The 450,504-nt window shown below is 65.0% G+C and carries 435 protein-coding genes, 3 tRNA genes, 1 other RNA gene and 6 pseudogenes (2 of these 445 only partly in view); 243 read left to right on the forward strand and 202 right to left on the reverse strand.

Annotated features, from left to right (window positions below; all coding sequences use genetic code 11):
- From BSQ44_RS03615 to argH, 4 genes are all read right to left on the reverse strand, one after another.
- Positions 1 to 937 carry the 5' end (the start) of a TIGR02302 family protein gene (locus tag BSQ44_RS03615; protein ID WP_072601984.1) on the reverse strand. 1,652 nt of this gene lie to the left of the window's left edge, so only the first 937 of its 2,589 coding nucleotides appear in the window; its start codon is at positions 935 to 937; the stop codon falls past the left edge of the window.
- A 127-nt stretch (positions 938 to 1,064) separates the two neighbouring features.
- On the reverse strand, positions 1,065 to 2,333 hold the full coding sequence (lysA, locus tag BSQ44_RS03620; RefSeq protein WP_072601985.1) for a diaminopimelate decarboxylase: 1,269 nt from the start codon (positions 2,331 to 2,333) through the stop codon (positions 1,065 to 1,067).
- 38 nt (positions 2,334 to 2,371) lie between these two features.
- A complete protein-coding gene (locus BSQ44_RS03625; RefSeq protein WP_072607836.1) occupies positions 2,372 to 2,584 on the reverse strand; it encodes a hypothetical protein in 213 nt (70 codons plus the stop codon).
- A 72-nt stretch (positions 2,585 to 2,656) separates the two neighbouring features.
- Positions 2,657 to 4,057 (reverse strand): argininosuccinate lyase, encoded by a 1,401-nt coding sequence (gene argH / locus BSQ44_RS03630; RefSeq protein ID WP_072601986.1) that lies wholly within the window; start codon positions 4,055 to 4,057, stop codon positions 2,657 to 2,659.
- Positions 4,058 to 4,084: 27 nt separating this feature from the next.
- Here argH and tlpA point away from each other — a divergent pair, with 27 nt between their 5' ends.
- From tlpA to BSQ44_RS03660, 6 genes are all read left to right on the forward strand, one after another.
- Complete coding sequence (gene tlpA / locus BSQ44_RS03635; RefSeq protein ID WP_072601987.1) at positions 4,085 to 4,774, forward strand: thiol:disulfide interchange protein TlpA; 690 nt, start codon at positions 4,085 to 4,087, stop codon at positions 4,772 to 4,774.
- A 118-nt stretch (positions 4,775 to 4,892) separates the two neighbouring features.
- Positions 4,893 to 5,090, forward strand: coding sequence for a hypothetical protein (locus tag BSQ44_RS03640; RefSeq protein ID WP_072601988.1), 198 nt, complete (start codon positions 4,893 to 4,895; stop codon positions 5,088 to 5,090).
- Between the two features lie 231 nt (positions 5,091 to 5,321).
- Positions 5,322 to 5,981 carry a GNAT family N-acetyltransferase gene (locus BSQ44_RS03645; protein WP_072601989.1) on the forward strand — a complete coding sequence of 220 codons (660 nt, stop codon included), beginning with the start codon at positions 5,322 to 5,324 and terminating at the stop codon, positions 5,979 to 5,981.
- Positions 5,982 to 6,160: 179 nt separating this feature from the next.
- Positions 6,161 to 7,471: a DUF445 domain-containing protein gene (locus tag BSQ44_RS03650; RefSeq protein WP_072601990.1), complete on the forward strand. Its 1,311-nt coding sequence runs from the start codon at positions 6,161 to 6,163 to the stop codon at positions 7,469 to 7,471.
- A gap of 79 nt (positions 7,472 to 7,550) precedes the next feature.
- Positions 7,551 to 7,979: a phasin family protein gene (locus BSQ44_RS03655; RefSeq protein WP_072601991.1), complete on the forward strand. Its 429-nt coding sequence runs from the start codon at positions 7,551 to 7,553 to the stop codon at positions 7,977 to 7,979.
- 13 nt (positions 7,980 to 7,992) lie between these two features.
- On the forward strand, positions 7,993 to 9,261 hold the full coding sequence (locus tag BSQ44_RS03660; RefSeq protein ID WP_072601992.1) for an alpha-hydroxy-acid oxidizing protein: 1,269 nt from the start codon (positions 7,993 to 7,995) through the stop codon (positions 9,259 to 9,261).
- Positions 9,262 to 9,276: 15 nt separating this feature from the next.
- On the opposite strand, the gene BSQ44_RS03665 is transcribed toward BSQ44_RS03660, so the two are convergent.
- The 3 genes from BSQ44_RS03665 to BSQ44_RS03675 all read right to left on the reverse strand — a co-directional run bounded on the left by BSQ44_RS03665 (position 9,277) and on the right by BSQ44_RS03675 (position 12,948).
- Positions 9,277 to 9,894, reverse strand: coding sequence for a 2,3-bisphosphoglycerate-dependent phosphoglycerate mutase (locus BSQ44_RS03665; protein ID WP_072601993.1), 618 nt, complete (start codon positions 9,892 to 9,894; stop codon positions 9,277 to 9,279).
- Between the two features lie 101 nt (positions 9,895 to 9,995).
- On the reverse strand, positions 9,996 to 12,011 hold the full coding sequence (locus BSQ44_RS03670) for a hydantoinase/oxoprolinase N-terminal domain-containing protein (protein WP_072601994.1): 2,016 nt from the start codon (positions 12,009 to 12,011) through the stop codon (positions 9,996 to 9,998).
- A gap of 64 nt (positions 12,012 to 12,075) precedes the next feature.
- Positions 12,076 to 12,948: a C40 family peptidase gene (locus tag BSQ44_RS03675; RefSeq protein WP_083534434.1), complete on the reverse strand. Its 873-nt coding sequence runs from the start codon at positions 12,946 to 12,948 to the stop codon at positions 12,076 to 12,078.
- 172 nt (positions 12,949 to 13,120) lie between these two features.
- Here BSQ44_RS03675 and BSQ44_RS03680 point away from each other — a divergent pair, with 172 nt between their 5' ends.
- The 8 genes from BSQ44_RS03680 to BSQ44_RS03715 all read left to right on the forward strand — a co-directional run bounded on the left by BSQ44_RS03680 (position 13,121) and on the right by BSQ44_RS03715 (position 20,486).
- Positions 13,121 to 13,792, forward strand: coding sequence for a CerR family C-terminal domain-containing protein (locus BSQ44_RS03680; protein ID WP_072601995.1), 672 nt, complete (start codon positions 13,121 to 13,123; stop codon positions 13,790 to 13,792).
- Positions 13,789 to 14,733 (forward strand): HlyD family secretion protein, encoded by a 945-nt coding sequence (locus BSQ44_RS03685; protein WP_072601996.1) that lies wholly within the window; start codon positions 13,789 to 13,791, stop codon positions 14,731 to 14,733. Before BSQ44_RS03680 ends, BSQ44_RS03685 begins: the two co-directional genes overlap by 4 nt.
- Positions 14,734 to 14,991: 258 nt before the next feature.
- Positions 14,992 to 15,909 carry an ABC transporter ATP-binding protein gene (locus BSQ44_RS03690; RefSeq protein ID WP_072601997.1) on the forward strand — a complete coding sequence of 306 codons (918 nt, stop codon included), beginning with the start codon at positions 14,992 to 14,994 and terminating at the stop codon, positions 15,907 to 15,909.
- A complete protein-coding gene (locus tag BSQ44_RS03695; RefSeq protein ID WP_072601998.1) occupies positions 15,906 to 17,042 on the forward strand; it encodes an ABC transporter permease in 1,137 nt (378 codons plus the stop codon). The genes BSQ44_RS03690 and BSQ44_RS03695 overlap by 4 nt, the downstream gene beginning before the upstream one ends.
- Before the next feature lie 54 nt (positions 17,043 to 17,096).
- On the forward strand, positions 17,097 to 18,083 hold the full coding sequence (locus BSQ44_RS03700; RefSeq protein ID WP_072601999.1) for a Gfo/Idh/MocA family protein: 987 nt from the start codon (positions 17,097 to 17,099) through the stop codon (positions 18,081 to 18,083).
- A 119-nt stretch (positions 18,084 to 18,202) separates the two neighbouring features.
- Positions 18,203 to 19,171, forward strand: coding sequence for an NAD-dependent epimerase/dehydratase family protein (locus tag BSQ44_RS03705; protein ID WP_072602000.1), 969 nt, complete (start codon positions 18,203 to 18,205; stop codon positions 19,169 to 19,171).
- An 81-nt stretch (positions 19,172 to 19,252) separates the two neighbouring features.
- A complete protein-coding gene (locus BSQ44_RS03710) occupies positions 19,253 to 20,026 on the forward strand; it encodes an enoyl-CoA hydratase (RefSeq protein ID WP_072602001.1) in 774 nt (257 codons plus the stop codon).
- Between the two features lie 370 nt (positions 20,027 to 20,396).
- A tRNA-Ser gene (locus tag BSQ44_RS03715) sits at positions 20,397 to 20,486 on the forward strand.
- A 243-nt stretch (positions 20,487 to 20,729) separates the two neighbouring features.
- Here BSQ44_RS03715 and BSQ44_RS03720 read toward each other — a convergent pair.
- The 10 genes from BSQ44_RS03720 to BSQ44_RS03765 form a co-directional block, all read right to left on the reverse strand.
- Positions 20,730 to 21,644 carry a restriction endonuclease gene (locus BSQ44_RS03720; protein WP_072602002.1) on the reverse strand — a complete coding sequence of 305 codons (915 nt, stop codon included), beginning with the start codon at positions 21,642 to 21,644 and terminating at the stop codon, positions 20,730 to 20,732.
- Positions 21,644 to 24,700 (reverse strand): type I restriction endonuclease subunit R, encoded by a 3,057-nt coding sequence (locus BSQ44_RS03725; RefSeq protein WP_072602003.1) that lies wholly within the window; start codon positions 24,698 to 24,700, stop codon positions 21,644 to 21,646. Before BSQ44_RS03725 ends, BSQ44_RS03720 begins: the two co-directional genes overlap by 1 nt.
- Positions 24,697 to 25,395: a retron system putative HNH endonuclease gene (locus BSQ44_RS03730; RefSeq protein ID WP_072602004.1), complete on the reverse strand. Its 699-nt coding sequence runs from the start codon at positions 25,393 to 25,395 to the stop codon at positions 24,697 to 24,699. Before BSQ44_RS03730 ends, BSQ44_RS03725 begins: the two co-directional genes overlap by 4 nt.
- Entirely contained in the window at positions 25,379 to 26,656 is a 1,278-nt protein-coding gene (locus BSQ44_RS03735; RefSeq protein WP_072602005.1) for an AAA family ATPase, read from the reverse strand. The genes BSQ44_RS03730 and BSQ44_RS03735 overlap by 17 nt, the downstream gene beginning before the upstream one ends.
- Positions 26,653 to 27,951 (reverse strand): restriction endonuclease subunit S, encoded by a 1,299-nt coding sequence (locus tag BSQ44_RS03740; protein ID WP_072602006.1) that lies wholly within the window; start codon positions 27,949 to 27,951, stop codon positions 26,653 to 26,655. Before BSQ44_RS03740 ends, BSQ44_RS03735 begins: the two co-directional genes overlap by 4 nt.
- On the reverse strand, positions 27,948 to 29,960 hold the full coding sequence (locus BSQ44_RS03745) for a type I restriction-modification system subunit M (RefSeq protein WP_072602007.1): 2,013 nt from the start codon (positions 29,958 to 29,960) through the stop codon (positions 27,948 to 27,950). Before BSQ44_RS03745 ends, BSQ44_RS03740 begins: the two co-directional genes overlap by 4 nt.
- A gap of 1 nt (position 29,961) precedes the next feature.
- Entirely contained in the window at positions 29,962 to 30,213 is a 252-nt protein-coding gene (locus BSQ44_RS03750; RefSeq protein ID WP_072602008.1) for a type II toxin-antitoxin system Phd/YefM family antitoxin, read from the reverse strand.
- A 77-nt stretch (positions 30,214 to 30,290) separates the two neighbouring features.
- On the reverse strand, positions 30,291 to 30,698 hold the full coding sequence (locus BSQ44_RS03755; protein WP_072602009.1) for a hypothetical protein: 408 nt from the start codon (positions 30,696 to 30,698) through the stop codon (positions 30,291 to 30,293).
- Positions 30,695 to 32,026: a recombinase family protein gene (locus tag BSQ44_RS03760; protein ID WP_072602010.1), complete on the reverse strand. Its 1,332-nt coding sequence runs from the start codon at positions 32,024 to 32,026 to the stop codon at positions 30,695 to 30,697. Before BSQ44_RS03760 ends, BSQ44_RS03755 begins: the two co-directional genes overlap by 4 nt.
- Complete coding sequence (locus BSQ44_RS03765) at positions 32,023 to 32,469, reverse strand: DUF2924 domain-containing protein (protein WP_210187914.1); 447 nt, start codon at positions 32,467 to 32,469, stop codon at positions 32,023 to 32,025. Before BSQ44_RS03765 ends, BSQ44_RS03760 begins: the two co-directional genes overlap by 4 nt.
- A gap of 357 nt (positions 32,470 to 32,826) precedes the next feature.
- Between BSQ44_RS03765 and BSQ44_RS03775 the strand changes: the two genes are divergently transcribed.
- Positions 32,827 to 34,074 carry a hypothetical protein gene (locus BSQ44_RS03775; protein WP_072602013.1) on the forward strand — a complete coding sequence of 416 codons (1,248 nt, stop codon included), beginning with the start codon at positions 32,827 to 32,829 and terminating at the stop codon, positions 34,072 to 34,074.
- Complete coding sequence (locus BSQ44_RS03780) at positions 34,034 to 35,014, forward strand: winged helix-turn-helix domain-containing protein (protein WP_072602014.1); 981 nt, start codon at positions 34,034 to 34,036, stop codon at positions 35,012 to 35,014. The genes BSQ44_RS03775 and BSQ44_RS03780 overlap by 41 nt, the downstream gene beginning before the upstream one ends.
- Positions 35,015 to 35,046: 32 nt before the next feature.
- Here BSQ44_RS03780 and BSQ44_RS03785 read toward each other — a convergent pair whose 3' ends face one another.
- Positions 35,047 to 35,460, reverse strand: coding sequence for a MerR family transcriptional regulator (locus BSQ44_RS03785; RefSeq protein ID WP_072602015.1), 414 nt, complete (start codon positions 35,458 to 35,460; stop codon positions 35,047 to 35,049).
- Positions 35,461 to 35,537: 77 nt separating this feature from the next.
- Here BSQ44_RS03785 and BSQ44_RS03790 point away from each other — a divergent pair, with 77 nt between their 5' ends.
- The 24 genes and pseudogenes from BSQ44_RS03790 (at position 35,538) to BSQ44_RS03900 (ending at position 52,071) form a co-directional block, all read left to right on the forward strand.
- A complete protein-coding gene (locus BSQ44_RS03790; RefSeq protein WP_072602016.1) occupies positions 35,538 to 35,933 on the forward strand; it encodes a mercuric transporter MerT family protein in 396 nt (131 codons plus the stop codon).
- Positions 35,934 to 35,945: 12 nt separating this feature from the next.
- On the forward strand, positions 35,946 to 36,278 hold the full coding sequence (locus BSQ44_RS03795; protein ID WP_072602017.1) for a heavy-metal-associated domain-containing protein: 333 nt from the start codon (positions 35,946 to 35,948) through the stop codon (positions 36,276 to 36,278).
- Between the two features lie 4 nt (positions 36,279 to 36,282).
- Positions 36,283 to 36,531, forward strand: a complete 249-nt coding sequence (gene merF / locus BSQ44_RS03800; RefSeq protein WP_072602018.1) for a mercury resistance system transport protein MerF — start codon at positions 36,283 to 36,285, stop codon at positions 36,529 to 36,531.
- Between the two features lies 1 nt (position 36,532).
- On the forward strand, positions 36,533 to 37,960 hold the full coding sequence (gene merA, locus BSQ44_RS03805; RefSeq protein ID WP_072602019.1) for a mercury(II) reductase: 1,428 nt from the start codon (positions 36,533 to 36,535) through the stop codon (positions 37,958 to 37,960).
- A gap of 187 nt (positions 37,961 to 38,147) precedes the next feature.
- Positions 38,148 to 38,723 carry a sigma factor gene (locus BSQ44_RS03810; RefSeq protein WP_083534438.1) on the forward strand — a complete coding sequence of 192 codons (576 nt, stop codon included), beginning with the start codon at positions 38,148 to 38,150 and terminating at the stop codon, positions 38,721 to 38,723.
- Positions 38,724 to 38,757: 34 nt separating this feature from the next.
- Positions 38,758 to 39,099, forward strand: a complete 342-nt coding sequence (locus tag BSQ44_RS03815; RefSeq protein WP_072602021.1) for a hypothetical protein — start codon at positions 38,758 to 38,760, stop codon at positions 39,097 to 39,099.
- Positions 39,099 to 39,593 (forward strand): hypothetical protein, encoded by a 495-nt coding sequence (locus BSQ44_RS03820; RefSeq protein ID WP_072602022.1) that lies wholly within the window; start codon positions 39,099 to 39,101, stop codon positions 39,591 to 39,593. The genes BSQ44_RS03815 and BSQ44_RS03820 overlap by 1 nt, the downstream gene beginning before the upstream one ends.
- The gene (locus BSQ44_RS03825; protein ID WP_072602023.1) at positions 39,590 to 39,889 is read left to right on the forward strand and encodes a hypothetical protein; all 300 of its coding nucleotides are present in this window, start codon (positions 39,590 to 39,592) and stop codon (positions 39,887 to 39,889) included. Before BSQ44_RS03820 ends, BSQ44_RS03825 begins: the two co-directional genes overlap by 4 nt.
- Complete coding sequence (locus BSQ44_RS03830) at positions 39,889 to 40,722, forward strand: ATP-binding protein (RefSeq protein WP_072602024.1); 834 nt, start codon at positions 39,889 to 39,891, stop codon at positions 40,720 to 40,722. Before BSQ44_RS03825 ends, BSQ44_RS03830 begins: the two co-directional genes overlap by 1 nt.
- 6 nt (positions 40,723 to 40,728) lie before the next feature.
- The gene (locus BSQ44_RS27785) at positions 40,729 to 41,460 is read left to right on the forward strand and encodes a hypothetical protein (protein ID WP_072602025.1); all 732 of its coding nucleotides are present in this window, start codon (positions 40,729 to 40,731) and stop codon (positions 41,458 to 41,460) included.
- Between the two features lie 5 nt (positions 41,461 to 41,465).
- Positions 41,466 to 41,693, forward strand: coding sequence for a hypothetical protein (locus BSQ44_RS03840; protein ID WP_027444218.1), 228 nt, complete (start codon positions 41,466 to 41,468; stop codon positions 41,691 to 41,693).
- 140 nt (positions 41,694 to 41,833) lie between these two features.
- The gene (locus BSQ44_RS03845; protein ID WP_235633334.1) at positions 41,834 to 42,049 is read left to right on the forward strand and encodes a DUF6511 domain-containing protein; all 216 of its coding nucleotides are present in this window, start codon (positions 41,834 to 41,836) and stop codon (positions 42,047 to 42,049) included.
- 15 nt (positions 42,050 to 42,064) lie between these two features.
- The gene (locus BSQ44_RS03850) at positions 42,065 to 42,484 is read left to right on the forward strand and encodes an HNH endonuclease (protein WP_157894498.1); all 420 of its coding nucleotides are present in this window, start codon (positions 42,065 to 42,067) and stop codon (positions 42,482 to 42,484) included.
- A complete protein-coding gene (locus tag BSQ44_RS03855; protein WP_072602027.1) occupies positions 42,481 to 43,251 on the forward strand; it encodes a hypothetical protein in 771 nt (256 codons plus the stop codon). The genes BSQ44_RS03850 and BSQ44_RS03855 overlap by 4 nt, the downstream gene beginning before the upstream one ends.
- Positions 43,248 to 44,528, forward strand: coding sequence for an ATP-dependent DNA helicase (locus BSQ44_RS03860; RefSeq protein ID WP_072602028.1), 1,281 nt, complete (start codon positions 43,248 to 43,250; stop codon positions 44,526 to 44,528). The genes BSQ44_RS03855 and BSQ44_RS03860 overlap by 4 nt, the downstream gene beginning before the upstream one ends.
- Entirely contained in the window at positions 44,521 to 47,448 is a 2,928-nt protein-coding gene (locus BSQ44_RS03865; protein WP_072602029.1) for a DUF7146 domain-containing protein, read from the forward strand. The genes BSQ44_RS03860 and BSQ44_RS03865 overlap by 8 nt, the downstream gene beginning before the upstream one ends.
- 107 nt (positions 47,449 to 47,555) lie before the next feature.
- Complete coding sequence (locus BSQ44_RS03870; RefSeq protein ID WP_072607838.1) at positions 47,556 to 48,095, forward strand: hypothetical protein; 540 nt, start codon at positions 47,556 to 47,558, stop codon at positions 48,093 to 48,095.
- A complete protein-coding gene (locus BSQ44_RS03875; RefSeq protein WP_072602030.1) occupies positions 48,092 to 48,349 on the forward strand; it encodes a DUF6378 domain-containing protein in 258 nt (85 codons plus the stop codon). Before BSQ44_RS03870 ends, BSQ44_RS03875 begins: the two co-directional genes overlap by 4 nt.
- Positions 48,346 to 48,546 carry a hypothetical protein gene (locus tag BSQ44_RS03880; protein WP_072602031.1) on the forward strand — a complete coding sequence of 67 codons (201 nt, stop codon included), beginning with the start codon at positions 48,346 to 48,348 and terminating at the stop codon, positions 48,544 to 48,546. Before BSQ44_RS03875 ends, BSQ44_RS03880 begins: the two co-directional genes overlap by 4 nt.
- Entirely contained in the window at positions 48,539 to 48,979 is a 441-nt protein-coding gene (locus BSQ44_RS03885) for a DUF6362 family protein (RefSeq protein ID WP_072602032.1), read from the forward strand. Before BSQ44_RS03880 ends, BSQ44_RS03885 begins: the two co-directional genes overlap by 8 nt.
- 395 nt (positions 48,980 to 49,374) lie before the next feature.
- Entirely contained in the window at positions 49,375 to 50,748 is a 1,374-nt protein-coding gene (locus tag BSQ44_RS03890; protein ID WP_072602033.1) for a DNA modification methylase, read from the forward strand.
- 1 nt (position 50,749) lies between these two features.
- Positions 50,750 to 51,256 (forward strand): annotated as a pseudogene (locus BSQ44_RS27400) (DNA cytosine methyltransferase); the annotation flags it as partial.
- A 223-nt stretch (positions 51,257 to 51,479) separates the two neighbouring features.
- A complete protein-coding gene (locus tag BSQ44_RS27405; RefSeq protein ID WP_235633450.1) occupies positions 51,480 to 51,812 on the forward strand; it encodes a hypothetical protein in 333 nt (110 codons plus the stop codon).
- 31 nt (positions 51,813 to 51,843) lie between these two features.
- A complete protein-coding gene (locus BSQ44_RS03900; RefSeq protein ID WP_072602035.1) occupies positions 51,844 to 52,071 on the forward strand; it encodes a DUF7220 family protein in 228 nt (75 codons plus the stop codon).
- Between the two features lie 49 nt (positions 52,072 to 52,120).
- On the opposite strand, the gene BSQ44_RS03905 is transcribed toward BSQ44_RS03900, so the two are convergent.
- From BSQ44_RS03905 to BSQ44_RS03915, 3 genes are all read right to left on the reverse strand, one after another.
- Positions 52,121 to 52,663, reverse strand: a complete 543-nt coding sequence (locus BSQ44_RS03905) for a DUF3489 domain-containing protein (RefSeq protein ID WP_072602036.1) — start codon at positions 52,661 to 52,663, stop codon at positions 52,121 to 52,123.
- Positions 52,660 to 52,890 carry a hypothetical protein gene (locus tag BSQ44_RS03910; protein ID WP_072602037.1) on the reverse strand — a complete coding sequence of 77 codons (231 nt, stop codon included), beginning with the start codon at positions 52,888 to 52,890 and terminating at the stop codon, positions 52,660 to 52,662. Before BSQ44_RS03910 ends, BSQ44_RS03905 begins: the two co-directional genes overlap by 4 nt.
- A 102-nt stretch (positions 52,891 to 52,992) precedes the next feature.
- Positions 52,993 to 53,214, reverse strand: a complete 222-nt coding sequence (locus BSQ44_RS03915; RefSeq protein WP_072602038.1) for a hypothetical protein — start codon at positions 53,212 to 53,214, stop codon at positions 52,993 to 52,995.
- Between the two features lie 147 nt (positions 53,215 to 53,361).
- Between BSQ44_RS03915 and BSQ44_RS03920 the strand changes: the two genes are divergently transcribed.
- The 22 genes from BSQ44_RS03920 (at position 53,362) to BSQ44_RS04025 (ending at position 75,083) form a co-directional block, all read left to right on the forward strand.
- A complete protein-coding gene (locus BSQ44_RS03920; protein ID WP_072602039.1) occupies positions 53,362 to 53,931 on the forward strand; it encodes a terminase small subunit, Nu1 in 570 nt (189 codons plus the stop codon).
- Positions 53,846 to 55,822 (forward strand): phage terminase large subunit family protein, encoded by a 1,977-nt coding sequence (locus tag BSQ44_RS03925; protein ID WP_072602040.1) that lies wholly within the window; start codon positions 53,846 to 53,848, stop codon positions 55,820 to 55,822. Before BSQ44_RS03920 ends, BSQ44_RS03925 begins: the two co-directional genes overlap by 86 nt.
- 10 nt (positions 55,823 to 55,832) lie before the next feature.
- On the forward strand, positions 55,833 to 56,045 hold the full coding sequence (locus BSQ44_RS03930) for a phage head-tail joining protein (protein ID WP_041375667.1): 213 nt from the start codon (positions 55,833 to 55,835) through the stop codon (positions 56,043 to 56,045).
- 3 nt (positions 56,046 to 56,048) lie between these two features.
- Positions 56,049 to 57,527 carry a phage portal protein gene (locus tag BSQ44_RS03935; RefSeq protein WP_072602041.1) on the forward strand — a complete coding sequence of 493 codons (1,479 nt, stop codon included), beginning with the start codon at positions 56,049 to 56,051 and terminating at the stop codon, positions 57,525 to 57,527.
- A 7-nt stretch (positions 57,528 to 57,534) separates the two neighbouring features.
- Positions 57,535 to 58,851 carry a S49 family peptidase gene (locus BSQ44_RS03940; protein WP_072602042.1) on the forward strand — a complete coding sequence of 439 codons (1,317 nt, stop codon included), beginning with the start codon at positions 57,535 to 57,537 and terminating at the stop codon, positions 58,849 to 58,851.
- Between the two features lie 17 nt (positions 58,852 to 58,868).
- Entirely contained in the window at positions 58,869 to 59,258 is a 390-nt protein-coding gene (locus BSQ44_RS03945; RefSeq protein WP_072602043.1) for a head decoration protein, read from the forward strand.
- 94 nt (positions 59,259 to 59,352) lie between these two features.
- On the forward strand, positions 59,353 to 60,375 hold the full coding sequence (locus BSQ44_RS03950) for a major capsid protein (RefSeq protein WP_072602044.1): 1,023 nt from the start codon (positions 59,353 to 59,355) through the stop codon (positions 60,373 to 60,375).
- 2 nt (positions 60,376 to 60,377) lie between these two features.
- Positions 60,378 to 60,692, forward strand: a complete 315-nt coding sequence (locus tag BSQ44_RS03955) for a head-tail joining protein (RefSeq protein WP_072602045.1) — start codon at positions 60,378 to 60,380, stop codon at positions 60,690 to 60,692.
- Entirely contained in the window at positions 60,689 to 61,336 is a 648-nt protein-coding gene (locus tag BSQ44_RS03960; RefSeq protein WP_072602046.1) for a DUF6441 family protein, read from the forward strand. Before BSQ44_RS03955 ends, BSQ44_RS03960 begins: the two co-directional genes overlap by 4 nt.
- A gap of 94 nt (positions 61,337 to 61,430) precedes the next feature.
- Positions 61,431 to 61,865, forward strand: a complete 435-nt coding sequence (locus BSQ44_RS03965; protein WP_072602047.1) for a hypothetical protein — start codon at positions 61,431 to 61,433, stop codon at positions 61,863 to 61,865.
- 27 nt (positions 61,866 to 61,892) lie between these two features.
- Positions 61,893 to 63,164: a phage tail tube protein gene (locus BSQ44_RS03970; protein WP_072602048.1), complete on the forward strand. Its 1,272-nt coding sequence runs from the start codon at positions 61,893 to 61,895 to the stop codon at positions 63,162 to 63,164.
- A 10-nt stretch (positions 63,165 to 63,174) separates the two neighbouring features.
- Positions 63,175 to 63,624 carry a hypothetical protein gene (locus BSQ44_RS03975; protein WP_072602049.1) on the forward strand — a complete coding sequence of 150 codons (450 nt, stop codon included), beginning with the start codon at positions 63,175 to 63,177 and terminating at the stop codon, positions 63,622 to 63,624.
- Positions 63,625 to 63,668: 44 nt separating this feature from the next.
- Positions 63,669 to 63,854, forward strand: a complete 186-nt coding sequence (locus BSQ44_RS03980; protein WP_072602050.1) for a DUF7697 family protein — start codon at positions 63,669 to 63,671, stop codon at positions 63,852 to 63,854.
- Positions 63,855 to 63,867: 13 nt separating this feature from the next.
- Complete coding sequence (locus tag BSQ44_RS03985) at positions 63,868 to 66,342, forward strand: phage tail tape measure C-terminal domain-containing protein (protein ID WP_210187915.1); 2,475 nt, start codon at positions 63,868 to 63,870, stop codon at positions 66,340 to 66,342.
- A gap of 12 nt (positions 66,343 to 66,354) precedes the next feature.
- Complete coding sequence (locus BSQ44_RS03990; RefSeq protein WP_072602052.1) at positions 66,355 to 66,957, forward strand: DUF2460 domain-containing protein; 603 nt, start codon at positions 66,355 to 66,357, stop codon at positions 66,955 to 66,957.
- 41 nt (positions 66,958 to 66,998) lie between these two features.
- Positions 66,999 to 68,534, forward strand: a complete 1,536-nt coding sequence (locus tag BSQ44_RS03995) for a DUF2163 domain-containing protein (protein WP_235633336.1) — start codon at positions 66,999 to 67,001, stop codon at positions 68,532 to 68,534.
- Positions 68,524 to 68,973: a C40 family peptidase gene (locus BSQ44_RS04000; RefSeq protein WP_072602054.1), complete on the forward strand. Its 450-nt coding sequence runs from the start codon at positions 68,524 to 68,526 to the stop codon at positions 68,971 to 68,973. Before BSQ44_RS03995 ends, BSQ44_RS04000 begins: the two co-directional genes overlap by 11 nt.
- A gap of 6 nt (positions 68,974 to 68,979) precedes the next feature.
- On the forward strand, positions 68,980 to 72,492 hold the full coding sequence (locus BSQ44_RS04005) for a phage tail protein (protein WP_072602055.1): 3,513 nt from the start codon (positions 68,980 to 68,982) through the stop codon (positions 72,490 to 72,492).
- A complete protein-coding gene (locus BSQ44_RS04010; RefSeq protein ID WP_072602056.1) occupies positions 72,492 to 73,772 on the forward strand; it encodes a hypothetical protein in 1,281 nt (426 codons plus the stop codon). The genes BSQ44_RS04005 and BSQ44_RS04010 overlap by 1 nt, the downstream gene beginning before the upstream one ends.
- A gap of 23 nt (positions 73,773 to 73,795) precedes the next feature.
- A complete protein-coding gene (locus BSQ44_RS04015) occupies positions 73,796 to 74,086 on the forward strand; it encodes a DUF6127 family protein (RefSeq protein WP_013654759.1) in 291 nt (96 codons plus the stop codon).
- A 68-nt stretch (positions 74,087 to 74,154) separates the two neighbouring features.
- Positions 74,155 to 74,829: a YcbK family protein gene (locus tag BSQ44_RS04020; RefSeq protein WP_072602057.1), complete on the forward strand. Its 675-nt coding sequence runs from the start codon at positions 74,155 to 74,157 to the stop codon at positions 74,827 to 74,829.
- Complete coding sequence (locus BSQ44_RS04025) at positions 74,826 to 75,083, forward strand: hypothetical protein (RefSeq protein WP_072602058.1); 258 nt, start codon at positions 74,826 to 74,828, stop codon at positions 75,081 to 75,083. The genes BSQ44_RS04020 and BSQ44_RS04025 overlap by 4 nt, the downstream gene beginning before the upstream one ends.
- A gap of 175 nt (positions 75,084 to 75,258) precedes the next feature.
- Here the strand turns inward: BSQ44_RS04025 and BSQ44_RS04035 are convergent, their stop codons facing one another.
- The 14 genes from BSQ44_RS04035 to BSQ44_RS26765 form a co-directional block, all read right to left on the reverse strand.
- The gene (locus BSQ44_RS04035; RefSeq protein ID WP_072607839.1) at positions 75,259 to 75,717 is read right to left on the reverse strand and encodes a YqaA family protein; all 459 of its coding nucleotides are present in this window, start codon (positions 75,715 to 75,717) and stop codon (positions 75,259 to 75,261) included.
- A gap of 50 nt (positions 75,718 to 75,767) precedes the next feature.
- Positions 75,768 to 76,241: a c-type cytochrome gene (locus BSQ44_RS04040; RefSeq protein WP_072602060.1), complete on the reverse strand. Its 474-nt coding sequence runs from the start codon at positions 76,239 to 76,241 to the stop codon at positions 75,768 to 75,770.
- Positions 76,238 to 77,572, reverse strand: coding sequence for a WD40/YVTN/BNR-like repeat-containing protein (locus BSQ44_RS27320; protein WP_210187916.1), 1,335 nt, complete (start codon positions 77,570 to 77,572; stop codon positions 76,238 to 76,240). The genes BSQ44_RS04040 and BSQ44_RS27320 overlap by 4 nt, the downstream gene beginning before the upstream one ends.
- Complete coding sequence (locus BSQ44_RS04055; protein WP_072602061.1) at positions 77,572 to 79,104, reverse strand: thymidine phosphorylase family protein; 1,533 nt, start codon at positions 79,102 to 79,104, stop codon at positions 77,572 to 77,574. The genes BSQ44_RS27320 and BSQ44_RS04055 overlap by 1 nt, the downstream gene beginning before the upstream one ends.
- Positions 79,101 to 80,459, reverse strand: coding sequence for an MBL fold metallo-hydrolase RNA specificity domain-containing protein (locus BSQ44_RS04060; protein WP_072602062.1), 1,359 nt, complete (start codon positions 80,457 to 80,459; stop codon positions 79,101 to 79,103). The genes BSQ44_RS04055 and BSQ44_RS04060 overlap by 4 nt, the downstream gene beginning before the upstream one ends.
- Before the next feature lie 55 nt (positions 80,460 to 80,514).
- Positions 80,515 to 81,513 carry a ribose-phosphate pyrophosphokinase gene (locus tag BSQ44_RS04065; protein ID WP_072602063.1) on the reverse strand — a complete coding sequence of 333 codons (999 nt, stop codon included), beginning with the start codon at positions 81,511 to 81,513 and terminating at the stop codon, positions 80,515 to 80,517.
- Positions 81,514 to 81,571: 58 nt separating this feature from the next.
- Positions 81,572 to 83,932, reverse strand: a complete 2,361-nt coding sequence (locus tag BSQ44_RS04070; protein WP_072602064.1) for a phosphoketolase family protein — start codon at positions 83,930 to 83,932, stop codon at positions 81,572 to 81,574.
- Between the two features lie 4 nt (positions 83,933 to 83,936).
- On the reverse strand, positions 83,937 to 85,160 hold the full coding sequence (locus BSQ44_RS04075; RefSeq protein WP_114580043.1) for an acetate/propionate family kinase: 1,224 nt from the start codon (positions 85,158 to 85,160) through the stop codon (positions 83,937 to 83,939).
- Between the two features lie 64 nt (positions 85,161 to 85,224).
- Complete coding sequence (locus BSQ44_RS04080; RefSeq protein ID WP_235633337.1) at positions 85,225 to 86,583, reverse strand: APC family permease; 1,359 nt, start codon at positions 86,581 to 86,583, stop codon at positions 85,225 to 85,227.
- On the reverse strand, positions 86,580 to 88,859 hold the full coding sequence (locus BSQ44_RS04085; protein WP_083534439.1) for a heavy metal translocating P-type ATPase: 2,280 nt from the start codon (positions 88,857 to 88,859) through the stop codon (positions 86,580 to 86,582). The genes BSQ44_RS04080 and BSQ44_RS04085 overlap by 4 nt, the downstream gene beginning before the upstream one ends.
- A 49-nt stretch (positions 88,860 to 88,908) precedes the next feature.
- Complete coding sequence (locus BSQ44_RS04095) at positions 88,909 to 89,370, reverse strand: hypothetical protein (RefSeq protein WP_072602067.1); 462 nt, start codon at positions 89,368 to 89,370, stop codon at positions 88,909 to 88,911.
- 236 nt (positions 89,371 to 89,606) lie between these two features.
- Complete coding sequence (locus BSQ44_RS04100) at positions 89,607 to 90,263, reverse strand: methyltransferase family protein (RefSeq protein ID WP_072607842.1); 657 nt, start codon at positions 90,261 to 90,263, stop codon at positions 89,607 to 89,609.
- Positions 90,253 to 90,501 carry a DUF2933 domain-containing protein gene (locus tag BSQ44_RS04105; protein WP_072602068.1) on the reverse strand — a complete coding sequence of 83 codons (249 nt, stop codon included), beginning with the start codon at positions 90,499 to 90,501 and terminating at the stop codon, positions 90,253 to 90,255. Before BSQ44_RS04105 ends, BSQ44_RS04100 begins: the two co-directional genes overlap by 11 nt.
- Positions 90,498 to 91,067, reverse strand: coding sequence for a hypothetical protein (locus BSQ44_RS26765; protein ID WP_157894499.1), 570 nt, complete (start codon positions 91,065 to 91,067; stop codon positions 90,498 to 90,500). The genes BSQ44_RS04105 and BSQ44_RS26765 overlap by 4 nt, the downstream gene beginning before the upstream one ends.
- Positions 91,068 to 91,205: 138 nt before the next feature.
- Between BSQ44_RS26765 and BSQ44_RS04110 the strand changes: the two genes are divergently transcribed.
- The 3 genes from BSQ44_RS04110 (at position 91,206) to BSQ44_RS04120 (ending at position 94,676) form a co-directional block, all read left to right on the forward strand.
- Positions 91,206 to 92,084 (forward strand): DMT family transporter, encoded by an 879-nt coding sequence (locus BSQ44_RS04110; RefSeq protein WP_072602069.1) that lies wholly within the window; start codon positions 91,206 to 91,208, stop codon positions 92,082 to 92,084.
- A gap of 158 nt (positions 92,085 to 92,242) precedes the next feature.
- Positions 92,243 to 93,325, forward strand: a complete 1,083-nt coding sequence (locus BSQ44_RS04115; protein ID WP_235633338.1) for a type II glyceraldehyde-3-phosphate dehydrogenase — start codon at positions 92,243 to 92,245, stop codon at positions 93,323 to 93,325.
- A gap of 73 nt (positions 93,326 to 93,398) precedes the next feature.
- Positions 93,399 to 94,676, forward strand: coding sequence for an ATP-grasp domain-containing protein (locus BSQ44_RS04120; RefSeq protein WP_072602071.1), 1,278 nt, complete (start codon positions 93,399 to 93,401; stop codon positions 94,674 to 94,676).
- A 702-nt stretch (positions 94,677 to 95,378) separates the two neighbouring features.
- Here BSQ44_RS04120 and BSQ44_RS04125 read toward each other — a convergent pair.
- Entirely contained in the window at positions 95,379 to 96,593 is a 1,215-nt protein-coding gene (locus BSQ44_RS04125; protein WP_072602072.1) for an acyl-CoA dehydrogenase family protein, read from the reverse strand.
- 170 nt (positions 96,594 to 96,763) lie between these two features.
- Between BSQ44_RS04125 and BSQ44_RS04130 the strand changes: the two genes are divergently transcribed.
- A complete protein-coding gene (locus tag BSQ44_RS04130) occupies positions 96,764 to 97,507 on the forward strand; it encodes a TetR/AcrR family transcriptional regulator (RefSeq protein WP_083534441.1) in 744 nt (247 codons plus the stop codon).
- A 62-nt stretch (positions 97,508 to 97,569) separates the two neighbouring features.
- Here the strand turns inward: BSQ44_RS04130 and BSQ44_RS04135 are convergent, their stop codons facing one another.
- A complete protein-coding gene (locus BSQ44_RS04135) occupies positions 97,570 to 98,490 on the reverse strand; it encodes a LysR family transcriptional regulator (protein ID WP_072602073.1) in 921 nt (306 codons plus the stop codon).
- 119 nt (positions 98,491 to 98,609) lie between these two features.
- On the opposite strand from BSQ44_RS04135, the gene BSQ44_RS04140 reads away from it, so the two are divergent.
- Positions 98,610 to 99,200 (forward strand): carboxymuconolactone decarboxylase family protein, encoded by a 591-nt coding sequence (locus BSQ44_RS04140; protein ID WP_072602074.1) that lies wholly within the window; start codon positions 98,610 to 98,612, stop codon positions 99,198 to 99,200.
- 69 nt (positions 99,201 to 99,269) lie between these two features.
- Here BSQ44_RS04140 and BSQ44_RS04145 read toward each other — a convergent pair whose 3' ends face one another.
- From BSQ44_RS04145 to BSQ44_RS04190, 10 genes are all read right to left on the reverse strand, one after another.
- Positions 99,270 to 99,512 (reverse strand): lipoyl domain-containing protein, encoded by a 243-nt coding sequence (locus BSQ44_RS04145; RefSeq protein ID WP_072602075.1) that lies wholly within the window; start codon positions 99,510 to 99,512, stop codon positions 99,270 to 99,272.
- The gene (locus BSQ44_RS04150; protein WP_210187917.1) at positions 99,509 to 100,474 is read right to left on the reverse strand and encodes an alpha-ketoacid dehydrogenase subunit beta; all 966 of its coding nucleotides are present in this window, start codon (positions 100,472 to 100,474) and stop codon (positions 99,509 to 99,511) included. Before BSQ44_RS04150 ends, BSQ44_RS04145 begins: the two co-directional genes overlap by 4 nt.
- Positions 100,475 to 100,488: 14 nt before the next feature.
- Positions 100,489 to 101,427 (reverse strand): thiamine pyrophosphate-dependent dehydrogenase E1 component subunit alpha, encoded by a 939-nt coding sequence (locus BSQ44_RS04155; RefSeq protein WP_235633339.1) that lies wholly within the window; start codon positions 101,425 to 101,427, stop codon positions 100,489 to 100,491.
- A 99-nt stretch (positions 101,428 to 101,526) separates the two neighbouring features.
- Complete coding sequence (locus BSQ44_RS04160; protein WP_072602078.1) at positions 101,527 to 102,450, reverse strand: alpha/beta hydrolase; 924 nt, start codon at positions 102,448 to 102,450, stop codon at positions 101,527 to 101,529.
- A 182-nt stretch (positions 102,451 to 102,632) separates the two neighbouring features.
- Positions 102,633 to 103,889: a TetR/AcrR family transcriptional regulator gene (locus BSQ44_RS04165; protein WP_083534443.1), complete on the reverse strand. Its 1,257-nt coding sequence runs from the start codon at positions 103,887 to 103,889 to the stop codon at positions 102,633 to 102,635.
- Positions 103,852 to 105,525: an AMP-binding protein gene (locus tag BSQ44_RS04170; protein WP_072607844.1), complete on the reverse strand. Its 1,674-nt coding sequence runs from the start codon at positions 105,523 to 105,525 to the stop codon at positions 103,852 to 103,854. Before BSQ44_RS04170 ends, BSQ44_RS04165 begins: the two co-directional genes overlap by 38 nt.
- 230 nt (positions 105,526 to 105,755) lie before the next feature.
- Positions 105,756 to 107,150 carry a TRAP transporter large permease gene (locus BSQ44_RS04175; protein ID WP_335622617.1) on the reverse strand — a complete coding sequence of 465 codons (1,395 nt, stop codon included), beginning with the start codon at positions 107,148 to 107,150 and terminating at the stop codon, positions 105,756 to 105,758.
- On the reverse strand, positions 107,107 to 107,658 hold the full coding sequence (locus BSQ44_RS04180; protein ID WP_157894500.1) for a TRAP transporter small permease subunit: 552 nt from the start codon (positions 107,656 to 107,658) through the stop codon (positions 107,107 to 107,109). Before BSQ44_RS04180 ends, BSQ44_RS04175 begins: the two co-directional genes overlap by 44 nt.
- 4 nt (positions 107,659 to 107,662) lie before the next feature.
- Positions 107,663 to 108,742: a C4-dicarboxylate TRAP transporter substrate-binding protein gene (locus BSQ44_RS04185; RefSeq protein WP_083534449.1), complete on the reverse strand. Its 1,080-nt coding sequence runs from the start codon at positions 108,740 to 108,742 to the stop codon at positions 107,663 to 107,665.
- 315 nt (positions 108,743 to 109,057) lie between these two features.
- Positions 109,058 to 110,173, reverse strand: coding sequence for an alpha/beta hydrolase (locus BSQ44_RS04190; protein WP_235633340.1), 1,116 nt, complete (start codon positions 110,171 to 110,173; stop codon positions 109,058 to 109,060).
- A 20-nt stretch (positions 110,174 to 110,193) separates the two neighbouring features.
- Between BSQ44_RS04190 and BSQ44_RS04195 the strand changes: the two genes are divergently transcribed.
- Entirely contained in the window at positions 110,194 to 111,204 is a 1,011-nt protein-coding gene (locus BSQ44_RS04195; RefSeq protein WP_072602084.1) for a LacI family DNA-binding transcriptional regulator, read from the forward strand.
- Positions 111,205 to 111,206: 2 nt separating this feature from the next.
- Here BSQ44_RS04195 and BSQ44_RS04200 read toward each other — a convergent pair whose 3' ends face one another.
- From BSQ44_RS04200 to BSQ44_RS27875, 5 genes and pseudogenes are all read right to left on the reverse strand, one after another.
- Positions 111,207 to 112,367, reverse strand: a complete 1,161-nt coding sequence (locus tag BSQ44_RS04200; protein ID WP_072602085.1) for an acyl-CoA dehydrogenase family protein — start codon at positions 112,365 to 112,367, stop codon at positions 111,207 to 111,209.
- Between the two features lie 129 nt (positions 112,368 to 112,496).
- Complete coding sequence (locus BSQ44_RS04205) at positions 112,497 to 113,126, reverse strand: TetR/AcrR family transcriptional regulator (protein WP_072602086.1); 630 nt, start codon at positions 113,124 to 113,126, stop codon at positions 112,497 to 112,499.
- 140 nt (positions 113,127 to 113,266) lie between these two features.
- A complete protein-coding gene (locus tag BSQ44_RS04210; RefSeq protein WP_072602087.1) occupies positions 113,267 to 114,064 on the reverse strand; it encodes an enoyl-CoA hydratase/isomerase family protein in 798 nt (265 codons plus the stop codon).
- Positions 114,065 to 114,166: 102 nt separating this feature from the next.
- Positions 114,167 to 114,577, reverse strand: coding sequence for an NAD-binding protein (locus tag BSQ44_RS27410; protein ID WP_235633341.1), 411 nt, complete (start codon positions 114,575 to 114,577; stop codon positions 114,167 to 114,169).
- Positions 114,578 to 114,622: 45 nt separating this feature from the next.
- A pseudogene (locus tag BSQ44_RS27875) lies at positions 114,623 to 115,060 on the reverse strand (NAD(P)-dependent oxidoreductase); the annotation flags it as partial.
- Between the two features lie 81 nt (positions 115,061 to 115,141).
- Here BSQ44_RS27875 and BSQ44_RS27880 point away from each other — a divergent pair.
- Positions 115,142 to 115,426, forward strand: a complete 285-nt coding sequence (locus BSQ44_RS27880) for a YciI family protein (protein WP_072602088.1) — start codon at positions 115,142 to 115,144, stop codon at positions 115,424 to 115,426.
- Between the two features lie 16 nt (positions 115,427 to 115,442).
- Here BSQ44_RS27880 and BSQ44_RS04225 read toward each other — a convergent pair whose 3' ends face one another.
- On the reverse strand, positions 115,443 to 116,369 hold the full coding sequence (locus BSQ44_RS04225) for a DMT family transporter (protein WP_072602089.1): 927 nt from the start codon (positions 116,367 to 116,369) through the stop codon (positions 115,443 to 115,445).
- 173 nt (positions 116,370 to 116,542) lie between these two features.
- The gene (locus BSQ44_RS04230; RefSeq protein WP_072602090.1) at positions 116,543 to 117,025 is read right to left on the reverse strand and encodes an OsmC family protein; all 483 of its coding nucleotides are present in this window, start codon (positions 117,023 to 117,025) and stop codon (positions 116,543 to 116,545) included.
- 259 nt (positions 117,026 to 117,284) lie between these two features.
- Between BSQ44_RS04230 and BSQ44_RS04235 the strand changes: the two genes are divergently transcribed.
- Together BSQ44_RS04235 and BSQ44_RS04245 are read left to right on the forward strand one after the other, a co-directional pair.
- Positions 117,285 to 117,521: a hypothetical protein gene (locus BSQ44_RS04235; protein ID WP_072602091.1), complete on the forward strand. Its 237-nt coding sequence runs from the start codon at positions 117,285 to 117,287 to the stop codon at positions 117,519 to 117,521.
- A 246-nt stretch (positions 117,522 to 117,767) separates the two neighbouring features.
- The gene (locus BSQ44_RS04245) at positions 117,768 to 118,052 is read left to right on the forward strand and encodes a hypothetical protein (protein ID WP_157894501.1); all 285 of its coding nucleotides are present in this window, start codon (positions 117,768 to 117,770) and stop codon (positions 118,050 to 118,052) included.
- A 238-nt stretch (positions 118,053 to 118,290) separates the two neighbouring features.
- Here the strand turns inward: BSQ44_RS04245 and BSQ44_RS04250 are convergent, their stop codons facing one another.
- Positions 118,291 to 119,181, reverse strand: coding sequence for a LysR family transcriptional regulator (locus BSQ44_RS04250; protein ID WP_072602094.1), 891 nt, complete (start codon positions 119,179 to 119,181; stop codon positions 118,291 to 118,293).
- A gap of 104 nt (positions 119,182 to 119,285) precedes the next feature.
- Here BSQ44_RS04250 and BSQ44_RS04255 point away from each other — a divergent pair, with 104 nt between their 5' ends.
- The 13 genes from BSQ44_RS04255 to BSQ44_RS04315 all read left to right on the forward strand — a co-directional run bounded on the left by BSQ44_RS04255 (position 119,286) and on the right by BSQ44_RS04315 (position 132,229).
- A complete protein-coding gene (locus BSQ44_RS04255) occupies positions 119,286 to 120,467 on the forward strand; it encodes a lipid-transfer protein (protein WP_072602095.1) in 1,182 nt (393 codons plus the stop codon).
- Positions 120,468 to 120,474: 7 nt separating this feature from the next.
- Positions 120,475 to 120,975, forward strand: coding sequence for an FAS1-like dehydratase domain-containing protein (locus BSQ44_RS04260; RefSeq protein WP_083534457.1), 501 nt, complete (start codon positions 120,475 to 120,477; stop codon positions 120,973 to 120,975).
- Positions 120,976 to 120,986: 11 nt separating this feature from the next.
- Positions 120,987 to 121,403, forward strand: a complete 417-nt coding sequence (locus BSQ44_RS04265; RefSeq protein ID WP_072602096.1) for a MaoC/PaaZ C-terminal domain-containing protein — start codon at positions 120,987 to 120,989, stop codon at positions 121,401 to 121,403.
- An 83-nt stretch (positions 121,404 to 121,486) separates the two neighbouring features.
- Positions 121,487 to 122,635 carry an acyl-CoA dehydrogenase family protein gene (locus BSQ44_RS04270; protein ID WP_235633343.1) on the forward strand — a complete coding sequence of 383 codons (1,149 nt, stop codon included), beginning with the start codon at positions 121,487 to 121,489 and terminating at the stop codon, positions 122,633 to 122,635.
- Position 122,636: 1 nt separating this feature from the next.
- Positions 122,637 to 123,461 (forward strand): SDR family NAD(P)-dependent oxidoreductase, encoded by an 825-nt coding sequence (locus BSQ44_RS04275; protein WP_072602098.1) that lies wholly within the window; start codon positions 122,637 to 122,639, stop codon positions 123,459 to 123,461.
- 27 nt (positions 123,462 to 123,488) lie between these two features.
- Complete coding sequence (locus BSQ44_RS04280; RefSeq protein ID WP_072602099.1) at positions 123,489 to 124,361, forward strand: branched-chain amino acid ABC transporter permease; 873 nt, start codon at positions 123,489 to 123,491, stop codon at positions 124,359 to 124,361.
- Between the two features lie 4 nt (positions 124,362 to 124,365).
- The gene (locus BSQ44_RS04285; protein WP_072602100.1) at positions 124,366 to 125,442 is read left to right on the forward strand and encodes a branched-chain amino acid ABC transporter permease; all 1,077 of its coding nucleotides are present in this window, start codon (positions 124,366 to 124,368) and stop codon (positions 125,440 to 125,442) included.
- A 2-nt stretch (positions 125,443 to 125,444) separates the two neighbouring features.
- Positions 125,445 to 126,203 (forward strand): ABC transporter ATP-binding protein, encoded by a 759-nt coding sequence (locus BSQ44_RS04290; RefSeq protein ID WP_072602101.1) that lies wholly within the window; start codon positions 125,445 to 125,447, stop codon positions 126,201 to 126,203.
- The gene (locus tag BSQ44_RS04295; RefSeq protein WP_072602102.1) at positions 126,200 to 126,970 is read left to right on the forward strand and encodes an ABC transporter ATP-binding protein; all 771 of its coding nucleotides are present in this window, start codon (positions 126,200 to 126,202) and stop codon (positions 126,968 to 126,970) included. The genes BSQ44_RS04290 and BSQ44_RS04295 overlap by 4 nt, the downstream gene beginning before the upstream one ends.
- 5 nt (positions 126,971 to 126,975) lie before the next feature.
- Positions 126,976 to 128,823 carry an AMP-dependent synthetase/ligase gene (locus tag BSQ44_RS04300; RefSeq protein ID WP_210187918.1) on the forward strand — a complete coding sequence of 616 codons (1,848 nt, stop codon included), beginning with the start codon at positions 126,976 to 126,978 and terminating at the stop codon, positions 128,821 to 128,823.
- 38 nt (positions 128,824 to 128,861) lie between these two features.
- Positions 128,862 to 130,025: an ABC transporter substrate-binding protein gene (locus BSQ44_RS04305; protein ID WP_072602104.1), complete on the forward strand. Its 1,164-nt coding sequence runs from the start codon at positions 128,862 to 128,864 to the stop codon at positions 130,023 to 130,025.
- Between the two features lie 110 nt (positions 130,026 to 130,135).
- The gene (locus BSQ44_RS04310; RefSeq protein WP_072602105.1) at positions 130,136 to 130,939 is read left to right on the forward strand and encodes an enoyl-CoA hydratase/isomerase family protein; all 804 of its coding nucleotides are present in this window, start codon (positions 130,136 to 130,138) and stop codon (positions 130,937 to 130,939) included.
- Positions 130,940 to 131,215: 276 nt separating this feature from the next.
- A complete protein-coding gene (locus BSQ44_RS04315; protein ID WP_072607847.1) occupies positions 131,216 to 132,229 on the forward strand; it encodes an amidohydrolase family protein in 1,014 nt (337 codons plus the stop codon).
- A gap of 53 nt (positions 132,230 to 132,282) precedes the next feature.
- Here the strand turns inward: BSQ44_RS04315 and BSQ44_RS04320 are convergent, their stop codons facing one another.
- From BSQ44_RS04320 to BSQ44_RS04345, 6 genes are all read right to left on the reverse strand, one after another.
- On the reverse strand, positions 132,283 to 133,137 hold the full coding sequence (locus BSQ44_RS04320) for a fumarylacetoacetate hydrolase family protein (protein WP_072602106.1): 855 nt from the start codon (positions 133,135 to 133,137) through the stop codon (positions 132,283 to 132,285).
- Positions 133,138 to 133,166: 29 nt separating this feature from the next.
- Positions 133,167 to 134,216: a gentisate 1,2-dioxygenase gene (gtdA, locus tag BSQ44_RS04325; RefSeq protein ID WP_072607848.1), complete on the reverse strand. Its 1,050-nt coding sequence runs from the start codon at positions 134,214 to 134,216 to the stop codon at positions 133,167 to 133,169.
- Between the two features lie 34 nt (positions 134,217 to 134,250).
- Positions 134,251 to 136,209: a TRAP transporter permease gene (locus BSQ44_RS04330; RefSeq protein WP_072602107.1), complete on the reverse strand. Its 1,959-nt coding sequence runs from the start codon at positions 136,207 to 136,209 to the stop codon at positions 134,251 to 134,253.
- A gap of 54 nt (positions 136,210 to 136,263) precedes the next feature.
- Positions 136,264 to 137,229, reverse strand: a complete 966-nt coding sequence (locus BSQ44_RS04335; RefSeq protein WP_072602108.1) for a TAXI family TRAP transporter solute-binding subunit — start codon at positions 137,227 to 137,229, stop codon at positions 136,264 to 136,266.
- Positions 137,230 to 137,316: 87 nt separating this feature from the next.
- On the reverse strand, positions 137,317 to 137,982 hold the full coding sequence (locus BSQ44_RS04340) for an NADPH-dependent FMN reductase (RefSeq protein ID WP_072602109.1): 666 nt from the start codon (positions 137,980 to 137,982) through the stop codon (positions 137,317 to 137,319).
- A gap of 10 nt (positions 137,983 to 137,992) precedes the next feature.
- Positions 137,993 to 138,841, reverse strand: coding sequence for an SDR family NAD(P)-dependent oxidoreductase (locus BSQ44_RS04345; protein WP_072602110.1), 849 nt, complete (start codon positions 138,839 to 138,841; stop codon positions 137,993 to 137,995).
- 45 nt (positions 138,842 to 138,886) lie between these two features.
- On the opposite strand from BSQ44_RS04345, the gene BSQ44_RS04350 reads away from it, so the two are divergent.
- Positions 138,887 to 139,717 carry a GntR family transcriptional regulator gene (locus BSQ44_RS04350; protein ID WP_235633344.1) on the forward strand — a complete coding sequence of 277 codons (831 nt, stop codon included), beginning with the start codon at positions 138,887 to 138,889 and terminating at the stop codon, positions 139,715 to 139,717.
- A 42-nt stretch (positions 139,718 to 139,759) separates the two neighbouring features.
- On the opposite strand, the gene BSQ44_RS04355 is transcribed toward BSQ44_RS04350, so the two are convergent.
- Positions 139,760 to 140,932: an LLM class flavin-dependent oxidoreductase gene (locus tag BSQ44_RS04355; RefSeq protein WP_072602111.1), complete on the reverse strand. Its 1,173-nt coding sequence runs from the start codon at positions 140,930 to 140,932 to the stop codon at positions 139,760 to 139,762.
- Complete coding sequence (locus tag BSQ44_RS04360; protein ID WP_072602112.1) at positions 140,932 to 141,708, reverse strand: alpha/beta fold hydrolase; 777 nt, start codon at positions 141,706 to 141,708, stop codon at positions 140,932 to 140,934. Before BSQ44_RS04360 ends, BSQ44_RS04355 begins: the two co-directional genes overlap by 1 nt.
- A 230-nt stretch (positions 141,709 to 141,938) precedes the next feature.
- Here BSQ44_RS04360 and BSQ44_RS04365 point away from each other — a divergent pair, with 230 nt between their 5' ends.
- Entirely contained in the window at positions 141,939 to 142,730 is a 792-nt protein-coding gene (locus BSQ44_RS04365; protein WP_072602113.1) for an SDR family NAD(P)-dependent oxidoreductase, read from the forward strand.
- Between the two features lie 321 nt (positions 142,731 to 143,051).
- Positions 143,052 to 144,083, forward strand: a complete 1,032-nt coding sequence (locus BSQ44_RS04375; protein WP_072602115.1) for a sensor histidine kinase — start codon at positions 143,052 to 143,054, stop codon at positions 144,081 to 144,083.
- On the opposite strand, the gene BSQ44_RS26240 is transcribed toward BSQ44_RS04375, so the two are convergent.
- Positions 144,080 to 144,529, reverse strand: a complete 450-nt coding sequence (locus BSQ44_RS26240; RefSeq protein WP_235633404.1) for a response regulator — start codon at positions 144,527 to 144,529, stop codon at positions 144,080 to 144,082. The genes BSQ44_RS04375 and BSQ44_RS26240 overlap by 4 nt on opposite strands.
- 400 nt (positions 144,530 to 144,929) lie before the next feature.
- Here BSQ44_RS26240 and BSQ44_RS04385 point away from each other — a divergent pair, with 400 nt between their 5' ends.
- The 12 genes from BSQ44_RS04385 to BSQ44_RS04440 all read left to right on the forward strand — a co-directional run bounded on the left by BSQ44_RS04385 (position 144,930) and on the right by BSQ44_RS04440 (position 158,872).
- Positions 144,930 to 145,616: a helix-turn-helix domain-containing protein gene (locus BSQ44_RS04385; RefSeq protein WP_072602116.1), complete on the forward strand. Its 687-nt coding sequence runs from the start codon at positions 144,930 to 144,932 to the stop codon at positions 145,614 to 145,616.
- On the forward strand, positions 145,613 to 147,214 hold the full coding sequence (locus BSQ44_RS04390; protein ID WP_072602117.1) for an ABC transporter substrate-binding protein: 1,602 nt from the start codon (positions 145,613 to 145,615) through the stop codon (positions 147,212 to 147,214). The genes BSQ44_RS04385 and BSQ44_RS04390 overlap by 4 nt, the downstream gene beginning before the upstream one ends.
- Positions 147,215 to 147,273: 59 nt before the next feature.
- Positions 147,274 to 148,299: an ABC transporter permease gene (locus BSQ44_RS04395; RefSeq protein WP_072602118.1), complete on the forward strand. Its 1,026-nt coding sequence runs from the start codon at positions 147,274 to 147,276 to the stop codon at positions 148,297 to 148,299.
- Entirely contained in the window at positions 148,296 to 149,129 is an 834-nt protein-coding gene (locus tag BSQ44_RS04400) for an ABC transporter permease (protein WP_072602119.1), read from the forward strand. Before BSQ44_RS04395 ends, BSQ44_RS04400 begins: the two co-directional genes overlap by 4 nt.
- Complete coding sequence (locus BSQ44_RS04405) at positions 149,126 to 150,016, forward strand: ABC transporter ATP-binding protein (protein WP_072602120.1); 891 nt, start codon at positions 149,126 to 149,128, stop codon at positions 150,014 to 150,016. The genes BSQ44_RS04400 and BSQ44_RS04405 overlap by 4 nt, the downstream gene beginning before the upstream one ends.
- The gene (locus BSQ44_RS04410) at positions 150,013 to 150,825 is read left to right on the forward strand and encodes an ABC transporter ATP-binding protein (protein ID WP_072602121.1); all 813 of its coding nucleotides are present in this window, start codon (positions 150,013 to 150,015) and stop codon (positions 150,823 to 150,825) included. The genes BSQ44_RS04405 and BSQ44_RS04410 overlap by 4 nt, the downstream gene beginning before the upstream one ends.
- A complete protein-coding gene (locus tag BSQ44_RS04415) occupies positions 150,818 to 151,315 on the forward strand; it encodes a GAF domain-containing protein (protein WP_210187919.1) in 498 nt (165 codons plus the stop codon). Before BSQ44_RS04410 ends, BSQ44_RS04415 begins: the two co-directional genes overlap by 8 nt.
- 3 nt (positions 151,316 to 151,318) lie before the next feature.
- Positions 151,319 to 153,394, forward strand: coding sequence for a hydantoinase/oxoprolinase family protein (locus tag BSQ44_RS04420; protein ID WP_072602123.1), 2,076 nt, complete (start codon positions 151,319 to 151,321; stop codon positions 153,392 to 153,394).
- 11 nt (positions 153,395 to 153,405) lie between these two features.
- Positions 153,406 to 155,070 carry a hydantoinase B/oxoprolinase family protein gene (locus BSQ44_RS04425; protein WP_072602124.1) on the forward strand — a complete coding sequence of 555 codons (1,665 nt, stop codon included), beginning with the start codon at positions 153,406 to 153,408 and terminating at the stop codon, positions 155,068 to 155,070.
- 60 nt (positions 155,071 to 155,130) lie between these two features.
- Positions 155,131 to 155,967, forward strand: coding sequence for an aspartate/glutamate racemase family protein (locus BSQ44_RS04430; protein ID WP_072602125.1), 837 nt, complete (start codon positions 155,131 to 155,133; stop codon positions 155,965 to 155,967).
- Positions 155,968 to 156,121: 154 nt separating this feature from the next.
- Positions 156,122 to 157,222, forward strand: a complete 1,101-nt coding sequence (locus tag BSQ44_RS04435) for a M24 family metallopeptidase (protein WP_072602126.1) — start codon at positions 156,122 to 156,124, stop codon at positions 157,220 to 157,222.
- 51 nt (positions 157,223 to 157,273) lie between these two features.
- Entirely contained in the window at positions 157,274 to 158,872 is a 1,599-nt protein-coding gene (locus BSQ44_RS04440) for a hydantoinase B/oxoprolinase family protein (RefSeq protein ID WP_210187920.1), read from the forward strand.
- 51 nt (positions 158,873 to 158,923) lie between these two features.
- Here the strand turns inward: BSQ44_RS04440 and BSQ44_RS04445 are convergent, their stop codons facing one another.
- From BSQ44_RS04445 to BSQ44_RS04475, 7 genes are all read right to left on the reverse strand, one after another.
- Positions 158,924 to 160,042 carry a CaiB/BaiF CoA transferase family protein gene (locus BSQ44_RS04445; RefSeq protein ID WP_072602127.1) on the reverse strand — a complete coding sequence of 373 codons (1,119 nt, stop codon included), beginning with the start codon at positions 160,040 to 160,042 and terminating at the stop codon, positions 158,924 to 158,926.
- Between the two features lie 10 nt (positions 160,043 to 160,052).
- Positions 160,053 to 161,225, reverse strand: a complete 1,173-nt coding sequence (locus BSQ44_RS04450) for an acyl-CoA dehydrogenase family protein (protein WP_072602128.1) — start codon at positions 161,223 to 161,225, stop codon at positions 160,053 to 160,055.
- A 19-nt stretch (positions 161,226 to 161,244) separates the two neighbouring features.
- The gene (locus BSQ44_RS04455; protein WP_072602129.1) at positions 161,245 to 162,651 is read right to left on the reverse strand and encodes an MmgE/PrpD family protein; all 1,407 of its coding nucleotides are present in this window, start codon (positions 162,649 to 162,651) and stop codon (positions 161,245 to 161,247) included.
- Positions 162,652 to 162,867: 216 nt separating this feature from the next.
- A complete protein-coding gene (locus tag BSQ44_RS04460; RefSeq protein ID WP_072602130.1) occupies positions 162,868 to 163,881 on the reverse strand; it encodes a Gfo/Idh/MocA family protein in 1,014 nt (337 codons plus the stop codon).
- Entirely contained in the window at positions 163,878 to 164,903 is a 1,026-nt protein-coding gene (locus BSQ44_RS04465; RefSeq protein ID WP_072602131.1) for a Gfo/Idh/MocA family protein, read from the reverse strand. The genes BSQ44_RS04460 and BSQ44_RS04465 overlap by 4 nt, the downstream gene beginning before the upstream one ends.
- 22 nt (positions 164,904 to 164,925) lie before the next feature.
- Positions 164,926 to 166,782, reverse strand: coding sequence for a TRAP transporter large permease (locus BSQ44_RS04470; protein ID WP_235633345.1), 1,857 nt, complete (start codon positions 166,780 to 166,782; stop codon positions 164,926 to 164,928).
- A 27-nt stretch (positions 166,783 to 166,809) separates the two neighbouring features.
- Positions 166,810 to 167,844, reverse strand: coding sequence for a TRAP transporter substrate-binding protein (locus tag BSQ44_RS04475; RefSeq protein WP_072602133.1), 1,035 nt, complete (start codon positions 167,842 to 167,844; stop codon positions 166,810 to 166,812).
- Positions 167,845 to 167,938: 94 nt separating this feature from the next.
- Between BSQ44_RS04475 and BSQ44_RS04480 the strand changes: the two genes are divergently transcribed.
- The 3 genes from BSQ44_RS04480 to BSQ44_RS04490 are packed head-to-tail and all read left to right on the forward strand — an operon-like array spanning position 167,939 to position 170,374.
- A complete protein-coding gene (locus BSQ44_RS04480) occupies positions 167,939 to 168,664 on the forward strand; it encodes a GntR family transcriptional regulator (protein WP_072602134.1) in 726 nt (241 codons plus the stop codon).
- The gene (locus BSQ44_RS04485; protein ID WP_072602135.1) at positions 168,664 to 169,596 is read left to right on the forward strand and encodes a DUF6807 family protein; all 933 of its coding nucleotides are present in this window, start codon (positions 168,664 to 168,666) and stop codon (positions 169,594 to 169,596) included. The genes BSQ44_RS04480 and BSQ44_RS04485 overlap by 1 nt, the downstream gene beginning before the upstream one ends.
- Position 169,597: 1 nt before the next feature.
- Entirely contained in the window at positions 169,598 to 170,374 is a 777-nt protein-coding gene (locus BSQ44_RS04490) for a fumarylacetoacetate hydrolase family protein (protein ID WP_072602136.1), read from the forward strand.
- Between the two features lie 249 nt (positions 170,375 to 170,623).
- Here the strand turns inward: BSQ44_RS04490 and BSQ44_RS04500 are convergent, their stop codons facing one another.
- From BSQ44_RS04500 to BSQ44_RS04570, 15 genes are all read right to left on the reverse strand, one after another.
- On the reverse strand, positions 170,624 to 172,972 hold the full coding sequence (locus BSQ44_RS04500) for a TRAP transporter permease (RefSeq protein ID WP_072602138.1): 2,349 nt from the start codon (positions 172,970 to 172,972) through the stop codon (positions 170,624 to 170,626).
- Between the two features lie 68 nt (positions 172,973 to 173,040).
- Positions 173,041 to 174,105 (reverse strand): TAXI family TRAP transporter solute-binding subunit, encoded by a 1,065-nt coding sequence (locus tag BSQ44_RS04505; RefSeq protein WP_072602139.1) that lies wholly within the window; start codon positions 174,103 to 174,105, stop codon positions 173,041 to 173,043.
- A 58-nt stretch (positions 174,106 to 174,163) separates the two neighbouring features.
- A complete protein-coding gene (locus BSQ44_RS04510; RefSeq protein WP_072602140.1) occupies positions 174,164 to 175,843 on the reverse strand; it encodes a sulfatase-like hydrolase/transferase in 1,680 nt (559 codons plus the stop codon).
- Positions 175,844 to 175,971: 128 nt separating this feature from the next.
- Positions 175,972 to 176,916, reverse strand: coding sequence for a LysR substrate-binding domain-containing protein (locus tag BSQ44_RS04515; RefSeq protein WP_210187921.1), 945 nt, complete (start codon positions 176,914 to 176,916; stop codon positions 175,972 to 175,974).
- 136 nt (positions 176,917 to 177,052) lie between these two features.
- A complete protein-coding gene (locus tag BSQ44_RS04520) occupies positions 177,053 to 178,804 on the reverse strand; it encodes an ABC transporter permease (RefSeq protein ID WP_210187922.1) in 1,752 nt (583 codons plus the stop codon).
- A 28-nt stretch (positions 178,805 to 178,832) separates the two neighbouring features.
- Positions 178,833 to 179,819, reverse strand: coding sequence for an ABC transporter substrate-binding protein (locus tag BSQ44_RS04525; RefSeq protein WP_072602141.1), 987 nt, complete (start codon positions 179,817 to 179,819; stop codon positions 178,833 to 178,835).
- A gap of 95 nt (positions 179,820 to 179,914) precedes the next feature.
- Positions 179,915 to 180,610, reverse strand: coding sequence for an orotate phosphoribosyltransferase (locus tag BSQ44_RS04530; RefSeq protein WP_072602142.1), 696 nt, complete (start codon positions 180,608 to 180,610; stop codon positions 179,915 to 179,917).
- Between the two features lie 53 nt (positions 180,611 to 180,663).
- Positions 180,664 to 181,713 carry a dihydroorotase gene (gene pyrC / locus BSQ44_RS04535; protein WP_072607854.1) on the reverse strand — a complete coding sequence of 350 codons (1,050 nt, stop codon included), beginning with the start codon at positions 181,711 to 181,713 and terminating at the stop codon, positions 180,664 to 180,666.
- A 123-nt stretch (positions 181,714 to 181,836) separates the two neighbouring features.
- On the reverse strand, positions 181,837 to 182,778 hold the full coding sequence (locus BSQ44_RS04540; protein WP_072602143.1) for an ABC transporter permease: 942 nt from the start codon (positions 182,776 to 182,778) through the stop codon (positions 181,837 to 181,839).
- Between the two features lie 3 nt (positions 182,779 to 182,781).
- Positions 182,782 to 183,831 (reverse strand): ABC transporter permease, encoded by a 1,050-nt coding sequence (locus tag BSQ44_RS04545; RefSeq protein WP_072602144.1) that lies wholly within the window; start codon positions 183,829 to 183,831, stop codon positions 182,782 to 182,784.
- The gene (locus BSQ44_RS04550; RefSeq protein WP_072602145.1) at positions 183,821 to 185,377 is read right to left on the reverse strand and encodes an ABC transporter ATP-binding protein; all 1,557 of its coding nucleotides are present in this window, start codon (positions 185,375 to 185,377) and stop codon (positions 183,821 to 183,823) included. Before BSQ44_RS04550 ends, BSQ44_RS04545 begins: the two co-directional genes overlap by 11 nt.
- Positions 185,377 to 186,414, reverse strand: coding sequence for a BMP family protein (locus BSQ44_RS04555; RefSeq protein WP_072602146.1), 1,038 nt, complete (start codon positions 186,412 to 186,414; stop codon positions 185,377 to 185,379). The genes BSQ44_RS04550 and BSQ44_RS04555 overlap by 1 nt, the downstream gene beginning before the upstream one ends.
- Positions 186,415 to 186,487: 73 nt before the next feature.
- Entirely contained in the window at positions 186,488 to 186,931 is a 444-nt protein-coding gene (locus BSQ44_RS04560; protein ID WP_072602147.1) for a DMT family transporter, read from the reverse strand.
- A 115-nt stretch (positions 186,932 to 187,046) separates the two neighbouring features.
- Entirely contained in the window at positions 187,047 to 188,102 is a 1,056-nt protein-coding gene (locus tag BSQ44_RS04565) for an AI-2E family transporter (RefSeq protein ID WP_072602148.1), read from the reverse strand.
- A 110-nt stretch (positions 188,103 to 188,212) separates the two neighbouring features.
- Positions 188,213 to 189,469: a PRC-barrel domain-containing protein gene (locus tag BSQ44_RS04570; RefSeq protein WP_072602149.1), complete on the reverse strand. Its 1,257-nt coding sequence runs from the start codon at positions 189,467 to 189,469 to the stop codon at positions 188,213 to 188,215.
- 96 nt (positions 189,470 to 189,565) lie between these two features.
- Between BSQ44_RS04570 and BSQ44_RS04575 the strand changes: the two genes are divergently transcribed.
- Positions 189,566 to 190,309, forward strand: coding sequence for a phosphatase PAP2 family protein (locus tag BSQ44_RS04575; RefSeq protein ID WP_072602150.1), 744 nt, complete (start codon positions 189,566 to 189,568; stop codon positions 190,307 to 190,309).
- A gap of 19 nt (positions 190,310 to 190,328) precedes the next feature.
- On the opposite strand, the gene BSQ44_RS04580 is transcribed toward BSQ44_RS04575, so the two are convergent.
- The 6 genes from BSQ44_RS04580 to BSQ44_RS04605 all read right to left on the reverse strand — a co-directional run bounded on the left by BSQ44_RS04580 (position 190,329) and on the right by BSQ44_RS04605 (position 194,492).
- Positions 190,329 to 190,679, reverse strand: coding sequence for a hypothetical protein (locus BSQ44_RS04580; protein WP_072602151.1), 351 nt, complete (start codon positions 190,677 to 190,679; stop codon positions 190,329 to 190,331).
- A gap of 29 nt (positions 190,680 to 190,708) precedes the next feature.
- The gene (locus BSQ44_RS04585) at positions 190,709 to 191,104 is read right to left on the reverse strand and encodes a hypothetical protein (protein ID WP_072602152.1); all 396 of its coding nucleotides are present in this window, start codon (positions 191,102 to 191,104) and stop codon (positions 190,709 to 190,711) included.
- 233 nt (positions 191,105 to 191,337) lie between these two features.
- Positions 191,338 to 191,943, reverse strand: coding sequence for an iron transporter (locus tag BSQ44_RS04590; RefSeq protein WP_072602153.1), 606 nt, complete (start codon positions 191,941 to 191,943; stop codon positions 191,338 to 191,340).
- Between the two features lie 126 nt (positions 191,944 to 192,069).
- Entirely contained in the window at positions 192,070 to 193,326 is a 1,257-nt protein-coding gene (locus tag BSQ44_RS04595; protein WP_179948740.1) for a cation:proton antiporter, read from the reverse strand.
- 176 nt (positions 193,327 to 193,502) lie between these two features.
- Positions 193,503 to 193,697: a DUF3309 family protein gene (locus BSQ44_RS04600; protein WP_157894503.1), complete on the reverse strand. Its 195-nt coding sequence runs from the start codon at positions 193,695 to 193,697 to the stop codon at positions 193,503 to 193,505.
- A gap of 27 nt (positions 193,698 to 193,724) precedes the next feature.
- A complete protein-coding gene (locus BSQ44_RS04605; protein ID WP_157894504.1) occupies positions 193,725 to 194,492 on the reverse strand; it encodes a PRC-barrel domain-containing protein in 768 nt (255 codons plus the stop codon).
- Positions 194,493 to 194,637: 145 nt separating this feature from the next.
- On the opposite strand from BSQ44_RS04605, the gene BSQ44_RS04610 reads away from it, so the two are divergent.
- Positions 194,638 to 195,300, forward strand: a complete 663-nt coding sequence (locus BSQ44_RS04610; RefSeq protein WP_157894505.1) for a hypothetical protein — start codon at positions 194,638 to 194,640, stop codon at positions 195,298 to 195,300.
- 65 nt (positions 195,301 to 195,365) lie between these two features.
- Here BSQ44_RS04610 and BSQ44_RS04615 read toward each other — a convergent pair whose 3' ends face one another.
- The gene (locus BSQ44_RS04615; protein ID WP_157894506.1) at positions 195,366 to 196,031 is read right to left on the reverse strand and encodes a hypothetical protein; all 666 of its coding nucleotides are present in this window, start codon (positions 196,029 to 196,031) and stop codon (positions 195,366 to 195,368) included.
- A gap of 561 nt (positions 196,032 to 196,592) precedes the next feature.
- Here BSQ44_RS04615 and BSQ44_RS04620 point away from each other — a divergent pair.
- The 3 genes from BSQ44_RS04620 to BSQ44_RS04630 all read left to right on the forward strand — a co-directional run bounded on the left by BSQ44_RS04620 (position 196,593) and on the right by BSQ44_RS04630 (position 198,861).
- Positions 196,593 to 196,925 (forward strand): hypothetical protein, encoded by a 333-nt coding sequence (locus BSQ44_RS04620; protein ID WP_072607857.1) that lies wholly within the window; start codon positions 196,593 to 196,595, stop codon positions 196,923 to 196,925.
- A 75-nt stretch (positions 196,926 to 197,000) separates the two neighbouring features.
- The gene (locus BSQ44_RS04625; RefSeq protein ID WP_235633346.1) at positions 197,001 to 197,738 is read left to right on the forward strand and encodes an endonuclease/exonuclease/phosphatase family protein; all 738 of its coding nucleotides are present in this window, start codon (positions 197,001 to 197,003) and stop codon (positions 197,736 to 197,738) included.
- A 103-nt stretch (positions 197,739 to 197,841) separates the two neighbouring features.
- On the forward strand, positions 197,842 to 198,861 hold the full coding sequence (locus BSQ44_RS04630) for a lysylphosphatidylglycerol synthase domain-containing protein (RefSeq protein WP_235633347.1): 1,020 nt from the start codon (positions 197,842 to 197,844) through the stop codon (positions 198,859 to 198,861).
- Here the strand turns inward: BSQ44_RS04630 and BSQ44_RS04635 are convergent.
- Positions 198,850 to 200,403: a phospholipase D-like domain-containing protein gene (locus BSQ44_RS04635; protein ID WP_083534472.1), complete on the reverse strand. Its 1,554-nt coding sequence runs from the start codon at positions 200,401 to 200,403 to the stop codon at positions 198,850 to 198,852. The genes BSQ44_RS04630 and BSQ44_RS04635 overlap by 12 nt on opposite strands.
- 302 nt (positions 200,404 to 200,705) lie before the next feature.
- The gene (locus BSQ44_RS04640) at positions 200,706 to 201,230 is read right to left on the reverse strand and encodes a superoxide dismutase family protein (protein ID WP_072602158.1); all 525 of its coding nucleotides are present in this window, start codon (positions 201,228 to 201,230) and stop codon (positions 200,706 to 200,708) included.
- A 357-nt stretch (positions 201,231 to 201,587) separates the two neighbouring features.
- Between BSQ44_RS04640 and BSQ44_RS04645 the strand changes: the two genes are divergently transcribed.
- The gene (locus BSQ44_RS04645; RefSeq protein ID WP_072602159.1) at positions 201,588 to 201,857 is read left to right on the forward strand and encodes a DUF982 domain-containing protein; all 270 of its coding nucleotides are present in this window, start codon (positions 201,588 to 201,590) and stop codon (positions 201,855 to 201,857) included.
- Positions 201,857 to 202,093: a DUF982 domain-containing protein gene (locus BSQ44_RS04650; protein WP_072602160.1), complete on the forward strand. Its 237-nt coding sequence runs from the start codon at positions 201,857 to 201,859 to the stop codon at positions 202,091 to 202,093. The genes BSQ44_RS04645 and BSQ44_RS04650 overlap by 1 nt, the downstream gene beginning before the upstream one ends.
- Positions 202,094 to 202,197: 104 nt before the next feature.
- Here BSQ44_RS04650 and BSQ44_RS04655 read toward each other — a convergent pair whose 3' ends face one another.
- On the reverse strand, positions 202,198 to 202,698 hold the full coding sequence (locus tag BSQ44_RS04655) for a YciE/YciF ferroxidase family protein (RefSeq protein ID WP_072602161.1): 501 nt from the start codon (positions 202,696 to 202,698) through the stop codon (positions 202,198 to 202,200).
- An 85-nt stretch (positions 202,699 to 202,783) separates the two neighbouring features.
- Positions 202,784 to 202,894: pseudogene (locus BSQ44_RS27420) on the reverse strand (BA14K family protein); the annotation flags it as partial.
- Between the two features lie 653 nt (positions 202,895 to 203,547).
- Here BSQ44_RS27420 and BSQ44_RS04665 point away from each other — a divergent pair.
- Complete coding sequence (locus BSQ44_RS04665) at positions 203,548 to 204,354, forward strand: SH3 domain-containing protein (RefSeq protein WP_072602163.1); 807 nt, start codon at positions 203,548 to 203,550, stop codon at positions 204,352 to 204,354.
- Positions 204,355 to 204,461: 107 nt separating this feature from the next.
- Here the strand turns inward: BSQ44_RS04665 and BSQ44_RS04670 are convergent, their stop codons facing one another.
- The 7 genes from BSQ44_RS04670 to BSQ44_RS04700 form a co-directional block, all read right to left on the reverse strand.
- Positions 204,462 to 205,520: a proline racemase family protein gene (locus BSQ44_RS04670; protein ID WP_335622618.1), complete on the reverse strand. Its 1,059-nt coding sequence runs from the start codon at positions 205,518 to 205,520 to the stop codon at positions 204,462 to 204,464.
- Between the two features lie 131 nt (positions 205,521 to 205,651).
- The gene (locus BSQ44_RS04675; protein WP_072602164.1) at positions 205,652 to 206,854 is read right to left on the reverse strand and encodes a CaiB/BaiF CoA transferase family protein; all 1,203 of its coding nucleotides are present in this window, start codon (positions 206,852 to 206,854) and stop codon (positions 205,652 to 205,654) included.
- A 34-nt stretch (positions 206,855 to 206,888) separates the two neighbouring features.
- Entirely contained in the window at positions 206,889 to 207,845 is a 957-nt protein-coding gene (locus BSQ44_RS04680; RefSeq protein ID WP_072602165.1) for an alpha/beta hydrolase family protein, read from the reverse strand.
- On the reverse strand, positions 207,842 to 208,867 hold the full coding sequence (locus tag BSQ44_RS04685; RefSeq protein ID WP_072602166.1) for an ABC transporter ATP-binding protein: 1,026 nt from the start codon (positions 208,865 to 208,867) through the stop codon (positions 207,842 to 207,844). Before BSQ44_RS04685 ends, BSQ44_RS04680 begins: the two co-directional genes overlap by 4 nt.
- Complete coding sequence (locus BSQ44_RS04690) at positions 208,864 to 210,795, reverse strand: dipeptide/oligopeptide/nickel ABC transporter permease/ATP-binding protein (protein WP_083534474.1); 1,932 nt, start codon at positions 210,793 to 210,795, stop codon at positions 208,864 to 208,866. The genes BSQ44_RS04685 and BSQ44_RS04690 overlap by 4 nt, the downstream gene beginning before the upstream one ends.
- Positions 210,792 to 211,736, reverse strand: a complete 945-nt coding sequence (locus BSQ44_RS04695; protein ID WP_072602167.1) for an ABC transporter permease — start codon at positions 211,734 to 211,736, stop codon at positions 210,792 to 210,794. Before BSQ44_RS04695 ends, BSQ44_RS04690 begins: the two co-directional genes overlap by 4 nt.
- Positions 211,737 to 211,748: 12 nt before the next feature.
- Positions 211,749 to 213,266, reverse strand: coding sequence for an ABC transporter substrate-binding protein (locus BSQ44_RS04700; RefSeq protein ID WP_072602168.1), 1,518 nt, complete (start codon positions 213,264 to 213,266; stop codon positions 211,749 to 211,751).
- Positions 213,267 to 213,488: 222 nt separating this feature from the next.
- Between BSQ44_RS04700 and BSQ44_RS04705 the strand changes: the two genes are divergently transcribed.
- The 15 genes from BSQ44_RS04705 to BSQ44_RS04775 all read left to right on the forward strand — a co-directional run bounded on the left by BSQ44_RS04705 (position 213,489) and on the right by BSQ44_RS04775 (position 231,533).
- A complete protein-coding gene (locus BSQ44_RS04705) occupies positions 213,489 to 214,277 on the forward strand; it encodes a GntR family transcriptional regulator (protein WP_072602169.1) in 789 nt (262 codons plus the stop codon).
- A gap of 229 nt (positions 214,278 to 214,506) precedes the next feature.
- Positions 214,507 to 216,150 (forward strand): carboxylesterase/lipase family protein, encoded by a 1,644-nt coding sequence (locus tag BSQ44_RS04710; RefSeq protein ID WP_072607862.1) that lies wholly within the window; start codon positions 214,507 to 214,509, stop codon positions 216,148 to 216,150.
- 5 nt (positions 216,151 to 216,155) lie between these two features.
- On the forward strand, positions 216,156 to 217,736 hold the full coding sequence (locus tag BSQ44_RS04715) for an AMP-binding protein (protein ID WP_072602170.1): 1,581 nt from the start codon (positions 216,156 to 216,158) through the stop codon (positions 217,734 to 217,736).
- Positions 217,737 to 217,791: 55 nt separating this feature from the next.
- On the forward strand, positions 217,792 to 218,481 hold the full coding sequence (locus BSQ44_RS04720) for a TetR/AcrR family transcriptional regulator (RefSeq protein ID WP_072602171.1): 690 nt from the start codon (positions 217,792 to 217,794) through the stop codon (positions 218,479 to 218,481).
- Between the two features lie 106 nt (positions 218,482 to 218,587).
- Positions 218,588 to 219,508 carry an SDR family NAD(P)-dependent oxidoreductase gene (locus BSQ44_RS04725; protein ID WP_072602172.1) on the forward strand — a complete coding sequence of 307 codons (921 nt, stop codon included), beginning with the start codon at positions 218,588 to 218,590 and terminating at the stop codon, positions 219,506 to 219,508.
- A 168-nt stretch (positions 219,509 to 219,676) separates the two neighbouring features.
- Complete coding sequence (locus BSQ44_RS04730; protein ID WP_072602173.1) at positions 219,677 to 220,924, forward strand: branched-chain amino acid ABC transporter substrate-binding protein; 1,248 nt, start codon at positions 219,677 to 219,679, stop codon at positions 220,922 to 220,924.
- Positions 220,925 to 221,025: 101 nt separating this feature from the next.
- On the forward strand, positions 221,026 to 221,976 hold the full coding sequence (locus BSQ44_RS04735) for a branched-chain amino acid ABC transporter permease (protein ID WP_072602174.1): 951 nt from the start codon (positions 221,026 to 221,028) through the stop codon (positions 221,974 to 221,976).
- A gap of 23 nt (positions 221,977 to 221,999) precedes the next feature.
- Positions 222,000 to 223,268: a branched-chain amino acid ABC transporter permease gene (locus BSQ44_RS04740; protein WP_072602175.1), complete on the forward strand. Its 1,269-nt coding sequence runs from the start codon at positions 222,000 to 222,002 to the stop codon at positions 223,266 to 223,268.
- Positions 223,265 to 224,017: an ABC transporter ATP-binding protein gene (locus BSQ44_RS04745; protein ID WP_072602176.1), complete on the forward strand. Its 753-nt coding sequence runs from the start codon at positions 223,265 to 223,267 to the stop codon at positions 224,015 to 224,017. Before BSQ44_RS04740 ends, BSQ44_RS04745 begins: the two co-directional genes overlap by 4 nt.
- The gene (locus BSQ44_RS04750) at positions 224,017 to 224,712 is read left to right on the forward strand and encodes an ABC transporter ATP-binding protein (protein WP_072602177.1); all 696 of its coding nucleotides are present in this window, start codon (positions 224,017 to 224,019) and stop codon (positions 224,710 to 224,712) included. The genes BSQ44_RS04745 and BSQ44_RS04750 overlap by 1 nt, the downstream gene beginning before the upstream one ends.
- A 32-nt stretch (positions 224,713 to 224,744) precedes the next feature.
- A complete protein-coding gene (locus BSQ44_RS04755; protein ID WP_072607863.1) occupies positions 224,745 to 225,740 on the forward strand; it encodes an ABC transporter permease in 996 nt (331 codons plus the stop codon).
- Between the two features lie 27 nt (positions 225,741 to 225,767).
- A complete protein-coding gene (locus BSQ44_RS04760; protein ID WP_083534480.1) occupies positions 225,768 to 226,757 on the forward strand; it encodes a sugar ABC transporter substrate-binding protein in 990 nt (329 codons plus the stop codon).
- 101 nt (positions 226,758 to 226,858) lie between these two features.
- The gene (locus BSQ44_RS04765; protein WP_072602179.1) at positions 226,859 to 228,991 is read left to right on the forward strand and encodes an ABC transporter permease; all 2,133 of its coding nucleotides are present in this window, start codon (positions 226,859 to 226,861) and stop codon (positions 228,989 to 228,991) included.
- Positions 228,988 to 230,031, forward strand: a complete 1,044-nt coding sequence (locus BSQ44_RS04770; RefSeq protein WP_072602180.1) for an SMP-30/gluconolactonase/LRE family protein — start codon at positions 228,988 to 228,990, stop codon at positions 230,029 to 230,031. The genes BSQ44_RS04765 and BSQ44_RS04770 overlap by 4 nt, the downstream gene beginning before the upstream one ends.
- Positions 230,028 to 231,533 (forward strand): sugar ABC transporter ATP-binding protein, encoded by a 1,506-nt coding sequence (locus BSQ44_RS04775; RefSeq protein ID WP_072602181.1) that lies wholly within the window; start codon positions 230,028 to 230,030, stop codon positions 231,531 to 231,533. Before BSQ44_RS04770 ends, BSQ44_RS04775 begins: the two co-directional genes overlap by 4 nt.
- Before the next feature lie 31 nt (positions 231,534 to 231,564).
- Here BSQ44_RS04775 and BSQ44_RS04780 read toward each other — a convergent pair whose 3' ends face one another.
- Positions 231,565 to 232,053 carry a nucleoside deaminase gene (locus tag BSQ44_RS04780; RefSeq protein ID WP_072602182.1) on the reverse strand — a complete coding sequence of 163 codons (489 nt, stop codon included), beginning with the start codon at positions 232,051 to 232,053 and terminating at the stop codon, positions 231,565 to 231,567.
- A gap of 409 nt (positions 232,054 to 232,462) precedes the next feature.
- On the opposite strand from BSQ44_RS04780, the gene BSQ44_RS04785 reads away from it, so the two are divergent.
- The 5 genes from BSQ44_RS04785 (at position 232,463) to BSQ44_RS04805 (ending at position 237,548) form a co-directional block, all read left to right on the forward strand.
- The gene (locus BSQ44_RS04785) at positions 232,463 to 233,458 is read left to right on the forward strand and encodes an ABC transporter substrate-binding protein (protein ID WP_072602183.1); all 996 of its coding nucleotides are present in this window, start codon (positions 232,463 to 232,465) and stop codon (positions 233,456 to 233,458) included.
- A gap of 3 nt (positions 233,459 to 233,461) precedes the next feature.
- The gene (locus BSQ44_RS04790) at positions 233,462 to 234,238 is read left to right on the forward strand and encodes an ABC transporter ATP-binding protein (RefSeq protein WP_072602184.1); all 777 of its coding nucleotides are present in this window, start codon (positions 233,462 to 233,464) and stop codon (positions 234,236 to 234,238) included.
- Positions 234,239 to 234,245: 7 nt separating this feature from the next.
- Positions 234,246 to 235,034: an ABC transporter permease gene (locus BSQ44_RS04795; RefSeq protein WP_378215209.1), complete on the forward strand. Its 789-nt coding sequence runs from the start codon at positions 234,246 to 234,248 to the stop codon at positions 235,032 to 235,034.
- A complete protein-coding gene (locus tag BSQ44_RS04800) occupies positions 235,031 to 236,425 on the forward strand; it encodes an amidohydrolase family protein (protein WP_072602186.1) in 1,395 nt (464 codons plus the stop codon). Before BSQ44_RS04795 ends, BSQ44_RS04800 begins: the two co-directional genes overlap by 4 nt.
- A 121-nt stretch (positions 236,426 to 236,546) precedes the next feature.
- On the forward strand, positions 236,547 to 237,548 hold the full coding sequence (locus BSQ44_RS04805) for an isopenicillin N synthase family dioxygenase (protein WP_072602187.1): 1,002 nt from the start codon (positions 236,547 to 236,549) through the stop codon (positions 237,546 to 237,548).
- A gap of 37 nt (positions 237,549 to 237,585) precedes the next feature.
- Here the strand turns inward: BSQ44_RS04805 and BSQ44_RS04810 are convergent, their stop codons facing one another.
- Both BSQ44_RS04810 and BSQ44_RS04815 read right to left on the reverse strand, forming a co-directional pair.
- Positions 237,586 to 238,257 carry an alpha/beta fold hydrolase gene (locus BSQ44_RS04810; protein ID WP_235633348.1) on the reverse strand — a complete coding sequence of 224 codons (672 nt, stop codon included), beginning with the start codon at positions 238,255 to 238,257 and terminating at the stop codon, positions 237,586 to 237,588.
- 73 nt (positions 238,258 to 238,330) lie between these two features.
- Positions 238,331 to 239,308 (reverse strand): isopenicillin N synthase family dioxygenase, encoded by a 978-nt coding sequence (locus BSQ44_RS04815; RefSeq protein ID WP_072602189.1) that lies wholly within the window; start codon positions 239,306 to 239,308, stop codon positions 238,331 to 238,333.
- 438 nt (positions 239,309 to 239,746) lie between these two features.
- On the opposite strand from BSQ44_RS04815, the gene BSQ44_RS04820 reads away from it, so the two are divergent.
- The gene (locus tag BSQ44_RS04820) at positions 239,747 to 240,619 is read left to right on the forward strand and encodes an NAD(P)-dependent oxidoreductase (RefSeq protein WP_072602190.1); all 873 of its coding nucleotides are present in this window, start codon (positions 239,747 to 239,749) and stop codon (positions 240,617 to 240,619) included.
- A gap of 148 nt (positions 240,620 to 240,767) precedes the next feature.
- Here the strand turns inward: BSQ44_RS04820 and BSQ44_RS04825 are convergent, their stop codons facing one another.
- The 9 genes from BSQ44_RS04825 to BSQ44_RS04865 all read right to left on the reverse strand — a co-directional run bounded on the left by BSQ44_RS04825 (position 240,768) and on the right by BSQ44_RS04865 (position 249,635).
- Positions 240,768 to 241,595, reverse strand: a complete 828-nt coding sequence (locus tag BSQ44_RS04825; protein ID WP_072602191.1) for an arylamine N-acetyltransferase family protein — start codon at positions 241,593 to 241,595, stop codon at positions 240,768 to 240,770.
- An 88-nt stretch (positions 241,596 to 241,683) separates the two neighbouring features.
- The gene (locus BSQ44_RS04830) at positions 241,684 to 242,796 is read right to left on the reverse strand and encodes an AI-2E family transporter (protein WP_072602192.1); all 1,113 of its coding nucleotides are present in this window, start codon (positions 242,794 to 242,796) and stop codon (positions 241,684 to 241,686) included.
- 694 nt (positions 242,797 to 243,490) lie between these two features.
- On the reverse strand, positions 243,491 to 244,492 hold the full coding sequence (locus BSQ44_RS04840) for an LLM class flavin-dependent oxidoreductase (RefSeq protein WP_072602194.1): 1,002 nt from the start codon (positions 244,490 to 244,492) through the stop codon (positions 243,491 to 243,493).
- Positions 244,493 to 244,603: 111 nt separating this feature from the next.
- Positions 244,604 to 244,927 (reverse strand): YbaB/EbfC family nucleoid-associated protein, encoded by a 324-nt coding sequence (locus BSQ44_RS04845; RefSeq protein WP_072602195.1) that lies wholly within the window; start codon positions 244,925 to 244,927, stop codon positions 244,604 to 244,606.
- A gap of 15 nt (positions 244,928 to 244,942) precedes the next feature.
- On the reverse strand, positions 244,943 to 246,775 hold the full coding sequence (locus tag BSQ44_RS04850; protein ID WP_072607864.1) for a DNA polymerase III subunit gamma/tau: 1,833 nt from the start codon (positions 246,773 to 246,775) through the stop codon (positions 244,943 to 244,945).
- A gap of 121 nt (positions 246,776 to 246,896) precedes the next feature.
- Positions 246,897 to 246,994, reverse strand: an RNA gene (gene ffs, locus BSQ44_RS04855) — signal recognition particle sRNA small type.
- Positions 246,995 to 247,322: 328 nt separating this feature from the next.
- Positions 247,323 to 248,069, reverse strand: a complete 747-nt coding sequence (locus BSQ44_RS27715; protein ID WP_335623136.1) for an amidase family protein — start codon at positions 248,067 to 248,069, stop codon at positions 247,323 to 247,325.
- Positions 248,066 to 248,839 (reverse strand): amidase, encoded by a 774-nt coding sequence (locus BSQ44_RS27720; RefSeq protein ID WP_250637823.1) that lies wholly within the window; start codon positions 248,837 to 248,839, stop codon positions 248,066 to 248,068. The genes BSQ44_RS27715 and BSQ44_RS27720 overlap by 4 nt, the downstream gene beginning before the upstream one ends.
- Before the next feature lie 58 nt (positions 248,840 to 248,897).
- Positions 248,898 to 249,635 carry a ZIP family metal transporter gene (locus tag BSQ44_RS04865; protein WP_072602196.1) on the reverse strand — a complete coding sequence of 246 codons (738 nt, stop codon included), beginning with the start codon at positions 249,633 to 249,635 and terminating at the stop codon, positions 248,898 to 248,900.
- Positions 249,636 to 249,736: 101 nt separating this feature from the next.
- Between BSQ44_RS04865 and BSQ44_RS04870 the strand changes: the two genes are divergently transcribed.
- The 4 genes from BSQ44_RS04870 (at position 249,737) to msrB (ending at position 252,429) form a co-directional block, all read left to right on the forward strand.
- Positions 249,737 to 250,276 (forward strand): sigma-70 family RNA polymerase sigma factor, encoded by a 540-nt coding sequence (locus tag BSQ44_RS04870; RefSeq protein WP_072602197.1) that lies wholly within the window; start codon positions 249,737 to 249,739, stop codon positions 250,274 to 250,276.
- On the forward strand, positions 250,273 to 251,001 hold the full coding sequence (locus BSQ44_RS04875; protein WP_114579918.1) for an anti-sigma factor: 729 nt from the start codon (positions 250,273 to 250,275) through the stop codon (positions 250,999 to 251,001). The genes BSQ44_RS04870 and BSQ44_RS04875 overlap by 4 nt, the downstream gene beginning before the upstream one ends.
- 128 nt (positions 251,002 to 251,129) lie before the next feature.
- Positions 251,130 to 251,687 (forward strand): fasciclin domain-containing protein, encoded by a 558-nt coding sequence (locus tag BSQ44_RS04880; RefSeq protein ID WP_072602199.1) that lies wholly within the window; start codon positions 251,130 to 251,132, stop codon positions 251,685 to 251,687.
- Between the two features lie 229 nt (positions 251,688 to 251,916).
- Entirely contained in the window at positions 251,917 to 252,429 is a 513-nt protein-coding gene (gene msrB / locus BSQ44_RS04885) for a peptide-methionine (R)-S-oxide reductase MsrB (protein WP_072602200.1), read from the forward strand.
- A gap of 18 nt (positions 252,430 to 252,447) precedes the next feature.
- Here the strand turns inward: msrB and yihA are convergent, their stop codons facing one another.
- The 5 genes from yihA to rpmH all read right to left on the reverse strand — a co-directional run bounded on the left by yihA (position 252,448) and on the right by rpmH (position 256,259).
- Positions 252,448 to 253,101, reverse strand: a complete 654-nt coding sequence (gene yihA / locus BSQ44_RS04890; RefSeq protein ID WP_072602201.1) for a ribosome biogenesis GTP-binding protein YihA/YsxC — start codon at positions 253,099 to 253,101, stop codon at positions 252,448 to 252,450.
- A complete protein-coding gene (locus BSQ44_RS04895; protein ID WP_072602202.1) occupies positions 253,098 to 253,736 on the reverse strand; it encodes a CatB-related O-acetyltransferase in 639 nt (212 codons plus the stop codon). The genes yihA and BSQ44_RS04895 overlap by 4 nt, the downstream gene beginning before the upstream one ends.
- 207 nt (positions 253,737 to 253,943) lie before the next feature.
- Positions 253,944 to 255,755, reverse strand: coding sequence for a membrane protein insertase YidC (yidC, locus tag BSQ44_RS04900; RefSeq protein WP_072602203.1), 1,812 nt, complete (start codon positions 255,753 to 255,755; stop codon positions 253,944 to 253,946).
- Entirely contained in the window at positions 255,745 to 256,107 is a 363-nt protein-coding gene (rnpA, locus tag BSQ44_RS04905) for a ribonuclease P protein component (RefSeq protein WP_072602204.1), read from the reverse strand. Before rnpA ends, yidC begins: the two co-directional genes overlap by 11 nt.
- A 17-nt stretch (positions 256,108 to 256,124) precedes the next feature.
- Positions 256,125 to 256,259: a 50S ribosomal protein L34 gene (gene rpmH / locus BSQ44_RS04910; protein ID WP_072602205.1), complete on the reverse strand. Its 135-nt coding sequence runs from the start codon at positions 256,257 to 256,259 to the stop codon at positions 256,125 to 256,127.
- Between the two features lie 386 nt (positions 256,260 to 256,645).
- Here rpmH and BSQ44_RS04915 point away from each other — a divergent pair, with 386 nt between their 5' ends.
- The 4 genes from BSQ44_RS04915 (at position 256,646) to BSQ44_RS04930 (ending at position 260,727) form a co-directional block, all read left to right on the forward strand.
- Positions 256,646 to 257,416: a TVP38/TMEM64 family protein gene (locus tag BSQ44_RS04915; RefSeq protein WP_083534482.1), complete on the forward strand. Its 771-nt coding sequence runs from the start codon at positions 256,646 to 256,648 to the stop codon at positions 257,414 to 257,416.
- 44 nt (positions 257,417 to 257,460) lie between these two features.
- Complete coding sequence (locus BSQ44_RS04920; RefSeq protein WP_072602206.1) at positions 257,461 to 258,891, forward strand: dihydrolipoyl dehydrogenase family protein; 1,431 nt, start codon at positions 257,461 to 257,463, stop codon at positions 258,889 to 258,891.
- Between the two features lie 50 nt (positions 258,892 to 258,941).
- Positions 258,942 to 260,447 (forward strand): sensor histidine kinase, encoded by a 1,506-nt coding sequence (locus tag BSQ44_RS04925; RefSeq protein ID WP_072602207.1) that lies wholly within the window; start codon positions 258,942 to 258,944, stop codon positions 260,445 to 260,447.
- 203 nt (positions 260,448 to 260,650) lie between these two features.
- Positions 260,651 to 260,727 (forward strand) — tRNA-Arg (locus BSQ44_RS04930).
- A 139-nt stretch (positions 260,728 to 260,866) separates the two neighbouring features.
- On the opposite strand, the gene BSQ44_RS04935 is transcribed toward BSQ44_RS04930, so the two are convergent.
- A complete protein-coding gene (locus tag BSQ44_RS04935; RefSeq protein WP_072602208.1) occupies positions 260,867 to 261,193 on the reverse strand; it encodes a hypothetical protein in 327 nt (108 codons plus the stop codon).
- A 112-nt stretch (positions 261,194 to 261,305) separates the two neighbouring features.
- Between BSQ44_RS04935 and BSQ44_RS04940 the strand changes: the two genes are divergently transcribed.
- The 7 genes from BSQ44_RS04940 (at position 261,306) to BSQ44_RS04970 (ending at position 268,680) form a co-directional block, all read left to right on the forward strand.
- Positions 261,306 to 262,595, forward strand: coding sequence for an NAD(P)/FAD-dependent oxidoreductase (locus BSQ44_RS04940; protein WP_083534484.1), 1,290 nt, complete (start codon positions 261,306 to 261,308; stop codon positions 262,593 to 262,595).
- A gap of 77 nt (positions 262,596 to 262,672) precedes the next feature.
- The gene (locus tag BSQ44_RS04945) at positions 262,673 to 263,551 is read left to right on the forward strand and encodes an ABC transporter permease (protein ID WP_072602209.1); all 879 of its coding nucleotides are present in this window, start codon (positions 262,673 to 262,675) and stop codon (positions 263,549 to 263,551) included.
- Positions 263,548 to 264,363 carry an ABC transporter permease gene (locus BSQ44_RS04950; RefSeq protein WP_072602210.1) on the forward strand — a complete coding sequence of 272 codons (816 nt, stop codon included), beginning with the start codon at positions 263,548 to 263,550 and terminating at the stop codon, positions 264,361 to 264,363. Before BSQ44_RS04945 ends, BSQ44_RS04950 begins: the two co-directional genes overlap by 4 nt.
- Positions 264,364 to 264,466: 103 nt before the next feature.
- Positions 264,467 to 265,480 carry an ABC transporter substrate-binding protein gene (locus BSQ44_RS04955; protein ID WP_083534954.1) on the forward strand — a complete coding sequence of 338 codons (1,014 nt, stop codon included), beginning with the start codon at positions 264,467 to 264,469 and terminating at the stop codon, positions 265,478 to 265,480.
- Between the two features lie 60 nt (positions 265,481 to 265,540).
- Complete coding sequence (locus BSQ44_RS04960) at positions 265,541 to 266,161, forward strand: helix-turn-helix domain-containing protein (RefSeq protein ID WP_072607867.1); 621 nt, start codon at positions 265,541 to 265,543, stop codon at positions 266,159 to 266,161.
- Positions 266,151 to 267,224, forward strand: a complete 1,074-nt coding sequence (locus tag BSQ44_RS04965) for an ABC transporter ATP-binding protein (RefSeq protein ID WP_072602212.1) — start codon at positions 266,151 to 266,153, stop codon at positions 267,222 to 267,224. The genes BSQ44_RS04960 and BSQ44_RS04965 overlap by 11 nt, the downstream gene beginning before the upstream one ends.
- Positions 267,225 to 267,255: 31 nt before the next feature.
- Positions 267,256 to 268,680, forward strand: a complete 1,425-nt coding sequence (locus BSQ44_RS04970) for an aldehyde dehydrogenase family protein (protein ID WP_072602213.1) — start codon at positions 267,256 to 267,258, stop codon at positions 268,678 to 268,680.
- 186 nt (positions 268,681 to 268,866) lie between these two features.
- Here BSQ44_RS04970 and BSQ44_RS04975 read toward each other — a convergent pair whose 3' ends face one another.
- Positions 268,867 to 270,129: a lytic murein transglycosylase gene (locus BSQ44_RS04975; protein WP_072602214.1), complete on the reverse strand. Its 1,263-nt coding sequence runs from the start codon at positions 270,127 to 270,129 to the stop codon at positions 268,867 to 268,869.
- A gap of 37 nt (positions 270,130 to 270,166) precedes the next feature.
- Here BSQ44_RS04975 and BSQ44_RS04980 point away from each other — a divergent pair, with 37 nt between their 5' ends.
- Positions 270,167 to 270,499 (forward strand): immunity 53 family protein, encoded by a 333-nt coding sequence (locus BSQ44_RS04980; RefSeq protein ID WP_072607868.1) that lies wholly within the window; start codon positions 270,167 to 270,169, stop codon positions 270,497 to 270,499.
- Here BSQ44_RS04980 and recR read toward each other — a convergent pair.
- Both recR and BSQ44_RS04990 read right to left on the reverse strand, forming a co-directional pair.
- Positions 270,477 to 271,082 (reverse strand): recombination mediator RecR, encoded by a 606-nt coding sequence (recR, locus tag BSQ44_RS04985; RefSeq protein WP_072602215.1) that lies wholly within the window; start codon positions 271,080 to 271,082, stop codon positions 270,477 to 270,479. The two genes, BSQ44_RS04980 and recR, sit on opposite strands and share 23 nt — an antisense overlap.
- 150 nt (positions 271,083 to 271,232) lie before the next feature.
- Positions 271,233 to 272,288, reverse strand: coding sequence for an LLM class flavin-dependent oxidoreductase (locus tag BSQ44_RS04990; protein ID WP_072602216.1), 1,056 nt, complete (start codon positions 272,286 to 272,288; stop codon positions 271,233 to 271,235).
- 187 nt (positions 272,289 to 272,475) lie between these two features.
- Here BSQ44_RS04990 and BSQ44_RS04995 point away from each other — a divergent pair, with 187 nt between their 5' ends.
- Entirely contained in the window at positions 272,476 to 274,254 is a 1,779-nt protein-coding gene (locus BSQ44_RS04995) for a sensor domain-containing diguanylate cyclase (protein WP_083534489.1), read from the forward strand.
- Positions 274,255 to 274,258: 4 nt separating this feature from the next.
- On the opposite strand, the gene BSQ44_RS05000 is transcribed toward BSQ44_RS04995, so the two are convergent.
- Complete coding sequence (locus tag BSQ44_RS05000) at positions 274,259 to 275,524, reverse strand: DNA recombination protein RmuC (RefSeq protein ID WP_072602217.1); 1,266 nt, start codon at positions 275,522 to 275,524, stop codon at positions 274,259 to 274,261.
- Positions 275,525 to 275,626: 102 nt separating this feature from the next.
- Here BSQ44_RS05000 and def point away from each other — a divergent pair, with 102 nt between their 5' ends.
- The 6 genes from def to truA all read left to right on the forward strand — a co-directional run bounded on the left by def (position 275,627) and on the right by truA (position 279,185).
- Complete coding sequence (gene def, locus BSQ44_RS05005; RefSeq protein WP_072607870.1) at positions 275,627 to 276,157, forward strand: peptide deformylase; 531 nt, start codon at positions 275,627 to 275,629, stop codon at positions 276,155 to 276,157.
- Between the two features lie 112 nt (positions 276,158 to 276,269).
- A complete protein-coding gene (locus BSQ44_RS05010; protein WP_157894508.1) occupies positions 276,270 to 276,524 on the forward strand; it encodes a plasmid stabilization protein in 255 nt (84 codons plus the stop codon).
- Positions 276,521 to 276,943: a type II toxin-antitoxin system VapC family toxin gene (locus BSQ44_RS05015; RefSeq protein WP_072602218.1), complete on the forward strand. Its 423-nt coding sequence runs from the start codon at positions 276,521 to 276,523 to the stop codon at positions 276,941 to 276,943. The genes BSQ44_RS05010 and BSQ44_RS05015 overlap by 4 nt, the downstream gene beginning before the upstream one ends.
- A 54-nt stretch (positions 276,944 to 276,997) precedes the next feature.
- Complete coding sequence (gene fmt / locus BSQ44_RS05020) at positions 276,998 to 277,933, forward strand: methionyl-tRNA formyltransferase (RefSeq protein ID WP_072602219.1); 936 nt, start codon at positions 276,998 to 277,000, stop codon at positions 277,931 to 277,933.
- On the forward strand, positions 277,930 to 278,433 hold the full coding sequence (locus BSQ44_RS05025) for a GNAT family N-acetyltransferase (protein WP_072602220.1): 504 nt from the start codon (positions 277,930 to 277,932) through the stop codon (positions 278,431 to 278,433). Before fmt ends, BSQ44_RS05025 begins: the two co-directional genes overlap by 4 nt.
- A complete protein-coding gene (gene truA, locus BSQ44_RS05030) occupies positions 278,433 to 279,185 on the forward strand; it encodes a tRNA pseudouridine(38-40) synthase TruA (protein ID WP_072602221.1) in 753 nt (250 codons plus the stop codon). The genes BSQ44_RS05025 and truA overlap by 1 nt, the downstream gene beginning before the upstream one ends.
- Here the strand turns inward: truA and BSQ44_RS05035 are convergent, their stop codons facing one another.
- The 4 genes from BSQ44_RS05035 to dapD all read right to left on the reverse strand — a co-directional run bounded on the left by BSQ44_RS05035 (position 279,186) and on the right by dapD (position 282,349).
- Entirely contained in the window at positions 279,186 to 279,785 is a 600-nt protein-coding gene (locus BSQ44_RS05035) for a transporter (RefSeq protein WP_072602222.1), read from the reverse strand.
- An 11-nt stretch (positions 279,786 to 279,796) separates the two neighbouring features.
- A complete protein-coding gene (gene dapE / locus BSQ44_RS05040; RefSeq protein ID WP_072602223.1) occupies positions 279,797 to 280,990 on the reverse strand; it encodes a succinyl-diaminopimelate desuccinylase in 1,194 nt (397 codons plus the stop codon).
- Between the two features lie 72 nt (positions 280,991 to 281,062).
- Positions 281,063 to 281,425: a DUF805 domain-containing protein gene (locus tag BSQ44_RS05045; protein WP_072602224.1), complete on the reverse strand. Its 363-nt coding sequence runs from the start codon at positions 281,423 to 281,425 to the stop codon at positions 281,063 to 281,065.
- 69 nt (positions 281,426 to 281,494) lie between these two features.
- Positions 281,495 to 282,349, reverse strand: a complete 855-nt coding sequence (gene dapD / locus BSQ44_RS05050; protein WP_072602225.1) for a 2,3,4,5-tetrahydropyridine-2,6-dicarboxylate N-succinyltransferase — start codon at positions 282,347 to 282,349, stop codon at positions 281,495 to 281,497.
- A 141-nt stretch (positions 282,350 to 282,490) separates the two neighbouring features.
- On the opposite strand from dapD, the gene BSQ44_RS05055 reads away from it, so the two are divergent.
- Positions 282,491 to 283,333, forward strand: a complete 843-nt coding sequence (locus tag BSQ44_RS05055; protein ID WP_072602226.1) for an LOG family protein — start codon at positions 282,491 to 282,493, stop codon at positions 283,331 to 283,333.
- Positions 283,334 to 283,363: 30 nt separating this feature from the next.
- On the opposite strand, the gene BSQ44_RS05060 is transcribed toward BSQ44_RS05055, so the two are convergent.
- The gene (locus BSQ44_RS05060) at positions 283,364 to 284,071 is read right to left on the reverse strand and encodes a pyrimidine 5'-nucleotidase (RefSeq protein ID WP_072602227.1); all 708 of its coding nucleotides are present in this window, start codon (positions 284,069 to 284,071) and stop codon (positions 283,364 to 283,366) included.
- Between the two features lie 146 nt (positions 284,072 to 284,217).
- On the opposite strand from BSQ44_RS05060, the gene BSQ44_RS05065 reads away from it, so the two are divergent.
- The 6 genes from BSQ44_RS05065 to BSQ44_RS05085 all read left to right on the forward strand — a co-directional run bounded on the left by BSQ44_RS05065 (position 284,218) and on the right by BSQ44_RS05085 (position 290,009).
- Positions 284,218 to 285,003, forward strand: a complete 786-nt coding sequence (locus tag BSQ44_RS05065; protein ID WP_072602228.1) for a GGDEF domain-containing protein — start codon at positions 284,218 to 284,220, stop codon at positions 285,001 to 285,003.
- Positions 285,004 to 285,086: 83 nt separating this feature from the next.
- Entirely contained in the window at positions 285,087 to 285,680 is a 594-nt protein-coding gene (locus BSQ44_RS05070) for a TetR/AcrR family transcriptional regulator (protein ID WP_072602229.1), read from the forward strand.
- A 13-nt stretch (positions 285,681 to 285,693) separates the two neighbouring features.
- Positions 285,694 to 287,184 (forward strand): MFS transporter, encoded by a 1,491-nt coding sequence (locus tag BSQ44_RS05075; protein ID WP_072602230.1) that lies wholly within the window; start codon positions 285,694 to 285,696, stop codon positions 287,182 to 287,184.
- A 107-nt stretch (positions 287,185 to 287,291) separates the two neighbouring features.
- Complete coding sequence (locus BSQ44_RS05080; RefSeq protein WP_072602231.1) at positions 287,292 to 288,197, forward strand: DMT family transporter; 906 nt, start codon at positions 287,292 to 287,294, stop codon at positions 288,195 to 288,197.
- 181 nt (positions 288,198 to 288,378) lie between these two features.
- Entirely contained in the window at positions 288,379 to 288,552 is a 174-nt protein-coding gene (locus tag BSQ44_RS27185; RefSeq protein ID WP_169858321.1) for a hypothetical protein, read from the forward strand.
- Entirely contained in the window at positions 288,549 to 290,009 is a 1,461-nt protein-coding gene (locus BSQ44_RS05085; protein WP_072602232.1) for a GMC oxidoreductase, read from the forward strand. The genes BSQ44_RS27185 and BSQ44_RS05085 overlap by 4 nt, the downstream gene beginning before the upstream one ends.
- Before the next feature lie 70 nt (positions 290,010 to 290,079).
- Here the strand turns inward: BSQ44_RS05085 and argB are convergent, their stop codons facing one another.
- Entirely contained in the window at positions 290,080 to 290,976 is an 897-nt protein-coding gene (gene argB, locus BSQ44_RS05090; RefSeq protein WP_072602233.1) for an acetylglutamate kinase, read from the reverse strand.
- Between the two features lie 137 nt (positions 290,977 to 291,113).
- Here argB and BSQ44_RS26775 point away from each other — a divergent pair, with 137 nt between their 5' ends.
- Positions 291,114 to 291,275 carry a hypothetical protein gene (locus tag BSQ44_RS26775; RefSeq protein WP_157894509.1) on the forward strand — a complete coding sequence of 54 codons (162 nt, stop codon included), beginning with the start codon at positions 291,114 to 291,116 and terminating at the stop codon, positions 291,273 to 291,275.
- A gap of 28 nt (positions 291,276 to 291,303) precedes the next feature.
- On the opposite strand, the gene BSQ44_RS05095 is transcribed toward BSQ44_RS26775, so the two are convergent.
- Entirely contained in the window at positions 291,304 to 291,906 is a 603-nt protein-coding gene (locus BSQ44_RS05095; protein WP_072602234.1) for a response regulator, read from the reverse strand.
- A gap of 180 nt (positions 291,907 to 292,086) precedes the next feature.
- On the opposite strand from BSQ44_RS05095, the gene BSQ44_RS27750 reads away from it, so the two are divergent.
- Complete coding sequence (locus BSQ44_RS27750) at positions 292,087 to 292,221, forward strand: hypothetical protein (protein WP_256381708.1); 135 nt, start codon at positions 292,087 to 292,089, stop codon at positions 292,219 to 292,221.
- Between the two features lie 70 nt (positions 292,222 to 292,291).
- Here the strand turns inward: BSQ44_RS27750 and BSQ44_RS05105 are convergent, their stop codons facing one another.
- Positions 292,292 to 292,708: a DUF3421 domain-containing protein gene (locus BSQ44_RS05105; RefSeq protein WP_157894510.1), complete on the reverse strand. Its 417-nt coding sequence runs from the start codon at positions 292,706 to 292,708 to the stop codon at positions 292,292 to 292,294.
- 500 nt (positions 292,709 to 293,208) lie between these two features.
- Here BSQ44_RS05105 and BSQ44_RS05110 point away from each other — a divergent pair, with 500 nt between their 5' ends.
- From BSQ44_RS05110 to mbfA, 6 genes and pseudogenes are all read left to right on the forward strand, one after another.
- Positions 293,209 to 295,086: an autotransporter assembly complex protein TamA gene (locus BSQ44_RS05110; RefSeq protein ID WP_072607872.1), complete on the forward strand. Its 1,878-nt coding sequence runs from the start codon at positions 293,209 to 293,211 to the stop codon at positions 295,084 to 295,086.
- A complete protein-coding gene (locus tag BSQ44_RS05115; RefSeq protein ID WP_072602236.1) occupies positions 295,083 to 299,678 on the forward strand; it encodes a translocation/assembly module TamB domain-containing protein in 4,596 nt (1,531 codons plus the stop codon). The genes BSQ44_RS05110 and BSQ44_RS05115 overlap by 4 nt, the downstream gene beginning before the upstream one ends.
- A gap of 100 nt (positions 299,679 to 299,778) precedes the next feature.
- The gene (locus BSQ44_RS05120) at positions 299,779 to 299,997 is read left to right on the forward strand and encodes a DUF3072 domain-containing protein (RefSeq protein ID WP_072602237.1); all 219 of its coding nucleotides are present in this window, start codon (positions 299,779 to 299,781) and stop codon (positions 299,995 to 299,997) included.
- 2 nt (positions 299,998 to 299,999) lie between these two features.
- Positions 300,000 to 300,389, forward strand: a pseudogene (locus tag BSQ44_RS05125) (GFA family protein); the annotation flags it as partial.
- A 72-nt stretch (positions 300,390 to 300,461) separates the two neighbouring features.
- On the forward strand, positions 300,462 to 300,857 hold the full coding sequence (locus tag BSQ44_RS26245; protein ID WP_235633407.1) for an HD domain-containing protein: 396 nt from the start codon (positions 300,462 to 300,464) through the stop codon (positions 300,855 to 300,857).
- A 73-nt stretch (positions 300,858 to 300,930) separates the two neighbouring features.
- Positions 300,931 to 301,914, forward strand: a complete 984-nt coding sequence (mbfA, locus tag BSQ44_RS05135) for an iron exporter MbfA (protein WP_072602238.1) — start codon at positions 300,931 to 300,933, stop codon at positions 301,912 to 301,914.
- A gap of 93 nt (positions 301,915 to 302,007) precedes the next feature.
- Here the strand turns inward: mbfA and BSQ44_RS05140 are convergent, their stop codons facing one another.
- The 15 genes from BSQ44_RS05140 to uxaC all read right to left on the reverse strand — a co-directional run bounded on the left by BSQ44_RS05140 (position 302,008) and on the right by uxaC (position 316,877).
- Positions 302,008 to 302,514, reverse strand: coding sequence for a YciE/YciF ferroxidase family protein (locus BSQ44_RS05140; RefSeq protein ID WP_072602239.1), 507 nt, complete (start codon positions 302,512 to 302,514; stop codon positions 302,008 to 302,010).
- 171 nt (positions 302,515 to 302,685) lie between these two features.
- Positions 302,686 to 303,462: an ABC transporter ATP-binding protein gene (locus BSQ44_RS05145; protein WP_072602240.1), complete on the reverse strand. Its 777-nt coding sequence runs from the start codon at positions 303,460 to 303,462 to the stop codon at positions 302,686 to 302,688.
- The gene (locus BSQ44_RS05150) at positions 303,459 to 304,319 is read right to left on the reverse strand and encodes an ABC transporter permease (RefSeq protein ID WP_083534498.1); all 861 of its coding nucleotides are present in this window, start codon (positions 304,317 to 304,319) and stop codon (positions 303,459 to 303,461) included. The genes BSQ44_RS05145 and BSQ44_RS05150 overlap by 4 nt, the downstream gene beginning before the upstream one ends.
- A 97-nt stretch (positions 304,320 to 304,416) precedes the next feature.
- Positions 304,417 to 305,361: an ABC transporter substrate-binding protein gene (locus tag BSQ44_RS05155; protein ID WP_072602241.1), complete on the reverse strand. Its 945-nt coding sequence runs from the start codon at positions 305,359 to 305,361 to the stop codon at positions 304,417 to 304,419.
- A gap of 144 nt (positions 305,362 to 305,505) precedes the next feature.
- Positions 305,506 to 307,116 carry a glycoside hydrolase family 43 protein gene (locus BSQ44_RS05160; protein WP_072602242.1) on the reverse strand — a complete coding sequence of 537 codons (1,611 nt, stop codon included), beginning with the start codon at positions 307,114 to 307,116 and terminating at the stop codon, positions 305,506 to 305,508.
- A gap of 10 nt (positions 307,117 to 307,126) precedes the next feature.
- Positions 307,127 to 308,185 carry an L-glyceraldehyde 3-phosphate reductase gene (mgrA, locus tag BSQ44_RS05165; protein ID WP_072602243.1) on the reverse strand — a complete coding sequence of 353 codons (1,059 nt, stop codon included), beginning with the start codon at positions 308,183 to 308,185 and terminating at the stop codon, positions 307,127 to 307,129.
- A gap of 35 nt (positions 308,186 to 308,220) precedes the next feature.
- A complete protein-coding gene (gene gndA / locus BSQ44_RS05170) occupies positions 308,221 to 309,636 on the reverse strand; it encodes an NADP-dependent phosphogluconate dehydrogenase (protein ID WP_072602244.1) in 1,416 nt (471 codons plus the stop codon).
- A 116-nt stretch (positions 309,637 to 309,752) separates the two neighbouring features.
- Entirely contained in the window at positions 309,753 to 310,094 is a 342-nt protein-coding gene (locus BSQ44_RS05175) for a cupin domain-containing protein (protein ID WP_072602245.1), read from the reverse strand.
- 10 nt (positions 310,095 to 310,104) lie between these two features.
- Positions 310,105 to 310,827: a 2-dehydro-3-deoxy-D-gluconate 5-dehydrogenase KduD gene (kduD, locus tag BSQ44_RS05180; protein WP_235633408.1), complete on the reverse strand. Its 723-nt coding sequence runs from the start codon at positions 310,825 to 310,827 to the stop codon at positions 310,105 to 310,107.
- 32 nt (positions 310,828 to 310,859) lie between these two features.
- The gene (gene kduI, locus BSQ44_RS05185) at positions 310,860 to 311,717 is read right to left on the reverse strand and encodes a 5-dehydro-4-deoxy-D-glucuronate isomerase (protein WP_072602247.1); all 858 of its coding nucleotides are present in this window, start codon (positions 311,715 to 311,717) and stop codon (positions 310,860 to 310,862) included.
- A 37-nt stretch (positions 311,718 to 311,754) separates the two neighbouring features.
- Positions 311,755 to 312,525 carry a FadR/GntR family transcriptional regulator gene (locus BSQ44_RS05190; RefSeq protein ID WP_072602248.1) on the reverse strand — a complete coding sequence of 257 codons (771 nt, stop codon included), beginning with the start codon at positions 312,523 to 312,525 and terminating at the stop codon, positions 311,755 to 311,757.
- 7 nt (positions 312,526 to 312,532) lie between these two features.
- Positions 312,533 to 313,813 (reverse strand): TRAP transporter large permease, encoded by a 1,281-nt coding sequence (locus tag BSQ44_RS05195; protein WP_072602249.1) that lies wholly within the window; start codon positions 313,811 to 313,813, stop codon positions 312,533 to 312,535.
- A gap of 3 nt (positions 313,814 to 313,816) precedes the next feature.
- Positions 313,817 to 314,401 (reverse strand): TRAP transporter small permease, encoded by a 585-nt coding sequence (locus tag BSQ44_RS05200; protein ID WP_072602250.1) that lies wholly within the window; start codon positions 314,399 to 314,401, stop codon positions 313,817 to 313,819.
- Between the two features lie 60 nt (positions 314,402 to 314,461).
- Positions 314,462 to 315,439: a TRAP transporter substrate-binding protein gene (locus BSQ44_RS05205; RefSeq protein WP_072602251.1), complete on the reverse strand. Its 978-nt coding sequence runs from the start codon at positions 315,437 to 315,439 to the stop codon at positions 314,462 to 314,464.
- Positions 315,440 to 315,467: 28 nt separating this feature from the next.
- The gene (gene uxaC / locus BSQ44_RS05210; RefSeq protein WP_072602252.1) at positions 315,468 to 316,877 is read right to left on the reverse strand and encodes a glucuronate isomerase; all 1,410 of its coding nucleotides are present in this window, start codon (positions 316,875 to 316,877) and stop codon (positions 315,468 to 315,470) included.
- Between the two features lie 397 nt (positions 316,878 to 317,274).
- Here uxaC and BSQ44_RS05215 point away from each other — a divergent pair, with 397 nt between their 5' ends.
- Positions 317,275 to 317,628, forward strand: coding sequence for a septal ring lytic transglycosylase RlpA family protein (locus tag BSQ44_RS05215; protein ID WP_072602253.1), 354 nt, complete (start codon positions 317,275 to 317,277; stop codon positions 317,626 to 317,628).
- Here the strand turns inward: BSQ44_RS05215 and BSQ44_RS05220 are convergent.
- From BSQ44_RS05220 to BSQ44_RS05235, 4 genes are all read right to left on the reverse strand, one after another.
- Positions 317,595 to 318,689, reverse strand: a complete 1,095-nt coding sequence (locus BSQ44_RS05220; protein ID WP_072602254.1) for a D-alanine--D-alanine ligase family protein — start codon at positions 318,687 to 318,689, stop codon at positions 317,595 to 317,597. The two genes, BSQ44_RS05215 and BSQ44_RS05220, sit on opposite strands and share 34 nt — an antisense overlap.
- Before the next feature lie 133 nt (positions 318,690 to 318,822).
- On the reverse strand, positions 318,823 to 319,695 hold the full coding sequence (locus tag BSQ44_RS05225; protein ID WP_072607874.1) for an SMP-30/gluconolactonase/LRE family protein: 873 nt from the start codon (positions 319,693 to 319,695) through the stop codon (positions 318,823 to 318,825).
- A gap of 47 nt (positions 319,696 to 319,742) precedes the next feature.
- Complete coding sequence (locus tag BSQ44_RS05230; RefSeq protein ID WP_072602255.1) at positions 319,743 to 320,510, reverse strand: SDR family NAD(P)-dependent oxidoreductase; 768 nt, start codon at positions 320,508 to 320,510, stop codon at positions 319,743 to 319,745.
- A 99-nt stretch (positions 320,511 to 320,609) separates the two neighbouring features.
- Complete coding sequence (locus tag BSQ44_RS05235; protein ID WP_083534501.1) at positions 320,610 to 321,941, reverse strand: putative bifunctional diguanylate cyclase/phosphodiesterase; 1,332 nt, start codon at positions 321,939 to 321,941, stop codon at positions 320,610 to 320,612.
- Between the two features lie 242 nt (positions 321,942 to 322,183).
- Here BSQ44_RS05235 and gshB point away from each other — a divergent pair, with 242 nt between their 5' ends.
- The 3 genes from gshB to BSQ44_RS05250 all read left to right on the forward strand — a co-directional run bounded on the left by gshB (position 322,184) and on the right by BSQ44_RS05250 (position 326,622).
- The gene (gene gshB, locus BSQ44_RS05240; RefSeq protein ID WP_072602257.1) at positions 322,184 to 323,125 is read left to right on the forward strand and encodes a glutathione synthase; all 942 of its coding nucleotides are present in this window, start codon (positions 322,184 to 322,186) and stop codon (positions 323,123 to 323,125) included.
- Positions 323,126 to 323,242: 117 nt separating this feature from the next.
- Positions 323,243 to 324,928: a mechanosensitive ion channel family protein gene (locus BSQ44_RS05245; protein ID WP_072602258.1), complete on the forward strand. Its 1,686-nt coding sequence runs from the start codon at positions 323,243 to 323,245 to the stop codon at positions 324,926 to 324,928.
- 155 nt (positions 324,929 to 325,083) lie between these two features.
- On the forward strand, positions 325,084 to 326,622 hold the full coding sequence (locus tag BSQ44_RS05250; protein ID WP_072602259.1) for a YifB family Mg chelatase-like AAA ATPase: 1,539 nt from the start codon (positions 325,084 to 325,086) through the stop codon (positions 326,620 to 326,622).
- Positions 326,623 to 326,845: 223 nt separating this feature from the next.
- On the opposite strand, the gene BSQ44_RS05255 is transcribed toward BSQ44_RS05250, so the two are convergent.
- The 4 genes from BSQ44_RS05255 to BSQ44_RS05270 form a co-directional block, all read right to left on the reverse strand.
- Entirely contained in the window at positions 326,846 to 327,433 is a 588-nt protein-coding gene (locus BSQ44_RS05255; RefSeq protein WP_114580044.1) for a transglutaminase-like cysteine peptidase, read from the reverse strand.
- A 307-nt stretch (positions 327,434 to 327,740) separates the two neighbouring features.
- Positions 327,741 to 328,178 (reverse strand): alternative ribosome rescue aminoacyl-tRNA hydrolase ArfB, encoded by a 438-nt coding sequence (arfB, locus tag BSQ44_RS05260; protein ID WP_072602261.1) that lies wholly within the window; start codon positions 328,176 to 328,178, stop codon positions 327,741 to 327,743.
- Complete coding sequence (locus tag BSQ44_RS05265) at positions 328,175 to 328,843, reverse strand: nitroreductase family protein (RefSeq protein ID WP_072602262.1); 669 nt, start codon at positions 328,841 to 328,843, stop codon at positions 328,175 to 328,177. The genes arfB and BSQ44_RS05265 overlap by 4 nt, the downstream gene beginning before the upstream one ends.
- Positions 328,844 to 328,982: 139 nt before the next feature.
- Positions 328,983 to 330,593: a phosphoenolpyruvate carboxykinase gene (locus tag BSQ44_RS05270; RefSeq protein ID WP_072607875.1), complete on the reverse strand. Its 1,611-nt coding sequence runs from the start codon at positions 330,591 to 330,593 to the stop codon at positions 328,983 to 328,985.
- Positions 330,594 to 330,971: 378 nt separating this feature from the next.
- Between BSQ44_RS05270 and BSQ44_RS05275 the strand changes: the two genes are divergently transcribed.
- From BSQ44_RS05275 to trxA, 12 genes are all read left to right on the forward strand, one after another.
- Positions 330,972 to 331,673: a response regulator transcription factor gene (locus BSQ44_RS05275; protein ID WP_114579921.1), complete on the forward strand. Its 702-nt coding sequence runs from the start codon at positions 330,972 to 330,974 to the stop codon at positions 331,671 to 331,673.
- Between the two features lie 45 nt (positions 331,674 to 331,718).
- On the forward strand, positions 331,719 to 333,488 hold the full coding sequence (locus BSQ44_RS05280) for a sensor histidine kinase (protein ID WP_072602264.1): 1,770 nt from the start codon (positions 331,719 to 331,721) through the stop codon (positions 333,486 to 333,488).
- Between the two features lie 3 nt (positions 333,489 to 333,491).
- Positions 333,492 to 333,944, forward strand: coding sequence for an HPr kinase/phosphorylase (locus tag BSQ44_RS05285; RefSeq protein WP_072602265.1), 453 nt, complete (start codon positions 333,492 to 333,494; stop codon positions 333,942 to 333,944).
- Between the two features lie 162 nt (positions 333,945 to 334,106).
- Positions 334,107 to 334,508, forward strand: coding sequence for a PTS sugar transporter subunit IIA (locus BSQ44_RS05290; protein WP_072602266.1), 402 nt, complete (start codon positions 334,107 to 334,109; stop codon positions 334,506 to 334,508).
- Positions 334,505 to 334,807: an HPr family phosphocarrier protein gene (locus tag BSQ44_RS05295; RefSeq protein WP_072602267.1), complete on the forward strand. Its 303-nt coding sequence runs from the start codon at positions 334,505 to 334,507 to the stop codon at positions 334,805 to 334,807. The genes BSQ44_RS05290 and BSQ44_RS05295 overlap by 4 nt, the downstream gene beginning before the upstream one ends.
- Before the next feature lie 140 nt (positions 334,808 to 334,947).
- Positions 334,948 to 336,348 (forward strand): adenosylhomocysteinase, encoded by a 1,401-nt coding sequence (gene ahcY, locus BSQ44_RS05300; protein ID WP_072602268.1) that lies wholly within the window; start codon positions 334,948 to 334,950, stop codon positions 336,346 to 336,348.
- A 201-nt stretch (positions 336,349 to 336,549) separates the two neighbouring features.
- Positions 336,550 to 339,102 (forward strand): sensor histidine kinase, encoded by a 2,553-nt coding sequence (locus tag BSQ44_RS05305; protein WP_083534504.1) that lies wholly within the window; start codon positions 336,550 to 336,552, stop codon positions 339,100 to 339,102.
- Between the two features lie 7 nt (positions 339,103 to 339,109).
- Complete coding sequence (gene tsaE, locus BSQ44_RS05310) at positions 339,110 to 340,618, forward strand: tRNA (adenosine(37)-N6)-threonylcarbamoyltransferase complex ATPase subunit type 1 TsaE (protein ID WP_072602269.1); 1,509 nt, start codon at positions 339,110 to 339,112, stop codon at positions 340,616 to 340,618.
- A complete protein-coding gene (locus tag BSQ44_RS05315; RefSeq protein ID WP_072602270.1) occupies positions 340,615 to 341,346 on the forward strand; it encodes a nucleotidyltransferase family protein in 732 nt (243 codons plus the stop codon). The genes tsaE and BSQ44_RS05315 overlap by 4 nt, the downstream gene beginning before the upstream one ends.
- Complete coding sequence (gene addB, locus BSQ44_RS05320) at positions 341,343 to 344,471, forward strand: double-strand break repair protein AddB (RefSeq protein ID WP_072602271.1); 3,129 nt, start codon at positions 341,343 to 341,345, stop codon at positions 344,469 to 344,471. The genes BSQ44_RS05315 and addB overlap by 4 nt, the downstream gene beginning before the upstream one ends.
- A 38-nt stretch (positions 344,472 to 344,509) precedes the next feature.
- A complete protein-coding gene (gene addA / locus BSQ44_RS05325; protein ID WP_072602272.1) occupies positions 344,510 to 348,034 on the forward strand; it encodes a double-strand break repair helicase AddA in 3,525 nt (1,174 codons plus the stop codon).
- 74 nt (positions 348,035 to 348,108) lie between these two features.
- Positions 348,109 to 348,432, forward strand: coding sequence for a thioredoxin (gene trxA, locus BSQ44_RS05330; protein ID WP_072602273.1), 324 nt, complete (start codon positions 348,109 to 348,111; stop codon positions 348,430 to 348,432).
- Between the two features lie 72 nt (positions 348,433 to 348,504).
- Here trxA and BSQ44_RS05335 read toward each other — a convergent pair whose 3' ends face one another.
- From BSQ44_RS05335 to infC, 7 genes are all read right to left on the reverse strand, one after another.
- On the reverse strand, positions 348,505 to 348,963 hold the full coding sequence (locus BSQ44_RS05335) for a type II toxin-antitoxin system PemK/MazF family toxin (RefSeq protein WP_072602274.1): 459 nt from the start codon (positions 348,961 to 348,963) through the stop codon (positions 348,505 to 348,507).
- Entirely contained in the window at positions 348,960 to 349,247 is a 288-nt protein-coding gene (locus BSQ44_RS05340; protein ID WP_072602275.1) for a type II toxin-antitoxin system prevent-host-death family antitoxin, read from the reverse strand. Before BSQ44_RS05340 ends, BSQ44_RS05335 begins: the two co-directional genes overlap by 4 nt.
- Positions 349,248 to 349,402: 155 nt before the next feature.
- The gene (gene pheS, locus BSQ44_RS05345; protein WP_072602276.1) at positions 349,403 to 350,488 is read right to left on the reverse strand and encodes a phenylalanine--tRNA ligase subunit alpha; all 1,086 of its coding nucleotides are present in this window, start codon (positions 350,486 to 350,488) and stop codon (positions 349,403 to 349,405) included.
- 115 nt (positions 350,489 to 350,603) lie between these two features.
- Positions 350,604 to 351,005, reverse strand: coding sequence for a 50S ribosomal protein L20 (rplT, locus tag BSQ44_RS05350; protein ID WP_072602277.1), 402 nt, complete (start codon positions 351,003 to 351,005; stop codon positions 350,604 to 350,606).
- 43 nt (positions 351,006 to 351,048) lie between these two features.
- On the reverse strand, positions 351,049 to 351,258 hold the full coding sequence (rpmI, locus tag BSQ44_RS05355; protein WP_072602278.1) for a 50S ribosomal protein L35: 210 nt from the start codon (positions 351,256 to 351,258) through the stop codon (positions 351,049 to 351,051).
- A gap of 166 nt (positions 351,259 to 351,424) precedes the next feature.
- Positions 351,425 to 352,093, reverse strand: coding sequence for a methyltransferase family protein (locus tag BSQ44_RS05360; protein ID WP_083534506.1), 669 nt, complete (start codon positions 352,091 to 352,093; stop codon positions 351,425 to 351,427).
- A gap of 44 nt (positions 352,094 to 352,137) precedes the next feature.
- Positions 352,138 to 352,674: a translation initiation factor IF-3 gene (gene infC, locus BSQ44_RS05365; protein ID WP_072602279.1), complete on the reverse strand. Its 537-nt coding sequence runs from the start codon at positions 352,672 to 352,674 to the stop codon at positions 352,138 to 352,140.
- A 216-nt stretch (positions 352,675 to 352,890) separates the two neighbouring features.
- Between infC and BSQ44_RS05370 the strand changes: the two genes are divergently transcribed.
- Positions 352,891 to 353,664, forward strand: coding sequence for an alpha/beta hydrolase (locus tag BSQ44_RS05370; RefSeq protein WP_083534508.1), 774 nt, complete (start codon positions 352,891 to 352,893; stop codon positions 353,662 to 353,664).
- A 513-nt stretch (positions 353,665 to 354,177) separates the two neighbouring features.
- Positions 354,178 to 355,152, forward strand: coding sequence for a DUF3800 domain-containing protein (locus BSQ44_RS05380; protein ID WP_235633353.1), 975 nt, complete (start codon positions 354,178 to 354,180; stop codon positions 355,150 to 355,152).
- Positions 355,153 to 356,082: 930 nt separating this feature from the next.
- Here BSQ44_RS05380 and BSQ44_RS05385 read toward each other — a convergent pair.
- Positions 356,083 to 356,589 carry an Lrp/AsnC family transcriptional regulator gene (locus BSQ44_RS05385; RefSeq protein ID WP_072602281.1) on the reverse strand — a complete coding sequence of 169 codons (507 nt, stop codon included), beginning with the start codon at positions 356,587 to 356,589 and terminating at the stop codon, positions 356,083 to 356,085.
- A 115-nt stretch (positions 356,590 to 356,704) separates the two neighbouring features.
- On the opposite strand from BSQ44_RS05385, the gene BSQ44_RS05390 reads away from it, so the two are divergent.
- The 12 genes from BSQ44_RS05390 (at position 356,705) to BSQ44_RS05445 (ending at position 366,977) form a co-directional block, all read left to right on the forward strand.
- Positions 356,705 to 357,721, forward strand: coding sequence for a 1-aminocyclopropane-1-carboxylate deaminase (locus BSQ44_RS05390; protein ID WP_072602282.1), 1,017 nt, complete (start codon positions 356,705 to 356,707; stop codon positions 357,719 to 357,721).
- A gap of 132 nt (positions 357,722 to 357,853) precedes the next feature.
- Complete coding sequence (locus tag BSQ44_RS05395; protein ID WP_072602283.1) at positions 357,854 to 358,315, forward strand: DUF2852 domain-containing protein; 462 nt, start codon at positions 357,854 to 357,856, stop codon at positions 358,313 to 358,315.
- 103 nt (positions 358,316 to 358,418) lie between these two features.
- Positions 358,419 to 359,180, forward strand: coding sequence for a M48 family metallopeptidase (locus BSQ44_RS05400; RefSeq protein ID WP_072607879.1), 762 nt, complete (start codon positions 358,419 to 358,421; stop codon positions 359,178 to 359,180).
- Between the two features lie 5 nt (positions 359,181 to 359,185).
- Complete coding sequence (locus BSQ44_RS05405) at positions 359,186 to 359,818, forward strand: YdcF family protein (protein ID WP_072602284.1); 633 nt, start codon at positions 359,186 to 359,188, stop codon at positions 359,816 to 359,818.
- A gap of 39 nt (positions 359,819 to 359,857) precedes the next feature.
- Positions 359,858 to 360,538 (forward strand): phosphoribosylanthranilate isomerase, encoded by a 681-nt coding sequence (locus tag BSQ44_RS05410; protein WP_072602285.1) that lies wholly within the window; start codon positions 359,858 to 359,860, stop codon positions 360,536 to 360,538.
- A gap of 101 nt (positions 360,539 to 360,639) precedes the next feature.
- On the forward strand, positions 360,640 to 361,860 hold the full coding sequence (trpB, locus tag BSQ44_RS05415) for a tryptophan synthase subunit beta (protein WP_072602286.1): 1,221 nt from the start codon (positions 360,640 to 360,642) through the stop codon (positions 361,858 to 361,860).
- A 70-nt stretch (positions 361,861 to 361,930) separates the two neighbouring features.
- Complete coding sequence (locus tag BSQ44_RS05420; protein ID WP_072602287.1) at positions 361,931 to 362,218, forward strand: CopG family ribbon-helix-helix protein; 288 nt, start codon at positions 361,931 to 361,933, stop codon at positions 362,216 to 362,218.
- On the forward strand, positions 362,215 to 362,523 hold the full coding sequence (locus BSQ44_RS05425) for a type II toxin-antitoxin system RelE/ParE family toxin (protein WP_072602288.1): 309 nt from the start codon (positions 362,215 to 362,217) through the stop codon (positions 362,521 to 362,523). Before BSQ44_RS05420 ends, BSQ44_RS05425 begins: the two co-directional genes overlap by 4 nt.
- Positions 362,520 to 363,362 (forward strand): tryptophan synthase subunit alpha, encoded by an 843-nt coding sequence (gene trpA, locus BSQ44_RS05430; protein WP_072602289.1) that lies wholly within the window; start codon positions 362,520 to 362,522, stop codon positions 363,360 to 363,362. The genes BSQ44_RS05425 and trpA overlap by 4 nt, the downstream gene beginning before the upstream one ends.
- A 57-nt stretch (positions 363,363 to 363,419) precedes the next feature.
- Positions 363,420 to 364,346: an acetyl-CoA carboxylase, carboxyltransferase subunit beta gene (gene accD, locus BSQ44_RS05435; protein WP_072602290.1), complete on the forward strand. Its 927-nt coding sequence runs from the start codon at positions 363,420 to 363,422 to the stop codon at positions 364,344 to 364,346.
- A gap of 52 nt (positions 364,347 to 364,398) precedes the next feature.
- Positions 364,399 to 365,730 carry a bifunctional folylpolyglutamate synthase/dihydrofolate synthase gene (locus tag BSQ44_RS05440; RefSeq protein WP_072607880.1) on the forward strand — a complete coding sequence of 444 codons (1,332 nt, stop codon included), beginning with the start codon at positions 364,399 to 364,401 and terminating at the stop codon, positions 365,728 to 365,730.
- A 98-nt stretch (positions 365,731 to 365,828) separates the two neighbouring features.
- Positions 365,829 to 366,977 (forward strand): acyltransferase family protein, encoded by a 1,149-nt coding sequence (locus tag BSQ44_RS05445; RefSeq protein WP_083534510.1) that lies wholly within the window; start codon positions 365,829 to 365,831, stop codon positions 366,975 to 366,977.
- A gap of 74 nt (positions 366,978 to 367,051) precedes the next feature.
- Here the strand turns inward: BSQ44_RS05445 and BSQ44_RS05450 are convergent, their stop codons facing one another.
- On the reverse strand, positions 367,052 to 367,900 hold the full coding sequence (locus tag BSQ44_RS05450) for a hypothetical protein (RefSeq protein ID WP_072602291.1): 849 nt from the start codon (positions 367,898 to 367,900) through the stop codon (positions 367,052 to 367,054).
- Positions 367,901 to 368,154: 254 nt separating this feature from the next.
- Here BSQ44_RS05450 and BSQ44_RS05455 point away from each other — a divergent pair, with 254 nt between their 5' ends.
- Both BSQ44_RS05455 and BSQ44_RS27885 read left to right on the forward strand, forming a co-directional pair.
- Positions 368,155 to 369,555, forward strand: a complete 1,401-nt coding sequence (locus BSQ44_RS05455; RefSeq protein ID WP_072602292.1) for an AAA family ATPase — start codon at positions 368,155 to 368,157, stop codon at positions 369,553 to 369,555.
- Between the two features lie 95 nt (positions 369,556 to 369,650).
- The gene (locus BSQ44_RS27885) at positions 369,651 to 370,412 is read left to right on the forward strand and encodes a DUF4435 domain-containing protein (protein WP_418202144.1); all 762 of its coding nucleotides are present in this window, start codon (positions 369,651 to 369,653) and stop codon (positions 370,410 to 370,412) included.
- Positions 370,413 to 370,930: 518 nt separating this feature from the next.
- On the opposite strand, the gene BSQ44_RS05465 is transcribed toward BSQ44_RS27885, so the two are convergent.
- Positions 370,931 to 371,734 carry a lipid II flippase Amj family protein gene (locus BSQ44_RS05465; protein WP_072602294.1) on the reverse strand — a complete coding sequence of 268 codons (804 nt, stop codon included), beginning with the start codon at positions 371,732 to 371,734 and terminating at the stop codon, positions 370,931 to 370,933.
- Between the two features lie 126 nt (positions 371,735 to 371,860).
- Between BSQ44_RS05465 and BSQ44_RS05470 the strand changes: the two genes are divergently transcribed.
- The 5 genes from BSQ44_RS05470 (at position 371,861) to BSQ44_RS05490 (ending at position 376,537) form a co-directional block, all read left to right on the forward strand.
- The gene (locus BSQ44_RS05470) at positions 371,861 to 372,664 is read left to right on the forward strand and encodes a potassium channel family protein (RefSeq protein WP_072602295.1); all 804 of its coding nucleotides are present in this window, start codon (positions 371,861 to 371,863) and stop codon (positions 372,662 to 372,664) included.
- 78 nt (positions 372,665 to 372,742) lie between these two features.
- Positions 372,743 to 373,966 (forward strand): ROK family transcriptional regulator, encoded by a 1,224-nt coding sequence (locus BSQ44_RS05475; RefSeq protein ID WP_072602296.1) that lies wholly within the window; start codon positions 372,743 to 372,745, stop codon positions 373,964 to 373,966.
- Between the two features lie 52 nt (positions 373,967 to 374,018).
- Positions 374,019 to 374,357, forward strand: coding sequence for a hypothetical protein (locus tag BSQ44_RS05480; protein ID WP_072602297.1), 339 nt, complete (start codon positions 374,019 to 374,021; stop codon positions 374,355 to 374,357).
- An 86-nt stretch (positions 374,358 to 374,443) separates the two neighbouring features.
- Complete coding sequence (locus BSQ44_RS05485; protein WP_072602298.1) at positions 374,444 to 374,707, forward strand: helix-turn-helix domain-containing protein; 264 nt, start codon at positions 374,444 to 374,446, stop codon at positions 374,705 to 374,707.
- A gap of 159 nt (positions 374,708 to 374,866) precedes the next feature.
- Entirely contained in the window at positions 374,867 to 376,537 is a 1,671-nt protein-coding gene (locus BSQ44_RS05490; RefSeq protein WP_072607882.1) for a SulP family inorganic anion transporter, read from the forward strand.
- A gap of 230 nt (positions 376,538 to 376,767) precedes the next feature.
- Here BSQ44_RS05490 and BSQ44_RS05495 read toward each other — a convergent pair whose 3' ends face one another.
- The 5 genes from BSQ44_RS05495 to BSQ44_RS26780 all read right to left on the reverse strand — a co-directional run bounded on the left by BSQ44_RS05495 (position 376,768) and on the right by BSQ44_RS26780 (position 381,140).
- Positions 376,768 to 377,052, reverse strand: coding sequence for a copper-binding protein (locus BSQ44_RS05495; protein ID WP_072602299.1), 285 nt, complete (start codon positions 377,050 to 377,052; stop codon positions 376,768 to 376,770).
- A gap of 26 nt (positions 377,053 to 377,078) precedes the next feature.
- Positions 377,079 to 377,564, reverse strand: a complete 486-nt coding sequence (locus BSQ44_RS05500; protein ID WP_072602300.1) for a cupredoxin domain-containing protein — start codon at positions 377,562 to 377,564, stop codon at positions 377,079 to 377,081.
- 25 nt (positions 377,565 to 377,589) lie between these two features.
- A complete protein-coding gene (locus tag BSQ44_RS05505; protein ID WP_072602301.1) occupies positions 377,590 to 378,948 on the reverse strand; it encodes a multicopper oxidase family protein in 1,359 nt (452 codons plus the stop codon).
- Between the two features lie 16 nt (positions 378,949 to 378,964).
- Positions 378,965 to 380,416 carry a TolC family protein gene (locus BSQ44_RS05510; RefSeq protein WP_072602302.1) on the reverse strand — a complete coding sequence of 484 codons (1,452 nt, stop codon included), beginning with the start codon at positions 380,414 to 380,416 and terminating at the stop codon, positions 378,965 to 378,967.
- A gap of 316 nt (positions 380,417 to 380,732) precedes the next feature.
- Entirely contained in the window at positions 380,733 to 381,140 is a 408-nt protein-coding gene (locus BSQ44_RS26780; RefSeq protein WP_157894511.1) for a hypothetical protein, read from the reverse strand.
- Positions 381,141 to 381,405: 265 nt separating this feature from the next.
- Here BSQ44_RS26780 and BSQ44_RS05520 point away from each other — a divergent pair, with 265 nt between their 5' ends.
- The 4 genes from BSQ44_RS05520 to BSQ44_RS05535 all read left to right on the forward strand — a co-directional run bounded on the left by BSQ44_RS05520 (position 381,406) and on the right by BSQ44_RS05535 (position 386,664).
- Complete coding sequence (locus BSQ44_RS05520; protein WP_072602304.1) at positions 381,406 to 383,670, forward strand: transglycosylase domain-containing protein; 2,265 nt, start codon at positions 381,406 to 381,408, stop codon at positions 383,668 to 383,670.
- An 89-nt stretch (positions 383,671 to 383,759) separates the two neighbouring features.
- Positions 383,760 to 384,509: an SDR family NAD(P)-dependent oxidoreductase gene (locus BSQ44_RS05525; RefSeq protein ID WP_072602305.1), complete on the forward strand. Its 750-nt coding sequence runs from the start codon at positions 383,760 to 383,762 to the stop codon at positions 384,507 to 384,509.
- Positions 384,490 to 385,260, forward strand: coding sequence for a class I SAM-dependent methyltransferase (locus BSQ44_RS05530; RefSeq protein ID WP_072602306.1), 771 nt, complete (start codon positions 384,490 to 384,492; stop codon positions 385,258 to 385,260). Before BSQ44_RS05525 ends, BSQ44_RS05530 begins: the two co-directional genes overlap by 20 nt.
- Positions 385,261 to 386,238: 978 nt before the next feature.
- Positions 386,239 to 386,664, forward strand: coding sequence for a hypothetical protein (locus BSQ44_RS05535; protein WP_072602307.1), 426 nt, complete (start codon positions 386,239 to 386,241; stop codon positions 386,662 to 386,664).
- 120 nt (positions 386,665 to 386,784) lie between these two features.
- Here BSQ44_RS05535 and BSQ44_RS05540 read toward each other — a convergent pair whose 3' ends face one another.
- The 3 genes from BSQ44_RS05540 to BSQ44_RS05550 all read right to left on the reverse strand — a co-directional run bounded on the left by BSQ44_RS05540 (position 386,785) and on the right by BSQ44_RS05550 (position 388,609).
- Positions 386,785 to 387,696 (reverse strand): hypothetical protein, encoded by a 912-nt coding sequence (locus tag BSQ44_RS05540; RefSeq protein ID WP_157894512.1) that lies wholly within the window; start codon positions 387,694 to 387,696, stop codon positions 386,785 to 386,787.
- Between the two features lie 71 nt (positions 387,697 to 387,767).
- The gene (locus BSQ44_RS05545) at positions 387,768 to 388,007 is read right to left on the reverse strand and encodes a hypothetical protein (RefSeq protein ID WP_072602309.1); all 240 of its coding nucleotides are present in this window, start codon (positions 388,005 to 388,007) and stop codon (positions 387,768 to 387,770) included.
- A gap of 44 nt (positions 388,008 to 388,051) precedes the next feature.
- Entirely contained in the window at positions 388,052 to 388,609 is a 558-nt protein-coding gene (locus tag BSQ44_RS05550) for a PAS and helix-turn-helix domain-containing protein (RefSeq protein ID WP_072602310.1), read from the reverse strand.
- A gap of 113 nt (positions 388,610 to 388,722) precedes the next feature.
- Between BSQ44_RS05550 and BSQ44_RS05555 the strand changes: the two genes are divergently transcribed.
- From BSQ44_RS05555 to BSQ44_RS05585, 7 genes are all read left to right on the forward strand, one after another.
- A complete protein-coding gene (locus BSQ44_RS05555; RefSeq protein WP_072602311.1) occupies positions 388,723 to 390,267 on the forward strand; it encodes a class I adenylate-forming enzyme family protein in 1,545 nt (514 codons plus the stop codon).
- 85 nt (positions 390,268 to 390,352) lie between these two features.
- Positions 390,353 to 391,558, forward strand: a complete 1,206-nt coding sequence (locus tag BSQ44_RS05560) for a substrate-binding domain-containing protein (protein WP_072602312.1) — start codon at positions 390,353 to 390,355, stop codon at positions 391,556 to 391,558.
- 264 nt (positions 391,559 to 391,822) lie between these two features.
- Positions 391,823 to 392,593, forward strand: a complete 771-nt coding sequence (locus tag BSQ44_RS05565; protein WP_072602313.1) for an ABC transporter ATP-binding protein — start codon at positions 391,823 to 391,825, stop codon at positions 392,591 to 392,593.
- Entirely contained in the window at positions 392,590 to 393,312 is a 723-nt protein-coding gene (locus BSQ44_RS05570; RefSeq protein ID WP_072602314.1) for an ABC transporter ATP-binding protein, read from the forward strand. The genes BSQ44_RS05565 and BSQ44_RS05570 overlap by 4 nt, the downstream gene beginning before the upstream one ends.
- 240 nt (positions 393,313 to 393,552) lie before the next feature.
- Positions 393,553 to 394,539, forward strand: coding sequence for a branched-chain amino acid ABC transporter permease (locus tag BSQ44_RS05575; protein WP_072602315.1), 987 nt, complete (start codon positions 393,553 to 393,555; stop codon positions 394,537 to 394,539).
- 5 nt (positions 394,540 to 394,544) lie between these two features.
- Positions 394,545 to 395,648, forward strand: coding sequence for a branched-chain amino acid ABC transporter permease (locus BSQ44_RS05580; RefSeq protein ID WP_072602316.1), 1,104 nt, complete (start codon positions 394,545 to 394,547; stop codon positions 395,646 to 395,648).
- Positions 395,648 to 396,484: an alpha/beta fold hydrolase gene (locus BSQ44_RS05585; protein ID WP_072602317.1), complete on the forward strand. Its 837-nt coding sequence runs from the start codon at positions 395,648 to 395,650 to the stop codon at positions 396,482 to 396,484. The genes BSQ44_RS05580 and BSQ44_RS05585 overlap by 1 nt, the downstream gene beginning before the upstream one ends.
- A 62-nt stretch (positions 396,485 to 396,546) precedes the next feature.
- Here BSQ44_RS05585 and BSQ44_RS05590 read toward each other — a convergent pair whose 3' ends face one another.
- Positions 396,547 to 396,996: a baeRF12 domain-containing protein gene (locus BSQ44_RS05590; RefSeq protein WP_072607883.1), complete on the reverse strand. Its 450-nt coding sequence runs from the start codon at positions 396,994 to 396,996 to the stop codon at positions 396,547 to 396,549.
- Between the two features lie 282 nt (positions 396,997 to 397,278).
- On the opposite strand from BSQ44_RS05590, the gene cysG reads away from it, so the two are divergent.
- Genes cysG through BSQ44_RS05615 form a run of 5 tightly spaced genes read left to right on the forward strand, consistent with a single transcriptional unit; the run spans position 397,279 to position 402,024 of the window.
- Positions 397,279 to 398,706: a siroheme synthase CysG gene (gene cysG / locus BSQ44_RS05595; protein ID WP_072602318.1), complete on the forward strand. Its 1,428-nt coding sequence runs from the start codon at positions 397,279 to 397,281 to the stop codon at positions 398,704 to 398,706.
- A 19-nt stretch (positions 398,707 to 398,725) separates the two neighbouring features.
- Positions 398,726 to 399,034: a DUF2849 domain-containing protein gene (locus tag BSQ44_RS05600; protein WP_072602319.1), complete on the forward strand. Its 309-nt coding sequence runs from the start codon at positions 398,726 to 398,728 to the stop codon at positions 399,032 to 399,034.
- A gap of 37 nt (positions 399,035 to 399,071) precedes the next feature.
- On the forward strand, positions 399,072 to 400,742 hold the full coding sequence (locus BSQ44_RS05605) for a nitrite/sulfite reductase (RefSeq protein WP_072602320.1): 1,671 nt from the start codon (positions 399,072 to 399,074) through the stop codon (positions 400,740 to 400,742).
- The gene (locus BSQ44_RS05610; RefSeq protein ID WP_072607884.1) at positions 400,717 to 401,469 is read left to right on the forward strand and encodes a phosphoadenylyl-sulfate reductase; all 753 of its coding nucleotides are present in this window, start codon (positions 400,717 to 400,719) and stop codon (positions 401,467 to 401,469) included. The genes BSQ44_RS05605 and BSQ44_RS05610 overlap by 26 nt, the downstream gene beginning before the upstream one ends.
- An 18-nt stretch (positions 401,470 to 401,487) precedes the next feature.
- The gene (locus BSQ44_RS05615) at positions 401,488 to 402,024 is read left to right on the forward strand and encodes a DUF934 domain-containing protein (protein ID WP_072602321.1); all 537 of its coding nucleotides are present in this window, start codon (positions 401,488 to 401,490) and stop codon (positions 402,022 to 402,024) included.
- Between the two features lie 43 nt (positions 402,025 to 402,067).
- On the opposite strand, the gene BSQ44_RS05620 is transcribed toward BSQ44_RS05615, so the two are convergent.
- The 3 genes from BSQ44_RS05620 to BSQ44_RS05630 form a co-directional block, all read right to left on the reverse strand.
- Positions 402,068 to 402,427, reverse strand: a complete 360-nt coding sequence (locus BSQ44_RS05620; RefSeq protein WP_083534960.1) for a cupin domain-containing protein — start codon at positions 402,425 to 402,427, stop codon at positions 402,068 to 402,070.
- Between the two features lie 111 nt (positions 402,428 to 402,538).
- Positions 402,539 to 403,714, reverse strand: a complete 1,176-nt coding sequence (locus BSQ44_RS05625; protein WP_072602323.1) for a GAF domain-containing sensor histidine kinase — start codon at positions 403,712 to 403,714, stop codon at positions 402,539 to 402,541.
- A 94-nt stretch (positions 403,715 to 403,808) separates the two neighbouring features.
- The gene (locus BSQ44_RS05630; RefSeq protein ID WP_072602324.1) at positions 403,809 to 404,528 is read right to left on the reverse strand and encodes a sulfate transporter family protein; all 720 of its coding nucleotides are present in this window, start codon (positions 404,526 to 404,528) and stop codon (positions 403,809 to 403,811) included.
- A 64-nt stretch (positions 404,529 to 404,592) separates the two neighbouring features.
- Here BSQ44_RS05630 and BSQ44_RS05635 point away from each other — a divergent pair, with 64 nt between their 5' ends.
- A complete protein-coding gene (locus tag BSQ44_RS05635; protein ID WP_157894513.1) occupies positions 404,593 to 404,898 on the forward strand; it encodes a hypothetical protein in 306 nt (101 codons plus the stop codon).
- 118 nt (positions 404,899 to 405,016) lie between these two features.
- Complete coding sequence (locus tag BSQ44_RS05640; protein ID WP_072602326.1) at positions 405,017 to 406,018, forward strand: adenosine kinase; 1,002 nt, start codon at positions 405,017 to 405,019, stop codon at positions 406,016 to 406,018.
- Between the two features lie 23 nt (positions 406,019 to 406,041).
- Here BSQ44_RS05640 and BSQ44_RS05645 read toward each other — a convergent pair.
- Positions 406,042 to 406,390: pseudogene (locus tag BSQ44_RS05645) on the reverse strand (ADP-ribosylation/crystallin J1).
- Positions 406,391 to 406,465: 75 nt separating this feature from the next.
- Between BSQ44_RS05645 and BSQ44_RS05650 the strand changes: the two are divergent.
- Together BSQ44_RS05650 and BSQ44_RS26785 are read left to right on the forward strand one after the other, a co-directional pair.
- Positions 406,466 to 406,948, forward strand: a complete 483-nt coding sequence (locus tag BSQ44_RS05650) for a hypothetical protein (RefSeq protein WP_072602328.1) — start codon at positions 406,466 to 406,468, stop codon at positions 406,946 to 406,948.
- Between the two features lie 178 nt (positions 406,949 to 407,126).
- On the forward strand, positions 407,127 to 407,303 hold the full coding sequence (locus tag BSQ44_RS26785; RefSeq protein ID WP_157894514.1) for a hypothetical protein: 177 nt from the start codon (positions 407,127 to 407,129) through the stop codon (positions 407,301 to 407,303).
- Between the two features lie 73 nt (positions 407,304 to 407,376).
- On the opposite strand, the gene BSQ44_RS05655 is transcribed toward BSQ44_RS26785, so the two are convergent.
- From BSQ44_RS05655 to hrcA, 3 genes are all read right to left on the reverse strand, one after another.
- Complete coding sequence (locus tag BSQ44_RS05655) at positions 407,377 to 408,009, reverse strand: trimeric intracellular cation channel family protein (protein WP_072602329.1); 633 nt, start codon at positions 408,007 to 408,009, stop codon at positions 407,377 to 407,379.
- A 49-nt stretch (positions 408,010 to 408,058) separates the two neighbouring features.
- The gene (gene grpE / locus BSQ44_RS05660; RefSeq protein ID WP_072602330.1) at positions 408,059 to 408,727 is read right to left on the reverse strand and encodes a nucleotide exchange factor GrpE; all 669 of its coding nucleotides are present in this window, start codon (positions 408,725 to 408,727) and stop codon (positions 408,059 to 408,061) included.
- Between the two features lie 100 nt (positions 408,728 to 408,827).
- Complete coding sequence (gene hrcA / locus BSQ44_RS05665) at positions 408,828 to 409,901, reverse strand: heat-inducible transcriptional repressor HrcA (RefSeq protein ID WP_072602331.1); 1,074 nt, start codon at positions 409,899 to 409,901, stop codon at positions 408,828 to 408,830.
- Between the two features lie 134 nt (positions 409,902 to 410,035).
- On the opposite strand from hrcA, the gene rph reads away from it, so the two are divergent.
- Genes rph through hemW form a run of 4 tightly spaced genes read left to right on the forward strand, consistent with a single transcriptional unit; the run spans position 410,036 to position 412,985 of the window.
- Positions 410,036 to 410,752 carry a ribonuclease PH gene (rph, locus tag BSQ44_RS05670; protein ID WP_072602332.1) on the forward strand — a complete coding sequence of 239 codons (717 nt, stop codon included), beginning with the start codon at positions 410,036 to 410,038 and terminating at the stop codon, positions 410,750 to 410,752.
- A gap of 3 nt (positions 410,753 to 410,755) precedes the next feature.
- Positions 410,756 to 411,169 carry a VOC family protein gene (locus tag BSQ44_RS05675; protein WP_072602333.1) on the forward strand — a complete coding sequence of 138 codons (414 nt, stop codon included), beginning with the start codon at positions 410,756 to 410,758 and terminating at the stop codon, positions 411,167 to 411,169.
- Positions 411,166 to 411,813: an RdgB/HAM1 family non-canonical purine NTP pyrophosphatase gene (gene rdgB / locus BSQ44_RS05680; protein WP_072602334.1), complete on the forward strand. Its 648-nt coding sequence runs from the start codon at positions 411,166 to 411,168 to the stop codon at positions 411,811 to 411,813. Before BSQ44_RS05675 ends, rdgB begins: the two co-directional genes overlap by 4 nt.
- 2 nt (positions 411,814 to 411,815) lie before the next feature.
- Positions 411,816 to 412,985 (forward strand): radical SAM family heme chaperone HemW, encoded by a 1,170-nt coding sequence (gene hemW, locus BSQ44_RS05685; RefSeq protein WP_114580046.1) that lies wholly within the window; start codon positions 411,816 to 411,818, stop codon positions 412,983 to 412,985.
- 82 nt (positions 412,986 to 413,067) lie between these two features.
- Here hemW and BSQ44_RS05690 read toward each other — a convergent pair whose 3' ends face one another.
- The 3 genes from BSQ44_RS05690 to cmk all read right to left on the reverse strand — a co-directional run bounded on the left by BSQ44_RS05690 (position 413,068) and on the right by cmk (position 416,029).
- Positions 413,068 to 413,265 (reverse strand): CsbD family protein, encoded by a 198-nt coding sequence (locus tag BSQ44_RS05690; protein WP_072602336.1) that lies wholly within the window; start codon positions 413,263 to 413,265, stop codon positions 413,068 to 413,070.
- 180 nt (positions 413,266 to 413,445) lie between these two features.
- The gene (rpsA, locus tag BSQ44_RS05695) at positions 413,446 to 415,161 is read right to left on the reverse strand and encodes a 30S ribosomal protein S1 (protein ID WP_072602337.1); all 1,716 of its coding nucleotides are present in this window, start codon (positions 415,159 to 415,161) and stop codon (positions 413,446 to 413,448) included.
- Between the two features lie 223 nt (positions 415,162 to 415,384).
- The gene (cmk, locus tag BSQ44_RS05700; protein WP_072602338.1) at positions 415,385 to 416,029 is read right to left on the reverse strand and encodes a (d)CMP kinase; all 645 of its coding nucleotides are present in this window, start codon (positions 416,027 to 416,029) and stop codon (positions 415,385 to 415,387) included.
- Positions 416,030 to 416,263: 234 nt separating this feature from the next.
- Here cmk and BSQ44_RS05705 point away from each other — a divergent pair, with 234 nt between their 5' ends.
- Positions 416,264 to 417,307, forward strand: a complete 1,044-nt coding sequence (locus tag BSQ44_RS05705; RefSeq protein ID WP_157894515.1) for a hypothetical protein — start codon at positions 416,264 to 416,266, stop codon at positions 417,305 to 417,307.
- Positions 417,308 to 417,391: 84 nt separating this feature from the next.
- Here the strand turns inward: BSQ44_RS05705 and BSQ44_RS05710 are convergent, their stop codons facing one another.
- Entirely contained in the window at positions 417,392 to 418,090 is a 699-nt protein-coding gene (locus tag BSQ44_RS05710; RefSeq protein WP_072602340.1) for an SDR family oxidoreductase, read from the reverse strand.
- Positions 418,091 to 418,344: 254 nt separating this feature from the next.
- Here BSQ44_RS05710 and BSQ44_RS05715 point away from each other — a divergent pair, with 254 nt between their 5' ends.
- The 8 genes from BSQ44_RS05715 to BSQ44_RS27425 all read left to right on the forward strand — a co-directional run bounded on the left by BSQ44_RS05715 (position 418,345) and on the right by BSQ44_RS27425 (position 427,585).
- Positions 418,345 to 419,964: an amidohydrolase gene (locus BSQ44_RS05715; protein ID WP_072607885.1), complete on the forward strand. Its 1,620-nt coding sequence runs from the start codon at positions 418,345 to 418,347 to the stop codon at positions 419,962 to 419,964.
- A gap of 154 nt (positions 419,965 to 420,118) precedes the next feature.
- Entirely contained in the window at positions 420,119 to 421,216 is a 1,098-nt protein-coding gene (locus tag BSQ44_RS05720) for an ABC transporter ATP-binding protein (protein ID WP_072602341.1), read from the forward strand.
- Positions 421,217 to 421,219: 3 nt separating this feature from the next.
- Positions 421,220 to 422,140, forward strand: coding sequence for an ABC transporter permease (locus tag BSQ44_RS05725; RefSeq protein ID WP_072602342.1), 921 nt, complete (start codon positions 421,220 to 421,222; stop codon positions 422,138 to 422,140).
- Positions 422,133 to 422,936, forward strand: coding sequence for an ABC transporter permease (locus tag BSQ44_RS05730; RefSeq protein WP_072602343.1), 804 nt, complete (start codon positions 422,133 to 422,135; stop codon positions 422,934 to 422,936). Before BSQ44_RS05725 ends, BSQ44_RS05730 begins: the two co-directional genes overlap by 8 nt.
- A gap of 29 nt (positions 422,937 to 422,965) precedes the next feature.
- Positions 422,966 to 424,000: an extracellular solute-binding protein gene (locus tag BSQ44_RS05735; protein WP_072602344.1), complete on the forward strand. Its 1,035-nt coding sequence runs from the start codon at positions 422,966 to 422,968 to the stop codon at positions 423,998 to 424,000.
- Between the two features lie 61 nt (positions 424,001 to 424,061).
- On the forward strand, positions 424,062 to 425,261 hold the full coding sequence (locus BSQ44_RS05740; protein WP_083534514.1) for a serine hydrolase domain-containing protein: 1,200 nt from the start codon (positions 424,062 to 424,064) through the stop codon (positions 425,259 to 425,261).
- On the forward strand, positions 425,258 to 426,694 hold the full coding sequence (locus BSQ44_RS05745; RefSeq protein ID WP_072602345.1) for an amidase: 1,437 nt from the start codon (positions 425,258 to 425,260) through the stop codon (positions 426,692 to 426,694). The genes BSQ44_RS05740 and BSQ44_RS05745 overlap by 4 nt, the downstream gene beginning before the upstream one ends.
- 204 nt (positions 426,695 to 426,898) lie before the next feature.
- Complete coding sequence (locus BSQ44_RS27425; RefSeq protein ID WP_072602346.1) at positions 426,899 to 427,585, forward strand: BA14K family protein; 687 nt, start codon at positions 426,899 to 426,901, stop codon at positions 427,583 to 427,585.
- A 648-nt stretch (positions 427,586 to 428,233) separates the two neighbouring features.
- Here BSQ44_RS27425 and BSQ44_RS05755 read toward each other — a convergent pair.
- Positions 428,234 to 430,078, reverse strand: a complete 1,845-nt coding sequence (locus tag BSQ44_RS05755; protein ID WP_072602347.1) for a methyl-accepting chemotaxis protein — start codon at positions 430,076 to 430,078, stop codon at positions 428,234 to 428,236.
- Positions 430,079 to 430,410: 332 nt separating this feature from the next.
- On the reverse strand, positions 430,411 to 430,641 hold the full coding sequence (locus BSQ44_RS05760; protein ID WP_072607887.1) for a hypothetical protein: 231 nt from the start codon (positions 430,639 to 430,641) through the stop codon (positions 430,411 to 430,413).
- 1,117 nt (positions 430,642 to 431,758) lie between these two features.
- On the opposite strand from BSQ44_RS05760, the gene BSQ44_RS05770 reads away from it, so the two are divergent.
- Positions 431,759 to 432,948 (forward strand): IS3 family transposase gene (locus tag BSQ44_RS05770; protein ID WP_114579923.1). Its coding sequence is split into 2 segments (ribosomal slippage): positions 431,759 to 432,011 and positions 432,011 to 432,948, totalling 1,191 coding nucleotides; the frame shifts between segments, so codons are not numbered across the junction.
- Between the two features lie 227 nt (positions 432,949 to 433,175).
- Here BSQ44_RS05770 and BSQ44_RS27890 read toward each other — a convergent pair.
- From BSQ44_RS27890 to BSQ44_RS05825, 10 genes are all read right to left on the reverse strand, one after another.
- The gene (locus BSQ44_RS27890) at positions 433,176 to 433,418 is read right to left on the reverse strand and encodes a DUF982 domain-containing protein (protein ID WP_072602350.1); all 243 of its coding nucleotides are present in this window, start codon (positions 433,416 to 433,418) and stop codon (positions 433,176 to 433,178) included.
- A gap of 512 nt (positions 433,419 to 433,930) precedes the next feature.
- Positions 433,931 to 434,866: a hypothetical protein gene (locus BSQ44_RS05785; RefSeq protein ID WP_157894516.1), complete on the reverse strand. Its 936-nt coding sequence runs from the start codon at positions 434,864 to 434,866 to the stop codon at positions 433,931 to 433,933.
- Positions 434,815 to 435,366: a hypothetical protein gene (locus BSQ44_RS05790; RefSeq protein WP_072602353.1), complete on the reverse strand. Its 552-nt coding sequence runs from the start codon at positions 435,364 to 435,366 to the stop codon at positions 434,815 to 434,817. Before BSQ44_RS05790 ends, BSQ44_RS05785 begins: the two co-directional genes overlap by 52 nt.
- 289 nt (positions 435,367 to 435,655) lie before the next feature.
- On the reverse strand, positions 435,656 to 436,240 hold the full coding sequence (locus tag BSQ44_RS05795; RefSeq protein WP_072602354.1) for a recombinase family protein: 585 nt from the start codon (positions 436,238 to 436,240) through the stop codon (positions 435,656 to 435,658).
- Between the two features lie 326 nt (positions 436,241 to 436,566).
- Positions 436,567 to 438,390, reverse strand: a complete 1,824-nt coding sequence (locus BSQ44_RS05800) for an ATP-dependent nuclease (RefSeq protein ID WP_072602355.1) — start codon at positions 438,388 to 438,390, stop codon at positions 436,567 to 436,569.
- A gap of 218 nt (positions 438,391 to 438,608) precedes the next feature.
- Entirely contained in the window at positions 438,609 to 439,580 is a 972-nt protein-coding gene (locus BSQ44_RS05805) for a hypothetical protein (protein ID WP_072602356.1), read from the reverse strand.
- A 107-nt stretch (positions 439,581 to 439,687) separates the two neighbouring features.
- Entirely contained in the window at positions 439,688 to 441,067 is a 1,380-nt protein-coding gene (locus BSQ44_RS05810; protein WP_157894517.1) for a hypothetical protein, read from the reverse strand.
- Positions 441,068 to 441,494: 427 nt separating this feature from the next.
- The gene (locus BSQ44_RS26255) at positions 441,495 to 443,189 is read right to left on the reverse strand and encodes a DUF6538 domain-containing protein (RefSeq protein WP_083534518.1); all 1,695 of its coding nucleotides are present in this window, start codon (positions 443,187 to 443,189) and stop codon (positions 441,495 to 441,497) included.
- 75 nt (positions 443,190 to 443,264) lie between these two features.
- Positions 443,265 to 443,340 (reverse strand) — tRNA-Ala (locus BSQ44_RS05820).
- 141 nt (positions 443,341 to 443,481) lie between these two features.
- Positions 443,482 to 443,880 carry a TIGR02300 family protein gene (locus BSQ44_RS05825; RefSeq protein WP_072607889.1) on the reverse strand — a complete coding sequence of 133 codons (399 nt, stop codon included), beginning with the start codon at positions 443,878 to 443,880 and terminating at the stop codon, positions 443,482 to 443,484.
- A 290-nt stretch (positions 443,881 to 444,170) separates the two neighbouring features.
- Here BSQ44_RS05825 and aroA point away from each other — a divergent pair, with 290 nt between their 5' ends.
- Complete coding sequence (gene aroA / locus BSQ44_RS05830) at positions 444,171 to 445,526, forward strand: 3-phosphoshikimate 1-carboxyvinyltransferase (protein WP_072602358.1); 1,356 nt, start codon at positions 444,171 to 444,173, stop codon at positions 445,524 to 445,526.
- 223 nt (positions 445,527 to 445,749) lie between these two features.
- A complete protein-coding gene (locus BSQ44_RS05835; RefSeq protein WP_157894518.1) occupies positions 445,750 to 447,486 on the forward strand; it encodes an alpha/beta hydrolase in 1,737 nt (578 codons plus the stop codon).
- A 10-nt stretch (positions 447,487 to 447,496) separates the two neighbouring features.
- On the opposite strand, the pseudogene BSQ44_RS05840 reads toward BSQ44_RS05835, so the two are convergent.
- From BSQ44_RS05840 to BSQ44_RS05850, 3 genes and pseudogenes are all read right to left on the reverse strand, one after another.
- Positions 447,497 to 448,199: pseudogene (locus tag BSQ44_RS05840) on the reverse strand (glutathione S-transferase family protein).
- Between the two features lie 102 nt (positions 448,200 to 448,301).
- Positions 448,302 to 449,519 carry a beta-ketoacyl-[acyl-carrier-protein] synthase family protein gene (locus BSQ44_RS05845; protein ID WP_072602360.1) on the reverse strand — a complete coding sequence of 406 codons (1,218 nt, stop codon included), beginning with the start codon at positions 449,517 to 449,519 and terminating at the stop codon, positions 448,302 to 448,304.
- A 9-nt stretch (positions 449,520 to 449,528) separates the two neighbouring features.
- Positions 449,529 to 449,783: an acyl carrier protein gene (locus BSQ44_RS05850; protein ID WP_072602361.1), complete on the reverse strand. Its 255-nt coding sequence runs from the start codon at positions 449,781 to 449,783 to the stop codon at positions 449,529 to 449,531.
- Between the two features lie 171 nt (positions 449,784 to 449,954).
- Here BSQ44_RS05850 and BSQ44_RS05855 point away from each other — a divergent pair, with 171 nt between their 5' ends.
- Positions 449,955 to 450,504: the 5' portion of an urease accessory protein UreD gene (locus BSQ44_RS05855; RefSeq protein ID WP_072602362.1), read on the forward strand. 287 nt of this gene lie beyond the right edge of the window; only the first 550 of its 837 coding nucleotides appear in the window; its start codon is at positions 449,955 to 449,957; the stop codon falls past the right edge of the window.

Here is a 450,504-nt window from a genome sequence, read left to right on the forward strand (position 1 = left end):
CCGGCGGGGTGTCGGGAATGACGGAGAAGCTCCACGAGCGGATACTCTCCTCCCCCGCCTTCAGCGTGAGCGAACCGTCCTGGGTCAGCCTGAAGGCGAATTGCCGGGTTCCCGTGCTGCGCCGCGGCTCCGCCGCCGTGCTTGCCACGACAGGATCGGTCGGTTCGACGAGGCTTTCCCCGCCGGCTGCATCTCCGAAGGCAAGCGTTTCCGCTCCACTTCCCCCGGTCACCCGCAGGGAAATCTCGCTGTCCTGGGGCACGACGAAAAGCGGCTGGTCGCGATTGGCTTCGGCGGTCATGAAGACCGGCGGCTTGCCCGTGTAGGCCGGCGGCGTGACCCAGGCATCGATGCGCACCGGCAGGACATCGTCGGAGCCGTGGGCGCGGAAGGCATCACCGAGCCTTCCGCCCAGCGGTCCGCCGGAAAAGGCGAACGCGACGACGAGCAGCAGGCCGACGAGCGCCCGCAGGGCCCAGGGGTCGCGTTCGGGGATTCGCGGGCGCGGCATGTCGCCCGACAGCCGGTCCAGCTTCTCGGACATGCGGCGCTGATGCTCGCGCCACAGCGCGTCGGAAAAATCGTCGGACGGACCGACGAGGCGATCCGTTTGCGTCGAGACCGGAGCATGCTCCAGGCTGTTTGCCCGTTCTATGCGGCGGTCGATGGCTCGCGCGGCCGGCATGCGGAAATAGCGCAGCGGATAGAGCGCCGCCAAAGCGGCGATGGCAAAGAGTACCAGCAATCCGATGCGCACGGCTTCGGGGACGACCCGGAACAGTCCGAGCCACGAAACGGAGACGAAGAGGGCGCCGGTCAGGACCAGCGGCAGCAGCAGCGGCCACAGCCGCTCGAAGGCGATGGCAAAGCGCGTCGCAAACCGCGTCCGCGTCAGTCGTGCAATCCCTTGGCGGCCGACGGCTCCGGAATTCGACATGTCAGTCCCGATCCTCGTGAGCGGACGTTTCGTTGGTCGCGAGTCGGGAGAATAGCGGAAAACCAGGCGAAGACGAGGCGATCAAACAAAACGTGATAAGAGCGCCCACCGTGAGACATGGGGCTCGCTAGCCGAGCCAGTCAGGAACTGAATCCCGGCCGATCAGGTCTTCGTAGGTTGGACGCGGGCGGACGACGTGGAAGCGGTCGCCGTTGACGAGCACCTCCGGCACGAGCAGCCGCGTGTTGTAGGTGCCAGCCTGCACGGCGCCATAGGCGCCCGCGGTACCCACGTAGAGAAGGTCGCCGGACGAAAGCAACGGCAGTTCGCGGTCGTGGCCGAGATAGTCGCCCGTCTCGCAGACCGGACCCACGATGTCGGCGGTCATGCGCGGCCCGCGTTCGGCACCGATCCTGACCGGCTTGATCTCGTGGAAGGCGTCGTAGAGCGTCGGGCGGATCAGGTCGTTCATGGCCGCGTCGACGATGACGAAGTTCTTGGCGTCACCTTCCTTCAAGTAGATCACCGAGGTCACCAGGATCCCGGCATTCCCGACGAGCAGCCGGCCGGGTTCGACGATCACCTTCAGGCCGAGCTTCGAGACGTGCTTGCGGGCGATCTCCGCATAGGCTTCGGGCGAGGGGGGCGGGTTGTTGTCGGTCCGGTACGGAATGCCGAGCCCGCCGCCGAGATCGACATGTTCGATGGCGTGGCCATCCGCGCGCAGCGTCTCGGTCAGGTCGGTCAGCAGCAGGAAGGCGTCGTCGAAGGGCTGCAGATCGGTGATTTGGCTGCCGATGTGCATGTCGATGCCGATGGGCCGCAGCCCGGGCAGTTCCGCCGCGCGACGATAGACCGCCCGCGCGCGCTGCCAGGGAATGCCGAACTTGTTTTCCGCCTTTCCGGTCGAAATCTTCTTGTGGGTGCGCGCGTCCACGTCCGGGTTGATGCGCAGCGAGATGCCGGTCTCCCGGCCGGTCGCCGCGCAGCGCGCCGACAGCAGTTCGAGCTCCGGCTCGGACTCCACGTTGAAGCATTGGATTCCGGCGGAAAGACCGAAATCCATCTCGGAAGCGGTCTTTCCGACGCCCGAGAACACGATCTTCTGCGGTGGAATGCCCGCTGCGAGCGCCCGGCGAAGTTCTCCTTCCGAAACCACGTCCGCGCCTGCGCCCTCGGCCGCCAGCGTCCTCAGGATCGCCTGGTTGGAGTTGGCCTTCATCGCGTAGCAGACGAGGGCATCCATGTCCGAGAAGGCCGACGCGAAGACGCGATAGTGCCTGACGAGCGTGGCTGTGGAGTAGCAGTAGAACGGCGTCCCGACCGCCGCCGCGATGTCGGCGACCGGCACGTCCTCCGCGTGGAGGACGCCGTCACGGAATTCGAAGTGGTTCACGTCAGTTCACCGGCATGGAAGCGATCGTTGTCCGCCTGTCAGTCGATCAGCGGATCGAGCAGGAAGCGGCGGTCTTCCTTCGGCGGTGCGGGTTCGGGGGGAAGCGCCTCGCCGGCTTCCTGTGCCTCGCGCCGTTCCTGGAGCGCCGCCTCGTAGGGAGTGATCGGCGCATTGCGGCGGCCGCATCCGGCCAGCACAGAAAAGCCGACGGCGCACAGGATCAGCATCGACGCAATCTTGCGGAAAGACATGATCACCCTCATCGTTACCGGCACGTCTTTACCGGAGTTTTTGCGCCTGTGCACCCGTTTTGGACGAAGCCGTCAGGCTTTGGCCAGGCGCTTTCTCCAGTAGCGTGTCTGCCTGCGGACCTGCGACGGGGCGGTCCCGCCGAACGAGGTGCGGCTGCTCACGGAGTTGCGCACCGAGAGCACCGAATAGACGTCTTCGGTAATGCCGGAGTGAAGGGTCTGGAGATCCTCGAGCGAGAGTTTCTCCAACCCGGTCTTCTTCGCCTCGGCCATGGCCACTGCCCGACCGGTGACGTGATGCGCCTCGCGGAAGGGAAGGCCGAGCACTCGCACCAGCCAGTCCGCGAGGTCCGTGGCTGTCGAATAGCCGGAACCGGCGGCGCGCTTCATGGCATCCGCGTTGACGGTCATGTCGGAGACCATGCCCGTCATGGCGGCGATCATCAGGTCCAGCGCCTCGGCGGCGTCGAAGACCGCTTCCTTGTCCTCCTGCATGTCCTTCGAATAGGCGAGCGGCAGCCCCTTCATCACGGTGAGGAGCCCCACGAGATGACCGTTCACGCGGCCCGTCTTGGCGCGCACCAGTTCGGCGGCGTCGGGGTTCTTCTTCTGGGGCATGATCGACGAGCCGGTTGAAAAGGAATCCGACAGGCGCACGAAGCCGAACTGCGGCGTCGACCAGATGACGATCTCCTCGGCGAGCCGCGAAAGGTGGGTCGCGCAGATCGAGGCGACGGCGAGGAACTCCAGCGCGAAATCGCGATCCGAGACGCTGTCGATGGAGTTGCGCGTCGGTTCCCGGAAGCCGAGCGCCCTGGCGGTCGCCTGGCGGTCGATGGGGAACCCGGTTCCGGCGAGCGCCGCGGCGCCGAGCGGGCTCTCGTCGAGGCGCTCTACGGCGTCCCGCACTCGGGACAGGTCGCGCGCGAACATCTCGACATAGGCCATGCAGTGGTGGCCGAACGTCACCGGCTGGGCACTCTGCAGGTGGGTGAAGCCCGGCATCACCGTCGCCGCATGCTCTTCGGCGCGATCGAGGAACGCGGCGATCAGCCGCTTCAACCCCTCGGCTGTGCTCACGAGTTCTTCCTTGACCCACAGGCGGAAGTCCACCGCCACCTGGTCGTTTCGCGACCGCGCGGTGTGCAGCCTGCCCGCGGCGGGGCCGATCAGTTCCGCCAGCCTCGCCTCGACGTTCATGTGGATGTCCTCGAGCCGGGTGGAGAAGGTGAACGTCCCCTCCTCGATCTCTCGCAGGATCGTGTTCAGCCCGTGAGCGATGCGGCTTTGATCCTCTGCCGAAATTATGCCTTTCTCGGCAAGCATTTCGCTATGCGCGAGCGAGCCGCGAATATCCTGCGAGTAGAGCTTCCTGTCGAAGCCGATGGAAGCGTTGATCGCTTCCATCACCGCCGCCGGACCCGAGGCAAATCGTCCGCCCCACATCTGGTTGCTGGTCTTGTCGTCGCTCATGGTGATAACCGGGCCCTGGAGTTTCGAATGGCACTGAAGAACTTGCACCTGCCGGCATCACGCATGATCCTGATTGCCGCGGTCGCGGGCCTCGTTGCCGGCGCGACTGCGGTATACGTGACGAGCGCGGGGGATGGCAACAATTCCGCTTCGCCGCTCGTCGCGGCCGAGGAGGCGACCTGTGCGGCAAAGCAGGAATTCGCCGACACCGTGGCAGCTTCCGCGACGGGGGAGGTGGCCGCCATGCTCGCCGCCTCTCCGCCGCAGCCGGTCAGCGATCTTTCTTTCAACGCGCCGGACGGCGCTCCAACCAGCATCCGTGAATTCGCGGGCAAGACGGTCCTGATGAACCTCTGGGCCACCTGGTGCGCACCGTGCCGGGCCGAGATGCCGGCGCTGGACGCGTTGCAGAAGGAGCGGGGCGGCGCGGACTTCGAGGTGGTCGCCGTCAACGTGGACACCGGCGACGATACCAAGCCGAAGAAGTTTCTCGCCGAAACCGGCGTCGAATCGCTCGCCTACTACCGGGACAACACCCTGGCGCTCTTCAACGACCTCAAGAAGCGCTCGCTGGCGCTCGGGTTGCCCGTCACACTCCTGATCGACGACGAGGGGTGCCTACTCGCCCACATGAACGGCCCGGCCGAGTGGGCAAGCCCGGACGCTTTGCGGCTCGTCGATGCCGCACGGGGCGATACCGCGCCGCAAGCCAGGTAACAGGGAGACACCATTTGTGACGCCCGGCCCCGCCGAATTGATCTAGTCTCCGGGCTTGGGACAACGGCGATTCATCTCAGGGACATCGCCGAGAATAGTAAGGAGTTCGGAGGGGGTCATGCCTACGCTGAACAAACAGGCGTCGCGCCGCGAAGAGGCCGACGATCGAAAGACGGTCGTGCAGAAGACGGCCACTCAGAAGGCGAAGCAGGGCGACGCGAGCACGGCGCCGTTTCACGGCTCGCCTCACGCCGAACACCCTCGGGATCCCTTCCGCAACATGTTCGGCACTTCCCGGATGAAGTTCGAATTCTGACGCCGGCCATCCGGCCCGTCACAGCGTGGAAACTGTGACGGCATGAATCCGCGGATTGCGCTCGCTCCATCGTCGCGTCCGTGTGTTAGCGGTGAAAATTCCAGCTCCGGCCCATATGCATGGCTCCCCTGCGTCCGGCGCGGGCAAGAGCACGTCCAGACCGATTGAACAATTTGCTGCAGTGCACAATATGTGCAGCGCGAGAGTCGACGACTCGGGAGGAAACCGAGGATGATTGACGCCATGCTGAATGTTTCACCAAAAACAGAGACCGCCCCTGCCGGACATATTCGGGATCTCGCCACAGGGGACTTTGCGGATTTCCGTAATCACCTCCTGCGGCTGACGCCCGCGAGCAGGCGCGACCGCTTCAACGGATACACCGACGACGGCTTCGTCGAAGCCTATGCGGCCCGTTCGGTCAAATCCGGCGCCGTGGTTATCGGCTATGTCGAAGACGGCATCATGCGAGGCGCGGCGGAACTGCACGACATCGGTCGAGCCAGCCGCGAGGCGGCCGAGATAGCCTTCAGCGTCGAGGACGCATTCCAGCACCGCGGTATCGGAGCTCGCCTGTTCGAGCGACTGATCGTCCGTGCGCTCGAACTGGGGTATCGCTCGCTGCACGTCACGACCCATCCTCAGAACCGCGCGATGAAGGCGCTTGCCCGCAGATTCGGAGCAGTGCTGTGCTTCCAGTCTTACGAAGCCGTAGGCGTCATCGACATGGCCGCTTTCAGGCCGAAGGTCACTCTTGCCGCGGAGCCGATTTCCGAAGGACGCCCGGTGCCTCCGAGCCCGCTGATGGCTGCGGCGGGGCTGGCTGGAACCATTGCTGGCGTCGGGCGCGCGGTGCTCAGACCCTGGACGCCAGCCACGGCCACCAAATAGGCTCGTTGCGTGCAAGACGGCGACCCGTCTGACGCGGAGGGGTCGGGTGGGCGGCTACCGAACAAGAGGTCGGGACGGCACTTGCGAAACAACTCCGCCATGCCGACGTTGCGGGAACAGCGACCGCCGCGCGGCATCGCACCCGCATTTTCATCGACGCGGCAGGCAGGAGGCGAAGGATGGCTGACGACAGGACGAGGCCCGCCGCACCCGCACGCGGCGAAATCCTCGTCGCGGCCGACGAGCGTGCCAAGCTCGCCGCGCTCAATCGCGTAAAGGCCGCCGCCACTTTCTCGCTCGCGCTCTGCATCATCGTCTTCGCGGTCTCCACGCTCTACGAGGTGCGATGTCCCTGGCTCGGTTTCGTTGCCGCCTTTGCGGAGGCCGCCGCGATCGGCGGCATCGCCGACTGGTATGCAGTCGTCGCCCTTTTCAAGCGGCCGCTCGGCCTTCCGATACCCCACACCGCCATCATCCCCGCCAACCAGGACCGGATCGCCGACAATCTGGGACACTTCATCGAGGTGAACTTCCTTGCGCCCGGGCCGGTGCGTGAAAAGCTGCGCGAGGTGGATTTCGCCGCGCTGGTCGCCGACTGGCTCTCCGAGCCGCGCCGGGCGCAGGGTCTCTCGCATTTCGTCGCCCGGCTCGTGCCGCAAATGGTGAGGGCCATCGGCGATTCCGGCCTCAAGGACTTCGCGAGCCAGCGTCTCAACGAACAGTTGGAGAAGGTGAAGATCGCGCCGCTCGCCGCCGACCTGCTGTCGGCCTTCACCGAGGATCGACGGCACCAGCGACTGTTCGACGAGATCATCAAGGCGCTCGGAAAATTCCTGAACGACGAGCAGGCGCTGGCGATGATGCGCGACAAGATCCGCGACGAACTGCCCACGCTCGCCCGCTACTTCCGCGCCGACGCCTATCTCCTGAAGCGGATCGTCAACTCCGCCGGAGAGCTTCTGAGCGAGGTGCGCGATGATCGCGACCATCCGATGCGGCACGAGTTCGACCGTTTCGTCGAGGGCTTCATCGAGCGGCTGCGCGACTCACCCGAATATGCCGAGCGCGCCGAGAAGCTGAAGCGCGATCTCCTCGCCCGGCCCGAACTCGCCGGTCTGGTCGGAGAGATGTGGTCGAGCATCGGCAACTTCGCCGAACAGGATGCAAAATCCGCCAATTCGCTGATCCGCAAGCATCTCGCGCTGCTCTTCGTCGACATCGGACGACAGCTCGCCGAGGATCCGCAGGTGCGCGCCGACATGAACCAGGGCTTCGTGGTGGCGCTCGCCTCCTTCGTGGAAAGCCAGAAGAGCGGCGTCTCCGCCTTCATTGCCGACCAGGTGAAAGGCTGGGATCTCGGACAGCTGACGCATCTCATCGAGATCAACATCGGGCGCGACCTCCAGTACATCCGTTTCAACGGCATGATCATCGGCGGCATCGCGGGACTCCTGCTTCACACGGGCAGCATCCTGTTCCTCGGCGATTGACGCCGCCCGCCCGAAGCCTAATCTCACCATGAGCCGGACATAGGGAACATGAAGCCGGCCTTTTCAACGGGAGGATTGCATGGCGAAGAAACCGGATACCGACTCTTTCATCGAAATGTTCGCCAGTTTCGGGCGCGACCTGCACATGCCGACCATGGACGTCGACAAGATACTCGACCACCACCGCAAGAACCTCGAAGCGCTGGAGAAGGCCGCCAAATCCGCTTCGACCGGCGCGTCCGACGTCTTCTCCAAGCAGCGCGAGATCCTCCAGTCGACGCTGCAGGAGATAACCCAGATGGCCGAGCAGATGCGCGCGCCCGGCAATCCGCAGGAGATGGTGGGCAAGCAGGCGGAGTTCGCGCGCAAGTCCTTCGAGACGGCGGTGAAGAACGCCAGCGAGATCGGCGAGGTCATGCGGAAATCCTCCACCGAAACCATCGACATCCTGCGCGAGCGCATCCGCGAGGCCATGGAGGACATGCAGAAGGGCTACGGCCGCAAGTAGCGGGCCGCCTCCGATGACCGACAGACCCGAGCCGGTCGCGCCGGGCCGGCTGCGCCAGATGGAAATCTACGTTCCCGGCGCGGGCGGTGCGCGACCGCTGGTTCCTGTCGCGCCCGCGGCTCTCGAGGCGAAGGCGACGCGCGCCATGAAGGCCGAAGCCGCCGCCTATATCGTCGGCGGTGCCGGTACTGAGGCGACGATGGCGGCGAACCGGGCCGCCTTCGACCGCCATCGGCTTGCCCCGCGCGTGCTGCGGGACGTCTCGCGCCGCGATCTCTCGGTCGAACTGTTCGGGCGCAGGCACCGCGCGCCGTTTCTCCTGGCGCCGATCGGCGTGCTCGAACTGGTCCATCCTGAGGCCGATCTCGCCGTGGCGCGCGCCGCCGCTGTCGAAGGCATCGGCATGGTCTTCTCCAACCAGGCCTCGGTCGCCATGGAGACGTGCGCCGCCGCGATGGCGGATACGCCGCGCTGGTTCCAGCTCTACTGGTCGAGCGACGATGCCTTCGTGCGTTCGCTGCTCGAGAGGGCGGAAAAATCCGGCTGCGAGGCGATCGTGGTCACGCTCGACACGACGCTGCTCGGCTGGCGCCCGCGCGACCTCGATCTGGGATACCTCCCTTTCCTGCGCGGGATGGGACTGGCGCAGTACCTCTCAGATCCGGTCTTCCGCCGCCAGATACCGTCCGATCCGCCGGCCACCGCCACGCAGGTGCGCGGCTTCCAGATCGTTTCGACGGCTCTGAGCCTCCGCCGCAAGGGCCGCGAGTTCGGATTGTCCATGAACCGGATGCGCGCCGCCGTCGCCCACTTCGTGGCGACCTATTCCCGTCCCGATTTGACCTGGGAGGACATCGCCCGGCTGCGCGACATGACGAAACTGCCCATCATCCTCAAAGGGATCCGCCATGCCGACGACGCCCGCATGGCCAGGGAGCACGGGATCGACGGGATCGTCGTCTCCAACCATGGCGGGAGGCAGGTGGACGGCGAAGGCGCGACGCTCGACGCTCTGCCCGGAGTCGTCGAGTCGGCCGAGGGAGTAACTGTGCTGCTCGATTCCGGTATCCGCTCCGGCAGCGACGTCGCCAAGGCGCTGGCGCTCGGCGCCAGGGCCGTTCTTCTCGGTCGGCCCTACGTCTATGGCCTGGCAATCGCCGGCGAGGCCGGAGCGCGGGAAGTCATCCGCAACTTGATCGCGGAATTCGACCTGACGCTGGCGCTAAGCGGTCTGACGAGCGCTGCGGAGCTGAATCCGAGTTGCCTGACCGGGATGCCGTAGCTTCCGCCGAGACGATCAGTCGACGATTTCCTTGGATGCCACGGTGGAATCTGCGTTGAGCCTGTAGATCACCGGAATCCCGGTCGCCAGTTCCATCTTCACGACCTCGTCCTTCGTCAGCCCGTCGAGCGCCATGATGAGGGCGCGCAGCGAGTTGCCGTGCGCGGCGACCAGCACGGTTTCGCCGCGCAGCACGTGCGGCTGGATCTCGTGCATGTAGTACGGCCAGACGCGCGCACCGGTGTCGCGCAGGCTCTCGCCGCCCGGCGGCTGCACGTCGTAGGACCGGCGCCAGACATGGACCTGCTCCTCGCCCCACTTTGCGCGGGCATCGTCCTTGTTGAGGCCGGCGAGGTCGCCGTAGTCGCGCTCGTTGAGCGCCTCGTCGCGCATGGTCTTCAGATCGCTCTGGCCGACGGCGTCGAGGATATGCTGGCAGGTCTTCTGCGCGCGCATCAGCGACGATGTGTAGGCGACGTCGAACGTCAGGCCGCGTTCCTTCATGATGCGTCCGGCCGCCTTCGCCTCCTCATGCCCCTTTTCGGTCAGGTCGACGTCGCGCCAGCCGGTGAAGAGGTTCTTGAGATTCCATTCGCTCTGGCCGTGGCGGACGAGGACGAGTGTTCCGGACATGGGTGCTCCTGGTTGTCTTTCGCTGGCTGCGGGCGTTCGGAAAGGCCCGGCGATCGAACCGCTTCTATGTCAAACGGCCGGCCGTGGGAATATGCGGCGGGTCATTGCGCGATGCGCGGGCGGCCGCTCGCCGTCGCCACCAACCGCGCCTCGATGAAGCTGCGCTGCCCCTCGATCGTCGCAGTCCGCAATTCCCGCGCTACCGAGATCTCTGCGTCCTCCGTTCCCGCAGAGAGGGCGCGCGCGGCTGCGAGCGAGCGGATTTCGGCTTCGGCGGCGGCGAGCGCCTCTTCCTCGGAAAGAAAATCCCTGACGGTTTCGCCGGCGCTGATGCGAAACAGTCCTTCCTTGGGTTGGCCGACATTCGCTTCCGCCGTCACCCGAACCTGCCCGACCACCGCGCCGAGCGCATTGGCGACATCGGCGTCCTGCGGCAGCACGCAGGCGTTCCCGACCAGCGGTTCCAGCTTCGCATAGTGGAGGCCAGCCGAGGCGCCGAGACCCACCACCGGCCGGTCGAGCGACACCGACAGCCGTGCGATACCGCTCCTGCCATCGACGGCGCGTTGCACCAGCGCATGCGCCACCGTCGCCGCCCCGTCGAGCCCGTCCTCGGCAAAAGCCGTCTCCAGGATCACCTCGGCGGAGCGCCGCGTCAGTGCCTCCAGGACACGGGCGGAGATGTCCTCTGGCCCCGCGGCGATCGGCTTGCCGCGCCCGTCGCGCTTGCGGGAAAAGAGTTCCGCGCCCATTCGGGCGGTCTCCGGATTCCAGTTGGATTGCCGGCCGAGCACATGCGCCGCGTCCGACGGCGTGAATCCGCAGACGTGGACCAGCCCGCGCGCGACGAGGCGGCCCAGCGTCGCGTTCTGAGAGTTCGAGGTGAGGAGACGGTCGAGCGGCTCGGGTGTCGACCCGATCGTGGCGAAGAGCTTCACCTCCGGGGCGCCAAGCCCTGCCTCCAGCCTTTCGGGCACGCCCGTGCGCATGGCGAAACGGCCGTCGAGCCGGCCGGGGTTCGGCGCCCGAAGCTGGCGGTCCAGATGTTCGCGCACGGATGGCGACTGCGTTCCGGCAAGCGACAGCGGGACGACCCGCCTGGGCCCGAGCTTGAGGGCCGGTTCGAGGCCGCCTTCCTCCAGCGTCACCTCCGAATCGCCGCCCAGTCCGAAGGTCCGCATCGCGACCGCCTCGACCATGGTTCGGTAGCCACCGACGGTCGCGCCGTCCGGGTCGAGCCGCGGACGCCCGCCTTCGAGGACAGCGACGTCGGTCGTCGTGCCGCCGATGTCGGAGACGACGGCGTTCGCAAGCCCGGTCATGTGGCGCGCGCCCACGAGGCTTGCCGCCGGACCAGACAGGATGGTCTCGATCGGACGCGTGCGGGCGAAACTCGCCGTGACCAGCGCCCCGTCGCCCCGCACCACCATCAAGGGTGCGGCGATGCCACGCCTCGAAAGGAAACCTTCTGTCGCCGCGATCAGCCGGTCGATCATCGAGACCAGCCGCGCGTTGAGCAACGTCGTCAAAGCCCGGCGCGGTCCGCCAAGCTTGGAGGAAAGCTCGTGGCTGGCGGTAACGGGCAGGCTCGTGCGGGTGCGGATCAGGTCGCGCGCGGCGATCTCGTGCGCCGGATTACGCGTGGAGAAGTAAGCCGCCACGGCGAAAGCCGAAACTTCACGCGCAAGCGTCGGCAGCGAGGCTTCGAGTTCGGAGAGATCGAGACGGGCGGCATTGCCGTGGACGTCGTGGCCGCCGGCGCAATGGATCACGGGATCGCTGCCGAGCGCCTGGGCAAGGCCGTCACGCGCGAGGTCCTCGGGCTTGAAGCCGATCATGACCAGCCCCACGCGGCCGCCCTGTCCCTCCACGAGCGCATTCGTCGCCAGTGTGGTGGAGATGGAGACGAGTTTGATCTGCGACGGCGCGATGCCGGTGGCGGCGAGCACGTTGTCGACGGAGTTGCCGATGCCGACCGAGAGATCGTGCCGGGTGGTCAGCGCCTTGGCCTTGGCCACGATCCCGCGGCCTTCCGACCACAGGACGGCGTCCGTGTAGGTGCCGCCCGTATCCATCCCCAGGAAGAGCGGATCGGCATTCGGTTCGTGGTCGGTCATGAATTGCCCGCAGGATCGATCGGCGTCCTTTAGCGGAAAACGATGCGAGCACAAGCGATCCGCTTCATCGATCGTCGGCGTGGGACCTCCGCTGTTCAGGAACCTTAGCCTCAGGAGCATCGACCGCCGCATCCGGGACTGTTTCGACGTGAGCATCGGCGGTGCTCTCGCCCCACACCAGCCTCTTGTAGTCGAACCCGTATTCGAGCGTTGGCTTGACGATCTCGAAGTAGGGCGAAAGGTCGAAGTCGCGCGGGGTGTAGAGCGAGTGATGCCTGATGTGCAGGATCTCGCGCCGCGAGTAGGCCGATTGGGCCGAGGCGCGGCCTGGCGCCTGCGTCACCTCGGGAAGGATCGGATAGCGGATTTCCCCGAAAGCTTCGGCGATGAGCGAGGAGCAGATCGCCCGCGTCGGATCGCCCGAACCGAACGCGATCATCCGGCGGCGCCAGCGGACCGGAACCGGCGGCGTGGGGAAGAACCAGCGCAACATGTCGATGATGTTCTTGAGGTCGTATTTCAGTCCGATCTTCCCGGCCATGAACGCCACGACCCGCTTGCGGTCCTCCGGGTGCAGTCCGGATGCGCGGCAGATCCGGGTGTTGTAGGTCTGGTACTTCGACAGCGGCACGGCGACGCAGCTTTCCCCGAGATTGACTTCGATCAGGCGAGGCCGCTCCGAGCCGTCCTCCGGCTCTGGCAGCGCGTCGCCGACATAAAAGGCCGAATGCGACCATGTGGATTGCGTGAGATACTTGATCGCGTTGGAGATGCGCTGGTTGCCTTCGACCAGCAGGATGTCCCCTGGCTGCAGGGCACGTCGGAGCGTCTCTGGGTCCGACGGGGTGTAGGGCTGGTAGCCCGACGATTCCTCCCTGAGCCGCGCCGCGAGGTACTTTCCCAGCCGATCAAGCCATGTGTCTGCGTCGTCGCTCATGCAATGCTCCCGGCGCGGGAGTATGGACTCCCGTCGGGGCGGTTTGAAGTCGCCGGATGCCGATGAGGCGAGGGCGGAGCGCCGCACCTGGAGGCGTCCTAGGTGGCCGCAGGAAGATTCCAGCGGCTCGTTATATATTGACTTTGATCAATCGATTGATTAAGATTATGTCATGACCACCACCCAGCCTGTCTCGGCAGCCGAGCAGACGCGGGGCGCCCTCATCCAGGCCGCCCTCCGGCTCTTCGGCGAAAAGGGCTACGACGGCACGTCGACGCGCGAGATCGCCGGGGCCGCACGGGCCAACATCGGTTCCATCGCCTATCACTTCGGGGGCAAGGAAGGACTTCGCGCCGCTTGCGCGGAGTTTATCGTAGAGACCGTTCAGGCGGTCGCCGACCAGGCGCTCGGCCCGCAACCGTCCCTCCCGCAGGCGGCCGATCCAGAGACGGCACAAAGGATGCTCTCGGCAGGCATCGAGCGCATGGTGGATTTCATCGTGGCGCGGCCGGAATCGGGTGCCTTCGTGCAGTTCATCCTGCGCGAACTCGCGCATCCGACGGCAGCCCTCGACCGTGTCTACTCCGGCGTCTTCGAGCCGACCCACCGGCGGCTCTGCGAGCTGTGGGAGCGGGCGACCGGCGAGCCGGCCGAGGACGAGCGCACGAAGCTTACCGTCTTCACCATGATCGGACAGGTCGTCTACTTCCGCATCGGCCGCGAGGCGGTGATGCGGCGAATGGGCTGGAGCGCGATCGGACCGGTGGAGGCCGGCAAGATCGTCGAGACGGCGCGCTTCAATCTCGAAGCCGTGCTTGCCGCCCGCGGGAGGCAGAAGCAATGAGCGTGCTCTGCGGTCTGCCCTTCGCCGCCTACATCTGGAGCGCCTGCGCGGCGCCCCCGCCGCTCGCGGTCGGCTATGTCGAGGGTGACTACGTGATGCTGGCTCCCATCGAAGTGGCGCAGGTGACGCAGGTCGCCGTTCACCGCGGCCAGACGGTGGAAGCCGGGGCGGAAGTCGCCCGGCTGGAGGATACGGACGCCAGGATCGCGGTGTCCCAGTCGGAGGCGGCGCTGTCGCAGGCGAGGGCGCAACTCGCCGACCTCAAGCTCGGCAAGCGGCCGGAGGAGATCGCCGTGCTGGAGGCGGCGGTCCGGTCGGCCGAGGCGCAGCTCAGGGAAACGCAGCGCACGCTGGCGAGGGTCGAGGATCTCTCGAAGCGCGGCATCGCCACGCAGGCGCAGCTCGACCAGGCGACGACCTCCAACGAGATGGCCGAGGCGCAGCTGGGGCAGGCGAAGGCGAACCTCGCGGTCGCCGGCCTAGCCGCTCGTGAAGAAGCCATCAAAGCGGCCGAGAGCCAGGTGGAACAGGCGCAGGCGACGCTCGACAACGCGCGCTGGCGGCTGACGCAGCGGGTGATCGCCGCGCCGTCCGCAGGGCGGGTAAACGACGTCATCCGCAACGCGGGCGACATCGCGGGACCGTCCGCGCCGGTGGTCTCGCTGCTGCCCGATGGGGCGGTGAAGCTGAAGCTCTACGTGCCGGAAGAGGCCTTCTCGTCCGTCAAGGTCGGCGACGCGCTTCGCGTCCGCTGCGATGGCTGCCCGCCCGGCCTGTCGGCACGGGTCTCCTACGTCTCCCCGGAACCGGAGTTCACGCCGCCGGTGATCTATTCGATCGAGACGCGCCAGAAGCTCGTCTACCTCGTCGAGGCGCGGCCTGAGGAGGCGGACACGCGGCTGCAGCCCGGGCAGATCGTGGACGTGGAACTGGGGCAGTAGGGCAGCAGGGCAGTAGGGCAGTAGGGCAGTAGGGCAGTAGGGCAGTAGGGCAGTAGGGCAGTAGGGCAGTAGGAACCTTCGAGGCGAAGCGATGACTTGCCGAGACAGTATCCCCGAACATCGCGTTCTCACTGCACCGCCGGCTGATGCGCCGTCCGCGGGCGTCCGGGGCTACTGCCGCGTGCCTTCTCTGCTGGCCAACCTCCCTATTACCCTAATGCCCTACTCCCTTAATCCCCTACTCCCTTGTCAAACCTCATGAACGCCATCGAGGTCACGAATCTCGTCAAGCGCTTCGGCGACAAGACCGTCGTCGACCACGTCTCCATGAGCGTGGCGGAAGGCGAGATCGTCGGCTTCCTCGGACCGAACGGCTCCGGCAAGACCACGACGATCCGCATGATGTGCGGCCTGCTCACGCCCGACGAGGGGGAGGGGCGGGTGCTCGGCTACGACCTTCGCACGCAAGGCCTGATGATCAAGCGCGAAGTCGGCTACATGACCCAGAAGTTCTCGTTCTACGAGGACCTGACGATCGCGGAAAACCTCGCCTTCGTCGCGCGGCTCTATGGGCTGAAGCCAGTCGCCAGGAATGTCGGCGACACGCTCGAGGAGCTCGGCCTCGCATCGCGCCGCAACCAGCTGGCCGGCACCCTGTCGGGCGGGTGGAAGCAGCGGCTCGCGCTCGCTGCCTGCATCATGCACCACCCCAGACTGCTGCTTCTCGACGAACCGACGGCGGGCGTCGATCCCAAGGCGCGACGCGAGTTCTGGGACGAGATCCACCGATTGGCCCGGGGCGGGCTGACCGTGCTGGTCTCGACCCACTACATGGACGAGGCCGAGCGCTGCCATCGCATCGCCTACATCTCCTACGGCAGGATGCTGGCGACCGGGACGGTCGCCGACGTGGTGCGCGAGGCGGGGCTCACCACCTTCCTCGTTTCCGGGCCGAACCTGCACGAGGTGGCCGCCGCGCTCGAAGGTCAGGCGGGCGTCGAGCAGGTGGCGCCGTTCGGCTCGACGCTGCACGTAGTGGGCTCTGACGCGGCAAAGCTCGAAGAGACACTGACGGCGCTGGCCGCCGGCCGCGACATTCGCGTGGAGCCCGGAGAGACCAGCCTGGAGGACGTCTTCATCCAGTTCATGGCGAACTCGAAGGACAACATGCGATGAACCGGTTGTTTTCGCTAGGTCGGCTCGGTGCCATGCTGACGAAGGAATTCATCCAGATGCGACGCGACCGCATCACCTTCGCCATGATGCTCGGCGTGCCGCTGATGCAGCTGGTGCTCTTCGGCTACGCCATCAACAACGATCCCAAGAGCCTGCCGGCCGCGCTGGTCGCCACGAGCAACGACCACTACACGCGCGCCATCGTCTCGGCGCTCCAGACGACCGACTACTACCGCTTCGACCATGTCGCTGCGAGTTCCGCCGAAGCCGAGCAGCTGATGGCCAGCGGCAAGGTCTCGTTCGTGGTGACGATCCCAGCCGACTTCGCACGCCGAGTCGACCGCGGCGACAGCCCGCGCATCCTGGTGGAAGCGGACGCCACGGACCCGTCCGCCTCGTCCGGTGCGGTATCGACGCTCTCGACGCTCGCCTCCCGCGCCCTGCTTCGCGAGCAGGGGCTGGAGCACGAGGCGGCGGAGCGCGCCAGGGGCGCGCTCGAGGTGATCGTGCATCGGCGCTACAATCCGGAGGGCGTTTCGCAATACAACATCGTGCCTGGCCTGCTCGGCGTCATCCTGCAGATGACCATGGTGATGATGACCGCCATGGCGCTGACCCGCGAGACCGAACGCGGCACGATGGAGAACCTGCTCGCCATGCCGGCGAGCCCGGTGGAGATCATGCTCGGCAAGGTCCTGCCCTATCTGGCCGTCGGCTCGGTCCAGGTCACCGTGGTGCTCGTCGCGGCCAAGCTCCTGTTCGGGGTGCCCTTCATCGGCTCCCTGCCCATGCTGCTGTCGGTCATCCTGGTCTTCGTGCTGGCGCTGGTGCTTCTCGGCTATACGATCTCGACAGCCGCGCGCACGCAGATGCAGGCCATGCAACTGACCTTCTTCTTCTTCCTGCCCTCGATCCTTCTTTCCGGCTTCATGTTCCCCTACCGCGGCATGCCGGACTGGGCACAGGCCTTCGGCGAGATCCTGCCGCTGACGCATTTCCTGAGGGTGATCCGAGCCGTGATGCTGAAGGGCGCCGACTTCGCCGCCATCGCGCCGGAAGTGGTCTGGCTGTTCGGTTTCGTGATCTTCTTCTCGATCCTCGCCCTCGTGAGGTTCCGGCGCACGCTGGACTAGAGGAACCGATACCGGCTAAACCTCTCCAGCGAAAAAAGCCGAGAGGGAGAGAGCATGTTTCGCTGGGGTATCCTGTCCACCGCCAAGATCGCGCGCGAGCACGTCATTCCCGCGCTGATGGATGCCGAGAACGGCGTCGTGACGGCTGTCGCCAGCCGGGACGGCGCACGCGCTAAGGCGCTGGCGGAGCGGCTCGGCGCGCCGCATGCTTTCGGCTCCTACGAGGAGTTGCTCGCCTCGGACACGGTGGACGGCGTCTACATTCCCGTGCCGACCTCCGAGCACGTGGAATGGGCCGTCAAGGCGGCCGATGCCGGCAAGCATGTGCTCGTCGAGAAGCCGCTGGGCCTGAAGGCGGCCGACATCCAGGAGGTGATCGCGGCGCGCGACCGCAACAAGGTGCTCATTTGCGAGGCCTTCATGGTCTTCTACCATCCGCAATGGCGCAAAGTGCGAGACCTCATCGCCGAAGGCGCCATCGGTCGGCTGCAGCACGTGCAGGGCGCCTTCACCTACTACAACGTCGACCCCGACAACATGCGCAACCGCCCCGAACTCGGCGGCGGCGGCCTGCTCGACATCGGCGTCTATCCCACCGTGTCGGCGCGCCTCGCCACCGCTGCGGAGCCCCGGCGCATCACCGCCCGCGTCGAGCGCGGCGAGACCTTCGGCACGGACGTCTATTCTATGGTGACGGCCGATTTCGGCTCCTTCGACCTCTCCTTCTACATCTCTACCCAGATGGCGGCGCGCCAGATCATGGTTTTCCATGGCGACGAAGGCTGGATCGAGGTTGAGACACCCTTCAACGCGCGCATCTACGGCGACGACCGCATCACGCTGCACAATCAGAACCATACCAGCGCAACCGTCTTCCGCTTCCCCGACACGCGCCAGTACCGGCTGCAGGCGGAAGCCTTCGCCCGCGCCGCGCAGGGTGAGGACGTGCCGGTCTTCACGCTGGAGAATTCTTTACTGAACCAGAAGGTGATCGATGCGATCTTCCGGGCCGGCGAGAGCGGCGGCTGGGTGGGGGTCTGATCGAGGCCGCCTTTCGGCCTCTCACGTGTGAACCTCCGCAGCCCCGACGACTTATCCCGACGCGTTGACCGGATGCGTGCGGCGTCCTACCGAGGCGCTAGCAATCCGGGGAGGTATTCTTGCGCATCATCGTCACGGGAGCCGGCGGCTTCATCGGTTCGGGGCTCATCGAGCGGCTCGCGGGCATGTCCCGCCTGCCGGGCGCGGCCGAGGATATCTCGAGCATCGTCGCCGTGGACGCCCGCTTCGAGGCGGGCGCGCGGGCGGGCGTGCAGATGCTGCGAGGCGATATCGCCGATCCCGACTTTCGCGATGCCATGCTGGAGGAGCCAGTCGACGTGTTCCTTCACCTCGCCGCCATGCCGGGAGGGGCGACGGAGGCCGATCCGGAGCGCGGCTGGCGCATCAACGGCGAGGCCGTGTTCGGCCTCCTCGATCTCCTGGCGCGCCAGAAGGAGCCGGCACGGCTGGTCTTTGCCTCCTCCATCGCTGTCTTCGGCGTACCGCTGCCGCGCGACAAGGTCGACGACGAGACCTTGCCGCTGCCCACGCTCGCCTACGGCGCCCACAAGCTGGTCGCCGAGACGCTGCTTGCCGACCATGCGCGGCGCGGGCTGATCGACGGCATCGCGCTGCGCCTGCCGGGCATCGTGGCGCGTCCGCGCCGCCCGGGCGGTCACCACTCCGCCTACATGAGCGACATCTTCACCGCGCTCGCCGAGGGCGCGGATTTCATCTGCCCGGTCTCGCCCGGCTCGACGTCCTGGCTGATGTCGCGCGAACGCTGCATCTACAATCTTCTCCACGCCGCCACGCTGTCTTCGGAGCGGCTCAAGGGCAGGCGGGCGTTTACATTGCCGGCCTTGCGGCTGTCCATGGGAGAAATCGCCGATGCGCTCGCCGGGCGGTTCGGCGACGGTTTGCGTGATCGCCTGAGCTTCGCTTCCGACGCCGCGATCGAGGCGCAGTACGGCTCCTATCCGCCGCTCTTCACCCCGATCGCCGACGGGCTGGGTTTCCGGCACGACGGCGATGTGGAGTCGCTGGTTGCCCGGGCGCTTGGGCTACCGGTGCCGCAAACCGGCTGACGCTCGCAGCGACGACCTGCGCCGTTCCCTTCCTTCACGCGATCCTCTATTCCACTCGCAACCGAAACCCCGGAGGGATCCATGGCCTACGAAACGATCATCGTCGAGACCCGTGCGCGCGTCGGGCTGATCACGCTCAACCGCCCGCAGGCGCTGAACGCGCTGAACACGACCGTCATGAAGGAGATGGTCGAAGCGCTCCAGGATTTCGAGGCCGACGGCGCGGTCGGCGCGATCGTCGTGACGGGTTCGGAAAAGGCTTTCGCGGCGGGCGCCGACATCAAGCAGATGCAGCAGATGAGCTACATCGACGCGTACATGGAGGACTTCTTCGCCGGCTGGGAGGCGATGACCCGTATCCGCAAGCCGATCATCGCCGCGGTTGCGGGCTATGCACTCGGCGGCGGCTGCGAACTGGCCATGATGTGCGACTTCATCATCGCGGCCGAGAACGCCAAGTTTGGACAGCCGGAGATCACGCTCGGCGTCATGCCCGGCATGGGCGGCTCGCAGCGCCTGACCCGTTTCGTCGGCAAGTCGAAGGCCATGGACATGTGCCTGACCGGCCGCATGATGGACGCCGAGGAGGCGGAGCGCTGCGGCCTCGTCTCGCGCGTGGTGCCTGTTGGCGACCTGCACGAGGAGGCGCTGAAGGCCGCCGGCAAGATCGCCTCCTTCTCGCTGCCCGCCGTCATGATGGCCAAGGAGGCGGTGAACCGCTCGTACGAAACCACGCTGGCCGAAGGCCTGCGCTACGAGCGCCGCGTCTTCCATTCCATGTTCGCGCTCGACGACCAGAGCGAGGGCATGACCGCGTTCATCGAAAAGCGCACCCCGAACTTCCGTCACCGCTGAGCCCCGGCCGGTTGTCCGGGTCGGATACTGAAAGGATCACGGCACATCCTGCTCGACGGCGGATTTGCTCGGCGCCGGGCTCGGCTATCTCCCTGCGGCGGCGGCCTTCCGTCGCGGAGCCTCCCGCCTTGCGTTGGCAGCCGGCAGACAGAAGGCGCGTGGCGGGCGCGTGGATCGCGCAGGAAGCGGAACCGCGAGGTGCCCGCCAGGCGCCGATCGGCGACCGCGCTCGCTGCCCCCGCGGAGGACCCGGGAACGTTCGCGTCCGCTGCCTCGCATGACGGAAGTGTGAAAGACGGCTTGGCATCGGGGTCGAGATCGACTAGATGAGCCGCGTCGTCCTTCCCGCTCCGGCGGTCGCGGCGCATGTGGAGAGGTGGCCGAGTGGTTGAAGGCGCACGCCTGGAACGCGTGTATACGGGAAACCGTATCGAGGGTTCGAATCCCTCTCTCTCCGCCATTTCTAACCTGTCGAACGTTCTCTGCGCGCGGATGCGGGGCTGAAACGCCAAGGAACCGCGCGGTTCGGGCGCAGACCTGTGGACTGTGACGTCGGCATACTCGGCTCCGAGCGTTCTCTCTCCGCCCTTTTTCTCTCGACCTCTGGACTGAACCGGCGCCAGTACGGAACCCTAAGTATAAGAAATCAAATCAGAAACGGCCGCTGACCTACCACCCGAATTGATATCCCCGTTGCCGGGCGTCAGTCTTCCGAGAAGAAATCCTCGTCCAGGCGCTTGAACTCCAGCACACGGCTGGAACGCACCCCGACACCGTGTTCGACCATCAGCTCCGTCAGGCGGCGTCCGTCAATCAGGATCACACGCTGCGGAATGCGTGATGCGAACTCGACGGCCTGGGCGGAGAACGTCGAGGTCGTCACGAAGACGCCCTTTGACGCGCCGAGGCCGACCAGACTTCCGGTGAATGCCTGGATCTCGGGCCGCCCGACCGCGCTTCCCGGGGCGTATCGTTTCGCTTGGACGTAGACGCGATCGAGACCGAGAACATCCTCGTTGATCACGCCGTCAACGCCCCCGTCGCCCGATTTGCCAAGTTGCTCGGACGCATTGCGATGAGAGCCCCCGTAGCCCATCGCCACCAGAAGTTCGACGATGACCTGTTCGAAGAAGCTCGGGCTGTTTTGAAGGATGCGGTCCAGCAGGTCTGCCCGAAGTGCAGCGTGGACAGCTTTGTATGCGGCTTCGACCACCTCCTCAGGCGTCGCGGACGGAGGCTCCACTTCGGCAGCCGCGGTGACCGCCTCGGAATCGTCCCCACCCCGGTAGAAGTCGCGAAACGCCGGGATCGCAAGCAGATACTTGGTATCGAGGCTGGCGGGCGGATTGGCCAGCACCTGCTGCCCAGCCGGAGTTATCGCAAAGCGTCCGCGCTTGGGGCTTTCCAGCAGTCCAGCCTTCGTCAGGTAGAACTTTGCCCAATGGATGCGATTGTGGAGAACGCGCTGTTTGCCGCTCGGAAGCATCTGCTCACGCTCTTCATCTGAGAGATCGAATTTCGTCGCAATCTCAGCTTCGGCCAGCGGCACGGAAGTTTCGGCCTTGGCAGCTACCTCCAGAACCGGGAGCATGAGGGATTGATAGTCGGGGATGGCCATTATTCGATCCCCTCGTCGGCGGTGCTCTTAGCTCCCGCTGGAAGTCGAAGCTTGCGATAGGCCTCCGAGGAGAGCCAGCCTGTCACGACCTTCTGGAATGACTTATCGTTCATAAATCGGGCAAAGATCTCTTCATTCTGATCCATCCGCTCAACAAACAGAGCTTCCAGAAGATTCTTGAAGACCAACTCGAACTTGTCGCCGGGATTGACTGCTGCCGCTTGACGCAGCGCATTGTCGGATATTGCCGCCTCAACAATTTGATCGAAGAATAACTGATCTGCCTGATTGAAGTCCGTGCCAAACCGATCGTTGACGACATCAATCAAACGCGACAAGGGCACCGCTTCTTCGTGGAGAACGCCGCTTCCCACCTCGGATGGCCCGTCGAGACGATTGGCTTGGCCGTCGCTCAGGCTGATCGAGCCTTCGCTGATTTTCTGAAGACGATAGTATTCTAGCCGGACTTCGTCATCGAATTGGTAGGATGGGCCGCTATCGCGCCTGGGCAGCTTGGAAGCCAGGTGGCGAAGGAACACGTAGAGGCGTTCTAGATCGGAATCCTGATAGGGAATTATCTGGCTCAGGAATCCATAAAGGCTGCCAAACGCCAGCATCTTTCCGCGCCACAATTCCGCTTCGTCCGGAGCTGAGCTCTGCAGATCCTTGAAGCGAGCAACAGCTGGATCTAGAGCAGCGTTCATCAGTTGATGATCGGCTGAACTCTGGCGCTGTTTCGGCTTGAAATAGACTGAACAGAACTTTTCCACATCGACGGCTTCGTAGACGCCGTCTGCATCCAGCTCACTCTTGATTTGATACATCCGCGCGGGGTCGACCTCATCGCCGATCTCCGCGCCCTCGAAGTAGGTCTTGAATGCTTCCCGGATTTCGTCTCGATCGTTGACGAAATCCAGAACGAACGTGTCCTCCTTCAACGGGTGGATTCGATTGAGGCGCGAGAGTGTCTGGACTGCCTGAATGCCTGCCAGTCTTCGATCCACATACATTGTATGAAGGAGCGGCTGATCAAAGCCAGTCTGATACTTCTCGGCGACCAGAAGAACCTGATACTCCTGCGTGGCAAAAATTTCCGGGAGCTCCTTCTCACGCACCCCAAGGTTCATGCCCTCTTCGGTGTAAGTCACGTCTTCAAGCTTATCGTCCGTCACAACGCCAGAGAACGCGACCAATGACTTGATCGCGTATCCCTTTTCCTGAATGTAGCGGTCGAAACTCTGCTTATAGCGAACCGCCTCAAGGCGGGAGCCGGTTATCACCATGGCCTTCGCCCGGCCGCCAATCTTGTGCTGGGTGGCGGCATGAAAATGCTCGACCATTACCTCGGTCTTCTGCGCGATGTTGTGAGGATGAAGCTTCAGGAAACGTGCTAGCGCGCGCGCCGCCTTTTTCCGCTGCACGTTCGGATCGTCTTCGCTCGCCTTGAGTAGCCGGAAATAGGTGGCGTACGTGGTGTAGTGCTTAAGCACGTCGAGGATGAAGCCTTCCTCGATCGCCTGGCGCATCGTGTAGCGGTGCGCGGGCTTGCCGTCCTGGCCGCCGAACACCTTGAGCGTCTTGTGCTTGGGTGTGGCGGTGAACGCGAAGAAGCTGAGATTCGCCTGCCGGCCGCGTTTGGCCATCGAGCGATATAGCTCCTCCATGTCCGTCTCATCGTTCTCGGCCATGTACTTCGCGGCCTCTTCGCGCAGGCCCTGGCCACCGAGAACCTCCTTGAGATCGGTCGCCGTCTCGCCCCCTTGAGAGCTGTGGGCCTCATCGATAATGACCGCGCACCGCCTCGATTTCAGCGTGGCGCTTTCCGCATCGTTTCGCTCCTCCGCCATCTTCGCAAGCTGGCGGGAGACAAACGGGAACTTCTGCAGCGTTGTGATGATAATCGGAACGGCGCTCTGAAGGGCTTCGGCCAACTGGCGCGAGTCTTCATCGATCTTTTGCACGACCCCATGCTTGTGTTCAAACTGGTAGATCGTGTCCTGCAGCTGTTTGTCGAGCACCACGCGATCGGTGATCACGATGACGCTGTCGAATACCCTCTCGTTGTTCGCATCGTGGAGCGAGGCTAGTCGGTGCGTCAGCCAGCCTATCGTGTTGCTCTTTCCGCTGCCGGCCGAATGCTCGATCAGGTAGTTGTTGCCGACACCATCCCGCCGTGCCTGATCGACAAGAACGCGAACCGCCTCCAGCTGATGGAAACGCGGGAAAATCAAGGTCTCCTTCTTGACCTTTCTTCCCTGATCGTCCCGCTTCTCGTCGATCTGCATATGGATAAATCGCGCAAGCAGATCGAGCAGGCTGTCCCGCTGCAGCACCTCCTCCCAGAGATAAGCGGTGCGATAGCTCCGCCCCTTGGCGTCGGGTGGGTTGCCTGCGCCACCGTCGCACCCGCGATTGAAAGGCAGAAAATGGGTCGCCGACCCGGCGAGCCGCGTTGTCATGAACACGGATTCCGTATCGACGGCGAAATGGACGAGCATTCGCCGCTTGAACTCGAAGATGGGTTCGCGCGGATCGCGGTCATTGCGATACTGGCGCAAGGCAGCTTCCACCGTCTGCCGCGTCATCGGATTTTTGAGTTCCAGGGATGCCACTGGAATTCCATTGATGCTCAACACGACATCGAGCGACTTCTCGGAACCCTTGGAATAGTGCAGCTGCCTGGTGATCCCGACGCGGTTCGCCGCGTAACGCGCCTCAAGCTCGGGATTGAGCGCGTGGGCGGCCTTGAAGAAGGCTACTCGAAGGGTCTTGCCGTAGCATTTGAAGCCATGGCGCAGGGTGGCCAATGAGCCGTTCGCATCCATCCACTTGGTAAGATCTGTGATGATCTGTGCCCCGGTCTTTGGGCCGTGCAGCGCTTCTAGCGCCTTCCACTCCTTGGGCTGTGTCTCGCGAATAAACTCCAGAACCGTTTCCGGGAAGATCGCCCTCTCGCGATCAAATCGGGCATCTAGCTCGCCGACGTAGCCGTTGGACAGCAAATGCGCTTCGATGACGGTCTCGAACGCACCTTCCGAATGCCTCGCGTGGTTCACGCCCGCCTCCTTCCGTCTCGAATTTTCTCGATGCGCTGAATCTGCCGTTCCAGCGCCTGCACCAAGACAAAAGAGAAGGGTTCAAGCGGTCCGGCCTGCTCTTCGGCTTGCTCCAGGGCGCGGAGGCGACGTCGCGCATTTCCCACGTCGATTGAAGCTGGCCCCCTGCCACGGATCTGTAGCGTGGCATCGATTACTGCCTTGCGAAGTTGGACCAGTGAGGGGTCGTTGAGGCCCAACCGCTCTATGGTTTCACTTGCTGCTGCGTCGCCCGCCTGCGCCGGAGCGACCTGCCCCCGCAGGTTGAAGGTGAAACGGGCGCCGCATCCCCCCGATAGAGGCGATACGAACAAGTATTCGTCAGGTATCGGCGGCCAGCTATCCTTCTTGTGCGCACCATAGGGCAGGCGTGGCGTATTCGGCGCGGGAACCCCCGCTACGAGATTCCTGTAATCAACGTCCTCGCCTGGCCCGCAATGGCATTGGGGGCGAAGGTGCTCGATATGGCAGGTGCTGCTTTCGATCCGGCGCCCCGTGTAGGCACAAAGCCCGCGCTGCTCGGCAACAAGAGCAGTTCGAATCTCGTCGCGGTGCGCCGCAGACAAAGAGGCATAGCAGTAGTTTGGAAGGGCACGGTTTGCAGCCTTCCATGCCGTCATCACACCCGGCTCCGCGCCCTTATTGATCTGCCGCATCGCCAAGCGCCTCGAGATTGTTGATTGTCGCCTCGAGGGCTACGACGGTCGGGTCATCACCGTGGATCAGTTCTCTTAATCGCGCCAAACCAGCCCGGGCACTCTTCAGGTCGCCGTCATCGAGCGCGGTTTCGACATGGCTGATTGCCTCGCGCACTGACTTGGCGCGCGAGGGGGTTCCCATGATCTGTTCAAGAATAGCGTTGGTATCGAGCCCGAAGGCCTGTCCGCATCGATTTGCGACGATGCGTTCGCCATCGGACTGTAGCAGTAGAATCCGTTCCGGTTGCGTTTCCCCGATGATCTGCGGTGAATGCGTGGTGGCGATGAACTGACAGTTGGGAAATGTACTGGTCACCAAGCTGCCGATTTGGCGCTGCCACTGCGGATGCATGTGCATGTCGAGCTCATCGATCAGCACGATGGCCGCCCCGTCCTTTACAGGATCGTCCAGGTCGGGGTTCGCCTGCGACAGCCTTCGCGCCAGATCGAGCACCAGGGCTAGCAAACCGCGTTCGCCGTCCGACAACTGGCGAACATCAAGTGTCAGCCCTTGCTTCTCGATCAAGAGGGTTGGGCGCCCTTCAACTTCAGCCCGCAGCCCATCGCACTCCGGCAGGAAGCTCTTGGCAGCGGCTCGCAGGGCGCCGAGGTGATGACCGGCTCGTGGAAACTCCGCCGATATCGACTCCTGCGCGTGCATCCAGGACGCGAGTTCCGCCAGCCGGAGCGGACGTGCCACAAGGGCGTCGGCGAACGCCGCTGCCTGCCCACCGCTCGCTCTCCCGGACTTCGGCTGCTCGTCGGAAATCAGCGACCGACGCGTCGCAAAGTAAACCCCTATCGGTTGGCGCCGCGCGCTCTTCAGGGCCTTTGCGGCCTTTCCAGGGCCTGGGGTCAAGTTCTCGCGATCGGGTGTGGCCAGCGTCTGTTCCCGGACCACGCCCGGCTTGTGGCCAATGCTCTGTTCACGCTGCTTATGGATGAGGAGGTTCTGGGTCGTGCCATCGAACACCAGATGGAGGTCGACCGTGAGCGCAGAGCGGCCGACCCGAATATCGTCGGTCGTGAAGGGCTCTGGGCGGGCCCTGCTGGCTGTGAACTTGGGAAGCGCCCGCGACAGGCCAATGCGCAGCGCCTCAAGAATGGTGGTCTTGCCGACACCATTGACGCCGACGAGCAACGTCAAGGCCGGATCGAACTCGAGTGCCGCCTGCTCGAAGGCGCGAAGACCGGCGACATCAAGGCGCGTGATCTTCATGCCGCCTCCGGAATATCGATTTCGCCGGTGACGGCCGCAGCAATAAGCGCTCCCCGGCGCTCCTTCAGCAGCGTGATGGAATGCTCGGTGGCGGCGCGAAGGCGGTCGATCTTGGCGGTTTCCGTCGAGATGTGGCGAACGATCTGCAGTTGTTCAGAAAGAGGGGGGTAAGGGAACCAAAGGGCAAGAAAGTTTTGCGAGTAAAGGCGGAGAAACCCTTGTGAACCGGTGCCGAGACCTGTCGACTCTGATCGAAATACAGCCTGCAACAGAGGTGTCTTGAACATCTCCACGTAATAGTTGGCCGAGATTTCTGGCGCAGGGAGGAACACTGCGTAATCTGGGCTGACAAGCCCATCTTGGGTCGTGATTGCAATCAATCCACTAGCAGCACGCATACGATTAACAACCACCTGACCAACGGCGGTTTTTTTATAGCCCACTAACTCTTCCGGTCGGGTTAGCTTCTCGGACACTTCGTTATGTGGGACCAATCCTCGCTCCATTCGGAGCGATAGCAACACTTCAGACCCGTCTATGCTGCGCTCGTCGCGCTCTTCAAAGAGCCATTTGCCACGTTTCACCTCCCAATGCGCGGGGATGTCGCCCAGCCAATTGATGCCGGAGGCGCGTAGCGGGGTAGATGGATCCAGCCCGCGCATGACCGCCTCAGCTATGACGGCACGCCGCTTCTCCGCAAGCAGATCGAGCAGCCGCTGCTTGGCCGCGATCAGTGTGTCGATGCCCGCGGTTTCGCGGTCGAGAAAATGAGCGATCGCCTGCTGAATGGATGTCGGCGGGACGGGCAGAGCCATTGAACCGATAGCATTTTTCGGAATGCCAAAGCGCGTAATACCGTTTGCGGCAAGCTCCAGTTGGATCCGCAAGTTCTTGGATTGCAAACAGCGGAGGAGAAAGGCCCCGGTGAGTTTCTCACGATGCGGGCGGATCATAGCCAAGTGATAGCCGCACACCAGGTCGCCCGCCGCCTCGGTCACCAAAGCCGGAATGGCGATGTCGTCCCAGGCCTCTGAATCCTTGGTGATAACCACATCATCAGCAAACAGGCGAAACTTCTCGATCTCGGCCTCGGATGCTGTCCCCGCCATAAATTCCAGCCCGAGATGAATCGTCTCGTTGTTGTAGACGTCTGTGTAATTGCATAGGCGGACAGGAATTTCTTGATCAGACAAAATCTTGTCGACATTGCTGACGGCATAATCTGCGACGGAACGAAGCGGTTGCACCGTCCAGTTCTTAGGAACTTTGGTACGCCAGGCATCAAGACCGCTCATTCGGTCACCTCCCGCAGAAGCCGGAGGATTTCGTCTTCCGCCTTCTTCAGGTCCGCATCGATCTCGGCCAGCTTGCGAGGCGGAGTGAACTTGTAAAAGTGCCGGTTGAAGTTGATCTCGTAGCCTACCTTGTCCTTCATCCGGTCCATCCAGGCGTCGGGGATGTGCGGCAGCACCTCGCGGGCGAAGTAGGCGTCGACGTCCTCCTTGAGCGGCACGTTCTCGAAATCGCGAAGGTCGGGATCTGGCTCGAAGCCCTCGCTCCGTCCGCCCTTTTCGACCGGCTCGGCCGCAGAATCCTTCGCCGTGAACACCGCGCGGAACAGCTTTTCTTCCGACGCCTTCCAGCGCGACCCGCGCTTCTTGAGCAGCTTCCCGACGCTTGCTGAGACGGAATTCCAATCGAGCTCGGGCTCGCGACCAAGCGCCTTGTCGATGGCCTGAATATCGTCGAGCAGATGAGGCGCGGCATCGAGGAACCGCGCCTTGTCCTCCACCGACATCCGGTACCGCAATCTCAGCGGCCGTTCGATGGTGACGCGCGTGTAGCCGAAATCGGCGTTGTCGAAGATTTTCGACCGTTCGCCCCGGGCGAACCGGCCATAGAGCTTGACGATATCGCCGATCTGATCCGGCTCGTCTGCGCGATCCTCGCCCTCGCGCGCCGGTCCCTCGCCAATCTTGCGACGCTTGTCGCCCTGGCTGCGCCGCATGGGGATCCAGATATCTCTGGCGTCAACCAGCTGGATATTGCCCTTGCGCTCCTGCGCCTTCCGGTTCGTAACGATCCAGATGTAAGTGCCAATTCCGGTGTTGTAGAACATCTGCTCCGGCAGGGCGACGATCGCTTCCAGCCAGTCATTCTCGATGATCCACCGGCGGATTTCGCTTTCGCCGCCGCCGGCGCCGCCGGTGAACAATGGCGATCCGCTGAATACGATCGCGGCACGCGAGCCATGCTTGTGGTTTTTCGGGTCGACGTCCTCGAACTTCGAGATCATGTGCTGGAGAAACAGCAGCGAGCCATCGTTGACCCGGGGCAAGCCGGCTTTGAAACGGCTCTTCTCGCCGCCCTTTTCGTGCTCGCGGACAATCTCTTTCTGCTGCTTCTTCCAGTCCACGCCGAAGGGTGGGTTGGCGATCAGGTAGTCGAACCGCTGCCCCTCGAACCGATCCTCCGTGAAGGTGTCGCCGAATTGGATGTTCTCGCCGCCTCCATTGTGGTCGACCTCCTTCATGAGCATGTCTGACGCCGCCGTCGCGAATGCCCGCTTGTTGTAGTCCTGCCCATAGACGTAGAGCTTCGCGGCGGCGTGGTGCTCGCGCATGTATCGCTGTGCTTCCGCGAGCATCCCTCCCGTGCCGCAGGCGGGATCAAGCATGCGCATCACGGTGCCAGGCTTGCTGAGCAGATCGTCGGCATCCATGAAGAGGAGATCGACCATCAGGTGAATCACTTCTCTCGGCGTGAAGTGATCGCCCGCCGTTTCGTTCGCCAATTCATTGAAGCGCCGGATCAGGTTTTCGAACACGAGGCCCATGTCCCGGTTCGGCACCTTGCTTGGATGAAGATCGACGTCGCAGAATTCACTCACGACGAGATAAAGAATGTTGGCTTCGCGCATCCTTTCGATCTCGTTTCCGAATTCGAAGTAATCGAAGATGCGGCGGACGTTCGCCGAAAAGCCGTTAATATAGCTGGTCAGGTGTTTGTCGATGTTGTCCGGGTCGCCTTTGAGGCGCTGGAAGTCGAGGCCCGACCGGTTGTGGAACCGATGGCCCGACGCCTTGTTCAGAATGCGGTCCAGAGCATCGTCAGCCAGCTTGCCGGTCTTGCGACGCTCGTACTCCGCCAGGACCTTCGTCTTCGTGTCGGCGAGCACGCAATCGAACCGACGCAAGACGACAAGCGGCAGCATTACGCGCTCATACTGCGGCGGTCGGTAGGGACCGCGAAGCAGGTCCGCGATCTGCCAGATCAGATTGGCGAGATCAGAATGGCTCGCCATGTCAGACCACCTTTTTCGACGGCTTGCTGGACCGCTTCTGTTTCGACAGCAACTTCTTGTCCCCCTCAGGCTTTTTCAGCTTCGAAGCCGAAAGCTTCGTGCCCGTCTTGCCGGAGAGGCGCTCATACTCTTCGACAGCGATAACCACGACGACGGATCGCCCATACTTTTCGATGGCGACGGGCTCGGCTCTTGCCAGATCGATCAGCCGGCCGAATCCGTTCTTGGCGTCGCGCGCCGACATGCGATGCATGAATCACCCCCGACCAGTTGGAGCTACTTTAGCCAACAATCTGGCGGCTGGATAGGGTGGAAATCGAGCTCGGGAGGTCAGGAAAGGTCGAGATGGCGCCTCTGCTTGGCCCATTCGGACGGAAGCGGCCCCAGAAGCGCGCCGAGCTGCAATCCAGCTGGCTGCCTTCCGTCGAGAATTGCCTCAACGAGATCGGGGGCCAACAAGGTCAGGCGCAGGACCCGGCACAGATAGGACTGGTTGATCTTCTCCGCTTCGGCCAGCTCGGTCACCGAGGCGAATCGGCCGCTCTCCATGAGGCGCTTCCAGCGGTGGGCCCGGGCGATCGCCTTGACCATGGTGTTGTCGACGCGCGGGCGGGGCTGGCCCCAACACGCCCCGTCGGGCGTCACCACCTGCTTGCGCCCGCCGCGCTTCCGGACGGTCAGTGGCACGCGGACCGTCAGCGTGCGCCCGGCATCGGTGGTGGTGGTGCCGGCTCTCATGCTGCCCTCCGCGGATCGTCGGCCATGCCGCCAAGCTCATGAATCAGACGGGCCAGCCCATCGACGCGGAGGCGGATATCGACGCCTCCCTGTCCGACGTCGACGCGCTCGACCAGCAGCTGGACGATACGCGCCTGCTCGGCCGGGAACAGCTCGTCCCACAGCGGGTCAAGCCCTTCCAAGGCTTCCCTGACCTCAGCCTCAGACAGACCATCGATCTCGGGTCGCGCCGACCGCCATGTGCCGATGATCACCTCCGGGGCGCGAAGGAGGCCGCGCAGCTGGTCGACCACCGCGCCCTCGATCTCGGCGGCGGGCACGCGCCCGACCGGGCAGGCATCGGCGCCGCGTTTCAGAACGGACTGACTGACGTAGTAGCGGTAGAGCTTATCGCCGCGTCGCGTGTGCGTCGGCGTCATGGCGCAGCCGGCCGGCCCGAAGATGAGACCCTTCAAGAGAGCCGGCGTCGCAGCGCGCGTCCGGCCCGCGCGCACCCTCGGGCTCTCGCGCAGGATTCCATGCACCTTGTCCCACAAGGCGCGCGTGATGATGGCTTCGTGCTCGCCGGGATAGGCCGTGCCCTTGTGCACGGCGTCACCGATATAAACCCGGTTGTTGATCAGCTTGTAGAGGAAGCCCTTGTCGATGAGCCGGCCGCGCCGCGTCCGTACGCCTTCGGCGGCGAGTGCCCGGGCCAGCGCCGTCGCCGAGCCCACCTCGACGAAGCGCTCGAAGATCATCCGGACCGTCGCGGCCTCGGCATCATTGATCACCAGCTTGCGGTCCCTGACCTCGTAGCCGAGCGGCACGAAGCCGCCCATCCACATGCCGCGTTTGCGCGAGGCGGCGATCTTGTCCCGGATGCGCTCGCCGATCACCTCGCGCTCGAACTGGGCGAAGCTGAGCAGGATGTTGAGCGTAAGCCGCCCCATGGACGTCGTGGTGTTGAACGACTGGGTCACGCTGACGAAGGTGACCCCGCCGCGATCGAACACCTCGACCAGCTTCGCGAAATCCATCAGCGAGCGGCTGAGCCGGTCGATCTTGTAGACCACGACAACGTCGATCCGGCCGTCCTCGATGTCGGCGAGCAGGCGCTTCAGCGCCGGCCGGTCCAGAGTCCCGCCCGAGAAGCCACCGTCGTCATAGGGCTCGGGGATGAGCACCCAGCCTTCGGCCTTCTGGCTGGCGATATAGGCCTCACAGGCCTCGCGCTGGGCGTCGAGGCTGTTGAACTCCATCTCCAGCCCTTCTTCCGTCGACTTGCGCGTATAGACCGCGCAGCGCAGCTTTCGGATGGATTTGGCGGATGCGGGTGATTTCGTCATGCTTGGCCTCGCCGGTTCTTGAGGCCGAAGAAGATCCAGCCGTTCCAGCGGGTGCCGGTGATGGCGCGCGCGATGGCGGAGAGCGAGCGGTAAGGCCGCCCCTGCCATTCATAACCGTCGTTCAGCACCGTGACGGTGTGCTCGACGCCCTGCCATTCGCGGATCAGCCGCGTGCCGGCGATCGGCTTGTCGTCGGCGCGGATCCGGCGCAGCACGATGTTGCCACCGTCGAGCTGCTCGCCCAGGGCCTCGAGGCGCTCGACGGTCGCGGGCTTCAAACCGCCATAGGCCAATTCCTGGATCCGATAGGCGAGCCGGCTTTCGAGGAAACGCCGATTGTAAGGCGGCGCCTCCGTGTCGAAGAGTTCGCGCCACTGCTTCTTGAGGTCGGGCGTCGGCGTGGTCTTCAGCGCGGCCAGCCGAGCCAGGACGGTGTCTGTCATGGTCATGCGTCTCCTTTGCAAATTGGAGTTCCATGACCGCTCCGGTCGGGCGGGAAGTGAAGGCAACTTTCTCCGCGGTCGCCAGATACTTGCCTTGACTGGCGTGCCTTGAGCCGAACCAGCCCGCGCGCAAGAATCCTGCAGACCTCCCCGATTCGCTCGTCCGGCGTCATATGCCCGGGGTGGATCGGGTTCGGCATGTCCATCGCAGAGATCACCTAAGGGATTGGATTCCCTTGACCTCTACTCACGGTGCGGACGATCCGTCCCAAGGCGATGGCTTTTGAATCGACTCCGCTGGGCATTTGCGATAAGAACGTAAGATGAACAAATGCGAGGCAACTATGGGCGGCTGAGATGGCTAAGAACCTGAAGAAATTCGTCAATCCCAAGTTTACCCGAACCGTCGATCTCGGCCTGCTGGGCCGCCTGTTCGAGCGCCACAGCGATGCGCTGAACGGGCTGGACCTTGGGGTCTTCAGGGGCGAGGCCGCGCAGGACGAGGCACGCAGCGCCGTCCAGGATTTCTTCGCCGGCCCGGAGGAGAACTACCCGGAAGGACTCGTCGCCGACCTGCACCGGATCGCGGAGATCGGCAACGCGGCAGGCCTCGACATCATCCTTCAGCAGGCCGCGCGGCTCGGGATCCGCGTGACACCCGAAGCGAAGGATGACGAGCCGGAGGTTCACCAGGATCCCAAGCACGTCGCCCTGCGCGTCTTCCTCGACCATCCCGACGTCTTTGACGCCGCGTCGGACATGATGGCGCTCATGGCGCGCACGTCGCTCGCCGAGTTCGTGGGCCGCGACGAAGGCGTCGAGGCAATCATGGATGATCGCGCAAAGGCCGAATTCGAAACCGCCGCCGCCGCGATGTTCGAACAGGATCTCCGCAGCAACTATTGCCGCGCCGGCTGGTATGACGATGCCGACGAGCTCGTTCTGGTGATCGAGCATGGCTCGCCGATCACCACGACCGATGTCCTGCAAAAGGACCAGAAGCGCGTGATCAGCTTCCGTGCCGCCGAACACGCGGTGCTGTCCTACAACTCAACGACGGGCCTGTTGAAGATCGGCGGCATCGCCAAGGCGCGTCGCGGCGACCTCGCGGAACTGTTCGCCCACAAGGTCCTGGGCAAGCCCGAATTCTTCGCCGGCGACGACGCCCAGAACCTCTACACGCTCGACCCGGTGCAACGCGCGGGCTTCGGCTTCGCGTTCAACCATGACTTCGATCCGGGCATCCAGCGGGTCCAGATCACCGAGGTCCAGGTCGACCGCGTTGGCGCCGATCCGAAGACCGGCGAGACACGAACCTTCTACTCCTATGTTGCGCGCGACGGACGCGACAATGCACTGGCCAGGTTGGGCGAGATGATGCGGGGCGCTAGTCTCGGGTCGGATTGGCGCCTCAACCACATCGTCATCCGCGTCCATTTCGCGACCGGCGGCAAGTCGGCGAAGAAGGTGACCGTCAAGCTGAAGCCGCCGGCACACGCCATGTTCAAGCGTCAGCAGTTCGAGGGCCGGATCATGACGCTCCTTCGCCGCAACGGACTGCTCAATGACCGAGACGCTGCCCAGGCTGCTGTTGCGGCTGAGTGAGACGGGCGATCCCGCAATCCTTTGGGGCCGACAGGCTGCGCCTCATGCCGGGCGTGATTTCGAGCGGCTGCTCGATCATGGCGTCCTGGTCGAGCAGGCGCCAGCGACGGAATGGGATGTGTGCCCCGCCTGCGATTGCGGTCTCGACGCGCGGCCCATCCATCAGGTCAACGGACGACATATCGCGCTTTGCCCGACGGACCGGCGCAGCGACCTCGTTCTCGGCGATGACGATCTGCGGAGCTTTCGAATTCATCCTTCCGCGCTGGTCCGCGAAATCGCCATGGCGTCCGGGTTCGGAGGCGAGCCGGCGCCGGTCGCGGCGGGTATCTGGCATCTGGGGGAGACGTCGGCCCAGCGGGCGCTGTTCCTCGCACTGTCGCGGGATGCAGTGCCTCAACCGGGCATGATCGGCCTGATGCGTTCGGTCGCCCGGTCATCGCCCATCTCCGTGATCGCGCCGGCGATGGCTGCAGATGACTGGGCGCGCTTGGTCGACGCAGGGCTTCATGTTGTCGCTGGATCGCACTGCATTGCTTGCGATGGGACTGCACCTGGATTCTCGATCGATCAGTCCAAACTGGAACCACAACCGAGCTTGGCGCCCCGATTGGTGATTCAACGCGCCGCCAAGACGGTATCGCTCGACGGGACGCCCAAAACCCTTTCCGATCAGGAATTTCAGCTGCTGGTCCTTCTGGCGGAACATGCGTTGAAGTCGCCCGCCATCGTCGAGAATCGTGCGATCGAGGCGCACATCTGGGGAGCGAGCATCCATAGGATTTCGTCGCAGGTGCGCGAGCCCGTCCGCGCGCTTCGCAATGCACTGGCTCGCGGAAGCGCGGATGCCACGTCCGTACGCGCATTGATTGAGAACCGGCGAAATCCAAACGGCTATCGATTGGCCATCGAACCGAACGAGATTGCCATTACCGACTAACAAACAGGCGTTCCCATACATCTATCCGATGTTCAGCCCGATAGTGCCTCCAATACCGGACACTCAGGCACCTGTTCGCCGGAACACTGGGCCGCCGTCGTCGCCAGCACCTTCTCGATTCGCTTCAGGTCGGCAATCTTCGTGCGCACCTCGGCGAGATGTCGCTCGGTCCGTTCCTTCACCTCCGAACAGGTCTGAGTGCCGCCGTCGACGAGCGCGAGCAGGCCGCGCAGCTCCTCGATTGAGAAGCCGAGTTCCCGACCGCGCAGAATGAAGCGCAGGCGGGCGACGTGCCGCTCGTCGTAGACGCGGTAACCCGAGGCCGTGCGCGGCGGCGCCGGCATCATGCCGATCTTCTCGTAGTAGCGGATGGTCTCCAGGTTGCAGCCCGTACGCCGCGCCAGTTCCGCGCGCTGTAACCCCTTCCCGGAACCGTGATCGGCCATTTCGCAAAATACCTCTTGAGCCTGTAGTCACTACAGACCTTATCTTCAAATCAGAACGAAGGCGAGGACCACGACGCATGAACTCGACGCGAACGGAAACCGAGGCGCTGCAAGGCGACAGCGAGGCGAACAACCAGAGAGGCTGGTTCGCCGCTGGCGGCGTCATCGGCGCCGTCCTGGCCTCGACCTGCTGCATCGCGCCGCTGGTGCTGCTGACGCTGGGAATTTCTGGCGCCTGGATCGGCACGCTCACGGCGCTGGAGCCCTACAAGCCGTACTTCGCCGTTGTGGCGCTCATCTTCATTGGGCTTGGCTTCCGGCAAGTCTACTTCAAGGCGAAGCCTGTCTGCGTGGACGGCTCCTACTGCGCCAAACCCCAATCCGCTCTCTTCACCAAGACCGCTCTCTGGATCGCGACCGTGTTGGTCGTTCTAGCGCTGACGATCGACTGGTGGGCGCCGTTTTTCTACTAAGGAGAATCCGACATGAAACGACCACTTATCCTCGCCGCCACACTGCTTGCCGTGGGCTGGCTCGGCGCTCTGGGCCTGACGGCGATCCCATCCGTTTCCGCTCAAACCGCAGCCATTCAGATCGCCGCCGCACAATCGGCGACGTTCGCGGTGGAGAACATGACTTGCGCGCTCTGCCCGGTCACGGTGAAGAAGGCTATGGAGAAGGTGACCGGCGTGCAGTCGGTTCAGATCGATTTCGCCGCCAGAACGGCGACCGTCGTCTTCGACCCGGTCGTGACGTCCGTTGAAGCCATAGCCGCCGCTTCGGCCGACGCAGGCTATCCGGCGGAGGTCAGAGGCTGAACTGATGAAGGATGCGACCATCGTCAAAACTGGCATCGTCGGATCTGTCATCGCCGCCATCTGCGGCGCAACGCCGGTTCTAGTGATCGCGCTTGGCGCTGTCGGGCTGTCCGCCTGGCTCGGCTGGATCGATTATGTGCTGCTGCCAACGCTCGCAGTCTTTCTGGCCATGACGGTTTATGGACTCTGGCGGAGGCAACGTGCGGCAGCCTGTTTCGCAAACGAAACGCAAACCAACAAGGGAAGCGCCTAACATGGCCGATTGCTGCACGACTGACGGAAAGAAGAACACATACGACCTCGCCGTCATCGGTGCGGGCTCGGCAGGCTTTTCCGCCGCCATCACGGCGGCCGAGCAAGGGGCGAGCGTCGCCCTGATCGGCCACGGCACCATTGGCGGCACCTGCGTCAATGTCGGCTGCGTGCCGTCGAAGACCATGATCCGCGCCGCCGAGGCTCTCCATGGCGCGCGCGCGGCAAGCCGCTTTCCCGGCCTCTTGGGAGAGGCGCATGTCGGCGACTGGCAGCGTCTGATCGCCGCCAAGGACGACCTCATCTCGACCCTCCGGCAGAAGAAGTATGCCGACCTGCTGCCCGAGTACGACGGGATTACCTATTTGGAGGGCGCGGCGCGGTTGAACGGCGCCGGCGTGCTCGTCGAAGGCGGCCCTGTCGCCGCCGACAAGATCATCATCGCCACGGGCGGACGACCTGCCGTGCCGCCGATCCCCGGCATCGAGACCGTGGCCTACCTGACCAGCACGACACTGCTGGAACTGGAGAAGCTGCCCAGGAGCCTGATCGTCATCGGCGGCGGGTATATCGGCGCGGAGCTTGCCCAGATGATGGCGCGCATGGGCGTCGAGGTGACGGTGATCTGCCGGTCACGCCTGCTGCCGCAGGTGGAACCGGAAGTGTCGGACGCGCTGGCTGCGGCCTTCCGCGCCGAAGACATCACGCTTCATTGCGGCATCACCTACGATGCCTGCCGTGAAGATGAGACCGGCGTCACCGTCTGCGTCAGCGAAGGCGGCAAGCCGGTCGAGCTGAAGGCGGAGCGGCTGCTGGTCGCGACGGGACGCATCCCCAATACCGAAACCCTCGGCTTGGCGGAGGCCGGCGTCGCGCAAGACGGCCACGGTGCCATCATCGTCGATGACCGTATGCGTACCTCGAAACCCGGCGTCTATGCGGCGGGCGATGTGACCGACCGCGAACAGTTCGTCTACATGGCGGCCTATGGCGCCAAGCTCGCCGCGAAGAACGCGCTGAACGGCGACAACCTCACCTATGACAACAGCGCCATGCCGTGGGTGGTGTTCACCGACCCGCACGTAGCGGGCGTGGGCTTGAGCGAGGCGGCGGCCAAGGCCGTTGGCCATGAGGTCAAAACTTCCATCGTACCACTCGACCAGGTGCCGCGTGCGCTGGCCGCCCGCGACACGCGCGGTCTGATCAAACTGGTGGCGGATGCCAAGACCGACCGCCTGCTCGGCGGCCAGATCCTTGCGCCCGAAGGCGCGGACAGCATCCAGACGCTGGCCATGGCGCTCAAGTTCGGCGTGACCGCAAAGGCACTGGGCGAGACGATCTTCCCATACCTGACCACGGTCGAAGGGCTGAAGCTCGCTGCCCAGGCCTTCGATAAGGATGTAGCCAAGCTTTCCTGCTGTGCCGGGTGACTGCCGCAGCAGCAAAATGTTCAAGGCGCGAACATTATTGACGCGTCGAGTTGTCGAGATAGGCCGCACCTGACGCAGTCCCCGTCCCCACATTCTACCCACGTACTCCCCACGCCCCGCACACCTAACGGATCGGCGGCTTCGGCAGGCTGGAGGTCATCAACAGCGATGACCCGAGGCCATGCCAATGCATTCTTCCATTTCCCGAGACGACCTTCAGATCCTGCTTCATGAGGCGGACATTGCGGCGCGCCGTCTGGTCCGCCAGCTGCGGCTTCCCCGCGCCGATCTCGACGATGTCCGCCAGGACCTGCTCGTTGATCTGATAGCCCGGCTTCGCGCCTACGACTCAGATCGCGGCACGCTCGGCGCCTTTGCCGGCGCCATCCTCACCAACAGGGCGACGCGCATCGCCAACAAGGTGAAGCGGGAGCGCCGGATGTATGGCGCGACGCGGATCTCGCTCGATGAGGTCATTCCCGAGAGCGACGGGCTGACCCGCGGCGACCTCATCGCCGAAGCCGACGGGCTGTCAGCACTCTTCGGCCAGCCCGTCGATGCATTCGCCGCCGCCGAGGAACGTCTCGATGTTGAGCGCGGTCTTGGCTCGCTCGAACCCGCCGACGGCGCTCTCTGTGCAGCCCTTTCCCGCACCACTGTCGATCGCCTTGCGGCGAGCGGCCATGGCGCCCGCAGCAGCCTCTACCGCCGCGTCAAGGACATCCGCCTTGCCCTGACGGCGATCGGCGTCCGGGCCGCGTGAGACGGTTCGGCGAGCGCGTGAGTAGGAGCCCATCATGAACGTCATTGCATCCAGATTCCCCGCTGTCCGGAAGCCGCTCACCGAGATCGATCTCTGCGGCTGGGTCGGTCAGGCAGCACCCGGCGACATCCTCGAATATCACCGTGGGTTCCTCGCGCTCGACACCATGCCGCAGGGCACGCGCCTTGCCGAACGGGAGCGGGCGGAACTCGCCCGCGTCGCGCGCCGCGCCTGGTGGGCGGCCGAGCGCGGATTGATCCATCTCGTGCAGCGTCGCCACCGGTCGGACGATTACAGCTATCTCGCCATCGCCCGCCCGAAGCCGAAGCAGGCCTCGGTATCGCTGTCCACCCTCCTGCTGGCGGAGGTGGCGTGATGGCATCTGATCGCAACAACCGCCCCAGTCTCGACGACATCCGCACCATGCCGGTCGGCGAGATCGCCACGCTTCCGGCGGAGCATCTGGCGCTGCTCCAGGAGGATGCCGACGCCGCCCTGGATGCCGCCAAGCGGCTCAGGGAGTGGCTCGAAGGCGCGATCGCGCTTCGCTACGCCGACGCGGCAGCGACGATGCGCCGGGCCGAGGGCAAGGACACCGGCCTCGTTCGTTTCGAGGACGGCGCCGTCGTGGTCGCTGCCGATCTCCCGAAGAAGGTCGACTGGGACCAGTCGCTGCTCGCCGCGCTCGTCGAGCGCATCCGTGCGAGCGGGGAGAACCCGGCCGACTACGTCGACATCGGCTTCAAGGTCCCCGAGCGCAAATACACCGCCTGGCCCACCGCCGTCCGCGAGGCCTTCGCCGCCGCCCGCACGGTGCGGACCGCCAAGCCGACCTTCCGTCTCACCATCAAGTCCGAGGATACCCGATGACCAGCTCTGCTGCCCTGACCGAGATTCGCAAGCGCCACTACGCGCTCGAAGCGCTGCCCGACACCATCGTCATTCCGGTGCTCGGCGAGATCCGCCGCGAGCAGGTGGTCAAGCCGATCGAGGGCGCCACGCTCGATGATATCGCCTTCGCCTTGCTCGGGGTCGAAGCCGAGTTCAGCGCGGTCGGCGACCGCCTGCACGCCTTGCGCAAGCTCTATGGTCTCGCCCGGCAGGCCGGCGCGCGCGGGAGTGAGCGCGCGCTCGATGTCGCGTCGCGCAACACGGGAGGCCGCTGATGGCGCTGCGCATCGTCAGCGCCGACGAACGGCTGTCCGCGGCCGGCGCCAAGACCACCATGGCGATCTTCGGCCCGAGCGGCGTCGGCAAGACATCCTTGCTGAAATCGCTGCCGCCGGCCGAGACGCTCTGCATCGACCTCGAGGCGGGCATGAAGTCGGTCCAGGACTGGCCCGGCGACAGCATCCCGGTGCGCACCTTCGCCGACGCCCTCGACATCGGCTGTCTCGTCGGCGGGGTCAATCCGTCCGCCGACCCGAGCGGCTTCTTCTCCGAGGCGCATTACCAGCATCTCAGGGAAAGCTATCCCGATCTCGTTCAGATGATCGCGGGCAAGCGCATCGTCTTCGTCGACTCGATCACCGACCTCACGCGCCAGGCCATGGCCTGGGCGAAGACCCGGCCGGAGGCTTTCTCCGACAAGACCGGCAAACCCGACACCCGCGGCGCCTACGGGCTGCTCGCCCGCGAGGTCATCGGCCTGCTCAAGCACCTGCAGCACGCGCAGGCGAAGACCGTGATCTTCGTCGGCATCCTCGAACGCGTCACCGACGAGTTCAACCGCACGACCTGGCAGCCGCAGATGGAAGGCGGCAAGGCCGGCCGCGAGCTCCCTGGCATCGTCGATCAGGTCATCACCATGAGCCTGTTCGCGCGCGACGGGGACGGCTGGCGGCATGAGCCCGAGCGCGGCGAAGAACGCCGCCTCGTCTGCCGCGCCGGCAATCCCTTCGGCCTGCCGGCGAAGGATCGCAGCGGTCGTCTCGATGTCACCGAGCCGCCCGACCTCGGCGCGCTGCTCTCCAAGATCAACGCAACCCGGAAAGGATGACGAGCCATGAGCTTCGACATGAACGACGCCGAGCCGCAGAAGAGCGGCGAACTGATCCCCGACGGCACCTTCGCCAAGGTCACCATGACCATCCGGCCGGGCGGGACCGACGGCCAGAGCGAGATCGACCGGGGGCTGCTCAAGGCCTCGAACGCGCCCGGCAGCGACGTGCTGATGGTGGATGCCGAGTTCACCGTCGCCGAGGGCCCTCACGTCCGGCGCAAGTTCTGGCAGATGTTCACCGTCTCCGGCGGCAAGGTCGACGAGCAGGGTGTCTCGATAGGCTGGAAGATCTCCAAGGGGAGCTTCCGCGCGATGATCGACAGCGCGCTCGGACTCGATCCGCAGGACATGAGCGAAACGGCGAAGTCGAAGCGGATCTTGCGCGGCCTGGCCGACCTCAGCGGCATCACCTTCGTCGCCAAGATAAAGGTCGAGCCCAGCGACGACCCGCGCTACGGCGACAGCAACAAGCTCGACCGCGTGGTTCTGCCGAGCGAGCCGGAATGGCGGAAGGTGATGGACGGCGAGGTCCTGGCGCCGAGCCCCAGCACCCGCGCGCGGCCGAAGGCTGTATCGCCCGCATCGCCCGCAGCCCCGGCCTGGGGGCAGCCCGCCGCATCGCCGCCTGCGAGCGCTGCCCCGGCCTGGAGCCGGCCGGCACAGCGGGGCACGGCCCCGGCAGCCGCACCTGCCGCGACGCCGGCCCCGAGTGGCCCGGCCTGGCTCAACACCTGACCGTCATGACGGCCGATGAGTGGCAGGCGCACGTCACGCGCGAGGCAGCGAAGGCGATGGGACAATGGCTCGAAGGACGCGGAAGGCTTCACCAGCCCATCGCCGCTCTCACGCTCCCCGAACTGGAAGCCATGGCGGCGAACGCGATCGCGCGGTTCATCGTCCTGGCCTCACACCGGATCAAGGATCAGCCGGACGACGCCGAGGACCTGACCCGGCTCTTGCTCGGGTAGCCGTCTGCGCCGTCTGCGGACGTCAGGCGCGGGGCTTCGGCTACGTCCACCAGCTGCGCTGGGACCGCTTTCCCTACCACCGCTTCTGCTCGATGCGCTGCCTCGACGTCGGCGCGGCGCTCGCCAACAGGAACAACGGGATGATCGACAAGACCGACATGGAGACCCAAGCGATCAAGGAGGCGCGCCGGTTTTTCGCCGAGACGCTCACTGAGCTCGACCTGATGGCGCCGTTCTACGACCGGAAGCCGGAAGAGATCGATCGCATCATCGAAGCCTGCGTCGACGGGTTTCAGGAATCGATGCAGCGCCAGGCAGCCGCCCGCGACCCGCTCGACGATCCTTTGCCCTTTTAGAGACGACGAACAGCCATGCCCAATGGAGAAATCTGGAGAGATATTCCGTCCCTGCCCGGCGTTCTCGCCAGCAATGAGGGACGTATCATGCTGGTCCCATATCGTGGCGCGATGCCGCGTGGCGGGCAACGGCCCTATGGCGGAACGCCGACATTCGGCGTGTGGAACAAGGCCGATGGTCGTTTTATCGTCACGATTGGCGATCGCACCTACAAGGTCGCCCGGCTGGTAGCCGAGGCATTCCATGGCAGCCCGCCCTTTGAGGGCGCCGTGGTCATGCACCTCGATGAGAACGCAGCCAATAATCGCGCTGACAATCTTCGCTGGGGCACGCAACGGGAGAATCTCAACGCGCCGGGATTTCTCGACTACTGCCGTTCGCGCACCGGAGACCAGCACCCCGCCGCCAAGGCTCGGGCGAGGTCGCGCTCATGATCGTCGATCTCAACCACGGCTCCGGCTTCATCTATGGCCGCATCGGCCACGCGATCAGCGTGTCCGATCGGATCAATGCCCTGATCGATGCGGCGCTGGTGGCACGCAATCGTCGGCAGACGCCGCGCGACTATCTCGGGGGCAGCCGGATCGGCGAGCCCTGCGTGCGCAAGCTCGTCTACGAGGTGACCCATACGCCCAAGGATGAGGGACGGGATTTCGATGGCGCGATCCTGCGTATCTTCGACGCCGGCCACCAGTTCGAGACGCTCTCCATCCGCTGGCTGCGCAGCGCGGGCTTCGACCTTCGCACCGAACGCGCGGACGGCGGACAATTCGGGTTCGAGGCGGCGGGCGGCAAGCTGCGCGGCCACATCGACGGCGTGATCGTCGCCGGCCCCGATGTCGGCCTGCGCTGGCCCGTGCTCTGGGAGCACAAGGCGCTGAACGCCAAATCCTGGAACGACCTGGTCAAGCGTGGCTTGCGCGCCTCCAAGCCGGTCTACTTCGCGCAGGTCCAGCTCTACATGGGCTACCTGGAGCTGGAGACAGCCCTCGTCACGGCCCTCAACAAGGACACCGAGGCGCTCCACCACGAGGTGGTCGGGTTCGATCCGCCCTGCGCGCAGGCGCTGTCCGATAAGGCCGTCGATATCCTGCGCGCCGCGGCAGCCGGCGAACTTCCCCCGCGCATCGCCGCAGCCCGAGATTTCTATCTTTGCCGCATTTGCGCCTATGCGGAGCGCTGCTGGGAGGGCGAGCGATGAGCTTCATCCCGTCTCCGCAGCAGGCGGCGGCAATCGCCGCGATCGAGAACTGGTTTCGGCGACGCACGCGCGATCAGCAGGTGTTCCGCCTGTTCGGTTACGCAGGAACGGGCAAGACGACCATCACCCGGCATGCGATCGGCGAGCTCGGTCTCGAACCGATGGATCGCACGGGTGGCGCGGGCGGCGTGCTCTACGCCGCCTTCACCGGCAAGGCCGCCCTGGTGATGACCCGGAAGGGAACGCCAGCGTCGACGATCCACAGCCTCATCTACAAGGTCTCCGAGGCGACGCCAGAGGAAATCGAGCGCGTCACGCGCGAATTGGAGACGCTGCGCAAAGGTGTGCGCAGCATGGGACCGGCCGAGCGCTCCTTCGCCGAGACCCAGATCCGTCGCCTCGAGCTCCGGCTCGCCGACATCCATCAGCCCCGTTTCATTCTGAACGAGCAGTCGCTGGTCCGCGACGCCGACCTGATCGTGCTGGACGAGGTCTCCATGGTCGGCGCCGAAATGGCGAGCGATCTGCTTGCCTTCGGCAAGCCGATCCTGGTGCTCGGCGACCCCGGTCAGCTACCGCCGATCAAGGGCGACGGCGCCTTCACCGACGCTGATCCCGACGTGATGCTGACCGATATCCATCGCCAGGCGGAGACCAGCGCGATCATCCGTCTCGCCACGCTCGCGCGGCAGAGCGTGCCCATTTCCTACGGCGAGCACGACGACTTCGTCTGGAAGATGCGGCGCTCCGACATCGGCCCACATCAGTTCCTCAAGGGCGGCCAAGTGATCTGCGGCCGCAACGCGACGCGGCTGTTTCTGAACACCGCGATGAAACAGGCGGCCGGCTTTCCTGACGCTTATCCGCGCGGGCTCGGCGAGAAGATCATCTGCCTCAAGAACCGGCACGATCTCGGTCTCGTCAATGGCATGTTCCTCGACCTTTCGGACATTCGCGACGAAAGCCCTCTCGCGTTCAGCGCATCGGTGCGGACGGAGGACGGAGCGAGCGTTCCCGGCCGCCAGTGGTTCTACAAGGGGCATTTCGACGATCACGTCGCCTACGACGCCGAACGCCTGCGCCGCGATTGGCGTGACATGCGGGGACTTGTCGAGAGCGTTTGGGGCTACGCCATCACCTGCCACAAGGCCCAAGGGTCGCAGTGGGAGAACGTGATCGTCTACGACGACGGTCTCGGGCGGACCGCCGAGGACCGCGCCCGCTGGCTCTACACCGCCATCACGCGCGCGGAGCAAGGGCTGGTGATCCTTGATTGACTTCAACGATACCGCCCCCACCAGAACGCCCGCGGTCCATTACGACCTCGACGCCATCGTGGCTGGCCTGCGTGACAGGACCGACACCTGGGTGCCGCAGCACTTCCCGAACGGCCGTCGCAACGGCGACGAATGGCGTCTTGCCAATATCAATGGCGCGGCGCCGCGAAAGAACGGCTCCTGCGTGATCACGCTCAGAGGCGAGCACGCCGGCGACTGGATCGACTTCGACGGCGGCCAGGGCGGCGGGCCGCTGAGCACGCTTGAACAGGCGACCGGCTTCAAGGGCCGCGACCTCTTCGCCTATGCCGCCGATCTCGTCGGATGGTCGGCCGCCGCGCCAGCGCGTCGCGAACCCTCGGCGGCTTCCGCGAAGCCGGAGAAAGACTCTGCCCGAGAAATCGAGATCATCCTCTCGCGGGCCCTCCCGATCGCCGGCACACCGGGTGAGGCCTATCTGCGCGCGCGAGGTCTCACGGTCCCGCCACCGTCCGACCTACTGTTCCATCCGGATCTCGCGCATTGGGATACGAGGACCGGGTTCCCGGCCATCGTCGGCCTGGTTCGCGATCGCTCCGGCAGCGTGGTTGCCCTGCACCGCATCTACCTGCGCCCGGATGGAGCGACGAAGGCCGAGGTCGAAAAGCCGAAGAAGATGCTGGGCCGGGTCGGCGGCGGCGCGGTGCGGCTGGCGCCGATCGGCGACGACGCTGTCCTTGGTCTCAGCGAAGGCATCGAGACGGCGCTCGCCGTGATGACGGCCTGTCCGGGCATGGCGGTATGGGCAACGCTCTCGGCCACCAATCTCGAACAGGTCGTCCTGCCGCCGGAGGCCCGGCGTGTGGTTCTGCTCGCCGACCACGATGCGTCGGGAGCGGGCCTTCGTGCAGCCGAGGCGGCGGCGCGGCGTCTCGTCGCCGAAGGCCGCAGCGTCGCCATCGCCCTGCCGCGAGCGGAAGGCGATGACTTCAACGACCTCCTGATGCGTGACGGCGCGGAGGCTGTCCGTCAGATCATCGACGCGGCCGAGCCGTGTGCAGTGGCGGATGGCACGGATGCGCAGGATGGCGCCCGAAACCGCCCGATCGGCTTCGTCGAGCCCCAGGGGCGCTTGCCGCAACTGCGCGCCGATGAGGGCGATCTCGCCCGCGCCCATGCACGCAGCTGGGGTTTGCTGCTCGCCTCGAACAGGACGCCCTGGCTCTTTCGCAGCGGCGGCATGCCGACATGGGCCGTGCACGACGATGACGGCCTGCCCATGGCCCGGCCGGTCACGGAAGAGCGCCTGCGCCACATGCTGGCCAAGCTCGCCGATTGGCGGCGTCTGGCGCGAAACGGCGATCTCGTTCCCGCGCATCCGCCGACGCCGCTCATCAAGTCGCTGCTGGCGACGCCCGATCCCGGCCTGCCGGTCCTGGCGGGGATCGTCACCACGCCGGTCTTCGGCCGCAATGGCGCCCTCCTGACCGAGCCCGGCTACCACCCCGATGCGCGGCTGCTCTACCAGCCGACACCAGGCTTTGCCGTGCCGCAGGTGCCGGAGCGCCCGTCGCCGGCGGAGATCGCGACCGCGCGCAGTCTCATCGTCGACGACATGCTGGGCGAGTTCCCCTTCACCGGCCACGCGGAGCGGGCGCATGCCGTTGCTCTGATGCTGCTCGGCTTTCTTCGCGCCATGATCGACGCACCGACGCCGCTTCATCTGATCGAGAAGCCGACACCCGGCACCGGCGCGACCCTGATGGTCGACGCGATCGCGACCGTGCTGACCGGCGTCAGCGCCTCCGTGATGACCGAGGGCCGCGACGATGAAGAGTGGCGCAAGCGCCTGACCGCCAAGCTGCGCCAGATCCCCTCGATCGTGCTCATCGACAATCTGCGTCATCCGCTCGACTCCTCGGCGCTCGCGGCAGCGCTCACCGCACCCTTCTGGGAGGACCGGATTCTCGGGGCGTCCGAGATGACGCGATTGCCGATCCGCTGCGTCTGGATCGCGACCGGCAACAATCCCGAGTTCTCTAACGAAATGGCGCGCCGCATCGTGCGCATCCGCCTCGACGCCCGGGTCGATCAACCCTGGCGGCGCGATGGGTTCCGTCACCCCGATCTCATGAGCTGGGTGCGCGCCAACCGGCCCCGCCTCGTCGCGGCCTGCCTCACGCTCTGCCGCGCCTGGCTTGCCGCCGGCAGGCCACGGGGCGCGCGCATGATCGGGAGCTACGAGAGCTGGTCGCGCATCATGGGCGGCGTCCTCGAGGTCGCCGGGATTGAAGGGTTTCTCGCCAACCTCGACGAGATGCTCGCTGCCGCCGATGGCGAGGGCGCGATCTGGCGCAGTTTCATCGGCGCCTGGTGGGACCGCTTCGGGACGGCGGAGGTCGGCACCAGCGATCTCTATGAGGTGGCGTTGGCCTGCGAGCCGCCGCTGCCGCTGGGCGCCGGGGGCGACCGATCACAGCGCACACGGCTCGGCAAGGCGCTCGCCCGCATGCGCGACCGGGTCTTCGATATCGACGGCCGCAAGATGCGCGTGCGCACGCTGGGCGTCTCCCATCAGGCCAAGCGCTGGCAGCTCACGATCGAAGGGGAACGTGGGGAACGTTTTCCGCAAGGTGTCGCGGCATCGGGCGGGGAACGTTGTGGCGAAGAGGGGAACGTCGAAAACCAACGTTCCCCGGCCCAACCCCTTGAAACAAAAGGCTCAGGGGAACGTGGGGAACATGGGGAACCTATTTCGACACTAACGCATGTGCGCGGCTGCGCCCACGCGATGGAGGATGGGGAAAAACGTTCCCCACCTTCGTCACCTTCCCAAAGCGCTTGTTCCTCAACGACTTGCACCGGGGAACATGCGGGGGAACGTCCCTCACCACGTTCCCCAAACGGCGCTGCGCCGGACTGGCTCAAGGAGGTGCTCTGATGGGCATGCTCCGTCAACTCGGCCGTCTCCAAGCGGCAGCGACCGGTCCGCCGCGATGGGTCTTCGATCCGAAACCCGACCCTTGCTCGCGCGCCTTGGAGACAATCATGATCTCGACCATCGAAACCGGCCCCGCCGCAGCAGGGGCCATCGCATTCCGTCCGCATCCGGCTCATGCGCATCGCGCCATTCTCAGCCTCGATCTCGGCACCACGACCGGCTGGGCACTGCGCAGCCATGACGGCCTGATCACGAGCGGCACGGTCTCGTTCCGGCCGAGCCGCTATGACGGTGGCGGCATGCGCTACCTGCGCTTCCGAAGCTGGCTGGACCAGATCGCTGCCGACGCCGGCGGTCTCGCGGCGATCTATTTCGAGGAGGTTCGCCGCCATGTCGGTACCGACGCGGCCCATCTCTATGGCGGCTTTCTGGCGACGCTAAGCGCCTGGTGCGAGAGCCACGCGATCGCCTATCAGGGCGTTCCCGTCGGCACGATCAAGCGGCACGTCGCCGCCAAGGGCAACGCCGACAAGGCCGCCGTCATGGCCGCCGTTCGCGCCCGCGGCTTCTCACCCGCGGACGATAATGAAGCCGACGCCATCGCCATCCTGCTGTGGGCCATCGAGACCGATGGAGGTGTGCGATGAGCGGGGAGACGATGCTCAGGCATGCCGCGTCGGTCGTCGCCGAGCGCCGCAAGATCTACGGCGAACCCGCCGCCGCGATGGCCGTGGTCGCCAGACGCTGGTCGATCACGCTCGGCCGGCCCATCACGCCGGCGGAGGTCGTGCTCTGCCTCATCGATCTGAAGCTGGCGCGGCTCGGGCACGATCCGAAGCATCAGGATTCGATCCTCGACATCGCCGGCTATGCAGCGGTGCTGCAGGAGGTCGGACGATGAGATGGCTGCCGAAGGGTTATGGCGGCGAACGCCGGTCGGCCGAAGAGGTCAAGCGGGAGGGTTGGCGCGAGCAGGGCCTCCTCGTCGTCAGCCCCACCGATCCGCGCCTCACCTGGCCCGAGCGGGAACTCGTTCGCCAGCTCGGCGACAAGCTCTATGGCGGACGGCGCCAGCCGACGGAGCAACGGCATGGCTGATTGGACTCGCGAACAGGTCGAGGAACGGCTGATCGAAGCTGCCGACGTCATGAAGCGGCTGCCCGAGGTTCGGGTGCAGGGCTATTTCTCGGTGTGGCCGAAGATCGTGCATGAGTTCGCTGATCTCGTCGGTCAGGAGCCGCCGCGCATGAAGCGTCCGCCGCCCTTGCCCGACGCCATCAGCCGCATGGAGGTGACGCTGCCCTGGCTCAGATGGCTGGAGCCCGACGATGCCCGGCTTGTCTGGGCACGCGCGGAGGGCACGCCGTGGAAGCCGATCTGCTGGCGCTTCGGGATCTCCCGCGCCACCGCGTGCCGCCGCTGGGAGTACGGCCTCAGCGTCATCACCTGGAAGCTCAACGGTCAGAAAGTGCCGGCGAAGCGCTCGCGCGCTTTCCTCGTCGACCGCGTTCGCTCGTCAAGTTCATTTTGATGCGTGAGACAATTTTCGCTGAGACATTTCCCGGCGAGACACACATCGTCGATTTGGGCTAGTTCTCCGTTATGCTCAGGCGAGCCGCGTGCGGGGATGATCACCGACCGGCGAGATGCACGGTTCCTCCCTGGCCGAAATCGTATGCTGGCGGCAATGGCGCGACGCTTGCCCAGTGACGGCGCCGAAATAGGCCATTTCGTTTCGCCAGCATCCTCGCGCTCGTGAATCCAAACACTTTGGCGTCTGCGTGCCTTGGCGATGGCGAAGCCGCCGGTCGGGGGCGTTTCGTTTCGAGCGCACCGGCGAAGCGGGACCCGTTTCGCCGACACAGCACAACGGCGGGCTTTCGCGACCGCCGGATCAGATCCTTCACCCATCGCACCGGACCGACCATGGACGTCGTCGAAACGCCGATCGACAAGCTCGTGCCCTATGCGCGCAACCCGCGTCGCAACGAGGAGGCTATCGCCACGGTTGCCGCCTCGCTGGCCGAGTTCGGCTGGCGACAGCCGATCGTCGTCGACGAGGACATGGTGATCGTCGTCGGCCACACCCGCTACGAGGCGGCCAAGCGCCTCGGCATGACGAGCGTGCCGGTGCATGTCGCGCAGGGCCTGACGCCGGCGCAGCTGCGCGCCTACCGGCTGATGGACAACCGCTCGCATCAGAATGCGAGCTGGGACGACGAGCTGCTCAAGCTCGAACTGGCCGATCTGAAGCTCGACGAGTTCGACCTGGCGCTGACCGGTTTCGAGGACGACGAACTGGCCCGTCTCCTGGCCGAGGCGCCCGTCGAGGGGCTGGTGGACGAAGACGAGGTTCCGGAGCCGCCCGCCACGCCCGTCACCCGCCGCGGCGATCTCTGGATCCTCGGGGACCACCGCCTGCTCTGCGGAGACTCGACCTCGGCCGAGGACGTCACCCGCCTGATGAACGGCGAGCGCGCCGCGCTGTTCGCCACCGATCCGCCCTATCTCGTCGACTATGACGGCACCAACCATCCGACGAAGAAGAACGCGTCCGCCCGCGCCAAGAAGATCGCGAACAAGGACTGGTCCGAGGACTACATCGAGCAGAAGCACTGGGACGATTCATCTCAGGGGCCGCAGTTCTATGAAGCGTTCATGCAGGTCGCCATCGACTGCGCCATCAAGGAGGACGCGGCCTGGTATTGCTGGCACGCCTCGCGGCGCCAGGCGATGCTGGAAGCCTGCTGGTCCAAGTTCGACGTGCTGCATCACCAGCAGATCATCTGGGCCAAGAGCCGTCCGGTGCTCACGCGCTCGATCATGCTGTGGGCGCACGAGCCGTGCCTGTTCGGCTGGCGCTCGGGCAACAAGCCGCGCGTCAATCGCGAAGGCTTCGAGAACTGGCCGACGACGGTGTGGTCCATCCCGTCGAGCGAGATCGAGACGCGTGAGCACCCGACCTCGAAACCGGTGCGCGTGTTCACGTTGCCGATGGAGCTGCACACCGTGCCAGGCGAAATCTGCTACGAGCCGTTCTCGGGCTCGGGGTCACAGCACATCGCCGGTGAAAAGACCGGCCGCCGGGTTTATGGCCTGGAGCTGTCCGAGACCTTCTGCGACGTGGTCGTCAATCGCTGGCAGGCGTTTTCGGGAAAGACGGCCATCCTCGATGACGACGGCCGGACCTTCGCGCAGGTGAAGGCCGAGCGGCTGGACGGCGATGCCGAAGCCCTCGCCGATGCGAACGACACGGACGCCGACCGCGAACCCGCGCGAAAGCGCAAGACCGCCGCGTGACATGCATGACCTGGCTCTACTTTCCTCCGGACGCGCTTCCGGAGCCGGGAACGCATGTCTCTTTGGCCTCTCCCTCTGCTCCGGCGCAGGGGGGCTCGACCTCGGGCTCGCCATCGCTTGTCCCCAATATCGTGCTGTGGGCCATGTCGAACGGGAAACCTACGCCGCGGCCATCCTCGTGGCGCGGATGGAAGACGCGGCCCTGGATCCGGCGCCTGTCTGGGACGACGTTACCAGCTTCGACGGCCGCCCTTGGCGCGGCGCGGTGGACATCGTCACTGCGGGCTATCCGTGCCAGCCGTTCTCGGTCGCGGGCAAGCGCCGGGGCGCGGACGACCCGCGCCATCTCTGGCCGCATGTCGCGCGCATCATCGGCGAGGTCGAGCCGCCCTTCGTCTTCCTCGAAAATGTCGCCCATCATCTCCGCCTCGGCTTCCCCGAAGTCGCCGCAGGACTGGTCGGCATGGGCTACCGCCTTGCGGCGGGCCTCTTCACGGCGGCGGAAGTCGGCGCGCCCCACAAGCGCGAGCGGCTGTTCATCCTCGCGATCCGCGAGGGAGACGAACTGGCCGACCCCGCGCGCCTGCTCCGGGACCCGGTCGAGTGGCGGGAACCGGACGGAACTGCTGCGGCTCTGGCCGACGCCGCAGACCGACTGCTTCCGCAGTCGGGGCGGAGACCGGAAACACGAGAAGGGTCTGGGCTGCATGGCGCGGGACTGGCCGACGCCGATGGCGAACGACGGGTGCAAGCCGAGCGCGGGGAACCGCAGGACCGCCGATCTGACCCATGCAGCGGGGATGTGGATGACGCCGACGGCGCGCGATCACAAGGACGGGGCGACCAGCCTTGCCAACACACCGGTCAACGGCCTGCTTGGCCGCCAGGTCCTGCTGACGGCGATGGTTGGGAGCGATACCTCCGAGCCGCGCCGGACCTTGAACCCGCTGTTCGTCGAGGCGCTGATGGGCTGGCCCACCGGGTGGACCGGCTTCGCCTCTGTGGCAACGGAGTGGTCCCGCTGGTTGCAGCGCATGCGCTTCGAACTCTCGCGGCTGAACTGAACTGCTGGCCGATGTATGAAGCGGAATTGATATGAAGCAAACACGGCGGATGTCGCTGGTCGAGGCTCTGACCAATGTCGCGATCGGCTATGGCGTCGCCGTTGCGACCCAGTTGGCGATCTTCCCGCTGTTCGGACTGCACGTGACGTTGGCCCAGAACCTGATGATGGGCGCAATCTTCACAGTGGTGTCGATCGTTCGCAGCTATGCGCTCAGACGTGTGTTCGAGGAGATTCGCGTTCGCTGTACTTGGAGATGAAACCGCCGCCCACTCGGGGCGGCGGTCATGATGAGGCGATGCTCCGGCTTCAGGCTGCCGGCAACTTGTAGACCCGGCCGCGTCCGTCGACCTTCTCGGAGGTCACGTCGAGCCCGAGCTTCTTCTTGAGTGCCCCGGCGATGGCGCCGCGCACGGTGTGCGGCTGCCACCCGAATGCGGCAGCGATCTCGGCGACGGTTGCTCCGTCGGCGCCCTGCAGCATGGCAATCAGCTGGGCCTGCTTGCTGCCTTCGCGTGCCTTGGGCTCCCTTGGCGGCTTGCTGGCGACGGGAGCGCTGCGCTCGGGTTCGGCAGGGCCAGCCGGGGCTTCCGACTCGATACCGATGGCGGCAAGCCCGTGCTCGGTGATCGCGAGTGTGACGCCGTGGCCGTCGCCGGTCTCGCGCCAGACATGCTCGCCGATGCGCGTGTCGGCATCGATTTCTTCGAGCAGTCCCTGCTTGAGGAGCGAAGCGATCACTTTCTGCGCGGCGCCGCCCTTGAGGTTCTTCGGAAGCGGTAGCGCCAGCATGTTCGCGCGCTGCGCGGCGGCACTGAGGACGATCGTCTGGGTGTCGGTGAGACGGCTCATCGGCTGGCCTCCCACGCGCTGTACTCGTCGGCCATGCCCATGCTGTCCGCAATCCGGCGCAGATAGCCCGGTGACTGGTGTTCGCAGGCGGTGGCGATCTTCGCTTCCTCGGCGAATATCTCGCGCGGCAGATGATTGAGCGTTCCGTATTGCAGGCGCATCGAGGCCTCGACCCCGGCGGGGTTCAGCTCGGGCGCCAGTTCGTGAAGCAGGGTCTGATAACTCATGGTGTGCCCTTTCGGTGTATCCGGGTCCGCGGAATGCAGCCCCTTCTACTGCCCCGAGCCCCGAGGGCGAGCCCATCGGGGCGAAGGCGGGAAGCGGCGCGCCTAATCGGCGTGCTCGCCCTCCTTGAAGGCTGCGTCGGTGATGCGCTTCAGGAGTTCGGCGTAGTGGCTGAGCGTTCCGACGTGGCCCCAGTTGATCTCGTCGGGGCTGGTGTCGAAATGGTCGTCGCTCAGCACCTTGATGCGCTCCAGCATCGTGTCGATTTCCGCCTTCTTGGCGATGAATGCGTCGAGGGCGGAAGCGGTGTTTCGGGACTTGGTCATGGCGGTCTCCAGCGTTTGATGGTGACCCCATACAGGCTCTGATCGGCACCCTCATCAAGTCGATAAGTGCATCATTTCATTGCTTTTTCTGCAGTGATGGCGGGGCTCCCGACATGACCTGATCTTGCCCGGGAGCGGCCCCCGTTCATGGCGACCAATACCCAACCGATCGCGGTCATTGCCCGGCTCCTGGACCTGACCGAAAGGCGGGTCCAGCAGCTGGCGCGCGACGGGATCATCCCTGCGTCAGCCCGCACCGGCCCCGAGCGCGGGCGCTACGATCTCGTCGGCACGGTGCGCGGCTATGTGCGCTACCTGCGCGAGCTGGCGACGCGGTCGCAGACGGGCGCCGCCGATTTCGGTGTCGAGCGCGCCCGGCTGATCAAGGCCAAGGCCGATCTCGCCGAAATGGACGCAGCTGTCCGGCGCGGCGATCTCTTGCCGGCCGCTCAGGTCGAGGAGGCTTGGATCGCGGTGCTGGCCCGCCTGCGCGCGCGTCTGCTGGTCCTACCCGACAGGCTGGCGCCGCTCGTCCACGAGGAGACGACCATTGCCGGCACGCGCGCGCAGATCCGCGACGCGATCACCGAAGCGCTCGCGGAACTCGCCAGCCTCCCGGCCATCGCCATTGATGCTGAAGGGGCCGGCGCGGCTGGCGCAGGCGACGCGCAAGGCGCTGACGATCCTGGCGCCGCCGCCGACCCTGACGATCAGTGAGTGGGCCGACGCCAGGCGCCGCCTGAGTTCCGAAGCCAGCGCCGAGCCCGGCCGCTGGCGCACCGAGCGGGCCATCTACCAGCGCGGCATCATGGACGCGATCTCCGATCCGGCGGTCGAAAGCGTCGTCGTGATGTCGTCGAGCCAGACCGGCAAGACGGAGGTGCTGCTCAACACCGTTGCATTCCACATCGACCAGGACCCGGCGCCGGTGATGGTGGTGATGCCGACGGAACGCGATGCGGAGACCTGGTCGAAGGACCGTTTCTCGCCGATGGCGCGCGATACGCCCTGTCTGCATGGGCGAATCTCGGATCCGAAGTCGCGGGACGGTTCGAACAAGATCCTGCACAAGAAGTTTCCCGGCGGGCATCTGACCATCGTCGGCGCAAATGCGCCGTCGGGCCTGGCCAGCCGGCCGATCCGCATCCTCCTGTGCGACGAGGTCGACCGCTATCCGTTCAGCGCCGGCGCCGAGGGCGATCCGGTCAATCTGGCGAAGAAGCGCACCGTCACCTTCTGGAACCGCAAGATCGTCCTGGTCTCGACGCCGACCATCCGTGGCGCGAGCCGGATCGAGACCGCCTATGCCGAAAGCGACAGGCGCCGGTTCTTCGTGCCGTGCCCGGAATGCGGCGAGCATCAGACGCTGGTCTGGGAGCAGGTTCGCTGGGACCGCGAGGCGGACGGCGCCCACCGGCCGGAGACCGCGCGATACCAATGCCGCCATTGTGGCGCGCTTTGGAGCGACGCCGAACGCTGGGCCGCCGTGCGCCGGGGCGAATGGCGGGCCGAGGCCCCGTTCGACGGCATCGCCGGCTTTCACCTGAACGAGGTCTATTCCTCCTGGGTCCGCCTGGAAGCCATGGTGCGCACATTTCTGTCGGCGAAGGATCACGGCGACGAGGCGATGAAGACCTTCGTCAACACATCGCTGGGCGAGACATGGGTCGAAACCGGCGAAGCGCCGGACTGGCAGCGGCTCTACGACCGCAGGGAGAGCTGGCCAGCCGGCACGGTGCCGATGGGCGGCTTGTTTCTCACGGCCGGCGCCGACGTCCAGAAGGACCGGATCGAGGTCGACGTCTGGGCCTGGGGGCGCGGGCTGGAGAGCTGGCTCGTCGACCACATCGTCATCGAGGGCGGTCCCGAACACGCCGCCGCATGGTCCGCGGTGGACGGTCTCTTGGGCCGCAACTGGCCGCACGCCTCTGGGGTGGCGATGGGCCTGTCGCGCCTCGCGATCGACACCGGCTTCGAGGCGCCGTCGGTCTACGGCTGGGCCCGGCGCGCCGGCTTCGCGCAGGTGGCGCCGGTCAAGGGTGTCGAGGGTTTCAATCGGGCGAGCCCGGTCTCCGGGCCGACCTATGTCGATGCGACCGCCGGCGGCAAGCGACTGCGGCGCGGCGCGCGGCTGTGGTCGGTCGCGGTCTCGACTTTCAAGGCCGAGACCTATCGCTACCTCCGACTCGGACGGCCGACCGACGAGGAGCGTGCCGGAGGCGCGCGCTTTCCCGCAGGGACCATCCACCTGCCGGCTTGGGCCGACAGCGAGTGGTGCAAGCAGTTCGTCGCCGAGCAGCTGGTGACGGTGAAGACCAGGCGCGGGTTTCAGCGGCTCGAATGGCAGAAGCTGCGCGAACGCAACGAGGCGCTGGATTGCCGGGTCTACGCACGAGCCGCCGCCTGGATCGCCGGCGCCGACCGCTGGGGCGAGGAGAAATGGCGCGATCTCGAACGCCAGGTCGGCTCGTTCGATCCGAGCAACACAGCGGCGCCAGAGACCACGGCCTGTGACCCCGGCACGCCAGAGATCGCCTCCGCGGGTCTGGTGCGACGAGCGCCTGCCCGGCGCGGCCGACGGGTGTTCACGCCAAGCTATCTGAGTTGAGACCAAGACCATGACGCTTGAGGACATGATCGCGCGCCGCGATGCGCTGCTCGCCGCCCGATGGCGCGGCGTGCGCACCGTCGAGGTCGAGGGGCGCCGCATCACCTATGCGAGCGATGCCGAAATGGCGGCCGCCCTCGGCGACCTCGAACGGCGGATCGCCGAGGAGCAAACCGGCGCGCGCCGTCGCATCGTTCGCACGACGGCAAGCAAGGGGCTCTGACCCGTGCTGGAATCGATCACACGGTGGCGCCGCCGCATCGGCGCTCTGGTGGGCGGCTTTGAAGCGGGACAGGGAAGCCGAAGGCTGCGGCACTTCCAGCCGAGCCGTGCGCATCTCAACACGCTGATCGCGGCCGCCGGCGCCGACATCACCGCGCGTGCCCGCTGGCTCGTGCGCAACAACGGCTATGCGGCGAACGCCATCGAGAGCTGGGCCGGCAATGTGGTGGGCGACGGCATCAAGCCGTCGTCCCTGATCGCCGATGCCGATCTCAAGGCGCGCGTGCAGCGCCTCTGGCTCGACTGGACCGACGACAGCGACGCCGAAGGCTTTACCGATTTCTATGGTCAGCAGCGGCGCGCCGCGCGCGAGGTGTTCATCGCCGGCGAGGTGTTCTTCCGCTTCCGTCCGCGCCGGCCCGAGGACGGGCTCATGGTGCCGCTGCAGCTGCAGATGATCCCCTCCGAGATGCTGCCGCTCTCGCGCAATGAGCAGGTGGCGGGCGGCAATGTCATTCGCCAGGGCATCGAATTCGACCGTATCGGCAGGCGTGTGGCCTACCACTTCCTGCGCCGGCATCCGGGCGACGTGACCGATCCGGGCCTCTCCGGCGAGACGGTGCGGGTGCCGGCGTCCGAGGTCATCCACGTGATCGATCCGGTGGATGCGGGGCAGTTGCGCGGTATCTCGCGCTTCGCGCCGGGTATCGTGAAGCTGTTCCTGCTCGACCAGTACGACGATGCCGAGCTCGACCGGAAGAAGGTCGCGGCGATGCATGCGCTGTTCATCACCACACCGGCGCCGGCGGAGCCCTTCGACGTCGCGGAGAGCGACGAAGGCGGCGAAAGAACGATGGACCTGCAGCCCGGCCAGATCGTCATGCTGGAGCCGGGCGAGGAAGTGCAGACCTCTGCGCCTGCCGATGTCGGCCAGACCTACGAACCGTTCCAGTACCGCACGCTGCTGCAGGTCTCGGCGGCGCTCGGCATTCCGTATGCGTATCTGTCGAACGACATGCTGAAGGCGAACTACTCGAACTCGCGGCTCGCGCTCCTCGAGTTTCGCCGCCGCATCGAGGCGTATCAGCACTCGGTCATGGTCTGGCAGATCTGTCGACGGGTCTGGGCGCGCTGGCTCGATACGGCGGTCGTGTCAGGCGCGCTCGACTTGCCTGATTACGAACAGCAGCGGCGCACCTGGCTCGGTTGTTCCTGGCTGCCGCCCAAATGGGACTGGGTCGATCCGCTGAAGGACGCCCGCGCCGAGATCGAACAGATCGAGGCGGGGCTGAAGAGCCGGACGCAGGCGCTCGCCGAGCGCGGCTATGACGCCGATCAGGTCGATGCCGAGATTGCTGCGGACCGTGCGCGAGAGCGTCAGCTTGGCCTCTCCTTCGGCAGCGCCTCATCCGACCCGAGGCTGCTGACCGATGCTCAAGAGGCAGCGCCAGCCGACAACCAGGCGAACGTCGCCGCCGACTGAGGTTTCCATGACGCGATTGAATCCGCTGCTCACCCGGCTCGGCGGCCGGCCCTTGGCGATCGCCCCGCGAGCGCTCGACGGCCTGCTCGCCGCCGGCCCAATGCTCGATACACGCCAGGCCATGCTTCCGGCCCGCGATGCGCCGCCGGTGGCGAGCCATTCCGTTACCGGTCCCGGCATCGCCGTGGTGCCGATCCTCGGACCGTTGGTGACGCGTGGCGACTGGCTCACCAGTCTTCTGGGCGCCAGCGACTATGGCGAGATCGCCTCCGCCGTGGAAGCCGCGCTGGCCGATCCTTCTGTGCGGGCCGTGTTGTTGGAGATCGACTCGCCGGGCGGCGAGGTCGGCGGTCTCTTCGACCTGGTCGATCGCCTCGTGTCGTTGCGCGAAGCCGCGCAGAAGCCGCTCTGGGCCGTCGCGAGCGAAAGCGCGCTGTCGGCTGCCTTTGCCATCGCCAGCGTGGCGGACCGCCTTTACGTCACCCGGACGGCGGAGGTCGGATCCATCGGCGTCGTCGCCATCCATGTCGACGAGAGCGTCGCCGACGTCATGGCCGGCCTCAAATGGACGCTCGTTCACGCGGGCGACCGCAAGATCGACGGCAATGCCCACGAGCCGCTCTCGGCTACGGCGTTTTCGGCGATCCAGGCGGATGTCGACGCGCTCCATACCGACCTCGTCACCCTGGTGGCGCGCAATCGGAACATGAGTCCCGACGCCGTGCGTGCCACCGAAGCCGCGATCTATCGGGGTCAGCGCGGCATAGACGCCGGCCTGGCCGACAAGCTCGGCACTGTCGATCTCGCTCTTGCGGATTTCGCCCGGGCGCTGGACCCGCCACGCCTCATTACGGGCGCATCGCAACGCGCCCGCGCTCATCAACCCTCAAGGAGAAAGACCGCAATGAAAGTAGAACCCGACCTCAACCCGGCTGCCGAAGACGCGGCTGTCGAGGAGACGAACGCGTCCGATCCGGAAACTCTCGGAACGCCGCAACCAGCGGCGCCCGCCGCGCCGCCGGAGGCAACGGAGGCGCAGACGGATCAAACGGCCGAGCGGCTGCGCGCCGAATATGCGGAGATCGCCGCCATCGCCGCCCAAGGCGCCCGGCTGGGGGTCGCCATCGACGCCGCCGACGCCATGGCGAAAGGGGTGGCGCCGCACGCGCTGCGAAGCTCCATCCTCGATGCCCTCGCGGCACGCGCCGAGGCCAGCACCGTCGTTGCCGTAGCGCCGTCACCGGCCGGCTCGCCGGCCTCGAACGGCGGCGAAAGCCCCATCGTGCGTCGTGCGCGTGAGCGCGCCTCGGCCAACCGCAGCTGACGACAAGGAGGATCATCATGACCGTTCTCACCATGTCGCCGACCCTCGGCGACCTGCTCAAATACGAGCTCAATGCGAGCTACTGCCGCGAGGCTGTGACCCTCAAGGCTGGCACGAACTACGCGCTCGGATCCGTGCTCGGCCGGATCACCGCGTCGGAGAAATACCGCCTGTCGCCGGACGCCGAGGTCGTCGGAGATGAGGGTGCAGAGGTCGCAACGGCCGTCCTGATCGAGGCGGTCGACGCGACGGCCGGCGACAGGACCGGCCTCGTGGTTGCCCGCGGCCCGGCGATCGTCTCCAAGGCGGCGCTCGCCTTCGACGCCTCCGTCGATGATGCGGCGAAGACGGCCGTCAAGCACGCCGAGCTGAGCTCTGCCGGCATCGTGCCACGCGACACCGCCTGATCCACGCTCGTCAGACCCAACCCGTCACCGGCTCCGAGGCGTCCGCCTTCGGGGCCTTTTTCATGCCCGTTCCATCCCAAGGAGACTCGACATCATGGTCGCCATGATCAATCCGTTCGACGCGGGCGGCTACTCGCTCGCCGAGATGACCCAGGCCATCAACATCCTGCCCAACGTCTACACCCGGCTCGGGCAGATGGGCCTGTTCCGCTTCGAGGGTGTCACCCAGCGCTCCGTCGTCATCGAGCAGGCGGAGGGCGTGCTCAACCTCCTGCCCACCGTGCCGCTCGGCGGTCCCGCCACCGTCGCCAATCGCGACACGCGCTCCATGCGCTCCTTCACGGTGCCGTGGATTCCCCACGACGACGTGATCACGCCCCAGGACATCCAGGGCGTGCGCGGCTTCGGTGTCGCCGACGCCGCCGACCCGCTGGCCACCGTCATGGAGCGCAAGCTCACCCGCATGCGGGTCAAGCACGCCCAGACGCGCGAGTACATGGAGGTCAATGCGCTGCGCGGCATCGTCAAGGATGGCGCCGGCACCACGCTCTACAACTACTTCACCGAGTTCGGGCTGGCGCAGCTCGAAACCGACTTCGTGCTCGGCACCGCCGGCACGCAGGTCCAGGGCAAGGTGCGCGACGTGCTCCGCAAGGTCGAGACCGAGCTCAAGGGCGAGACCATGACCGGCGTGCTGGCGATGGTGAGCCCTGAGTTCTTCGACAAGCTGATCGGCCACGCCAAGGTCGAGGAGGCCTACAAGTACTATTCCTCGACCGGGGCGCAGCCGCTGCGCGAGGACACCCGCCGCCGCTTTCCCTTCGCCGGCATCCTGTTCGAGGAGTACAACGCCACCGTCACGCTCTCGACCGGCGCGACGGAAACCCTGATCCCATCCGGCGAAGGCATCGCCTTCCCGCTCGGCACGCTCGACACCTTCGTCACCCACGGCGCGCCGGCTAACCTGATCGAGACGGTCAACACAGTGGGCCTGCCGATCTACGCGCGGCAGATCGCCCGACCCGACGGCAGCGCCATCGAGGTCAAGACCGAGGCATCGATCCTGCCGATCAACAAGCGGCCGCGTCTCGCCGTGCGCATCTTCTCCAGCAACTGAGCATGAGCATCTTCGCAGAGGCGATCGACGACCTCTTCGCCGATCCCAATCTCGCGCGGGATGCCATCTGGCGGGCAGGCGGCACGGGCGCGCCGGTGACCGTCCGGATTGTCTTGCGACAGCCGGATCGTGTCGAGAGCTTCGGCGAGACGCGCATCTGGAGCGAAAGCGTCATTGGTGATGTACGAACGCGCGACGCCCCGAACCTGGCGGAAGCCGATGCCTTCGAAATCGACGGCGCGAACTACGTCGTCCAGAGAGAGCCCGTGCGCGACAGCGAACGCCTTGTCTGGAGCGTGGAGCTGAGACCGGTATGAGGCTGTCCGCGACCATCATCGGTGACCTTGGTCGCATCATGGCCGAGGAGGTCAAGGCGGCCGAAGAGGCTGTCACGGCCGGTGTCGGTGAGGCGGCGGAGGGACTCAAGACCGAGCTCAGGACGCAGATCACCAATGCGGGGCTCGGCCCTCGGCTGGCCCGTACCTGGCGGTCCGAGACCTTCCCCAAGGGCCAGAACAGCATCCGGGCGGCGGGGCTCGTCTGGTCGAAGGCGCCCGGCATCATTCGCATTTACGAAGACGGCGCGACCATCCGGTCGACCAAGGGTTTCTTCCTGGCCATTCCGACCGCTGCTGCCGGACGCTTCGGCGACGGTGGCCGCAAGATTACGCCCGGCGGATGGGAACGGCGTACCGGGCAGCGGCTGCGCTTCGTCTACCGGCGCAACGCTGCGTCTCTGCTCGTCGCCGACAACATGCGGGTGCGAACAGGCAAGCGGGGCGGATACGCCAGAGCCAGTGCCGCCGCTGTGCGGAGCGGGCGCGGCTTGGTGACCGTGCCGATCTTCATTCTGGTGCCGCAGGTGACATTCAGGAAGCGGCTCGATGTCGCCTCCGCCGCGAACAGTTGGCAGGAGCGGCTGCCCGGCTTGGTCGTCCGCAACTGGGTCGACGGGCGGTAGCCCCGTCTTCGCCTTCTTCGCATCCCGGTGCATGTGCGCGCCGCATTCTGTGCGGCGAAATCACCTGCATTACCCGCAAGCCTGAGGAGAACCAGTGTCCAGCCGCCGTGAAGCCATCCTCGGAGCCCTCTTCCAGACGCTCGACAACACGTTGGACGCGAACGTGCGTCGCAATGAAGTGCTGCCCGAGAAGGTGCCGGCATCCGGTCTCGTCATCCTGCGCGACGGCGATCCGGGCGAGCCAGACGTGACGCTCAATCCGCGCACGGAGTTCTATGCGCACCGGGTCGAGATCGAGGTCTATGCGCCCCGCGATCCGACGGGCGGAGGCGAAGCGGCGCTCGACACGCTGCTCGGATCCATCGGAATGGCGCTCAGAATCGATCCCTCTCTCGGCGGAGTCGCCGAGAATCTGACGCCTTCGGCGCCCGAAACCGGGGCGCTGGGAATCGAGGGCGCGGCCCCGGTCCTGACCGCCCGCCTCACCATCACGATCGAATACCTGGTGAGCGATCCGCTCACCTCATGATCAACACCGCTACCTAAGGAGTCCGATATGGCCAAGGTGCGCGCTTACGGCGCGGACGCCACGCTCAAGGCTTGCCGGGAGGCAAGCTATGGGGTCGCGCCGCTTACCGGCTATCGAAGCCTCGACTTCAAATCGACCGATCTCTCCTCGGCCCAGCCGCTCGGGGACGACCCGCTGCTCGGGCGCGGGCGCAACGCGCAGGATCCCTATCGCGGCCTCATCACCGATGAGGGGCAGATCGATATCCCGTTCGACCTGCGTGGCACCGGCTACTGGCTGACCGGCCTGTTCGGCGACCCCGTGACGACGGCGACGAACGCCTCCGGCTCGATCGCCTTCACAGCCAATCCGTCGCCCGGCGACACCATCACGCTCAACAGCACGGTCTGGACCTTCGTCTCCGGTACGCCATCGGGCAACGAGACCGAGATCCAGGCGACCGTGACGCAGACCGTCGATCAGCTGGTCGACGATCTCAACGCCTCGGCCGATGTCGAGGTGGCGAAATGCACCTATTCCCGGCCGACGAGCACCCAGACGCTCGTGATCGTGTTCGACACGGCCGGCCCGACTGGCAACAGCTTCACCCTTGCAGCATCGGCGGCGAGCGTGTCCGGCCCGACGCTGACCGGTGGCGGCTATGCCCATGTCTGGGAAAGCGGCGCCGACGACATTCCGAGCTACACGATCGAGATTGGGCACCCGAAGCTCACCACGCCCGTCTTCTTCCGCCATCTCGGCACGGTGATGGAGAGCCTCAATTTCGAGATGGGCCAGGAGGGGCCAGCCAACGCCCGTCTGCAGCTGGTGGCGCAGGGCGAGGAACGCTTCGCGGCTACGGTCGACGGCAGTCCGGACGCCTTCTCGCTGCGCCGCTTCAGCCAGGGACGCGGCTTCATCCGGCGTGGTGGCCAGCCGCTCGCGGGCGTCACCGGCGGCAGTCTGACTTTCTCGAACAATCTCGAACGGGTGCGGGTGATCCGCGAGGACGGCAAGATCGAGGCGGCCGATCCGACCTTCGCGTCCGCCGAAGGCTCGATGTCGGTGCGCTTCGACGGCGCGACGCTGGTGGCCGAGGCCGCCAATGGCGATCCCGTCGCACTGGATTACGGCTTCACCTTCCCCGAGGGCTATGCGCTCCGGTTCGAGCTGCCGCGCGTCTTCCTGCCCAAACCCAAATACGCCGTCTCCGGCCCCGGCGGGGTCGAGGCGAGCTTCGACTGGCGCGCCGCCTTCGACGACAGCGAGGGCACCATGCTGCGCGCGCATCTCCTGAACGACGTCACCAGCTACACGTGAGGCTTAATCCATGATCCGTCTCGATCTCTCCCGCGAGCCGCGCTGGCTCGATCTCGGCTACGGCGTGCGCCTGCGCGTGGGGCCACTGACCACCGCACTCATGGCTGCCGCGCGCAGCGATCCGACCGTGACCAGCCTGCCCGAAGGCGCTTCGAACGAAACCATCGCGGTTGTCATGGCCAAGGCGCTGGCGCGGCTCGTGGTCGAAGACTGGGAGGGCGTCGGCGATGCAGACGGCAACCCCGTGCCGGTCACGCCGGAGGGGATCGACGCGCTGCTCGACATCCTGCCGCTCTTCGAAGCCTTCCAGCTGCGCTACGTCTCGAAGGGTCTGCTGCTGGAAGCGGAAAAAAACGGCTCCGCGCCCTTGCCGAATGGCATTTCAGCGGGGGCGAGCAGTATTGCCGATCCTGCCATGTCAGCACAGGGCGCACCTGCGGCGAGTGCCCATCCGTCCTGAACCGCCCCGTCACGATCGAGGGCTTTCAGGTCTGGGATCTCGCCTTGCGGCTCACCGGACAGCTGCGCGTCGTTCCTGGCGCGGTCCTGGGGCTCGATATGACCGCCGCCCTCGCGATCGCTGAGGCCCTCGGGCTCAACACACTCATCTGCGCTGAGCTCTTGCCGGACATCGAGGCAATGATGGTGCGCGGTCTCAATGCGCAAATGAAGGCTGAACAGGATGGCTGAGAAAAGGGTGTCCGTGCGCCTTGCCGTCGTCGGCGGCCGCGAGGTGCGCGCCGAGCTGCAGGGCATCGGCGATGCGGGTGAACAGGGCATGCGGCGCCTCTCCCGCGAAATGGATGCGGCGAACACGCGCGTCGCCGCCTTCTATCGCCGGGTTCAGATAGCAGCGGCTGCTGCTGCAGCAGCGTTTGCAGCGGGTGCGGCGGCGATGATCCGCTCCGGCCTGCAGGTGATCGACAACCAAGCCAAGCTCGCGGCTTCGCTCGGCACGACGGTCGAGAGTATCCAGGTGCTGGAGCGCGCCGGCGATCTGGCCGGCGTCTCCATGGGCGAGATCGAACAGGCGACTATCCAGCTGACCCGGCGCCTGAGCCAGGCAGCAGCCGGAACCGGAGCCGCGGTCGGCGCGCTCGAACGTCTCAAGCTGACCTCTCAGGAACTGCAGCGCCTTCCCCTCGACCAGCGCATCGCCGCCATCCAGGAGGCTCTTGCCCGCTACGTGCCTGAGGCCGAGCGTGCGGCGGTTGCCTCCCAGCTCTTCGGCGATCGCGCCGCGCTCACCTTCCTGCGCATCGACACGGCGACGCTCAGGACGGCGACGCAGGACGTGAGGGACTTCGGGGTGGTGGTGTCGCAACAGGACGCGGCGCAGATCGAGCGCACCAATGACGCCATCTCTCGCCTCGGTCTGATCTGGCGCGGCCTGTCCAACCAGCTGGCTGTCGCCGCGGCCCCGGCGCTCGAAGCTGTCGCCAACGCGCTGGCGGCAATCTCACGCACGACCGGTCCGCTCGGGCAGGCCATTCGGCTGCTGTTCGACAATCTCGGACGGCTGGCCTCGATTGCCGCCGCTTTCGTCGGGCTGATGGCCGGGCGCTTTGTCGCCAGCATGGTGGTGGCTGCGGTGTCGGTCCGTGGTCTTGCCACCGCGCTGGTCTTCCTGCGCGGCGCGATCATTCGCACCGGCATCGGCGCGCTGGTCGTCGCGGCGGGCGAGCTGATCTATCAGTTCGGGCGGCTGGTGCAGGCCACGGGCGGCTTCGGCGCGGCGCTCAATCTGCTCGGCGATGTGGCGCGCGAGGTCTGGGATCGGATCGGTCTGTTCGTCGAGGTGCTGAAGAACCGGGTGGCCGCTGCCTGGCTCGGCATTCAGGCGAACGTCGCCGACGCGCTGCAAGGCGCCCTCGATGCCGTCGTCGCTTTCGGCAATCGGACCGTCAACGTCTTCCAGGGCGCGTTCGACGCCATGGTGGCGATCTGGAGTCGCCTGCCGGCAGCGATCGGCGACTTTGCCATCCAGGCGGCCAATGCGCTGATCGCCGCCGTCGAATGGATGCTGAACGGCGCCACGCGCGGCATCAACGGCCTGGTGCAGGGGATTGGCGCCGCGCTTTCAGCGATCGGCATCGAGACCGAAATCAGACTCGTTCCGGATATCGATCTCGGCCGGATCGAAAACCAATTTGCGGGCGCGGCCGAAGGCGCTGGTGCGGCTGCGCGCGACGCCTTTGCGGCCGCCTTCGAGACCGATGCGTTCCGTGTTCCGGATCTCGGATTCTCCGCCTTCGCGGAGGATGCCCGTCGCGCCGCGACAAGCGCCCGTGAAACCGCGAATGCCCTTGGTGAACTTGCCGGCGCGCCGCTGGAGTCGGTCGCCGCGCTCCGCGAGGCGATGGCCGGGGCGAACACCCAGATCGATGAGGCTGCTGCCGCGACGGAGCGGCTCGACACGGCGTTCGGCGCGATCGGTGGCGGCAGTGGCGATGAGGCAGGTGATGGCGCGGGCGCCAGAGGCTCGGCAGGGCGCGCCGCCGCTGCCAGCCGCGAAGCCGGCCGGGAAATCAAGGCGGCGGCTGACGAGGCCGCAACGGGCTGGGCCGCCGTCAGGGACGAGCTCGCGCGCTATGCCGAAGAGGCCGCGAATTGGGGCAAGGGCCTCGGCAATGCGCTCACCAGCGCTTTCCGGTCGGCCGAAGACGCCGTCGCAAAGTTCGTGACGACCGGCAAATTCGACTTCAAGGCGCTCGCCGACAGCATCCTGGCCGACATCACCCGCGTCGCGCTGCGCTCGGCAATCCTCGGACCGCTCGCCAATGCGCTCGGTGGCATGGGCGGCGGCGGCGGTATCTTCGGCAATCTGTTCGGCGGGGGCGGCGGCATCCTGTCGGGCATCTTCCATTCGGGCGGTATCGTTGGCGCGCCTGCTCCGCAGCGGCTCGTGCCGGCGCTGGCCTTTGCCGGTGCGCCACGCCTGCATGGCGGCGGCATGGCGGGACTGCGTGCCGACGAGGTGCCCGCCATCCTGCAGCGCGGCGAGATGGTGCTGTCGCGCTCTCAACTCGCGGCGATCGGCGCGAGCGCCGGCAGGCAATCGCCTGTCAATGTGGTGATGAACATCTCGACGCCGGACGCAAACAGCTTCCGCTACGCGCAAGGCCAGATCGCCGCCGACGCCGCCCGCGCCATGGAACGGGCGCGGCGTAACCTCTGACGGACTTGAGCCATGAGCGGATTTCACGAGGTGCAGTTCCCGCCCGATATCTCCTACGGGGCGTCGGGCGGGCCGGGATATTCGACGACCGTGGTGACAACCGTGTCGGGGCACGAGCGCCGCAATGCCAACTGGGCCGCCGCGCGAGGCAAATGGAACGTCGCCCATGGCCTCAAGAAGCGCGAGCAGGTCGCCGCGCTGATCGCCTTCTTCCGCGCCCGCAAGGGCCGCGCCTATGGCTTCCGCTTCAAGGACTGGACCGATTATCAGGCATTCGCGCAGGTGCTGGGCATCGGCGATGGCGCCAACAATACCTTCCAGCTCGTCAGGCGCTATGCGAGCGGGGGCGAGATCGAGAGCCGCATCATCGCCAAGCCGGTTCCTGGCACGGTCAAGATCTACCGCGACGGCGTCGAGGCGGTCGCGGGCTGGACGGTGAACACGGCGACAGGGCTCGTGACCTTCACGACCGCGCCGGCGTCCGGCGTTCAGGTGACGGCGGATTTCGAGTTCGACGTGCCGGTTCGCTTCGACAGCGATCAGATGGACATCACCATCGAGACCTATCAGCTCGGCAGCTGGGGCCAGATCCCGGTGCTGGAGATCCGCCCATGAAGTCCACATCGACAGCGCTCGCCACTCACCTGGCGGGCCCCGTGACCACGCTCGCCACCTGCTGGCGCATCACGCGCGTGGATGGTCGGGAGTTCTTCTTCACCGACCATGACCGCGATCTCGTCTTCGACGGCGATGTCTACAAGGCGAGCTCCGGCTATTCCCGCACGGCGATCGCCAATAATGCGAGCCTCAGCGTCGACAATCTCGACGTCGAGGGGGTGTTTGATGACGAGGCGATCACCGAAGAGGAACTGCGCGCTGGGCTGTTCGATCAGGCTGAGGTGCGCATTTTTCTCGTCAACTGGGCCGATCAGTCCATGGGCGCGCTGCGCATGCGCCGCGGCTGGTTCGGCGAGGTGGTGCTGACCGAGCAGGGCGTCTTCCGGACCGAGCTACGCGGCATGACACAGGCGCTCTCCCAGCGCATCGGCGAGCTCTACAGCCCGGAATGCCGCGCCGATCTCGGCGACCCGCGCTGCAAGGTGCCGATCCATCCGCCCGAGATCCAGCGTTCGACGTCCTATGCCGTCGGCGACACCGTCCGCGTGCGTACCTCCTCGGCGCTCGCGACGATCGGGATTCCCTTCGTCAATCCTGGCTTCGATGCAGGTGATTTCTCCGGGTGGACTGTCGCCTCCGGCTCGGTCGCCGCCAAGACCACGAGCGGCGCGCTTGGCCCGAAGACAGGCACGCATTTCCTCGAAGGCGGCAATGTCGCGAGCTTCGAGCTGCGCCAGACCGTCGATCTCTCCCATGTTCTCGATGAGCCCATCCTCGATGCCGGCGACTACCGCCTGACCGTCGGCGGCTGGCGGGCCAATGGCGGCGGCAACACCGTCGATCAGGGACGGCTGCGCGTGCAGCTGCTCGATGAATTGGGCGCCGTGCTCGCCACCCCGCTTGACACCGGCAATGAGGCGATGACCGGCGTCTGGACGCTCCGCCAGGTCGCCGACGCGCTAGTTCCCTCGGGCACGCGGCAGCTGCGCGTCATATTCAACGGCACGAGGGTCAACGGCTCGGTGTGCAATGCCGCACTCGACGCAGTCAGCGGGTTTTTCACCGACACGACGACGGGTGTCGGCACGGCGGCCGTGTTCGAGAACCGCATCTACCGCTGCGTCGGCGCGGGTACGACGGCTGCTGACCAGCCAGCCTACGAAACTTCCGTCGGCCAGCAGACCACCGACGGAACGGCCGTTTTTGCGGCCTTGGAGTCGTGGAGCCGGGCCGGAATCGTCACCGATGTCGTCGACCGGGCGGTGTTCACGGCTACGATCGACGAGCCGCGCGCGAGTGACGGCTGGTTCGCCGGCGGCGTGCTGACCTGGGAGAGCGGGCCCAATGCCGGACGCTCGATCGAGGTGAAAGCGTGGACCCAGGCGTCGGGCCGCGCCGAGCTGTTCCTCCCCATGGGTTACGCGATCCGGGTCGGCGACCTCTTCCGCATCCATCCCGGCTGCGACAAGCGCCTCGACACCTGCATCGCCCGCTTCGCCAACGTCCTCAACTTTCGCGGCGAGCCCTACGTGCCGGGTCAGGACGCCATGATGAGCTATCCCGATGCCCGCTGAGATCATCATCTCTGAGGCCGTCACACCCGAGGCGGTCGTCACCGAGGCCCGCGGCTGGCTTGGCGTTCCCTGGCGGCATCAGGGGCGCACGCGTTCGGGCATCGACTGCGTCGGGCTGGTGGTTTGCGTCGCCCGGGCGCTGCACCTGTCTGACTATGACAGCACCGGCTACAGCCGCCGCGCGCAGGGACAGGGTTTCGTGGAGCATTTTCGCGGGAACATGGACGGTATCGCCATCCTGGAAGCCCGCCCCGGCGACGTGATCGTCTTCGCCGATCAGGCCTATCCCTGCCATTGCGGCTTCCTGACCGAGCGGCTCGGCCATCCCCATCTGCTGCACGCCCATGCGACCCGCAGGCAGGTGATCGAAGAGCCCTATGCCGGCGAATGGCCGGAGAAGATCAAGTTCGCCTTTCGCTTTCGCCATTCCGGATCCTGATTTCTCATGGCCATCCTCGTCGCAGTAGGCGGCGCCGCGCTCGGCTCCGCTGTCGGTCTCGGCTGGCAAGCCGGCTGGCTGGTGGGCTCGGTGGTCGGCAGCCTCTTGTTTCCCGCCAAGGGACAGAACGTCACGACCGAGGGTCCGCGGCTGGGCGATCTGACCGTCTCGTCCTCCGCCTACGGCGCATCGATCCCGATCGGCTACGGCACGCTGCGCATGGCCGGCAACATGATCTGGTCGTCGGGGATCCGCGAGCAGCAGAACGTCACCCGGACCCGCTCAGGCGGCAAGGGAGGCGGCGGGCGCAGCACCCAGACCTCGATCAGTTATTCCTATTTTGCGTCCTTCGCGCTGAGCTTCGGCGAGGGCCCGGCCGAGGACGTGCTGCGCATATGGGCCGACGGCAAGCTGATCTATGACAAGACCGGATCGAGCCCCGACGTCGCCAAACCCAATCTGCGCTTCCGCTTGCATCGCGGCAGCGAGAGCCAATTGCCGGATCCGCTGATCGAAGCTCATGTGGGCGCCGGTCGCGCACCAGCCCATCGCGGGCTCTGCGTGATCGTATTCGAGGATCTGGCGCTCGCAGACTTCGGCAATCGCATCCCGAATATCACGGCGGAGATCACCTATCGGCGCGCCGCGCAGCAGCCCTATCAGCTCCTGGACTTCATCACGACGGGCGAAGGCGGCTATTTCGGGTCCTACCAGATCAGCGACCTCGCGATCGATTGGCGACGCGGCTACGGCTACTTCGTCTCGTCGAGCAGCAACGCCGAAGCCGCCGGTATTCGACGCTTCAATCTGCGCACCATGGCCGAGGACCGTCAGGCGCGGATGACGGACGTTGCCGCCGTCACGCCCAACAATTTCCCGAGCACGCTGTTCTGCGGCGAGGACGGTCACCTTTACCTGACCGTCGGCTCGGGCAACTCGCGGCCGATCATCCGGGTCGAGCCGAATGCGCTGAAGGAAGTGGGCCGCTTCGGCTTCACCAGCACCGGCCTTTCCAACACCACGACCCGCTTCGTGACGACGACCTGGTTGGGCATGATCTCGGCCTACGGGCCGTCCGGTCGGGCCGACTTCCTGCTGACCGGCTCGCTATTCAACGACATCGGCCTGCTGCGCGCCGACAGCATGGGCTACATCTGGGGTGCCGGCCAGACGGTGACGGAATCCCGAGTAAGGGGCGCGATCGGCGGCGCCGTCGGCGAGGGTTATGGCGATGGCTGGATTCTGGCGAGCGCGACATCGAGCAGTCTGAACCACACCAGCCTCGGGCTCTACCGCATCCGGGTTTCAGCCTTCGCGCAGTATGAAAGTCTCACCGGCCAATCGCTCGGCGTCACCTTCGAAAAAGTGGCGAGCTTCACGCCTGCGCAGATCGAAGCTGGCGCGACGGGATTCTTCAGCGATGCCGGCGGACTGACCTACGACGCCACCGACGACAGCGTCATCTTCCAGATCACGATGTCGAACGGCGGCACGGCCGGGACGATCTATGCGATCAAGTGGCGCGCCGACACCGGGATCGTCTGGAAGACGGCGGTCCCGCACAAGATCAACTACGAGGGCCCGTTCTTCGGCCAGAGCCGCTTGCGGGGCCAGCGCTGGACGCTGATGCGCTCGACGCGCGTCGTCCAGCTCGACACGGCGACGGGCGCCATCGTGCTCAACGAGATCTGGCCGGGCGCGGTCAGTGAACAGGGCGCGCAAGTTTACGACGCCGTCACCGACACGCATCTGGTGCGCGGCAGCAGCGGCTGGGCGCGGCTGTTCCTCAATCGCGGCGGTGGCGAGGGTGAGGCGCTGTCTTCCATCGTCGCCGATCTCTGCGGCCGCGCCGGCCTCGGGCTCGCCGACATTGACGTCGCCGAGCTCACGCCATCCGTGCCCGGCTATGTGATTGGCCGGCAGACCACCGTGCGCGGCGCGATCGAGCCGCTGGCGCAGGCCTTCTTCTTCGACGCCGCCGAAAGCGACGACACGCTTCGCTTCCGAAATCGCGGGCGCGCGCCGGTCGCCACGATCCCGGCCGAATACCTTGTGCCGCTCGACAGCCAGACGGGCGAAAGCTGGCGCGAGCGCCGCACGCAGGAGGTCGAGCTGCCCGAGCGCGTCGCCGTCGTCTACATGGACCGGGACGCCGACTATCAACAGGGCACACAGAGCGAGAAACGCGCATCACTGCCACTGCCCACCATGCATTCGCGCAATCAGGCGAGCCTCGAGCTGGCGCTCGCCATCGACGCCACAACGGCCAAGCGCATCGCCGCCAAGACGCTCTACAGCGCCTGGATCGAGCGCAGCGCCTACGAAGCCGAACTGCCGCCAGACTGGCTGCGGCTCGATCCGACAGACGTGGTGGATGTGGTGTTCGCAGCCGGATCGACCTTCCGGACGCGGATCAACCGGCTCGATGTGGGCGCGGATTTCTCGCTGGCGGTGAAGGGCGTCTCGGAGACCGCCGCCACCTACGTCTCCTCGGTCGTCGCCGATGGCGGTTCGGGCAAACCCATCCAGCTGGTGGGCGCGAACGCCGCCACGCGGCTGATCCTGCCCGACCTGCCGCTTCTGCGCGATGTCGATGACGCGGGCGGTGCGGGCTCACGGGTCTACTATCTGATGGCGGGGTTCGGTGGCCCCGGCTGGCCCGGAGCCGCCCTCTACCGTAGCGCCGACGGCTCCGCGTGGGCGCAGGTCGGACGGGCCCTCAGCGAAGCCGCATGGGGCGCCACGGCGAATGCGCTGGGCAGTCCACGCTCGCCGTTCGGTACCGACGATGAGAATAGCCTCACTGTTTTCATGACCACTGGCGGCGAGCGGCTGGAGAGCGTCACACAGGACGCCCTCGTCAATGGTGCGAACGCGGCGTTGGTCCTCAAAGCCAATGGCGAGCCCGAGATCATCCAGTTCCGCGAGGTTACGCTGAACCCTGATGGCTCCTACACGCTCACCGGCTTGCTGCGCGGCCGACGCGGCACGGACGTCTTCGTCGATGGCCATGCGGCAGGTGAGGTCTTCGCGCTGCTTGATCCCGACGATGTCGAGACGCTGGTCACGGCGCTCGGTGATCTCGGGCTGCCGCGATCCTGGCGCGCCGTCGGCTTCGGCACACTGTTCGAGGATGCCGAGACGCTCGTCCAGAGCCACGGCGGCCGCGACCTCAAACCCTATGCGCCGTGGAATGTGCGCGCGATCCCGAGCGGCGCCCCAGCGAACATCACCCTGTCCTGGGTTCGCCGCACGCGCATTGGCGGTGAGCTGAAGGACGGGACCGGTCTCGTTCCCTTCGGTGAGGCGAGCGAGGCCTATGAGGTCGACATCCTCGATGGTCCCGGCGGTGCGGTGAAGCGCACGCTCGCCTCGGCGAGCCCCAGCGTCGTCTACGCCAATGCCGACATCCTGGCCGACTTCGGCGTCGTGCCGGCTGCTCTGTCCGTAGCCGTCTATCAACTGAGCGCGGTCGGGGGTCGCGGCTTCCCGCGCGCTGTCACCTTGGAGATTGCCTGATGCCCAGCCCCAATCTGGCCGTGACCCATGTCGCCGCCGCCCAGAACCAGAAAGAAGTCACGATCAACGACGCCGTCGATGCCCTTGACAATGCCATGAACCGGGCTCTGTCGCTGGCCATGGCCGACGCCAACGTGACGCTGACCAGCACGCAGGCGAACCGCAACGGCCTGATCGTACTCACCGGCACGCTGACGGCGGCGCGCGTCCTGACGCTGCCGGCCAACCATCTCCGGCTCGCGATCAGGAACGCGACCGGCGGCGGTCAGGAGGTCCGGGCCAAGTACGCGGGTTCGGGCGCGGAGGTCATCGTCGTGCCCGGCGCCACCGTGCTGGTGCAGGGCAATGGCAGCGATCTCTTCGGGGTCGGCGGCGGCGCCGGCGCACTCAACGACCTGACCGACGTCGCGGTCGGTGCCGCCGTCGCCAGCGACGTGCTCCAGTTCGATGGCGCGCTCTGGCGTGCTGCCGGCGTTGGCATCTTCCAGCGCGCCCTGCTGCCCTTCCGGGGCGCACTCGTACGGCGGACCACGAACTTCAGCGTCTCGACGACCGGCGCCTATGTCGCGGTCCCCTGGCAGAGCGCCGTCTACGACAGCGACGCGCTCTGGGACTCCGGCCAGCCGACGCGGCTTACCGTGCCGGCCGGTGTAACCAAGGTCCGGCTCACGGGCAATATCGAGTGGCAGACCTCGCCGACGAGCCAGCTGGTCGAGATCCGCATGAACGGCGGCGGCGTGATCGGTGGCGGCTCCTTCATCGTCCGCGGCGACAGCGGCTACAGCAACCAGATGCGGAACATCGCGAGCGCGGTCCTCCCGGTCGTCGCCGGCGACTGGTTCGAGCTTACGGTGTTCGTCAGCGCCTCAGGCGAGCTCCGGGGCATGGAGCGCACCTGGTTCGCGCTCGAAGTCGTCGAGACCGAGGACGCGGCCGATCCGCCGGCGGACTTCGCCTTCGCGAAGGCGGGCGCGCCCGCCGCCTCGGAGGTGTTGCTGCGCACGGTCGTGGCCCGGCGCTCGCGGCTTAAGGTCGATCTCGCCGGTAGTCAGGGCGCGGCCGGAATCGCGGCCACCGCAGAGACGGACCTCGATGTCCAGCGCAACGGCACGAGCATCGGCACCATCCGCTTCGCGGCGAGCGCCTCCGCGGCCGTCTTCATCGCCGCGAGCGAGAACGTCCTTGAACCGGGCGACCTGCTCGAGGTGATCGCGCCCGGAAGCCCCGACGCCACGCTCGCCGACATCGCGATCACGCTCGCCGGGACGCTGGTGATCTGATCGACAGTTTGAGAACCACGACGATGGAACAGAAACGCGACAGCGGCAGGCTGGTCAGTCTGCCGAGCGACGAGTTCGAGGCGCTGCTCGAACGCGCCGCCGAAGCCGGCGCCCGCCGTGCCCTGCATGAGGTTGGGCTCGACGGGACGGAGGCGGCCGAGGACATCCGCGATCTGCGATCGCTGCTGGCCGGGTTTCGGCTGGCCAGGCAGACGGCCGTGCAGACCGCCGTTCGCATCATCACCACCGGCGTCCTGCTCGCCCTCATGGCCGGCATTGCCATCAAGCTGAGACTGTTTGGCAACGGTCCCTGACCGGCGCTTCCGATCCTCAACCCACCGACCCGCCGTTCGGCGAGTTTTTTTATGTGCGGAGACCAGCCATGACGACCACCCCCTTCAACCACTGGCGCGACGTGCCGACCGCCCGCTGGCGTTGGAAGAACTTCTCGCCTGCGGAGATCGCCTGCCGCGGCAGCGGTAGCTTGCGCATCCACGATGAGGCGCTCGACAAGCTGCAAGCCCTTCGCGATCGGCTGGGCAAGCCGCTGATCGTTCGCTCGGCCTACCGCAGCCCGGCGCACAACCGCGCCGTCGGCGGAGCGGCGCGCTCGAAGCATCTCGATGGCACGGCCTTCGACATCGCCATGACGAACCACGATCCCGTAGCCTTCGAGGCAGCGGCCCGCGCGGTTGGCTTCAAGGGCTTCGGCTTCTATCCGCGGTCGGGCTTCATGCATATCGACCTTGGGCCCGCTCGGCAGTGGGGTGAGCGGTTCCCAGTCCGCGAGGCGGCCTTCGCCATGGAGACCCCGCCCGCGCGCGAGGTGCTGGCTGAGAGTCGCACGTTGAAGGGCAGCGGTGCGGCCGGTGTTGCGACTGTGGGCGCGGCCGGAATCGAGGTGGCGCAGAACGTTCTGACCGAGACGCAGTCCGCTGTCCTGCCGCTCGTGCCCTATCTCGACACGCTGCGCGGGGTGTTCATCGCCGTGGCCCTCGCCGGCATCGCAGTCGCGATCTACGCCCGCATCGATGACTGGAAGCGGGGGCAGCGATGATCGTCTCCCTACTTTCCGGCATCGCCACAAGTTCATCGGCACGGACTGCGCTGCGCTATGGCGCCATTGCCCTCTCGCTTGTCCTGTTCCTGCTCGCGTTCCGGCGTTCTGGCGAGCGCGCGGGTCGCCTCGTCGAACGCCTCGAAACCATGGAGAACGCCAATGACGTGCAGCGCCAGATGCTGGATGCCGCGGCTCGCCGCCCTCGCGATCGCAGCGATCTCGCTGACCGGCTGCGCGACGGTCACTTCTGAGCCGCGGATCGTCACGGTCTGCCCGCCGGTGGTCGAGTATAGCCGCGACTTCCAGGCCCGCGCTGCCGACGAACTTGATCTGCTGCCTGGCGGGTCGGCGATCGCCGAGATGCTGAGCGACTACGCCGTATTGCGGAATCAAGCTCAGGCTTGTCTGCGCAACAGCTAAGAATGCTCAGGCGCCATTCCACCATGAGTACGCGCCGACAATAAAGATGTAGCGCGCGCCCTTGCCGATTGAGACCAGCAAGACAAAACGCAGCAAGCCCACGCGTAATGCACCGGCGACCACGATCAGCGGATCTCCAATGATGGGCAGCCAGGACAGGAGCAACGACCACACGCCATAACGGTTAAACCAGTCAGTTGCGCGACGGTATGACGGCTCGTCAATTGGAAACCAGCGGCGTTCGCGAAGCGCCGAAAAGAACCTGCCGAGCATCCAGTTCACCAGCGAGCCGAGCAAATTTCCTGCCGTTGCGACAACAACCAAGGTGACAGGCTCGCCGCGTCCCATGGCGAGAAGCGTCAGGAGAGCGGCCTCAGAAGACCCCGGCAGGAGGGTCGCCGACGTGAACGCGCTTATGAAGAGTGCGGCATATGCGGCAAGATCGGTTTCAGTGTCTGCTACCAATTTGGCTTTACCCTGAGTATCGCCACACACCACCTGTCTTTGCCGCAAGGTCAGCGGGACTGTTCATTTCGACGATTGATTTCGGCGTGTCGGGCCTGGATGTCGGACGGCCATCGGCTCTTGATGAATGCGAGGACGGACCAGATTTCCTCATCTGTGAGGACGGCGGCATAGGCTGGCATATCGCTCTCGTAACCGGGCACCAGCGCCGAGACGCCATCTTTGGTGATGCGAAACAGCACTTCATCCGCATGGTGCCAAGTATGGCCGGATTCATCATGCGGCGGCGCCGGCAGGCGGCCATCGGGCCGGGGAGTTTGCCACTGTGGCTGTCCCTCCAAGTCAGTTCCATGACAGGCGGCACAGTGGTCCCGATAGACCCGTTCGCCCAGCGCAACCTGCCGCGTATTTCGGGGATCGGCCTGACCCCACTGCGGTTGGCGACCGAGACCACCGAGAAAAGCCGCGATGGTCACGGAGGCAATAGCAGCCGCAATGGCGAGGATGATGACCGTCGGCTTCATTGAGCTCCCAGCCGTTGCCAGGTCCGGCCGCCATCCTCACTGGTCAGCAACTCGTTCTGATGCGTCGACGCATACAGGCGCGCCGGGTCTTCGGGATCCACGGCGAGGTGCAGCAGGTAGCGGTCCCCAAAATCGTTGCTCAAGATCTGCCAGTTGAGAGATGGCTCCTCTGTGCGAAGCAGACCGCTGCCGAGCAGGAATGCGTAGACCGAACCGTCTGTCGTCACCTCGATCATGCTGGCGGGACGACGCAGGAGATGGGCGGGTTGCCACACGCGACCGCTGTCTGGGCTGACGAACAGCCCCTGCTGTGTTGCGGCGTAAACCCTTGCCACGTCAGTGGAAGAGGCTGCCAGGTCGATCAGGCCGTCCGGCGCCGGTCCGACACGGCTCCAATTGCGTCCGCCGTCGCGACTGATCTGGAGCCCGCCATGGACTCCATAGATCATGCTCGAATCGGCCTTGCTGACGTCCATCTGATGGAAGTCAACCGGTCCTCCGACTCCCGGCGACAGCATTGTCCAGGTCCTGCCCCCGTCGTTCGATGCGATGAAACCGAGGTTTCCGCCGCGCGCCGGGTGCCCGCTGGCGTAGAGCCTTTGCGCATCGGTCGGGTGCGGCGTGAATCCCATGAAGTCGTCCCGCTGCTCGGAAATGAGATCGACAGTCCCGGATTCCAGCCGCAAGGCATATAGACCGTGATGGGTGGCGATGAGCAGGCGGTCGCTGTTGGCGCGATCGATCGCGAGCCCATGGATGTGCGTGGATCGCAACAGGTCGGCGAGGGGCGCATCGGATTGCGCGTGACCCACGAGCGGCGAGACAACGAACAGAACGGCCGCCGCAAACATGAAGATGGTGACGGATGCTAAACGACTCATGGTGCTTCTTTTCCGAGGTGCCACCCACCAGAAAGCGATGATTGGGAGGACGATCCATTGCGCGATGGGCGAGAGGCCGGCGTCGATCACCGGGATGACCGGCATCAGGTCACGATAGGCCCAGGCTTCCCGGACCTCGATGTTGAGCCACTCGCTGAAGACGGTGTAGCCGAGACCGATCAAAGTGGTGGCGATGCCCACAATCCGGTAGCCAGTCTCTGGCCATTGGCCGCTGCCGAACAGGAACAGCGCGGCGAGGAGCGCGCTCATCGCGATCAGTATGTCTCCGCCAGTGCAATGAATGGCGGCGAACACGATTTCGCCCCAACTGCCGGTTTCCCACAGCGTGTAGAGCGGCATATGGGCGAATTCCCAAATGAGATTCCCAACCGCTATGGCGACCAGGTAGCGCCGCAGCACGTTTAGCCAGCCGATTTCGACTGCGACCATCACGACGAAATCTCGACTTCGATGATGTCCGGACTTCTTCGCGCGTATTCCAATGCATAGGCCAGTTCACCCGAGGATTCAGCGTAGATGTCGAGCATTATATTGCCTTTGTCGATCTCCTGGCCGAGAGTCACATGCATGTAGACGCCCGCCGACTTGGCTTCCGGTGCGCCGGCGAGCTTGGCGAGTCTTGAGAGCTTGCGATTGTTGATATGAACGATACGTCCGGCACGCGGCGCGATCAACGGATGAACGTGGGGCGCCTTCGGCGGCGTTCGCATTCCACCCTGCGCCTCGCATATGGCCTGGAACTTCTTCCACGCTCGTCCGTCCGCAAGGGTCGCGAGCGCCGCAGTGGTTCCTTCCCCGCTGGCGACCTTCCCGCCGATCTCCAGCGCAGCCCCGGCCAATGTCGCCGACCGTCTGCGCAAATCATCGGGCGAATCCGGCGCGCCTCGGAGAACTGCGAGGACATCCAGCGCTTCCAGGGCGGGGCCTATTCCGCGACCAACCGGTTGCGATCCGTCGGTCAGGATGCAAGTGGCCGACAGACCAAAGCGGGACGCCACGGCGCTGATCCGATCCGCAAGATGGCGCGCTGTCGCCTCGCTGCGGACCTTGGCGGTCGGTCCGACCGGAATGTCGATGACGACGTGCGTCGAACCGGCCGCGATCTTCTTGGACAGGACAGACGCGATGAGCTGTCCCTCGGTATCGACATCGAGCTCGCGCTCTATGCGAACGAATATATCGTCGGCGGGACTGAGATGCATCGCCCCACCCCACGCGATGCAGCCTCCTTCGGCGTCCACCACACGCCTGAGCGTCGCGATATCCAGGTCAACCGGAGCAAGTGTCTCCATGGCATCCGCCGTGCCTGCCGGCGAGGTGATCGCACGCGATGAAGTCTTGGGGATGACTAGCCCGTGGGCAGCAACAATCGCGACGACGATCGGGGTGGTACGGTTGCCCGGGAGCCCGCCAATGCAATGCTTGTCGACCACGATCGGGGAATCCCAGCGCAAACGCTCGCCGACCTCGACCATGGCGCCCGTCAGATCGACGGTCTCCTGCTCGTCGAGCGGAAGAGCCGCGCTCGCCGTCAGGAAGGCCGCCAGATGAACATCCGTATAGCGGCGTGCGGCGACGTCCTTGACGATCGACCCGATCGCGCGCGCGTCGAGCCGGTTCCCGTGGATCCGTCGGCGGACGCTGGCGAGGGATTCGAGTGTCGGTGCATGCGTGACGGTGACCGCCGCGTCCTCGTCGAGGCTCAGGATCTTCCACGCGGTCTCTGTCAGGGCGATCTGGTCGATGGCGAGCAAATCGTCCCCTTCGATCTGGAACAGGGTTGCCTGCATCTCACGGCCGTTGCTCGAAACCAGCACCTGCGATCTGGAAGCAAGACCTTCCGATCGGCAGACATGGCAGTCGGCCCGCATGATGACCACCGCCTGGTGCTGTGTGTGCAGGCGAAGACGTTTGGCGCGGAGCGGCGGTGGCACGGCAAGTTCGGCATCGTTGGGGGTCATAGGTCGAACGCCTGATCCTGTCGGGGAACGGACGCATTCCATCCCAGGTCCTTGTCGATGCGGACGCGCAGCGCCTCGGCGGCTTCAGCCTCCCCATGAACGATGAAAGTGCGCGCAGGCGCGTGACGGAAGCCGGAGAGCCAGCGCATCAACTCATCAGAATCCGCGTGCGCCGAGAGTGCAGGCAGATCGGCAACCTCTGCCAGCACCGGTATCCACTGTCCGTGAATCTTGATCTCGCGGGCGCCCTGCAGCATGGCGCGTCCACGCGTGCCGGCAGCTTGAAAGCCGGAGAACAGGATGGTGTTCTTCTGATCGGGTGCGAAGGCCTTGAGATGGTGGAGAACGCGGCCACCGGTTGCCATGCCGCTGGCCGAGATCACCACCTTCGGATAGGGACTCGCGGTAATTGCCTTGGACCCTTCGACGTCCCTTGTATAGGTAGCGATCCCGCAGATCGTGTCGCAATCCTCCGGTAAGAGCCGATGATCTTCGCGATGGGCGTGGAGCAGGTCCGTCGCGCTGATCGCCATCGGACTGTCGAGAAAGATCGGGATGGAGGCGAGACGGCCAGCCTGCTTCAATTGCCAGAGGTGATAGAGCAGCGACTGCGCCCGGCCAACGGCGAATGCCGGGATCACCACGGTCCCGCCGCGAAGAACCGTGCGCTCGATGACGGAACCCAACATCTCGGTCGGATCGTCCGCTTCATGGCGGCGGTTGCCATAGGTCGATTCAATCACCACATAGTCGGCCTCCGGGACAGGAACCGGATCGGGCATGACGGGATCGCCATACCGGCCCAGATCACCCGAAAACACGATCCGTTTGCCACCCCAGTCAATATCTGCGGTGGCAGCTCCCAGGATGTGGCCGGCATGCCGGAAGATCAGGGTCGCCCCGCCGGGAAGCTGAACACCCTTGTCGAACGAAACTGACGAGAAGCGCTCCAGCGCCCGTTCTGCATCGTGAATTCCGTAGAGTGGCAGGGCAGGCCGGTGCTTGGAGAACCCCTTGCGGTTCGCGTATTCGGCATCTTTCTCCTGGAGGTAACCGCTGTCCCTGAGGATCAGCTCTGCAACGGCGCGGGTCGCGTCCGTCGCGAAGATCTTGCCGCGGAATCCATCTTTCACGAGTTTGGGCAGATAGCCCGAATGATCGAGATGCGCATGAGTGAGAACGACGGCGTCGATGGTCGAAGGGGCAATCGGCAGCGGCTCCCAGTTCAGCTCCCGCAGGTTCTTGAGGCCCTGGAACAAGCCGCAGTCGATCAGGATCCGCTTGCCGTCATGCTCGAGAAGATGTTTCGAGCCGGTGACAGTGCCGGCTCCGCCGAGGGATGTGAGTTTCAGCATGATCGCCTCCTGGTCGAATTCATGTGCCTGGTCGCCAACTGACGGGGCTCGCCGCTCATTCGACGCCACCCGTCCAGGGCGGTGCATCGCTTGCGGGAAACGAGTCCATGCCTGCCTGTTCGACGTCGTCGGAAGGTTCGGGCGGACGGCGGTGCCGAATGATGTCCTCTTTGGCTTCCTCGGCGGAGGTGATCGCCGCAGCGATCAGCGGCGCCAGCCGGATAGCGTTGCTCTCATGTGGGACGGAATCGCTTGAGACGATCCGGTCGGTAAGCGACATCAAGCGCTCAAAGGAATCCTCCGCGAACACCCCGTGGACAACCGCGCAAACAGGTCGCCGGAAGCCCTGGAGTGGCAGTTTCCGGGCGGCTTCAATCAGCGTCTGTCCAGATGAAGCGATATCGTCGACGAGGACCGGACAGCGGGCCGTCCATTCCGAGAGATCGGGAAGTTGGACATCGACGTTGCGGTCGCCGTGCCGAATCTTGCGCAAGACGGCATAGGGAGCGGCAATTCGCCTGGCGATGGCCGACACCCACTGTTCGCTCTCCTCATCCGGGCCAATGATCAGCGGTTGATCGACCTCGGCGGCGATCCAGTCTGCCAACAGAGGTGCCGCGTGCAGCGTATCGGCCGGGATCGTGTAGAGCGCCGAGAGTGCGAGATACCGGTGCAGGTGAGGGTCGACCGTCACAATCCGGTCGAAGGTCGAAGACAGGAACCGCGCGAATGTCTTCGAGGTCACAGCCTCGCCCGGTTGAAAGCGTCGATCCTGTCGCATGTAGGAAAGGTAGGGCGCGATCAGCGTCACCTCGCTCGCGCCAAGCGCGCGGGCCGCGTCGGCGGCGAATGCGAGGCGGAGGAAGCCATCGTCCGGCCGCGCAAGCGTGCAGACCAAATCCACCGGCCGATCGGCGACATCCGAAAGAATGCGGACATAACTCTCGCCATCGGGGAAACGCCGGGTTTCCATGTGTCCAAGCTCCCATCCTCCGGCATCAGCCAGATGACGGGCGAAGGTTTTGTTGTCGGGCAGGGGCAGTATCAGCCGCATGTCAATGTACTCTTTCAGTTTCTACCGGTGGCCCAAGTGCCGCCCGTAGACTTCCAGGTCACCCTTCGTTTACGCCCCATTTCCAATTCCGAATCTCCGGCATGTCCTCGCCGTGTTGACGGATGTGGCGCTTGTGATCGCTGAGCTTGCCTTCAATGAACTTTTGGAAAGTGGCGACGCCCGGACCCAATCCCGGCACCCGGTCAAGGACGGCCCTGGCCAGATGGAACCGGTCGAGCTCGTTGAGCACGACCATGTCGAATGGTGTCGTGGTGGTTCCTTCTTCCTTGAACCCGTGCACATGCAGATTGTGATGGTTGGTCCGGCGATAGGTCAGCCGGTGGATCAGAATCGGGTAGCCGTGGTAGGCAAAGATGATGGGCTTGTCCCTGGTGAACAGGGCATCGAATTCCTCGTCGCTGATCCCGTGCGGATGCTGGCTCTGCGATTGCAACGTCATCAGATCGACCACGTTGACGACGCGGATCTTCAGGGTCGGAAAATGCTGCCGCAGCAACTCCACCGCAGCCAGCGTCTCCATGGTCGGCACATCCCCGGCACAGGCCATCACCACATCAGGCTCGCCGCCGTCGTCGCTGCTGGCCCATTCCCAGATGCCCAGCCCTCGGGTGCAATGCGCGATGGCCGCGTCCATATCGAGCCACTGCGGCGACGGCTGTTTGCCGGCGACAATGACGTTCACGTAGTTGCGGCTGCGCAGGCAGTGATCCGTCACGGAAAGCAGGCTATTGGCGTCGGGCGGCAGATAGACGCGGATGACCTCCGCCTTCTTGCTCATGACGTGGTCGATGAAGCCTGGATCCTGATGACTGAAACCGTTGTGATCCTGCCGCCACACATGTGACGAAAGGAGGTAATTCAGGGAAGCAATCGGCCGGCGCCATGGAACGTGGCTCGCCACGTCAAGCCATTTGGCATGCTGATTGAACATCGAGTCGATGATATGGATGAAGGCCTCATAGCATGAGAAAAAGCCATGTCTGCCCGTGAGCAGATACCCTTCGAGCCATCCTTCGCACTGGTGCTCGCTCAAGACCTCCATCACCCGGCCGTCCGGCGCGACGTGGTCGTCGCCAGGAACAATTTCCGCGGTCGAGCAACGGTTCGTCACCTCGAACACGGCGCCCCAGCGGTTCGAAGCCGTTTCGTCCGGACTGAAAACACGGAACGTCTCGGGGTTCAATTTTACGACGTCGCGGATCAGCTCGCCCTGGATGCGGGTGGCTTCGGCGATCACGCTGCCCGGTTTCGGTATCGTCACCGCGTAATCGCGGAAATCCGGCAGTGTCAGGTCGGCCAACAGCAGGCCGCCGTTGGCATGCGGATTGGCGCCCATCCGCCGCGCGCCGCGCGGGGCCAGGTCAGCAAGTTCGGGCCGGAGCCTGCCGGACTCGTCGAACAGTTCCCGCGGGCGATAACTCTCCAGCCACTCCTCCAGAATCTTCACGTGCCCGGGGTGGCTCATGTCGCCCATCGGCACTTGGTGCGAGCGATATGTGCCCTCGGTCCGTTTGCCGTCGACCTCCTTCGGGCCGGTCCAGCCCTTTGGCGAGCGCAGGATGATCATGGGCCAGAGCGGACGCTGCTTGAATCCATTGGCACGGGCGTCCCGTTGGATGTCCCGGATGCTTGCGATCACGGTGTCGAGCGTCGCGGCCATGAGTTGATGCATCTCCATCGGGTCATCACCCTCGACGAAGTGTGGCGTATAGCCGTAGCCGCGAAACAGCGATTCAAGCTCGTCACGGGGAATGCGGGCAAGCACGGTGGGGCCCGCGATCTTGTAGCCGTTCAGGTGAAGGATCGGTAGCACCGCGCCGTCGTGCACCGGATTGAGAAACTTGTTCGAGTGCCAGCTGGTGGCGAGAGGGGCGGTTTCCGCCTCGCCATCGCCCACGACGCAGGTGACCAGGAGGTCGGGATTGTCGAAGGCGGCGCCGTAGGCATGCGAGAGGCAATAGCCGAGTTCACCGCCTTCATTGATGGAGCCCGGCGTCTCCGCCGCAACGTGACTCGGAATGCCGCCGGGAAAGGAAAACTGCGTGAACAGTTTCTTCATCCCTACCTCGTCCTGCGATATCTCCGGGTAGACCTCGCTGTAGGTTCCCTCGAGATAGGTGTTGGCCACGAGGCCCGGACCGCCATGCCCCGGGCCGGTGACATAGATCACGTCGAGGTCGTGCTTCTTGATGACGCGATTCAGATGCACGTAGATGAAATTCAGCCCCGGGGTGGTGCCCCAATGACCGAGCAGTCGCGGCTTCACGTGCTCGATCTTCAAGGGTCTCCTGAGCAACGGGTTGTCGAACAGATAGATCTGGCCAACCGAGAGATAGTTGGCCGCTCGCCAGTAGGCGTCCATCTTCTGGATGAGGTCAGTCGATAGCGGCTTGTTCATGGGCTTACTCCTCCAGATGGGCGTGCTGGCCGGTTTCGGCGCGGGCAAGCATTCCGAAAACCGCTTTTGCAATGATTACATCTTCGTCGGTACGAATGACGCGCACCTGGACGTGCCCCTGATCGGCCGAGATGACTGTCTCGCCGGCAGCGTTCCGGTTCTCGTCCAGTTGGACGTCGAGAAAGCCGAGACCCTCGCAGATGCGCGCACGGATCGCGGGGGCGTTCTCGCCGATGCCACCCGAGAAGACGAGCGTGTCCAGTCCGCCAAGCGCGGCGGCAAATGCACCGATCCACTTCCTCACCTGGTAGCAAAACAACTCAACTGCTTCGGCAGCCCGAACATCGTCCGCCTCGCGACCCAACAAATCCCGCAGGTCGGAGCTCGTTTCCGATACGCCCAGCAACCCCGATTCCTGATTCACCATCTGGTGAAACTGCTTGGCGGTCATTTGCTCGGTTTGCGCAAGGTACCAGCCCAGCCCGGGATCCAGATCGCCGGAGCGGGTGCTCATCGGCAGGCCCGCCGCGGGCGTAAAGCCCATGCTGGTATCAACGCTCTTCCCGTTGCGGACCGCCGCGAGGCTCGACCCATTTCCGAGATGACACAGGATCACCCGCCCTTTCGCAGCCTCAGCGCTGGCCAAGCGCGCGAGCTCTTCCATGAGGAACTCGTAGGACAGGCCATGAAAGCCGTAGCGCTCGACCCCATTGGCCGCAAAACGCCGGGGAATTGCCAGAGTCTTGGCGACCCGAGGCATGTCCCGATGAAATGCCGTATCGAAACATGCCACCTGTGGCAGACCCGGCATCCGCTCGTCGACCAATTCAATCATATTGATCTCGGAAGGCAGATGCTCCGGCGCATAGGCGCTGATGCGGCGCAGTTCCCGAAGAACTTCCTGCGTGATCCAATGCGGTTCACGATACCTGGCGCCACCGTTTACGACGCGGTGGCCTACTGCCGCGATCGACGAAAGACCGATCTGCTCGGCAAGCCAGTCGAGCAGGAAATCTGCCGCCAAACGATGATCGAGCTCACCGATGCCGCGATCACCTTGCTGTTTCCGGGTGGGGTCATCGAAAGTGAAATAGGTTCCCTGCAGGCCGATGCGGTCGATCTTGCCGCGCAGGTCCTTCCGGGATTGGTTGCCGTCCATCCTGTGCAATGCGAACTTGATGCTTGAAGATCCCCCGTTGATCGTCAGGATGCACGCGCCAGATGACATCAATCGAACCCCTCTTGCGCATGCAGCCGTGTGTAGGTCGTCCGCGCCGCTGAATGCACCGAAGTCATGACCCACCGGCCTTGTGCTCCGCGTGGCCATCGCCAGGCGTTGCGGTCCATTGACCGAGGTAGATCCGCAGGAAGCCGAACACCGCGCCGATCGCGATCGCGGCGTAGAGGACGATGGCGGGATCGCTTTGCAGCTTCATCGCAGTGAAGGCCGCGAGCACCGCCGCGTCGGAGCCAATCGCAGCCAGCAGCACAGCGCCCGCGGCGCCGATCTCTTGCCGCCGGTACCGGAACACGCCCCAATGGATGGTCATGTCCATGATCAGGTAGAAAAATGCGCCCAGCGACGCGATGCGGCCCAGATCGAAGAAGACCGCCAGCGCCGAAGCGATGACGACGGTGTAGATCAGCGTGTGGCGCTGGATCTGGCCCGACATGCCGAAATGGCTGTGCGGGATCAGCTTCATGTCGGTGAGCATCGCCAGCATCCGCGACACCGCGAAGACGCTGGCCAGCAGGCCCGAAGCGGTGGCCACCGCCGCGAGAAACACGGTTAGGAGGAAGCCCGCCCGGCCAAGGGCGGGCTCGGCGGCCTCGGCCAGGGAATAGTCGCGCGCGGCGATGATCCGGTCGATGGTGAGGCTCGATCCGACGCCGAAGGCCACGAGCAGATAGACGACGACGCAGAGCGCGATCGAGATCATGATGGCCCGGCCGACGTTGCGGTTCGGTTCGGTGATCTCGGCGCCGCTGTTGGTGATTGTGGTGAAGCCCTTGAAGGCGAGTATGGCCAGCGCCACCGAAGCGACGAAGCCGGTCGCGGTGAAGTCCCGGCCTGTCTCGGAGGCGGCGGCGAAGGAAAATCCGCTCGCCCACAACGCCGCGATCCCGAAGAGCGCGATGCCGCCGATCTTGAGCGTCGCCATGACCAGCGAGAACAGCCCGACCGACCGGTTGCCGGCAATGTTGACGAGGAACGCGAACAGGATCACCGTGACTGCGAGGATCGGCACGAGCGGCCCGCCCGTTACCCCGAATGGCCGCAGCACGTAGGTCGCGAAGGTGCGCGCCACCAGGCTTTCGGCGATGACCATGCTGAGCGCCATCAGTAGCGCCGCGCCGGCGGTGACCGCTCCCCGCCCATAGCACTTCTGCAGGATCATCGCGATTCCGCCCGAGGAGGGCCAGGCGTTCGACATCTTGATGTAGCTGTAGGCGCTGAGCGCGGTCACGATGGCGCCGACGATGAAGGACAGCGAAAACCAGGGTCCCGCCAATTCGGCGATCTGACCGGTCAGAGCAAAAATGCCGGCGCCGATCATCACGCCCGTGCCCATCGCGACCGCACCGTGCAAGGTGATGCTGTTTGCCTTGTACTGCCCTTGCATTCGTGGCTGGCCCGTCGACGGAGTCATAGTTTTGCGCGCTTCAACAGTTGCGCGTTGATGGCCACAACCACCGTGCTCGCGGACATCAGGATCGCGCCCACTGCGGGTGTCAGCAGTATGCCCCAGGGCGCCAGAACGCCGGCGGCAAGGGGTATGGCGAAGATGTTGTAACCCGCCGCCCACCAGAGATTCTGGATCATCTTGCGGTACGTGGCGCGGCTCAGGGTGATGATGCGGGGGATATCGCGGGGATCGGACCGCACCAGCACGATATGCCCGGCCTCGACGGCAACATCCGCGCCCGCGCCGATCGCGATCCCGATATCGGCAGTGGCCAGGGCCGGGGCGTCGTTCACGCCGTCGCCGATCATCGCGACCTTCTTGCCCTGCGCCTGAAGCTCGCGGACCTTCGAGGCCTTGTCCTCGGGGAGCACTTCCGCAAACACGGTATCGATGCCCAGCTCCCTCGCGACGGCATCGGCCACGGCCTGCGCGTCGCCGGTCAGCATGGCAACCTCGATCCCCCGTTCATGCAGCGCCGTAATGGCCTCGCGGCTCTCCTCGCGGATCGCGTCCGCCACGGTGTAGACGGCCAGGGCCTTGCCTTCGCGGACGAGATAGATGGCAGCCCGTCCACTGTCGGCCGCCGCCTTGGCCGCCTCCAGCAGCGCCTGCGGTACCTGCACATTCTCGGCCTTGAGCAGAGCCGGGCCACCCATGTGGTATTCGGTGCCGGCGATCGTCGCCGCCACCCCCTTGCCGGTGATTGCGCGGAAGCCTTCAGCGACGGGCACGTCTATGCCCTTGTCCTGTGCGGTCTTCACGATGCCCCGGGCGATCGGGTGCTCGGATTCGGCTTCAATGCCGGATGCGATCCGAAGCGCCTCGTCCTCGGCCAGCCCATCCGCGACGGACATCGCCACGACCCGGAACTCGCCAAGCGTCAACGTGCCGGTCTTGTCGAAGATCACGGTGTCGAGGTTCCTCGCCTCCTCGAGTCCGCGCCGGTCGCGCACCAGAAGCCCGTTGCGGGCGCCCAGCGTCGTCGAGATGGCCACCACCAGCGGCACGGCCAACCCAAGCGCGTGCGGGCAGGCGATCACCAGCACCGTCACCATCCGCACCACGGAGAAGTCGATCGCTGCGCCGACAGACTGCCACACCACGATGGTGATGGCCGCGGCGGCGATCGCGACGAAGGTCAGAAGCCGGGCTGCGCGATCTGCAAGGTGCTGCGCTCTGGACTTGGACTTCTGCGCATCGGCCACCAGCCGCATGATGCCGGAGAGCTTGGTCTTCTCTCCCGTGCCGGTGACCTCAACGCGCAGGGATCCCTCGCCGTTGATCGTGGCGGCGATCACCTCGTCGCCTTCCCGCTTTTTCACCGGCCTTGACTCGCCGGTGATCATGGCCTCGTTGACGTCGCTCTCTCCCTTTCGCACCACGCCGTCCGCGGGCACGCTCTCGCCTGGACGCACCAGCAGCAGGTCGCCGTTCTGCAACGCGCTGACCGCAACCTTCTCCTCGCCCCCGTCGGTGATCCGCGTCGCAATGTCCGGAAGGAGCTTCGCCAGTTCCTTCAGTGCCCCCTCGGCCTGATTGATGGACCGCATCTCGATCCAGTGGCCGAGGAGCATGATCGTGACCAGCGTGGCCAGTTCCCACCAGAGCGCAGCCGCATCGATCAGCCCGAGCTGAACGACCCAGGAGAACAGGAAGGCGACCGTGATGGCGAGAGAGATGAGGGTCATCATCCCCGGCAGTCGGGACCGAAGCTCTCGCCACGCGCCCTGCAGGAAAACCAGACCGCCGTAGATGAAGACGACCGTTGAGAGCACGGCGCCGATCCAGTCCGATCCGGGAAACGCCGGGGCCCGGTAGCCGAGAAGTTCCTGGATGTGGGCCGACCAGATGACCACCGGAACGGTGAGAGCGAATGAGAGCCAGAAGCGGTCCCGGAACATCGCGGGGGAGTGGCCCTCGTGCTTGTCATGATTCCCGTGGCCTGAATGGCCAGACGCGGGTTCTGGCCTTTCGGGTGATGCTCCTGCCGTCGCGTGGCCTTCGTGCCCCCTGCCGGTCGAGGCGGCAGACGAGGCGTCGGCGCCGGGTCCCGGCCGCTGTGCCAGTGATTTGATGTCGGCGACCTTTACGCGTGTCTCATCGTACTGCACCGTGGCGCTGTGCGCCGTATGATCCACAGAGACGCTTTCGACGCCAGGCACCTCGCCGATCCGCCGTCCCACTTCGTCCGGGCTCAACGCTGTCAGCAAGTCGCCGACGTCGATTGCGACTGTTTTCATCGTGTTCTCCTTTGGCAGGCGCCAGTACAAGTGTCAGGTGGCCGCGCGACTATTCGGCTATCTGGCGCACCAGACCGGGATAGCGGTTGAAGGCGAGCCTCTGAACCAGTGAGCCGTCCACGGTCACAATCTCCGCAGTGATGCTCCCGTCACTCGCGGTGCCGATCTCGCCGAGCCTCAGACGCGGGTTGTTAAGGTTGGTCAACTGCTGCTCCAGGAGGGCCCGGACTCGGTCCTCCGTCATCTCGTCCGGTGTGCCAAGCGGCGTTCCGAGGAGGATGCTCTGACCATTCATCATGCCGGGCATGCCCATTCCTGCCTGACCACCCCGCATCATCTGCATCATCGGGCACATCATCATGCCTGCCATCGGCATCTGACCCGTCATGCCAGAACCCGCCCCGCCCTCAGGCATTCCCTGGCCGGTCATGCCTCCCATCATGCCGGGCATCCCACCCTGACCCATCATGCGTTGCATCATCTGCATCATTTCTGGCGTCATCATGCCCATACCGGGCATGCTTCCAGGTGCAGCGGTCGCGGGCGACTCACCTGGTGGCGTCGGGAGCGCTGGTGGAGTGGCCTGCGTTTCCGCAGGGTGGTGAGCATCATGCTCCTGTGCGTCGGTTTGGGCTGCGACCGAGGTCACGGTCCCAAGAAGAAACAAACCCGCAAACAGGGCCGTCGGAAAATTTCGCGTTCTCATGTTTCGTACTCCTGGTTGATGAGGAAGATAAGACGCCACGATCACCCCCTGCTCGAACGGAGCAGACTTGCGGGGCGCGGCAGGAAAGCCGGAACCGCACTGGCATATCGGCGGTATTTCTCGCCGAATGCGGCGTCCACCTCGCGTTCCTCACTCTTGGCGAGGCGCCAATACATCACGAGCAGTATCGGCAGCATCAGACCTGTTACCAAGGTTGGCCACTGCAGGAAGAAGCCGATGATAATGAGCGCGAATCCGGCGTACTGCGGGTGCCGGACGTGGGCATAGGGTCCCGTGGTTGCGAGTTCTCCGGCGCGCTGCGCCGTGTAGAGCACGTGCCACGCTTTGGCGATCAGGATGAAGCCGCCGCCAATGAAGACGTAGCTCAGCAGATGGAACGGGCTGAAATGCGGATTCATCGACCAGCCGAACAGGGCTGGCCAAAGGTGGCCTGCATCGTGCGAGAGCGGATCGAAAGCCGGAACGGTGCTGCCGACCCAGCCTGCCAGCAGGTAGAGTGTCAGCGGGAAACCGTACATCTCGGCGAACAGGGCAACGATGAAGGCCGAAAAGGCCCCGAGCGAGCGCCAGTCGCGCGTCGTGTTCGGCTTGAAGAAGCTGAATGCGAACAGGATGAAGATGCCCGCGTTCAAGGCGGCCAGAAACCACAGGCCATAGGCGGGAACATCACCGTTCATCGCTGCCACCGCCGTGGCCACCGTGGCCTCGATGCATGAAGAAATGCATGCCGCCGCAGACCAGCAGGAACAGAAGCGGCCAGGCTCCCAGAAGGTGAACCCTGTGCTCGAAAACAAGAAAGGCGCCGGCAACGGCGAGAAACACGCAGACCGCGAGACCGGCCGGAGTTTTCAGAAACGGCTGGCGCCGATCTTCGTCTGCCTTTGGCTCGGCGGATGAGTGATCGTGATGGGTCATGACCCTGCGCCCTCGTAACGGGGGCACTTTGAAAACAGCAGCGAAGAAGCCGCGCCGATCATGCCTGCGGCGGCAGTCGATGCCAGAAACTGGCGATATGATGGATGGTTCATGACGAAACTCTCTCGGGAACGTTGCAGGGCCGGACCGGCGGGACCGGTCGGAGCAGCCCGACACGCCGGGAGAGGCGCGCGGCCGGGATGAACTTCGTCGGTAAGGCGTGCTACAACTTCAACGACCATCGCCATGCTCGTGCCTCCCGCCGAGACCGGCGGGACGAAATAGGAACAGACGCTGCCAGTGCAACAGGTTGGACCGTGGGCTTCTTGGGCATCGCCACAATCCGGTTCCGCAGTCACGGCCTGATCAATGGACGCAACATCAAGCGAAAGCGATGTTGCCGACGCGGCATGGTCGCCCATCGAAACATGGGCAAGACCTGGCGTTGAAAAGGCAAGTACCAGCAGCAGCGCCAGCCAATGCTTCAGGCCCCGTGTCAAACGATACGGATCCTTTCTGCACTGCCAAGTAATTGCCTGCGACATGGTATTTCTTGCCTCGTCCACCGGACTTTCTGCGACCCTCCATGTAGGATGGCGTCGCAACGTCCGCTCTGATCTGGATCAATTTGGCAATGATAGCAAGGATTACTCTCGAATGAAACTGCAAGCTCCATTCATCGGGCGAAACTTGGCGCATGAGCAATGACGATCGGCGCCGCCCTCCGCCTTCTGGTGGTCATGGTGCTTTGGGCCGCATGCTTTCCCCTCATCACCATTGGCCTGGACCTTGCGCCGCATCTTGCCTTTGCGGCCCTGCGCGCTGCGTTGGCAGGCGTTTGCCTGATTGCACTCGGAGCCCTCTGCCATCGTCCGGTGCCTGTCGGCGCGCGGCCCTGGTTTCTGATCGTCGTGGTCGGGCTGGGGGCGACAAGCATGGGTTTCTTCGGCATGTTCCATGCGGCCGAGTTCGTTTCGCCGGGACTCGCGACCGTCATCGCGAACGTGCAGCCGATCGTCGCCGCGGTTCTCGCGTATGTTTTCCTGGAGGAACGTCTCAAGGCGACTGGAAGGACCGGGCTGGCGGTCGGCTTGGCCGGCATCGCTGTTATCGCTTGGCCGGGCATCGCTTCAGCCCACGTCCAGGGCTACTCCCTCGGAATCGCCTACGTCGTACTTGCCGCGACTGGTGTTTCCGTGGGCAATGTCGCCATCAAGCGCCTCACCGGCCAGGTTGATCCGATTATGGCGATGGGCTTTCAGTTGCTCATCGGCGCGGTACCCTTGGCCCTCCTGTCTATGTTGACGGAGGATATCTCGATGCTGACGTGGTCGACCGAATTCGCCCTCGTCCTCGTTTCCCTTGCGGTCCTCGGATCATCGCTCGCGTTCTGGCTCTGGTTCGTGGCGCTGGAGGGAGTCGAGCTCAATCGGGCGAATGCCTTTACCTTTCTGGTGCCAATCTTCGGGCTCATTATCGGCGCGGCCTTTTTCGGTGAGCGGCTGGAGGCAGTCCAGATTTTCGGTGTCGTCCTGGTGCTGAGCGGCATCTTCCTGGTGCAGCGGAGCGCCGCTTCATCCTGACGGCGCCAACGGAAACGAGGATGGCATTGGACAGGCCATGATAAGGTGGACACCGTTCAAAGAAATTCGCCAAGCCGGGTGGTTCGGGGGCAGTAACTGAGCCGCATTTGTGGAATACTTGGCAGTATTTCGACAGCAGCCAGCGGCACATCACGGACGTGCGCTACCAACGCGAGGAGAAGCCGATGACCCCAGCGAAAAAGATCCGCGTCGCCGTCAACGGCTACGGCGTGATCGGAAAGCGTGTCGCCGACGCCGTTGCCGTGCAGGACGATATGGAGCTGGCCGGGGTTGCGGATATCAGCGCCGACTGGCGGCCACGCATGGCGACGCAGAAGGGTTACCGCCTTTTCGCAGCCACCGGTGACCATGCAGAGGCGATGCGGAACGCCGGTCTCGATGTCGCCGGGAACCTCGATGATCTGCTTGAGGCGAGTGATCTGGTGGTCGACTGCACGCCGAAGCGGATCGCGGCGGTGAACGTCGACATCTATCGACAAAGGGGCATCAAGTTCATCGTCCAGGGTGGCGAGAAGCACGATGTGACCGGACACTCCTTCGTTGCGGAATCCACCTATGCGAGTGCGCTGAACCGGGACAGCACGCGCGTCGTCTCCTGCAACACCACCTCGATCGTGAGAACCCTTACGGCATTGAAGCAGGCAGGCCTGCTGCGTCGCGCGCGCGGGACGCTGCTGCGCCGGGCGACGGACCCTTGGGAAAGTCACCTCGGCGGGATCATGAACACGCTCGTCCCCGAGCCCGAGATTCCCAGCCATCAGGGGCCGGATGCGCAGAGCGTCGACCCCGACCTCGATGTCGTCACGATGGCGGTCAAGGTGCCGGAGACCCTGGCTCATCTGCACTACTGGTCGGTGCAGTTGACCCGGCCGGCTTCCAGGGAAGAGGTGCTCGACGCCTTTGCCGCATCGTCTCGGATTGCCCTGATCCGCATGGATGCCGGGTTGACGGCCCTCAACGCGGTCAAGGAACTCATGGCCGACCTCGGCCGGCCACATGACAACCTCTACGAAGTCGCGCTTTGGTCGGACATGCTGAAGGTCCAGGGGGACGAACTGTTCTACGCCTACATGGTGGACAACCAGGCCATCGTCATTCCAGAGACGATCGACGCGATCCGGGCACTGTGCGGAGTGATCGCGAGCGCCGAAGACTCCATCGCAAGGACGGATGCGGCACTCGGGATCGGCCTGCTGACCGAAACACTGAGGCAACGATGATTCCAAGACTTTTCGATGCCCGCATCGGGCCTGACGCGCGTCCGGCCTCGGGACAGCCAGGGCTTTGGGGGCGATGAGCGATCCAGGCCCCACGTCCACGGGCCCAGTTCAGACCCTCTCGGAGCGGCTGAACCAGAATTGCTTCTGCATCACCCTCGACCGTCGGTCGCTCTGCGAGGCGCTTGAGCGCGAGGCTGGCGACCCGGAGTTCTGCGAGACCTTCATCCTACCCAAGGCGCATTTGTTCTCGAATGTGCCAGTGTTCCTCGCGGCCAGCCAGGTGGCCGAGATGCAGGAGGTGGTCGCAGCGATCGAGGCGACCGCGCGGCTCGCCGCATACAAGGCCGCCGTCCTCTCTTGGGCGCCGGAAATCTCGCAAGAGGATCATGGCCCTGTTGGCGCGTTGATGGGTTACGATTTCCATCTAGGCGAAGACGGGCCCCGGCTCATCGAGATCAATACCAACGCCGGCGGGGCATTCCTCAATGCCCTTCTTGCAAAGGCGCAGCGCAAGTGTTGCGCCGAAATGGACATGCCACTGACGCCGCACACCTTTGAGGATGCGGCGTTTCGCATGTTTCAGGACGAATGGACGCGCCAGCGGGGAGCCGGCGCCGCACGTCGGATTGCTATCGTCGACGACAGGCCAGAGGAACAGTATCTCTACCCTGAGTTCGTGCTCGTGCGGCAAGTTCTGGCCGCGCGAGGCGTGGACGCGATTATCGCGGATGCCAGTCATCTTCGCTACGAGGCGGGCCGGCTCAGCGTCGAGGGCAGGCAAATCGAGCTCGTGTATAACCGCGTCACCGACTTCGCGTTTGATCAGCCAGAGCACAGAGCGCTGCGTGAGGCCTACCGCGATGGCGCGGTGGTCGTAACGCCGAATCCGCACAACCACGCCCTTCTTGCCGACAAGCGCAACCTTTCGCTGCTCTCCGACCCGGCGATACTCGAAGGCTGGGGCGTGGAACCTAGACTTCTGGTTCAACTCAAAGCCGTCCCACGCACTGTCCTTGTCACCCCAGAGAACGCCGACGAACTTTGGAGATCGCGAAAGGACCTTTTCTTCAAGCCGACGAGCGGACATGGCGGAAAGGCAGTGTACCGCGGCGACAAGGTGACGAAAGGCGTCTGGTCACAAATTGAGCGGGGCGGCTACGTTGCCCAGACCCTGGTCCGGCCGAGCGAGCGCATGATCAAGATCGATGAGACGCCGCAGGCGCGCAAGATGGACGTTCGGCTGTATACCTACGACGGGCAAGTGCTTCTGGTGGCTGCGCGCCTCTACCAAGGCCAGACCACAAATTTCAGGACCCCAGGTGGCGGGTTCGCTCCGGTGTTTGTGGTGTAGAAGCCCAGCAATTCTCGCCATTTCGGGGCGGATGTGTCAGAGAACGTTGGATATGTGGGTCTTTCCCTCCGCCAGATTTGCAGCTAATTTCCTGACATTGCACAATTATTTTTATAGCTCTAGGAGGTGCGCCACATTGCGCCCCACATTCAAAGCGAGCTGTTGAGGAAGGCTGCTTTTGGTAGCCGAACTTTCCCGTTGAACGGCGAGCCGGGGGCGGCGAACTGGTACAGCGGATCGCAAACGTTCGAAACCGACGCAACTCAACAGTCGCAACAATGCGGAAAAAGCGGGATAGTTAGAACTATCTTCGTCGTTAGAAATGCGATCAATAGGAAGCCTCTAGTTAATGGAGGTCCCTGATGGACACCTACCGCGATATTCAATGCCACACTCGCCGGTCTTACCTTCGGTCCCGGTCACGGTGGCGGTCATTCGCGGGAACCGGTGACGTTGAACATCACCAGCCTGCAATAACCGCCCCCTCTCAGCGAGTTTGCAGAACCATCGGCACACTACCGTGCGAGGCAGCAGATACGCCGCTCCTATCGCGGCATCCGGCCGAAGGCCAATCGTGTAGTCGGCGTGGAGGACATCATGATTCGCTATGAGGTCGGCGATCTGCAGCCATCCCCGCCGCTTTCACGGCAAGCGGCGGCATTGATTTCCGCCTTCCTTGATCCTGAATACCTGCCAAGGTGCTCAGGAGTCGCCCCCAGCGGCCTCCCATTTCCAGAAGTCGGTGCCTTCGGTGTCGAGATGTTTGTTGAGTACCATCTGATGGACCTCGTCGGCGCCGTCGACGAGTCGGGCCTGGCGGGCGTATCGGTAGATCCACTCGAGAACCGTGTCCTTCGAGTATCCGCGCGCGCCGTTGATCTGGATGGCCGTGTCGGCCGCCTGGTGTAGCAGGTTGGCGACATGCACCTTGGCCATGGAGACTTCCTTGCGGGCGAAAGAGCCCCTGTCCAGCGCCCACGCGGCCTTCATCACCAGCAATCGGCCGATCTCGATCTTCATGGCGAGGTCGCCGAGCATCATCTGGATGGACTCGCGGTCGGCAAGGCGCTTGCCGAACCCGGTGCGCTCCGCGGCATAGGCGCGTGCGATCTCGACGCAACGCTTCGACAGGCCAAGCCAGCGCATGCAATGCGTCAGCCGCGCCGGGCCGAGCCGAATCTGCGTGGCCTTCAGCCCGTCGCCTTCCTTCATCAGAATGTTTTCCGCCGGTATCTCCAGCCCGTCGAAGACGAGTTCGCAGTGACCGCCATGCTCTTCGGGCCCCATGATCCCGATGCGCCGCTCGATCCGCCAGCCCGGCTGGTCGCGGTCGAAGAGGAAGGCCGTCAGTCCCTTGCGCGGGTCCTCGGAGGTCTTGGCGACGAGGATGAAATGGCGGGCCTCCTCCGCGCCGGTGATGAACCATTTGCGGCCGCGAACGACGTAGCGGTCGCCCTCGCGGGTGGCGGTGGTCTGGATCATGGACGGATCCGACCCGCCGCCCGGATGCGGCTCGGTCATGACAAATGAGGAGCGAACACTGCCATCCACGATCGGCTTGAGCCAACGCTGCTTCTGCGCCTCGGTCCCCACAGCCTCGAGGAGCATCATGTTGCCGTCGTCAGGCGCGGCGGAGTTGAAGATCAAGGGTCCGAAGATCGAACGGTTCATCGCCTCGTAGCAGACCGCCATTCCGACCTTGCCGAAGCCCTGCCCGCCCGTCTCCTGCTTTAACTGAAGACACCAAAGGCCCTGTGCCCGCGCCTGCGACCGCAGTTCGTCGGCGATATCCAGGCGGATGTTCTCGTGTGCATCGTAGTTCGCCGGATCTGCCTCGAGCGGCAGGATTCGCTGGTCGACAAACGTGGCGATGCGCGAGCGAAACTCTTCGATACGAGGTGCAATCGTGAAATCCATGAGTGATCCTCAGGCTGTGAAGGCTGATCGGCGGCCCGCCTGTCGGTAGCCATTTCCGAGCGAGCGCTCGTTTTTTAATTTGACTATGGACCGGCCGCAAGCGTTGATTTCGCCGACATCCTCGGCGACTAACATTGGACCCGAATTCACCGGGCGGGTAAGCCTCCGACATGCCGGCGCAGCGGGTTCGCTGCAGCCGCATCAGACACAAGGGAGCTCGATCTGTGAGCCAACGCATCAAGCCCGGCGCGACGGAGGGCTACACGATGGAGGCTCTGTGCGCGCGCATCGTCGAACGCCATGGCGAGCGCATACGCGTGCGCAAGCAACCCTTGGCGGTCGCCAATCTGGCACGCATCGTTGGCGCCTTTTTGCGACTGTCCAACCGGAAGGGGTTCCATGCAACGTCGCTGCGGGAACTTGCCTCGGAGGCGGGGCTCAGCATGGGTGGACTCTATTCCTACTTCGACAGCAAGGAGACGCTGCTGTTGATGGTCCTTGGCGAGGTCTCGACTACGCTGAAAGAAGTCATGGACACGGCTCCCGCAGACATTGCCCGCGATCCCCTAGCGCATCTGAAATGGGTCATCGCGACCCACGTCCATCTGACGGAAAAGATGCAGCCCTGGTTCGTCTTCGCCTACATGGAAGCGAAGTCCTTTCCGAAATCGGCAAGAAACGCGGCTGTCGACAGCGAACTCCTGGCGGAAAACGTCCTTGCCGACATCCTTGCTCGTGGCAATACATCCGGCGCCTTCGCCGTTTCGGATCCGGCGCTCACCGCGGCCCTCATCAAGCCGTTGTTGCAGGACTGGTACGTCAAGCGCGCGAAATACCGGAAGCGTGGCACGTCGATCGACCACTATGTCGAAACCATCACGCGGATGGTGGAGCTCGCCACGCGTGCCGCTTGAACAGGGACGCATGGTCGTTTCCATGGACCGAATGTCGCTCGAAGAAATCTTGCCGATGAACGTCAGTCGGCCGCTACCGGTCTCCATGAGCTGCCGGTTGCAAGCGTCGCGGCGATTGCGCGCAGCCGTCCTTCGACCGCATCCCGCAGGCGTATCGATGCGCCTTGATTGGATACGGCGATTGTCCAAACGACCATTTCGCTGCCAATTTTTCGGCCGGTGATGCGACCGGCTTCACGCATTTCGCGGCTTATCGATTCCGGCAGCAGCGCGTAGCCGACACCCTTTTCCACCAGTTCCATTGCAACCGCGGCATCCCCGACCTCCGCCAGAATCGTCAAGTCGATGCTGGCCGCCTGCGCGGCGGCATTGATGCGACGTCGCAACGGATTCTGTACCGGCGGCACGATCAGCGGCAGGCCTTCCACCTCGCTCCATCTCGCGTTCTTCGCCACCAAGGGCTGATCGGACCGTCCGAGCAGCATCAGCGGCTCGGTCGCAAGCGGCTTCACGCTGACCAGGGGAACCTGCGTCTGCGGACTTATCAGGATGCCGATGTCGATCTGGCCGAAGCCGAGCGCCTGCTCGATTTCGTGCGAAACGCCAAGCTGCAGCTGGATCGTGCTTTTCGGAAATCGTTCAATGAACCAGATGACCAGGGGCACCGCTACCGTCCTGGCCATCGAATGGGGAATGCCCACCTTGATCTCGCCGGTGGGTTCGAAGTCGGCGGACCGTATCTCGTCTATGGCATTCTCGATTCCCGAAACCAAGGCAGGCAAACGCTCCGCGAGATGCTGTCCTGCTTCCGAAAGCCGGACTCCGCGTCGCGTCCGTTCCAGCAGCTTCACGCCGGTCTCCGTTTCCAGACCGCGAATGATGCGGGTCAATGTCGGCTGGCTTACGCCGAGGGACTCGGCCGCCCGCGTCAGGTTTCCCATCTCGGCGACCCTCAGAAAACTGCGGATGACTCTGGTGTCCATGCCGGCCGGATGCGCCCCACGATGCTGCCATGCAGAATGCGTATCGATGTGATTTCAGATCATGCATATCACGCCCGCGCGGCCGGGTGTACCGTTCGCAACCCATCAAGGAGGAAGACATGGCACCCAGGCTCAAGATGCTCGAACGGTCCGAAATGACGCGGACGCAGACTTTGCTCGTCGACACATGCACCTTCAACGGGGCGCCCGATGCGTTGATCGCCAGCATATTCACGCGCAGCGAAGTCGGCCGCGTCTGGCTGCGCGCATGGAACGAAGTCCTCAACGGCGGCATCGTGCCCGTCGAGATCAAGGAGATGTGCCGCGTCCTGCTGTCGACAAGACACGAGTGCGGCTATTGCTCGACGGTGCGCTCCCGCGTCGCCGCCGCCGAAGGTCTGAGCGAAGAAAAGCTGATGGCGACGATCGAATTCGAAGACAGCCCATTGCTGTCGGAGCGGGAGAGGGCGGCGCTCAGGTTCGCCCTCCTGTTCCATGAGGGCGACGACGCACTGGATTCAGACGATGTGTTTGATGCGATCAAGCAACATTTCAGCGAGGAAGAGATTATCGAACTCGCGCTGCTGTGCGCTGAAACGGCCGGCGTCGGCAAGTTTGCGCGTGCACTTCAGGTAAGGACCTGGGATGAAGCCTGTGAGATTCAGCCAAAGCTTCGAGGCCAGTCCACCGTCGCGGTCGCAGCCGAATAACCGAGATGCACTGGAAGCCGGCCCGATAGTGATGTCGGCCGGCTTTCTTTTTGACTTGAGACTTGGCGATCAATCGGTCTTGTCGATCCGGCAGACCGACGCCCCGACCTCGGCTTCGCTGCCTTCGGCGATCATCGTCTCGAGCAGGACGCCGGCGCAGGGGGCCTCCACGTCCGACGTGACTTTCTCCGTTTCGATGGAATAGAGCACGTCGCCGGCGGCGAAACTCTCACCCTTCTTCTTGTGCCAAGTGACGAGCGTTGCCTCGTCCATGTTCATGCTCAACTTCGGAAGTTTGAGGACGACCTTCACGCGGCACGCTCCTTCATGAGTGTTCTTATTCCATCGGCGATGCGCGCGGCGTCGGGTATCATCGCCGTCTCGAGCGGCGGCGAATAGGCAATCGGCAGGTCGCGCGTGGTGATGCAGGTCACGCGCGCCCTCAGGTGCCTGAAGCCCTCGCCGGCCGCTATCGCCGCGATCTGGTTCGCCATGCTTCCCGCTTGGCGCGCCTCGTCGACAACAACCAGGCGACCCGTCTTCTTCAGGGAATCAAGAATGGTCGCTCGATCCAGTGGAAAAACCGTGCGTGGATCGACGACCTCGACGTCGATTCCCTCTTCCGCAAGTTCAGCCGCCGCGCGCAGAGCGGGTCGCTGCATTGCAGCGATGGCAACCAGCGTAACGTCCGCGCCCTCTTTGGTAACTGAAGCCTTACCCAATGGGATGAGCGTTTCCGCGTCCGGCACGTCGCCCATCTCCCCGCCTCTGCTGGCTGGTTGGAGAAAGACGACGGGGTCGTCGCAGCGGATTGCGGATTTCAACAGGCCCTTGGCGTCGCCCGAGTTGCCCGGCGTCACAACATAGAGGCCCCCGAGGCTTGCAAGGGCGGCGTGCGGATAGTCCGAATGCTGCGCCGAGTTGGACCGTCCCCCGCCGCCAACCGCCATGAAGACGATGGGAAGCCTGATCTGGCCATTCGTCATCAGCCTGAGTTTCGTGGCTTGGTTGGCGATCGCATCGAATGCCGTGTAGATGAAATTGGCATACATGAGGTGGCAGATCACCCGGTAGCCGGCGGCGGCCGCGCCAACCGCCATGCCGGCCATCACTGTTTCCGAAATCGGCGTATCGCGGACCCGTTCACGGCCAAATTTCTGCTGCAGTCCGCGCGTGTCGCCGAAAATCGACGTTCCGACGTCCTCGCCGAACAGGATGACGCGCTCGTCGCGCTCCATCTCCTCGAAAAGCGCATCGTTGATCGCGTGGATCATTCTCTTGCGGGCCATCAGCGCACCTCCAGGCTTTCGAGGCTCGAAACGTCAGGCCATGGCTCGTTCACCGCGCGATCCGCGGCATCGTCGACGGAGGCGCCGATTTCCCGGGAAATCTCTTCGATTTCCGCTTCATCGAGAACCTTCCGCGACACAAGTTCGGCGGCAAACCGTTTGATAGGATCGGCGTCGCGCCGCTCATCGACCTCTTCGTCCGTGCGGTACTTGGACTTGAGAAATCCCGCTTCGCCTTCAACGTGCCCGTGAAAGCGATAGGTTCGCGCTTCGATCAGGGTCGGACCATCACCGCTGCGCGCCCGGTCGATCGCCTCATGGGCGGCCTGCCACATCGCCGCGATGTCATTGCCGTCGACGGCGACCGAAGGCACCCCATAGGCGGCGCCCCGGTCGGCGATGTTGCCCGAAATGACCGCCTTTGTCGGAGAAAACTCGGAGTAGCCGTTGTTTTCGCATACGAGTATCAGCGGCAGTTTCCAGAGCGCCGATATGTTCAAAGCCTCGGACACCACACCTTGCGCCGACGCACCATCGCCGAAGAACGCGACGGCTACCGCTCCATTGCCGTCGAGCTGGGCGGCGAGCGCCGCGCCGGCGGCGAGGCCAATCCCGCCGCCGACGATGCCGTTGGCACCGATGATGCCTTTCGACATGTCGGCGACATGCATCGAGCCCCCCATGCCGCCGCAAATGCCGGAACTTCTCCCACGCACCTCGGCGAACATGGCGAAAAGGTCGCCGTCCTTGGCCAGATAATGGCCATGCCCACGATGGGTGCTGGTTATGTAGTCGCTGGCGGCGAGATGGGCGCAAATGCCGACCGCAACCGCCTCCTGGCCAATGTAGAGATGAACCGAGCCCGGAAGCTCGCCGGCCTTGAAATCGCTGGCCAGCCGCTCTTCGGCCTTTCGAATGAGCATCATGCGGCGGAACAACAGTTTCTGTTCCGCCGTGGGTATGTTGATCAGATTGGACATGTTGCTTTCGTCTCTCAGGCCCTCGCCCTGGACGAGGGCCAGAGGATCACCGGAAGGTCAGTGGTCGAGTCTCGCGAGCGTCTCTTCAAGCCATTCCGCCTGCACCTTGCCCATTTTGGCGAGGTGATCGACATTGGTGTAGAGGCTCATGTGGTCGATGCCACCCACCGACACCAGCTTCTTGTCCGGCGACGCGATAGCGTTGAACATCTCCACCTCGAGATCGGCGGACGTGATGTTGTCGGCGCGGGCCAACGCCACCATGACCGGGGTCTCGACGATGCGCTGGGCGTAGGGCTTCACCACATAGCTCAGCAGCCACTCGGTCGATTCGATCGTGTTCCAGTGCTCATGCAGCGGAGCTTCCTTGGCCTTGATGCCCATGAAGCCGGCATAGACGTGCGGGAAGGGCCAGGACGAGAGCTCCTTGGTCGGATCTTCCTTGGGTGACATCGGCATGTTGCCGCCCGGCTTGCCTTCGAAGCGCGCCTGCCGGTCGTCCGCGATCAGCTTCTGAAGCTCTGCGAAGCGCCGTTCGCCGTGCGTGCGCCGCATGGTCTGGAAGCCGTCGACCACCGGCACGGTCGAAATGACGAATGCGGGACGCGAATCCAGCGCCGCCGTGATGATGACGTGGCCGCCGGCATAGGAGATGCCCCAGATGCCGGTCCGCTTGTGATCGATGCCCTTCAACGTCTGGGCAAAGGAGATCGCGTTGCGATAATCCTCGATCTGCTCCCACGGATTGAGATGCTGGCGGCGGTCGCCCTCGCTCTCGCCGAAGTTGCGATAATCGAAATAGAGGGTTGCGCAGCCGATCGCATGAAACGACTTCGCATAGTGCGGCATCACCACTTCCTTGGTGTAGCACCAGCCCCCTGCCATGATGACCAGAGGCACGTCACCCGTCACGCCTTCGGGGCGGACGAGGATGCCTTTGAGCGTGTTGCCATTGCTCTTGAATTCGACTTGCTCGGCCAATTCCGGATCCTCCCTTGGCACTAGAACTATGCCGCGCAAACTGTTCGAAACGGAGCTGTCTGTCAACCGAATTTTGAACCAGTATTCACTTTGCGCGCTGGCAATCCGGGACCGAGTTTGCAAGCGATGGACCGCTGGTAGCCTGTGATCGTCGAGACTGCCGCGCGGGCCTGTCGATGGTGCTAGTTCGCGGCCGCCAGTCCGTGGTGCAGCAGGCGGCGATACGCGTCGGTGACGTGTTGGGGGAGCTGACGGACACCGCCGTCGGAGGGAACGTATCGGGCCGCGAGATAGTGGCGCGCCGCCATGAAGACATAGGCCAGCACTGGCAGTTCGCGGTCTTCGAAATCGACCAGTTCACCGGCCGATTTCGATCGCCGCAACAGGATTACGTAGGAATCCGCGAGATCGAAGAAATGGCGCCGGTAGGTCTCCGGGGCCCATACCGACGCCTCGGACTCGACCCGGATGTACCAGGGGCTCGTCGCCAGAAAGTCGAAGAAGCCGCAGAAGCCGCGGTACTCGCGCTCGAGCAGCGTTTCGGCGCCATGCGTGAAGGCGCGGACGTGGTCGATCATGGCGATCCGGACATGGTCCAGCAACTGGTCGAAGAGCTCCTGCTGCGATTCGAAATGCGTGTAGAGCGCGCCGACCGACAGGCTCGCGGCTTCCGCGATAGAGGTCACGCTCGTGGCGGCGAAGCCCCGCGCCATGACCACCCGGACGGCGGCATCCAGCAGGCGCTCGCGCGTGCCGCCCGACCGGGGACGCAGCCCGTGCGTCGCCAACTGCGACGGATCGAAATCGAAGCTCGGGGTCTGCGCGCCCGAAGCGATACCGTTGCGGATGAACTTGACGAATGTATCGGCAGCCCAATCCGGGATACCCGGTGCATCGCCGGCCGGACGGCCTCCGAATCCGAGCGCGATGTGCCCGATGGAACCGGCCAGGATCTCGGCGATGACGCGCGATTCGTCATCGGGGCATTTTCGTATCTGACCAGCGGCTTCCGCCGCATACTGGGCCTTGAGGTAGCGGTCCTCGACGCTGCCCATGTATTGCGCGTAACTGTCCGGCGCGGCGCATTCGGCATCTGTCATGACACGGAGGAAGTGCCTGTTTCGCTGCAGGAAGCGCGAGACCGCGAGGAAATTCCGGCGCTGGTCCTCGAAATAGTCACCGGTATCCCGCGCGTTCTGATCGAGGTACCGAAACAGCCGCATGCCTTCAGCGGGAAGCAGTTCGTTCAGGAAAGCCTGATGGGAGCCGAAGTAGGAGTAAAGCGTTCCCTGGGCCAGCCCGGCAGCATCAGTGATGCGCTGTACCGAGGCTTTGGTGTATCCATGCCGTGCGACGACCTTGAGCCCGGCGGAAATCAGCGCCTCGCGTCGCTCGCGCTGATTATCCTGCCGCGTCTTTTTCTTCGTCACTGTTCCCATCTGAGGTTTTTTCTTTCGCGATCAGATCGCGGACGAGATCGCGCAAGAGATTTTTCCGAACCTTGCCCGCGGCTGTATAGGGCATTTCGCTGACCACTTCCAAGCGCTCTGGAAACTTCTGCCGGGCAAGACCGCTGCTCGAGAGTGCGCGCTCCATCTCCGCGAAATCGAAATCCGCGCCGGGTTTCAGTGTCACCACCGCGCAGCAGGTCTCGCCCAGCCGATGGTGCGGCATCGCCACCACCGCCGCCACGTCGATTGCCGGATGTGCGTGCAGAATGTCCTCGATTTCCTTGGGACTGATGTTCTCGCCGCCGCGGATGATGAGGTCCTTGCTGCGGCCGGTGATGACCAGGCAGCCTTCCGGCGTCATGCGCGCGAGATCTCCGGTCAGGAAGTATCCGTCAGCATCGAATGCTGCTTCGTTGTCGTCAAAGCGGGCGTAGCCCACACAGACTTCTGGTCCGCGCGTCCTTATCTCGCCTTCTTCGCCCGGCGCCACGATCCGGCCGTCCGCGTCGGTGAGCCTGACATCGTGCGCGACCACGAAGCCTTCGGTGCTGGCGCCGAGTTCCGCCCGCGCCTTGTCCGGCACTCCGAGCGTGACGGTCGGCGCCTCGGTGCTCCCGTAGAGGCGAAAAACCGTACAGTTCTGGAGCGCGGCGTTGGCGCGGTGAACGACTTCCGGCGGCACCGGCGCGCCGCCGCTGGGAAAATAGCGCAGGCTCGGCATCGGCCGCGCGTGGTCTACGGCAAAGCGCGCCAGTTCCTGCACGAACGGGGTCGCGCCGATGGTGAACGTCACGCCATGGCGATCGATAAGATCGGCTGCCACGGCTACGTCCCAGATGTCCATCAGCACGACGCGGCATCCCAGCGTGACGGGAAGCTGAATTCCGTACAGATACCCCGTAATATGGCCGAGCGGCGACGGCATCAAAACCACGTCGTCGGAACCAAGTGTGAGGAAGCGAGCGAAGTTCCTCACCTCCGCGCCGATCGTGTTGTGCGTGTGCAGCACGCCTTTCGCCCGACCCGTCGTGCCCGACGTGTACATCAGAAGCTTGATGTCGTTGGCGTCGACGTCCGCAATTTCTGGGAGACCTGTGGGGTCGGCCAGGAGCATCTCGAAAGAGGTGCGATCGCTTTCGTTCAGCGGACGGACGAGAACTGTTTCGGGCCGGTCGCTCCACGCGCCCTCGATGCGCGACACCATCGCCTCATAGTCGAAGCGGCGGAAACTTTGCGGAACGAACAGGACGCGTGACCTGGCGTCGGCCACGATGTGCTGCACCTCGGCGTCGCGATAGATCTGAACGATCGGATTGCAGACCAGACCGCCATAGGCGCAGGCAAGTTCGATGATGATTGCCTCATGCCAGTTGGGCAGCTGGAAGCTGACGACGTCGCCAGGCACAAGCCCGCGCCTCTGAAGGGCGCTCAAGAGCCTCAGCGCCATCATCCGGCAGTCCGCCACGCTGAGCGACTTGTCCCCATCGATGACGAGGACCGTGCGGGGATCTGATCTCCACAGCCGTTCGAGATGTTGGGCCAGTGTGGAGCCGTCCCACTCTCCCGAAGCCATGCGCTCGACAACAATCGCTTCGGTCAGGCGTGTCTTCCATCGAGCGTTCATCGAAGGCAACTCCATTGGAGGACCGGCAAACTGCCGACCGGATGTTCCTTTGGCGCGAAGATCATTGTGAACTGCCAGCCGTCTGCCGTCCTCGTGGCGCGGTCTCCTGGCAGGGCGCGGGCAGCACAATCCCGTTGCTCACTCGCGCAGCCGAAACGACTAGCGGTTGAAGCAGAAGCGATGGATTTTCCGTCACGAATGCCTCCTGCGACCTGACGCTTCGGACCCGGTCAGACGAAAAACAGAACGATGGATGGGAACATCACGATCAGCGCCACGGTGAGCAGCATCACCACAGCGAACGGGAACGCTCCGATGAAAACGTCCCCCAGCGTGACGCCGTAATCGGACAGCGTGCTTCGAACGACGAAACACGAGATTCCGAAAGGCGGCGTCAGCAGCCCGATCTCCGTCGCAAGTACGGCGACGATTCCGAACCACACCAGACTGACATCGAAGGGAGCCAGAAGCGGAAGGAAAAGCGGAACGGTGATCAGGATGATCGAAACCGAGTCGATGATCGTTCCAAGGATCAGCGCCAGCGCGATGAACACCAGAAGGATGACGACGTAGCTTGCATCGAGATCGCGCACCATGTCGCCGATCTGCGTGGGCAGCCCCGATATCCCGAGCATCCGGCTGTACATCGTCGCGGAGATCACGATGAACAGGATCGACGCCGTGATGTAGCCGGTTTCGATCAGGATCGCCCAAAAGCCGCGCAGCGTAAGCCGGCGCTTCAGCAATGCCGCCACCAGCGCCAGAGCTGCGCCCACCGCGCCGGCCTCGGTCGGCGTGAACACACCGCCGTAAATCCCGCCGAGAACGGCAAAGACCAGCATCACGACCGGCGCGATCTTCCATACCAGTTCAAGCCCGGTGAGATTGTCGTTGGTGTCGATCGCCGCGGCCTTCTGCGGATCGGAGATGACGTATCGCGGAAAGAACTTGGCGGTCAGGAATATTCCCAACGAGAACAGGAAGGCCAGCAGCAGGCCAGGGCCGATGCCTGCGAGAAACATCGCGCCGACCGATTGCTCGGCGATAAGCGCATAGACGATGAGGAGGACGCTTGGCGGGATTAGCATACCGAGCACGGAGCTCCCGGCGACGACCCCGACTGCGAACCTCTTGTTGTAGCCGAACTGCAGCATCTCAGGCACGGCAATGCGCGAGAACACGGCCGCGGACGCGATCGTCACGCCGGTTATCGCGGCAAAAACCGTGTTCGCGGCAACCGTCGCGATACCCAATCCGCCGGCATATCGCCTCAACAACTGGTTGGCGACGATGTAACTGTCCCTGCCGAGATCGGCGGCGCTGACCAGCATTCCCATCAGCACGAACAGCGGCACCACACCGAAAATATAGTCGGCGATGCCCTGTGTGGCGGCCTGCGTCAGCATCAGCGTCGCAATGGTGAAGTTGCCCTTGATCAGCCAGACCCCCACGAACGACGTCAACGCGAGAACGAAGGGGACATGTATGCCGGCGTAGATCAAGGCGAGCATCACCAGGACGGAGACGATGCCGATCTCTATTGGACTCATCGCAGTCTGTGTCCTGGGCGTTGTCTTTTGATCAAATGCTGCTGCGGTCGTCGAACAACGCGCGCAGCGCGGCAAGGAAAAGCTGTATTCCGGTAAGGACCACGCCGATCGCTACCACCACCTTCGTCGGCCACACCGGGAAGGTGAACAGTCCCACGGTACCGACGTAGTATCCGCGCTCGTAATCGACGGGGATCGCGGGAATGATCCCATATGCCAGTATGGCCATCAGAGACAGACCGGTCAGCGCCGCTATGAAGTCGATGGAGCGCGCGATCTTCGGGCGCCGCGTCCGCAACATCGCTATGACGCTGTCGGCGCGCGTTATCCTGTCATTCGCGGTCGCGTCCGCCAGCTGGGCGAACACGATCGCGACAATGGATATCTCGACGATCTCGGCAACGCCGGCAATCGGAGCGTTGAGAAGATAGCGGCACGCCACGTCGGCGCAGATCAGGCACATCAAACCGAACGTCAGCAGGGATCCGAGCGCGTTGAACGCGCCCGAAACACTGTTGATGAAAGTGACAACGGGACCGCGCGGACGCGATGCCGTTGTCATTTCCGGGGCAGGTTCGGCCAATGGCCTATTCCTTGTCCCACTCGCGCGCGATCTCCTGATCGTTCGCCCGCAGCATGTCCATGTACATCGTCAGGATCTTCGAACCCGGCTTCCCGGCCTTGTCGGCCGCTTCGGCCCACTCCTGCGCGATGTTCGGCATTCCCGCCGCCATCTCCTGGCGCTGCTCCTGCGTGTACTGGACGATCGTGCCGCCGTTGGCCTTGTAGGTTTCCAGAGACGCATCCGCCGCCGCAACGACGTAGTCGGCCAGGGCGGTTCCGTAGCCCGCGGTCGCCTCCTCGATTGCCTCCTTCACGGGCTCGGGAAGAGTTTCCCAATAGGTCTCGTTTGCCGCGATAGCGAACGACGTGACGGCTCCCATGTCGGCTTTGATGAAGTACGGCGCGACTTCGTAGAGCTTGAAACCGGCTGCGGCTTCCGCCCAAACGGACGAGCATTCCGCGATACCGGTCTGCATGGCGTTGTAAAAATCACCGAGATTGCTGTTGACGCCAACCCCGCCGACGCCCTTGAAATAGAGCAGATTGGTACCTGCACCGGCGATCTTGACCCCGTCGAAGTCTTTCGGATTAGGCTTGTTGGTCTTGCAGACGGCCTCGTAATTGTCGACGGAACCGGCCGGCCCGATATAGTGCACACCCAGATCCGACCACTCCTGGGTGAACTCCGGAACTTCCTCGGCGATCTTGGCCATCGCGCGCGTGACGAGATGCAAGTCGCCGGTCGCGAAGGGGGTCACGAATGAAACGGCGTGCAACGGCAGCTTGTCGACGTGGAATGCCGGCACCACGATCGCGAGATCGGCGACACCGCTGGAAACGGCGTCGAGCTCGCCGCGCGGCTTGACGACCGTGCCGCTGAAACCCTTGTTCCAGTTGATGACGTAATCGCCCTTCTCCGCCAGCGCCTTGTCGACCTGCGGAATGAAGTACTCTTCGAAAATCTTGACCCACGAAGCAGTCGGCGCGTAGCCGGAAACCGCCGTGAGGTTGATTGTCTCAGCTGCGGTCGCGAAACCCGCACCCGTCGAAAGCACGGCGGCAAGAGCCGCGGCCGAAACGGTCGTCCTCATAGAGATAGTCATGCATTCCTCCCAATGTTGATCCTAGTCATGTGCGGCGCAGAGGTCTGCACCGAAAACACACTGCGCCGACGTCCCGATGCGCTTCGATGGAAGTCATCTTGAAAGTCCGGACGCGGGCCTCCCGCCTGCATTTGTCCGCTGCCATGTCGCGTTCGCAAAACGCATCTGGCGCTTTTCACGACCGCCAGATCGAAGCGACAACGGCTCCAAACCCTCCCCTATACACTGCATCCGTTCTACTGAATTTTGAACCATTATTCTAGTGCCAATGTTCCAGTTTCGATGCCCTGTTCCAGGCAGCTACGAAGGAAGCGCTCACCCGCCCGCGACACCGAGGGTATCCACGAACCAGTCGCGGGCGATCGCCGCCGCCTTCTCGACTTTCGACTTGTCGGAATAGAGCGTCATGTGGGTCGTATGCGGCAGGATTTCGAGCTTCTTCTTCGGAGTCGGAATCGCGTTGAACGCGTTGATCTCGAGATCCCAGAGCGTCAGGTCGTCACCCTCCGCAACGATCATCAATGTCGGGACATTGTAGATGCGCTTCACGAAGGAGCCGACGTCGTAGTTCAACAGGAGATCGACGGACTCCACGGTGCTTCGATTTTCGTAAAGCGGCGCTTCGCTCGCCTTGATCTTGAGAAAGGTTTCGACTGTCTCCGGAAACGGCCAGGACGAGACTTCCGACTCCGAGTCCGCTGTGGCATGGGGGAGATAGAGCCGCTTGCCCGGTTCCTCGTACCGGAGCTTGCGGTCGGCCAGGATCAAGTCCCAGAGCCTGCGATACTCCATCGTTCCGTGCGCGCGGCGCATGTTTTCATATCCGTCGACAACCGGAATCTGGCTGACGATCGATTTCACCCGGGGATCCGTGGCTGCCAGAACCAATGCGTGACCGCCTGAGTAGGATATGCCCCACACGCCGATGCGGTCGGCATCGACGCTCTCGTGTCGCTCGAGGAAGCTGATGGCGTTCTGGTAGTCGCGTATCTGCGCCCATGGATCGAGGTGCTGGCGGTTGTCGCCGTCCGACACGCCAAGATTTCGATAGTCGAAGATCAGGGCATTGATACCAGCCTCCGCAAACGCCTTTGCATAAGTCGGCATGACGATTTCGCGCACGTAACACCAGCCGCCGGCCAGTACGACCGTTGGCGATTTCTTCGGGCTGTCCGCGAGGAACAACCAGCCCCGGCAGGTTACCCCCTCCGACTCAAACTCGACATCGACACGCTTGGTCATTCGTCCTCCCCGACGCTTGCAAATTCGGCTCTCACACACCGTGCAGGACAGCGTTTCAGGCTGCCGCAATCGATTGCATTGGATTGTTGCGCTCTCGCCGCGCTTTGTCAATCGATTGCATGCAGAGATAATCCGGATTATGCATGGACCAACCGCAGCGCAGCCCGAGTTCGGGATGCCGTCGATCATGAACCGTGGGATTGCACCCGATGGCTCGCGTGAACATGCGCGAATTGGCACGTTCCCTCGGGGTCGACCGCTCGACGATTTCGCGCGCGCTCAGCACCGACAAGTCGCATCTGGTCGGCAAGGAGACGCGAGAGATCATTCGCAAGGCAGCCGAGGCTGCCGGCTACCGGCCGAACCTCACGGCCGCAACGCTGCGCCGTGGAAGCTCCAACACAATCGGCATTCTTGTGTCCGATCTGGAGAACGAGACCTTCATCACGGTGATCAGACGCGTCGTCGCGGAACTGGGCACGCCGGGGCAGCACCCCTTCACTCCGCTGATCGGTGAGACGCGCGATTCCCACCAGACCAGCCGCGAATTGCTCGATCAGTTCATCTCGCGACGCGTCGACGCGATCATCTCGCTCGCCTCGAGCGATACGGATGCGGAAATCCTGAGCGATGCGACGCGATACGTGCCGGTGATACTCGCCATTCGCAAGATCAATGGGATCAAATTGCCCACGGCAACGTGCGATGACGAAGCCGGAGGGGCCATGGTCGCCGAACATTTCGCGGAACGGGGTCACAAGGTCGTTTGCCAGATCAAGGGCCCCACGATTTCCGCGACGTTCGTCGATCGCGCGCTTGGATTCTCCAAAGCATGCGCGCGACTCGGCGTCCTTGAATGCGAACCCGAAATCGTCGCGCCGAATGCGACCACGGCCGCGGGACGAAAAGTCGGAGAGCAGGTGCTTTCGATGCGCCCGCGCCCTACCGCGGTTTTCGCCCACAATGATGCCCTGGCGCTGGGAATGCTGGAAACCATGCGGTCGGCCGGCCTGTCGTGCCCGGAGGACATCGCGCTCGCGGGATACAACAACACCCGGATCTCGCAACTTCTGTCCACACCGCTGACGACGGTTGATTATCCCGTCGAAGAGGTAAGCATTCACGCCGGCCAGGCGACCAAATCGCTTATCGCCGACCCAACGAATGAATGGTCGAGCCGGACGTTCGAGCCCAGACTGATCGTTCGAGGATCCACCTGATCCTATCGCCCCAGCCCCATCCAGTTGGCGATGTTGTTTCTCTGCACGGCCGACGAACCACCGATGATCGGAAGCAGCAGCACATCGCGCACATAGCGTTCCACGTCGAAATCCTTCACGTAGCCGTAGGCGCCGAGGATTTCCTGGCTGTCGAGGACAATGGATTTCGCGGCTTCCGTGACGAAGAGCTTCGTCATCGAGGTTTCGATGCCGCAGCGCTCTCCACGGTCGGCCATGGCGGAAGCGTTGTACATCATCAGTCTGGCAGCCATCAGCCGTGTATGCATATCGGCGAGCTTGTGGCGGATGGCCTGGTAGTGGGAGATCGCCTTGCCGAACTGCTTGCGCTCGTTGGCGTAGGTCCAGGCATCATCGACGGCGGCCGAGGCGATCCCGACGCCCATCGCGGCCACTTCCAGTTTCTCGACGTCGAGCCCCGCACCTGTCAGCATCTGCCAGCCACGGTTCCAGGCGTCCGGACCGCCCACGAGGTTGGAGGAGGGAACCCGGACATCCATGAAGCTCACGTCGGTCGTCGCGGCGCCTTTCATGCCCATCGAACCGATCCGCGAGATCGCCACGCCGGGCGTCTGCGGCGGGATGAGCACGAAAGACAGGTTGCCGTAGCGCTGGTCGGCCGGGCCGCTGCGAACCAGGGTATAGATGTAATCGCAGAACTCGCTGCCGGAGCAGAACCGCTTGTGCCCGTTGACGACCAGCATGTCGCCATCGCGCACCGCCGTCGTTCTCACGCTTGCCAGATCCGCGCCGACGTCGGGCTCCGTCCAGCCATAGGCGAACAGCATTTTTCCGGCGGCGATCAGAGGCAGCAGTTCAGATTTCTGTGCTTCGGATCCGCATTCCAGGATGTTCATCCCGGCGTAGCAGGCAGCCATGATGTAGGGCACCGACACCGCCAGGCTGCGGCGCGAGAGTTCCTCGATGACGATCATCGTCGCCGTGATATCCCGCCCCGCGCCGCCGTACTCTTCCGGGATCGTCAGTCCCATGACGCCCAGCGCCGCGAGCTCGTCGAATACATCCCGGGGGAAGACGTTCTCCTGATCCCAGCGCGCAGCTTCGGATCGCGGCATGTGCGCGTCGACGAACTTCCGCATGGTGTCGCGCAGCATGCGAATGTGGTCGGGTTCCGCGAAATTCATTCCAGCTCTTCCCAGTTGCCTGTCCGCAATCCCGAGCGAACATCCGGAAGCGAGCAATGGAAGTCAAGAAAAATGAAACATGAACCACTGTTCATTTTCTGATTTGATCGAGCGGGAGCAGGCTTTCGGCTAGGGCGTGGTCTGCTCGGGGCCGATCCCTTTTCTCAGTATCGAAACGAAGGCGTCGACGATCTCATTGCGGCGGGTTTCGTCGGCGCCGCCCCGCAGCACCAGATTGCGGTAGAGGTAGTCGCGGGCGCCCATCAGTACGTAGATCAGGACGTCGCGCTCGACGTCTGTGAGCGCGCGGATCTGGTGTTCGGCGCGCGCGCGCTCGAGGACTTTGAGGTATTTTCGGGCAAGGTTTTCGTAGTGCGTCCGGGTTGCCTCGGGCGATACCGAGTCCGACTCGTAGAGAATCCGGAAGAACCCGGTATTCTTGGTCAAATAGTCGAAGAAGGCGGAGAGCCCCCGCCGTTCCACGTCGAAGTAATCCCGCGAGCCATGAACGGCCTTCGAGACATAGGCGATCATCTCCTCGCCAACAGCCGGCAGCAACTGATCGAACAAATCCTGCCGCGAGTCGAAATAGAGATAGAATGTCCCCTGCGCCAGACCGCACCGTTCGGTGATCCGTCCTATGCTGGCGTTCGAATATCCGTGCTTTCCGACAACATAGGCTGCCGCCTGGAACAAGCCTTTGCGATTCGCATCGGCTTTTTCCGGGCGTCGAAGTTTCCTTTTTCCGGCGACGGCCATATCAGCTTCCCGATCCGATCGAACTCACACCGGTTGAACTGAAGCCTCCCCTGCTCGGAATTGAAAAGGGCACATCGTGCTTTTCCACCTGAATCCAGGCAATCTCGCGCCGCACCGTGTTCTCCGACACATGACGCGCTTCAGGTGCCGGTGAAGGCAGGGCTTCGTTTTTCCCGAAACGCGTTCACCGCTTCCTGATGGTCGTTGGACAGGTTCGACATCTGTTCATAGGCGATGCCGGCATCGAAGTGCGAATGGAAGATCGCCTTCAGCGGCAAGTTGGTGGTGACCTTGGTCCAGTTGAGCGCCTTTGTCGGGGCGGATGCCAACCGGTCGGCCAGCGCGTCGACCGCGGCATCGAGTTCCTCCGGCTTCACGACGTCGGTAATGAGGCCTATGCGTTCGGCTTCGACGGCGTTGATCATGTCTCCGGTAAACAGGAACTTCTTGGCTTTGGCGTAGCCAAGTATCTGCGGCCAGATCAAAGCGCCACCGTCGCCCGCCACGAGACCCACGGAAACATGGGGGTCGCCTATCCGCGCATTCTCCTGCGCGATGATGACGTCGCAAAGCAGCGCAAGCGAGGCGCCCAGTCCGGCGGCGTGGCCGTTCAACCGGCAGATGAGCGGCTTGTCGAGATCGAGTTGGCTGAAGACGATCTCCTTGGCTTCGCGGGCGGTCTGCTCGAAAGACACCGGGTCGTCGATGGCGTCCTGCATCCAGTCGATGTCACCGCCGCCGCAAAACGCTTTGCCGCGGCCGGTCAGAACGATAATTTTGGCGTCTTCGTCCCGCCGCACATCCACGAAAATGCGAGAGAGTTCCTCGTGCAGGACTGCGTTTACGGCGTTATAGGCCTCGGGGCGATCGAGAATGATCGTGAGTATGGACCCCCGCCGCTCGACCGCGATTGTCTTGTAGCCGTCGTAGCTTCGCATCGAGCCCCTCCGCTCCGGGAATGCATCCGGTCAGAAAATGAATTCCGGTTCACAAATCATAAACGAAAGACGATGGCAAGCCGCGCAATCGTGCGGTGCCATTCAGCGTTTTGCATCTCCATGGTCCGGCCGGAGGGCTGCCAGCGCGAAAAAGTCCTCTTGCCCGAGACCGGCCTCGACCGCGGCCTCATACCGCTCCCGGATCGTCAGGAACAGCTCGGTCGGAGCACCGCCCTCGTTCGCCGCTTCGAGAACGAGGTCCAGATCCTTCATCATCTGTGTCAGGCCGAAGGCCGGTGTGAAATCGCCGGTGACGACCATGTCCTTCTTGTATCCCAGGAGCGGCGAGGCAACCACGCTCTGCATGATGGCGTCCATCATGGTCTCCGTCGACAGATTGCCTGCCCGACCCAGTGCGAGCGCCTCCGCCAAAAGAGCCGAACTGGCTGCCACCATCGAGTTGATGACCAGCTTGAGATAGCGGCCCTCATCCCCTTCTCCGACGTGCATCATGCGGTTGGAAAAGCTGCGGAACACTGCTTCGCAACGGTCGAACGCGGGTCTGGGTCCGGAGGCCAGCACGGTCAGCGAACCGGACGCCGCGGTCGCCGTGCTGCCCGATATCGGGGCCCGGAGGTAGTCGCAACCCCTCGCCGATAGGGCGGCGGCGACTTCCCGCGATATTGAAGGTGAGACGGTACTCATTTCCACCACGGTATGTCGGTCCGAGACCGATCGGGCGAGACCCTCGACGGGATCGAGCATTACGGTCCGAAGGACCGCGTCGTCGGGAAGCGTGAGGAAGATGAGATCGACCTGCTGCGCCAAGTCATCCACGGAGGCGACCGGCACGCCGCCCGCCGCAACAGCTGCGGCACGATTTTCGGCGCGCGGTTCGACGAGCTTTACCGAATGTCCGGCAGCAAGCGCGCGGAGACACATCGCGCTGCCCATCTTGCCGATTCCGATCCATCCTATCGTCAATCTCTCGGTCATTCTCGTTGCCTCATGTTATCTGCGTCGCCATCAGCCGCGTCGTTCGCGCGTAAGAGTCCAAACCACAAGGAATCCGTCCTCATGCATTTCATCGTCCATTGCCTTGACCGCCCCGGGGCGCTCGACCTTCGCCTGGCCAACTATGATGCACACAAGGCGTATCTCGCTTCCAATCCCGTCACCATGCTGGTTTCCGGCCCGCTGCTTGCCGATGACAACGAGACGATGATCGGTTCGTTTTTCCTGGTGGAAGCGGAATCCCGGCAGGACGTTGAGCGCTTCAACAAGGCAGACCCCTTCTTCGCCGCGGATCTTTGGGCCGAAGTGAGGATCCATCCGTTCTCCAAACGCGTCGACAATCGATAGCCATACAGCACCGCGTTCATCGGCCGGTCAGCGCCAGGCCGATCCCGGTGACCACCAGACCAAGCGCCGTCACCTCGCGAATACCGAAAGGTTCTCCGAGCACGTAGGCCGCGGACACCGTGCCGATGACTGGAATGAGCATCGTTCCAAGCGATGCCATGGTTGGAGGCAGCCGCCGCAACGCGGCAAACCAGCAAAAATAGCAGAGAGCCATTGCCACGATCGACATGTAAAGCCATGACCACAGCGCCATCGGACTGAGCGCGTAAGTCTCCGGCTGCTCTACGAATACGCCGATCAGCAGCATCGGCACGGAGCCGAGCACGAGCTGCCACGCCGTTCCGCTGATCGGCGCGACACCGACCGGCGGCCGCACGGCGATGGTGCTGATCGCGAACATCACGGCCGCCGAAAACGCGCAGACGATTCCAAGCAGTTTGTCGTCGTCCAATTCGACGCCACGCCCAGCCAGCACCACCGAAATGCCCCCCATGCCGAGAACCAGCGCCAGTACTCCGCTGATCCGGGGCTTCGTGCCGTTGATCGGCCAGGCAAGCACTGTCGCCCAGATCGGCATGGTGTAGATGATCATGGCGGCCTCACCGACGGACAGCCAGCTCATGGCAAGGCTCGCCAACCCCATCCACGCCGTGACGTTGAACAGCGAAGCGACGATCATTCGTAGACGCGAGCCTGCGGGAACACCGAGGTTCTCGCCCTGGAAACGGGCGAGAATGGCAATACCCAGTCCTGCGATCAGTCCGCTGCTGCCACGGGCGAACAGAGGCGGCCATTCGGCAAGCAGGACCTTCATCACCGGCCAGTTGATCCCCCATCCCAGTATCGTAATCAGCAGGAGCCCCACGCCGACAAAGTGCGACCCGCGGGCGTCGTGCTGCCTGCCAGCTGACGCCTTGATCGAAGCCTCCGGGATTTCGGACATAAATGGGGTTTCCTGAAATGACTGCGGCAAATTTGCTGAAGTGATGCTGGCGATGCCCGCGCCGGAAAGTCCGTGCAGGCATCGTCAAGGCCAGCCCGGCCTGACTGTCCGTCGCCGACACGTTAATGAACGGTGTGTCATTGTTCATGTCGGTGCGCAAAAAAGAACTGCACCTAGTCCAATTCCACCCACTCACCGTCGACCTTCAAGCGGTGTTTCACCAGGCCGGGCTTCAGAATCACTTCGACGAAGCACCCCTTCGCGGCGGCGAGAATGAGCCTCGTCTTGTCCTCGACGGTGGCTTCGCCGCGGATGTCGACGTCGAGAACGAAGCCCAGCCCCTTGCTCTCGTAAGGGTGCTTCATGCTCTCCATCTCGGCTTGCCACTCCGCCCGACAGAAGACGTCGAATGTCGTCACGTTGATGCCGAGACGGCGCGAGAATGCCCTTATCTGCGTCATCAGGCACGTCGTCAGTCCGCTGACGAAGTAGGAAAGCGGGTACGGCGCGGTTCCGTCACCACCATGGTAGGCTCCCTCGTCCGATGGCAGGAACGCAGTGTGCGGGGCCGCGCCACGCAGATGCACCGTGCAATCATTGCGGAACTTCGCATTGTTCGTACCTTCCGATTCAAGCAGCACGTCAAATTTCATCATAGGCATCGCCTTCCGGGTTGCTGTGGTTTGGATTGAACGTCCCCATGCGTACAGGACAGAAGCCGCAGCATGAAATGGATTTTGGCAAGAGACCACATGGGATGAGCGCTTGCGAGGAGCTTCTGTGAAGCGGCGGCGTTGTTTGATACCTCCACCTACCGCGGAATCGGTGACTTGTGGCGCCGATCGATATTTGGACCCCGACCCGCTCGAGATGGCATAGGCACGTTGGCGGCGGGCGGCCGGGATCGCTCTGACGATGCCGCGCGCCTGGCATGCCGGGAAGCTGCAGTCGCGCGAGATTTCGGATGCGGATCTGGAGGCCGCCTTCGATGCCGTTCCCTTGAAGCTTCGGCCGAAGACGATCGCCTATCTGAGGGAAGCCGCAGTGACAGAGCGGCCATTGTCACGCGCCGTTCCGACCGCCGCCGAACTGGCACGCGACGTCACATCGATCGATTGGCCGGGTATCGTGAGTGACCGCATCGGGCACTAGGCGTCGGGCTACTTCGATCAGGGTCAGGCCCTCCGGGCCCGCGTGCAGGCTCGCCCTGCCTACGCGGCGTGGCGCATTTCGCCATCCACGACCAGACGCCGGAGATCGCCGGGCTCGAGGGCTTCGCGCGGAGCGCGGCGGACCTGCCCTCCGCGGATCTGGTTCGGAGAACGGCAGTCTGCGGCTTTCGACACGGTGGACACGGATGGCGCGGGCGCTGCTTCCCGGGATGACTTCGTCCGGGTGATGAGCGGATCCGGCGCGATACCCGGAACCGGTCCCGACGGAATGCAGTACATGGAGTTCCACAACGCGCTGTTCGATCTCTACGACCGGGAGAGCGATGACGGCATCGGCGAAGCCGAGTACGCCGTCATGAGCAGGAGCCGTCTGATCGGCGGGTCCGCCACCGTGCCACTGACCAATGCGGAACCAGGCGCAGGCTCGGCGCTGACATCCGGCTCCACGGGAGCCGCCGGCACAGACGCGACAGCCGGCGATACGAGGACCGAGGTGCCGTCCGCCGACTGACCGTGCATTTCTCGGCGCAGGCATCAATTGTGGTTGTGATCGCGAAGTTTATCGTTGCGTCTGGATTGCAAGGTCTGGCCGTGGCCGCCTTCCCTCATGGCCATATTCGGGTTTGTGCAGATTATTCCGCCGTTGGCCATGCCGCGATACCCATTCTCGTAGCCGTGAAGGACGTCTTAATCTTGGAGTTACGCGGTTGAGCTCGAAACGCTTGCCGCCTCGCCGGCTGCAGTCCGCATCAATTCGGTGGGTGTCGCCTGACCGCGTTCAAAAAACGTGACATCGGCGGCGAGGGTAGCCAGCGGGATCGCCATGCCGCCGATATTTTCAGTGGGTGGTCCGGCGTGTTTGGCACGACCCGGAATTTCTGCAGGAAGGTCTGTGTCCGCGAGTAGGTCGAGGATGCCACACCCAGGGCATTGGTGTTCTCGATGATCCCAGCGACCATCGGGAAATTGTCGATGATGTGCAGATGCACGTGGCCGCTGTCGACACCGAACACCATTCGCACCAACCGCTCGACCATCGGAGCCGACAGGTCGGGGACGACGATCGGGTATTGCCGCAATTGCCGTTCGTCGACCGTTCCTTCCCGAAGGAGCGGATGGTCCTTGCGGCAGAAGATCCGCCCCACGAAATCCGGCAGGTGCTCAAGGGAGAAACCCTGCTCGCGGCTGAGTTCCTCGGTCGGGCCGACGAGAATGTCGATATCGCCCTGGCCCAGAAGCGCCATCGACCGCTGGGTCGAACCGGCCTGAACGTGTGATCTGAACTGCGCAGGCTCGCGCAGCAATGTCCGGATCGCACGGTTGAGCAATCCTTCCAGCGATGGCGGGGCAACGCCGATGCGCAGAATGGCGCTCCGCTCGCCGCGCCCCGTCGCCGTATCGGCGGCCAGTCGATCCATGTCCGAGACGATGCGCGCGGCGCGATCGATGAAATCCCGCCCGGCCTCCGTCACCGTCGCGCCGCGCGCGCGGCGGTCGAACAGTGCGTAGCCCAGGTCCTGTTCCACCCAGGCCACGGATTTGGTGACGCTGGACTGGCTGACGTTCAGCTCGGCGGCGGCCGCGGTGAACGACCCCATGCGATAGACCGTGACGACGTGGCGAAGGTGGTTGAGGTTCATGAGCTATTCCATCCGGGAATATCTCTAGAATATTCGGAAATTGCGTTATCCCGCAACAGTGGCAAATTCGTCTCCGACAGGGCCGACCGCCGGGAGGAGAACGGATGCCGAAGCCGATTGTCGCCGGGGTGGGCATGATCAAGTTCGCCAAGCCCGGCGCTTCCAGAACATACAACGAAATGGCCGCCGAGGCAGTCCGCGACGCGCTCGCGGATGCCGGGATCGGCTACGAGGCAGTCCAGCAGGTCTATGCGGGCTACGTCTATGGCGACAGCACGAGCGGCCAGCGCGCCGTCTACGACGTCGGCATGACCGGCGTGCCGGTCGTCAACGTCAACAACAATTGCTCCTCCGGATCGACCGCTCTGTGGCTCGCACGCCAGGCTGTCGAAAGCGGCGCGGTCGACTGCGCCCTGGCGCTCGGGTTCGAGGAGATGCGGCCCGGCGCGCTGGGCACACATTTCAACGACCGGCCAAGTCCGTTCCAGCTCTTCGACGAAGCCACCGACCGGATCGTCGGCCATGGCGAGGTGCCGCTGGCACTGCGCTATTTCGGCGGTGCCGGCCTGTCCTACATGGAAAAGCACGGCGCGACGCTCGAGGATTTCGCAAAGATCAGGGCAAAGGCCAGCCGCCACGCGGTGCGCAATCCACTCGCGGTCTTCAGCAAGGAAGTGTCGGTCGAGGATGTGATGCACAGCCCCGTGGTGTGGCCTGGCGTCATGCACCGACTGATGGCATGTCCCCCGACCTGCGGTGCCGCCGCTGCGATCATCTGTTCCGAGAGCTATGCCCGCAAGCATGGACTGGACGATGGCGTACGCATCGTTGCACAGGAAATGCGCACCGACTTCTCCTCGACGTTCGAGGGCGACGACATGATGCGCGTCGTCGGCTACGACATGACGGTCCAGACGGCGAACGCGGTCTACGAGAGCGCCGGGATCGGGCCGCGGGACGTGCAGGTGGTCGAACTGCACGACTGCTTCGCCCAGAACGAGCTGATCACCTACGAGGGGCTCGGCCTGTGCCCGGAGGGCGGTGCGCAGAAGTTCATCGACGACGGCGACAACACCTATGGCGGCCAGGTCGTCACCAACCCGTCTGGCGGGCTCCTGTCCAAGGGCCACCCGCTCGGCGCGACAGGTCTCGCTCAGTGCTACGAACTGACGCGCCAGTTGCGCGGCACGGCCGGCCCGACACAGGTCGACGGTGCGAGGCTCGCTCTCCAGCACAATCTCGGGCTCGGCGGCGCCTGCGTCGTGACGCTCTACCAGGCGCAGTGAGGACACCATGAGCGAGGCAACGGCACAGCCGGTCAATCCGCGCGGCGTCTTCGACCGCACGACCGTAGGGATCAGGACGCGCCCGGTCTCCTACCCCGTCGAGAAGGGCCGTATAGCGTTCTTCTGCGACGTCGTCGGGGAAACCAATCCGATCCATTTCGACGAGGCGGCGGCGCGCAAGGCGGGCTTTGCGACCATCGTCGCGCCGCCGACCTTTCCAATGGTGATCGATCTGGAAACGACCAATGCGGCGAAGCGGCTCGGCTTCACGCCGGTGTTCGACCTCGTCCGCTGCGACCTGCGCTATCTGCTGCATGGTACCGAGCGCTACGAGTATTCCGGCCATCTGCTCGCCGGCGACGAAATCACAATCACGCACGAGGTGCTGGGCTTCGAGGACAAGAAGGGCGGCGCGCTGGAGCTCTGCCATCTGCGCGCCTCGCTCACCCATGCGGAACGCGGGGAGGTGGTCGCGATCCGCCGCACCCTCGTCCATCGGCTGGCGTGAGGAATACGGACATGGCAACGGATCTGAGCAAGGCACAGGTCGGCGACGAGCTTCCGGCGGTCGAGTTCGGCCCCTATTCGCGCAAACTGCTCGCGCTTTATGCGGGCGCATCCGGCGACCACAACGACATCCACATCGATACCGACTTCGCGCGTGCGGCGGGTCTCGGCGACGTCTTCGCACAGGGCATGCTCTCGATGGCGCCCTATGCGCGGGTGGTGACGGACTGGGCCGGGCTCGACCGGCTGGAAAGCCTGGAGACCCGCTTCATGTCGATCACGCCGCTCGGCGCCAACGGGCGCTTTACCGGCAGGGTGGTCGAGAGGTTCGAGGCGGACGGCGTGCCGAAACTGCGTGTCGCACTCGCAGCGCACATCGACGGTGGCGTTCAGACGCTTGGCGGGGAGGCCATCGTCAGGGCGGGTTGACGTGCGGCTTCCCGCTTGTCGGGTCGCCGTCGAACGATAACGAGAGACCCCCGCGAGGAGACGGGGGCCAGATGGGAGGCATCATGTCGGAAGCCGCTTGGCTGACCGATGATCATCGTGCCTTCGGCGCGACGGTCCGGAAGTTCCTCGACCAGGACTACGAGCCCCATCGCGACCGGTGGACGCAGGATCGTCTCGTGCCGCACGCCTTCTGGGAGAAGGCAGGCGCGCTCGGCGTCCTCGGCGCGTCCATTCCCGTCGAATATGGCGGATCTGGCCTGCCCCGCACCTTCGACCTCGTCACCTACATGGAGCAGGGACGGATCGGCGACACGGGCTGGGGCATCACCGTCCACGGTATCGTCCAGCACTACGTCCTCGCTTTCGCGACCGAGGAGCAGAAGCGCGCGTGGCTGCCGAAGCTGACGTCCGGCGAGTGGGTGGGCGCCATCGCCATGACCGAGCCCGGCACCGGCAGCGATCTGCAGGCCGTGCGCACGACGGCGGTAAGGGATGGCAACGGCTACCGCCTCAACGGCCGGAAGACCTTCATTTCGAACGCAGCCAATGCCGATTTCGTCATCGTCGTGGCGAAGACTGACCCGTCGAAGGGAGCGAAGGGCATTTCGCTGATCGCTCTGGAGACACGAGGCGCCGACGGATTCGAGCGGGGGCGCAAGCTCGACAAGATCGGCATGGACCGCCAGGACACGATGGAGCTCGGCTTCGATGATGTGCGCGTTCCGCGGATGAGCCTGATGGGCGAAGAGGAGGGCCGGGGCTTTTATCAGCTGATGGGGCAGCTTCCCTGGGAGCGCCTGACGATCTCGGTCGGCGCGCTGGCCGCCGCCCGCTGCGCGCTCGATTGCACTCTGGATTACGTGAAGAACCGCAAGGCCTTCGGCCAGCGGCTGATGGACTACCAGAACACCCGCTTCAAGCTGGCGGAGGCCAAGAGCGAAATCGAGATTTTCGCCGCGTTCGTCGACCGGATGGTGGACGAACTCGAAGCAGGGACGCTGACGGCGGAACGGGCCGCGATGGGTAAGTGGTGGGGCACGGAAATGCAGGGCCGTATTGTCGACGCCTGCCTGCAGCTGCATGGCGGCTACGGCTACATGAACGAATACCGGATCGCCGAACTCTACCGCGACGCCCGTGTGCAGCGGATCTACGGCGGCACGAACGAAATCATGCGCGAACTGATCGCGCGCTCACTGGACAGGGACTGACATGACGAAGCTGCAGGGCAAGACTGCCTACGTGACCGGTTCAGGCCGCGGCATCGGCCGCGCGGTGGCCTTGAAACTGGCGTCGGAGGGGGCGGCGGTCGTGGTCAACGACCTCGATGCCGAGCCGGCCAATGCGGTGGTCGACGAGATCGCAGCCAAGGGGGGCCGGGCCATTGCCGTCGTCGGCAGCGTGAACGAAACCGATTTCGCGGAGCGCTTCATCAATGCCGGCCTCGATCGCTTCGGCGGTGTCGACATCATCGTGAACAATGCGGGCTACACCTGGGACAGCATGATAGGGCGCATGACGGACGACCAGTTCGATGCGATGATCGACGTCCATCTCAAGGCGCCCTTCCGGATCCTGAGGGCGGCCTACCGTCCCATCGCGGATGCTGCCCGTGCGGAAGCCGCGGAGGGGCGCGAGGTGATCCGCAAGGTCGTCAACATCTCGTCGGTCGCCGGAACCGGTGGCAATCCCGGACAGGTCAACTACAGCTCCGCGAAATCGGGCGTTCTCGGCATGACCAAGACGCTCGCAAAGGAGTGGGGCCGACTGAAGGTCAACGTCAACTGCGTCGCCTTCGGTTACATCGAGACGCGGCTGACGGTCGCGTCGGACGAGAAGGTGGAACTGGAATTCGAGGGCAACCGCGTCCAGGTCGGCGTACCGGAGAAGGTGGCGCACGGGCTGAAGTCGATGATCCCCATGGGTCGCGCCGGCAGCCCGGAGGAGGCGGCCGACGGCGTCTATCTCTTCTGCGCGCCGGAGAGCAACTACATATCCGGCCAGACCGTCGTCGTCGGCGGCGGCATCTCGATATGAGCGGACGCGCACCAGGGATGAACCGCCATGTCGACCTCTGACGTCTTCCAGCTCGTACTCATCGGCCTGTCGCAGGGCTGCGGCTACGCGCTGGTGGCCATCGGCTTCGTGTTCATCTACCGCGCGACCGAGGTCGTCAATTTCGCACATGGCGAGATCATGATGTTCGGCGCCTTCGTGGTGCTGACCTTCGCCGAGTTTTGGGGGTTCGGATTCTGGTTCGGTGCCGCGCTCGGCCTCCTGACGATGGCCGCTATGGGCTACCTGCTCGACATGTTCGTGATGCGCCGCATGATTGGCGAGAATCAGGCTTCGGTCTTCATCCTGACGGTTGCGATCGGCCTGATCCTCAAGGCGGCGGCAGGAATGATCTGGGGCTTCTCGCCACAGATGATGAACTCGCCGTTCCAGGGACAGGTCGAGCTGGGCGGCATCGTGATCGGCACGGACAGGCTCGCCATCATCGTTGGAACCCTGGTCGTCTGCGTCCTACTGTGGGCCTTCTTCAGCCGGACCCGAGTCGGGCTTGCAATGCAGGCGGCCTCGCAGAACCAGCTTGCCGCGTATTACAGCCGGGTTCCCGTTCGCCGGCTCGTCTCCGTCATCTGGGCAATCGCCGCGCTGGTGGCAGCGCTGGCCGGCATCCTGATGGCGCCGATCACGCAGATCGACACGGAGATGTCGATGTTCGGCATCAAGGCGATTGCCGGAGCGGTGGTCGGCGGCTTCGGATCGATCCCCGGCGCGCTCATCGGCTGCCTCATCATCGGGGTCAGCGAACCTTTCCTCGACTACTTCTACCCGCCTCTCAAGGGCGTCTACGCCTACATCATCCTTCTCGTCGTGCTGTTCGTGCGGCCCGAAGGGCTCATCCCTCAGACCTACCAGAAGAAGGTGTGAGGAGATGCGGGTTCTCTTCAAGACAAGCTACGACCAGGACATCGATCACCTCGTCGACCCGGGCGAGCGGTTCAGGGTGGGACTGGTGATCGCGGTCGCGCTCGCCGCGCCGATGTTCGTGTCGGCCTATTTCCTGTCGGAGCTTTCGATCTTCATCTGCTACGCACTGGCCGGCATCGGACTCATGGTGCTGCTCGGCTTCACTGGCCAGGTCTCCTTCGGACACGCGGCGTTCCTCGGCATCGGCGCCTATGCGCAGGCTGCCTTGATGACCTGGGGCGTTCCCTTCGTGGTCTCGTTGCCGATGGCCGGTCTGATCTCGGGACTCGCCGGCGCCGGCCTCGGTCGCGCCGTTTCGAAGATGCACGGCTTTTACCTGGCCGTCGCCACGCTCGCCTTCGCCATCGTCACGGAAAGCGTCATCGGCGCGGCCGAACCCGTCACCGGTGGGCACATGGGACTGCAAGTGCCCGCGATCTCGCTGTTCGGTTTCGAACTGACGGATAACTGGCAGGTCTATTACCTCTACCTCGGAGTCCTCCTCTTCATTATCTGGGGTACCGCCAATCTGATGCGCTCGCCATCCGGGCGCTCGATGATCGCGGTGCGCGACAGCGAGACGTCGGCGCGGTCGCTCGGTATCGACGTCGCCGGCGTCAAGGTCCGCGCGTTCTTCGTCTCGGCGGCGATCACCGGCGTCGCGGGCGGACTGATGGCGCATCTGCTTTTCTATCTCTCGCCGGAGACCTTCAACCTCCTCGAGAGCCTGCGCCTCATGCTGATGGTGGTGGTCGGCGGGCTCGGCACGATTTCGGGCGCCATCTTCGGGGCTATCTTCGTCAGTTTCCTGCCGAACGTCATCGACTTGGTGCGGATGGTCCTTCCGGCCGTGATCGCGGACAAGGCGGGTCTCGAATATCTGCTCTTCGGGGCGATCATCGCCCTGTTCATCATGTTCGAGCCGCAGGGCATCTACGGCCGCTGGCGCAAGCTGCGCCTGTTCATCGAGACCTATCCCTACTACCGCCGCGCCACCTTCGTCCGGCAGAAGCGATACCTGAAGTCGGAGCGCTTCCGGTGAGCATGATCGATATCCGCGATATCTCGCTGAGCTTCGGCGGCAACAAGGCGCTCGACGGCGTCACCTTCTCGGTGGAGCCGGGGGAAACGCTTGCGCTGATCGGGCCGAACGGGGCTGGCAAGTCGACCGTGTTCAACGTGATCAGCCGCTTCTACAGGCCTTCGGCCGGCAGCGTGACGTTCGGTGATACCGACATTCTCAAGCTCCAGGCGCACCAGATCGCCGCGCTCGGCATCGCGCGAACCTTCCAGAACATCGAGCTGTTCGAGAACGCGACCGTGCTGCAAAACCTTCTCGTCGGGCGCAGCGCCCGAACGTCATCGAACTGGGCGCGCGAGTTCTTCTTTGCAGGATCGACCCGCGCCGGCGAACGCCAGGCGCGCCGGAAGGTCGAGGAAGTGCTCGATCTACTCGATCTCCAGCACCTGCGCAGCGAGATCGTACGGGATCTCCCATACGGCGCGCGCAAGAATGTCGAACTCGCCCGCGCGGTATGCGCCGAACCCACCCTCCTGCTGCTGGACGAGCCCGCCTCGGGGCTCAATCCAGAGGAAGTCGCCGACATGGCCTTCTGGCTGCAGGACATCCGCGAGGAACTCGGAATCACGATCCTGATGGTGGAGCATAACATGGGCCTGGTCGCCCGGCTCGCCACCCGCTGCATCGCGCTCGCCTCGGGGCGCGTGCTGGCGCACGGCAGCGTGGCCGAGGTGCAGGCCGATCGCGAGGTCCAGAAGGCCTATCTGGGAACCGCAGCATGACCGCGCTCCTGAGCACCCGCAACGTCGAGACCTACTATGGGCCGATCATGGCCATAGGCGGCGTGTCGATCGACGTGCCCGAGGGCAAGATCGTCTGCGTGCTCGGCGCCAACGGCGCCGGCAAGACGACCTTGCTGAAGACGATCTCGGGGGCGATCGACTGCCGCAAGGGCCAGGTCCTGTTTCGCGGCGAGGAGGTCCAGAACCGCAACCCGGACGCGGTTGCGGCCTGCGGCATCGCCCATGTGCCGGAAGGCCGCGAGGTCTTCCCGTTCATGAGTGTCGAGGAAAACCTGATCGTCGGCGCCTGGGGCCGATCCGACAAGGACGCGGTCGCTCGCGACATGGAGGCGGTCTACCAGTATTTCCCCGATCTCGCGACCAAGCGCCACGACATGGCCGGCTTCCTGTCGGGAGGCCAGCAGCAGATGCTCGCGATCGGTCGCGGCCTGATGGGCGACGCCTCGCTGATGATCCTCGACGAGCCGTCCCTCGGTCTGTCGCCGCTGCTCACCCAGATGATCTTCGGCATCGTCAGGAGGATCAACCGGGAGCGCGGGATCACGATCCTGCTGGTCGAGCAGAATGCGGTGGCGGCGCTGGATCTCGCGGACCACGGCTATGTCATGGAGGTCGGACGCATCGTCATGGACGCGCCGACCAGCGAACTGCGCGAAAGCGACGACATCAGGGAGTTCTATCTCGGCAAGTCGGACGAGGGGATCCGCGGCGAAAAGCGCTGGAAGAAGCGCAAGACATGGAGGTGACCGCCATGCAGCACGTCAGGCCGCCAGAACCGGACCGGATCGAGATCGACGGCTGCGACACGCTCGCCCGCCTCTTTGCAAAACGCGTCGAACAATGGGGCGAGCGAACGGCGCTGCGCGAGAAGAACTTCGGTGTCTGGGAAAGCTACACCTGGAGCGATTTCGACCGCATCGCCCGATCTTATGCCGCCGGCCTTATGAAGCTCGGGATGAAGTCCGGCGACGTCGTCGCGGTCCTGTCGGAAGACAACAAGGAATGGGTGTTCGCCGACATGGCGGTTCATCTGGCGCATGGCACCGTGAACGGCATCTATCCGACCTACCAGGCCGAACAGCTCCAACACATCCTGCAGGACAGCGATGCGCGCTACCTGATCGTCGAGGACGAGGAACAGCTCGACAAGTATCTCGCGGTCGCAGACCGGCTGCCGCTAGTCGAGCACGTATTCGTCATCGACTGGAAGGGCCTGCGAAATTTCACCGACGAGCGCGTCTGGCCGATCGCCAGGCTGGAAGAGCTTGGCGCTCGAGCCTTGTCGGAGATGCCCGCAATCCTCGACGCGCGCATGGCCGAGGGACGAGGCGAGGACATCGCGGTCCTCGTCTACACGTCCGGCACCACCGGCAAACCGAAGGGCGCACGCCTCTCCCATCGTGCGCTGCTGTTCCAGATGACCGCGGTGCCGGTCCCGTTCGCGGCTAGGCAGGGAGACGAGATTCTCACCTATCTTCCGCTCTGCCACCTGGCCGAGCGCATAATTTCGCTGTGCGTACAGCTCCGTGTCGGCACCGTGCTGAATTTCGCCGAAAGTTCGGAGAGCGTCTTCCTCAACATCCGCGAGCTGTCGCCGACGATCCTGTTCGCCGTGCCGCGCATCTGGGAGAAGTTCTATTCGCGCATCGCGACCCTGATGGACGAGGCGACGTGGCTCGGCCGGACAGGCTACCGGATCGCCATCGGCATCGGGCGCCGGCGGGCGCGGCTGCTGATGGACGGCAAGTCGCCTTCGGCCGTTCTGGAAGGAGCCTACCGGCTCGCCGATCTCCTCGTGTTCCGGAACATCAAGCAGGAACTCGGTCTCGACCGCACGCGCATCCGGCTTTCCGGCGCGGCGCCGATCAGCGTCGACCTACTGGAATGGTACGTGGCCCTGGGCCTGCCGGTGAGCGAGGTCTACGGGCAGACCGAGACGGGCATCGCGACCTTCTGCAAGCCCGGCACACGCCCGGGCCATGTCGGCCATCCCGTGGCGCGGACGGAGGTCAAGCTCGGTGCGCAGGACGAGATCCTGGTGCGATCGCCCGGCAATTTCTCCGGCTACCACAATCTGCCCGAAGCAACCGCCTCCACGCTCGTCGACGGCTGGGTGCATACGGGAGACGTCGGCGCGATGCTCCCCGGTGGCGAACTCAGGATCACCGATCGCCTGAAGGACATAATCATCACGGCGGGCGGAAAGAACGTGACGCCGTCGCTCCTGGAGAACCGGCTGAAATTTTCGCCCTACATCGCCGATGCCGTCATCATCGGAGATCGCCGGAAGTATCTCGCCTGCCTCGTGATGATCGACCGCGAGAACGTCGAGACGTTCGCTCAGAAGAACGCGATCCCCTTCTCGGATTTCCGGTCGCTCTGCGCGCGGCCGGAGATCGTGGGGCTGGTCGCGAAAGTGATCAAGGAAGCCAACGACCAATTCTCCAGCGTCGAGCAGGTCAAGTCATTCCGGCTGATCGACGTGATGCTGACGCCGGAGGACGAGGAACTGACACCGACGATGAAGCTGAAGCGCAGTTTCGTCGAGCGCAAGTATGCCGAGCTGATCTCCGACATGTATCGCAGCCCGGCCGCATGAAGACGTCACACGAGAACGAAACACAGGGAGGAACTGCAATGAAGATGACCTTGCTTGGCCTGGCGACGGTGTTGTCGCTGTCCACCACGCCTCTGCTCGCACAGACCCAGGGAGTGACCGACACCACGGTGAAGTTCGGCAGCCATACCGATCTGTCCGGCCCGCTCGCCATCGGCGGCGCACCGGCCACGGTGGCATCGCAGATCCGGTTCGACGAGGCCAACGCGGCCGGTGGCGTGCATGGCCGCATGATCGAACTGGTCGTCGAGGACACGCAATATCAGGTGCCCCTCGCCGTGCGGGCGACCAACAAGCTGGTTCAGAGCGACAAGGTGTTCGCGCTGTTCCATTCCGTGGGAACGCAGCAGGGTCTCGCCACCATGCCGATCACGGACAAGGCCGGCATTCCCTACATATTCCCGCTCACGGCCGCCGCCGCGATGGCCGAGCCGCTCAATCCGCTGCACTTCAGCTATTTCGTCACCTACGCCAACCAGGCGAGCGGCGCGATCCGCTATTTCCACGAGAAGGAAAAGTTCTCGTCGCTGTGCATGCAGACGCACTCGACCGAATACGGCGACGAAAACCGCCGTGGAATGGAGGCAGTCACCTCCGAGCTGGGCATCGAAGTGAAGCTCGTCGGAACGCATAAGCCGACCGATACCGAGTTCGCGGGCGCGGCGACCGCGATCAAGAATGCCGGCTGCGACTTCGTCTATCTCGGCACCACGATCAAGGACACGATCGCGCTCTATGCGACGCTCCGCAAGCTCGGCTACGAGGGAACGATCGCCGCGAACATGCTCCCCTTCCTGCCGATGGTGCCAGCGGCCGGCGGCGGCGCGATGGAAGGGCTGCAGGTGGTGACGCCGATGGGAGCCGTCGACTGGACGTCCGGCCCGCCCGAACGCAAGGCCTTCTTCGACGAATACATGAAGCGCCAGAACGAGGAGCCTTCCGTCTATGCGATCTACGGCTGGCTCGCCGCCGACCTCGCCGTGAAGGCGCTGGAGAATGCCGGGCCTGACCTGACCGTCGAGAGCTTCACCAAGGGTATCGAGCAGATCCAGGGCTATCAGGATCCGTTCGGCGGACCGACGATCAGCTTTGGACCCGAGAAGCATTTCGGCGGCGACAAGCTGCTCCTCTACGCGGTCAAGGACGGCAAGTGGGAACTGGTCGAGCAGAATCTCGAGTTCTAGCGCTCGCCAAGGCTGAAGACATCGGTTCCGGGATGAGAACGTCCCGGAACGAGAAGCCGGCGCGACCGGCAGATCGAACGTCTTTCGTGACCAGTCCGGAAGGAAATGTGGTGGCCGAATTCACCAGCGAGACCAGATCTGACGGCATCGCGATCATCACCTTCGACGTCCCCGAACGGCTGAATCCGCTCGGGCCCGCCGGACTTCGCAGCCTCGCCGATCATCTGGTTGCGCTTTCAGGCGACGATTCGGTCGTCGCGGTCGTGCTGACCGGCCAAGGCAAGGCGTTCTCCTCCGGCGCGAGCCTTGACCAGCTTCTCGGCCTGATCGGCACGGAGGGGTCCGCCGGGTTACCGCCGCGCCTCATCCGCGATCTGTTCGACACGGCCGTGAACCCGATCCAGCGGGCGATCGCGGACATGCCGAAACCCGTGATCACGGCCATCAATGGCATCGCGGCGGGCGGCGGCGTTGGGCTTGCGCTCGCTGGCGACGTCGTCTTGGCAACCGAGAATGCGAGCTTCCGCCTGACCTTCGTGCCGAACCTCGCTATCATGCCGGATCTCGGGGCAAGCTGGTTCCTGACCCGGCTCGCCGGTCGCGGACGGGCGATGGCCGCCGTGATGACCGGCGACGCGATCTCCGCACGCGAGGCGCTGGCGTGGGGGCTCGTCTGGCGGATCGAGCCGGAGGAGACGTTGCTGTCCGCCGCCATCGATTTGGCCGGTCGCCTCGCGCGCGGACCGCGACACATGTATCCCGTCCTGAGGCGCGCCATCGATGGCGCTTCGCGCGCGAGCCTGTCCGAACAGCTCGACTTGGAACGCGAGGTCAATGTCGAGCTCTGCGGCACCCCGCAATTCGCCGAAGGCGTCCGTGCCTTCCTCGAGAAACGCCCTCCGCAATTTCAATGAGTGATTGATGCGCGCAGGCGTGACGAACGTCGAGAACCACGCGCATCGCGGAGACCGACCCCAAATGCGGGTGGCTCTCTTTCGTTATCTCAAGTCGTTCGCGGTCGTGACCGCTTCGCTCTACGTGTGGCTGGTATCGGCGGTCCCGCCGGGTTATTGGCTATGCGACTGGAATGGTCCAGACGGCGCTCACTGCGTGGTTGGAATAGCCTGTCGTCCCGGCGCATGATCGAGGCGGCGGAATGGACCTTTCCGGAAAGAAATGCAGGACCGAACATGCGAAAGATCGACGTCTTCACCCACATCTGGCCCGAAGCCTACTTCAAGGCGCTGATCGGCATCGTCGGCGAGATGCATGCCATCACGGCCCGATCCGGCCGAGTGCCGATGATGACCGATCTCGATCGGCGCTTCGAGGTCATGGATATGTTCGGCGACGACTATTGTCAGGTGCTGTCGCTGGCTGCGCCGGCACTGGAGGCGATCGGCACACCGGAACAGGCGCTGGAACTGTCGCGCATCGGTACCGACGCCATGGCGGAGCTGTGCGCGAAGCATCCGCGCCGGTTCCCGGGCTTCATCGGCCAGGCGCCGCTCTCGAACCCCGCAGCCTGTGTCGACGAATGCCGCCGCGCCATCGAGGAGAAGGGCGCCGTCGGCATGCAGATCTACACGAACGTGAAAGGCAAGCCGCTCGACCTCGAGGAATTTGCGCCCTTCTTCGATTACATGGCCAAAGCCGGCAAGCCCGTGTGGATGCATCCGGCGCGTGCGCAGGATTTCCCAGACTACCAGACCGAAAATCTTTCGGAGTACGAAATTTGGTGGACCTTCGGTTGGCCCTACGAGACCTCGGCCGCCATGGCGCGAATGGTCTTCTCGCGCTTCTTCGACCGTTTCCCGGGCCTGAAGGTGATCACCCACCATGCCGGCGGAATGGTGCCCTTTTTCGAGGGGCGCGTCGGCCCCGGCTGGGACCAGATGGGCAAGCGCACGACAGACCGCGATCTCGCCCCGGTTCTATCGGCCCTGGAGCGCCCGCATCTGGAGTACTTCAAGGAGTTCTATGCCGACACGGCGTCTTTCGGTTCACGCAAGGCGATCGAGCACGCGGTGGAGTTCTTCGGCGAGGAGCGCGTGCTGTTCGCCTCCGATGCGCCGTTCGATCCGGAAGGCGGCCCGATGTACATTCGGGAGACCATCCGGATCCTCGACGCACTGGAGGACGAGGCGCTGAAGCGCAGGATCTATCAGGACAACGCCGTCGCCCTGCTCGGCCCGTCGATCTAGGAGGACCGGGCCAGGAAGGCCGTCACGCGGGCCGTTATGTCAATGCTTCCCGCTCAGCCGCCGACCTTGACCGACATCTCGCCGATCCGGTCGATCCAGGCGTGCATGGTGTCGCCGGGTGAGACTGGTGCAACGCCCTCGGGAGTGCCCGTCATGATCACGTCGCCCGGATACAGCGTGTAGGCTTTCGAGGCGTAGGCGATGAGCTTCTGGACGTTCCAGATCAACAGGCTCGTGTTCGACTTCTGCCTGGTCTCGCCGTTCACCTTGATCTCGAAATCGAGATTGCCCGGATCGCCGATCTCGTCGGCCGTCACCACATGCGGCCCCAGCACTGTGAAAGTGTCCAGCGACTTGCGGAAGGAGCGATCCTCCGTGCCGCGGATCGTCATGTCGAGCCCGATCATGTAGCCCGCGACATGGTCGAGCGCATCGGATTCGGCGATACGAAAACCCTTCCTGCCGATCACCAGCGCAAGTTCGATCTCGTGGTCGATGCGGCGGTCTGGCCAGTCCGCGACCACCGTCTCGCTCGCGCCGATCAGCGAACTGGGCGCCTTCAGGAAGACGCCGTAATCGGCGATCGTCTTCACCTGCGTGCCGAAGTTGATCTGCTTGTCGGCCCGCGATTCATCGAGATGAAGCTGGTAATTCACCGGCGCGGCGACGATCTTACCGGGATTGGCGACGGGCGACAGCAGCCTCACGTCGCCGACTGGCCGGCCCGGCGTGGATCGGGCGAGTTCTTCCATCTTAGGGCGCAGGCGCTCGAAATGATTGAAGAAGTGGTCGCCGCGCGGCGCTGGCCATTTCAGCGGCGGCAGGTCGTCCAGGGCGGCGGTGACGTCGTGGACGAGGTCGTTGGCGACGACACCGATGCGGTCGTCGTCGAAGCGGCAGAAACGCATGGATTATTCCCTAGGCTCTCGGTGAAATCTCAGCGGGCCGCGCCACGCTCTTCGCGCCACAGGCCAAGCTTCTCCTGGGCGACGCGGTCAGAGAAGCAGAACACGAAACTGTCCTGCGTCGCCTTGAAGCTGCGCCACGTCCACCCCGGCGCGACAGCCACGTCGCGTTCGGAGAGATCGAAGTTCTTGTCGCCGATCGTCGCGGTCACGGCGCCCTCGCTGAGCGCCATCACGATGCCGTCGGTGGAGCGCATCGGCGCGGTCTCGAACCCCTTCGGCAGGTGCGTCATCCAGGCCGACATGGTCGGCATGGCCCACCCGCCGTCGATCGGATTTGCATAGCGCAGCGAGACCGCCTCGTGTGCGTCCGGCTCCTCGCCCTTCGCCGCGGCGACCAGAGCCTCGCGCGTCCGCTCGTAGGGATAGTTGAAGATCGGCGTCGTCAGCCCGTACCGCTCGACAGGCTTGAGCGGCAGCATGCCCGACCCGAAGCGGGCTATGGCGTCGCCCTCGGGGCGGGTGATCGACTGCCGCTCGTCATTGTAGTGTTCGTTGAAGCCGGCCTCGAAAAAGGAGACCAGCGGCAGGTCGAGCCCGTCCAGCCAGGCGCAGGGATCGGAGCCTTCGTTGCCGTGGTCGTGATACGCCCAGGACGGCGTGATGATGAAATCGCCACGGCGCATGGTCGTCCGCTCGCCGCCGACCGCCGTGAATGCGCCTTCGCCCTCCAGCATGAAGCGCAGTGCCGACGGCGTATGACGATGCGCCGGCGCCGTCTCGCCCGGCATGATCAACTGGATTCCGGCATACATCGTGGACGTAGCGCGCGACATGCCGGTGAAGTTCGGGTTCTCCAGCACGAGTACGCGCCGTTCTGCCTCCTGCGCAGTAAGCAACCGCCCGGACTCCATGAGCAGTGGGCGGATGTCGGAGTATCGCCAACGGTGGGGCGCGGCCTTCGACTTCGGCTCGTTCGGCAGCAGGCCGCGCAGCACCTCCCAGAGCGGAGCGAGGTTCTGCGGCGCCAGCCGGTCGTAGAAGTCCTTGCGCTGCTCGGGCGTCGAACTGGATTGTGTCATGTCGTCGTCCTTCAAGAAACTCGTTCGCTATGCGCTATTCGGCGGCAATTTTGCCGGCTTCCGCCATCGCCCGGCTCGCGACATACTCGCTGGCGAGGACCGAAGCGGCCAGAAGGAAACCGGCGACGTTGGCGATCCAGGCCCATCCCGTCATCTCGGGCGGAAGCAGGAGCAGGAAACCGCCGACCGTGGAGACGATGCGCCAGAGCGCCGGCATGCGTCTGAGCCCGTATCCGATCATGCCCGCCGAGACGAACCAGACCCCGATGATCGCCGTCGAAACCGAAAGCAGGATCGCGCTCCACGACGTGCTCTGCAACAGCAATGTCGGGGAAAAGACGAACAGGAACGGCACGATGTAGGCGGTCCAGGAAAACCGCATCGCGGCCCATCCGGTCTTCATGGGATCGGCCTTTGCGAGGTTGGCGGCGAAGAAGGCTGCGATCGCCACGGGCGGCGTCACGAAGCTCATCATGCCGAGGTAGAGGATGAACATGTGCGCGGCGAGCGGCGAGACGCCGACCTCCACGAGCGCCGGGACGATGAGCACGGCAAGAAGCACGTAGACTCCAAGCGTCGGCATGCCCATGCCGAGGATGATGCACAGCACCGCCGAGATGAAGAGCAGCAGAAGGACGTTGCCGGCGCCCATGTCGACGAGGAAGATCGTCAGAGCGAAGCCGAGCCCGGTGATCTGCAATATGCCCATGATGAAGCCGGCGGCGGCGGCGATCATGATGATGTCGGCCGAAGATACCCCGGCGCGGACAACGCAGTTCCAGATCTCCGCCAGGGTGAGGCGCTGTGCGCTATAGCCGAACACGAATCCGATCAGCATGACCGCGAGGCAGGCATAGATCGCCGCGTTCTCCGGCTCGCGGTTCAGCCAGAACAGCGCGTAGATGAGGACCGCGAATGGCAACATGAAGAGCCAGCCCTTGGCCAAGACCCGGAGCAGCCGCGGGATATCCTTGGCGGGGACGCGCAGGATGTTGCCCTTGGCCGCCTCGAGATCGGCCTGGATGAAGAGCGCGAAGTAGTAGAGCAGCGACGGCACCAGCGCGGCAATCGCGACCTCGCCATAACTGATCTGCAGGAAGTCGGCCATCAGGAAGGCGACCGCGCCCATGACCGGCGGCATCAGCTGGCCGCCGTTGGAGGCGCTCGCCTCGATCGCCGCCGCGTGCTCGGGCTTGAAACCCGATTTCTTCATCATGGGTATGGTGATGACGCCGGTGGCGAGGATGTTGGAGACGACGATGCCATTGATAGACCCGAACAGCGACGAGGCAAGCACCGAGATCTTCGCCGCGCCGCCGCGGAATCGACCCATCAGCGCCAGCGAGATGTCGTTGAAGAAGTTTGCTCCGCCAGACGAGGACAGGAGCTGGCCGAAGAAGACGAAGGGAATGACGACCGTCACCCCGATCAGCAGCACCAGCCCGAACAGGCCGCTGGTGTCGAGGCCGAGATAGACGACCATCGCGTTCAGCTCGACCTCCCTCGTCTGGAGGCTTCCGCTCACCAGATGCCCGACCAGGGCATAGGCGAAGAAGGCCAGGACGACGATGACGAGCGGCCATCCCGAAGAGCGCCGGAGGCCTTCGAGGACCAGGACCAGCAGCAGCCAGGTGACGATCAGCACGTCCCAGGGAAAGTTGAAGAACTCGCCCAGCATGCGCGGATAGTGCCACCCCATGTAGATCCCGGTCGCCAGCGAAACGGCCGCCAGGATCCAGTCATACCAGGGCACCCGCTCCCGCGGCGCATCGGCCGCGCGAAACGGGCGCACGATGTAGACCATCGCCAGCGACATTCCCAGCACGACGGCCAGGAACTGCTCGGCGAGGAAGTTCCAGCCCGCGGTGCGGTAGAGATCGGCGCCCCAGGCGATGCCGGCAAGCGCGATGCCCGCGCCAAGCAGCGTGGTCGCGATTCTGACGGCGCCGCCGGGTGGCGGCGCCTCCAGTTCACGTTCGGCCTGCATTGTCATGTGCGGCGTCGTCCCGTTCGGCTGGATTTCGGCTGTGGCTGGGTGGTCGGGCGACTACTCGCCCGGCCAGATGCCGATTTCCTTGTAGTAGCGGATCGCGCCCGGATGGTACGTGACGCCCGGCTGCTGGACTGCCAGATTGTCGGGGGTCATCGCGTTGAACGAGGGATGCGCGGCGACAAGTGCATCCTTGTTCTCGTGGATCGCCTTGACGATGTTGTAGACAGTCTCCTCGTCCGTGTTGGCGCTCACCGCCACCGTCATGGCATACTGCATGAGGTCGGTTTCGCCGATGACCCCGTTGAGGTGGGGCAGCGGGACCTGCTTGGCAACGGTGTATTCCGGCCGGATGGAGGCCATCGCCTTCTTGGCCTCCTCGGAATCGTCGAGGTCGAGGAACTTGATGCCCACCGCCGCATCGACTTCCGCCATCTTCGGAGCGCCGACGGCGAAAATGGTCGCATCGAGCCGCCCGGCCTTGAAGTCGTCCGCTGCGCGCAGGAGGTTGGCCGTCGGAACACCGTCGGTGTCGTCGAGCGTCAGGCCGGCAGTGGCCAGGATCGCGTTTGACAGCGCAATGCCCTGCGGGAAGCCCTGCCAGCCGATCGGGAAGCGCTTGCCCTTGAGATCGGCGACGCTCTCGATGCCGGAATCCTTGCGTACCAGGACGCCCACCTTGAACGGAAACACCGTTGCCGCGAGCTGCAGCTTGTCGAGCGGCTTGCCCTCGTGCTCGTCCTTGCCGCGCACGGCGATGCCGACCTCGTCGTTCGACATGAAGGTCGCCGCTGCCTGGCCCGCCTGCACCGCGCCCATCGAGGCGGCGGGGGAATTGAAGGTCACGACGCGCATCTGGATGCCCGCCTCTTCCTGGACCACCTTGGCAATCGCCTGGGTCTGGACGTTGTTGATGGATCCCGGCGGCAGCGTCGAGATGGAGACCGTCTGCGCGGCTGCCGATGTCGACAATACCGCGGACGCTGCAAACAAAGCAGCCGCGAGCTTGATGATGGATTTCATGTTCTACCTCCCAATTTTCCGCGTCAGGCGGATTCCTGTGTGCCGAGGACCGGCTGGTTTCTCCTCCCAACCTGCCTCGTTGGTTCGTCAGCCGGTCATGACAGCGCGGTCTCTGGCCGGCTCCGCTGCCAAGGCAGCGAGACGCTGCATCGCCGCGAACTGTACGACCTGGCTGGCCACGGTGCCGAGCTGGCTCTCGACATCCGCATTCGCCGGCCGGCCGTTGGCGAACGGCTTTGCCTGCGAGTTGATCGCAGCCGCATAAGGGGTCGGCCAGCCGCGCAAGGCGTGGATGATCGATCGCAGGCCGATGAGCGTCGTGCCGAGCCCTTGAGCACCGAAAGCCGTGACGACTATCCCGACGGCGCGGCCGTCGAAGTACGGGCGAGGATCGTCGCGCATGTCCTCGACATAGTCGAGCGCGTTCTTGATGACGCCCGAGAGAGCGCCGTGATAGCTCGGCGAAGAAACGATGATGCCGTCGGCATTCCGCAGCGACTGGACCAGGCGGAGTGCCGAAGGGCTTCGGTGATCGTCGGACGGATCATACATCGGAAGGTCGAGAAGCGGACCGGAAATCAGTTCCGTGGTCGCGCCAAGGGACTTGCACTCCGAAAGCACGTATCTGAGCGCGGTTTCCGATGAAGATCCTATGCGCGTGGTGCCGCCGATGCCGACGATGTGGGCCGCTCGGCCGGGGAGACCCGCGGTACGTCGCGCATGTGTCGTGTAGAAGCCTGGGCTGTCGAGCATGTTTTCGCGCCTATTCCGCCGCCATCGAACCGGCTCCGGCCTGCCGTGCCTTCGCGAAAGCGTCCTTTATGCTCGCGTGGCGGCGGTCGAGCCATTCCTCTGTTTCGGCATGGGTGAATATGTAGAAGTCACCGGCCTCGATAGCCTGAGCCACCCGCTTGCCGATCGTCTCCGGTGGGGTGCTGCCCTTGATCATATCGCCCATGAAGTGGTTTTGCGGCCGGACATAGGCTCCGCCCAGACGCTCCGGCCGGCTGCGTTCCGAAAGATGGATGCCCGTATCGACGGCCGCCGGCGCCAGCACCGAGATGCCGACATTCGTATCGGCGAGCTCGTTGCGCAGTGCTTCGCTGAGAGCCACGACCGCGTACTTGGTCATCGAATAGGCCCCCGTCATGAAATTCGGGTTTACCTGGAAGCCTCCGATCGAGGCGGTGTTGACCATGTGTGTGGCCGTTCCGCGGTCGAGCAGGCGGGGAATGAAGCTGCGGATACCGTGGATGACGCCGTAGATGTTGACGCCGATCACCCAGTCCCAGTCGCTCATCTCGATTTCATGCAGCGGCACGCCGTGCATTGCCACGCCTGCATTGTTGCACACGATGGAGATCGGCCCGAAAGCGCTCTCCAGATGATCGGCCGCGGTCTCGACAGATGACGCCTGCGAGACGTCGACCGGAAGCGCAATCGCTCTGCCCCCGGCCGCGGTGATCTGCCGGGCGGTTTCCGCGGCGTCGGATTCGCGGATGTCGGCCACGCCGACACTGACGCCACGGCTTGCGAGCGCCAGGGAAATCCCGCGCCCGATGCCGGAACCTGCGCCGGAGACATAGGCGCACATGCCACGTTCGATCTTCATCCTGCGTCCACGTCAAAGTGTGAGTTGCATGTGAGGGTATACAAGATGGACCTCCGGTCAACCGAAAACTGCGACATTCTGTCCATCATCGTTCATTCTAGTATACAACTGGCCGAAACTTGCCGCCCTCCTACCTTGCATGCGAAGACTATGCTGAAAACCGATGCGGGAGTGCCGAACAGGATGGCCAGCACAGACGGAGCGGCGCTCGCCGAACGGGAAGGGACGGACGCAGCCGGAGCTGTGGAGACGGCGTATCGCTTCATCCGCGGTGCGATCATCTCGGGCGACCTTCGCTCGGGGGAAACGCTTCAGGAGGCCAGGCTCGCCGAGCGCATCGGCGTCAGCCGCACGCCGGTGCGCGAGGCCCTGAGCCGGCTTTCCAACGAGGGCCTGGTCGTGTTGGAACGCTACCGGCGCGGCCAGGTCGCCAGTTTTTCGCAGAGAGAGGTCGCCGAGATCTTCCGGCTGCGTGCGAAGCTCGAGGCGCATGGAGCGCGACGCGCGGCGCGACGCATCACCGATGCCGACATCGCGCGCCTCGATGCGCTCGAGGTGGAGATGGAGAGCGTGTTCGCCGAATTCGGGTGGCATCGGCATCTCGCCCGCTTCGATCAGTTGAACAACGAATTTCATGCGCTCATTGCCAGGGCCGCGGACAGCCCCCGGCTCGAACGCATCCTGGCATCGTCGCTGGAGCTTCCCGCGTCCATTTTCAACGTCTACGCGGAGCCCGTCGAGGAGCGGACAAGGCGCACGCACAGGCAGCACCACGAGATCATCTCCGCCTTGAAGGCACGGAATGCCGATTGGGCCGAGGCCGCGATGGGGGCTCATCTGTTCTCGATCCTCAACGATCCCGATCCGGAACCCTGACGCGCCGCCCTCCTCTCGCGAGGAGGGCCCTGATCGCGGAGTTTACTCGGCGGCGACCGAGACCTTCCTGGCTGTGTGGTCGCGCAGGTAAGGCATCACTTCGTTGGCGTAGAGTTCCATGTTCTTGCGCGTCAGTTCGGCCGGCAGCGTCCCGAACTGCAGCAACGTCAGCAGATGGCCGAAGCCGATCTGCGACTGGTACTCCGCCAGCTTCTCGCGCACGGTCTGCGGGCTGCCGCAGATGAACATGCCCTTCTCGATCACCGTATCGATCGTCTGCTTCGTGCCGATCGAGGACTTCGCCTTCATGACGCCCATCATCGATTTGAGCGACAGATAGCCCGGCGGCAGCAGCATCTCCTTGGGCATGCGCAGGAACTTGTTGAGGAAGTTCTCGATGTGCGGCTGTGCCTCACGGCGGGCGATCTCGTCGGTCTCCGCCACATAGAGCGGCACCGACCAGCCGAGCTGGTCCTCGGTGGCCTCGTAGCCGTGCTCGGCAGCCATGTCCTTGTACATCTGCATGTACTTGGCCAGCATCGCCACCGGCGTGAAGGTCTGCAGATAGGTGTAGCGGCGCGACGGGTGCGAGGCCCATTCGATGGTCTCGCTCGAACCTTGAGACGGGATCCAGATCGGCGGATGCGGATCGTTCTGGTAGGGCCGAGGCCACAGGTTCACGTATTCGAAGTGATACTGGTCGCCCTCGAAGGCGAACGGCCCCGTCTCGGTCCAGGCCCGAACGATGAGGTCGTGCGCCTCATGAAAACGTTCGTGAGAGAGCGCGGGATTTGAACTCCAGGCGTGATACTCCGCACCGATGCCGCGCACGAAGCCGGCGATCAGGCGGCCCTCGGTGATGTTGTCCACCATCGCGAATTCTTCCGCGACGGTGACGGGGTTATTGAGCAGCGGCAGCGCGCGTCCGAGGATCGCGATCTTCACCTTCTTGGTCCGCCGCGCCAGCGCCCCCGCCATGACGCCCGGCTGCGGCATCAGCCCATAGGCGTTCTGGTGGTGCTCGTTGACGCACACGCCATCGAAGCCGAGTTGGTCGGCATATTCGAGTTCGTCGAGATAGCGGTTGTAGAGCTTGGCGCCCTTCTTCGGATCATAGTAGCTGTTGGGCAGCGTGATCCAGGCGGAATTGTACTTCTGGTCGTAATCCAGATCGAGATCCGCATAGGGCATCAGGTGCATCATGTAGAATTTCATCACGCGGCTCCTTCGATGAAGCTGACGACCTTTGAGGTGAATTCCTGCGCCTTTTCGACATGGGGCAGATGCCCGCATTCGGCGATCACCTCGAGCGAGGAGTTCGGGATGAGGTCGCGATAGGCCTGTCCGTACGCGGCGGGGATGAGCTTGTCGTCGTCGCCCCAGATGATCAGCGTCGGCACGTCCACGCGGTGCAGCCACTTCTTCAGGTGCGGGTTGTACATGCGCGGCTGCCAGCCGAGCTTGGCCGTCATCAGCCGGTTCTTCAGCACGACCATCAATTCGTCCTCGTTGGCCGGCTGCGGCACCGCCTTGGCGATCTCCTGGTTATGGAAGAGGTTCTGCGCCGTTTCCTCGGGCGACCACATGAAGATATCGCCCTTCTTGACGCCTTTCACGTGGATGCCCGCCGGAGCGACCAGCGTCAGAGTCTTGATGCTCTCGCATGAGCGCGTCGCGAGTTCGGCGGCAATCCAGCCGCCGATCGACGTGCCGAGCAGATGCACCTTTTCAAGCCCGAGATGCTCGATCAGATCGAGATAGAAAAAGGCGAGGTCGCCGATATTGTCGAGCCAGTCGGGTGTGTCGGACGACCCGAAGCCGGGGTGTTCCGGTACGATCAGGTCGTACTTCTCGGCCAGCATGTCCATGAAGGGCAGCCAGCGCGGCACGCCTGTTGCACCATGCAGGAAAAGCAGCGGCTCGCCCTTGCCCTTCCGCATCATGCGGATCCGGCAACCGGTGACGGTTTCGAATGATTCCTCGTGCGCCATTCCGCGCGACCTCCCTGAAGCGCTTGGCCGGGTTCCCCGGCCGTTTCCTCACCCCATTGTACACACTTATTCCGAAAATGCGTCAACGGGAATGTTGCCAACCTTAGAGCGATTGGGTCCTGAATCCGGCATATAGTATTGAATTAATTACATAAAAATTCCAGAAATGATTTTCCTTGTCCAATAGCCTCGAATAGGGTTTGCATACCATTCTGCAGCGGGAGGATGGAATGGGATACGCTGAACGGTTTTCTCTGGAAGGCAGGATCGGCCTTGTCACGGGCGCGGCGAGCGGCCTGGGGCTGTCGATCTCGCAGGTGCTGGCCGAGGCGGGTGCGCATGTCGTGCTGACCGATGTGGACGGCGCCGCGCTGGAGCGCGCGAGGGCTGCAGTGAAAGAGAGCGGCGGCAGTGCCGAAGCGCACGTCCTCGACGTCTCCGACCGCGGGGCGCTCCGCGCGGCGGCCGACGAAGTGGCGGCCAGGCACGGCAGCCTCGACATCATGGTCGCCAATGCCGGCATCACCGCCGGGCCGGGCTATCTCACCGACGCGGGCCAGATCAACGCAGTCGATGATACGCAATGGGACCGGGTGCTGGGCATCAATCTCACCGGCGTCTTCGCCTCGATCCAGGCGGCGGCGAAGCACATGAAGCGGCAGCGCAGCGGTCGTATCCTCGCGGTCGCCTCGGTCGCGGGTCTGAAGTCGGAGGTGATGTGCGGCTACGCCTACACGGCGACGAAAGCCGCGGTAGTCAATCTCGTTCGGCAGGCGGCGATGGAACTCGCGCCGTACGACGTGATGGTCAACGGCATCGCGCCCGGCCCCTTCCGCACCAATATCGCGGGTGGCCGCATAAGACAGCCCGAAGTAGAGGCGCAGTTCGCTTCGATGGTGCCGCTCGGACGGATCGCCGATCCTGAGGAGATCAAGGGGCTGGCACTCCTTCTGTCCTCCCACGCGTCGAGCTTCATCACGGGCGTCACGATCCCGATCGATGGAGGGATTATGGCGAAGTAACCGTACAGCCTCAACAAAGCTGCACGGCCGGGCAACGGTTGGACAGGTGAAATCGTCCCAATTCGGCGGGGATACCTCCTTGATCGGGCGGCGGATCGGTATCATATGAAGTCGGCTGAAGATGCCGATCCTTCAGGTCTTCATCCACCATTCATCCATGAGTAGCGACGCCAGATTGGCGGCAAGTTTGGAGTGCCGCGTCCGTCCCGCGACTGCCGATCAGCCGATGCCCGCAAAGATCAGACCGCATATTGATAACCTCGTCGGACTTTATTACCCGTTCGGGGAACAACCGATCAGCTTCCGGTCGGAGGATTTCTGATGACTGTGGCTGACGCGCGCGCCGAGACGAACCCCCTTCCGATCGAGGTGGCATCCTTCAGGGTGCTCACGGACTCGATGCCGCAAATGGTCTGGTCTACGAGGCCCGACGGGCATCACGACTACTACAATGCACGATGGTATGAATTTACCGGGGTATCGCCTGGCTCCACAGACGGCGAGGAATGGGCGGGTATGTTCCATCCGGACGACCGGCCGGAGGCATGGAAACGGTGGCTTCATTCACTCGAAACGGGCGATCCTTATGAAGTGGAGTACCGACTCCGCCACCACACCGGCGAGTATCGGTGGACCATCGGGCGTGCAGCACCCATCCGCGATGAGCGTGGACGGATCGTGCGATGGATCGGGACCTGTACGGATATCAACGACTCCAAGGCTGTAGCGGAAGAAAACGAGATCCTGAGCCGCGAACTCAGTCATCGCATCAAGAACATTTTTTCGGTGCTTGGAGGGCTGATCTCCCTTTCTGCACGGCAATTCCCCGAAGCGCGAGAGTTCGCGAAGGCACTCCGTCAGCGGATTGCGGCACTCGGCCGTGCGAACGAGTTCGTCAGGCCGCACAGCGAAAAGTCCCGGCCCCTGATCGGTCGCACAACCTTGATCGGGCTCATACAAATGCTGGCGAGCCCGTACCCCGCATTCGAGGGAGGTCGCATCAGGATCAGTGGAGACGATGTGCCGGTCGACGATCGCGGCGCCACACCCGTCTCGCTGATCTTCCACGAGCTTCTGACGAACTCACTGAAGCACGGTTCGCTCTCGACAGCGGAAGGGCTGGTCGAAATCACCCTCCGCGCGGAAGACGGCTCTGTTCACATCGCATGGGTCGAATCGGGAGGGCCCCTCGTATCGGCTGCTCCGACCGAACTGGGCTTCGGTACCACGCTCACCGAGATCAGCGCCGAAGGTCAACTGGGTGGTCAGCTGGAGCGATTCTGGAAGGCCGATGGATTGACGGTGCGCCTGCGGGTTCCGTTGGCTCGCCTGTACCGGGCAAGTGACGCTTAGGCGAACCGTTGGAACCGCGGCGGTAGCTGAGAGGTCTGTGTGTGCATCGAAGCCTCCGAGGCCCATCGCACCACATCGAGAAGCGAATCTTCGTCTGCCGGTTTCTCGATCACGCCGAGCGCATGAGGAACCCCTTGCGCCACCAGGGATGGATTGGCGGTAACGAAGACGACCCGTGCACCCAGTTTGCCGAGTTCCTCCCCGATCAAATGCCCCGTCAGTCCATCGGCAAGGTGCAGATCGACGAGCGCGATGTCGGGACGGTTCTGCCTGACTTTCGCACGCACTTCTTCCCGCGTCGATGCAATCCCCGCCGATATGAATCCTGCGTCCTCAAGGGCCGCTTCCATATCGAGGGCGATCAGATACTCGTCTTCTACTATAAGCACTTTCTGTGGCATGTTCTTCGTCACACTGTTGCGGGTCGTAATCCGCTTCGCCTCCATCGCGGCCAACTTCCGCCGCCGTGCGGCGAGAACGCGGGTGAAGCAGGAAAGTTCCAGCGACTTCTGATCCTGACTGCGGTTTCGGCATAGTCGCTTTGGCAATACCGACCGTGACCAGCGCCTTTGCGATAGCCAGGCCCAGGCCGCGGGGGTCATTCTGCGGGACGATTGAGCGTTTGCCCCCGGCGGAGTTGTCGTGCGCGCCGGAGGGTTCATCGCTTCCGCGATTGTCGTGAAGCGACCTGGGTTCCGAGCGAGCCGGAAAGGCGTGCCTTGCCACCTTCATATCGTGATGAAGACGCATGTTCCCCATCCGCAGTCGTTTTAGTCCGGCTAAAAATCCCGCTTGACAAGCCAATTCGGCTTGGTCAGATTTTACAAATACTAAAACGGGTGCAGCTTGGAAAATCACATCGAGTTCGCAGGCGACGACGATACCGCCCCGCAGGTGCCGCTGGGTGATCGGTTGCGCGCCCGCCGTCGGGCTCTCGGCCTCACCCTCAAGGAAGTCGCGGACGGCGCCGGTCTGTCGGTGGGCTTCATTTCCCAGATCGAGAGGGGGATCACGACGCCATCGCTCTCCTCGCTCGCCAACGTGGCTCGTGTCCTGAAGGTTCACCTGAGCGAATTCCTGTCGCAGCCGAAGGTCACGGCTCCGATGACGCGGCACGACCAGCGGCCGCACTATGCGGTCGGCGGCAACTCGCTCGTCTACGAACGACTGTCCACCTCCTTCCCGGGCAACGTGCTGCGCAGCGTCATCATCCACGAGCCGCCGGGATATCGATCCGAGCCGATCGCGCATGACGGCGAGGAGATATTCTACGTCCTCGAAGGCGGGATCACCGTCGAAATCGAAGGGGAGATCAACATCCTCGAAGCTGGAGACTCGCTCCATTTCCCGTCGACTCGGATTCACTCGTCCTGGAACCACACCGGCCTGCCGGCCACGATCCTGCACACGTGCACCATGGACGTCTTCGGTGACGATCAGAATGCGCAGGGCGAGCATCCCGTCCTCCGCCGGGTCGCTCTCAACGGGAACGAAACTGCCAAACCAAAGAAAACCACAGGGGAATCGTCATGAACAAGACTACAAGAATGCTCTCGGCAGCGCTCCTCGCCGCGACCTTTCTCACACCCGCGATGATCGCGCAGGCTTCGGCCCAGTCCGTCCTGCGTCTCGATGAAGTTGCAGTCGGAGAGCTCGATCCCGGGAAGGCGACGGACTACGCCGACTCGATCCTGATGTTCAACGTCTACGACACGCTGGTCCTGCCGATACAGGGCGGCCCGGGCTATGCGCCGCATCTGGCCGAAAGCTGGGAGGCTGAGGGCTCGGATTTCGTCTTCAAACTGCGCGAGGACGTGAAATTCCAGAGCGGCAACCCGCTGACCGCCGAGGACGTCGTCTTCTCCTTCGACCGCATGAAGGAACTCGGACAGGGGCTGTCATTCGTCTTCGACAAGGTCGAAAGCGCAGAAGCGGTCGACGAACACACCGTCCGTTTCAATCTGACCGAAGCCTATTCGCCCTTCATCGCCTCGCTCGTGCGGCTGCCGATCATCGACAAGAAGTTGGTGATGGAGAACCTCGGCGAAGGCGAGGGGGAGATGAAGGACTGGGGTCAGGCCTATCTTTCCGGCAACAGCGCGGGAACAGGCGCTTACGCGGTCGTTTCGCACAACCCGCAGCAGGAAACGGTCATGGAGAAGAACCCGGACTATTTCCTGGGCGTTCCTGACGTCGCTCCGGACCAGGTTCGTCTGCGCTATGGCCTCGAGGCCGCGACGGTACGGACGCTCATCGCCCAGGGCGAGCACGACATCTCCTCGCAGTGGCTGCCGCCGGAGGTGCTGAAGTCGCTCGCCGCGGACGGCGCGCAGATCCTGACCGAGACCGGCGGCGGCGCCTTCTACGTCAAGATGAACACCCAGAAGCCGCCGCTCGACGACGTCAACTGCCGCATGGCGCTGGCGAAAGCCTACGACTACGCCGCCGGGATCACCATGGTGGCAGTCACCGACGACGTCGCGCAGGGAAGCCCGTCCACCGGCGCGGTTCCGGTCGGCATGTTCGGCGCCAACCCGGCCGAAGACGTGCTGAAGCGCGATCTCGAAGCCGCGAAGCAGCGCCTCGCGGACTGCAAGTACAGCCCGGAGGACTTCACGCTCGAACTGTCGTGGATCGGCGAAGTGCCGATCGAGGAGCGCTTCGCATTGCTCATGCAGGCGAACTTCGCCGAACTCGGCATCAAGTCCGAGATCCGCAAGGTGCCGTGGGCGCTCTACACGGAGCAGGTCGCCAAGCCCGAGAACACGCCCAACATCTCGCAGATATTCGTGAACGCGGTCACCGGGGATCCCGATACGCTGCTCTACCCGATGTACCACTCTTCGGTCGCGGGAACGTGGCAGTCGCCCGAATATCTGAAGGACGACAAGGTCGACGAACTCCTGGCCAAGGGCCGTACCGTCACCGATCCCGCCGAACGCGAGGCGGCCTATGCCGAACTCAACGACCGGCTGATGGAGATCGCGCCGACGATCTACGGCTATGATCGCCAGTCCCTGTTCGCCGCGTCCAATCGCGTGAAAGCCCCGGCGCTCAGCGATCCGGAGAAGGCGTTCGGGCTCGACGGAATGGGCTTCTCCTTCCGGCTCATGGAAATGACGGGCGAGTAGCGCCCGCAACCCGCGGGGCCGGCGACTGGCGCCGGCCCTTCGCAAACGGACATACGATCATGCCGCCTGTCGTCCGCCTCCTCGCGAAGCGGCTAGGGACTTCGCTCATCGTGTTGGCGGGGGTCTCGATGCTGATATTCGCCATTGCCCGGATCATTCCCGGCGATCCCGCCCGCATCGCGCTGGGGCCGAACGCCACGGCCGAGCAACTCGCGATGCTGCGCGAACGGCTGCATCTCGACGATTCCATCGTCGTGCAATACGCGTATTTCATCCGTGATCTGTTCCAAGGAGATCTCGGCATCTCCCTCTACACGAACCGTCCGGTGACCGCCGACATCGCGCAGTTCCTGCCAGCCACGCTGGAGCTGATCGTCGTGGCCGGACTGATGATGGTGCTGGTCGGCTTGCCGCTCGGGATCATCTCGGCGCGCTACCGGGGGTCGTGGGCGGACAATCTCATCCGCCTGGTGACGCTGCTCGGCGTGTCCGCGCCAAGCTTCGTGTGGGCGGTCATCCTCATGCTGCTCTTCGCTTTCTTCCTGCCGATCTTCCCGATCGCGGGCCGCATCACCGACAGCTACACGATCGATCCGGTCACCGGCTTCCTGTTCATCGATACGCTGCTGGCGGGCAATGTTGCCGCTTTCGGCGATGCCGCATGGCACATCATACTGCCGGCCTTCGCGCTGGCGCTCTCTGGGATCGGGCAGGCGGCCCGTCTGACGCGCTCCAACATGGTGGAGACCTACGACAAGCCGTACATCGAGATGGCGCAGTCCTACGGATTCCCGGAATCGAAGATCGCGCGCCGCTTCGCCTTCCGCCCATCGCTCATCCCGTCGCTCACCATCATCGGTCTGGATTTCGCGGCGATGCTCGGCAACGCGTTCCTTGTCGAGGCGGTGTTCGCGTGGCCGGGGCTCTCCCGCTACGGCGTCGCCGTCATCCTCAGGAAAGACCTGAACGCCATCGTCGGCACGGTCCTCATCATCTCGGCCATGTTCCTCGTCGTGAACATCGTGGTCGACCTCCTGATCGCCTTCATCAATCCGCGCATCCGTTTGTCGCAGAGGGCTGCATGAAGCGGACGCTCTTCATCCTGCTTCGCAATCCGCTGTCGGTGATCGGCCTGATCCTGGTCGGAACCGTCGTCCTATCGGCCATCTTCGCCGATTTCATCGCGCCTTTTCCCAGCCACAGCGGAGCCGTCGTCGACTTCGCCAACTTCAACAAGGCGCCGGAATGGCCCTATATCTTCGGAACCGATCTCGTCGGCCGGGATCTCTTTTCGCGCATCCTCTACGCCTACCGCATCTCGCTGCTTCTCGGCGTGGTGGTGCTAGCGGTCGCGGTTCCCGTGGGTGTCACCATCGGCCTCGTCGCGGGTTACGTGGGCGGCTGGACCGAATACGTGCTGATGCGGGTGACGGACGTTTTCCTGTCCATCCCGCCGCTGGTTCTCGCGCTCTCGATGATGGGGTTGCTGGAGCCGACGCTGACCAACGGCATGTTGGCGGTCACGGTGATGTGGTGGCCCTGGTACACGCGGCTCGTCTACAATCTCACCCGCTCGGAGAAGGAAGAAGGCTACGTGCTCGCGGCGGAGGTGATCGGCGCGTCGAAAGCGCATGTGATCTTCCGCGAAATCCTGCCGAACTGCGTGCCGTCGATCGTCACCAAGATGACGCTCGACCTCGGCTTCGTCATCCTCATCGCCTCCTCGCTCTCATTCCTCGGGCTCGGTGTGCAGCCGCCCACGCCTGACCTGGGTTCCATGGTGGCCGACGGCGCAAAGTACTTGCCCGATTCCTGGTGGCTGACCGTGTTTCCGGGGCTCGCCATCCTTGTCGCGGTCTTCGGCTTCAACCTGCTCGGCGATGCTCTGCGGGACGTGCTCGGAGCCGAGCAATGACCGCGCCGACGCTTCTTATCCGGGACCTGCACCTCGGCTTCCGCGGCTGGGCCGGGCAGGTCGACGTGCTGCACGGAATCTCCCTCCATATCAACAAGGGCGAGCGGGTGGCGCTCGTGGGCGAGTCCGGTTCGGGCAAGTCGGTCACCGCGCGCATCGTCCTGGGGCTCCTGCAGCAGACACGCAGTGCTAGGGTATCGGGACTGGTCGCGTTCGATGGCCGCGATCTCGCCGAACTGTCGGAGACGGAACGGCATCGTCTGCGCGGCAACCGCATGTCGATGATCTTTCAGGATCCGATGTCCTCGCTCAATCCGGTCTTTCGCATCGGCGAGCAGTTCCACGAGGTGCTGAAGCGGGCGGAGCCCGGCATAGGTCCGGTCGCGGCGGGGGACAAGGCCGCCGCCGCGCTGGCGGACGTCGCCATTCCCGATCCGCAGCGGGCGCTCGATTCCTACGCGTTCCAGCTTTCGGGTGGCATGAACCAGCGCGTCATGATTGCGATGGCGCTGGCCAACGAACCTTCGCTGCTGATCGCCGACGAACCGGGCACCGCCCTCGACGTCACCGTCCAGGCGCAGACTTTGCAGCTGATGCGCGCCCTCGTGGAGAAGCATCGCACCTCGGTGCTGTTCATCTCGCACAATCTCGGCGTGGTCCGCGAGTTCGCCGACCGGGTCTACGTTATCTACAAGGGCCGGATCGTCGAACACGGGCGCACCGCCGATCTGTTCGCCGATCCGCGCCATCCCTATACCCGCGCGCTGCTTTCGGCCGTGCCGCGCATCACCGGAGAGGGCATCCCGGAAATCGAGGACGTTTCGGAGTACTACTTCCAGCCGCTGGTCGTGCACGACGGGTGTGCCGAGCCGGAGATTGCCGGATGACGCATTTCCTTTCGCTTCGGTCGGTCTCCAAGATTTTCGCCCAGGGCGGTCATGAGGTGCGGGCCGTCGAAGACGTCTCCATCGACGTCGAGGAAGGCGAATGCCTCGCCATCGTCGGCGAGAGCGGCTCGGGCAAATCGACGATCGCCAACATGATCCTCGGCATCTATCCCCCTTCGATCGGCACGATCTCCTACCGGGGTGAGTTGCTGCCTGCGCGACGCACGCTTGCCCATCGTCGCGCGATCCAGCTCGTTCAGCAGAACCCGCTGTCTTCTCTCAATCCGCAACGCTCGGTCGGCGCATCCCTGCGCCTGCCGCTGGACGTCCATGGCCTCGGAGAACGAGCGCGGCGCCGCGATCGGGTCGGGCAACTGCTCGAAGAGGTGGGGCTGCCGGCGGACTATGCACGGCGCTCGCCGGGATCGCTTTCGGGCGGTCAGCGCCAGCGCGTGGCGATTGCGAGGGCGCTTGCCTGCGAATCCGAACTCGTGGTGCTCGACGAACCGACGTCGGCGCTCGACGTGCTGGTCCAGGCCCGGGTGCTGAAGCTGCTGGACGGCCTGCGCCGCAAGCGGGGCCTGACCTACGTCTTCATCACCCACGATCTCTCCGTCGTTCGCAACATCGCCGATCGCGTCGCGGTCTTCGAGCGCGGCCGGTTGGTCGAGCTCAACCAGACCGGAAAGATCTTTTCCGATCCGGATCACGACTACACGCGCCGTCTCATCGGCGCCGTCCCGGTCGTCACCGCCGAAGAGGTTCGGCTGCGCGACCGTCTCATGAAGAAGGAAAATGCAAGTGCCTGACTACGCGAAGTTCCTCACGGCGGCGGGCGCCGCCGGGCCGCAGCCGCAGCCCGTATTCGATGCCCTCTGCGCACTGACGCAGGAACTGGTGGGCGCCAGACTCTTCACCATCATGACCAGCGACCGCGCGCATCGGGTCAATGCGCGGGTCTATTCGAACATGCCAGACGCTTATCCGGTCTCGGGAACGAAGCCGGCTAACGAGACCGACTGGTCTCGTCAGGTGATCGGCGAAAGGAAGACTTTCGTCGCCAATGACATCGAGGGAATCAAGGCCGTGTTCGACGACTGGAAACTGATCCGCTCGCTCGGCTGCGAGAGCGTCATGAACGTGCCGATCCTGATCGACGGCGAGGTCGCCGGAACCATCAACTGCCTGGACGCGGCGGGCCACTACACGCCCGAACGCGTCGAGGCCGCCGAAGCGCTCAAGCTGCCCGGCCTCGTCTGCCTTCTGCTGCACGACCGAACGAACCGAAAGGGAGCCTGATCCATGGCCGAGACCACCATCCGCGTCGCGACCGACGTCGGCGGCACCTTCACCGACCTCGTCTGCTTCGAGACCGATGCTGCGACCGGGGAAGCGCGCGTCATCACGGCCAAGTCCGACACGACGCCGCCCAACTTCGAGGAGGGCGTTCTCAACGTGCTGGCCAAGGGTGGTGTCGATCCGGCATCGATCGACTTTCTGGCGCATGGCACAACCGTCGTCATCAATGCCCTGACCGAGCGCAAGGGCGTGAAGGTAGGGCTGATCACGACCGAAGGCTTCCGCGACACGCTGGAGATCGCGCGCGGCAACCGTCCGGACTTCTTCAACCTGCACTACGAGAAGCCCAAACCCTTCGTGCCGCGTTACCTGCGGCGTGAGCTCCCCGAACGCACAAGCTACAAGGGCGAGGAACTGAAGCCGCTCGACCTCGCCGGACTGCCGGCCATCCTTGAGGACTTTAAGGCCGACGGTGTCCAGGCGGTCGCGATCTCCTTCCTGCATTCCTACGCAGACCCCACGCACGAGGAGCGGACGATGGCGGAGGTGCAAAAGCTCTGGCCCGAGGTCTCCGTCGTCTCATCGCACCAGATCACGCGCGAATGGCGCGAATACGAGCGAACCAACACCGCCGTGCTTTCCGCCTACGTCCAGCCGATCGCCGAGCGCTACCTGTCGCGGCTCGCCAACGGGCTGAGAGAGAAGGGGCTGAAAGGCAGCCCCTACATCATGCAGTCAAACTGCGGCGTGGACTCGCTCGAATCCGTATCGAAGATCCCGATCACGATGGTCGAATCCGGCCCGGCTTCCGGCTTCTGGGGCGCCGCCGAACTCGGCAAGCTTATCGGCGAGCCGAACGTACTGGCGCTCGATATTGGCGGCACGACCGCGAAGTGCTCGCTGATCGAGGACGGCGAAGTAAAGATCAAGACCGACTACTGGATCGAGCGCGACCGCACCTCGGCCGGTTATCCGATCATGGTGCCCGTCGTCGATCTCGTGGAGATCGGCAACGGGGGCGGTTCGATCGCGTGGGTCGACGATTTCGGCAAGCTGCATGTCGGGCCGCAGTCGGCAGGCGCTATGCCCGGTCCGGCCGCCTATGGACGCGGCGGCAGCGACGCCACCACGACGGATGCCAATCTCTGGCTCGGCCGCATCAACCGGGACTATTTCTGTGGCGGCGAGGTGGTTGCCGACATGGCCGCTGCCGAGACCGCGCTTGCTGGCGTGGCCGAGAAGCTCGGCGTGGACACCGACGAGGCGGCGCGCGGCATCATCCGCATCGCCAACAACAACATGGTCAACGCGCTCAAGCTCGTATCGCTCAACCGCGGCCACGATCCGCGCGACTTCACGCTGGTCGCCTTCGGTGGCGGCGGCGCCATGCACGGCGTTGCGCTCGGCCAGGAACTCGGGGTGAAGAAGGTGGTGGTGCCGGCTGGTGCATCCGTCTTCTCGGCCTGGGGCATGATGATGTCGGACCTGCGCCGCGACTACTTCGTCACCCGGCTGGCCGAACTGAAGCCGGGCTCGGCCGTCGGCATAGAAGCGATCTTCGCGGAGACGGAGGACCGTGCGCGCCAGCAGTTTACGCAGGAAGGCGTCGCGGCCGACAAGGTGAAGATGCTGCGTTACGGCAAGTTCCGCTACCAGAACCAGGAGCACACGACGGAGGTCCTGATCGCGGACGGCGCGGTGACCGACGAGAGACTGGCGGAGATCGAGGCCTCCTTCCACGAGACCTACGAACGCGAGTACACCTACCGGCTGGACGCGCCGGTTGAGATGGTCGGCATCCATCTCGTCGCTTCCGCCGAGGTCGGGAAGCTCGCCATGGCGAAGCGCGAACCCACCGGCACGCCGGCCGAGAGCGCGCTGAAAGGTCATCGCGACGTCGACTACGCGCTCGAAGGCGTGAAGAAGGCCGCGATCTACGATGGAACGAAGCTGGAATCGGGCATGCGGTTCACGGGCCCCGCCATCGTCGAGGATCCCGGCACCACCGTCGTGATCCACCCCGGCAACCAGGTGGAGATCGACGGCTACGGCAACATCCACATCACTCTGGCCGGCTGAGGAGGCGGATCATGAACGACAGGTCCAACGATCCCATCACGCTCGAGATCATCCAGAACTCGCTCCAGGCGACCGCCGACGAGATGTTCGCCGTCATGAAGAAGACGGCGATGAGTTCGATCATCTACGAGGTGCTCGACATGGGCACGGGTATCACCGACGCGAAGGGCGCGCTCGCCTCGTCCGGGGCCGGCATACCTGCCTTCATCGGTGTTCTCGACAAGGCGGTTAAGGTGATCACCGCCAAGTTCGACAAACCGGGCGACATCCAGCCGGGCGACGTCTTCGCCACCAACGATCCCTACTACGGCGGCGTGACCCATCTGAACGACATCGTCGTGGCTATGCCGGTCTTCGCCGGCGACACCATCATTGCCTGGACGGCCAACATCGCTCACAATTCCGACGTCGGCGGTATGGCGCCGGGTTCGCTGTCCGGCGATGCGACGGAGATCTTCCAGGAAGGCCTGCGGCTGCCTGCGATCAAGATCATTTCCAAAGGCGAGCCGATCCGTTCCGTGATGGAGATCATCAAGGTCAATTCGCGCATGCCCGACGTGCTCGAAGGCGACGTCTGGGCGGCGATCGCCTCGGTGCGCATCGGTGCCAGGCGCCTGGTCGAAATCGCCGACAAGTACGGCGTCGCCACCTTTCAGAAAGCCATGGAGTCTTTCATGGATTTCGGAGAGCAGGTTTCCCGCGCCGAACTCGCGAAGCTGCCGAAGGGCACGTTCGAGCTTTCCGAGGAACAGGACGACGGGCGCATCTTCAACGTGAAGATCACCATTTCCGACGATGCGTTCGAGGTGGACCTGCTTGATAATCCCGACCAGTCGAACAACCCCGTCAACACCAGTCGCGACGGCGTGATGGTCGCCGCCCAGATGATCTTCAAGTCGCTGACCGATCCCTATTCTCCGGCAAACGAGGGTTCGTTCCGGCCGATCCGGCTGCTGACGCTAGAAGGCTCGGTGTTTCACGCCCGCGAACCGGCGCCGATCGGCTTCTATTACGAGATCGAGCTCAGGGTGTACGACATCATGTGGCGGTGCCTTGCCGCGCATATGCCCGAGCGACTGGCATCGGGCCATTTCGCCAGTGTCTGCGGCACCTTCATCGGCGGCATCCATCCCGATACCGGCAGGCAGTACACGATCATCGAGCCGCAGCTCGGCGGCTGGGGCGCAAGCCGCGGGCGCGACGGAAACTCGGCGATCTTCTGCGGCTTCCACGGCGAGACGTACAACTGTCCGGCCGAGATCAACGAGGCGCGTAACGGGCTCTATGTCGACCGTATGGAGCTCAACGTGGCGCCCGGCGGCGAGGGCAAGTACCGCGGTGGCCGCGGTATCGTCATGGATTACCGCGTCCGTGCCGACAACGGCTTCCTCACCGCCGGATACACGCGTTCGAAGTTCCCCCCCTGGGCGCTGGACGGCGGCATGGAAGGCTCGCCGAATTACGTGGAGGTAATCCGCAAGGACGGTGAGCGGGAGAAGTTCTCTTTCGTCTCGGGCCTGACGACCCACACCGACGACGTCATCCGTGTGGTGACCGGCAACGGCGGTGGCATCGGGAACCCGAAGGAGCGTGATCCGAAAGCCGTCGCCGACGACATCCGCAACGGCCTGATCACGCCGGAGCGCGCACGCGAGGTCTACGGCTACGATCGATGAGCATCGGAAGGCCTCGCGAAGGGGCCTATCAGGGCAGGATATGTCGAAAGGACTAATGGGATGAGCGAGAACCCGCTGAAAATTATGTATTTCAGCCCGGTCGCGAGCGACCATGCGCATGACGAGATCTTTGCCGACATGGCGCGCGACAACAAGCTGCCGGGGACGGAGGTTCACGTCACTTCCCTGCCGGCGTCCGAGGGAAACTTCTCGCACATCGAATTCCGCTCCTACGAGGCGATGGTGACGCGCGGCATCATCCGCGCGGCAAGACAGGCGGCGCGGGAAGGCTTCGACGGCTTCGTGATCGGCTGCTTCTATGATACCGCCCTGCACGACGCCCGCGAAGTGTCGGGCGAGATGATCGTGACGGCACCATGCCAGTCCTCCTGCGAGATCGCCTCGACGCTTGCCAACCGCTTCGGCGTCATTGTGGGGCGGCGCAAATGGGTGCACCAGATGAGTGCGACGGTGCGCGAGCACGGCCACGAGCATCGACTGTCCGGCTTCTACCACGTCGAACTCGGCGTCACGGAATTCCAGCAGGACCATGCCGAAACAGAACGGCGGCTGATCGAGGCCGGGCGTAAGGCGGTCGAGGAGGATTTCGCCGAAGCGCTCATCCTCGGCTGCACCATGGAGGTCGGGTTCAACCGCGAACTCGGGCGTCAACTCGGCGTGCCGGTCATCGATCCCTCCATCGCAGCGCTGAAACGGGCCGAATACGCCGCGATCTTGAAACGCCAGTGCGGTCTGGTCCCGAGCCGGAAATGGTCCTGCGAGGCGCCGCCCGAGCACGAGATGGCTTCGATCGGCGGCTTCGACCAGGGCGAGGCCTTCGGTTCGCGTGTGGTGGTCGCCGCAAGCGGAGAAAGCACCATTCGCAACGCCGCCTGAAAATCACCGTCGCCCGCTCGAGCCATAGTGGCGAATGCGCAGGACGGCGGGGAATTTCCGCCCGCGGACACGCACGATGCGAGGAAGCAAACGAGCCCCGCGCCGCGCCGTCCGCTGCACCAGACGAACGACACCAGATGAGAACGAGCACATCATGAGCCATCCCGCCACCGAACGCCTTTCGCGCCTGCGCCAAGCCATGGTCTCCGAGGGGGCCGACCTCGTCGCCCTCGCACCGGGCTCGCACATGGACTGGCTTCTCGGCTTCCATCCGCATCCCGACGAGCGCCCCTGCCTCTTGTTGGTCGGCCCGGAACGCGAGGCTTTCCTCATGCCGGTGCTCAACGCCGAAGGGACGCGCGAATCGACCGCCATCGCCTTCCACACCTGGAGCGACGATCAGGGGCCTGTCGCCGGGCTCGCCGCCGCGCTCGAGGATGTCGGCGCATTGGCCGCGAAGTCGGTGGTGCTTGACGAAACGATGCGCGCCGACTTCGCGCTCCTGCTCCTCGACGCGCTGCCGAACGCCGGCCACGCCTTCACCGAGCGCACGCTCGGGCGCCTGCGTATGCGCAAGGACGAGGGCGAATACCGCAAGATCAAGATGAATGCCGGGATCGCCGATCGCGCCATGCAGACGGCCTTCGGTTCGATCAGGGCCGGCATGACGGAGAAGGAACTGGCGCAGGTGATCCGCGACCGCTTCGCGGCCGAAGGCGCCTCGCCCGCTTTCTGGATCGTGGGGGGCGGGCCAAACGGCGCATTCCCCCACCACCAGACCGGAGAACGGCAATTGCAGGAAGGCGACGCCATCGTGATCGACATCGGCGGGCGCAAGGACGGCTTTCCGAGCGACATTACCCGCATGGCCGTCGTCGGCGAGCCGCCTGAGGGCTACGGTCAGGTGCATACCATTGTGGAGAAGGCCGTCCAGGCCGCGCTCGCGGCGGCGCGTCCGGGCGTCACGGCGAAGGAGGTCGATGCAGCGGCGCGAAAGGTGATCGCGGATGCCGGCTATGGCGAGTACTTCGTGCACCGGACCGGCCACGGCCTGGGGATCGACGGCCATGAGCCGCCCTACATCACCGCCACCTCCGAAACGGTGCTGGAGGAGGGAATGGTCTTCTCCATCGAGCCCGGCATCTACATCCCCGGCCGCTTCGGAATCCGGCTCGAAGAGATCGTCATCCTGCGCGCCGACGGCCCCGAGATTTTCTCAGATCTGCCGCGCGACCTGTTCGTCGCCGGGACCTAACCGCGCATTCGGGAAAATCGGCAACTCGCCCGACGTCAGAAGGATGAAGCAGTGCAGCATCGACATCCAGGGGCGGACCCCATCGACCCGATCACCGTCTCCGTCATCCAGTCGAGCCTGATCGCGGCGGCCGACGAGATGTTCGCCGTGCTCAACAAGACGGCGATGAGCCCGATCATCTACGAAGTGCTCGACGTTGGCACGGGCATCACCGATGCGCAGGGCGAACTGGTTTCGTCGGGAGCGGGCATACCGACTTTCGTCGGCGTGCTCGACAAGGCGGTGAAGCGGATCATCGAACTGCACGGGCCGGAGAACATTCGCGACGGGGACTGCTTCGTAACCAACGATCCCTATTACGGCGGGGTGACGCATCTCAACGACGTCGTCATCGCGCTGCCGGTGTTCGCACAGGGCGAACTCGTGGCATGGACGGCTTCGATCGCGCACTGGAACGATATTGGCGGCAAAACGCCGGGCTCGATGGCGGTCGACGTCACCGAGATCTTCCAGGAAGGTCTGCGGCTGCCGGCGGTGCGATTGTTCGAGAAAGGAGAGCTGCTGCGCTCCGTGTTCGACATCATCACCGCCAACTCGCGTCTGCCGGACTTTGTCCAGGGCGATCTGTGGGCGCAGGTTGCCGCCAGCCGCAAGGCCGAGACGCGGATCCGGCAACTCGTCGAGAGCTACGGGGCGGATGCCTATCGCGCCGCTCTGGCCGACCTGTTCGAAGAGGGCGAGCGCCGCGGGCTTGCTGGACTGGCCGAACTGCCCGAAGGCACCTACGAAATCGACGAAACGCAGGACGACGGCGCGGTCTGGCACGCCGCGATCACCGTTTCGAAGGAACGCTTCATAGTCGATCTCACCGGCAACCCAAGGCAGCGCGAAGCGCCCTACAACACCAGCCGGGACGGCGCGGTCATCTCCGCGCAGATGATCTTCAAGGCACTCACCGACCCGACACTTTTTGCCAATTCCGGCTCCTTCCGAGCACTGGAGGTCAGGACAGAACCGGGCACCATTTTCCATGCGACCGGCAACGCGCCGCACGGCTACTACTTCGAGACGCGCATCAGGCTCTACGACATGCTCTGGCGCTGCATGGCCAAGGCATTGCCCGAGCGACTGCCTGCCGGCCATTTCGGCTCGATCTGCGGGACCGTCATTGCAGGGATCCATCCCGACACCGGGCGACGCTTCACCATGGTCGAACCGCAGATGGGCGGCTGGGGCGCGACCGCCGGCCGAGACGGCCTGGACGCCATGTACTCCGCAAGTCACGGCGAGACCTTCAACTGTCCGGTCGAAATCTGCGAAACGCGCTACGGCATCGACGTGGGGTTTAAGCGCCTCCGCGAGAGCGGCGAAGGCGCCGGGCTGCATTCGGGCGGAAAGGGGTTGCAGACGCGCTACCGCCTGCGCGCTCCGGCGACGCTCTCCGCCGGCTACAGCCGCGCGAAGCAGCCGGTCTGGGGTTCGAACGGCGGCGGCGACGGCGGAGTGAACGGCCTCACCGTCACGCGCCCCGAGGGCAGCACCGATCGTCTCACCTTCGCCAGCGGAGTGCAGCTGAAACCGGGAGACGAAATCCTCATCGAAACGGCCAACGGCGGTGGCTGGGGAGCAGACCCTCGCTCGCGCCCGTAGAGGAACCGTGGTAGTCGACGATTTTCGTCTACCTGTCTGCCCAGGGCGAGTTCACTCTCCCGAACTTCCGAACTCCCGCCGCAGGCTTTCCGTGTGCGCACCGAGCGCCGGAACGGGACCGCCCTTGATCTCGCGCCGCACGGGGGAGGCGACGCCATCGAAGGATCCGCCGGGCGTTTCCAGCGTGGTCCGCCGCAGCGCCGCATGGCCCGAAAGGTCCTCCACGGTCGAAACGTTCGACCATGCGAGTTTGTTGGCTTCGAGCTTCGCGATCGCCTCGGCGCGCGTCATGGCGCCGAATATGCCGGCCATGATCTCGCCAAGCGCCTTGCGGTTTTCGACGCGGCTCGGGTTGTCGCGGTAGAGCGGGTCGTCGATCAGGTCCGGCCGTTCCAGCACCCCCGTGCACAGCCGGCGCCACTCGCCGGGGTTCTGCACCACGATGACGATCTCGCCGTCGGCGCATGTCACCGCGCAATAGGGATAGATCGCGGCATGCTCCAGCCCGCTCCGGGGCGTCGCCTTGCCGCCGTAGTCGTGGTGGAGCAGCGGCACGCTCATCATATCGGCCATGGTGTCGAACATGGCGATCTCGATTGCCTTGCCCTTGCCGGTGATCGACCGCTCGACTAGCGCTTCCAGGATAGCCGCATGCGCGTTCATGCCGGTCATGACGTCGGCGATGGAGACCCCGACCTTCACCGGTGTGCCGGGCGTGCCGGTGACCGAGCACACGCCGCTCTCGGCCTGGATCAGCATGTCGTAGGCGCGCATGTTCCGGGCGGAGCTGTCCTGCCGGTAGCCGACGATGTCGACTGCGATCAGGCGCGGATGGCGCGAGACGACGTCCGCCGCGCCGAGCCCGAGCCGCTGCGCCGCACCCGGCGCGAGATTCTGGATGAAGACGTCGGCTCTGGCCACCATCTTCTCGACCAAGGCGCGGTCGGCCTCGTCCTTGATGTCGAGGACCGCGCTCTCCTTGCCGCGGTTCAGCCAGGCGAAATAGGCGCTGGTGCCGTGCACGGCCTTGTCGTAGTGCCGGGCCGTCTCGCCCTCGGCCTTCTCGATCTTGATGACGCGCGCTCCGGCGTCGGCGAGCCGCAGCGTGCAGGTAGGCGCCGCGACCGCCTGTTCGATGGCGACGACCAGGAGTCCATCCAGAGGCAGCATCGCGCCGGCCTCAGTAGGAGCGCGGCATTCCGAGCACGTGCTCGGAAAGGTAGCTCAGGATCAGGTTGGTGGAGATCGGCGCCACCTGGTAGAGACGCGTCTCGCGGAACTTGCGTTCGATGTCGTATTCCTCCGCGAAACCGAACCCGCCATGGGTCTGCACGCAGGCCTCCGCCGCCGCCCAGGAGGCTTCGGCCGCTAGCATCTTGGCCATGTTGGCCTGCTCTCCGCAATCCTGCCCGCTCTCGAACAGCTGTGCTGCCTGCTGCACCATCAGTTCCGCCGCGCGCATCTGCGCATAGGCGCGCGCGATGGGAAACTGCACACCCTGGTTCTGCCCGATCGGACGGCCGAACACCGAACGTTCGCTCGCATAAGCCGAGGCCTTCTCGATGAACCACTTGGCGTCGCCGATGCATTCGGCCGCGATGAGGATGCGCTCGGCGTTCATGCCGGAGAGAATGTAGCGGAACCCCTTGCCTTCCTCGCCGATCAGGTTCTCGGCCTGCACGCGCACGTTGTCGAAAAAGACCTCGGTGGTGGAGTGGTTCATCATCGTGCGGATCGGCTTGATCGTCATGCCCGATTTCAACGCCTCGCGCATGTCGACGATGAACACCGACATGCCGTCGGTGCGCTTGGCTGCGTCTTCCTTGGCGGTGGTGCGGGCGAGAAGCAGCATCAGGTCGGAATGCTCGGCGCGCGAAGTCCAGACCTTCTGGCCGTTGACCACATAGGTGTCGCCCTCGCGCCTGGCGAAGGTCTTGATCGAGGTGGTGTCGGTCCCGCTGGTCGGCTCGGTCACCCCGAAGGCCTGGAGGCGTAGTTCGCCGGATGCGATGCGCGGCAGGTATTCCTGCTTCTGCGCTTCGCTGCCGTGCCGCAGCAGCGCGCCCATGATGTACATCTGCGCATGGCAGGCCGCGCCGTTCGCCCCGGCGCGCTGGACTTCCTCAAGGATCGCCGCGGCGGCCGAAAGCGGCAGGCCGGAGCCGCCATACTCCTCGGGGATGAGCACGGAGAGATATCCGGCCTCCGACAGCGCGCTCACGAAGTCGCTCGGGTAGGCGTTTTCGCGGTCGAGCTTGCGCCAGTAGTCGGGCGCGAAACTGTCGCACAGCTTGCGTACGCTCTGCCTGATCTGGGCGATCTCGTCGCCCTGCGGAAGATCCTTGATCGTCATGCCTGCCCGTTCGTCCCCGTCATCTTTCCGCGGCCATGCCGGCGCGTGCTTCTTCGCCAGCCGGCATCAACGTGCCGACCGCCTCGTCTTCCCCGATGGCCCAGAGCCGCGGTAGTAGCGCGTCCAGTTCGGCCGGTGCCGCCGCGCCCGCAAATGCCGCCAGCCCGCGCACCTTGGTCTCGATCTCCTCGCGGCTGAGCGTGTTGCCGGGGTCACCCTTAGGTTCGTCCACCCGGGCCTCGACATGCCGTCCGTCCACCGTCTTCACCGACACCTTTCCGATCCACCGGGCCGGATAGGCCGTGTCCACTTCTGCGTCCAATTCCATGGTCACGCAGTCGCGGAAGGCCGCCACGTCCTGGCGAGCATAGGCCTGGTCGAACTCGTTCATGCCGGCGCGCCCGAAGGCGGCGATAAGGCCGAGCGTCGTTCCCATGGAGAACTTCGCCTGGTGGACGCTCGAAGGCCGCACGACAGGTCCGAGCACGTCGATGGCGCCCTGGTGCACGCGCGCGGTGACGTTGGCGATGTCGGACATCGCCAACCCGTTCTCCTGTATCGCCTTCAAGAGCGCATCCGCCGCCGGATGGGTATGCCGGCAGGAGGCGTGGAACTTGAATGATGTCTCGGCCAATGCCCAGCGGCTGCCGAGCCCGTCGGTCAGGCGGGCCGGATCGGCATCGCTCGACATGCCGGCCGCCATGCCTTGGAGACCCTCCAGGATCTGCTTCGCGCCGGTGAACCCGTCCTTCGCCAGGCATGCGGCGGTCAGCCCGTTGGCGGCGGCCTTTCCGGTGTGGAGCGGCTTGGAATCCGCGCCGTCGCGCAGGAATTCCCACAGGCCCGCGGCCTGCGTTCCCGCCGAGCCGAAGGCATCGAGCATGGCCTCGGGGGAGAGGCCCAGCAGCCGCCCCGCAGCCGCGGCAGCGGCGACGGTACCGGCGGTGCCGGTGGTATGGAAGATCTTGTAGTGCGAACGGCCGAGGAACTCGCCGACCCGGATTCCCACTTCGTAGCCGGCGACGGCCGCCGTGATGAATTCACGCCCCGATGCGCGGTTCGCCTGCGCCAGCGCCAGCGCGGCGGGGAACACCACGGCCGCAGGATGAAATACCGAGCCGTTGTGGACGTCGTCCTGCTCCGCCACGTGCGAGGAAGCCCCGTTCACGAGCGCGGCGAAGATCGGAGAGGAGGTCGAGCGATCGATCAGGATCTCGCAAGGCCCGCTGCCGGGTCCCATGGACCGGCCGAAACCCGCCATGATCTCGACAGGGCGCACACCTTTGCCGGCGAGCGCCGAGCCGACCCAGTCGACGAACAGATCGACAGCGCGGTCCACGACATCGGCGGGGATGTCTTCATAGCGCAGCGTCGCGGCGAACGTGGCGAGTTCCGCGCCGGGATGTCCGTTCTTCTCGTCGCTCATGATTTTTCCTCCGCTGGATGAATGACGGCATTCGCTCCCGCCGCGAGCCGCCCCGGACGACAGGTATCCAGCACGCGGTGTCGCCGATCGCAATTCGTCATTTCGGAAAGATGTTTTCGATGGAGATGAACGGGACGGCAACAGAAGCCGTGGCCTGCCCATGCGAAGGCGATGGGTTCGCATCGCGGCACTTGGCCGGAGACACCGAGCTGCCGTCTATCCGACCGTGGATGCGGCTGCCTGTGCCTGGATTGCAAGGCGGGTGACCGTCAGCGCGTGGCCTTCGGGCATCGCCGTCGCCGTCCGCTCGCGGACGTCGTCGAGGAATCTACGGAAGTAGGTCAGCGGTTCTCCGCTTGCATCGATGTGGCCCGTTCCCTTGCCGTTCGACAGGAAGAGATGGTCGGCGCCTTTGCGGCCGGCGATGTCGATGTATTTCCGAAGCTCGATGTAGCCTTCGGTGCCGAGCAGGAAGAGACGGCCGTCGCCCCAGGCGTCCAGCCCGTCGGGCGTGAACCAGTCCACCCGAATGAATCCGGAAGCGTCCTTCGAACGCAGCAGTATCTCCCCGTAGTCCTCGAAGTCCGGAACGTCCGGCAGATTGTGGTTGGCGACCGCGCTGGAGACGATCGTCGCATCTTCGGCGCCGGTGAAGAACAGGAACTGGTCGATCTGGTGCGAGGCGATGTCGACGAGGATGCCGCCATGGGCGGCGTGCTCGAAGAACCAGCCGGGCCGGATCGGGCGGTTGAGCCGGTGCGGACCAAGCCCGACCGTCTGTACGACGCGGCCGATCTCGCCGGCCTCGACCAGCCGGGTCGCCGCTTCGCAGGCCCGCACGATGAAGCGCTCGGAAAAGCATATCGAGAAGATGCGCCCGGTCTCCGCCGCGACCTTGCCGATCGCCTCGACCTGATCGAGGGTCGTGGCGCCCGGCTTGTCGACCATGACGTCCTTGCCTGCCCGCATCGCCCGGGTGGCAATACCCGGCCGGTCGCGCGGGATCGCGGCGCTGAGCACGATATTCACTGACGGATCGTCGAACAGCCGCTCGCGCTCGACGGGCGCGAGGTCGGGAAAACGCTCGCGAAAGCCTTCCAGCACGCGCGGATCGCTGGTCTCGGGGCAGAAGCCGGCGCAGACAGCGCCCTCGGCGAGGAGTTCGCCGACCATGTGGTAGATGTGGCGATGGTCGAGGCCGATCGCGGCGAAACGGAGCGGTTCGGTCATCGTTCCACCCTGACTGGTCCACTGCTCGAGCCGGCCTTGATCAGTGCGTCTATCAGCCGGTGGACCTTGAGCGCTTCCTCGCCGGTAACCTTAGGCTCGCGGCCTGTGCGGATAGCCTCGACGAAATCCGCCATGACCGAGCGATGGTAGTCGTGCGGGAAGGCCATCGGGTCGGCGCCGGTGCCGCCGGCACTCTCGTCCGGCGCGATCTCGACGCGCCTGCCGTCCTGGAACTGCACGACCAGCGACGTGCCCGCCAGCGCTGCCGTGCCCTTCTCGCAGGCGATCTCGATGCGTTCAGGAAAGCCCGGATAGGCCGCCGTCGTGGCGTCGATTGTGCCGAGGGCGCCGTTCTCGAACTTCGCCGCCGCGCAGACCATGTCCTCGGTCTCCATGCGATGCACGGGCGTCGTCGTTGCATAGCCGACCACTTCGTCGATCGGACCGGCGAGGCTCAGCATCAGGTCCAGCGTGTGGATCCCCTGCGAGATCAGCACCCCGCCTCCGTCGCGGGCGAAAGAGCCGCGGCCCGGCTCGTCGTAGTAGCCCTGTGGCCGCCACAGGCGGATCACGGTGGAACAGCCGACGATGCGGCCGAGATCGCCCGCGGCGAGGATTTCCGCGAGCTTGCGTCCGGCCGGGCGGAAGCGGTGCTGCAGGACGACGCCGAGCGTCACGCCGGCGGCGCGGCAGCCGTCGACGAGTTCGACTGCGCGCGCGGTGGTGATGTCGAGCGGCTTTTCCATCAGCACGTGCTTGCCCGCTGCGGCGCATTGCAGCGCGATGTCACGATGGGTGTTGGCCGGCGTGAAGACGGCGACCGCATCGACCGTGTCGTCCGCGAGAATGGTGTCGAGGCTGTCGCATAGCGGGAAGGAAAACCGCTCGCCGAAGGCTTCCCGACGCTCGGCGCTCGGGCTGAAGGCGTGTGCGACCTCGACCTCGTCTGCAAGGTCCACGAGACCCTTGGCGTGCGGCGTCACGGCCATGCCTAGGCCAACGATGGCGATGCGTGTCTTCATTCCCGCTCCAGGCTTCGTTTCGTCAGGGGCCGAACCAGTGGAGCGGCCCGAGGGTGAGGAAGGGTACATACGTGATGAGCAGGAGCACCACCAGCAGCGCGCCCAGGAAGGGCAGCACCGCGCGGAAGACCGCGCCGATGTCGGCCTGCCCGACGCGCGAGGTGATGAAGACCAGCATGCCGAGCGGCGGGGTGAGGGCGCCGATGACGAGGTTGAGCACCAGCACGATGCCGAACTGGATCGGATCGAAGCCCGCCGCCACCACCATCGGCACCAGGATCGGCACGAGGATGACCAGCGCCGCGATCATCTCCATGAAAAGCCCGATGACCAGCAGGAAGAGATTGATCAGCAGGAGAAGCACGTAGGGGCTCGACGTCAGTTCGCCGAGCGCTGCGGCGATCTTCTGCGGCGCCTGCTCGAAGGTCAGGATCCAGGCAAACGGCGCCGCCGCCGCGATGATGATCGCCACGGCCACGGTGTCGGAGGTCGCCTCGCGCAACGCCGCGACGAAGTTCGTCGCCGTCAGCCGCCGGTAGATCAGCGCGCCGGTGAAGATCGCGAACAGGAAGGCCATCGCGCCAGCTTCAGTCGCCGTGAAGACACCGAAGCGGACGCCCCCGACGATGACGAGCGGCAGGACCAGCGCGGGAATCGCGGCCCAGAGTGCACCGAGCCGCTGGCGCCCCGTCGATCGCGGAATGTCGGCGCCATAACCCCTGCGCCGCGACACGATGTAGACCACAAGCGCCAGCGCCGATGCGGCCATCAGGCCCGGCACGATGGTGGCGACGAAGAGCGCGCCAACCGAGACGGAGGCGAGGGCGGCATAAATGATCAGCCCCAGGCTCGGCGGGATCAGGTTGGCGAGCGTGGAGGCGGCACTCGTCAAGGCGCAGGAGAAGGCGCGCGCATAGCCGCGTTTCTCCATCTCCGGCACGAGCAGTTTGGCGATTGCCGACGCATCGGCCGAGGAGGAGCCGGAAACGCCCGCCAGCAGCGTATTGGTGACGACGTTGGCCTGTCCGAGACCGCCGCGCAAATGTCCCACCAGATGCGTGGCGAGGTCGACGAGCTTGGTCGTGATGCCGCCGGCATTCATGATCGCTGCCGCCATGATGAAGAAGGGGATGGCGAGCAGCGTGAAGGAGTTGAGCGCGGAGGCGAGGTTCTGCGAGACGATCAGAAGCATCGTATCGCCGAGCGGGGAAAAGGCCGCGAAGGCGCCGAAGCAGAGCGCGAAGGCGACGGGCACCTCCAGCAGGATCAGCATGAGGCCGACGACCATCAGCACCCCGGCGCTGCCGCTCTCGCCGTAGACGTATGGCGCCCCATAGCGCACCGCGACGTAGAGCACGCCGCCCGCGAGCAGCGTGGCGATGCCCTGCGCGAGCGGGATGTCCGGCCGGCGCAGGAGATAGACGAGATTGAGGACCCCGCCGACGGGAACGGCAAGGAAGAGATAGCGGATCGGCCATTGCATGGCCGGCGACACAGCCATCGTTCGGGTCATGTAGTCGTAGCCATGGATCACCAGCATCACCGATGCCGCGGCGACCACGCTGGCGGTGAAGAAGGTGTGCCACGCCCGGACCCGCGGCGGCATGAACCGCGACAACAGGTCGATCGCGATGTGGCCGTTGCGGCCGATCAGCACCGCGGTGCCGAGGAAGACCCCCCAGGAGAAGGCCCATAGCGAAACCTCCTCCGGCCAGGCCAGCGCCGCCTGCAGGACGTAGCGGCAGAAGACCTGTAGGCTGGCGATGCAGGCGGCCGCGAGCATCAGAAGCACGGTCGCGGCTTCCAGCCCCGCGTCGAAGAGGCCGAAGAAGCGCTGCGCCGCGCCCGAAGGCGCGGCGGTCCGTTCATGCAGGGACACCAGGGTTCTCGCTGTTTGCCGTACCCGTCAGCCGAGAGCGCGGATCTTGTCGATCATCTGCTGGGTTTCGGGGCTCTTGGAGCCGAAATCCGCGAAAAGCGGCTCGGTGAGTTCGGCCCATTTCGCGCGTTGTTCGTCCGACAGCCTGTGCACTTCCACGCCCAGCGACTTCAGTTCCTCCAGCGCCTTCTCCGTGTTGGCGCGATTGACCTTGCGCTGTTCGGCAAAATGCTCCTTGGCGGACGTGCGGACCAGTTCCTGCAGGTCGGCCGGCATGGAATCCAGCCATGCCGCGTTGACGCGGACGGCCTTCGGGAGGAACCAGTGGTAGGTCAGGGTCAGGTTCTTGGCCTGCTCGTACCACTTGAAGCCGATGATCGAATAGAGGTCGGAATCGAGTGCATCGATGATGCCCGTCGAAAGCGCCGAATACTGCTCGGTGTAGGGCAGGGGCGTCGGATTGGCGCCGAGCAGCTTCCAGAAATCGACCCAGATTCGCAGTTCCGGCACGCGGATCTTCATTCCCTTAAGCGAGTCGAGGTCCGTGACCGGCGTCTTGGACAGGACGTGGCGGAAGCCCGTCTCGCCATAAGCGACAAACTCGACGCCGGTCTTCTCGCGCGCGATGCGTGAAGCTTCCTCACCGAGCGGCCCCTGCAGCACCGCGTCGACATGGGCTTCGTCCTTGTAGATGAAGCCGGGCGCGCCGCCAAAAGCTGCGATCTCCGGCGCGATCGCCTCCTCCGAGTCGGGACCCGCCGTCGTGACCTGGATTGTTCCGATGCGGCTTCCCTCGAGAAGGTCTCCGAGCTTGCCGAGCTGGCCGGCCGGGAAGTGCTGGGCCTCGATGCGCCCGTCGCTCTTTTCGTTGAGCGTCTTGGTCCATGCCTCGAAAGCATTTGTCAGCGGCGAACCGACCGCCTCGGTGTGGGCGATCTTGGCGACGTATTTCTCCTGGGCGCGCGCGCTGGCAAAGACTGCCGGCATTGCCAATGCGGCGGCGCCGGCCTTCACGAGCGTGCGGCGGTTGATGTGAAAATCCAATCCCTTGTTCCGGTTCATGCCTGTTCCTCCCACCGTAAGGCCATCCCGTTGCGGTATGGCACCATACCGGTATGATACAAGCTCGCACTTCGAAGACAAGGCTCGGATTGGTATGAATGTGAGGCTGCGGCAGACGGATCCCATCGCGCCTCAACTCGTGGCTGCTTTGAGGCAGAGCATCGCCGACATGCGGTTGCGTCCCGGCGAAGCCCTGTCGGAGAAGGACATCGCGCTGCGCTACGGGGTCAGTCGGCAGCCGGTGCGGGAAGCCTTCATCAAGCTCTCGGAAGCCGGGCTGGTGGAGATCCGCCCGAGCCGTGGCACCTTCGTGATGAAGATTTCCGTTCGCGCGGTCGCCAACGCCCGCTTCGTGCGCGAGGCGATAGAAGCCGACATCACCCGCGATGCGGGCCGGCTCGCGAAGCCGCACCACGTCGAGACCTTGCGGCGCTGCCTCGGCGAACAGGAGGCGGCCGCAGCCGCGGACGACTACTGGCGCTTCAACCAGTGTGACGAGGCCTTCCACCGCGCGATCGCCGAAATCGTGGAGTGCGACTACGCGTGGCGCGTCGTGGAGAGCGCGCGCATCCAGACGGACCGCGTGCGCTATCTCAGCCTCCCCGCGGCCTCGCCGATGCCGCTGCTGATCAGCCAGCACAGCGAGATCGTCGAACGGCTGGAGGCGCGCGACGCCGAAGGCGCCGAGGCCGCGATGCGGCGCCACCTGCGCGAAATCCTGCTCGCCCTGCCGCGCATCGCGGAGGCCAATCCCGAGCTGTTTTCCGACACCGAACTGCCCGAACACAGCCGCGGCCTGGTTTCGCGGGACGAAGGTTGATGGCGGACAGGGAGGGCGTGGTGACTTCATACTCGCTCGATGCCGAGACGATCGACCTGCCGAAGGGCGCGTGGGCACGCACCCATCGGCGACGCCTCTTCGCGGGCGGAAAGCCGGTGCTGGCGCTGACGCAGGGCCAGCATCGCGCCTACGTCTTTCCGCTCTATACCCCGGCGGGCTTCGCCGTCACCTCCGAGCGCCCGGCCGATCACCCGCACCACGCCTCGATGTGGATCGGTGCCGACCATGTTCACGCGCAGATGCCCGCTGCCGGCGGCACGGTGGAGGAATACACCTATAATTTCTACGTCGACGAGGTCTTCCAGGGGCGGGCTCCGGGCCAGATCCGGGAGACGGAGGTCTCCGGCACGCGCCTGGAGGACGGCCGCTTCGAGATCGTCCAGGAACTGGAGTGGCGCGGGCCGGTGGAGTGGGGTGCAGACGCGGGCCGGCTGGTGGCACGCGAGCGGCGCTCCTATGCGGTTGAACCGGGCACGGTACGGCACCGGATCGACGTCACCTCCACGCTCCTTGCCGGCGAGGCCCCGCTGAGGCTCGGTCCGACGCGACACGCCTACTTCAACGTCCGCGTCGCCGACGGCATGATCGCGGCCAACGGCGGTCTCGTGCGCGACGACCGGGGGCGACAGGGAGGTGAGGCATTGTGCGGAGAGGGCGCGCGATGGGTCGATTTCACCGGGCCCGTCGGCGGCGGCCACAATGCAGGCGTCACCGTGATCCCGCATCCGCTGGCCGGGCGTCGACCGTTCTGGTTCGTCGCCGACTGGGGCGTGGTGACGGTCGGCCCCTTCCGCGCCGTACCGCTGGAACTGGATGCGCAGCATGCATTTTCCTCGCGCTATACGGTACTCGTGCATGACGGCGAGCCGGACCTGGACGAGATCGAGAGCATTCTGGAGGAGACGGACTGACATGCACATCGCGCGCATCGAAAAAGACGGACGGCGCGGCTACGGCGTGCTCGAGCAGGACGTGGTCCATCAACTCGACGGCGATCCGTTCGCGGCGATCGTGCGCACCGGCCGGAGCGACCCGCTGTCCGACGTGCGCCTGCTCGCGCCCGTCGCGGCCCCGCGCGTCTTCGGCGTCGGCTTGAACTACGTCGCCCACATCGCCGAATCGGGAGCGAAGACGCCGACCACACCCTTGCTGTTCATGAAGCCGTCGACATCCGTCATCGGCCCCGGGGAGCCGATCGTCTATCCCACGGAAGCGAAGCTCGTGCATTTCGAGGCCGAACTCGCGGTGGTTATCGGACGCGGCGGACGCCGGATCGCAGAAGCCGACGCACTCGACCACGTGCTCGGCTATACGCTCGCCAACGATGTCAGCGAGCGGGTGATCCAGAAGACCGAGATGGACCAGGGTGCGCTGCTGGTCGGAAAGGGTTTCGACGGCTTCTGCCCGCTCGGCCCGGTCATCGCCACCGGCCTCGACCCTGCCGCCATCCGGCTCGGCGCACGCGTCAATGGCGAGCAGCGGCAGGAGAGTTCGACGGCCGACCTCCTGTTCTCGGTGCGCGATCTCGTGGCTTATCTCAGCAGCGCGATCACGCTTTTGCCCGGCGACGTTATCATCACCGGCACGCCCTCGGGCGTCGGCCCGATCGTGCCGGGCGATGTGGTGGAAATCTTCGCCGACGGAATCGGCGTCCTGACGAATCCGGTCGTCGCAGAGCCGACGAACTAGCCGCACATGGCAGCCTGGCGGTGGTGATCGCGCACGCGGCGGAACTCTTCGGCGGGGGGCGCGTGCTCTTCGCATCCGCCGCATTCGCGCGATCGAAGCGGTGTACATCCGCGAAGCCATTACCATTCTTCAGGGCCTGGAAGGCGAGGCGCCGAAGGGCGGGACTTTCTGGGCCGTGGTTGAGCTGTTCGGAGTCTCGACTAGCGAAAGCAGGGTTGGCGAGCGCTCCGTCCCGCAGGTTCTGTCCCATCAGACGGTGCGCGACCTGATCCGGGCGGCGGCCATGGCGTGCCAGGCGATGTAGGCGAGTGCGATGCCCGTCGCGGGCAGCCAGATCGCGGGGTCGCGCATCATCACCGCTGCCGCGAGCATGAGGCGAAAAGCCGTCTCGGATCCGCCTAGGCGCCGAACGTCGAACCGGGCGAGCGCGCCGGCAAGGAGATAGAGGCACAACGATAGCCGCGCGATCACCAGCGCCAGCGTCGCCCAGTCGATCCCAGGGCCGTAGCCGGGAAGGAACTCGATGGCGCTGGGCGTCGCCATGGCGGGATCGAGCTTGGCCGCATCGATCAGCAGCAGCTCCGGATAGAAGGCGAAGACGAAGGGCAGCACGAACATCACAATCCCGGCCCGCACGGCGGCGAAGCCGGTCGCCATCGGGTCGGCCTTGGTGATGGAGGCCGCCGCGAAGGCGGCGACCGCCACCGGAGGCGTGATCGCCGAGGCGACCGCGAAGAAGAAGATGAACATGTGCGCCGTAAAAGGCGCGATGCCGAGGCCGATCACCAGCGGTCCCATCAGGAGCGCGACATTGACGTAGGCCGGCACCGTCGGCATGCCCATGCCGAGCAGGATCGCCATGAGCATGGTGACGAACAGCGCGGCGAAGAGAAAGACGCCACCCGACTGCAATTCGGGTGCGAAGAGCCGCAGCATCGACAGGACGTCCCGGGCGATGAAGCCCGAGAGTCCGGTGAAGTTGAGGCAGAAGTCGATGACGGAGACCGAGAGGAACATCAGGTAGAGCGTCGCGATCAGCACGCCCGCGTCCGCCAGCGCGTCGACCAGTTGCGCGGGGCGGCGCCGGAATTCTGGATCGAGCAGGAAGAGCACGGCCAGCAGCGCCACCGCCCACCAGCCCGCGGATCCGGCATCGCCGGCGGAGTTCTGGACGAGTTGGAAGAGCCACGGCAGGTTCTCGGTCCGGCACAACCCGTCCTCGACGATGCGCTCGATGCCGATGAGCCCGGCGATCGGGCCGCAGCCCACGGCTTCCTTGGGGGTCAGGAGCAGCACCATGATGAGAAGGATCGGCGCCAGGATCATGAGGAGGTTCAGCCGGTCCTGTCCGGTCAGGACCATGTCAGACGTCTTTTCGCCTACCGCCTGAATGCCCTGCTTGCGGGCCTGGAAGACGACGGTGAGGAAAAGGCATCCGAAATAGGCGAGCGCCGGCAGCGAGGCGGCGATGATGACTTCTCGATAGGGCGTGACGGTCATGGCGGCCAGCACGAAGGCGGCCACGCCCATCACCGGCGGCATGATCTGGCCGCCCGAGGAAGCCGCCGCTTCGATGCCGCCTGCGAAGTTCTTCTTGAAGCCTCGCCTGAGCATCATCGGTATCGTGAGAACGCCCGTCGACAGCACGTTCACGACCGGCCCGCCGGAAATGGTGCCGAACAGCGCGGAGGAGACGATGGCCGCGTGGGCCGGCCCGCCACGCAGGCGCCGCGTCCACAGGAAGGCGAGCTTGATAAGCGAGCGCCCGCCGCCCGAGATGCCGAACAGCGAGCCGAGCACGATGTACGGAAAGACCGTGGACAGGAGGATACCCATGAAGCGGCCGAGGATGCCCTGCGCGTTGTTGACGAGGATGTCCTCGACGTTGGGCCGCCCGTCCATCAGCATCCGCGGCTCGCCGCCGAGCTTGGTGATGAGGTACTTGTTCATGTCTTCGGCGCCGAAGACGTACCAGGCCAGCACCGTAGCCAGCGTATAGGCCGCAATGAGGATCGCGACCGATACCAGCGCGAGCCCCCAAACCCGGATGTTGTAGCCCAGGAACACCGCAATCCCGGCGCCGACGACGACGAAGATCCAGCCGCCGAGGGTGTTGATGCAGGCGGGGTCGTCAACGGAAGTGGGAGCGGGAAGCCCGTAGAGTTCCGCGAACTCGCGCTCCTCGGCCAGTGCGCGGGAAATCAGCTCCGCTCGCTCGCCGGTGACGCGGTCGATCAGGCAGACGGAGTCGATCTCGACGAGATATGCCAGCGCCACGACGGCCGCCATAACCACGAGCGCGACGTCCATGAACAGGCCGAACCAGCGCCAGAAGGGGCCGCGCTCCATTTCGGAGAACTGCGCCCAGAAGGAATGGTTGAGCGCCACGATCGCCATCATCAGGACGAAGGCGACGGGATAGAGCCATTGGTACGGGAACTTGCGGATCGGGAAATCGGGGTCCCCGACGAGCCCCTGCACGAAGGCATCGAGACCCGGGATGGACGGGATCGTGTTCAGGAGGCCTATAGCCACCAGCACGAGCCCGAGCAGGCGCGCGGCGCGTTTCAGCGGCGGGACGGTTGCGGTCGGTTCCATTCGGCTCCAGCCCGGAGTGACGCGGAAGGGCGGGCAGGCCTACGAGCCTTCCCGCCCGATCGTTCAGATCATTCGGCGCAGTCCGGGATCTTGTAGCCCGCCTCCTCCCAGGCCGCGACGGCGCCGGGATGGTACTTCAGCGTGAGCGCGCCGCAGAAGCCGGTCGTCTCCTCGTCCACCACGTCGAAATTGACGTTGGCGGCATAGGGCGCGCGCTTCTTGAGTTCCGGGATGGAGGCGATGTAGGCGGCCGTGATCTTCTTGACGAGATCGTCTGGCATGTCCGCCCGTACCAAAGTCGCGAAGGGCACGCCGGGCGAACGGAAGTAGCCGTCCTCCGAAATCAGCGTGACGCCCTGGTCGGGGCCGTATCCCATATCCTCGCCCTTGATCACGACCGGCGAATTGCCGGGTGCGCGCAGGAACTTCTTCATGCCTTCGCTCTCCCAGATCTCCTTGGGGAAGGAGATGAGGTTGACGTTGCCAGCGGCGAGCGCCGTCACGACGCGGTCCGACGGGAAGGTCACGGGCACCATGAAGGCTTCCGCCGAACCGTCCACCAGGACGGTGGGCAACTGGCCCCAGTTGGTCTGCAGTCCCTTGTAGTCCTCGCCGTCCTTGAAGCCGCCGGTGCCGAGCTGCAGCGTCTGGCGTCCGAGCGTCAGCGCCGCCCCGCTCGGCGGGCCGTTCCAGACGGTGCGGCCCTTGATGTCCTCGTAACTGCGGATCCCTGAAGCGACGGGCGCGAACAGCCCGTAGGCGCCTGCATTGTACGGCCACATGGCGCGGACCTTCTCGGCCAGTGCCTTTCCGTTCTCGCCCTGGCTGCTGAAGGGGCCGCGCCCGTTCTCCAGCAGGAAGTGCAGCACGGTTGGCGCGGTGGCCACATCCGTTTTGCCCTCGGCCACGTTGACGATCGAATTGGTGGCGGTCTGGCCTTCCGAGACCTGGATGTTGGCGATCCCCTCGCGTGCCAGCACGTCGGCCAGATGGACCATGTTCACGTGCGGCGAGTTTCCGGGGCTGGACGTTTCGCCGGTGAGATTGACCTGCGCCAGCGCCGCGGGCCCTGCCATGCAGAGCGCCGCCGCGCAGCCGAGGATTGCGATCTTTCGAGTGAGCCTTGACGACATTTCTTGTTTTCCTCCCTGTTGATGAACATTCCGGAGCGTTACCCGCCCCGGCACCTCCTCATTCCGCGGCCTTGCTCCCGCGCATGTCGCGCGCCTTGCGTCCGACGTATTTCGCCACGATCTCCGGCTCGGCCTCCTCCTCGCCGACCACGCCGATCAGGACACCCGTACGGCCCGACTTCCCGCGGGCGTTCCGCAAGGCCTCGTTCGAAATCGTGGTGCGCGCGGCCGGGCGCCGCGCCCAGGCAAACAACCTGTCGTAGAGCGCCGCGCGAATGTTTTCCTGCGCCGGCGAGGCGCCCAGGTCCTCCAGTTCGTCGGGATCGGCGTCGAGATCGAAGAGCATGGGCCGGAAGCCACCCTCGAAGTGGATCATCTTCCAGCGGCCGTCGAAGACCATGAACATGCGCGCGTCGGCCGGATGCAGGCCGAGCTTGCCGGCGAGCGGGCTGGCCGAATAGTCGTATTCGCAGAACACCGCGCCGCGCTCACGTGCCGCGCCGCCGCGCAGTAGAGGCAGCAGCGACTTTCCCTCCAGGACGTGGTCGAGCCGCGAAGGATCGCTTCCCGCCGCCTCCACGAAGGTCGGCAGGAGATCGAGGCATTCCACCAGCGCGTCGCAAACCGTGCCGCGCGTGGCGTCGGCCTTTTCCGAAGGATCGTAGACGATCAGCGGCACCTTGATGCTGGCGTCGTGGAAGAAGGTCTTCTCGCCCATCCAGTGGTCGCCCATGAAGTCGCCATGGTCTGAGGTGACAACGATCATCGTGTCGTCCATCCGGCCCGTCTCCTCGAGCCAGCCCAGAAGCACGCCCATCTGGTCGTCGCATTGCTTGATCAGGCCCATATAGGCGCGCAGCACCTTGTCGCGGACGTCGTCGCGCGACAGCGCGCGGCCGACCGGCGCGTTCTGGAATCCCCGGAACACCGGATGGTCCGTGTCCCGCTCCGCCTGGGAACGGACCGGCGGCAGGAAATCCTGCCGTCCGAACATCGAGGCATAGGGTTCCGGCACGATATAGGGCCAGTGCGGCTTGATGTAGCTCAGGTGGCACAGCCACCTCTTGTCGCCCTGGCCTTCGATGAACTCCATCCCGCGCCGGGTGAGATAGGGCGTCTCGCTGTCCTCCTCGCGGATGTTGGCGGGTAGGTCGGAATTCTTCAGGAACCAGCCCGAGAGAACGTTACCCGTGTCGTCGACCGCGGAGTTGGCATAGTCGTGCCAGGGATTGTCGCCTTCGTAGCCCTTGCCGCGCAGGTATTCGTTGTACTTCAGCGCGCCGCCCGGATCGTAGAGGCCGTCCGGTCCCTCCGGCCGCATGCCGTCGTCGCGCTCGAAGACGTCGAAGCCGCATTCGCTCACCCGGGCGCCGATCACGCTGTCGGGTTCGAGGCCGAGCCGCCGCATTCCTTCGGCATCCGCCGCCATGTGCGTCTTGCCGACGAGCCAGCAGCCCATGCCGGCATCGCGCAGATGATCGCCCATCGTGCGCTCGCCAACCTTCAGCGGCACGTTGTTCCACGACGCGCCGTGGCTGTGCACGTAGCGCCCCGTGTAGGTCGACATGCGCGAAGGACCGCACAGTGGCGATTGCACGTAAGCCCGCGTGAAGCGCACGCCCTTTGCGGCCAGCCGGTCGATGTTCGGCGTCTTCAGGTGCGGATGGCCGTAGCAGCTGAGGTAATCCCACCGCAGCTGGTCGAACATGATGAAAAGGATGTTCTTCGGCTCGGCCATGCCCGCGATGTCTACTCCCTTGCAGCGTCGCCGCGTAACGCGCGGTCTGTCTTTCGCGTTGGAGTGTAGCCGCGCACGGGCGATCGGGGAAATAAGAACTTCCGGCCCGATATGACGAAACGGATATATCAGATGTAGGCTTGCGCCGCCTCGCGCACGTGCTCGACTAGCAGCTGCGCCTCCGGCGAGAGCTTGCGGTCCGTCGCGTGGGTGATGCCGACCGAGCCCATCAGTTCTTCTCCGGTGAGGCTCAGCCGAACGACGCGGCCGTCGGCGATCTCCTGCCGAACCGCGCCGAGCGGTACGCAGGCGATGGCGCGGTTTCCGGCAAGGAAGCTGCGCGTGAACTCGAAGGAGACCGTCTCGATCTTGTTGGGAAAGGCGCCGAGGCCCCGGGCGGTGGTGAACTTGTCCAGTTCGCGGCGGATGATCGTGTCGGGCATCGGCACCACGACGAGTTCGGCCCGGATGTCGTCGAGCGTCACAGTGTTCGGATAGGCCGCGAAGGGATGATCGCGCCCCACGACGAAGATCAGCGGCTCGAAATAGAGGTGCTCGAACCGCACGCCCGGCATGTAATCGAGCGCCAGCAGGCGGCCGAGCAGGAAGTCGATCTCCGACCGGTGCAGCCGCGCCACGAGTTCGGGCACACCGGCCCAGTAGAGCCGCAGATCGGCCTGCGGCGCAGCGGCCTTGAACCTGCTTGCGGCTGCCACTGCGAGCGTGCGTGCGACGTTCGGCAGCATGCCCACCGATACCACGGGCACGGGCGAAAGACCCGCCGCGCTGCGCGTGCCCGCCTCCAGTTGCGACATCGCGGCATCGACGTGCCGCCGGAGCGATTCGCCCGCTTCCGTGAGCGAAAGGCCTCGGCCGGTGCGAAGAAAGAGCGGCTGTCCGATGATGGCTTCGAGTTCGGCGAGCGCGCGCGAGAGCGCCGGCTGCGAGCTGTTCATGTGCTCCGCGGCCGCGCTGACGGAGCTGTGCCTGGCAAGGGCCTGAAAGCAGCGCAAGTGCCGCATGCGCAGTCGCACGAAAGCCTCCGTCATGACCGGCAGTGCTCCGACATCCATCGTCTCCTTGGGGGCAGCCGCCCACGCCGCAGAAGCCCACAGCCTTTTACGCCCCTATCCTTGGCGAGGCTGGCGCGCCGCGCAAGCCGGAATGGCTGACGATCGAAGGTCCGCCAGACCCGCTGCTCTGGCCGCCTCAGTCCGGGCAGAGCTGCCGCCACGGCAGCGCGTTCTGCGGGAAGAGACGGCTCGACGTCTCCAGCGCGAGCATCAGCGCCGCAACCACACTCGTGGCAACAATTGCGAGGGCGGCGGATTCGGCGCCGAGGCCGGCATCCTCGAGATTAAGGAGCGCCACGCCGAGCGTTTCGGTTCCGGCCGACCACAAGAGCGCCGAGATGGTGAGTTCGTTGAAGGCGAGCAGGAACACCATCAGTCCCCCGGCGACGACCGAGGGGAGGACGAGCGGCAGGATGATCGTCCGCATCCGCCTGACGATGCCAGCGCCGTCGATCAGCGCGGCTTCCTCCACGTCCCGTTCGAGCGTCGAGACCGCGGCCAGCACCGGCTTGAGGGCGATCGCCAGGAATGATGCGAGATAGGCGAAGAGGATGATCCAGGCCGTGCCGTAGATCGTCACCCCCAGCACAGGAAGCGGGTTGAGAAACAGCAGGATGCAGGCGATCGCGACGACCACGCCCGGCAGGGCGTAGGGCATCTCCACGACCGGCAGGAGGATCATGCGCGCCCAGGACAGGCGCCGGTCGACGCAATAGGCGAGGAGGAAGGAGAGCAGCGCCAGAATGGCGGCCGCCGATCCGGAATAGGTGAGCGAGTTCGCGAAGGCGCGACGGATCAGCGCCTGCTCCCACATGGTCCCGGTGTATTGCGAGAAGGTCAGGGTCTTCCAATTCAGCGTCACGCCGTAGGCGGGAACCAGCGACTTCGCGACCAGCGAGACGAGCGGCAGGACGATCGTCACGGAAAAGAAGAGCCAGAGCAGGATCTCGGCGGGAAGCGTGGCACGGCGGCTGGTCACGAACGGCTCCATCCCGCGTTCCAGGTCGGTCCGCACGTTGCGGCGCGACATCAGCCAGGCGGAGGCAACCACCGCGACGCCGGCGATCAGCGCGATGAGCAGCGAGACCAGCGCGGCATCGTGGATCGCGCCACGGCCGAAACTCGCGAGTTGCCGGTAGACCATCGTCGGGAGAGTCGTGACGCCCACCGGGAGACCGAGCAGCGCGGGAATGCCGAAATTGCCGACGCCTGCCACGAAGGCGAGCAGGATCGCCGCAAGGATGTGGAGCCGGATGACGGGCAGGATCACGTCGAGGACGACGCCCGCCGGTCTGGCGCCGTCGAGCATGGCGGCTTCCACCAGCATCTTCGGCACGCGTGCCAGCCCCGAGCCGATCGTGATGGCGACCAGGGGCGCGTGGTGAAGCCCCATGACCAGGATGATTCCTGCAAACCCCAGCATGGGATTGGCCGTACCCGGCGGCGGCGCCAGGCCGACGGCATTGAGGATCGGCGAGGATGGGCCGGCGAGCGTCTTGAAAGCGAGCGCGGATACCTGCGGCGCCACCATCAGCGACAGGACAAACAGGAACGCGAGCGCCCGGCGAGTCGCGAGCGTCATCGTGGCCAGGGCGAGCGCGACCGCACCGCCCACGACAAGCGCGAGCGCTGTCGAACCGGCGGCGATCACGAGCGTGTTCTGCGTGGCGCGGAGGACAGCGGCGCTGGTCAGCAGCGCCACCGCTTCGGCCGTCCCGGTCTGAAGGACGCGTGACGCCGCCGCCACGAGTTGCACCATCGGGATCAGGCAGAGAATACCCACGCAGGCGATGACGACAACTGAAATCGCCCCGCCTTCACGATCGGACCACGCATCCGCCTTCTGCCACTGGAAGGGGAGGGCGGATGCGCCGGATTGCGACGTCACGGAAGCCTGCGTCGTGACATCGGGAGGATCAGTTCTGCCCGAAGATATCGGCGAACTTTTCCTTGTCCGCTTCCGCGGTGGAAAGCGCTTCGGCCGGATCGAGCGGCATGATCCTGATCTGCGAGAGCGGCGGGAAGCCTTCCGGCGGGGTGACGTCCGGATGCGCCGGCATGTAGCCTTGTGATGCAGCCATCTCCTGTCCATCGGTCGAGATCAGGAAATCGACGAAGGCCTTGGCGGCTTCAGGGTTCTTCGTGTTGGCGAGGATCGCGACGGGTTCGGAAATCGCCGAGACGCCTTCCTCCGGGAAGACGAACTCGACCGGTGCGCCCTTGGCCTTCTCGCGGATCGGCAGGAACTCGACGACCATGCCGTAGAGCTTCTCTCCGCCGGCGACCGCCTGCAGGACGCCGCCATTGCCGCCGGACGCCTGCGCGCCGTTCTCCGCCAGCTTTTCGTAGTAGCCCCATCCCTGCTCGAGGTTTCCGACCATCGCCTGGGTGTGGATCAGCGCGGCACCCGACGTCAGGGGCGACGGCATCGCCACCTGTCCCTTAGCTTTCTCCTTCAGAAGGTCGGTCCAGGAAGCCGGCTTCATCGGCGCGCTGCTGTTGTAGACGATGCCAGTGGTGATCAGCTTGGTGGGGAACCACATCCGCTCCGGATCCTGGATCGCCGGATCATAGGCCGACACGTCGGCTTCAGGATAGGCCATCAGCCTGCCGTCCCTCGCCATCCCTTCCATGGTGACGCTGTCGGCGATCAGGAGAACATCGGCGGGAGAAGCGCCGGCCTCCAGTTCCGCCTGCAGTTTGGCCATAATCTTGGTCGTGCCATCGCGCACGAAGGTGACGTCGACGTCGGGGTACTTCGCCATGAAGGCGTCGATGGTCTTCTGTGCGTCGTCGTTGGGCTGGCTGGTGTAGAGGGTCAGCGTCCCGTCGACGGCGGCCGCGCCGGAGACGGCGCCAAGCAGTGCCGCGCCCGCCACGAAGGCTCGTAGGAATTCACGCATCTCGTGCTCCATGAGATTGAGGAAACCTGGGTCGGCGTAGGGATGCTGTGTTACCGCTCTATGACAAACAAGACGGCGGATGGTTCCGTCGCTCGCTACCGCGGCAGTTCGGTGATGCCGCCATGCGCCGCCGACCACGGTACGGGCGCGTTGAGGAAACTCTCCACCTCGCGCAGCGTGCCGTCGTCGAAGCGGCCTTCCGTCTTGCAGACCTCGAGGATGTCCCACCAAGTCGCGAGATAATGCAGCCGCATGCCGGCATCGAGCAGCCGCTGCGGCGCATCGGGGAAGATGTCGTAGTAGAATACCGCGAATGTGTCGGTGACCTCCGCGCCCGCCTTGCGGATCGCCTCGGCGAATTTGATCTTGCTGCCGCCGTCGGTGGTCAGGTCCTCGACCAGCAGCACCCGCGCGCCCTCGGCAAGCGCCCCTTCGATCTGCGCGTCCCGGCCGAAACCCTTCGGCTTCTTGCGCACGTAGAGCATCGGCAGGCCCATCTTGTCAGACAGCCAGGCGGCGAAGGGAATGCCGGCGGTCTCGCCGCCGGCCACCGCGTCGAATTGCTCGAATCCAACGGAGCGGAAGACGACGGAGGCGGCGAAGTCCATGATCGCCGAACGGATGCGCGGATAGGAGATCAGCTTGCGGCAGTCGATGTAGACCGGGCTTGCCAGCCCGGAGGTGAAGGTGAAGGGTTTTTCCGCGTTGAAGTGGACCGCGTCGATCTCCAGCAGCATCTTCGCCACCGTCTGCGAGATCACCGCGCGGTCCGGGAAGGTGTTGGAAAACATCCGCGTCGCCCTCGTTATTGCCAAGGGCTTCTCGCTAGCAACAAAGCGCGGAGCTAGGAAGCCTGTCGCACCACATTCCAGTGGATCGGGAACATCGGATCGAACAGCGTGACGGGGCCGTCGGCCGTATCGATCTTCGACGGAAAGACCACAGGCTCGTCCTCGCGGCGCAAAGTGATGCGCTCCTCGTTCGCTGGAAGACCGTAGAATTGCGGTCCGTTCAGCGAGGTGAAGGCCTCCAGCCGGTCGAGTGCGCCCTCATCTTCGAAAACGTGGGCAAGGCAGGAAATCGTGTTGGTGGCGGAAAAGATGCCGGCGCAGCCGCAGGCGCATTCCTTGAGCGGATCGAGATGCGGTGCCGAATCCGTGCCGAGGAAGAAGCGCGGATCCCCCGAAGTCGCCGCCTTGCGCAGCGCGAGGCGGTGTTCCTCGCGCTTGGCCACCGGCAGGCAATAGTAGTGTGGGCGGATGCCGCCCGCCAGGATGGCATTGCGGTTGATGATGAGGTGATGCGTGGTGATCGTCGCGCCGAGATTGGCGGACTGGCCGGAGACGTAGTCGACCCCGTCCCTCGTCGTGAGATGCTCCATGACGATACGCAACTCCGGCAGACGCCGCCGCAACGGATCGAGCACGCGGTCGATGAAGACAGCTTCACGGTCGAATATGTCGATCGCCGGATCGGTCACCTCGCCATGCAGACATAGCGGCATGCCGATGGCCGCCATGCGCTCGAACACTGGCATGGCGTTTTCAAAGTCGCGCACCCCGCTCTGGGAGTTGGTAGTGGCACCCGCGGGATAGAGCTTCGCGGCGGTGACGACGCCGTCCCGGAAAGCGGATTCGAGATCGTCCGGGTCCGTCGTCTCCGTGACGTAGAGCGTCATCAGCGGCTCGAAGGCGTGATCGCGCGGAAGCGCCGCCATGATGCGGTCGCGGTAGGCCAGCGCGTCGGCCTTGGTGACCACCGGCGGGACGAGGTTCGGCATGATGATCGCGCGGCCGAAATCTCGCGAGGTATGCGGCAGCACCGCCTGCAGCACGGCTCCGTCGCGCAAGTGGACATGCCAGTCGTCCGGGCGTCGGATGGTCAGCGTCTTCACGTCGTCTCCCTCGTAGGGAATGTCTTTCAGCAATCGTCGTCGTTTCGCACGAAGAGCACGGGGAGGGAAGACCGGCTGCGGAATGCGGGCAGGTGGCCTGTCCGCGAACAGTTATGTAGCCCGCTATCGTTCCCCTTTCAGGTAGGGGGTCATCAGCGCCTTCGGATAGGTCGCGCGGCGCGAGACCGCGATCAGCGCGGCAATCGACAGCAGGTACGGGAGCATCAGGAAAAACTGGTAGGGGATGACGCCCCCCATCACCTGCTGCAAGCGGATCTGGTAGGCGTCGAACGCACCGAAGAGGATGGCCCCAAGCAGCGCCTTCCCCGGCTTCCAGGATCCGAAGACGACGAGCGCGATGCAGATCCAGCCGCGCCCGTTGATCATTTCGAAGAAGAAGGAGTTGAACGCGCTCATGGTCAGGAAGGCCCCGCCGACGGCCATCATCGCCGATCCGAGCATCACCGCGGCGATGCGCAATGCCGTGACGGAGATGCCCTGCGCTTCGACAGCCGCCGGGTTCTCGCCCACCGCGCGGATGGCCATGCCGGCCGGCGTCCGGTAGAGGAGCCATGCCACCGCGGCTACGGTAGCATAGGCGAGGTAGGTCAGAGGCGTCTGGTTGAAGAGGGCAGGTCCGATCACCGGGATCTGCGACAGGCCTGGAATGGCCAGCGCCTGGAACGGCTCGATTTTCGGCGGCGAACTGACCTCCGGAAGAGCGACGCGGTAGACGAAGTAGGTCAGGCTCGTCGCGAGCAGGGTGATGCCGATGCCGGTCACGTGCTGCGAGAGCCCCAGCGGGACGGTGAGCACGCCGTGCAGCAGGCCGAAGGCCATGCCGCTCCAGGCAGCGACCACCACCCCGAACCACAGGTCCCCGCCCCAGTAGACGGTGAGCCATCCAGCGAAGGCGCCCGCCGTCATGATTCCCTCGATGCCGAGGTTGAGCACGCCCGCGCGTTCGCAGATCAATTCGCCCATGGTCGCGAAAATGAGCGGCGATGCGATGCGGATCGCTGCCACCCAGAAGCTTGCCGTCAAGAGAATCTCGAAGGCTTCCACGGCTCACCTCCACCGGATGCGGTAGCGGGTCAGCATGATCGCCACCACCATCGTCAGGAGCGCGGTCGCGACCATCACCTCCGCGATGTAGCTCGGCACGCCGGCCAAACGGCTCATGGAATCGGCGCCGACGAATATGCCCGCCACGAAGATTGCCGAGGCCACCACGCCGAGCGGGTTCAGCACCGCGAGCATGGCAACGACGATGCCCGTGTAGCCGTAGCCCGGCGAAAGATCGAGCGTGAGGTTACCCTTCAGGCCGGCCACTTCGGAGAAGCCAGCGAGCGCGGCGAGCCCGCCCGAAAGAAGCGCCGTCTTCACCAGGACGAGGTTGACGGAGATACCCGAGAATCGCGCCGCTTCGGGGTTGTGTCCGACGGCGCGCATCTCGTAGCCGAGCACGGTCTTCTTCATGATGACCCACACGATCGCGGCGCTCGCCAGAGCGATGGCAAATCCGAAATGCAGGCGCTTGCCCTGAATCAGCCGCGGCAGTTGCGCATCCGCGACCACGCGCTTCGACTGCGGCCAGCCGAGGCCCATCGGGTCCTTCAGCGGCCCCTCGAGCAGGTAGGAGACGAAGAGGAGGATGACGAAGTTCAACATCAGCGTCGTCACCACCTCGTCGACCCCGAACCGCGTCTTGAGCACGGCGGGCCCGAGAAGCAGCAGCGCTCCGGCCAGCATGGCGCAGACCATGATGAGCGGGATCAGCGCGAGCGAGGGCAGGGCGACCGCGCCTGTTCCGAGCACGACCGTGACGACGGCGCCGATATAGAGCTGCGCCTCCGCGCCGATGTTCCAGAGCTTGGCGCGAAAGGCGACCGCGACGGCAAGGCCGGTGAAGATCAGCGGCGTCGCGCGCGTCAGCGTCTCGACGATGGCGAATTGCGAGCCGGCCGCACCCTTCAGCACCAGCCAGAACACGTTGAAGGGTGAGGCGCCCGCGACGAGGACGAGAAGGGAGGCGAAGACCAGTGTCGCACCGATTGCGCCTGCCGGATAGAGAAACAGGCCGGCCGAAGTGGTGGCGGGCTTCGGTTCAAGCCGCATGGGCCGCCGGCTCCCCGAACTCGCCATGGCCGGCCATCAGCTCGCCGATCGCGCGCACCGAAAGTTCGCCGCGAGCCGAGGGCCGCGACAGCCGTCCCTTCGACATGACGACGATGCGGTCCGAAAGCGCAAGAAGCTCGTCCAAGTCTTCCGAGATCAGCAGGATCGCGGCGCCGCGTCCTCTCGCCTCGAGCAGCTTCGAATGGACGTAGGCGACGGCGCCGATGTCGAGTCCGCGGGTCGGCTGGCTGGCGAGGATGATTCTTGGATCGCCGTCGAACGCCCGCCCAAGGATGAGCTTCTGCATGTTGCCGCCCGAAAGCAGCCGCACGCGCGCATCCGGCGAGGGACATTTGACGTCATAGTCCTTTATGATTGCCTGCGCGAAATCCTGGGCGGCGCTCCAGTCGATGAAGCCCATGCGGCTGAAGCGGCGGGACCGGTATCGCTCGGAGATGACGTTTTCGGTGACGCTCATGTCGCCGATCATGCCGGTCGCATGCCGGTCCTCCGGAATGCGGCCTATTCCTCGCGCCAGCGCGGCGCCGGGGGACCATCGCCCGGCCGGCTCCCCGCCGAAGCGGATCGAACCCCGCTCCGGCTGTAGCGTGCCCGCAAGAAGCGCCGCGAGCGCCGCCTGCCCGTTGCCCGACACGCCGGCGATGCCGGTGATCTCGCCTTCCCGCAGGGCAAGCGACAGGCCGTCGAGGGGCGCACCGCCCGAGCGGCCGCGCGTCGCCACGTTCGCAAGTTCGATGACCGGCGCGCCCGGCGAATGGGGCACGACCGCCGGCATGGTGACTTCCTCGCCGACCATCATCGCCGCCAGTTCGGCGCGGTCCGTCTGTGCGGTCCGCCGCTCCCCGGCCAGCGCGCCCGAGCGGAGCACCAGCACGCGGTCGCTGACGGCCATGACCTCCTGCAGCTTGTGCGAGATGAAGATGATGGAGAGACCGTTGGCGACGAGCTTCTTCAGCGTCGCGAACAGCGCCTCGGTCTCCAGCGGAGTGAGAACCGCTGTCGGTTCGTCGAGGATGAGAATGCGGGCCTGGCGGTAGAGGGCCTTCAGAATCTCGACGCGCTGGCGCTCGCCGACGGAGAGATCGGAGACGATCGCCTCGGGATCGACGTCGAGGCCGAACTCGCGCGACATGTCGCGGACCCGCCTGACGGCGCCGCGGCGGTCGAACCGCGGGCCCCAGAGGCTCTGGGTCCCGAGCGCGATGTTCTCCACCACCGGCATCTGGTCCGCCAGGGTGAAGTGCTGGTGGACCATGCCGATGCCGGCAACCAGGGCAGCGCGCGGATCGCCGGGCGGCAGCTTCCTGCCGAAGATCTCGATCTCCCCTTCGTCCGCCACGTAGTGGCCGAAGAGGATGTTCATCAGCGTCGTCTTGCCCGCCCCGTTCTCGCCGAGGAGCGCGATGACCTCGCCGCGCTTCAGGTCGAAGGAGACGGCGTCGTTGGCGGTCAGCGGGCCAAACCTTTTGGTGATCCCCGAGAGGCGGAGGACCGTCTCCGCCTCTCCGCCAGCCGGCTCAGTCATCAGTTGGATTTCGGTTCGCTGTCGTCGATTTCGACCGTGTACTCGCCGGCCTTGATGGCGGCCTCGCGCTCTTCGACCAGCTTCATCGCATCCGGAGGCACCTTGCCCTCGAAGGTTCCCAGCGGCGCGAGCGAGGAGCCGCCTTCCTTCATGAAGGAGTAGACCCCGTAGTCTTCTGCCTTGAAGGTACCAGCCTTGACCTTCTCGATCGCGGCATCGAGCGTCGGCTCGAAGTGCCACAGGGCCGAGGCCACGACGGTGTCGGGATAGTCGGCCTGGGTGTCGATGACGTTGCCGATCGCCAGGATGTCGCGCTCCTTGGCCGCATCGGAAACGCCGAAGCGCTCGGCGTAGAGCACGTCGGCTCCGGCGTCGATCTGCGCGAACGCGGTCTCCTTGGCCTTCGGCGGATCGAACCAGGAGCCGATGAAGGCGACCTGGAACTTCGCGTCGGGCGCCATTTCGCGCACGCCGGCCATGAAGGCGTTCATCAGCCGGTTGACCTCGGGGATCGGGAAACCGCCGACCATGCCGATGTTCTTGGTCTCGCTCATCGCTCCCGCGATGATGCCGGTCAGGTAGGACGCATCCTGGATGTAGTTGTCGAAGACGGAGAAGTTCGGCGTGTCGTCCTGCGGCTTGAAGCTCGAGCCCATCAGGTATGCCGTCTCGGGATAGTCGCGCGCCACCTGCCGCGCCGCGTCCTCGACGCCGAAGACCTCGCCGATGATCAGGTCGTGGCCGGCCTCCGAATACTCGCGCATCACGCGCTCGTAATCGCTGTTGGAGACGTTCTCGGAGAAGACGTATTCGATGTCGCCGCGTTCGGCAGCAGCGTTTGCCGCCTTGTGGATGCGGCTGACCCATTGTTGCTCGACGGGCACGGTGTAGATCGCAGCGACCTTCAGCTTGCCCTGAGCTTGCGCGGGTCCGTAAAGGCCGGTCGTTGCGAGAAGCGCCGCGCCCAGCATCGAGGACTGGATCACACGGCGGCGTGAGATGGCGGAAAGGGCAGTTCCGAAAGGCGTGTCAGACATCGTTCGCGCTCCTGTTTGACCAAACGGTAAAGACAGATTCGGCGACTGACAAGAGCATGTTCCGTAGCGGAATTCAGAAGCGGGAAAACACCACCCCGGCGCCGACGAGAACGACGGCGACGATGCGCTGCCAGGCGATCTCGCGCACCGGGATTCCAAACAGCCCGAACTGGTCGACCATGAGTGAGGCGAGGAGCTGTCCCAGGATCAGCGCGGCGATCATCGTAAGGACGCCGAGACGGGGCACGCTCCACAAAGCCGACCAGACGTAGAAGGCCCCGAGCGCGCCGCCGGTGATCATCCAGGGCTGGACGGAACGGAACATCGCGGCATTCGGCAGCGATCCCCGCGCGAACACGACCAGGGCCAGGACGACCAGTCCGCCGACGAATGAAACTATGGTCGCGAGGATGGTGTCGTTCAGCGCCCGCCCGAGGGCGGAGTTGATGGGCGATTGCACCGCGAGTGCCACCCCGCCGGCGAATGCCACCGCAAGGGCAGTCCAGAACGGCCCCATCCTATCGAAACTCCGCGTTTGATGCGTTCATGACCCTGGCCCGCTCGACATACTTCACCCTCGCCGAATACACGGCCGACCGTTCGCCGCGCAATCCCGCTGCTTCGCATTCGGTTCATACGCCGCGAGAGCTGTCGATTTCCTCGTCGAGGACGCCCTCGACGTAGAGGGCGCGCACCAAGGCATAGGCGGCGACCGTCAGGGGGCCGGCGAGCAACACACCGACGACACCGAACAGTGCTCCCATGGCCACCACGGACAACATGAACAGTGCCGGCGGGACGGAAACGACCTCGCGCTGTACGAGCGGCGTGATCAGGTTCGATTCGATCTGCTGGACGGCAAGGTAGAGCAGCATTGTCCAGAAAAGCGTATCGACACCCTGCGCGGAGGCAACGAGAAGGCCGGGGATCGCGCCGGCGACGGGACCCGCCAGCGGCACGAACTCGGTCAGGAAGGCGATGAGGGCGAGGGCCAGCGGCGCCGGCAGGCCGAGCCACCATGCCCCGAGTCCCACCAGAGCCCCGACGATCGACATCGACAGGAGTTGGGCCAGGAGCCAGAGCTTCAATCCGTGCCCCGTGCGCTTGAGCGCGATACGTGCGCGACGATGCTGCGCCGGAGGTACCAGAAGCACAACACCCTCGCTGTAGAGCGAAGGCTTGTTGGCGAGAAAGACGCCGGCGACCACGATCAGCACCACCCCGGTGAGAACGGACGCGACAGTGCCGGCCATGGAAAGGACGTCCCGCCAGATGCGTCCGAAGATGGTGTTCTGGATTTCGTTCAGTTCGCCGAGCGAATCGGGCAGGGAAATGCCGTACCGGTCTTCCAGCATCCGGATCGCTTCCGGCACCCTTTGCAAGAGATCGGACGACTGCGTCCGTATCTGCGGCCAGGCGAACCATCCCAGGCCTCCGAGCAGCAGGAGGATGACCACCACCGCGATGGAGACCGCCATGCGATGGCTGACCGGAAGGAGGCGGCGAACGAGTTCTCCCGCTGCGACCAGAAGTGCTGCCACGACGATAGCCGCGAAACCGATGACCAACGTATGCCGGAGCTGCCAGAAGAGAAATGCGAGCGAAGCGACGAGAACGGCGATGACGCATTTGCGCGCGAAGTCGCCCATCTGTTGCTCATGGCCGATGCCGCCAGATTCATCCCGCATATGAAATCCTCACTGCGTCCAGATGAGAAGGAGGCCTCCGGCGCGATGCCTGGAGACCTCCCCATGCCAACTATCGGAGGGTGGATCCGCAAACGCCCTCCGGCCGGCAATCACTGCACGCCGAAGCGGTCGTAATCGAGGGGCTCGTTGTCGACCACGTCTGCCCGGTCATAGGGCATGTCGTAGTACGGACGACCTGCGGACCAGCCACGGCTATAGTAGGGGTAGGCGTAGGGTCCGCTGATGCCGTAGCCGGCATCGGGGCTCACGACCACCGCCTGCAACTGGCCGTCGCGGATGATGAGGTCGTTGACGTAGCCGTAGTTCGAGTAGCCGTTGGCCTCTCCACCCTTCACGCGGGCATAGTCGCCCATCAGGTCGGTCGCGCGGAAGATGCCGGGCGAGGTCTCGAGATCGTCATCGACGACTTCCACGCCCATGGCGTCCTGCGGCGTCAGATATCCCGTCTTCCAGGTGCTGTAGTCCTCGACGTTCTCTTCCGTCACCGGAATGATGATCTTGTCTTCGCCGCTGTAGTTGACCTGGTCCCATGGGACGTTGACGTGGGTGTCGAACATGTCCCAGAAGCCACCGACCTCGGCGACCAGCGACAGCACTCGGCCGTCATTTGAGAACACCACGTTCTCGACGCTGCCGATTTCCTCGCCGGTCGGACCGTAAACTTCCATGTCGTCCATCATCTCGTCGACGCTCATGCCGCCGAGATAAAGATCCTCCGAGCGCCAGTCCGACATGGAGATCACCTCCTGCGGCGTGATGGTCTCACCGACGGCGGCGGTCTCTTCGGCGCCGACCCCGGCCTGCGCCATGTCGCCCATCATGTAGGTGTCGGAATAGGCGCCATACTCGTCCTGATTGACCATGGCGTTCTTGTCGGTGTCGTAGACGCCGTAGAGCGCGGTATGGAAATTCTGCCAGTCGACGCCTTCGTCACCGACGTTCCAGTCGTCGAGCGCGGCGGACTGCTGAAGACCCGCCGTGAATTCGTCTTCGTCGAGATAGGCATCGCCGTTCCGGTCCAGGTCGGAATATGCCACCTGATCGTCATCGCCGAACCAGCCGAGCCAGCCGCTGTCGAATTCGCTCTCCGACAGCCTGTCGTCACGGTCGCGATCCCAAGAGGCATATACCCCGCGGTCGAGTTCGTCGCTGGTCAGGCGCTGGTCCTGATTGGTGTCCCAGGAGCGGAACGCGCCCTGGCTCACCTGTTCGAACTCCTTGTTCGACAGTTCCAGATTGCCGTCCTGGTCGATGTCGCTGAATGTCCATTCCGCGGCGGCGAATGCGGGTCCCGCGCCTAGCGTCATCAGCAGTGCAAGTGCCGTAGAAGTGTTGGCGATTCTCATGTCGCTCTCCCTTCGTTTCTGATTGTTACATTAGCGGAACCCAACACCCCCATCGCATGTTCCGAGAAAATGTCGGATCGGAAGGATTAAGTCGGGATGAGAAAAATCCCCTTCGCAGGGCGTCTGAAAAGTGTGGAATGGGAGGTTATCCTGGCCTTGCTGGTGCCCGCCGCCGCTGCGTGGGGCCTGATCGAACTCGCTGGCGAGGTGCTGGAAGGCAGCACCGCCGCCATGGACGAGCGGATCCTGCTGGCGTTCCGAAGCGCGTCGGACCTCGGCGATCCGCTCGGACCTGCCTGGCTGGAAGAGATGATGCGCGACTTCACGGCGCTGGGAGGCATCGGCGTACTGACGCTCGTCACCTTCGCGGCCGCCGGCTATCTCATGACGACCGGAAAGAAGCATGCCGCGCTTGCCGTGCTCGTCGCAGTCGGCGGCGGGATCCTCATCAGCACTCTGGTCAAGGAATTCGTCGACAGACCGCGTCCCGACCTCGTACCGCACGGCTCCTACGTGACGTCGGCGAGTTTCCCGAGTGGCCATTCCATGATGGCGGCGACCGTCTATCTGACCTTGGCCGCGATGCTTGTGCGGGTGCAGCCTTTGTGGCGCACGCGTCTGCTCATCCTTTGCTCGGCGGTGTTCGTCGTCCTGCTGGTTGGCGTCAGCCGCGTTTATCTCGGCGTGCACTGGCCGACAGACGTACTCGCGGGATGGAGCGTCGGAGCAGGATGGGCGATCGGTTGCTGGCTAGTCACGCTCTGGCTGCAGCGCCGCGGAGCGGTCGAACCGGAGGCGAACATGCCGCAAAACTCGGTGCCACCGCCCGCCGGGCAATAGGGACGAGGCTCCGTAGAACCTACTCGTCCGCGGGGAGCGGTTCGACCGGCTCGGCGGGTACGCGGCTCGGCGGTGGCGTCGCGCCGACTGCCTCGCCTTCGGGCACGCCTTCGATCGCCACACCTTCGTTCTTGTCGACCGGGGAATAACCGGGAATCTCTCCACCGGTGGTGGCCTGCGGCGTGAGATCGCGCTGGACCGTGGTCTGGTCCGCCGGCTGGACGCCGTCGATCAGATGATCCTCGGATCTCTCCGGTAGCAAGGTGTCGCCCACGGCCTCGGTATCGTCCTCGCCGCAAGCCGTCAGCGGAAGGGCCAGAGCCAGCGCCAAGGCACAGATTCGGATTGGTGTGCGCAGCGTCGTCATCATTCCTGCCTCCGTTGAATGTCCGCCGCCTCTCAAGGTGACGGGATGTTCGTGTAGACGGTCACGATCCCGTCTGCGGAGTAGGTGGCGGCGGTCACGTCGGAGATCGGAACGTTCCTGTCGCGAAGCGCTGCCTCGAACATCTCGTTCGCTTCCATTGCGGTGCGGACTTCCGCAAAGCCGTCCTCGGTGTTCATCAGGATATCCTGCAATACCTGGAGTTCGCGTCCGCTGAACTCGGCCAAGCTAACGACCTCCATCGTCCTGAAGGGCTGCGAGCCGCGAATCTCCTCGGCGCTGAGACTGTTCTCGCGCAGGTCGGTGATGATGTCGCGCGCGACCGGGACAGGCTGCGCCAGCAACGTGCCTGCGCCCAACCCGCTCGCGATCGCGCCAGCTAGAACGACTGCCGTGATGGTTCTTTTCATTTCCGATATCGCGGCCTTGGCAGCAGTCCTCTGTACCGCGGCCGCGCCTCTGTTTCGGTGATCGTTTCCTGTCCCGATAACCTCGTCTCGGATGCATTGTTCCGGTCGGAGGGACCTGTGGGGATACCTCTTCAGGGAGGATGCTCGGCTTTCCACCGACCACGAGTGCGGCGAATCCCGCCTGCTACAGGCGCATCGTCCACGCGAAGTCCATTATGGATTAGCCGGAGCGCCTACTCCCGCCCCGTCTTCACCTCCACGTCCTCGAAGGTCGCCTGGACAGGCTCGGCGAAGCGTTTGCCGTTCGTCTTGTCGTGCCGCGGGAAATCGGGTGCGGGGAATTCGATGCGCAGCGTATAGCGCCCGTCTCCCGGCAGCGCCCAGTTGCGCCCGTAGTGGTAGAGGCCCGGATGCCACAGGAAAGGCATGTGTTCGGCGCCGACGACGGTGCCGTCCTCCGTCATGACGGTAAGCGTCACGTCGAGGCCCGGGATGAACCGCTTGTCCGTCGCGTCGAGCACGGCGACCTCGAAATGGCAGTTCTCGCCGTCCGCCGGCTCGGTCCACACCAGCTTGCCGTGCTTCATCATGTACATGCCCTCCGCCTCCTCCTGGGCAAAGGCCACGATCATGTCGCCGCACTGTTGCGTCGCGCCGTTGTCGGCGACCTCGTTGGCCATGTACTGGAGCGACCGGAAGTAGGCGCTACCCTCTTCCTGCGCGAGCTTCAGCTGGTTGCGGTCGGCCTCGTCGGAGGGTTTCGCAGGCGGATTGTGTTCCTCGGCCATGATCGTCTCCTGTCTTCGTTCCTTGCGGTTGAACAGCGGAGTACCGGGCATGTTCCCGCCCGGCGGGATCTGACGCGGATATGCCGATGGAAATTCTCACCGTGGCGAAAAGGCCAGCGCGGTGAACCTTGGTGCTTTCGCGAGCCAGTGCCCTGCCGCGGATCGTCGGACCGGGTTCTACGATGTGCCGGGCACGACGCGCCTCACGAGCTGCTGCAGGCTCAGCCCCTGAACCACGATCGTGAAGACGACCACCGTGTAGGTGGCAGCGAGGATCAGCGATTTCTCGGCGACTTCTGGGATGGAGAGCGCCAGCGCGATCGAGATGCCGCCGCGCAATCCGCCCCATACCAGCACGGGGATGGTACCGGGAACGAATTCGAGCCGGGTGCGCAACGCCAGAAGCGGAGCGGCGACGGCGAAGTATCGGGCCACCAGCACCAGCGGAATGCACAGCACGGCCACCCAGGCGAAAGTGGCGTCGAACCGGAGCACGAGGACTTCGAGGCCGATCAGCAGGAACAGCAGCGAATTCAGCATTTCGTCGATTAGCGTCCAGAAACCGAAGAGATAGCGCTGGGTGACGTCGCTCATCGCGTAGCGCGGTCCGCGGTTGCCGATCAGAAGGCCGGCGACCACCATCGCGATGGGGCCGCTCATGTGGAGGTTTAGTGCCAGGGAGTAGGTCCCCGCCACGAGTGCGAGGGAGATGAGAACCTCGACGGCGTAGTCGTCGATCGCGTGCATGGCCCGGTAGGACAGATAGCCGGCAAGGAGCCCGAGCACCGCGCCTCCCAGAGCCTCGTAGAAGAAGAGCTCGACAATGTGGATCGCATCGAGGCCTTCGCCTCCTGCGCCGGTGGCGATGGCGAGCACGACGGCGAACACCACGACGCCGACGCCGTCGTTGAACAGCGACTCGCCCGTCATGTCGATCTCGAGCGTCTGCGGCACCCGGACCGCCTTGAGGGTGGACAGGACCGCCACCGGGTCTGTCGGGCTGATGAGCGCGCCGAACAACAGCGCCCACGCAAACGGCATCGCCACTCCGAAGAGATCGCAAAGCAGCCAGAAGCCGGTGCCGACGATGGCAGTCGAGACCAGGACGCCGACCGTAGCCATCGATCCGACGGCCCAGGCGCGGTTCCGCAGGACGGCGAGGTCTACGTGCAGCGCGCCAGCGAACAGCAGGAAAGCCAGCATTCCGTTGAGGACGGTGTTCTGGAAGTCGATCTGCCGCAGGAGGTCGCCGATGTCCTCGTAGAGCGTGATCTGGGGAAACGCGAGTTCGATGGCGACCAGCAGCAGCGACGCCGCGAGCCCCATGACGAGGAGACCGATCGTCTGCGGCAGCCGCACGAAGCGATGGTTGAACCATCCGAAGGCAGCGGTGAGCACGAGCAGGACGGCGACGAGATCGAAGAGGGTCAGCATGCGGGCACTTGCGTTCGAGGTCCGGCCATCATCGACGGACTTCCCGCATGCTGCAATGGCGAACCTCTATGCCGCAGGCGCCGCAAGTTCCCGCCTGCGATTCCGGCGACCGTATCGCCTGCGGAGCGATCGAGAAGATGAACTGAGGGTCGGGCGAAACGTCGGTGCCGAGCCGGTCAGGCGGGCGGTACCGGCATCGCCGTCTCCGGCCACGACATCGCTATCCAGCCGAAATAGATGAGAATGAGCCAGAAGGCCACGATCAGCAGGATCAGGCTCATCGGCGAGTAGCCCCAGCGGCGACTGTAGGGATAGACCGGTACGGTCGCGGCGAAGAGCACGATCAGGATGAGGAGTACGAGAAGTCCCACGGCTATCTCCCTGGAGCGCTTGTTCGCTCAGATCCAGTATGCGGGATAGCCGTAGTAGTCATGGTACCGCTCCTCGTAGGCCCGGTCGACCGTCTGCGCCGGGTCGTACTCCGGCGCGCTCTTGATGCCATCCTTCGTGAGACTGGTGCTCACGGTGCCGTCGTTCCAGTTCACCCTCCGGAACGACTTCGGGGAGACCAGCGTCTTCTTGCCCGGCCACCAGTTCTTTGTGTCGACGATCAGGTACCGCAAAGCCCAGCTATCGGCATCCAGCAGGAAATCCTCGACGTGGCCGATGTCGCCGTCCGAGGCGTGGATGTAGTAGCCGGTGACCTCGGACACGGAACGGAGATTGGGATCACCCCGCGGCGCTGCCCCAGCTATCGCGTCATCGGAGCCTTCGAGGCTTCCGACGGCGCTCTCCGGAGGCACCGGGTTGGGCATGCCCGCCGCCGTGGCGTAGGGATAGCCGAGCCAGTAGGGTTCCCACCCGTAATAGCCGAAGACGTCGCTTTCCTGGAGCCGGGAAACGGGTGCGTCCGTATCGATCGAAGGGCTTTCTTCCACCATCTGGCGGGTGACGTTTACTCTCAGCTCGCGGGTTGCCGCCAGGGGCTCGCCGCAGGCTTCGGGAGGCAACAGAACCTTGCGGCCGCTGAGCCAGGTACCGGTGTCGACGACCAACCAACGGATCGTCCAGTCGTGATCGTCGAACAGGAGGTCGTCCACGGTGCCGATCTCGCCGTCCGTCGCCGCGATCATGTAGCCCATGAGGCTCGATGCGTTCCAAAGCACTGGAAAAATCCTTCTTTGCTGGACTTCTCCCACAACCGCCGCGCCCCCGATGTGTTCCGCTCGACGGGTTGAAGAGGATGCCGTCCGCGGTTCGGATCGCCGGCATCGCCGAATTGGCGCTGTTTACGGCCGCGTTTCAAATCGTATGATCGACGAAGCCACCGGCTCGTGCCGTCGCAATAGAATGCAGGAGCCGATCGGCGTCCTTCGAGCGGCCAACCAGAAAAGAGCAGAGGGTTCCGGCTCTGCGCAACACAGGTGCAAGATGAGCAATCAAGGACAGGAGGGCGGCGATCTGGACCCCCGGCCCGGGAGCACGCGGCAACTGGTGGTCCGGGTCTACCCGAGGATCGCACTCGCCTACTTTGTCGCGGCGACCTCGTGCCTGATGCTGATCGCCTTCCTGCTGATGATTTTCGCCTTCGTGGAAGTAGGCAACAGCATCTTCACCGGCGATCACGTCGAGGCGGCGCTCAGCGCCATCAGCCTCCTGGTCATAGGGTTTGCGGTCGTGGAGACGGCGAAGTTCATCGCCGAGGAGGAGATTATGCGCAAGCGCGAACTCCGCTCCTCGACGGAATCCCGCCGCTCCATCACAAAGTTCATCACCATCATCGTCATCGCCGCCAGTCTCGAGGCGCTGGTTATGGTGTTCAAGGCGACCCGCGACGGAATCGAATACGCAGTTTATCCGGCGTTCCTGTTCATCGCGTCCATGCTGGCGCTCGTAGCCCTCGGCACATATCAGTGGCTGTCGAGCCGCATCGACAGCAGCAGCGATGAGCGGATGGACCACGGGGATTTGTGAGAGGAAGCGGCCCCCGCGGCATTGCTTTCGCTCGCGTTCCGGATGCCGGGGTTCGCAGAAAAATCTCAGGTGCGCGAGTGGATGGCGAATGGCTCGGATCCAAGAGAGACCCGTCCGTCGGATGTCCGCACGACGAACTGTATCTCGTCCTCGGTTTCCGGGACCTCCGGCACCTCGACCTCCACGTTGAGCCGGCCGGCCGTATCAGCGGTCGCCCGCGTCAGCATGACGAATTCGTCCTGGATGATAGCCCCAACCAACACCTCCGCGCCGCCCGGAAGACCGGTCGCGGTGACTTCCACCTGGTCGCCGGGTACACCGGCCGTGCTCCCCACGAGAATTCCGGCGCCACGATCGGGCGGCGCGCTGACGCCCGGCAAGCCCAGTCGCTCGCCGAATTCCAGGATATCGCGATTGAGATCCGGCTGGTCTGAGAGATAGTCGCTGACCGAGCGACCTGCCTCGGTTGCCGCGCCTTCGATCTGGCGGCCGGCATCGCGCACCGCGTCGCGTGCGCGGTCGGCCCAGCTGCGTTCCTCCTGTTGCGGCAGGAGCAGCACGAGGCCACCTTGCAGTTCGTCGCGGGACACGTCCGGATTGGCGGCAAGAATGGCTTCCACCGGCACGTTGCATCTTTCGGCGAACGCCCCGATCGATTCATCGGCGCGCAGTGCCTCGGCGTCCCCGCAACGCGACTGTGCACTGGCAACCCCGGACAGGAGCGGCGCCATCAGAAGGGCAGCTCCGAGCGCTTTCAAGTTGTTCGCCTTATTCATCTGTTTCTCCCACGATCTCGTTCTTCTCGAACCGCCTGGGAGAGACAAAGTTCCTGAGAGGCTCCCACGCTAGCAGCGCGATCGGCTCACGAGCGACAGATGCGCCAGGGAACACGAACTTGCCGCTCGCCGTTGTCCGTGCAGTCACGGAGAATGCGCATATGGCCATCGCACCGACACCGAATCCCCAGGACCAGCCGCCACCGGGGCCCATACCACCCACGCCCCCGCCGCGCCCGGTGCGCGAACCGCAGCCGGACAGGCTTCCGGACGAAGATCCCGGACCGAATCCGGATGAAGACGACAACCCGCCCATGCACGCCTGAGGCGAGGCGAGGTCGGGCGCGCTCGCGGGACACGCTCGGCACTGCGTTGAGATCCAAAGTGGAATATCCCGAAGGAGCTTAGTTCCGCGCGGAGTGCTCCCCGGAACCATCAAAGCAAATCCGCCGTTGTCGTGCGAAATGGCACAGCCGGCTGACAGGCTGGGAGCTGGGCCTCATGTGGAGCTCTATAATGGACAGGTTTCAAAAGACGCTGGCGGTAAGCATCCTTCTGAGTTTTGCATCGCTGACCCCGGCCGCCTCGCAGGACAACGGCCTATCCGGCACCGCGGAAGGTGATCCGTGCGTTGCGGAGCCGGAGGAACTGGGCGGCGGGAACGACGCGAAGGTCTCGAACGACACCCTGTCGCTTACCGAGCAGCTCGACCGTTGCGGCGGGGTGATCGAACCGCCGGCGGTCGGTGACCGGGAACTAGTCGAGCCGGCTCCCGAAACAGGCGCCACCCCGATCATTCCGCCCAGTGCCTTGCCGGAGCAGCAGCCTGCGGAAGGGGACGCCGGGTGAGCGCTCCCGCCTGACATGCCACGACTTCGCGTCCTGACCTACAATGTACGGCGATGCCTGGGCGTCGATGGCGTCATGTCTCCGGCTCGCATCGCTGCGGTGATCGCGGAGGCGGAACCCGACATCATCGCTTTGCAGGAACTTGACGTGCGCCGCATCCGCAGCGGCGGCGTCGACCAGGGGGAGGAAGTCGCCCGCGAGCTGGGGTTCTCGTTCGTCCACTTCCACCCGGCGCTGCGCGTGCTGGAGGAGGAGTACGGGGATGCGATCCTCACGTCGCGTCCCTCCCGCATTGTCAAGGCTGGGGCCCTGCCGGGGCTCCCGAGCCGGCCGCGGCTGGAGCCACGCGGCGCCTTGTGGGCGGCGGTTCAGATCGACGGTGCCGAGGTCAACGTCATCAACACCCACCTGGGACTGCGGCGGCTGGAGCGGTGGCTGCAGGCGCAGATGCTGATGAGCGACGAGTGGCTGGGCAGCGAGGCCTGCCGGTCGCCAGTCGTGCTGACGGGAGATTTCAACTCCTTCCCGCGCGGTCGCGTCTATGGGCTCCTGTCGGGCAGGTTGCGGGACGCGCACCTGATCGGATCGACGATGGGGCGACCGAGCGCCACTTTCCCCTCGCAATGGCCGGTGTTCAGGATCGACCACATGTTCGTCAGCGACGACGTGGAGGTGGTTTCCGCCCGCACCCATCGCAGTGAAACGAGTGCGCTCGCGTCCGACCATCTGCCGCTCGTGGCCGACCTGAGACTGCCCGAGACCGACCGGGAGGCTTCCGCCAGCCGCGGTCTTCCCGAGAGGCTGCAAGCCTGAGATCCATCTGCGGTCGACGCGCGCGCTCCACAGCTTCGCGGAAGTTCCTTGGGATCGCTCCGGGGGTTCGGGCGTTTGATTGCTTTGCAACGGAATTGGTCATTTGACTGACATCTCCAAGGACATCAGCTATCCCGACGCTTTCGACAGCAACCACCGGGAGAGAAGCTGGAGCGAACGGCTCCGCAACCTCCGGCCTCCTCTTGGCCTGAGTTGGTCGGCATGGCTAGGATTGGTTGCCGTTCTTCTCGCCGGCTTCCTGCTCTACCGCACATTGAGCGGCTACAGCCTCGGGCAACTCGCCGATTCGATCTCGACCATCCCGATCTGGCGGCTCGGAGCGGCGCTGGGTTTCGCCGCCGCGAGTTACGCGTGCCTGACCGTCTTCGACTACCTGGCGCTCCGCTACGTCAAGCATCCGCTGCCATATCCGAAGGCGGCCCTCACTTCCTTTTCGGCGCTCTCGCTCGGCCACAGCATCGGTTTTTCCGGCTTGAGCAGCGGAGCGATCCGCTACCGCTTCTATTCCAGATGGGGCCTCTCGATCGGCGAAGTCGCGAAACTCGTTCTGTTTTGCGGCACCACGGTGGCTCTGGGGATGATCGCGCTCGGCGGTATCGCGCTACTCCTGGAGAGCGAGGCCGCGACGGAACTCACAGGTTTCGGCCGCGCGAGCGTCGTAGCGCTTGGCGCTGCCTGCCTGGCTTCTCTGGCGATCTATCTTGCGCTCGCTGCCTGGGTACGTAAGCCGCTCAAGTTCCGGAAGTGGGAAATCGAGATGCCGTCCTTGCGCCTCGCGCTGGCGCAGGTGGGCATCGGCGCGGCGAATTTCGCCTGCGTCGCGGCATGCCTCCACCAGACCATCAGCGCGTTCGCCGAGGTTCCTTACGTCACCGTTGCGGCGGCCTTCATCATTGCCAACACAGCGGCCTTGCTCGCGCACGTCCCCGGCGGGCTCGGGGTAATCGAGGCCGTGGTGGTCCATCTGATTTCGCAGGACGGGGTCATCGCGGCAGTGCTGGTTTTCCGTTTCGTCTATTTCCTCGTGCCGCTGGCCGTGGGAGCTGTGACGTTCGGTATTGCCGAACTGGTGCTCAGGCGGAAGGCCGCCTCAGCGTCCTAGCTTCCGCTTGCGCCAGAACCGGTCCCACAAACGCAGAACGCGGAACGGACGGGCCGGGTCGAGAAGCTTTGTGCCCCAGACCGGATGGTCGGGACCGTGGTCCGACATTGCCTCGAAGGGCATGAGGCGGCGTTCGCCACCGTTCAGTCGCTCCAGCGCCGCGATGACGGAGCCTTCCTCCTCGACCGCCCGGTTGAAGGCCTGCGGCTCGGCGCCGACGTGCTCGGCGAGCAGGCGATCCCGGATGGAGGTGATCGCGCGCCGGCTCTCCTCGTCCGTGCCTTCCAGGGCGAGGTCGCATTCCGTGTCGAGGCCGATAGACCGATTGTTGAGGTTGGACGACCCGATACGAAGGAATTCCTCGTCGATGATCACGACCTTCGAATGCACGAAGATCTGCGACGTCTCGTCTCCCTTGTTGATGCAGGGGTAGAGGATGCGCATGCGGCCGTACCTATCGGCTTTGCGCAGGCGCCGGATCAGTCGGTCGCGGTTGGTCCCCATGACCCAGCGCTCGATGATGCCGTTGCACTCGTGCGCCATGACGACCACGATCTCGGGTCCGACCGGGGTTTGCAGATGGCGTTCCAGTATGTCTCCGAGGACAGACGAGGTCATGTACTGCGCTTCGATGTAGATGGACTTCTTCGCGCTTCGCAACGCGTCCATCGTCAGGTCCATCGCTTCCCGAACGGGGAGGTTGTCTAGGAACTCCGGCATCGTCCGCGCGATCGCGATATCGATTCCGGTGAAGTCGGCGGGCAGGGCGGGAGGCCACGCATCGCCAGACTGGTGGCTGCAAACGGGCGGACAGTCCCGTCCGATCGCGGTGCGCCAGCGCTCCTTGGCAAGCTCCGAGAGCGCGACCGCGGCATCGCCATCCACGACCATCTGCACGTCGTGCACCGGTTGGTAGGTCTCGCCGTTCGGGCTCGTCCGCAACGGATCGCCCATTGCATGAGAGCAGCTGTCCCACCGGCCGACCGTCAGGTCCATTCCGCCGCAATAGGCGAGCTCGTCGTCGATGGTGACGATCTTCTGGTGATGGGCGGCGTAAATAGGGTGGTAGGTGTCGAGCTTCACGCGGATGCGCGGATGCTCCTGCCACGGCGCGCCGAACAGCATCTCGGATGTGGAACCCGGCGCATGGACGACCGACTCGCTCCACATGAGGATCCTCACCTCGAGCCCCTCGTGTTCCTCCACCAGTTTGCGCAGCAGGTCTCCGAGCGGCGGCGATTCCTGTGGTTCAACATCGGGCCGCAGCCGGATCCGTCCATCGAAGTCCCAGCCAAGGATGACGATCGATTGCCGGGCGAGCCGAAGCGAGGCTTCGAGCGCCGCGAAATAGTCGGCGCCATCGACGATCACCGAGGCCCGCCGGGCGCGGGCAACCTTCCAACAATTCTTTCCGTCGCGGATCACCGGTTGGCGTGTTCCGGACGGCACGAGACCCTCCTCATGCCGGTACGGCTCCAGATGGGTGATGCGGTCGATCGGTTGGTCTTCGGTACGAAACACTGCTTCGAATGCAGCCGACATAGGCGGAACTCCACGGGACGGATGGAAAACTCCTTTCTCCACAAGCGGTTCCCTTCGCGGGGAATGCGCTGCTGCGCCACCTTGCTCGAGCGCGGATGCGGCCCCGGCGCCGGTTCGGGGAACAGGTCACGCTTCGTGGAGTCATTTCGCGGCTGTTCTGCGAATCGTCCGAGGTGACGGTGCCAGGACGAAGCGCGAAAGGAATATTCCCATGCCCTGAACGCATTGGTGATCTTCTCCGCTGCTGGCGGCAAGCTGCTACATCGCCGTTGGCGCGGCGGGTCTTCGTCCCGGTGAGGCGATTACTGCCTGATTACGCCACAGGCGATGCGGTCGCCCGCATCTCCCGACGGCTGGCTCGTGTAGTCATCGGCGCCGGAATCCACGACCACGGCCGAGCCGTCCTCATCCATCAGCGGATTGTCGCCGCCATCGAGCGACAGCCGGTCGGTGAAGAACTCCAGCTTCACGACGCCGTTCTCCGCCGCGTGCACGTTGGGGAAATCGCCGGGATGCGGTCCGCCGTCGCTCTCCACGCCGTGGGAATGGTCGCCCGCATAGTGGCCACCGGCGGATTCGAAGCCGCCATCGACCGTGCACTCGCCGGTCTCATGCACGTGAAAACCGTGCGGACCCGGCGGCAGGTCGGTCAGTTCCACGATCACCTGCAGCATGCCGGACCGGGTCGTGTTGAAGGTAACGGTCCCGACCTCGACTTCGTCCCGGTTGATCATGTTGGCGGATGCCGAGATAGACTGGGCCGGAGCCTGCCCGCTGAACGCGAGGGTGATCGTGGCGGCGAGTGCGGTGGCGGCTGGAATTCTCATTGTGACGTCTCCTCAAGAAGGTCTTCGCCAGACAACAACTCGGGCATGTGGATGGTTGCCTTACCATGCGGGAAATGGGCGATGGGCGGCGCCGGGTGCGGATCGGAACCTTGAGCCATCCCTTCGGTTACCTATCGACACACTTGAATTCGGCAAGAGGAATGCTCGCGATGGCCAACCTGCGAATTTTCGACCGACAATTCGCCGTTCACGAAGCGAACCGTGGAACGGAACCCATCCCCATGCCCGGTCCCACGCCTCCGCCCGGTCCGTTGCCGCCGGACCCCGTCCCGCAGCCTGATCCCTCGCCCGTTCCGACCCGCGGCGCGGGATTGCTGGCATAGGAGAAGACTGGAGATGCGTGACGGCCCGTTCGAAACGCCCGTGACCGTAGAACTTCCGCGCTCCAAGGTGCGGCGGATTGCGAGCGCGCGCGAGGCCGTGGAGTGTCTCCTCTATCAATGGCCGTGTTCCAACGGGCGCGGTCATCGCCATGCGCAGATGGCCTGCGTTTCCGCTCTCCAGGGGAGCAAGTCTCCCCGCTACGCACAACGGGCCTTCCAGGAAGCGGCCCGCGAAGCCCGGATCCTGCGGGGGCAGGCCGGCGAGAAGAAGGAGTTTGTGTGATGGCAAAGGAATTCGAGCAGGCCGTTGTGATCGATGGCCCCGTCGGGCAGGTCGAGGTCGCCACCGCCCGGCAGGCATACGACGTCCTCTCCGATCCAGCCTGGCCGGATCGAGGCCCCGCGCACGAAGAAGCAGTTGAGACGGCCCTGAAGGTCCTGGACGGCCATCGCTCGACCGTCGATGCATATGACACGTTCCTCCGGGCGGCGAAGGAAGCGGGAAATCTCGTAGAGTAATATCGTTCCCCGCAAGACTGCCGGATCGATGACCTGGCAATCAGGAAAATGGCCTCCCGCGGATAAGCAGGAGGCCATTTACTCTCGACGCAGCCGTAGACCGGTCAGGCGGCCTTCTTCGCCTTGGGGTTGGCGATTTTGCCGGCAAGCTTGGTCAGGTCCGTGTCGGTTTTCGATTCCTGCTGCAGCGTCTCGTCGAGCAGCTTGGCCGCATCGGTCATGCCGAGTGTTTCGGCCCAGCGCTTCAGGGTGCCGTAGCGGGTGATCTCGTAGTGCTCCACGGCCTGTGCGGAGGAGACTAGACCGGCATCGAGAGCGTCGGTGCCCTTGTATTCGTCCATGATCTCCTCGCCCTCGGAGATGATGCCCTCGATCGCGTCGCAGGTCTTGCCCTGGGCGCGCTTGCCGATGATCTCGAACACCTGCTGCAGGCGTTCGATCTGACCTTCCGTCTCGTCCTTGTGCTTCTGGAAAGCCTGCTTCAACTCGTCGGAAGAGGCGGCACGCGCCATCTTCGGGAGCGCCTTCAGGATCTTGCGTTCGGCGTAGTAGATGTCCTTGAGCGTGTCGTGGAAGAGGTCTTCGAGCGTCTTTTCTTTTGCCATCTTCTGGGTTCCTCTGGAATTTGAGCATCTGCGCATATGCACAGCCCGCCTTAAACATGGACCCCGAAGAATCGTTCCACCCGCTTCAGCGGGTACACGACCGTCGTTCGCCTTCGTATGGCTGGAAGGTACAATCGGACGCCCTGAACGAGCGATAGGCATCCGAACAGGCGGCGATGTCGCAGAGCGGGGCCGCGTCCGGTTCCGTCGAGCCGACAAGGATATCGCTTGCCGGAGACTGCATGTCCTCGGAATCCTGCGCTTGCGCTCTGCCCTGTGAATCCACGTTCGCTTGCCGCTCTAAAAAGACCGTCCGGGCAACTTTCGTTTCGGAGGTCCCGGCCTGCAGTGCCAGTGCGCCGAGTGAAAGAATCACCACTGCGATGAAACCGAAGACGCTTCCGCCGTCGGTACGAGGGGTTTCGACGTGGATACGCTTCTTCCTGGACATAGCCGGCAAACGGGAGAGAACTGTCGATGTTCCGCGCCCGTTCCCGGCATTCCAGCCGGAAGCGCTTCAGGCCCGCACGAGGCCGTATCCTTTCTTCAATGGGGATAACAAAGGTAAAAGACAGCGCCAGCCCAAGGCGCCAATCTGTTCCCGTCACTATTGCCTGGTGACATAGAGCCGGCGGTGTCCGCTTTCGCCCCGCGCATGACCGCCGGCTCTTCCTCTTCCCTCACACTGGTTCGCTTCGACGATTGATCCCCGGTCTTCGGCCGCAACCATCCTTCGTCCGCACATTTGCGTCGTGTGCGAACTGCGGATTGCATCCGAAATTTTTCGGAACATCGCCAGCGGGCCGGGATTGGGCGGGTCCAGGGAAAAAGAAAACCAGGGAGAAAAACTTGAAACGCTCACTCACAACGCTCTCCGCCGTGCTGCTTACCTCCATCGCGGTGCCCGCGCTGGCTCAGAACGCCGAGGTCACGACGGATCTGAACATGCGCGCCGGTCCCGGTACCCGGTATCCGGTGATCACGACCATTCCGGACGGCCGCGGCGTCAACATCTACGGCTGCGAGAGCGGCTTGAACTGGTGCGACGTCTCCTGGCGCGGCAATCGTGGCTGGGTCTACTCGGACTACCTCGAATACAGCTATGGCAACCGCACCCGGCCGGTTCCCGACTGGGGCGCGCGGATCGACCTGCCCGTCATCTCCTTCGCCTTCGGCGACTATGCCAGCCGCCACTATCGCGGCATGCCGTGGTACGACGACCGCCACCGCTGGGACCGCGATCGCCGCGGCTGGCGGGATGATGACGACCGTCGCGGATGGCGTCGCCACGACGACCGTCGTGGATGGCGTGACGACGATGATCGCCGGGGTTGGCGCGGTGACGACGACCGCCGCGGCTGGCGAGACGATGACGACCGCCGTGGCTGGCGAGACGATGACGACCGCCGCGGCTGGCGTGTAGACGACGATCGCCGCGGATGGCGTGCAGACGACGATCGCCGCGGATGGCGCGGTGACAACGATCGCCGCGGTCGCTGGCGCGATAACGACAACCGTGGTGGCCGGGGCGGTGACGGTCGGCGCGCCGATTGGCGCAACGACGATCGCGGCGGAGCGTTCGGTGGTGACGGTGACGATGCATCGCTTTGGGATCGTGTGACGCCCGGGGCAGCGGGGAACGAGAGCACCGAATAGCGATCTCCTGACCAAGAGATCGAAGGACGAAGGATGCGCCGGCCCCAGGGTCGGCGCATCGATTTTTAGCAGGTGTACTTCAATCGGGGTCGCGCCCGCGGGCCAAGCTATGGCCGCAGCACGAAGCCTCGACCGATCTCGTCGTTCTCTTCGATCGTGAAGGTGGACGTGCCGCTGTAAAAGGCCCGTCCTGCGACCTCTATCCGCGCTGCGTCGAAGCGGCCGGCCTTCTCTGGACGAAGCACACGTGCGCGGAACACCGATCCGGTCATGCTGCGAAAAAGACATTGCTCTTCGATCGCGACTTCGCCCCGTGCGCGTTGCGTTGCCATCCGCGCCGATACCCCGCTGCCGGTCGGGCTTCGATCGACCTCTCGTTCGGCAAAAACGCAGACATTGGTGCTCGGCGCGTCCTTTCCCGTCCCGCCGTCGGTGAGAATAGTGCCGTAGAGGAACGCGAGGTCCGGATCATCCGGATGGTCCAGGTCAATGGCGGCCTGCACGGCCTTCGCGATCCGGTCTGAGATCTCGACGATATCGCGCAGGGGGCTGGACGAGAGATCCAGTCCGACGGACCCGGCGGGCAGGATCGCATAGAAGGCGCCGCCATAGCCGATGTCGAAACGAACATTGCCGATGCCCGGCACTTGCGTTTCGGCGTCCAGGGCGAAGGCGAAGGAAGGCACGCTCTCGAAAGTGACCGAGCCTGACCGAAAGCCGGCCGGCGTCCGCGCGACTTCCACCATGGCCCGAACGAGCCCGCACGGGCACTGGATGTCGACGGCCGTCAGCGGAACCGTCGGGGCGACGATACCCGTGTCCACAGCGTAACGGCCGAGCGCGATGACCGCATGGCCGCACATGGTCGAATAGCCCTCATTGTGCATGAAAAGCACCGCGAGATCGGCGTCCGGATGGTCCGGCTCGACCGGAATGACGCCGTACATGTCGTGATGGCCGCGCGGTTCGAAGATCAGCATTTTGCGCAGATGGTCGAGCCGCTCGCGGGCGTAGCGGCGCTTGTCGAGAATGGTATCGCCGAGGACCGGGGGATAGCCTCCCGTCACGATGCGCACCGGTTCGCCACCGGTGTGCATTTCGACCGTGGTGATCTTCCCCTCCGGCAGTCCGGAGTCGCGGGCGGAATCTCGCCGTTCGGGCTGCACTGCTTCCGCGCTCCAGTTGCGTTGACGGGAGAGCATCATTGCCGACGCCCCCCTCGCGCGCAATCCCGAGGGAAAGATGCGGGTGGATAGGCGAATTTCGCCGCCGGAGGCGAAACTTTGGATGTGCGGCGTCAGATCGCCGCTGCAGCGGAAAGCCGGCTAATCTCCACCTCGGTCATACCGAGCGCTTCGAGGACCGACCGCGTATCCCCGCCGAGCTCGGGCGGCGCGGTGGTCGGCGCGATCACCTCGCCGTTGACCTTGAAGCCGAGAGTGGGCACGTGGAAATCGTGCGGCTCGCGGTCCCAGTGCATCGTATGGGCGAAAGCGCGGGTCGCGGCCTGCGGCTCGGCGAGCGTCTCGTCCAGCGAGCGCACCTTGGCTGCCGGAACGCCGGCCTCGTCGAGCACGCGCTCCCACTCCAGCGCCGGCCGCGTCAGGAAGATTCGGACGAACTCCGCCCGCAGTTCGGCGGCGTTCTCGGCACGGCGGGCCGGCTCCCTCCAGCGCGCATCCTCGAGAATGTCGGGCCGCCCCAGGCCGGCGCAGAGCGCCCTGAACTGCTTGTCGTTGTTGGCCGCCACCATCAGCAGCCCGTCCTGCGTCTCGAAGGCTCCCGAGGAAGGGCTTTGACTCCACGCCTCGTTGCCGGACGGGCGAGGCGTCCAGCCGCCCGTGAGATGGCTGGTTATCAGCGAGGCCATCAGCAGCATGGAGGTGTCGAGCATCGCGACATCCAGGTGGACCGCCTTGCCGGTGCGCCCGGTCTCGTGCAGCGCCGATACGATCGCGAAGGCCGCGTTCAGCCCCGTCGCGTAGTCGATATAGGGGGCACCCACCTTCTGCGGCCCGGTCTCGACCGTTCCGGTGGTCTTCATGATGCCGCACATGCCCTGGACGACGTGGTCGTAGGCGGGGCGGCGGCTCATCTCGCCGTCCTGCCCGAAGGCCGAAATCGAGCAGTAGACGATTTTCGGATTGATCTCCCGCACCACGTCGAACGGCAAACCGAGACGCGCGATGGTTCCCGGCCGGAAGTTCTCGATGAAGACGTCGGCGGTCTCGATGAGGCGCTTCATCACGGCGAGCCCCTCCGACGACTTGAGGTTCAGCGAGACCGACTTCTTGTTGGCGTTCTGCGTGAGATAGGCGAGCCCCATTCGCTCGGCGTTGAGGCCGGGCACGTGGCCCTTGTCGCGCGCCCAGTCGCCAGTACCCGGCTCCTCGATCTTCAGCACTTCCGCGCCCATCAGGCCGAGCTGGTAGGCGGCGTAGGGGCCTGCGAGGACCTGCGTGACATCGATGATGCGAATGCCGGCGAGAGGCTGGAACATCAGATGGTACCTCGGTGTGAAACGGGCATGGCGTTCATTTGCGCTTGAAAAGGAGCCGGCATTCGCCCACCCGGGCGTCGATCGACCCGAGCCAGCCGCGCGCGGCCTGGCTGTTCCGGAGTTGAGCATCGAGGAAGGCGAGCGTGATCTGCTCCACCGCTTCGCGCTGTGCCGGTACCTGCCGATGCCGCTCCGCGAAACCGCCGAGATAGTGGTCGCCGCCCTCGAGGACCGCGAGATACTTTTCGCCGGCTGGCGCAAGCTCGTAGGGCTCGCACTTCCAGTGCCAGTCGCCTCCCTTGGCGCCCTGGTCGAGGGTGCCGGTGACGTTCAGCATCGGCCCCCGGAGCCCGTCCCAAGATCCGTCGCGCAGACCCTGCTGGTCTCGTCCCTGGGCGCTGAGCAGGACCGCCGCCTCGAAACGGGGATCGGCGAAGCGGCGGGCCGGCTCGTCCGGCAGGTCGATCTCCGCGCCCGCGAGCAGCTGCGCGGTGTAGGCGCCGAAGGAGTGCCCCGCGATCGCGCCGCGCATCGGACTTTCCGCCGCGCCGCAGGTTGCTTCGACGATCTGCGGCAGCCGGTCCATCACCGCGCCGACGACAGCCAGGCGTCCGGTCCACCGTTCGGGGCTGTGCAGGATCGCGTGCATGCGGGCCCTCGCATGCGGCACCGTCATCCATTCCGAAAGATCGCTCTCGGGATCGAGACCGAGCTCCGGCTCGTTTCGCGCAACGATGCGGATGTCGTCGGCGAAGGTCGGATGGATCACCAGATAGCCGTGCGCGGCCCAATATCCGGAAAGGGCGGCATAGGCGCCGCCGTTCGAGCCGAGCCCATGGCAGAACACCACGAAACCCTTCGGAGCGAGGTCTCGCGGCCAGCGGCAGACGAGCGGCGCTTCACCAACGTGTATGCCGGGCTCCGCCAGGACATCGTGCGCCTCCCGGAACGCGCCGGGGCCAAGATCGGATCGATAGAGCGCAGCCGTCATTGAGCCGCTCCGTCCAACGCGGGGCTCGCCTTGGAGGATGTCGTCTCGTCCAGCAGGAAGCATGCCGCGGTTCCGCCCCCGTCCACCGGGTAGGACGGAGGCATCTCGGCATGGCAGCGCGGCATCGCGTGAGGACAGCGGTTCTTGTAGGGGCATGCGGTCGCGGACACCCGCGGTGTCTCATGGGCGGGAGCGGCCTTGCGGGCGGCGCGACGCTGGCGCTGCGCCTCCGGGTCGAGCAGCGGCACCGCGTCCAGCAACGCCCTCGTGTAGGGATGCGCCGGGGAATGGTAGACGCGGTCCGAGGGTCCCTCCTCGACAACATGGCCGAGATACATCACCGCGATGCGGTCGGAGATGTGATGCACCAGCGCCAGGTCGTGCGCGATCAGCAGGTAGGCGACCCCCATGGCGTCGCGGCGCTCGTAGAGCAGGTTGATGATCTGGTTCTGGGTCGAAACGTCGAGCGCGCTCACAGGCTCGTCGAGCACAATGAGCTTCGGTTCCAGTGCGAGAGCCGAAGCGATGGCGATGCGCTGGCGCTGGCCGCCTGAAAACTGGTGCGGGTGCCGGCCGAGATGCTCCTCAGACAGGGAGACCAACTTCAGAAGTTCCGCCGCCCGGGCGCGCCGCTCGCTCCTGTCCATTTTCGTGTGGACCCTCAGCGGTTCGGTGACGAGGTCCTCGACCGTCATCGACGGGTTGAGCGATGAGTACGGGTCCTGGAAGACGGCTTGGATCTGACTGCGGATATCCGGCGAATAGCGCGTCCCCATCGAGGTGAGATCGGTGCCGCCGAAACGTATGGCGCCCGAGCCGGCCGGCACAAGCCCGAGCACGGCGTTGGCGATCGACGACTTGCCCGACCCCGATTCCCCCACCAGCCCCAGCGTCTCGCCGCGTCGGATGGTGAGACTCGCGCCCTTCACGGCGTGGAACGGCTTCCGATCCAGCCCGAACAGCGAACGGCTCCAGTAGGTGACCCACAGGTCTTCGACCTCGAGAAGGATTTCCGCGCTCATGACGCGGCCTTCAATTCGAGTTCGGGCGCGCGGATGCAGCGGACCAGCCGGTCGGTGCCGACGAGGGGGATCGGGCGCTCACAGGCGGGGATGGCGAAGTCGCAGCGATTGGAGAAGCGGCAGCCTGAAGGCCATGCGCCGGGCCTCGGAACGTTGCCGCGGATGGTCGGCAGCGGCGGGTTGCGCGAGGAGGCGTGTGGCATCGCCGAAAGGAGCCCCCGCGTGTAGGGATGGCGTGGGCGGGCGAACAGCGCGTCCACTTCCGCCATCTCCGCCATCTCGCCGGCATACATGACGCTGATGCGATCACTGATGTCGGCGGCGACCGCGAGATCGTGCGTGACGAACAGGATGGCCATGCCGAATTCGCCCTGCAGGTCGCGGAAGAGGTCGAGGATCTCCTGCTGGACCGTGACGTCGAGCGCCGTCGTCGGTTCGTCGGCGATGAGCAGCGAGGGGTTGCAGCTCAGCGCCCGTGCAATGGCGATACGCTGCGCCATGCCGCCAGAAAGCTCGTGCGGATAGGCCTTCGCCCGCTCTTCCGGTCGCGGGATTCCGACGCGGTCGATCAACTCGACGACCCGGCTCCAGGCCTGCTGGCCGGTCAGCCCCTGCTTCTTGCGCAGCACTTCCGCGATCTGGCTTCCGACGGTGAAGGCTGGGTTGAGGCTCGTCGTCGGATCCTGGAAGACCATGGCGACCTCGTTGCCGCGCACCTCCTCCATCTGCTTTGGGGTCAGCATTCGAAGATCCCGGCCGTTGAGGAAGACGGATCCGTGGGTGGTGCGGCCGCCGGCCCCGATCAGGCCGAGGATCGAGAGCCCCGTGATCGTCTTGCCGCTGCCCGATTCGCCCACCAGCCCAAGCGTCTCGCCGCGCGAAATACCGAAGGAGAGATCGGTGATGACGGGCACTTCGTGTCCGTCGCGGCCCGAAACGAGAACCTGAAGGCCCTCGACGCGCAGGACCTCGTCGGCGAGTGGGGGCTGTGCGGCGCTCTCCGGTCCGGATGCCGCGATTGCGGGCACGAAGCGATCCGCTGGCCTGCCGGGATCGACCCCGACGGCGACGCCCCGGCCGATCGAGTCGCGGATGACGTCGCCGAGCAGGTTCACCGACAGCACGGTCAGGATGATGGCGATGCCGGGCGGCACGGCCAGGAACCAGTTGAGGTCCATGTAGGCGGCGGCGGAGTTGAGCATCGTGCCCCAGCTCGCGTCGGGCGGCTGCACGCCGAGGCCGATGAAGCTCAGCCCCGCTTCCGCCAAAAGCACCGCGCCCACCGTCAGCGTCACCTGCACGACGAGCGGCGGGGCGATATTGGGGAAGATGTGCCTGATGAGGATGCGCCGGTCCGATGCGCCGATGACCCGGGCCGACCGTACGTAGACCTCCTCGCGCTCGGCCAGCACCACGCCGCGCGCCAGGCGCAGGAACGAGGTCGAGAACAGGATGCCGAGCGCGATCATCGCCCTGTGCAGGCCGGCGCCCAGGATGGCAATGATGACGATTGCCACCATGATGCCGGGGATCGACACGACAGCCTCGACGACGCGCATGACGACCCAATCCCACCATCCGCCGCGATAGCCGATGAAGAGCCCGAGCGGCACGCCCAAGAGCACTGCGATCGACGTGGCTTCCGCCGCCGCGATGACGGCGATGCGGCAGCCGAAGATCAGCCGCGAGAGCACGTCGCGCCCGAGATCGTCGGTGCCGAGCCAGTGGGCCGCGGAAGGACCTTGCAGCGCCTTGATCAGGTTCTGCCGCAGTGGATCGTAAGGCGCGATCCAGTCCGCGAAGAGCGCGAGGAAGACGAGCAGGACCAGCACCGAGCCCGCCGTGGCGACGATGGCCGTCGAGGCGTCCAGTCGGAAGCGGATGCGGCGCGGCGCGGCGGCCGGTTCGTTCTGGCTGGTGGTGGTCACGTGGGCCGCGCTTTGGGATTGAGCAGACCGTAGAGGAGGTCGGTGGCGAGCTGGACGAGGACGACGAGACCGACCATCACCAGGACCAGCCCCTGCAGCATGGGTATGTCCTGCTGGCGCACGGCCGCGATGGCGAGCGTGCCGAGGCCGTTGATGGCGAAGACCTGCTCGACGATCAGCGCGCCGCCGAGCAGGACGGTAATCTGGAAAGAAAGCACCGCAACCACCGGCACCATGGCGTTGGTCAGCGCGTGCCGCAGGATCACCCGACGCGACGACAGTCCCTGGGCGCGCGCCGCGCGTATGTAATCCTGCTGGAGAACCCCAACCATGGCCGAGCGCACCTGCCGGGCGATGGCGGCGCTCGACGACAGGCCGAGGGCGATGGAGGGCAGGGTGACGCTGCGCAGCCAGTCCCAGGGCGACGTCGAGATCGGCGTGAAACCGGTGGCCGGAAACCAGCGCAGGTTCACCGCGAAGACCGCGACCAGGATCAGGCCGAACCAGAAGTTTGGAACCGCCTGGCCGAAGGTCGCGCCCACGGTGGCGAGGCGATCGATCCACGATCGGGGGCGAAGCGCCGCCGCCACGCCGGCGGCGACCCCGACGACGATGGCGATCAATGCAGATATCGCCGTCAGCGACAGCGTGACCGGAAGCCTCAGCAGCACAGCGTCGGTGACGCTGACGCTGTTGAAGAAGGAGGTGCCGAGGTCACCCTGCACCGCCTTTCCGAGCCACTGGAAGTAGCGCACCACCACGGGTTCGTTCAGGCCCATCCTCTCGCGCAGCATCTCGTGCTGCTCCTGCGTTCCCGTGTCCCCCAGAATGAGGTCCACGGGATCGCTGGGCAGCAGCGAGGTGAACGAGAACGCCATCACCGACACGATGAACAGCAGTGGCACCAGTGCCAGCAGCCGCTGGGCGACGAGCCTGAACATGAAGACCCGTGACTAGTCGTTGGCCTTGAGGCCGCGGAGATTGATGGAATCCTCTCCGTAGCGATACCGGACCGTGGTGTTTTCCGCCGTGGCGTTGGTGACCCCGATCAAGATCGGCGCATTGGTGACGAATATCAGGAACGCCTCGTCAGCCAGCTGGGCCGCCATCTTGTGGTAGATCGGTGCCCGCACGTCGGTCTCCACCGAGGTCAATCCCTCCTTGGCCAGCGCCAGCAGCGTATCGCTCGGCTTGACCTTGAAGGGATTGTAGGCCGCATCCTCGTAGATGTAGCGCAGCGCCAGGAATTTCGGATCCGTGACCGTGTTCCAGACGAGGTTGGTGGCTGGGAAATCCGTCGTGCGGCTGCGGCGCGCCAGCGTGCCGGGCTCCACGGGCACGATGTTCATGGTGATGCCGATCTCGTTGAAGAAGCCAGCGAGCGCCTCCAGACGCGGCTGGTAGATCGGGATCGACGGCATGTCGAAGGTGAACCCGTCGGGGAACTTCGACTGCGCCATCAGTTCGCGCGCCTTTTCGACATTGTATTCGTAGACGCCCTCGAGCGACGGATCGTAGGCCCAGTCGCCCTTGCCGTAGGGCTGGAACGACTTCACCGCGAGGCCGAACTGGATCGCCTTGTTGAAGGCTTCCCGATCGATGGCGAGCGCCATGGCCTCCCGCACCAGCGGATCGGCGAAGGCCGGAACGACCGTGCCGTCGCGGTCGGAGATGATGACGTGGTAGTTAAGGCCGCCATTGTTGCGCATCAGTTTCAGGTCGGGCGACTTGTCGATGATCGCCGCCTGAGGGTTGGAGAGCCAGTTGCCGGCGTCGATCTGGCCGGTCTTGAGTGCGTTGAGACGCGCGGTATCGTCGGGAATCTCCCACACCTCGTAGCGCGCGAGGCCGATCATGTCCTTGTCCCAGTAGGTCGGGTTCGGCACGTAGACCTGCACCTCGCCCTCGCGCGACTCGTCCTTGCTGTGGATGTAGGGGCCGGTGCCGACCGGATTGCGGTCGAGCGCGGGATCGTTCATCGCCGACGGCGCGATCATCATGCCGCCGGTGTAGCACAGGGTGGTGATGATCGCGGGGTCGATCTCCTTGAGCCTGATGCCGAGCGTGTATTCGTCGATCGCCTTGGCGCTCTCGACGGTCTTGAGACCTTCTACGATGCCGATCTCGACGCCGCGGTTGATGTTCGCCGCCGCCGCCTCGGCGTTGAAGGCTTCGCCGTTGGAGAAGCTGACGTCTTCGCGCAGCTTGATCGTCACGTCGAGGCCGTCGACCTCGTAGCTGGTGGCCAGCAATGGCACGTTTTCGCCGTTCGGGCCTTTCTCGAACAGCGACTCATAGGCCGGGCGCAGGAAGGGCACGCCGCTTCCGCTCTGCTTCTGCGGGTCCATGGTGATGAGCTTCACCTGTTCCGCGTATTTGAAGGTGCCGCTGCCTTCCGCAGCCGCCGGACTTCCGGCAAGCCCGAATGCGAGCGCGGCAATAACTCCCGATGCTGTGATCCACTTCTTCATCACGGCCCTCCCAGCCTTGAAATCTGCGACGTGATCCGCGGTTTCGCGGGCGCCAGAACCTCCCAATCGAAGCGATCTCGATTGTGATTAAACTATAGTACTTTACCACTATCGTGCTATGGTGCAACCGCTTTCTCGGCACCGGCCGACGGCTCCCCATTGCCTCCGCGGGGAGGTGTGCAATATCGGAAGTCGGGAAGACGCACGAAAGGAACCGCGCCATTGTCGAGCGCTTCTGAGCACAGGCAGACGCTGAGGGAGGACGGGACCCCCTACTACGTGCAGCTCGCCGCAATCATCCGCAGGCAGATCGTGGACGAGACCTGGAACATCGGCGACAGGCTCCCGACGCTGAAGCAGCTCGTCGCCACCTTCGGCGTTTCGCCGATGACGGTACGCCATGCCTTGGCTGGGCTGGAAAACGAGGGGCTGATCAGCGCCGAGCGCGGGCGAGGCACCTTCGTCACCGGCAAGCCGCACACGCCGGAGTCGGTGCCCTACCTGTTGACCGGCTCGCCTGCCTACAGAGGCAAGGAGCTGAGCTTCCGTGTCGTGCCCTCCCGCGAAAGCGAGGTGGAACTGCGCCTCTCGCCAGAGGACGGCAAGCCGCTCGGCGAATATCGGCACATGAAGCGCATCTTCTCGCGCAACGATCACCCCTTTATCGTCGGCCAGTACCTGGTCGCAGACGTGGTCCACCGGATGATCCCCGAAAAGCTCTGGAAGACGGAACTCGTCAGCACGCTTCTCTACGACACGAAGGACGTCGGCCTCAGTCACGTTCGCCAGACCTTCCGCGTGGTCTCCTCGATGCCGGCGGAGGCGGCCGAACTTGACATCCGCGTCCACGACCCGGTGGTGCGGGTGCGCCGCATCTTCCAGAACGCGAAGAAGGAAGTCCTCTGCCTGGCGCAACTCGTCTACCGCACCGACGGCGTGGTCTTCGACATCAACATCGATCTCGACGACCGCAATCGCCTGCTTGAACTGGGCGGCTTTCCGGAATCCTGAGGTTTTGGATACCGACGCACTCTCACTGCTTCGGTTGGAGCGCATCCTGCCCGCCATCTTGGCTCACCGCTTTCCATACGTCGTGCTCGAAGCAGAGCCAGATCGCGGCCCGTGCGGCTTACATCATTAACACACTGGATAGTGAGTATTGACTTCCGGAAACCCGCGGACCATTGATGTTGCTCGTGCCGTGGAGGCGGCGCGTTCAGGGGGGATCAAGGATCATGGCGTGCCCGGCGGACTTGCGCCCTGCTTTTGCGGGAGAGCGGCGCTGAAGCTTCATCGGACGGAACTGGCGACCGAACCGCGCGCGGAGCAGGCTCCCGTCGCGCGTTTTGCGTCCGGCGATGCGCGGGGGGTGCGCAGGGACGGACTTTGCATCTTTCGCGGCATTCCGTACGCCGAGCCGCCTGTCGGGTCGCAGCGGTGGCGGCCACCGATCGCCGCGCGCCGTTGGGAGGGCGTACGCGATGCCTTCGCTCCAGGCCCGACCTGTGTACAGCCGCAGCGCCGTGGCGGCAGCATCTATGCCAGCGAACTGGCCGCGACCTCCGAGGATTGCCTCTATCTCGACATCTGGGCGCCGGAAGACGCGCGTGACCTGCCGGTCGTCGTCTGGATCCACGGCGGCTCGTTCATCTGGGGGGCGGGCAGCGAGACGCTCTACGACGGAGCCGCCCTGGCGCAGCGAGGCGTGGTCGTCGTCGCGGTCAACTACCGTCTGGGCGTCCTCGGCTATCTCGCGCACCCGCAACTGAGTGCGGAATCGCCCGACGGGGTCTCGGGCAACTACGGGCTGCTGGACCAGATCGCGGCGCTTCAATGGGTCCAGCGCAACATCGAGGCCGTCGGCGGCGATCCCGACAACGTGACGATCGCGGGCGAGTCCGCTGGTGCGCTGAGCGTCCTCTACCTGATGGCGTCACCTGCGGCGCGCGGGCTGTTCGCAAAGGCAATCGCGCAGAGCGCCTACATGATCTCGATGCCTGCGCTGAACGAGACTCGGCACGGGCACGAACCCGCGGAGATCGCCGGAGAGCGCCTGTGCGCAAGTCTCGGCGCGGAAGATATCGACGCCCTGCGGGCGATGGACGCGCACGAGCTTTCGAGTGCTGCTTTGCGGGCAGGCTTCGCGCCGCTGGGCACCGTAGACGGTCATGTCCTGCCGGACCAGCTCGTCGATATCTTCGAACGCGGCGACCAGGCGAAGGTGCCGCTGCTCGCCGGCTTCAACAGCGGGGAAATCCGTTCGCTGCCGTTCCTGGTCCCGCCGCTCCCTGAGAGCGCGGCGGCCTACGAGGCCGCGATCAGGAGCCGCTACGGGAGCCTCGCCGAGCCCTTCCTGTCGCTGTATCCGTCCAGAAACATCAGGGAAAGCACGCTCGCCGCTGTCCGCGACGCGCTCTACGGCTGGACCGTCCTGAAGCTCGCCGAGGTGCAGAAGGCGGCCGGCCTTCCCACATTCCTCTACTATTTCGACCACACCTACCCCGCCGCTACCGGAGCAGGGCTCGACGCCTTCCATGCTTGCGAACTGCCCTATCTGTTCGGCACCGCCGACCGGACGCCGCCGCTCTGGCCCGCGATACCGGAAACGGAGTCCGAGGCCAGTCTTTCGCTCGCCATTGGCGACTACTGGGCTTCCTTCGCGCGCAGCGGCTCGCCGCGCGCGCAAGCTGCGCCCGACTGGCCGGATCATGCGGTTGCAGGCGAATTCATCCGCTTCGCCGGGCATCCCCGGCTCGAAACCGCCCTTGCTCCGGGAATGTTCGAACTTCTCGATGAGGTCGTGCGCCAGCGGCGCAGCTCAGGCACGGTTCCCTGGAACTGGAATGTAGGGGTGGCGGCGCCTCTTCCGCCGTCGGGGGCGTAGCGGCGATGAACGACGGAGCGATGCAGCCCTATCCGCTGACGGTCGACAAGTTCCTCGACCACGCCGCCAAATGGCACGCGGATGCGGAGGTCGTCACCGCTCGTGCTGGTGGGGCGAGCACCCGCGTAAGCTATGCCGAACTCAGGGAACGTGCTCTTCGGGTTTCCGGCGTGCTGGCCGGGCTCGGTGTCGCCTTCGGCGATCGCGTCGCGACGCTGGCCTGGAACAGCCAGACGCATCTCGAGACCTGGTACGCCATCATGGGCATGGGTGCGTCATGCCACACGCTCAACCCCCGCCTCACGGCCGACGTGACCGCGTCGATGCTCCAGAAATCCGGGGCAAAAATCCTCATCGTCAGCGCCGATCTCCTGCCGCTGGCGCGCGAGATCGCCGCCAACGCCCCGTTGCGGACGATCCTGACGATCGACGAGGACGCAGAGCCCGGGATCGAGCTGGCCGGAGCGCAGCCTCTCGAGTCTCTTCTTGCTGCAGGCAGGACGGATATCGCCTGGGGCGGGTTCGACGAAAACACCGAATGCGGCCTCTGCTTCACCTCGGGCACCACGGGCCAGCCGAAGGGCGTCGCCTATTCCCATCGATCCACCTATCTCCATACGTTGCGGCTGTTGCAGGCCGACGTGATGGCGATGACGGCTGAGGACACCGCGCTTCCGGTGGTGCCGATGTTTCACGCGAGCGCCTGGGGCATGCCCTTCGCGGCCCCTGCCGTCGGCGCTCGCCTTGTGCTGCCGGGCCGTCATCTCGACGGTGCGAGCCTGGCGCGGCTGATCGTGTCGGAGGGTGTCACGGTCGCTTCGGCAGTCCCGACCGTCTGGCTCGGTCTCGTCGAACACCTCGAAGCCGAAGGCGGCGACGTTCCGTCGCTCAAGCGGATCGTCGTCGGCGGATCGCCGATGCCGCCCGCCCTGATGGCGCGGATCGAGCGGCGCCTCGGCGTCACGGTCCAGACGAGCTGGGGCATGACGGAACTTTCGCCGCTGGGCACCATCGCGCCGCTCGGTCTCGCCGATCGCGATGCGGGCATCTCGGGGCGGCCAGCACTCGGCATCGACCTGCTGCTCACCGACGCCGAAGGCCGTCCCCACGAACAGCAGCGCGGCGTCGAAGGCCATCTGCGCGTGCGTGGCGCATCGGTGGTCGAGCGCTATCTGGGGCAGGCCGAAAAGGCGACGGATGCCGAGGGATGGTTCGACACGGGCGATCTCGCCCGCATCGACGCCAGGGGAAATCTCGTCATCACCGGGCGGTCCAAGGATCTTATCAAGTCGGGCGGCGAATGGATCAATCCCGCCGAGATCGAGGCGATCGTCGCGGCGCTGCCGCAAGTCTCGCTGGCAGCGGTGATCGGACGCGCCGATTCCAGGTGGGGCGAGCGGCCCATCCTTCTGGTCGAGCTGCGCCAGGGCGAGGACATAACCGACCAACAACTGCTGGAGCCGTTGCGCGACCGCGTCGCCTCGTGGTGGATCCCGGAAGAGGTCGTGCGGCTACCTAAAATGCCGCTCGCGGCGACCGGCAAGGTGGACAAACTGCATCTGCGCTCGCAATACGGACAGGCGTGACTCAGGCAGCACCACCGCGCGGGGCAAAGGCGGTGGAATTCGGAAGGGCCCAGAATTGACCGTACTCAAGGCATCCCGCCGCAAGGCTTCCACAAAGGCCGAACAGCGCGCGGAAATGATCGAGCAGATTCTCGACGCCGCCGAACTGCTTTTTTCCCGGCACGGGCTCTATGGCGTGACCCTGAAGGACGTCGCCAAGCAGGTCGGCGTTCATCACACGCTGATCAACTACTACTTCGACGACAAGAAGGCCCTGTTCAACGAGGTGTTCGCCCGCCGCGCGGTGGTCACCAGCGAGCGCCGAATGCGCATGCTGGAAGAGTACGAGCAGGCGTCGGCCGGCCAGCCCACGGTCGAGGGCGCCTTGCGGGCCTTCCTCGACACCGATCTCGACCTCTACATCGAAGGCGGCGAGAGCTGGAAGAACTACGGCGCGCTCGCCTCTCAGGTGGCCAACACGCCCGAATGGGGCGCCGCCATGATGGACGAGCATTTCGATCCGGTCGTGCTGCGGCTGATCGGCCTCCTGAAGCAGGCGCTGCCCGGCTGCGCCGAGGAGAATATCTTCTGGGGCTATCATTTTGTCTCCGGCGCGCTGATGCTGACCCTTGCGCGCACGGGCCGCGTCGACAAGCTCTCCGGCGGCTTGTGCCGTTCCGAGGACTTCGCGGCGGTCAAGCAGCGCATGTCGACCTTCATGGCAGCTGGGTTCCTCGCCATCTGCCGGAAGGAAGAGCCGGAATAGGGGGCTTTCGGCGCGGGGGAAGCCCGCGCGCCGAAGCCCGCAGGACACCGCACAGGTTGAAGAATCGCTTGCGCGAAACAGATTAATTATCTAGTGAGTGAATAGCATGGAAAACGAAGTCGAACACATCGGCGGGACGCTGCGGGGCCGGGTTGCCATCGTCACCGGGGCCGGCGGCGGGCTGGGGCGTTCCCACGCTCTCATGCTGGCCGGGCTCGGCGCCAGGGTTGTCGTCAACGACATGAATGCCGCCGCGGCGGATCAGGTCGCGGCGGAGATCGGCGCGACTGGTGGCGAGGCGATCGGCTTTGCCGCGTCGGTGACGGACGAGCCGCGCATCGGCGAAATGGCCGCGCGCGCGATGGAGACCTGGGGCCGCATCGACATCCTCGTCAACAATGCCGGCATCCTGCGCGACCGCAGCTTCGCGAAGATGACGGTCGCCGAGTTCCGCGACGTCGTCGACGTCCATCTGATGGGTTCCGTCATCTGCACGAAGTCTGTGTGGGAGATCATGCGCGAGCAACGCCACGGGCGTATCGTAATGACCACCTCGTCCTCTGGCCTTTTCGGGAACTTTGGTCAGTCCAACTACGCGGCCGCCAAGATGGCGCTGGTCGGCCTGATGCAGACGCTGGCGCTCGAAGGCGAGAAGTACGGCATCAGGGTCAACTGCCTTGCCCCGACGGCGGCGACGGCGATGACCCATGGCCTGCTCACGCCGGAAGCTCTCGATCGGCTCTCGCCGGAATTCGTGAGCCCCGGGCTTCTCGCGCTCGTCGGCGACGATGCCCCGACGCGGGCAATCCTCTGCGCGGGCGCGGGTCACTTCGCCCGGTCCAACGTGACGCTGACGCAGGGCGTACATGTCGGCACCGGGAAGGGCACGGCCGAACGGGTCGTCGCCGACTGGGGTCGCATCGGCGACCGGACGGGCGAGATCGTGCCGGACTACGGCTTTGCCCAGATGGAGCGCGAACTGGCCAGCGGGCCGGCCGCGCCGAGAGTCAAGGCCGTCGGCGGATAGGCAGGGGGAAGGAGGCCCGGCGGATTCGGAGGAAACCGCCGGTCTTGAGGAACAGGTAAGCCGGCCCCAGGGGTCGGTAAAGGAGGAGGCGGCACGAACCGCGGAAATGCGGTCGGGTCGCAGTCGAGGAACCGGATGTCCCGGTTCTGTTGCAACGGAGGAGACATCATGAGGAAATTCGTGGGATCGGGCGCGCTCGCGCTCGTCGTCCTGGCGTCCACCGCCCTGTCGGCGATGGCTCAGGATACGCTCAAGATCGGCTACGTCGATCCGCTGTCTGGCGGTGGCGCGGCCGCAGGCCAGATCGGCATGAACCAGCTCAACTACATCGCCGAGGCTGTGAACGCCAAGGGTGGTGTGCTGGGCAAGCAGGTCGAGATCATCCCCTACGACAACAAGCTCGATCCGCAGGTCAGCCTGGTGCAGATCCAGAAGGCGGTCGACCAGGGTGTGCGCATCGTCATTCAGGGCAACGGCTCGTCCGTCGCCGCCGCGGTGTCGGATTTCGTGACCAAGTTCAATTCGCGCAATCCCGGCAAGGAAGTGGTCCACATCAACCACGCCGCCATCGACCCGTCGCTGACCAACGACAAGTGCAGCTACTGGCACTTCGCCTTCGATGCGAACGTGAACATCAAGGTCGAGGCCATGACCAACTTCATGAAGGCCAACGAGGCCATCAAGAAGGTCTACCTGATCAACCAGGACTACTCGTTCGGCCATTCCGTGGCCGAGGCAGCCGCCGCCAAGCTCTCCGGCGAAGGGTCGAGCATCGAAGTCGTGGGCAAGGAATTCGTGCCGCTGCAGAAGGTGACCGACTTCTCGCCCTACATCGCCAAGATCAGGGCGTCGGGTGCGGATTCCGTGTTCACGGCCAACTGGGGCAACGACTTGCAGCTGCTCATCAAGGCCGCGGGTGACGCCGGTCTCGACATCAACTGGTACACCTTCTACGCCGGCCTCGCGGGAACGCCGACCGCCATCAAGCAGGCAGGTCTCGAGGACAAGGTCTTCCAGATCACCGAAGGCGTGAACAACCTCGACTACATGCCCATGCAGGAAGAGGTGAAGGCCTACATGGCGAAGTATCCCGACGCGCCGATCTACTACCCGCGCCTGTTCAACGCCATGGGCATGGTGTTCGACGCCATCGAGGAAGCCGGTTCCGACGATCCGGTGAAATTCGTGCCGAAGCTCGAGGGCATGAAGTACATGAACTTCATCGACGGCAAGGAAGGCTTCATGCGCGCCGATGACCACCAGTACTTCCAGACGATGTACATCTCCGGTCTCGGTGCTCTGGGTCCGAACCAGCCGTTCGAGGAAGAGAACACGGGCTGGGGCTGGAAAGTGGCGGCGACGATCCCGGTGGACGACACCATCGTTTCCACCACCTGCGAGATGGAACGCCCGTAACCGGAAGACGGCCAGGTGACGCCGGGGGCGACCCTGGCGTCACATGAGTTCCGCCGTTCGGCCCGTCCGGGACGAACGGCGCCGGCTTGGGGGGAGGCTTCATGCTCGAGATCGTCTTCATTTCGACGTTGAACGGCGTTCTGTACGGAATGCTGCTGTTCCTCATGGCCAGCGGCCTGACCGTCATTTTCTCGATGATGGGCGTGCTCAATTTCGCTCATGCCAGCTTCTACATGCTCGGCGCGTTCTTCGGCTTCGAGATCAGCCGCCACGTCGGCTTCTGGCCCGGTCTCGTCATCGCGCCCGTCCTGGTCGGCCTCATAGGCATGGCGGTGGAACGCTACGGGCTGCGGCAGGTGCACCGGCACGGCCATGTGGCCGAGCTTCTGTTCACCTTCGGTCTGACCTTCATCATCCAGGAGGTGGTGCAGATGGTGTGGGGCAAACTCGCCGTCGATTACAAGGTGCCGCCGGCCCTCGATTTCCCGGCCTTCACCCTGTTCGCCACGGAGTATCCCGCCTTCAAGATCTTCATGCTGGCGATCTCGATCGCGATCTTCGCGGTACTGCTGTTGATCGTGAAGCGAACCCGCGTCGGCCTCGTCGTGCAGGCGGCTCTGAGCCATCCCGACATGGTCGGAATGCTCGGGCACAATGTCGGACGCGTCTTCATGCTGGTCTTCGGCGTGGGCGCGGGGTTGGCCGCGGTCGCCGGCGTCATCGCGGGTCCCGCGCTGGTGACGCAGGCCAACATGGCCGCTGCTCTGGGCCCGATCCTCTTCGTCATCGTCGTCGTGGGCGGGCTCGGCTCGCTGTCGGGCGCCTTCGTCGCCTCCCTCCTGATCGGGCTGATCCAGACCTTCGCGGTCGCCGTCAACGTGTCGCTCGCCGACATCCTCGGTGACACGCAGATGGCCGAGACACTGTCTGTCTGGTTCAGCGACATCTGGTCGGTCACCGTGGCGCAGATCGCGCCCATCCTGCCTTACCTGCTACTGGTCCTGATCCTGATCTTCAGGCCGCGCGGACTGATGGGGAACCGCGAATCGTGAGTGCCTCCGACACAACGAGAGAGTTGCCGCATACCCGTCGCCGGAGCCTGCTGGCGACCTACGGCATATGGGTCGCGCTCGCCGTCGTTCTGGTCGCGCTGCCATATGTCCTGAACTCGGGGCTTGCCATCAGCACCATGTGCTTGATGGGCATCATGATCATCTTCTCCCTGTCCTACAACATGCTGCTCGGCCAGACGGGACTGCTCTCCTTCGGCCACGCCGTCTTCTTCGGTCTCGGCGGCTTCCTGACCGCGCATGCCATGAACATGGTGCGCGCCACCGGCGCGCCGCTTCCGCTCGAGGTCTTCCCGATCGTCGGCGGACTGACGGGCCTCGTCTTCGGCGTCATCTTCGGCGCCGTGGCGACGCGCCGGGCGGGCACCGCTTTCGCCATGATCACGCTGGGCATCGGCGAACTGGTGGCGTCGAGTTCGCTCATCCTGCGCTCCGCCTTCGGCGGCGAGGAGGGCATCTCCGTCGATCGCACGCGGGTCCTGCAACTGTTCGGCATATCCTTCGGTCCGCAGGTCCAGGTCTACTTCCTGATCGCCGCATGGGTCTTCGTTTCGATGGCGGCGATGTACGCGCTGACCCGCACGCCCTTTGGGCGCATCTGCAACGCCGTGCGCGACAATCCGGTCCGCGCCGCCTTCATCGGCTATAACACCACCACCGTGCGCTTCCTGTCGTTCTCGATGGCAGGCTTGTTCGCCGGCGTCGCCGGCGGGCTCGCGGCCCTGAACTTCGAGATCGTGACCTCTTCGGCGATGGGCGCCGCCCAGTCCGGCACCGTGGTGCTCATGGCCTATATCGGCGGCGTCGGAAACTTCGCCGGCCCGATCATCGGTGCCATCCTGGTCACCTATCTGCAGGTGATGCTGAGCGACGTGACCGGCGCCTGGCAGCTCTATTTCGGCCTCCTGTTCATCGGCATCGTCATGTTCGTGCCCGACGGCATCGCGGGCCTCGTGGCCAGGCAGCAGCCCGTGCTCGTGTCGGGCAGGCTCCACGAGGTATTGCCCCGCTACCTGATGGCGCTGCTGCCGGGCCTGCTCGCCCTGGCGGGCCTGTCGATGCTGATCGAGATGACCTACCAGCTTACCGTCAACGCGCCGGAAGGGCCGGCAATGAGCTTCCTCTATGTTCCTTTCGATGCCAGTTCGCCCTTGCCATGGCTGATCGCCGCGGCGATGCTCGCCGTCGGGCTCTGGCTGTTCCTCAAGGCGGGCCGGCTGGCCTTGGAAGCCTATGGCGACGCGGTCGAAGCTGCGCGGGGGAACGCCCGATGACCATCCCCGCGCTCGAACTTTCCGGCCTGCGCAAGAGCTTCGGCTCGATCGAGATCATCCGAGGCGTCGACCTCGCGGTACCGGCCGGCGAACGCCACGCCATCATCGGACCGAACGGCGCGGGCAAGTCGACTCTGTTCCATCTCGTCAGCGGGCACTATCATCCGAGCGAGGGCAGCATCCGGCTGCGCGGCGAGGAGATCGGCGGCCAGCCGCCGCACCTGATCAACCGCCGAGGCCTGTCGCGCAGCTTTCAGGTCACCAACGTTTTCCCGCAGCTCAGCGTGTGGGAAAACGTACGCTGCGCCACCCTGTGGGCGATGGGCTACAAGTACTGCTTCTGGCGCAACGTCGAGACTCTCGATGACGCCTCGCGGCGAACCGAGGAGATCCTGACGGAGATCAACCTCATGGACCGCTGGAACATGCCGGCGGGCGTGCTGACCTATGCCGAACAGCGGGCGCTGGAGATCGGTCTCACCATCGCCGGCGACGCTGACATCCTGCTGCTCGACGAACCGACGGCGGGCATGAGTCACGTCGAGACCGAACGCGTCGTCTCGCTGATCCGCAAGGTGAGCGAAAACCGCACGCTCGTCATGATCGAGCACGACATGAGCGTCGTCTTCGATCTCGCCGACCGCATCTCCGTGCTGGTCTACGGCGAGGTCATCGCCTCCGACACGCCGGAGCGGATCAAGGCCAACAAGGCCGTGCAGCAGGCCTATCTCGGCACGGAGGTGGCGTGATGCTCGAAGTCCGCGACCTCCACGCCTACTACGGCAAGAGCCATATCCTGCAGGGCGTCGACATCAATGTCGGCGAGAACGAGATCGTCTCGATCCTCGGGCGCAACGGCGTTGGCCGGTCGACGACGCTCAAGGCCATCATGGGCAATCCTGAGCCGCATGGCGAGATCGTCTTCAGAGGCAAGGACGTCGCCGGCCGCAAGCCGCACGAGATCGCGCATCTCGGCATCGGTTTCGTGCCCGAAGAGCGCGCCATCTTCCCGGCCCTCACGGTCGAGCAGAACCTGCTTCTCGGCATCAAGAGCGGTCGCAGTGGCGGGCGCTGGAGCATCGACGAGACCTGGCGTCTGTTTCCCCAGTTGAAGGAGCGCGCCAACGCACCGGGCGGAGCGCTCTCGGGCGGGGAGCAGCAGATGCTCACCATCTGCCGTACGCTCATGGGCGATCCCGACCTGATCATGGTCGACGAACCAACCGAAGGCCTGGCGCCGCAGATGGTCGAGCGCGTCGGCGAACTCCTTCAGGAGATCGCCCGGCGCGGCATCTCCATCCTGCTGGTCGAGCAGCGTCTGGTGATCGCCATGCGCATTTCGCACCGGGTCTATGTCATGGGCCACGGGCGCATCGTTTTCGAGGGCACGCCGGCCGATCTGATGGCGGCGGGCGACGTCCGCCGCGAGTGGCTCGAAGTATGAAGGCCGCGGCGATCGACAGGGTGGGAAATGCCATGCCGAAGCTCGGTAAGGGCTCTGGCAGGAAGAACATGCTCGAACGCGTCGTTGCCGTCGCGACGCTCGTTCTCGCCATCGTCTTCGCGCTCACCATCGACGGGTTCGCCACCTTCGGGAACTTCCGCGTCATCCTGTCAAATTCCGCATCCCTGGCGGTGCTCAGCTGCGGAATGGCGGTGGTCATCATCTCGCGCGGCCTCGACCTGTCGCTGATCGCCCAGATGATCGCCGGTGCGACCATCTTCGGCGTCCTGATCACCAACGGCGTGCCGGCGCCCGCCGCACTCTTCGTCGCCATCGTCGCCATGATCGTCATCGGCATCCTCAATGCCTGGCTGATCGCCTATGTCGAGATACCGGCCATGCTGGCGACATTGGCATCCGCAATGGTGATGGTCGGCCTGCTACGGTTCGCCATCCTGCGCGGCGAGTTCCTTCTGCTTCTGCCCAAATCGGATCCGACGGTGGCGTTCCTTGCCGGAGACATCCTGCCCGGCCTGTCCGTGCCCGTCGTTCTGATGGTCGCCACCCTCGCAGCGAGCTGGTTCCTGCTCGCCCGCTCCACGTCGGGCAAGATCATCTACGCGATGGGTGACAATTTCCAGGCCGCGCGCCTGGCGGGCCTTCCGGTGCGCACGACCCTCATCGTCGTCTACGTCTTCGCCGGTCTGACCGCGCTCGTCGCCGGTCTCATCATGGCGGCGGCCAGCGGTGCCGTCGATTTCCGCACCGTCACCAACGGAACGCTGCTCTTCGACGTCATCCTCGTGGTGGTCCTCGGCGGCATTCCGCTCCGCGGCGGGCGCGGCAGCGTGCGCAACATTCTCGTCGGCGTCGCGCTGATCGCCATCATGCGCAACGGCATGACGCTGATGAACGTCACGACGCAGACGCAGGACATGCTCAAGGGGCTGGTCCTGCTGACCGCGATCGTCACCGACAATTACCTGAATCCCAGAGATGCCGAGACCGACACGGTGGGCGATCTCTGACGATGCCATGCAACCAGGGAGGAAAGCATGTTTGACAGCCTGACAAGAATGTTTCGCACAGCCGTTGCCGGAGCGCTCATGGGCTCCTGCGCACTCGTCGCCTCGAATTCGGCGATGGCCGCCGAGATCGATATGGCCGGCAAGAAGGTGATCTTCGTACCGATCGCCATGGGCATTTCCCTGACCGAAGGCTGGGCCCGCCGTATGCGCGAGCACGCCGACATCCACGGCTACACGATCGACGTGAGGGATGCCGCCTTCAACACCGGCGTCATGGCGGAACTCGTCGCCAAGGCCATCAGCGACAAGCCCGACGTGCTGGTGGTTCACAACCCCACGGTCCAGTTGCTGGCGCGCCAGATCAAGCAGGCCGAGGCGGAAGGCATCAAGGTCTTGCAGATCAATCTTCAGTCCAACCAGCCGTCCACCGCCTTCGTCGGCGCGAACTGGGAGCGGATCGGCCGCGGGATCGCCGAGGACATCGTCAAGGAATGCGGCGAGGGCTCCGGCAAGTCCGGCAAGGTCGCCATCATCCCGGGCCAGCTCACCGCGGCCGACAGCGTCATCATGAACGAGGCCGCCTTCAAGGTGTTCGAAGAGCACAAGGAGATCCAGGTCGTCTCGAACCAGGCCTCCGACTGGGAGCCCGAGAAGGCGCGCCAGATCACCGCGACCGTCCTGCAGCAGCATCCCGACCTCTGCGCCATCTTCGGCCACTGGGACGTCCACACCATGGGCGCCGGCAACGCGGTCAAGGATGCCGGCAAGGCCGACGACGTTCTGGTCTATTCCACCGGCGGCGGCGACGACGTGGCCTGCAAGGCCATCGAGGACGGCGTCCAGGATCGCATCTGGAGCTACGACGCGGACGGCCAGGGCCGCGATGCGGGCACCATGATCGACCTCCTGCTCCAGGGCGCCGCCGCTGCGGACGGGTCGATGCTGATCGCGGAATCGCCGCTGAAGATCATCAAGGCCGGCGAGGAGTACGATTCGTCGCTCTGCTGGAAGATGTGACGATCGGAATCCACCCGCCGCGATAGCGGTCCGGTCGCGGGGCTCTCCGGAGCCCCGCTTCCTTGCCTGTCCTGCGTCACTGCCTCGCCCGGAAACCCGCAATGGCCGCCGACTTCGATTTCTCCAGCCTGCCCCGTCAGCATGTGCCCCGCGTCGTGCTTTCGCCGCGCCGGATCGCGTCCGACGTGCTGTCGAAAGGCTGGGTGGAGAGCCTGATCCCGTTCGTCGCGCTGATCTGCGCGGTGTTGGGTGTACTGGCGACGACGGAAGACTATTTCTCCGCTGCGAACGTCCGCAACCTGGCGCAGTACGCGGCCGACGGCGGCCTCGTGGTGCTTGCCCTGCTGATCGTGGTGGCGGTCGGCGGCATCGATCTGTCGGTCGGGTCCAACTTCGCCATGTCGGCATTCGTCGCGCTGTTCTGCTTCCATATCCTCGAACTTCCCGTACCCGCCGCGCTGGCGGCAACGCTCGCCGCGGGCGCCCTCGTCGGCGTGGTCAACGGAACGATCGCCGGCCTGCTCGGATGCGGTGCGCTTCTGACCACGCTGGGCACCATGATCACCGTGCGCGGCCTCTACACGCTGGCCTCGCAGGCGCAACTTGTCGAGATCTCCACCTCCGCCCGCATGGACGATCTGTGGGACTGGATCGGCTTTGAAAAGGTCCTGACCTTCCCGGTCGGTTTCTGGGTTCTGGCGATCGTCGCGGCGGTCGTCTTCGTGATGTTTCGCCAGACCCGTTTCGGGTGGCACGTCCTGGCGGTCGGCGGCAACCGCAAGGCTGCGCGCCACGGCGGCATCCGCGTCAAGTCGACGATCTTCTTCGCCTATGTCCTGGCCGGCGCCATCGTCGGCCTGGCGGGGTTCCTGTATGCCGCGCGGCAGAACAGCGTCGGCTCCGACACCGGTATCGGCCTGGAGTTCTTCGCGCTTACGGCGCTCGTGGTCGGCCTCGGCGGCTTCGTGCCCGGCCGTGGCGCGGTGATCTCAGTGCTCATCGGCTTCGCCACGATCTACATTCTGAACAACGCGATGGTGAACGCCGGCTTCCGCGGCGATTTCGTCCAGCTCTCCATGGGCGCGATCATCCTCGTCATCCTCGCCATCGACGTGAAGTTCCGCAAGAACCGGCACCGCCTGCTGGCCTCGACCTATCTCGATCCGACCGCCTTCGAAACCGAAACGGTCAAGGGCATGCAGGGGCTGATGCCCGACGAGGTCGAACCGAAGCTGAGGCAGGCGCAGACCCTCGTCGCCGGCCAGGTCGACGGGCCGGAGGACGTGCTGCTCGATACCGACGGCAACATCTATTGCGGCAGCCGCGACGGCTACCTCTTCAGGATCGCGGCACCGGAGTATTCGAAGGCCGAGGTGCTCGCCAAGATCGGCGGCCGTCCGCTCGGCCTCGCTTTCGATCGTGAGGGACGCATCGTCGTGTGCGTCGCCGGCATGGGTCTGGTGCGTGTCACCATGGACGGCAAGAGCGAACTCCTCACCGATCAAACGGAACGCAGTCTGTTCAGCGTCCAGGACGACACGACCATCCGCATGGCCGACGACCTCGACATCGCGCCCGACGGCACGATCTACTTCACCGATGCGACCAAGCGCTACGACATCGAGAACTGGGGCCTCGACCTTCTCGAAGGCAGGCCCAACGGCCGCCTGCTCTCCTATGATCCGGCCACGCGGAAGACGCGCACCGTCTGTGACAACCTCCGCTTTCCCAATGGCGTCTGCCTCACCCACGACGGCCGACACCTCCTGGTGGCAAGCACCTGGGAATGCTCGATCCTGATCTTCGATCTGGCGCGGCTGTCTGACGGACCCCGCGTCTTCGCCAGCGGCCTGCCGGGCTATCCCGACAACGTCAACCGCGCCTCCGACGGCGGATACTGGGTGGCGCTGGCCGGCATGCGCAATCCGGTCTTCGACGAGGTCATGCGCCATCCCGGTCTGCGCCGGCGCATGACCCGACGTGTTCCGCCGACCAACTGGCTGTTCGGCAACCTCAACATCGGCGGCGTCCTGAAAGTCGACGGCAAGGGCAGGATCGTCGACGCACTCTGGGATGCGCCGGACGGACCGCTCTACATGATCACGTCGATGCGCGAGCACGAGGGTTCGCTCTATCTCGGCGGTGTCACCAACGACAAGATCGGCCGCCTGAAGCTCGAAGGCGCCGACGAGACCTGGCGGGGACCGGACAGCTACTGGGGGGCGGCGCGATGATGTCGTTCTTCCGCACCCGGCGCCAGGAGCCGCCGTCGATGACGCTGGAGGGGATGCTCGGCCCCAACGGCCGCCTCGACGAGGCGCGGGGCATGAATGTCAATGCCCCTGACGCGCTGTGCGTCGCAGCCGATGGCCGACTGCTCTTCAGCGACGGCTCAAGCGTGATGGCGCTGACGGCTTGGGGCGGCGAGCCCGAACTGTTTGCGGGTTTCGACACGCCCGTCACTGCGCTCTGCCAAGGCTTCGGCGGGTTCGTCGCCGTGGGTCTTGCCGGTGGAATCCTGGCGGTTCTCGACGATACGGGCCGGCGAACCGAAAACTGGTCGCTGCCGGCTGGGCAACCCGCCTCCATCGTCGATTGCGCCTTTACTTCTGACGGTCACCTGCTGTTGGTCGATTGCGGATACCAGTCGAGCGAAAATCTTCTCGCGATGGCGGCCTGGGACGAGGAGGCGCGCGGTCGACTGCTCGCGCTGAGCCGCACGGGCGAGTTGCGTGTCATGGCGGCCGGCCTGCATTGCCCCATGGGCATCTGCCTCGATCCGGACGGTGCGCCGCTTGTTTCGTTGCTCGAAAGGGCAATGATCGTCGATGCTGGCGGAAAGCCGCGGCAGGCGGGCTACCCCGGCTATCTCGGCCGCCCGCGGCGCACGGGAGCCGGCTATGCCATTGCCTGCTGGTCGCGGCGCGATCCGCTGATCGAGTTCCTCAAGACCGAACAGACCTTCGTGGAAAAGATGAAGGCGACCATCGAACCCCGCCACTGGATCGGCCCGCGCATCAAGCCGGAATTCAGCCACGACTTCCCCATCGAACTCGGCGCGACCCGCTTGTTTGGCGAGGTGAAGCCCTGGGCGCCTTCCTTCTCCTACGGGCTGGTCATCGAGACGGACGAGACCCTGATGCCGATCGGATCCATGCAGTCGCGCGCCAACGGCCATCGCCACGGCATCTGCGACGTCGCGGTCTGGAACGGTGAGCTGGTCGCGGTCAGCAAGGGCAGCGGCGAAATCCTGAATCTCGGAAGCCGCGCATGAACACCGAGCCACTCCGCCCAGTCGTCAGTCTCGAGAAGGCCACCAAGACCTATGGTGGTATCGCCGCCCTCGCCGAGGCCGATTTCGAACTCTATGCCGGCGAGATCCACGCCCTGGTGGGCGAGAATGGTGCTGGCAAGTCGACGCTTTGCAAGCTGATTGCCGGCGTGGTGGTCCCGACGGAAGGTGTTCTGCGGGTCGACGGCGAACCCGTCGCCTTCTCCGCCCCCAAGGACGCCAGCGCGCGTGGCATCTCCATGGTCTACCAGGAGACCAGCCTTGTCCCGCAGCTGACCGTCGCCCAGAACATCGTGCTCGGCCGCGAACAGGTGTTCAACTCGGTTCGCAAGGTGCGCAACGCCGCCCGGCAGGTGCTGCAGAGGCTCAACTTTAAAGTCGATCCCTCTCAGCTTGCCGGTTCGCTCTCCGCCGCCAAGCGGCAGATGGTGGAGATCGCCCGCGCAGTGCTGAACGAGGCGCGCGTCATTATTCTCGACGAGCCGACGGCCGCGCTGACGCCGGAGGAGACCGACCACCTCTTCGATTTGATGAAATCCTTGCAGCGCAGTGGCGTCGCGATCATCTTCATCTCGCACGCCCTGGAAGAGGCGCTGACCCACGCCGACCGGATTTCCGTGCTGCGCAACGGCCGCATGATGGTCACCGGCCCGGCATCCGACTTCGACCGTGCGCGCCTGATCCGCCACATGATCGGCGAGGAGTTGGAGGAGCACGGCGCCACGACCGCCAAGGCCCGCGCGGTGCGCTCGGCCTTGCCCGTTCTGCGGGTGGAAAACATCCGCATGGGCTCCATGGTCAACAACATGTCCTTCTCGATCTTCCCGGGCGAGATCACCGGCATCGCCGGACTGATCGGCTCCGGGCGCAGCGAGGTGGCCAAGGTCATCATGGGCCACACCAAGCGCAATTTCGGCGGCGGCCGCATCTGGCTCGACGGCAAGGAGGTGCGCTACTCGATCCCCGCCCACGCGGTGGCGGACGGCATCGCCTATATCAGCGAGGATCGAAAGCTCGACGGGTTCTTCGAGACGCTGAGCGTCACCGACAACATCGGGCTCGGCTGGCTCGCCAAGTTCGGCCGGCGCACCCTGCTCGCGCCCTTCGCCCGCATGCATGGAATCGCGCGCGAATGGGAGGAACGGCTGTCGATCCGCGGCATCGGCAGCGGCCAGCCGGTCCTGCACCTGTCGGGCGGCAATCAGCAGAAGGTGGTCATCGCCAAGTCGCTGGCGCAGCAGCCGAGGCTGGTCATCTTCGACGAACCGACGCGCGGCGTCGATGTCGGCGCCATCGCAGAGATCCGCAAGATCATCCGCGACATCGCTGACACCGGAGCGGGTGTCATCCTGATCTCTTCATACCTGCCAGAGATTCTCGATCTGTCGGACCGCATCCTGGTGGCCAAGTCCGGCACCATCGCCGCCGAGTTCTCACGCGCGGAAGCAACCGCCGAGCGGATCCTCCACGCGGCCGTGCACTGAGGCGAAGCCTCGGGCCTTTATTGGGCGCTGGCTATAGCCCGCTCCAGAACCCTTCGTGCACCTTGGCGGATTCCTCGGCGAGCAGCGGCCCGACAACCTCGACCTTCCGCTGGCCCGAGGCGAAGACCGCGCTGCAGGGCAGGTCCATCGTCAGGTTCTCCGGATCGGGCCCGATCAGGTCCTTCAGCGCCTTCTCGCTCATCCCGTGCACGACGCAGCCGACACCGGTCCAGTAGACCGATCCGGCGCACATCGCGCAGGGTTCCGCGCTCGTGTACATCGTGCAGCCGGCGAGGAAGTCGACATCGTATCGCAGCGACGCCTCGGTCATCAGGTTGCGTTCGGCATGACCCGTCCGGTCGCCTTTGGTACCGCAGGTGTTCATCGCCTCGAGGAGCACGTTTCCGTCCGCATCCGCGAGAAGCGCGCCGAAAGGGTGGTCTCCGCGGGCGCGGGATTCGCTCGCCAGTTCGATCGTGCGTCCAAGCAGTTCGAGGTCGCGCGCGCTGCTGATCGGCATTCTTCACTCTCCGTTCGACGGGCGGATTCCTACCCCCGGCGAGCAAAGCCGGCAAGGGATCTGTGCAACAAAGATGCACATTGCCGAACTGGTTAGAAATTAGGCATTGGCATGCCGGCTGCATAGAGCGACGGCAGCGGTTCCAGGGAATTCCCCGGCCAAGCCACGATTTCCGGCGAATCCGAACTGGCACGCATCCTGCATCGTCATTCCCCGAGTAGAAGCGGTCAGGGCGGGAAGGCCCGGGACATTGCTCGGCAAAAACGATCCCGCTGAACAAGGCCGATCCATGCCGACTGCTCGCTCCGCCTCGCGCGAAATCTCCAGAACCATGTCCGCCGTCCGGCCGTGCCCCAGGCGGGCCGGCTGCGCCGGAGGGCGCCAACCAGCCAGAACAGGGGTACCCGGAATGCTGAAATCAATAATCAAGACTCTGCTCGGCGGCATCTTCGTCGCAGCGGGCGCGGTATCGGTCGCGCAGGCCGCCGACAAGGTGGTGTACCAGCTCGACTGGCTGCCTGGCGGCGACAAGGCGCCTATCTACGTCTGCATCCAGAAGGGCTTCTGCGCCGACGCCGGCCTGGAGGTGACGATCGAGTCCGGCCGCGGCTCCTCGGAAGCCATCACGAAGCTCGCCACCGGTGTCTCCGACATCGGTTCCGCCGGCATCGGCGCCCTGATGGCGGCGAAGGCCGCCGAGGACGTCCCGGTCACCGCCGTCATGTCGCTCTTCAACAAAGGCCCGCATGCCTTCTACACGATCAAGGGCACGATGACGACGATCGAGGACGTCAAGGGCAAGTCCGTCGCCACGTCGCCCTTCACCGAATCGAACATCTACCTTCCTCTGGTGCTGGAAGACATCGGCATGTCGGAAGCCGACATCACGCTCACCAAGGCCGATCCCGGCGCACTGGGCCCGATGCTGATGACCGGCGCGACCGACGTCATCATCGCCTGGCTCACGGATGTCGCGCGCTACACCGGCCAGGCCAAGGAAGCCGGCAAGGAACTGGTGATTCTGCCCTGGTCGGCGGCCGGCCTCGAACTCTACTCGGCCTCGCTGGTCGCGTCCGACAAGTTCCTGACCGAGCGTCCCGACGTCGCCAAGCGCTTCCTCGCCGCCTACAAGAAGTCGGTCGAGTTCTCGCGCGACAACACGCGGGAAGCGGCCGAGGCCGTCGCGGCGGTGGTGCCGGAACTTTCGGTCGAGAACGTCGAGGGATCGCTGAAGGACGCATTGGTGCTCGTCTACAACGACGTAACCGACAAGGACGGTCTCGGCACCTTCGAGGAAAGCCGACTCAAGGCCACCTGGGAACGCGTCTCGAAAGCGCAGGGGCTCGACCCCGCCGCGCTCGATCCGGAATCGATCGTCGATCGCAGCTTCGCCGCGGGAAGCTGACCGATGGTCGCCGCGCACTCCGCCATCGGCTTTACCGGCGTCGGACAGGTGTTCCGCACCGCGTCCGGTCCGCTGGAGGCGTTGCGCGGCGTCGAGATGGCCGTGGGCCGCCACGAATTCGTGGCGGTCCTCGGCCCGTCGGGCTGCGGCAAGTCCACATTGCTGCGCCTGGCCTCCGGCCTGATCCATCCCACGAGCGGCACGGTGGAGGTCTTCGGGCATCCGGTGACCGAACCGCGCGACGACATCGGCATCGTCTTCCAGAAGCCGACGCTGCTGCCGTGGGCGACGATCGAGGACAACGTCGTCTTCCCGGTCCGCCACAAGACGGGCCGCGTTAATGAGGAGGACCGCGTCAACGCGCGCGCCATTCTCGCCAAGGTGGGACTGGAGGGCTTCGAGGCGCGCCTGCCGGCGGAACTGTCCGGCGGCATGCAGCAGCGCGTCGGCATTGCACGGGCGCTGTTCATGAACCCGGACATCCTGCTCATGGACGAGCCTTTCTCCGCCCTCGACGCGCTGACGCGCGAGGAGATGGGGTTCGAACTCCTGCGCATCTGGGAGGCGCAGCCCAAGACGGTGATGTTCATCACCCACTCCATCAGCGAAGCCGTGCTTCTCGCCGATCGCGTCCTCGTCATGAGCGAGCGGCCCGGGCACATCATCGAGGACCTCGCCATCGACATCGCGCGTCCGCGCGGCATCGAAACCAGCAACAACAAGGCCATGCATGACTATGTCGGATACCTCAGGGGCCTCCTCCTTAAGCGCGCGGCCTGACCGGTCGATGGTCTGGCGCCAGCAGGGTCTGTGGGTCATGAATGCGCCGGGCGTCCTGCCTGTCGCCACCTTCATGCTGGTGCTCGTGTTGTGGGAGGTCGGCTGCCGCGTCTTCGCGATACCGTCCTTCGTCCTTCCCTCGCCGAGCCGCATCGTCGGCGGTTTCGACGCGGTCAGCCTCGCGCGCTGGATCGAGCATGTCTGGGCGACGCTGCGGGTGGCCCTGATCGGCTACTTCCTGTCGATCGCTATCTCATTGCCGATCGCAATCGTGCTCGCGCGCTCCGAGATCTTGTCGCGGGCGATCTACCCGATCCTCGTCGTCGTGCAGGCCACACCGGTCGTCGCCGTCGCGCCCGTCATCATCGTGGCGCTCGGGTCCGGCGACCTCCCGCGGGTGGTCATCACCTGCCTGATCACCTTCTTTCCGCTGGTGGTGTCGACCACGACCGGGCTGATGGCCACGCCCCCCGAACTGATCGAGCTGTCGCGCAGCCTGCGCGCGCCCGTCATCCGGGAGATCACGCAGATCCGGCTGCCGTTCGCCGTGCCCTACATCTTTTCGGCGCTCAAGATCTCCGTCACGCTCGCCGTCATCGGCGCGGTCGTGGCCGAGTTCGTCGCCGCCGACAAGGGCATCGGCTATTTCATCCAGTTCTCCACCTCGATGTTCCAGGTCCAGCAGGCCTGGGCGGGCCTCGTCGTGCTGGTGCTGATCTCGCTGATCCTGTTCCAGGTGGTCACCGCGGTCCAGCGCATATGGTTCCCCTGGAGCTTGCCGGCGGGGCGCAAATGACCAGCTTCCTGATCCGCAACGCCGTCGGAATCCTCACCGGCCTGCCCGGTACCGGCGCGCGCGCCTATGGCGACATCCGCGTGAAGGACGGCGTGATCGCCGCCATCGGCCAATTGCCGCCCGAGCCCGGAGAGCGGATCGTCAACGCGGCCAACGCGGTGGTGACGCCCGGTCTCGTGAACTCGCACCATCATCTCTTCCAGAGCGTGCTGAAGGCGGTGCCGGAAGGCATGAACGAGGCCCTGGCCGCCTGGCTCAGGCTGGTCCCCTATACCTACTGGGACCGCATCGACGAGGAGGCGCTTCGGGTTTCCGCCACCATCGGCCTAGCCGAACTCGCGCTCTCGGGCGCCACGACGGTAGCCGACCACCACTACTTCTACTCGGATCGCTATGCCTACGATCCGGGCGACGTGCTGTTCGAGACCGCCGAACGGTTCGGGATGCGCTTCGTGCTGGCCCGCGGCGGCGCGACCAAGGCGCGAAAGTTCGACGGCGAAGACATCACGCCGCTCCCGACGGAGACGCTGGAGGCGATGATCGACTCCATATCGGCGACGGCGAAGCGCTGGCACGATCCGGCGCCGAACTCCATGCGCCGCGTCGCCTTCGCGCCGACCACCCCGACCTTCTCGCTCCATGAGCCGGAATTGCGGCAGGCCGCCGCTGCGGCGCGCTCCATGGGCTTGCGGCTGCACACGCATCTCTCCGAGAACATGGACTACGTGAACCACACGATGTCGAATTACGCCAAGCGTCCGGTCCACTGGCTGGCCGAGCACGACTGGCTGGGACCGGACGTCTGGTTCGCGCATCTGGTCGAATGCGTTCCGGACGAGGCGAAGGTGCTGGCAGAGACTGGCACCGCGATGGCGCACTGCCCGCAGGCGAATGCGCGTCTCGGATCGGGCGTCGCGCCCGCCGATTTGCTCCACGAGCTCGGCGGAACGGTGTCGCTCGCCGTCGATGGCGCGGCGGCCAACGAGGCGGCCGACATGGCCTCGGCGCTCTACACGGCCTTCTCGATCCATCGCGCGGCCAAGGGCGTGCAGGCGACGACGGCTGAAAAGGTCCTTTCCTGGGCCACCGCTGGCGGCGCGAAGGCGCTCGGTTTCGACACCATCGGCACGATCGAAGTCGGCAAGCAGGCCGACATCGCGATCTTCGATCTTGGTTCGCCGCGCTACTTCGGCCAGCACGATCGCGTCATCGGTCCGATCGTGTCGGGGGGCGATGCCCGCGTGCGCCACTCCTTCGTCGCCGGGAAGCCGGTGGTCGAAAACTATGCCCTGCCATGGCTCGATCTCGAACAGCTCGGCGCGGATGCGCAGCGCGTTGTCGAACGCGTCGCCCGTGGCGACGGAAAGGAGAAGGTCCGGGCCATCGCGTGAGGGAGCGCCCGCCCCGTTGAAACATCATCCGGAGTATAAGCAGTCAACGCCGCCGGCGTCGGTCATTGCTCCCTTCCCCCTTGCGGACCACAGGTTCGCCGAACAAGAACGGAGTACTCACATGCAGAACAACGCGACGAGGCGCGACTACGATCTCGCCGAACTGAACAAGGAAGCGACCTTCGGCGGGATGGGCCGGGAAAAGGCGCGCGACGTCCCCCAGATCGACCTGACGGACTTCGAAAACCGCAAGGCCGAGATCGCCGACCAGCTGTGGGCCGCATCCACGGAGATCGGCTTCTTTCAGCTCGTCAACCACGGCATCCCGCAGAGCCAGATCGACGAAGCCTTCGAAATGACCGCCCGCTTCTTCGACCTCTCGCAGGAGGTCAAGGGCAAGTATCCGCTGGGCAAGGGCACCAATGCCGGCTGGGAATACAAGGCGCAGGTGCGCCCCTCGACCGGTACCGCCGACAACAAGGAGAGCTACCAGATCACCCTGCCGCGCATGGCCTCGCTTTGGCCGACCGGCGGTGAGTTGCCGGGCTTCAAGGCGGTCATGCTCGCCTTCGAGCGGGCCAACTGGGCGCTCGGCATGAAGGTCCTGTCCTGCTTCGGCATGAAGCTCGGCTTCGCGCCCGACTTCTTTACCGACGCGCACGACCCGATGTCGCCCGAATACCAGAGCACCCTGCGGCTCATCCACTATCTGCCGATGGTGAATGCCAAGCCGGAGGACTTCAGCGGCTGGCGCGCCGGCGCGCACACCGACTTCGATTGCCTCACGCTGCTCCACCAGCGGGTCGGGCAGGGCGGGTTGCAGCTTTGCCCCGGCAAGGAAGCGACGTCGGGCGACCTGGAATGGACCGACGTGCCGCCGCTGCCGGGGGTGGTGACCTGCAACATCGGCGACATGCTGATGCGGTGGAGCGACGACCAGCTCCAGTCGACGCTCCACCGCGTGCGCATGCCCCGCCAGGACGAGTATCTCGGACCGCGTTACTCGCTGCCGTTCTTCTGCCAGGCAAACAAGGATGCTGTCATCCAGGGGCCGGGCAAGAAGTACGATCCGATCACCGCGCACGACTACCTTCAGCAGCGCATCGCGGCGAACAGCCTCTGACGCGGCGAAAGCGGCGGGCGTTCGCGCCCGCCGCAGCCTAGGCCTTCAGGAACGGCACCAGCGCCCGCACCAGCAAGTCCGGCGCACTGACCTGCGGCGCGTGCCCGGTGTCGAGCGTCACGCGCTCCGCGCCGGGCACCAGGTCCTGCATGCGCCGCTGCAAGGCCAGTGCCACCGAGCGGTCGGCGGCACACTCGACATAGAGCCGCGTCAGCCGGCCGAAGCGCTCCGGCGACCAGACCGCCGCCACGTCCCGGCCGCCCTGCGGCTGCGGCGTCAGCCGGGCGACCGCGGCCAGCGCTTCCGCGCGATCCATGTCGCTGAGAAAGATCTCCGCCGCGGCCTCGGCCGGAACGACGGTCGCTCTCCGGTCCTCCGACCAGACCAGATGCGGCCCGATGCCGAGCAGTCCGTTCTCCGCTGCCTTCATGTCGGCGAGCAGATCGCCGAAGCTCATGCCGGACGGCAGCATCATGCCTGCGACATAGGCGACGCGATCGACCTTGCCGAAGAGCCGTTCCGCCGCCGCCGTCGCGACGATCCCGCCGCCCGAGTGGCCGACCAACGCGACCTTGCCGGCCATCCGCGCGGCCACCGACGCGATATGGTCGACATAGAGATCGAGCGTCACCCGGTCGGCAGGCGTATCGTCCGCCCCGTTCCCCGGCAGGTCGATCGCGACCGCCGGGATGCCTGCCTGTTCGAGCACCGGAACAAGCTTCCGCCACACCCAGCTTCCCTGCCAGGCGCCGTGGATGAGAATGGCGGAGACGGCCACCGGATCAGGCGGCGGCGTAGGTCTTGCGATACATCGCCTGTAGATGATCCTCGACCTTGATCGGCGGGTATTTCGGCCTCTCTCCCGCCGCGAGGCAGGTGGGGATGCACGAGACCTCGTAGTCGGGATTGCCGGTGAAGAAGAAGGGCACCGAATAGCGCTCGCGGCCGGAGGCGTTCACCACCCGGTGCAGCGTCGAGCGATAGCGGTCATTCGTCCAGCGGGCGATCATGTCGCCGAGATTGATGACGAAGGTGCCTGGGATCGGCGTCGCCGCGATCCAGTCCTGGCCCTTGTTGTCGAACACCTGAAGCCCGCCCACCTCGTCCTGGAGGAGCAGCGTCAGTCCGCCGAAATCCGTATGAGCACCGGCGCCGAGTTCGTCGGTTGCAGCCTTCGGCGCCTGTGGCGGGTAGTGCAGGAGACGCAGGATCGCCAGCGGGTCGCGGCCGAAGCCGGCAAAATGGTCCTCGTCGAGATCGAGCGACAGGGCGAGGCCGCGCATCAGCCGATCCGCGAGATCTAGCATCGCGGAATGATAGGCGCGCATCGTCGGACGAAAGCCCGGAAGATCCTGCGGCCACTGGTTCGGCCCGTGGTTGAACCTACGCGCCGCGACCCTCGGATCGTCCTCGGGCAGTTCGAGCCCAATGTAGAAGCCTTCCTTCCGGTCGGGCTTGGCTCCGGCCTGCAGCGTCTGGCCTCCGAGCGGTTCGTAGCCGCGGTTGCAGAACGACTTCGCCTTGTCGACCCGCTCCTTCGCCTCCATCGGCACATCGAAGAACCGTTTCGTTTCCTCGAAGACGGCATCGATGAGGCCTGCCGGAATGCCGTGGCCGGCGCAGTAGAAGAAGCCCTTGTCGAGACACGCTTCCCGCAGCGACCGTCCCACCGAGCGGCGGTCTTCCACGTTCGACGAGGACAGGCCCGATACGTCCACCACGGGAAGGGTCTTCGTCCCGTCTTCTGCGACTCGCTCCATCCGGCTTGCTCCCATGCGAATGCCACCGGTTGGATCAGCAAGGTTCGTGCCACCTGCCGGCCGTTTGCCGCGCGCGGTTCGCGCGAGGCCGGACAGCCGAACTGCCCGGTTTCGACGCAGGGCACCGCTCACGTTTTGCGCAGGCGGGTTCGTGGAGGCGGTCCCGGCGCAGAGCACGCGAGGAAACCGATCGCATGGCGGTCGGAATCCCCGCGGCTTGCCAGCCGGGATGTCGGATCAGGTTCGCCCGCATCCTCCTTCGGCGAAGATTTCCACCCGCTCCCGCTGGACTTCGCCGCCCGAAAAGTCTTTGCATCGGCGCGAACGAACCGCCCCTGCAGGGGGAGCGGCGAAGGCGGATCGGGACGCGCGGTGCTTGCGGGACACACGGGGCACCGAGGTTCCGATCCGGGCTCGAACATCGCAGAGGAAGAAGCCATGCAGGCAGACTTGATCGGGATCGTCGGCGTTGGCCTGATGGGCCACGGGATCGCAAGCAGCATCCAGCGCTCCGGTCGCCGGATCGCCTTCGTCGACCACCCCGGCAACCAGCCCACGGACGCCCTCGTGGCGGCCGGCGCAGAAGTCTTCGCGACGCCGGCCGCGCTTGCTGCGCACTGCGACACCATCGTGCTATGCGTCACCGGCTCTCCGCAGGTCGAGGCGGTATTGACGGGTCCGGACGGTGTGCTTGCAGCCATTCGCCCCAAAACGGTGATCATCGACTGCTCCACCGCCATTCCCGACTCCACGCGCCGCATGGCGGCCATGGTGCACGAGGCCGGCGGCAGGATGCTCGACGCGCCGATGACACGAACGCCGAAGGAGGCCGCGGAAGGTCGGCTCAACCTCCTCGTCGGCGGCGAGCGCGCGCTGTTCGAGGAATGCCTGCCGCTCCTGCAAAGCTTCGCCGAGAACGTCACCCATGCCGGTCCGGTCGGCTCGGGTCACGTCATGAAGCTGCTGCACAACTACGTGTCCCTCGGATTTTCGGCGGTTCTCTGCGAAGCGGCCGCCGCCGCCGGCAAGGCCGGCATCGATCCAGCCACGTTCCACGCGGTGCTCGCCCAGGGCGGAGGCAAGGGGGTGGTGCTCGACCGCCTCGCGCCGTTCATCCTCGATGGCGACACGGGCAACTTCCGCTTTTCCATTTCGAACGCAGCCAAGGACATCGGCTACTACGGCACCATGGTCGAGACCCTCGGAAGCGCCGGTGCCATCGCCACTGCGGTCGAGGGCACGTATCGCGGCCAGGTAGAGGCGGGCGAGGGCGAGCGCTTCGTGCCGGAGATGATTAGGTTGCTGTCCTGACGCGATCGGCGACCCACCCCCACCTTCGTCATCCCAGGGCGGAGCGGGAGCGTTGGCGGAGGCGCATACCCTGGGATCCGTGCCTGAGCATATCGACAGCGTGAGACGGCGCAGGAACCGCCTCACCACCATCCCGTCAGCCGTGGCTCTAGCCGAAGCCAAGCGCAAGGAACCGCTCGTCGAAACGGTCGGGCTCGGGAACCTCGATACCAAAGTCCGCCGCCAAGATTCCTCGCGCTTCGGCTCCCGAGCCCAGATGCATCTGCCGGCCTGGTCCGCCGGTTTCGCGGATCGTGAGACGGTCGTTCAGCAGGCCGAGGCGCCGGCCCGGCAGCGCGCGTGCGGCGATGAGCGACGTGACGAAGTGAGAGGCCGGATTGGCGGACAGGAAGTAGCTCGATGCGGCGTAGTCCACCTCGAGATGTTCGACCATGTCGAACCGGAAGATGGACCGCCATTCGCCGCCGATCTCCGCCTGCAGGCGCATATGATCGCCCTGTTCGACGATGCGATATGCTTCGTGCGGTGTCGCCTGCACCATGCCCGGCGCGAGCCGTAGAGGCGCGGTCTGGGTCAGGCCGCCGAAGCCGACGTCCGCCAGCCATGTCGCGCCTTCGAGCTCGACGCGCAGCAGCATGTGGCTGCGCGGATTGACGGCGTCCTCTGAATAGTTCCACAGCACGCGCGCCGCGAGCCCCGAAACCTCGAAGCCCAAGGCGGAGAGCGCCTTCCAGAAGAGCAGGTTCTGCTCGAAGCAGTAGCCGCCGCGGCGCGAGTGCACGAGCTTTTCTTCAAGCGATGGAAGATCCAGCCGCACCGGCCGACCGAGGAAGGGGTCCAGGTTCTCGAAGGCGATCGCTTCGGGGTGCAGGCGTTGAAGCTCGCGCAGCACCGGCAGCGTCGCCTCGCGCGGTCCGCGATAGCCGATACGCTCGCAATAGGCGTCGAGATCGATTCCTGGAGCCGTGCCGGCCATTGCGCCTCCCCGCATCGGGAAGAGCCTCTAGCCGGGCAGCAGAACCGAGGCAAGAAGAAGCCGTCGGCCGCGCCGCGCAGCCGGAAGGCTATTCGGTATCGTTGGTGTGCTGCGCGCCGAGGAAATTGCCGAAGCTGCGCATCACTTCGAAATTGTCGCAGAAGACCTTGACGATGACCAGGATGGGGACCGCGAGGAGCGCGCCGGCGAAGCCCCACAGCCAGGACCAGAAGGCAATGGCGATGAAGATCGCGACGGCGTTGATCTCGAGCCGGCGGCCGACCACCAGCGGCGTGACGAACTGGCCCTCGATCGCCGTGCAGGCAAAGTAGAGCAGCGGCGCGACCATGGCGGTGGCAAGCGTGTCGAAGGTCACCACGGAAATGATGCCGACGAGCACGATTCCGATCAGGCTTCCCACATAGGGAAGAAAATTGAGGAGCGCCGCGGCAACGCCCCAGACGAACGGTGTGGGAAGACCCACCGCCCAGCAGCAGAGCCCGACCGCCACGCCGAGGCCGCTGTTGATGAGCGCCACCGTCAGGAGGTAGCGCGAGATCTCGCGCTCGACGTCGTAGACGACCCTCAGCGCCCGCTTCTTGTCGCTCATCAGGTCGAACGACTGCACCATCTTTTCGTAGAAGAGACTGCCGGAGGCGAGGAGAAACAGCGACAGCACGAGCGTCACGGCCACCGTGGTGCCGAAGGAGAGAAGGTTGCCGGCAGCGCGGGAGACGATGCCCGGCTGGGCGATCACGACCTTCTGCACGTCTGGCTCGTTACCGGATTCGGTGACGTTCTCGATCTCCTCCGACGCTTCCACGAAGCGCGTGAGAGGCCCGCGGATTTCCGACACCCGCTCGCGCAACTCCCGTCCGATCTTCGGGGCATCGTTGACCAGGTCGAGCACCGGACCGCTCAGCAGGAACCCCATGATCGAGAGGCCGGTGAAGGAGACCAGCACGAGAAGCGTCGCGGAAAGGGGAGCGGGCACGCCGCGCCAGGACAGGACGCGCACGATGGGCGACAGCGTCAGTGCCAGCATGAAAGCGAGCACCACGGGCAGGAAGAAATCCTTGGCGAAGTAGAGGGCGTAGACGAACAGGATGAGAAATATGCCGAGCAGGACGCGAAACGTGCGTCTTCGCATGGACATCTCGATGGCCGCCACCTCCTCCTCTTTCTTTTCGACCTCGGCCATGCTCCTCCCGCTCCGCGTGCTGAAGGGCGCGGAAGACAGGGAATGTGCCAGACGCGGTTCCGTTCCGCCAGCAGGGGAAATGCGTCGATGCGGGACGACTGCCGGTACCCCGGTATCATTCGGCCATTGTCTACCGCACGAAACTTGGTGCAATGTGCGAATAGACTGCGGGAGAATCGAATGTCGACATCGGGCTTCGGATACGTCACACGCGCTGCGGGGCTGCTGGCTTTCGTGGCGTTATCGTCCTGCGTCGTCGAGAGCGGACCGCCACCTTACAATCCCGGCCCGGGTCCGGGTCCGGGGTTCTGCCCGCGCGTCTACGAACCGGTTTGCGCGGAACGCGGTCGCGACCGGCAGACGTTCGGCAATGCATGCGAGGCACGCAAGGAACGCTACCGGGTCGTGTATCCTGGACAATGCCGCCGTTCGGGCGGCCCGATCACGCCACCGCCTCCGGGACCGCCGCCTCCTCCCGGACCTCCTCCGGGCCCAGGTCCCGGACCGATCAATCCTCCCGGTCCGCAGCCGGGCGGGCTGTCCTGCACGCAGGTCTACGAGCCGGTCTGCGCGCGCCGGGGATCGCATGTTCGGACGTTCGGAAACGGCTGCGAGGCCAATGTTGCGAACTACACCGTGATCCGACAGGGGCCGTGCTGAGACAGCAACCCTGATGCACCTGCCGGAATGCCGCTCAGGCGGCTTCCGACAGCGTCCGGTGCGCGTCAGCGAGGATTTCGTATGACCGCAGGCGCGCCGCGTGGTCGAACACCTGGCCGGTCACCATCAGTTCGTCCGCGCCGGTCCGGCGGGCGAACTCCTCCACACCGCGCCTGACGGTGTCCGGCGAACCGACGACGGCGCAGGACAGGGCCTGGTCGAGCATCATGCGCGCCATCGGATCGAGGCTCTCATAATAGTTCTCCACCGGCGGCGGCAGCTTGCCGGGACGCCCGGTACGCAGGTTCACGAAGGCCTGCTGCTGGGACGAGAACAGGAACCGCGCCTCATCGTCCGTCTCGGCGGCGAAGACGCTCATGCCAAGCATGACGTAGGGCTTGTCCAGATACTGCGACGGCTCGAAGCGCTCGCGATAGATCGTCATCGCGCTTTCCAGCTCCGCCGGCGCGAAATGCGAGGCGAAGGCGTAGGGCAGCCCGAGCGCCGCCGCGAGCTGCGCCCCGTAAAGGCTGGAGCCGAGAATCCAGACTGGCACGTCGAGGCCCGTGCCCGGCACCGCCTGGACGCGCTGGCCCTCCTGAAGGGGCTGGAAGTAGCCGAGCAGCTCGATGACGTCCTGCGGGAAGGCATTGATGTCGGCGTTGAGGTTGCGGCGAAGCGCCCGCGCCGTCGCCATGTCGGTGCCCGGAGCGCGCCCGATGCCGAGGTCTATGCGGCCGGGATGCAGTGCGGCCAGCGTGCCGAAGGCCTCCGCGACCATGAGCGGCGCGTGGTTCGGCAGCATGATGCCGCCGGCGCCGACGCGGATCGTGGAGGTTCCCGCCGCGACATGGGCGATCGTCACCGCCGTCGCGGCGCTCGCGATGCCGGGCATGTTGTGGTGCTCGGCGAGCCAGTAGCGCCGGTAGCCCCATCGCTCGGCATGCCGGGCGAGATCGAGCGTGTTCCGCAGCGACTGCGCCGCGTCGGAACCTTCGGGAACGGGGGAGAGGTCGAGAACTGAAATCGGGATCATGAGGCGGATATGGGGAGTGTCTTCCCGTCGTCCAAGGAGGGCACGGCCGGAAACTCCGGCCGTTGCGCGATCATGCAACGGCGTCCTTGTGCTGCGTGCAAAAGCGCCCCTCTAGAAAGGCATCTTGAAGCCGGGCGGGATCGGCAGGCCGGCCGTCAGCTCCTGGGTCTTCTGCTGCATCGTCGCCTCGAGCTTGCCCTTGGCGTCGTTATGGGCGGCGAGGATCAGGTCTTCCAGGACCTCCACGTCGTCTTCCTTGAACAGCGACGGATCGATCTTCAGCGATTTCATCTCGCCCTTGCCCGAAAGCGTCACCGTCACCAGCCCACCGCCGGCCTGGCCGGCGGCCTCGATCAGGGCGATCTCCTCCTGCATGGTCTGGAATTTCGCCTGCATTTCCTTGGCCTTGCCCATCAGGCCCATGAGGTCCTTCATCGCATCGTCCTTTCGTCAGATTTCGTCGTCGTCTTCGCCGGCGGGTTCCACCGGCAGCGAGGGATCGTCCACCGTCTCCGCGACCGCGGCGTCGGGAATGCGGACGTCTATGATCTTGGCGCCTGGAAAGCGGGAGAGGATCGCCGCGACCGCCGGATCGGACCGGGCGTCGAGCAGCGCCGTCTCGCGCTTGTCGGTCTCGACTTCGGCCATGGTCCGGCCGCCCGTTTCGCGCGACAGCGAGACGAACCAGTTGCGGCCGGTCCAGGCCTTCAGCCGCGTGGTCATGTCGTTGAGCAGCGTCTTGGGCGCGTCGTCGGTGAGGCTCACTTCCAGCTTGCCCGGCTCGATGCGCACCAGACGCACGCAACGCTTCAGCTGCACCTTGAAGGCGAGGTCGCGGGTGGCGTCGGCGAGGGTCGCGAACTCCTCCAGCGACCTGACCGGCACGATCTGAGGCTCGGGTTCAGGCTCCGCCGGCTGCGTCAGGCTCTCCGGCGCCGGCGCGGGAGATGTCTCCACAAGGCGCATCGCCTGCCCTCCGCCGGAAGACGGCATGCGGTGTTGGGCAACGGCTGCGCCTGAAGCTGCGGACATCGCGGGCGCGGGCTGCGCGGCGCCGCCATTGCCGATACGCGGCGCGGAGCCGCGACCCGACAGGGCGGGCGCGCCGTCTTCCATCGACTTCAAGGCCTCGTCGAGGGTGGGCAGGCTCGCGGCATGCGCGATCCTGATCAGCACCATCTCGCCGGCGCTGACCGGACGGTTCGAGCCCTGAACTTCCGAGATGCCCTTGAGCAGCATCTGCCAGGTGCGCGACAGGACCCGCACCGAAAGCCGCTGCGAAAACTCGACGCCCCGCGTTCTTTCGTCCTCGGTCAGCGCCGCATCTTGCGCGGCTTCCGGCACGAAGCGCAGGCGCGTCACCAGATGGTTGAATTCCGCCAGGTCGGTCAGCACGACCGCCGGGTCGGCACCGCCGTCATATTGCGCCCGGTACTCGGTCAGCGCCGCGGCGACGTCGCCGCGCATGAGGTTTTCGAAGAGGTCGATGACGCGCGCCCGGTCGGCGAGACCGAGCATGGCGCGCACGGCCGCCGCGGACACCGAGCCGGCGCCGTGGGCGATGGCCTGGTCGAAGATCGAGAGCGCGTCGCGGACCGAGCCTTCGGCCGCGCGGGCGACCATGGCCATCGCCTCGTCCTCGACCGCGACGTCCTCCTTGCCGGCAATGCCGCGCAGGTGCTCGACCAGGAGGCCGGCGTCGACACGCCTCAGGTCGAAGCGCTGGCAGCGCGACAGCACGGTGATCGGCACCTTGCGGATCTCGGTGGTGGCGAAGATGAACTTCACGTGCGGAGGCGGCTCTTCCAGTGTCTTCAGCAGGCCGTTGAAGGCCTGCGTCGAGAGCATGTGCACCTCATCGATGATGTAGACCTTGTAGCGCGCCGAAACGGGCGCATAGCGCACCTGCTCGATGATCTCGCGGATGTCGTCGATGCCGGTGTGGGAGGCGGCATCCATCTCGATTACGTCGACATGTCGGCCTTCCATGATCGCCTTGCAGTGCTCGCCGGGCTCGGCGAGATCGATGCTGGGGCGGTCGATGTCGGGGGTCTTGTAGTTCAGCGCGCGGGCCAGGATCCGGGCCGTCGTGGTCTTGCCCACGCCGCGCACGCCGGTCAGCATCCAGGCCTGGGCGATGCGGTTGGCGGCGAACGCGTTGGTAAGCGTGCGCACCATGGGCTCCTGGCCGATCAGGTCGGAAAAGCTGGCCGGACGGTACTTTCGGGCCAGGACGCGATAGGCCTTGCCATCGGCGTTGTCGGCTTTGCCGGCCTCGCTCATCGGTCGGAGTGCCTCCATGTGGCCGTCGTCGGCGTTGGTCCAAAGCCGAATGTCGCGTGCCGGCACTGACGCGTCAATGCCTGATCCGGTTGCTTCCGGACCGCCGCGAGCGGGTGGAAAGGTGGGAGGCTGGCACGGTGACCCGTGCCGCGGCTCGTTAGGGCTGCTTCCTTCCGGACCTGACCCGGTTGGCGAGTGGCTCGTCCACCACCAACCTCCCGACCCCCATATCGGGGATTGCTTCGCCGAATGCAAGGGAGGTCCGTGCTTTATGCGCCGGCCGTGTATCCGGTCGGATCCGGCTGGTCGCTCGCGCGCACGGTACTTGCCGCATAGTACAAATGCATCATGCGGCGGCAGTTTCGCTCGGGTATCGTCTTCAACCGAGGATTGGCGGACCGGGTGAGCACACGGAGTAGGAACCCCGGTCCTTGGCGGACGATACGTTACGCCCGAACCATTTGCTTCCTCGCCGGAGTGGCCCACCAAGTGATTGGCCGGCAGAGCGGAGCCTTTTCTAAACCCCGAACCGACACTGGTGCCGGTCTCACGCCGCTGCGCGGGCCGGTTCGGGCCTGCGCAGCGGAGCCCTGCGATCGAGCCAGCCCGACAGCTTTTCCATCTGGGCGGCGAAGGACAGCAACGTCGCCTCATCGCCGGGACGACCGGCCGCCTGGATGCCGATGGGCAGGCCAGCATCGGTGACATGGACGGGCAGGGAGATCGAAGGCTGACCGGTGACGTTCTGGATCGCCGGCCAATGGGTGAACCACAGGCTCTTGTCCATCAGCTGTCCAAGGAACTGCTCGATCCTGAGCAGCCGCGTCAGCCGCAGCCGGTCGAGCGCGTTCTCCAGGAATTCGTCCGCCCCGGCCGGGTTCATCGCACCGACCTTCAGCGGCGGATGGGCGATGACGGGCATCAGCACCGCATCGTACTTCGCCGTCCACGAGATGAGGTTTCGCGAGGCGGCATGAAGCCGTTCCAGTCCCGCATAGAGTTCGCCGGCCGAGAAGGTTTCGCCGAAGCGTGCCAGCACGCGGGTCGAACGCTCGAGGTCCGGGCCGATCGGGCGCCCGTTGCGCACGTTCTCGCCCCGCACGAAGCCGGCGGTCGCCGATGCGACTGACCTGGCGAAATCGGCCATGAAGGACCGGTCGATCATCGGCAGGTCGATCTCCTCGATCGAGTGGCCGCCGTCCCGTGCCAGCGACACCGCCTTGTCGAGCGCCGCCATCGTCTCCGCCGAGATCGCCAGGCCGAGCGGCGATTTGCGGTAGACCGCGATCGTCAGCTTCCCCGGCTCGCGCGCGGCTGCCTGGGCGAAGGTCTCCTTCGTTCCCTTGCCTGGTAGGGCGCCAGCAGATCCGGCCCGTGCGTCAGGTCGAGCAGGCGGGCGCTGTCGCGCACCGAACGGGTCACGACATGGTCGACGACGAAACCGTACCAGCTTTCCGAGGCGAGCGGCGTGAGCGGGATACGCCCGCGCGAGGTCTTGAGGCCGACAAGTCCGCAGCAGGCCGCCGGCACCCGTATCGATCCGCCGCCGTCCGAGGCATGGGCTGCGGGAACAACGCCCGCCGCCACCAGCGCCGCGGCTCCACCGGACGAGCCGCCGGTGACATGGTCGCGGTTCCAGGGATTGCGGGTGATCCCGAAGCGCTTCGATTCGGTGACCAGCCGCAAGCCGTATTCCGGCGACGTCGAGGTGGCGATCGGGATCAGCCCGGCCGCGCGGTAGCGGTCCACGAGGACGGAACTGAATTCCGGAACGAGCGGGGGCACCGCGCTTCCCGAATGCATCGCAACGCCTTCGATCGCGATCGCCAGATCCTTGATGGCGAAGGGGACGCCGGCGAAAGGGAGCGCGCGATCGACGGCCTTCGCCTGACCGCGGGCGCGGTCGTAGAGTTTTTCGGCGATCGCGTTGATGTCGTGGCCGGTGGCTTCGGCGCGCGCGATCGCCGCCTCGACGAGTTCCAGCGGCGTGACGTCACCTGCGTTGACGCGTTCCGCAAGCCCGGTGGCGTCGTTTTCCCATAGCAGCGTTTCGATGTCGTCCATGGCGTCTCCCCTCTCGCCAAAGCTAGCGAGCAAGCGGTTTCGGCGCAACGCCGACGCGTCACGCGAACATGTGGGATAAGAGAAATGCCGCCAGGAAACCGCCCGCGGTGATCAGTCCCGCCGCGTCGTGGGCTTCGTCGAAGGCTTCGGGGATCATCGTGTCGGCGATCATGGCCAGCATGGCACCGGCCGCGACCCCTTGCGCCACGGCGATGTATTCCTGCGGCACGCCCGCGAAGAAGTGGTAGCCGACCACCGACCCGAGGCCGCACAGCGCCGCGATGCCGGCCCACAGGCCGAAGACGTAGCGCGCCGGGAGGCCGGAGGATTTCATTCCCGCGGAACTCGACATCCCTTCCGGGAAGTTCGAGAGGAAGATTGCCGCGACGATGGGCAGCGACACGCCTTCGCCCTCGAGCAGGCTTAGCCCGATCACGATCGATTCCGGGATACCGTCGAACACGGAGCCGAGCGCGATCGCCGCCGTGGCGGCCGATGCATCCGTGCGCGAGGAGCGCTTGCGGCCATGAGCCCCCGCGCGCGCCAGAAGCAGGGCGCCGGCGGTGAACCCCACCGCGCCCGCCACGAAGCCGATGGAGGAGGCCGCCAGCCCGCCGATCTCCTGCGCTTCGTCCATCAGGTCGAAGGCGATGGCGGAGACCAGGACGCCCGATCCGAACGCCATGACGGCGGCGATCACGCGTGGCGACGGTCTGGCGAACCAGCCGACCGTCGCTCCGATGAGCAGGGAGCTGCCCGCGAAGAGGCCCCAGGCCAGAGCAATCAGGATATCCACGTAATGGCGCTCGCATATGTTTTATTCACGGATCAGTTGACTGCGAAGGGCGCATGCGTGCAAGCCTTGCGCCAAAGCGCGGCCACGAGAAAACAGGATAAATGACGGCGCCAGACATCACCAAGCTGATCGTCCGTACCTCCATGAAGGACCGCGCAGCGTTCGACCTGCTGTATCGCCACACCAGCGCGAAACTCTTTGGCGTCTGCCTGCGTATTTTGAGGGACAGGGCGGAAGCGGAAGAGGCGTTGCAGGACGTCTATATCAAGATATGGGCCAAGGCGGACCGGTTCGCCGTTTCCGAACTCAGCCCGATCTCCTGGCTCGTGGCAATCGCGCGCAACCATTCGATCGACCGGATCAGGGCGCGGCGCCGGGCGACGGTCGAACTGGACGAGGCAACCGGCGTGGTCGATCCGACTCCGGGACCCGAGGCATTGACCGTCGCGGCTGGAGAACGGGCGCGTGTCTTCAGCTGCCTCGACGAACTGGAGAACGACCGGGCGGCGGCCGTCAAGGCGGCCTATCTGAGCGGCTTCTCCTATGCAGAGCTTGCCGAACGCTTCGGCGTTCCGCTCAATACGATGCGAACCTGGCTGCGGCGCAGCCTGATGAAACTGAGGGAATGCCTGGAGCGATGAGTCCGGCGCACGACAACGATCCAAGGGACGACGACGCGCTCGCGGCCGAATACGTCGTGGGCGTGCTTTCGGCCGACGAGCGCCGGGACGTCGCGGCGCGGATCGAGGCCGATCCCGCCTTCGCCCGTCTGGTCGACCGGTGGGAGGCGCATCTGGCGCCCATGGACGAGTTCGCTCCTGCCGAACCGCCCGCATCGGCCAAGCGGAAGCTGGATGAGCGGCTCTTTGCGAACGCTCCGGCGGAAACGGCCTCCCGTTCATCCGCGCCCGCCGGCCTGTGGAGCAGCCTGGCCTTGTGGCGCGGGCTGACCGCGGCGGCTGTCGTGGCGGTCGCTCTCCTGGCCGCCCAGCCCTATCTCGGACAGCCCGAGCAGCCCGAAGCGAGGACTGCGCGGCTTGTGGCTTCGCTGGCGCCGCAGCAGAGCGACGTGCATTACTTCGTCGTCTACGATGCCCGCGAAAAAGACATCGGCCTGTCTCACGTAACCGGAGAACGCGGCGCCGATCAGGACTTCGAATTGTGGGTCATCGAAGGCGACCAGCCGCCCGCCTCGCTCGGGGTCGTGCCGGCCGGCACCAGCGTCCACCTCGCGGTCGACCAGGCCCTGAGCCGGAAGATCGAACAGGGCGCGGTCTTCGCCATCAGCCTGGAACCGAGGGGCGGTTCCCCTACCGGACAGCCGACGGGGCCCGTCGTGGCCGCGGGCGATCTGCGCGAGATCTGACCCCAAGGTTTCGGCTCACGCAAGCCTGACGTTTTCGTGAACGGCGCGCCGAAACTTAATCGTTCGGCGACCCGTGTCTCCACCTGCCTCCAGTCGAGAGAGGCAGAAAAACAGGGAGACTTCATCCTATGCGCAATCTCACCGCAAAGATCCTCGCCGGCGCCGTCGCGCTCTCGGCGCTCGCCACGTTCGCCCACGCCGAAAACCCGATGGTCGGCGGCGCCGCTATGTACGCGGACAAGAACATCGTCGAAAACGCCGTCAATTCCGCAGACCACACGACGCTGGTCGCCGCCGTGAAGGCAGCAGGCCTCGTCGAGACGCTTTCGGGTCCCGGCCCGTTCACCGTCTTTGCACCGACCAACGAAGCCTTCGATGCGCTGCCGGCCGGCACCGTCGAGACGCTGCTGAAGCCTGAGAACAAGGACCAGCTCACCAAGGTGCTGACCTGCCACGTCGTTGCGGCCGATGCCATGTCGGATGCTATCGGCAAGATGATCGCCGACGACGGCGGCACGCATCCGGTTCCGACCGTCGGCGGCTGCACCCTGCAGGCCAAGATGGACGGCGACAAGATCACACTGACCGACGAGACCGGCGGCGTTGCCACCGTCACGATCGCCGACGTCGATCAGTCGAATGGCGTCATCCACGTCATCGACAAGGTCCTGCTCCCGGCAGCCTGACCCCTTTCGTCCGCACGCGAACGTCCCTCCGGTTCTACCCAAGATGCGTGCGGGCGGCGTGCCCCGCGTCACGGGATCGCGTAATGCGATCCTGGGCGCGGGGTATCGTCCAATCGTTGACGGCCGGAACGGGGTCCCCATCTTCCGAAAATGGGTCTTCCCGATATCAAGGCGAGTTGATTTCGCCGTGACCTCCTCGCTGCGTTAGATGCGAGCAAAGGAGAAAACCATGAAACGCCGCACTTTCCTCTACGCGGGCGCTGGCTCCGCCGCCCTTCTGGCTGGCGCGACCCTGTTGCGCATTCGCAGCACGGGATCTGATGCCATGGCCAGCAACGACGAGACCTTCGAGATCACGAAGACGGAGGCGGAATGGAAAGAAGAGCTTTCGCCCGAGCAGTATGCCGTCCTCCGGGAAGAGGCGACGGAACGCGCCGGCACCAGCCCTCTCAACCACGAGAAGCGCAAGGGCATCTTCCACTGCGCGGGCTGCGACCTCGCCGCCTATTCCTCCGAGGCGAAGTATGATTCCGGTACCGGCTGGCCAAGCTTCTGGGAATCGCTGCCCGGCGCGATCGGCACGAAGCCCGATAACTCGCTGTTCATGACCCGCACGGAAGTGCACTGCCGCCGCTGCGGAGGTCATTTCGGCCATATCTTCGACGATGGTCCCCAGCCGACCGGAAAGCGCCACTGCCTGAACGGGCTGGCACTGACCTTCAGGCCGGCGGAAGCCGCCTGATCCCAGCGGTCGTCCGGATCATTTATCCGCGGCGGCGGTCATGATCGCCGCGCGAAGGTCGTCCAGGCCTGCGCCTTTCTCCGACGATGTCGCAATGACCCCGGGGAAGGCGGCGGGCCTCTTCCTTATCTTTTCGATCGTCTCCGCCAGCAGCTTCGTCACCGCCGGCGGCTTGATCTTGTCGGTCTTTGTCAGCACGAGCTGGTAGGAGACGGCGGCCTTGTCGAGAAGGTCCATCACCTCGCCGTCGATCGTCTTGATGCCGTGGCGTGCATCGATGAGCAGATAGACGCGCTTCAGCGTCACCCGTCCGCGCAGATAATCGAAGACGAGCTTCGTCCAGTTGTCGACGAGTTCCTTCGGCGCCTGAGCGTACCCGTATCCCGGCATGTCCACCAGGGCCACCGGCGGCAGGTCGCCCGCCTCGCCCGAATAGCCATCCGGCACGAAGTAATTCAGCTCTTGCGTCCGTCCCGGCGTGTTGGAAGTCCGGGCGAGCGCCTTCTGGCCCACCAGCGCGTTGATGAGCGAGGACTTGCCGACGTTGGACCGACCGGCGAAAGCGATCTCCGGCGGCCCCTCGGGCGGCAGGAACTTCATGGCGGGAACGCCGCGGATGAATATCCACGGTCGCGGGAAGGCGGTCGCCTCTTCGGCGGGAACGTCGCTCACTCGGCCTTCTCCAGTCGCGCCAGGTCGTTTCCGGTTATGGCTTCGATGTTGCGGGTCACCTTGTCAACCGGCCACCCCCACCACGCAATGCGCAGCAGCCGCCTGATCGTCGCGTCGTCGAACCGCATGCGAACGATCCGCGCCGGGTTGCCGACGGCGATCGCATAGGGTGGAACGTCGCTGCCGACGACCGCGCCAGCGCCGATCACGGCCCCGTCGCCGATCTTCACCCCCGGCATGACCATCGCCTCCATGCCGAACCACACGTCGTTTCCGACCACCGTGTCGCCGCGGTTCGCGCCGCCGAGTTTCGCAACATCGTAATTGTCGCGCCACGCGCCGCCGAAGATGGCGAACGGAAAGGTGGAGAAGCCGTCCATGGCATGGTTGGCCCCGTTCATGATGAAGCGCGTATTCGCCGCGATGGCGCAGTAGCGGCCGATTTCCAGCCGGTCCCCGATGAAGTCGAAATGATAGAGCACGCAGTGCTCTTCGAAACGCTCCGGTCCCAGCGGATCGTCATAGTAGGTGTAGTCGCCGACGCTGATGGTCGACCGCGTGATCAGCGGCTTGAGAAAGGCCGTTCGCGGGTGAAATGGCAGGGGGGTCGTGTCGTGAGGATCGGGCACGCGCATGGGGAACTCCGGCTGGGACAGGGACGGTCTCGAACGGCGGGATCCGGCTTGGCGTGACGACGCTTCGCGACTGCGGATCCGCTTACCTGTTCACCGGAGGAATTCCTCGCTTCCGAAATGCTGCAACGTGCTCGCCTTTCCGTTCAAGCCGGCGAGCATGGACCCTTTCCACGCGAGCGGACGGCTCGCGGCGTGACAACCGGCGGGCTATTCCGCCGGCTGCTTGTCCTTCTTCTTGAACAGACCGATGAGATTGTCCCAGAGCTCGATCTTGGCGCCTTGCCGCTTCATGATGATGCCCTGCTGGATGATCGACAGCGTGTTGTTCCACGCCCAGTAGATGACAAGGCCGGCCGGGAAGGTCGCCAGCATGAAGGTGAACACCACCGGCATCCAGTTGAAGATCATCGCCTGCGTCGGATCGGGGGGCGTCGGGTTCATGCGCATCTGCAGGAACATCGTGATGCCCATGATAAGCGGCCAGACGCCGATAAGCAGGAAGGACGGAACGTCATACGGCAGGAGGCCGAACAGGTTGAAGACCGACGTCGGGTCCGGTGCCGCAAGGTCCTGGATCCAGCCGAAGAACGGCGCATGCCGCATCTCGATCGTGATGTAGAGGACCTTGTACAGTGCGAAGAAGACGGGGATCTGGATCAGGATCGGCCAGCAGCCGGCGATCGGGTTGATCTTCTCCTTCTTGTACAGCTCCATCATCGCCTGCTGCTGCTTCATGCGGTCGTCGCCGTATTTCTCACGGATCTCCAGCATGGCAGGCTGCATCTTTTTCATGTTCGCCATTGATTTGTAGGACTTGTTGGCGAGCGGGAAGAAGATGGCTTTCACGATGACGGTGGTGGCCAGGATCGACAGGCCGAAATTGCCCAGCAGCCGGTAAAGCCAGTCGATCAAGTAGAACATCGGCTTGGTGATGAAGTAGAACCATCCCCAGTCGATCAGGAGGTCGAATTGGCGGATGTTCCGTTCCGCCTGGTAATCCTGGATCGGCGCGACTTCCTTGGCACCGGCGAAGAGCAGCGTCTCCAGCGTCTGCGTCTGTCCCGGTGCCACCGTGATGGTGTCGGTCAGGAAGTCGGACTGGTAGCGCGTGCGGCCGTCGTCGAAATAGGCGTAGCGCGGCTGGAACGACTGGCCACGCGCGGGAACCAGTGCCACGGCCCAGTACTTGTCGGTTATGCCGAGCCAGCCGTCTGCCGATTTCGACGGAGTGATGAGCTTGTCTTCCTCGACGTCGGAATAGTCGATCTCCTGCAGGCCTTCCTCGCCCGTCACCCCGATCAGTCCCTCATGAAGGACGTAGATGCTGGCGGTCTGCGGCTTGAAGAAGCGGGTGACGCGGCCGTAGCTGTTCAGCGCCACCGGCTCGGCCCCGCCATTGCTCACCGCGTCCGAGAAGGTGAACATGTAGTTGCCGTCGACGGAGATCGTGCGGATGAACGTAAGGCCGGCATCGTTGGTGTAGGTCAGCCGGACCGGTTCGTCCGGCGTGAGCACCGGCGAGCCCTCGACGCTCCAGACTGTGTCCGGACCGGGAAAGTTCCCGGCCTGCGTCGGGCCGGTGAAACCGACCTCGGCGTAATACCCGTGCGGAAGCGAAGCCGGATTCAGGAGATCGATGTTCGGAGAACTGTCGTCGACGGTGACGTGATAGTTCTTGAGCAGGAGGTCGTCCAGGCGGGCGCCGGTGAGATTGATGGACCCCGACAGGCTCGGCGTGTCGATCCTCACCCTGCCGCTGGCACCGAGCGCGCCTTCACGGTCCTCCGTGGGGGCAACTGCTGGGGCGCCGGGCACTCCCGTTCCCGGTGCGGCCGGGATCGCGGGCGTCGTGCCGCCGGGGCTGGCGACGCTCTGGTCCTGCTGCGCGGTCCGCTCCTGCTCGATCCTCGTAGCCTCCCGCTGCCGCTCGATGCGCGGGTTCATGTAGAATACCTGCCACACCGTCAGAATCAGGATCGACAGCGCGATCGTGATGAAGAAATTGCGATTATTTTCCATCGGGAGTGGTTCCGCGAATTCGTCGGGAAAGCTCGGCCTTCAAGGCATCGAACGGCGCGGCGAGTATCTCGCGGCGCCCGACAATCACATAGTCGCTGCCCGCCGCCATGTCACCAGCGGCGTGAACGCGCACCGCCTCTTTCAGACGCCGCCGTATCCTGTTGCGGACGACGGCGTTGCCGGTCTTCTTGGTGACGGTCAGGCCAAACCGCGGTTCGCCGCAGTCCCCCCGGTCGAGCACCTCGATCAGGAACAAGCGCCCGCGCCGCTTCTCGCCGCGCCGCGTCGCCAAAAAGTCTGCCCGCTTCTTGAGACGCCGCGGGGAGCGGAGCGCTTCGCGCGTCTCCGGCAAGGAGTGCAGCTTTCCGGTCAGGCGGAAAGACGCTTGCGACCGCGGTTTCGGCGCGCGGCGATGACGTCGCGACCGCCCTTGGTTGCCATGCGGGCACGGAAGCCGTGGCGCCGCTTGCGGACGAGCTTGGAGGGTTGGTACGTGCGCTTCATTTGTTTAAATACCGCGGAGTGCGGCCCTTCTTGGTTCTGTCTCTCGAGAGCAGGAGCTGTCGGGCGGGGCAGTCACGACAATGTCGCGCCGGACCGTGGACCCGAACGTGCGGCGGCTTATACGGATCGCTCCGGGCGGAGTCAATTCGCCCTTCCAGCAAAGTCAACCCGGCCGCGCATGCGCGGCGGAGGGCGGATCCCAAGGGTTCCTGCCCGCTTCACTCGGGCGTGAGGCGGGTCCGCATCTCCCTCAACAGACGGTGAGACCGCGGGTGAAACCCTTGCAGGCTCCGTTCTCCTAGCCCAAGTGGCAGAATGGTTATCACGGGCCGACGAACGGTCCTTGCGCCAACCGGTCGCGCGGCACACAGTGATGAAACCCGCGCATGCAGGAAAGAAACGCCTTGTCCGCTGCTTCTGAGAAGATCGCGACGCGAGAAGGCCACAGCCGGCTGTGGCGGTTCCTGCCGATCGCCCTCATCATCGCCGGTCTCGCCGCCGGCTATGCGGCGGGGCTGCACGAGGTCCTGTCTCTCGACTATCTCTCCGAGCGGCGCGACCAGCTCCATGCCTTCGTGGCCGACAACTACCTGTCTTCGCTGATCGGGTTTCTCCTGGTCTACGCGCTTGCGGTGGCTCTCGCGTTTCCTGCCGCTTCGATCCTGACCGTCTTCGCCGGCCTGCTCTTCGGCTGGCTCGTGGGCGGCGCACTCGTCGCGGTGGCGGCGACGCTCGGAGCAACCGCGCTCTTCCTCGCCGCCCGCAGCGCGTTCGGCGACGTCCTGCGCAACAGGCTCGGGCAGAGAGCGGCCCGGCTGGCGGCCGGCTTCGAGGAGGACGCCTTCGGCTATCTGCTGGTTCTGCGGCTCGCGCCGATCTTCCCCTTCTGGGTCATCAACATCGCGCCGGCCTTCTTCCAGGTGCCATTGCGCACCTATGTCCTGGCGACATTCATCGGCATCCTGCCGGGCACCTTCGCCTATGCCTATTTCGGCGAGGGCCTGGAAAGCGTGCTCGTGGCCGCGGACCAGTCCGGCCAGGACATCGCGCTGCGTGACCTGATCACGCCGGAGATCACCATCGCCTTTGTCGCGCTCGCCCTTGTTGCGGCGATCCCCACCGTCGTAAAGAAGCTCCGGAACCGCAAGGCCGACTGACCTGTTCCGGGCGCGGCGAAAAACGCGAAGGAGCGGGCCAACCGATGGCGACAATCCTCAAACCAGACATCTGCGTAATCGGCGCCGGTTCGGGCGGCCTGTCGGTCGCTGCCGCCGCCGCGACCTTCGGCGTGTCCGTCGTACTCATCGAGAAGGGCGCGATGGGCGGCGACTGCCTCAACTACGGCTGCGTCCCATCGAAGGCGATGATCGCGGCCGGACGTCGGGCGCACCAGATGCGGAACGCCGACCCGTTCGGGATAGCCGGCGTCGAGCCGGAGATCGATTTCCGCAAGGTCAACGCGCACGTCCAATCGGTCATCGCCTCGATCGCGCCGAACGATTCGGTCGAGCGGTTCACCGCGCTCGGTGTGCGCGTCATCCAGGAAGAAGCACGGTTCAAGGACCGCCGCACCGTCATTGCCGGTGACGCCGAGATTCGCGCGAGGCGGTTCGTGGTCTCGACCGGTTCGTCTCCGCTGGTCCCGCCGATCCCCGGCCTGGACGAGGTCGACTACCTCACCAACGAGACGATCTTCGACCGCAAGCGCCGTGCCGGCCATCTCGTCGTCATCGGCGGCGGTCCCATCGGCATGGAACTCGCCCAGGCGCACCGCCGGCTCGGTTGTGAGGTCACCGTGGTGGAAGCGTCATCCGCGCTCGGCAAGGACGATCCCGAACTCGCCGCCATCGTCCTCGACAGGTTGCGCGAAGAGGGCATCGCCATTCGGGACAAGACGAAGGTCGTCCGCGTCGAGCGGCGCGGCAAGACGATCGTGCGGGTCCATGTCGAAACGGAAAGCGGTCCGGAGACCATCGACGGCACGCATCTTCTCGTGGCGGTGGGCCGCGCCGCCAATGTCGAGGCGCTGGATCTCGAAAAGGCGGGGATCGATTTCGACCGCAAGGGGATCAAGGTCTCGGACAAGCTGCGCACCACCAACCGCCGCGTCTACGCCATCGGCGACGTGGCGAGAGGGCTGCAGTTCACGCACGTGGCCAATTATCACGCAGGCCTGGTGATCCGTGCCCTGCTCTTCCGCCTGCCGGCGCGGGAAGACCGCACGCTCATCCCGTGGACCACCTTCACCGATCCGGAGCTCGCCCATGTCGGACTGAACGAAGCCGACGCGATGAAGCAGTACAAGGGCGAGATAAGGGTTCTGCGCTGGCCTTATGCCGAGAACGATCGCGCCCAGGCGGAACGGGAGACGACCGGCTTCATCAAGCTCGTCACCGACAGGCGCGGCAGGCTTCTGGGAGCAACCATCGTCGGCGCTAACGCCGGCGAGATGATCAACATGTGGTCGCTCGCGGTGTCGAAGAAACTCGGCATGCGGGACATCGCCGGCTACGTCGCCCCCTATCCCACAACGAGCGAAATTGGCAAACGCGCCGCGATGGCCTATTTTTCCGATGCGGCCCGCAGACCGTCGGTCCGGCGGTTGATCGGATTTCTGCGCCTCTTCGGATGAATTGAAGGCGCGGCTCCCCGATCTGCGGCGCGGCGTGGAGACAGTTTCGGATGATCGGCGAACAAGGCCAGGACACGAACAGGCGGAGCTCTGCGGCGGCTGACTTCGGCGCTGTCGCGTGGCCGCGAAAGCTCTCCACCAAGCTTCTCGCCCTGACCATCGTCTTCGTCCTGATCGCCGAAGTCCTGATCTTCATCCCCTCCATCGCGAATTTCCGCCTGCGCTGGCTGGAGGAAAGGCTGGCGACCGCGGCGGCGGCGAGCGTCGTCCTCGTCGACAGCGAGACCGGCGACCTTTCGCCGGGCGTCCGCAACGACGTCCTGATGGCGCTGGGCGCCAAGGCGATCGCGGTTCGCGACGGCGGCATCTCGCGTCTCCTGGTGGTTTCCGACATGCCCCCGAAAGTGGACGAGCACATCGCGCCCGGCCAGACCGGTCCGATCGAGGCCATCGGAGGCGCGCTCGATACACTCGTTTCCGGCGGCGACCGCATCCTGCGCGTCTTCGGCGTCGTCGGCGACAGCGACATGGAGTTCGAACTGATCATCGCCGACACGCGGCTTCGCGCGGCGATGCTCACCTATGCGCGCAACGTCGCCATCCTGTCGCTGCTGATCTCGCTGATCACCGCCGCTCTCGTCTTCTTCGCCATTCACACCATGCTGATCCGTCCGATCCGGGACCTGCGCCGGTCAATGGTGGCATTCGCCGAGGCACCCGACGATCCGGCCGGGATACTGCGGCCCTCCGGCCGGCGCGACGAACTGGGCGTCGCCGAGGAAGGGCTGGCCGACATGCAGCGCCAGCTGCGCCATACGCTCGGCGAACAGAAGCACCTCGCCGATCTCGGCCTCGCCGTCTCCAAGATCAACCACGACATGCGCAACATCCTCGCTTCGGCGCAGCTGATGTCGGACCGGCTGCGCACGGTGAAGGATCCCGCCGTCCAGATGTTCGCGCCGAAGCTGGTGCGCGCCATCGACCGCGCCGTCGGCTACACCGAAAACGTGCTCGCCTATGGCCGCGCGCAGGAGCCGCCGCCCGCGCGGCGCATCGTGCGTCTGGCCATGCTGGTCGAGGAAGTGCACGGCATGCTCGGCATCCAGTCCGACAGCGGGATCGAGTTCGTCAACGCCGTCGACGCGGAGATGGAGGTGGATGCCGACGCCGAGCAGCTCTTCCGGGTGCTGATCAACCTGTGCCGAAACGCCGTGCAGGCCATGTCGGGCGAGAAGGACGAGACGGTGGTCCGCCGGCTGACGGTCTCGGCCGAGCGCGCGGGCAGCGTCAGCCGCATCCTCGTTGAGGACACCGGCCCCGGACTGCCCGCCAAGGCGCGCGAAAACCTGTTCGCGGCGTTTCGCGGCGCGGCGCGCAGCGGCGGCACCGGCCTTGGACTGGCCATCGCGCACGAACTCGTGCGGGCACATGGCGGCACGATCGAACTCCTCGAGAGCATCGGCGGCCACACCGCCTTCGCCATCACCATTCCCGACCAGCCGGTGCAGATCGAACAAGCCCGCACCGCGCTGCGCCGACCCGCCTCCGCCGGCTGATCCCGAATCCGCCGCCGCGGCCTCTGTCCGCCCGACCGGATGGGCGCCCGTCGGCAGGCCTGGCGTCCTCCGATCCTGCGTTCGGGCGACCCGCAAGTTTTCTGCCTCCGCCGGCTTGCTTTTGGCCGCCGGCTTCATTAGGTAGCGGTTCTGTTCCGGGCGGCACATGCCGGCCGCGAACGCGCCGTCTAAAGACGGCCCGCGCGCCCGTAGCTCAGCTGGATAGAGCACCAGACTACGAATCTGGGGGTCAGAGGTTCGAATCCTTTCGGGCGCGCCATTTCGCTTTCACCACCCAAATAGTCACCTAAAACCTCGCAAGGTAACGACAGTTTTGTCGTTCAAACTCCGCTTTTTCGATCATACCGCAGACGGTCGGCAAATGTGAGTTTCAACACCATGCGGCGATCCTCCAGACGCTATGAAAACCAGAGATTCCAAGGGCTTGAGAGAAAATCGATTGCCGTTCTAAGTGCATTCTCAAAACTGCTGGCGGGACGCGCTTCTTTCGTCATGCGCTCCTTCAAAACCATCTTTTCGGATTCCAGCCTGCGCCCGCGCTCTTCATAAGCGGCAATCACACTCGGCACGCTGGCATCGAGAATGCGTTCAAGCAGCTTATCGACGCGCTCGATCTTTGCCAAATGGTCGCCCATAGCCTTCACTTGCGAATGCGCGTTCACGAGTTTCATATCCCGCGCGGCCTTGAACATCTTGCGCGCGAAAAGCGCATCGGTCGGTTGCACGGACTGGAGCAGGGTTTCGAACTCGCCCTATGACTGCGCCAAAAAAATGAAATCTGTTGCATAGATTTCACGTTTGCATAGGCTTGGAGATCCGTCAGTCGGATCGAAGCGAATGCACGTGCCTCCACCCTTTTCCTGTCCACCATGGTTCGCGGACCGTTCGCCAGCATATGTGACGCATCCGATCGCCCCTGGCGAGGAGGTGGATTTGCTGGTGGTCGGCGGCGGCTTTCTCGGGCTTTCGACCGCGCTGCATGCACGGGAGGCTGGACTGAGTGTCAGGCTCGTCGAAGCGGCGCGGATCGGGTCGGGGGCATCCGGGCTGAATGGCGGACAGGTCATTCCCGGCCTGAAATACGATCCCGAAACGCTTCTGTCGCAATTCGGCGACGAACTCGGCGAGACGCTGGTCCGCTTCGCGGCTGGAACGGCCGACGCGGTGTTCGACCTGATCGACCGCCACGCGATGTCGGTGCCGCGTGGGCGCAGCGGCTGGATCCAGGCGGCGCATACCCGAACCGCCCTGGAAGCGCAGCGCGAGCGCAACCGGCAATGGTCCGCGCGCGGCGCAAGCGTCGCTTTGTTAGGCGAGCACGAAGTCGGGGAGATGACCGGTGCTTCCGGCTATCTCGGCGGCTGGCTCGATCGGCGCGCGGGTGTCGTCGACCCGCTGGCCCTGGTAATGGAACTGGCGCGCGTCGCGGGCGAGAACGGCACGCTGATTTGCGAGGACGACCCCGTCTCGTCGCTGCGGCATACCGGCGGCCTGTGGCACGCCACCACTCGGTCGGGTGCGGCCGTCGCGGCGAAAAAGGTGGTGGTGGCGACCAATGCCTATGCCGACGGCCTGGTCCCCGGTCTGCGCGAAAGCCTCGTGCCATTGCATTCCTTCCAGGTCGCGACGGCTCCGCTGCCGCCGGAACTCGATGCCGCCATCCTGCCGCACGGGCAGGCCGTCTCGGATTCGCGCCGCATCCTCGTCTACTACCGCAAGACCCCCGACGGCCGCCTCGCGATGGGCGGGCGCGGTAGACAGTCGCGGCCGCGGTCCGCGTCCGACTGGCGGCACATCGAGCGGGCCATGACGCGCGTCTTCCCGGCCCTGAAAGGGGTCAAGATCGATTACCGCTGGTACGGTCGCGTCGCGGTGACCCCGGACCACCTGCCGCACATACACGAGCCGGAACCCGGACTGGTGACCGCCGCGGGCTGCCAGGGCCGCGGCGTCGGCCTGATGATTGCGCTCGGGAAACGGCTGGCCCGATATGCCGCCGAGGGCGATCGGCGGATCCTCCCACTCCCGATCCAGCCCATCCGGCCCATTCCCTTCCACGCAATGCGCCAGATCGGCGTCGCCGGGGCGATCGCGTGGTACCGCCTGCTGGACGGGCTGGAACGATAATCTGAAATTTCCTTTGACAATTTCAGGAATCTGAAAAACTATGCCCAGGTGATATCTTCCCTTTGGGGGCGGGTTGCATGAGGGCAGGCGCGGAGACGGGACGGAACGGGAGCGCCTGGCGCTTCTCGGTCGTCATGTCCGCTCCCGGCGCCGCCGTCACCTTCGTCCTGATCCTCTTCGCCCTCGCGCTGGTGCTGTTCCTTTCGCTCAGGGGCAATGACGGATCGCTGCTCGGGAACGGGTTCACGACCGGCAACTACGCCACGATCCTGTCCGACGATCTCTATGGCATGGTGATGCTGCGGTCCCTGGCAATCTCCGGCGCGGTCACGCTCGCCACCCTGGCCGCGGCCTATCCGGTCGCGTATTTCCTCGCCTTTCGGGCGGGCCGCTGGCGGGGGCTGATCCTGTTCCTGGTGACCCTGCCCTTCTGGACCAGCTACCTCTTGCGCGTCTTCGCCTGGAAGATCGTGCTCGCCTACAACGGCGTGCTGAACTCCGCCCTCCTGTCGCTCGGCGTGCTCTCGGAGCCGTCGCTGCTCTTCCTCAACACGCCCTACGCGGTGGTCGTGACGCTGGCGCACGCCTACGCGCCTTTCGCGATCCTGCCGATCTTCGTGGCGTTGCAGACCATTCCCGGCTCGCTGCTCGAGGCGGCATCCGATCTTGGCGCCCGTCCCGCCCGAACGGTCCTGCGCGTCGTCCTTCCGATTTCCATGCCGGGCGTCCTGGCCGCGGCGCTGGTGGTCTTCGTGCCGACCGTCGGGGACTACGTGACGCCGTCTCTGGTTGGCGGCCCCTCGAGCACCATGATCGGTTCGCTGATCCAGGCGCAGTTTGGAAAGGCAAACGACTGGCCGTTCGGCGCGGCGCTCTCGGTCTCGGTGATGCTCGTCATCCTGGCGACGGTGGCGATCGTGCGCCTGGCCGACCGCCGGTTCGGGAGCCGCTCGTGACCGCCGCGGCATCACCGAGCGAGGACAGGGGCCACCTGCTCGGCTTCTACGTCGTCGCGTACATCGTCTTCTTGTATCTGCCGGTGGCGCTGATCCCGATCTTCTCGTTCAACGATTCCATCCAGGCGGCATTCCCGCTGAAGGGTTTCACGCTGCAGTGGTACGCGTCTCTGGCCGGCAATGCGGCGATCGCCGGTGCGCTGGTCAACAGCCTCGTCATCGCCCTCGTCGCCGCATCCGTCGCCACGCTGTGCGGCGTCACAGTGGCGTATCTCGACGTGCACGGGCAGACGCGGTTCTCCGCGCTCGTCTCGGGTCTCTCGCGCCTGCCGATCCTCATCCCGGGGGTGATCGTGGGCATCGCGCTCCTGATCCTCGTCAACCTGATCGGCCTCGGGCCGTCGCGCACCGCCATCGTCATGGGTCACGTTCTGGTCTGCCTGCCGACGACGGTCGTCATCATGCGCGGCCGCTTCGCGGCCATCCCGAAGACCATCGCCGAGGCGGCTTCCGATCTCGGCGCGCGCGAGTTCCTCGTCTTCCGCAAGGCGGTCCTGCCGCTCGCCTGGCCGGCCGTCGGCTCAGCCTTCACCCTGGCTTTCCTCACCTCCTTCGATGAGTTCATCGTCGCCTTTTTCCTGGCCGGGACCGAGCCGACCCTGCCGCTCTACATCTGGAGCCAGCTGCGCTTTCCGAAATCGCTTCCCGTCGTCATGGCGCTCGGCACGCTGATCCTCGCCGTATCGGTCGTCCTCGTGACGGTCGCCGAGCTCCTGCGTCGCCGGCAGCCGCGAATGGCGGCCGGCAGATGAGATCGCATCCCGCAGACCCAGCAGAACGATCCAGCAAACGAAGAGGAGAACGAACGTGACACAGACGAAGAAACTGATCGCCTCCGGCGTCGCCGTCCTGGCGATGGCCACCGCCTTCCTGCCCGGCCCGGCCATGGCCCAGGACAAGCTGCAATACTTCACCTGGTCCGGCTACGAATTGCCGGAGTTCAACCAGAGCTTCCTCGCGGCCCACCCCGACGGCATGGAAGCGACCATGTTCGGCGACGACGACGACGCCTTCACCAAAGTCAAGGCCGGCTTTCGTCCCGACGTGGCGCATCCGTGCTACGACAAGATCGCGCGGTGGAACAAGGAAGGCCTGCTGCAACCGATCGACACTTCCCGCATCGAGAATTGGGACGACATCTTCCCGGTCTTCCGCGACCTGCCGGACCTCCAGGCGGGAGACGGCAAGGTCTGGATGGTTCCCTGGGACTGGGGCAACACCTCCGTCCTCTACCGGACCGACCTGATCGAGAACCCGGAACAGAGCTGGTCGCTGCTGTGGGACAAGCAGTATGCCGGCCGCATGGCGACCATCGACGCGGTGCACGACACGCCGCTCGTCGCGGCGATCCTCGCCGGCGTCAACCCGTTCGACATGACCGCCGACGAGATGGAGAAGGTCGCCGACAAGCTGCGCGAGCAGCGCCCGCTGCTGTCGAGCTACACGACCGACATGACCTCGGTCGAGCAATCGCTGGCGAGTGGCGAACTGGTCGCGGCCATGACCTGGAATGCCTCCGCGGTCGCCCTGAAGAAGCAGGGGGTGGCGGTCGAGTTCATGAAGCCGAAGGAAGGCATGCTCACCTGGGCCTGTGGCTATGTCCTGCTCAAGGATGCCAAGAACGTCGATCTCGCCTACGACTTCATCAACAGCCGCCTGGAGGCCGCCTCGGGCAAGTACCTGATCGAGGCCTACGGCTACGGCAGTTCGACCAAGACCGCGTTCGACGAGGTGTCGGCCGAGACGCTGACGGACCTGCAGCTGCCCGCCGATCCGCAGATCATGCTGAAGGAGACGGTGTTTACCGGACCGATGAAGCAGAACGACGACCTTGCGAAAATGTTCGAAAAGGTGAAGGCCGGCGGCTAAATTGAGCCGGGCGCCGTTCTTGAGACGGCGCCCCGTCCTTCGGAGGAGAAAATGAACGACATGGCGGGCGAAGTCGAGGCAGATCGGGCACGGACGCCGAGCGACCTGTCGAAGGCCGACATCATGGTTGGGCGGCGGGTGCGCGCGCTGAGGTTCGAGAGCGGCCTCTCGCTTGCCGAACTCGCCGCGCGGACGGGCATTTCGATCGGCGCGCTCAGCCAGATCGAGCGCGGCATGTCCTCGCTGCGCGTCAAGGTGATCTGGCCGCTCGCCGCCGCGCTGAACGTCGAGCCATCGGCGCTGATTTCGGAGGGCAACGACGCGGCCAGCGACATCTATTGCGTGCGCGCGGCGAGCCGTCGCGACCTGCCGGTCCATTCGGAAGGCATCCGCAAGCAGCTGCTTTCGCCTCCGGGCGCGACGCTGACGGGCATGACCGTCGAGGTGGAACCCGGCGGCGGCACGGCGGAAGCCTATGCCCATTCGGGCCACGAGTTCGGCCTCGTCATGAGCGGCACCGTGGAACTCGTCGTCGACGAGACGACCTACATCCTTCGGCAGGGCGACAGTTTCGCGTTCAAGAGCACGCTCCTGCATTCCTTTCGCAATCCCGGAACGGAACGGTGCGTCGTGCTGTGGGTCAATACAATAAAGCCATCCGAGGTGCGCGATGGGAGCTGATGCGCTCCTGCGCCTGAAGGGTGTCAGCAAGACATTCGCCAATGGCGGCGTCGGTCTCGCCGGCATCGACCTCGACATCGCCGAGGGCGAGTTCCTCACCCTTCTGGGCCCTTCCGGCTGCGGCAAGACGACGACGTTGCGGGTGATCGCCGGCTTCGAGAGCCCGACGGCCGGACAGATCCGGCTCGGGGATCGCGACATCACGCGCCTTCGGCCGTACGATCGCCCGGTCAACACGGTCTTTCAGGACTACGCGATCTTCCCGCACATGGACGTGTCGGAGAACGTCGGTTTCGGCCTCGCCGTCCGCGGGATGCCCGCCGCGGAACAAAGACAGCGGATCGCCACCGCGCTCGATCTCGTCGGCCTCGCCGACAAGGCACGGTCGCGGGTTCAGGCGCTGTCGGGCGGCCAGCGCCAGCGCGTGGCGCTCGCACGGGCGATCGTCTGCGAACCCAGGGTGCTGTTGCTCGACGAGCCGCTTTCCGCACTCGACGCCCATCTGCGCGAACACATGCAGGTGGAGTTGAAGAGCCTGCAGTCGAGGCTCGGCACCACCTTCGTCATGGTCACGCACGACCAGACCGAGGCGCTTTCCATTTCTGACCGCATCGTCGTCATGAACCAGGCCCGCATCGAGCAGGCGGCCACCCCCGCCGAACTCTACGACAATCCCGCAACCCGCTTCGTCGCGAGCTTCATCGGCACGATGAACCTGCTGCCGGCCACGCCGCGGGGCAGGACCGGCACGATGACGGCGTTCGACGCATCGGGACTTGCCGTGGAAGCCGCGCTCGCCGGGGCGGCGCCATCGCCGGTTACCGTCGGCATACGGCCGGAGGATCTGGTCATCGAAGCCGAAGGCGCCCCGCCGTCCGTTCCCGCGACGATCACCGGCATCGTCTTCCATGGCAGGAGCCTGAGGATCCATGCCGACCTTGCCAGCCGCCAGGAAGTGGTGCTCGACGTGCCGCGCCGCGACGGCGGCTTGCATCTGGGCATCGGCGAGCGCATCCACGTGCGGCTGCGGTCGGGCGCCAGAGTCAGTCTCCTGCCGGCGTGACCGGCATCCAGTCCTCCAAGGGGGTAGCACCATGTCCAACCATCTCAAGTTCTACATCGACGGCGCATGGATCGACCCGGCCGTTCCCGCCGTTCTCGACGTCATCGATCCCTCGACCGAGGAGGCCTACACGTCGATTTCGGTCGGCTCGGCAGCCGACGTCGACAAGGCCGTCGCCGCTGCCCGCAACGCGTTCGACGCCTTCTCTCAATGGACCCGCGAAGAACGGCTGGCGCTGCTGAAGCGGATTCTCGCCGCCTATGTCGAGCGCTACGAGGACATCGCCCAGGCGGTGAGCCGGGAGATGGGCGCGCCGATCGGCTTCGCGCGCGAGAGCCAGGCGGGGGCGGGACGCGGTCATATGGAATCGACGATCGCGGCGCTCGAGACCTACGAATTCGCGCAGAAGCGCGGTTCGGCCATGGTGGTCAAGGAGCCGATCGGCGTCTGCGCGCTGATCACACCGTGGAACTGGCCGCTGAACCAGATCGTCTGCAAGGTCGCACCCGCCATCGCCGCTGGCTGCACGGTGGTGCTCAAGCCCTCCGAGATCGCGCCGATCTCGGGCGTGATCTTCTCCGAGGTGATGGACGCGGCCGGCGTGCCGAAGGGCGTCTACAACATGGTGCAGGGAAACGGGCCGGACGTCGGCCAGGTCATGGCCGCCCATCCGGACGTCGACATGGTCTCCTTCACCGGCTCGACGCGCGCCGGCATCATCGTCGCCAAGACGGCGGCCGACACGGTCAAGCGCGTCGCGCAGGAACTCGGCGGCAAGTCGGCCAACATCGTATTGCCAGATGCCGACTTCGAGACGGCAGTGCGAAAGGGCGTGCAGGGCTGCTTCAGCAACAGCGGCCAGAGCTGCGACGCGCCGACCCGGATGCTGGTTCCGGCCGATCGCCACGACGAGGCGCTCGACTACGCGAAGTCGGAGGCCGAGCGGTTCGTCACCGGCGATCCGCGTGCCGACGGCACCATGCTCGGACCGGTGGTGTCAGAAGTCCAGTACGGCAAGATCCAGCGGCTGATCGAGGCGGGCATCGAGGAAGGCGCCACGCTGGTGACCGGCGGGCCGGGGCGTCCGGACGGACTGAACCGCGGCTACTACGTCCGCCCGACGGTGTTCGGCAATGTCACCAACGACATGACCATCGCGCGGGAGGAGATATTCGGCCCGGTCCTGTCCGTGCTGCCCTATCGCGACGAGGAGGAGGCAGTTGAGATCGCCAACGACACCGTCTACGGACTTGCCGCCTACGTGCAGTCGAAGGACATCGAGCATGCCCGCAGCGTGGCGAAGCGGATGCGCGCCGGATCGGTCTATCTCAACTATCCCGACTGGGACACAATGGCCCCCTTCGGCGGCTACAAGCAGTCCGGCAACGGCCGCGAATATGCCGACTGGGCAATCCACGATTTCTTGGAGATCAAGGGCATCGTTGGATGGGAATGAGCTCGATGCGGTAAAGATTGGTGAGAGTGTCGATACCCGACGCTCCCAAATCTCCCGCCCGGCGCCAGCAGGGTCTCGCGATCACCGGGCTTGATCCTCTCGCGCTCTTCGAAGACGCCCCTGCAGGCGGCCGTCGTCAACCACCCGTTTTCGGCTTTTCCGCCGAGCGCCGACGCGGATGGCGACTCAGCGCAATGCCTTCGCCAGTGACGCGTCGGGGAAGCAGGTGGGCTTCAGACCGTTCTTTTCCTGCCACTCCCCGATCGACCTGCGCGTCTTGAACCCTGCGAGACCGTCGGCGCCGCCGACGTCGTGGCCGAGCCTCTCCAGTCCGCGCTGCAGGGCCGCGACGTCCGATCGATCGAGTCCGCCGACCTTGCCCCAGGAACCGGCAAAGCCCCTGTCGCCATAGGCGATCCTGTCGGCGGCGTGGCCGACGAACAGCGCGTAGACGTCGCTCTCGTTGTAGTCCTTCAAAACGTAGAAGTTCGGCGTGACGACGAAGGCGGGGCCGTGGCGGCCCGCCGGCATCATCAAGTATCCTTCGCCGCGCAGTTCGTGCGCGGGGAACGGTTTGCCGCTCACCCGTTCGACCCCCATCGCGACCCACTCGGAAATCTTGCGGCCGCGATCGGGGCCTTCGAGAGCGCAGGAAATGCCGGAAGGGACCGTCACCTCGAAGCCCCAGTCGCGGCCGATCACCCAGCCATGTGCCTTCAGATAGTTGGCGATGGAGGCGAGCGTGTCGGCCTCCGAGTTCCAGATGTCCGCGCGCCCGTCGCCGTCGCCGTCGGCCGCGAACTTCAGGTAGGACGTCGGCATGAACTGCGGCTGGCCGAGCGCGCCGGCCCATGACGATTTCATCGACCGCGGCGCAATCCGGCCGCGCTCGGCCATGACCAGCGCTGCCAGCACCTCCTCGCGGAACATCTCCTTGCGGGTCGCCAGGAAGGCCTTGGTGCCGAGGACCTCGAAGGCGTCGTGCGGGATCTTCGCATTGCCGAAACCGGACTCCCGCCCCCAGATGGCGAGCACGATTCCTGCAGGCACACCGGTGTTCCGTTCGATCGCCGCCAGTGTCTCGCCGTACCGCGCGGCGCGGTTTCGCCGCGCCGCCGTGACGCCGCGCACCGTGTTCTCGGCGAAATAGTTGCCGGGCGAACGGAATTCCGCCTGGTGCTGGGTCTTGGGCGTGGCGGGCTGCTCACCGGGCAGGACGAGATCCGGCAGATCGAGGTTGGGCGATATGCCGGCAAAAGCCGCATCGAAGGTCTTTCGCGAAACCCCGCTCGCCTTCGCGGATGGCCACAGGTCGGCGTCGAGCCAGGCGCGGAACTGTTGGTTCAGTGAGGCGGCCGAAGACGGAGAGGGGCCCGCGATCACTAACGACAACAGGATTGCCGATGCCGAGAAAGCGCGATGAAGTGCTGGCCAAAGGCCGTCAATCATCTGTAATTTCTCCTCTACCCGATCTGTTGGAGCGATGATGAACCAATCCAATAGCGACTGGCTGGCCGGATGGTACAGAGGACAATGCAATGGCGAATGGGAACATTCTTATGGCGTCTCGATCGAAACGACCGACAATCCCGGTTGGAGCTTGAAAATTGACCTGCGTGGCACCCCTTTTGAGGATGTTCCGTTCGAGAAACGGGAATCGAACATAGAGAGTGAAACCGATTGGCTGGTTTGCCTCACGCAGGACAAGACGTTTCAAGCTTATGGGGGACCGTCGCGTCTCTCTGAAATGATCGGTGTGTTTCGAGATTGGATTGAAGACCACGTATCCGGCCCAATCAAAACGCCGTCCGCGACCTGAGCGCTGCCGAAAGCGTCCCTTCGTCCAGATAATCCAGTTCGCCGCCCACCGGCACGCCATGCGCGAGCCGCGTCACCTTCACGCCCATACCCTCGAGCTGGTCGGTGATGTAGTGCGCGGTCGTCTGGCCTTCGACGGTGGCATTGACGGCCAGGATCAGCTCGCTCACGCCCCCCGCCGCGACCCGGTTGACGAGGCCGCGAATGTTGAGGTCGTCCGGACCGATCCCGTCCAGCGGCGAGAGCGTGCCGCCGAGCACGTGGTAGCGCGCGTTCATGGCGCCGGCCCGTTCCAGCGCCCAGAGGTCCGACACGTCCTCGACCACGATGATGGTCGTGTCGTCGCGCCTCGGGTCGGTGCACATCGTGCAGGGATCGCTGGTGTCGACGTTGCCGCAGGTCGAGCAGATGCGCACCTTGTCGACAGCCTCGCCCATGGCGACCGCAAGCGGCTCCATGAGCTGCTCTTTCTTCTTGATGAGATGCAGCGCCGCGCGCCTCGCCGATCGTGGCCCGAGCCCCGGCACCTTGGCAAGCAGCTGGATCAGGCGTTCGATCTCGGGGCCGGCGATTCGTTTCGACATGCCGCCTGTCTAGAGCATGTCTCCCGAAAGTGGGAACCGGTTTCGGGAAAAAGACATGCGCAATAACAGACAGCTAAAGTGCAGGGAGCGAATCTGGAAGCTCGCGACGCACTTTAGCGCAAAATGGCGGCCAAAGAACCGGCGCCGGTGCTACTCCGCCGCCGCCTTCTTTGCGCCGACCGCCTTTCTGACCTCCGGCGCCACCCGGGTGCCGAACAGTTCGATCGCCTTCATCAGCTTCGCATGCGGCATGACGCCGATGGCCATCTGGATCAGGAAGCGCGTGTTGCCGAAGATTGCGTGGTTGGCGAGGATCTTGTCGGTCACTTCCGCCGGGCTGCCGACGAAGAGCGCGCCCTTCGGCCCCATCGAGGCATCGAACTCGCGCCGGCCGCTCGGTCCCCATCCGCGCTCGCGCCCGATGCGGTTCATCACCTCGGTGACGGGCGGATAGAAGGTGTCCGCCGCCTCCTGCGTGGTCTCGCCCACGAAGCCGTGCACGTTGATGCTGGTCGCGAGCGTGTCCGGGTCGTGGCCGAACTGCCGCGCCGCCTTGCGATAGATCTCGAAGAAGGGTGCGAACCGCGCCGGCTCGCCGCCGATGATGGCGAGCGCCAGCGGCAGGCCGTACATGCCGGCGCGGGCGGCCGACTGCGGCGTCCCGCCGATCGCGATCCACAGTGGCAGCGGGTCCTGAACGGGGCGCGGATAGACCCCGCGCGCTTCTATCCTGGGTGTGTGCTTGCCGCCCGGCCAGGAAATCTTCTCGCCTTCGCGCAGCTTGATCAGGAGCTCGAGCTTCTCGGCGAAGAGCGTGTCGTAGTCTTCGAGTTCGTAACCGAACAGCGGGAAGGATTCGATGAACGAGCCGCGGCCGGCCATGATCTCGGCCCGGCCATGCGAGATGAGGTCGATCGTCGCATACTGCTGGAACACGCGGACCGGGTCTTCCGAGGAAAGCACGGTGACCGCGCTCGACAGACGGATGTCCTTCGTTCGGGCGGCCGCAGCTGCGAGCACGGCGGCGGGAGCCGAGACGGCATAGTCCGGCCTGTGGTGTTCGCCGAGCGCGAATACGTCGAGCCCGAGCTGGTCGGCCAGCTCGATCTCCTCCAGCAGGTTCTTCAGACGCTGTTCCGGACCGGTTTTTTCGCCGGACACCGGATCCGTTCCGACATCGGCAAAGGTGTAGAGACCGAGTTCCATGGATCTTTCTCCGTTTCCCGCCTGAGATAATAGCCTTCCGCGCAGGCTACGAGGGCTTTGCGGTGAACAGTGCATTTCCCGTGTGCAGCCGTCATTGCTTAACCCCTCATATACCCTCACTGACTAACGTGGCGGAACGACCGGCGGCGCCAATGCCGTCTCCCTTCGAAAAGGCATCACGCCGCCGATGGCCGCATCCGGTAACCCGCTGAGCCGACTGAGAGGAGCATTCGCCCAGAGCCTGCGCATGCGCGTGCTGGCGCTCACGCTCGGCGCCTTCGTCGCCGTCGGCATTCCCGGCCTCGTCGCGTTCTCCTGGATCGTCGAATCGACAACGGAGAAGCTTTCCACCTTGTTCGCCGAGCGGCAGATCCTCTACGACCGGTATCGCGGGCTCGGTCCGCTGGCCCGCGAAGTGGCGCTCGCCGATACGCTGGCACGATCCCCGGCCATCATCGAATGGGCAAGGGACGAGACCTCGCCCGGCAGGACGAAGCGCGGCATAGACGAGCTGGAGCACTTCCGCACATCCTTCCGCGACGGCAGCTACTTCGTCGCGATGGCCGGTTCCGGCGACTATTACTACAACGACGCCGAGGCCAGCTTCGACCGTGCCCAGCTGCGCTACCGCCTCTCGCGCGCAAACCCCGACGACGCCTGGTTCTACGACACCCTCGCCAAGGGGCCGGGCTGCCGCCTGAACGTCAACAACGACCGGGCGCTCAAGGTCACGAACGTCTGGATCAACTGCGTGGTCTTCGAGGGTGGCGAGCCGCTTGCCGTTCTGGGAACCGGGATAGATCTCACGAGCTTCATCGACGAGATCGTCACGACCGACCAGCCGGGCGTGGAGAGCATCTTCGTGGACGCGAGCGGCGCCATCCAGGCGATCAGGGAAGAGAGCCGCATCGATTTCGCCAGCCTCACCAAGGAGGCCGCAGATCGCAAGACGGTGTTCAACATGCTCGACGACACGCAGAGCAAGGCGAAGCTCGGCGACATGATGGCGAACCTTCTCGACGGCAAGACGCCGGCAGCTTCCGGCTTCCTGATGGTCGGGGGAAAGCGGTTGCTGGTCGGCGTCGGCTACCTTGACAGGCTCGACTGGTTCAACGTGACGCTGATGGACGTCGACACGATCGTCGGCAAACGCATGTTCGCGCCGATCGGAGGCCTCATCGCCCTCCTGATGCTCGCGGCGGCGGGGCTGATCACCTTCCTGTTCAAGCGTAGCGTGCTCGATCGTCTCGCCCTAGCGGAGACGTCGCTGGAGCGCATCGAAAGCGGCGATTTCCCGCCCGCGATCAAGGCCGGCCACCGCGACGAGATCGGCCGCCTGACCCACGCGCTGAACCGCATGGCGGCGGCCGTTCGGGACAACACCAGCAAGCTCGAGGACACAGTCCGCCAGCGCACCGAACAGCTCGAGCGGATGGCCTATCTCGACCCGATGACGGGAATAGCCAACCGCCGCGGCTTCGCCGAGGCTTTCGCCGACGAGCACCATCGCGCCGTGACGACCGGCGGGACGGTCGGTCTCCTCCTGCTCGACGTGGACCTCTTCAAGTCCATCAACGACTCGCGCGGGCATCAGGCCGGCGACGAGGTGATCATCGAGGTGGCGCGGCGCATCTCGGAGGCCGGCGGCAAGGACGAAATCTGCGCCCGCTGGGGCGGCGACGAATTCGTCGTAATGGTGCGCGGCTGTACCCCCGAAACCATCGCCGACACCGGCCGCAAGGTCCTCGATGCCTTGCGCTCCCGGGCCATCAGACTGTCCGACGGAACGGGCATTCGGATCACGACCAGCATCGGCGCGCACATCGCCGATGACGACGATACTCTATCGGCGGCCGCCGCCAAGGCGGACGTGGCGCTCTACGAAGCCAAGCGGGCCGGGCGCAACCGGGTGGTCCTCTTCGACCGCAAGCGCCACCAGCGCGACGGGCAGCCGAAGGTCGCCTGACGGTTCAGTCCTCGTCCTCCACCACGCGCAGCTTCAGGCTCCCCGAGCGCGCGCCGAGCAGGCCCGGGGCGGCGTCCGTCCTCTCCGCCGTCGCCGGCACGCGCTCCTGAGGGGATGCCTCGCCGAACTCCAGCGCCTCGATCTTCTGGCCGCGCTTCGTCACCTTTTCGCTCGAGGTCAGGATTTGTTCGATGTCCCTTTGGGTCAGAGCGAAATGGCCCTGCAGTTTCCGAACGCGTTCGTCCAGTCGCCCGACGTCCTCCATCAGCCGGATCACCTCGCCCTGGATCAGGTGCGCCTGCTCGCGCATGCGCGCGTCCTTCAGCACGGCCTGGATCACCTGGATCGACAGCATCAGGAGGGAGGGCGAGACGATGACGATGCGCGCGCGGTGCGCCCGCTGGACCACGGCCTCGAAGTTCTCGTGGATCTCGGCAAAGATCGATTCCGACGGCACGAACATGAAGGCCGTCTCCTGCGTCTCCCCGTTGATCAGATATTTTTCGGAGATCGCCCGGATGTGCACCTCGATGTCGCGGCGGAATGCCTGCGCTGCCGTCTTCTGGGCGTCGGGCGTTTCGGATTCGGTCGCGGCGCGGATCGCGTTCCAGGCTTCCAGCGGGAACTTGGCGTCGATCACCAGCGAGGGCGAGCCGTTCGGCATGCGCACCAGGCAGTCCGGCCGGTTGCCGTTCGAAAGCGTCGCCTGAAACTCGTAGGCGCCGTGCGGCAGCCCGTCGGCCACGATCGCTTCCATGCGCGATTGCCCGAAGGCGCCGCGCGTCTGCTTGTTGGACAGGATCTGCTGCAACTGCACCACCTGGCCCGCCAGCGACTGGATGTTGTTCTGCGCCGTGTCGATGACGGCGAGCCGCTCCTGAAGCTTCGTCAGGCTCTCGTGGGTCGACTTTGTCTGCTCGCTCATCGTGTGGCCGATGCGGCCCGTCATGGCGTCGAGCCGCTCGGAGATCGCCTTGTTGAGTTCGCTCTGCCGCGAGCCGAACACCTCGGCGATCGTGGCCATGCGCCCCTGCATCTCCGATTGCGCGCGCGTGATCTCGGCCAGGCGGGCCTCCGCCTCGCGCGACGCGGCGGCAGCCTCCTCGGCCGCCCGCGCCCGCGCTCTGGCCGAACGCCACAGTGCCGCCGCCAGCGCCACGATCGGGACGAGAATAAGGCCGCCGGCCGCCGCGAGCACGTGGCCGAGCGTGATGGTCGTGGCGCCGAACTGGCCGACCGGCTGCGAGAAAGCGGCGAGGAGATCGTTCATCGCGGGAGCCTACTCGATTCGCCTGGCAGCCAGAAGATCAAAACAGGAACGGCGCCAAACTGCATGGTTGACGGCAAAGCGCCCGCGAATTACCTGACAGCCATGCCGGTCAAGCCCCTCGTCATCCTTCCCGATCCCGTCCTGCGCCAGGTGTCGAAGCCCGTCGAGCGCGTCGACGCCGAGGTGAAGAAGCTCGCCGACGACATGCTGGAGACGATGTACGACGCTCCGGGCATCGGTCTCGCGGCGATCCAGGTTGGGTTGCCGCTCCGGATGCTGGTCATCGACCTGTCGCACGAAGACGAGCCGCGCGCCCCCCGGATATTTATCAATCCGGAGATACTGTCCTCGTCGGACGACCGCAACGTCCACGAGGAAGGCTGCCTGTCCATTCCGGACTACTACGCCGAGGTCGAACGTCCCGCCTCGATCAAGGTCGCCTACGTCGACGCTGACGGCGAGCGCCACGAGATCGAGGCCGACGGCCTCCTCGCGACCTGCCTCCAGCATGAGATCGACCATCTCAACGGCGTCCTCTTCATCGACCACATCTCGCGGCTGAAGCGCGACATGGTGGTCAAGAAGTTCAGGAAGCTTGCCCGTGACAAGGCTCCCGGCCGCCTGGTGGGATAGGACGTCTGCCGGCGAGCGATCGATTGCCGGAAATCCCCGCGTGTGATATCATTGATATCATTTCATGGTGATTCCGATGGGCGATCTTCTGATCAGGAACGTTCCGGAACCGGTGAAGCAGGCGATAGAGCGTGCGGCCCGGCGCGATGGCCGGAGCCTTTCGGCTACCGCGATCGATCTGCTGCGGAAGTCGCTGGCCGATGCACCGGGCGAGCAGACGCGGGTCTCATCTGCCTGGGACGAATTCCGGCCCCTGCTCTATGACGGAAACGATGAACAGGCGGAGCAATTCGCTAGGATGATGGAAGAGATCGAGACGGCACGAAAGAAAGACTTCGGGAAGCCGCCCCCGGAACCCGGGGAATGATCGTACTCGACACGAACATCCTGTCGGAGTTGCAGAAGCCGAAGCCGGATTCCGGCGTTCGAAGCTGGTTCGCCTCTGTTGCCGCACGGGAGATCCGGCTGTGCGGACCGGTTGTAATGGAGCAGGCGTACGGCGCCGAGCTTTTTCGGGTGAGAACCGGTTCGACCCGCTATAGCGAAGCCTTCCGGCGGACATTGCATACGTTTTCGGACCGTGTTCTTCATTTCGATGGCGGCGCGCCGGAACTGGCGGGAAGGCTCCGCGCATCCCGTGATGCCTTGGGCCGTCCGGTCAGCATCGGCGACGCTATGATCGCGTCGATCTGCCTCGTCCATGGGGCAACGCTGGCCACCCGCAACGTACGCGATTTCGACGGGCTTGACCTCGCTGTCGTAAACCCGTTTGAAGCGGGGGAATGAGCGCGCGTTACCGCGTCCTCGCCAAACGCGCCCGACGGGATTTCGCAGCACGCCATGCCTCTCCGCATCGTCTTCATGGGCACGCCCGAATTCTCGGTGCCCACTTTGCGCGCCATCGCGCTGGCGGGGCACGAGGTCGAGGCGGTCTACACCCAGCCGCCAAGGGCGGCGGGGCGCAGAGGGCTGGAACTGACGAAGTCGCCCGTCCATCGCGCGGCGGAAGACCTCGGGCTGGAGGTCAGGACGCCGGCCTCGCTCAAATCCGCGGACGAACAGGATGCCTTCCGGACCCTTGGCGCGGACGTCGCCGTCGTGGTCGCCTACGGCCTGCTCTTGCCCACGCCGATCCTCGAAGGCACGCGGCTTGGCTGCTACAATGGTCATGCGTCGGCCCTGCCGCGCTGGCGCGGCGCAGCCCCCATCCAGCGCGCGATCATGGCCGGAGACCGCGAGACGGCGATGATGATCATGAAGATGGAGGAAGGCCTCGACACCGGCCCCGTAGCGCTGTCGCACACCGTGCCGATCGGGGACGACATGACCGCGGGCGAACTGCACGACGCGATGATGGTCGAAGGCGCGTCGCTCATGGTGCGCGCGCTTGCCGCCCTCGAAGCGGGAAACCTGACGCTGTCTCCCCAGGTGCAGGAGGGGATTACCTATGCCCGCAAGATCAACAAGGCGGAAACGCGCGTCGACTGGAACCGGCCGGCACGCGAAGTGCACGATCACATCCGCGGTCTCTCTCCCTTTCCCGGCGCATGGTGCGAGCTGGCCGCCGGCGGCCGGACCGAACGGCTGAAACTTCTCCGTACCACCATGGCCGACGGCGGCGGGGCGCCCGGCGAGGTGCTGGACGACGACCTCGCCGTTGCCTGCGGAACGGGCGCCGTCAGGCTCCTCGAAGTCCAGCGCGCCGGCGGAAAGGCGATGGAGGCAGCGCAGTTCCTGCGCGGGGTGAAACTCGTTCCGGGGGACAGGCTTTCATGAGCGCCTTCGTCATCCGCCCGGCGCAGCCGGAAGATCGCGCCGCGATCCGTGCCGTGGAAGAGCGTGCCTTCGGCCAGGCCGACGAGGCCGATCTCGTGGAACGCCTCCTCGCCGACGGCGACGTGGTGTTGGAACTCGTAGCCGAACGGGACGGCGACGTGCGCGGCCACGTCCTGTTTTCCCGGCTCCGGGTCGTGCGCGAGGGGCGCGAGGTGCCGGCGGTGGCGCTCGCCCCAGTCGCGGTGGATCCCGATCACCAGCGCGAAGGGATCGGAACGGAACTCGTCAGGGAAGGCCACCTCCGGCTGATGGCAAATCACGAGACCCTCAGCGTCGTGCTGGGCGATCCTGAGTATTATGCTCGCTTCGGCTACACGCACGAGAGGGCGGCGGCGTTCGAATGCGATTATCAGTGCGACGCCCTCCAGGCGATCGCCTTCGCGGACGACGCGCCCGCCGGCGGACGCCTGGTCTATCCCCGTGCCTTCGGGGGGATGTGATGCCGCGCTACCGGCTCGATATCGAGTATGACGGCATGCCCTATTCCGGGTGGCAGCGTCAGGCGGGCCAGCATTCCGTGCAGGCGGCCATCGAGCAGGCGGTCTTTGCCTTCTGCCGCGAAGAGATTACCTTGCGCGGCGCTGGGCGAACCGATGCCGGCGTCCATGCAACGGCGCAGGTCGCTCATTTCGATCTGGAGAAGGATTGGCCGGCCGACACCGTGCGCGACGCGATCAACGCGCATCTGCAACTGGCCGGCGAACGCGTTTCGATCCTCATCGCCGACAAGGCGCTGCCCGATTTCGAGTCGCGCTTCTGGGCCGTCGAGAGGCACTACCTCTACCGCATCGTCAACCGGCGCGCCCCGCTGGCGCTGGAGCGTAACAAAGCCTGGTGGGTTCCCCGTCCGCTCGACGACGCCGCCATGCACGAGGCGGCGCAGGTGCTGGTGGGCCGGCACGACTTCACCACCTTCCGCTCGGTCCAGTGCCAGGCGCGCAGCCCCATACGCACGCTCGACCGGCTCGATGTCACCAGCAATGGCGAATTGATCGAGATCCGCGCCTCGGCGCGGTCCTTCCTGCACAATCAGGTGCGTTCCATGGTCGGGACGCTGAAGCGGGTCGGGGAGGGGGCCTCGACAGCCGCGGACGTCAAGCGGGCACTCGAGGCGATGGACCGAAAGGCCTGCGGGCCGGTCGCGCCGCCGCACGGGCTCTACCTCGTCCGCGTCGACTATCCGGAGCTATGATCAGCCGGAGAGCCGGTCCAGCCCGAGCAGGTCCTGCATGCCGAACAGGACGAACAGCGACGCCACGACCATCGCCGCGAAGACCCCCGTCGCCACCGCCGGTCCCTTGCCGATGGCGACGTTCGTCAGGCGCCAGGACAGAAACATCGTCGCCAGGAAGAGCGGGAGCGACAGAAGCGACACACCGTCGATCTCGTCGGGCAGGAAAAGATGCAGCAAGGCCGGCGGGAGCATGAGCCATACGATGATGGCGGTCGCCCAGTTGCTCGCGACCACATAGTGGACGTAGCGATCCCCGATCCCGACATGCCGCGCGACCAGCGCCAGCCCCACGAGCGGCAGGAGCCAGGAGGCCAGGTCCACGGTGGCGAGGCGCAGGATCAGCGAGAGACGTCCCGCTCCTTCGGGATCGAAGGCGACCATGTCGTTGGCGACGGAAACCCAGCCCAGAAAGAGCGCGGGGAGCGCGACGATGATGGCGAAGAAGGACGTCCAGAATCCGTCCGCCGAGACGTCGAGCATGCGCAGGCCCTCCGTCCGGCCGATCATCATGCGCCAGGCTCCGGACAGGGATGTGATGATCTCTTCGGCGGAAGGCATGGAGGCTCGGCTCAGGCCGTCTCGAACCAGTCGGCGAGAAAGCGTTCGTAGATTCGGGTGAGCATTTCCAGATCCTCGAGCGCCACGCATTCGTCCACCATGTGCATGGTCTGGCCGACCAGCCCGAACTCGACGACCGGGCAATAGTCCTTGATGTAGCGGGCATCCGAGGTGCCGCCGGAGGTGGAAAGCTGCGGCAGCCGGCCGGTGACGGTCTCCACGGATTTCGACAGCACGCCGATCAGGGCCTCGTCGCGGGTGAGGAAAACGTGGCTCGGGCTGTCGCGCCATTCGATGTCGAACCGGATCGGTTCGTCCCGGCCCGGTCGCAGGATGGCGCGGGTGGAGGCGCGGTCCACCCGGTTGTGAATCTCGGCCTGGATCTTCTCGGCGGACCACGTGTCGTTGAAGCGGACGTTGAAGGTCGCCGTCGCCTTCGCGGGAATGACGTTCGTCGCGGCATTGCCGACGTCGATCGACGTCACCTCCAGGTTCGTCGGCTGGAAGTCGTTCGTTCCCTCGTCGAAGGCCGGATGCATCAGCGCTTCCACGAGCGTCACGATCCCGCGCACGGGATTGTCGGCCAGATGCGGGTAGGCGGCATGACCCTGCTTGCCGGTCACCACGATCGTCCCGGAGAGGGAACCCCGCCTGCCAATCTTGATCATGTCGCCCAGAGCGTCGGGATTCGTCGGCTCCCCGACGATCGCCGCGTCCCAGGTCTCGCCCTTCTTCGCGGCCCAGTCCAGCAGCTTCACGGTCCCGTTGACCGCGGGGCCTTCCTCGTCGCCGGTGATCAGCAGCGACACGGAGCCTTTCGGCCGCCCGTTCCGCTCGATGTAGCGGGCGATGGCGGCGACGAAGCAGGCGATGCCGCCCTTCATGTCCACCGCGCCGCGGCCGTACATGAAGCCGTCCGCGATCTCGGCGCCGAAGGGCGGGTGCCTCCAGGAGGCTTCGTCCCCGACAGGCACCACGTCCGTGTGCCCGGCAAACATCACGTGCGGCCCGTTCCCCGAGATGCGGGCGTAGAGGTTCTCGATGTCAGGCGTGCCTTGGTCGGAAAAGACCGGCCGATCGACAGCGAAGCCGAGCGGCGCCAGCAATGCCTCCAGCGCCGCCAAGGCTCCGCCTTCCGCCGGCGTGACCGAGGGACAGCGGATCAGCGTGCGCAGCACTGAAGCGGGATCAGTGGTCGGATTCATCCTGGCAGCGATAGTCCAAAGCGGCGGCCCTGTCACCGTGCGCAAACGCGCACCCGTCTCGTGGCACGCCGGCTACCGCGGCGCGTTGGTCTGGCTGCCGAACCTGTTCGGTCCCCTGGTGCCGGGCAGGAAGCACAGCACCAGGAACATCAGGATGTCGCCGACGACGAACAGAAGCGCCAGCCAGCCCGAACGATTGATGTCGTGCAGCCGCTTGGCGCACATAGCCACATGCGAGACGAGCGCGACGCCGATCACGATCAGGAAGACGCCGCCCCAGAAAGACTGCGCGGCTTCGTCGGGATTCGCGATGATGCGATACACCGGAAACAGCCGCGCGACATACAGCAGCAGGCCCCCGAGCGCGAACGCCTGCCGGTCGATCCGGCCCTGGAAGCCGAAGAAGAACCAGGTGATCTTGGATGCGTCAGGCAAGCGAAGCCATCTCCCCGCTGCGAGGAAAAGCGTTGAACGGGCCGAGCGGGTTGCGGGCCGTGAGCAATGTCAGTCCCTCAGCAATTCGTTGATCGAGGTCTTCGACCGGGTTCCCTCGTCGACGCGCTTGACGATCACGGCGCAATAGAGGCTCGGGCCGGGCTCCCCGTTGGGCAGGGCCCTGCCGGGCATCGTCCCGGCCACGACGACGGAATAGGGCGGAACCTCGCCATAGGAGACCTTGCCGGTCTCGCGATCGACGATCTTGGTCGACTTGCCGATGAAGACGCCCATGCCGAGCACGGAGCCCTCGCGCACGATGCAGCCCTCGACCACTTCGGAGCGGGCGCCGATGAAGCAGTTGTCCTCGATGATCGTCGGTCCGGCCTGCATGGGCTCCAGCACGCCCCCGATGCCGACGCCGCCCGACAGGTGAACGTTCTTACCGATCTGGGCGCAGGAGCCGACCGTCGCCCAGGTGTCGACCATGGTGCCCGCATCCACGTAGGCGCCGAGATTGACGAAGGACGGCATCAGGATCACGCCCGGCGCGACATATGCCGAGCGCCGCACCACGCAGTTGGGGACGGCGCGGAAACCGGCCTTCTCGAATTCGTTCGCGCTCCAGCCATCGAACTTGGAAGCCACCTTGTCCCACCACACCGCATCGCCGGGACCGCCCTTGATGACCTCCATCGGGTTAAGCCGGAAGGAAAGAAGGACCGCTTTCTTCAGCCACTGGTTTACGTGCCAGTCGCCGTTCTCGCGGCGTTCCGCCACGCGCGCCTCTCCGCGGTCGAGCAGGTTCAGCGCGGTCTCCACCGCGTCGCGAACCTCTCCCCGGGTGCCCGTGTTGACGCCGTCGCGCTCGTCGAATGCCTTGTCGATCGTCTTTTCGAGTGCGGCGAGATCCTGGGTGGGCATGCGGGAGGCTCCGTTACACGTGCTGTTAAGAGGCAAGGTCATAGGCTGTCGGAAGGTCGCGCGGAACCTATTTGAAGCCTCATGAAGGGTCAATCGCGACGCGCCGGGGACAGGCGTAACGAAAGGGGCCGGACGATACCCATGAACGAACGGAAAGAAGGCGGATGGACTCCGCTGCCCCATTCTGACGAGGATCTGCAGCGTGCCCGCAGCGTTCCGCACACGCCGCAGACGCAGTCGCCGGCCTACAGGCTGGCATGGGACGACGCCGACTTCCTGACGCAAAGGGACCTGCGTCCCGTCAGGCTTCAGCTCGAACTGATGAAGCCGGAGATGATTTTGGCCGAGCGTGGCATCCGCTCGACTGTCATCCTGTTCGGCGGCGCGCGCATTCCCGAACCGGGCGGAGAAGCCTGGGCGGCCAAGAACGAGGTGCAGCAGAAGAACCTCGAGGCCAACAGCAAATACTATGAGGAGGCGCGCCGGTTCGCCAGGCTCTGTTCGGAGCATTCGGCGACCTCGCGCTATCGCGAATTCGTCATCGTGACGGGCGGCGGCCCCGGGGTCATGGAAGCCGGCAACCGCGGCGCGGCCGACGTGGGCGCACCCTCGATCGGGCTCAACATCGTTCTTCCGCACGAGCAGGCGCCGAACCTCTACGTGACGCCCGAACTCTGCTTCAACTTCCACTATTTCGCGATCCGCAAGATGCACTTCATCATGCGCGCCAAGGCCGTCGCGATCTTCCCCGGCGGCTTCGGCACCATGGACGAGTTCTTCGAGACGCTGACGCTGATCCAGACGGGGCGGATGGAGCGCGTGCCGGTCATCCTCTTCGGCCGGTCGTTCTGGGAACGCGCGATCGATCTGGATTTCCTCGCCGAGCAGGGCACCATATCGCCCGGCGACCAGCACATCATCGACTACGCCGACACGGCGGACGAAGCCTGGGACTGCATCAAGCGCTTTTACGAGATCCCGTAGCCGGGGCCGTCGCTCGCCGCTTTCGCCAGCCTAGCCGTTCTGCCCGTTGATGGTCCGCAGGAAGCCGGCGAGATCGTCGGTGACGTAGTCCACGTCGTCGGCGTCGTCGGGATCGCGCTCCCAGATCTCCGAGAAAGTGGGCTCGAAATTCTTCGGTACGATCAGCACCGTCGTCATGCCGAGCGCCTTCGGGACCGCGAGATTGCGGGCGAGATCCTCGAACATGGCGGCCTGGGGGCCGGCGACCCGATGCAGCGCGGAGAACTTGTCGTAGGTCTCGCGCGCCGGCTTCGGCACCAGCCCGGCCGCGACGATATCGAAGATGTCGTCGAAATGGTCGAGGATGCCGAGCTGCCGCGCCGTGCGCTCGGCGTGGTTGCGGTCGCCGTTGGTGAAGATGAACTTGCGTCCAGGAAGCTTCCTGATCTCCTCGCCGAGTTCCGGATGCGGCGCGACCCAGGAATAGTCGATGTCGTGTACCTTCTGCAGGAAGTCGTCCGGATCGATCCCGTGGCGTTCCATCAGCCCGTTCAGCGTGGTGCCATACTGGAGATAGAGTTCCTTCTGCAGGGCACGCGCCTCGTCGCGGGGCAGTTGCAGGAGTTCCGACACATAGGCCGTCATCTTCACGTCGATCTGCGAGAAGAGGTTGGAATGGTGCGGGTAGAGCGTGTTGTCGAGGTCGAACACCCAATCGGTGATATCCCTGAAACGCGCCGGATCGGGTTGATTCGTCATGATGCCTGTATCGCACGTTTGGCGCCCGATTGAAGGGTCGCCGGAGGTTCCTCGATACGGGCGAACCCGTTTCACGGTTTTTTAGGGATCGCCGGTATCGGCATCTTAACTTCCCGATGCGAGGGTACTTCCGTTGGGGAAGATGAATGCGTTCAATCGTCATCAAGTCCGGACTGGTTGCATGCGCCTCGGCGATCGCGTCGCTGATCGTGGCCGCGGTGGTCCTCACGACGCAGGGGATGGCCGTCGACCGGACCGCGGTCCTGATCAGCACGCTCTGCCCCCTGCTGATCGCGTGGCCGGCGAGTGCGCGAGGGTTCCTGCAAAAATACAGGATCGAGGATGCCCACGCGGAGGTGGCCCGTTCCCACGAGCAGCTCTCCCGGGCCCATGCTGAACTTGCCGAGGCGCACGCCCGGCTCGCCGAGCGCGCCAGCCGCGATGCCATGACCGGTCTGCTCAACCGCGAGAACTTCCTGAAGGCCGTCGAGGCCGAGGCTGCCCGTCGCCGCGCAGGCGTCCTGCTCATCATCGATGCCGACCACTTCAAGGCCATCAACGACAATCACGGCCATGAGACGGGCGACGCCGCTTTGGTCGAGATCGCCAGGGCAATCACGAGGAAGGCCGGCGCCGGGAGTGTCTCGGGACGGATCGGCGGCGAGGAGTTCGCGGTCCATCTTCCCGGTTTCGACATGGTCTCGGCACTGTCGACCGCCGAGGAGATCCGTCGGGAAGTCGCGGCGACGCGCATGGTCACGCCCGGCGGTGATACCGTGAAGATGAGCGTCAGCATCGGTGGCGCCGAACTCGGCGACGACATGACCGTCGCGCAGGCACTCCGGATAGCCGATCATCGCCTCTACAAGGCGAAGCGTACCGGTCGAGACAGGATCGTCCTTCCCGAACTTTCGGTTTCCACGGCGGCGTGACCGCCGCTCCCGACGGCAGGCGCTGATGGACGATCGCCGGTACCCGCTTGACATCGCCGTTCCAATCAATCACTTGATTGAGAATGGTCGGATCCACGGACGACACCCCGCGACAGGACAATCGCAAGCAGGACATCGCGGACGCCGCGCGGTCCCTCATTGCCGAGCGCGGCTTCGAGGGGCTGCGCACCCGCGACATAGCCAACCGCGTTGGCATCAACATCGCGACCCTGCATTATCATGTGCCAACCAAGCAGGATCTGATCCGCCTGGTCGCGGAATCGCTGCGCAGCGATTTCGAACGCCAACACCGGCGTCGCCCTCGCGAAGGTCTGTCGCCCCTGGAGCGCCTGCGTCGGGAATTCGCCGATTTCCGCGACAACTGCGAATCGAACCCCGAATTGGTTACCGTTCTGGCCGAACTCGGCGAACGCGCCCGACGCGATCCCGAGGTGCAGGCCGAACTCGCCCCCATGCGGGCGTACTGGCATTCCCAGATCGCCGGCGTTCTGAAGGAAGGTCGCGAGAACGGCAGTTTCCGTCACGACCTGGATGCGCAGGCTGGCGCTTCCATCGTCATAGGCACCCTGACGGGTTCGCGGCGCCAGCCCGATCCGTCGCTTGAACATTTCGAGGCGATTTGCGCGGAACTCCTGCGCAGCTTCCAGAACCGCTAGACGAGGCCATTGCATGTCCCACACTGATCGCGCTCCACTTGCGGAGCTGGAGATTGATCCGCGACGCTGGGTCTCTCTGTCCATCCTGTTGCTCGCGGGGTTCATGAACCTGATCGACGTCACGATCGTGAACGTGGCGCTTCCCCGGCTGCAGGAGAACCTCCACGCCACGAGCAGCCAGATCGAATGGGTCGTCGCGGCTTACGTGCTTGCCTTCGCGCTCGGACTCCTGCCTTTCGGGCGGCTGGGCGACACGATCGGCCGCAAGCGCGTCTTCATCGTCGGCGTGCTCTGCTTCACGCTCTTTTCGGCCCTGTGCGGACTGGCGCCCGACATGCCGACGCTCATCGTCGCCCGCGTGCTCCAGGGCCTTTCGGGCGCGATGATGATGCCGCAGGTGCTGGCCATCGCGCAGGTCATCTTCCCGCCGCAGGAGCGCGGTTTCGCCTTCTCGCTGTTCGGGCTGACCGCGGGTCTGGCCTCCGTCGCAGGTCCGCTGACGGGCGGTCTCCTCATCGATGCCGACATCTACGGCCTCGACTGGCGCCCGATCTTCCTGGTCAATATCCCCATTGGAATCCTGACCGTAATTGCCGCCTGGCGGCTGCTTCCCAGGATGCCGGCAAACCACGATCTCACGCACGATCTCGGCGGGGTGGCGCTCGCCGCTCTCTGCGTCTTCCTTCTGGTCTTCCCGCTCATCGAAGGCCACAGCCTCGGCTGGCCGGCCTGGACCTTCGCCATGATCGCGCTGTCCGCGGTCGCCGGTTTCGTCTTCGTCCTTTTCGAGCGATCGCGGGCGCGCAATCAGTTGAGCCAGCTTCTGCCTGCAAGCCTCATGTCCAACCACAGCTATCTGCTCGGCATCGTCATGGTGACCGTGTTCTTCTCGGGCGTGGCGGGGTTCTTCATGGTGCTGGCTATCTTTCTTCAATCGGGCTTCGGTTTCAGCCCGCTCCAGTCCGGCCTGATCACCGTGCCGTTCCCTCTGGGCGTCCTCCTGGCGTCGATCATTTCCGGCCGCCTGCGCGGCCGCTGGCCCCGCGCGCGTATCGGTGCCGGAGCCGGCCTCCTGATCGTGGGGATGTCCACGTTGAGCGTGGTCGTCGGCGCGATAGCGGACGAGGTGCAGCACTGGCAGTTCGTGCCGCCGCTCTTCATCTCCGGCCTCGGCATGGGCATCGCGATCTCGTCGCTCTTCCAGACCGTTCTGGCGCAGGTGCCGTCGCGCGACGCGGGTTCCGGCTCCGGAGCGATGCAATCCTTCCAGCAGATCGGCTCGGCGCTCGGGATCGCCATCACGGGCCAGATCTTCTTCTCCACGCTGGCCGGAAACCTCTCCACCGGCGCCGGCCAGCATCCGGCCTTCGTCGAAAGCCTTGGCAATGCGCTCTACTACGAGTGCGCGGCCTTCGCCCTCATCGTGGTCATGCTGTTCTTCGTCAAGCCGGTGCCTGCCCAAGGACCCGCCCATGGCCACCAGCCGCAGCCGGTGGAGGTCTGAGCCAAGCATGGTGGCGGTCCTGTCCGTTGCGGCGGGGTACTGGATGACGTAGCGGTCACCCGGAGCCGTTAACGGGCTCCACCCTGCTGGACCCGTCACCGACGATCATGGAACTCTGGATACCCATCACCCTCGCGGCCGCGTTCCTGCAGAACCTGCGTTCGGCGATGCAGAAGCACCTGAAGGGCGTCATGGGCACCACCGGCGCGACCTTCGTGAGGTTCGGGTTCGGGGTCCCCTTCGCCCTGTTCTTCGTACTGGGGCTCAACCGTTTCGCCGGCTATGAGTTTCCGGCCGTCAACGCGACCTTCCTTGCCTGGGCGGCGGTGGGCGGTCTTGGCCAGATCGCGGCGACCTTCCTGCTCGTCCATCTCTTCTCGTTCCGCAACTTCGCCGTCGGTACCGCCTACTCGCGCACGGAGCCCGCGCAAGCCGCGCTGTTTGGACTGATGTTCCTGGGCGAGAGGGTGACCGCCGGCGTCCTGGCGGCGATCGCCGTCAGCGTGTTCGGCGTCATGCTGATATCGGTCGCGCACACCAGGCTGACGTGGCGCGCGCTCTTCGCGTCGCTGGTCAGCCGCAACGCGCTGATCGGGCTCGCCTCCGGCACGCTCTTCGGCATTTCGGCCGTCGCCTATCGTGCCGCGTCCCTGTCCCTGGGCGGGCCGAACTTCATGATGCAGGCGGCGGTGACGCTGGTTTTCGTCATCGTGTTCCAGACCGTGCTCATGGGCGGCTGGATGCTCTGGCGCGACCGTGCCGAGATCGTCCGTATCCGAAAAGCCTGGAAGCTCTCGCTGCTGGTCGGCGTGGCGGGGGCCTGCGCCTCCTTCGGCTGGTTCATGGCGATGACGCTGGAGCACGCGGCGGTCGTGAAGGCGCTGGCGCAGGTCGAGATGATCTTCACCTTCGCCTCGTCGGTTTTCTTTTTCCGGGAGCGCATCACGCCGCTGGAAGTCGCCGGCTGCGCCATGATCGTCGGCGGTATCCTGCTGCTCCTTCTCATCGGCTGACCCGCCGCCATCCCGGCCTCGCACCGGCGCACCCCTTTAACACTTCCTAAACCTTCTCCTCACGTTACGGCACGCCAAAACCCTTCTTTGGGTGGCGATGGCATAGTTCTGGCTTCGGATCGGGCAGGCGTGCCGGATTGAGAACCGCGCGTCAGGCAAGCATCGAAACCGGAGAAGCAACATGAAGCCCAGCGACAAGACCGGCATCCGCCGCCGCACCTTGCTTGGCGCCCTGCTGGCGCTGCCCGCACTCGCGGTCCTGTTCCGCGTCATCCGCCCGACCGCCCACCAGGATCTGGTCGAGGTCGACGGATGGATCCTGAAGCGTACCGACGTGGAAGGAGACCAGGCATGATCTTCCAGGATGCGGCACAGTTCACGGCCTCCGGCTTCACGCCGCAGGTCTGCATCGTCGGCGCCGGCCCGGCCGGCATCACCATCGCCAACAAGCTAGCGGCGGCGGGCATAAAGTCCGTGCTGCTCGAAGGCGGCGCGGAGGAGTGGACCGAGGATTCCCAGGACGTCTATCGCGGCATCACTGTCGGCGATCCCTATTTCGACCTCCACATCACCAGGTTGAGATTTCTCGGCGGCTGCTCGAACCATTGGGCAGGCTGGTGCAGGGTGCTCGACGCACATGATTTCACTGCGAAATCCTACGTCCCCGACACCGGCTGGCCGATCCGCCGCGGCGACATCGAACCGTTCCTGCCGGAGACCTTCGATGTCCTGGGTCTGCAAGACTTCCCGCCGGACCGCCAGACGACGGACCGCTTCTACCGCTTCGAGGTGCAGAAGAGCGAGGCCGTGCGGTTCGGCGAGAAGTACCGCGACGCCATCGCCGGCAGCGAACACATCGCTCTCCTCCTGAACACCGCGGCGGGCGAACTGGTCGGCGACGGCACGCGCATCACCGCGGCGAAACTGATTTCGAACGGCGCCGACGCTGGCGAGATCGCGGCACCCTATTTCGTGGTTGCGACCGGCGGCCTCGAGAATTCGCGCCTGCTGCTCTGGTCCAACGAGCGCTCGAATGGCGGCGTCGTGCCCCATGCCGAAGCGCTCGGGCGCTACTGGATGGAGCACCCCATGTACTGGACCGGCAACGCCTTCCTTACCGACACCGCTGCACTCACGCCGGATCATGAAGGTCATGCCTTCTTCATCCCGTCGCCGCAGGCGATGGCGGAGCGTGAAGTGCTCAACTTCCATGTCCAGGTCGAGACCATGCCGTTCAGCGGCGCGAAACGCATGATCGCCGATCTCGCATGCCATGCGCCGCAGACCGCGGAGTGGGTGTCGGGCCTCCTCGGCAGCAGGCTGCAGTGCAGTGCGCGGGTCCATCTCGACTGGGAGCAGGCGCCGCGCCATCACAACCGCGTCGCGCTCTCGACGACGGACCGGGACGCGTACGGAGTTCCGCGCATCGAACTGCACTGGAAGAAGGACGAGCTGGATCGTCACACCATGCTGGAGGCGATGCGGATGTTCGGCGAGGACCTTGCGCGCAAGGACCTCGGGCGGGTGCAGATCAGCGACTGGGTTCTGAACGGCGAGGACTATCCGGACGACATGGAACTGGCGGGCAACCATCACATGGGCGGAACGCGCATGGGAACGGACGTCAAGACGAGCGTCGTCGATCGCGACTGCCGCGTGCACGGCATGGCCAACCTCTTCGTGGGTGGCTCCTCGGTCTTCACGACCTCGGGCCAGTGCACGCCCACGACGACGATCGTCGCACTCGCGCTGCGTCTCGGCGACCATCTGGCGCGCGAAGTGGTCGGCGTCCGGACCGAAGCCAAGGCCTGAGGATAGCCGGCCCGGTCAATCCGCTCCGCTCACCGCGATCGCCTTTGTAAGGGCGGTCGCGGAGGTCTCATTACGGCACGATCAGCGTCCCCGCGCCGTGCTCGGTGAATAGCTCCAGCAGCACGGCGTGCGGCGTCTTGCCGTTGAGGACGACGACGCCCTGGACGCCGCGCTCGATCGCCTCGATGCAGGTCTCCACCTTCGGGATCATGCCGCCGGAGATCGTCCCGTCGGCGATCAGCGCCTTCGCTTCCGCGACCGTCAGCTGGTCGATCAGCTTCTTGTCCGCGTCCAGCACACCGGGCACATCCGTCAGGAAGAGCAGGCGCGAGGCGCCCAGCGCACCGGCGATGGCGCCGGCGAAGGTGTCGGCGTTGATATTGTAGGTCGCCCCGTCGCGTCCCGGCGCGACCGGCGCGATGACGGGAATCATCTCGGAGCGGGCGAGAAGGTCCAAAAGCGTCCGGTCGACCTCTACCGGCTCCCCGACGTAACCGAGGTCGAGAACCCGCTCGATGTTGGAATCCGGATCGACGACGGTCTTCTTGGCCTTCTCCGCGAAGACCATGTTGCCGTCCTTGCCGCAGAGCCCGATCGCCCATTCGCCCTCGGCGTTGATCAGCGCCACGATTTCCTTGTTGATCGATCCGGCGAGCACCATCTCGACGATCTCGACCGTCTTGCGGTCCGTCACGCGCAGTCCGCCCTCGAACTTCGATTCGATGCCCATCTTGGAGAGCATCGCGCCGATCTGCGGGCCACCGCCGTGCACCACGATCGGGTTGACGCCGGACTGCTTCAGGAGCGCGATATCGCGGGCGAACGCCCGGCCGAGTTCGACGTCGCCCATGGCGTGCCCGCCATACTTCACCACGACCGTCTTGTTCTCGTAGCGCTGCATGTAGGGAAGCGCTGCCGAAAGCAGGCGCGCCTGTTCTGCGGCGGTGGCGGCGAGGTCACTCGACATGATGAAATCCCGGATGGTGAAAGCGTCGGCGGGGTCTTAGCGGGAAAGCCCGCGGCGGGCAAATGAATCGCCGGGGGAGGGGTTCCCTGGAACATCCGCGACGTCTCGGGATTGAATCTCCGGAAGAGGAGAAAGCCATGCCTGGTACGAGATACATGCACACGCTCCTCGGCATTGCCGGCGGATTAGCGGCCGGTGCGGTGCTCGGAGTCTCACTGTTCGAAAACGTCGTCCTGGGGATCGTGATCGGCGCCGTGGTCGGTGCCGGCATCGGAGGAAGCCTTCCGGCACGGCACTAGCCGCGGCATACTTACGGCGACCTCCGACCTAGTGCAGAAGGTCCCGTCCGCGGCTGACGAGGGTCTTTTCCATCAGGGCGTTCAACCAGCTTGCGGTCGACACGCCCGCAGGCCGCACCCCGATCTCCGTCACCGCCTGTTCAAGCGTCTCCTCGACCAGCCTATCGGCGGCATTGGGATCGAAAAGCATCAGCCGGGCGCTCAATCGCAGTTTCGGCAAGAGCGAGGCGACGTCGTCCTGCGACGCGACAAGCGAAGCGCGCTCGCCGCCCGGTCCATGCCGGATCTGGTTCATCAGGGCGTCAATCACCTTGCTCCATCCAGACGGCTTGGTCAGGCTGGAAACGAAGCGGAACCGCTCGGGCAGTGCAACCTCGTCGTAACCGGTGAAAAAGACGAAGGGAACGCCGCGATTTGCAAGCTCGTCCGCCAGCGGAAAGACGTATTCGCCGTTGAGATTGACGTCGAGAATCGCAGCCTGTGCCATCGGGAGCAGCTGTCGCGCCCTCTCCACCGTCGGTGCCGGCCCCAGCACCTTCGCGCCGGAAGCTTCGAAGTACCGGGTGAGATCGTCGGCGAGAATATATTCGTCCTCCGCGATCAGGATGCGCATTCCCTCGAGATTCGGCACGACTTGCTCCACTTCGAAAGATCAATCGGCCAGCGACGCGAAGGTTCCGGCTGACGATCGCTGCCCGGGCGCAGGGAACGTCCCGCCCGGATCGAAGCTTAGCGGCGCAAACGACGACCAAAACCGTGGACCCGAGGCGGGAAGAGCCTGCCATGGGTCGCCCACAAGGGGTTCGAGGCCATGATGAAGGGCGATGCCGGCGTGGTGAGCAGATTTTCCAACAAGATCCAGGCCGCCATGGCACACCTCGTGCCGGCCGGCATGCTCGCCGACCAGCACTGGACGATGGCCGAGCCTGGCACGCATCGTTCCTGAGGTCGTGCCCCGGTAGCATAGGTGGCGCGTTCGTTTGGGCCGCGCCAGACCCTTTGCCGGGCTTCTATGCTCAGTTGGTCAGGACTTCGTAGACGTTCACCGTGATCTCACGTCCGCCATAGCCGATGTTGCAGCCGCTGAAGCCGTTGCGGATCTTGCCGGGGTGAACGCCGTCGCTCCACTGCGCCCGGCAGACGCCGAGCGGCTGACCGTTGGCTTCCCACCCTGCTTGGATCATGCCTTGCGGGATCGCGCCGAACTGGGCGGTGGTCCAGCGGCCGTGGCCGGTGAAAACCTGGTAGGACACCACCGTTTCCTCGCGCCCGCCATAGCCGATGTTACAGCCGTTGAACCCGTTCCGTATCTTGCCCGGATGCATGCCGCCATTCATTGAGGCACGACAGACGAACAGCGGCTCTCCATTCGCTTCATAACCGCCATTCGGAGTGATGGTGGGTGGCGGCATGCTCCCATAGGAGCCGTTCACCCACTCCGCCGCCGAGGCTGCGGTGGGGAAGCCGACGGCAAGGACCGCCGACACAAGCATGCATGCGGATACGGCGGACCGCATCCTTTCCTTCGAGATTGTCACGTTTGTTGACCCCTGTAGATGCCCCGGATTTCTGCCGGCGGCCGCGCCCCTTCTACCTTGGTTTACCAAAGGTAAAGCGGTGATCAATGGGTGAGACGACCGTGGATCACAAATTCCTTAACGACCGCAGCTTTTTGGACCAATTGACATTGCGTGCTACAAACGTGGAGGACTCCAAGTCGCCGAAACGGTACATTCTTCGGCGTCGGATACACGATTCCGTGTCTTTCGAAGGGCTATCGATCAGGCTTAAATATTCGTAACGCCTTGAAGACATGATAGGCGTGGTGTTTGTGTGGGACGGTAGGGCCGCTCGGGAGGGGGTCCACCGCAATCGAGAGTGATCCAGCGCGTTGAATGATTGCCGAAATTCGCGGAGGCCCGCGGCCTGGACCCTGTTGCTTGTTGCGGCTCTGTCGATCACCGCTGCCGCACCCGCGCGCGCATTCGAGCTGTTCGGCATAAAATTCTTCGAGCGCGACCAGGAGGAGGAAGCCGACGTCATCGGCGAACCGCAGCCCTATTCGGTGGAGTTCGTCGTTACCGGCGATGAGGTCGAGAGCGAACTCAAGGCTGCTTCCAACCTGTGGGCCGATCGCGACGAGCCGGCGTCGGGCGAAGCCGGCCTGATCGCCAAGGCGCGCGACGACTATCGCCGACTGCTGGCCGCACTTTATGAACAGGGTCGCTACGGCGGCTCGATTTCCATCACCATAGACGGACGGCAGGCGGCCGATCTGCCGCCGGATACCGTCCTGCCTGACCCGGCCGCCGTCACGATCCTCGTCAATCCGGGACCGCTCTTCCTGTTCGACGAGGCGCGTATCGAGAACCGCGCCCCGCCGGCGACCAATCGCCGCGACGAGGTGGACCAGCCGGAAGACGAGGGTTTCCGCGCGGGCGAGCCGGCGAATTCGGGCGTCATCCTGAAAGCCGAGCGCCTCGCCGTCGAGGCATGGCGCCAGCAGGGTCATGCCAAGGCCGCGGTCGCCGAACGGCGCGTGGTGGCCGCGCACGACAGCGACACCGTCGACGCGCTGCTGAGGGTCGAGCCGGGCCGCCGCGCCGTCTACGGTCCCACCTCGGTCGAGGGCACCGAAAGGATGGATCCGGGCTTCGTTGCCTACATGGCCAACCTCACCACCGGCGAGGAGTTCGATCCCGACGACGTCGAGCGCGCCCGCGCTCGCCTCGCGCGGCTGGACGTGTTCCGTTCCCTGCGCATCGTGGAAGGCGATGAGATCGGAGAGGATGGCTTGCTGCCGATGAGCGTCATCGTGCAGGAGCGGGCGCTGCGCCGCATCGGCATCGGCGGCACCTACTCGACCGTCGACGGCCTCGGCCTCGAAACCTACTGGCTGCACCGCAACCTCTTCGGCCGCGCCGAGCGCCTGCGTCTCGAAGCCAAGGTGGGCGGCATCAACGGCGTCGATCCGAACGAATTCACCTACAGGGTCGGTGGCACCTTCACTCGCCCCGGCATCTTCACCCCCGACACCAACTTCGTTACCTCCGTGTTCGGCGACCGCGAGGTGCTGGAACCTTATACACGCACCGGCGTGACGGTTCAGGCCGGCTTCACGCACCTCTTCACGGAGGAATTGTCGGCGCGCCTCTTCGCGACTGGCCGCTACGCCAAATTTGACGACGATGTCTACGGTGAGCGCGAATTCACCAGCGTCGGCGTCCTCGGCGGGCTCGTCTACGACAGCCGCGACAACGAAGCCGACGCGACGGAAGGCTATTACGCCGAAGTCACGGCGGAGCCATTCTACGAGTTCAACTATGGCAATGCCGCAGCCGTCTTCACGGCCGAGGGACGTGCCTACTACGGGTTCGGCGACGAGAACCGCTTCGTCGCGGCCGGCAGGATAAAGGTCGGCAGCCTGGTCGGCTCGCCGATCAGCGAGACCGCTCCCGACCGTCTCTTCTTCGCCGGCGGCGGCGGGTCGGTGCGCGGCTATGCCTATCGCAACATCGGCGTCGAGGTGCCGGGCGGGCAGATCGTCGGCGGACGCTCGCTCATCGAGGGCTCGGCGGAGCTGAGGGCGCGGGTGACGGAAAGCATCGGCGTGGTGGGCTTCGTCGACGCCGGCTATGTCGGCGCCGAATCCTTCCCCGAATTCGACGAGGACGTCCGCGTCGGCGTCGGCGCCGGCGTGCGCTATCTCACCGGCCTCGGGCCGATCAGGCTGGACGTCGCGGTGCCGCTCGACCCGCGTGCGGGCGATCCCGACGTCGCATTCTATGTCGGAATAGGACAGGCGTTTTGACCCGTTTCATCCTGACCCTGCTGACCTTCCTCCTGGCGCTGCCTGCCTTCGCGCAGGATACGCCGGACGAGGAACGCTCTTACTTCACAGATCTGGTCGAGAACCAGCTCTCGACCGACAACCGACAGATCAGGATCAGCGGCATCCAGGGCATCCTGTCCTCCGAGGCGACGATCGGCCAGATCACCGTGGCCGACAGCGAGGGCGTGTGGCTGCGCATCGAGAATGCCGGTATCGACTGGAACCGCACGGCGCTCCTGCGCGGCCGGCTCGAGATCGAAACGCTACGCGCCGACCTGATCGACTTCATCCGCCAGCCGGTGCCCGCCGAAGGCGGGCTGCCGCAGCCCGAGGCGCAGCCTTTCCAGCTGCCCGACCTGCCGCTCGCCATCATCCTGGAAAACCTCGAGATCGAGCGCCTGCACTTCGGCCAGACCGTCTTCGGCCTGGAATCGTCGCTGTCGGCCACCGGCAGCTTCCGCCTGCAGGATGGAGAACTCGAGACCACGCTCAACGCGCAGCGTCTCGACGGTCCGGGCGGCACGCTGGCCCTGACGGCGAGCTATGCCAACGAGAGCGAGGTCCTGAACGTCGACCTGTCGCTCGACGAACCGGCCGACGGCATCGTCGCCAACCTGCTCAGCATCGAAGGCCGCCCGCCCGTGGCGCTCGCCCTGAAAGGCTCCGGCCCGGTCGGCGATCTCGACCTGCAGCTCACGCTCGATGCCGACGGCCAGCGCGTGCTCACGGGCACGACACAGCTCGATCGCGGGCCGCAGGGTCTGGAGTTCGCCGCCGACATCGAAGGCCCGATCGCCCGCCTCGTCGCGCCGGCCTATCGCGCCTTCTTCGGCGAGAACGTCGAACTGACCGTCAACGGCACGGTCAGGGACGGAGGTGGCGTGGCCATCGAGGCACTCGATCTCGACAGCGCGGGGCTCAAGCTGCAGGCGACGGCCGAGACCGGCGCGGACGGCTTCCTGCGGTCGCTGACGCTCCAGGCCAATGTCGGCGCGGACGGCACGCAGCCTGTCGTCCTTCCCGTCCCGGGCGGCACCACGACGCTGCAGCGCGCCACCGTCGATCTCGCCTTCGGCGAAGCGGCCGGCGGGGAATGGTCGGGTAAGGTCTCGGTCTCGCAGCTCGATTCCGATGCCTTCTCCATCGACGGCGTCGCCCTCGATCTCGGCGGCGAAGTGCGGAACCTCAACGACCCGCAGACGCGCAGCATCACCTTCGACATCAGCGGTGCCGCGAATGGCATCGAAGCCGAGCGGCAGGACATCGCCGAGGCACTGGGCGACCGCATCGAACTGGCGATCAACGGCGGCTGGAATGCCGGTTCGCCGATCCGCCTGGAAAACCTCCTGGTCGATGGCAAGTCGCTGACACTTACCGCTGCCGGGCAGATTGTCGACTACGTCTTCGACGGCAAGGTCGGCATCGAAGCGTCGAGCATCGCGCCGTTCTCCGAACTTGCCGGGCGCGAACTCGGCGGTGGTGCGAACCTGACCGCCACGGGCGAACTGAAGCCGCTGTCCGGTGCCTTCGACCTCACCCTCGACGGGCAGGCGACCGACCTGCGCATCGCGCAGCCTGCCGCCGACAACCTTCTTTCCGGCACCACCACCATCTCGGGACGCGTCGCGCGCGGCGAGCAGGGGCTCGTCGCCGACGGGTTCCGCATCGCCAACGAGCAGGTCGAACTCACCGCCGACGGCACTTTCGCCACCGGTGCCGCCGACTTCCGCTTCGACGTCGCCGTTTCCGACCTTGCGCAGATCGACGAGCGCGCATCCGGCCGGCTCACCGCGACCGGCACGGCCAAGGGAAGCGAAGGCGTGATCAATCTCGATCTCGACGCCCGCGTTCCGTCCGGCAGCCTGGCCGGCCGCTCGCTCAGGGATGCGAGCGTCGGCTTCGAAGGTACGCTCCGTGGCGAAAACCTCGAAGGCCAACTCTCCGGCAACGCCTTCCTCGACGGCACGCGCATCGACCTCGCCTCGCAGATCGCCGTCGCGAATGGCGAGCGGCGGCTGGAGGGCCTGCGCTTCGAGGCGGGCGGCGCGGTGCTGACCGGCGATCTGACCCAGACCGAAGCCGGCCTCCTCACCGGCGAGCTCGAACTCGATGCGCCCAATATCTCGACGGCCGCAGCACTCGCACTGGCCGAGGCCCGGGGTGCGGTGAACGCCGACATCTCCCTCTCCGTCCAGGACGGCAGCCAGTTGGCGTCCGTGAATGCGCGGGTCGACGGGCTTGTCTACGACACGATCCGCGTCGGCGAAGCCACCGCAGACGTCAGGGTCGAGGATCTGTTCGATGTGCCGGCCGTTGCCGGCAACATATCGGCAAGCGGTGTCGTCGCCGGCGGCGTCGAGGTCGATACGCTGCGCGCCACAGCCACCCGGGAAGGGGAGGCCACGCAGTTCTCCGCCGAAGCCACGCTCGCCAACGGCGCCGACATCTCCGCAAGCGGTGCCCTGGCGCCGGAGGGGCAGGGCTTCCGCCTGACGCTCGCCGACGCGCAGCTCGCCTGGCAGAACCTCTCGGCCCGGGTTTCCGAACCCGCCAGCGTGCGCATCGAAGGACAGGACATCGCGCTGGATGCCCTTTCGCTGCAGGTCGGCAACGGCAACATCAGCGCGTCCGGTACCGTCTCCGAGACCATCGACGTCGACCTGTCGATCCGCGATCTCCCGCTCGCCATCGCCAACGCGATCCGCCCCGATCTCGGGCTCGGCGGAACGGTCTCCGGCACCGCCGACGTGACCGGCCCGCGCGACCGGCCGAACGTCGCATTCGACATCCAGGGCAACGACCTCGCTGCCGCGGCGCTCCGCCAGGCGGGGCTGTCGACCCTCGACGTCGATGCGACCGGCACCACCAGCGGCGACCGGCTCAACCTCGACGCCTCCATCACCAGCCCCGAAGGCTTCCGAGCCAGGGCGACCGGCGGCGTTCCACTCGGCGACGGTTCGCTCGCGCTCGACGTGACGCTCCAGAGCTTCCCGCTCTCGGTCCTCAACGCGGCCGTGCCGGGTCAGAACCTCGGCGGCATCGTCACCGGCACGGCAAACGTGCAGGGCGCGCTCGCCGATCCGCGCGTCGTCTTCGACCTTTCCGGCCAGGGCATCACCGCCGCCCCGCTGGCAGAGTTCGGAATCGGCTCCCTCGGCTTCACCGCCTCGGGCCAGTACGGGGCGGGCGCCGTGGTTCTGAACCGCGCCACCGTCTCCGGCCCGCAGGACCTCTCCTTTACCGCCAGCGGACGCGTGCCGATCTCCGGTCCCGGCCTGAACGTATCGGTCAATGGACGCGTCCCGCTGTCGCTCGCCAACCGCTTCCTCGCCGATCGCGGAACCCAGGTCTCCGGCACGCTCGTCGCCGACATCAACGTCTCCGGCAGCATCGGCAACCCGGTCGTCACCGGCTCGATCTCGACTGCCGGCGCGTCGCTGGTCGATCCCGAAACGAACATCCGCTTCACCGGCATCACGTTGTCGGCGTCGGCGTCCGTGCAGACGATCACGATCAACAATCTCTCCGCTTCGGCCGCCGGCGGCGGCACCGTCAGCGCCAGCGGTACCGTCTCGATCGCCGACGGCTTCCCCGCGAACCTTTCGATCCGGCTGCAGGACTTCCGCTACACCGACGGCGAGCTGGTCGTGGCGACCGTCGACGGCACCCTGTCGGTGACCGGTGCGCTCGCGCGCGACCCGCTGATTTCGGGCGACATCCTGATCGAGCGTGCCGAGATCACCATCGCCGGCAGCCTCGGCGGCGGCCCGACCTCGATCGACGTCATCCACGTCAATCCGCCGTCGGACGTCGCGGTCACGCTGAAGCGCGCGCGTGCCAACGACGGGACGCCGATGCCGACGGCGCGGCCGAGCGTGGCGCGGCTCGATATCACCGTCCGCGCGCCCAACCAGATCTTCGTGCGCGGCCGCGGTCTCGACGCCGAACTCGGCGGCCAGGTGCGTATCACCGGACCGATCACGGGCGTGCAGCCCGTCGGCGCCTTCAATCTCATCCGCGGCCGCCTCTCGATCCTCGGACAACGCATCACTTTCGACGAGGGTCGGGTCAGCCTCGTCGGCGACCTGGACCCGTTCATCGACTTTGTCGCCCGCACCGAGAGCGACGACATCACGGTCTTCATCACAGTTCGCGGCCGGGTCTCCGATCCGCAGATCGAATTCTCCTCGCAACCCGGATTGCCGCAGGACGAGGTGCTGGCGCGGCTGATCTTCAACCGCAGCATCGGCGAACTCTCCGCCCTTCAGATCGCCCAGCTCGCCGCGGCCGCCGCCGAGCTTGCCGGCGGCTCTAACACCTCGCTTCTGGGAAGCCTGCGCAACGCGACGGGGCTCGACGATCTCGACATCGTCACTAATTCGAAGGGCGAGACCGCCGTCCGCGCCGGCCGCTACATCGAGGAGAACGTCTATCTCGGCGTCGAGGCGGGAGCCCAGGGCAGCACGCGCGGCACCATCAACCTCGACATCACCGAGGACTTGAAGGCGCGCGGCTCGGTCGGCTCCGATGGCGATTCCAGCATCGGCCTGTTCTACGAAAAGGACTACTGAGCGGCCCACCTCGCGCCGCCGCCCGGAAGCTCCATCCGTCCGCCTGCTGCCGGAACCAGCATGGTTCGTCCGCATTTCTCCCGCAACGAGGAGAACGGCGATGACCGACCAGACCAATCCGAAATCGGCGGACGATTCCAACACCCGCAAGGAGCCCGACGACTGGGTCAGCGGCGACGAGCCGATGACCGGCGCGCAGCGATCCTACCTCAAGACCCTGTCCGAGCAGGCGCACGACGACGGCGCCTATGACGAGGGCCTCAGCAAGGCGGAAGCCTCCAAGCGCATCGATGCGCTCAAGGAAAAGCTGGGGCTCTGAACATGCAGGGGCTGGAGAGTTCGGAGAAGCGCACCGGCGGATGTCTCTGCGGCGCGGTTCGCTATAGCGTCCACGGCGCACCGCTACGGTTCGGGCTCTGCCACTGCGCCGACTGCCGCAAGACAAGCGGCTCGGCCTTCGTCACCTTCGCGGTATGGCCGCGATCCGCCTTTTCCATCGCCGGCGACATAGCCAGCCACGACGGGCGCAGCTTCTGCCCGCTCTGTGGTTCGCGCCTTTTCTCCCTCAGGCCCGAGGAAGCTGAGATCAATGTGGGTTCGCTCGACGATGCTCCGACGGGCCTTGAACCCACCTACGAACTCTGGACCCGGCGCCGGGAGCACTGGCTTCCGCCGCTCGCCGGCGCCGGCCAGTACGACGCGGATCGGGAGGAGCCGGCCCAGCTCGACCTCCTCGACGATATGCCTGCGGATACTTCGCGCGCAGGCGATCTGGAGCATGCGATGCAGGTAGCCGCGTCCGCCCATGACGGCCAGACCGGCAAGAACGGGGAACCGAAGCTCGAACACTGCCGAAGAGTCGCAGCGTCCGTCGCTGGGATGGACGAGAAGATCGTCGCCTGGCTCCACGACGTCATCGAGAAGAACCCCCACTGGACCACGCAGCGCCTGCTCGCGGAAGGCTTCTCCGAAGCCGTCGTCGACGCTGTCGACGCCATGACCCGACGCATGGGCGAGGACTATCTCGATTTCGCCCGTCGCGCCGCGGCAAACTCGCTCGCCCGCCCGGTCAAGCGCGCCGATCTCGAAGACAATATCGAGGCGTCGCGCATCGCCGGCAACGATACAGGCAAATACGACGACGCGCTGGCGCTCCTGCACCGCGAGTTCGCGGCCTGACCAAACCCTTCCCGCATTGACGCGACGCCGCCGACCTCCTAGTTTAGAATAATTCTAAATAGGATTTCACGGCATGCTCTCCCGTGTTTTCGGCTTCGGCCGCCGTTCCTTCGATTCCCTCTCCGAGCAGGAAGTGCTCGCGCTCGCCATCTCGTCGGAAGAAGACGACGGCCGCATCTACCGGGCCTACGCCGACGGATTGCGCGACGAGTTCCCGCAGTCTGCGAAGGTGTTCGACGGGATGGCCGAGGAAGAGGAGCAGCACCGCGCCGCCCTCATCGATCTGCACCGGGAGCGCTTCGGCGAAAGCATCCCGCTGATCCGCCGGGAGCACGTGCGCGGCTTCTACGAGCGCAAGCCGGACTGGCTGGTTCGCCCGCTTGGCTTGGAAAAGGTACTGGCGCAGGGCGAGGAGATGGAGCGGCAGGCCGAGCGGTTTTACCTGGAAGCAGCCAGGCGCACCTCGGATGCGTCGACGCGCAAGCTGCTGGGCGATCTCGCCGCCGCCGAGGGTCGCCACGAAAAGACCGCGCAACGCCTGGAGCGGGAGCACCTGCCGGAAGGCACCCGCACACAGGAACTGAACACCGAGCGCCGCCAGTTCATCCTCACCTACGTCCAGCCGGGCCTCGCCGGTCTGATGGACGGCTCGGTCTCCACGCTCGCGCCGATCTTTGCCGCCGCCTTCGCGACCGGCGACACGTGGCAGACCTTTCTGGTCGGCCTTTCGGCTTCGGTGGGGGCGGGCATCTCGATGGGGTTCACGGAGGCCGCCCATGACGACGGCAAGCTCTCGGGCCGCGGCTCGCCCGTCAAGCGCGGTTTTGCTTCCGGCATCATGACGACGATCGGTGGGCTGGGCCACGCGCTGCCATACCTCATCCCGCAATTCTGGACGGCGACGACGGTGGCCGTGGTGGTCGTGTTCCTGGAACTCTGGGCGATCGCCTTCATCCAGAACCGCTACATGGACACGCCCTTCCTGCGGGCGACTTTCCAGGTCGTTCTGGGCGGTGCACTGGTCTTCGCCGCGGGCGTGCTGATCGGCAATGCGTGATACGAAAACACAATAAGAAAAGGTGCGGGCGGAGCCGCTTGCGGCCAGCTCCACCCGCACCCTTCACCGCTCTGGGAGCGGCTATCCTGGCTGCTATTCTGCAGCCTTGAGGTTGATGCGCATTTCGGCGAGGTTGGTGAGCTTCTCGTCCGTCTTCTTCTCCTCGGCCAGCGTCTGCTGGAGAACCGAAGCGCAATCGTTGCGGCCCAACTGGCGCGCCCAGGCGATCAGGGTGCCGTAGCGCGTGATTTCATAGTGCTCCACCGCCTGCGCGGCATTGATCAGCGCGGCATCGAGAACATCCTTGTCCTCGACCTCGCCGGCGACCTCGTTGGTCTCCTTGATGATGCCGTCGATGGCGGGGCAGTCCACCGCCTTCGGCTCCTTGCCGTGCATCTTGAAGACGCGTTCGAGCCTTTCGACATGGATCTCCGTCTCGGCGAGATGCTGCTTGAAGCCGGTCTTCAGTTCCGTGCTCGACGCCTTGTCGATCATCTTCGGCAGCGCCTTCAGGATCTGCTTTTCGGCGTAGTAGATGTCCTGCAGCTGGTGCACGAACAGGTCATCCATCGTCTTGATGTCTTTGGTGAAAAGTCCCATGGGATTTTCTCCTCGTTGTTTGTTGCTGGAAATTCTCGACGGCTCTTGGCCGCGTTCCAGACGAACGAACGGAGGGCGCCCTTGTTCCGGAGGTGCGAAACCGCAAACTCACGAATTGATGCGGAGCGTTTCATTGCGCGACGTCCGCCGTATCGGCACAAGGATGACGGCCTAGGCCGCCTTCTTCGCTTCCTCGCGAATCTCCTCCGTCAGCCGCATCTTCAGGTCGAGGAACGCCGGCTCGGCCTTCATGCGGTAGTGGCGCGGATGGGGGAGTTCGATCGCCACGTCCGCCTTCACGCGGCCGGGCCGGGCCGTCATCACCAGGCAGCGGCTACCGAGGAAGATCGCTTCCTCGATGTCGTGGGTGACGAACAGCACCGTCTTGCGGTCGGCCTCCCATATCTGGAGGAGAAGTTCCTGCATCAGCCCGCGTGTCTGGTTGTCGAGCGCGCCGAAGGGCTCGTCCAGCAGCAGGATCGCCGGGTCGTTGGCCAGCGCCCGGGCGATCGCCACGCGCTGCTGCATGCCGCCCGAAAGCTGCTTGGGCCAATGCCGCTCGAAACCTCTCAGGCCGACCTTCGCCACGTAGAATGCCACGATCTCGCTGCGCTGCGCCTTCGCCATGCCCTTCTCGCGCAGACCGAACTCTATGTTCTCTTCCACCGTCAGCCAGGGAAACAGCGTGTAGGACTGGAACACCATTCCCCGGTCGGCGCCCGGCCCCACGACCGCGCGCCCGCGCACCGAGACGGTCCCCGACGAGGGCTCGTCCAGCCCGGCGACGATCCTGAGCAGGGTCGACTTCCCGCAGCCGGACGGCCCGAGGATCGTCACGAAGTCGTTTTCCGCGATCGCCGTCGTGATCGGCGTCAGCGCCACTGTCGGCTGTCCGCCGCGCACGCCGGGGAAGGTGCGGGATACCGCATCGATCGCGACAGCGGTCATGCCAGGCTCCACGGAAACAGGCGCCGGTTGGTTTCCTTGAACAGGAAGTCCGAGACCAGCCCGATGACGCCGATGACGATGATCCCGAATATGATCTGCCCCGTGTTCAGGAGCGCCTGGCTGTCGACGATCATGTGGCCGATGCCCGACGAGGAGCCGATCAGTTCCGCCACGATGACGTAGGTCCACGCCCAGCCCAGCACCAGGCGCAGGATCTCGGCGATCTGCGGCGCCGAGGCCGGGATCAGCACGCGCCGCACGATGCCGCCGTCGGAGGCGCCGAGCGTGTAGGCCGCCTCGACCAGGTCGCGCCGCGTCTGCCCCACCGTCACGGCGACCATCAGGATGATCTGGAACACGGCGCCGATGAAGATCACCAGCAGCTTCTGCGTTTCGCCGATGCCGGCCCACAGGATCAGGAGCGGGATGAAGGCGGACGCCGGAAGGTAGCGTGCGAAGGAAACGAAGGGTTCGAAGAACGCCTCGACCGCCTTCCATGCGCCCATGGCGATGCCGAGCGGCACGGCGATGATGGCGGCCAGCACGAAGCCGCCGAAGACGCGCCAGATGGTGATCCCGATGTCGTAGCTGAAATTGTACTCGGTGAGCAGGCTCCAGCCCTCGCGCACCATGCGCGCCGGGCTCGCCAGGAAGAGCGGCGACACGAAGCCGCCGAAGGTGGCGAGCGACCACCCCGCGACGAACAGCACGAAGAAGCCGATGCCGAGGCCGATGCGCGCCGGCGTGGAAACCGGCTTCAGCGGACGGAGGTAGACGGGGCGCGCCTTCCGCCGTTCGTAGACCGTACCGGCCGCCGCGTCGGCGCTCGTGCGTGAGAGTGTCGGCTGCTGCGTCATCCGTCCTGCCGGCAGGTTTGCATGCGGCAGGCCCTCATCCGGCGACCGGATGAGGGCCAAACCGCTGTCTGGTTGCTTCTTACCTGGGCGGAAGCGCCTACTCCATCCAGCTGGTGTCGACCAGCGTGTCGGTCGCCGGGATCTCCTTGACGATGCCGATCTCTTTCAGGAGCGGACCCGCCTTGGCGTAGAACTCCTCGATGCCGCTCGACATGAAGGCCTTGTTGGCCTCCCGGTCCTGCCATTCGAGATAGCCCGCCGACTTGCCGAAATCCTCGCCGCTCTGCTTAACGTCGGCGCCCATGATCTCGTAGGCCTTGTCCTTGTCGCTCTCGATCATGTCGAGCGCGTCGTAGTAGCTGGCGGCCAGCGCCTTCACGGCTTCGGGGTTCGCCTCGATGAATTCCGGCGTGCAGCCGAACGTGTCCATGACGATGGGATAGTCCAGCGTCGTGGCGATGATCTTGCCGGCATCGGGATTGTCGCGCACCGTCGAGAGATAGGGCTCGTAGGTCATGGCCGCGTCGTTCTGCCCCGCGACGAAGGCCTGCGCGGCCGCCGAGGGCTCGAGGTTCACGACCGTGACGTCGTCGAGCGAAAGGCCGTTCTCGTTGAGCATCCAGGCCAGCACGAAATAGGGCGAGGTGCCCGGCGCGGACGCCGCCACCGTCTTGCCCTTCAGGTCGGCGATGGAAGCGATGTCGTTGCGCACCGCCATACCGTCCGCTCCGTGCGACATGTCGAGCTGGAAGAGCTGCTTGATCGGCACGCCGGCGGCGTTCCAGATCATGAAGGTTTCGACGGTCGTGGCCGCGCACTGGATGTCGCCCGAGGCGATGGCGAGATGGCGGTCCTTCTGCGGGATCTTCTTGATCTCGACGGAAAGGCCGTTCTTCTCGAAGATGCCGGCCTCCTTGGCGAGCGTCAGCGGCGCAAAGCCGGTCCAGCCGCTCATGCCGATGGCGACTTCGGTGTTCTGCGCCTGCGCCGCACCCGCCGCCGTCGCGGCGACGATGGCCGCGAGGATGGTTGTCTTCTTCATGATCCACTCCGAATTGTCTGGCCCGAACGAGCCACCCGAGCCACAATCGCAGCACAGCGACTAAGGCCTGTCAATCGGCACACGGCGCGCCGATTGCACAAATGCTGAACCTGCCTAGCGCTTGAGCAACCGGGCCTCCATCCTTCAGCGCGGTCGATAGCTGAAATGGCCGAAATCGGCCGGCTTGCCGCGCCCGCTGGTGTCGAACGCGGCCATGCCGACGAAGGCGCCCGTGAAGGAGGCATGTTCTCCGCGCCCGCCTTCGTCGGAGATCAGGCTGGCGTCGAGCACCGGACCGATATCCTTCCACTCTCCCGCGCCGACGCGCCAGCGGAACCGCAGCTCCGCGCCGCGCACTTCCGCCGCGAGCCCGACCTCGCCTTCCTCGCCGATCGGAAGCGGCTGGTCCAGACCGAAGCTGAGCCGCCCGTTCTCCCAGTCGCCGAGGCAGGACATGATCTGCAGCACGCGTCCCTGTCCGGGCTGCCAGGTCACGGCGAGGAAGTGGAACTTGTGCCGGTTGTAGTAGTGCACCAGCCCCGCCGCCTGCTGGTAGGTCTCCGGCGCGAAGGCAACTTCGGTCTCCGCGTCGAAATCGAAATGCTCCTGCCGGCGCGCCACCAGCGCCTGCTCGAACCAGCTTCCGATCGACTCGCGCCCGAAGAGGCGCAGGCTGCCGGGCTTGTCCGTTAGCGAGAAGATCCGCTCGGGGAGGGGCGTGCGCAGCCACTGGAAATCGAGCGGCAGGTTGCTAGCGTCGAAATCGTGATGCACCACCTCGGCTGCAGCGGGTTCCGCCGCGCCCGCCGGCGCCTCGACGTCAACGCTCGGAACCGGACCGCCATCGGCGAGCCTCAGCCAGCCATCGTCGCCCCAGACGCATTTCTGGATCGCGGTCTCGCGCCCGAGCGGCGAGCGCCGGATGCCGGGCAGTGGACGCGAGCACAGGTGCGTGTGATAGACCGCGCCGTCCTGCGTCTCGACGATCTGCCCGTGCCCGGCGCGCTGCAGCGGCGCGTCCGGCGCGTCCTTCGAGGTGATGACGTGCACGTCCGGGTGCAGTTCGTACGGGCCGTCGATCGATCGCGAACGCGCCATGGTGACGGCGTGGCCGTAGCCGGTGCCGCCCTCTGCGGTGGTGAGATAGTACCAGCCGTTCCTCTTGGAGAGATGCGGCCCCTCGACCAGCCCATGCGCGCTACCCGCGAAGACGTTTCTGATTGGCCCCACCAGCTTCCCGGCCTTGGCGTCATACTCCTGCATCAGGATCCCGTCGAAGGACGGGTGCTTGGGATTGCCGCCGACGCCGGTCGAGACGTAGTTCCATTGCATGTTCAGGAACCACTTCCGCCCGTCGTCGTCGTGGAACAGCGTGGGGTCGAAACCGCTCGAATTGACGTAGACCGGGTCCGACCACGGCCCCTCGATCGCCGGCGCGGTGACGATGTAGTTGTGGGCGTCCTTGAAGTTGCCCTCTAGCCGCTTCACGTCGGTGTAGACCAGCCAGAACAGCCCGTCGGCGTGGCTAAGGCACGGCGCCCAGATGCCGCCGGAATCGGGGTTGCCCCGCATGTCGAGCTGGCTCGCCCGCTCCAGCGGCCGCTTCACCAGCCGCCAGTTCACGAGGTCCGTCGAATGGTGGATCTGCACGCCCGGATACCATTCGAAAGTCGAGGTGGCGATGTAGTAGTCGCCGCCGACACGGCAGATGGAGGGATCAGGGTTGAACCCGGGCAGGATGGGATTGCGGATCATCTGTCGCTCCTCACCGTTGCGGCCCCTTGCGCTCCGCCGAGGCCGCCCAAAGGTTGATGTCGCCCTCGCGCGCGTACCGGTCGATCTCGGCCAGTTCCGCCGCGGAGAAATCCAGGTTCTTCAACGCCCCGACGCTGTCTTCGACCTGCTCCGGCCGGCTGGCTCCGATCAGCGCCGTCGTCACCCGTGCTCCCGAGCTCTGGGCGCGCAGCACCCAGGCGATCGCCATCTGCGCCAGCGTCTGCCCGCGCCGCGCGGCGATGTCGTTCAGCGCGCGGATGTTGTCCAGCGTGCGCTCGTTGAGAAAGGCCTGGCGCAGCGATTTGCCCTGCGCGGCGCGGCTGTCCTCGGGAATGCCCTTGAGGTATTTCGACGTCAGCATGCCCTGCGCCAGCGGCGAGAAGACGATTGAGCCGATGCCGAGATCCTCGAGCGTGTCGAGCAGCCCGTCCTCCTCGACCCAGCGGTTGATCATGGAATAGCTCGGCTGGTGAATGAGGCAGGGCGTTCCGAGATCCTTCAGGATCGCGACGGCCTCGCGCGTGCGCTGCGAGTTGTACGACGAGATCCCGGCATAGAGCGCCTTGCCGGACCGCACCGCCTGGTCGAGCGCACCCATGGTCTCTTCCAGCGGCGTGTCGGGGTCGAAGCGGTGCGAATAGAAAATGTCGACGTAATCAAGTCCCAGCCGCTTCAGGCTCTGGTCGAGCGAGGAGAGGAGATACTTGCGGCTGCCCCATTCGCCGTAGGGCCCCGGCCACATGCCGTAGCCGGCCTTGGTCGAGACGATCAGTTCGTCACGATACCCGGCGAAATCGGTGCGCAGGATCTCGCCGAAGGCGGTCTCGGCCGAGCCGGGCGGCGGGCCGTAATTGTTGGCGAGATCGAAATGCGTAATACCGAGGTCGAAAGCCTTGCGGCAGATCGCGCGCTTCGTCTCGTGCGGCGTGTCGCCGCCGAAATTGTGCCACAGCCCCAGCGACAGCGCCGGCAGCTTCAGCCCAGAACGGCCGCAGCGGTTGTATTTCATCGTCTCGTAGCGGTTGTCCGCGGGCGTCCAGCGACCCATCCGTTTCCTCCCTCTCCCCGTAGTATGCCGTCGCGTCAGTCGCCGCCCCACGGCCCGTGGTGATGGCCCTCGGCGTCGATCCGCTCGAAGCCGTGCGCGCCGAAGAAATCGCGCTGCGCCTGCACCAGGTTGGCCGTGCCGCGCGCCTGGCGATAGGTGTCGAAATAGGCGAGCGCGGAAGAGAGCGCGGGCGCGGGGATGCCGGCCTCCGCGCAACGCGCCACGGTGCGGCGCAGCGCCGGCACCGCCTCCTTCATCAGGTCCACGAAGCGCGGCGCGGTCAGGAGGTTTGTCACCGGCCCGTCCTCGAAGGCCTCCGCGATCGTGTCGAGAAACTGCGAGCGGATGATGCAGCCGGCGCGCCAGATCCGCGCGATCGTCGCCATCGGCAGACCCCAGGCGAATTCCCGCGAGGCGGCTTCCATGACCGCGAATCCCTGCGCATAGGCGGCGATCTTGCCTGCAAAGAGAGCGGCCTCGAGATCGTCGACCACGTCGCGCGCGCGGTCCTTTCCGAACCGCACCGGCCGGTCTTCGTAGATGGCTTCCGCGGCCTCGCGCTCGGTCTTCAGCGCCGACAGGCTGCGCGCCGCCACCGCCGCCTCGATCGCCGTGGCCGGCACGCCCATCATCTGCGCCTCGATGACGGACCAGCGCCCCGTGCCCTTCTGCCCGGCGCGGTCGAGGATGACGTCGACCACCGGCTTGCCGGTGGCGGGGTCGGTGGCGGCCAGCACCTTGGCCGTGATCTCGATCAGGTAGGAATCCAGCTTGCCTTCGTTCCAGGTCTCGAAGAGCCTCGCCATCTCCGTGGTGCCGAGACCGACGCCGTCGCGCAGTATGCCGTAGATTTCGGCGATCATCTGCATGTCGGCGTATTCGATGCCGTTGTGAATTGTCTTGACGAAATGCCCGGCGCCGTCCGGGCCGAGCCAGGCCACGCAAGGATCGTCCTTGTATTTCGCCGAGATCGCGGTGAGCACGTCTCGCACCCTCAGCCACGATGACTGCGCCCCGCCGACCATGATCGAGGGACCGTGCCGCGCGCCTTCCTCGCCACCCGAGACCCCCATGCCGATGAAGGTGAGCCCCGAGCCGTCCAGTTCGCGGAAGCGCCGCATTGTGTCGCGGAAATTGGCGTTGCCGGCATCGATCATGATGTCGGCGGCCGAAAGCAGCGGCCGCAGCGCCGCGATCTGCTCGTCCACCGGCGCGCCGGCCTGCACCATGATGATGATCGGCCGCGGCCGGCGGATTGAGGCGACGAGTTCCTCCAGCGTGTCGCAAGGTACGATGCGGTCGGCCAGTTCGCCCGCCCCGGCGGCGAATTCCTGCGTCTTGCTCCCGGTGCGGTTCCAGACCGCGATCCGGTATCCGTTCTCGGCGATGTTGAGCGCCAGGTTCGAGCCCATTACGCCGAGCCCGATCAGTCCGATTTCCGCTTCCTGCATGTACCGATTTCCGAATTGGTGCCAGCGGCCGAACGACCGGGACAGGTGAGGCCTGCGTGGATGATGGACGCCACCGGCGCAATCCGTCAATGCCGGCCTTGCACGCGAGTTCTCCGTCAGCCGTTCAGGAAATCCTGCCGTGCCGGGGTGAAGGAATCCACCAGGAGACCGGGCTCCAGCGCCCGCACGCCGTGGACCGCGTTCGACGGCACGATGAAACTCTGGCCCGCCGACAGCATCTCGGTGACACCGGAGATCGTCACCTCGAACGAGCCTTCCGCGACATAGGAGGCCTGCACGTGCGGATGCGAATGCAGCTTGCCGACCGCGTCCTTCTCGAAGGAAAACTCGACCACCATCAGGTCCTCGTTGTGGGCGAGGATGCGCCGCCTGACGCCGGGGTCGGTTGGGATCCAGGCGCCGTCGGTCGGGCGGACGAAGAGCGGGTTCTCGGCCATCATTTCCTCCTCAGCGCGCCAGCCAGCCGCCGTCGACCGGTATGACAGCCCCATGCACATAGGTCGCGGCATCGCTCGCCAGAAACACCGCCGTGCCGCCGATGTCGGACGGCTGGCCCCAGCGACCCGCCGGGATGCGTTTCAAGATGTCCTCGCGCCGTACCGGGTCGTTGCGCAGCGCCTCGGTGTTGTTGGTCTCGATGTAGCCCGGCGCGATGGCATTGACGTTGATACCCCTGGCCGCCCATTCGTTGGCGAGGAGCCGCGTCAGGCCGGCAAGGCCGCTCTTGGAGGCCGTGTAGGAGGCGACGCGGATGCCGCCCTGGAAGGAGAGCAGCGAAGCGATGTTGACGATGCGGCCCATCCGCTCGGCCGCGAATGCCCTGCGGGCAAATGCCTGGCAGAGCAGGAAGACTGACTTGAGGTTGACGTCCATCACCGCGTCCCAGTCGTCCTCGGCAAAGTCCACCGCGTCGGCGCGGCGGATGATGCCCGCATTGTTGACGAGGATGTCTATCGGCCCGTGCTCGTCCCATGCCTTCTCTAACATCGCGGCGACCGAGCCGGTCTCGCCGAGATCGGCGCGGATCTCCCGCATTTTCCCACCCGCGCCTTCGATCGCGGCGCGGGTCTCGTCCATCGCCGAGCGGCCGACGGCGAGCACCTCCGTGCCGGCCAGCGCCATCGAGATCGCGATGCCCTGGCCGATACCGGTGTTGGCGCCGGTCACCATGGCCCTGCGGCCGGTCAGGTCGAAGGGGTTCTTCACCGCAGGTCTTCCATCGCGACCGGGTCGACGTCGGTATATTCGACATTGTCGCCGGCCATCGCCCAGATGAAGGCGTAGTTCGAGGTGCCAGCGCCCGAGTGGATCGACCAGCCGGGCGACAGGATCGCCTCCTCGTTGCGGATCACCAGGTGCCGCGTCTCGTCCGGCTCGCCCATGAAGTGGAAGACGCGCGCCTTCTCGTCGAGGTCGAAATAGAGATAGGCCTCCGATCGCCGGTCGTGCACGTGACAGGGCATCGTGTTCCACACCGAGCCGGTGGCGAGCCGCGTCATGCCCACGACGAGCTGGCAGGTCTTGGCCCCTTCCGGATGCACGAACTGGAAGATCGAGCGTTCGTTGGAGGTCTCGCGGCTGCCGAGGTCGAGCCGCTTGGCGTCGCCGATCTGGATCAGCCGCGTCGGATGCGTCTGGTGCGCCGGCGCGCTCAGCAGGTAAAACTTCGCCGGCTCGGAGGCATCGTCTGACGCGAAGACCACCTCCTGCGCCCCCATGCCGACATAGAGCATGTCGCGCGGCGCAAGCGCGAATTTCTCGCCGTCCACGGTCACCGTTCCCGCGCCGCCGACATTGACGGCGATCAGTTCGCGCCGGTCGAGGAAGGCCTTGGTGCCGGTCGGCTTGATCGCCTCCAGCGCCAGAGGCCCGCTCTCCGGCATCGCACCGCCGACGATCATGCGGTCGTAATGGGCATAGGTCAGCGACACCAGTCCGGGCTGAAACAGGTTGCCGATGTGGAAATTGTGCCGGAGTTCGTCCGTCCCCATGGCGGCCGCCGCCGTCGGGTCGATCGCGAAGCGGGATGAATATTCGGTGTGGCGCAGCTTTTCTTCCATGACCTCACTCGTGCTGAAACGGACTTGAATACGGAAACTATTCGAAGGCGTGGCCGGGCGCCGTGTCCGTGGGATCGAACCCGGCGAGACGGTCGCGGTAGCGCTGCTGGCTGGCGGAGAGATGCGAGCGCATGGCGTCTCTTGCGGCCTGCGCGTCTCCGTCCGAGATCGCCTTGATGATCTTCCAGTGCTCGCGCTGCAGACCCACCTGGTACTCGACCGTCAAGACGCTCTCCGTCCCCCAGGGCGAGGCCACGTCGCAGGGAATGGTGCGGCTGCCAAGCGCGTCGAGAACCTCGACGTAAAAGGGGTTGTTGGTCGCCGCCGCGATGGCGCGGTGGATGGCGAAATCGGACTTGCCGGTCGCCTGCCGGGAGGCAAGCAGCCGGTCGAAGTCCGTATAGGCCTCGTAGATCCGCGCCTCCTGCGCGCTGTTGCGCCGCTGGGCGGCTAGACCTGCGGACTCGATCTCCACGCCCATGCGCACCTCGAGCACGTTGAGCGCGTGGCTGATCTTGTTGCCGAGTTCAGCGCTGATGGCGCTGAAGGCGCTCGTCGGCTGCTCCACCACGAACACGCCGGCGCCCTGCCGCGGCTCCACCAGCCCGTCGGCGGCAAGCGCCGCGATCGCCTCGCGCACCACGGTGCGGCTCACCCCGAACGTTTCCGTCAGGCGGTTCTCCGTCGGCAGCTTCTGCCCGGCGACGAGCTTGCCGGACACGACCTGCGAGCGCAGTTCCGCCACCAGCCGTTCCGCGAGTTTCGGCCGCCGCTCCGGTCTCGGGTCCTGGGCGAGGGGTTCGCTCATCGCCGGCTCACCTGAAGACGCTCGGCAGCCAGAGCGACAGCGCCGGTACGTAGGTGACCAATGCCAGGACGATGAGACCGGCGCCGTAGAACGGCCAGATCGAGCGCATGGCGCGCCAGACGCTGATTTTGCCGACGGCACAGGCGACGAACTGCACCGCGCCGACCGGCGGCGTGTTCAGGCCGATCCCGAGGTTCAGGATCATGATGACGCCGAAATGCACCGGATCCACCCCGTAGGCCTGCGCCACGGGCAGGAAGATCGGCGTCGCGATGATGATCAGCGGCCCCATGTCCATGAAGGTCCCGAGCCCCAGCAGCAGAAGGTTCATCAGGATGAGGATGACGTAGGGGTTCTCGGACACCGCGTTCATCGCCGCGACCAGCGAAGCGGGCACCCTCATGTAGGCCATCAGCCAGGAGAAGGCCGCTGCCGTTCCGATGATCAGGAGCACCATGGCGGTGGTGCGCACCGCGCCCATGGTGGCGTCGATGAAGGCTTCCCAAGTCATCTGCCTGTACACGAAGACGGTGACCAGCAGTGCATAGAGAACCGCGATGCAGGAGCTCTCCGTCGCGGTGAAGATGCCGGAGCGCACGCCGCCGAAGATGATGCCGATCAGGAGCAGCCCCGGCACCGCCACCGCCGCGAGGTGCGCCACTGCCTGGAAGCCGGGAAAGGCCTCCGTCGGATAGCCGCGGCTGCGGGCCACGAAGTAGGCGGTGATCATCAGCGCCCCGGCCAGCATCAGTCCGGGAATGATGCCGGCGGTGAAGAGGTCGGCGATCGAGATCTTTCCGCCCGCCGAGATCGAGTAGATGATCATGTTGTGCGATGGCGGCAGGAGCAGCGCGATCAGCGCCGCCATGGAGGTCACGTTGACCGCGTAGTCGACGCCGTACCCGCGCGCCTTCATCTGCGGGATCATCAGGCCGCCCACCGCCGCGGCTTCCGCGACCGCCGATCCGGAGATGCCGCCGAACAGCGTCGAGGCCGCGATGTTGACCTGGCCGAGGCCGCCGCGAAGGTGGCCGACGAGCGAACCGGCGAAGGCGACGATGCGGCTTGCGATGCCGCCGCGCACCATCAGGTCGCCGGCATAGATGAAGAAGGGAATGGCAAGCAGCGAGAAGACGCTCATGCCGGAATTGAGACGCTGGAAGACGACCAGCGGCGGCAGGCCCATGTAGGCCACCGTCGCGAAGCTCGCGACGCCGAGGCAGAACGCGATCGGCGTGCCGATCAGCATCAGCGTCACGAAGGTTCCAAAGAGGATCCACAGTTCCATCGGTCAGGCCCTCGCGTCGCGCGCATCGTCGACGGCATCGAGTTCGACCTCCGCCTCGGGCGTGGCGATCTCGAGCCCTTCGTCGACCGGTGCGCCGGACAATCGCAGCGCGATGCGTTCCAGCGTGAAGAGCGAGACCAGAATTCCGCCGCCCACCACGGGGTAGTAGTCATAGGCGCCCGAGATGCCGAGCGAGGGAAGGATGGCGTCGCTGGCAAGCATGGCGAGCTGCCACCCGTAGAAGATCATCCCCAGACCGAAGGCCAGGATGACGACGTCGGAAATCATCCGAAGCACCCGCTTGCCGCCGTGCGGCAGCACGTAGAGCAGGATGTCGAAGCCGAGATGGTTGTTCTCGCGCACGCCGACGGCGGCGCCGAGAAAGATGAACCAGCTCATCAGCATGACAGCGCCCGGCTCGGTCCAGCTCGGGCTGTCGTTGAGGATGTAGCGGCAGTAGACCTGCCAGGCCACCATCGCGGTCATCAGGACCAGGCCGAAACCCGCGGCCCACAGAGCAAGGCTGCTCACGCGGCCAAGCACGCGGGCGACATGACCCAAGGGTCCCGAAGGGAGAGTCTGCTGCATGGTTCGGCGCGCCCCGGATGTGCGGGGACGCGGCTCGCGCCGCGCCCCCGGACTGCCTGCTTACTGGACCGCCCGGATCCGCTCGACCAGGCTCTTCAGCTTCTCGTCGGTGACGTGCTTCTCGTAGACCGGGCCCATCGCGTCGATGAAGGGCTGCTTGTCCGGAGTGGTGATCGTGGAACCGGCGTCCTCCACCATCTTGCGGGACTCCTTCTCGCGCGCTTCCCACAGCTCGCGCTGCTTCTCCACGGAGTCCTTCGCGGCCTGCTTCACCAGCGCCTGGTCCTCGGGCGAGAGCTTGTCCCAGGAGGACTTGGCCATGACCAGCACTTCCGGCACGATCAGGTGTTCGTCGAGCGAGTAGTGCTTGGCGACTTCCGAATGCTTGGCCGACTCATAGCTCGGGAAGTTGTTCTCGGCGCCGTCGATGACACCGGTCTCGATCGAGGAATAGACCTCGCCATAGGGCAGCGGCACGGCGTTGGCGCCGAGCGCGTTGACCATGTCGACGAAGATGTCGGACTGCATGACGCGGAACTTCATGCCCTTCAGGTCTTCGACCGAGGTGATCGGCTTCTGGGAGTTGTAGAAAGAGCGTGCGCCGCCGTCATAGTAGGCGAGGCCGACAAGCCCGTGCGGCTCGAAGCCTGCCAGGATCTCCTGGCCGACGTCGCCGTCCATGACCTTGTGCATGTGGTCGGTGGAGCGGAAGATGTAGGGCAGCGACACGACGCGCGTCTCGGGAACGAGGCCGTTGAACGGTCCCATCGAGACGCGGTTCAGGTCGATGACGCCGGCGCGGGTCTGCTCGATGGTGTCCTTCTCCTCGCCGAGCTGGGCCGAGTGATAGACTTCGACGGCGATCCGGCCGTTCGAGCGCTCCTTGAGCAGTTCGCCCATGTACTTGACCGCTTCCACGGTCGGATACCCGTCCGGATGCGTGTCGGACGACTTGAGCACGATTTCCTGCGCGAAGGCGGCGGTGGTCAGCGCCGCCGACAAGGCGAGTGCGGTGGTCAGTTTCCTCATCAGGTACATGGTTTCCTCCCTTTTTCCTGATTGGGCCTCAGAGCCGGTAGGCCTTCCTGGCCAGCCGGTATGCGAGTTCCTGTGCGAGATCGGCGGCTTCCTCCTCGATCAGCTGTCCCGAGCGCACGAGTTCGGCGAGGTAGCCGCAGTCGACGCGGCGCGCGACGTCGTGGCGCGCCGGGATCGACGGGAAGGCGCGCGTGTCGTCGTTGAAGCCGACGGTGTTGTAGAAGCCGGCGGTCTCGGTCGTGGCGGCGCGGAAGCGCTTCATGCCCTCGACGCTGTCGAAGAACCACCAGGGCGGCCCGAGCCGAAGGCAGGGATAGACCCCGGCGAGCGTCGCGAGTTCGCGCGAATAGGCCGTCTCGTCGAGCGTGAAGAGGATGATCGTGAGGTTCGGTTCGAGCCCGACCGCGTCCAGCATCGGCTTCAGCGCGTCGACATAGGAGGTGCGGCGCGGGATGTCGAAGCCCTTGTCTCGGCCATGGCTGGCGAAAATCGCCGCCGAATGGTTGCGCCAGGAGCCGGCATGGATCTGCATGACCATGCCGTCCTCGACGCTCATCTTCGCCATCTCGGTCAGCATCTGGGCCCGGAACAGGCCGGCATCGTCGGGGCTGGCGGCGCCGCTCGCCACGCGGGTGTAGAGCGCCGCGGCCTCGGAATCGGAAAGGTTGGCGGTGTCGGCGGTGGGATGGCCGTGATCGGTCGCCGTCGCTCCCGCCTCCCGGAAGAAGGCGCGGCGCTTGCGATGCGCTTCCAGATAGCCGTTCCACTCGCCGGTATCGCAGTCGGTGAGAGCGCCGAGCTGGCGCAGATTGTCGGCGAAGCCCTCGAACTCCGGGTCGATGACGGCGTCGGGCCGGTAGGTGGTGACGACGCGCCCCGTCCAGCCGGACTCGCGGATCTGCCGGTGCCATTGCAGCGGGTCGAGCGCGCCCTCCGTAGTGGCGATCGCCTCGATGTTGAAGCGCTCGAAAAGCGCCCGCGGCCGGTATTCGTCGCGCGACAGGCAGTCCGCGATGCGGTCGTAATAAAGGTCTGCCGTCGCGCCATTCAGCCGCACCTCGAGCCCGAACAGGCTTTCGAAGGTGTGGTCCAGCCACAGGCGCGTGGGCGTGCCGCGAAACACGTGGTAGTTTTCGGCGAACAGCCGCCAGATCTTGCGCCCATCCGCCTCCGCCACGCTCCCGTCGGCGCGGGGAACGCCGAGCCGGTCGAGGCCGATTCCCTGGCTGACGAGCATGCGGAAAATGTAGTGGTCGGGAACGACGATCAACCCGGCTGGATCCGGGAAGTGCGCATTCTCGGCGTACCAGCGGGGATCGGTGTGGCCGTGAGGGCTGATGATGGGGAGGTCGCGTACGCTCTGGTAAAGATGGCGGGCAAGGTCGCGCGCCGCCGGGTCGAGCGGGAACAGCCGATCGTCGTCGAGCAGTGCTGACACCCGTGCCTCTCCTCCCTTGGCCAGTGCTGCGCCTTTCGTAAGGGACGCGCCGGAATGATGTCAATACAAGTTCAGAGATTCATCATACAAATTCTGGAGCCCGGTAAAATGTGATCGGAGCCTCCGAGGAGAGGGGTGGGCGCTCGGGCTTTTATGATCGAAACGAGGCAAGCAAAAACATGCTCAAATGCCCCATGGACAGCTTATCGAGCGCGCCGGACAGATGAATGTGGCAGAAACCGGTCGCGCCCGCCGACGCGATGAAATTTCCCGACAGGCTTCGTAGCATTACGTGAAGAGTCTCGAATTTATCGGTTTGCTGCACTTTCTGCCTATCCGATGGAACCAACTGCCACTAACCGGCTCGGCACAACAACAGCCGGAGTGCTCCCCGATAATGTCCAACAAGCTTCACGTCGCCGCCTTCGTCATCGGAGCAGTCGCGATCGCCGCCTCCACCGGTACCGCCTCGGCCCAGTGCGGCCGTGCATCCTGGTACGCGCTCACCTCCAAGACGGCATCGGGTGAACGGATGAACCCCGCCGCCATGACCGCGGCTCACCGCTCCCTCGCCTTCGGGACCAAGATCAAGGTCGTGAACAAGGCCAACGGCAAGTCGGTCGTGGTCCGCATCAACGATCGCGGGCCGTTCGTGAAGGGCAGGGTGCTCGATCTTTCCAAGGCGGCGGCCCAGAAGCTCGGCTTCATCCGCTCCGGTCACACGCCGGTCTGCATGGCCAAGGTCGGCTGAGGCTCGGCGCCGCAGAGCCGGCGCGCGGCGGCTTCGGCCATGGCTTCGGCAAGCGACAGGTCCCACTGTCGCCGGCAGTAGCCGCGAAAGTCGAAGCACGGCAGGCCCGGGCAGACCTCGAACTCCAAGAGGTGGACGGTGTCGTCCGCCTCGACCCGGAAATCCGCCGAAAAGACGTCCCGCAGCCCCAGGCTGCCCATGAGCATCGCGCCGATCCGGCGGATTTTCGCATCCGCCCCCGGTTGTCTGCGGACAAGCGGCTCCAGCATCGGCTCGACGCGGCTGCCTGCGGCCTGCGCGGCGTCTCCCGTCTCGCCGTAGAGCGCCATGCTGTCCGACATCGTCTGGAAGTCGCCGCCGGAATCGACGAGAGCCACGCCAAGTGCTCGCCCGTCCGCCGCCGGATCCACGGCAAGAAAACTCGCGCGCACGTTGCGCCCCGCGACATAAGGCTGGACGATCGCATCGTCGCGAAAATGCTCGGAGATACGGCGGCTGATCGCCAGCGCCTCGTCCCGACTGTCGCACCGCGAATCCGCCCAGATGCCGATCTTGGCGCCGAGCCGGTTAGGCTTGACGAAGTAGCCCGTCGCAGAGTTTGGCGGCGGCACGATCCATTCGCCCGCACGCGCAAGGCCGGCAGCCGGAACCGGCATTCCCAGTGCGGCGAGGACGGCGCCCGAGCGGAACTTGTCCTGGCACAGCGCAAACAGCGTGTCGTCCGAGCCGAAGGTTTTCAGCCCATGCAGCCGCGCCAGCGCCGGGGCGGCCGAACCTCGGAAATAGGCGATGCCGTCCGTCAGCGTCCAGACGAGCGTCGAGGCCGGATCGCGGCCCGCGAGAGCCTGCGCGGCATCGTCCAGTTCCACCGGCAGGAAGTCGATCCCGCGCCGTTCGCACGCGGCCGAGATGGCAGCGAAATCGGCTGCGATGTCCGTCGACTGCGCGAGGTACGAACTGATCTCGACGACCCGCTCGGGCGGAAAGCCTTCTTCTGCAAGCCGCGTCCGGCATGCCGCCTCGGGCTCGTAAACCAGGATCAGGTTCGGTCTGGATGCCACGCGCCGCTCCGCCGGCGCCGGTCTTATGGCTGGCCGCGCCTCTCGCGGGATATGAGGACGCGGCGCCGAAAGCCGCTTGCGGGTTTCCGACATCGCGGCGGCGTGGTTCCTAAAGAGAAGCGCCGCATGCGGTTCAGGATATCGGCACGCGCGGCTCGAAGCGCCCCTTGACCGGCAGGTCCAGCAGGAAAGTCTTTCCCGCGTCCGGCTCCTTGGCCTTGTCGCGGCCCCGCGCCGCGGTGGTCACGATCATCCGCGAGGCATCTGGGCCGGCGAAGGCGGGGCACGTGGACTGCTTCGCGGGGATTTTGACAGTACGCAGATGCTCGCCGGCCGGGCTCCAGGCGTCCACCGCGCCCGCCGCCCAGCGTGCGTTCCACAACACGCCCTCGGCATCGACGACCGAACCGTCGATGAACCCCGCCTGTCCGCGCCAGTCGAGAAAGGTCCGCGGCTCGCCCGTCGGCAGCCCGGTCGCGGGGTCGCAGTCGACCCGGTGAAGGATGCCGCGCGGCGTATCGGTGAAGTAGGCGATGCGCCCGTCCGGCGAAAAGCAGATCGAATTCGGGATCGAGACGCCGGGATAGATCGTGCGGACCTCGCCCTTGTGGAACCAGTAGATCGCGCCGGCCGCGTCGGCTTCGTCCTTCGCCATGGTGCCGATCCAGAAGGCGCCGCTCGGATGCACCCGCGCGTCGTTCGAGCGGGTCTTCGGATTGTTCGCCTCGAGCGCGGTGTGCAGGGTCAGAGCACCGGTCTTCGGGTCGCGAACATGGACGCCGTTCTCCGCTACCAAAAGTTGCATCCCGTCCTCCGCGAAGGCAATGGCGCTCGCCATGAACGGCAGTTCGTGCACGGTGGTCGGCCCGTCCGGAAACGGACGTTCGAGAAGCTTCCTGCCGACGATGTCGAACCAGAAGAGCTTGCCGCTCTGCGGATCGTAGGTCGGTCCCTCGCCGAGTTCGCAGGCGATGTCGCACAGGACCGATACGCCGTCGTCTTCCATCGCCATCCCTCCGGGTTGCCTGTTTCCTATAGAGAGCCTTCCCGCGCTCAGACGGTGCCGGCATCCACGATCATGGTCTGCGCGGTCATCATGCGCGATGCCGAGGAAGCCAGGAACAGGCAGGGTCCCACCATGTCCTCCGGCTGGATCTCCTCCTTCAGGCACTGCCGGTCGATATGCGCCTGCAGCCCCTCCTTCGTCACCCAGAGCGCCCTTTGCCGCTCCGTCAGCACCCAGCCCGGCGCGATGGCGTTGACCCGGATGCCGAACGGACCGAGCGCTCCGGCCAGCCCCTTGGTGAGGCCGACCACGCCGGCCTTCGCCGCCGCATAGGAGGGATAGCCGCCGCCGTTGATCATGAAGGCCGTCGAGGTGAAGTTGACGATCGAGCCCTTCCGAGCCTCCTTCATCTTCGGCACCACGGCCTGGACAGCGAAGAACTGGTGCCTGAGGTTGATCGCCTGGTTGTCCTCCCAGAACTCCGGCGTCACCTCCTCGATCGTGTGACGCGTGTCGAGCGCGGCATTGTTGACCAGCACCGAGACGGGGCCGTTCTCGATCTCGGCCTTCCGCGCGGCCTCGCGCAGCGCGACGACGTCGCGCAAATCGGCGTGCAGGAACAGCGGCTCGCGGCCGGTCTCCTCCTCAATCTGGCGGCAAAGGTCGCGGCTCGCGCGGTCGGCAATGTCGATGAAGGCGACGCGGGCGCCCTGGCGGATGAACCCGGAGGTCAGGCACGCGCCGATGCCGGTGCCGCCGCCGGTGATCAGCACCGACGCGCCCTCGAGGTCCGGAAACCGCGCAATCTTGTCCATAATGCCTCTCCTCCCCGGTGCCATGTATGGAAAAACCCGCGGCGGGAGGCAATCCGTCGGCACGAGATTTCTAAAGCCCGCAGGGCTGGCCTCTCCAGATCAGACGGTCGCCTGGCGCTGCGCGATCCGGTTTCCGAGGCCGAACAAGGCCGTCTCGGCGTCGACCGGCCTGCCGAAATAGTAGCCCTGACCATTTGGGCAGCCGAATTCAAGAAGCCGCGCGGCCTGGGCCTCTTCCTCGATGCCCTCGGCCACGACGTCCATGTTGAGGCCTTCGCACATCGCCAGGATCGCCCGCACTATGTGCTCGGAGGCACGCTCGGTGAGGATGGACGCGACGAAGGCCTGGTCGATCTTGATCTTGTCGAAGTGGAACTCGCGCAGTCGACCGAGGCTCGACTGGCCGGTGCCGAAATCGTCCAGCGCGATGCGAATACCGTGCGACCGAAGCTCCTGCATGATCTTCCCCGCCGAGGCGGGGTCCGACATCACGCCGGTCTCGGTGATCTCGATCTCCAGCCGGCGCGGATCCAGTCCCGACCGCGACAGGATGGTCATGATCTGGCTGCAGGTGTTGTGGTCCACCAGCTGCGAGGGCGAGAGATTGAAGGAGAGGAACACGCCCTCGGGCCACTGACGAGCGGCGAGCGTCGCCTTGCGCAGCAGAAGTTGCGACAACTGCCCGATGATGCCGCGCTCCTCCGCGATCGGGATGAAGACGCCAGGCGACACGAAACCGAGATCGCAGTCGGTCCAGCGTGCCAGGGCCTCGAAGCCGACGATACTGCGGGAGGCGAGATCGACGATCGGCTGAAAGTGCGGCTCTACTTCCCCCGCCGAGACCGCGCGGCGGAGCGCCTGCTCGATGCGCGTGACGCGCTTCGCCGCTTCCTCCATGTCCTGCGTGTAGACCACCACCAGTCCCCGGCCGCTTCGCTTGGCGTGGTAGAGCGCGGTTTCGGCCTTGCGGATCAGGTCGTCGGCGCTTTCGTTGCCGACGAAGAACAGCGAGCATCCGACAGACGCGGAGAGCCGGGCGCTGCGTTCGCCAAGATCGTACGGCGCCGAAAGGATCTCGATCAGCATGCGAGCCTGCTCGGCGGCCGCCGCTTCGCTGAACGTCATTGGAAACAGGAAGGCGAACTCGTCCGCGCCGATGCGCGTGACCGTCGAATGCCTGTCCATCGCGGCATGCAGGCGAAGTGCGACCTGCATCAGGATCTCGTCGCCCGACGCCCGCCCGAACAGATCGTTGATCGGCTTGAAGCCGTCGAGATCGACGATGCCGATGGCGAACGGAGCCGGATCGTCCTCGCGTTCCGCGATCAGACGCTTTACCTTGGTCACGAACCGGCGGTTGTTGCCCAGGCCCGTCAACGGATCGGTGTACGCGAGGTCTCCCTGCTCCCCCGGTCTGTCTGTGTTGCGCATGGGTCCGTTCATTGTTGTTCTGGTGATTTAGCCCCGGCTTACTCAACCTAGTATCGAGCAAAACCGTTTAGGAAGGGTGTCCCTTCGGCAACGCCCGGAGGTATACCATTGGATGAGGTGGGAGGGTCGGCCACGCGTGCCGTGAACGCCCACTGGTCCATTCGAAACGGCCGGCCGGAGATTGGCAGCGCGTCGCGTTTTCGATAGATGCCATGGTCCGTTCGAAGAACCGGAGAACCGAGATGCCGCTCAGGATAGCCGTGCAGATGGACCATGTCGCTACGCTGACGATTGCGGGCGACACCACGTTCGCGCTCTCGCTGGAGGCGCAGCGGCGCGGCCACGAACTCTACCATTATACCCCCGACCGCCTGACCATGCGCGGCGGCAAGGCTTTCGCCACCGCGGAGCCGATGAGGGTGAAGGACGTCAAGGGCGATCACTACGCGCTCGGCGAACCGCAGCGCCTCGATCTGTCGGAGATTGACGTGGTGCTCCTGCGGCAGGACCCGCCCTTCGACATGAACTACATCACAACCACCCACATCCTGGAGCGCATCCATCCGAAGACGCTCGTGGTCAACGACCCCGCCTGGGTGCGCAACAGCCCGGAGAAGATCTTCGTTACCGAATTCCCCGACCTGATGCCCGAGACGCTGATCACCAAGGATGCCGCCGAGGTCGCCGCCTTCCGCAAGGAGTTCGGCGACATCATCGTCAAGCCGCTCTACGGCAATGGCGGCGCCGGTATCTTCCATCTGCACGAGGCGGACCGCAACCTCGCCTCCCTGCTCGAGATGTTCGGCCAGATGTTCCGCGAGCCCTACATCGTGCAGCGATACCTCAAGGAAGTGCGCAAGGGCGACAAGCGCATCATCCTGATCGACGGCGAGCCCGTCGGCGCCATCAACCGCGTGCCCGCCGAGCATGACTCGCGCTCGAATATGCATGTCGGCGGCCGTGCCGAGGCGACGGAACTGACCGACCGCGAACGCGAGATCTGCGCCCGCATCGGTCCCTCGCTGCGCGAGCGCGGCTTCATCCTCGTCGGCATCGACGTCATCGGCGACTACCTGACCGAGATCAACGTCACCTCGCCCACCGGCGTGCGCGAAGTGCAGCGTTTCGGCGGCGCCGACATCGCGGCGCTGTTCTGGGATTCCGTGGAAGCGAAGGTGAAGTAGCAACCCTGCCGTGCCGCTTCCCGGTGGTCGAACCCCGCCCGTGAACTATGTCCAGTCCTAGCCGCCGGCTCCGGCCGACGGCCGCGGATACGGACGAACGGAGCGGGGACGGCAGGTATGAAGGCATTTTCAAGCGCATTTTTGATCGCGGTGGCGATCGTCGTCGGATTGCTTGCCGGCACGACATTCGCGCAGGACGGCGGCTCCTCCCGCTCGTGGTTCGAGGTCGATGCGCTGAACCGCGGCCTCGATCCGGCACCCGACCTCGCTCGGGAAACGCCCCAGGCAGCCGTCGAGACCTTCCTCCAGCGCACCGGCCTCGGTGATTTCGGCGCGGCCGCTCATCTGCTCGACCTCGAAAAGATCGATCCCGTCCGCCAGGCGGAGCGCGGGCCGCTCCTGGCGCGACAGCTCGCCGAGATCATCGACCGCAAGGTATGGATCGACTGGAACGAATTGCCCGACCGGCCCGACGGCCTCGACGTCAACGCGTCATCCAACGACGCGCTGGCCGGCGAGCCCCGGCGCTCGATCCGCATGGCGCTGATTCGTCTTGACGGCCGGCCGGTGCCGATCCGGCTCTCGCGCGTGAAACCGGCGGACGGCGACCCGGTCTGGCTGTTTTCGGCGCAGACCGTGGAGAACATACCCGCGCTGCATGCGCAGTACGGCGCGACGGCCTTCGAGGAGGGCCTGCCCGACTGGTCCCGGAAGCCCGCCCTCCTCGGTCTGGCGGCCTGGGAACTCATCGCGCTGCCCTTGCTCCTGGTGGCGTCCGCGCTGCTCGGCTACTTCCTCTTCCGTCTCGCGTCGGGCCTCGGCAAGCGCTATCGGCCGGGCGTGGCAGGCGAGATCGTCTCGGCCCTGGCGCTGCCGGTCGCGCTGATCGCCGCCGGCCTGCTCGCCTACACCGTGACCGGATCGCTGCTGGTCTTCTCGGTGTCGATCGATACCTTCATCACGCCGGTTCTCCTGTTCCTCCTGTTCGGCGGCGGCCTTCTCATCCTGGTCAGGGTCATCGACGTCGCGATCGAGCACAGCCTGACGCAGGACGTCTCCGAACTGGAGAAGCCCGAAAACGAATCCGTCCGCAGCTTCCAGACCAATCTCTCCGCCTTCCGCCGCATCGGTCTCGTCATCGCGCTGGTCTTGTTCGTCGGCCTCGTCTTCACCCAGATCAACCTCCTGGCCAAGACCGGCCTGGCGCTGGTCGGTTCGGCCGGCATCCTCACCCTCGTGCTCGCCTTCGCCGCCCGTTCCGCGCTCAGCAACATCATGGCCAGCCTGCAGATCGCGCTGTCGAAGGCGGCAACGATCGGCGATTCCGTGCTCTTCGAAGGCCAGTGGTCCTATGTCGAGAAGATCAACTTCACCTTCGTGCAGCTGAAGACCTGGGACAACCGAAGGCTGGTCGTGCCGGTGACCTACTTTGTCTCCGAACCCTTCGAGAACTGGACCAAGCGTGATCCCTCGCTGACCAAGGTCTTCGAACTGCGCCTCAACCACATGGCCGACGTCGACGTTCTGCGAGAGCGCTTCAAAGGGTTCGTCGAAGAAAACGACAAGGTCGTCGACAAGGACAGCTCGAAGGTTCTGGTCATCGGCCAGGACGCCACCGGCATGCTGGTGCGTTTCTATGCGACGGCCAAGGATCCGACGACCGCATGGTACATGCATTGCGAACTGCGCGAGGCGATGCTGAAGGCCACCACCGAGCTCGAGCTCGAAGCGCGTGAGGGACGCCGCTTCCTGCCCACGGAGCGCGAGGTGAAGGTTGAAAACCTCGCGGAAGCGGCGGAATAGGCTCGTTTGACACAAACATGCGCGCGTAGAACTTTCGCGAACGCATCGTTCCCGAAATGTTCTTGCCCTTACGTCAACCTTGTGTTTAGCTGTTGTGAACTCGCTCGGCGCGCATCACGCGCCGGCCTTCGGGCGCAGCCGGCAAGGGGACAAGGATGGTTTCACGCGTCAGCACCATCGCCTTCCAGGGCATAGAGGCCGTTCCCGTCGACGTGCAGGTGATGGTCGCGCCGGGCAAGATCGGCATGCACATCGTCGGCCTTCCGGACAAGGCGGTGGCCGAAAGCCGCGAGCGGGTCCAGGCGGCACTCCATGCTTCCGGCCTGTCGATGCCGCCAAAGAAAGTGACGGTCAATCTCGCCCCGGCCGACCTGCCGAAGGAGGGCAGCCACTACGATCTTCCGATCGCGCTCAGCCTCATGGCGGCGCTCGGCGCCATTCCCGGCGATGCGCTCGGCGAATTCGTGGTGCTCGGCGAACTGTCGCTCGACGGCACCATCGCGCCGGTCGCGGGCGCCCTGCCGGCCGCCATCGGCGCGAATGCGATGGGCAAGGGCCTGATCTGCCCGCATGCGTCGGGACCGGAAGCGGCCTGGGCGGGCGCCGATGTCGAGATCCTCGCGCCGCGCAGCCTGATCGCGGTGGCCAACCATTTCCGCGGGACGCAGGTCCTGTCGCGCCCGGAGGCAAGGATCAGGGAGCCGGCCACCAATCTTCCCGATCTCGCCGACATCAAGGGGCAGGAGAGCGCCAAACGCGCGCTCGAGGTTGCGGCGGCCGGCGGCCACAATCTCCTGATGAGCGGCCCGCCCGGCTCGGGCAAGTCGATGCTGGCGCAGCGCCTTCCGTCGATCCTGCCGCCGCTGTCCCCGAAGGAACTGCTCGAGGTCTCCATGATCGCCTCGATCGCCGGCGAACTCTCCGGCGGAAAGCTGTCCGACCGGCGGCCGTTCCGCTCGCCGCACCATTCGGCGTCCATGGCGGCGATGGTCGGCGGCGGCTTGCGGGTCCGCCCGGGCGAGGCCTCGCTCGCCCACCACGGCGTGCTTTTCCTCGACGAATTGCCGGAGTTCGCCGCGCCGGTCCTGGATTCGCTACGCCAGCCGCTGGAGACCGGCGAATGCGTCATCGCGCGCGCCAACACCCGCGTCTCCTATCCCTCCCGCATCCAGCTCGTCGCGGCCATGAACCCGTGCCGGTGCGGCATGGCGGGCGAACCGGGATACCGCTGCGCCCGCGGCCCGCGCTGCCAGAGCGATTATCAGGCGCGCATCTCCGGACCGCTCCTCGACCGCATCGATCTGAGGATCGAAGTTCCCGCCGTCTCGGCGGCCGACCTCATCCGCCCCTCGCGTGCCGAGACCAGCACAGCCGTCGCCGCCCGTGTCGCCGCCGCGCGCATCATCCAGCGCGAGCGCTTCGCCGCGCGTGGCCTTCCCGGCGTCACCACCAATGCGCATTGCAGCCCCTCGTTGATCGAGGATATCGCCGCGCCGGATGCCGCCGGGCAGGCGCTTTTGCGCGATGCGAGCGAGAAGCTCGGTTTTTCCGCACGCGCCTATCACCGGGTCCTGAAGGTCGCCCGCACTCTGGCCGACCTCGATGGCGCGGAGACGGTCGGCCGCATCCACCTCGCCGAGGCGATCTCCTACCGCGTCGGCACGGAAGCCGCCGCCGCGCGTGCCGCTGCATAACTTATACGAGGAGATGTGATCCGCCCGCTGTCGGGGGCGGATACCTGACCGCCCGGGCCCGCGCGTCGGGTGCGACCGGCCTGATCTCAGGCACACCGGGCAATCTCGAAACGGCGAGTCGACATCCTGTACCGACCCGCGACCTGAGCGCTTCTGGGAAAAGTCGTAACGGACGTTACTGCGTGCCTGCGTCGTAGCGAGGGCCGTAAGTCGGCCCCGCCGGTCAGTTGCGGACCGAGCCCACCATCATGGTGTTGTCGTCGCGCAGGCTGACCCACCGCCCGGTATGCGTGCTCGCCTGGCGCTTGAGGAAGCGATATCCCGTCTGTTCCCAGGCCTTCACGGTGTCCGACAGATTGTCGAGAATGTAGTCGCCCTTGTCCGTGCGCACCGTCAGCACCGCGTGGCCTTCTCCGTCGCGCTTGCGCACCACGGTGATGAGCAGGTCCGACAACGGGATGCCGCCCTTGAAGAGCCGGCGGCGCTTTTCCAGCACGTAGTCCTCGCAATCTCCCACGCCGCTGGTCGGATAGGCCCAGACCTCGTCCTTGCCGAAGATGTCCTTGTCGGACATCGGCCTGATGGCGCTGTTGACCGCGATGTTTACCTTGGAAATCTTCGCCCAGAGCGTCTTGGTGAGGACGAGCGGCCCCTCGTCGGATCCGGCGATCGAGCATTCGGCCGGATTGGCTCTGCAGAACTCGTAGTGGCCGATCGGCTGTGAGGTCAGTCCTCCAGTGCCGATGGAGCCCGCCAGTGCGGCGCCGGTTGCGGTAAGGACGAATGCGATACCCGCACCCCCCAGTGACATTATCGCGCCCGAAAGCAGTTTGCTGAGACCCATCCGTCTCTGTTCCCCAAGCCGCCTTTGTCTTTTGTTAAGAAAACGTAAAGGGGGGTAGTGATTCGTGTCAATCGGGAAAATCCCGTGATCGGGGGGTATGGTTATCCGACGTAACATTCCGGCAACAGCTGCGTGCAATTGCGCCCTTCGCCGCCACGAGGCAACTTTCGTAAGACCGGGGATGCTTCCAGCCAGACGGGATCATTGCGTAAGTACCGGTATTATATAAGAATTTCCCCCGCTGCGTCGCTTGCGCTAAGACATCGCCGCGCGCTCAGTCGGGGTCGATTTTGCCGCGCATCTTCTTGATCGTGGCGCGGCCGGACTTGGCCTTGAGCCTTCGTTCGACCGAACCCTTCGAGGGTTTCGTCTTGCGCCGCGGCGGTGGCGGGGGTTCGGCGGCGCGCGTCAAAAGCGCGATCAGCCGCTGCCGCGCGTCCTCGCGGTTGCGCTCCTGCGTCCGGAACCGGCCGGCCTCGATCAGGATCGCGCCGTCCTTGGTCGCCCGCTGACCCGCCAGCTTCAGCGCGTTCTGGCGGACCCGTTCGGAGAGCCCCGCCGCGTTCGCCGCGTCGAAGCGCAACTGCACCGCCGTCGCTACCTTGTTGACGTTCTGGCCGCCCGGGCCGGAGGCGCGGATGAAGCTCTCCTCGAGGTCGCTCTCGAAGATCGTCGCGTCCGGCGCGATGACGATCGGATCGGTCCCGGTCATTCGCGCCAGACCAATACCTGCCCGGCCGGCTTGCGCGCGATGTCGGGCACCGTCGCGCGCTCGGCCGGATAGCCGGCGACCAGCAGGATCACCGCCTTCTCGTTCTCGGGCCGGCCGCAGATCTCGTTGAGGAAGCCCATGGGCGAGGGTGTGTGGGTCAGCGTCGCCAGTCCCGCGCCGTGCAGCGCCGCGATCAGGAATCCCGAGGCAATGCCGACGGATTCGGGCACGTAGTAGTGCTTGATGCGCCGCCCGTCCTCGGTGGTGCCGTAGCGCTGCGCGAAGATCGCGATCAGCCACGGCGCGGTTTCGAGGAAGGGCTTGTTCTCGTCGGTCCCGAGCGGCGCCAGCGCCTCCAGCCATTCCTCCGAGGCGCGGCCGGCATAGAAGCCGCGTTCCTCCTCCTCGGCCGCCTCACGGATGCGCCGCTTCGTCTGCGGATCGGAAATGCACACGAAGGTCCAGGGCTGCTGGTTCGCGCCGGAGGGCGCGGTCGCGGCCGTCATCACGCAGTCCTCGATCACCGCGCGCGGCACGGGCCGGTCGGAAAAGTCGCGCACCGTGCGGCGGCGGTTCATCAGCGCGCGAAAGGCGCTGGCGCGCCGCGCCGTCTCAGCCGCGTCGAGATGCTCGAAATCGAGCAGAACCTCGCTTTTCCTGTCCATCGCGCTCTCCCGGTGCATCCCACGCCCCGACGCCATCGGGCACGCGGACACCACGGCTTCGGTTTGCCCCGTCCCGCCAAAAAAGAAAAGACCCGGCCGAAGCCGGGTCCGTGTCGTGTCGCGGGTATCGCGGAAATGCCTATTCTGCGGCTTCCTGCACGCTCGGTGCGGCGCTGCGCACGGTGGCGTCGACGTGATCCTCGAACTTGCCGAAGTTCTGGATGAACATGCCGACGAGGCGCTTGGCCTGGGCGTCGTAGGCGGCCTTGTCCGCCCAGGTTGAGCGGGGATCGAGGATCGAAGTGTCGATGCCCGGCACGGCGACCGGCACCGCGAAGCCGAAGTTGGCGTCCGTGCGGAACTCGGCCCGGTTCAGCGATCCGTCGAGCGCCGCCGTCAGCAGCGCCCGGGTCGCCTTGATCGGCATGCGCCGGCCGATGCCATAGGCGCCGCCGGTCCAGCCGGTGTTGACGAGCCAGCAGTCGACGCCGTGGCGCGCGATCAGGTCGCGCAGCAGGTTGCCGTATTCGGAAGGATGGCGCGGCATGAAGGGCGCCCCGAAGCAGGTCGAGAAGGTCGCTTCTGGCTCCGTCACGCCCTTTTCCGTGCCTGCGACCTTGGCCGTGTAGCCCGACAGGAAGTGATACATCGCCTGCGCCGGCGTCAGCTTGGCGATCGGAGGCAAAACGCCGAAGGCGTCGGCCGTCAGCATGATGATGTTCTTCGGGTGGCCCGAAAGTCCCGTCTCGCTGGCGTTGGGGATGAAGTGCAGCGGGTAGGCGCAGCGCGTGTTCTCGGTCAGCGAGCCGTCGTCGAAGTCCGGCACGCGGTTCTCGTCGAGCACGACGTTCTCCAGCACCGTGCCGAAGCGCTGCGTCGTGGCGAAGATCTCGGGCTCCGCCTCGGCCGAGAGCCGGATGGTCTTGGCGTAGCAGCCGCCCTCGAAGTTGAAGATGCCCTGCTCGCCCCAGCCGTGCTCGTCGTCGCCGACCAGCGTGCGCGCCGGGTCGGCCGACAGCGTCGTCTTGCCGGTACCCGAGAGCCCGAAGAACACGGCGGCGTCGCCCGCCGGCCCGACATTCGCCGAACAGTGCATGGGCATCACGCCGGTCTCGGGCAGCAGGTAGTTCAGCGCCGTGAAGACGGACTTCTTCATCTCGCCGGCATAGGAGGTGCCGCCTATGAGCACGATCATGCGCGTCAGGTCCACCGCGATGATCGTCTCCGTGCGCGCGCCGTGGCGGCCGACATCGGCGCGGAAGGACGGCAGGTCGATGATGGTGAGCTTCGGCTCGAAGGTCGGCAGCGCCGAGCGGTCGGGTCGGATGAGCAGGTTGCGGATGAACAGCGAATGCCAGGCGTATTCGGTGATGATGCGCGACGGCAGGCTGTTGTCGGCATCGGCGCCGCCGATCAGGTCCTGCACGAAGAGTTCGCGGCCCTTGGCGTGCTCGATGAAGTCGGCCAGCAGGTTCTCGAAGTGCTGCGGCGACATCGGCTTGTTGTTGTCCCACCAGACCTTCGGGTCGGTGTTGTCGTCGCGCACCACGAACTTGTCCTTGGCCGAGCGTCCGGTGTGCTGCCCGGTCTGGGCCACCAGCGCGCCGTGCGCGGTGAGTCGCGCCTCGCCGCGGCGGATCGCCTCCTCATAGAGATCGGCCTCGCCGAGGTTGTAGTACACCTTACCGGTCCCGGTCAGGCCCGCAGCCTCGATCCCGCATTTGGGATTCCGCTCGCCTATCTCCTGCATCATTCCCTTCTCCCTGGCTTAAAACACTTTTGCCAACCGACGACTTGCGGGATGAGGGATTCATTCGCAGGCGTCCCATCTGGTCACAAACAGAAAAGTCTTTTTGTTTCAAATCATTAATCGATTTAAAGATTTAAAAATTTTCTAAATCGTTTAAAGCTCGGCAATCGAAGCTGAAGTGAACGGAATTCGCGCCCGCCCGTTGGGGGCAGGGGCAGACAGGGCGGAAGAGGAGCGGCCGGCGCCCGGCACGGCCCGTTCCAGAACACTTGGTGTGACATGGGAGGTATTCTGTGCCACATTTTGTACCCAATTTGTCCGCCTATAACCCTTTCCGTCAGCAGGAAGGGACGCCGGCTCATGAGGGAACCGCTTGATATGGCAACGATCGCGCTCGTCGACGATGACCGGAACATCCTAACCTCCGTCTCGATAGCACTGGAGTCGGAAGGCTACCGTGTGGAGACCTATACGGACGGCGCCTCCGCGCTCGAAGGCTTCTCGGCCCGGCCGCCGAATCTCGCCGTACTCGACATCAAGATGCCCCGCATGGACGGCATGGAACTCTTGCGCCGGCTGCGCCAGAAGAGCGACCTTCCGGTCATTTTCCTGACATCCAAGGACGACGAGATCGACGAACTCTTCGGCCTCAAGATGGGCGCCGACGACTTTATCCGGAAGCCGTTCTCGCAGCGCCTGCTGGTCGAGCGCGTGAAGGCGGTGCTGCGCCGCGCCAACGCCCGCGAGGCGGCGGCCAAGTCGCCGACCCAGCAGAGCAAGTCGCTCGAAAGGGGCCAGCTCGTCATGGACCAGGAGCGCCACACCTGCACCTGGAAGGGCGAGCCGGTGACGCTCACGGTCACCGAGTTCCTGATCCTGCATTCGCTGGCGCAGCGGCCGGGCGTGGTCAAGAGCCGCGATTCTCTCATGGATTCGGCCTATGACGAGCAGGTCTACGTCGACGACCGGACCATTGACAGCCACATCAAGAGGCTGAGAAAGAAGTTCAAATCCGTCGATGACGAATTCGACATGATCGAAACGCTCTATGGGGTGGGCTATCGCTTCCGCGAGGCCTAGGCGCGATCCGCCCAGCCGAGCGTCGGGAACGGTGTCCGGCAGTTCATGGTAGCCGACGTCAGATCAGAAAAATCGAGCAGGTCCGCTGCGCGGCGGCCGCCGGTCCTGTCGGGATGGTTCACGCGGCCGTTCCGCCGCTTTTTGGGCCACCACGTCTTCTCGAGCCTGACGCGGCGCATCCTCTTCCTCAATCTCGCCGGGCTCGTGGTGCTGGTTCTCGGCATCCTGTATCTCAACCAGTTCCGCGACGGCCTGATCGAGGCGCGGGTGGAAAGCCTGATGACGCAGGGCGAGATCATCGCCGCCGCGATCGCGGCGTCGGCGACGGTCGAGACTGACACCATCACCGTCGATCCCGAGAAGCTTCTGGAGCTGCAGGCCGGACAAAGCATCGCGCCGGGAACCGACCAGCTCGACAGCCTCGAATTCCCCATCAACCCCGAACGGGTCGCGCCGGTGCTGCGCCGCCTGATCTCGCCTACCCGGACCCGTGCGCGCATCTACGACCGCGACGGCAACCTTCTCCTGGATTCCCGGCATCTCTATTCGCGCGGACAGATCCTGCGCTACGAACTGCCGCCGCTGGAAGAAGCCGAGCAGGACTTCATCGACCGCATGGAGGACTTCATCTACGGTTTCTTCCAGCGCAAGGACCTGCCGGTCTACCGCGAGCAGCCGGGCGGCAGCGGCGCAGCCTATCCGGAGGTGGTGAACGCGCTGATCGGCAGCCCCGGCTTCGTCGTGCGTATCAGCGAGCAGGGTGAGATGATCGTGTCGGTCGCCGTGCCCGTCCAGCGCTTCCGCGCCGTCCTCGGCGTGCTTCTCCTGTCGACCCAAGGCGGCGACATCGACAAGATCGTCGCCGACGAGCGCCGGGCGATCTTCCGCGTCTTCGGGGTCGCGGCACTCGTCACGGCGATCCTGTCCATGCTTCTGGCGTCTACGATCGCGAACCCGCTGCGCCGGCTGTCGGCCGCCGCCGTGCGAGTGCGGCGCGGCGTGCGCAGCCGCGAGGAGATTCCCGATTTCTCCGACCGGCAGGACGAGATCGGCAATCTCTCCATCGCCCTCCGGGACATGACCAACGCTATGTATGCCCGCATCGACGCGATCGAGAGCTTCGCCGCCGACGTCGCGCACGAGTTGAAGAACCCGCTCACCTCCCTGCGCAGCGCGGTCGAAACCTTGCCGCTCGCCAGGAACGACGACACGCGGAAAAGGCTGCTGGACGTCATCCAGCATGACGTGCGCCGTCTCGACCGGTTGATCAGCGACATTTCGGACGCATCGCGCCTCGATGCGGAACTCGCCCGCGAGGATGCCTCCCGCGTGGACGTGAAGAAGCTCGTGGGCGACCTCGTCGACCTGTCGCGCCAGCAGGGCAGGCACCGCAAGAAGGTGGCGATCGAGTTCCGTGCGCCGAAGGACGCGGCCAAGGGCTTCCTCGTCTCCGGGCACGACCTGAGGATCGGGCAGGTGATCACCAACCTGATCGAGAACGCCCGCTCCTTCGTTCCCGACAAGGACGGAAGGATCGTCGTCACCCTCATGCGCAGCAACCGCCAGGTCATCATTACCGTGGAGGACAACGGGCCGGGCATCCGCGTCGAGAACATCGAGCGGATCTTCGAACGCTTCTACACCGACCGGCCTTCCACCGAGGATTTCGGCCAGAACTCCGGGCTCGGTCTTTCGATCAGCCGGCAGATCGTGGAGGCGCATGGCGGGCAGCTGACCGCCGAGAACATCGTCGGCGCCAAGCCGGGCGACATCCGCGGCGCGCGCTTCGTCGTCAGGCTGCCGGCCGAAAGCTGACCGTTGGAGAACATCCACGCAACCGGACTGGTCGCCGGCGAACGGGGTCTGCTGATCGTTGGAGCGTCCGGCAGCGGCAAGACCAGCCTGGCGCTCGCCGTCATAGCGCAGGCCGTCGGCGAGGGCGCCTTCGCGCGTCTTGTATGCGACGACCAGATATTCGTCGTGCCGGCTTCCGGCAGGTTGATCGCCCACGCGCCGGCCGCCATCGCCGGGCTCGCCGAGGCGAGGGGGCTCGGCCCGGTAACCTTTCCCCACGAGCCGCGGATGATTGTCGACGCGGTCGTGCGGCTGGTCCCGCCCGACGAGGCGCCGCGCTTCGACCCGGGCGAAACCGAGGAAATCTGCGGAATCGCGCTGCCCCGGCTCAGCCTGCCACAGTGCAACGTTGCTGCGGCCCTGCCGGCGGTGCTGGCTCTCCTGCGGCATCGCGGCGGTGGGGGGAGGCCATCGTGACGCAGGCGACAAGGCGCCGTTTTGGGTTGCTATGCGACGATTTGGACTTGTCATCGTGAGTGTCCTCGACAAGATAGCCCTCCTGCCAGCGGGGAGGCATCCGGCGCGACCGGAAGACGGCACATACCCCCGATCGAGGGCCATGACGGGAGCTTTTCATTCATGATCGGACTCGTGCTCGTGACGCACGGTCGGCTGGCCGAGGAGTTCCGCCATGCGGTGGAGCATGTCGTCGGCCCGCAGGAGAATTTCGAGACCATCCCCATCGGCGCGGATGACGACATCGAGCAGCGCAGGCGCGAGATCGTCGCGGCGGTCGCGCGTGCCGACACCGGCACCGGCGTCATCGTCCTGACGGACATGTTCGGCGGAACACCGTCGAACCTGGCGATTTCCGTCATGGAAGCCGGCCGCATCGAGGTGATCGCCGGCATGAACCTTCCCATGCTGATCAAGCTCACGAGCGTCCGGACAGGCGACAGCATGGCCGCCGCGCTCGAAGGCGCCCAGACGGCGGGCCGCAAGTACATCAACGTCGCGAGCCAGGTGCTGAGCGGAAAATGAATGCGGGGTCGGGCGTGGCGGAAACCGATCCGGTGGTTCGCGACATCGAAATCGTCAACCAGCGCGGTCTGCACGCGCGCGCCTCGGCGCGTTTCGTCCAGGTAGCCGGCGGGTTCGACGCGGTGATCTCCGTCGAACGTGACGGCATCTCGGTCGGCGGCACCTCGATCATGGGGTTGATGATGCTCGCCGCCAGCCCCGGATGCGTCATCAGGGTGAGCGCCAGCGGGCCGGAAGCGGAACCGGCCGTCGAGGCACTGGCCGTGCTCGTTGCCAACCGCTTCGGCGAAGAGGTCTGATCGTTAACCTCTGCGCGCATGCAGGGATAAAGATTTCGTTATGTCCGTTGTTTTGAGCCCGCCGATCTGCTAGGCAGCCGGCGAATTGGGGGCGTGGCATTTGCCGCGACCCCTGCCTTCCGTTCAACTGGAGACGCGAAATGGCTCAGAGCCAGGATTACATCGTCAAGGATATCTCGCTGGCCGACTGGGGCCGCAAGGAGATCGACATCGCAGAAACCGAAATGCCGGGCCTGATGGCCTGCCGCGAGGAGTTCGGCGAGAGCCAGCCGCTGAAGGGCGCGCGCATTTCCGGTTCGCTTCACATGACCATCCAGACCGCGGTCCTCATCGAGACGCTGAAGGCGCTCGGCGCCGACGTCCGCTGGGCGTCCTGCAACATCTTCTCCACCCAGGACCATGCCGCTTCGGCGATCGCCGCCAGCGGCACGCCGGTCTTCGCGGTGAAGGGCGAGACGCTCGACGAGTACTGGCAGTACACCGACAAGATCTTCCAGTGGCCCGACGGCGGCACCACCAACATGATCCTGGATGATGGCGGCGACGCCACCATGTACATCCTGCTCGGCGCCCGTGCCGAAGCCGGTGAGGACGTGCTTTCCAAGCCGGGCAACGAGGAAGAGGAAATTCTCTTCGCCCAGATCAAGAAGCGCATGTCCGAGACGCCGGGCTTCTTCACGAAGAACCGCGACGCCATCAAGGGTGTGACGGAAGAGACCACCACCGGCGTCAACCGGCTCTACCAGCTGCAGAAGAAGGGGCTCCTTCCCTTCCCGGCGATCAACGTCAACGACAGCGTGACCAAGTCGAAGTTCGACAACAAGTACGGCTGCAAGGAGTCGCTGGTCGACGGCATCCGCCGCGGCACGGACGTCATGATGGCCGGCAAGGTCGCCGTCGTGTGCGGCTACGGCGACGTCGGCAAGGGTTCGGCCGCTTCGCTGCGCGGCGCCGGCGCCCGCGTGAAGGTCACCGAGATCGACCCGATCTGCGCGCTGCAGGCGGCCATGGACGGCTTCGAGGTCGTGACGCTGGAAGACGCCGCCCCGACGGCCGACATCGTCATCACCACGACCGGCAACAAGGACGTCATCACCATCGATCACATGCGCCAGATGAAGGACATGGCGATCGTCGGCAACATCGGCCACTTCGACAACGAGATCCAGGTCCAGGCGCTTCGGAATCTCAAGTGGACCAACATCAAGCCGCAGGTCGACATGATCGAGTTCCCCGGCGGCACCCGCATCCTGCTGCTGTCGGAAGGCCGCCTGCTCAATCTCGGCAACGCCACCGGCCACCCGAGCTTCGTCATGTCGGCTTCCTTCAGCAATCAGGTGCTGGCCCAGATCGAGCTCTGGACGAAGGCCGGACAGTACGAAAACCAGGTCTACGTGCTGCCCAAGCATCTCGACGAGAAGGTGGCGCGGCTGCATCTCGACAAGCTCGGCGCCAGGCTCACCGAGCTGTCCGAAGAGCAGGCTTCCTACATCGGCGTCACGGCCCAAGGTCCGTTCAAGCCGGAACACTACAGATACTGACGCAGCACGCTGCGACTACAACATCTTGATTGCCGGGCGAGATCATCTCGCCCGGCGTTTTTTTGTTCGTCGACCTTCTTCACGGCGATTCCCCGCGTCGGTACAGTGAAGTGATTCGCCGGTGATGCGGCTCGCAGCGGGGATGCGAACAAGCGGGCAGCCGGGCGATCTGGCTCTCGAGCGGCGGAGAGGGAAAAGGGGATGCAATCAGCTAGCCCGCAGGTTACGGGGATCGGCGGGCCTCGTTCGCGGATGAACGTCACGGGAGCCGCGAAGGCACGATTTCGCAAGGCGCTGGCCGGCGGGACGGTCATTCTGCCTGCGCTCGCCTGCGCCGTCTCGTGGCAAGGGGCCGCGTCGGCACAGGAGGCCGGCCTGGGTGTCCTCGTGCCGCGTGGTGGCGATTTCGGCGCCTTCGAAGTCATCCAGTTCGCCACCTTCGCCGGCGTGCTCGGCGCCGCCATGCTCTCGGCCATCTGGCTTATCCGGGAACGCGGCAGGATCGCCGCGGAAAATCTCGAACTTCGCGAAAGGATCGCCGAGCTCAACGCCGCCGTACAGCGCTCGGACGCGCTCGCCAGCATGAAGGACCAGCGCACCGTCGTTTGGGGCAGCGAGCATCGCAGGCCCGAAATCCTCGGTTCGCTTCCGTCGACGCCCGGCGTCCCGGACGAGCGCGCCGCCTTCCTCGCCTTCGGTCGCTGGCTCACCGCGCGCTCCGCCGCCGCGCTGGAAAACGCCATAGCGAACCTGCGCGCGACCGGCGCGGCCTTCGATCTCGCCACCGAGACGGTCGCCGGCGGCGTGCTGGAGGTCCATGGCCGCAAGTCCGCGTCGCACGCGATCGTGCGGTTTCACTCGCTGTCCGAGAAGCAGCGCGAGCATGCGCGCCTGAAGGCGGAGCATCTGGCACTCGCCTCGGAACACGAGATCATCCTCAAGCTACTCGACGCCCTCGACATGCCGTTCTGGCTGCGCGACGCCGCCGGCCGGCTTCAGCATGCCAACCGCGCCTATGCGGTCGCCGTCGAGGCACAGTCCCCCGGGGAGGCCGTGGCCGAAAAGCGCGAACTGCTCGGCACGCAGGCTCGAGAGACCCTGGCGCGGCATCATCTGACGGAGCCCGTCTTCCAGCAGACGGTCTCGACCGTGATCGACGGCGACCGCAAGCTCTTCGCCGTCACCGACGTGGCGAGCGAGGCCGGCGGCGCCGGCATCGCGGTCGACAAGAGCGACATCGAGGCGTTGCAAGCCGAATACGAGCGGACCCTGCGCAGCCATTCCGATACCCTCGATCAGTTGACCACCGCGGTGGCGATCTTCGACGCCGACGAGAAGCTTCGTTTCTTCAACCAGGCCTTCCAGAAGCTCTGGGAACTCGAACCCGGGTTCCTCGAGAGCGCGCCGGACAACACTTTGCTGCTCGACCGGCTGCGCAGCGCCGGCAAGCTGGCCGAACAGCCCGAATGGCGACGCTGGAAGGAGAACCTGCTTTCGGCGTATCGCGCGGTCGAATCGCAGGAGCACTGGTGGTATCTGCCGGACGCGCGCACGATCCGCGTGGTCGCCAATCCCAATCCGCGCGGCGGCGTCACCTGGGTGTTCGAGAACCTGACGGAACGGTTCGATCTCGAAAGCCGCTACAACACCGCCGTGCGTGTCCAGGGCGAGACCCTGGACAACCTCGCCGAAGGCGTTGCGGTGTTCGGTCCCGATGGGCGCGTGCGCCTCTTCAACCCTGCATTCGCCACGCTCTGGCGCCTGGAGCATTCCGAGATCGGCGTCAGCACGCACATCGCGGTGATCCGCAAGGCATGCGAGAGCGTCTGCATCGACGGCCCCTGGCCGGATTTCGTCGCCGCCGTGACCGGCTTCGACGACGAGCGACGCGAGACGCACGGGAAGGCCGAACTCGTCGACGGCACGATCCTTAGCTACGCGGTGATCCCTCTGCCCAACGGCCAGGTCATGATGACCTTCGTCGACGTCACCGACAGCGTCAACTTCGAACGCGCGTTGCAGGAGAAGAACGAGGCGCTGGAAAAGGCCGACCAGTTGAAGAACGACTTCGTCCAGCACGTGTCGTACGAACTGCGCTCGCCGCTGACCAACATCATCGGCTTCACCGAACTGCTCGAACTGCCCGAGACCGGCCCGCTGAACGATCGGCAGCAGGAGTATCTCGACCACATCGCCTCCTCGTCTTCCGTCCTTTTGACGATCGTCAACGACATTCTCGACCTCGCGACCGTCGACGCAGGCATCATGGAGCTGGAGATCGGCGAGGTGCCGATCGCCAAGACCGTCAACGAGACGGCCGAGCTCGTCTACGAGAAGATGCGCGAACACCACATCGCCCTTCGGGTCGATCTGAAGGACGCTCCGGACGCCTTCTTCGCCGACGAGCAGCGCCTGCGCCAGATCCTGTTCAACCTCTTGAGCAATGCCGCCAACTACGCGCCCGAGGGCAGCACGGTGGTGCTGTCTTGCCGGGGCACCTCCGACTGGGTGGAGTTCTTCGTCCATGATGATGGCCCCGGCATGCCGCCCGAAATCCTCGACACCGCCTTCAAGCGCTTCGAGCCGCGCACCAATGGCGGCCGCCGCCGCGGCGCCGGCCTTGGTCTGGCCATTGTAAAGAGCTTCGTGGAGTTGCACGGCGGGACCGTCGAGATCGACACGGGAAAATCGCGCGGCACGTCCGTCACCTGCCGCTTCCCCCTGGCGCCGCGCGAGGCGAAGGCGGCAGAGTAGGCATCCGATGGAAAACTCCGCGCTGGAGATAGCGCTTGGCGACGAGGCGGCGACGCAGCGCTTCGGCGAGGACGTCGCGCTCGCCGTCAAGCCCGGTGACCTGATCCGGCTGGAAGGCGATCTGGGCGCCGGCAAGACCACGCTGGCCCGCGCGCTGATCCGCTCGATCGCCGGCGATCCGGACCTCGAAGTGCCGAGCCCGACGTTCACGCTCGTCCAGAGCTACGACCTGCGCATTCCCGTCCACCATCTCGACCTCTACCGGCTGTCGGATGCGGACGAGGTGGACGAACTCGGCGTCGACGAGCTTGCCGCGACTGGCGTGGTGCTGGTCGAATGGCCGGAGCGGGCGGGCGATCGCCTTCCCGGGACGTCCGTGACGATACGACTGGAGCACGAAGGCGACGGCCGCCGTGCCACGGTCTCCGGCAACCCAGCCGCGATGGGGCGGCTGCGGCGCTCCCTGGCGATCCGCGATTTCCTCGCCGCCGCCGGTTGGGGGCAGGGGCGCCGCCGCTTCCTCCTTGGCGATGCCTCGACCCGGGCCTACGAGACGGTGGAAACCGGAGACGGCATCCGCATCCTGATGAATGCGCCGAAGCAGCCCGACGGACCGCCGATCCGCGACGGCAAGCCCTACAGCCAGATCGCCCACCTCGCCGAATCCGTCCTGCCTTTCGTCGCCATCGACGAGGCGCTGCGCGCGAAAGGCTTTTGCGCGCCGGAGATCTTCGCCGCCGACGTCGATGCCGGCCTGCTTCTGATCGAGCATCTCGGCTCGGGCTCGTATCTGTCCCCCGACGGACAGCCGGTGCGCGAGCGTTGCGAGGAAGCCGCGCGCCTGCTGGCAGCCATGCATGCCCGATCCTGGCCGCGGGAAATCCGCACGAGCGCGGGCGCCGACCACATCGTTCCGCGCTATGATCGCGGGGCGATGGCGATCGAGGTCGAACTCATCACCGACTGGTACGTGCCCTTCGCCACCGGCAGGCCGGCGGACGCCGCCATGCGCGAGGAGTTTCTCGACGCCTGGAACGCCGTGTTCGACCGGCTGGAGACTGCAGAGACGAGCCTCGTCCTGCGCGACTACCATTCGCCCAATCTGATCTGGCGCGAGGAAAGGGCCGGGCTCGACCGGCTCGGCATCATCGACTTTCAGGACGCCATGATCGGCCCGGCCGCATATGACGTGGCGTCGCTTGCCATGGACGCGCGCGTGACCATCCCGGCGGAACTCGAAAGCGCCATCTTGGAAGCCTATGTGGAGGCGAGTCGCGCCGCCGGCGCGTTCGACCGGACCGCCTTCGAGGAGGCCTATGCCATCATGGCCGCGCAGCGCAATTCCAAGATCCTCGGCATCTTCGTGCGGCTGGACCGGCGCGATGGAAAACCGCAATACCTGAAGCACCTGCCGCGCATCCGGTCCTATCTCGGTCGCGCCCTGTCGCATCCCGCGCTGGCCCCGGTGGCACGCTTCTACAGCCGCCACGGGCTGCTGGAAGACGTCGCCGCATGAACGGCACCATCCCTCACACCGCCATGGTGCTAGCCGCCGGCCTCGGCAAGCGCATGCGCCCGGTCACCGACACCCTGCCGAAGCCGCTGGTGCGCATCGCCGGCAAGCCGCTCCTCGACTGGGGCCTGGATGCGCTCGCCCGCGCGGGCGTGCCCCATGCTGTCGTCAATACGCACTATCTCGGCAGCCAGATCGCCGCCCATCTTTCGGGTCGGACGCACCCGTCGGTCGCGATCTCAGACGAGAGCGACCTCCTGCTCGATTCGGCCGGCGGCATCGTCAAGGCGCTGCCGCTCCTGGGCGACGAACCCTTCCTCGTCCTCAACGCCGACACCTTCTGGCTCGACGACGACGAGCCCAACCTCGTCGCCCTCGCGCGGCAGTGGGATGCGGGCACGATGGACATACTCCTGCTCGTGGCCGACATCGCCCGCGCGACCGGACATTCCGGCGGCACGGATTTCCTCCTCGACGCCGACGGACGGCTCGCCCGCTCGCGCGGCGATCCCGCGGGCGTCATCTATGCCGGCGCCGCCATCGTGCATCCCCGCATCTTCGAGGGCGCGCCCGCAGGGCCGCACTCGCTCAACCGCTATTTCGACACCGCGATCGCCGATGGCCGCCTCTTCGGCCATCGGCTGCGCGGGAACTGGATCACCGTCGGCACACCGGATGCAATCCCGTTAGCGGAGGCGGCGGTCGCGAGAGCCCCCGCCGAGGCGTCATGAGCACGCCGTCGGCGCCCCGGGTCTTCTCGATCCCGCCCGGCGTTCCGTTCCTGCCGACCCTGGTGGATGCGTTCCTGAAGGGCGATCTCGTGCCGGGCTTCGTCTTCGACGGCGATCCGCTGAGGCTCGCCGACGCGACGATCTACGTTCCGACGCGCCGCGCCGCGCGTGAACTGCGCGCCATCTTCGCCACCCGCATGGGCGGCTCGGCCATCCTCTCGGTGATCCGCCCGCTCGGCGATTTCGACGAGGACGCGATCCTGTTCGAAGGACACTCCGCCGCCGAGCTGGAGCTTGCCCCGCCGATCGCGCCGATGGAGCGGCTGCTCGCCCTCGCACCGCTGGTACAAGCCTGGAAACGCCGGCTGCCCTCCCACGTCGCCGCGATGTTCGAGGAGGACATCGTCGTCCCCGCCTCCTTCGCCGATTCCATCTGGCTGGCGCGCGACCTCGCCGCCCTGATGGACGAGATCGAGACCGAAGGCGTCGAGTGGTCCGGCCTCGCCTCGTTGGTCGACCGCGACCTCGCCGCCTGGTGGCAGGTCACGCTGGAGTTCCTGTCGATCGTCACCGATGCCTGGCCGAAGCTGCTGGAGGAACTCGACCGGTCGAACCCGGCCGCCCATCGCGGCGCGATGATCCGCGCCGAGGCCGAACGGATGCTGCGCAGCCCGCCGGCCGGCCCGGTCATCGCCGCCGGCTCCACCGGCTCCATCCCGGCCACCGCGCGGCTGCTCGCGGCCATCGCGCGCCTGCCGCAAGGCGCGGTGGTCCTGCCCGGCCTCGACCGCACGCTCGACGCCGACGCCTGGAAGGTGATCGGCGAAAGCAGCCAGCCCGGCTCCGCCTTCGGCCATCCGCAGTACGGCCTGAAGAAGCTCCTCGCCACCATCGGCCTCCTGCGCGACGACGTCGTCGAACTCGGCACGCCTTCCCCGGCTTTGGCGGGCAGGGGCATCGTCGTCGGCGAGGCCCTGCGTCCCGCCGAAACGACCGAACGCTGGCTCGAGACGCGCGTCGAGGTGGAGCGCGCGGTGGCGGACGGTGCCCTGTCGGGCGTCTCGCTCATAGAAGCGGCCAACGAGCGTGAGGAGGCGATCGCCGTGGCGGTCGCCCTGCGCGAGGCGATCACCGGCGAAGGCAGCCACGTGGCGCTGGTCACCAGCGACCGGGAACTCGCCCGCCGTGTCTCGGCCGAACTCGCCCGCTTCGGCATCGTCGCCGACGATTCCGGCGGCACGCTCCTGTCGCGGACGCTGCCCGGTCAGTTGCTGACCCAGATGCTAGACGCGGTCTTTGCGCCCGGCGATCCGGTACCGCTGCTCGCCCTCCTGAAGCACCCGCTGTTCCGCATGGGCCACCGGCGCGCCGAAATCCGCCGCCTCGTGGAACTCACCGAACTCGTGGCGCTGCGCGGTGGCACCGGGCGGCCCGACATCGCCACCCTTGCCAGCGATTTCCTCGACCGTCACGACGGCTTCGAGACCGATCCGAGAAAGCCCTTCTGGTGGGACCGCCTGGGCGAAGACGACGTCGGAGCGGTCGCGAGGCTGCTGATCTCGCTTGCCGATGCGCTGCAGCCGCTGATCGAACTCCGCGGCCGCGACGAGGCGCTGATGGCCGATCTCGCCGCCGCGACAATTGCCGGTCTGGAAACGATCGGACGGGGCGAGGACGGCAGCCTGGCCGGGCTCTATGCGGGCGACGCGGGCGAGGGCCTCGTCGCCTTCCTGCGCAACCTGGTGGCGGCCTGCGGCGACACCGTCGTCGCGCCCGCCGAATGGCCGGCCATCCTCGGCGCGCTGATCTCGGCGGAGACCGTCAAGCCGTCCGCGGGCAGCGATCCGCGCGTGTCGATCTGGGGCACGCTGGAGGCGCGGCTGCAAAGCGCCGACCTTCTGGTGATCGGCGGCCTCAACGAAGGCACCTGGCCGCGCAAGGCCGAGGCCGACCGCTTCATGTCGCGCATGATGAAGACCGGCATCGAGCTCGAACCGCCCGAACGCCGCATCGGGCTCGCCGCGCACGACTTCGTCATGGCCATGGGCACCGAGCGCGTGGTGCTCAGCCGCGCCGCGCGTGCCGGCGACGCGCCCGCCGTCGCCTCGCGCTGGCTCCAGCGGCTCCTGACGGTCGTCGGTGCGGACGAAACCGCGGCGTTGAAGCGCCGCGGCGAGCGCTACATCGGCTGGGCGCGCCAGCTCGACGACGGCGAGGACGTGCCCTTCGCCCCGCGTCCCAATCCGAAGCCGCCGCTCGATGCGCGGCCGAAAAGATTCTCGGTCACGGAGATCGAGAGGCTGCGCCGCGATCCCTACGCGATCTACGCAAGGCGCATTCTCGACCTTCACGCCATGGAGCCGCTGGTGCGCGATCCCGGCGCCGCCGAGCGCGGAACGCTGTTCCACGAGATCCTGCACCGCTTCACCGCCTCCGGCGTCGATCCCAACGCCGACGATGCGCGGGATCGCCTGGTCGAGATCGCACGCGCCTGTTTCGACGAGATCGCGCTGCCCGTGGACGTCGAGGCTGTCTGGTGGCCGCGCTTCATGGCCATGGCGCCGCATCTGGTCGGCTTCGAGCGCGAGCGGGCGCCGGGCCTGCTCGCCCGCCATGCCGAGGACCGCGCCCAGGCGACGCCCATCGGCGCCACCGGCGTGACGCTCTCGGGCTATGCCGACCGCATCGACAGCCGCCCCTCCGGACTGGCGGACATCATCGACTACAAGACCGGTACCTCGCCGTCCAAGGGGCAGGCCCACACGCTGCTCGCGCCGCAGCTGGCGCTCGAAGGCGCGCTCCTGAAGCGCGGCGCCTTCGGTGGCGCCGGCAAGGCCGAGCCCGCCGACCTCCTCTATGTCCGGCTGAAGGCCAATGGCGAGGTGGTTCCCGAATCCATCCTGGAGTTCAAGCGCACCTTCCGCTCCGCCGGCGAACTCTCCGACGAAGCCTGGGAACGGCTGGAGAAGCTGATCGCACACTACGGCAATCCCGAAACCGGCTACCTGTCGCGCGCACTCCCCTTCCGCGAGGGCGACACCAGCGGCGACTACGACCATCTGGCCCGCGTGCTCGAATGGTCGGCCGGCGCCGACGGCCCCGATGCGGGGGATGCCGGCGAATGAAAAAAACAGAATGAAGAAACCAGAATGAAGAAACCAGAATGAAGAAGACCTACTTCATTCCCGAAGAGACGGTGCGCAACCAGGCGCGGGCCTCCGATCCTCTGAACTCCGCCTGGGTCTCCGCCCATGCCGGCTCGGGCAAGACGCACGTCCTGTCCCTACGCGTCGTGCGCCTGTTGCTCGACGGCGCCGATCCGGCCCGCATCCTGTGCCTCACCTACACCAAGGCCGCCGCCGCCAACATGGCCACCCGTGTCTTCCGCGACCTCGGCCGCTGGGCGACGTTGGACGAGGAGAGCCTTGCCCGCGAGATCGCGGCGATCGAGGGCCGTCAGCCGGACCCGAACAAGACGGCGCTGGCGCGGCAGCTCTTCGCGCGCGCGCTCGAAACGCCGGGCGGCCTCAAGATCCAGACCATCCACGCCTTCTGCGAGGCGGTGCTGCACCGCTTCCCGCTGGAGGCGAACATCGCCGGCCATTTCGAGATGCTCGACAGCCAGATGGAGCAGGCGCTGGTGGCGGAGGCCCGCCGCGACCTCCTGTCCGGCGCCTCCGCCGGCGAGGACGGCTCGCTCGCCGAGGCCTTCGCCTTCGTGCTCCAGGCCGGCGGCGAGGCCGGCCTCGACGGGCTTCTGGCCGAGATTGTCGGCAAGCGCGACACGCTGCGCGCCTTCATCGATGCCCTCGGCGGTGCGCCGGCGGGCTTCGCCGACCTGTTCGAGGAGTTCGGCTTTTCGGGCACGGAAACGGAGGAGGATGTCGCCAGCGCCGCCTGGCCCGACGGCTTCTTCACCGCCGATCTCGCCCGCCGCATCAACGAGCGGGGACGCGCGTCGGGAAAGGTCAACGCCCAGAACTTCGCCGCGCAGCTCACCTCGGCCTGTTCCAGCCCCGATCTCGTCACCGGCCTGATCGCTGCGCGCGACGTCTTCCTGAAAGCGAAGCGCGCGGGCGAATGGGAGCCGAAGTCCCACAAGAACGTCCTGGCGCGCGGCGTCGGCGAGTATTTTCCGGAGTTCGCCGCCGAACACGAGCGGATATCGCAGGCGCTGACGACGGTCTGCGACCGGCTTTCGACCTTCCGCATGCTCGAGGCGACGCGTTCCGCGCTCGTCATCGCCGACTGGCTCATCGCCCGCTACGAGCGACTGAAAAGCGCGCGCGGCTTCCTCGACTTCAACGACCTGATCACGCGCACCGTGCGCCTTCTGTCGCGCCAGGACGTTGGCCCGTGGATCCACTACAAGCTCGACCAAGGCATCGACCACATCCTGGTCGACGAGGCGCAGGACACGAGCCCCGACCAGTGGCGGGTGGTCGCCGGTTTGACCGACGAGTTCTTCACCGGCGCCGGCGCGCGCGGCAGCGTCCATCGCACCGTCTTCGCGGTGGGCGACGAGAAACAGTCGATCTATTCCTTCCAGGGCGCCGAGCCGGAGGCCTTCGATCGCCACGGACGGCTGTTCTCGGAAAAGGTCCGCGGCGCCGATGCCGGTTTCGAACGCGTCCGGCTGACCCACTCCTTCCGTTCGACCGAGGACGTTCTTTCCGCCGTCGACCTCGTCTTTTCCTCCGAGGAGGCGCGGCAGGGGCTGACGCACGATCCCGAGCCGCTGGAGCACAAGGCGATCCGCGCCGGCGAACCGGGCGTGGTCGAACTGTGGGACCAGATCGAGCCGGAGCAGGTCGAGGAACCGGACGACTGGACCCAGTCGATCGACCATGCCTCCGCGCCCGCCGTGCGGCTTGCCGAGATCGTCGCCGGCACCATCCATGGCTGGCTCAGCAATGGCGAACGCATCGACGGCAGGGGACGCCTTATCAAGCCTGGCGACGTCCTGGTCCTGGTGCGCAAGCGCGATCGCTTCATCCATGCGCTCTCGCGCAGCCTCAAGAACCGCCAGATCCCTGTCGCCGGCGCCGACCGGCTGAACCTCGGAACACATATCGCGGTGCAGGACCTGATCGCGCTCGGCCGCTTCGTGCTCCTGCCGCACGACGACCTGTCGCTGGCATCGCTCCTGAAGAGCCCGGTCTTCGGCCGCACGGAGGACGATCTCTTCGCCATTGCCTCGAACCGGTCTTCGAAGACCTCGCTGTGGGACGCGCTGCGCGCTCGCGCTGCGGAGGGCGAGAACTGGAAGGAGGTCGTGTCCCTGCTCGAGCGCTGGCGCGTCGAGGCGGACACGAAGCCCGTCTTCGAGTTCTACGCCGCCATCCTCGGCCGCGACGGCGTGCGCCGCAAAATGATCCGTCGCCTCGGCCACGAGGCCGGCGAGATCCTCGACGAATTCCAGAATTTTTGCCTCTCTGCCGAAAAGACCGGCGTCGCCGACCTCGAGACCTTTCTCTCCACGCTGGAAAACGCCGGTCCGGACATCAAGCGCGAGATGGACCAGACGCGCGACGAAGTCCGCATCATGACGGTCCACGCCTCGAAGGGGCTGGAAGCGCCGGTCGTCTTCCTCGTCGATGCCGGCAGCGCGCCGTTTTCAGACAGCCACCTGCCGCGCCTCCTGCCTTTCCGCTCGCAGAAGGGGCTGTGGACCGGCAGCGGCTTCGTCTGGCGCAGCTCCTCTGACAACGCCAACCGCGCCTCGCGCGCCATCTCCGACGCGATCGGGGAGAAGGCGAAGCAGGAATACCGGCGGCTCCTCTATGTCGGCATGACCCGCGCCGAGGACCGGCTGGTCGTTTGCGGCTATCGCGGCGTGCGGCAGCCCGATCCCGGCATCTGGCACAGCCTGGTGGCGAACGGTTTCGCCCACACCCCGGTCGAACAGTTCCACCATCCGCTGGCCGACCTGCAGGTGCGCCGCTACCGCGTCACCGCTCCTTCCACCACGGCGTCCGCCGAGGAGGAAGCAAAGCAGGAGACTGCGGCGGAAGCCATGCCGCCGGCGCTCTCCCAGCCCTTGCCGCAGGCCCGCGCTCTGCCGCGTCCGCTGGCGCCGTCCGGCGCCTCGGTGCTGATTTCCGACGACGAGGAGGCGGCGCCCTCCACCGCCTCACCTGTGCTCGACACGGCCGCCGCGCCCTCCTTCGCCATTGAGCGCGGTACGGCGATCCACCGGCTGCTGCAATCGCTTCCCGGGATGCCGCTGCTGGAGCGCGAGGCCGCTGCCCTGCGCTATCTCGCGCGCGCCGGCCGGACCTGGGAGGAGGGCGATCGTCTCGCGGCGTGGCGCTCGGTCGAGCGCGTGCTGGACGATCCTTCGTTCGCGCCGGTCTTCGCGCCCGGCTCGCGCGCCGAGGTCGGGCTGATGGGCACGATCGACGTCGGCGGCCGCCTGCGCGCCGTCTCGGGCAAGATCGACCGCCTCGCGGTAACGGAAGACGAGGTGCTGATCGTCGACTACAAGACCAACCGCCCGCCGCCCTCCGCGGTGGAGGCGGTTCCGGACGCCTATGTCGCCCAGCTCGCCATCTACCGGGCGCTGCTCGTGCCGCTCTATCCGGGGCGGCGCGTGACGGCCGCGCTGCTCTTCACCGAAGGCCCGCACCTGGTCACGCTGCCCGCCGAGCTGCTGGACCAGACCCTTGTCCGACTCACGGGGGCGTGAGACAAGGAGCGCTTGAAAGCGGAGCGGCCCGAACCCACATCCGCCTCGACTTCCTGTTTCCCAAGGAGAACATCATGTCCACCGTCAAAGCCGACAAGAATACCTTCCAGGCCGAAGTGCTCGACGCAGCCGAGCCGGTGGTCGTCGATTTCTGGGCCGAATGGTGCGGCCCCTGCAAGATGATCGCGCCGTCGCTCGACGAGATCTCCACCGAGATGGCCGGCAAGGTGAAGGTCGCCAAGGTCAACATCGACGAGAACCCCGAGATCGCCGCCCAGTACGGCATCCGCTCGATCCCGACGCTGATGATCTTCAAGGGCGGCGAAGTCGCCGACATGAAAGTCGGGGCAGCCCCCAAGACGGCGCTCTCCGCCTGGATCGGCGGCAACCTCGCCTGATCGGAAAGATATTCTTTCGCACAAAAGCCCGGCCGTCGCGCCGGGCCTTTTTGTTTTGCGAAGCCGTCACCCTCAAGGCCCTTCGAATGACCTCTTCACCAGCTTGAACCGCTGCTCTGCGCGATTGTCTGCAATGCCCTGAACGATTTTTCGCAGGAGAGAGTTGGGGATGTAGCCGTAGAAGCAGCGATCGTCAGCCGATCCGGGAAGCCTGCCGATCGGCCTGAGATCGGGACCCGGCCAGACGAACGTGTTGAGTTCGTGGGTGACGATCCAGGATGCCTGCTCGTCCAGTCCGAGCCGCTGCTTGACGGCTGGCGGCACCATGACCGGCCGCTGCCCGGCGCGAGGCGGCGAATGCGTCATCGCCGCCACCGTCACCATCAGGGTATTCCTCACGATCTCGCGCCGGAGGACCACGACCGCCGGACGATCCTTCCTCCCGTCCTCGCGTCCGCTTTCAGCCTCGTCGGACCACAGATACCCGTATTTCAGCACGAGGCCGGGTTCGACGCGATCGGGAAGTCTCATCGCGATGAGGTAGGCGAACCATCGTCCCGGGGAGAGTCATCCGGCTCCCAATCCATGTCTTCGGGAACCTTGGCGGCGGCAATGTCCCGCATGTCCTCGTCGGTGAGGTCGCCGACGAGGAACGAGCGCCGATAGCAGTTCCACATCTCCCTGAACGTGTCGGCCGAGACCAGATACGCCGTCGTGCGCCCATGATTCTGGATCTCGACAGGCTCCTTCATCGCCGCGTCGTGCACCCGGCCGAACCGGCGCTGCACTTCCGAAGCGGAAACGGTGGTCGTCATCGTGCTGCTCCAGATGCTAAATTACGCAAAATACGTAATTTCTCTACCTCGGATTCCGATGCGGCGCAATGGCGGACCTTCAGTGGCCTTTGCAGGCCTTCGCGACTACTCCGCCGCCACCCACGGCCGAGACGCTCCGGGGGCCCGGCGGCCGTTCAGCTGCTCAACCCCCCGAACAGCGTCGGCAGATCCAGCGGCCGGAAACCGTAGTGCTGCAGCCACCTCACATCCGCGTCGAAGAAGGCGCGGAGGTCCGGCATGCCGTATTTCAGCATGGCGATGCGGTCGATGCCCATGCCCCAGGCGAAGCCCTGGAATTCGTCCGGATCGAGGCCCGACATCCGCAGCACGTTGGGGTGCACCATGCCGCAGCCCAGAATCTCCATCCAGTCCTTGCCTTCGCCGAAGCGCACTTCGCCCGGCCGCGAGCGGTCGCACTGGATGTCGACCTCCAGCGAGGGCTCGGTGAAGGGGAAGAAGGACGGGCGGAAGCGCATGTCGACCTTGGGCACCTCGAAGAAGGCCTTGCAGAACTCCTCCAGCACCCACTTCATGTTGGCGACGTTGGCCGTCCTGTCGATGACCAGGCCTTCCAGCTGGTGGAACATCGGCGAGTGCGTCGCGTCCGAATCCTGCCGGTAGGTCTTGCCGGGGATGACGATGCGGATCGGCGGCTTCTGGTTCTCCATGGTGCGGATCTGCACCGGCGAGGTGTGGGTGCGCAGCAGCTTGCGCTCTCCCGTCTCGTCCGGCTGGAAGAAGAACGTGTCGTGCATCTCGCGCGCCGGGTGCCCCTCGGGGAAGTTCAGCGCGGTGAAATTGTAGTAGTCGGTCTCGATGTCGGGACCTTCCGCGATCGCGAAGCCCAGGTCGCCGAAGATCGCGGCGATCTCGTCGATCACCTGGCTGATCGGGTGGATGCGGCCGCGTTCGGCCGGAGCCTGCCGCACCGGCAGCGTCACGTCGACTTTCTCCGACGCGAGCCGCGCCTCGATCGCCGCGTCGCGCAACTCCGCCTTGCGGGCCGTGAGCGCCTCGGTGACGCGGTTCTTCAGCCCGTTGATCGCCGGCCCCATGGTCTGCCGCTCTTCCGGCGACATGGAGCCCAGCATCTTCAGGCGCTCCGAGACCGAGCCCTTCTTGCCCAGCGCCGAAATGCGCACCGCTTCGATCGCCGCCTCGTCGCCCGCCGCCGCGATCTCGGCCAGCAGGGAGTTTTCCAGCGTGGTCAGTTCCGTCATGTCAAATCACCTTCGCGGCCTCAGCGGTGGGTGCCTTATATCAAGCAAAAACCCGCGCTGGCATGGCCGGCGCGGGTTCCCAAACCGAAATTCGAACGCCTGGGAAGCGCCTGTCTTAAGCGACGGCCGCTTCGAACTCGTTCGGATTGCCGTCCTTGAGATAGGCCAGCGAGTCCTTCGCCTGGGCAACCAGTGCGGCGAAGGCCTGCGGCTCGTGGATGGCCATGTCGGACAGGACCTTGCGGTCGATCTCGATGCCGGCCTTGTGCAGCCCGTCCATGAAGCGGGCATAGGTGAGGCCGTGCTCGCGGACCGCGGCGTTGATGCGCTGGATCCACAGGGCGCGGAAGTTACGCTTGCGGTTCTTGCGGTCGCGGTAGGCGTACTGCAGCGACTTTTCCACCGCCTGCTTGGCGATGCGGATGGTGTTCTTGCGGCGGCCGTAAAAGCCCTTCGCCTGGGCAAGAACCTTCTTGTGCTTGGCGTGGGACGTTACGCCCCTCTTGACGCGTGCCATGTCATGATCTCCTTGAAATTAGCGCTCTGTCCGAAGGTGGGGCTCAGATGCCGCCGCCGTTGGGCAGGAAGTTCTTCACGACCTTCTTGGCATCGGCCTCGTGGAGGACCATGGTGCCGCGGGCGTCGCGGATGAACTTGTTGGAACGCTTGATCATGCCGTGGCGCTTGCCGGCCGCGGCCGACAGGACCTTGCCGGTCGCCGTGATCTTGAACCGCTTCTTGGCGGAAGACTTGGTCTTCATCTTGGGCATTTTGCTTCTCCTTGTGTGAGGCTCGGCGCCTCTTGCCTTTGTCTCCGGACCGACCAAAGTCCGGAAAGCATGAGAAACCGCCACGGCATGCCCTGCCGGGCGGCTCTTTCTTGAACGCGGGCTATATAGCGGCGCGGCCCGTGCCGCGCAACTGGTGTTTTGCGGGCTACGGCAGCCGGAACAGCACCGGCAGCACGCCCGACATCTGCCCCGCGTCGATCAGCTCGAACACGGGCATGGCCACGAGAAAGACCAGTCCGTCGAACAGCGTGGTCTTCAAAAGCCGCGGCACGAAGCGCCCCGTGTCGCCCTCGTCGTAGAGCGAGACGTCGGGGATGAAGCGCGGCACCCGCCGGCAATAGGCCTCGTATGGCGCGCCCAGCACCTGCGAGAGGTAGCGCTCTTCGCGCAGGATGACGATGTGGAAGGCGCCCGCGCAGATCAGCGCGAAGAGGAAGAGCGCCGAAATGCTGCCCATCTGCGCGCCGACGCCCGCCGCCGCCAGCGTCGAGAACACGTAGAGCGGGTTGCGGGTCACCGAATAGGGTCCGCCCGAAACCAGCTCCGCCGACTTGCGGCTGCCGATGTAGAGCGTCGACCACAGCCGCCCGACGATGCCGAGGAAGATGAGCAGGATGCCGACCATCTCCACGGTCTCGTGAACCGGCGTTTCCGGCGGAAACAGCGACTGGCCGAACAGCAGCGCGCCGAAGATGACCACCACCAGCGCCGCCAGCACGTAGCGCCGCCACCGCTGGTAGTTCGCAAGGCCCGGCGTCGAGGCTGGAGAGGCGGCGTCCGCCGCCGCCCCGCCTGGCAGATCCTGGGAATGCATTGGCGGCGTTCTCCTGCTTCTCGTTCGGCGAAGCCTGCCGGCTGCTAGCGCGGGGCCAGCACCATCATCATCTGGCGGCCTTCGAGCTTCGGCTCGGCTTCGACCTTGGCGATCTCGGCCGTCTCCTCGCGCACCTTGTTCAGGAGCTGCATGCCGAGTTCCATGTGCGCCATCTCGCGACCGCGGAAGCGCAGGGTGAGCTTCACCTTGTCGCCCTCGTCGAAGAAGCGGCGCACCGCCTTCATCTTGGTCTCGTAGTCGTGGGTGTCGATGTTCGGGCGCATCTTGATCTCTTTGATCTCGATGACCTTCTGGTTCTTGCGCGCCTCGGCCGCCTTCTTCTGGCTCTGATACTTCAGTTTGCCGAGATCGGTGATCTTGCAGACGGGCGGCTCCGCATTGGGGGAAATCTCGACGAGGTCGAGCCCCAGGTCCTCCGCGATCTGCAATGCTTCCTGGATGGCGACGACGCCGCGATTGGAACCGTCGGAATCGATGAGCTGAACCCGGGCTGCCCGGATCTCGCTGTTGGCGCGCGGCCCTTCCTTCACGGGCGCTGCGGCTTTGTGCGGTCTGCGAATGGTCGTGGTCTCCTTGTCTGATGCCGTTCGGGATGAATTGCTTCGAGTGTGCCCGCCGCCTATGTCGGTCGTGCGGGAATTCTGTCAATAGCACGACATGCCGAAGAAATCACGCAAAACCAACGGATTCGGCTTCGCACGCATGCCGAAAGGCGCTTCGGGGCGATCTTCGCCGAAGATGTCCGGGCGCGAATTCGGGACCGAAAGGAGATCGCCTTGGAGAAACAATCGCCTGAGTTCATCGACGTCGACGGCGTTTCCATCGCGCTGCGGCGGCAGCGGGGAAACGCGCCGGGGCTGGTCTGGCTCGGCGGATACCGCTCCGACATGCTGGGCACGAAGGCGCAGCGGCTGGCCGACTGGGCGAACGACACCGGCCGCGCCTATGTGCGCCACGATTACTCCGGCCACGGCGAATCGGGCGGCGAATTCCGCGACGGCACCATCTCGCGCTGGCTGAAGCAGAGCCTCGCCGTCTTCGAGGCCTGTACGAGCGGCCCGCAGATCCTGGTCGGGTCCTCCATGGGCGCCTGGATCGCGCTGCGCATGGCGCAGGAGCTCGGGCGCGGCTCCGAGAGCCGGCGCGTCGCCGGCATGGTCCTCGTCGCGCCGGCGCCTGACTTCACGGTCGAACTGATGGAGCCGAAGCTGAAGGCCGCCCAGAAGCGCGCGCTCCTGGAAAAGGGCTACTTCGAGGAGCCTTCGGAGTACGGCCCTGAACCGAACGTCTACACCCGCGCGCTGATCGAGGACGGCCGCCTCAACCGCGTCCTCGACGGCGTGATCGAGACGCATTGCCCGGTGACGATCCTGCAGGGGATGAAGGACCCGGACGTGCCCTATACCCACGCACAGAAGCTGGTCGAGCACCTTCCCGCCGACGACGTGACGCTGAGCCTGATCCGGGACGGCGACCACCGCCTGTCGCGGCCGGAAGACCTCGATCTCCTGATCCGCTCGGTGGAAGAAATGGCGCGCCGCGTCGCGTGACGGCAAAGCCGGGCCAAAAAAGAGGCCGGCCTTTCGAAAAGGCCGGCCAGCAAACTGCCCAACGGCAACCCAGGGAGAGGAAACTTGGGGGAGCCGTGCAGCCTCAACGCAGGTTCTACGACTTGGTTCCCTTGGGGCAGGCGCGCGCTCTTCGGCCTCGGCGCGGGGCGGAGAGGTCGGGTACGCCGAACCTCGAAGATCCTCAGGGTCAGGCGGACGTACGGGCAAGGCTGGCGTGGATGCTCATGTTCGGGCTCCTGAGGCTTTCGTCGATACGCATGGCCATGTGGCGGTCTTGGAAGTCCACCGGGATCAACGCCGTACTGTACCCGTTTAAACATGATCGGAGCCCCTGGTGGGTGTCGTAGCGGGAGCCGATCAGTTCTTAAGATGCCGATTATGCATCTGATAAACTCCTGGGATAGTCGGAATATTTTCCTCAAATTGTACTTCGCCGACCCACCTGTTAAATATTGTAGGTGGGTGAATTATGAGCCTGCCCGGTTCCCCTCCTTGGTCGGCGGCATCGGCTCCGATTTGGGCGCACATCAGCGGTTGTTTGTGGCCGGCGCGGTGCGAAACGCCAAGCGAGCTTTTATCGACGACTCCGGTAGCGAAATTGGTGACCGACGTCTTTTCCTAGCGGGCTACTTAAATCGCACTGATCAATGGGCGCTGTTTGCCGACGCATGGAAAGAAGAGCTAAATGCTGCTCCTTCTATCGAGTACTTGCATATGGTCGAGGCAGGCCAGCTTAGAGGTCAGTTTGCCCGTAGGCATGGCTGGAACGAGGAGAAGCGCGAGGAGAAATTGAATGGTTTGGCACGGGTGATCCGGCATTTCGAGCCTGTATCGTTCCAAATGTCTATTGATCGAAGTCACTTCTACAATGTTCTTGCGCCGGTTTCGCCGCGCGGGTTAGCAAATCCGTACTTTACCTCCTGTTCAGCCCTTGTCGCAAAGCTTGCTCAAGAAGCAGCGAGAGTGGATTCAAAGAGCCGGATTGAATTCATTTTTGATGACCAGGACGGCGTCGATGATGACATTGACCTGTTCTTCGACGCCATGATGCAGGGCCTCTCAAAAAAGGCACGGCGCTGCGTGTACAAGAAGCCTCTATTCAGGAGCGACCGTGATTTCGTTGGCTTACAGGCCGCCGACCTTCTTGCATGGCACATTCGTCGCGAGCACGAAGAATGTGGTTTTCCCAATATGCCGATGGCTGAGAAGCTTCGCGGGCGAAGCCACTATGTTTCAGAAATCCCAAATGCGTACTTAGACGCATGGGCCGAACATCATCGACAGCAACCCGGGGTCGATCTAGTACGAAGCAAGGCGCAATGGCGTGACCTTAAGAGTCGAGCCCGGCAACTCAAAGCGGCCGGCATAAATCCGGCCAGAGCAACGAAGCCCGGCATCTATTATCCTGACAGTTGGGGATTTTTTGGACGTGCGCTTGAATTTTTAAGGCGATGGCTTCGACGCTAATCTATCGGCCACGATCCTTCGGAGCGCGACTTCGAATTTCTTGCCGCTCTCATCAACTTCATGTTCCCGAGCGGTCTCCTTGAACCGCTCAGGTTGCTGTTTCTGACTAAGTGGCCTTGACTTATCGCCGCTTGGCTTTCGGTCGGTATCGGGGGCGGTCGCCAGACGCCATAGGGTGCCTCACCTTGCACCTTCGCGTACCCACGCGCCGTAACTGAGGAGTAAAACTTCCGATAGCAGAATCGAATGCCCTACCCGTTTCATCGCCGCGCTTGGCGAGCAGCCAAGGTGATGCCGGGTTCGATGGCATCTGTCCCGTAGGTCTTGCTGCGGAGTTTCCGGCTACCCCCCCTTTGGCCCGTCTCGAAAATTGTGCCCGCGCGCCATCGCGCAAAAAAGCGTCTCCCCCGGTGGACAAATGCTCCCCCCATCCGCCCCCAACCCCTTGTTCCCGTTCCCCATCTCCATCCGCGATCGCCTTTTTCATCCCCGCCCTTTCAGCCGGCGCTATTCTTGCCGGCAGTTCCTTCCGCGGGGCCATCGGTCATGACGGTGATTGCGTGGGAAGGAACCGGCACTCCGATCGTTCGCGCACGTGGCGGGCGGTCCGGGGGTCCGTCCCGAAGCCCCGGTGCTCCAGAGGCATTACGACCTCGTGCGCGTCACGGGCAGCGCTGATGATCCGCGAACGGCCCACTTGCCGTCCGGGGATCGGAGAAAAGGAGCGGTCAGGACCAGAATGCCGGGTGGCGGACGCAAGGCCGCACATAAAAACAAAAAAAGAGAGCGACCGAGCGGCCGCCACCGTCCCACCTCGTTCAGAAACCGGCCTTCGCAAAGGCGCGGTCGGGAAGACCCATGCCTGAAACCTTCTCCGCCGGCATCTCCGCGTCCTGCGCGCAGCGGTCCGGGTCGCCGCCGGGCCACGCCTCAGAAATCGAGCGGCGCGTTGTCGACGACTTCCTTGATGACGAAGAAGGTCCGCGTCTGGCGGACCCCCGGCAGTCCGAGCAACTGCTCGCCGTGCAGCCGGTTGAACTCCGACATGTCGCGCAGCCGGATTTTCAGGAAATAATCGAAGTCGCCCGCCACCAGGTGGCAGTCCAGCACGAAGGAGAGTTTCTTCGCCGCCGCCTCGAAGGCGGCAAAGCTTTCCTTGGTCGAGCGGTCGAGCACCACGCCGACGATCACCAGCGATCCGCGCTCGACGCGCGCCGGCGCGATGTCGGCCCGCACGGACCGGATGAAGCCCTGCTCGAACAGCCTGGCCGTTCGGCGGTGGCAGGTCGCGGGGCTGACGTTGACGCGTTTTGCCAGCTCCGCATTGGCAAGCCGCCCGTCCTTCTGCAGCAGCCGCAGGATCTTCATGTCGATCCGGTCGAGCGCAACCGCGATGGAAGAATCTTCCGCGTGCGTCCCACTGGCTTCCCGCTTCATCCGCTCTCACCCAATCTATCGTCCGTACGGAGCAATTTTCCTCCGATCTTCGAAAGCACATTCCACCTGCCTTCGACTAGTCTCCCCGGCAACTGAACCGCCGGAGATCGCGCCCATGAACCTCGAGAAATTCCCCCGCTACCCGCTGACCTTCGGCCCGACGCCGATCGAGAAGCTCGACCGGCTCACCGCCCATCTCGGCGGCGGCGTCGAGATCTTCGCCAAGCGCGACGACTGCAATTCGGGCCTGGCCTTCGGCGGCAACAAATTGAGAAAACTCGAATACATCGTGCCGGATGCCATCGCGTCCGGCGCCGACACGCTGGTCACGATTGGCGGCGTCCAGTCCAACCATACGCGCCAGGTCGCCGCGACGGCGGCCAAGATCGGCATGAAGTGCCGGCTGGTTCAGGAGAGCTGGGTGCCGCACCAGGACGCCGTCTACGACCGCGTCGGCAACATCCTCCTGAGCCGCGTCATGGGCGCCGAGATCGAGCTCGTCGACGAGGGTTTCGACATCGGCATCCGCGAGAGCTGGGAGCGCGCTCTGAAGGACGTGGAGGCCAAGGGCGGCAAGCCCTATCCCATCCCGGCCGGCGCTTCGGTCCACCGGCTCGGCGGGCTCGGCTATGTCGGCTTTGCCGAGGAGGTGCGGGCTCAGGAGAAGGACCTCGGCTTCAAATTCGACTACATCGTCGTGTGCACCGTCACCGGCTCCACCCATGCCGGCATGCTGGTCGGCTTCGCCGCCGACGGCCGCGCGAAAAACGTCATCGGCATCGACGCCTCCGCCACGCCCGACAAGACGCGGGCGCAGGTGCTGGAGATCGCCCGCAACACGGCGGAACTGGTCGAGCTCGGCAAGCCGATCGCCGACGACGACCTCGTTCTCAACGAAGACTACGCCTATCCGCTCTACGGCGTCCCGTCGGAAGAGACCAACGAGGCGATCCGCCTCGCCGCGCGGCTGGAAGGCATGATGACGGATCCCGTCTACGAGGGAAAATCCATGCAGGGCCTCATCGACCTCGTGCGCCAGGGCTTCTTCCCGGCCGGCTCGAAGGTGCTCTACGCCCATCTCGGCGGCGTCCCGGCCATCAACGGCTACGGCTACGTCTACCGCAACGGCTGACGAATAAAAGCGTGTGAGACCATGGCTTTACACATCTTTACAAGGGAGATTCTTGAATAGCCCAAATCCCGATCCCATTTCGATATCATGCAGCCGGGTTGGCTGCCCCCTACACGAAAGGAACGGGAGACGATGAACACGAGTGCACTGATCCGTCCGGCCTGGACGCCGGCGACTATTGCGCTGATGGTGCTCGGTTTCATGGTGTTCTGGCCGCTGGGCCTCGCCATGCTTGCCTACATCATCTGGGGCGACCGGCTTGACGGTTTCAAGCGCGACGTAAACCAGGCGACGGACGGCTTCTTCGCCTCCTGCCGCAGCAAGCGCGGCCGCCATCATCGCAGCCATCACCATGGCCGCACCGGGAACGTCGCGTTCGACGACTGGCGCGAGGCCGAACTGAGCCGCATCGAGGAAGAGCGCCGCAAGCTCGACGAGGCGCGCGAGGAGTTCGACAGCTACCTGCGCGAACTGCGCCGCGCCAAGGACCAGGAAGAGTTCGATCGCTTCATGAACGAGCGCGCCGACCGCAAGCGCGACTCCAGGCACGAAGACTCCGAGCCGAAGCCTTCCACGGGCCTCCTCGACGACTGATCGCCGCAAGGCGAAACTAGAGAACGGCGCCGCGCCCCCCGCGGCGCCGTTTTTCGTCGGGGCTTGCTCCCGCCGCTTCCGACTTTCGATTATCATGGCGCACATGATTCCGGCCTTCCTCAGGAAACCCGTCCGTTCCGCTCCGCCCCTCGCTCCTCTCGAGCGGACGCATCACGTCGCCGGGCGCGAACTGCCGCTGCGGATCGTGGAAAACCAGCGCGCCCGCCGGCTGACGCTCAGGATCGACGCGGGCGGACAGGGACTGCGCATCACCGTCCCGCCCGGCCTGGCCGAGCGCGAGGTCGACCAGTTCCTGCGCCGCCACCAGGGCTGGCTGGAGGCCCGGCTGGAAAAGCTGCCCGACCGCCCGCAGCTTCGCCCCGGCGCCAAGGTGCCCGTGCGCGGTGTCCCGCACCTGATCGTCCACGAACCCGGCCGCCGCGGCAGCGTGGCAGTCGAGATGCTGGACGGAGCCCCGGCTCTCGTCGTCCACGGCGACCGCGCCCACCTGCCGCGCCGCATCGCCGACTTTTTGAAGCGCGAAGCCAAACGCGACATCGAGCCCCTGGTGGCGAAGCACGCGGCGGTCGTCGGCCGCCGGGCCAAGGCCATCCGCTTCAAGGACACCACCAGCCGCTGGGGCTCCTGCTCCTCCGACGGCAACCTCTCCTTCTCCTGGCGCATCATGATGGCCCCCCCCGCCGTCATCGACTACCTCGTCGCCCACGAGGTCGCGCATCTGAAGGAAATGAACCACGGCCCCAAATTCTGGAAACTCTGCCGCGACCTCTGCCCCCGCACCGACGAGGCCAAGGCCTGGCTCAAGCGCAACGGCTCGGCGCTGCAGGCGATCGGGTTCGGGTGAGGGAGTTGGACGCCCGCGTCCTCGCCGCCGCGCGCGTTCTCTTCGCCTATCACCGCATCGACGATCCGCTCGCTCCCTCCGACGCGGTCGTCGGCCTCGGCAGCTACGACCTGCGCGTGGCGGACCGGTGCGCCGAACTCTTCCACGGCGGCATCGCACCCCGACTGGTGCTGACCGGAAGGTCCGGGCACTGGACGCGCGATCTCTACGCGACCAGCGAGGCGGAGGCCTTCACGAAGGTCTGCGTTGCTGCCGGCGTGCCGGAAGATGCGATCCTGATCGAGCCGGAGGCGACCAACATCGGCGAGAACATCCGTTTCTCGGCAAGGCTGCTCGGCCCGGACGTCCGCCGGGTCGTGCTGGTGACCAAGCCGCAGACGCAACGGCGGGTGCGCGCAGCCGTCGATCGTCAATGGCCGCAAGTGGAGGCGCTCGTTACGGCTCCGCGAACGGCTTTCGACGACCAGCCCACCGACGCATTTCCACTGGAGAATCTCGTCGACGAGATGGTCGGCGATCTCCATCGCATCCTGGACTACCCTTCGAAGGGTTTCGCGGTCGAGCAGGACGTCCCGGACGACGTGATGGCGGCATACGAGTTCCTGATCGCAAGAGGATTCGACCGCCATCTCGCCTGACCATTCGACTTTCGTCCCGTCAGGAGGTATGTCCCGCGCATGCCTCTCGACATAAAGATCTGCGGCCTGAAGACGCCCGAAGCACTGGGCGCCGCACTCGTCGGCGGCGCGACCCATTTCGGCTTCATCTTCTTCGATAAGAGCCCGCGCAACATCACGCCGGACGATGCCGGCCGGCTGCGCGCGGCCGCCCTTGGCGGTGCGGCGGCACCCACCACCGAGCGAGAGGTGGAGGCGCTGGCGGTCGCCGTCACCGTCGATGCGGGCGACGCCTTCCTCGACGAAATCGTCCACGCCGTCATGCCGGACATGCTCCAGCTCCACGGCAAGGAGAGCCCGCAGCGCGTGGCCGAGGTAAAGGCCCGCTACGACCTGCCGGTGATGAAGGCTTTTTCCATCGCCGAGGCGGCGGACCTGGAAAAGATCGAGCCCTATCGCGGCGTCGCCGACCGCTTCCTCTTCGATGCCAAGCCGCCGAAGGGCGCCGAACTGCCGGGCGGCAATGGCGTGCCGTTCGACTGGCGGGTTTTGGCCGGCCTCGAGCCGTCCATCGACTACATGCTCTCGGGCGGGCTCAATGCCTCGAACATCGCCGAAGCGCTGCGCCGCGTCGCCCCGCCCGGCATCGACATCTCGTCAGGTGTGGAAAGTGCGCCCGGAGAGAAGGACGTCGGCTTGATCGAGGATTTCTTCCACGCCGTCCGGGACGCGGAAGCCTGACGAGGCGCGGCGAACAGTTTACTTTTTGCCCCGGAAAGGCATATGCCTCGGTGAGGCCCCGCAAGGGGCAAAACGTAACTGTTCCCAGTTCAGGATTTGCGATGAACCAGCCGGCCGCACCCAATTCCTTCCGCACCGGACCCAACGAACAGGGCATGTTCGGCATCTTCGGCGGCCGTTTCGTCGCAGAGACGTTGATGCCGCTGATCCTCGATCTTGAGAAGCACTGGAACGAGGCGCGCAACGACCCGGCCTTCAAGGCCGAGCTGGAAAACCTCAACACCCATTACACCGGCCGGCCCTCGCCGCTCTACTTCGCCGAGCGGCTGACCGAGCATCTCGGCGGCGCCAAGATTTATTTCAAGCGCGACGAGCTCAACCACACCGGCTCGCACAAGATCAACAATTGTCTGGGCCAGATCCTGCTCGCCCGGCGCATGGGCAAGAAGCGCATCATCGCCGAGACCGGCGCCGGCCAGCACGGCGTCGCTTCCGCGACGGTGGCCGCCCGCTTCGGCTTCCCCTGCGTGGTCTACATGGGCGCCACCGACGTCGAGCGCCAGGCGCCGAACGTCTTCCGGATGAAGCTCCTCGGCGCCGAGGTGCGGCCCGTCCGGTCCGGCCACGGCACGCTCAAGGACGCCATGAACGAGGCGCTGCGCGACTGGGTCACCAATGTCGAGGACACCTATTACATCATCGGCACTGCCGCCGGTCCGCATCCCTATCCCGAGCTGGTGCGCGAGTTCCAGTCGGTCATCGGCCGCGAAGCCAAGGAGCAGATGCTGGCGGCGGAAGGCCGGCTGCCCGACATGCTGGTCGCAGCCGTTGGCGGCGGTTCTAACGCGATCGGCCTGTTCCACCCCTTCCTCGACGACAAGGAAGTGCAGATCGTCGGCGTCGAGGCCGGCGGCAGGGGCCTGTCGGGCGAGGAGCACTGCGCCTCGCTGACCGCCGGCTCCCCCGGAGTGCTGCACGGTAACAGGACCTACCTGCTGCAGAATTCCGACGGCCAGATCAAGGACGGCCACTCGATCTCCGCCGGGCTCGATTATCCCGGGATCGGCCCGGAGCATTCCTGGCTCAAGGATTCGGGCCGCGTCGAATACGTGCCCATCATGGACGACGAGGCGCTGGAAGCCTTTCAGCTCTTGACGAAGGTCGAAGGCATCATTCCCGCGCTCGAGCCTGCCCATGCGCTGGCCGAAGTCATCAAGCGCGCGCCGACCATGGGCAAGGACCAGATCATCGTGATGAACCTGTGCGGCCGCGGCGACAAGGACATCTTTACCGTGGGCAAGCTGCTCGGCGTGGAGTTGTAGGCGCCGTCCGCATTGGTGAAGCGCGCCGGGAGTGGTAGACTTCGGTTTCAGAACGAACGGGGACGAACCGATGGGCGAAGTACCGATTTCGCTTCATTTGACCGCCGAGACCAAGCGGGAACTCGAGGAGCATGCGCGGCAACTGAACGTGTCGGTGGCAGAGATCGCCGAACGCGCGATTGCATCCTATCTTGAGATCCTCGCCCGCGAGCGTGCGATCCTGAAGGAGCGGCTCGCCGACGCTGACAAGGGTGTCTTTGTTTCCAGTGAGGCGATCCTGGAGTGGATGGAACGGCTGGAGACCGACATCGATTCGCCGGCTCCGGAGCCCGACGTTTTCCTGCCGCCCCGTGGATGAAGGTCGTCTTCCTTCCATCCGCCACGCCGGACGTGAGGTGGTTCGCCCGCTACTATCGTTCTGTATTCCCGCAAGGACGGTCGTCCGCCCGCAAGCACATGGCCAAGGCGGTGACGCTGCTTTCCGAAAATCCCGCCGCCGGGCGAGCACTCCCGGAAGGCGATCAGCGTGAACTCGTCATTCTCAGGACGCCATTCGTCCTTGTCTATCGCATCGCCGCTTCCGAGATCGAGATTTTGAGGCTAAGGGATGCCCGCGCCGATCCGACCGCGCAGGACAATCCCGACAGGGGACCAGAGGCATGACCGACACCCGCATCGACCGCCGCATGGCAAAACTCAAGGCCGAGGGCCGCCCGGCTCTCGTCACCTACGTCATGGGCGGCGACCCGGACTACGACACATCGGTGGCGATCATGAAGGCGCTTCCGAAGGCGGGCAGCGACGTGATCGAACTCGGCATGCCGTTTTCCGATCCGATGGCCGACGGCCCGGCGATCCAGGCGGCCGGCCTGCGTGCGCTGAAATCCGGCCAGACGCTGGCGCGGACGCTTCGCATGTCGGCCGAATTCCGCAAGGATGACGACGAGACCCCGATCGTGCTGATGGGCTACTACAACCCGATCTACATCTACGGCGTCGACCGCTTCCTCGCCGATGCCAAGGCATCCGGTATCGACGGACTGATCGTGGTCGACCTGCCGCCGGAGATGGACGACGAACTCTGCATCCCGGCGGTGAAGGCCGGCATCAACTTCATCCGCCTCGCGACGCCGACCACCGACGACCGTCGTCTGCCCAAGGTGCTCGAGAACACGTCCGGCTTCGTCTATTACGTCTCCATGACCGGCATCACCGGTTCCGCGCTCGCCGACACCGGCAAGGTCGGCGAGGCGGTGAAGCGCATCAAGGGCCATACCGACCTGCCGGTCTGCGTCGGCTTCGGCGTCAAGACCGCCGAGCAGGCGCGCGCCATCGGCGCCTCGGCCGACGGGGTGGTGGTGGGCACCGCAATCGTCAACGCGGTGGCGAACGTGCTGGGGCCGACGGGCGAGAAGACCGCCGATCCGGCCGAGGCGGTGGCCACGCTCGTCAGCGGTCTCGCGCAGGGCGTTCGCCAGGCACGCCTTGCTGCGGCCGAGTAGCTGTCCCATCTAAAGCTCAGAACGATTTTCCCGGCGAAAGCGAAGGTAGCCGACCCGATGAACTGGATCACCAACTACGTCCGCCCGAAGATCAACTCGATGCTCGGGCGTCGCGAGATGCCGGAGAACCTGTGGATCAAGTGCCCGGAGACCGGCGAGATGGTCTTCCACAAGGACCTAGAAGAGAACCAGTGGGTCATCCCTGCGTCGGGCCATCACATGCGCATCGGGGCGAAGGACCGGCTGCGGTTCTTCTTCGACGAGGGCAAGTACGAACTCCTCGACAATCCCAAGGTGCCGGTCGATCCGCTGAAGTTCCGTGACGAGAAGCGCTACACCGACCGCCTGCGCGACGCTCGCAACAAGACCGGCATGGAAGATGCGATCCTCAACGCCGTCGGCACGATCGACGGGCTCGAAGTCATGGTCACAGCGCAGGACTTCGCCTTCATGGGCGGCTCGCTCGGCATGGCCGCCGGCGAGGCGATAATCCGCGCCTTCGAGACCGCGCTGGAACGCCGGCTGCCGCTGATCCTGTTCGCCGCCTCCGGCGGCGCGCGCATGCAGGAAGGCATCCTTTCGCTGATGCAGCTGCCGCGCACTACAGTCGCTGTCGACCGGCTGAAGGAAGCGGGGCTGCCTTACGTCGTCGTTCTCACCAATCCCACCACCGGCGGCGTCACCGCCTCCTACGCCATGCTGGGAGACGTGCACATCGCCGAGCCGGGGGCGCTGATCGGCTTCGCGGGGCCACGCGTCATCGAGCAGACCATCCGCGAAAAGCTTCCGGAAGGCTTCCAGCGTGCCGAGTATCTCATGCAGCACGGCATGGTGGACATGGTGGTGCCGCGCCAAGAACTGAAGGGCACGATCGCCAGGCTGCTCAAGATCTTCCTCGCCACCCCGCTGCCCGAGCTTGCCGAGGCGCAAACGGAAGCGCCCGAGCCGCAGCCGGAAGATGCGGCCGAGGAGCAGCCGGCCTAGAGTCCGGCCCGATACGACCGATGACGCGCCCGCGTTGGCGCAGGGGCATATCTTGATGACGACCAAGGCCGACCGCGAGATCGCGCGGTTGATGACGCTGCACCCGAAGGGCTTCGACCTCTCGCTGGAACGCATCCGGCGGCTGCTGGAGCGGCTCGGCAACCCGCAGGACCGGCTGCCGCCCGTGATCCACATCGCCGGCACCAACGGCAAGGGCTCGGCCGCCGCCTTCGCGCGGGCGCTGCTGGAGGCCGGCGGTTATCGCACCCACGTCCACACCTCGCCGCATCTCGTCTCTTGGAACGAGCGCTACCGGATGGCCGCGGAGGGCGGCGGGCGCTTCGTCGCCGACGATGTTTTCGCCGACGCGATCACCCGCGTGGCCGAGGCCAACGGGGGCGAGACGATCACGGTCTTCGAAATCCTCACCGCCGTTTCCTTCGTTCTCTTCGCGGAGCATGAGGCGGACGCGGCGGTGATCGAGGTCGGGCTCGGGGGACGCTTCGACGCGACCAACGTGATCGAGAAACCGGCGGCGACGGTGATCATGCCGATATCGCTCGACCACCAGGCCTATCTCGGGGACCGGGTGGAGCTCATCGCGGCGGAGAAGGCCGGCATCATGAAGCCTTGGGTTCCCGTGGTGATCGGCCAGCAGGATTCGGACCTGGTGCGCGAGGTGCTGATCGAGACGGCGGACCGGCTCGATTGCCCGGTGCTGATCTACGGGCAGGACTTCCTCGGCTTCTCGGAGAACGGCCGGCTGATTTATCAGGACGACGACGGGCTGATGGACCTGCCGATGCCGAAGCTCCCCGGCCGCCACCAGCTCGCCAACGCGGCGGCTGCGATCGCGGCGGTGAAGGCGGCGGGCTTCGCGATCGGCCACGCGGCGGCCGAGCGGGCGATGGCGGGGGTGGAGTGGCCCGGCCGCATGCAGCGCCTCGCCCATGGCCGCCTGGTCGACCTCGCCCCCGCGGGGTCCGAACTCTGGGTCGACGGCGGCCACAACCCCGGTGCGGGGGTGGTGGTGGCGGAGGCGCTGGCCGAGCAGGAGGAGCGTTTTCCGCGTCCGCTGTTCCTGATCTGCGGCATGATCTCGACCAAGGACCAGACGAACTATTTCCGCGCCTTCGAGGGAATGGCGCGGCACGTCTTCACTGTGCCGGTGAATTCCTCCGATGCCGGCGTGCCGAACGCGGAGCTGGCGGCGCGCGCGGGCGAGGCGGGGCTGTCGGCCGAGCCGGTGAACTCGGTGGCCGATGCGCTGATGCTGCTGGCCGACACCTGGGAAGGCACCGAGACGCCGCCGCGCATCCTGATCTGCGGCTCGCTCTACCTCGTGGGCGAGGTGCTGGCCGAGAACGGTACGCCGCCGGCCTGAGCCTCTTCGCTACCCGGACGGCCTGTCCCGCCGCGCCGTTAAGCCTTTGGTGGCGGCCTTGCGCTAAGGTCACTCCGCGGAAAACCGGAGGCGGCGACATGGCGGGTATAGCGGGGCGAGGCGGCACGGACGGCGGACGGACGGGTGCGCCAGAGCGGGTCGGCACAGCCGAACGGATCGACTGGGTCGATATCGCCAAGGGCCTTTGCATCATCCTCGTGGTGATGGTGCACGCGACGCTGGGCGTCGAGATCGCCGCGGGCTCGCAAGGCTTCATGCACCAGGTGGTGGCCTGGGCGCGGCCGTTCCGCATGCCCGACTTCTTCCTCATCTCGGGCCTCTTCCTCTCGCTCACCATCGACAAGCCCTGGCGGCGCTATCTGGACCGCAAGGTGGTCCACTTCGCCTATTTCTACGTGCTGTGGCTCACCATCCAGTTCGCCTTCAAGGCGCCGGGCATCGCGATGGAGGAGGGGGCGGCGGCGCCCTTCGCCGATTACCTCCTTGCCTTCGTGCAGCCCTTCGGCACGCTGTGGTTCATCTACATCCTTCCGCTCTTCTTCCTGTTCACGCGGCTGGTGCGCACCCTGCCGGTCTGGTTCGTCTTCGCCTGGGCGGCACTGCTCGAGGCGCTGCCGGTCCACACCGGCTCGATCATCTTCGACGAATTCGCGGCGCGGTACGTGTACTTCTTCGCCGGATACGCCTTCGCGCCGCATGTCTTCGCGCTCGCGGGCGCGGTGCGGCGCAATGCCGGCGCTGCCCTTGCCGCGCTCGCCGTATGGGCGGTGCTGGAAGGCCTGCTCGTCTTCACGCCGGCGCCCGCCGCGCTTGCCTTCCTGATCCAGGGCGAGGTGGGCGACACGGGCGCTACCGGCGGTATCTCCGAACTGCCGCTGGTCTCGCTGGTGCTCGGCTTCGCCGGCGCGCTGGCGGTCGTGTCGATCGCCGCGCTCCTGGCGCGGGTGCCCTGGGCGAACTGGCTGCGCTGGCTCGGTGAACACTCCATCGTCGTCTACCTCGCCTTCTTCCTGCCCATGGCGACCGCCCGCGTGGTGCTCCTGAAGACCGGCCTCGTGCCCGACGTCGGCCTGATGGCCTTCCTCGTCACCCTGGCCGGCGTCACCGGGCCGGTGGTGCTCTTCCTCGCGGTGGAGTGGAGCGGGCGCGGCAAGTGGCTGTTCGAGCGGCCCGACTGGGCGAAGATCGACGGCGCCCGCAAGGTCGAGGCGCGCGCGGCGGCGTAGGGCCGCGCACCCGCGATCGCGCCTCGTGCGAAGGCGCGGCAGATCCTGATCTATATCGCGGCGCGGGGCGGACCTCATGACGTGTCGGGACGCTCCTGCGCCATGAGGGCGAGGCCGTGGACCTCGTTTCCGACGAGATGCACCTCGTGGGCGGGGCGGCACGTCCAGCCCGGCGGGCGGCCGGGGCGCAGCGGACTGAAGCGGTGAAGCTTTCCGCAGGCGCGGGCGGCCGCGCCGCGCTGGTGCCAGCGGGCAAGCCGCAGCGCGTGGCGCGGCAGGTCGTCGAGCACCTCCGCGATCGCCGAAATCCTCAGGGAGAGCCGCGTGGCGTCGATCGGGTCCCAGGCGGACGGCGGCGGCCCGGGAAAGCTCGACCGCGGGCCGAGCCCGATACGCGGCACGCCGTTCGCGGAAGAACGCCGTCCCGGCCGCGGCAGGCCGCGCAGCGTATCGACGAGCGGCAGCGGCCGGAACGGGTTGCGCTTGCGCCGCGCCGGCGGCGGCGCCAGGTTGGCGAGGCCGAGCTGCCCGACCCGGATGCCGGTCCACACCGCGCCTGTCGCCGCGCTGCCCCTGCGCAGGATGTCCGGCGCCGGCTCTTCCGGGCGAGGCGGCAGGGGCGGCAGCACGATCCCGCGCGCAGCGATCACGATCAGCCGCCGCGCGGCGGCCTCCGCGGGGCGCAGGAGGCGCAGCACCGCGCGGTGGAGACGGCGGGGCAGAGTGCGGCGGTCGGCAGTCGGCAATCGGCAGTCGGAAGCCGGGGACAGTTTGCTTTTTTCCGATCCCGGATCATCGCGGCGCGCTGCACTGTCCGGACGGAAAAAAGCAGACTGTCCCCCCAGTCCCGCCATGGCGGCGATGAGGGCCAGCGCCCGCCGCAGCGCCTCGCGGTTGTGCTCGATTGCCAGTGCCCAGTCCATCGTCGCCTCGGTTCAGCCGGGGAGGAGGATGGCATGGGGCGGGAGGGGTGTGGATAGAAATCCGAAGCAGACAGTCTGTAGCGGCAAATTCTTCGGGCAACTACATCCGGAATACACCTGAAAGAGGTCCATGGTTCGAGTTTTACGCTTCTAGGCTTCTACACCGTAAAAACGATCCGCCATGGCCGAGTTCACGCCGCATTGAATTTCGTCAAAACTTAGATTACTCATCGCATGGTGGAGGGTCTCAAAAATTGAAACTTAAGCGCTTCATTGCGGATGGAATCCACGGATTCCTGAATTTTGATGTAAAATTCGATGGTATGCTAACGTTCCTCACAGGTATTAATGGGAGCGGAAAAACAACAGCCATCAACGCCATTGTTGCAATTATCACTCCGGATCTGTCGATTCTTGCCGATCTCGAATATAATACAATTGAGCTTCATTTAGAACATAATGGAAAAGATATTCGAATTTCGTCGATTAACGAAGAAAAATCGGTTGTTATATTAGTAAACATAATAAAAGATCCATTCGTATTTAATAAATACATAAGAGAAAGCGAAACACCTGCCAATAGACAGGCGGATGCCGAGGTGGAGCACTATCGTGACTTAATAGCATCAAAAAGTGATCAACCGGTACTGAGATTGCTTGCATCCCTGCCTTCCCCGATGTTCCTCGGCCTCGACAGACGAGCAAGGTATGAGGAAGACGTTCGTCGAAACCGCTATTTGATGCGAAATCCGAGAGCAGGACGAAACATCTTTGGGAGTTCTCTCGCGCGAGGGCTTTTGGATGCAGCAGACATAGCGGAAACTCGCTTTCGCGACGCGCTAATCGCGTCCGGGCAGATTGCAGAAAATCTTCAGCGCGAAATGCTCTTAAACCTCATAACGGTCAGCCCCGAGGAGCATTCAGATTTTGCGTCACTCTCCGTGCCTAGCGCGGCAGATAGAAGAGAGATTGAGAGGGTCCGTCGAGATCTAGATACACTTTCACAAATACTCCATCTGCCGCATACAGATGTTCGTGGAAGAGTTAGTCCTTTTCTTGATCTACTAGAGCGCCTCGCATCTCGCATTCCAATGAATGCTAACATAGAAGAACTTCTAGGGTCGGACTCGCGACATTCAGAAGTTCTGAATTCTATTATCCAATGGTCGAATAATCATTCGCATTTGCGACGAATAAAGATAATTTCTGACACTGTATCAAAATATACACGTCAAAGGTATGAGTTAATGCAGCCCATACAAAATTTTCTTTCGTTAGTAAATCAATTTTTTGAGGACAGCGGAAAGCGAATACTTTTTGGTGATAGAGGATATATATATATCGATATAGATGGAATTCAGGAAGAAAAAAATATTAACTATCTTTCGTCTGGCGAAGCGCAGATATTCGTAATTCTTACCCATCTCTCCTTTCACCCACTTGCTGCAAAAGATAACGTTTTTATAATAGATGAACCGGAATTGTCACTTCATGTGCAATGGCAAGAGCTATTTGTAGATAGCATTATTTCAGCGAACCCTCACATCCAGTACGTACTTGCAACTCATTCTCCATCCATTATTCTGGATAGAATAAGAAATTGTGTAGATGTATCACGTAAGCATGCAAAGGCGAGGAGAGGGCGTAAAGGGTGATCAGTTATTCACCGCGCGCTGCTCGCGCGATCGGATTCTTAAAGCAAGCATATAATGACATTGAAATCTATGTCGAGGACAGCTCAAGCCATGTAATGTGGCTTCGCTTGTTTCAGTGTATTCTGCCTGAGAGAGTTAAGCTTTCAAGTGTAAACCCTTTGAGAGGCAGAGAAACCGTGTTGAAAGCTTGCAAAAATGATCAAGAGGAGGACGGAAGGAAGCGAATATATATAATTGACGGCGACTTTGATTTCATTAAGGGCAGGAAAAAGCCAAATTACCGAAGGTTGTACCGTATAAGAGCTTATTGTATTGAAAATCTGTTGATCTCGAGAGAGGCAATAGAAGAAATCGTGATTGATTCAATGGGAGAAAATGATCGAGGCAGGCTTTGGCGTGAGGTAGATCTTCAGGCCTGTGTGTGGGACCACGAAAATCTCCTACGCTATTTATTCTGTATCTATGCCGCGGCGCATGATGTAGCGCCGGATATAAAAACAGTGGGATTATCGATTACTAACCTACTCTGTGCCGGTCCAAAGGGTGCTCCAACATTGAGTGTCCCTAAGGTGCGCAGGAGAGCAGCAGAGATTCTTTATTCAATACGCCGGAAAGGTCTTACTTCGGAGTTTGTGAGAAGAAAGCAAATGTATATACAAAATTGCGATGGACTGGATACGGATTTGGTTGTTTCCGGAAAAACATACTTACTTCCGCTCATATGGTTGAATATCAGGCGAAGTGCAAAATATAAAGGAAATATAGAACAATTCAAAATACATCTCGCGAAGCAGTTTCGGAGGAATAGGGAACCGTATCTATTCCGTGCCGTCAATAAGATAGTTCAGAGAGACTAAACGGAAGCATAATCGCGCTAAGGCACTCCGCAATCTTCACAGCGTTGCAGGGCCGTAGGCGTTGGTCTCGTCGCCGAAGCGCCAAACGCCGGACTACTCGGAAAGGAACTATGCGCCGGCAGGCTTCGCCTCCGCGCTGATCAGCTTGGCGGGCCTTCGGTCCTGAGTTGTGGGGCTGCTTCGACCCTTAGCCGATCCAAGCACGCGGAGGGTATGCACGGCCAGACGCGCAGATTGCCTCTCGGTGGCTGGATGGGAGATTGGTCTGCGGAGAACACCCCGCTTCCTTCTCGGCGCTGCGCGCCGAGCCACCAGGATGAGCCACTAGTCGCGCCGGTCTTTCGGACCCCCGCAACGGGGAGGGGACGCGCGGCCGGATCTCGCGAGGCGCCCCCCTCTGTCGGCTTCGCCGACATCTCCCCTAAGAGGGGGGAGATTAGCGGCTTCGGCATCGCGCGTGCCTGTCATCTTCCCGCGAGAGGAAAATTGGCGGCTTCGCCGTTCTTTTCTTCCCGCCCTCAGATCAGTCGCGCCACCCAGGCGATTAGCAGGGCGGAGGGGAAGAGCAGCGCCTGGGCGAGCAGGGTGCCGGCGAGGCGGCTGACGACCATCCAGATGACCGCGCGGCGGAAGTCTCGTTCGCTGGCGCGGCCGGCGGCGACGTCGTCGGTGAGGCCGGCGAGGAACGGGTCGATGACCACGAACATCATGATGGTGGCGAGGCCGTTGATGATGGCCGACAGCGTGCTGGCGGTGACGCGGAACTGCGGCTCGAGCGAGCCGGCGTAGATGGCGGCGAGCACGCCGACGGTCCAGAGCGCCGTGACGGCGACGTTGAGGAGAACGATGCCGGCCGGCACGGCGCCGCCGAGCCGCAGCTGCCACACATTGGCATAACGCGGCAGGGCGGCGGATTCCGAAAGCAGCACCATGCCGCGCGGGGTGAGGGCGCGCACCATGAGGCGCGGCACCGAACGCGTGCGCCGGAAGGCGCCGACGGCGGCGGTCGAATAGCGCTGGAAGCTCGGGATCAGCAGGCCGCCGGCGAGCGTCGCCAGCGAGGCGGCGGCGATGACCAGGGCGAAGTCGAGCGCCAGATGATGCAGGGCGGGATCGACGATCGCCGTCTCGACCCGCTTGGCGAGGAAGGGTGCCTGGAAGGAATTCGAGATGCGCGAGACCAGCACCAGGATGTTGAACAAGGAGAACGCAATGGCGATGTTGCCGGTGCGGATGCCGGCGATGCGAAACGCATAGGCCAGCGTGCCGATGAGATGGATGACGAAGGTGAGCGCGAGGATGAAGGCGAGCTGGATGTCCATGGCCGATCCGCGGTCGGTGACCGGTTGATTCGCGCCATCCTAGGCCCCCGGCGCGGCGCCCGCCATCCGGTCCGTCGAACCGCCGCCGGGCTGGACGCCGGGCGGCGCGCGCCCTAAGCCGGCAGGATGGCAGAACCCGATCGCCCCGACGACCGTCCATCCTCGCGCACCGGAAGACTGCGCCTGGCGCTGCGGCGGCTCTATTTCGGGCGCGACACCACCGCGCTGCGGTTCCAGCTCGCCGTGCTGGTGCTCGACCTCGCCATCATCGCCTTCTTCATCGCAGCGCCCTTGCTGCGCGATCAGCCGTCCTTCCTCTGGCTCGACTACACGATCGCCATCTTCCTGGCGGCCGACACGATCGCGCGGGCGCTGGCGTCAACCGACATCGGGCGCTGGATCAGGCGACCGACGGTGTGGGTCGACGTCTTCATCCTGGCGACGCTGCTGTTTCCCTACGAACTTGCCAATCTGGGCTTTCTGCGCATCCTGCGGCTGTGGTCGCTGTCGCGCAGCGGCTTCCTGTGGCAGCCGCTGGAACGGCGCGGCCTCGCAAGTTGGCGCGAGGCCCTGCAGGCGATGCTCAACCTGGCGACCTTCCTGCTGGTGGTGACCGGGTTCGTGTATACGTTCTTCTTCCGCAACGGCACCGGGATCGAGGGCTACGTGGACGCCCTCTACTTCACCGTCGCGACGGTGACGACGACCGGTTTCGGCGACATCGTGCTGCAGGGCGTGTGGGGCAAGCTCACGGCGATCGTCACCATGATCGTCGGCATCTCGCTGTTCGTCAGGCTCGCGCAGGCGATCTTCCGGCCGAACAAGGTGTTCTACCCGTGTCCGCGCTGCGCCCTGCAGAGGCACGACCCGGACGCGGTGTTCTGCAAGGCCTGCGGGCATCTCCTGAAGATCCCGGAGGAAGGCGACTGAGCCGGGCGAGCGGGGCTTGCGGAAAACTTGTCCGTATGCGTCATTTTTTAGTGCCCGCCGCCACGTGGTGGCGTAGCTATGCACACCAACGCAGCCAAGACACCGATGCCGCACCCCCCGGAGCCACCGCCCGCACCCGCTCATCCGCTTGCCGAAGGCATTCGAGGACTGCACCACTCGTCGATCAGCGCCGCCAACCAGCGCGCCGTGCTGATGATCGTCGCCACGACGCCGGGCATCACCAACGCGGAGATCTCGCGCCGCGCGGGGCTGGGCGCGCAGACGGTGTCGCGCTTCCTCGCCGATCTCGAGAACGACGGCCTGATCCGCCGCGGCGAGGTCAAGCGCGGGCAGCCGGGGCTACCCGCCACGCCGTATTTCCTGATCTACGACAGCGTCATGTCGCTCGGCGTGTCGATCGGGTGGCACCGCTGCGACGTCGTGCTGATGGACATGTCCGGCGCCGCGACCGCGGTCGAGACCATCCGATACGAGCAACCGGCAGAGACGGTGTTTTCGGACGTCGACGCGCGCTGGCGCACGCTCGCCGAACGCTTCGACGTCGCCCGGAAGCCGCGCATGGTGGTGGCGGGCGTCACCGTTCCCGAGGATCTGGCGGATGGCCTCCTGTTGCCCGGCGAGCACGGGGGACGGGGAACGGACGGCGTCGCCCGGCGCCTTTCGGAGGCGACGGGACTGCCCTTCCGCGGCTACGGAATGGCCCGCGCGGCCGCCTGGGCGGAGCATGGCGGGCCCGGCAGCCCGTGGAAGGGCGATTTCCTGTATCTCCACATCGACGAGGTGATCGGCTCGGCCGTGATCCTGGGTGGGGTCGCCTGGCGCGGCGGCAAGGGCGGCGTCCACGGTCCCCAGCTCGGCCGCACCCTCTCAGGTGGGCGCGTCGGCGAACCGACCCGGCTGCAGGACATCGCCTCGATCCGGGCGCTGAGAAAGCGCGTGCGCGAGAAACGCCCCCGCGCCGACGCGGCCGATGCCGAGACACTGTTTTCCATGCCCGCCGCCGAGGCCTGGCTGGAGGAGGCGGCGACGGCGCTGGCCTGGGCCTTCTCCAACACCGCCATGGTCATCGGCATGCGCCACGCGGTGCTCGGCGGACCCGTGCCGCGACAGGTGCTGGCGCGCCTGTGCGAGGCGGTGCGCGACAGGATGCGCGCGATCTGGCCCTGCGACTGCGACATCATCGGCGTCGGCGTCGGCCTCGCCGGCCCGGCGGCGCCGGCCATCGGTGCGTCCTATCTGCCGATCTACGAGGCGCTCTTCGAGAGGGAGCCGTCGGGCTGAGCTTCCCGACAGGGAAGCGATCCGTGCCGCGGCGAATTGGGGAAATGAGGGCATGACCACCTGGGGGTTCCTGCAGCTCTGCCTGTCGACGGCGGTGTTCATCCTGGCCGCCAGCGCGGCCAAGGCCTGGACGCTGGCGCCCGGCGCGGGGAAGCTCGCGCTCACGCTCGCCCTCTACACGATCGGCAATCTGATCATGCTGCGGCTGATCCGCGAGTTCGGCATGGGTCTGGCACTGTCGCTCTCGGCGGTGATACAGATCGTCGCCGTCAACGTCGTCGCCTTCGCCTATTTCGGCGAGAAGGTGAACCTTCTCCAGGGCGCCGGCATCCTGTTGGCGATCTTCGCCGTCGGTCTGGTTTCGCTGGGGCCGTACTTCAGCGGTCGATGATCCGACGTTCCATGTAGCAAAAATGATACTTGAAACATCATCGTCGAAAGACTAACAATCGATTTGCCGTCTGAAACGAGGATCGGGTGATCACAGCGACACAAATGCGCGCGGCGCGCGCGCTTGCAGGCATCGACCAGAGGACGCTGGCCGAGCGGGCCGGCGTCTCCCTGCCGACCATCCAGCGGATGGAGGCGAGCGAGGGCGTGGTGAGGGGCGTGGTGGACACCCTGATGAAGGTAGTCCAGGCGATCGAGGATTGCGGCGTGGAGCTGATCGGAGAAGGCCAGGCGAGCGAGCGCGGCGGACGCGGCGTGCGCCTGAAGGCTTCACCGGGCAAGGACGGCTGACGAGCGGCGAGCGCCTTCGCGGGCGTCGCCACAGACAGGACATGTGTCGCGACGGCGACCGCCGGACCGCCGGCCCCCGATGCTCGCAGGAGCGGGGCCGGCCGACGATCCCGCCGCCTTCACTTCGAGGGAAGGCAGAACGTGCATTCGAACCCGACCATGATGCCGGCGCCCGCGCGCCCGGATTTCGCGGAACTCTTCACGCCCAAGCTGGTCACCGTTTTCCGCGAGGGCTACGGCCTGGCCGGCCTGCGTGCCGACGCCATCGCCGGGCTGACGGTGGCGATCGTGGCGCTGCCGCTGTCGATGGCGATCGCCATCGCCTCGGGGGTGGGACCCGAGCGCGGGCTTTATACGGCGATCGTCGGCGGCTTCATCGTCTCGCTGCTCGGCGGCAGCCGCTTCCAGATCGGCGGGCCGGCAGGCGCCTTCATCGTTCTGGTGGCCGCCACCGTGGCGCGGCACGGGGTGGAGGGCCTGCTGCTCGCCACCATGATGTCGGGCGTCTTCCTGCTGGCGATCGGCTACCTCAGGCTCGGCACCTACATCAAGTACATCCCCTATCCGGTGACCGTCGGCTTCACCGCCGGCATCGGCGTCATCATCTTCGCCAGCCAGCTGCGTGACCTGTTCGGGCTTACGCTTGCGGGCGCCGAGCCCGGCGCGCTGCTGGAAAAGCTGCCCGCGCTGTGGGCCGCGGCGGGCACGGCTAGCCCGGCCGCGATCGGCATCGCGGCGATGACAATCGCGCTGATCGTCGGCCTGAAGCGCTTCCGGCCTGGGTGGCCGGGCATGCTGGTGGCCGTGGCGGCGGCCTCGGTGGCCGCCTTTGCCTTCGCACTGCCGGTGGAGACGATCGGTTCGCGCTTCGGCGGCATTCCGCGCAGCCTGCCGATGCCGGCGCTGCCGAACCTCGACCCGGAGCTGGTGAAGGCCGTGCTGCCCGACGCGATCTCCTTCGCGCTTCTCGGCGCCATCGAATCGCTGCTCTCGGCCGTGGTCGCCGACGGCATGACGGGGCGCCGGCACCGCTCCAACTGCGAACTCGTGGCGCAGGGCTTCGCCAACATCGGATCGGCGCTCTTCGGCGGCATCTGCGTGACCGGCACGATCGCACGCACGGCGACCAACGTGCGGGCCGGCGCGCGCGGGCCTGTCTCGGGCATGCTGCACTCGACGTTCCTGCTCGCCTTCATGCTGGTCGCGGCTCCGCTGGCGGCCTACATCCCGCTGGCCGCGCTCGCCGGCGTGCTCGCCACCGTCGCCTGGAACATGATCGAGAAAGACGCCTTCGCGGCGATCGCGCGCACCTCGCGCGGCGACGCGCTGGTGCTGGCCGTCACGCTGCTGCTCGTGGTGTTCCGCGACCTGACGGAGGGCATCGTCGTCGGCTTCGTGCTGGGCTCGCTGCTCTTCATCGACCGCATGGCGAAATCGGTTTCGACCGATGTCCACGTGCCGCAGGTCAGCGAGGACGTCGCGGACACGCCGGGCGACGCGGCCTATGACGGGCGAGCGGCGAGCGACCCCGACACGGTGGTCTACCGCATCTCCGGCGCCTTCTTCTTCGGCACGGCGGCGACTGTCGGCTCCGTGCTCGACCGCATCGCCGACCGCCGCAAGAACTTCGTCCTCGACTGCTCCGCCGTGCCCTTTCTCGACACCACCGCGCTCAACGTCATCGAGGGCGCGGCGCGCAAGGCCAGGCACTCGGGCGTGCGCTTCGTGATAGCGGGTGCCTCCCCGGAGGTGCGCCGGATGCTGACGGCGCACGGGCTCAAGGAGCCGGAGGTGGAGTTTGCGGGGAGCGTGGGGGAAGCGGGGCGCTGAGCGTACGACTTTCGTTGGTTGGCGACGAACCTGCGCCCATCTTTGTCGTCAGGGCGGCCTTTGCCAGACCGATATCGGACGGTACGCGTCATACGAATGCGACGGCGATACGCGCCTCGCTACGCACTTCAAACCGGCTTCGGGACGAAGATAATGCCCTCGTCCAGTTGAAGCACGCATTCTGGCATCGCCCCCCGGGAGAGGCGGGCGTGGAAGCCCGCTCCTCGACGCTACTTGATGTCGGTAACGGTGATCCGGCCGTTGACCCGATCCGCGGTAAACTCGATCTTCTGACCGACCTTCACCTCCTCGATCATTGAATCCTCCGCGACCACGAACACCATCGTCATCGCGGGCATGTCGAGATTGGCAAGTTCTCCGTGCTTGATGGTCAGCTTCTTCTGCGCGGCGTCGATCTTGGTCACCTCGCCAGCCGTGTATTCCTGCGCGGCGGCTGCGGCTGATCCGAACGCGAGAGCTGCGACGGCGGCGATCAGGATGCTTGTCTTCTTCATGTCGTGTTCCTTTCCGTGTTGCTGGTTCAGTGGCGGACGGTGATGTCGCCTTTCATGCCGGAATCGTAGTGGCCCGGGATCAGGCAGGCGAAACCGAAGTCGCCGGCTGAAGCGAAGGTCCAGACGATCTCACCTGTCGCGCCCGGCGCGAGCCGGATCGAGTTCGGATCGTCATGTTCCATCTCGGGAAAGCGCTCCATGAGTGCCTTGTGCTCCATGATGCCGTCGTGAACGTCCATGACGAACTCGTGGTCGAGTTCCCCCTTGTTCACGAACTTCAACCTGAGGGTCTCGCCCTCGGTGACGGCAAGCGAGGCGGGTTCGAACACCATGCCGCCGTCGTCGCGTTCCATCATCGTGATCGTGACGGTGCGGGATGCATCCTCGGCCTTGCCGGGGTTGCCGATCGGCATCATGCCCGCCTCGCCATGTCCTCCGGCGTGGTTTCCGGCTGCGAATGCCCCGCCCGTCAGGGCGAGGAGGGCGGCAAGTGCTGCGGTAGTCGTCTTCATGTCTTGGTCCTTGTTGCTGGTTGCGTCAGTGATCGGTGTGGCCGCCGTGCGTCGCCGCCGGAGCCACCGTTCGTGCGTCTGCGGCCTTGGCCGCAGCCGGTGTGTCGCCCGTCCATTCGTAGGCGACAGTGCCTTCCGGGTGCTCGTACCAGCCCGGATCGGCGTAATCGTTGGCAGAGAGGCCCTCGCGGACCTTCACGACCGAGAACATGCCGCCCATCTCGATCGCGCCGAACTGTCCCCATCCCGTCATCATCGGGATGGTGTTGTCGGGGAGCGGCATCTCCATCTCGCCCATGTCCGCCATGCCGCGGTTGCCCATGGCCATGTATTCGGGCTGCACGGTGCGGATCTTCCGGGAGACCTCGGTCTTGTCGGCACCGATGAAGGTCGGGACGTCGTGGCCCATGGCGTTCATCGTGTGATGCGACTTGTGGCAGTGGATCGCCCAGTCGCCGAGGTACTTCGCATCGAACTCGTAGGCACGCATCGCGCCCACCGGGATGTCGATGGAGACTTCCGGCCAGCGGGCCTCCGGCCGGACCCATCCGCCGTCGGTGCAGGTCACCTCGAAGTCATAGCCGTGCATGTGGATCGGGTGGTTGGTCATGGTGAGGTTGCCGACCCGCACCCGCACCCTGTCGTCCTTGTTCACGACGAGGTGGCTGATGCCCGGGAACACCCGGCTGTTCCATGTCCACAAGTTGAAGTCGGTCATCTCCATGACGCGGGGCACGTATGAGCCCGGCTCGATGTCGAAAGCGTTGAGGAGGAAGACGAAGTCCCGGTCGACGCGGTGGAGCGCGGGGTCCCTGGGGTGGATGACGAAGAAGCCCATCATGCCCATCGCCATCTGGACCATCTCGTCCGCGTGCGGGTGGTACATGAAGGTCCCGCTCTTCACGAGATCGAATTCGTAGACGAAGGTCTTGCCGGGCGGGATGCCCGGTTGCGTCAGCCCGGTCACGCCATCCATGCCGCATGGCAGGATCATGCCGTGCCAGTGGATGGTGGTGTGCTCGGGCAGCCTGTTGGTGACGAAGATGCGGACCCGGTCTCCTTCCACCGCCTCGATCGTCGGCCCTGGAGACTGGCCGTTGTAGCCCCACAGATAGGCCGTCATCCCCGGGCCGAGTTCCCGCTCGACCGGTTCGGCGACAAGATGGAACTCCTTGACCCCGGCGGTCATCCGGTGCGGCAGCGTCCAGCCGTTGAGGGTGACGACGGGCTGGTAGTCCGGTCCGCTGGACGGGAAGATCGGCGGCTGCATGTCCGGCGATTCCATGATCGGCGCGTCCGGCAGCCCCATGGCCGAGGTCTTCGTCCAGGCGGCGGCGCTCGCCAGGAACGCGCCGCCTCCAAGGATCTGTCTTCTGGTGATCATTGTCTCGTTCTCCTGATCAGTGTCCGCCGGCGCTGTCGTCGGCAGCCGCGGTCTCGGCACCGCCTCCGGAGGGAGCGCTGCCGCCCCCGCCGTGGACTGCGGTCCCGAGATTGACGTCGGCCAGCCAGAACTGACGCTTGGCGTTGAGGGAAAGCATGATCGAGTTCACCTTGGCCCGCGTATCGGCCAGCAGTTCGAAGGTGTTGGTGATCATGCCATTGTAGGTGAGGAGCGATTCCTCCTCGATCGTCGTGCGGAGCGGCACCACGCTGGCCCGGTAGTGCCGCGCGATGTCGTGGGTCGAGCGGTAGCTGTCATATGCGCTGCGGGCCTCGGAACGGATATTGACCGCACGCTCGGCCAGCAGGTTGGCGGCCTGCATGTAGGCGAGTTCCGCCTTGCGCATGCGGGCCTGCCCGCTGTCGAAGATCGGGATGACGAATTCGACCTCGGCGTTCAGCAAGACCTTGGTCTCGGTGTCGCCGTCCTCGTTTTCCTCCCGCTCGATCTCGACCCCGGTCATGAGTTCGAGATCCGACACGTAGCGGGTCGCCTCGGTGAGCCCATAGGAAAGCGCGAGCGCCTCCAGTTCGAGCTTCGCGATCTCCAGGTCGACACGGTTACGCAGCGCATGCGCTTCGATGTCCTTGCGGGCCAGCGGATTCGCGGGAAGAGAGGGGAGCGCGTTCGGAACCTGGTAGTCAATATCGTGTCCCCAGAGCCCCATCAGCCGCGTCAGCGCTTCCTTCGCCATGCGCGCCTGCATCCTTGCCTCGGCCGTCTGTCCCGCCAGTTCGGCATAGAAGACATGCTCGCGGGCCTGGCCGGTCTTCGTGAACGCTCCTGTCTGTCCGAGCTTCTCGGCAAGCGCCGAAGCGGCGTCGGCGGCCGCCTGAGCCCGATTGAGGTAGGCGACCCGTTCCCAGGCAGCAACGGCTTCGATCCAGGCGCGGCGCGTGTCGGCGGCGAGCCGCAGCGTCGTTTCGGCGGCCCTCAGTTGCGCCTGCCTGAAGCGGGCGTCCGCGACAGCCATCCGGCGCGGTCGTGTCGCTAGCGCGAGGATGTTCGAGACGACGGCGGTCTCGACCGTACGTCCGCCGTTGATCCCCATGATGCCGACCGACACGCGCGGATTGACGAGGAGGGACTCCTGCCACAGCTCGGCCGACGACATGCCGACATCCGCATAGGCTGCCTGCAGGCCCTTGTTGTTGAGAAGCGCGACCTGAACCGCCAGGTCCGGTCCTAGCGTCTTGCCCCTGACCAGCGCGGTCACCCGCTCCGCCAGCGCGCGCGCTTCGGCGCTGGACTGGACCCAGACGGTTTCCTTGCCCGTCGCCGCGGCGGTCTTCGCCGAGACGGTCTGGAATCCGGCGAGCGGATCGTCGAGGCCGTCGGCGGCCGTGACGCAGGCCGAAACGAAGAGCGGGGCCACGAGCGCGGCGAGGCTGCGTGCCGCGCGCCTCATGAGCCTGTCCTCCGGTTCGCCGGCGACAGCCTGTCGTTCAGCCGCCGCCAGTTCTCGGGACCGGTCGGCCGCCGCGGATGGAAGTCGCCGAGAACCGGAGAATAGCGTGCGTCCCGCAATCCCATGTTCGGATCGGCAGCATTGAAGGCGGGCAGCGGATTCGGTGGCGTAGACGCCGCGCAGCCTGCCGCGAAGAGCGACGCCGCAAGCGCCGCGATAGCTGGAATTCGCATGTGAAACCTTGAACCTGACAGGGAAAGGTGGCCCGCGCGCGGACGCACGGGTGCCTCGGCGCCACACGGCGCGGCGGGTCAGGTCAGGTTCGGGGAGGTCGAATGAGCCCGTGCGTTTCGCCCGGTGTCAAGGCACCGTAAACGACACGGCCGAATGCTCCGGCGGGCGGATGAGCGAGATCGGACCAGGAGGGCGGCACCCCGGTGGCTGGCATGCAGTGCATGTCGCAGCAGATATCCGCGGTCGACGCGCCTCCGTGATGACCCGTGTCATTTGCCGACGACGGTCGTTCAACGGCGTGATCGCCGTGAGCGGCGTCGTGATCGTGGTGCTCAATCTGCTGGGCCGTTTCGGCCTGCGCAGGATGCATGGCCGACTTGGCCATTGCGACCATTCCAGGCTGTAGCGAGGCAACGACGAGCATGGCGACGGCGAAACAGGCGCGCACGAACGCACCCTTCAATCCGCGATGTTCGCCCGAATCCGTCATCCGATCACTTCCGACACATGTCGCATCCGCAAGTCAAGCAGCAACTTAATCGTCAAAATGGTGCCCGTCTCGTACTTGACGTGTCGCATCCCCTCCTCTCACGACATTGTGTCGCAAATTCTGCTCCAAAACGTCCGTTGTCCGTCAGCGCCGATCAGGGCCTGCATGTTCGTAGGCGCCCATCCCCACACTTAACCCCCCCTTAAACCGCCACCCCTACTCTCCGTGCCGACGGCCGGTCGAGGCCACACGACGGGCGGGGTCCATGGCGAAGCGCAGGACGAGCGAGCGGATCGAGCCGAGTTTCGAGGGCTCGAAGGCGCGCGGGGAGCTTTCGGTGAGCGAGAGCGACCGGGTGGTGCCGGCCGCGCGCGGCAAGGGGAAGGCGAAGGCTTCGCGGGGCCGGGCGGCGGGTCCCGGCAAGGCGGCCGGGGGACGGGCCGATGGCGGCACGCGTTCGGGCTCCGGGCGATCGGGCGGAGGAGGCAGGTCCGGCGGACGCGGCAAGGCGCGGCGGGCGCGGCGCGGCGGCGGGTTGTTCGGGCTGGTGCGCGGCATGGCCTACTGGATGCTGGTGCTCGGCATCTGGGTCGGCATCGCGGGCGCGGGACTGACGGCCTATTACGGCGCGCGCATGCCGAGCGCCACGACGTGGTCCGTGCCCGACAGGCCGCCCAACGTACGCATCGTCTCGGCCGACGGGACGCTGCTCGCCAACCGCGGCATGACCGGCGGCGAGGCGGTCGGGCTGCACGAGATGTCGCCCTACATTCCCCAGGCGGTGATCGCCATCGAGGACCGGCGCTTCTATTCGCATTTCGGCGTCGACCCGATCGGCTTCGCCCGCGCAATGGCGACCAACGTGATCGAGGGACGGCTGGTGCAGGGCGGCTCGACGCTGACGCAGCAGCTGGCGAAAAACCTGTTCCTCAATGCCGACCGCACAATCGAGCGCAAGGTGCAGGAGGTGCTGCTCGCGCTGTGGCTGGAGCAGAAGCACTCCAAGGCGCAGATCCTGGAGATGTACCTCAACCGGGTCTATTTCGGCTCCGGCGCCTATGGCGTGGAAGCAGCCTCGCGACGCTATTTCAACAAGTCGGCGCGCGAGGTGACGCTGTCGGAGGCCGCATTGCTTGCGGGGCTGCTCAAGGCGCCGTCGCGGCTTTCTCCGGCGCGCGACCCGAAGGCGGCGGAGGAGCGTTCGCAGATCGTGCTGGCCGCGATGTCCGAGCAGGGCATGATCGGCAACGGCGAAATGACGGCGGCCATGAGCGCGCCGGCGACCCGGGCCGCGGCCTACTGGACCGGCTCGGAACACTATGTCGCCGACCGCATTATGGAAGAGCTTCCCGGCCTGATCGGCGACGTGCGCAAGGACGTGGTTGTGGAGACCACGATCGACCTGACGCTGCAGAAGCTCGGCGAGAAGTCGATCCGCGCGCTGATCCGCGAGAACGGCAAGTCGCTGAACGTCAGCCAGGGCGCGTTGGTGTCGATCGACGGCTCGGGCGCGGTGCGCGCCATGATCGGCGGCTACGATTACGCCAACAGCCAGTTCGACCGCGCCTCGGAAGCGCGGCGCCAGCCGGGCTCGGCCTTCAAGCCTTTCGTCTATCTCGCCGCGATCGAGCACGGCCGCACGCCCGAGAGCGTGCGCAACGATGCGCCGGTCAGGATCGGCAAGTGGACGCCGGAGAACTACAACGGAAAATACTATGGAGAGGTGACGCTGACGGCGGCGCTGTCGAAATCGCTGAACTCGGTGGCGGCGCAGCTTGCCATGGAGGTCGGGCCGAAGGCGGTGGTGGAGGCGGCGCACCGCATGGGCATCGAATCCAGGCTGGAGGCCAATACCTCGATCGCGCTCGGCACTTCGGAGGTGACGCCGCTGGAGCTGACGGCGGCCTACGTACCTTTCGCCAACGGCGGCTACCGGCCCGAGCCGCACTTCATCCGCCGCGTCACCGACGCTTCGGGCAAGGTGCTCTACCAGCACCCGACCGGCAGCGTGCCGCGCGTAATCAGCCCGGAGGCGGTGGCGATGATGAATGCGATGATGGCCGAGACGGTGCGCTCGGGCACGGCGCGCAAGGCGGCCTTCGGCTGGCCGGCGGCGGGCAAGACCGGCACCAGCCAGAACTCGCGCGACGCCTGGTTCGTCGGCTACACGGCGAACCTGACGACGGGCGTGTGGTTCGGCAACGACGACGGTTCGCCGACGAAGAACGTCACCGGCGGTTCGCTGCCGGCGATCGCCTGGCACGATTTCATGGCCGCCGCGCATGAAGGGGTGAAGATCGCCTCGCTGCCGGGCGCCGGCTGGCGCAAGCCGCTGCCCGACGTGCCCGGCCCGCGGCCGGCGCTGCCCGTGGGTTCGCCCGAAGACGAGGCGCCGGCGGTGCCGAGCGCGCGGGCGGACGGGGACCCGGCGACGACGGCCTCCATCGGCCATCCGGTACCCGCGGCGAATGTCGGCGATGAGCGGAAGAAGCCGCTCGGCTCGATCATGGACATCATCCTCGGCAACTGAGCGGCGTGACGGGAGGTGAGGCGTTCTGCCGCTTCCCCTCGCCAGCGGCATCGGGCTCGGATAGAGATCGGGCAAGGAGACCCGCGGCCATGTCCGAGACGCAGCTTCGCAAGACCATCGTGCTGACCGGCGCCAGCCGCGGCATCGGGCACGCAACCGTGAAGCGCTTTTCGCGCGAGGGGTGGCGGGTGATCACCTGTTCCAGGCAGGCCTTTTCCGACGACTGCCCCTGGCCGCAGGGGCCGGAGGACCACATCAAGGTCGACCTGTCCGATCCGGAGGAGGTGGGGGCGGCGGTGGCCGACATGCGCCACCGGCTGGAGAGCACCGGCGGGCAGTTGCACGCGCTGGTCAACAATGCCGGGATATCGCCCAAGCTGAAGGAGGGCGGACGGATGAACTCCTTCGACACGCCCATGCATGTGTGGCGCGACGTGTTCCAGGTGAACTTCTTCGCGCCGATCATGCTGGCGCGCGGATTGTTCAAGGAACTGGAGGCCGCGCAGGGCTCGATCGTCAACGTCACCTCGATCGCCGGCACGCGCGTGCATCCCTTCGCGGGCACCGCCTATGCCACCTCGAAGGCAGCGCTCGGCTCCCTGACGCGCGAGATGGCGGCAGATTTCGGCCCGCACGGCATCCGCGTCAACGCGATCGCGCCGGGCGAGATCGACACGGCGATCCTGTCGCCCGGCACCGACCGGATCGTCGAGACGATCCCGTTGCGACGGCTCGGCACCACGGCGGAGGTGGCCGACATCATCTTCTTCCTGTGCTCGCCGCAGGCAGCCTACGTCTCGGGCTCGGAGATCCACATCAATGGCGGCCAGCATGTCTGAGGCGGGCGCGGGGCGGCCCTGTGCCAGCTACACCGATCCGAGGCTCGCCGCCGTCTACGACCCGCTCAACCCTCCGGACGCGGCCGACGCGTTCTATCTCGAGCTCGCGGGGGAGGGGCCGCTAAAAATCCTCGACGTCGGCTGTGGCACCGGGCGGCTCGCGACGGCCCTGGCCGAACGCGGGCACAGGGTCACCGGCGCCGATCCGGCAGCCGCCATGCTGGACGTGGCGCGCCTGCGGCCGGGCGGCGACAAGGTGCGGTGGGTGGAAGGCACGGCCGGCACCCTGGCGCTGGGGCCGGTCTTCGACCTCATCATCATGACCGGGCACGTGTTCCAGGTCTTCCTCGAAGACGACGCGGTCATGGCGGCGGTGGCGAACCTGCGCGAGCACCTCGCGCCGGGCGGAAAACTCGCCTTCGAGATGCGCAACGCGGCGGTGCGCGACTGGGAAACCTGGACGCCGGACGCGACGCGGGAGACGGTGCAGGTGCCCGGCATCGGGCCGGTGGAGGTGTTTCACGACATCGCGGCCGCGGACGGGCGGCTGGTGACCTTCGAGACGCACTTCGTCTTCGGACCGGGCGACACGGCGCTCACGACGAGCACGCTGCGGTTCATGGACCATGGCGAGATGGCGCGCTTCGTCGAACGCGCGGGGCTGCGGGCGCAGGCGTGGCAAGGCGACTGGGACCGGTCGGCGATAGCTGACGACAGTCCGGAGATCATCGTGATTGCGGGAGTGGGCTGATGGCGCGCGGGCAGGTGGAGGGAGGCGTGTGGCCGATTGGTGGCGGGAGCTGACGGAAGGTCTTCGCAACGGCGTGTTTGAATGAAGCCGAATACTGTGATTCTGTCAGTTCGATCGTCCGGGATTGGATGGCTTTCTGCCTGACCGCTCTGTGTACGGAAATCAGTACAACTGGCGTTCAGATCGCCACCGCATCTCGACCGCGACGACAGCCCGATATAGACTGAGCTTCTAGAAACTTTGTCTCAAATCTATATCGGGCCTCTGTTGCCAGAATCGCAAATCACATCGCCGCTTGCAGTCAGCGCGACCAGTAGAAGCAGCTCTTGACGACGCCGTATAGCGGATCCCCGGAGGACTGGTTGTCGCATAGGTGCCGTTCGCGCCGTAGCGAACCGTCGCCCCGTGGGGGGGCATCGCAGAAGTCGTTCTCGTGGGCACAGAGCACCCACTTTCCAGACCGTCCGGCGTTTCCGCCGGTGCACTGGCTTACGAGACGCTTGATGTTTTCCTCTGCGCCGCTGACGCTGCTGCGAGAGTTCTGGCGGCACCAGCTGTAGTGCATCTGATAGACACTGTGGACGCCCCGACTGAAATCCAGACATCCTTGGTTGCTTTTCAAGGCGTTCTATACAATCCCGGAAACCTCCGACGCGTAGTCGCGGCAAAAGCTGTCGCTGGACTGTGAAAAAGCCGGAATCGACCATACGAACATTGCCAGAAGAGCAAAGCAGGCAGAAAAAAATCGTATTTCCCATTCCCCTATAAGTGTCCCTCTACCGCGAGATGACACGATCTGGCGGAAATGCAACAGAATTTAATGCTTCGCTAATAATCGGCCGCGCCGTTGCGGTTTTTGCAATGTGAAAGAGCAAATCACCGTGATATTCGCTCGACGGGGACTGGGAAGGGGATCGGTCGCATGGCCTGCTGGCAAAAACCGAAATCCTCTGCAAACAGAGAAGGGAAACCCGGGGGATGAATAAGTTTCGGCGCGCCGCAGGGGCTATCGCGGTGCTCGGGTCGATGATTATGGACAGTGCGGTGGCGTACGCTCAACCTGAACCGTTCGGACCGCCGATCGGCGGCTGGAATTTCACGCAGGAAGCGGTGAAGGGGGACTGGAGGGTCCGTTGCCGGGCAACGCGCGTAAGCGGGGGCACTACCTACCGGATCGATGTGTACGCAAACTGGAAATGGTATTTTTCGGTGACGCCGAAACCGGCGCAGCTCGATGGCAAGTATCCGAGCGCCCAGCTCAATCTGACGGACGGCCCTTTGCCCAGTCCCGCCTTCACGTCAGGCAACATGCTGGTTTTCGGACCGATCGAAGATCTTTCTATGGATGCCATCGCACAGCAGGGAGGGGCGTTGCGATCGTCGGGCCGACTTCGCTTGAGGTAGACCTTGGCGATAACACCACCGCCATTACGGACAATCTGGTGAGGTGTATCCAGGCAAATTGAGATAGCCGCACACCGTGGCGGCGGCCAACGGTGGCCGCCGCCGCCCGGCCAGCCCGGGCTACTCGACGCAGAGCTTCCAGGAGTCGTGGCCGAGGTTGGCGACGACCTGCGGGTCTTGATTCTGCAGCGGGCCGCGGCAGCGGCCGTCGGTGTTCCAGCGACCCATGTATTTGTAGGGATCGCTGCCGAAGCTGACCCAGACCTCCGAAATGTCGTTCTTGTCGGTCTGGATGATATAGTTCGGCTCGCTTCCGAACGCGTCGTAGATCAGCTCCGCCTTGGCGTTGCCGACTGTCGGCGTCAGCGTCGCCGCCATGCAGCGATAGCTCGCGTAGTCGGTTTGGCAATTGCCGACGAACTCCTCGCCGCGCCGGTTCGGGTCCGGCATGCGCGGGGCACCGCCGGCCGACCTGACCGGGGCCGGGGGCTGCGCGGATGCCATGGCGCGCTCCGGATTGCCGCGATTGGCCACGCATTCCTGCACTTTGAGCGGGGCCGCCGAAGTTCCCTTGAGCTGCATTTCGTACCAGATCTCGCCAAGATGGATTTCCATCCGGTTGCCGCTGGCGATCGCGTTGTACTCGCCCTTGTGGGGCCACAGGATGACCCATTCGCCGCTGCCCCAGCCGCTGATCCCCGACTTGTGCCCGTCGACATCGAACGTGCCGTAGGGCGTTTCGCCGGAGAACCGGTGCTTGACGGCGATCTGCCATTGGGGGGACGCGTCGTAGCCGAACCGCCAGGTGAGGCCCGGCAGTTCCATCTCGGCGGCGCAGAAGGCGAAACCCTGGTCGGTGCTGCCCGAAAAGACGTTCCAGCCGCGCACTTCGGCGTAGAAGTCGCCTTGGGTTACCTCGGGGTCATCGACGATGTTGAAGCTGTCGTCGCCCATCGCCGGTGCCTGGGCGAGCGCGGGGGCGGCAAGACACAATGCGATTGCGCCGGCGAGCCAGCGGACGGAAGCTATCATTACAGTAGCCTTTCTCTAATGAATGGTGATTTGGGACACGTGTCGGGCGTTCCGTGCGCTCAGGAGGCGCGTCAGATCGCGATCTGCTCGAGCGAACTGTCGAAGATCATGCCGGAACTGAGATGAGGGTGAAGCAGCCAAAGATCAGTCGCATGTTGGTCTCTAAAAAAAATCCCTTCCGCTGCGGTATGCCACAAGCCGGATTCCTTGAAAACAAAGAGTTGTGCGAAATGGTTCGTCAGCCCGCTACTCGCGAGGGTTGCCGGCGCGACCTTCGACGCGTCCCGTTTCAAGACGAGAAGTCGTTGCATCTGGTCGCGCTACGAACGTCGGCCCGAATCGATAAAGGCGGTCTTCAATGCGGCATACCTGACAGCGATGCCAGAAGCTCCGCGACGTTGCTGGCGCAGTATTTCTTCAGCAGCCTTGCGCGGTGGGCCTCGACGGTGCGGGGGGAGATGGAGAGCAGGCGGGCGATTTCCTTGCTGGTGCGGCCTTCGCCCAGGTGCATGACGATCTGGCGCTCACGGGTGGTGAGCTGCACGATCGGGCGGCTGGCGGAGAGGTCGGCGAAGGACCAGACCGCGCGCGCCAGCGGCTCGTCGCGGGTGAAGGAATGGCCGCGCACCCGGCACCAGAACAGCGACTGGTCCTTGCGCGCCATGATGCGCTCGTCGGAATACTGGTTGGTGCGCCGGAGCGGCTCGACGCCGACGTCGCGGATGCGCAGGAACTCCTCGTAGGTCGGGTAGAGGAAGGCGAAGGACTGGTCGAGCAGTTCCTCACGCCCGTAGCCGAAGATCTGCGCGAAGGTGTCGTTGCACTCGCGGATGATGCGGTTCTCCGTCAGCACGATGCCGACGGGCGCGTGGTCGAACGCCAGGTCCCTGAGCGTAGTCTCCTGAATTGCCATGCGTATTTGTACGATATTGCGCCTTTTCGATGCCCCACGGATAGTAGCAGGGCATGCGGGATCGCAACACCAGAATCCGCGACGAGGCATGCACCGAGGGAGGAAAGCCTGACATGAACCTGGCCGAATGGCTGGTGAGACGTGCGAAGCTGTCGCCGCGGAGCCCCGCGCTCTTTCGCGGGACGGCGATGGTCGGCGACTATCGCGGCTTCGCACGGTCGGCCGCCGGGATCGGCCAGGCGCTGGCAAAGCGCTTCGGCATCGGGCCGGGCGACCGCGTGGCGATCGTGGCGTCGAACTGCACCGGATACCTGGAAGCGATGTACGGCATCTGGTTCGCCGGCGCGGCGGCGGTTCCCGTCAACGCCAAGCTGCACGGCCGCGAGGCGGCGTGGATCCTGGAGGATTCGGGCGCCAAGCTCGTGTTCGTGACGGAGAAGGCCGGCAACGCGCTGGCGCCTTACCTGCCGGATTGCTGCCGCACCGTCGTCGACCTCGCGTCGTACGGGTTCGCCGCCATGCGCGCGGCGGACGGCGTCGAAGAGCCGGTGTCGCGCGGCCGCGACGACATGGCCTGGCTGTTCTACACCTCGGGCACGACGGGCAAGCCGAAGGGGGTGATGATCTCCAACGGCAACCTCCACGCCATGGCGTTTTCCTACCTCGCCGACGTCGACGCGGTGCATGCGGGCGACGCAGCGCTCTACGCCGCGCCGCTGAGCCATGGGGCAGGGCTCTACAGCGTGCAGCACGTGCTCAAGGGCGCGCGCCACGCGGTGCCGGAGAGCGGCGGGTTCGACGCGGCGGAGATCTTCGAAACGGCCAAGGCGCTCGGCGACGTCCACATGTTCGCCGCGCCGACCATGGTGCGCCGCCTCGTCGATGCCGCGAAGGCGAGCGGATCGGACGGTGAGGGCATCCGCACGATCGTCTACGGCGGCGGGCCGATGTATCTCGCCGACATCGTGGAAGCGGTGGAGGTCATGGGGCCGCGTTTCTGCCAGATCTACGGCCAGGGCGAGAGCCCGATGACCATCACGGCGCTGCCGCGCGAACGCGTCGCCGACCGCGACCACCCGCGCTGGCGTGAACGGCTCGCCTCGGTCGGCACCGCGCAGTCCTGCGTGGAGGTGCGGGTGGTGGACGAGGAAGGGCGGCCGCTTCCCGCCGGGGAGACCGGCGAGGTGGTGGTGCGGGGTGCAGCGGTCATGTCCGGCTACTGGAACGATCCGCAGGCGACGGCGAAGACGCTGCGCGAGGGATGGCTTTGGACCGGCGACATGGGCGCGCTGGACGAGGACGGGTTCCTGACGCTGAAGGACCGCTCCAAGGACGTCATCATCTCGGGCGGCACCAACGTCTATCCGCGCGAGGTGGAGGAGGCGCTGCTGACGCATCCGGCCGTGCACGAGGTGTCGGTGGTCGGCAGGGCTGACGCCGAATGGGGCGAGACGGTCGCGGCCTTCGTGGTGCTGGAGCCCGGCAGCGAGGCGACGCAGGCCGAGCTCGACCGGCACTGCCTCGACCGGATCGCGCGCTTCAAGCGGCCGAAGACCTACCGCTTCGTCGAGGCGCTGCCGAAGAACAACTACGGAAAGGTGCTGAAGACGGAGCTGCGCGCGCTGGTGGCGCGGGAGCGGCAGACGGAAGGGGCATGACGAGAATCCCGCTCCGTGAGGAGCGGCAGGCGCAAGGGGCCGAGGCGGCCCGGTTGAATACGAAACTCTCAAAGGAGGAGACGACATGAAAAGAATGATTGCAACGCTGACGGTCGCGACGGCACTCGCCGCCGCCGGCTGGTCGAGCGCCTATACGCAGGAGGATCCGGTCAAGATCGCGCTGGTGCACGGCCTGTCGGGCTCGCCGCTCGAGGCCTATTCCAAGCAGACCACCAACGGTTTCAACCTCGGTCTCGAATACGCCACCAAGGGCACGATGGAGATCAAGGGACGCAAGATCGAGGTGATCGAGAAGGACACCCAGTTCAAGCCCGACGTCGCGCGTTCCGTGCTTGCGGAAGCCTATGGCGACGACGAGGCGCTGATCGCCGTCGGCGGCACGTCGTCCGGCGTAACGACGGCCATGCTGCCGATCGCGCAGGAATACGAGAAGATCCTGCTGGTCGAGCCGGCGGTGGCGGATTCGCTGACGGGTCCGGATTCCAACCGCTACGTCTTCAAGACCTCGCGCAACTCCTCGATGGACACGCAGGCGCAGGCGCTGGCGCTCAGCCCCGACGAGAACCTGTTCGTCGCCACGCTGGCGCAGGACTACGCCTTCGGCCGCGACGGCATTTCGTCCTTCAAGCGCGCGCTCGAAGGCACTGGCGCGACGCTGGTGGCGGAAGAATACGTGCCGCAGCAGACGACCGACTTTACCGCGACCATCGAGCGCCTGTTCAACGCGCTGAAGGACAAGGAAGGCCGCAAGGTCATCTACATCTACGTCGCCGGCATCGACGCCATGACACCGCTCGCCTCCGCCGACCCGGCCCGCTACGGCATCGAACTGTCGACGGGCGGCAACATCCTGCCCGCCATGGCTTCCTACAAGCAGGTGCCGGGCATGGAAGGCTCGATCTACTATTACTACGAGGCGCCCAAGAACGAGATCAACGACTGGCTTGTGAAGGCGCACCAGGAGAAGTTCGGCTCGCCGCCCGACTTCTTCACCGCCGGCGGCATGGCCGCGGCGCTGGCCATCGTCAAGGCGCTGGAGACCGCCGAGGACTGGGACACCGAGACGCTGATCTCGACCATGGAAGGTATGAGCTGGGAGACGCCGAAGGGCACGATGACCTTCCGTCCGGAGGATCACCAGGCGTTGCAGTCCATGTACCACTTCAAGATCAAGGTGGACGACAATGTCGCCTGGGCCATCCCGGAACTCGTCCGCGAGATCAAGCCGGAGGAGATGGACATTCCGATCGGGCGCAACAACCAGGAATAGATTTGCTTCCGATCCTCCCGGCGCTTCGCGCTGGGAGGCATCACGAGGCGGCTCGCAATCCTCCCGGCGTTTTACGCCGGGAGGCATTACCCCCTCACCGGCCCTTCGGGCCACCTCTCCCCCTGCCCGGGGGAGAGGAACCGGAAGAACGCCGGCGTCCATGTAGCCACTTCCTCTCCCCCGGGCAGGGGGAGAGGTGGCACGCGAAGCGTGACGGTGAGGGGGCGCTTCGGCCCGGAACAATGGATATTTCAGACCAATCCCATGACCCCCTCTCTCCGCACAGAAAACCTGACGATCCGCTTCGGCGGGCATGTCGCCGTGAACGGGGTGACGTGTGCCTTCCGGGCGGGGGAGCTGACGGTGATCGTGGGGCCGAACGGGGCAGGCAAGACGACGTGGTTCAACCTCGTTTCGGGCCAGTTGCGGCCGAGCGAGGGCAAGGTTTTCAAGGGCGATAGGGAGATTTCCGGGCTGTCGCCGTCCGCACGCGCCAAGGCCGGCATCGGCCGCGCGTTCCAGCTGACCAACCTGTTTCCGAAGCTTTCGGTCCTTGAGAACGTCCGGCTCGCGGTGCAGGCGCGGCGCGGCGACGGGCCGCGAATCTTTACGCGCGCGGCGTCGCTGACCCGATTGCGCGACGAGGCGCAGGGCTATCTCGAAAGCGCGCGGCTGGCCGACGTCGCGGGATACCCGGCCTCGGCGCTGCCGCATGGCGACCAGCGCAAGCTGGAAGTGGCGATGCTGATCGCCATGCAGCCGGATGTCTTCATGTTCGACGAGCCCACCGCCGGCATGTCGGTCGACGAGGCGCCGGTGATCCTCGACCTCATAGCCTCGATCAAGAAGGACACGTCGAGGACGATCCTGCTGGTCGAGCACAAGATGGACGTGGTGCGCGCGCTCGCCGACCGTATCGTGGTGCTGCACAACGGCGAACTCGTCGCCGACGGCAAGCCGGACGAGGTGATGGCGCTGCCGCAGGTGCGCGAGATCTATCTCGGCGTCGGGGCCGATGAGGAGGAAGCGGCATGAGCGGCGCGATCCTGAGGCTCGACGACGTCCACACCGACATCGCGCAGTACCACATCCTGCACGGCATCTCGATGAACGTGCCGGAAGGCGGCGTGCACGTGCTGCTCGGCCGCAACGGGGCGGGCAAGACCACCACGCTGCGAACGGTGATGGGCCTGTGGCGGGCGCGCAAGGGCGCGGTCGTCTTCCGCCACCACGACATCACGGCGATGCCCACGCCCGACATCGCGCGGCTCGGCATCGCCTACGTGCCCGAGAACATGGGCATCTTCGGCGGGCTGACCGTGGAGGAGAACATGCGGCTCGCCTCGACCAGCGGCCGCTTCGACGACGACCGGCTCGGCCGGGTCTTCGCGCTGTTCCCGGCCATGGAGAAATTCTGGACCAAGCAGGCCTTCGCGCTTTCAGGCGGGCAGAAGCAGATGCTGGCGATCTCGCGCGCCATCATCGAGCGGCGCGAACTAATCCTGATCGACGAGCCGACCAAGGGGCTGGCGCCGGCGATCATCCGCAACATGATTACCGCCTTCCGCGAGATCGCCGAGGAGACGACCATTCTTCTTGTCGAGCAGAATTTCCTGTTCGCCCGCTCGCTGGGGCGTGGGGTGGCGGTGATCGACGACGGGCGCATCGTGCATTCTGGCGGCATGGCGGAGCTGGCCGGCGACGAAGCGCTGCAGACGCGGCTGCTCAGCCTGTCGCTGGCAGAGCATCAGTAGGGGGAGACACATGAACATCGCGCCCTACGTTGCCCCCCTCTGCCTGCCGGCATCTCCCCCACGAGGGGGGAGATCGGCTATCGCGGCGTCCATTGCCACTAACCTTCGTACTGGAAGAGACGCGATCGCGGGAGCCGTCTATCTCCCCCCTCGTGGTGGAAATGTCGCCGGAGGCGACAGAGGGGGGCAACGTAGGGCGCAAACACTCCGCTGTCACCCGCGCCTCGCCGGAGCCCGCCGATGAACGCCACCCTCGAACGCTTCGGCGGCGTCTACCTGATCCCGGTGTTCCTCGCGATCGTCGCCTTCGCCATGATCGGCTCGCCCTCGACCTGGGTGACGCTGACTGCGGCGGGGCTGGCGATGGGGATGATGATCTTCCTCATGGCGTCGGGCCTGTCGCTGGTCTTCGGGCTGATGGACGTTCTGAACTTCGGCCATTCGGCCTTCGTCACCTTCGGCGCCTTCATCGCGGCCACCGTGCTGGCGGCGATGGCGTCGTGGCTGAGCGCCGACAGCGCCGTGCTGAACATGATCGCGCTGGCAGCGGCGATCGGGGCCGCGACCGCCTTCGGCGCGGTAGCCGGCTGGTTCTTCGAGCGGGTGATCGTCAAGCCGGTCTACAAGGACCACCTGCGCCAGATCCTGATCACCATGGGCGCGCTGATCGTGGCCGAGCAGCTGATCTTAGCGATCTGGGGCGGCGTGCCGATCGCGGTTGCGCGGCCGGCATTCCTGTCGGGGTCGATCATCATCGGCGACGTCGCCATCGAGACCTACCGCATTTTCGCGCTGCTGCTCGGCCTCGCCGTCTTCGTCGTTCTCTACTACGCGCTGAACCGCACACGCATCGGGCTCCTGATCCGGGCTGGCGTGGAAAACCGCGAGATGGTGGAATCGCTCGGCTTCCGCATCGACCGGCTGTTCATCGGCGTCTTCATGGCTGGTTCCGCGCTCGCCGCGATGGGCGGTGCGATGTGGGCCGGCTACCAGAGCCTGATCACGCCCGCTCTGGGGCAGGAACTGCTGATCCTCGTCTTCATCGTGGTGATCATCGGCGGGCTGGGTTCCATCGAGGGCTCGCTGCTCGGCGCGATCCTGGTCGGGCTGCTCACCAACTACGTGGCGTTCCTGTTTCCGAAACTGTCGCTGGCATCGAACATGCTGCTGATGATGGTGGTGCTGTTATGGCGGCCCTACGGGTTGAAGCCGGCGGTGAAGGGGTGAGGGGGATGAGCGTCGCAACAAGCAGCCACTCCGGGACCTCCGAGCGCCGCGTGCCCGCCGGGCGGCTTGCCGTTTATGCCATCGCGCTGGCGATCGGGCTCTGCCTTGCCTTCGCGCCGTTCCTGTTCACCGACGTGCGGGCGCAGGAGGTGGCGGCGCGCATCTGCATCTTCATCGTGCTGGTGGCGAGCTACGATCTGCTGATCGGCTACACCGGCATCGTCTCCTTCGCCCATACGATGTTCTTCGGGCTCGGGGCCTACGGCACCGCGATGGTGCTGAAGGCCTGGGGGCCGGGATGGGACGCGATCATCGTCGGGGGTGCCGTGGGTGTGGCGGCGGCCTTTGTGCTCGCCGTGCTGATCGGGCTCTTGTCGCTTAGGGTGAAGGCGATCTTCTTTGCCATGGTGACGCTGGCGGCGGCCTCCGTGATGCTGGTGCTGGCGAGCCAGCTGTCGGACTTCACCGGCGGCGAGGACGGTTTTACCTATCAGGTGCCGCGGCTCTTCTCGCCGGCGATGAAGCTGTTCGAGGATGCCGACGGCAAGGTGGCGAGGCTGTTCGGCGTGGCGCTGAACGGCAAGGTGGCGGCGTACTACTTCGTCTTCCTGTCCTCGCTGGTGCTTTTCCTGGTCATGCTGCGCATCGTCGCCTCGCCGATGGGAACGGTGCTGGAAGCCGTGCGCGAGAACGAGATGCGTGCCGAGGCGATCGGCTACCGCGTCGTCGCATACCGCACCGCGATCTTCTGCATCGCGGCGGTCATCGCCGCGCTTGCCGGCGTGGTGCGAGCGGTCTGGCTCAAATATGTCGGGCCGGAGGTGGCGCTTTCCTTCGGCATCATGATCGACATCCTGCTGATGGTCGTCATCGGCGGCATGGGCACGATCTACGGCGCCGTCATCGGCGTGGTCGTGATGAGCCTGGCGCAGTTCTACCTCAAGGACCTGATGGAGGTGGCCGCCGGCGCGACCTCGGGGATCCCGCTGCTGCCGGACCTGCTCAATCCGGACCGCTGGCTGCTTTGGCTCGGGGTGCTGTTCATCCTGCTCGTCTACTTCTTCCCGGCGGGGATCGCCGGAACGCTCATGAAAAAGGGAAGCCACTGATGATGTTGCCGCGCTCGACCTATGTTCCGGCGGCCGGCCACGAGATGCACGTGACCGAATGGGGCGATCCGAAAAATCCGGCGCTGGTGATGTGGCACGGCCTGGCGCGCACCGGCCGCGACTTCGACGAGGCGGCTGCTGCCCTTTCCGACACCTATTTCGTGATCTGCCCCGACACGCTGGGGCGCGGCCTGTCGAGCTGGTCGCGGCCGGGCGGGGTGGATTATTCCTACGAGACCTTCGGCGACACCGCGATGGCCATCCTCGACCATTACGGCATCGACCGGCTGCGCTGGGTGGGCACTTCGATGGGCGGGCTGATCGGCGTGACGCTGGCGGCGGGCCGGCTGAAGGACCGCATATCCCACCTCGTCATCAACGATATCGGGCCGGACATTCCGGAGGAAGGCACGGGGCGCATCGCCTCCTATGTCGGCAATCCGCCGGTCTACGACACGGTGGCGGAACTCGAGGCGTGGCTGCGCAAGAACTACGCGCCGTTCGGAAAGAACACCGAGGCCTTCTGGCGCCGCATGGCCGATACCTCTACCCGACGCACCGACGAGGGCAGGGTGACGGTCCACTACGACCCGATGATCGTGACGCAGTTCACCCTGCACAAGGGCGATCTCGACGTGTGGGATCAGTACGATGCGGTGACCGCCAGGACGCTGCTCCTGCGCGGACAGTCCTCGGACGTCCTGCCGGAAGCGATCGCCTGCGAAATGACCAGGCGCGGCCCGAAGCCGCGTCTCGTGACCTTCCCCGACTGCGGCCACGCGCCGACGCTGGCGAGCGAGGGAGAGATTCGGTTGCTACGGGAGTTTCTTGAGTAGCCGTTTGAGCTTAAGGCCTCGCCATCTCGGGAGCCGGTCGCGGGGACCGGCTCCTTGTCCCCTCAGCCTCCCGTCAGGTTCTTCTCGATCTCCGGCACCGTGTGGTTGGTCAGGGTCTTTGCGACCTCGCCGACGACGCGGTCGGTGACTTCCTTGTGCATCTTCTTGCGCATTTCGCCCAGCACGTGGGGCTGCGCGACCAGGACGATTTTCTCGAAGCGGCCCATGTGGGCCATCTTGTAGAGGCGCTCGGCGATCTCGTCGGCGAAGCGCTCCTTTTCGATCTGGTGCCAGTCCGTGTCGGCGACCGCGCTGCGGTGCTCGCCCGAGGCGTCGTTGAGGCGGCCCGGCCTGTCGGTGCCCTGCTCGCGGGTGGGCGGGTTCTCGTGGTGCTCTTCGCGCACGACCTGCAGGTTCGGATAGACGTCGTCGCCCTCGTTGCGCAGGAAGAGCGCCTTTTCGCCGTCGGCGACCAGGACCCAGGTGTCGTGCTCGAGCTTCATGGCTGACATTTCGAACTCCATTCTCTGACGCGGACGGGCCAACTGCGCTCTATACACCCAGACGATTATCGGGTGCGTGCGGAGCGGTCGTCCGCTCCCATGCGAAACGTCCGGTAGGGACGCCTGTTCCAGCGAGCGGCAGCGCGCGATGCGCGCCACGGAATGATTTTGCGCCTCGCCGGTCCGGGGCGGAAAACGGATTGCGGCCGGGTCGCGGCGACAGGACGCCTTGTCTTCAGAAACCGGGCTGCCGGGCGGAGAATTGCTTGAAATTCTCAGGAAGGGTGTCCCATGGCCACCACCAACGCCAAACTCAACGCCTTCCCGGTCTTCATGCGGGTAAAGGACCGCAGCGTCGTCATCGTCGGATCCGGTGAGGAAGCGCTGGCGAAGGCGCGCCTGATCGGGCAGTCGAGCGCCGCTGTACGTATCGTCGCGCGGGACGCAGAAGCGCCGCTGCGCGACTGGGCCGGACAGAACGGCGCCGAGCTGGTCGAACAGGACTACCGGGCCGACCTGCTCGACGGCGGATGCCTGGTCTTCGCCGCCACCGGCGACGAGGAGGAAGACGCCCGTATCGTTTCGGATGCGCGGACACGAGGCATCCCCGTCAACGCCGTCGACCGTCCCCACATGTGCGATTTCTTCACCCCCGCTCTGGTGAACCGTGCACCCGTCTGCGTGGCGATCGGGACCGAAGGCGCCGGCCCGGTTCTGGCGCAGATGATCCGCGCCCGGATCGACCGGATGCTGTCGCCCGCGCTCGGACCTCTTGCCAGTCTCGCCGCAGGCCTGCGCGACCGGGTGGAGCGGCTGGTGCCGCGCGGCAGCGCGCGCCGCGCCTTCTGGAGCGACTTCTTCGAGGGTGCGCCGGCGCGCCACATGGAGGTCGGGCACATCTCCGAGGCGCGCGAGGCGGCCGCCGAACTGATGCAGCGCCGCACCGAGGCGCGCGGCCATGTCTCGCTGATCGGCGCCGGACCGGGAGCCGAGGATCTGTTGACGCTGCGCGCGCAGCGTTTGCTCATGCAGGCCGACGTGATCCTTTACGACGCGCTGGTGCCCGAGGCGGCGGTCGCCATGGGGCGCCGCGATGCCGAGCGCGTGGCGGTGGGCAAGCGCAAGGGCTGCCATTCCAAGTCGCAGGCCGAGATCAACGATCTGATCGTGGCGCTGGGCCGCGAGGGCAAGCGCGTGGTGCGCCTGAAGTCGGGCGATCCGCTGGTCTTCGGCCGCGCCGGCGAGGAGATGGCGGCGCTGCGCGAGGCCGGCATTTCCTACGAGGTGGTGCCGGGCGTGACCGCGGCCTTCGCGGCGGCCGCCGATTTCGAACTGCCGCTGACGCTGCGCGGCGTCGCCTCCTCGATGGTCTTCACCACCGGCCACGACCTGAAGGGCAAGACCCTTCCGGACTGGGGCAAGCTCGCCATCGCGGGCGCCACCGTCGCGGTCTACATGGGCCGTTCCATCGCCGCGCAGGTGGCCTCTCGGCTGATCGAGGCGGGGCTGTCGCCGGATACGGCGGTGGCCGTGGTCGAGAACGCCAGCCTGCCGAACAGGCGCCTGTTCCACGGCACGCTGTCGGACCTGCCGTCGCTGGAGAGCCGTACGGAGCTCGACGGTCCCGTGATGACCATCATCGGCGACGCGGTGGCGGGCGCCAATTTCGACAACTCCACCCCGATCGCCGCGCACGGCCGCGTGCGCGTGGCGGCGTGAGCGCGAGGAGGAGCGGACCATGAAGATCCTGACCGCGAACCGGCTGATCGACGGGGAGGCCGTCTGGTACTCCGCGGACAGAGGCTGGATCGAGCGCATCGACGGCGCCGAGGTGGCGAGCGACGCCTTCGCCGAGGAGCGGCTGCGCAGCGTCGGCAAGGCCTCCTTCGACCGTGACGAGGTGGTCGACGTCGACCTGATCGACGTGCAGGCGATCGACGGCCGGATCGTTCCGGTGCGCCTGCGCGAACGCATTCGCGCCGCAGGCCCGACCAACCGCCTCGATCTCGGCAAGCAGGCCGAACCCGAAACGACGCACACGGCCTGAGGAGGCCGTTCCCGAAAGACACCCGAAAGTCGCTACCATGTACCGATACGACGAATTCGACCATTCCTTCGTCAAGGCCCGCGTCGCCGAGTTCCGCGACCAGGTCGAGCGCCGTCTGGCCGGCGAGATCACCGAAGACCAGTTCAAGCCGCTGCGGCTGATGAACGGCGTCTACCTGCAGCTTCACGCCTACATGCTGCGCGTGGCGATCCCCTACGGCACGCTGAACGCGCGCCAGATGAGGATGCTCGCCCACATCGCGCGGACTTACGACAAGGGTTACGGCCACTTCACCACGCGCCAGAACATCCAGTACAACTGGCCGTCGCTGGCCGACATCCCGGCGATCCTGGACGATCTGGCGAGCGTGGAGATGCACGCCATCCAGACCTCGGGCAACTGCATCCGCAACGTCACGGCCGACCATTTCGCGGGTGCCGCGGCCGACGAGGTCGCCGATCCGCGGCCCTATGCCGAGATTCTCAGGCAATGGTCCTCGGTGCATCCCGAGTTCTCTTACCTGCCGCGCAAGTTCAAGATCGCGGTAACGGGGGCCGAGCGCGACCGCGCCGCGATTCAGGTGCACGACATCGGGCTGCACCTGAAGAAGAACGCGCAAGGGGAACTGGGCTTCGCCGTCTATGTCGGCGGTGGGCAGGGGCGCACGCCCATGGTCGCCAAGAAGATCCGCGACTTCCTGCCCGAAGAGGACCTGCTCGCCTACTGCACGGCGATCCTGCGCGTCTACAATCTCAACGGCCGTCGCGACAACAAGTACAAGGCGCGCATCAAGATTCTGGTGCACGAGACCGGCACGGAGGAACTGACGCGGCAGGTGGAGGCGGAGTTCGCGCATCTAAGGGACGGGGAACTCAAGCTGCCGGAAGCCGACATCCGCGCCATCGACGCCTATTTCGCGCCGCCCTCGCTGGACTCGCGCCCGGAAGGCGACGAGGCGGTGAAGCTCGCCCGGCTCGACAGCCGCGCCTTCTCCGAATTGCTCGAACAGAACGTCACCACCCACCGGCATCCCGATTATGCCGCCGTGACGATCTCGCTTAAGGGCATCGGCGAGGCGCCGGGCGACGCGACCGACGCGCAGATGGAGGCGGTGGCCGATCTCGCCGAACGCTACGGCTTCGACGAGATCCGGGTGAGCCACGAGCAGAACCTGATCCTGCCGCACGTGGCGCGCGCCGATCTGAAGGCCGTCCACGACCGGCTGGTGGAGATCGGGCTCGCGACTGCGAACTCGAACCTGATCACCGACATCATCGCGTGCCCGGGTCTCGACTACTGCGCGCTGGCCAATGCCCGCTCGATCCCGGTGGCGCAGGACATCTCGCGGCGCTTCGCCGATTTGGAGCGCCAGCGCGAGATCGGCGAGCTGAAGCTCAAGATCTCCGGCTGCATCAATGCCTGCGGGCATCACCATGTCGGCCACATCGGCATTCTGGGCGTCGAGAAGAAGGGCACCGAGCTCTATCAGATCACGCTTGGCGGCTCCGGCGACGAAAAGACCTCGATCGGCGAGATCGTCGGGCGCGGCTTCGCGGCCGAGGACCTGACCGACGCCATCGAGACCATCGTCGATGCCTATCTGTCGCTGCGAAGCGATCCGTCCGAGCGTTTCATCGACGCCTACCGGCGCGTCGGCGCCGCACCGTTCAAGGAGGCGCTCTATGCTGGCGAAGCTAAAGCCGCTTGATGCCGAGACCGAGGCCGAGATCGAGGCCGCCGCGCTCGAGGAGCGTTTCGGCCATCTCGAGCCGCAGGACTTGATCGCTCTGGCGATCGGGCGCTTCCGGCCGGGAGACATCGCCGCCGTATCGTCCTTCGGCGCGGATTCGGCGGTGCTTCTGCACATGATCTCGCGGATCGATCCGGCGCTGCCGGTGCTGTTTCTCGACACCGATAAGCATTTCGGCGAGACGTTGCAGTATCGCGACGCGCTTGCCGCCGATCTCGGGCTGAGGAGCCTGAAGATCGTCCATCCGCGGCCAGAACTGGTGGCCGAGCGCGATGCCGACGGGACGCTGCACCAGCGCGACACCGACGCCTGCTGTGACCTGCGCAAGGTCGAGCCGATGGCGCGCGCGGTGTCGCCGTTCCGGGCCTGGTTCACCGGGCGCAAGCGCTACCAGGCAGCCACGCGCACCGCGCTGCCGGTCTTCGAGGCGGTGGGCGAGCGCATCCGCATCAACCCGCTGGCCAAGTGGACGACGAAGGATCTCGCCGACTACATGCGCACCCATGCGCTGCGCGAGAATCCGCTGGTGGCCTATGGCTACCATTCGATCGGCTGCTTCCCCTGCACCCAGCCGGTGAAGCCCGGCGAGGACGAGCGCAGCGGGCGCTGGGCCGGCCAGTCGAAGGTCGAGTGCGGCATCCACCTGTCGGGCCTCGACGATTCGCTCACGGCGTCGTCGCTCTAGAAGAAGGACGGTTTACGGATGATCGAACAGGACACCCAGGCCGCGCCGCGCCTCTGGACGAAGGACGGTTTCCAGGAGGATTCCTGGCGTCACGGCGAGGATGCGGACGCGCTGTCGGGCAATGGCGGCGTGATCCTGCCGCTGGCCGTCTGGAAGGGGCTGGACGACCAGACGCGGGCGGAAAACCGCGACCGCATCGGGGTCCTGCTGGCGCCTGGGGAGATGCTGTCGGAGATCGAGCACGCGCTTGCCGACCTGCCGCTGGTGGCGCTGTCCTTCCCCGCCCTCAACGACGGCCGCAGCTTCTCCAAGGCCGCGCTTCTGCGAACCCGTCACGGCTATCGCGGCACGGTGCGGGCGAGCGGGCAGGTGCTGATCGACCAGATCCCGCACATGCTGCGCACCGGCTTCGACGAACTGGAGGTGTCGCACCCCGTCGCGATCCGCCGCCTGGAAGAGGGGCGGATCGGGGGCCTTCCCGAACACTACCAGCCTTCGGCGCAGCTCGAGCCGGCGGAAGGCAAGTACGCCTGGCGCCGGCTGCCGGCGGCCTGAGGTTTTCAGGAACCGCCAACCCGTCCTGTGCCGAACCTAGCGATCACTGGGCGCCGAGCGGCGGCCCGGTGAAGGTGAGCTGGAAGCGCGCGGCGCTATCCACCACCGCCGGCATGTCCTCCGGAATGCGGAAGCGGCCTTCCGCCATCTCGCGGAAGAAACCTTCGAACCGACCCGGCGTCAGAATGACGATGCTGCGGGACGGCTCGCCACCGACGACGCGGAAGGTGTGCCCCTTGCCGCGCGGCACGAACACCGCCTGTCCGGGCCCGCGCGTGAAGGTCTCGCCTTCGAGCCAGAACTGGACGTCTCCCGACAGGACGACGAAGGTCTCGTCGGCATCGCGATGGACGTGGCGCGGCGGCCCTGAATTCGGCGGCGAAACGGTTTCGAGCACCGTCATCTGTCCGCCGGTCAGGTCCGGGTCGAACAAGGTCTTGTAGTAAACGCCCTGCCATTCGACGGCAGCGGTTTTCGCCGCTGAACGAGGACGGGATGGCCTCGCCGGGCTGAATCAGGCGAGTGGCATGCGGAAGGTGAAGCGCGTTTCGGTCTCGTCCGACCGGGCCTCGAGCGTGCCGCCGTGCACCCGCGCGATCTCGGACGCAATGTAGAGGCCGAGCCCGAGACCTTCGCGGCTTTCGCGGACCTTGGCGCGGAAGAACGGCTGGAAGAGGCCTTCCAGCACCTCGTCGGGGATGGGCTTGCCCGAATTCGCCACCCAGAGCTCGAAATGGCCGTCACACGTCGCTGCCCCCGCGACCACCGGCCTTTCGGCCGAGCCGTGGCTGATCGCATTGCCGAGGAGATTGGAAAACATCTGCGAGATGCGGGCGTGGTCGCACGGCACGGGGGCGGTGACCGAGAAGTCGGTCTCGATGCGGCGATCCGGGTCGATCGTGCGGATCTCGGCGACGACCTGCTCCAGGACGGGCTCCAGCGGCCGGTCAAGATCGACCTGCAGCTCGAGACCGTCGCCGAGCCGGGCGCGGGCGAAATCCATCACGTTGTCGATGAGGCCGCGGATACGGAACACGCTGCCGCGCATCAGGGCAACCACGCCGCGGCTCTTTTCGTCGAGGTCGGAACGCAGAAGCACGTTGGTTCCCGCCTCGATGGAGCCGACGGGATTGCGCAGGTCGTGGCCGAGGACCGCGATGAACTGCTCGCGCAGTTCCGACAGCTCGCGTTCGTGGCGCAGCGCGGTACGGGCGTTCTCCAGCTCCTGGCCGGCATCCAGATGCGAGGCGATCAGTTCCGCAAACAGCTTGAACATGCCGATCGTGGCGGGGTTCTTCAGCTGCGCCGGCTTCGGATCGATCGCGCATAGCGTGCCGAAGAACGCGCCGTCGCGGCGCACGATGGGCATCGAGATGTAGCTCTGGAAGCCGTACATCGCCGGTGTCGGATGGCCCCGGAAAGCCTCATCGTCGTTTACGTGATCAATGACGACCGGCTCGCCGCTCTGCCTGATCTCGTGGCAGATGGTCGTCTCGACCGGAAGCTCGTCGCCGGGCTTGAGGCCGAAATCGATCTGGTCCAGCGCCTTGCATGTGATCCATCGCCCGTCCGTCACCCGCGCGACGGCGGCAAAGCGCATGCCCGTGATGCGGCACACGACGTCGAGGATCGTGGGGATGGCGTCGATGCGTTCGATCGCATCGATGTCTGCCTGGAAGTCATGCCGCATGTTTCTTGTCCGTGATGAACGATAACTAGCGCCGCAGGCGCCGGCTGTCACCCTGTTCGGCCGGTTCGGAAGTCCGGCGGTCGGGAAGAGAGGATCAGCGCGCGCGCAAGGACGCGGCCGACCGCGCCGAAATCATCTTGTGCAGGTGGACCATCATGGCCGCGGCGAAGAGCGGCGTGAGCAGATTGAGGATCGGCACGGCGAGGAAGGCGGCGATGACAAGCCCGGCGAGGAACACCGTGCCGGCATGGCGCCGCCGCAGCGCCTTGGCGTCGGCTTCGGAGCGGAACCGCATCGCGGCGAACTCGAAGAATTCGCGGCCGAGCAGATAGCCGTTGACCACGAAGAAGGCGACGAGGTTCACGCCCGGAACCAGAAGGAGGAGCAGGGCGAAGAGATTGCCGAGGATGACGACGGCGAAGAATTTGACCGCCAGCCACGCCGCCTGGACCGGCGGCACGGCGCGGCCCGGAGCATCGGCGGGATAGTCGACCCGCTCGACGACCTCGGCGACGTCGTCGAGAAAGAGGCCTGCGATCAGCGCCGAGACCGGCGCGATCAGGAGCCCCAGCGCCAGCGCAAGCACGATACCGGCGACGATTGAGGCGAGGAGGCCGAGCCAGCCCGTCCACTCCGGCAGGTCGGGCACGAACTGGTCGAGCCACGGCAGGGCGAGATACTCGAAGCCTTCGGCGAGGCCGAACCAGAGCGCGACGAGCACCAGGAAGGTCAGCCCGAGCGACTTGAACAGCACGGACCGGAACTCCGGCGAGAAGAGGTGGCCGGCCGCGCGGCCTGCTGCTTCGATGATCATTGCGCTCCCGCTGTTTCGTTTGCGAGATAGGACCAAACCAGAACCACAACAAGGTGACCGGCGATTGAACGACCTGTGGACCGGCTTGTGGGAGATCGAGGCCCCAATCGGATGCACTCTCCTGGAGGGCGCGCGGGGTGCATTTGTCAATGCGGTCGGGATTGCCGAAGATCAGAGCATCTTCGTCGAAAACGCAGCACGCGTGCTCGGGGCCTGGGGATTGGAGGTCCGCAATTGTGAGGCGATCCGCCCAACACGGCTCGAAGAACTGAAAGACCCCGCTTTGCATCGCGCAGCGGAGAGCCTGATCCCCGGAGCAGTACTGGTGGCCTTCGGCGAGTTCCACACGTTTTCCGACTTGCCGGAATGAATTGCAATGCACGAGGCTTTGCGTCTGCACCGGGTTTGCAGACCATTGCATTGACGGCCCGTTGGGTTAAACGGATGTCGAACCCTTTCCCTTCCTTCTTTCCAGGCGAAAACAGATCGTGGCATCCCAACCGGAATACGACGTCCTCTGCATCGGCAACGCCATCGTCGACATCATCGCGCGCTGCGACGAGGCCTTCCTCGTCGACAACACCATCATCAAGGGCGCGATGAACCTGATCGACGCCGAGCGCGCCGAACTGCTCTATTCGAGGATGGGGCCGGCGGTGGAGACGTCGGGCGGCAGCGCAGGCAACACGGCGGCCGGCATCGCGAGCCTGGGCGGCAAGGCGGCTTATTTCGGCAAGGTGAGCGACGACCAGCTCGGCGAACTCTTCGCGCACGACATCCGCGCGCAGGGCGTCGCCTTCGACTCGAAGCCGCTGAAGGGCTTTCCGCCGACGGCGCGCTCGATGATCTTCGTGACCGACGACGGCGAGCGCTCGATGAACACCTATCTCGGCGCCTGCGTCGAGCTCGGCCCCGAGGACGTCGAGGAGGAGAAGGCAAAGGGCGCCAAGGTGACCTATTTCGAGGGTTATCTGTGGGACCCGCCGCGGGCCAAGGAAGCGATCCGGCGCACGGCGGAACTGGCGCACGCCGCCGGGCGCGAGGTGTCGATGACGTTGTCGGACCCGTTCTGCGTCGACCGCTACCGCGACGAGTTTCTGGACCTGATGCGCTCGGGCACTGTCGACATCGTCTTCGCCAACGAGAGCGAGCTGAAGTCGCTCTACCAGACCGCCTCCTTCGACACGGCGCTCGACGCCATCCGCAAGGACTGCAAGCTCGCCGCCGTGACGCGCTCCGAGCACGGCTCGGTGGTGGTGCGCGGTAACGAGACGGTGAAGGTGGAGGCGATCGAGATCTCGGAGCTGGTCGACACGACGGGCGCCGGCGACCTCTATGCCGCGGGTTTTCTCTACGGCTACACGACCGGGAGGAGCCTGGCGGACTGCGGCAAGCTCGGCTCGCTGGCGGCCGGCATCGTCATCCAGCAGGTGGGGCCGCGGCCGCAGAAGAGCTTGCGCGAGATCGCGGGGCAGCGGGGGCTGGTTTAGGGGGGAGACTGGGGGTCCCATCCTTAGCGGAACTCACGCACCACTTCGATTTTCCCGACAATGGCGGCGTTGAACGATTCCAGTTCCTCAGCGGGTATCCAATATTCCCGGAGATTGCGGCCACCGGCTTCTTGCGGCTGGTAGCGTTCGATGAACTCACGGCGAATTTCGAAGCGGGTAACAAACCCGGCTCCGCTCTGAGGCACGTTCCAATCCCGGGCTATCCTGACCGCGTAGTCTTCCGTGAGGACAGGATAGAATATCGGCTGATCAGGCAGGCGTGGAGGAAAAGCACACATTCCTGCTTCTTTCTATCAGAGCCAGTTCAGCTGGTCCGACAGGTCGCCATAGGGTGAGAGTCTCGGTTGTCATCCCGAAGGCGATAGCGGAAGTCGGGGCTATTTTCCATCGCTTGCCGACTTTCGGCTATTCTGCTTTCGTACTCAGATGCAGGACGATAGAATTACGACGATCTACGACGAGGTCAGCGGAGGCGCGGAACTTCTCCGCTGGTTCGGCTGTGTGCCGACTTTCCACGATGCAGAGGTCATCAGCCTTACTCTGAACCGCAGCGGTTCGTCGAAACTGGTCCTGCATGGCTGGCTCATGACCAATGAAGTCGATGCCGACGGCTATTTCATGCTTGACAAGCACGCCGTTGTCACTTTCGAGCTTTCGGGCATCATGGATCTGCAACTCGAAGGGTTCACTGCCCAGAACGTATTGGGAAGACTCATCCTGCGCCGGGCGCCTGATCGACCGGAAAGACGTCCTCACATGACGTTGAGCCCACTTCGAGAGGATATCGAGATCGAACTCGAACCTTGCTATGGTCTATTCGGACTGATCCGCGCACGGTCGGTCTCCATCAGCATCGAACCGGGCCGTCCAGGCGCGCAACAGGCGGTGGAAGAGACGCGGGAAATTTGAGAGCGGGGGGACCTTGGGTGCTCCAAGCGGCTCGAAGAAGAACAAAATGCAGGGTCCAACCAACCGTCTTCCACATGCCTGTTTCGACTGTCGTAGATCATGGAAGATACACCGGCAGGGCGCAGATATCTGTCCTCGCTGTGGCGTCACTCTCCACTACATGGGACGGTCATTCAGAGTGCCGAAGTCCTCTGATGGCGAACAGTGGGAAAAGCTGAGAGCGCTATGGTTTGCCGGCTTTCGCTTCTGGAGCTACCGGGACTATCCGCAAGCCGAACCCCTTCCCGAGCGGTTGCGCGATGTCGAGGACTTCGTCCGCCGCAATCCGGATCATCCTTTCCGCGTGAAGGGGTAGATGTCTGCATTGGTGCGGTGCGGTTTTCGGTGCTTCAAGAGCGATGTGAGCAGGCGTTCAGCGGCAACCCCCCTCACAAAACATCCTCCGGCTTTCTCCCCGGCCGGCTTCTGTACGTCGGGATGGTCCAGCCGAAGCGGATGGCGCCGCCGCGGACGGCCAGCGCCGACAGCGCGCCGACGACGGCGGCCAGTGGCATGGGGACGCCGAGGACGGCAAGCGCGGTGAAGGCGGCGGCGCCGGTCAGCGCGGCGGTGACGTAGATTTCGGGGCGCAGCAGCACCGAGGGCTCGGCGGCGAGCAGATCGCGCAGAATGCCGCCGAAGGTCGCGGTCATGACGCCGGTGACGATGGCGACGGTGGCCGAACCGGTGACGACGAGGCCCTTGTACGCGCCGTAGACGCAATAGGCGGCGAGCCCGACGGCGTCGAGCCACAGGAGCAGCCGGTAGCGGGATTCCAGGCGATGGGCGGTGAAGTAGACGCCGACCGCGACGGCGGCGCAGACGAGGATGTAGTCCTGGTTGACGGTCCAGAAGACCGGCACGTCGAGCACGAGGTCGCGCAGGGTCCCGCCGCCGATGCCGGTGGCAGCGGCGAGGAAGATGAACCCCAGAATGTCGAGCTGCTTGCGCGAGGCCGCCAGCGCGCCGGTCGCGGCGAAGACGGCGACGCCAGCATAATCGAAGAAGACGAGCGGGTTCATCGAGGCCTCCCCGCCGAGCAATAGCTCAAGGCGGGGAAAAGCACAAAGATCAGGCCTTGCCGTCCTGCTCGGCCGAAGCGGCTTCGCCCGCCGGCTCTTGCGCCTGGGCTGCAGCCTTCGGCCCGCCCTTGGCGACGCCGACCATGGCCGGCCGCAGCACGCGCTCGCCGATGACGTAGCCGGTCTGCACGACCTGCACGACCGTGTTGGCGGGCACGTCGGGATTGGGCACCTCGAACATGGCCTGGTGGAAGTTCGGATCGAACTTCTCGCCCTCGGGCGCGATCTTCTTGACGCCGTGACGCTCCAGCGCGGAGATCATGCTGCGCTCCGTCATCTCGACACCTTCGAGCAGCGCGGCAAAGCCGGCCTCGCCCTTCTCCTTCGCCTCGGCGGGGACCGCGTCGAGCGCGCGGCGCAGATTGTCGGAGACGGTCAGCATGTCGCGGGCGAAGTTCGCGATGGCGTAGTTGCGCGCGTCGTGCACGTCGCGCGCGGTGCGGCGGCGCAGGTTCTCCATCTCGGCGGCAAGGCGGAGCGCCTTGTCCTTCAGATCCTCGTTTTCCTTGGCAAGGCGCATGAAGGCTTCGAAATCGGCCTGGTTCTCGTTGTCCGGCGCGCCTTCGGGCTGCGCCGAGTCATCTGGCGCGTGCTCGGCATAGCCGCTCTTGGCGGCTTCCAGATCCGGCGCGCGGTCGTCTTTCGGATGGTCGCTCATCGCTTGATCCCGTATTCCTGCGAGTAACTTGAAAGTAGGCCCGATATCGAGGCTCGGACCCCAAAAATCAAGGGGCGGAGGCGATCCGCTCGCAGTCGTACTACCGGAGCATGCGCGAGATCATCTGGGCGGTGTAGTCGACCATGGGGACGATGCGGGCGTAGTTGAGGCGGGTGGGACCGATGACGCCCAGCGCGCCGATGACGCGGGAGTCCTTGTCGCGGTAGGGGGCGACCACGAGGGAGGAGCCGGAGAGCGAGAAGAGCTTGTTTTCCGAGCCGATGAAGATGCGCACGCCCGAGCCTTCCTCGGCCAGTTCCAGCAGCTGGATCAGGCCTTCCTTGGTCTCGAGGTCCTCGAACAGGTGCTTGAGCAGTTCGATGTCGGCCTGCGCGGTGACGTTTTCCAGGAGGTTGGCGCGGCCGCGCACGATGAGGCGTGCCGGCGAGGTGCCGCTTTCCGTGCCGGCCCACACGGCGAGGCCCTTTTCGACGAGGTCCTGCGACAGGGAATCCAGCGCGGCGCGTGTCTCTTCCCTCAGCCGCGCGATCTCGCTGCGCGCCTCGGCAAGCGTTCGGCCCCGGATGTGGGCGTTGAGGAAGTTCGAGGCCTCGTGGAGCTGCGAGGTGGTGACGCCGTCCGGCAGGTCGACCACGCGGTTTTCCACGTCGCCGGACTGCGAGACCAGGACGGCGAGCGCCTTGTTGGGCTCGAGCTGGATGAACTCGATGTGCTTCAGCGCCGCCTCGCTCTTGCCCGACAGCACCAGCCCGGCGCCACGCGACATGCCCGAAAGCATCTGGCTGGCCTCGGTCAGCATGTGCTCCAGCGAGGCACCGTTGCCCGACGCCTTGATCTGGGCGTCGATGACCCGGCGCTCGTCCTCCGACAGGTCGCCGATCTCCATGAAGGCATCGACGAAGAAGCGCAGGCCCTTCTGGGTCGGGAGGCGGCCGGCCGACACATGCGGCGAATAGATGAGGCCGAGATGCTCCAGGTCGCTCATCACGTTGCGCACCGTGGCGGGCGACAGCGACGAGGGCAGGAGGCGCGACAGGTTGCGAGAGCCGACCGGCTCTCCGTCGCGCAGGAAGGAATCGGCGATCAGGCGGAAGATCTCGCGCGAGCGGGTATCCAGCGACTGGAGGGTCGGATCCATGAGGGGTATCGTCATCGGCGGCGAACCTTTTGACAAAGGATATAATCCGCGCGGGCGGGAACACAACTCGCAAGCACCCGCCTTTTCCTTTGCGTCGGCGTTGGCATGGCGTTACAAGCCGCGTTTCATCGATCGGTCAGGAAATCCCCATGCGTCCCTCGAAGCGCCAGCCCGGCGAAATGCGTCCCGTCAGCTTCGAGCGCGGGGTATCGAAACATGCGGAAGGCTCGTGCCTCGTCAAGTTCGGCGACACGCATGTGCTGTGCACGGCGAGCCTGGAGGAGCGGGTTCCGCCGTGGATGCGCAACAGCGGCAAGGGCTGGGTGACGGCCGAATACGGCATGCTGCCGCGGGCCACCGGCGACCGGATGCGGCGCGAGGCCTCGGCCGGCAAGCAGGGCGGCCGTACGCTCGAGATCCAGCGCCTGATCGGGCGCTCGCTGCGCGCAGTGGTCGACATGCAGGCGCTGGGCGAGGTGCAGATCACCGTCGACTGCGACGTGATCCAGGCCGACGGCGGGACCCGGACGGCATCGATCACCGGGGGCTTCGTGGCGCTGCACGACTGCCTGAAATGGATGGAAGCGCGCCAGATGGTCTCCGTCGACAAGGTGCTGAAGGACCATGTGGCGGCGATCTCCTGCGGCATCCATGGCGGCGCCTGCGTGCTCGACCTCGACTATGTCGAGGATTCGGCGGCGGAGGCCGACGCCAACTTCGTCATGACCGGCAAGGGCGGGATCGTGGAGATCCAGGGGACCGCCGAGGGCGACCCGTTCTCGGAAGAGCAGTTCACCGAGCTTCTCGCCCTGGCCAAGAAGGGCATCGCGCGTCTGGTCGACCTGCAGAAGATGGCGGTCGGCTGAACGATGCGGCCGCGCTCGATCCTGGAATCCGCGCTCTACGTGACGGATCTCGTTGCCGCCGAGGCGTTCTACGAAGACGTGCTCGGGCTCGAAAGGCTTGCCAAGGTCGAGGGTCGCCACATCTTCTTCCGCTGCGGGGACGGCGTGCTTCTCCTGTTCAACGGGGAAGCCACGCAGGTGCCACCCCCGCCGGATGCCAGACTGCCGGTGCCGCCGCATGGTACTAGCGGACAGGGGCATCTGTGCTTCGCCGCGCCGGGTGACGAGATCGACCGGTGGAGGGATTTCCTGACGGAACGCGGCATCGCCATCGAGGCGGATTTTTCCTGGCCGCAAGGCGGGCGTTCCATCTATTTCCGCGATCCGTCCGGCAACTCGCTGGAGTTCGCGCAGCCGCGCATCTGGGGCATCGAATGAACACGCTGGAAAAGCAGAAGATGGTGGTCGCCAGCCACAATGCCGGCAAGCTCAGGGAGTTCGCCGATCTGATGGCGCCCTTCGGCATCGAGGCGAAGTCGGCAAAGGAGTACGGGCTTCCCGAGCCGGAGGAGACCGGCACGACTTTCGAGGAGAACGCCTACATCAAGGCGCATGCGGCTGCGGTGGAGACCGGCCTGCCGGCACTGTCGGACGATTCGGGCCTCTGCGTCGATGCGCTCGACGGCGCGCCGGGCGTCTACACCGCCGACTGGGCAACCCAACCCGATGGAACGCGCGACTTCATGCTGGCGATGGAAAAGACCGAGACGCTGCTGAAGGAAAAGGGCGCGACCGATCCGGCGCAGCGCACCGCGCGCTTCGTCGCCGTGATCTGCCTGTGCCAGCCCGACGGGAGCGCGGAATATTTCCGCGGTGAGGCGGAGGGGCAGCTGGTCTGGCCGCCGCGCGGCGACGACGGTTTCGGCTACGATCCGGTGTTTCAGCCGCGGGGCTTCGACGTCACCTTCGGCGAGATGACGGCGGAACAGAAGCACGGCTGGAAGCCCGGGCAGGACCAGGCGCTGTCGCATCGCGCCCGCGCCTTCCAGAAATTCGCGCGGGCGAAGCTCGGCGCGTCATGAGCATGCCTGATTTCAGGCCCGACGACCGTTTGCCGGGGTTCGGGGTCTACGTGCACTGGCCGTTCTGCGCGGCCAAATGTCCCTATTGCGACTTCAATTCGCATGTGCGCCACCAGCCGGTGGACCAGGAGCGGTTCGCCCGCGCCTTCGCGACGGAACTCGCCACGATGCGGGAACGCACCGGGCCGCGGACGGTCACCAGCATCTTCCTCGGCGGCGGCACGCCGTCGCTGATGGAGCCGGGTACGGTCGGCACGATCCTGGAAGCGGTCGCGGCGAACTGGACGGTGCCGGACGGGATCGAGGTGACGCTGGAGGCGAACCCGTCGTCGGTCGAGGCTGGGCGCTTCCGGGGATATCGCTCGGCGGGCGTCAACCGCGTCTCGCTCGGCGTGCAGGCGCTGAACGACGCCGACCTGAAGTTCCTCGGACGGCTGCACAATGTCGAAGAGGCGCTGCGGGCGATCGAGCTCGCCCGCGATACCTTTCCGCGGCTTTCCTTCGACCTAATCTATGCGCGGCCGGGCCAGACCCCGGAGGCGTGGCGCGCCGAATTGGAGGCGGCGATCGGCCATGCCGCCGACCATCTGTCGCTCTACCAGCTGACGATCGAGGAAGGCACGCCGTTCCACGCGCTGCACGCGGCGCGCAAGTTTACCGTGCCGGACGGGGACCATGCCGCCGACCTCTACGCGCTGACCCAGGAGGTGACCGCCCAGCGCGGACTGCCGGCCTACGAGATATCGAACCACGCCAGGCCGGGCGCGGAGAGCCGCCACAACCTGACCTACTGGCGCTACGGCGAATATGTCGGCGTCGGACCCGGCGCGCACGGCCGCTTCGTCGGCGGCGGCACGCGCAACGTGACGATCGCGGAGCGGATGCCGGAACGCTGGCTGTCGCTGGTCGAGGCGAAAGGCCACGGCGTCGTCGATGGCGAGACGCTGACGCGCAGCGAGGAGGCCGACGAGTTCCTGCTGATGGGGCTGCGGCTGGCCGAAGGCATCGACCTCGCCCGCTATGAGCAGCTTTCGGGCCGCCCGCTTGCATCCGAGCGCATTGCCGTGCTGCAGGACGAGGACCTCGTCGCGCCGGTCGGCAATTCGCGGCTGAGGGCGACGCCGGCGGGGATGATCGTGCTCGACGCGGTGGTGGCCGACCTGGCGCGTTGAGGGTTCACCTCGCGGCCCTCAAACGAAAAGGGCTCCAGCCTTTCGGCGGAAGCCCTCTCGTTGCTGTAGATTGTATTAGGCGTCAGTGGCGGGCGAGCCATTCATCGATGTCGCGTTCAGCCTCGTCTTTCGCCTTGCCGTAGCGCTCCTGCAGCTTGCCGGCGAGCTCGCGGCGGTTGCCCTTGACGACGTCGAGGTCGTCATTGGTGAGCTTGCCCCACTGCTGCTGGGCCTGACCCTTGAACTGCTCCCAGTTTCCTTCGACACGGTCCCAATTCATGGTGTTCTCCTGTTTCCTCATGAGATGACGGTTCGCGACCGTCTGAGGAAGAAACGCAAATCCGGGGGGCGGGGTTCCTCGCAAAAAGGCGCAGGCAGGGAAAGCGCCGGTAAGAAAAAGCCCCGCCGGATCGCTCCGGCGGGGCTTTGATTTGTCGCGGCTCGGGAGCCGGCGGGCTGCTTAGGAGTTGCCCTGCTTCTTCAGCGCGGCACCCAGGATGTCGCCCAGCGAGGCGCCGGAGTCGGTCGAGCCGAACTGCGCCACGGCTTCCTTTTCCTCGGCGATTTCCAACGCCTTGATGGAGACGGTGATGCGGCGGGTCTTCTTGTCGAACTGCGTGACCCGGGCATCCACCTTCTGGCCGACGGAGAAGCGCTCGGGGCGCTGCTCGTCGCGGTCGCGCGAAAGGTCCGCGCGGCGGATGAAGGTGTCCATGTCGTGGTCGACCAGGCGAACGTCCAGGCCGCCGTCCTTGACCGCCGTCACTTCGGCGGTGACGATGGCGCCCTTGCGCAGGTCGCCCGAGCCGGCCGCTTCGCCGACCGCGTCACGGCCGAGCTGCTTGATGCCCAGCGAGATGCGCTCCTTGTCGATGTCGACGTCGAGCACCTGCGCCTTGACCATGTCGCCGCGATTGTACTCCTCGATCACCTGCTCGCCCGGACGGTTCCAGTCGAGATCGGACAGGTGCACCATGCCGTCCACGTCGCCTTCCAGGCCGATGAACAGGCCGAACTCGGTCTTGTTCTTGACCTCGCCCTCAACGGGCGATCCGACCGGATGGCTGCGCGCGAAGGCTTCCCACGGGTTCTCGAGCGTCTGCTTGAGGCCGAGCGAGATGCGGCGCTTCTGCGGGTCCACCTCGAGCACGACGACGTCGACCTGCTGGGTGGTCGACAGGATCTTGCCGGGATGCACGTTCTTCTTGGTCCACGACATCTCGGAGACGTGGATGAGGCCCTCGATGCCCGGCTCCAGCTCCACGAAGGCGCCGTAGTCGGTGATGTTGGTGACCGTGCCGGTGATCTTCTTGCCGAGCGGGAACTTGGTGCCGATGTCGGACCAGGGATCCGCCTCGAGCTGCTTCATGCCGAGCGAGATGCGGTGGGTTTCCTGGTTGATGCGGATGATCTGCACCTTGACCGTCTGGCCGATGTTGAGGATCTCGGTCGGATGGTTGACGCGGCGCCATGCCATGTCGGTGACGTGCAGCAGGCCGTCGATGCCGCCGAGGTCCACGAACGCACCGTAATCGGTGATGTTCTTGACCACGCCTTCGACCACCTGGCCCTCTTCGAGGTTCTGGACGATCTCGGAGCGCTGCTCGGCCCGGCTCTCTTCCAGCACTGTGCGGCGCGACACGACGATGTTGCCGCGGCGGCGATCCATCTTGAGGATCTCGAAGGGCTGCGGGTTGTGCATCAGCGGAGAGACGTCGCGGATCGGGCGGATGTCGACCTGGGAGCGCGGCAGGAACGCCACGGCGCCATCGAGATCGACCGTGAAGCCGCCCTTGACCTGGTTGAAGATGATGCCTTCGACGCGCTCACCCTTGTTGAACTTCTCTTCGAGGCGGACCCAGCTTTCCTCGCGGCGAGCCTTCTCGCGCGACAGCATGGCCTCGCCCAGCGCGTTCTCGATGCGCTCGACATAGACCTCGACCTCGTCGCCGACCTTCATCTGGCCGTCCTTGGCCTTGGCGCCGAATTCCTTCAGCGGCACGCGGCCCTCGACCTTCAGGCCGACGTCGATGATGGCCATGTCCTTCTCGATGGCCGTGATGATGCCCTTGACGACGGAGCCTTCGGCCGAATGGCTTTCGGAAAAGGACTCATCGAGCATGCTCATGAAGTCGTCGAGGGACGGATTTGCCGAATTGGCGGTAGCTTGTGACATTCGTTCTCCTGGATGCCCCTCGCTCTCGTGGCGTCGGGGCGGCACCGGTGGTTCGTGTTGCGTTGCGCCAGCCCGGCATTCCGCTCTTGTGAAGCGCGCGGCCGATCTGCGGCCAGTTCCGGTGCATTCTCGAATGCGGGCAGCGGTTCATGCCTGAAATGCAAAATGGCGGTTCGCCAACCCTTTCCGATGGAAAAGGCTTCCGCGCCGCCGCTGCTTTCAGTCAGTTTTTCGCGTCACGAGCCCCGTCTACGATGGCGCAGGCCGCGAGAAACGCCGCCTCTATACTCATTTGCGACGTGTCGAGCAAGTGGGCGCCGTCGGCGGGCCGAAGCGGCGAGTCGGCGCGATCCATGTCGCGCGCGTCGCGGCGCTCGATGTCGGCCAGGATCGCCTCGTATTCAGCCTGGCCGCCAAGACGCAGGATCTCGCGATGCCGCCGGCCGGCGCGCACCTGCGGGCTGGCGGTGACGTAGAGCTTCACGTCGGCGTTCGGGCACACCACCGTACCGATGTCTCGCCCGTCGAGCACGGCACCGGGCGGCTGCATCGCGAAGGCGCGCTGCTTTTCGACCAGCACGCGCCGCACCGCCGGATGGACGCTGACCTGGGAGGCTGCCTCGCCGACCGCGTGGGTGGACAGGACCATAGGGTCGAAGCCGGCGAAATCGACCTTGCGCGCCGCTTCCACAGCCTGCGCCTCGTCGTCCAGCGGCAGCCCGGCCTGGATGAGCGCGTGCGCGACGGCGCGGTAGGAGAGGCCGGTGTCGAGATGGCGCAGGCCGTATTGGGTGGCCAGCCTGCGCGACAGCGTGCCCTTGCCCGAGGCGGCGGGTCCGTCGACGGCGATGACGAAAGGAGCGGTCATGGCGGCGGTTGAAGCGGGATTCGCGCGGGGAGGCAAGGGGGTGGGGAGGGGAGGGTACAAGCGGTGCCGATCCCCGGGCGCCGAAAACCGACAGTCTCCCGTTCGATCGGTCGCGTAGATAGCTTCTGCTCGGCGACAAATGGTGTCTTTGCCTGAGGGATCATGCAGAGGGTCTTGTCGTGACATTCGCGGGTGTTGTTTCGCCGCCCCAAAGCATGCGGCGAGCAGGCCGGCGTGCTCCTCGGTGCGGATTGCGAACGGACCGCCCGAGCACAATACCCTTGCCAGCCGATGCAGGCTTCCATCAGTCTGTCTTCAGGAGCGGAGGGGAACTGGTCTGGAATGCTGAACCGAAAGCAGCTGGGGCGCCTGGCGCCGAGCCGCCTCAATCTCATGATGATTCTGGCGGGTGGGCTCTATCTTGGTCCCTTGCTGGCCGGCCTTTCCCAGCAACCCCGCTGGACGGTCGCGGTCTGTGCCGGGGTCCTGGTCCTCTGGAGCGTCCTCTACCGCAGCGCCTCCTGGCCACGCCGGCTTGCAGACCTAGGCAGGCCAGAGGTCGTTTTGGCGACAATGCTTCTCGTATGCGTGATGCTGGCACTTTCCGGCCTGTCTTTCCTGGCAGGGCTTGGATTGGCACAGATCGCCGGAGGCGTCTCGTTGCCCCTTTGGGTGCCTTTGGGCATCCCGTTGCTTTCGCTGACGATCGCCTTGTTCATCCAGTCACCCCGCGAAGCGACCGAGATGGACGCCTTCCTCGACGATGCGCTGCGGCAGCTCGAGGGTTTCCCACCCTTGCCGCCGACCCCCAACATCAGCAGAGCAGTGGCTGCGAAGCTTGAGGAACTGCGGGAAGGCGCAACGGTAGACGAGGTCCGTACAGCTATCGGGGAGGCGACTGTCCATGACGCGGCGCTGCTCGCTGCAATCGACAAGATGGGTGTTCCACCTCCGCGCCCCGCCCTCGTGGCAGCCATCCTGATCGTCACCGATCCGACGGGCGCTCCGGGTCTGGAAGCTCGCGGCGAAGCTGCCTGGGTTTTCGACGCGATCGGTGGTGACCCCGAGCTGGAGATGCTTTTCGCCCGACGGGCCCTCGAACTCCTGGCGGAAGCGCCGTTCCTCTTCCGCGACATGCCCTATTCCTACGACGTCGATCAATCGGCCGCCCGCAGTCCGGAGCCGGAAGCGGCCCAAGCCCTGAAGAATCTGCGCGATCGTCTCAACGAACTGTCGAAGGAAGAGGATGATCTTGATGAATCCGGAGCCGCCGAGTGATGGCATGAACGGCTCACATCCGCCGGTTTCGATCCTCGGATGACCGGCGGCGCAAACCGCGACTGATGGAGCCGCCGCCGCGCCTCACACGCTCCTGGTAATGCCCCCGTCGATCCGCAGGTTCTGCCCGGTCATGTAGCTCGACTTCTCCGAAGCCAGGAACAGGATCAGCTCCGCCACCTCGTCCACGCTGCCGTAGCGGCCCATGGGGATGCGGGCGCGGCGGTCTTCTTTTTCGGGCAGGGACGAGATGAAGCCGGGCAGCACGTTGTTCATACGGACGTTCTCGGCGGCGTATCTGTCGGAAAAAAGTTTGGTGAAGGCGGCGAGGCCGGCTCGGAAGACGCCGGAGGTGGGGAACATTTCTTCGGGCTCGAACAGCGCGTAGGTCGAGATGTTGACGATCGATCCGGATTTCTGGGACTGCATCACCGGGGTGACGAGGCGCGTCATGCGGATGACGTTGAGAAGATAGAACTCCATTCCGAGATGCCAGTCGGCGTCGGAGATTTCGAGCACCGGACCCTTGGGGCCGTGGCCGGCACCGTTGACCAGCGCGTCGATGCGGCCGAAGCGGTCCATGGTGGCATCGAAGAAGCGGCGCAGATCGTCGGGCTCGCGGTTGGAGCCGGTGAAGCCGAGGCCGCCGAGTTCGGCGGCAAGCGCCTCGCCCTTGCCGGACGACGACAGGATCGCGACCTCGTAGCCGGCCTCGGCCAGCTTTCGTGCCGCGCCGGCCCCCATACCCGATCCGCCGCCGACGATCATCGCGACTTTGGCCATCCGGTCCTCCCGTGATCCGTTCAACAATGCCCAGCGGGCATATCCGGACCGGGGAGCGACCGCAAGAAGCGGTCGTTAGGCGCTGCATCGTCCTTGCCACACGTCGTTGCGCGGCGGTGGTGCGTTGACAAGGCAGGGAAGACACCGGCGAAATGGGCGTGGCCGCAGTCCTGCGAGCCGCCGTCCATTCCGAACCGGAGCCGATCGTGAAGCAAGAAGCCGACCTCATCGTCACCAACGCCCGCGTGCTCACCATGGACGAGGCTATGCCTTCGGCCGAGGCGGTCGTGGTGAAAGACGGTACGATCGCCTTCGTCGGCAAGGCCGCGGAGGCCGAGGGATGGAAGGGTCCGCGGACGCAGGTGATCGACGCCCGGGGCGGGTCCGTGCTGCCGGGCTTCATCGAAAGCCACGTGCATCTGTTCATGGGAGCGGCCGAACTCGTGCATCTCCAGCTCTTCGGCGTGAAGGGCATCGACGCGCTGGGCGAGCGGTTGCGCGAATATGCCGCCGCGCGGCCGGACGACAAGGTGCTGTTCGGGCAGTCCTGCGACTACACGGTCCTGGGCGAGGGCGAGACGCTGACCCGGCACCATCTCGACCGCATCGTTGCCGACCGTCCCGTGGCGCTGGTGGCGCCGGACCACCACACGATGTGGGCCAACACCAGGGCGCTCGAGATGGCTGGGGTGCTCCACGGCAAGGCGGTCAGTCCCGGCAACGAGGTGGTGATGGGCGCCGACGGGCTGGCGACCGGCGAATTGCGCGAGGGCGAGGCGATGACGCCCGTGGTGCACCTTGCCGGCGAGAGCCGGGTGCGGCTCGGCATCCAGACCGGCGGCGAGCCGGAGCGCTGGCCAAGCCCGGCCGAATGGGAGGCTGACAAGGAGATCATGCGCCGCGGCCTCGCCTACGCGGCCGAGCACGGCATCACCTCGTTCCACAACATGGACGGCAACCTCTACCAGCTACAGATCCTGGCCGAGATCGAGAAGGAGGGCGGACTGCTCTGCCGCGCGCAGGTACCGTTCCACTACAAGAAGCCGATGACGCTGGAGGATCTGGAGAAGGCGTCGGCCATGGCCGACAGCTACGCTTCGGAGTGGGTCTCGTCTGGCATGGTCAAGGTGTTCATGGACGGCGTCATCGATTCCGGCACCGCCCACATGATCGAGCCCTATGCCGACGACGGCGACTGGCGCGGCGAGCCGTATTTCTCCGACGCGGAATTCGCAGCACTTGCCACCGAGATCGACCGGCGGGGGCTGCAGATCGCCGTGCACGCGATCGGCGACGCGGCGGTGCGCACCGTGCTCGACGGCTACGAGGCGGCCCGAAAGGCCAACGGCGCGCGCGACAGCCGCCACCGCATCGAGCATATCGAGGTGACCACCGACGCCGACATTCCGCGTTTTGCCGAACTCGGCGTCATCGCCTCCATGCAGCCGCCGCATCCGCCCGGCTCCATGGGGCTGCCGCTCGAACCCACCGTCTCGAAGATCGGCCGCGACCGCTGGCGTCTCGCCTATGCCTGGCGCAGCATCAAGGAAACCGGCGCGCACGTCGTATTCGCCTCCGACTGGCCGGTGTCGCCGATCGACCCCATCGCGGGCATACAGGCGGCAGTTGTGCGCAAGCGGTGGGCAGACGACCTGCCCGACCACGCCTATTCGCTGCACGAGGCAATCGCCGGCTATACCGTCGAAGGCGCGTATGCCCAGTTCGAGGAGCATCGGAAGGGGCAATTGAAGACCGGCTATCTGGCTGATATCGTTGTTCTTTCTGGCGACGTCGATGCGGTGGCGCCCGACGCACTGCACGAAATCCGTCCGGTCACGACCATCTGCGGAGGAAAGATCACCTACCAAGCCTGACGACTGGCACGCAGGTTGCTTCTCTCTGGTTGCCGGTTTTGAATGGCCGTTCAACAAGCCGGTTGCCAAGGCGAGCTCCTTGTGCTGACATCGAGCGGGAACTTTAAAGACCCGGCGCGAAGACGCGGGGCGACGACAGGAGCGGGGCTGGATCTTGCCGGAGACACCGGAACGGAATGCCATCGAGGTCAAGGGCGTCAGCAAGGTCTTTGGCTTTGGACCGGACAAGGTCGTCGCTCTCAAGAACGTGGACGTGTCGATCCGCGAGAACGAGTTCTTCACGCTGCTGGGGCCTTCGGGCTGCGGGAAGACAACGCTCCTGCGGCTGATCGCGGGCTTCGACTTTCCCACCGACGGCGAGATCCTGCTGCATGGGCAGGACATCGCCCCGCTGCCGCCGCACAAGCGGCCGGTCAACACCGTGTTCCAGAGCTACGCGCTCTTCCCGCACCTGACGGTGGCCAAGAACATCTCCTTCGGGCTCGAGATGCTGGGACGCCCGAAGAGCGAGGTCGACGCCCGCGTCGACGAAATGCTGAAGCTCGTGCGCATGGAGGAATTGCGCAACCGCTCGACGGCGGCGATTTCGGGCGGCCAGCAGCAGCGCGTGGCGCTCGCCCGGGCGCTGGCGCCGCAGCCCAAAGTGCTACTCCTGGACGAGCCGCTGTCGGCGCTCGACTACAAGCTGCGCAAGGAGATGCAGATCGAGCTGAAGCGCCTGCAGCACGAGACCGGCATCACCTTCATCTTCGTCACCCACGACCAGGAGGAGGCGCTGACCATGTCGGACCGCATCGCGGTGATGTCGGCCGGCAACATCCTCCAGATCGGCTCGCCCGAAGACATCTACGACCGGCCGGCTGTGCGGTTCGTCGCCGACTTCATCGGTGAGACCAATTTCCTCGAGGGCACGATCGAGGAACGCGCGGGGGATACCGCGCGGGTGAAGCTTTCGTCGGGCGCGGTGATCGACGCCTCGGTCGCCGAGGGCGTCGATCCGTCGGGATCGGTGACGGTGGTGGTGCGGCCCGAACATGCCGCGCTGGCGTCCGAGGGCGGGCAGCTGTCGGGACGGCTCTCCAACATCGTCTATTTCGGCACCGACACGCATCTGCACGTGGACCTGGACGGCGGCGGCGGCGAATTCATCGTGCGTCGGCAGAACACGCGGACGGACCGCGGCGCGGCGGCGATCGGCGATCCGGTCTCGATCGTGATCGGCGCGGGCGCGGCCCAGGTCCTGAAGGACTAGCCGATGTCGCAAGCCGCCGAGACAGCCCGCAAGGCCGAAAGCGACGACATCCGCAAGCGCTGGCTTCTCTCGGCACCCGCGCTTCTCATCATCCTCTTCGCCGGTGTCGGGCCGCTGGCGATCGTGGTCGTCTACTCCTTCCTGGAGCCGGGAAACTACGGCGACGTGAAGTGGCAGTTTTCGACCGACGCCTGGACCGGGGTCGTCCTGCAGCGCGACATCTTCGACGACACGCTTTCCCTGGCGGACGCGCACCTGGCCATCTTCTGGCGGTCGATAAAACTGTCCTTCTTCACCACCGTTCTGGCCTTCATCTTCGGCTTCCCGACGGCCTATTTCATCGCCACGCGACCCGAACGCACCCGCGCCATCTGGCTGTTCCTCATCACCATTCCGTTCTGGACCAACCTCCTGATCCGCACCTTCGCGATCCAGGAAATGATCCGCAACGAAGGCCTGTTCAACGTGGTGATGATGAAGATCGGCGTGATCTCCACGCCGATCCAGATCATCTACACCGATACCGCGATCATGCTCGGCATGCTCTACGTCTACCTGCCGCTTATGGTCCTGCCGCTCTATGCCTCGATGGAGAAGCTCGATTTCCGACTGGTGGAGGCGGGATACGACCTCTACGCGACGCGCCTCCAGGTGCTTCGCCGCATCATCCTGCCGTTGGTGAAACCGGGGATCATCGCGGGCTCCATCCTGGTCTTCATCCCATCGCTCGGCGCCTACGTGACGCCGCGCCTGCTCGGCGGCGGGCGCAACCTTATGCTCGGAAACCTGATCGAACTGCAGTTCGGGCAGGGGCGGAACTGGCCGCTCGGCGCTTCGCTCTCGATCACGCTGCTCGTCATCGTCATGGCGGCGCTGCTGGTCTACGTGCGCTATGCGGGCGCCACGGAGAAGCGGCATGGCTAGCCGGCGCTTCGACATCAGGCAGCAGACGGGCTTCCCGACGATCGCGCTCATTTGCTTCTTCCTGCTCTATCTGCCGATGGCGCTGGTCGTGGTCTTCGCCTTCAACGCGGGAACCTCGATCGCCATCTGGGAAGGGTTTTCGCTGCGCTGGTTCCAGCAGGCGTGGAACAACGAACAGGTGGTGAGCGCCTCGATCCGCTCGGTGCAGATCGCCTCGGTCGCGGCCGTCGTGGCGACCGTGGCTGCCACCATGGCGGCATTGGCCACGACGCGCACGCGCAACTACCGCGGCCTGACCTTCAAATACGCCTTCATCAACCAGCCGCTGATGGTGCCGGAGATCGTCACCGCGGTGGCGCTGCTGATCTTCTTCTCGCGCATCAAGATCGCGACCGGCTATTCCGGGCTCGGCTACCTGATGATCGCGCACGCGGCCTTCTGCATCCCCTTCGCCTATCTGCCGATCCGCGCGCGGCTGGAGAACATGGACCTGTCGCTGGAGACGGCGGCCGCCGACCTCTACGCGACGCCGTGGAACGTCTTCCGCCGCGTGACCCTGCCGCTGCTGTGGCCGGGCATCATCGCCGGCCTCATGCTGGCCTTCGTCATCTCTCTCGACGACGTCGTCATTACCGAGTTTGTCAAATCGGGCGGACAGGATACCCTGCCGACCTACATGCTCGGGCAGTTGCGCCGTATCGTGACGCCCGAGATCAATGCGATCTCGACCGTGTTCCTGCTGATCTCGGTCGGCATCGTGACGATCTTCTTCTTCATCAGCAGGAAGCGGGACTAACCAACAAGCAGGAAAATGGGAGAACAACCATGCACTGGAAACTGACCGCTACGGCCCTGGGGCTGACTATGCTTGCCGCGCCCGGCGCCGCGAACGCCGAAGGGCAGCTCAACATCTACAACTGGGGCAACTACACGAACCCCGAACTGATCGAGAAGTTCGAGAAGGAATACGACGTCGACGTCACCATAACGGACTACGATTCCAACGACACCGCGCTTGCCAAGGTGCGCCAGGGCGGCCACGGGTTCGACATCGTGGTGCCGTCCGCCAGCGTCATTCCGATCTGGCTCGATGAAGGGCTCCTCATGGAGACCAATCCGAACCAGATGGAAAACTTCAAATACATGGCCGACCGCTGGAAGGACGTGCCGTTCGATCCGGGCCGCAAGTACACCGTGCCTTGGCAGTGGGGCACGACCGGCGTGACCGTCAACACCGCCGACTATGACGGCGACATCAACACCTCCGCGATCTTCCTCGACCCGCCGCCGGAACTCGAAGGCAAGATCAACGTCGTGCCGGAAATGGCCGACGTGATGCACCTCGCCATCACCTACATGGGCGGCGAACCCTGCACCGCCGACAAGGAGGTGCTGAAGAAGGTCCGCGACAAGCTGCTCGAAGCCAAGCCGAAATGGATCTCAATGAACTACGGCAACATCGAAGCCATGACCAAGCGCGATTTCCTGGCGACGGTGAACTGGAACGGGGCGTCGCTGCGCATGCGCGAACAGGACCCCAAGATCCACTACGGCTATCCGAAGGAAGGTTACCCGATCTGGATGGACAACGTGTCCGTGCTGAAGGACGCCCAGAACGTCGAGAACGCCAAGCTCTTCCAGAACTTTATCATGAAGCCCGAGAACGCCGCCCTCATCTCCGCCTTCGCCAAGTATGCCAACGGCATCGACGGCTCGGAGGAATTCCTTCCCGAGGAAATGAAGACGGCGCCGGAAATCGTCGTTCCGGAGGAACTGCAGAGCGCCGGCTCGTTCATGCTGACCTGCCCGCAGGAGGCACGCGACCTCTACACCGCGATCTGGACCGAGCTTCAGAAGTAGCACCGTCCCTCCCGGCTCCGGCGCGAACGCGCCGGGGCCTCCCTCCTTCGCACTCCGCAGCATGACCTCCTACCGCAACACCGATCCGCGGCCGCCCATCATGGACGGCTCACCGCCCGCGCTCGTGCCGCCGCCCATGGAATGGGACCGGGCACCGTGGAACCGCTGGACGTTCCAGCACATGCGCGAGATGACGCCGACCGCCGAGGTGTGGCGCGGCACCGGCCATTCCGCGCGGCTCGAACGCCGCGAGGAAAACCTCGACCATCTGCCCGTTGCCGGCGCCGACGGGGCGGCGACCACGCTCAGCAGGCTGCTGGACGAGACCTACACCGACGGCTTCCTGGTCCTGAAGGACGGGGCGGTTGCCTACGAGCGCTATTTCAACGGCATGACGCCGCGCACCCTGCACCTGTCGCAGTCGATGGCGAAATCGGTGACGGGGAGCGTCGCGGGCATTCTGGTCGGCCGCGGCGTCATGGACCCCGACGCTCCCGTCACGACGTACCTGCCCGAACTCGAAGACACGGCCTGGCGCGGCGCCAGCCTTCAGCACGTGCTCGACATGACGACGGGCGTGCGCTTCGTGGAGGCCTACGAAGACCCGAACTCCGACATCGGCAGGGTCGACGTCGCCTGCGGCTGGAAGCCCGTGCCGCCGGCCGGCGACCCGGCGGCGGAATGGCCGCAGCACATGTGGGACCTCATCCTGTCGTTCAAGGAGACGGTGCGCCCGCACGGCGAGCGCTTCGAGTACCGCTCGATCGAGACCGACGTGCTGGCTTTCGCCATGGAACGGGTCACCGGCAGGCGCCTGGCGGAGCTGGTGTCGGAAGAACTCTGGCAGAAGATCGGCGCGGAGGAGAGCGCCTGCTTCACCGTGGATCGTGCCGGATATGCGCTGGCCGACGGCGGGTTCAACGCCACGCTGCGCGACTACGCCCGCTTCGGGCAGCTGATCCTCGACGGCGGCCGCGGCATCGTGCCGGCCGAGTGGATCGAGGCGACGCGGTCCGGCCACGTGCATGGGCCGGACTTCAGCCCGTCCATGCCGGAAGCGTCCTACCGAAACCAGTTCTGGGTGGAGGATCCGCGCAGCCGCAACCTGATGTGCCGCGGCGTCTTCGGCCAGCTCATCCATGTCGATTTCGACGCCCGAATGGTGACGGTGAAACTGTCGAGCTGGCCCGATTTCTCGAGCGTGTCCTTCAGCGTGGCCACGCTCGCCGCCGTCCACACAATCGCGGATGCCCTGAAATGACCGATCTCGATCTGTGCTACATGCCCGCCTCGAAGGCGCTCGCGCTCTTCCGCGAAAAGAAGCTGTCGCCGGTGGAACTGATGCGGGCGGTGATCGAGAGGGCCGAGGCGACGCACGAAGCGATCAACGCCTTCACCTACCGCCATTTCGACGAGGCGATGGACCTGGCGCGCAAGGCGGAGGCGAAGTATGCCCGCGGCGCCCGCACCGGCGCGCTGGAAGGGTTGCCGGTCGCGGTCAAGGACGAGAGCTACATCGAAGGCAAGCCGACCTCGGGCGGCTCGTTGATCCTGAAGGACATGATCGCGCCGCACACCTCGCCGGTCAACGAGCGGTTGATGAAGGCGGGCGGCATCGTGCATGCGCGCACGGCGACGCCCGAATTTTCCTGCGCGGCCTACACCTGGTCGCGCGCCTGGGGCATCAGCCGCAACCCGTGGAACACCGACCGTACGCCGGGCGGCTCCTCCGGCGGATCGGCCGCCTCGCTGGCGGCGGGAACGTCCACGCTTGCTACTGGCTCCGACATCGGCGGCTCGATCCGCATTCCGGCCTCGTGCTGCGGCGTCGTCGGTTTCAAGCCGCCCTACGGACGCAATCCGGGCGAGGCGCCGTTCAATCTGGATTTCTACTGCCACGAGGGGCCGCTGGCCCGCACGGTGGAGGACGCGATCCTGTTCCAGAACGTCATGGCGGGACCGCACCCGCAGGACATCGCATCGCTCCGCCCGAAACTGCGGCTGCCCACGCAGTACGAGCCGATCAAGGGCTGGAAGATCGCCTATTCGATCGATCTGGGGCTGTTCGAGGTGGACGAGGAGGTGCGGCGCAACACGATGGCCGCACTCGACGTCTTCCGCTCGCTCGGCGCGACCGTGGAGGAGGTCGATCTCGGCTGGCCGGCCGACACGCTCGCCGCCGGGATGGGGTATCTGGAACACTTGTTCGGCGCCTTCATCTCCAAGCTCCTGACCGAGCACGGGGACCAGATGACCACCTACGCCAGGGAGTTCGCCGAGAAGGGTGCAAATTCCAAGGCCACGGACTTCGTCCACAGCCTCGAGGTCGCGGGCGCCATGTATGCGACGCTCGGGCCGCTGCTGGAAGAATACGACGTCTTCATCTGCCCGACCAACGCGCTGCCGGCCGCGCCGGCGGGACACGACCAGTCCAAGGACGAACTCAGCATCAACGGCAAGCCGGTCAATCCGTCGCTTGGCTGGGTGATGACCACGCCCTTCAACACGCTGAGCCGCTGCCCGGTGCTGTCGGTCCCCTCGGGGCGTGCCGGAAACAGCGTGCCGACGGGCATACAGATCGTGGGCCGCACCTACAGCGACGCCGACGTCTTCCGCGCCGGCATGGCCTACGAGACCGCGCGCGGGGCGTGGTATGCCGACGCTGCCGGGCGGCCGGCGCTGGGATCGGCCTGAAGTTTCGATCCCTGCAAATCACATAGAATGGCCGGTCCCCAGGCGTAGCTGGCCACGGTCATCGCCAGGCACCGTTGCGAGCATCGATCGACGCGCACATGTCGAAGCGGATGCAGCGCGGACGGCTCCCGTTTCGTGTCTTCCGATCGGAACCGTTCGCGCGCGCCGACATTTTTACGTCGAAGTCGGCCAAATGGGGTGCACATGAAAATCTTCCTCACGATTATCGGCGCTTGCGTTACCACGCTTGGCCTTTTTGGCACCGGGTTCCTGACAGCGATTATCTTCCTCACTGCCGATCCGGTCCCCGTATGGAAGCCGAGCCGCGATACCGCCGGGCTTTGGACGCCCAAGCCGACCGTGGTGAGCAAGGCTGGCGACGGGCTTCAGCGGCTGCCCCCACCGAGCGTGAATGATGATCCGCCCCAGCAAACCGCGGGTGATGCGCCGTCCGGTCGCGTCTTCGAGAACAAAGCCCTCATGGCCCGAAGCCTGGTGTTGTCGGATGAAGGCGAATTCGATGTCGAGGCGGAACCGACCATAGACACAGTCACCACCGCGTCCGTCGACGGATATGATCAGCGGAATGCGCCCGGACTGAGCGCGGCCCATGTGAGATGGTGCTCGAGCCGCTACCGCTCCTATCGTACCGAAGACAACAGCTATGTTGCCTACAGCGGCGCGTTGCGGGAATGCGTCTCGCCCTACGTCGACGACGTCATCGCGTCCGCCGAAGACGGGCGCGCGCGCGACGTGCAAATGGCCGGCGATTTTGCCGGCTATCTCTCGCCGCAGCATATCCAGTCCTGCTTTGCGCGCTATCGGTCATACCGCCCGGACGACAACTCCTACCAGCCCTATGGCGGGGGTCCGCGCCGACAGTGCGAGTAGGATATAGATCCCTGCCACGATCAGCAGGGAAGTCGCTGGCGCTCGAGGCCTGATCATAGCCGGGAAGAAGCTGGTGGAGCCAATCGGAGAAGCTCCCCGGCGGAAAAAATTAAACAAAATCAAAAAAGTATGGAGCGAATACTCCTAATTGTGTACCGCTTCTGTGTACCGATCCAGCCTCCCTCATATGAGAGGAGGCATTTCGACCGACGTCATGCCGCTATCAACTCGCAATCTTGGCCTGTAGAGAAAACCATTCCGCCGGCCCACAGGGATGGGGCTGGCCGCCGCGCTCTCTTTTTCGTTCGCCCCAAAGAAAGTTTCTGGCGATATCTCCTGAGCGCCGACTTGGCCTTCCTGTCGGTGAGAGTACGCCTTTGGGACTCGTGGAAAAGACCCCCTCCAGCCGGACCGACATTTCAACGGGTGCGACAGAACCAGGGCCAGCCGTAGGGCGTCAGGATGGCATGGCGGAGCCGAGACGGAGAACTCCCTTTCAGAAAAAACTTAAGATTATCAATGCTTAAATCACATGGGAGGTGAGGTTGTGTACCGATTATGTGTGCCATGTGTAGTGCTGGTGCAAGGTCGCGAGTGTCTCTCGGGATTAGGCGAACTCCCTCGCGACACCAAGTTGTAGCTACTGACTCATGCGGCGTGGCGACGATCGGAGCGGGCTAGGGCGGCTGGGGAACCGGGCTCGCGAATACTGGCTCGGCGATTGAGTTTGAAGCGACCAACCAATCCGGACAATGTTCGCGCGTTTTCGGCGAGCATGAACGAGACGGATGTGGTTTCTCCAACCATGCCAACGTTCTGCTGCGTCATGCGGTCGAGTTCGCTAACCGATGTGTTGATCTGATCGAGCCCCGTCGTCTGTTCGTTGGCCGCCCGGGCGATCTCCTCCATGTTTCCGTCAATTGTCGCCACATAGTTTGAAATCTTCGTCAGAGCCGATCCAGCTTCTCCGACGTAACGGACTCCAGCCTCTACTTCACCCGTCGAGTGATCGATTATCTGGGCAATCTCCTTGGCTGCCACTGCCGAGCGCTGCGCCAATTCACGCACCTCTTGCGCTACAACTGCGAACCCGCGCCCCGCCTCACCGGCCCGTGCGGCTTCGACCCCGGCGTTGAGTGCTAGCAGATTGGTCTGAAATGCGATTTCGTCGATTACCGATACGACCGTAGCGATCTTGTTCGATCCGTCTTCGATGCGGTTCATCGCCGCGACCGCATTTTGAACAACATGTTGCGAGGCGAGTGCTTCATTGCGCGCCTCGGCGACGAGGCCACGTGTTTGACACGTCATTTCCGTTGCCGACCTTACGGTGGCGGTAATCTGCTCTAGCGCAGCGGAGGCCTCTTCAAGTGCAGCCGCTTGTTGCTCCGAGCGCTGTGCAAGGCTGTCGGCGGACGCATGCATCTCGGACGCGCCCGACGACAGTGCCTTCGTTTTATCGAGCACTTGCTCCAATACGGCTTGGAAAAGCCCGATCGAGTTATTGAAGTCGTGACGCAAAGGCTCGAATTGCGGCGCAAACGGCACGTCAATCGTCATGCGAATGTTGCAATCCGCAAGCCGCCCTAGACCCGCGCCGAGATCGCGCACCACATGAGCTAGACGTTCAGCCTCTGCTTGCTGTTCGGCGAGTCGAGCGGCACGTTCCTCTTCGGTCCAGCGTTGCGTATTGCGGCTTTCCTCTTCAAGGCGGATCTTGTCGAGTCCGGACTGTCGGAACACTGCGAGGGAATGAGCCATATCGCCGATTTCATCCCTTCGATTGGGATAGGGCGTCTCTCGCGAGAAGTCGCCTTCCGCCAGCGTCAGCATAAACTTCGACATGCGATCAAGCGGAACGAGGGCGCGGGCGCGGATGAGCCAGGCACCGAGCGCACAGCCCAGCAACGTCAGTATGCCCGCTATTAATGACAGGCCGCTCAGGAGTGCTTCGCTACGTGCGGCAGCTTGTTCGCGGCTGATCAGAAAATCGCTTGATAGTTCCACCAAATTCACCACGGCATCTCGGTGGATGTGAAATTGGTCGCGCATCCTGTCCATAATGGACGAAAGATCTGCGTCAGTGCGTATAGCGGTCGCGAACGGTCCCTGTAGCGTCGCCCACAATGCATCGGCTTTCGGCAGGACCTCGTTTTCCAGCTGAGCGCGTAGTTCCTTTGCTAGGGGGTAGTCATTCCAATATTTTCGCCGCTCCTGATATTCGTTTCGCAACTCCTTGATCCGAGCGAGGTTCTGCTCGGCAAGTTCATGATGAACCTCTGCTTCGTTGGCTAGGAGATAGGACTCAACCAGAAACATTGGCGGCGGTAGTATGTCGGCGATTAGATCCTTGCCGGCGACAATCTCATCATAGATTGGCCCATTCACTTCGATCGTTTGTAGCGCATAGGTCTGAATGCCTAAGGTCGCGGCAATGCCGAGGCCAACCGCCGTGGCGACCGCTGTCACAAGATGCTTTATGCGCACATTCATGGGCTCCCACCCCAGAAGTTGATGTCCTACGCGTCAATCATGCTCGTGAAACGCTAAAAAATTGTTATGAAAGATTATTGCTTTTCGCGGAGAGCGTCTTGAGGCGCAAATCGTTATGACAACAGCCTGCCTGAAAGGTAGGCGCCGTCTCAGTCGCCCTCCCCAAGGAAGGCTTTAACAGTACTTTCAAAATTCGAGGTCGGCCTTTCCAGGATGTAAATACACATTTGATACATGGGGAGCGACGGCGCTAAGCATCAAGGTTGTGTGGCTGTCCACAACCCAAATGCAAAAAATGAAATGTATTTCCTGCGGTGACAAGGCGAAACGTCCTACTTCTCCTCGCTCCTCGGGCGATATCCAAAGGTATTGATGAGGTCTTGCTCATCTCTCATGCCGCCTTCGAAAAGGGCGATCAGGTCAAGAGCGAGTTTTCGCCCATCTTCGCTCTCAAGCTTGGTTTTACGTCGTGCGCATACCACAACAAGGGCCCGTTGTAGGAGATCGATCTCGCTCGGCCTCAAGGTACCGCGTTCGTAGATTGCCTTTGATTTCCCAATCATCGCAGCAGTCTCCGCCAGCAGGCACAGGAGAACCAACTTCACCCATCCTAACGCGTAAGGAACCGACTCGCTCCTGAGCAATCGAGCGACTTAAGACCCTACCCCACGACCGAAGAGATCGTAATCCTAAGGTATGCCCAGAACTGCCGCTGTCACGGTTAACCCGACGAAAAATGATACCGACAGTGCTGTGATCAAGGACATGTCCATACCCCTATGGTCGGATCTTCAAATAGGGTGCGGGCATCAATGTTCCCGGTTCCTCTGCGTGTCGGCTGATCTGATGGTAAACGAGCAGGGAAACTATCGATTAACTTTCGCGTGTAAGTATCAAAGCTGCAACCTCCCCCTATAGGTTGTCTGCGTTAGCCCGCGGAGCTCGCCATCGCTCGGCGGGCGCTTCTTTTGGGATTTGACCACTGCGATTGATTGGAAGGTAGATTGCTGGTGCCTGCCGAATTAAGTCGCCGGCTAATGAGGTTTGCGTTTGCCCGACTAGTCATCCCCACCTGTTTGCGTGTCGCTCACACGCGAAGGAAAAGTCGCACGTGCAGTGACGGCGCCAGAAATGGCCACTGAGATCTAACTCACCGGATGGTCGGATCAAATAGATCGCAAAGCAGACAGCGGCTCGGCAAGTAGGTACTGACAGCTATGGATAGTGCCTGAACAGCAGCCGATCTCGCAGAAGGTCGCGAGGTGTTCGCGGACGCCGCCAACAAGGCCGGCATTTCGTTGCCCGCTCCCTCGGAGTCAGTTGAGCGAGGAGCTTTCAAATAGCCCGGATTGGAACAACCCGGGGCGAAAACCTAAACGCAAGCGCTGAGCTCGCCTTAGAAGGTACCGAGGAACACTTCTTCTCTTACTTCCCATGGCCTTTGCTGCAAGCAAACAAGATATCAATGCCATCGCGGCGGAACCTTCGAAATCGCGTCGACTTTCCCGATTGGCGGCCGTTGTGCCGCCGCCGGCAGCGAAGACGGTGACTAATGCCCCAGAACCCTAAGCGCTGCCGGCATCCATTCACTGGAAGAGAGGATGCCGCACATCGTGACCTGCCACTGAGTTTTTCCTCCACCTGGAGTTAGAGTCCGGCTCTCGATCGAAGGACGGACAGATGAAGCGAAAGCGATTTACGGAAGAGCAGATCATCGGGGTTCTACGCGAGCACGAGGCGGGTGCGAAGGCAGGTGACCTGGCCCGCAAGCACGGGGTCTCTGAGGCGACGCTGTATAACTGGAAGGCGAAGTATGGCGGCATGGACGTGTCCGACGCCAAGCGCCTGAGGGCTTTGGAAGACGAGAACGGGAGGCTGAAGAACCTGCTCGCCGAGCAGATGCTGGAAGCCTCGGCCCTTCGCGAGCTCCTGTCAAAAAAATGGTAGGGCCCGCCGCCAAGCGCGAAGCCGTCGCGCATCTGCAGGCCGTCATGGGTCTGTCGGAGCGTCGGGCCTGTTCCATCGTCGGTGCCGATCGCACGATGATCCGCTACCAGTCGTGCCGGGCGCCGGAGACCGAACTGCGCGGCCGGCTGCGCGATCTCGCCAACGAGCGCCGGCGTTTCGGCTATCGGCGCCTGTTCATCCTGCTGCGGCGCGAGGGCGAGCCATCAGGGATCAACCGCATCTATCGGCTCTACCGCGAGGAGGGGCTGACAGTGCGCAAGCGCCGGGCGCGGCGACGCGCGGTGGGCACGCGGGCGCCGATCCTGGTCGAGGCGAGGCCGAACGCGCGTTGGTCGCTGGACTTCGTGCACGACCAGTTTGCCTGCGGGCGGCGGTTCCGCGTGCTCAACATCGTCGACGACGTGACCCGCGAATGCCTGGGCGCCATCCCCGACACGTCGATCTCCGGTCGTCGGGTGGCCCGTGAGCTGACCGATCTGATCAGCCGTCGCGGCAAGCCGGACATGATCGTTTCCGACCACGGCACGGAGTTCACCTCGAACGCGATCCTCGCCTGGTCGAAGGATCATCGCGTCGAATGGCACTACATCGCGCCGGGCAAGCCCATGCAAAACGGTTACGTCGAATCCTTCAACGGCCGGATGCGCGACGAACTCCTGAACGAGAGCCTGTTCTTCGGCCTCGACCACGCCCGCAACGCCATCGCCGAGTGGCGGCAGGACTTCAACTCTGCGAGACCTCATTCCTCGCTCGGATACCAGACCCCGGCGGCCTTCGCCGGAACTCTCGCCGCAACCGCCTCCGACGCTTCGCTCGATAAGGGCTTCGCGTCTCCACCGGTTGCTCGAACCGCGCCCTACGGCGTAACAGAAACGGCCAAGGCTCTAACCGCCGCTGGATGAAAGTTCAGTGGCAGGTCATCGTGTCCACGCCTCTCGCTACGCACTCCGACAGGAAAAACACGGGGCAGATCCTGGCCCTCGTTCAGCGCCCCGGTCTCCAATGCCAAACCATCGGTGGACAGCGGGCGAAGGCGATTTTTCATGCGTGTAGGCCAATGTACCAGATGGTAAACGAAGGTTGAGCGTCCGAAACAAGCAAATCGATGGCGCTGGCGCAGTACTGCCGTCTACTCCTTTAATATGCCAGCTTCCCGCGCGGCGGCTTCAAACGCGCGTCGGCAAAGCACAGGCGCGACATGACCTTCGATCACGTTCTGGCATGCCTTCATCGCGATTTCATGTCTCCGTCCTCGTTCCGCCGGCCATTGCGACCGGAGAATGATGGCGGCTTCCCTCGCGCTTCTGACGCTGCGAATGCCTACGCCTTCAACCGCAATCACCACGGGAAAATCGAACCATCCTCTCTCCATTGGATATTATCTAGTCAAGTGGTGTAGCGTCGGCCATAGGCTTGTTCCGAACTGATGCCTGCCGTTGTCCGGGAGAGGGTGGCCCTGCGTATGACAGGAGCAGGCTGAGGGAGGCTGAAGCGCAATCCATGACCGCTTGACCTGGGAAGGCATTTGTTCCTAATTTGTTCTTATGCCCCGTCGGCGCCGAACCGACACGCTTTCCGCCGATGAAGCCACCGAACTGTTCCAGCGAGCTTTACATCTGCGCACTGCAATAATCCAAGCGTACGCGCGCTTGAGCCCCTACGCGGATGAGTATCGCGACCTCGAAAGTGCTCGCGAAGCGCTAGATGGGGCGCTCGCGACTGTGGCGGGCCGGAAACTTGATTATCGAAAAGCGGATCTGGGGTTGCTGGAATAGGGGAGACGCTCCACGCGCGTTGGGGGGTGGATCGCGCATGACAGCCCCCCTCCACAGAGAGGCTCAACAGAGGGGCTGGCAGATGCCTCTTCCGCACGAAGCAGAAGGATCAAAATTCCTCGCTCATCGCGGCGAACAGGGCGGTGAGCCCTTCATCCATCGCCTCTTGCGTCTCGGGAACCGGGGCAGCAGCGGCCCGCTCCTGCGCCATACGGCGCGCGGTCTCGGAGCGCGGATCGATAGCGGGGCGACCCCGCATGCGCTTCTCCAGCGCCTTGGTCATCCGGTAGACGTGGTTGACGTTGGCCTGCTTCTTGGCAAGCTCCTCGCGCAGCATGATCCGGGCGCGGGCCTCGGCCACCTCCATGCGAGCCTTGTCCTCGGGCAGGCCCTTCTCGATCATCAGCCGGCGTGTTTCGCGCTGGTCGGCGTCATCGAACTTCGCCAGAAACTCGCCGCGAAGGTGCTTGTTATACGCGCCGATAACGTTGGCGCGGAACTGGCAGATGAAGCCGATCTCGGGGACTTCCGGGGGAGGGGATTTCTTCATCCAGTCGAAGGTGATGCCTCGGATCAGATACCAGTTGTCGACCACCCATTCGATGAACTTATGCGCGCTTTCGGCGCTGCCCGGCCACTTCGAAAGGATCGACTGGCGGACCATGCCACGCTCCTTGGCGGTCCACGCGGTCAGGATCAGGCCGGGGCGATTAGCGTAGAATTTCTCGAAAGCAGCCCGATAGGTTTTCTCGATTGCAACGGGTCTCAAGCTTGACCGGTCGGACTTCGCCGCCTCCCGCCGCTGCTGCAAGAACGCTTCCTTGTCGAAGGTCGAGACGGATGGGGAAGGGGGGGGCATCGCAACTTGGGGGGATGGGGTTCTTCCGGGTGAGGCGAAAGTCTCGATCTCTCCGGATTGATCCCCGAACAGTTCTTCCTCCGTCAGGGCAACCGGTCGCGCAATCGCCGCAGGCGAGGGCCGACCAATTTCCTCTAAGGTTTCTTCTGGAAGTTCCTCTTTAATGGTGCGCAGTTTTCCGCACACCCTTCATGGCCCTCGAACCACTCTGAAGACGTGTGGGTTTCAGCTTCAGGGACCGTTTTCAGGCGTTCGGGCGTAGGAAGCATGTCTTCGTTCCACTCGATATTGACGTGAATGAGGAGCCCGAGGTGGGCTTCCGCCCGGTCGACCACGATGAACCGCTTCTCTTCGAGGGACTTCACAAGCTCCCCCACTTGCCTGCGCTTCAACCCCAGACCACAGGTACGATGGTCCCCGTGCTCGATGAACCTAGCCGTGAAGCGGTGGGACAGCCTTCTCCAGCCGACCGTGTTGTCCACGATGAAGGCGAGCAGGCCGTACTCTGCGAGGGTGAGGTGACGCCGCCACACCCGGTTAAGCTCTCGGGTAGCGTCCGCGTAAAACCGTAAGGATGTGACATCCTCGTTGCGGCTGGTGTCCAGATACGCGACACGATCTCTCTGGGTCAGCGCAACGACGTTGTTTCGCTGCGAGCTATGGCTTGAATGGTGTGGTGCGGCCACTGGGCGTTCCTTCTCATACAGCGCCAGAGGTTCACCGACAGGAAGGAAACGGATGTGCCCAAAGACGCGTTCTGCTCGGCTTCGACGGTCGGCATCCGCTTGGGCGACGGACCCCGACCATCTGGCTCCGCGTAGCCATTCATGCCTAGCAACACGTGAGCATTCTGTCAATAGTTTCACGTTTTTATACTAGCAAAGTACTCTTTATTCGTCAACATATCCCAGATAAAAGACGATCTTATTCAATTTTTCTTTGCAACAGGTTGCAACCGATCCCGATGGCAAGAAGTCATGTTGCCAGAATACGGTAAACCGACGATCTGCCTATATCGAGTCGGCGAGCGATCTCCATCGGCCCCATGCCGGCCTCTGTCAGCTTCCGGACCTCGTCCGTCTTGGCCCGGGCCGTGGTCGCGCGACCCTTGTATTTTCCTTCCGCCTTCGCCTTTGCGATCCCCTCGCGCTGGCGCTCCAGCATAAGCTCGCGCTCGAATTGGGCGATGCTACCGAGCAGGTTTAGCATCAGCTTGCCGGTGGGCGTGGACGTGTCGAGGCTCAGATCGAGGATCTTGAGACCGACACCCTTCCGGGCAAGCACTTCGGTGATCCGGACCAGATCAGCGACGGACCGCGCCAGCCGGTCCAGTTTCGTCACCACGAACTGATCGCCCTCTCGAAGGTACTCAATTGCCCGGTCGAGTTCGGGACGGGCGGCCACTGAGGATACCCGCTCCAAAAACAGTTTCGTGACGCCTGCGGCTTCCAGCATCCGCTGTTGCGCCGCTAGCCCGGCGACCTGCTCAGTGGTGGAAGTCCTCGCGTAGCCTACAATCGCGCCCATGATCGTCCCCTGTACCAATAGCATCTTAGACATATCGGCACAGTGTGTGCCAAAAGTCAAAAGTGATTTTAGTGGGACACAACCACGGACAGGCACCGGTGCCTCAATGGGGCAAGGTCCTGTGGAACACGGCACGATAGAGATACTGTTGTGTACTTAGAATGGCGCGTTTAGCTGAAGGCGGAGCCCTCCCGAAAGTATTTTAACCATTTCCGTTTGCGGCTAGTGGTGCAATCTGACGCTTCACACTCGACATGAAAGCCCGCAACGGGAGTGAGTAGTAAGCGGAAATTCGCTTGCGGTCCGGCTAATGCGACTTCGCCGGTTCGTAGATGCCGGTGGAAAGTGCCGGAACTGATCTATTGCGAACTCTGAGTCTCGTCAGTGAATGCGGCGTTGATGGCCTTGAAGAGCTTCTGCGCACTCGCTTCGGTTCCTGCGGGAAGATCCGAAGCCGTACTCCACTTGTCGAAGTGGTTCCACATCTCGGCGAGAACACGTCGCTTATCGAGCGCCGACATTCCGTACCGGGCCTTGAGGACCTGCTCGACACGCTTGGTGATCATATCAGATCCGTCTTCCGGCAGGTCCTCGAGCTTGATTGCCAGTCCGAACGCGGTGTTCACGCATCCGAGATAGAACTTATCGGGGAACAGGTCCTCCACGGCGAAATCGGTCTTCTTTGTACCCGACGCTTTGCCTAGCATGAACGTTCTGAACCGCTTGGCCTTCTCTGCCGCGAGCTTTGAAACGTACAGTTCGTCGATCTTCGCCTTAGCGGCGTGCCCCGCCGCGTCGCTATCAAGAAGCACGCCTGCATCCCAGCCCTGTCCAATTGCGAAACCAGCATACATCGGCGTCTTAGAAGCGCCATGTGCCGGCCACATGTAAATGCGGTCCGAGAGGCGCTCTTTGCCAGCGGCCGCTAGAAGCCCCGACAACTTGTGCAGGATGATTGCGTCGTCACCGCCTTCCACGATGAGCACCTGTCGGTTACCGAGTAGCCCGCTTTGATCACCGGTGAGGCCGAGGCTCTGCTCTATGACCGCCATTGGCTCCCGCTGCGCGCTGACGATCCCCTGTGTGATTGCGAGGTGGCCGTCTCTTGTTTCTACGATCCGCACGCGCTCAGGGTGCGCAAGCTCGACCATGGAGGCTAAGTGCGTCGTATAGAGGATGGTGTTGTGCTCAGCGAGGCGCTCGAAAACCTTCAAAAGGTCGCGCTGTCCGGAGAAGTGCAGATGCACTCCCGGCTCCTCTAGGAGCAGCACGCAATCCTTGAACTCGCCTTGCGTCGCGTGGGTGAACTTCCAAGCGAAGGAGACATACCAGCGGAAACCCGTTGAACGTCGGTGGAGGCGCACGGGCATTCCGATAGCCGCGTCTTCGGCAAAAATGTTAAGGGTAGGACCGTCAATCTCGATGTCGAAATTGACCTCCTTTTGCTGCCACAAGTTGGCAAACTGTCGGCTCAGGTACTTCGAGGCAGACCGCTTGTCGAAAGAGCGAACGGTGCGCCCCTCGGCGGATTGTCCCTTTCTGATGAAGTCATTGAGATCGATGTTCGCAAGGTCGAGGATGACGAGGATCGTCTGGTCCTCGTTACTCAGCTTGTGCCGGTTCTTATCACCCCCCACGCTGTCGAGCCGCTGCTTGAGCTGATCTAGCTCCATTTGTGCGCCGGACATCTCGTAGTCGTGGATATAAACGAACTTGGGCACATTCGCCTTCGCCCAAGCCACGGCCTTATCCTCATCTAATATTCCATCGGCGAAGTCGTGCACCTTAAATCCGGTCTGAGCGCCATAATCGCGCCAGAGAACAATCCGGACAGTTTCGGGCAGCGGCGACGCGGAGGAAGGGTCTTCCTCTTCATCGACCTCAGGCGTAATAAGCGCCGCCTCAGCCAATTCTTTAATTTCCTCCTTCGACAAGGCAAATTGTGCCTTGCAGACCAGTTTGCCCGTCGCCGTCTTACGCCCATCCCATCGGTCGACCGGCCAGTCCTCATCAAGGCTATAGTCAGCTCCCGGGATGATGGGGTTCAACGTGTAAAGCGCCTCGAAGAGGTTGCTTTTGCCAGCCTCGTTCTGACCTACGAAGGCAGTAATGCGGTTGGCGTTGATCCAGCCAGAGTCGATTATGTTCCGATAGTTCGTGACCTGAAAGCCTTCAAAGTCCATTGCCCCGCCCCGAGGTGATACAACTACCGGTGCAAGATGGCCCGCCAGAACACCAAGATCAATTCGTACGTTTCCCCGACCTGATAAAGAAGGGACCACCCTCAACTCGCGTCTGATGAAGCCTGCTTCTGTGAGGCCGAAGTGTTCCAGCGTATGTTCGAAAGGGGGGGGGCGTCTTCTGCCGGTCCGCTCCGCTACCACCCGTCAGACTTGCGCCGCTAGGGCAACTCGCAAGCTTTCCCAGCTCCCGGATCATTCCATCCCGCTGTAATTGCCGCAACACGATCCTGTCGGCCGGGATGAGTGCGGGAAGGACGTTCATCGAGGACCGATACGGCCGAAAGCGCGGCCTCGAGAGACCTCCTCATGAGTTTAGCCGCGGCGCCAGCGAAAGCGTCGGCCTGCAGTTCGTGACGCGGGTCCACTGACCTGCCGAGGTGCCTACAGTGATGGTGCCCCAGCTCATGAGCGATGATCATCTCGGCACCTTCGTAGCCAACGAGAGGTGACAGCGCACGGTCGTAGACGATGACCTTGTTTCCATCGACGACGGTAGCAAGAGCGTTGCCGCCGATGGAGGCGTTCATAGGATAAATCAGGCAGTCGCCACTATCGATGGTGAAGTCGAATGCATCGCAAATGTCGAACAGCATGAACGAGTAGTCCTCAAAGGCGGGATAGGCGGACACGATCTGATCACCTGTGGGGAAATGAACCGTCGGAACTTCCGAGAAGTCGATGTCGAAGCTTTCCTGTGCTGAGGACGACGCGAGCGCGAGCGACAGAAGGATCGACAGCACGCCTAGTCCGATGGAGATGACCGCCAGCCATGCGGGAACATGGACGGCCGGGTTCGTCGCTTGGAGATACCAGAGAATGCGCTCAAGTTGGCTGGCCGATGTGATCCCGCGGCGGTCGATCTTGTCGCCAGAGCTGACGGAGAGACGCTGCCGCATGAACTCATCCATCAGGATCACGCGGTCCTTTTCGGGATACCGTGCTATCGTGTCCGGTAGGCCGCGAGCAATTGCAAACGCGTGTTTCCCGGCATGGTCAATGCGGATGACCTTCCCGGCCGGGATGATGTTGTTGTCACTGTCGATGCGATGGCTTCGGTGAATGCGCACCATGTCTGTGAAAACTTCATCACGCTCGGCTGGCCGAACCGTCAGAAACACCTTCTCGCCCATTGGCAAATCCCCCACTAAGGAAGGTTATCACGGTCTCAGGTCATGAGAAGCATTCGCCATGCTCGCGACAGTCTTGCCCACTGAAGAGCATCCTAGTTTCCGCAAAGTTATAAGGCTGCGGCCGGAGCCCTTCGAGAGATTGGTTTCACGCAGAAGTCGCGTCCGGTCTGGGAACTGGTGAAGCATGTACCATATTCCCCCGGCTCTCTTGCCGAGGCGGGCGCACCGTTGAGCTTGAAGCCATCCGGACCAATGACGACGACGGTTTTTGCTCCTGAGGGCCAAACAAAGCGGTAGGCCTTCTCATCGTCGGATGACGGAAGAGCCTCCGACTGGCAGATTTCGCTATCAACGATGATGCCGCCCTCCCGGACGATACACCGCATGCCTTCTGCTTCGGTTTCCCCCTTCGCGGCAGAGTACTTGGAGGCAAGCGAAGCAAGCCGCGTTGCCGGATTGAGAACCGCTAACAGTGGAAGAACCTCTGCCTTTTCGTGGAAATCGGACCCGTCACAGGTTCCGAGACCGAGCGTTGTGTCAGTGTATTCGTCGACCCCGCAGCCCTTAATGACGCCTTTTTCCCGAAAAATCACGCAACTCTCGTCGGCATAGCCGCTGGCCAAGCCCGTCACGTGAAAGGCAGGCATCTCATCCGAATGGTCAATTACCTCGACGCGGGGATCGCCGAACATGTCTGCCACCTCGGCGGTGTAGGTAATGTCTTCTGTGGTCAGACCCACCTTCCATTGCAGCGCATTCTCGCAGGCATAGAAGGCGCTTTCCCGATCCAATCCGACGGGTAGCTCGTATCCGAAGGTCTCAATACCGAAACGGGAAACCCTGTCGACAGTGTCGATCAAGAACATGTCGTCGCCCACATGGGAAAGCATCTGCTGGATGAGATCTGATCTCATCATCGGCACTGCTGTCCAAGGCGACATTTCATTGCCCATCGAGATCAGGTCGAGGGCGGACTGGTATGCTTGGTCATATGCGATGGCCAGTGTCCTGACATCAATGTCGCCGCTAGTTGTGATGTTGAGATACGGGCGGTGAAACCCCAGCGTCCCCCGCACATGGAGCCTCCGGTTTACGAAAGAGACTTCACTACCTTGAGCCGTCCCCATCATGAACATGATTGCGCACGCCGAATAGCATTCGGCCCCGTCGTCGATTACCGTCCCAACCCCGCGGCTGTAGAAGTGGCGGGCGAAGCTCACTCCCTCAGTCAGGTCTCCGCCGGGACTATCGAGGCAGATCGTGTCCGCTGACGAGGACACGCGAACCTCATCCGCTCCCGGATAAGCGGCGGCAGCAGCGGCGAGGAATTTGCTGTAGTCTCCTCGCATAATCTCGCCCGACAGTGCGAGAACGCACGCCGGGTTAGTGGACGGCTTGATCTCAGCTGCCCCTGCCGATCCCGACGACAAAAGTGTCCCCAACACAGTAATGGCTCGTGCGAAAAACATACGATGTCCTTCCTGCATCTCCTCGCCCCTTTCTAAAGCGAGTAGCTTAGGCTGCAGTGATGGGATGGACAAGGATGCGGTGGTGGCGGACGAATAGCGCCAAGTTACCTGCCATTATAGGCCAATCGTTCTACGCGAGTTGCGCGCGCCTGAAGTTCCTGTTGTCATGCCTTCTTTAGAGTAGTGGCCGCTCACTAGCCAATGCTCTGCCTGAACGAGCGACGATTTTTGAGAATTCCCGGGAATAGAAGATGAAAATTCTTCGTCGTGCTTCACGATGATCAACGACGCTCACTTCGGACGATCCGTCTGACACCGTGGTTGCAACCGGGTGCAACGGATTGGCCGGCCAAATTCTCGCGACTTTCCAAAGCGTGGGTCAACACAGGCTGCCGGATATCTTATCGCAACCAATGCTCATCGCGGAGGCGGTCCCACCCGCTAATCAGCTAAGTTGCGCGCAATACAGGTGAGACAGATCGAGGCCGTCGTACTTCACCGATTGGATATCGCGGGCCAGCGTACTGGCCTTGAGACCGCGCCCGTAGTTCTCCTCTGTCCGTGACGACGACCAGCCGCCGAGCGCCCGCACCTTCTGATCGGAAATGTCCGCCTCTCGGAGCGCGTCACGGTAGGTGTGCCGAAATGAGTGGAAGACTTTCTTGCGGTCGGTGATCCCCACCTTGTGCCGGAAGCGAGCGAAGAATTTCGAGAACGGGTCGGAACGGTAGCCGGTGCTGCCCGCCGATAGCTCCGGGAAGAGCGGCACCTTGGGACCGTCAGCGCGGCGACCTTCCACGAAGGCCAGTAGCCCGATCCGCTCCAGTTCCGGATGGACCGGTACGAAGCGTATGCCCGCCTCCGTCTTTACCCGCTTGGTCTCGTCATCGTCATCCTCCCGAATGAGGATGATTGGCACCCCGTCCTCCTCCACAAAATCGTCCACGGTAAGCTGGCAGATTTCATTCAGCCGCATGCCGGAGAAAAGGGCGATGATGGGGACCCAGAAACGGCCCCTCCGCACGACATTAGGTCCGGGGCGAGCATAGCCCGCCTCGTCATCCATCGAGCCCGTGTAGAGCGGTGCGGAGAAGATGGCCCGCAAATCCGACACGTCGAATGGGGAGCGTTTGTCCTTCGCTCGTCCGGGTGCCTTCGGGAGCAGAATGCCGGCAGACGGATCAGCCTCCACGTAACCCTCGTCCACGGCAAAGCGGAAGATCGCCCCGAGGCTCCGCAGGTAGCCATTTGCGGTGTCGCTGGACATCCGGGGCAGACCCGCCCGCTCCGCGAGATCGGCGGCCTGCTGCAAGGTCTTTCCGGGGTAGTGCTTGGAAGCGTTCGAGGGGAGGCGCTTCAGGAGGTCCATGAACGCGCGGACATCCTCGCGTCGGATCTGCGACAGGGGTGTCTCCGCCCCGAAGAATTCCTTCACCACCCTCCAATGCGCGTCCCGCTTCAGCAGCGACTTGCCTCGAAGCTCCTGCCGCGTCGCATCGGAGGTAATCATTTCCATTACCTTTTTGAGCGTTTTCGTTGCAACAGGTTTCAACGAAGTCGCCTCCGAGAGATCCTGAAACAGCGGATCGCGGTAGGTCGAGCCCACTCCGTGCCGGGCGATGCGCCGGTTGTTGCTCTCGACGATGGCGCGCCGTAGCACCCCGAGGAGCCGCTGCTGCGCTGGCGATCCTTCCGGCGGCCTGATCCCCGCCGCGTTCGTCACCGCCTCGTAAGCCTCATGCAGCGCAGTACCGAGGTTCTCGTCGGCGTTCATGTCGGCAAGCTCGATCTCCGCCTGCTCACGGCTCAAGGAGCCGGCTGTGGCGGCGTTCCGCTTCTCTGCGGACACAAACCAAGTCGCCGCGAGATGGAAGACCTCGGCCTCCGTGAGGTTCGGCGTTGCAACAGGTTTCAACGAACGCCGGAGCCGGCTCCACTCGCCGTCCAGCTTGACGAGTTCGATCCGCGCAAGCTCACGCGCCTGCGACCTGTCGCCAGTGCGCAGCGATTTCTTGATTTCGCGCCTGCCGACGCTGGGGACGAGATCGGTCGGGACGCGGATGCGGAACTGCCAAACCTCCCCACGCCGCTGGAGGTAGGCATCTTTGAAGCGCACGGTGGATGAGCCCTTGTGTACCACTTTTGTGTACCACTATCGGGCGCTAAGACAATGAAATCAATAGTGTTCTAGCCAGATCAACGGCTTGAAGAAAACTGGTGGAGCCAATCGGAATCGAACCGACGACCTCTTGAATGCCATTCAAGCGCTCTCCCAACTGAGCTATGGCCCCACACGCCGGCCTGAAGGCCGGGACCGCCGTTTCGGGCGGGTGATCAGCGCCGGTTGGGACCGGCGCTCGGTATGCTGGCGGCTTCTATATCCGCCGGATGGCAAGATCAAGTCCGCATTCGGCCGAAGGCGGACAAAAAGATCAGACCTCGTCGTCGTCCTCGCCGCCCACGCCGATGATGTCGGCGACGTCGTCGTCCTCGTCCTCGTCGTCGGCGAGGAACGTGTCGTCGTCATCGTCGCCGAGATCGACGTCGTCTTCGTCCTCGTCGCCGTCGATGTCGGGAACTTCGGTGCTGCCGGACTTGGTTTCCTCGTCCGCGTCTTCGAGGGAGACGACCTCCGCACCTTCCTCCTCGGCGTCGACCTCGGCGGTCTCGGGCTCCTCCTCTTCCTCAACGGGCGCCGGGCCGGCTTCGAAATAGGTGCGCGGATAGCTCGTGCCGGTGTAGGGCGACACGATCGGGTCCTTGTTCAGGTCATAAAATTTGCGGCCCGTCTCAGGGCAGACTCGTTTGGTGCCAAGTTCGGTTTTCGCCACGGCGTTGCCTCGTGTGAAGTGGAAGCTTCCGGGTCGGCGGTCGTTGATCGGCCGCGCGTTGCAGAGAGTTCCGTCTGAAAAAAGATCGGTCCCCTTAAACATGAATGGCTGATCTGTCAAAGACCAATTGCGGGGCGTCCGGGAGCGCTCGTTCGTGCGCTTCCGAAGCGCCCGGCGGCGGCCTCGACGGCGGGGATGACCGTGCCCTCCAGCCATGCTAGTCAGGCCGCCGCCGGGGCTCCCGGATTTCTCTCGGCGCCGCTCGCGGCGCGTTGCGAAGGCGAAAAGAAATGAGCCGACATTCCACCGCAAGTCAGGCCACGCCAAGTCAGGCCACGGCGAGACGGGCGGGGCCGCTTTCGGGAACCGCGCGCGTGCCGGGCGACAAGTCGATCTCGCACCGCTCCATCCTTCTCGGGGGCCTGGCGGCGGGAGAAACCCGCGTCACCGGCCTGCTCGAGGGCGAGGACGTGATGCGCACGGGCGACGCGATGCGGGCCATGGGCGCGCGAGTGGACAAGATCGGCGACGAATGGATCGTCCGGGGCGTCGGCAACGGCTGCCTGCTGGAAGCGGCGGAGCCGCTCGATTTCGGCAATGCGGGCACCGGCTCGCGCCTCACCATGGGACTGGTCGGGACCTACCACATGAAGACGACCTTCACTGGCGACGCCTCGCTTTCCAGGCGCCCGATGGGCCGCGTGCTCGATCCGCTGCGGCTGATGGGCGTGCAGGTCCTGGACGCCGCGCCCGGAGACCGCATGCCGCTGACGCTGGAAGGCCCGCGCATCGCGGCGCCGATCAGCTACCGGGTGCCGATGGCGTCGGCGCAGGTGAAGTCGGCGGTGCTGCTCGCGGGCCTCAACACGCCGGGCGTGACGACGGTGATCGAGCCGGTGATGACGCGCGACCATACCGAACTGATGCTGAAGGGGTTCGGCGCCGAAATCGAGGTGGAGACGGACGCCGAGGGCGTGCGCCACATCCGCCTCCAGGGGCAGGGGACACTGTCGGGCCGGACGATCCAGGTGCCCGGCGATCCGTCCTCGGCGGCCTTCCCGCTGGTGGCGGCGCTGATCGTCCCGGGATCGGACGTGACGATCGAGAACGTGCTGATGAACCGCACCCGGACGGGCCTGATCGACACGCTCCTGGAGATGGGCGCCTCGATCGAGCTTCTCGATCGGCGCGACGCGGGTGGCGAGGAGGTGGCGGATCTCAGGGTGCGCTCCTCGGAGCTGAAGGGCGTCACGGTGCCGCCCGAGCGCGCGCCGTTCATGATCGACGAGTATCCCGTTCTGGCGGTGGCCGCGTGCTTCGCGGAGGGCGAGACGCGGATGGACGGGCTGGAGGAGCTGCGCGTCAAGGAGAGCGACCGGCTGGCGGCCGCGGCGCGCGGGCTGGAGGCCAACGGCGCCGACTGCGAGGAAGGCAAGGACACTCTCGTCGTGCGCGGCCGGCCCGGCGGCAAGGGGCTCGGCGGCGGCATGGTGGAGACCTATCTCGACCACCGCATCGCCATGAGCTTCCTGGTCATGGGACTGGCAGCGGAGAAGCCGGTGACGATCGACGACAGCGCCATGATCGCCACAAGTTTTCCGGAGTTCCTGGACATGATGGCGGGTCTGGGCGCAGAGATCGACTAGATCTTCGGCGGCGGTGCCGATGCTTCGGGCGTTCGGTACCCGCCACCCTATTCCCGTCCATATTCCTGTCCAAGGTACTTCGCGGATCGACCGGACGGGTCATGCCGGCCGTCATCGGGAGGTCGCGCTTGACCATCAGGATATCCGGCGTCACGGTTTCTGAAACAGCAGCTTCGGGTACGGCGCTATGGTTGTCATGATCGATCGGGTTCGTCTGGGAAGGATGCGGTTCGCTTCCGCCCTTCTGGCGCTGCTGGCGTCCTCCCTGTTCTGGAGCGGACCCGCCGCCGCCGTCGATCCGCTGCTCGGGGTCGCCATCTCCCAGGCCACTGCCGCAGGCGACGACGAGAAGGCCATCGCCCTCATCGCCGACGCGCTGGACGGCGAGAGCGACCCGCGCGTCGTCGCCGATCTCCTCGAACGGAAGGCGGCGATCGAGCGCGACGCCGGCCTTCACGCGCAGGCTGCTGCTACGGAACGGCGCCTCGCCGACACCCTGGCAGCGAGCGAGGGGGAATTGTCTCCCGAACGCGTGCCGGTCCTGACGAGGCTATCGGGCGATCTCGCGGCGGCCGGCGAATTCGCGGCGGCGGTCGACACCTTGGAGGAGGCGTTGCGCATCGCGCGCGCCGCGGGGCTGACGGAGGGCGTGGAGCCGCTGCTCGGCAAACTCGACGAACTGGCCTCCCGGTCCGGCGACCCGGCGGTGGCGCAGCGCGCCCAGGAGATCGCCGCCGCGCATACCGAGGCCGTGCGCGTTCAGGAGGAAGAGACCAGCCGCGCCTTTGACGTCGACCCCGAGAAGGGCTTTTCGACCGTCCGGATCTACTATGCGACGGATCGCGCCCGCTCCGGCAGCGACCTTCCCAACGACTTTTATAGCGGGGGCCGCGGAACGCTGGAGATGGGAACGGCGACGGTGAGCATCCCCCAGCACCACCGGCCCGGTCAGATCGAGGCGCCGTCGATCTGGACCTTCGACTTTCGCGAGGACCCGGAGCGTCACGTGGTGCTCTCCTCGGTCACGCCGAAGGCGGATGCGGCGGTCTTTTCCGAAATGCAGGACCAGATCCGCGAGACGGGCGTGTCGGAGGCCTTCGTCTTCGTGCACGGGTTCAACGTGCCGTTCCACGAGGCCGCCAAGCGCACCGCTCAGATGGCCTACGACATGAACTTCGACGGACTGCCGATCCTCTACTCCTGGCCGTCGCGGGCATCGGTGGTGAGCTACATCGCCGACACCGCCGTCGTGAACCTGAGCGGCCGCAGGCTGAGCGTCTTCCTCGAAGATCTTGTGGCCAAGTCGGGCGCGAAGCGGATCCACCTGATCGCGCATTCGATGGGCAACCGCGCGCTGACCGATGCGCTGGAGCTCTTCGCGCTGCGCCATGACGGCGAAGCGCCGGCCTTCGACCAGGTGCTGTTCACGGCGCCGGACCTCGACGCGGGCCTCTTCACCGAGATGATGAAAACGATCCGCACGACCGCCGAGCGCATCACGCTCTATGCCTCGAACAAGGACTGGGCCCTTGCAGTCTCCCGGCAGCTGCATGGCGACGCGCCGCGGGCGGGGCAGGGCGGCAGCCAGATCCTCAGCGTGGCAAACGTCGACAGCATCGACATGACGGAGATCGGCGAGGACATGCTGAAGCACAGCTACTACGCCAACAATCCGTCCGCGCTGACCGACATCCTGTCGCTGTTCTGGCGCGACGCGCCGCCCGAGAAGCGCTGCGGCATGGTCAAGGTCGAGGGCGAGAACGGGAGCTACTGGCAGTACGCGCCCGAAGGCTGCGATAGCGACGCGCTGTTGTCGACGCTCTCCTTCCTGCGCCACGGCAGCATCTCGACCATCGACGACGCGCGGATGTTCATGAACCGCTTCATCGTCCCGGCCACAATAGATGCCGGCGAGCGCACGCGCCTGGAGAGCGCGTTGCGCAAGCTGTTCGACCGGTAGGCGTCTTTCGTTACGGTCGCGGCGGGATGCTCAGGCCCGTCTTGCTGGCGGGGCGTTCGGCGCAGCGGTCGATCCAGTCGAGCACCTTCGGAGACTTGTCGAGACCGACGATTTCGGTCGCTTCGTAGAAGTCCCGCACCGCCCGGACCCAGGGGAAGATCGCGATATCGGCGATGGTGTAATCGCCGCCCATGATCCATTCGCGGCCGTCGAGCCGCGTCTCGATCACCCCGATCAGCCGCTTGGTCTCGTCGCGGTAGCGTTCGAGCGGACGCTTGTCCTCGATGGCCTTGCCGCCGAACTTGTAGAAGAAGCCGAGCTGGCCGAACATCGGGCCGACGCTGCCGACCTGGAAGAACACCCATTGCAGGGTCTCGTAGCGGTCGGCCGGATCGGCGGGCATCAGCTTGCCGGTCTTTTCGGCGATGTAGGCGAGGATGGCGCCGGACTCGAAGAGCCCCAGCGGCTTACCGCCCGGTCCGTCCGGATCGATGATGGCGGGGATCTTGCCGTTCGGGTTCAGGGCCAGGAAGTCAGGCGTCCACGTCTCGTTCTTCAGGATGTCCACCAGATGCCTCGTAGGGCACGCCGGTCTCTTCCAGCGCGATCGAGGCCTTCACGCCGTTGGGTGTCGGGAAGGAATAGAGCTGCAGCCGCTCGGAGTGTTTTGCCGGGTACTTGGCGGCGATCGGGAAGGACGACAGGTCGTTCATGGAAATCTCCAGCGGGAGTGAGGTCTTTCAAGACCAGGTCTATATGGCGGTTCTTGCCGGTGAAATCAGGGTGAGGACCGAAGAATGACCGAACCGCGACGCTCAACCGTGGAACGGCTTGACGGCGACGACGGCGTTGGTTCCGCCGAAGGCGAAGCCGTTGCTGATCGCCGCCCGCACCGGCCTGTGGCGCGCCGCGTTGGGCGTAACGTCGAGGTCGCAGTTCGGATCGGGCTCGTTGAAGCCCATGGTCGGCGGGATGATGCCCTCGCGCACCGCCATGACGCAAGCGATCATCTCCAGCGCGCCCGACGCGCCGAGGCAGTGCGAATGCATGGACTTGGTCGAGGAGACGGATATGCCGGGCAGGCGATCGCCGAAGACGGCTTTCAGCGCCTGGGTCTCGATGATATCGTTGGCCTTGGTACCCGTGCCGTGCGCGTTGACGTAGTCGACGTCGGATGGGGAGAGGCCGGCATCGGCGAGGCAGGCGCGGATCGCAGCGGTCGGCCCTTCGACCGTGGGGGCGACGATGTCGGTCGCATCCGCCGACATGCCGGTGCCGGCGAGTTCGGCCAGGATCGGCGCGCCGCGCGCCAGCGCATGCTCCAGGGTCTCCAGCACCACGACTCCGGCTCCTTCGCCGAGCAGGAGCCCGCTGCGGTCTAGGGAGAAGGGTCGGCAAAAGTCCTTCGACAGGACCCGCAGCGCCTCCCATCCCTTGATGACGCCGAATACCAGCGGCGCCTCGGTGCCGCCGGCGAGCATGACGTCGGCGCGGCCAAGGCGAAGCTGGTCCATCGCCGAAGCAAAGGCGTGGTTGGAGGAGGAGCAGGCGGAGGTGACGCCGTAGACCGGGCCGCGCACGCCGAGCGTCATCGAAACCTGGCCGGCGGGCGCGCCGGGCATTACCCGCGGCACGGTGAAGACGCCGATGCGCGGCTTCTTCTCCTCGAGCGTGACGCGGTATCCTTCCTCGATCGCCTCCCATCCGCAGACGCCGGTGCCGATTACGGCGCCGATGCGGGTGGAATTGTCGGGCGATATCTCCAGGCGCGCGCCACGAACGGCCTCCGCCGCGGCGATCGCGGCGAGGAGGCTGTAGCGGTCCATCGTCACCAGCCGCTTGGGATCGATGTCGTGCCGCGGCAGTTCCTTTATCTCGCTGCCGATGCGCGTCTTCACGTCATGCAGAGGCCGGTTGACGATCTCGCCGACGCCGACCACGCCGGCCACCATGGATTTCCAAATGGCGGCGGCATCGGTACCGAGCGAGCACAGCCCGCCGATGCCGGTGATGACGATCCTCGTTCGCGACATGCGCCGGCGTCAGCCCTTGGCTTCCACGAGGGCGCGAACGGCATCTACGATATCGCCGACCGTCTCCATGGTGTCCCAGGCGTCGGAGGTGTTGATGTCGACCTCGATGCCGTACTTGTCCTCGAAGTCGAAGATGATCTCGGTCAGTTCCAGGGAATGGATGCCGAGGTCTGCGAGCTTGGTGTCGCGTGTGACCGAACCCTTGCCCTTGTCGGCATAGCTGGCGATCTTGTCTATGATCTCGGTTTCGAGTTGATCGCTCATGCTTCCCTCCAGCCGGAAAATTGGTTCCACCGCTTGGCGCCTACTCTGCACGCCGCGAAGGGGGGCACAAGCGACGGCATCGAGGCAGGTTCCGGAATCTGCGACTTGTCCCGCCCTGTCAACCGCTCGACATGGCGCCCGGGACGGTTACTGTACAAGCGGAGCCCGTGCATGACCGAACTGACAAAAATCCTTCCGCAGCGCCAGCAGCGCGTCGACGCCCGCGCGGCGCTGTCCGTGTGGCAGCGCATGGAGCGCTCGCGCATCGAGCGCCTGTTTCAGGAAGGCGCGGCGAAGATCAGACTGCCGCGCGTTTCCGGCGACCCGCTCGAGGCGGTGCTGATCAACACGGCGGGAGGTTTGACGGGCGGCGACCGCATTGCCTGGAGCGTGGATGTCGGCGACGGCACCTCTGCCGTGGTGACGACGCAGGCCTGCGAGCGGATCTACCGCTCGTCGGGCGGGACCGCCCAGGCAACGGTGTCACTCAAGGCGGGTGCGGACGCGCGGCTCGCCTGGCTGCCGCAGGAAACCATCCTTTTCGACGGATCGGCCTTCTCGCGCACGATCTCGGCCGACCTCGAACCGGGCGCCAGCGCACTCTTCGTCGAGGCGGTGCTGTTCGGGCGGCTGCGGATGGGCGAGGTGCTGCGGCGCGGGCTCTACCGCGACCGATGGCGCATCCGCCGCGGCGGAAAGCTGGTGCATGCGGAGGAGTTCG

Origin of the sequence: Aquibium oceanicum (assembly GCF_001889605.1) — a bacterium.
Taxonomy (GTDB): domain Bacteria; phylum Pseudomonadota; class Alphaproteobacteria; order Rhizobiales; family Rhizobiaceae; genus Aquibium; species Aquibium oceanicum.

Excerpts from the sequence above, each read along its gene's own strand:
- BSQ44_RS03625 (WP_072607836.1), bottom strand. The coding sequence starts at position 2,584 with ATGTCTTTCCGCAAGATTGCGTCGATGCTGATCCTGTGCGCCGTCGGC.
- argH (WP_072601986.1), bottom strand. The coding sequence starts at position 4,057 with ATGAGCGACGACAAGACCAGCAACCAGATGTGGGGCGGACGATTTGCC.
- tlpA (WP_072601987.1), top strand. The coding sequence starts at position 4,085 with ATGGCACTGAAGAACTTGCACCTGCCGGCATCACGCATGATCCTGATT.
- BSQ44_RS03640 (WP_072601988.1), top strand. The coding sequence starts at position 4,893 with ATGCCTACGCTGAACAAACAGGCGTCGCGCCGCGAAGAGGCCGACGAT.
- BSQ44_RS03645 (WP_072601989.1), top strand. The coding sequence starts at position 5,322 with ATGATTGACGCCATGCTGAATGTTTCACCAAAAACAGAGACCGCCCCT.
- BSQ44_RS03650 (WP_072601990.1), top strand. The coding sequence starts at position 6,161 with ATGGCTGACGACAGGACGAGGCCCGCCGCACCCGCACGCGGCGAAATC.
- BSQ44_RS03655 (WP_072601991.1), top strand. The coding sequence starts at position 7,551 with ATGGCGAAGAAACCGGATACCGACTCTTTCATCGAAATGTTCGCCAGT.
- BSQ44_RS03660 (WP_072601992.1), top strand. The coding sequence starts at position 7,993 with ATGACCGACAGACCCGAGCCGGTCGCGCCGGGCCGGCTGCGCCAGATG.
- BSQ44_RS03665 (WP_072601993.1), bottom strand. The coding sequence starts at position 9,894 with ATGTCCGGAACACTCGTCCTCGTCCGCCACGGCCAGAGCGAATGGAAT.
- BSQ44_RS03670 (WP_072601994.1), bottom strand. The coding sequence starts at position 12,011 with ATGACCGACCACGAACCGAATGCCGATCCGCTCTTCCTGGGGATGGAT.
- BSQ44_RS03675 (WP_083534434.1), bottom strand. The coding sequence starts at position 12,948 with ATGAGCGACGACGCAGACACATGGCTTGATCGGCTGGGAAAGTACCTC.
- BSQ44_RS03680 (WP_072601995.1), top strand. The coding sequence starts at position 13,121 with ATGACCACCACCCAGCCTGTCTCGGCAGCCGAGCAGACGCGGGGCGCC.
- BSQ44_RS03685 (WP_072601996.1), top strand. The coding sequence starts at position 13,789 with ATGAGCGTGCTCTGCGGTCTGCCCTTCGCCGCCTACATCTGGAGCGCC.
- BSQ44_RS03690 (WP_072601997.1), top strand. The coding sequence starts at position 14,992 with ATGAACGCCATCGAGGTCACGAATCTCGTCAAGCGCTTCGGCGACAAG.
- BSQ44_RS03695 (WP_072601998.1), top strand. The coding sequence starts at position 15,906 with ATGAACCGGTTGTTTTCGCTAGGTCGGCTCGGTGCCATGCTGACGAAG.
- BSQ44_RS03700 (WP_072601999.1), top strand. The coding sequence starts at position 17,097 with ATGTTTCGCTGGGGTATCCTGTCCACCGCCAAGATCGCGCGCGAGCAC.
- BSQ44_RS03710 (WP_072602001.1), top strand. The coding sequence starts at position 19,253 with ATGGCCTACGAAACGATCATCGTCGAGACCCGTGCGCGCGTCGGGCTG.
- BSQ44_RS03720 (WP_072602002.1), bottom strand. The coding sequence starts at position 21,644 with ATGGCCATCCCCGACTATCAATCCCTCATGCTCCCGGTTCTGGAGGTA.
- BSQ44_RS03730 (WP_072602004.1), bottom strand. The coding sequence starts at position 25,395 with ATGCGGCAGATCAATAAGGGCGCGGAGCCGGGTGTGATGACGGCATGG.
- BSQ44_RS03735 (WP_072602005.1), bottom strand. The coding sequence starts at position 26,656 with ATGAAGATCACGCGCCTTGATGTCGCCGGTCTTCGCGCCTTCGAGCAG.
- BSQ44_RS03740 (WP_072602006.1), bottom strand. The coding sequence starts at position 27,951 with ATGAGCGGTCTTGATGCCTGGCGTACCAAAGTTCCTAAGAACTGGACG.
- BSQ44_RS03745 (WP_072602007.1), bottom strand. The coding sequence starts at position 29,960 with ATGGCGAGCCATTCTGATCTCGCCAATCTGATCTGGCAGATCGCGGAC.
- BSQ44_RS03750 (WP_072602008.1), bottom strand. The coding sequence starts at position 30,213 with ATGCATCGCATGTCGGCGCGCGACGCCAAGAACGGATTCGGCCGGCTG.
- BSQ44_RS03755 (WP_072602009.1), bottom strand. The coding sequence starts at position 30,698 with ATGAGAGCCGGCACCACCACCACCGATGCCGGGCGCACGCTGACGGTC.
- BSQ44_RS03760 (WP_072602010.1), bottom strand. The coding sequence starts at position 32,026 with ATGACGAAATCACCCGCATCCGCCAAATCCATCCGAAAGCTGCGCTGC.
- BSQ44_RS03765 (WP_210187914.1), bottom strand. The coding sequence starts at position 32,469 with ATGACAGACACCGTCCTGGCTCGGCTGGCCGCGCTGAAGACCACGCCG.
- BSQ44_RS03775 (WP_072602013.1), top strand. The coding sequence starts at position 32,827 with ATGGCTAAGAACCTGAAGAAATTCGTCAATCCCAAGTTTACCCGAACC.
- BSQ44_RS03780 (WP_072602014.1), top strand. The coding sequence starts at position 34,034 with ATGACCGAGACGCTGCCCAGGCTGCTGTTGCGGCTGAGTGAGACGGGC.
- BSQ44_RS03785 (WP_072602015.1), bottom strand. The coding sequence starts at position 35,460 with ATGGCCGATCACGGTTCCGGGAAGGGGTTACAGCGCGCGGAACTGGCG.
- BSQ44_RS03790 (WP_072602016.1), top strand. The coding sequence starts at position 35,538 with ATGAACTCGACGCGAACGGAAACCGAGGCGCTGCAAGGCGACAGCGAG.
- BSQ44_RS03795 (WP_072602017.1), top strand. The coding sequence starts at position 35,946 with ATGAAACGACCACTTATCCTCGCCGCCACACTGCTTGCCGTGGGCTGG.
- merF (WP_072602018.1), top strand. The coding sequence starts at position 36,283 with ATGAAGGATGCGACCATCGTCAAAACTGGCATCGTCGGATCTGTCATC.
- merA (WP_072602019.1), top strand. The coding sequence starts at position 36,533 with ATGGCCGATTGCTGCACGACTGACGGAAAGAAGAACACATACGACCTC.
- BSQ44_RS03810 (WP_083534438.1), top strand. The coding sequence starts at position 38,148 with ATGCATTCTTCCATTTCCCGAGACGACCTTCAGATCCTGCTTCATGAG.
- BSQ44_RS03815 (WP_072602021.1), top strand. The coding sequence starts at position 38,758 with ATGAACGTCATTGCATCCAGATTCCCCGCTGTCCGGAAGCCGCTCACC.
- BSQ44_RS03820 (WP_072602022.1), top strand. The coding sequence starts at position 39,099 with ATGGCATCTGATCGCAACAACCGCCCCAGTCTCGACGACATCCGCACC.
- BSQ44_RS03825 (WP_072602023.1), top strand. The coding sequence starts at position 39,590 with ATGACCAGCTCTGCTGCCCTGACCGAGATTCGCAAGCGCCACTACGCG.
- BSQ44_RS03830 (WP_072602024.1), top strand. The coding sequence starts at position 39,889 with ATGGCGCTGCGCATCGTCAGCGCCGACGAACGGCTGTCCGCGGCCGGC.
- BSQ44_RS27785 (WP_072602025.1), top strand. The coding sequence starts at position 40,729 with ATGAGCTTCGACATGAACGACGCCGAGCCGCAGAAGAGCGGCGAACTG.
- BSQ44_RS03840 (WP_027444218.1), top strand. The coding sequence starts at position 41,466 with ATGACGGCCGATGAGTGGCAGGCGCACGTCACGCGCGAGGCAGCGAAG.
- BSQ44_RS03845 (WP_235633334.1), top strand. The coding sequence starts at position 41,834 with ATGATCGACAAGACCGACATGGAGACCCAAGCGATCAAGGAGGCGCGC.
- BSQ44_RS03850 (WP_157894498.1), top strand. The coding sequence starts at position 42,065 with ATGCCCAATGGAGAAATCTGGAGAGATATTCCGTCCCTGCCCGGCGTT.
- BSQ44_RS03855 (WP_072602027.1), top strand. The coding sequence starts at position 42,481 with ATGATCGTCGATCTCAACCACGGCTCCGGCTTCATCTATGGCCGCATC.
- BSQ44_RS03860 (WP_072602028.1), top strand. The coding sequence starts at position 43,248 with ATGAGCTTCATCCCGTCTCCGCAGCAGGCGGCGGCAATCGCCGCGATC.
- BSQ44_RS03870 (WP_072607838.1), top strand. The coding sequence starts at position 47,556 with ATGATCTCGACCATCGAAACCGGCCCCGCCGCAGCAGGGGCCATCGCA.
- BSQ44_RS03875 (WP_072602030.1), top strand. The coding sequence starts at position 48,092 with ATGAGCGGGGAGACGATGCTCAGGCATGCCGCGTCGGTCGTCGCCGAG.
- BSQ44_RS03880 (WP_072602031.1), top strand. The coding sequence starts at position 48,346 with ATGAGATGGCTGCCGAAGGGTTATGGCGGCGAACGCCGGTCGGCCGAA.
- BSQ44_RS03885 (WP_072602032.1), top strand. The coding sequence starts at position 48,539 with ATGGCTGATTGGACTCGCGAACAGGTCGAGGAACGGCTGATCGAAGCT.
- BSQ44_RS03890 (WP_072602033.1), top strand. The coding sequence starts at position 49,375 with ATGGACGTCGTCGAAACGCCGATCGACAAGCTCGTGCCCTATGCGCGC.
- BSQ44_RS27405 (WP_235633450.1), top strand. The coding sequence starts at position 51,480 with ATGGCGAACGACGGGTGCAAGCCGAGCGCGGGGAACCGCAGGACCGCC.
- BSQ44_RS03900 (WP_072602035.1), top strand. The coding sequence starts at position 51,844 with ATGAAGCAAACACGGCGGATGTCGCTGGTCGAGGCTCTGACCAATGTC.
- BSQ44_RS03905 (WP_072602036.1), bottom strand. The coding sequence starts at position 52,663 with ATGAGCCGTCTCACCGACACCCAGACGATCGTCCTCAGTGCCGCCGCG.
- BSQ44_RS03910 (WP_072602037.1), bottom strand. The coding sequence starts at position 52,890 with ATGAGTTATCAGACCCTGCTTCACGAACTGGCGCCCGAGCTGAACCCC.
- BSQ44_RS03915 (WP_072602038.1), bottom strand. The coding sequence starts at position 53,214 with ATGACCAAGTCCCGAAACACCGCTTCCGCCCTCGACGCATTCATCGCC.
- BSQ44_RS03920 (WP_072602039.1), top strand. The coding sequence starts at position 53,362 with ATGGCGACCAATACCCAACCGATCGCGGTCATTGCCCGGCTCCTGGAC.
- BSQ44_RS03925 (WP_072602040.1), top strand. The coding sequence starts at position 53,846 with ATGCTGAAGGGGCCGGCGCGGCTGGCGCAGGCGACGCGCAAGGCGCTG.
- BSQ44_RS03930 (WP_041375667.1), top strand. The coding sequence starts at position 55,833 with ATGACGCTTGAGGACATGATCGCGCGCCGCGATGCGCTGCTCGCCGCC.
- BSQ44_RS03940 (WP_072602042.1), top strand. The coding sequence starts at position 57,535 with ATGACGCGATTGAATCCGCTGCTCACCCGGCTCGGCGGCCGGCCCTTG.
- BSQ44_RS03945 (WP_072602043.1), top strand. The coding sequence starts at position 58,869 with ATGACCGTTCTCACCATGTCGCCGACCCTCGGCGACCTGCTCAAATAC.
- BSQ44_RS03950 (WP_072602044.1), top strand. The coding sequence starts at position 59,353 with ATGGTCGCCATGATCAATCCGTTCGACGCGGGCGGCTACTCGCTCGCC.
- BSQ44_RS03955 (WP_072602045.1), top strand. The coding sequence starts at position 60,378 with ATGAGCATCTTCGCAGAGGCGATCGACGACCTCTTCGCCGATCCCAAT.
- BSQ44_RS03960 (WP_072602046.1), top strand. The coding sequence starts at position 60,689 with ATGAGGCTGTCCGCGACCATCATCGGTGACCTTGGTCGCATCATGGCC.
- BSQ44_RS03970 (WP_072602048.1), top strand. The coding sequence starts at position 61,893 with ATGGCCAAGGTGCGCGCTTACGGCGCGGACGCCACGCTCAAGGCTTGC.
- BSQ44_RS03975 (WP_072602049.1), top strand. The coding sequence starts at position 63,175 with ATGATCCGTCTCGATCTCTCCCGCGAGCCGCGCTGGCTCGATCTCGGC.
- BSQ44_RS03990 (WP_072602052.1), top strand. The coding sequence starts at position 66,355 with ATGAGCGGATTTCACGAGGTGCAGTTCCCGCCCGATATCTCCTACGGG.
- BSQ44_RS04000 (WP_072602054.1), top strand. The coding sequence starts at position 68,524 with ATGCCCGCTGAGATCATCATCTCTGAGGCCGTCACACCCGAGGCGGTC.
- BSQ44_RS04005 (WP_072602055.1), top strand. The coding sequence starts at position 68,980 with ATGGCCATCCTCGTCGCAGTAGGCGGCGCCGCGCTCGGCTCCGCTGTC.
- BSQ44_RS04010 (WP_072602056.1), top strand. The coding sequence starts at position 72,492 with ATGCCCAGCCCCAATCTGGCCGTGACCCATGTCGCCGCCGCCCAGAAC.
- BSQ44_RS04015 (WP_013654759.1), top strand. The coding sequence starts at position 73,796 with ATGGAACAGAAACGCGACAGCGGCAGGCTGGTCAGTCTGCCGAGCGAC.
- BSQ44_RS04020 (WP_072602057.1), top strand. The coding sequence starts at position 74,155 with ATGACGACCACCCCCTTCAACCACTGGCGCGACGTGCCGACCGCCCGC.
- BSQ44_RS04025 (WP_072602058.1), top strand. The coding sequence starts at position 74,826 with ATGATCGTCTCCCTACTTTCCGGCATCGCCACAAGTTCATCGGCACGG.
- BSQ44_RS04040 (WP_072602060.1), bottom strand. The coding sequence starts at position 76,241 with ATGAAGCCGACGGTCATCATCCTCGCCATTGCGGCTGCTATTGCCTCC.
- BSQ44_RS27320 (WP_210187916.1), bottom strand. The coding sequence starts at position 77,572 with ATGGTCGCAGTCGAAATCGGCTGGCTAAACGTGCTGCGGCGCTACCTG.
- BSQ44_RS04055 (WP_072602061.1), bottom strand. The coding sequence starts at position 79,104 with ATGACCCCCAACGATGCCGAACTTGCCGTGCCACCGCCGCTCCGCGCC.
- BSQ44_RS04060 (WP_072602062.1), bottom strand. The coding sequence starts at position 80,459 with ATGCTGAAACTCACATCCCTCGGCGGAGCCGGCACTGTCACCGGCTCG.
- BSQ44_RS04065 (WP_072602063.1), bottom strand. The coding sequence starts at position 81,513 with ATGCGGCTGATACTGCCCCTGCCCGACAACAAAACCTTCGCCCGTCAT.
- BSQ44_RS04070 (WP_072602064.1), bottom strand. The coding sequence starts at position 83,932 with ATGAACAAGCCGCTATCGACTGACCTCATCCAGAAGATGGACGCCTAC.
- BSQ44_RS04075 (WP_114580043.1), bottom strand. The coding sequence starts at position 85,160 with ATGTCATCTGGCGCGTGCATCCTGACGATCAACGGGGGATCTTCAAGC.
- BSQ44_RS04080 (WP_235633337.1), bottom strand. The coding sequence starts at position 86,583 with ATGACTCCGTCGACGGGCCAGCCACGAATGCAAGGGCAGTACAAGGCA.
- BSQ44_RS04085 (WP_083534439.1), bottom strand. The coding sequence starts at position 88,859 with ATGAAAACAGTCGCAATCGACGTCGGCGACTTGCTGACAGCGTTGAGC.
- BSQ44_RS04095 (WP_072602067.1), bottom strand. The coding sequence starts at position 89,370 with ATGGGCATGATGACGCCAGAAATGATGCAGATGATGCAACGCATGATG.
- BSQ44_RS04100 (WP_072607842.1), bottom strand. The coding sequence starts at position 90,263 with ATGAACGGTGATGTTCCCGCCTATGGCCTGTGGTTTCTGGCCGCCTTG.
- BSQ44_RS04105 (WP_072602068.1), bottom strand. The coding sequence starts at position 90,501 with ATGACCCATCACGATCACTCATCCGCCGAGCCAAAGGCAGACGAAGAT.
- BSQ44_RS04110 (WP_072602069.1), top strand. The coding sequence starts at position 91,206 with ATGACGATCGGCGCCGCCCTCCGCCTTCTGGTGGTCATGGTGCTTTGG.
- BSQ44_RS04120 (WP_072602071.1), top strand. The coding sequence starts at position 93,399 with ATGAGCGATCCAGGCCCCACGTCCACGGGCCCAGTTCAGACCCTCTCG.
- BSQ44_RS04125 (WP_072602072.1), bottom strand. The coding sequence starts at position 96,593 with ATGGATTTCACGATTGCACCTCGTATCGAAGAGTTTCGCTCGCGCATC.
- BSQ44_RS04130 (WP_083534441.1), top strand. The coding sequence starts at position 96,764 with ATGCCGGCGCAGCGGGTTCGCTGCAGCCGCATCAGACACAAGGGAGCT.
- BSQ44_RS04135 (WP_072602073.1), bottom strand. The coding sequence starts at position 98,490 with ATGGACACCAGAGTCATCCGCAGTTTTCTGAGGGTCGCCGAGATGGGA.
- BSQ44_RS04140 (WP_072602074.1), top strand. The coding sequence starts at position 98,610 with ATGGCACCCAGGCTCAAGATGCTCGAACGGTCCGAAATGACGCGGACG.
- BSQ44_RS04150 (WP_210187917.1), bottom strand. The coding sequence starts at position 100,474 with ATGATCCACGCGATCAACGATGCGCTTTTCGAGGAGATGGAGCGCGAC.
- BSQ44_RS04165 (WP_083534443.1), bottom strand. The coding sequence starts at position 103,889 with ATGGGAACAGTGACGAAGAAAAAGACGCGGCAGGATAATCAGCGCGAG.
- BSQ44_RS04170 (WP_072607844.1), bottom strand. The coding sequence starts at position 105,525 with ATGAACGCTCGATGGAAGACACGCCTGACCGAAGCGATTGTTGTCGAG.
- BSQ44_RS04185 (WP_083534449.1), bottom strand. The coding sequence starts at position 108,742 with ATGACTATCTCTATGAGGACGACCGTTTCGGCCGCGGCTCTTGCCGCC.
- BSQ44_RS04190 (WP_235633340.1), bottom strand. The coding sequence starts at position 110,173 with ATGATCGACGGCATCCCGAACTCGGGCTGCGCTGCGGTTGGTCCATGC.
- BSQ44_RS04195 (WP_072602084.1), top strand. The coding sequence starts at position 110,194 with ATGGCTCGCGTGAACATGCGCGAATTGGCACGTTCCCTCGGGGTCGAC.
- BSQ44_RS04200 (WP_072602085.1), bottom strand. The coding sequence starts at position 112,367 with ATGAATTTCGCGGAACCCGACCACATTCGCATGCTGCGCGACACCATG.
- BSQ44_RS04205 (WP_072602086.1), bottom strand. The coding sequence starts at position 113,126 with ATGGCCGTCGCCGGAAAAAGGAAACTTCGACGCCCGGAAAAAGCCGAT.
- BSQ44_RS04210 (WP_072602087.1), bottom strand. The coding sequence starts at position 114,064 with ATGCGAAGCTACGACGGCTACAAGACAATCGCGGTCGAGCGGCGGGGG.
- BSQ44_RS27410 (WP_235633341.1), bottom strand. The coding sequence starts at position 114,577 with ATGATGCACGTCGGAGAAGGGGATGAGGGCCGCTATCTCAAGCTGGTC.
- BSQ44_RS27880 (WP_072602088.1), top strand. The coding sequence starts at position 115,142 with ATGCATTTCATCGTCCATTGCCTTGACCGCCCCGGGGCGCTCGACCTT.
- BSQ44_RS04225 (WP_072602089.1), bottom strand. The coding sequence starts at position 116,369 with ATGTCCGAAATCCCGGAGGCTTCGATCAAGGCGTCAGCTGGCAGGCAG.
- BSQ44_RS04230 (WP_072602090.1), bottom strand. The coding sequence starts at position 117,025 with ATGATGAAATTTGACGTGCTGCTTGAATCGGAAGGTACGAACAATGCG.
- BSQ44_RS04235 (WP_072602091.1), top strand. The coding sequence starts at position 117,285 with ATGCCGCGCGCCTGGCATGCCGGGAAGCTGCAGTCGCGCGAGATTTCG.
- BSQ44_RS04245 (WP_157894501.1), top strand. The coding sequence starts at position 117,768 with ATGAGCGGATCCGGCGCGATACCCGGAACCGGTCCCGACGGAATGCAG.
- BSQ44_RS04250 (WP_072602094.1), bottom strand. The coding sequence starts at position 119,181 with ATGAACCTCAACCACCTTCGCCACGTCGTCACGGTCTATCGCATGGGG.
- BSQ44_RS04255 (WP_072602095.1), top strand. The coding sequence starts at position 119,286 with ATGCCGAAGCCGATTGTCGCCGGGGTGGGCATGATCAAGTTCGCCAAG.
- BSQ44_RS04260 (WP_083534457.1), top strand. The coding sequence starts at position 120,475 with ATGAGCGAGGCAACGGCACAGCCGGTCAATCCGCGCGGCGTCTTCGAC.
- BSQ44_RS04265 (WP_072602096.1), top strand. The coding sequence starts at position 120,987 with ATGGCAACGGATCTGAGCAAGGCACAGGTCGGCGACGAGCTTCCGGCG.
- BSQ44_RS04270 (WP_235633343.1), top strand. The coding sequence starts at position 121,487 with ATGTCGGAAGCCGCTTGGCTGACCGATGATCATCGTGCCTTCGGCGCG.
- BSQ44_RS04275 (WP_072602098.1), top strand. The coding sequence starts at position 122,637 with ATGACGAAGCTGCAGGGCAAGACTGCCTACGTGACCGGTTCAGGCCGC.
- BSQ44_RS04280 (WP_072602099.1), top strand. The coding sequence starts at position 123,489 with ATGTCGACCTCTGACGTCTTCCAGCTCGTACTCATCGGCCTGTCGCAG.
- BSQ44_RS04285 (WP_072602100.1), top strand. The coding sequence starts at position 124,366 with ATGCGGGTTCTCTTCAAGACAAGCTACGACCAGGACATCGATCACCTC.
- BSQ44_RS04290 (WP_072602101.1), top strand. The coding sequence starts at position 125,445 with ATGATCGATATCCGCGATATCTCGCTGAGCTTCGGCGGCAACAAGGCG.
- BSQ44_RS04295 (WP_072602102.1), top strand. The coding sequence starts at position 126,200 with ATGACCGCGCTCCTGAGCACCCGCAACGTCGAGACCTACTATGGGCCG.
- BSQ44_RS04300 (WP_210187918.1), top strand. The coding sequence starts at position 126,976 with ATGCAGCACGTCAGGCCGCCAGAACCGGACCGGATCGAGATCGACGGC.
- BSQ44_RS04305 (WP_072602104.1), top strand. The coding sequence starts at position 128,862 with ATGAAGATGACCTTGCTTGGCCTGGCGACGGTGTTGTCGCTGTCCACC.
- BSQ44_RS04315 (WP_072607847.1), top strand. The coding sequence starts at position 131,216 with ATGCGAAAGATCGACGTCTTCACCCACATCTGGCCCGAAGCCTACTTC.
- BSQ44_RS04320 (WP_072602106.1), bottom strand. The coding sequence starts at position 133,137 with ATGCGTTTCTGCCGCTTCGACGACGACCGCATCGGTGTCGTCGCCAAC.
- gtdA (WP_072607848.1), bottom strand. The coding sequence starts at position 134,216 with ATGACACAATCCAGTTCGACGCCCGAGCAGCGCAAGGACTTCTACGAC.
- BSQ44_RS04330 (WP_072602107.1), bottom strand. The coding sequence starts at position 136,209 with ATGACAATGCAGGCCGAACGTGAACTGGAGGCGCCGCCACCCGGCGGC.
- BSQ44_RS04335 (WP_072602108.1), bottom strand. The coding sequence starts at position 137,229 with ATGAAATCCATCATCAAGCTCGCGGCTGCTTTGTTTGCAGCGTCCGCG.
- BSQ44_RS04340 (WP_072602109.1), bottom strand. The coding sequence starts at position 137,982 with ATGCTCGACAGCCCAGGCTTCTACACGACACATGCGCGACGTACCGCG.
- BSQ44_RS04345 (WP_072602110.1), bottom strand. The coding sequence starts at position 138,841 with ATGAAGATCGAACGTGGCATGTGCGCCTATGTCTCCGGCGCAGGTTCC.
- BSQ44_RS04350 (WP_235633344.1), top strand. The coding sequence starts at position 138,887 with ATGGACCTCCGGTCAACCGAAAACTGCGACATTCTGTCCATCATCGTT.
- BSQ44_RS04355 (WP_072602111.1), bottom strand. The coding sequence starts at position 140,932 with ATGAAATTCTACATGATGCACCTGATGCCCTATGCGGATCTCGATCTG.
- BSQ44_RS04360 (WP_072602112.1), bottom strand. The coding sequence starts at position 141,708 with ATGGCGCACGAGGAATCATTCGAAACCGTCACCGGTTGCCGGATCCGC.
- BSQ44_RS04365 (WP_072602113.1), top strand. The coding sequence starts at position 141,939 with ATGGGATACGCTGAACGGTTTTCTCTGGAAGGCAGGATCGGCCTTGTC.
- BSQ44_RS04375 (WP_072602115.1), top strand. The coding sequence starts at position 143,052 with ATGACTGTGGCTGACGCGCGCGCCGAGACGAACCCCCTTCCGATCGAG.
- BSQ44_RS26240 (WP_235633404.1), bottom strand. The coding sequence starts at position 144,529 with ATGGAGGCGAAGCGGATTACGACCCGCAACAGTGTGACGAAGAACATG.
- BSQ44_RS04390 (WP_072602117.1), top strand. The coding sequence starts at position 145,613 with ATGAACAAGACTACAAGAATGCTCTCGGCAGCGCTCCTCGCCGCGACC.
- BSQ44_RS04395 (WP_072602118.1), top strand. The coding sequence starts at position 147,274 with ATGCCGCCTGTCGTCCGCCTCCTCGCGAAGCGGCTAGGGACTTCGCTC.
- BSQ44_RS04400 (WP_072602119.1), top strand. The coding sequence starts at position 148,296 with ATGAAGCGGACGCTCTTCATCCTGCTTCGCAATCCGCTGTCGGTGATC.
- BSQ44_RS04405 (WP_072602120.1), top strand. The coding sequence starts at position 149,126 with ATGACCGCGCCGACGCTTCTTATCCGGGACCTGCACCTCGGCTTCCGC.
- BSQ44_RS04410 (WP_072602121.1), top strand. The coding sequence starts at position 150,013 with ATGACGCATTTCCTTTCGCTTCGGTCGGTCTCCAAGATTTTCGCCCAG.
- BSQ44_RS04420 (WP_072602123.1), top strand. The coding sequence starts at position 151,319 with ATGGCCGAGACCACCATCCGCGTCGCGACCGACGTCGGCGGCACCTTC.
- BSQ44_RS04425 (WP_072602124.1), top strand. The coding sequence starts at position 153,406 with ATGAACGACAGGTCCAACGATCCCATCACGCTCGAGATCATCCAGAAC.
- BSQ44_RS04430 (WP_072602125.1), top strand. The coding sequence starts at position 155,131 with ATGAGCGAGAACCCGCTGAAAATTATGTATTTCAGCCCGGTCGCGAGC.
- BSQ44_RS04435 (WP_072602126.1), top strand. The coding sequence starts at position 156,122 with ATGAGCCATCCCGCCACCGAACGCCTTTCGCGCCTGCGCCAAGCCATG.
- BSQ44_RS04445 (WP_072602127.1), bottom strand. The coding sequence starts at position 160,042 with ATGCTGCCTCTGGATGGACTCCTGGTCGTCGCCATCGAACAGGCGGTC.
- BSQ44_RS04450 (WP_072602128.1), bottom strand. The coding sequence starts at position 161,225 with ATGACGATCAAGGATCTTCCGCAGGGCGACGAGATCGCCCAGATCAGG.
- BSQ44_RS04455 (WP_072602129.1), bottom strand. The coding sequence starts at position 162,651 with ATGAGCGACGAGAAGAACGGACATCCCGGCGCGGAACTCGCCACGTTC.
- BSQ44_RS04460 (WP_072602130.1), bottom strand. The coding sequence starts at position 163,881 with ATGACCGAACCGCTCCGTTTCGCCGCGATCGGCCTCGACCATCGCCAC.
- BSQ44_RS04465 (WP_072602131.1), bottom strand. The coding sequence starts at position 164,903 with ATGAAGACACGCATCGCCATCGTTGGCCTAGGCATGGCCGTGACGCCG.
- BSQ44_RS04475 (WP_072602133.1), bottom strand. The coding sequence starts at position 167,844 with ATGAACCGGAACAAGGGATTGGATTTTCACATCAACCGCCGCACGCTC.
- BSQ44_RS04480 (WP_072602134.1), top strand. The coding sequence starts at position 167,939 with ATGAATGTGAGGCTGCGGCAGACGGATCCCATCGCGCCTCAACTCGTG.
- BSQ44_RS04485 (WP_072602135.1), top strand. The coding sequence starts at position 168,664 with ATGGCGGACAGGGAGGGCGTGGTGACTTCATACTCGCTCGATGCCGAG.
- BSQ44_RS04490 (WP_072602136.1), top strand. The coding sequence starts at position 169,598 with ATGCACATCGCGCGCATCGAAAAAGACGGACGGCGCGGCTACGGCGTG.
- BSQ44_RS04500 (WP_072602138.1), bottom strand. The coding sequence starts at position 172,972 with ATGGAACCGACCGCAACCGTCCCGCCGCTGAAACGCGCCGCGCGCCTG.
- BSQ44_RS04505 (WP_072602139.1), bottom strand. The coding sequence starts at position 174,105 with ATGTCGTCAAGGCTCACTCGAAAGATCGCAATCCTCGGCTGCGCGGCG.
- BSQ44_RS04510 (WP_072602140.1), bottom strand. The coding sequence starts at position 175,843 with ATGGCCGAGCCGAAGAACATCCTTTTCATCATGTTCGACCAGCTGCGG.
- BSQ44_RS04515 (WP_210187921.1), bottom strand. The coding sequence starts at position 176,916 with ATGGATGTCGGAGCACTGCCGGTCATGACGGAGGCTTTCGTGCGACTG.
- BSQ44_RS04525 (WP_072602141.1), bottom strand. The coding sequence starts at position 179,819 with ATGCGTGAATTCCTACGAGCCTTCGTGGCGGGCGCGGCACTGCTTGGC.
- BSQ44_RS04530 (WP_072602142.1), bottom strand. The coding sequence starts at position 180,610 with ATGTTTTCCAACACCTTCCCGGACCGCGCGGTGATCTCGCAGACGGTG.
- BSQ44_RS04545 (WP_072602144.1), bottom strand. The coding sequence starts at position 183,831 with ATGCGGCTTGAACCGAAGCCCGCCACCACTTCGGCCGGCCTGTTTCTC.
- BSQ44_RS04550 (WP_072602145.1), bottom strand. The coding sequence starts at position 185,377 with ATGACTGAGCCGGCTGGCGGAGAGGCGGAGACGGTCCTCCGCCTCTCG.
- BSQ44_RS04555 (WP_072602146.1), bottom strand. The coding sequence starts at position 186,414 with ATGTCTGACACGCCTTTCGGAACTGCCCTTTCCGCCATCTCACGCCGC.
- BSQ44_RS04560 (WP_072602147.1), bottom strand. The coding sequence starts at position 186,931 with ATGGGGCCGTTCTGGACTGCCCTTGCGGTGGCATTCGCCGGCGGGGTG.
- BSQ44_RS04565 (WP_072602148.1), bottom strand. The coding sequence starts at position 188,102 with ATGCGGGATGAATCTGGCGGCATCGGCCATGAGCAACAGATGGGCGAC.
- BSQ44_RS04570 (WP_072602149.1), bottom strand. The coding sequence starts at position 189,469 with ATGAGAATCGCCAACACTTCTACGGCACTTGCACTGCTGATGACGCTA.
- BSQ44_RS04575 (WP_072602150.1), top strand. The coding sequence starts at position 189,566 with ATGAGAAAAATCCCCTTCGCAGGGCGTCTGAAAAGTGTGGAATGGGAG.
- BSQ44_RS04580 (WP_072602151.1), bottom strand. The coding sequence starts at position 190,679 with ATGATGACGACGCTGCGCACACCAATCCGAATCTGTGCCTTGGCGCTG.
- BSQ44_RS04585 (WP_072602152.1), bottom strand. The coding sequence starts at position 191,104 with ATGAAAAGAACCATCACGGCAGTCGTTCTAGCTGGCGCGATCGCGAGC.
- BSQ44_RS04590 (WP_072602153.1), bottom strand. The coding sequence starts at position 191,943 with ATGCCCGGTACTCCGCTGTTCAACCGCAAGGAACGAAGACAGGAGACG.
- BSQ44_RS04595 (WP_179948740.1), bottom strand. The coding sequence starts at position 193,326 with ATGCTGACCCTCTTCGATCTCGTCGCCGTCCTGCTCGTGCTCACCGCT.
- BSQ44_RS04610 (WP_157894505.1), top strand. The coding sequence starts at position 194,638 with ATGATCGACGAAGCCACCGGCTCGTGCCGTCGCAATAGAATGCAGGAG.
- BSQ44_RS04615 (WP_157894506.1), bottom strand. The coding sequence starts at position 196,031 with ATGGCGCCGCTCCTGTCCGGGGTTGCCAGTGCACAGTCGCGTTGCGGG.
- BSQ44_RS04620 (WP_072607857.1), top strand. The coding sequence starts at position 196,593 with ATGGACAGGTTTCAAAAGACGCTGGCGGTAAGCATCCTTCTGAGTTTT.
- BSQ44_RS04625 (WP_235633346.1), top strand. The coding sequence starts at position 197,001 with ATGTCTCCGGCTCGCATCGCTGCGGTGATCGCGGAGGCGGAACCCGAC.
- BSQ44_RS04635 (WP_083534472.1), bottom strand. The coding sequence starts at position 200,403 with ATGTCGGCTGCATTCGAAGCAGTGTTTCGTACCGAAGACCAACCGATC.
- BSQ44_RS04640 (WP_072602158.1), bottom strand. The coding sequence starts at position 201,230 with ATGAGAATTCCAGCCGCCACCGCACTCGCCGCCACGATCACCCTCGCG.
- BSQ44_RS04645 (WP_072602159.1), top strand. The coding sequence starts at position 201,588 with ATGCGTGACGGCCCGTTCGAAACGCCCGTGACCGTAGAACTTCCGCGC.
- BSQ44_RS04650 (WP_072602160.1), top strand. The coding sequence starts at position 201,857 with ATGGCAAAGGAATTCGAGCAGGCCGTTGTGATCGATGGCCCCGTCGGG.
- BSQ44_RS04655 (WP_072602161.1), bottom strand. The coding sequence starts at position 202,698 with ATGGCAAAAGAAAAGACGCTCGAAGACCTCTTCCACGACACGCTCAAG.
- BSQ44_RS04675 (WP_072602164.1), bottom strand. The coding sequence starts at position 206,854 with ATGTTCCAGCCTCTCGCCGGCATTCGCATCATCGATGTCACGCAGGTC.
- BSQ44_RS04680 (WP_072602165.1), bottom strand. The coding sequence starts at position 207,845 with ATGACGGCTGCGCTCTATCGATCCGATCTTGGCCCCGGCGCGTTCCGG.
- BSQ44_RS04685 (WP_072602166.1), bottom strand. The coding sequence starts at position 208,867 with ATGAGCGCGGAAATCCTTCTCGAGGTCGAAGACCTGTGGGTCACCTAC.
- BSQ44_RS04695 (WP_072602167.1), bottom strand. The coding sequence starts at position 211,736 with ATGTTCAGGCTCGTCGCCCAGCGGCTGCTGGCACTGGTGCCACTGCTG.
- BSQ44_RS04700 (WP_072602168.1), bottom strand. The coding sequence starts at position 213,266 with ATGAAGAAGTGGATCACAGCATCGGGAGTTATTGCCGCGCTCGCATTC.
- BSQ44_RS04715 (WP_072602170.1), top strand. The coding sequence starts at position 216,156 with ATGAACGACGGAGCGATGCAGCCCTATCCGCTGACGGTCGACAAGTTC.
- BSQ44_RS04725 (WP_072602172.1), top strand. The coding sequence starts at position 218,588 with ATGGAAAACGAAGTCGAACACATCGGCGGGACGCTGCGGGGCCGGGTT.
- BSQ44_RS04730 (WP_072602173.1), top strand. The coding sequence starts at position 219,677 with ATGAGGAAATTCGTGGGATCGGGCGCGCTCGCGCTCGTCGTCCTGGCG.
- BSQ44_RS04735 (WP_072602174.1), top strand. The coding sequence starts at position 221,026 with ATGCTCGAGATCGTCTTCATTTCGACGTTGAACGGCGTTCTGTACGGA.
- BSQ44_RS04745 (WP_072602176.1), top strand. The coding sequence starts at position 223,265 with ATGACCATCCCCGCGCTCGAACTTTCCGGCCTGCGCAAGAGCTTCGGC.
- BSQ44_RS04750 (WP_072602177.1), top strand. The coding sequence starts at position 224,017 with ATGCTCGAAGTCCGCGACCTCCACGCCTACTACGGCAAGAGCCATATC.
- BSQ44_RS04755 (WP_072607863.1), top strand. The coding sequence starts at position 224,745 with ATGCCGAAGCTCGGTAAGGGCTCTGGCAGGAAGAACATGCTCGAACGC.
- BSQ44_RS04760 (WP_083534480.1), top strand. The coding sequence starts at position 225,768 with ATGTTTGACAGCCTGACAAGAATGTTTCGCACAGCCGTTGCCGGAGCG.
- BSQ44_RS04765 (WP_072602179.1), top strand. The coding sequence starts at position 226,859 with ATGGCCGCCGACTTCGATTTCTCCAGCCTGCCCCGTCAGCATGTGCCC.
- BSQ44_RS04770 (WP_072602180.1), top strand. The coding sequence starts at position 228,988 with ATGATGTCGTTCTTCCGCACCCGGCGCCAGGAGCCGCCGTCGATGACG.
- BSQ44_RS04775 (WP_072602181.1), top strand. The coding sequence starts at position 230,028 with ATGAACACCGAGCCACTCCGCCCAGTCGTCAGTCTCGAGAAGGCCACC.
- BSQ44_RS04780 (WP_072602182.1), bottom strand. The coding sequence starts at position 232,053 with ATGCCGATCAGCAGCGCGCGCGACCTCGAACTGCTTGGACGCACGATC.
- BSQ44_RS04785 (WP_072602183.1), top strand. The coding sequence starts at position 232,463 with ATGCTGAAATCAATAATCAAGACTCTGCTCGGCGGCATCTTCGTCGCA.
- BSQ44_RS04790 (WP_072602184.1), top strand. The coding sequence starts at position 233,462 with ATGGTCGCCGCGCACTCCGCCATCGGCTTTACCGGCGTCGGACAGGTG.
- BSQ44_RS04795 (WP_378215209.1), top strand. The coding sequence starts at position 234,246 with ATGGTCTGGCGCCAGCAGGGTCTGTGGGTCATGAATGCGCCGGGCGTC.
- BSQ44_RS04800 (WP_072602186.1), top strand. The coding sequence starts at position 235,031 with ATGACCAGCTTCCTGATCCGCAACGCCGTCGGAATCCTCACCGGCCTG.
- BSQ44_RS04805 (WP_072602187.1), top strand. The coding sequence starts at position 236,547 with ATGCAGAACAACGCGACGAGGCGCGACTACGATCTCGCCGAACTGAAC.
- BSQ44_RS04815 (WP_072602189.1), bottom strand. The coding sequence starts at position 239,308 with ATGGAGCGAGTCGCAGAAGACGGGACGAAGACCCTTCCCGTGGTGGAC.
- BSQ44_RS04820 (WP_072602190.1), top strand. The coding sequence starts at position 239,747 with ATGCAGGCAGACTTGATCGGGATCGTCGGCGTTGGCCTGATGGGCCAC.
- BSQ44_RS04825 (WP_072602191.1), bottom strand. The coding sequence starts at position 241,595 with ATGGCCGGCACGGCTCCAGGAATCGATCTCGACGCCTATTGCGAGCGT.
- BSQ44_RS04830 (WP_072602192.1), bottom strand. The coding sequence starts at position 242,796 with ATGGCCGAGGTCGAAAAGAAAGAGGAGGAGGTGGCGGCCATCGAGATG.
- BSQ44_RS04840 (WP_072602194.1), bottom strand. The coding sequence starts at position 244,492 with ATGATCCCGATTTCAGTTCTCGACCTCTCCCCCGTTCCCGAAGGTTCC.
- BSQ44_RS04845 (WP_072602195.1), bottom strand. The coding sequence starts at position 244,927 with ATGAAGGACCTCATGGGCCTGATGGGCAAGGCCAAGGAAATGCAGGCG.
- BSQ44_RS04850 (WP_072607864.1), bottom strand. The coding sequence starts at position 246,775 with ATGAGCGAGGCCGGCAAAGCCGACAACGCCGATGGCAAGGCCTATCGC.
- BSQ44_RS27720 (WP_250637823.1), bottom strand. The coding sequence starts at position 248,839 with ATGGACGACATCGAAACGCTGCTATGGGAAAACGACGCCACCGGGCTT.
- BSQ44_RS04870 (WP_072602197.1), top strand. The coding sequence starts at position 249,737 with ATGACGGCGCCAGACATCACCAAGCTGATCGTCCGTACCTCCATGAAG.
- BSQ44_RS04875 (WP_114579918.1), top strand. The coding sequence starts at position 250,273 with ATGAGTCCGGCGCACGACAACGATCCAAGGGACGACGACGCGCTCGCG.
- BSQ44_RS04880 (WP_072602199.1), top strand. The coding sequence starts at position 251,130 with ATGCGCAATCTCACCGCAAAGATCCTCGCCGGCGCCGTCGCGCTCTCG.
- msrB (WP_072602200.1), top strand. The coding sequence starts at position 251,917 with ATGAAACGCCGCACTTTCCTCTACGCGGGCGCTGGCTCCGCCGCCCTT.
- BSQ44_RS04895 (WP_072602202.1), bottom strand. The coding sequence starts at position 253,736 with ATGCGCGTGCCCGATCCTCACGACACGACCCCCCTGCCATTTCACCCG.
- yidC (WP_072602203.1), bottom strand. The coding sequence starts at position 255,755 with ATGGAAAATAATCGCAATTTCTTCATCACGATCGCGCTGTCGATCCTG.
- rpmH (WP_072602205.1), bottom strand. The coding sequence starts at position 256,259 with ATGAAGCGCACGTACCAACCCTCCAAGCTCGTCCGCAAGCGGCGCCAC.
- BSQ44_RS04915 (WP_083534482.1), top strand. The coding sequence starts at position 256,646 with ATGCAGGAAAGAAACGCCTTGTCCGCTGCTTCTGAGAAGATCGCGACG.
- BSQ44_RS04920 (WP_072602206.1), top strand. The coding sequence starts at position 257,461 with ATGGCGACAATCCTCAAACCAGACATCTGCGTAATCGGCGCCGGTTCG.
- BSQ44_RS04925 (WP_072602207.1), top strand. The coding sequence starts at position 258,942 with ATGATCGGCGAACAAGGCCAGGACACGAACAGGCGGAGCTCTGCGGCG.
- BSQ44_RS04940 (WP_083534484.1), top strand. The coding sequence starts at position 261,306 with ATGCACGTGCCTCCACCCTTTTCCTGTCCACCATGGTTCGCGGACCGT.
- BSQ44_RS04945 (WP_072602209.1), top strand. The coding sequence starts at position 262,673 with ATGAGGGCAGGCGCGGAGACGGGACGGAACGGGAGCGCCTGGCGCTTC.
- BSQ44_RS04955 (WP_083534954.1), top strand. The coding sequence starts at position 264,467 with ATGGCCACCGCCTTCCTGCCCGGCCCGGCCATGGCCCAGGACAAGCTG.
- BSQ44_RS04960 (WP_072607867.1), top strand. The coding sequence starts at position 265,541 with ATGGCGGGCGAAGTCGAGGCAGATCGGGCACGGACGCCGAGCGACCTG.
- BSQ44_RS04965 (WP_072602212.1), top strand. The coding sequence starts at position 266,151 with ATGGGAGCTGATGCGCTCCTGCGCCTGAAGGGTGTCAGCAAGACATTC.
- BSQ44_RS04970 (WP_072602213.1), top strand. The coding sequence starts at position 267,256 with ATGTCCAACCATCTCAAGTTCTACATCGACGGCGCATGGATCGACCCG.
- BSQ44_RS04975 (WP_072602214.1), bottom strand. The coding sequence starts at position 270,129 with ATGATTGACGGCCTTTGGCCAGCACTTCATCGCGCTTTCTCGGCATCG.
- BSQ44_RS04980 (WP_072607868.1), top strand. The coding sequence starts at position 270,167 with ATGAACCAATCCAATAGCGACTGGCTGGCCGGATGGTACAGAGGACAA.
- recR (WP_072602215.1), bottom strand. The coding sequence starts at position 271,082 with ATGTCGAAACGAATCGCCGGCCCCGAGATCGAACGCCTGATCCAGCTG.
- BSQ44_RS04990 (WP_072602216.1), bottom strand. The coding sequence starts at position 272,288 with ATGGAACTCGGTCTCTACACCTTTGCCGATGTCGGAACGGATCCGGTG.
- BSQ44_RS04995 (WP_083534489.1), top strand. The coding sequence starts at position 272,476 with ATGGCCGCATCCGGTAACCCGCTGAGCCGACTGAGAGGAGCATTCGCC.
- BSQ44_RS05000 (WP_072602217.1), bottom strand. The coding sequence starts at position 275,524 with ATGAACGATCTCCTCGCCGCTTTCTCGCAGCCGGTCGGCCAGTTCGGC.
- def (WP_072607870.1), top strand. The coding sequence starts at position 275,627 with ATGCCGGTCAAGCCCCTCGTCATCCTTCCCGATCCCGTCCTGCGCCAG.
- BSQ44_RS05015 (WP_072602218.1), top strand. The coding sequence starts at position 276,521 with ATGATCGTACTCGACACGAACATCCTGTCGGAGTTGCAGAAGCCGAAG.
- fmt (WP_072602219.1), top strand. The coding sequence starts at position 276,998 with ATGCCTCTCCGCATCGTCTTCATGGGCACGCCCGAATTCTCGGTGCCC.
- BSQ44_RS05025 (WP_072602220.1), top strand. The coding sequence starts at position 277,930 with ATGAGCGCCTTCGTCATCCGCCCGGCGCAGCCGGAAGATCGCGCCGCG.
- truA (WP_072602221.1), top strand. The coding sequence starts at position 278,433 with ATGCCGCGCTACCGGCTCGATATCGAGTATGACGGCATGCCCTATTCC.
- BSQ44_RS05035 (WP_072602222.1), bottom strand. The coding sequence starts at position 279,785 with ATGCCTTCCGCCGAAGAGATCATCACATCCCTGTCCGGAGCCTGGCGC.
- dapE (WP_072602223.1), bottom strand. The coding sequence starts at position 280,990 with ATGAATCCGACCACTGATCCCGCTTCAGTGCTGCGCACGCTGATCCGC.
- dapD (WP_072602225.1), bottom strand. The coding sequence starts at position 282,349 with ATGCCCACCCAGGATCTCGCCGCACTCGAAAAGACGATCGACAAGGCA.
- BSQ44_RS05055 (WP_072602226.1), top strand. The coding sequence starts at position 282,491 with ATGAACGAACGGAAAGAAGGCGGATGGACTCCGCTGCCCCATTCTGAC.
- BSQ44_RS05060 (WP_072602227.1), bottom strand. The coding sequence starts at position 284,071 with ATGACGAATCAACCCGATCCGGCGCGTTTCAGGGATATCACCGATTGG.
- BSQ44_RS05065 (WP_072602228.1), top strand. The coding sequence starts at position 284,218 with ATGCGTTCAATCGTCATCAAGTCCGGACTGGTTGCATGCGCCTCGGCG.
- BSQ44_RS05070 (WP_072602229.1), top strand. The coding sequence starts at position 285,087 with ATGGTCGGATCCACGGACGACACCCCGCGACAGGACAATCGCAAGCAG.
- BSQ44_RS05075 (WP_072602230.1), top strand. The coding sequence starts at position 285,694 with ATGTCCCACACTGATCGCGCTCCACTTGCGGAGCTGGAGATTGATCCG.
- BSQ44_RS05080 (WP_072602231.1), top strand. The coding sequence starts at position 287,292 with ATGGAACTCTGGATACCCATCACCCTCGCGGCCGCGTTCCTGCAGAAC.
- BSQ44_RS27185 (WP_169858321.1), top strand. The coding sequence starts at position 288,379 with ATGAAGCCCAGCGACAAGACCGGCATCCGCCGCCGCACCTTGCTTGGC.
- BSQ44_RS05085 (WP_072602232.1), top strand. The coding sequence starts at position 288,549 with ATGATCTTCCAGGATGCGGCACAGTTCACGGCCTCCGGCTTCACGCCG.
- argB (WP_072602233.1), bottom strand. The coding sequence starts at position 290,976 with ATGTCGAGTGACCTCGCCGCCACCGCCGCAGAACAGGCGCGCCTGCTT.
- BSQ44_RS26775 (WP_157894509.1), top strand. The coding sequence starts at position 291,114 with ATGCCTGGTACGAGATACATGCACACGCTCCTCGGCATTGCCGGCGGA.
- BSQ44_RS27750 (WP_256381708.1), top strand. The coding sequence starts at position 292,087 with ATGATGAAGGGCGATGCCGGCGTGGTGAGCAGATTTTCCAACAAGATC.
- BSQ44_RS05120 (WP_072602237.1), top strand. The coding sequence starts at position 299,779 with ATGACCGACCAGACCAATCCGAAATCGGCGGACGATTCCAACACCCGC.
- BSQ44_RS26245 (WP_235633407.1), top strand. The coding sequence starts at position 300,462 with ATGCAGGTAGCCGCGTCCGCCCATGACGGCCAGACCGGCAAGAACGGG.
- mbfA (WP_072602238.1), top strand. The coding sequence starts at position 300,931 with ATGCTCTCCCGTGTTTTCGGCTTCGGCCGCCGTTCCTTCGATTCCCTC.
- BSQ44_RS05140 (WP_072602239.1), bottom strand. The coding sequence starts at position 302,514 with ATGGGACTTTTCACCAAAGACATCAAGACGATGGATGACCTGTTCGTG.
- BSQ44_RS05145 (WP_072602240.1), bottom strand. The coding sequence starts at position 303,462 with ATGACCGCTGTCGCGATCGATGCGGTATCCCGCACCTTCCCCGGCGTG.
- BSQ44_RS05150 (WP_083534498.1), bottom strand. The coding sequence starts at position 304,319 with ATGACGCAGCAGCCGACACTCTCACGCACGAGCGCCGACGCGGCGGCC.
- BSQ44_RS05155 (WP_072602241.1), bottom strand. The coding sequence starts at position 305,361 with ATGAAGAAGACAACCATCCTCGCGGCCATCGTCGCCGCGACGGCGGCG.
- BSQ44_RS05160 (WP_072602242.1), bottom strand. The coding sequence starts at position 307,116 with ATGATCCGCAATCCCATCCTGCCCGGGTTCAACCCTGATCCCTCCATC.
- mgrA (WP_072602243.1), bottom strand. The coding sequence starts at position 308,185 with ATGGGTCGCTGGACGCCCGCGGACAACCGCTACGAGACGATGAAATAC.
- gndA (WP_072602244.1), bottom strand. The coding sequence starts at position 309,636 with ATGCAGGAAGCGGAAATCGGACTGATCGGGCTCGGCGTAATGGGCTCG.
- BSQ44_RS05175 (WP_072602245.1), bottom strand. The coding sequence starts at position 310,094 with ATGGCCGAGAACCCGCTCTTCGTCCGCCCGACCGACGGCGCCTGGATC.
- kduD (WP_235633408.1), bottom strand. The coding sequence starts at position 310,827 with ATGGTGACCGGCGCCAACACCGGTATCGGCCAGGGCATCGCGATCTCG.
- kduI (WP_072602247.1), bottom strand. The coding sequence starts at position 311,717 with ATGGAAGAAAAGCTGCGCCACACCGAATATTCATCCCGCTTCGCGATC.
- BSQ44_RS05190 (WP_072602248.1), bottom strand. The coding sequence starts at position 312,525 with ATGAGCGAACCCCTCGCCCAGGACCCGAGACCGGAGCGGCGGCCGAAA.
- BSQ44_RS05195 (WP_072602249.1), bottom strand. The coding sequence starts at position 313,813 with ATGGAACTGTGGATCCTCTTTGGAACCTTCGTGACGCTGATGCTGATC.
- BSQ44_RS05200 (WP_072602250.1), bottom strand. The coding sequence starts at position 314,401 with ATGCAGCAGACTCTCCCTTCGGGACCCTTGGGTCATGTCGCCCGCGTG.
- BSQ44_RS05205 (WP_072602251.1), bottom strand. The coding sequence starts at position 315,439 with ATGTACCTGATGAGGAAACTGACCACCGCACTCGCCTTGTCGGCGGCG.
- BSQ44_RS05215 (WP_072602253.1), top strand. The coding sequence starts at position 317,275 with ATGTCCAACAAGCTTCACGTCGCCGCCTTCGTCATCGGAGCAGTCGCG.
- BSQ44_RS05225 (WP_072607874.1), bottom strand. The coding sequence starts at position 319,695 with ATGGAAGACGACGGCGTATCGGTCCTGTGCGACATCGCCTGCGAACTC.
- BSQ44_RS05230 (WP_072602255.1), bottom strand. The coding sequence starts at position 320,510 with ATGGACAAGATTGCGCGGTTTCCGGACCTCGAGGGCGCGTCGGTGCTG.
- BSQ44_RS05235 (WP_083534501.1), bottom strand. The coding sequence starts at position 321,941 with ATGCGCAACACAGACAGACCGGGGGAGCAGGGAGACCTCGCGTACACC.
- gshB (WP_072602257.1), top strand. The coding sequence starts at position 322,184 with ATGCCGCTCAGGATAGCCGTGCAGATGGACCATGTCGCTACGCTGACG.
- BSQ44_RS05245 (WP_072602258.1), top strand. The coding sequence starts at position 323,243 with ATGAAGGCATTTTCAAGCGCATTTTTGATCGCGGTGGCGATCGTCGTC.
- BSQ44_RS05250 (WP_072602259.1), top strand. The coding sequence starts at position 325,084 with ATGGTTTCACGCGTCAGCACCATCGCCTTCCAGGGCATAGAGGCCGTT.
- BSQ44_RS05255 (WP_114580044.1), bottom strand. The coding sequence starts at position 327,433 with ATGTCACTGGGGGGTGCGGGTATCGCATTCGTCCTTACCGCAACCGGC.
- arfB (WP_072602261.1), bottom strand. The coding sequence starts at position 328,178 with ATGACCGGGACCGATCCGATCGTCATCGCGCCGGACGCGACGATCTTC.
- BSQ44_RS05265 (WP_072602262.1), bottom strand. The coding sequence starts at position 328,843 with ATGGACAGGAAAAGCGAGGTTCTGCTCGATTTCGAGCATCTCGACGCG.
- BSQ44_RS05270 (WP_072607875.1), bottom strand. The coding sequence starts at position 330,593 with ATGCAGGAGATAGGCGAGCGGAATCCCAAATGCGGGATCGAGGCTGCG.
- BSQ44_RS05275 (WP_114579921.1), top strand. The coding sequence starts at position 330,972 with ATGGCAACGATCGCGCTCGTCGACGATGACCGGAACATCCTAACCTCC.
- BSQ44_RS05280 (WP_072602264.1), top strand. The coding sequence starts at position 331,719 with ATGGTAGCCGACGTCAGATCAGAAAAATCGAGCAGGTCCGCTGCGCGG.
- BSQ44_RS05290 (WP_072602266.1), top strand. The coding sequence starts at position 334,107 with ATGATCGGACTCGTGCTCGTGACGCACGGTCGGCTGGCCGAGGAGTTC.
- BSQ44_RS05295 (WP_072602267.1), top strand. The coding sequence starts at position 334,505 with ATGAATGCGGGGTCGGGCGTGGCGGAAACCGATCCGGTGGTTCGCGAC.
- ahcY (WP_072602268.1), top strand. The coding sequence starts at position 334,948 with ATGGCTCAGAGCCAGGATTACATCGTCAAGGATATCTCGCTGGCCGAC.
- BSQ44_RS05305 (WP_083534504.1), top strand. The coding sequence starts at position 336,550 with ATGCAATCAGCTAGCCCGCAGGTTACGGGGATCGGCGGGCCTCGTTCG.
- tsaE (WP_072602269.1), top strand. The coding sequence starts at position 339,110 with ATGGAAAACTCCGCGCTGGAGATAGCGCTTGGCGACGAGGCGGCGACG.
- BSQ44_RS05315 (WP_072602270.1), top strand. The coding sequence starts at position 340,615 with ATGAACGGCACCATCCCTCACACCGCCATGGTGCTAGCCGCCGGCCTC.
- addB (WP_072602271.1), top strand. The coding sequence starts at position 341,343 with ATGAGCACGCCGTCGGCGCCCCGGGTCTTCTCGATCCCGCCCGGCGTT.
- addA (WP_072602272.1), top strand. The coding sequence starts at position 344,510 with ATGAAGAAGACCTACTTCATTCCCGAAGAGACGGTGCGCAACCAGGCG.
- trxA (WP_072602273.1), top strand. The coding sequence starts at position 348,109 with ATGTCCACCGTCAAAGCCGACAAGAATACCTTCCAGGCCGAAGTGCTC.
- BSQ44_RS05335 (WP_072602274.1), bottom strand. The coding sequence starts at position 348,963 with ATGAGACTTCCCGATCGCGTCGAACCCGGCCTCGTGCTGAAATACGGG.
- BSQ44_RS05340 (WP_072602275.1), bottom strand. The coding sequence starts at position 349,247 with ATGACGACCACCGTTTCCGCTTCGGAAGTGCAGCGCCGGTTCGGCCGG.
- pheS (WP_072602276.1), bottom strand. The coding sequence starts at position 350,488 with ATGACGGAACTGACCACGCTGGAAAACTCCCTGCTGGCCGAGATCGCG.
- rplT (WP_072602277.1), bottom strand. The coding sequence starts at position 351,005 with ATGGCACGCGTCAAGAGGGGCGTAACGTCCCACGCCAAGCACAAGAAG.
- rpmI (WP_072602278.1), bottom strand. The coding sequence starts at position 351,258 with ATGCCCAAGATGAAGACCAAGTCTTCCGCCAAGAAGCGGTTCAAGATC.
- BSQ44_RS05360 (WP_083534506.1), bottom strand. The coding sequence starts at position 352,093 with ATGCATTCCCAGGATCTGCCAGGCGGGGCGGCGGCGGACGCCGCCTCT.
- BSQ44_RS05385 (WP_072602281.1), bottom strand. The coding sequence starts at position 356,589 with ATGAAGCGGGAAGCCAGTGGGACGCACGCGGAAGATTCTTCCATCGCG.
- BSQ44_RS05390 (WP_072602282.1), top strand. The coding sequence starts at position 356,705 with ATGAACCTCGAGAAATTCCCCCGCTACCCGCTGACCTTCGGCCCGACG.
- BSQ44_RS05395 (WP_072602283.1), top strand. The coding sequence starts at position 357,854 with ATGAACACGAGTGCACTGATCCGTCCGGCCTGGACGCCGGCGACTATT.
- BSQ44_RS05400 (WP_072607879.1), top strand. The coding sequence starts at position 358,419 with ATGATTCCGGCCTTCCTCAGGAAACCCGTCCGTTCCGCTCCGCCCCTC.
- BSQ44_RS05410 (WP_072602285.1), top strand. The coding sequence starts at position 359,858 with ATGCCTCTCGACATAAAGATCTGCGGCCTGAAGACGCCCGAAGCACTG.
- trpB (WP_072602286.1), top strand. The coding sequence starts at position 360,640 with ATGAACCAGCCGGCCGCACCCAATTCCTTCCGCACCGGACCCAACGAA.
- BSQ44_RS05420 (WP_072602287.1), top strand. The coding sequence starts at position 361,931 with ATGGGCGAAGTACCGATTTCGCTTCATTTGACCGCCGAGACCAAGCGG.
- BSQ44_RS05425 (WP_072602288.1), top strand. The coding sequence starts at position 362,215 with ATGAAGGTCGTCTTCCTTCCATCCGCCACGCCGGACGTGAGGTGGTTC.
- trpA (WP_072602289.1), top strand. The coding sequence starts at position 362,520 with ATGACCGACACCCGCATCGACCGCCGCATGGCAAAACTCAAGGCCGAG.
- accD (WP_072602290.1), top strand. The coding sequence starts at position 363,420 with ATGAACTGGATCACCAACTACGTCCGCCCGAAGATCAACTCGATGCTC.
- BSQ44_RS05445 (WP_083534510.1), top strand. The coding sequence starts at position 365,829 with ATGGCGGGTATAGCGGGGCGAGGCGGCACGGACGGCGGACGGACGGGT.
- BSQ44_RS05450 (WP_072602291.1), bottom strand. The coding sequence starts at position 367,900 with ATGGACTGGGCACTGGCAATCGAGCACAACCGCGAGGCGCTGCGGCGG.
- BSQ44_RS27885 (WP_418202144.1), top strand. The coding sequence starts at position 369,651 with ATGTGGCTTCGCTTGTTTCAGTGTATTCTGCCTGAGAGAGTTAAGCTT.
- BSQ44_RS05465 (WP_072602294.1), bottom strand. The coding sequence starts at position 371,734 with ATGGACATCCAGCTCGCCTTCATCCTCGCGCTCACCTTCGTCATCCAT.
- BSQ44_RS05470 (WP_072602295.1), top strand. The coding sequence starts at position 371,861 with ATGGCAGAACCCGATCGCCCCGACGACCGTCCATCCTCGCGCACCGGA.
- BSQ44_RS05475 (WP_072602296.1), top strand. The coding sequence starts at position 372,743 with ATGCACACCAACGCAGCCAAGACACCGATGCCGCACCCCCCGGAGCCA.
- BSQ44_RS05480 (WP_072602297.1), top strand. The coding sequence starts at position 374,019 with ATGACCACCTGGGGGTTCCTGCAGCTCTGCCTGTCGACGGCGGTGTTC.
- BSQ44_RS05490 (WP_072607882.1), top strand. The coding sequence starts at position 374,867 with ATGATGCCGGCGCCCGCGCGCCCGGATTTCGCGGAACTCTTCACGCCC.
- BSQ44_RS05495 (WP_072602299.1), bottom strand. The coding sequence starts at position 377,052 with ATGAAGAAGACAAGCATCCTGATCGCCGCCGTCGCAGCTCTCGCGTTC.
- BSQ44_RS05500 (WP_072602300.1), bottom strand. The coding sequence starts at position 377,564 with ATGAAGACGACTACCGCAGCACTTGCCGCCCTCCTCGCCCTGACGGGC.
- BSQ44_RS05505 (WP_072602301.1), bottom strand. The coding sequence starts at position 378,948 with ATGATCACCAGAAGACAGATCCTTGGAGGCGGCGCGTTCCTGGCGAGC.
- BSQ44_RS05510 (WP_072602302.1), bottom strand. The coding sequence starts at position 380,416 with ATGAGGCGCGCGGCACGCAGCCTCGCCGCGCTCGTGGCCCCGCTCTTC.
- BSQ44_RS26780 (WP_157894511.1), bottom strand. The coding sequence starts at position 381,140 with ATGACGGATTCGGGCGAACATCGCGGATTGAAGGGTGCGTTCGTGCGC.
- BSQ44_RS05520 (WP_072602304.1), top strand. The coding sequence starts at position 381,406 with ATGGCGAAGCGCAGGACGAGCGAGCGGATCGAGCCGAGTTTCGAGGGC.
- BSQ44_RS05525 (WP_072602305.1), top strand. The coding sequence starts at position 383,760 with ATGTCCGAGACGCAGCTTCGCAAGACCATCGTGCTGACCGGCGCCAGC.
- BSQ44_RS05530 (WP_072602306.1), top strand. The coding sequence starts at position 384,490 with ATGGCGGCCAGCATGTCTGAGGCGGGCGCGGGGCGGCCCTGTGCCAGC.
- BSQ44_RS05535 (WP_072602307.1), top strand. The coding sequence starts at position 386,239 with ATGAATAAGTTTCGGCGCGCCGCAGGGGCTATCGCGGTGCTCGGGTCG.
- BSQ44_RS05540 (WP_157894512.1), bottom strand. The coding sequence starts at position 387,696 with ATGATAGCTTCCGTCCGCTGGCTCGCCGGCGCAATCGCATTGTGTCTT.
- BSQ44_RS05545 (WP_072602309.1), bottom strand. The coding sequence starts at position 388,007 with ATGCAACGACTTCTCGTCTTGAAACGGGACGCGTCGAAGGTCGCGCCG.
- BSQ44_RS05550 (WP_072602310.1), bottom strand. The coding sequence starts at position 388,609 with ATGGCAATTCAGGAGACTACGCTCAGGGACCTGGCGTTCGACCACGCG.
- BSQ44_RS05555 (WP_072602311.1), top strand. The coding sequence starts at position 388,723 with ATGAACCTGGCCGAATGGCTGGTGAGACGTGCGAAGCTGTCGCCGCGG.
- BSQ44_RS05560 (WP_072602312.1), top strand. The coding sequence starts at position 390,353 with ATGAAAAGAATGATTGCAACGCTGACGGTCGCGACGGCACTCGCCGCC.
- BSQ44_RS05565 (WP_072602313.1), top strand. The coding sequence starts at position 391,823 with ATGACCCCCTCTCTCCGCACAGAAAACCTGACGATCCGCTTCGGCGGG.
- BSQ44_RS05570 (WP_072602314.1), top strand. The coding sequence starts at position 392,590 with ATGAGCGGCGCGATCCTGAGGCTCGACGACGTCCACACCGACATCGCG.
- BSQ44_RS05575 (WP_072602315.1), top strand. The coding sequence starts at position 393,553 with ATGAACGCCACCCTCGAACGCTTCGGCGGCGTCTACCTGATCCCGGTG.
- BSQ44_RS05580 (WP_072602316.1), top strand. The coding sequence starts at position 394,545 with ATGAGCGTCGCAACAAGCAGCCACTCCGGGACCTCCGAGCGCCGCGTG.
- BSQ44_RS05585 (WP_072602317.1), top strand. The coding sequence starts at position 395,648 with ATGATGTTGCCGCGCTCGACCTATGTTCCGGCGGCCGGCCACGAGATG.
- BSQ44_RS05590 (WP_072607883.1), bottom strand. The coding sequence starts at position 396,996 with ATGTCAGCCATGAAGCTCGAGCACGACACCTGGGTCCTGGTCGCCGAC.
- cysG (WP_072602318.1), top strand. The coding sequence starts at position 397,279 with ATGGCCACCACCAACGCCAAACTCAACGCCTTCCCGGTCTTCATGCGG.
- BSQ44_RS05600 (WP_072602319.1), top strand. The coding sequence starts at position 398,726 with ATGAAGATCCTGACCGCGAACCGGCTGATCGACGGGGAGGCCGTCTGG.
- BSQ44_RS05605 (WP_072602320.1), top strand. The coding sequence starts at position 399,072 with ATGTACCGATACGACGAATTCGACCATTCCTTCGTCAAGGCCCGCGTC.
- BSQ44_RS05610 (WP_072607884.1), top strand. The coding sequence starts at position 400,717 with ATGCTGGCGAAGCTAAAGCCGCTTGATGCCGAGACCGAGGCCGAGATC.
- BSQ44_RS05615 (WP_072602321.1), top strand. The coding sequence starts at position 401,488 with ATGATCGAACAGGACACCCAGGCCGCGCCGCGCCTCTGGACGAAGGAC.
- BSQ44_RS05620 (WP_083534960.1), bottom strand. The coding sequence starts at position 402,427 with ATGACGGTGCTCGAAACCGTTTCGCCGCCGAATTCAGGGCCGCCGCGC.
- BSQ44_RS05625 (WP_072602323.1), bottom strand. The coding sequence starts at position 403,714 with ATGCGGCATGACTTCCAGGCAGACATCGATGCGATCGAACGCATCGAC.
- BSQ44_RS05630 (WP_072602324.1), bottom strand. The coding sequence starts at position 404,528 with ATGATCATCGAAGCAGCAGGCCGCGCGGCCGGCCACCTCTTCTCGCCG.
- BSQ44_RS05650 (WP_072602328.1), top strand. The coding sequence starts at position 406,466 with ATGCAGGACGATAGAATTACGACGATCTACGACGAGGTCAGCGGAGGC.
- BSQ44_RS05655 (WP_072602329.1), bottom strand. The coding sequence starts at position 408,009 with ATGAACCCGCTCGTCTTCTTCGATTATGCTGGCGTCGCCGTCTTCGCC.
- grpE (WP_072602330.1), bottom strand. The coding sequence starts at position 408,727 with ATGAGCGACCATCCGAAAGACGACCGCGCGCCGGATCTGGAAGCCGCC.
- hrcA (WP_072602331.1), bottom strand. The coding sequence starts at position 409,901 with ATGACGATACCCCTCATGGATCCGACCCTCCAGTCGCTGGATACCCGC.
- rph (WP_072602332.1), top strand. The coding sequence starts at position 410,036 with ATGCGTCCCTCGAAGCGCCAGCCCGGCGAAATGCGTCCCGTCAGCTTC.
- BSQ44_RS05675 (WP_072602333.1), top strand. The coding sequence starts at position 410,756 with ATGCGGCCGCGCTCGATCCTGGAATCCGCGCTCTACGTGACGGATCTC.
- rdgB (WP_072602334.1), top strand. The coding sequence starts at position 411,166 with ATGAACACGCTGGAAAAGCAGAAGATGGTGGTCGCCAGCCACAATGCC.
- hemW (WP_114580046.1), top strand. The coding sequence starts at position 411,816 with ATGCCTGATTTCAGGCCCGACGACCGTTTGCCGGGGTTCGGGGTCTAC.
- BSQ44_RS05690 (WP_072602336.1), bottom strand. The coding sequence starts at position 413,265 with ATGAATTGGGACCGTGTCGAAGGAAACTGGGAGCAGTTCAAGGGTCAG.
- rpsA (WP_072602337.1), bottom strand. The coding sequence starts at position 415,161 with ATGTCACAAGCTACCGCCAATTCGGCAAATCCGTCCCTCGACGACTTC.
- cmk (WP_072602338.1), bottom strand. The coding sequence starts at position 416,029 with ATGACCGCTCCTTTCGTCATCGCCGTCGACGGACCCGCCGCCTCGGGC.
- BSQ44_RS05710 (WP_072602340.1), bottom strand. The coding sequence starts at position 418,090 with ATGGCCAAAGTCGCGATGATCGTCGGCGGCGGATCGGGTATGGGGGCC.
- BSQ44_RS05715 (WP_072607885.1), top strand. The coding sequence starts at position 418,345 with ATGGACGAGGCTATGCCTTCGGCCGAGGCGGTCGTGGTGAAAGACGGT.
- BSQ44_RS05725 (WP_072602342.1), top strand. The coding sequence starts at position 421,220 with ATGTCGCAAGCCGCCGAGACAGCCCGCAAGGCCGAAAGCGACGACATC.
- BSQ44_RS05730 (WP_072602343.1), top strand. The coding sequence starts at position 422,133 with ATGGCTAGCCGGCGCTTCGACATCAGGCAGCAGACGGGCTTCCCGACG.
- BSQ44_RS05735 (WP_072602344.1), top strand. The coding sequence starts at position 422,966 with ATGCACTGGAAACTGACCGCTACGGCCCTGGGGCTGACTATGCTTGCC.
- BSQ44_RS05740 (WP_083534514.1), top strand. The coding sequence starts at position 424,062 with ATGACCTCCTACCGCAACACCGATCCGCGGCCGCCCATCATGGACGGC.
- BSQ44_RS05745 (WP_072602345.1), top strand. The coding sequence starts at position 425,258 with ATGACCGATCTCGATCTGTGCTACATGCCCGCCTCGAAGGCGCTCGCG.
- BSQ44_RS27425 (WP_072602346.1), top strand. The coding sequence starts at position 426,899 with ATGAAAATCTTCCTCACGATTATCGGCGCTTGCGTTACCACGCTTGGC.
- BSQ44_RS05755 (WP_072602347.1), bottom strand. The coding sequence starts at position 430,078 with ATGAATGTGCGCATAAAGCATCTTGTGACAGCGGTCGCCACGGCGGTT.
- BSQ44_RS05760 (WP_072607887.1), bottom strand. The coding sequence starts at position 430,641 with ATGATTGGGAAATCAAAGGCAATCTACGAACGCGGTACCTTGAGGCCG.
- BSQ44_RS27890 (WP_072602350.1), bottom strand. The coding sequence starts at position 433,418 with ATGGAGAGAGGATGGTTCGATTTTCCCGTGGTGATTGCGGTTGAAGGC.
- BSQ44_RS05795 (WP_072602354.1), bottom strand. The coding sequence starts at position 436,240 with ATGTCTAAGATGCTATTGGTACAGGGGACGATCATGGGCGCGATTGTA.
- BSQ44_RS05800 (WP_072602355.1), bottom strand. The coding sequence starts at position 438,390 with ATGGACTTTGAAGGCTTTCAGGTCACGAACTATCGGAACATAATCGAC.
- BSQ44_RS05805 (WP_072602356.1), bottom strand. The coding sequence starts at position 439,580 with ATGGGCGAGAAGGTGTTTCTGACGGTTCGGCCAGCCGAGCGTGATGAA.
- BSQ44_RS05810 (WP_157894517.1), bottom strand. The coding sequence starts at position 441,067 with ATGCAGGAAGGACATCGTATGTTTTTCGCACGAGCCATTACTGTGTTG.
- aroA (WP_072602358.1), top strand. The coding sequence starts at position 444,171 with ATGAGCCGACATTCCACCGCAAGTCAGGCCACGCCAAGTCAGGCCACG.
- BSQ44_RS05835 (WP_157894518.1), top strand. The coding sequence starts at position 445,750 with ATGCGGTTCGCTTCCGCCCTTCTGGCGCTGCTGGCGTCCTCCCTGTTC.
- BSQ44_RS05845 (WP_072602360.1), bottom strand. The coding sequence starts at position 449,519 with ATGTCGCGAACGAGGATCGTCATCACCGGCATCGGCGGGCTGTGCTCG.
- BSQ44_RS05850 (WP_072602361.1), bottom strand. The coding sequence starts at position 449,783 with ATGAGCGATCAACTCGAAACCGAGATCATAGACAAGATCGCCAGCTAT.